Raw genomic sequence first — 453,043 nt, 5'->3', positions numbered from 1 at the left:
CATCCAGTGCCGCGGTCGGCTCGTCGAGGATCATCACCTGGGCATCGCGCATGTAGGCCCGGGCGATCGCGATCTTCTGCCACTGGCCACCTGACAGGTCGACACCGGTCTTGAAGCGCCGGCCGATCAGCTGGTCGTAGCCCATGGGCAGCGACTCGATCATCGCGTCGGCCATCGCCCGCTGCGCCGCCTCGCGGATGCGGACCTCGTCGTCCATGGCGTCCACCTGACCGACGCCGATGTTCTCGGCGGCGGTGAGGTGGTAGCGCACGAAGTCCTGGAAGATCACCCCGATGTTGCAGCGCAGGTCGTCCAGGTCGTACTCGCGCAGGTCGCGGCCATCCAGCAGGATCCGGCCTTCGTCGGGGTCGTACAGCCGCGCCAGCAGCTTGACCAGGGTGGTCTTGCCGGCTCCGTTCTCGCCGACCAGCGCCAGCACCTCGCCGGCGCGAAGCTCGAAGTCCAGCCCGCGCACGGCCCATTTCTCCGCGTCCGGGTAGCGGAAGCCGACGTTCTCGAAGCGGAAGCCCCGGGCGATCGGGCGCGGTACCGGCGCCGCATCCGGCGGAGAGGTGATCTCCGGTTCCACGGCGAAGAAGGAGAACAGGTCGTCCAGGTACAGCGCCTGCCCGGCCACCTGCGAGAAACCCACCAGCAGGCCCTCGAGCAGCTGGCGCAGGCGCCGGAAGCTGGAGGCGAGGAAGGTCAGGTCGCCGATGGTGAAATCGCCATGCACCGTGCGCCAGGCGATGTAGGCGTAGGCGATGTAGTAGCCCAGCGTGCCCAGCGCCGCCAAAGCCGTGCCCCACAGGGCGCGGCGCCGCGCCAGCGCCCGGTTGGCGCGGAAGAAGCGGTCGGCCAGTTCCCGGTAGCGGGCCACCAGGTAGCGGTGGAGGTTGAAGATCTTCACCTCCTTGGCGGTCTCCACGCTGGCACCCATCTGCCGCACGTACTCGAGCTGGCGCCGCTCCGGAGTCCAGGCGAAGTTGAGCGAGTACCCCAGTGCGTTGAAGTGCGACTCGCCGATGAAGGCGGGGATCAGCGCCACCGCGAGCAGGACGATCAGCCAGGGGGCGTAGACCAGCAGGCCGACCGCGAAGCTGGCCACGGTGATCATGTCCTGCACCTGGCCGAAGATCTGGCTCATCAGGTTGACCCGGCCCATGGTCTGGCGCCGGGCACGGTCCAGCCGGTCCTGTTGCTCGGGGTCCTCGAAGTCCTCCAGGTCGAGCGTGGCCGCGTGCTCCATCAGCCGCACGCTGGTGGCGTTGGTGAACAGCTCCGACAGCAGCGAGTCGCCGTAGCTGACCAGCCGCCCCAGCAGGTCGGAAACCACCGCGAGTGCCAGCTCGGCGAGCACCAGCAAGGCCAGGTGGTCGAGCACGCCGGCGGACCAGGCCTCGGCGAGGGTGTCGAAACCGACGCCGACGCCGACCAGCCGCACCACCTCGTCGATGATCAGCTTGCCGATGTACAGCGTGACCACCGGCATCAGCGCGCGGACCAGGCGCAGGCCCAGGGTGGTGATCGTCAGCCCGGGGCTGGTGGCCCAGATCTGGCGCAGGAACGGCGGCAGGTTGCGCAGGGCCTGGAAGCGCTCACGCAGGCTCGGGCGGCGTTCCGGGCGGGTAGTGGGGCTGGGGGCGTCCGCTTGGGACCGGGCATTGGGCATGGAGCGATTGTGCCGTCACGATCGACAGGCGCGGTGAAAACGGCGCGGGAACCGGGCCGGAAACGTGCGCGGCCCCGCCGGAGCGGGGCCGCGGAGGTGCCGGCAATGCCGGATCAGCGGTTGCCGTCGCCGGGCTGGTCGCGCAGGCGCTGGGCCGTCTCGAGGTGCCGCGCGATTGTCTGGCGGGTGTCCTGCAGGTGCTTGCGGACATTGTCCGGGCCCGCCGAGGGGATCAGCTGGTCGTCGAGCATCTCCAGGGCCTCGGTATGGCCGGTGACCATCGCGTCGATCCACGCGCGCTGGTATTCGTCGCCGTCCATCCGGCCCAGGCGTTCGCGTTCCGCGGCGTGCTTCTCGCGCATCTGCGCGACCTGGGGATCATCCGCGCCGGGCACGTCGTCGCCGGCGCCACCCGCCTGGCCCATCAGGCCGCGGGTCGCCTCCAGGTTGCGCGTATGGTCCTTGAGCAGGGTCTGGGCGTACTCCCCGGCCTCGCCAGAGAGCTGCTTGCCACGGGCCTGTTCGGCCGCGGCGATCTCGTGCTGGTCGACCGCCATGACCATCGCCAGCGCCACTTCCTGGCTGACGTTCCCGGCGGCGTCGTCCATCCCGGCGGTCGCGCCACCGCCGGCACGGCGGTCGGCGGTGAAGGCGTCATCGCCCAGTGCGCCTGCGCCGGCCGGGTCGTTCATGGCGGTCCGGTCGCCGGCGCCACGCATGCCCTCGCCGGCGCGGCCGGCGTCGGTGGAGAGGGTGCCGGCATCACGGGCTCCGGCGGTTTCATCGCCGGTCCGGTCGTTGTTGCAGGCGGCGAGGGCGAGGGCCAGCGTGCTGATTCCGATCGCGAGGGTGATCCTGCTGTTCATGGGGTTCTCCTGGGCAAGGCCCGGTATGGAATGCGTGGGCACACACGCCGGCCCCTGTCGACCGACTCCGCCAGCCTAGGAACGCCGGGCGAGGATCAGGTGAAGGAAACCGAAGGGTTCCGCTGGCCGCGCGCGGTGGCGTCAGCGCCGGTCGTCGCCGGGCGAGGGCGTCCGCGTGGACTGCAGGGCCACCGGCAGGTGCCAGCCCAGGCGCAATGCGGTCATGCGCAGTCCGAAGCACAGGAGCGCCCCGGCCGGCACGGTCCAGGCGGACGGCAGCGCCAGTACATGCCCGGTGGCCACGACGCTGGCGCCGGCCAGGGCGGCGACTGCGTAGAGCTCGGCGCGCAGCACCAGGGGCACCTCGGCGAGCAGGAGATCGCGCAGCATGCCACCGCCGATCCCGGTCAGCATTCCCAGTCCCGCGGCCATCGGCGGTGCGAGCCCGAAGGCCAGGGCCTTCTGGGTGCCGGCCACGGCGAACACCGCCAGGCCCACCGCATCGAACATCCGCACCGGCGTCTGCAGCCGCTCGATCACCGGGGTCCAGAAGAAGGTGGCGATGCCGGCCGCAAGGCAGACGGTCGGATAGCGCCAGTCGGTCAGCGCCGCGGGCGGCACCGCGCCGATCAGCACGTCACGGGTGATGCCGCCGGCGCTGGCGGCGGCGAACGACAGCACCAGCACGCCGAACAGGTCCAGCCGCCGCCGCACCCCCATCATCCCTCCGCTCAGGGCGAACACGAAGGTGCCGATCAGGTCCAGCGCGAGCAACAGGGTCTCCATGCATTCATTGTGGGCCAGCGCGGCGATGCAGTGTTCCGGGCACGGCCGGGGACCGGCCTGGCCGCTACAATGGGCGCCTTGTCCCCGCAACGCCCCATGCCGTGAACCTGCCTGCCAGCCCCGCCACCCGCCTGTCCACCTCGATCCGCCAGGAAGACCTGATCCAGTCGATCGCCGACGCGCTGCAGTACATCAGCTACTACCACCCGGTCGACTACATCCGCGCGCTGACCGCGGCCTGGGAGCGCGAGGAATCGCCGGCGGCCAAGGATGCGATGGCGCAGATACTGATCAACTCGCGCATGTGCGCCGAGGGCCACCGGCCGATCTGCCAGGACACCGGCATCGTCACCGTTTTCCTGGAAATCGGCATGGACGTGCGCTGGGACGACGCGACCATGGGCGTGGAGGACATGGTCCACGAGGGCGTGCGCCGTGCCTACGCGCACCCGGACAACACGCTGCGCGCCAGCGTGCTGGCCGACCCGGCCGGCAAGCGCATCAACACGAAGGACAACACCCCGGGCGTGGTCAACGTGAAGATCGTCCCGGGCGACAGGGTCGAGGTGATCGTCGCCGCCAAGGGCGGCGGTTCGGAGGCCAAGAGCAAGTTCGCCATGCTCAACCCGTCCGACTCCATCGTCGACTGGGTGCTGAAGACCGTGCCGACCATGGGCGCGGGCTGGTGCCCGCCGGGCATGCTCGGCATCGGCATCGGCGGCACCGCCGAGAAGGCGATGCTGCTGGCCAAGGAGTCGCTCATGGAGGAGATCGACATCCAGGAGCTGATGGCCCGCGGCCCCTCGAACCGGGCCGAGGAACTGCGCCTGGAGATTTTCGGGAAGGTCAACGCGCTGGGCATCGGCGCCCAGGGCCTGGGCGGCCTGACCACGGTGCTGGACGTCAAGATCAAGGACTACCCGACCCACGCGGCCAACCTGCCGGTGGCGATGATTCCGAACTGCGCCGCGACCCGGCACGCGCACTTCACCCTGGACGGCAGCGGCCCGGTGATGCTGGAGCCGCCCTCGCTGGAGGATTGGCCGCAGATCACCCGCGATGCCTCCAACGGCCGGCGGGTGGACCTGGACAGCATCACCCGCGACGAGGTCGCCAGCTGGAAGCCCGGCGAGACACTGCTGCTCAACGGCCGGCTGCTGACCGGGCGCGATGCCGCGCACAAGCGCATCGTCGCGATGCTGGATGCCGGCGAACCGCTGCCGGTGGACCTGGCCGGCCGTTTCATCTATTACGTCGGCCCGGTCGACCCGGTGCGCGACGAGGTGGTGGGCCCGGCCGGCCCGACCACCGCCACCCGCATGGACAAGTTCACCAACCAGGTGCTGGAGCAGACCGGCCTGCTGGGCATGGTCGGCAAGGCCGAGCGCGGCCCGGTGGCGCGCGAGGCGATCCGCAACCACAAGTCGGCGTACCTGATGGCGGTCGGCGGCGCCGCCTACCTGGTGTCCAAGGCGATCAAGGCCTCGCGCGTGGTGGCCTTCGAGGACCTGGGCATGGAGGCGATCTACGAGTTCACCGTGCAGGACATGCCGGTGACGGTGGCCGTCGACAGCAACGGCGACTCGGTGCACGAGAGCGGCCCGAGGGAGTGGCAGGCGCGGATCGGCGCGATCCCGCTGGACGTGCTCGCCTGAGGGTAGCCTCGAAGGGCAGGCGGTCAGATCATCGACGCGAGCTGGCGCAGCATCTGCTGGGTCTGGGGTTTCAGCAGGTAGTCGCGGGCGAGGCTTTCCAGCGCCGCGATGTGCGCGGCGCTGGTCTCGTCCAGGTCGTCCAGGCCGGCCAGCAGCTCGGCCTGCAGCCGGAAGTAGCCCTTGCCGACCAACTGCCGGGCGATGTAGTCGACCGAGTCGGCGTTGCCGTCGAACAGCACGTCGATGATCGGGATCGCCCATTCCACCGCGCCCCATTCCTGCGCCGCCTTCAGCGGGATCGGCTGGTTGCGCTCGCCGGTGCCCACCGATAGCACCACCAGCTCGCCGCACTGGCTGACCCCGCGATCGCGCCGCAGGGCCTCGGCGATGGCGCAGGCGGTCGGGTTGTTGGCGACGATGCCGCCGTCGATCAGGGCACACGGCTTGCCGTCCACTTCCATGCCGTGGGCCGGGAAGTAGGACGGCGCCGCGGTGGAGGCGCGGCAGACGTCCCGGAGCCGCAGGTCCGCGTGTTCGGGCAGGAAGCTCTTGAAGATCACCGGACGGCGGGCGAGGGTGTCGTAGCTGGTGATCAGGGTGGGGCGCTGCAGTTCGCCCAGGCGCCGGTCGCCGAACACCTCCTCCAGCACCGCTTCCAGGCCCCTGCCGTCGTAGCGCGGCGCCGACAGGCCATGCCGGAACAGCCGCCTGGCACGCGACCACAGCTTGCCCGGGGTGCCCGGGAAGATCTCCGCCCGGCGTTCGCGGTACAGCGTGGCCAGGGTGGCCGGCGACCAGCCCAGGCCCAGACCGCAGGTCACCAGCGCGCCGGTGGAGGTGCCGGCCAGCAGGTCGAAGCTGCCGGTCAGGCCGGGCTTGCCGGCGTTGGCCAGGGCGGCTTCGACGCCTTCCAGCCAGGTGCAGCTGACCAGCCCGCGGATGCCCCCGCCATCCACCGAGAGGATGCGCCGGGCGTGCACCTCAGAACCACTCGAGCAGCGAGACGCCCAGCCCGACGTGGGTGGAGCGGTGGTCGTAGTCGATCAGGCTCTCGCCGTAGCCGTCGAACACCTGCAGGTGCCCGCGGATGTTGTCGCCGAGCGGGAACGCCCAGGTGAAGCGCAGCGCGCCGCGCGAGTCCTCGCCGGTGCGCAGCGAGTGCCGCGCCATCAACGAGAATTCATGGCCGTCGTGCACGTGGACCAGGGTCATGTCACCGCGGCCGATGTAGTCCTCGATGCCGGGGTTGTCGTCCTCGCCGTTCTCGCTGATCCGCCACCACGGGCGGATCGTCAGTGCCCAGTTGTCGCGGTCGAACCCGACCACGCCGACCACCCGGTTCCAGCTGCGCGAGTACGGATCGCCGCGGCCATTGGACTGGTGGTTGATGCCCAGCCCCCACATCCGCCCGCGCCAGCCCCCCAGCGAGTAGCCGGTGCGGAACACCAGCAGCGCCTCCGGCTCGTAGTTGGTCTCGCGGAACGGCCGCGAGGCCTCGCTGTTGAACACCTGCCAGCGCGAGCTCTGGGTATAGCCCAGCCACAGGTCGCCGTTGTCGCCGAGGATGTTCTCCATCGCCTTGGTCTTGAAGCTGATCTGGAACTTGGCCTCGACGTCGTCCAGCGCGCCGCCTTCCACGTTGCCGTGCTCGTCGCCCCCGCCCGAGGGAGTGGGGCGTTCGTTGGGGTTGGCCGACCAGAACACCGGCAGCAGGTAGACCGGCTTGTAGCCGCGGAAATTGAAGGTGCCCAGCTTGGAGTCGCGGGCCAGTTCCCAGCGGCGGTCCAGCAGCCCGCCCTTTCCGGCGTTGGCGATGTGGGCGTCGATCTCGCTGCCGCCCTCGGACCGGAACAGGTCACTCAACGCGTGGCGTGCCCGGTCGCGGGCCGGCAGTTCGCGGCGGCCCTCGACGCTGGCCCGGTCCAGCTCGGCGGCAAGCTGGCGGGCCCGTGCGGCCAGCGCGTCGGCCTCCTCGGGAGTCGCCGCCGCGCGCCCCAGGGCGGCGTCGTAGCAGCGCAGCCGCTCGGCGTCGACGTCGATCGAGGTGCAGGCGGAGGGCTCCGGTGGTGCCGCGGGCTGCTGTGCCGGTGCCGGTCCCGTGAACAATGCGAGCAGCAGCGCGCCGGCCGGCAGGACGGTCGCCCGGCGCACGTTCACGGTTTCTCGCTCCCGATCAGGTCGACGTTGGCGTGGGCCAGGCGTTCGGCCTCGACCTGGGCGTCGAGTTCGCGGTTGACCGAGGTCTCCGGGAGCGCCTGGTCGGCGACATCCGGAGTCCGGTCACGCGCCGGGTCGTCACCCGGCAGCCGGGCGATGTACTGGATCGAGCGCGGTGCATCCAGGATCCCGGCTTCGGCGAAGCGCGTGCGCACGGCATGGATCGCGGCACTGCGGGCCTTGCCCAGGTCGGTGCCGCGCTGGTTGATCCAGCCGAAGAACTGCAGCCTCACCGCGTTCCCGTCGTACTCCTGCACCGTCCACGACGGCGCCGGGTCGGTGAGCACGCCGTCGACGCAGGCGATCGCCTTGATCGCAACCTCCTGGGCGTTGACGAGGGACTCGCACCCGTCGATCGGGATCACGAAGTCGAAGCGCCGGTTCGGGTTGCGGCTGAAGTTCAGTACCACCGACTTGAACACCAGGGCATTGGGCAGGTTGAGCTGGTTGCCGTCGGCGGTGACCAGCACCGTGGTGCGCGAGGTGAGCGCGGCCACGGTGCCGTCGTAGCTGTCGATGCGCAACGCCTCCCCGGGGGCGAACGGCCGGCGCAGGCTGAGCAGCACGCCGGCGACGTAGTTCTCGGCGATGTCCTTGAAGGCAAAGCCGATCACCAGGCCGATCACGCCGGCCGACCCCAGCACGGCGCCGGCGACCGCGGTGGCGCCCAGCAGGTCGAGGGCGATCAGCAGCGCCACCAGCATGGTGGCCCAGGTGACGAAGCGCTGGACCAGGCTGGCGGTGTAGGGGTTCTCGCCACGCCATTGGCGGTGCCCGGCGCGGCGCCCCAGCAACTTGCCGACCCACCAGCCCAGCACCACGATGGCGATGGCCACGGCCAGCACCGGCAACGCCGCGACCAGCTGGATGAGCCGGTCCATCACCTGGCGCATCGCGGTGTTGAGCCTGTCGCCCAGGTTGGTGCTGAGGGTGATGCGGTTCTCCACCGTCTGGACGCCTTCCTGCCGGCCGGCGACCTGCTCGGCCAGCAGGCGGCTCTCCACGTCCACGACCTCGCCGGCCAGCCGCGCGGTGCCGCCCTGCACGGTGACGGTCACGTTCTCCATGCCGGGCATGTCGCGGAATCGACGGGCGATCGTCTGGGCCGCCTCCAGTTCGGTGCGCTGCTGTTCCCGGGCCTGGGCCTCGGCCTCGGCGGCGACGGCCTGCAGCTCGGCGGGATCGGGCTCCGGTGGCGGTGTGTCGTCGTCGCTGTCGGGCGCGGGGGCATCGGCCGGTGTAACGGCTTCGACCGGCGGCGCATCGGCGCCGTCTTCGCTGGCCGGCAGCCCGGCCGCGGGTGCATCGGAGCCCTCCTGGGCCGCCGTGACCAGCGGCAACGCCACCAGCACAGCCAGCAACGCAGGCAGCAGGTAATGGAGTGGATGCCTCATGGGTGCCCTCTACAGTTGCGACTTGATCGGCAGCAGCACCCGCTCGGCCATGCGCTCGCGCCACGGTCGTGCCAGCCACTGCTCAAGGGTGTACGGCTTGGCCTGCTCCAGGTCCTGCTCGAAGACAGCGGTCATCCGGGCGGCGAAATCGTGATCGTAGACGTTCAGGCTCGCCTCGTCGTTGAGGCGGAAGGAGCGGATGTCGAAGTTGGTCGAGCCCAGCGACACCAGCTCGTTGTCGATGATCATCAGCTTGTTGTGGAACATCGTCGGCTGGTATTCGTGGATCTCGACGCCGGCGCGCAGCAGCGGGCCCCACTCGGCCCTGGAGCTGACACGCACCATCTCCGAATCGATGTGGGGACCCGGCAGCAGTACCCGGATGCGCACGCCCCGCTCGCGCGCCTGCAGCAGCGCCCCCATGACCAGCTTGTCGGGCACGAAGTAGGACGCGGCCAGGTCGATGCTGTGTTCGGCGGCGGCGACCGCCATCAGGTACATCAGGTGCATGCTTTCGCTGCCACCGGCCGGCGAGGCGATGAACAGGTGTGCGTTGATGTCGCCCGCCGGCTCGAGCGGCGGGAAGTACACCGATCCGTTGAGCACCTCGCCGGTGGTCTTGATCCAGTTGTCGTTGAACGCGGCCTGGAACTGCGCGACCACCGGCCCTTCGATGCGGAAATGCATGTCCCGCCAGTGGTCGGGGTCCTGGGCGTGGCCCTGCCACTCGTCGGCAATGCCGACGCCGCCGGTGAAGCCGATGCGGCCGTCCACCACCAGCAGCTTGCGGTGGGTGCGGTTGTTCATGCGGCCCAGGTTGTACCAGTGCAGCGGGCGGTAGCGCTCGACCTCCACGCCGGCCTCCTCCATCAGGTCCAGCAGCGCCTGGTCCATCTTGACGCTGCCGACCCAGTCGATCGTCACGTGCACGGGGATGCCGGCGCGCGATCGCTCGGCAAGGGCCTTAGCAAAGCGCTCGCCCACCTCGCCTGACCAGTAGACGTAGGTCTCGAAGGTGAGCGAGACCTCGGCGCCGCGAATCGCCTCCAGCATCGCCGGGAAGATCTCGTCGCCGTTGTTGTAGGCCACCACCTTGTTGCCGCCGATCACCGACGGGCCGAGCATCACCGACATCTCGCGCAGGAACTGGGCGTCGGCGACCGCGTAGCGGTGCTCGATGCGCCGCTCCAGCTTCTTTTCCGGAGTGACGAAGTTGATCCCCAGCACCACCGCGACGGCGGTCGCAATCACGGTCATCACGATGATCCAGCTCATGCGTCTGCGGCTCCAGCGCGGCATTGGCCCCTCCCGTTCAGCTTCAGGACTGTGACGGCCAGGCGAACAAACCGGCGTGAAGAAAGCCGCCGGAGACGGGATCGGCGTCCTAGAAGAACCACGCGAAGGCGAACAGGCCCAGCATCGCGAACGCCAGTCCCAGCTTCAGCGCACTGCCCAGCAGCAGGCCGATCCACGTGGCCACGCCCACCCGAGCGGCCTGGCCCAGCCTGCGTACCTGCAGCCATTCCCCGGCCAATGCGCCGACGAACGGGCCCGCCAGCAGGCCCGGCAACCCGAAGAACAGGCCGACGATCGAGCCCGCGACCGCCCCGAGCACCGCCAGCCGGCTGGCCCCGGCCCGCCTGGCACCCACTGCGGAAGCCAGGAAATCCACCGCGATCGAGAGCAGCGTCAGCAGGCCGAGCAGCACCAGCGTGGCCACGCCGATGCGCTCGAACCCGCCGGCCCAGGCCGCCAGCAGCATGCCGCCGAAAACCAGCGGAAGGCCGGGGAGTGCCGGCAGGACGACCCCGGCGATACCGACCAGGACCAGGAGCAGGGCGAGGGTGTAATACAGTGCCTGGAGGTCCACGGAGACTCCTTGTGTGGAAGGTGGGCAATCCGTTCAGCTGCCGTTGCATTCTGCCCGAGCCAGCTGTACTTTCTGCAAATCGTCACCAACCAGCTCATGCTCCAGGAGCAAGTCAGATGTCCAACCGAGAGACCGGAACCGTCAAGTGGTTCAACGACGCCAAGGGTTTTGGCTTCATCAGCCGTGAGAACGGCGAAGACGTGTTCGTCCACTTCCGTGCCATCCAGACCGAAGGCTTCAAGAGCCTGCAGGAGGGCCAGCAGGTCACGTTCACCGTCGTGCAGGGCCAGAAGGGCCTCCAGGCCGATGCGGTGCAGCCGCTCTGAGCGCAGCACCCGGACAGAAAAAACGGCCCGCAGACGCGGGCCGTTTTCGTTTGGCGGCACCGGATCCGCTACTGCGCCCAAGCGCGCCCGTTGTATACCCGCACGGCCGACCCCACGCGGATCCCGCCCAGGTCGTTCTGCGTGACCGTGGTTGTGCGCCCGTCACTCATGCGGACCTGCACGTTGTAGGTCGCGTTCTCGACCCGGTTCTGGATTGCGTTGCCGGCCACCGCGCCGGCGACCGCGCCCACGGCGGTCGCGGTGTTGCGCCGGCCGGAACTCTTGTCGTCCGCCAGCTCACGACCCGCGGCGGCGCCGACCAGGCCACCGATCACGCCACCGGTGGCCTGCGGGACCGAACTGCCGGCCACCTGGTCGATGCGGGTCACGGTGCCGCAGTCCATGCAGTTCGCGCTGGTCGGGCCGGCTCCGTAGCCGCCGGCGTTTGAATAACCGGAATTGCTGTAACCCGGGGTCGCGCAACCAGCGAGCGCGAGGCTGGCCGCTGCGGACACGCCGAGGAGGCCGAGGCGATGGATGTTCATGTGCATCTCCTGCTGGGGAAGGGCGAATGGCCGCAAGCCGGCCACGTCGCCCACGCTAGGAGCGTTCCAGTGAATTCCCCATCAAGCGCACCCGCAACGGCTCAGTTGCGGTGCGCCCGCCGCGGTGAGCCTGCCGTCGCCGCGGGCGCAGCACTTCAGGTACGGAAATCCTGGTGGCAGGCCTTGCAGGTTTCCCCGATCTTCGATGCCGTTTCGCCCAGTCCCTCGCAGCTCAGCGGCGGGTTCGCCAAAGCCCCGTCCAGGGTCGCGCGCATGGCTGCGGCGTGGTCGGCGAAGCGCGCGTCATCGGCCAGGCCGGGGAAAGCGGGCTCGAGGTCGTTGGCCAGGGTACGCAGCGCCTGCAGGTGCGGCAGCGAGTCGGTCGCGCCGCAGCGGTTGCCCTTCACCTTGGCGCCCAGCTGCGCGGCATGGGCCTGGAACAGGTGCATGGTCGCGTGCGGGTAATGGTCCTGCCAGGTCTTGCCGCCTTCGATGGCGCGCAGGGCCATCACCGTGCCGATCACGCCGATCACCAGCCCGAGCAGCAGCATGAACAGGTAACGCGCGGCCGGGTTCGGCTTGCTGGTGGGGGACGCGTTCGGCTGGGTGTCGCTCATCGGATTCGGGCTCCGCTGGAAGTGGCGTGAAGATAGCACGCGCCGGTGACCGGCCAACCGGGCCGGGGCCCTACAATCGCGCCATGGACGCCCCTGTCACCGACTCCCTGCTGATCGAGCGTTTCGCCGGCATCGACCGCCTCTACGGTGCCGGTGCGCTGCAACGCCTCTCCCGCTGTCGGGTCGCGGTGGTGGGCATGGGCGGGGTCGGCTCCTGGGTGGCCGAGGCGCTGGCCCGCAGCGCGGTCGGGCAGCTGACGCTGATCGATGCCGACGACATCTGCGTGTCCAACAGCAACCGCCAGTTGCCAGCCCACGAAGGCCAGTTCGGTCGACCGAAGGTCGCCGCGATGGCGGAGCGTTGCCGGGCGATCAACCCGCGCATCGAGGTCGATGCGGTGGAGAGCTTCCTGACCCCCTCCAACCTGGAGGCACTGCTCGATCGCGACTTCGACCTGGTGCTCGACGCCTGCGACAGCTTCCGCAGCAAGGTGGAGATGATCGCCTGGTGCCGGCGGCGCAAGCTGCCGCTGGTGGTGTGCGGCTCGGCCGGCGGGCGGGTCGACCCGACCCAGGTGCGGGTGCGCGACCTGTCGCGCACCGAGCACGATGCGATGCTGGCGCTGGTGCGCAAGAAGTTGCGCGGCGAGTTCAATTTCCCGCGCAACCGCGACCGTTATTTCGGCGTGCCGGCGGTGTACTCGCTGGAGAACGTCCGCTATCCGCAGGCCGACGGCAGCGTGTGCGGGCTGCGGCCGCGCCTGGACGCCGATGCCGCGCTCAAGCTGGACTGCGGAGCGGGGCTGGGTGCGGCGACCCACGTCACCGGCACTTTCGCGTTCGTCATGGCCGGAAAGGCGCTGGAGCTGCTGCTGGGCAGGGCCCGCAGGGGCGCCTAGGCAGGCAGGCCGAACAGCCGCTCCGCATTGGCCGTGGTGGCGGCAGCGATGTCGCCCGGGTCCTCGCCCCGCAAGCCGGCGATGGCCTCCAGCACGGTAGGCAGGAAGCCCGGCTCGTTGCGGCTGCCGCGGTGGTCGCAAGCGGGCTGGTCGGGAGCATCGGTTTCCAGCAACAGGTATTCGACCGGCATCGAGGCCGCCAGCCGGCGCAGTCGCTGCGCACGCGGGAAGGTCACCGGTCCACCGAGGCCGACCATGAAGCCCAGGTCCCACAGTGCGCGGGCCTGCTGTCCGCTGCCGGAGAAACTGTGGACCACGCCGGTGAGGCCTCCGACCCGGCGGATCGCCGCGGTGACCTCGTCGACCGCCCTGCGCGCGTGGATGATCACCGGCAGCCGCGCCTGACGCGCCAGTTCCAGCTGGGCGGTGAAGTAATGCAGCTGCGAAGCGGGGTCCAGGCCGGGAACGAAGTGGTCCAGTCCGCATTCGCCGACCGCCACCACGTTCCCGCGCTGCAGTCGCCGCTCGAGCATGTCCAGGTGCTCCGGGCGGTGCCGGTCGAGGAACATCGGGTGCAGCCCCAGGGCCGGGAACAGGCCGGCGTCCGCCGCGCATACCGCCTGCAGCCGGTCCCAGCTGTCCGCGGCGATCGCCGGAACCACGATCCGCCGCACACCCGCGTCGCGGGCCCGCGCCAGCACATCGGCGCGGTCGCCGTCGAACGCCGCCACGTCCAGGTGGCAATGGCTGTCCACCAGGTCCATCGGCGCTCCTAGTAGCGGTTCCGGTTCTCCCGCGGGGTGGTGTAGTCCTCGACCACCTCGCCCTCGATGGTGCGGGCATTGCGGTTCTTCCAGTTGGCCAGCGCCAGGGTGGCAAGGCCAAGCAGGATCTCGTCGACCATCGGGATCGGGTCGGGTATCAGCACACTCAGGGCGAACAGCGCCGCGGTGACCTTGAACAGGGTCGGATACTTGAGCCGGCGGGCCCAGGCGAGCAGCGGAAGCAGCAGCGGGTTGGCCATGGCGGAGGCACTCGGGCGGGGATCTGGACGCTAGCACGTGTGCCGCACCGCCTGTGCGTTTGCCGCCCTGTGTCACAGCTTGCCCCGGTGCGCGTGTCCGTTCAGCCTGGAAGTGGTGGAATGCGCGCGAGGATCAGCAGCGGGGGGACCCGCCCATTAAAGGAGGGACGTGATGAACAAGAACATGATCGCCGTCGCGATAGCGGCGCTTCTGGTCGGCGGTGTCGCCGTGGCGGCCTACAACAGCTTCACCACGCCGGGGCCGGAGCTCGCCACCGGGGTGCCGGCCATCCCGTTGGACGGCACCGAGCCGGCAGTGCAGGCGGACGCGGGCGCCGACAGCGCGATCACCCCCGCTGCCGGGCCGGAGTACGCCGACGTGGTCAACGTGGTCCCGGTCACCGAGCGGCGGGAGCTGTTCGCCACGGTGATCGGCACTGATCCGATCCGCGAGACCACCACCAGTTCCACGCCGCGCCAGGTGTGCGAGGACGTGGTGGTACAGGAACGCCTGCCCGAGCGCGACGGCAACGTCGGCGGCACGGTCGCCGGTGCGGTGGTGGGCGGCCTGCTCGGCAACCAGATCGGTGGCGGGCGCGGCAAGAAGGCGGCCACGGCGGCCGGGGCAGTGGCCGGTGGTTTCGTCGGCAACCGCATCGACCGCAACCATGTCGGTGGCCAGGTGGTGGAGCGGGTCGAGACCCAGTGCCATACCGTCAACGATTCCTCGCAGTCCACGTCGGTGGTCGGCTACAACGTCACCTACCGCACCCCGGACGGGAAGACCGCGACCATGCGCACCGGCAGCAAGCCTGGCGAGCGCATTTCGCTGGGCAACGAGGACCAGGTGGTCGGCTACGACGTGACCTACCGCTACCAGGGCCTGGAGCGCAACGTGCGGCTGGATGACCGACCGGCCGAGCGCCTGCCGGTGATCGACGGCCAGGTGGTCCTGCAGACCGCCGCGCTGGAAACCGCCAGCAACCAGTAGGGTGCGATAGCCGCCGCAGGCGGCGTATTGCACCGTAATGGCCGGGATCCCGCGCTGTCGGAACCCCGGCGCGCCGCCAACCCCGAGCGGGGCCGGAGAAATCCGGCCCCGTTCTGTTTCCGGCCGGCCTCCGTACAATGGCGCGCTTCCATCCACACGTTTCCGAGCGCGCCATGGCCCTGAATCCGCAAGACCTGTTCGACGTCCGTTCCCTGCTCACCGAAGAGGAGCGCAGCGTCCAGGACACCGTGGCGCGCTTCACCGACGAACGCGTGCTGCCGATCATCGGCGGCGCCTTCGACGAGGGACGGTTCCCGAAGGAACTGGTCGGCGAGATCGCCGAGATGGGCCTGCTGGGGTCCTCGCTGCCGGAGGAATACGGCTGCGCCGGCCTCAACTCGGTCAGCTACGGCCTGATCTGCCAGGAACTGGAGCGCGGCGACAGCGGCATCCGCAGCTTCGTCTCGGTGCAGTCCTCGCTGTGCATGTACCCGATCTACGCCTACGGCAGCGAGGAGCAGAAGCAGCGCTGGCTGCCGGACATGGCCGCCGGCAAGGTGATCGGCTGCTTCGGCCTGACCGAGGCGCACGGCGGCTCCGACCCGGCGACCATGAAGACCCACGCCCGCCGCGACGGCGATGACTGGGTGCTCAACGGCTCCAAGATGTGGATCACCAACGGCAACGTGGCCGACATCGCGATCGTCTGGGCACAGACCGACGACGGCATCCAGGGCTTCGTGGTCGAGAAGGGCATGGAAGGTTTTGCCGCCCAGGAGGTCAAGCACAAGATGAGCCTGCGCGCCTCGGTGACCAGCGCACTGTTCTTCGACAACGTGCGCGTGCCCGAAGCCAACCGCCTGCCCAACGTCAAGGGGCTGAAGGGGCCGCTGGGCTGCCTGACCCAGGCCCGCTACGGCATCACCTGGGGTCCGATAGGAGCGGCGCAGGCGTGCCTCAAGGAAGTGCTGGACTACACCGGGGAGCGGATCCTGTTCGGCCGTCCGGTGGCCGCGACCCAGAGCGCGCAGATCAAGATGGCCGACATGGCCCGCCGCATCACCACCGCGCAGCTGTTGAGCCTGCAGCTGGGGCGGCTGAAGGACGCCGGCACGATGAAGCCGCAGCAGGTCTCGCTGGCCAAGTGGAACAACTGCCGCATGGCGATTGACATCGCCCGCGAATGCCGCGACCTGCTCGGCGGCGCCGGCATCACCACCGAGCACGCCGCGATCCGCCACGCGCTCAACATGGAGTCGGTGATCACCTACGAGGGCACCGAAACCGTGCACCAGCTGGTGATCGGCCGCGAGCTCACGGGCATCAACGCGTTCTAGAGCGCCGTCGATGATGAATCCGCCTTCTCCCGCTTGCGGGAGAGGGCCGGGTGAGGGCCTGACATGACCGACGCCAGTCCAGTTCTGGAAACAGATCGCCTGATCCTGCGTCTCCCGCGGAGCGGGGACTTCGAACGCTACGCGGAGCTGCAGGGCGACGAGCGTGCGGCGCGCCACATCGGCGGCCAGCAGCCGCGTGCGGCGGCCTGGCGCAAGTTCCTGCAGATGCCCGGTGCCTGGGCGCTGCAGGGCTTCGGCATGTTCTCGATCATCGACAAGACCAGCGGCCGCTGGCTCGGCCAGGCCGGGCCATGGCGGCCCGAAGGCTGGCCGGGCGACGAGATCGGCTACTCGCTGCACCCCGACGCCTGGGGCCGGGGCTATGCCACCGAGGCGGTGGTCGCCACCATCGACTGGGCACTGGAGAACCTCGGCTGGGACGGGTTCATCCACACCATCTCGCCCGGGAACGCTCCCTCCCAGGAGCTCGCCCGTCGCCTCGGTTCGGCTTTGCGCGGCCCGGGCCGGCTGCCGCCCCCGCACGATGACATACCGGTCGAGATCTGGGGCCAGACCCGCGCGCAGTGGCAGGAAAATCGCAGGCGCTTCGTCTAGCGCTCGTTTCGAACACGACAGGACCAGGGCATCACCACGATGTTTGCAGACGTTCCCAACCCAATCCCCGCCCGCATGCGCGGCCTCAACCGCGCCGAGATCTGCGACGTCAACTTCAGCGAATTCGTGCAGGCCTGGGATGGCCGGGCCGATGCGCGGCCGGCGCCTGGCGAGGCGATCCTGGACGGCAGCGCGCTGGACGCGCAGGGCTTCCGCGAGCTGTTCGAATCCCAGCTGATCAGCCGCCACCTGGACCTGATGGCACGGGTGCTGCGGGTACGGAACAAGGTCTTCTACACCATCGGCAGCTCCGGCCATGAGGGCAACGCGATGGTCGCGCGGCTGACCCGCCACACGGATCCTGCGTTCCTGCACTACCGCTCCGGCGGCTTCATGGCCGAGCGTTTCCGCAAGCTGCCGGGGATGGACCCGGTGATGGATTCGGCGCTGAGCTTCGCCGCCAGCAGCGAGGATCCGGCCAGCGGCGGGCGGCACAAGGTGTGGGGCAGCAAGCCGTTGTGGGTGCTGCCGCAGACCTCGACCATCGCCTCCCACCTGCCCAAGGCGCTGGGGACCGCGGTGGCGATCGAGGCCGGGCGCCGGCTGGGACACCCGCTGCCGATCCCGGACGACAGCATCGCGATCTGCTCCTTCGGCGACGCCTCCAGCAACCACGCGACGGCGCAGACCGCGTTCAACGCCGCGGCCTGGACCGCCTACCAGAAGCTGCCGGCGCCGGTGCTGTTCGTCTGCGAGGACAACGGCATCGGGATCTCGGTCAAGACCCCGGGTGGCTGGATCGCGCAGAACTTCGCGCAGCGGCCGGGGCTGGACTACTTCCATGCCGACGGCCTGGACCTGGCCGAAGGCTATGGCCAGGTCCAGGCCGCGGTCGAGCACTGCCGGCGTACCCGCCGGCCGACCTTCCTGCACCTGAAGACCACCCGGATCATGGGCCACGCCGGTACCGACTTCGAGATCGAGTGGCGCTCGATCGAGGAGCTGTGCGCGGTGGAGGCGACCGACCCGCTGCTGCGCTCGGCGGCGATCGCGATGGAATCGGGGCTGATGTCGAAGGACGAGGTCCTCGCCCTGTACGAGGAGACCCGCAAGCGCTGCTTCGCCGCCGCGGAGGAAGCCGATCGTCGGCCCAAGCTCGACCGCCTGGACGACGTGGTCGCCCCGCTGGCACCGTACTCCCCGGACAAGGTGCGCGCCGAGGCCGGGCGCAGCGGCTGCGACGAGGCCCGCCTGCAGGCCTTCGGCAGCGCGGAAAAGCTGCCGGAAAACCAGCCCCCGCGGCATCTCGCCATCCAGATCAACAACGCCCTGCATGACACCTTCGCCAAGTACCCGGACACCCTGCTGTTCGGCGAGGACGTGGCGCAGAAGGGCGGCGTCTACACCGTCACCAAGGGCCTGCAGAAGGCCTTTGGCGCGCGCCGGGTGTTCAACACCCTGCTCGACGAGACGATGATCCTGGGCATGGCCCAGGGCTTCGCCAACGTGGGCATGCTGCCGATCCCGGAGATCCAGTACCTGGCGTACCTGCACAACGCGGCCGACCAGATCCGCGGCGAGGCGGCCAGCCTGCAGTTCTTCAGCAACAACCAGTACGCCAACCCGATGGTGGTGCGCATCGCCGGGCTGGGCTACCAGCGCGGCTTCGGCGGGCATTTCCACAACGACAACTCGATCACCGCGCTGCGCGACATCCCCGGCCTGGTGGTGGGCTGTCCCTCGCGTGGTGACGACGCGGCGACCATGCTGCGCACCCTGACCGCGCTGGCGAGGGTGGACGGACGCGTGAGCGTGTTCCTGGAGCCGATCGCGCTGTACATGACCAAGGACCTGTACGAACCCGGCGATGGCGGCTGGCTGACGAAGTACCCGGCACCGGGGGAGGCCATGCCGCTGGGCGAGGGCAGGGTGTATGCCCCGGAGGACGGCAGCGAGGGCAGCGACCTGGTGGTCTTCACCTACGGCAACGGCGTGCCGATGAGCCTGCGCGCGGTGCGTCAGGCCGGGACGAAGCACGGCTGGAAGGCGAAGGTGGTCGACCTGCGCTGGCTGGTGCCGCTCAATGCCGGCTACATCGTCGCGCAGGCCCGCGGCGCGAAGCGGATCATCGTCGTCGACGAGGGGCGCCAGAGCGCCGGCATCGGGGAAGGGGTGATCACCGCCCTGGTGGAAGGCGGCCTGGGCGCCACCCCGCTGGAGCGGGTGGTCGGCGTGGACACCTACACCCCGCTGGCCGGCGCCGCCTTCCTGGTGATTCCGGGCGAGGAGGACATCGTGGCCGCCGCCGACCGCCTGAAGTAGACCGCCGTTCCCGCGCACGCGGGAACCCGCGGACATGCTCGCAGGTGTGCGGGCTCAGCGCGCCGTGAAACGCCGGTGCTTCTCCGCATAGAGCGCCGCATCGGCCTCGCCGATGAGTTCCTCCAGGGATTTCGGCCGGGACGGATCGAAGCGTGCCGCGCCCACCGACACCGACAGCGGGAAGGTCACGCCAGTGCGGGCATTGCGTGTCTCCAGCGCCGAATGGAGCCGGTCGCGCGCGGCGGCCTCGTCGCGTGGATCACCGCAGCCCACCGCCAGCACCACGAACTCATCCCCGCCAACCCGCGCGAGCACGTCGCTGTCGCGGAACACGGTCCGCAGCAGTCCACCGACCTCCCGCAGCGCCTGGTCGCCGGCAAGGTGGCCGTGGCGGTCGTTGATCGGCTTGAGGAAGTCCAGGTCGATGAACAGCAGCAGGCACCCGGTGCCCGCGCGCTGTGCCTGTTGCAGCGCACGTCCGGCATGGGCGTGGAAGCCGCGGCGATTGCAGAGGCCGGTCAGCTCGTCGATCCACGACAACGAGCGCAGCGCGGCCTCGGCCTGCTTGCGCTCGGCAATGTCGCGGAACACGATCACCGCGCCCGCCACCTCGCCATCGATGCCGAACGGAGTCATCGTGTACTCCACCGGCATCGAGCTGCCGTCGGCGCGCCAGTAGACGTCGTCGGCGCTGCGCGAGACCACGCCCTCGTTGATTGCGTGCCATGCCGGACATTCGCCGAACGGGTAGGGGCTGCCATCGGCGCGGCTGTGGTGCACCAGGGCGTGTGCTTCGCGCCCGATGAGCTCGTGCGCCTCGTAGCCGAGCAGTTCGGTCGCGGCGGGGTTGGCGAAGACGATCCGCCCGTTTCGGTCCAGGCCGAAGATGCCGTCCGGCACCGAAGTGAGCAGGGCCTCGGTGTAGCGCCTGGCGCGCGCGAGCTCGGTCTCTTGGCGGAGCCGTTCGCCGATGTCGCGCAGCACGGCGGTGAACAAACGCTCGCCGTCCACTTCCAGGCGGGAGATCGTCGCTTCCGCCGGAAACAGTTCGCCGCTGCGCCGGCGGCCGGTGATCGTCCCGCGCTGGTTCATGAAGCGTGACTGTGGACCGCGGCTCCCGAATCCCTGCACGTGATGACCGTGGCCGTCCCGGGCGGCCTCCGGCAACAGCACCTCCAGCGGCTGCCCGAGCACGTCCCCGGCTGCGTAGCCGAAGACCGCTTCCGCTCCCTGGTTGAACAGGACGATCCGCTGGTCTTCGTCGATGGACACGATCGCATCGGCCGCGACGTCGAGGATGCCGGCCAGGCGCTGCTCGGAGGCCTCCCGGGCGCGCTCGGCGCGGCGTCGGGCACTGATGTCGCGCCCTTCGGGAATGATCCAGGCGAGCGTCCCGTCCTCGAACACCGGCGACAGCCGCAGCTCCACCTCGACGCGGCCGCCGTCCCGGGTGGGATGCGCAGTGCGGATCACCGCGGTCTGCCCAGCCGCGGCCTGCCGCAGCGCCTCGCGCAACCGCTCTGCCTGGTCCTGGTCCGCAAACCACGGGGTCTGGTCGAAGTGGCGACCGGTCACGTCTTCGCGCCGGGCTCCGATCAACTCCAGCGCGGCGCGGTTCACGTCGACCAGGACGCCTTCCGGCGTCAGCAATCCCAGGAAAACGGCGACGCCATCGTAGATCGTGCGCAGGTGGTCCGCGCCCGGAGCATCGTTTGCGACAGCGGGGGGGTGCGGCACTGCGGGTGTTCCTTCTTGCGGCGTCGGGTCGCGGAGGCGCGGTGCGACCCTGCGGTAACGGCCCGCGCCGCGGGAACTTGAGCCGGCTCTATCTCGCCAGCCCGCCAAGGAGTTCGCCGGTCCGCACCGGCGAGCCGCGCACCGCGTATCCGGGCGCGGCATCGGTTGCCTGCACCACGGCGAGGGCGGTGCGGCCGCCGCCCGGGACCGGAACGGACGAGACCAACTCGCCGGCGGGTGCATCGTCGGCGCTCACGGGATCGCCGATGGACAGGGCCGCCCCGCCCTCCAGCAGCACGAGCCTGCGCTTGGCCTTTCCCAGGAAATGCGTGCGCGCAACGATCTCCTGTCCCGGATAGCAGCCCTTGCGCACGGTGAATGCGTCCAGGCGTTCCAGCGAAAGCTGCTGCGGCGTCCACTGCGGCGTGCCCCAGGCGAGGCGGGGCAGGCCATGCTGCAGGTCGGCCAGGGTCCACGCAGCGGCCGCATCCGCGTTGGGTCCGGGGGAGGAGCCGGGATCAAGCGCGACGTACAGCGCCCGCCGGCCCCCGTCACCGCCCATGTCGAGCTCGACGCCGCCATCCGCCAGGCGCGCCAGCCGGTTGCCGCCAGCCTGTTCCGCCGGGCCCAGGCGGCCATGCACGCGGGCGTCGGCCAGGGGCTCGATCTTCAGCTTGCTGCGGAAGACGAAGCGGCGGAGCTGCTCCGCCAAGGCCCCGGCGTCCGCGTCGGGCAGCAGCAACCAGAACAGGCCTTCCTCCAGCCGCAGCAGCGCGAACAGCGCGACCACCCGTCCCTTCGGCGTCAGCCATCCGCTCCAGTGCCACTGGCCGTCGGCCAGACCGGCGACGTCACTCATGAACTGCGCCTGGGCAAACTTCGCCGCATCGGGGCCGGACAGCTGCAATACGCGGTGCGCGGGGAGGGCGAACAGGGGCTGCGACGGCTGCGGTGACTTGTCTTGCATTGAACCGAGTCTTAACATCCGGGGTTCCGATGATAGGCCAGAACCCCCCTGAAGCTTCCCCCGGCAGCGACGAGCGCGCCCCGGGCGGAGACGCCGTTCCGCAGCCCGCGCCGCCTCCCGGTGAAGACCCGCGGGCGCCGTCCGGACCGTCCCGCGAGTACGGCGGCAGGGAGGGGCCCGACCCGGTGCGCTACGGCGACTGGGAGAAGGACGGACGCTGCATCGACTTCTGATCGTCCATCATCCGCTGCATTCCGCTCCATCGTCCCAACGCGGCGTCGCGCCGCCCTGCCCAGAGGGCTCCCCGCTCATGGCGAACCACCAACGTCCCCTCTCACCCCACCTGCAGGTGTACCGCTGGCAGATCCAGATGGTCACCTCGATCCTGCATCGTGCCACCGGCATGATCCTGGCGGTGGGCGCCCTGTTGATCGCCTGGGCGCTGCTGGCCCTGGCCGCGGGACCGGAGCAGTGGGCGCGTTTTGCCGACATCGCCCGCTCGCCGCTGGGCTTCCTGGTCCTGTTCGGCTGGACCTGGGCATTCGCCTACCACCTGATCAATGGCGTGCGGCACCTGATCCAGGACGCCGGGCATTCATTCGACATTCCCGGGTTCATCCGCAACAGCTGGATCAGCGTGATCGGCAGCTTGGTGCTGACGGCGCTGGTCTGGATCGTGGCCATGATGCAGGGAGGTGCGGCATGAAGCGCCAGGGCGACCATCTGCGCCATCCGCTGAAGGTGGCGCGCGGGCTGGGTTCGGCGAAGGACGGAACCGGCCACTTCATCATCCAGCGCATCACCGCGATCGCGCTGTTCTTCCTCGGCCTGTACCTGGTGGGCCTGCTGGTGTCCGGTGGACTGGCGGACTTCGCCACCGCCCGCGGCATCGTCGGCCACCCGCTGCACGCCACGCTGCTGACCGCTTTCCTGGTCGCCATGTTCTGGCATACCCAGCTGGGCATCCAGGTGATCATCGAGGACTACGTCCACACCCCGGGCTGGGCGGTCTTCCTGCAGCTGGCCAACCGTTTCATCTGCATCCTCGCTGCCATCGCCAGCGTGCTTGCCGTCATCCGCATCGCGCTGGGAGCCTGATCCATGCCTGCCGCATACCCCATCCAGGAACACAAGTTCGACATGCTCGTGGTCGGCGCCGGCGGCGCCGGGCTGCGGGCCACCTTCGGCCTGGCGCAGAAGGGCCTGAAGACCGCCTGCATCACCAAGGTCTTCCCGACCCGCTCGCACACCGTGGCCGCCCAGGGCGGCGTCGCCGCGGCGCTGGGCAACATGGGCGAGGACGACTGGCGCTACCACTTCTACGACACCGTCAAGGGCTCGGACTGGCTGGGCGACCAGGACGCGATCGAGTACATGTGCCGCGAGGCGATCCCGGCGATCATCGAGCTCGAGCACCAGGGCGTGCCGTTCTCGCGCACCAGGGACGGCCGGATCTACCAGCGGCCGTTCGGTGGCATGACCACCAAGTACGGCGAGGGCCCGGCCGCGCAGCGCACCTGCGCTGCCGCCGACCGCACCGGCCACGCCATCCTGCACACCCTGTACCAGCAGTCGCTGGCGCACGACGCGCAGTTCTTCGTCGAGTTCTTCGCCCTGGACCTGATCATGGATGCCGAGGGCGCCTGCCGCGGCGTGCTGGCCCTTGAGCTGGAAACCGGGCAACTGCACCTGTTCCGCGCCCAGGGCACGGTGCTGGCGACCGGCGGCTACGGCCGCGCGTACTTCAGTGCCACTTCGGCCCACACCTGCACCGGCGACGGCGGCGGCATGGCGCTGCGCGCCGGGCTGGGCCTGCAGGACATGGAGTTCGTGCAGTTCCACCCGACCGGCATCTACGGCGCCGGCTGCCTGATCACCGAGGGCGTCCGAGGCGAGGGCGGCATCCTGCGCAACGCCAACGGCGAGCGCTTCATGGAGCGCTACGCCCCGTCGGCCAAGGACCTCGCCTCGCGCGACGTGGTCAGCCGCTCGATGACCATGGAGATCCGCGAGGGGCGCGGCGTCGGCGAGCACAAGGACCACATCCTGCTCGACCTGACCCACCTGGGGCCCGAGGTGATCCACGAGAAGCTGCCGGGCATCGCCGAGTCGGCGCGCATCTTCGCCGGCGTGGACGTGGAGAAGCAGCCGATCCCGGTGATCCCGACCGTCCACTACAACATGGGCGGCATTCCGACCAATTACCACGGCGAGGTCGTCCAGCTGAAGGACGGCGACCCCGACGCGGTCGTCCCGGGCCTGTACGCCATCGGCGAGGCGGCCTGCGTGTCGGTCCACGGCGCCAACCGCCTGGGCTCGAACTCGCTGCTCGACCTGGTGGTGTTCGGGCGCGCGGTGGCCAACCGCGCCGCCGAGACGCTCAAGCCCGACGCCGCGCAGCCGGACCTGCCGAAGGACGCCTGCGACTTCTCGCTGGCGCGCCTGGACAGGCTGCGCAATGCCAGCGGCAGCACTCCCACCGCGGTGATCCGCGACCGCATGCAGCGCGCCATGCAGGCCGACGCCGCGGTGTTCCGCACCCAGGAGACCCTGGAGGAGGGCGTCACCCGCATCCGCGAGATCCATGCCTCGTTCGCCGACGTCAAGGTCAGCGACCGCTCGCTGATCTGGAACTCCGACCTGGTGGAGACCTTCGAGCTGGCCAACCTGCTCGACCAGGCGCTGGCCACCATCGTCACCGCGGAGAACCGCAAGGAATCGCGTGGCGCGCATGCCCGCGACGACTATCCCGAGCGTGACGACGTCAACTGGCACAAGCACAGCCTGTGCTGGGTCGACGCCGACGGCAACACCCGCATCGATTACCGCCCGGTGCACATGTACACGCTCACCGGCGAGGTGGACGTGGTCCCGCCGAAGAAGCGGGTCTACTGAGGGCAGCGCAGACCATGGCCGAATTCAACCTTCCCAAGAACTCCCGCATCCAGAAGGGCCGCCACTGGCCGGCCGAGGGTGCCAGCCGCAAGCGCACCTTCAAGGTGTACCGCTGGAGCCCCGATGACGGCATGAACCCGCGGACCGACACCTACGAGATCGACCTCGACAAGTGCGGCCCGATGGTCCTGGACGCGCTGATCAAGATCAAGAACGAGGTCGACCCGACGCTGACCTTCCGCCGGTCGTGCCGCGAGGGCATCTGCGGTTCGTGCGCGATGAACATCGACGGCACCAACACGCTGGCCTGCACCAAGGCGATCGAGGACTGCGGCAAGGGCGACGGCGACGTGCCGATCTACCCGCTGCCGCACATGGAGGTGGTCAAGGACCTTGTGCCGGACCTGACCCACTTCTACGCCCAGTACGCCTCGATCAAGCCCTGGTTGCGGACCCAGAGCCCGCTGCCGACCGACCGCGAGCGCCTGCAGACCCCCGAGGACCGCAAGAAGCTCGACGGCCTGTACGAGTGCATCCTGTGCGCCTGCTGCTCGACCAGCTGCCCGAGCTACTGGTGGAACGGCGAGCGCTACCTGGGCCCGGCGATCCTGCTGCAGGCCTACCGCTGGATCGCCGACTCGCGCGACGAGGACACCGGTGCCCGGCTGGACGACCTCGAGGATCCGTTCAAGCTGTACCGCTGCCACACCATCATGAACTGCACCCGGACCTGCCCGAAGGGCCTGAACCCGGCCAAGGCGATCGGCGAGATCAAGAGGCTGATGCTCGAGCGCCGCGCGCTCTGACGATGGACGCTACGGGCGATGCCGACGAGGCCGAGCTGCGCCGGCTGCGCTGGAAATGCCGGCGCGGCATGCGCGAGCTCGACCAGTTGCTCGGCCGCTGGCTCGACCGCCGCTGGCGGGGCAGTCCTGCCGCCGAGCGCGGGATTTTCCTACGGCTGCTGGATACCGAGGACGATAAGCTCTGGCTCTGGTTGATGGGACGCGAGACCCCTGCCGATGCCGAACTTGCCGAACTGGTCCAGCAGATCCGCCAGCTGCCACCCTGAGCCGGCGCCGGAGGTCTTCCTCTGGCGCCCATCGCGCCAGCAGCGTCGCGTGACCGCGCTGCTGGTTGTTGGCGCGGTCGCCGCGCTGCTCCTGTCGGGACTCCCGATCGCGGCCGCCATTCCGGCGGCCGTCGCCGTGCTGGTGCGCGGCGCGCTGCTGCTGCGCCGTGACCTGCGGCCGGCGACGCTGCGGGTGGAGCTGTTCGCGGACACGGCCCGGGTCGACGGGGTGCCGGTGGAGGGCCTGTCGGTGGCCTGGCGCGGCCCGCTGGCGTTCATGCGCTGGCGTGGCCAAGGCGGACGCATGCAGCGGCGGGTGTGGTGGCCGGACGTGCTTGTGCCGGAAGCCCGGCGCCGGTTGCGGCTGGCCGCCGGGCAAGAATCCTCTTCGCCGGTGGTCGCATCGGTGGCACCATAGCGGCGCATGTTCAAGCCCATTCCTGCAGCCATCGGACTCCGCTACCTGCGAGCGAAGCGCCGCAACGGCTTTATCTCCTTCATCTCGCTGGCCTCCATCCTCGGCATTGCGCTGGGGGTGGCGGCGCTGATCACCACGCTGGCGGTGATGAGCGGCTTCCAGACCGAGATCCGCGACCGCATGCTGCAGATGGCGGCCCACGCCACCGTCAGTGCCTGGGGCGACCCGCTGGTCGACTGGCAGGGCGCGGTCGACCTGGCCCTGTCCGATCCGCGGGTCGCCGGCGCGGCGCCCTACGTGGAAAAGGAGGCCCTGCTCAACGGCCCGCGCCAGCAGCCGGCGATGGTCCGGGGCGTGGTTCCGGCCGACGAGCGCACCGTCGCGGTGCTTGGCGACAAGATGGTCGAGGGCGAGCTGGAGTCGCTGCAGCCGGGCAGCTTCAACATCCTGGTCGGGCGCGAGCTGGCCGCCTGGTTGGGCGTCCGGGCCGGGGATGACGTGGTGATGACCGTCGCCGAGTTCTCCAGCACTCCGGTGGGGGCGATGCCGCGGGTCAAGCGCTTCAAGGTCAGCGGCATCTTCGAGGTCGGCTACAACGAGTACGACCGCGGCATGGCCTTCGTCAGCATGGCCGACATGCAGCGCCTGCTGCGGATGGACACCGGCGTGACCGGAGTGCGGCTGCGGCTGCACGACATGGACCGGGCCGGCGACGTCGCCCGCGACCTGGCGCTGCAGCTGGGCGGCCCGCACCGGGTCAGCGACTGGACCACCGACAACGCCAACATGTTCCGCGCCCTGCGCATGGAGAAGACCATGATGGCGATCCTGTTGTCGCTGATCATCGCCATGGGCGCCTTCAACCTGGTGTCCTCGCAGGTGATGCTGGTGACAGACAAGCAGGCCGACATCGCGATCCTGCGTACCCTCGGGCTCAGCCCGCGCGGCGTGATGCAGGTGTTCATGGTGCAGGGCAGCCTGATCGGGGTGATCGGCACCGCGCTGGGCGTGGCCGGCGGCATCGTGCTGACGCTCAACCTGGAAAACATCCTGTTCGCGATCGAGAAAGTGTTCGGCGTGACCCTGCTGCCGTCGGACGTCTATTACATCACCGGCCTGCCGACCGAGCTCGAGCCGGCGGACGTCACCGCGGTCGCCCTGGTCGCGCTGGCGATGGCGTTCCTGGCCACGCTGTATCCCGCCTGGCGCGCCGCACGCATGCAGCCGGCGGAGGCGCTGCGCTATGAGTGAGGTGGTGATCGAATGCCGCGGGCTGGGCAAGACCTACCGCGAGGGCAAGCTCGTCACGCCGGTGTTCAAGGACCTGGACCTGGCGGTGGCGGCCGGCGAGACGGTCGCCATCCTCGGTCCGTCCGGGGCGGGCAAGAGCACCCTGCTGCACTTGCTGGGCGGCCTGGATACCCCGAGCGCCGGTGAGGTGCACGTCGCCGGCCAGCGCATGAACGGGCTTGGAGAGGCGGCCCGCGGGGTGCTGCGCAACCGCTCGCTGGGCTTCGTCTACCAGTTCCACCACCTGCTGCCCGAGTTCACCGCGCTGGAGAACGTGATGCTGCCGGTGCTGCTGGCAGGGCGCGGAATCCCGGAGGCCCGCGACCGGGCTCAGGCCCTGCTGGAGTCCGTGGGCCTGGAGCACCGGCTGGAGCACAAGCCCGGGGAGCTTTCCGGCGGTGAGCGCCAGCGTGCCGCGGTCGCCCGCGCCCTGGTGAACCGACCGGCCTGCGTGCTGGGCGACGAGCCCACCGGCAACCTCGACGAGAAGACCGCCGCGAAGGTGTTCGGGATGATGCTCGAGCTCAACCGTGACCAGGGGACCAGCCTGGTGCTGGTGACCCATGACCGCAGCCTCGCGCGGCGCCTGGACCGGGTGCTCGAACTGCACGAAGGCCGCCTGCGCCAATGGCAGGGCGAGGACGACTGACGCAAGGCAAGCGACCGCAAGGAATGCGCGATGAGCAAAGCGGCATGGACGCCGCAGTCCAGACAACCGGTGGTTTCCCTCGACGGCACGGCGGCCGCGGCTCCCGCGGCGATGCGCGCCCTGGGCGTGCCGGTGGCGGCCGCACTGCTGGGCGGCACCCTGGGGCTGCTGTTGCTCCCTGTCTTGCCCCCCTGGCCACTCCTGGCCGTCGCGCTGCTGGCCGGAGCGGCAGGGTGGTGGCGCGGGCGGCGCGCCCGCTGGCTGGGCGCACTGCTGTGCGGTTTCGGGCTGGCGGGCCTGCATGCCGGCTACGCGCTTTCGGTGCAGCTGCCGCCGGATGGACCGCTCGACCTGCGGGTCGCCGGCCGGGTGGTCGAGTTGCCCGACCACCAGGCGCGGCGCACCGCTTTCATGTTGCGCGTCCACGGCGGCAGCGCGCAGGACCCGCGTGTGCGTGGGCGCCTGCTGCGGCTGTCCTGGTACGACGGCTTTGACGGCAGCTCCTCCGGTCGCGACCGGTTGCGGGCAGGGCAGGACTGGGAATTCGACCTGCGCTTGCGACCGCCCGGCGGCCTGCGCAATCCCGGTGGCCAGGACAACGAAAAGCATGCCCTTGCCCGGCGCATCAGCGGCACCGGTTACGTCCGCGAGCCGGACGCGGCGCGGCCGCTGTCACCGCCGCGCGGCTTGCAGGCCTGGCGCGAGGCGATGGCCGACCGGATGGCGGCCGTGGTGCGGGGCGGGGGCGTGCGCCAGGTGCAGGCGCTGGCGCTCGGCGACACCCGTGGCCTGGCCGACGAGGACTGGCGGGTGCTGCGTGCCACCGGCCTGACCCACCTGATCGCGATCTCCGGCTTCCATGTCGGGCTGGTGGCCGGATTCTTCGCCCTGCTGGTCCGGGGGCTGTGGTGGTTGTGTCCCGCTTGTGCCCGCCGGGTCCCGACCCCGGTGGCGGCAGGGGTGGCGGCATTGTTCGGCGCGACCCTGTATGCGGCCGCGGCGGGCTTCGCGCTGCCGACCGTGCGTACGGTGCTGATGATCGCGGTGGTCGCCATGCTGCGCCTGCTGCGGCGGCGCAGTGGCGCCTTCGAGTCGCTGGCGCTGGCGGCGATCCTGATCCTGCTGTTCGACCCGCTGGCGGTGCTGGGCGCGGGGTTCTGGCTCAGCTTTGCCGGGGTGGCCTGGCTGGTCTGGTGCCTGCCGCGTGCCGGCCGCCAGCCATTGCGCGACCTGCTGGGAGCGCAGGGCGTGGCGACCGTCGGGCTGCTGCCGCTGACCGTGCTGCTGTTCAACCAGGCCTCGCTTGCCGGGCCGCTGGCCAACCTGGTGGCGATTCCGTGGTGGAGCCTGGTGGTGGTTCCGCTGTCGCTGCTGGGCACCGGGCTGGAGTGGCTGGCACCCGGCTCGGGCGGCTGGGCCTGGCGCCTGGCGGAATGGTGTTTTGCGGTGAGCTGGCCCCTGTTCGAGCGCATGGCGGCCAGCCCGCTGGCGCTGTGGTGGCTGCCCGAGCCGCACTGGGCGGCGGTGCCGCTGGCGCTGGCCGGCGCGTTCTGGTTGTTGCTGCCACGTGGACTGCCGGGACGCGGGCTGGCACTGCTGCTGTGGTTGCCGCTGCTGTGGCCGGACCGGAACCTCCCGGCGCATGGCGAGGCGGATCTGCACCTGCTCGATGTCGGGCAGGGCCTGTCGGTGGTGGTGCGCACGGCGGAACACGCCGTGCTCTACGACACCGGGCCGGCGGTGCCGGAGGGTTTCGACGCTGGTGAGCGGGTGGTGCTGCCGGCCCTGCATGCCCTGGGCGTCCGCAGGCTGGAACGGGTGGTGGTGAGCCATGCCGACGGCGACCACGCCGGCGGGCTGACCGCGGTCATGGCCGGGATGCCGGTGGCGCGGCTGGAGGCACCCGACGGCGCCGGGATCGAAGGCGCCGATCCATGCGAGGCGGGCAGGCAGTGGGAGCTCGACGGGGTGGGCTTCGGGTACCTGCATCCGCCGCCGCACTTTCCCTACCTGGGCAACGACGCCAGCTGCGTGCTGCGGATCACCACGGTCCATGGTTCGGTCCTGCTGCCAGGCGACATCGGCGAGGTCATCGAGCGCCGCCTGGCCGGCCAGCAGGCGCCTGGCGGCCGCTCGCTGGCGGCCGCCGAGGTCGTCGTCGTCGCCCACCACGGCAGCCGCAGCTCGTCGGACCCGGAGTTCGTGGCGGCTACCGGTGCGCGCCACGCGCTGGTCTCGGCCGGACACGGAAACCTGTTCGGCCACCCGCGGCCGGAAGTGGTCGAGCGCTGGTCGCAGGCCGGTGCCGGGGTGACCTCGAGTGCGGACGGCGGGGCGGTGCACGTACGCCTGGGTGCGCAGGGCATCGCGGTCCAGACGCGACGCAGTACCCATCCGCGGCTGTGGGATGCGCGCCGACGTGCCGCGGGCGTGCCGGACTGAGCGGGTGCCGCGTTATCCTATCGCGCCGATCGGGGGCCCTCCGGCCCCGCATGGAGATGGATGTGCTGGAACTGGTAAGGGCCGGCGGCTGGCCGATGATCCCGCTGCTGCTGCTGTCCGCGCTCGCGCTGGCCTTGATCGTCGAGCGTGCCTGGACCCTCAGGCGCGGCTCGGTGCTGCCGCCCGGACTCGGCGAGGAGGTCCGCACCTGGGCCGCCGGCGGGCGGCTGGACCCGGCGCATATCGAGTCCCTGCGCGGCACCTCGCCACTGGGGGCGCTGCTGGCCGCCGCACTGGAGGTCCGCCACCGTCCCCGTGACCAGGTACGCGAGCGGATCGAGGACGTGGGCCGCCACCTGGTGCACGCCATGGAGCGTTTCCTCAACACCCTGGGCACGATCGCCGCGGCCGGCCCGCTGCTGGGTCTGCTGGGCACGGTGATCGGAATGATCGAGATGTTCCTGGGGATCCTCGACTACGGCATCGGTGACGTGAACGAACTGGCCGGCGGCATCGGCAAGGCCCTGGTGTGCACCGCCGCCGGCATGGTCGTGGCGATCCCGGCGCTGTGGGCGCACCGCTGGTTCCGCGGCCGCATCGCCGGCTACATCGTCGACATGGAATCGGAGGCGATCCGCCTGCTGGACGTGCTCGACCCGGCCCCGGTCGCCGTGCCGGTGGCCGCCGGCGGGCACGGCATCAACCCGCCGGTCACCAAGGGCTGAGCGGATGCGGATCCGCGACCATCGCCGCGACGACGAGCCGGAGATCAACATGATCCCGCTGATCGACGTCATCCTGGTGATGATCATCTTCTTCGTCGTCACCGCGACCTTCGACGCGCGCTCGGTGATCCGGCTCGAGCTGCCGCGGGCCAGCGGCGAGCAGGCGGCCGCCGACCAGCCCCTGCTGCTGCTGGTCAACGCGCAGGGACGCTACTTCGTCGGCGACCGCGAGGTGCTGCGCGACGACGTGGAATCGCTCAAGGCGACCATCCGCGAGGTCGCCGGCGAGGACCGCGAGCGCCCGGTGATGCTGCGCGCCGATGCCCGCACCCCTTGGCAGTCGGTGATCACTGCCTATGATGCGTTGGGTCAACTCGGCTTCCGGACCATCATGAACGCCACGGCGTCACCCGACGTGGACGGGGCAGCGCCGTGAGCCAGCGGACCCTGCCGCAGACCGAGGCCACCCCCTGGCAGGTCTACCGCCGCCTGCTCGGCTTTGCCCGCCCGTACCGGCGGCTGCTCGCGTTCGCCAGCGTCGGCATGGTGATCGAGGCCATCGCCGCGGGCGCCTTCGCCAAGCTGATGGAGCCGGTGATCGATGTCACCTTCATCGACCGCGGTGCCGGGTCCAGCTACCTGCTGCCGGCGGTGATCGTGGTGCTGTTCCTGCTGCGCGGGGTCGCCGGCTACCTGACCGACTACAACATGGCCCGCGCCGGCCGCGGCATCGCGCGCGACTTCCGGGTCCAGGTACTGGGCAAGTACCTGCGCCTGCCGGGCCAGCGTTTCGACGCCGAGCCGGTGCCTTCGATGCTGGTGCGGCTGGGCTCGGACAGCGACCAGGTCGCGCAGGCCGCGATCGATGCGGTGAAGGTGATGCTGCAGCAGTCGCTGCAGGTGATCGCGATGCTCGCGGTGATGCTGTGGACCAGCTGGCAGGTGACCGCGGCGATCCTGGTGCTGGCGCCGCCGCTGGCCTGGGTGATGGACAAGGTCGGCAAGCGCTACCGGCGGTTGAGCCACCGCATCCAGGAAAGCGGCGCGGCGCTGATGCAGCAGGCCGACCAGGCCCTGGGCGGGCAGCAGGAGGTCAAGGTCTACGGTGCCCAGGCCGGCGAGCTGGCGCGCTACCGCAAGCAGGCCGACCACCACCTCAAGCTGAGCCTGAAGGTGGAATCCACCCGCAGCATCTCCTCGGCGATGGTGCAGATGATCGGCGCGGTCGGCCTGGCCGCGCTGCTGCTGCTGGCCGGCTTCGAGGCACAGGCTGGCCGGCTCAGTGCCGGCGGCTTCGTCGCCCTGATGATCGCGATGATGGCGATCATCCCGGCGTTGAAGTCGCTCACCAACGTGCAGAACATGCTCCAGCGCGGGGTGGCCTCGGCCGACCGGCTGTTCGCCATCACCGACGCCGAGGACGAGCCGGACCACGGCACCCGCCCGCTGCCGCGTGCCCGCGGGCTGATCGAGTTCCAGGACGTGGTCGCGCGCTACCCGGGGCAGGACCGGGCGGCGATCAACGGGGTCAGCTTCACCGCCGCGCCCGGCACCGTGACCGCCATCATCGGCCGTTCCGGGAGCGGCAAGTCCAGCCTGATCAAGCTGATCCCGCGCTTCTATGAGCCCGAATCCGGACACATCCTGCTCGACGGCCACCCGCTGCAGGACTACCCGCTGGCCGACCTACGCCGGCAGATCGCACTGGTCAGCCAGCAGGTGATGCTGTTCGACGGCAGCGTGGCCGCCAACGTCGCCTATGGCGAGCTGGAGCAGGCTCCGCCCGATGCGCTGGAACAGGCGATCCGCGGCGCCAATGCAATGGAGTTCGTCGAGCACATGCCCGAGGGCCTGGACACCGGCATCGGGGCCAAGGGCGGCCGGCTCTCCGGCGGCCAGCGCCAGCGCCTGGCGATTGCCCGGGCGATGCTCAAGGACGCGCCGGTGCTGATCCTCGACGAGGCCACCGCGGCCCTGGACACCGAGTCCGAGCGGCTGGTGCAGGATGCACTGGAGCGGTTGATGCCCGACCGCACCACACTGGTCATCGCCCACCGGCTGTCGACCATCGAGCACGCCGACCAGGTCCTGGTCATGGATGAAGGGCGCATCGTCGAGCGAGGCACCCATTCCGAATTGCTGGCGCGCGGCGGGCTGTACGCGCACCTGCACCGCATGCAGTTCCGCGAGGCGCAATGAGCCAGCCCCCCGCTGCGCGGCGAGAGCACCAGCCGCACTACTGGTACAGCGAAGTCCCCGTCCCGTTGCCGATGCGCCTGCTGTCGCTGGTCTACGGCGGCCTGAGCGGACTTCGCCGCCAACTCTATTCCGTCGGCCTGCTGCGGCGCCGCCATCCCGGCGTGCCGGTGGTGGTGGTGGGCAACATCACCGCCGGCGGCGCCGGCAAGACCCCGTTGACCATCGCCCTGGCCGAGCGGCTGCGCTCGGAAGGCTGGAATCCGGGCGTCGCGAGCCGTGGCTATGGTCGCGCCGAAGCCTCGCGGCCGATCTGGGTGGAGGCCGACACGCCGCCGGAGCAGGGCGGCGACGAGCCGGTGCTGATCGCCCGCCGCACCGGGGTGCCGCTGCGTGCCGACCGCGACCGCGCCGCCGCCGCGGCCGCCCTGGCCGGCGCCGGCTGCGACATCGTGCTGTGCGACGACGGCCTGCAGCACTACCGGCTCGACCGCGACATCGAGATCGAAGTGGTCGACGCACGCCGCCGCTACGGCAACGGCCGCCTGCTGCCCGCCGGTCCGCTGCGCGAACTGCCGGCCCGCGCCGCGCGCTGCGACTTCCGCGTGGTCAACGTCGCCGGTGCCAGGAACACCGGCGGCAACGGCGGCACCGCGACCGGCTTTGGCGAGTGGCCGATGCGGCTGGTGTTCGACCGCGCGGTGCCGGTGCGCGGCGGGCGCCCGCGCAGCCTGGAATCCTTCGTCGGCCACCGGGTGCATGCGGTCGCCGGCATCGGCAATCCCGAGCGCTTCTTCGGCATGCTGCGCGACATGGGCATCGCGGTGGTCCCGCACGCCTTCGCCGACCACCACCGCTACCGCGCCGAGGACTTCGAGTTCGGCAGCCCGTTGCCGGTGCTGATGACCGAGAAGGACGCGGTGAAGTGCGCCGGCTTCGCCACCGAGGCCTTCTACAGCGTGCCGATCCGGGCCGAGCTGCCGGAGGCGTTCTGGGTGGCGTTCCTCGACCGCCTGGACAGCGTCGCCTCGCCCCGCGCGTAGGGTGGCCGCCATGCAAGGCTCCGAGACATGAATTTTCCCGATTTCGTTGTCGCGATTCCCGCCCGGCACGACGCCACCCGGTTGCCGGGCAAGCCGCTGCGCCTGCTCGCCGGCGAGCCGCTGGTGCTGCACGTGGCGCGCCGGGCACTGGCCTCGGGTGCCCGCGAGGTCTGGGTGGCCGCCGATGACGAGCGCATCGTGCGGGCGCTGGAGGGCAGCGGCGTGCAGGTCGCGCTGACCGCCACCAGCCACGCCTCGGGGACCGACCGGCTGGCCGAATGCGCGCGGATCGCCGGCTGGGACGACGACCAGGTGGTGGTCAACCTGCAGGGCGACGAGCCGTTCGCGCCGGCCGCCGGGATCCGCGCGGTGGCCTCCCTGCTGGTCTCCAGCGGGGCGGAGATGGCGACCTTGGCCACGCCGGTCGGGGACCTCGCGACCCTGCGTGATCCCAACGCGGTGAAGCTGGTCCGCGCCAGCTCCGGCGATGCGCTGTATTTCAGCAGGGCGCCCGTGCCGTGGCCGCGCGACGACTTCGCCCGCGACCCGGAGCGGATGCCCGGCGGCGACCATTGGCTGCGGCACATCGGCATCTATTGCTACACCGCCGGCTTCCTGCAGCGTTTCGCCTCGCTGTCGCCGGGCCGGCTGGAGCAGGTGGAGTCGCTGGAGCAACTGCGCGTGCTGGAGGCCGGCTTCCGCATCGCCGCCGGCCTGACCCCCGAGCCGTTCCCCCCGGGCGTGGACACCCCCGAGGACCTTGCCCGCGCCGAGGCGCGCCTCACCGCAAACGGGTAGGGCGCATCAAAGGGTGGCGAGGTATCCGAGCAGGTGCCGGATGCCGAACAGCAGCCCGCCGATCAGCGCGCCGATCGCGGTGCCGTTGTAGCGGATGTACTGCAGGTCGCTGCCCACGCTCAGTTCCAGCTCGTTGACCAGCTCGTCGGTGTCCCAGCGGCCGATGCGCTCGACGATGAAGTCGCGGATGCCGCCGCGGTAGCGCTCGACCAGCGGTCCGGCCGCGTCCGCCAGCCAGCGGTTGATCCACTCGCGCATCGCGGCATCGGCCGACAGCCGCTCGCCGAATACCTGGGCCGCGCGGCTCGCCCGCGCCGCGACCCGGGAGTCCTCGCGTGCCAGGTCCTCGCCCAGCCAGGCGAGCACCTGGTCCCACAGGCCGCGCACGTAGCGGGGCAGGGCGGGGTCGTCGAGCAGCCGGTCGCGCAGTTCCCCGACCCTGTGCCGCAGCACGTCGTCATGATGCAGGCGGTCGATGAAACCTTCCACGTAGCCGTCGAAGCGCAGCCGCATGTCGTGCCGGGGATCGGTCGCCATCTGCTCGACCAGGTCGGCGACGCCGGCCACCACCCGCGCGGCCAGCTTGCGCGCCACCGGCTCGTCCAGCCCGGTGATCCGCAGCACCGACCACATCTGCGGGCTGATCCGGGCCGCCAACAGGTCCTGGGTCGCCGGGTCGGCGAGGAAGCCGCCCATGTCCCGCAGCACGCTGTCCAGCAGCGCCTGGTGCCGGCGCTGGTGGGTCATCAGTTCCAGCACCTGCGCCACCAGCGTGGCCAGGTCCATGCGCCGCAGCTGCTCGCGGGTGAGCCGTTCCAGGAAGCCGTACAGGCGCTCGCTGTCGAGCAGGGCCAGTACGTGCGGGGACAATTCGACCACCAGCTTGCCGGCCCGGGCCGCATGCCGCGGGTCGGCCAGGGCATGGGCCAGCCGCCAGGCCGGATCGAACTCCTCCAGCTTGCGCACCACCTCGCGGCGGTCCAGGAAGTGTTCGCAGATGAAATCCGCCAGCGCCCGGCCGAGCTGCTGCTTGCGGCGGGGGATGATCGCGGTGTGCGGGATCCAGCGTTGTCCCAGTGGGTGGCGGAACAGCGCCACCACTGCGAACCAGTCGGCGAGCCCGCCGATCATCGCCGCCTCGGCCATCGCCACCACCAGGGCCAGGGCCCAGTACGGGTGGTGCAGCTCCAGCCAGCTGCCGGCCACGAACACCAGTGCCGCCACCAGCAGCATCGCCACGGCGATGCGCTTGCGGCGGGCCAGCGCGAGCGCGCGGGGGAAGGGCGGGTCGGCAGGAGCCATGCGCCGATGATTGCAGCCGCGGCGTGGACGGCGCCACTGTGCGGCGGCTGAACGCGGCAGGCCGGCGGCGCCGGGCACGGGCGATAATGTCGTGGTGAGCGCATCCCCCCCCTTCGACGGCAAGGCTTTCGCCCGCGAGCTGAGCACCGCCCCGGGCGTGTACCGGATGATCGGCGCCGACGACCAGGTGCTGTACGTCGGCAAGGCCAGCGCGCTGCGCAACCGGGTGTCGAGCTACTTCAACGCCACTCCCAAGTCCGCGCGCATCCTGTCGATGCTGGCGCAGACGGCGCGGATGGAAGTCACCGTCACCCGGACCGAATCCGAGGCGCTGATCCTCGAGAACGAGCTGATCAAGTCGCTCAAGCCGCGCTACAACGTGCTGCTGCGCGACGACAAGAGCTACCCCTACGTGCTGCTGACCCGCGAGCAGTGGCCGCGGATCGCCATGCACCGGGGGCCACGCTCGGTCCCGGGGCGCTACTTCGGGCCGTATGCCAGCGTCGGCGCGGTGCGCGACACCCTCAACCTGATCCACAAGCTGTTCAAGCTGCGCAGCTGCGAGGACAGCGTGTTCCGCAACCGCAGCCGGCCCTGCCTGCAGTACCAGATCGGCCGCTGCAGCGGCCCCTGCGTCGGGCTGGTGAACGCCCGCGACTACGCCGAGGACGTGCGCCAGGCGACCCTGCTGCTGGAAGGCCGCAGCGACCAGCTCACCGACGAGCTCGGCGCGAAGATGGAGCAGGCCAGCGCCCGGCTGGACTTCGAGGAGGCCGCGCGCCTGCGCGACCTGATCGCCTCCATCCGCACCCTGCAGGCCCGCCAGTACGTCGACGGCCGTGCCGCGGACCTGGACGTGCTGGCGATCGCCATGCAGGGCGCGAGTGCCTGCGTGGTGCTGCTGAGCTTCCGCGACGGGCGCAACCTGGGCACCCGCTCGTTTTTCCCGAAGACCAACGGTGCCGAGGACCCCGAGGAGGTGCTGGCCGCCTTCGTCTCGCAGCACTACGGCGAGCAGCTGCCGCCGTCGGAGATCGTGATCGACCGCGAGATCCCCGACCGCGAACTGCTGGAGGAGGCCCTGTCGGCGACCGGCGAGCGCCGGGTGCAGTTGCGCCCCCGGGTCCGCGGCGACCGCGCGCGCTACCTGGAGATGGCCGCGCGCAACGCACAGATCACCCTGGCCAGCGAGATGACCAGCAGCGCCGCCCAGCTGGCCCGCGCCGAGGGCCTGCGCGAGCTGCTGGCCCTGCCGGAACTGCCGTCGCGGATCGAATGCTTCGACATCAGCCACACCATGGGCGAGGCGACGGTCGCCTCCTGCGTGGTGTTCGACGCCGAAGGCCCGGTGCGCAGCCAGTACCGGCGCTTCAACATCAGCGGCATCGAGCCCGGCGACGACTACGCCGCCATGCACCAGGCGCTGACCCGGCGCTTCCGGCGGGCGGTGGCCGCGCTGGAGGAGGGCGGCGGAGCGTCCACCAGCAAGCCGGCCAGTGACAAGGCCGTGCTGCCGGACGTGCTGCTGATCGACGGGGGTGCCGGGCAGGTGGCCCAGGCCAACCAGGTGCTGGACGAGCTCGGCCTGGCCGGCATCGCCGTGGTCGGCGTGGCCAAGGGACCGGCACGGCGTCCCGGCGACGAGGAACTGCTGCTCCCCGATGGGCGGAAGGTGCATCCCGGGCCGGAATCGCCGGCACTCCAGCTGGTGCAGCAGGTCCGCGACGAGGCGCACCGGTTCGCCATCACCGGCCACCGCGGGCGCCGGGCCAAGGCCCGCAACACCAGCCGGCTGGAGGACATCCCCGGCATCGGTCCGCGCCGGCGCGCCAACCTGCTCCGGCACTTCGGTGGCCTGGGCGGGCTGAAAGCGGCCGGCGTGGAGGAAATCTCCCGGGTGGACGGGGTCAATGCCGCCCTCGCCGAACGCATCTATGCGACCCTTCACGGCCTCGAAACAGTCCCCGCGCCCGACGCGGCCCCGGGACGGAGCGCTCCATGAGACTGACCGTACCGACCCTGCTGACCCTGCTGCGGATGCTGCTGATCCCGGTGCTGGTCCTGGTGTTCTACCTGCCGTTCAAGGGGACCCACATCGCCGCCGCGGCGATCTTCGCCTTCGCCTCGCTGACCGACTGGGCCGACGGCTGGATTGCCCGGCGCTTCAACCAGTACTCCAACTTCGGCGCCTTCCTGGACCCGGTCGCCGACAAGCTGATGGTCGCGGTGGCCCTGATGCTGATCGTCCAGGCCCACCCGACGGTGTGGATGGCGCTGTGGGCGGCGGTGATCATCGGCCGGGAGATCGCGGTGTCGGCGCTGCGCGAATGGATGGCCGAGGTGGGGCAGCGCTCCAAGGTGAAGGTGGCCACGCTGGGCAAGATCAAGACCGTGGTGCAGATGACCGCCCTGGTGTTGCTGCTGTACCAGCAGGACTTCCTCGGGCTGCCGGTCTTCATGATCGGCGAGTGGCTGCTGGCCGGTGCCGCGCTGCTTACGCTGTGGTCCGGCTTCGAGTACCTGCGCGCGGCGTGGCCTTCCCTGAAGGAAGATGTGAAAAACTAGTTGACAGGTTTCGCCCCATGCCTAAAATGGCGGCTCCCAAGCGGGAATAGCTCAGTTGGTAGAGCACGACCTTGCCAAGGTCGGGGTCGCGAGTTCGAGTCTCGTTTCCCGCTCCAGATCAAACGGCTGCAAAGCCGGCGCTCCGGAACACCGGGGCAGCGCTTAAACAAAGCCCCGTTCGCGGGGTTTTTGTTTTTGCGGTATCGCCATCCGGCCTGATGGCAGAGTGGTCATGCAGCGGACTGCAAATCCGCGTACGCCGGTTCGATTCCGACTCAGGCCTCCAAGGACAAAGCGGTCAGGGCAACCTGGCCGCTTTTTCTTTTAAGCTGTGCCGCTGCCGCGCCCGGATGGCGGAACTGGTAGACGCAACGGACTTAAAATCCGTCAGCCGCAAGGCTATCCGGGTTCGATTCCCGGTCCGGGCACCACCATGAGCGGCAGTGGTCGACGGCGCCATCACGCAGGCCGTCGATAAGGTCGGCGCATGCTCGCCAGCCTGCTGACCCTCGGCCTCGCCGCCGCCCCGCCGCCCGACTACGACGCCGCCGCCTACGAGCGCTGCCTGGCGCGGCTGGAGTCCCATGCGGCCGGGCAGGGCATCAGCCGCTCGACCTTCAATGCCCATGTGCGTGGCGTCGAGCCGGACACCTCCGTGCTCGCGCTGCTCGACCAGCAGCCCGAGTTTCGCACCGAGATCTGGGACTACCTCGCCGGCCTGGTCGACGGGGAGCGGGTGGAGGACGGCAAGGCGATGCTGGCCAGGCACGCCAGCACGCTGGCGCGGGTGGAGGAGGCCTACGGCGTCGACCCGGAGACGGTGGTCGCGGTCTGGGGCGTGGAGAGCGACTTCGGCGGGACCTTCGGCAAGCGGCCGCTGCTGCAGTCGCTGGCCACGCTGTCGTGCATGGGCCGACGGCAGGCGTTCTTCCGCGGTGAGCTGGTGGCCACGCTGCACATCCTGCAGGACGGCGACGTGCGCGCCGGCGACCTGGTCGGCTCCTGGGCCGGCGCGTTCGGGCACACCCAGTTCATGCCCTCCACCTACCGCCGCATCGCGGTGGACTTCGACGGTGACGGCCGCCGCGACCTGGTCGGCAGCATCCCCGACGCGCTGGCCTCGACGGCCAACTACCTCAAGCGCTCGGGCTGGCAGAGCGGCCAGCCGTGGGGCCACGAGGTGAAGCTGCCGGCCGGGTTCAACACCTCGCTGGCGGGGCGTACCAGCCGGCGCCCGCTGTCGGACTGGATCGATCTCGGGGTGACCCGCGTTGACGGCATGCCGATTCCCCGCGCCGACACCCGCTCGGCGCTGCTGCTGCCGGCAGGCCGGGAGGGCCCGGCCTGGATCGTGTTCCGCAACTTCGACGCGATCTACAGCTACAACGCCGCCGAGAGTTACGCCCTGGCCATTGCGCTGCTGGCCGACCGCCTGCGCGGCAAGTCCGGGCCGGTGGCGCCGTGGCCGACCGAGGACCCGGGCCTGTCGCGCGCCGAGCGGCGCGAGCTGCAACGGCTGCTGATCGCCCGCGGCCACGACATCGGCGAGGTCGACGGCATCCTTGGCAGCGCGAGCCGGGCGGCGGTCAGGGCCGAGCAGGAGCGGCTGGGGATGGCGGCCGACGGCCGCGCCGGCAAACGCCTGCTGCGCGCCCTTGCGGTGCCGGCGCCGGGGCTGTAGCCGGCGTGGCGGGACAGCGGCCGGTATCCTCCAAGGCTCACGCCGACACCGGAGACCGCATGCTGCGCTTCCTTCCCTACGTTGCGTCCATCGTGCTGGCGGCGGTATGCGCGCTGTTCGGCCTGCTGCTGGGTGCAGGCTGGTTCTGGGCCGCGGCTTTCTTCACCCTGCCGGCGGTGCTGGGCACCTTCGACCTGCTGCAGACCGGCAGCACGCTGCGCCGCAACTACCCGGTGCTGGCGCACTTCCGCTACGGACTGGAGTCGATCGGCCCGGAGATGCGGCAGTACTTCATCCAGTCCGATACCGCCGAGGTGCCGTTCTCGCGCCTGCAGCGGGCGCTGGTGTACCAGCGCTCCAAGTCGGTCAACGACACCCGCCCGTTCGGCACCCTGCAGGACGTCTACTGCAACGACTACGAATGGATCAACCACTCGCTGGTGCCGGCGCCGCTGTCGGACCCGGACTACCGCGTGCTGGTGGGCGAGGACACCGCGCAGCCGTATTCGGTCAGCGTGTTCAACATCTCGGCGATGAGCTTCGGTTCGCTGTCGGCCAATGCCATCCGCGCGCTCAACAAGGGCGCGAAGATGGGCGGCTTCTACCACGACACCGGCGAGGGCTCGATCTCGCCCTACCACCGCGAGCACGGTGGCGACCTGGTGTGGGAGATCGGCTCGGGCTACTTCGGCTGCCGCGACGAGAACGGCCACTTCAGCACCGAACGCTTCACCGAGAACGCCCACGACCCGCAGGTGAAGATGATCGAGATCAAGCTGTCGCAGGGCGCCAAGCCCGGCCACGGCGGGGTGTTGCCGGCGCCCAAGGTGAGCGAGGAGATCGCCCTGACCCGCGGCGTGCGGCCGTGGGTGGAGTGCGTCTCGCCACCGCAGCACAGCGCCTTCGCCACCCCGATCGGGCTGCTGCAGTTCGTCGAGAAGCTGCGCCGGTTGTCCGGCGGCAAGCCGACCGGTTTCAAACTGGCGATCGGCCACCCGTGGGAATGGTTCGGCATCGCCAAGGCGATGGTCGAGACCGGCATCCGCCCGGACTTCATCGTCGTCGACGGCGCCGAGGGCGGGACCGGCGCGGCGCCGGCGGAGTTCATGAACCAGGTCGGGCTGCCGATGCACGAGGCGCTGATGCTGGTGCACAACACCCTGGTCGGGGTGAAGCTGCGCGACAACATCCGCCTGGCCGCGGCGGGCAAGATCACCAGCGCCTTCGACATCGCCCGCACCCTGGCGATGGGCGCGGACTGGTGCAACTCCGGGCGCGGCTTCATGTTCGCCCTGGGCTGCATCCAGGCGCTGAGCTGCCACACCGACCGCTGTCCAACAGGGGTGGCCACCCAGGACCCGGCGCGCTGGAAGGGCCTGGATCCGGAGGACAAGGCGGTGCGGGTGATGGGCTTCCACAACAACACCCTGCACGCGTTGCGCGAGCTGATCGCCGCCGCCGGGCTGGAGAACCCCGGCCAGATCGGCCCCGAACACATCCTGCGGCGGGTCTCGCCCACCGAGGTGCGTTCACTGGCCCGGCTGTACCGCTTCCTGGAACCGGGCGAGCTGCTGGACGGTTGCGCCGAGCACGAGGTCTTCAGGGCCTACTGGGAGGGCGCTCGCGCCGATTCCTTCGAGGCACCGGCGCACGTGCTGTCGATGCGGATGAGCAAGTCGCTATAGCAGCCCGAGGACCTGCTCCGGTGGGCGGCCGATCACCGCCCGGCCGTCGTGGACGAATACCGGGCGCTCGATGAGTTTCGGGTGCCGGGCCATGGCGGCGATGATCTCCTCCTCGCCCAGCGAGGGATCGTCCAGGCCCAGTTCGCGGTATTCGTCCTCGCCCTTGCGCAGCAGCCCGCGGGCGGGGATGCCGAGCATGTCCAGCAGCGCACGCAGCTGCGCCTCGTTGGGCGGGGTGTCCAGGTAGCGGATCACCTCGGGCTCGATGCCATTCTCCCGCAGCAGCTCGAGCGCGCCGCGGGACTTGGAACAGCGCGGGTTGTGGTAGAGGCGGGAAGTGTCGTTGGCCATGCGGCGGGCTCCTGTGGACGGGGCTGCCTATCACGCCCGTTCGACCGCGCACATGCAAGGGTCGGCGCTCTGTGGCCGCGCCCGGCGGCCGGCAAACGCCTGGAGGACGCGCGATGGACAGTCTCTGGATCAGCGGGCCGCAAGCGCCCGCCGCCTGCCTGCAGAGCGAGGTAGAAGCCGACGTGGTGGTGGTGGGCGCGGGCATCACTGGCCTGGTCACCGCCCTGCGGCTGGCGGAAGCCGGCCTGAAGGTGGCGGTGCTGGAGGCGCGTAGCGCCGGGGAGGGCAACACCGGGCGCTCCACCGGCAACCTCTACGCCACCGTGTCAACCGGCCTTGCCACCCTGCGCCGGAAGTGGGGCGACGGCAAGGCGCGGCTGGCCGTGCAGGCGCGGCAGGAGGCGATCGAATGGATCGATCGGACCGCGTCCAGGTTGGGCATCGATTGCGGCCTGCGGCGAGTGCCACTGCACCAGTGCGTGATCAGCCGCGAATCGCCATCCTTCGAACAGCTGCGCGGGGAACACGAGGCGGCGCTGGCATTGGGATTGGCGGCGCAGTGGAGCGAGCAGGTCGAGGGCTGGCCGCTGTCGCCGGCCGGTGTCCACAGCCTCCCGGACCAGGCGCACTTCAATCCCTACCGCTTCACTGCCGGCCTGGCGGCGGCCGTATCGAAGGCGGGCGGCGCCGTGTACGGGCACAGCCGGGTGATCGACATCGATGCCGGCGAAGGACGGGTGAAGACGCCGGAGGGGAGCGTCCGTGCCGGGCACATCGTGCTTGCCACCCATACCCCCGCAGGCTTCAACGTGCTGCAGGCGGAGATGGAGGTCTATCGCGAGTACGGGGTCGCCGCGCCGCTGCAAGGCGACGGGCCCGCCGATGCCAGCGTGTGGGTGAAGGATGGCAAGCATTCCGTGCGTACCCATCGGCAGGACGGCCGGCGCTACCTGGTCATCGTGGGCGAGAAGCACAAGACCGGCGAGGGTGACCCGCACGCCGACCATCTCGGCCGGCTGCGCGACTACGGGCGGCAGAACTTCGGACTCGGCGAGTTCACCCATGCCTGGTCGGCGCAGCAGTACACCAGTGCCGACGGGTTGCCGTACATCGGCCGCAGCAGACACGACAACGTGCTGATTGCCACCGGCATGGGCGCCGACGGGCTGACCTGGGGCACCGTGGCCGGCGCCGTGCTGGAGGACATCGTGCGTGGCCGAGACGACACTCCACTGGCGGAACTGCTGTCCCCACGACGCTTCACCCCGGTGAAGTCGGCGCGCAGCTTCGCCGCCGAGAACGCGACCGTCGCCTCGCACATGGTCGGCGACCGGGTGGAGGCGCTGCGCAGCGAAGAGGGCCTGGCCGACGTGCCGCTGGGCGGCGGCCGGGTGTTGCGCGTCGACGGCGAGACCTGCGCGGTCCACCGCACCCGCGAGGGCCGCTACATCGCGCTGTCGCCGGTCTGTCCGCACATGAAGTGCCACGTGAAATGGAACCAGAGCGAGCAGAGCTGGGACTGCCCTTGCCACGGCAGCCGTTTCGATACCGAGGGGCGGGTGCTGGAAGGGCCGGCGCTGACCGGCCTGGAGCCACGCCAGATCGGGCAATGAGCGTCGCGGTGTCAGCGCGCCGCACGGACGGCGCGGCGGTGCACCGGCCGCAGGCCGCGCGTGAGCCGGCTTCCCAGCAGCAGGCCGGCGGAGAACGCCACGTAGACCGAGACCAGTGCGGTACGCGAGAGATGGCGGTCGAAACCCGGCGTCAGCCGCCGTGGCACCACGGTGTAGTCCACCACCAGCGCCACCGCGCCCATGGCCGGTGCCAGGACCCACGCAGGAACGCGGGTGCGGTCCAACCCGGCCTCGTGGAAGCAGGCCCACCACATCGAACTGGCGTGGTGGATGGCGTAGCCGAGCGCGGTATGCCGCAGGGTGACCTGGTGCCTGCGGCCGGCGCGCTCGCCCCAGATCCAGTGGCTGGTGGCGTTGGGTGCGCTGGCCAGCGACCCGGTGCGCCGCCGTGCGAGCACCCCGGCCACGATGATCGACAGCATGCTGGCGATGCTGCCACCGGCCATCACCCGCGCGGCGAAGCGCCGCAGCGCCACCGGCCGCGGGACTGCTGAGCGATGCGCATCCTGCTGCTGGGCGGCACCGGCCTGATAGGCAGCCGCCTGGCGCAGGTGCTTGTGCAGTCCGGTCATGATCTCGTCCTCGGCCTGCGCAACGCCGCCGGAAGGGGGGAGGCCAACCGCAACCCACGCCACCGCGCGATCCAGGCCGACTTCGCCCACGACCACGATCCCGCCGTCTGGCTTCCCCGCCTGGCCGGCATCGACGCCGTGGTAAACGCAGTCGGAATCATCAGTGAATCCCCCGGCCAGAGCTTTGAAGCCATCCACGTCCGCGCACCCGCGGCCCTGTTCCGAGCGTGTGCGCAGGCGCGTGTAGGCCGCGTGGTACAGATCTCGGCGCTCGGCGCGGACGAGGCGGCGTGCTCGCCCTACCACCGCAGCAAGCACGCTGCCGACCAAGTGCTGCTGGCCACCGGAGTGCCGGCGGTCGTGGTCCAGCCCTCGCTGGTGTTCGCCCCCGGCGGCGCGAGTACCGGCCTGTTCGCCGCGCTGGCGGCGCTGCCACTACTGCCGGTGCCGGGGCAGGGCAGGCAGTGCGTGCAGCCGGTGCACCTGGATGACCTGTGCTCGCTGGTCCTGGCCTGCCTGGAGCATCCCGATCCGCCCCGGCGGCTGGCGGCCGTCGGGCCGGAACCGCTCGAGCTGCAGGACTACCTGCTGCGGCTGCGCCGCCTGATGGACTTGGCGCCCGCGCCGGTATTGCCGGTACCGCGGCCGCTGGTCCGGATCGGCTCGCGGCTGGGTGGGGTGTTGCCGGGTCCACCGGTGGATGCGGAGATGCTCGGGATGCTCGAGCGCGGCGCCTGCGGCGATCCGCGACCGATGACCCGGTTGCTGGGCCACCCGCCGCGCGCCGTCGACGCCTTTGATCCGGAGCGCGCCATGCCTTCCCTCGCGCTGACCGCCCGGCTGGCCTGGCTGCTGCCGCTGATGCGACTGTCGCTGGCGGTGATGTGGATCTTCACCGGGGTGGTGTCGCTGGGCCTCTACCCGGTCGGGCAGAGCCTGGCGCTGCTTGCGCGGACCGGCCTGCACGGCGTGGCGGCGCTGGTCGCCCTGTACCTGGCGGCCACTCTGGATATTGCCTTGGGCGTCGCGACGGTTGCGCTGCGCCGGCGGCTGTGGGTGTACCGCGCGCAACTGGCGCTGATCGCCGGCTACACGCTGCTGATCACCGTGTTCCTGCCGGAGTACTGGCTGCACCCCTACGGGCCGATCCTGAAGAACCTGCCGGTGCTGGCGCTGATCCTCACCCTGCACGAACTGGACGAGGGCCGACGATGGAATACCTGATCGTCAAGTGGGTCCACGTGCTGAGTTCCACGATCCTGTTCGGAACCGGGGTCGGCACCGCGTTCTACCTGTTCGCGATCAGCCTGGGGCGCGACACCCGCGCGGTGGCGACGATCACCCGCTACGTGGTGGTCGCCGACTGGATCTTCACCGCCAGCACCATCGTCCTGCAGCCGCTGAGCGGCTGGTACCTGATGCACCTGATGGGTCTGACGATGGAGGCGCGCTGGATCGCCTGGTCGGTCGCGCTGTTCGCGCTGGCCACCGCCTGCTGGCTCCCGGTGCTGTGGCTGCAGGTGCGCATGCGCGACGTGGCCAACGCGGCCGCCACGCGCGGGGAACCGTTGCCGCGGCGGTACTGGCGCTATTTCGCCTGGTGGACCGCGTTGGGCTTCCCGGCGCTGTTCGCGTTCCTGGCGGTGTTCTACCTGATGGTCGCCAAGCCGTACTGAGGCCTAGAGCCCGTCGTTGCGGTCGCCGGCGCGGTTGTCCCGGGCCGGCGCGTCCCTGTTCGTTTCCTCCTCGCTGCGGTTCCGGTCCCGGTCCCGGTCCTCGCCGAGGATCATCGGCACACCGCCGGGGCGGCTGGTGCACTCACTCAGCGCCTCGCCGGTCAGGCCGGCGCAGCGGTCATCGGCCGGCTGAGCGTCGGAAGAATCGACAAGCCCGCCCTCCACGCCCGGCGGGGTCACCTGGTCGGTGGCGGTGCGCGACTCGTCCGGCGGATAGGCGTCGCGGCGGTCGCAGGCGCCCAGCGCCGGCAGCGAAAGCAGGAGGGTGGCAAGGACAAGGGGGCGAGCGGTCATGGCGGGTCTCCACATCGTGGGCGGGCGTGCCGCCGCGGGTTCCGGTGGAGCATCCCTGAACACCCGTGAAGCCGGGACGAAGCCATGGGCCTGGCGGGGCGGCTTCTTCACGCCTGCCCAACCCGCGGATTGCTGTGCTGCACTCCCCGGCAACAACACCGCCCACCCCCGCAACAGGAGTTCCCCCATGATCCTCAGAGCGATCAAGCTTGCATTGCTCGCCGGCGCCGGCGTCGCCGCCTGGAAGGCCGTCAATCGCCAGTCTCCCGGTTCGTTCTTCGAGCAGGCCCTGCGCAGCGGCGCGGGCGAGGTGGAAGCCGCCCGCTCGGCGCAGCTGCGCGGTGCCTCCGCCGAAGTACGCCGTTTCGCCCAGCAACTCGAGCACGACCACAACGAGCTCAACGAGCGCCTGGCCGAAGCCGGTGGACTGGAAGTCCCCGAGCCCGACGCGCGCCAGCAGGCGATGCTGCGCGGCCTCGAGGCCCACCAGGGTCTCGCTTACGACCGCGGCTGGTTGCGGCACATGGCGCGCAGCCACGCCAGGGCCATCAGCCTGTACCAGCGCACGGTGGACCAGGCCGGCCCGGGTGCGCAGGCGGCCTCGCAGGCCTTGCCGAAGCTGCGCGAGCACGCCCGCAAGGTCGAGGAACTGCAGTTGTCCGCAGCCCAACCGGCGCCCTCGGCCGAGCCGCAGGCGACAATCTGAGCACCGCCGACCCCTTGCCACCCACCCGGGGCGATGACGTATACTGCGCGCCCCATTCAGGGCGGTTAGCTCAGCGGTAGAGCATTGCCTTCACACGGCAAGGGTCAGTGGTTCGATCCCACTACCGCCCACCATGGTTGCAACAAAAAGGCCATCCTCGCAGGTGGCCTTTTCGTTTGGTGCGATGTGGCCGGGCACGGGTCATTGCCCCACCGGCAAGGGAAGGACCACCGTGGCAACGGCGCCGCGCCCGTCGGGCCCCGGCTCCAGGACCAGCGTTCCCCGTTGCGCCTCGACAATCTGCCGGGAAAGCACCAGGCCGATCCCCGAGCCGCCCGGCTTGGTGGTGAAGAACGGCACGAACAGGTTGTCTCCCGGAGGCGGCCCAGGCCCGCGGTCGACCACTTCGATCCGGGCATTGCCGCCGTCCGCGCGCCAGCGCAGCACCACCTGTTCTCCGCCGCCTGCCTCCAGCGCGTTGCGCAACAGGTTGATCAGCACCTGTTCCAGCTGGTCGGCATCGGCCAGCACCCGCAATTCGCCGTCACCCTCCAGCCGCACCGGTGCCCCGTCCATCAATCCACACACGCGCGATGCGAGGGGCGCCAACACCACCTCGGCCGGGCGTGGCGCCGGTAGCCGTGCCAGGCGGGCATAGCCGCCCACGAACCGCTGCAGTGCCACGCTGCGCTGCTCGATGACCTCCAGCCCGCGGACCATGTCGGCGCGCCGGCGCTCGTCCAGCGGGCGTTCGTCCGCCGGCAGGATCCGGCGCAGGGTGTCGGCCAGGGAGCCGATCGGCGCCAGCGAATTGTTGATCTCGTGGCTGAGCACGCGCAGCAGGCGCCGGAATGCCTGTGCCTCTTCCTCGCGCAGTGCGCGCTCCATGGGCTGCACCACCAGCAGGCGGCCGGCCTGGCTGCGGCTGCGCAGCGCGGCGTGGCCGATCTGCCAGCGGCCGCGCTGGCCGGTAAAGGTGTGGGTGAGGATCTCGCCGGGCGGAACGTCGAACAGCGGGGCGAGGCCCAGCGCTTCGAGATCGATGCCGAGCAGCCGGGTGGCCGGCTGTCCCAGCAGCCGTTCGCCCGCGGGGTTGACCAGACGCAGCCGTCCATCCTGCTCGAACACGAACACGGCCCCGTCCAGTGCGGCGAGGGTCTTGGCGAGCAGCTGCACGCTTTCCTGCATGTCGCGCTGCTCGTCCTGCAACCGCCCGGCCAGGGCGTTGAGGCCGGCGACCAGCCGTGCGTATCCGTCATTGCGGACGGGCACGAGGCCGCGCGCGGTGTAATCACCTTCCAGCAGCGCCTGGACCAGGTTGCCCAGGGTCCTCAAACGGTGGCCTTCGCCCGGCCGGCGTGCGACGGCGGCGGCCAGGGTCAGCGCCACCACCAGCACGATCAGCAGCCAGGCGGCCGGACCCTGCGGCGTGCCGAAGGCCAGTACCAGCAGCAGCGCGCAGAAGGCGGGAGCGGCGGTGACCAGCCGCTGGCGGGTGCCGCGGTCAGGCTGGCGCATCATCGGTCTGGAGGCCATGTTTCTCCATCCGCCGGTACAGGCTCTGGCGGGTGATCCCCAGTTGCGTGGCGGCGCGCTGCAGGTTGCCCGGATGGGCGCGCAGGGCGTTTCGCAGCAGCCAGCCCTCGGCCTGTTCCAGCGTCATGGCCTCAAGTGCGCCGCCAGGGATCGCCGCCGCGGCCGTGGACTGCAGGCCCAGGCCGTCAGCGGCGAGCCGCGGCGCATCGCGCAGCAGTGCGACGCGTTCCATTGCATGGGACAACTCGCGCACGTTGCCGGGCCATGGGTAAGCCAGCAGGGCACGTTCGGCGGAAGGATCCAGTACCGGCAGATCGCGCCCATAGCGTGCACAGGCCCGCGCCAGGTAGTGCCGGGCCAGGGGCAGGATGTCGTCCCTGCGTTCGCGCAGCGGCGGCACCCGGGCCTGGAAGGTATTGATGCGGTAGAGCAGGTCCTGGCGGAAGCGCCCGGCCTGCACCTCCGCGGCCAGGTCGCTGTTGGTGGCGGCCACGATCCGCACGTCGACCCGCTGGGTGCGAGAGGAGCCGACGCGTTCGAACTCGCCGTCCTCGATTGCCCGCAGCAGCTTGGGCTGTTGCTCCAGCGGCAGGTTGCCGATCTCGTCCAGGAACAGGGTGCCGCCGTCGGACAGTTCGAAGCGTCCGGCCCGCTCCTGGCGGGCGTCGGTGTAGGCGCCGCGCACGTGGCCGAACAGCTCGGACTCGAACAGGGTGGGGGCCAGTCCGCCCACGTCGAGCTTGACGAACTGGCGCTCGCGCCGTTGCGACCAGCGGTGCACCAGCTGGGCGAGCATGCTCTTGCCGGTGCCGTTCTCGCCCAGCAGCAGGACCGGGGCATCGCTTGCGGCGATCCGGCCCAGGTCCTCGACCAGGCGCCGCATCGGTGCGGATTCGGCGACGAACCCGTCGCCGGCCTCCTCCAGCAGGAGCGCGTTGGCGGCGCCCAGCCGCCGCTCGCTGCGCCGGCTGCGGTCCAGCGCGATCCGGCTTTCCAGCACGCCCAGCAGGCGGGCGTTCTGCCACGGCTTCTCGATGAAGTCCGCGGCCCCCAGCCGCATGGCCTCGACCGCCAGTTCCACGCTGGCCCAGGCGGTCATCGCGATCACCGGCACGCCCGGCCACTGTGCCGCCACCTGCCGCACCAGCTCCAGGCCTTCCTGGCCTGAAGTGGTGTCGCGGGTGTAGTTCATGTCGGCGAGCACGGCGGCGAACTCGTCGCCGCGCAGGCACGCCAGTGCCTCCTCCGGCGATGCGGCGGCCACCACCGTATAACCCTCGGTCTCCAACAGCATGCGCAATGCTTCGCGCACGTCGCCCTGGTCATCGACGACCAGGACGCGGGTGCGGGGCAGGGGGCTCCTGCTTGTGGGTATGGACATGATCGAAAGTCTATCGGTTGGGGATTGCCGGGTCAGTCGACCCGCAAGGCCTGCATGGGCGGCACGCGGGCCGCACGCAGCGCCGGCCCGACGCTGGCCAGCGCACCCGCCGCGCCCAGTACCAGCAGCACGGCGCCAATGGCAACCGGATCCGCGACGTCGATGTCATACAGCATCGACTGCAGGACGCGGGACATGGCCAGAGCCACCGCCAGGCCTATCGCCAAGCCCAGCGCGACCTGCCGCAGGCCTTCCTGCAGCACCTGTCGGAACAGGCGGTCTGGCGGTGCGCCCAACGCGGCCCGGACGCCGAACTCGTGCCGCCGCGCTTCCACTGCAACCGCGGCCACCGCGTACAGCCCCACGCAGGCCAGGATCAATGCCAGGCCGGAAAACACACCCACCAGCAGCAGGTCCAGGCGCTGTTTCCCGGTGACCGACGCAACCACCGCCTCCATCGTCTGGAACCCGGCGATGGGCTGCATCGGTGAAGCCGAGGCCACGGCGTCCCGCACCTGGTGCTCATGCAGGCCGGCACCCGGATGCAGACGCACCATGTAGCTGAGCGGAACGTACTGCCGGACCAGGTCCCAGACGCCCCCCGGAACCTGGGAAAGCGGCGCGTAGACGATGGCCGGCGCGGCCTGGCCGGGACCGAACTGGCGGCTGTCGCCCAGCACGCCAACGATCCGCATGGGCTGCTCGTCGTCCCACCCGAGGCGGACGGTCTTGCCTAGCGGATCCCCGTCCAGGTAGGCCCGTGCGAACGCAGCACTGACTACCGCCACCGGCTCGCTGCCGTTGAGGTCGGAATCCCCGATCATGCGGCCGGCCAGCAGCGGCATGCCCAGGACGCCGGCATAGCCGGGGGTGACCATGCGGTATTGCACGGTTCCACCCCGGCCATCGGCGAACTCCACCGGCAGGTTGAACTGCGCGCTGGTCGGCGGCACGTTGGCCACGGCAACGGCCTCCACTCCGGGCAGGCGTGCGATGGCCGCCGAGATCCGGTCGGTCTGCTGCAGTGACGAAGCAAGGTCCGGGTGGCGGTCTTCCACCGGAGACAGGGTGAAGGTGACGATATCGCGGGTCTCGAACCCCATCGGCACCGAAAGCAGGCGATAGAGGCTGTGCCCGAACAGGCCTGCGGTGATCAGCAGGACCGAGGCGACCGCCACCTGGGCCACCACCAGCCCACGCCCAAGACGACCGGTGCCACGGCTCCAGCCCGTGCGACCGCCACCGACCAGTTCCCGTGCGGGGCTGCTGCCCATGGCGCGCCATACCGCCAGCGCGCCGCCCGCAAAAGCCACGGCGATGCCGGCGGCCAGCGCCAGCAACACGCTGCGTGGGGTGATGCCGACCTCGCCGCCCAGTGCCCACTCGGCAGGAACCAGTCCGGCAAAGAGCCGTAGCGTCGCCCAGCCCAGGACCAGACCCAGCAGCGCACCGCACAGGCCCACGAGAAGCCCGTCGGCGAGGGCCGGCAGCGCGAGCCGCGCCCGTGGCGCCCCCAGTGCAAGGCGCACGGCGGAGTCGTGGCTGCGGGCCAGCGAGCGGAACAGCATCAGGTTGGCCAGGTTGATGGCGGCGATCAGCAGCACGCATCCGGCCGCGGCCAGGAACATCCAGAGCACGTTCGCGGGTCTGGACAGCTGCGACATCGGGACCGCGGCCATCGTCACGTTGCGCAGCCATTCCAGATCGGCAGCGGAAACGCCCGGCTGGGCGGCGTAGGCACCACGCAACAGCGGATCCACCGCCGCGGACACGCCCTCGGCAGACGCACCGGGAGCAAGCCGGGCGATCAGCAACTCGTTGGTGGCCATGCTGGTGCTGTTGGCACTGACCTGCATCGGCAGCAGCAGGTCGAAATCGCCGGACCCGAGGAAACCGGGCGGCAGTACGCCGATGATCGGTACTGCCCGGCCCTCGACCTGCAGCGTCGATCCGACTGCCTGCGGATCACCCCCGTAATGCCGCTTCCAGAAGCCATGGCCGAGGATCACGGCCGCCGGGCCGTTGGGCCGGTCTTCGTCGGGGGAGAAGTTGCGGCCGGCTGCCATCGGCAGGCCGAGTGTCGGGACCAGCCTGTGATCCGCCAGCCGGGTCTTCACCACCTCGGCGGTGTCGCCGATGGCGATGTTGGTGTTGCGGCTGGGTCCGGCTACCAGGCCCATGGACTGCACACCTTCCAGACCACCCAGTGCGGTGCGGAAGCCGGGCGCCGCTGCGACGCCCTCCTCGTCGAAGTTGAGTCCAAGCAGGACCAGCTGCTCCGATTCCGGATAAGGCAGCGGCTGCAGCAATGCCCTGTCGAGCAGGGCGAAAACAGCCGTGGTCGCGGCCACGCCCAGGGCAAGCGTGGTGGCGGCCAGCGCCAGCCAGGCTGGCCGGCGCAGGAGCGCGCGCCAGGACTGCAGCACTTCCGCCAGCAGGACACCGGGCCGGGTCACGACACCACCTCCAGCTGCGGCATGTCGTCCTCGTGGCGCATCCGCTCGAAGGTGTCCTCGTCCACGATGCGACCATCCAGCATCAAAACGGTGCGACCGGCGCGGCGCGCGAAGGCCTGGTCGTGGGTCACCATGCAGATGGTGGTGCCGTTGTCGTTGAGCTGCTCGAGCAACTGCATCACCGCCTCGCCGTTGCGGCTGTCGAGGTTGCCGGTGGGCTCGTCCGCCAGCAGGATCGAAGGGTCGTTGACCAGCGCACGCGCCACGGCGACGCGCTGCTGCTGGCCGCCCGACAACTGGCCGGGGTAGTGGCGTCCGCGATGGCTCATGCCCACGAGTTCCAGCACCTCGCGCACCCGCTGGCGGCGGTTGTTGGCGTCCACGCCGTCGCGGTAGGTGAGGGGGAGGGCGACGTTTTCCTCCACCGACAGGTCCGCGATCAGGTTGAAGGCCTGGAAGATGAAGCCGATCTGTCCGTTGCGCACCTGTGCCCCGCGGCGCAGTCCCAGGTTGCCGACGTCATGTCCCTCCAGCAGGTAGCGGCCGGCGCTGGAAGGTTCCAGCAGGCCGAGGATCGACAGCAGGGTGGACTTGCCGCAGCCCGAGGGCCCGGTGATGGCCACGAACTCCCCGCTGGCGATGTCCAGGGTGATCCCGGACAAGGCGTGGGTTTCCATCTCGTCGGTATGGAAGACCTTGGACAGGCCTTCCAGGCGGATCAGCGGCGTGGCGGTGGAAGCAGTCTGGTTCATGGTGACCTCGATGTTGTCAGCGCAGGCGAAGGACGTCGTGGCTGTCCCAGCGGCTGGTGTCGGAAAGGATGGCGCGGTCGCCGTCGCGCAGGCCCTCGGCGACTTCGATCCGGTCGCTTGAGGCGACGCCGTAGCGCACCGGCGTGCGGCGGGCGATGCCGGATGCGGGATCGAGCACGAAAAGGGTGGAGGCACTGTCCGGGGCGGCGAGCGGCGGGCGGGCGATGCTGACCACGTTCTCGAGCCGGCCCAGCAGGATGCGTCCCTCGACCGAGAGGTCCGGGCGGGCGCCGGGCGGCAGCTTGCCGGTGAACACCGCATCCACGGCCACGCTGCCGTTGCGCACCGCCGGATCGATGCGCGAGACAGTGCCTTCGACCACGCCGTTGCGGGTGTCGATCGCCACCGGCAGTTCGAGCATCAGGTCCTTGGCCAGCACTTCGGGAACCTGCAGCCGTGCGATCAGGTCGTCCGGGCGCGCGACCCGGGCCAGTGCTGCGCCCATTTCGACCTGTTGCCCGGGTTCGACCTCGACTTGCTGCAGGATGCCGTCGATGCCGGCCCTGACCTGCATGGCGTCCAGCTGCTGCCGGGCGATTTCGAGCGCACTGGCCGCCTCGTCGCGCCGGGCGCGGGCCGCGCTCAGCTGCGCCGCCATGTTCTGGCGGAAGGCGTCCACGCGCTGGCGTTCGATCCCGGCGCGGTTGCGGGTCTGCTCCTCGTTGATCTCGCTTTGCCGCAGTTCGATGGTGGCCAGCACGCCGGCCGCATGCGCGCGGGCATGGGCCTGGGCACGGACTTCGGCGCTGCGCCATTCGGCTTCGGCCTGTGCCAGCTGCGCCCGCTGGTCGAGCAGTTGCGACTGCAGCGAGGTGCGCGCCGCGGCCACCTCCGCCTCGGCGCCCGCCAAGGCAGCCTGCGCCCTCTCGAGGCCGGCCTCGAGTTCCGGGTTGGCCAGGTGGAGGATGACCGTGTCCGGCTCGACCCGCGCGCCGGGTTCCACCACGCGCTGCTGCACGGTGGCGCGTGCGCCGGCACTAATCCAGCGGGTGTCGCGCGGCAACAGTACGCCGGTGGCGCGGATCTCCCGGACCATTTCGCCGCGCGTGGCGGCACCGGTCCAGACTTCGCTGGCGGCGACGGCGGGCGCCGCGGGGTCCATGCGCAGCAGGGCGACCAGCAGGATGAGGGTGAGGATTCCGCCGGCGACGATCCAAAGGGTGCGCGGCCGGCGCCAGGAGTGGTTGTTGCGGGGCTTGGTAATGTCCATGCCCTGATGGGAGCAGGACCCGTGCCAACCTCCCTGGCCGGCCAAGTTATTGATTGATAAAGAAGGTCGGCCGAAAACGGACGGACTTTCTGTCCGTTTCCGGACGGGCGACCGGAAGTGGACGGCGCGGGGTCCCCGGTGCGCTTCGCATACCCGGGCTACGGATCGGCACGTGGCCCGGGTAAGGCCGCAGGCCGCACCCGGGTGCCGTCAGCTCAGGATGCGTTTTCCCGGCTCAAACCGGCCAGCTTGTCGACCACCGCGCTCCCGGACGGGCTCTGTGCCAGCGATTCCAGCATGGTCCCGATCGCCTGCCCTCCCTTGGCGGAGAACAGCTGCCCGACACCCGCCAGGCCCTCGCCGGCGGTCTCGCCGGTGTTGGCGATCACCTTGACGTCGGCATGCTCCAGCGCCGCGGCCTGGGCGATGCCGATCTTCTCGCCGGCCTCGATCTGGCGGATGCTGACCAGGTAATTCTGATAGCCGGGCAAACTGGCGATCCGCTCGGCGAGCATGATCTGCGCGGTGACCGGGGCCTTGAGGATGGCGGTCTCGGCAGCGGCCTTCGCCTCGCCCTCGGCCTGGATGCCCTCGGCCTCGCGCTTCATCGCCTCCATCTTGCCCTCGGCGTGCAGCACGGTTTCCTGCTTCACGCCCTCGGCGGCGATCACCGCCGACTCGCGCTGCGCGGCGGCACCGATGACCGCGGTCTCCTTCGACTGGTTGGCGCGCACCACCTGGACATCCTTCTCGATCTCCGCGGAGCGCACCTCGGTGACGCGGCGGACTTCCTGCTCGCGCTCGGCGGTGTTCTTCTGCTCGACCTTGATCTCCTGGTGCGCCTTCTCGTTGGCGATGCCGATCGCCTGGTCCTTCTCGGCGGTGCGCTTGCCGACCACCTCGGCGGCGTTCTGCTCCTGCAGCTCGATCTCGCGCTGGGCGGAGATCTCCGCGATCTGCGCGGCCTGCTTGTTGAGCGCGACCACGGTGCGGCTGTCCTTCTCGATCTCGGAGGTGCGCTTGGCCATGATGTTCTGGATGACCGAGCCGCCCTTCATGTCGCGGATGTCCATCAGCTCGATGGCCTTGACCGGGATCACGCCCCAGTTCTTCAGCTGCTCCTCGACCTCCTGGGTGAACAGCATCCCGAACTTGGAGCGCTCGACCATGATCTGGTCGATGTCGTCCTTGGCCAGCACGGTGCGGACCGCGCCCTGGACGATCGACTCCAGCTGCTGCAACAGCTCCTCGAAGGTCGCCACGCGCTGCGCCGCGGTGTTGGAGTCGCTGATGCGGAAGAACGAGACCACGTCGACCAGGAACGGCACCCGGTCCTTGTCGTAGGCCTCGTACTCGTCCAGTCGCACGCTGAAGACCGATACCGGCATGACGGTGACGCTCAGGCCCACCATCGGCAGCCAGGACGGCCAGGAATAGTAGGTGTTGCCCGATTCCTGGTCCTTGCCGTAGGACGTGGTCTTCTTGCTGGTCTGGACGATATGCACTTCGTTGGTCGGCACGACCCGGCGCAGCAGCGCGGCGGCACCGGCAATGGACACGAAGAAGCTGGCGATGGCGGCGACGATGGCGCCGGCGATGACGGTCATTGGTTTTCCCCTGGTTGGTGCCGGCTGTTTCCCCGAGCCGGCGCATGGAGCAAGAATGCACCATTGCCGCGCCCTTCGCCGCTGCAGCGTGGCGGAGCCGCCACCTTACCGCACGGCCTGCCGTGGCTCGTCAGGTTCCGATTCCGAGTTCGCCTGATTCCGAGAAGCCGATGACGTCGCGAACCTGTCGTTCATTTCGGGCAAGACCAATCGCCAGATCAGCGACAAGGCACCTGCGGCCTATCTGCACAAGTACGGCGGTGGCCCGGGCGGTGCGGCGTTTGCCGCGCAGGGCATCCCGATCGATGCGGAGTTGCTGGACGTGGACGCGTATCCGGACTTCCTGCGGGAGAGGCGGAAGCAGATTGCTGCCACACTCAACAAGTTTCTTGAACGCTGAAATCCGTAGACATGGCCCGTCACGGCCATCAGGCGCAACCAGACTCCGAGGTTCCCTTCAGCATGAGTCCCATCCACACAGTTGCGGCGGTAATCGCCAACGAGAACGGCGAGGTACTTCTCGTCCGCAAGCGCTCATCGTCCACCTTCATCCAGCCAGGCGGAAAGACCGAACCTGGCGAACCCGCATTGGTGACCTTGGCGCGGGAGCTGCAGGAGGAACTCAGCGTCCGTCTGGACACGGCGAGTGTGGAATTCATCGGTGAGTTCGAGGCCGCCGCGGTGAACGAACCCGGGTGCTTGGTTCGGGCACAGGCTTATTCCTGTTCCATCTTCGGCATCCCGGCGGCACAGGCGGAAATCGAGGAGTTGGCCTGGGTGGATCCATCCGGGCCGTACCCGGTTCCGGTAGCTCCGCTCAGTGGCGGCCACATCCTCCCGGCGTATTTGGAATGGATGCAGGTTCCCGGTGATTGCGTCGCACCCTGAGCGTAGCTGCACGCTCTAGCGCGCGCATGGGCACTCGCATGGACCTCTCCCTTCGCCCCGCCAACGACCACGACTCCCCGTTCTGCGAGGCGCTCAACCGCCGCAACATGGATGGTTACAGGACCATGCGCGGCATCGGCTGGGATCCCGAGCGTTTCCGCGGGAGTTGGGTCGAGTTCGAGAACCTGCTGATTGTGGACGGCAGTGAACCCATCGGCCTGCTGCGCCTCTGCAATGAGGATGGCGCCCTTGGCCTGCGCGAACTGCAAGTCATTCCGGAGCGGCAGGGGCAGGGCATCGGCACCTGGGCGGTGCGCCAGGCGCAGGCGCTTGCACTCAGGCGTGGCTGCATGGGCGTGCAGCTGCGGGTGTACGAAGGCAACCCGGCACGGGCGCTGTATCGCCGACTGGGGTTTGAAGTCATTTCCGCCGCGGACGGTGTGATCCAGATGAGATGGATGGCGCCATAGCGTCGCGGCTCCGGCGTTAGCATGAAGCGCCTTGCGCAACCGACACCCAGGTATCCATGATCTGCCGTGTTGCCGTTTTCTTCTTTCTCGCCGCGTTGCCGTTTCTGGTGCAGGCCGGATCGTGTCCCGGCGATGAGTCCTTCGACAAGGCCCGCGACGTGGTGGCCGACCTGCAGCGCATCGTCACGCCCGACGGCGTCCAGGACACCTACACCGCCCGCATCGGTGGAATCGACCAGTGGCTGCAGGTGCGCGGCAAGGACCGGGCGAACCCGATGCTCCTGTTCGTGCACGGCGGGCCATCCTCGCCGGCCATGCCGAGCGCGTGGCAGTGGCAGCGGCCGCTGGAGGAGTACTTCACCGTCGCCCACTACGATCAGCGCGGTGCAGGCAAGACGCACCGGGCCAACGACCCCGGGGCGGTTGCCGGCACACTGACGATCGACCGCTTCGTCGAGGACGCGATCGAGGTCGCCGAGCACCTGCGGGCGCGCTACGGCAAGGGCAAGCTCGTACTGGTCGGCCACAGCTGGGCACGGTGGTGGCGACGAACGCCGCGCTGCGCCGGCCGGACCTGTTCCACGCCTACGTCGGCATCGGCCAGGTCATCAATACCCGCGTCAATGAGGAGCTGAGCTTCGCCTACGGCCTGGAGCGGGCCCGGGCGGAAGGGAACGTCGAAGCGGTCACCGAACTCGAATCGATCACTCCCTACCCGGGCGATGAGCCCATCACCCGCGACCGGATCATCATCACCCGCAAGTGGCCGCAGCACTACGGCGGCCTGAACGCCTACCGCGACGCCGAGCAGGACTACTACTACGGCGCTTCGCTGCTCTCGCCCGACTACGACTGCGAGGACCGCGAGGCGTTCTTCGCCGGCAACGTGTTCACCCTGGAGCACGTGTTGGACGAATTCCTGCAGGTCGATTTCAGCGGCGTGGGCGAATTCCCCATCCCGGTGGTGATGTTCATGGGCCGCCACGACTACACCACGCCCTCGGCCGCCACTGCGGAATGGCTGCAGCGGCTGGACGCGCCCTACAAGCGGGCGGTCTGGTTCGAGCATTCCGCGCACATGATCTCGTGGGAGGAACCGGGGAAGACCCTGCTCAACCTGGTGGAGCAGGTGCGGCCGTTGGCGGTGCCCTGAGGGGCATTCCAGGGCCGGCGCCTCCGGATAGCCGCCCACGTTGTGCGGGGAGGTCGTATCCTGCAACCGCGACCTCATAAGGAAGGCCGGGCGGCATGCCCGGACCGAACATGACTGACACACGCCCTGCCACGCCCCGCCGGTTCCTCGTGTTCTTCCTGTTCGCCCTGACCGGCTCGGTTGCCGGCGTGCTGGCCGGCCCCCGCATCGTGGCGGCGTTCCAGGGCACTCCCGCCTGGCTGCTGCCGGCGGTGCTTTGCGTATCGGTGCTGTTCGCGCTGCTTGCGGCGTACCTGGCATTTCGCCTGGCAAGCGGCAGGGCGACCCAACGGAACCGGTACTGACATGCAGGGCATCCTCCTGGTCGGCCTCGGTGGCTTCCTCGGCGCGGTGGCGCGTTACAAGCTCAGCGGACTCGTCCTGCACATGAGCGCGCAGGGGCGATTCCCGTTCAGCACCTTCGTGGTGAACGTGCTTGGCTGCCTGGTGGTGGGCGTCCTGGCCGGGCTCGCGGAACGTCATGACGCGTTCGGACCCGACGCCCGGTTGTTCCTGTTCACCGGCCTGCTGGGCGGCTTCACCACGTTTTCGGCGTTCGGCCTGGAAGCGGTGCAGCTGATCCGTCGGGGCGAACTGGCCACGGCCGCGCTGTATGCCGGCGCGAGCGTGGTACTGGGTATCGCCGCGGTCTGGCTGGGCCTCAAGCTGGTCGCCCTGTTCCCGCGTTGATGCGCCACTTCGTTGCCATGCCGTCGGTCTGCCCCTGCAATCCTTCCGTCGCGTATGCGTCGTGCTGCCAGCTGTTGCATCGGGGCGCCCCCGCCGCAACCGCCGAGGCGCTGATGCGTTCGCGCTACAGCGCCTATGTGCTTGGGCTGGCCGATTACCTGAAAGCCACTTGGCACCCGGACACCGTGCCCGCAGCGCTGGATCTGGAGGACACGCCCGGCTTGCGCTGGATCGGGCTGGACGTGAAGCGCCATGCCGACTTCGGGGACGGCAACGCGATGGTGGAGTTCGTCGCACGCTATAAGGTTGGTGGCGAGCCAGCAGTGCGGATGCATGAGGTCAGCCGGTTCGAGCGGGTCGATGGATACTGGTTGTACGTCGATGGGGAGTTCCCGGGCTGATCCGCGCCACCGCGTTCCGGCAGTTAGCATGAGCCGCCTCCCAGAAGCGACAGTCCAATGACCCAGTGGCAGCACCTGGTCCGCGACGTTCCCGATTTTCCCAGGCCCGGCATCCTGTTCAAGGACATCACCCCGGTGCTCGCGGACGCGGCGGCCTTCGCGGCTGCGATCGCGGAGATGGCCGAGCCCTGGCGCCGCGCCCGGCTGGATGCGGTGGTCGGCATCGAGTCGCGGGGCTTCATCCTTGGCGCCGCCCTCGCGCAGGCCCTTGGCACCGGCTTCGTGCCGGTGCGCAAGCCCGGCCGGCTGCCTGCGCGCACCCTGTCGCAGGACTACGCGCTCGAGTACGGCACCGACCAGTTGCAGATCCATGTCGACGCGCTGCCCCCCGGCGCCCGCGTACTGCTGGTGGACGATGTGCTCGCGACTGGCGGCACGCTCCAGGCCGCGCTGTTGCTGCTGCGCCGCCAAGGCGCCGAAGTGGCCGGCGCAGCGGTGCTGTTTGAAATGCGGGCGTTGGGCGGACGGACGCGCTGGAACGACTCCCTCCCGCTGCTGGCCGCGGCCGCGTACTGAGCTGTGGCAGCCCCGCCCGGTAAGCCCCGTGATGGCGATGCTGGCGCGGGTCACGCGGGCGGCCGCCTTGGCCTTCCCCCAAGATGGGCTGAGCGTATGGCACTCGATTGGGGAAGCCGGCGGGCAGGAAGTACCGCACCTGCACTTCCATGTGCACCCGCGCCGCACCGGTGACGGCATGTTGCGCGTATACCCGCGTCCGCCGGAGCTGCCCGACGCTACCGTTCGGGAGTGTTACGCGGAGCGGCTGCGTCGCCAGATGGAGTAGCGCAGCACCAACGGGTACATCCCGAGGGCTCCGCGTCAGTCCTCCCGGCGGACCTGCGTGCCCGGACCCAGCACCGCTTCCACCGGCACCACGTCCACGCCTTGCATCTGCCCCAGCAGGCTGTCGAACCACGGCTTGTGCGTCGCGCCGACCAGCGACAGCACGCGCGCCCCTGGCCGGCCGCGGAAGGCCTCGCGGATGTTGGCGACCATGCGCAGGTTGCGGGTTTCCCAGCCGGCCACGTAATGCTGGCCGTAGTGCTGCGGCGAGGCGTCGCGGAGGGCGCTGCCGAAGTCCGACTCGACCTTGTGCTGCAGCACGTCGGGACGGTTGTAGTAGCGGTACAGCGCGAGCATGTCGCCGCCGTCCTTCAATGCCTGGATCCGCTTTTCGAAAGGCGCCCATCCGGCGGCGCCGGAGGCCCATGCGGTGACGAGGGCCTCGGAGAAGGCGCCGGTCTCGGCGGGTGGAACGTCAAGGGCGTCGCCGGTGTGGTCATCGATCGGGTACACGCGCTGCAGGCCGAGGCGGGCGGCGAGCACGGCGGCAATCTGGTACCCCTCGTTGCGCGTCGTCGTCGCCTTGTCCAGCAGCGACACCAGTGCACCGTCAAGGCCTTCACCCGGAATGCGCTCCGCCGGTGGCAGCTGCAGCCACTGGACCAACGCGGACGTCCTGTCGTTGCCCGCCAGGAACAGGGCCGCCAGACGCCGCCGCTGTGCGGGGGTGGGCTGCGTGGACCAGTCGGCCAATACCCGGTCGATTTCCGCGAGGGCTGCGGGTACGTCGAGGCCCGTGGCGGCCCGGGCGGCCTCCGTGTTGCCGCAGAAGCGCACCAGCGCATCGGGGTCATAGGTCGCGGGGTAGCGCGCCATGTGGTCGCAGCCGTCGCCGCGGATGTCCTCGACGGTGATGATGTCCGGCCTGAAGTCGGCAAGCAGGTCGATCACCGGTGCCAGGGTCTGCGGGTCGAAGCTGTCCGGCAGCTCCGACAGATGGACCGAGCCGAGCACCAGTACCCGGGCCCGCGGTCCGGCCATGTGCCCATCGAGCCGGGATAGGTCGACCTGCCGTGCCGGCGATGCGGCGGGCCAGGCGAAGCAGAGTGCAAGGCCGAACACTGCAAGTGCCTTGTGCATGGGTGCCTCCTAGAGTCCGGCGTGGTACGGGCGGCCGGCAGTGCAGTCCTCCACGTCCTGCCGGCTGACCGAGGCATGGGGCCGCAGGGCCTCCACCGCCTGCACCATCCGGTCCTGGCGTTGGCGTACCTGTTCCAGCAGCCCGCAGAGCTCGTCCGAATGGACCATCGCCTCGGCCTGGCGTTCGATGCGCCTTTCCGCTGCATCGCCAAAGCCGCTGAAGGCGCCAAGCAGGGCGGTGGCCATGGCGCGGTTGGTGAGCTTCGCCGTGCCCTCCAGGACATGGTCCGTCAGGTCGATCACCGAAGCACGATAGTCCGCGGCCAGCGCGCGCTGGGCATCGGTGAGCGGCAGCGTGTCTCCGCCGATCGTCACCGCGCCGGACAGGTCGATGCTGGCGGGCGGGTCCCCCTCGGTGCCGAGTTCCAGCGGGCTGTCGTGGAGATTCGCCCGCTCGGTCGCGATCTCCTTCGAGATCACGCCAGTACAGCCGGAGGCCAGAAGGGCGGCAGTGGCCGCCACGGGGAGAAGGGTGGCGCGACGGGGAAGGGACATGGACAAGTTCCGCAGGAAGTCACTGATATACAGGACCAGCACACTAAATCACGCGCCCTCGGGGTTCAACCCTGACCCACGCAGGGTGCAGCATTGCGTGGATGCGCATCCGAAACGCAGGGGCAGGGTGGCCGCGCCACGAAGCCGGGTGCTTTGCTACTCTTCCGCCCCTTTCCAGGAGTGGCTGACCGGTGCTTCTGATCACGTGGTTGCGCGTGGCGCTGCTTCTGTCCGCAGTAGCCCTCAACACCCTGCTGCACGTCGGCCCGCTGCTGCTCGCCGCGCTGTTGAAGGCCTTGCTCCCGTTCAAGCGTATCCGCCAGGCCTGCAACCGGGTGCTGACCGGCCTGGCGGAGAGCTGGATCGCGGTGAACACCGCCATGCTCGACCGCTTCACCGGCACCCGCTTCCAGGTGGTCGGCGAGGCCGACCTGAAGGTGGACGGCCACTATCTGGTGTTGGCCAACCACCAGAGCTGGGTCGACATCGTGGTGCTGCAGAAAGTGTTCAACCGGCGCATCCCGCTGCTGCGTTTCTTCCTCAAGCGGCAGCTGTTCTGGGTACCGGTGCTGGGCCTGGCGTGGTGGGCGCTGGACTTCCCGTTCATGGGCCGCTACACCCGCAGCCAGATCGCGAAGAACCCGGAACTGGGCCGGCGCGACATGGAGGTCACCCGGCGTGCCTGCGAGAAGTTCCGGTCCATTCCGGTATCGGTGATGAATTTCGTGGAGGGCACGCGGTTCACTCCGGAAAAGCACGCGAGGCAGGATTCCCCCTACCGCCACCTGCTCAAGCCCCGCTCGGGCGGGGTGGCCTTCGTGCTCGATGCCATGGGCGATGCACTGCACGCGGTGCTGGACATCACCATCGCCTATCCGGGCGGCCGCCCTTCGATGATCGACCTGATCGCCGGACGCGTGCCGGCGGTGCACGTACGGGTGCAGCAGCGGCCGATCCCCGCGGAGCTGCTGGGCGGCGACTACCAGGGTGACCGGACCTACCGCACGCGCTTCCAGCAGTGGATGAACGGGCTCTGGCAGGAGAAGGACGCCCGGCTCGAACAGCTGCTGGCTGCGGGGCGCGCTGAGGGGCCGGCGCGGCCCTGACCGGTTCACCGGTGCCGCGGCCCGCCGGTACTACGGGTTCGTGGTGGTGCCGCTCTGCGGGGTGTCGATCAGCTCGTCGAGTTCGAAGCCCTGGGCCTGCGCGGTGGCGAGGAACCCGAGCCGGGTGGCGGAATCGATGCGGGGTTCGCGGGCCAGCAGCCACAGGTACTTGCGGTCCGGGCTGCCGACCAGGGCCACGCGATAGTCCGGGTCCACCCGCAGGATCCAGTAATCGCCCCTGGTGAACGGGATCCAGCGCAGCCCGTCGGGCAGGAAGCTCACCTCAAGCTTGCTGTTGTGGCTGCCGCGCACCGGCGTGGCCTCACCAATGGACTCCTGCCGCTCGCCGTCGCCATTGATCGCCCGGTTGGCGACCCGGACCTTGCCGTCGTCCTGCAGGGAGTAGGTCGCGGTGATGTCGCGGTAGTCCGGCGGCTCGTGTCGCATCGGCAGCCGGGCGATTTCGTACCAGGTGCCCAGGTAGCGCTCCAGGTCGACCGAGGGCGCGGTGGCGGGATCGTCGTGATGGCGCATGCCGGGTTCCTGTCGCGGGGGAATGTCTGTGTAGCCGGGCAACGGTGTTGTGGATGTGGAGAAACTACGGAAGGGTCGGGTCGAGTGCTTCCTGCTCCATCCGGAACGGGTGCTTGTGCAATTGCATCGCGATCGATTCCCAACCCGCTGCGGCTGCCCAGTACGACATCCGCGCCAGTGCGGCTGACGACACGGTTTCGGTTCGCATCGGCTCCGGGATCGAAGCCGACGCCATCAACCAGGGTTGCAGGGTCCGCTCCTGTTGGCGTACGTCCACCGCCAGCGCGGCGGCGATCCGGAAGCCGCCTTCGTCGATGTCGCCCCAGTGGTAGACCGCCGCAGTGGCGGGCAGGCCGGCGAGAATCCGCCGGTAGAGCGCGCGCCAGGCAGGCGAGGGCATGCCGGCGGTATAGACCAGCAGGCCGGGACTGCCGGTTGCGGCCAGTACGCGGGCGGCATCGTGGAAGCTGGCCAGGTTCTCGATGGTGAGCAGGTAGCGGGCGTCGCTGGCGATACCCCGGACCGCATCCACCGGCAGGCCGAGGTACGGACGGCACAGGGGCAGGCGGGTGTCCTCGAGTTCGACCTCGCCACGGCCGGCGACCAGCATCGGCTGCGGTTCGCGGCGCAGCCCGAGCGAGCCCCGGATGTCCTCGTCGTGCAGGCCGCTGGGGGTGAGTTCGCCGGTGGTGACCAGGTCCAGCCACGGGGTCAGGCGTTCCAGTCGCTTGCTGTCGCCGAACAGGCGCACGCTCTCGCGGCGCAGGATCCGCTCGGCGTAGTTCCCGGCGCGGCGGCTGTCGACCGTTTGCAAGGCATCGCGCAGTGCCGGGGCCGCGTCCGGGCCATTGCCGCGCACCGGCTTGCCCTGTTCCCAGCGCTCCAGTACTTCCTCCAGCACCGGGTACGTGGAGAGCCACCGGGCCAAAAGCGCGCGTGCCTCGGCGACGCGGTCGCCGCGCAAACGTCGGCCGAGATGGGCCCCAAGCCGGTCCAGGTCCAGCAGGACCACGGCGTGGAACGCGTCACGGCCGCGTTCGCGTTCGACCTTGATCGCGCCGGTGCGCCCGGCATCGGCGAGCTGGCCGTGGAAGCGCTCGAACTCCGCCAGTGAATCCAGTCCGGCGTATTCCGGGCAGCTTCGCCCGGTCAGCCGCACCGCGCGGGTATCATCCCGGGCACGGGCGTTTTCGCCGCGTGCCAGCAGGCGCTCAAGAAGCCGTGTTGCCGGGCTCGACGCCGGACTGTCCATCGACGGTCTCCCTGGTGGCGGCCGTGGCGGCGCGCTCGCCGGTGATCCGGGCAATCTCGGCCGCCAGCAGCTCCGGGTGGAGCTCGAACTGGTCGCTGGCCAGCAGCTCGCGCCCGGCCTCGGTGACCACGTGGCGCTCCATCTGCAGCAGCGGGCCATCGCGGAACAGTTCGACGTAGCTGTCGAGCACGCCGGTTAGGGTGCCCTGGGCGGTGTCGGGCGCGGCCAGCACAAGCTGCAGGCCCAGCGAGCGCAGGTAGTCGGTGGTGGCGCGGGCGTTTTGGGAGTCGATCTTGTCGCCGAACTCGTCGAGCATGATCACCCCCAGTCCGCCCTCCAGCCCTTCGCCCTTGCCGTAGGCGGCGGCCAGCGCGGCGCCGGCGATCACGTACAGCGGCGCGCGGTGCTCGCCGCCGGAGCCGGAGCGCATGCGCTCGCTGAGGGTGCCGATCACCCTGTCCTCCTGCTTGATAACCACCTCGAAGTTGAAGAAGCGACGGTAGTCGTCCAGTGGCGAGGGCTGGCCGGACTTGCCGCTGGCGCGGTCCTCGATGATGTCGCGGAAGGCGGCCGGCAACTCGCCGGCGCTGCCGAACAGGGTGTCGCTCTCGCCGGCCTCGGTGGCGCGCTTGATGAAGCCGTGCAGGTCCTTGAGTTCCGGCGCGACCTCGTACCTGAACTGGTAGCGCTCGTTGTTGGAGAACGCCGGGCTGCGCTGCAGGGTGCGGTTGAGCGTGTGGATCTGGTGCCTGAGGCGGGTGAAGTTGTCGTACAGCGCAGAGGCGACGTTGGCGCGGAAGGTCTCCACCGCGGTGCTGTAGGCCTCTTCGGCGGCGGCCTGGTGCTGGACCAGCTCGGTGCCCTTGAGCTGGGCGATTTCCTTTTCCAGCAGCGCGTGCGCCGGGCGCCATTGCTCCGGCTCCAACTCCAGCGACAGGCCGTGGTCGCGGGCGTACTGGGCCAGGGCGGACCAGGCTTCCGGCAACTGCGCGGCCAGGGTGCGTTCGGCGGCGCCGGCGCGCTCATCGCAGTGGTCCAGGCGCGGGCCGGACTCGGGGAAGCGTTCGTCAAGTTCGTCGCGGTAACGCTCGACCAGGTTGGGGTCGACGTCCTCGTGGCCGAAGGCGTCCACCGCGGCGCGGGCGATGGACTCGCTCTGCGCCTGCAGGCTGGTGAGGACGCGCTCGAGCGACTCGGCTTCGGACTGGGCCTTGGTCTCTTCGCGGATCAGCTTCTCCACGGCCGCCTGCAGGGTGGCGGCATGTTCCCTGAATGCGGTGGCCTCTTCGGTCAGGCGCAGCAGGTCGGGGTCGGACTGCTCGGCTTGCAGGCGCAGCTGGGCGCGGTAGCGACCGGACACCTCGCGGTGGCGCAGCAGGGTGGCATGGGCCTGCCCGGCGACGGCATCCGGGTCGTCGAGGCGGGCCAGGCCGGCAGCGCAGGTCGCCAGTGCCTTGCCCTCGGCCTCCAGCGCGCGGAGCTCGGCTTCGGCACGCTCGCGCTGCTCGTGCAGCAGCCGGGCGCGCTCGCGATTGCCGCTGGCGCCGATGCGCAGTTCCGCCGCGGCCGGCAGGCGCAGGCGCTCGATGCCGCCGCCCTTGGCGACCAGGCCGTCACGGCTGAGGGCGCGATCGCCGCGCACCAGCTGGGTTTCGGTCTCGACCTGGCGCAGGTCGCCGAGCTGGCGTCGCAGGTAGGCCACCGCATCGCGGTTGTCGCCGTCCAGCAGGGCGGCGACCTGGTCGGTGGCCGGGGCCTTGCCGCGCTCGCGGCGCGCCTGGCTGGCCAGGGCCAGCTTCACGCCGTACACCGCGCGGTTGCCCTTGAGGGCGCGGTACAGGCGTACCGCGCGCTCCTCGTCCTCGGCCGGCACCAGCAAGGCCTCGACGTGGCTGCGCAGGTAGGCTTCGATGGCCGGCTGCCAATCCGGATCGGTGACCCGGACCAGGTCGCAGACCGGCTGCGCGTGGATGCCGTCCTCGCGCAGGTAGTTCATCAGGCGGATGACGTCGGCGCGCAGTTCGGACTGGCCGGCCGACAGCCGGGCCAGGTTCTGTCGCGCGGCCTCGGCGCGCTGGCGGGCGGCATCGAGGGCGTTCTGCGCCTCGCGGGCGTGGCGGGTCACCGCGGCGATCAGCGGGGCGGCCTGGGCCAGGGCGTCGCGCAGCTGATCGTGCAGTTGCTGCGGATCAAGCTCGACCTCGGCGTCGGCGGGCAGCGCCTCGAGCACGTCGCACAGCGCCTGCCAGGGCAGGGCGAGTTCGCGTACCTGTGCCGGATCGATGCCGGGCAGGCCGAGCGCGCCGGCGGACGCCAGCCGCTCGCGCACAAAACCGGCGTTGCGCAGCAGGTCATGCTTGAGCCGGCCCAGGTCATCGCGCCAGTTGGCGGCGAGCTGGTCCAGGCTGGCCTGCTCGCCGTAGCCACGCATGCCCTGCAGTTGCTGCTGGAGTCGGGCGGCGTCCTCGTTGGCGGTCTGCAGGTCGCTGCGGGCCTGGGCGAGCGAGCGCCGGCAGTGCGCGGCGGCGTCGCGGGCCTCGGCCAGCGACTGCTCGATCGTGTCCAGTTGCTCCTCGTGGGCGTCGCGCCGGTATTCGGCGGCGAGCGCCCGGTAGCTGGCCGCGCGCGTGGCCTGGGCGGCCAGCTTGCGGTAGCGGGCTTCGACCAGTTCGGCTTCCTCGATCCGCCGGGCGACCTGCTCGATGCGCGCCTTGATCTGCCGGAAACCCTCCAGCAGGGCACGGAAGCGGGCGATCTCGGTCGGGCGCTCCTCGGCCACCAGGGTGCGCACGAACAGGTCGACATCGGTGACCCGCTGCAGGTTGAGCGCGTTCTGGAAGGCCTTGCGGTAGGCGGCCGGGTCCAGGTAGGCGGTCGGGCCGGGGCGCAGGCGTACCAGCAGGTCGCGCACGAAGCGGTCGCTGGTGGGGTGCAGCTCGGCGCGGGTGTCGGCCTGCCTGCAGCGCCGCAGCGCCTGTTCGCGGAAAGTCGCCCACTCCAGCGGCAGTTCGCGGCCGTCGACCTGCTCCAGGTGCTCCTCCAGCTCCAGCGCCACGCCGGGCAACAGGTACAGCCCGTGCACGCGGTGGTCGGGCTCGTCGGCGGAGGCACCCAGGGCGATGCCGGCGGTCAGGACCTGGTCGGTCTCCGTATCGCGGAAGACCAGGCTGAGGTAGGTCGTCGCGGTGTCGCGCACCCGGCCGTCCTCGCCGCCGCGGTACACGCCCAGGCAGTAGTCGCGGATGGTGCGCGCGCGGTGGCTGCCGCCGGCCTGGGCGTTGAAGCGGATCTGGTTGCGGTCGCCGCCCAGCATCACGATCTGCAGCGCGTCCAGCAGCGCGCTCTTGCCGGCGCCGTTGGGGGCGATGATCGCGGTGGTGCGGTCCAGCTCCAGGGTCTGGGCCTGGAACAGGAAGAACTGCACCAGATGGGCGCGCTCAAGCAGGAACATCGTCTTCGTCCTCGGTGGCGCGCGGGGCGGGCTCGTCGGCGTCGTCGTCGTCGTCCGTGTTGTGCTGGTCCAGGCGCTGCAGCCATTGCGGGCCGGCGATCTCCACGATCGCCGGGCGCACCAGGATGCGGAACGGCTGCGGGTCGTCGGGTTCGCTGTCGACCTCGCGGCACAGCGACCAGCGGCGCAGGGCGCGCAGCAGCGTGCGCAGGCTGCCGGTGTCGGGCATCGGCCGGCCGGTCATCTGCTGCCAGGCTTCCTGCAGCTCGGGCAGTTCGACCAGTACTTCGCCCTGGTCCTCGACCTGGCCCTGGCGCATGGCGAAGTCGTAGCGCTGGCGCAGTACCAGCACCAGCAGGGTCTCCTCCAGCGTCACCGGCAGGCCCTCGCCGTGGCTGGGCAGGGCGACCACGTAGCGGTAGTGGGCATTGCGCTCCAGCCGGATGCCCAGCGGCTCCAGTGCGGCGCTGAAGTCGGCCAGGTAGGTCTCCACCAGGTGGTAGGCGTTGCGCGAGCGGCGGTCGGCGGCGTAGAGCACCTGCTCGGTGACCAGCCGGTAGGCGGCGCGCTCGAAATCCTGCGGGACGTACATCCCGCCCGAGAGTTGGCCGAGCGTGGCCCAGGAGCGTTTCATGCGGCGGTCTTCCTCGTGCGGCGCAGGGTGAAGCGCGGGGATTCCAGGTGCGGGTGCCCGCTGCGGTTGCCGGGCAGCAGTTCGACGCTGAAGCCGCGCAGCATCCGGCGGATCGGGTCGTCGCGGCGCAGCCCGCCGGGGCGGTGGCTGCGCAGGGCCAGCGTGGCCAGGGTCTGGTAGGCGCGCAGGTCCTCGATGCTGCCAGTGGACAGGACGTCCGATTCGACCGACTCGCGTCCGTCCAGGTGGCGGGCCACGTAGCGGGCGAGATCGTCGGGCAGGACCAGGCGTGCGCGCTGGATCGCGCGGCGCAGGTTGAGCCGGGCGAGCTGCTCGGGTGTCGGTGCCTGCTGGGCGTTGGCGGTACGGGGAATGGGGCGCGGGCGGCTGCGCGGCGGACGCAGCCGGGTCTCGTCCATCAGCCCGCCGGGCGCGGCCGGCAGGCGCAGCTCGCCCTCCGGGGCGGCCAAAGCGCCGCGGCAGGCACGGTGCAGCAGCGCATGCAGCCGGTCGGGTGCGCGCAGGCGGTAGTCCAGGTAGGCGAGGGCGCGGCGGTTGGCCTGGCGGATGTCGTCGTCGAGCCGGGCCAGGAATTCATCGATGCGGTCGATTTCCTGCAACCGGCGCAGGCTGCGCTCCAGCCGCTGGGCGGCGCGGGCCGGATCGCCATGGGTGGCCTTGTCGGCATACCAGGCCAGCAGCCGCTCGCGCAGCGGCGGCTGCGCGAGTTGCCGGGCCATCGCCAGGATCGAGGTGCGCCGGGCCAGCGGGTGGTCGGCGCGGTGCAGTTCGGCGTAGTCGCCGACGAACAGCTCGCCGACGTAGCGCTCGAACAGCTGCCGGGCGAACTGCGCGGTGGACTCCGCGCGGCTGAGCTCGGGCATCAGGTCGCGCACCTGCACGCTGATCGCCGAGACATGCGAGAGCAGCTGCCGTGCCTGGTCGGCGGCCTCGTCCAGGCTGTCGCCGCCAGCCTGACCGTCGAGCACCTGCTGCAGTTGCAGTTCGATCGAGCGCATCTTGGCGCCCAGGAACGCCGGCCCGCGTTCGCTGAACTCGACCAGCGTGGCCAGCAGCCGGGCGACCACCGGCGTCATCGAGACCATCTCGCGCGCGCCGATGCGCTCCTGGCGCAGCCAGCCGGCGGCGCGCAGGCGCTCGTAGATGCCCGCCGCGCGCACGGGGACCGGGGTGTCCGGGGACTCGCCCTCGGCGTCCTCCCAGGGGTCATCGGTCAACAGGTAGCGCTCCAGTGCCGCGGTGATCTCGCGCCGCGGCAGGCCGGCGCTGGGCGGCAGCGGCGCGTCCGGCCCGAAGTACTCGCCGAACAGCCGGCCCAGCAGCCGCCAGTAATGGCGCCGGTTGGGCGAGGCGAGGGGCCCGAACAGGCCGTCTGGGACGACCGATAGCAGGTCCGGTGGCGAGGTGGAATCCATCGGGCGGGAACGTGTTGATTGAGTGCCGTCGTGGCGCTGCGCGGATTCTACCGGTGCCGTTGGCCGCGCCGGTCGGGAGCGGCGCCCGGCCCCGGCGTCACCTGTTCGACGCGCCGCGTTAACGGCGCCGGCGGGAAGGTGCACCGACGGCCGTGCGGTGTGCGCGGCAGGCCCCCCCCCACGGGAGAACCCCATGCTTGCCACCACCTACCGCCGCCCCCGCAAGGTGCGGATCGACCGCGTCGCCGAACCGGAGATCGAGCACCCCAACGACGCCATCGTGCGGGTCACCCGCTCGTGCATCTGCGGCTCGGACCTGCACCTGTACAACGGCCTGGTGCCCGACACCCGGGTCGGCTCCGTCCTTGGCCACGAGTTCACCGGAGTGGTCGAGGCGGTCGGCCCCTCGGTGCAGAACGTGAACGTGGGGGACCGGGTGCTGGTGCCCTTCAACATCTTCTGCGGCAGTTGCTTCTTCTGCCAGCGCGAGCTCTACGGCAACTGCCAAAACGTGAACTCCCAGGCCAGCGCGCTGGGCGGTTTCTACGGCTACTCGCACACCGCCGGCGGCTACGACGGCGGCCAGGCCGAGTACGTGCGGGTGCCGTTCGCCGACGTGGGCCCGACGGTGATTCCCGAGGACATCCACATCGAGGACGCGGTGCTGCTGACCGACGCCTACCCGACCGGCTACCAGGCCGCGGAAATGGGCGACATCGAAAAAGGCGACACGGTGGTGGTGTTCGGCGCCGGGCCGGTGGGGCTGTTCGCGGCCAAGTGCGCCTGGTTCTTCGGCGCCGGCCGGGTGATCGTGGTCGACCAGGTCGAGTACAGGCTGGAGTTCGCCCGCCGGTTCGCGCAGTGCGAAACGGTGGACTTCAGCGAGGTCGACGACATGGCCGTCCACATCAAGAAGATGACCGACTGGCTGGGCGCCGACGTCTGCATCGACGCGGTCGGCTGCGATGCCGCCGGCAACGCGCTGCAGACCTTGACCGGCAAGAAGATGATGCTGCAGGGCGGCGCGGCCACCGCGTTGCACTGGGCAATCAACAGCGTGCGCAAGGCCGGTCGGATCTCGATCGTCGGGGTGTACGGGCCGACCTTCAATGCCGTGCCGATTGGCAACGCCGTCAACAAGGGCCTGACCCTGCGGATGAACCAGGCCAGCGTGAAACGGCACCTTCCGCGGCTGATCGAACACATCCGCGAGGGCCACATCTCCCCGCGCGAGATCATCACCCACCGCGTGCCGCTGGAGGACGTGGCCGACGCCTACGACATCTTTGCCCGCAAGCTCGACAACTGCATCAAGCCGGTGCTGGTGCCGCCGTCCGCCCGGGGTGGCGAGTGATGGCCGGCGAGGAGACGACGATGGACAGCGGAAACGAATTCGCCCACATCCAGGGCTGGGGCTCGGACCTGGACCGCAGCAAGCGGCCGGCGGTACCGATGGAACGCACGCCACCGCGGCTGGACGTGCCCTGGGAGGACCCGCCGCCGCGGCAGCCGATGACCGTCGAGGTGCTGCGCTCGATTGAACGCCCGGAGTACTCCCGGACCTTCGGCACCCGCGTACCACCCTCCGGCGTCAGCGGCATGATCCGCCGCGCCGCCTTCCGCCACAGCGAGAACAACCTGCGCCACTGGCTGATGCTGGTCGCCGCCGACCGGGTCAACGTGGTCGAGGGCATGGCCGGCGACCTGAAGCGGTCGCCGGCCAGGGCGGTGCTGGTGGGCGGTGGCGTCGCGCTTGCGGCCTGGTGGTTGCTGCGTCGGCGCTGAGGTGCCCAGGCGGCCCGGTTACCGTTCCACGGAGCCTTCGAAGCGCTCACGGAAATCGACCAGTTCGATCACGAAGTCGTCGCGCCTGGCGAAATCCGCATCCGGCATGTCCGCTTGGCCCTCGTGGCGCTTGTACCAGGAGGCGTACTCGGGGATGTCGCTGCTGTACTGGTCGAAATACGTTGAGTATGTGCGTACGTGGAGCTGCGGGGTCTCGCCGTCCAGCTTGAACTCCAGCAGCCGCAGCCAGCCGTCGCCGGTGACCGGGCGCCGATGGTAGCTGCCGTCCGGATCGGCCATCTCGCCCACCCGTGAACGGCCCTGGTAGTCGGCCAGCATCTGGTGCACCTGATTGCCGATGTCGTTGTAGTCGACGCTATAGCCCTGTCCGCTGATGTGGCCGCTGAGCACCAGGAAGATCTGGTCGTGCTGGCTGATGAAGTCGTCCCAGACCATCTGCGGGTTGTTGTCGACGCGGTCCAGCGTGCTCAGGTCGGTGGAGCCGCCGACCGCGCGCTCGCCTTGGCGGTTGAGGTACTTGTGGATGGTGACGATGGTCGGCATGTCCGGATGCTGCTTGACCACCCGGCGCGCCCAGGCCAGCGAGGAGTCGGGGGCGTCGTATTGCAGGCCGACGTGCAGGAAGGTGCACTCGCCGGCGGTGAACAGCTGGGCGCTGTCGGTGCCGTTGCCGTGGGCGCTGACGTACCAGGGCTGGTCCTTGAAGAATTCGGAGTCGGCCGAGAACGCCGACAGGAAGCCGGTGAGCCCGCCTACGTGACGCAGGCCAACGACGCCGTCCTTGCCGGGCTGCGGCGGGAAGTCCGGGTGCGTCCACAAGGCGTCGTAGTCGTGGTTGCCCGGAACGACCGAGAACGGGAGTTTGCCGGCGATCAGGCGGAAGCCCTCGGTGGCGCTGGGGATCTCGGAGTCGCGCACCTCGGGGTACGGCTGGCGGGCGACGCTGGAGCCGGCGGGGTTGGGAATCCACTTGAAGCCCCGGGCCTCGTGTTCCGGGTCCATCCACTCCGAGTAGTGTTGCCAGACGTCGCCCACGTGCGTGGCGAAGACGATGTCGCCACCGTTGCTGCGGGCGTTGTCGCCGATATAGCGCATCTGCTCGTAGTACAGCTCGACCGCGTCGAGCGGGAAGCCTTCCGCCTTCTGCCGGGTGAAATCCATGTAGTTCTGGGTGTCCGGGATCATGGCGACGGTGAACGCGCCGCACTCGCCCGGACGGTAGGCCTTGGACTCGGCCGGCGCCGGCGCGTGGGCCTGCGGCTGGGCCGCGACCGGGCTGGCGAGCGTGGCGGCCACCACCGCGGTGGCCAGCGCGGCGTGCAGCGGCAGCCGGACGGCAAGGGTGTTGATCAGGTTCATCGTTCTCTCTCTGGTTTGTGTGGGCGCCGGGCTCAAAGGCGGTGTAGTTGCGGCCGGTCGGGGCTGACGGCGAAGCGGGCGACGGTGCGGATCCGGCCGCCCTTGCGTTGCACCTGGTCCATGGCCTTCACCTCGGTACGCCACTGGTCGGCGGAGACCTCGTGGACCTGGTAGCCGCGCAGGTCGTTGACCAGCGCCAGGTGCGGGTTGCCGCCGTCGATGAAGCGGCGCACGTGCGGAGTTTCCAGGGCACCGTCGCCGTTGGAGCTGATCGAGCTGGCGAGGAACTCGGTGGCGACCGCGGGGCCGTCCGGCTCGTCGTCGCGCAGCGGGACGGTGCCGATGGCGTTCATGTGTGCATCGCCGGAGGCGATCACCACGTTGGTCAGGTTCTTCGAGGTAATCGAGCGCACCAGCTTCGCGCGCGAGGCGGGGTAGCCGTCCCACTTGTCGACGAACGGCGGCAGCTCCCGGCCATCCGGGGCGCGGGCCTTCAGCGGCATCACGAACACCTGCTGGGCCAGCAGGTTCCAGTGCGTGTCGCGGCCCAGGCCCTGGTCCAGCCAGTCCTCCTGCGCGCGGCCGAGGATGCTGGCGGTCGCTTCGCCACCGGTCCGGCAGTTCTCCTGGCCGGGCCGTACGCAGGGCTGGTCGTCGCGGTGGCTGCGGGTGTCGAGCACGTGCATGCGCAGCAGGCGGCCGTAGTCGAGCCGGCGGTAATAGGCGGTGCGGTCGTGCGGACGCGGAAACAGCGCGGGCCGTACCGGCATGTGCTCATACCAGGCCTGCATCGCGGCGAAGCGGCGCAGCCGGAACACCTCCGGTGGCGTGCCGTCCTGGTCATGGGCGGCGGCGAAGTCGTTGTCGACCTCGTGGTCGTCGAAGGAGCTGACGAACGCCACCGAGGCGTGCGCCGCCTTGAGGTCCGGATCGCATTTGTACAGCGCGTAGCGGCGACGGTAGTCGTCGAGGCTGTAGATCTCGCCGCCGACGTGGTCGCGGTTGACCGGATTGCCGTTCTCGTCCTGGATCGGGCGTTTGGCCCGGGTGCGGCCGGCGGCTCCTTCGTAGATGTAGTCGCCGTAGTGGAACACCGCATCCAGTTCCGGCTCCGCGGCCAGGTGCCGGTAGGCGTCGAACCAGCCGTGGTAGTAGGCCTGGCAGCCGGCCACGGCGATCCGGACCCGGTCCGGCGTGGTGCCCGGCGCGGGCGCGGTGCGGGCCACGCCTTCCGGGCTGGTGTCGGCGCCGTCGACATGGAAGCGGTACCAGTACGGCCGCGAGGGCTGCAGTCCGGCGAGCTCAACGTGGACGCTGTGGGCCAGCTCGGGCCGGGCGAGGGCTTCGCCGGTCCGGACGATGCTTCCGAACCGCGCGTCCTCGGCCACTTCCCAGCGCACCGGCACCGCGGCGGAAGGCATGCCGCCGTGTTCGGCCAGCGGCTCGGGGGCGAGCCGGGTCCAGATCACGAAGCCGTCGGGCAGGGGGTCGCCGGCGGCGACCCCCAAGCTGAAGGGATCGGCATGGAACCGCGGTGCCGCCCACACCCGGCCGACCGGACCGAGGCCTGCCAGCACGGCAAGGCCTCCCATGCCGGCAAGCAGCTGCCGGCGACTGAGCAGGATCCGTGACATGGCTCAGAACCGCGCGCGGATGCCGACGGTCGCGTTGCGGCCACCATGGATGTAGATCGCGCCGTGGGTGCCGGTGCTGCCGTTGAGTTCCCCGGTGGGCGACAGCGAGTTGGGCACGATCACGTTGCGGCTCTTGTCCAGCAGGTTGCGGATGTTGAAGAACGCATCCCAGCCTTCTGCGAACGAGTAGCTGCCCGACAGGTTGGTGTCCCAGTACTCGCTGAACCACGACGGGGTGGTCGAGCGGTACTTGTCGTCGGTCCACACGGTGTTGAGGTACAGGCGCGCCGGGCCGTGCTGCCAGGACACCGAGAAGGTGCCCATCTTGTCGGCAGCGCGCACCAGCGGCACGTCGGGCTCGTTGAGCATGAACGAGCCGCGCACCGATAGCCCGCCCCAGGCACCGGGCAGGTAGTCCATGGCGTGGCTGAACTCCAGTTCCCAACCCTCGATGTCGATGGCGTCGCCGTCGACCACGTCGGTCCGGATGAAGGTGTAATCGGCGTACTGGTCGCCGGTGTAGCCGAACTCCTCGGCGGTCATCTCCTGCGCCTGGAACAGCCCCTTGACCCGGTTGCGGTAGTAGTTGAGGCCGACGATGCCGACCGGCTCGAAGTACTTGGCCAGGCGGATCGAGAAGTTGTCCGACAGCTGCGGCTCCAGGCTGGGGTTGGGCGTGCTGACGGTCATGTTGTCGTCGTTGATCGACCACACGCCCGACAGCACGCTCACCTCCGGTCGCTGGATCGTACGGCTGTAGCCGAACTGCAGGTCGGTGGTGTCGTCGAATGCGTATTTCACTGACGCGCTGGGGAAGAAGTGGTCGTACCTGCCCTCGCGCTCGACCTGCGGCCGGGAGAAGTACTGGTGTTGCAGTCCTTCGATCGTGGTGGCGCGACCGGTGGAGGGGTCGACGTCGTAGCCGGCGGCCAGCAACTGTTCGGTGCCGAGCGGGTCCGCCTCGCGGGCAGTGTTCTCCGTCTGTTCCCAGCGTAGGCCGGCACGGACCGTCAGCTTGTCGGTCAGACTGGCGGTGCCCATGAAGTACAGCGCGCTGGTGTCTTCCTCGAAGTGCCTGCGGTTGCCGACGTAGGCGTTGTACCAGTCGGTCGGCGAGATCGTGTGCTCCCAATGCTCCGGGTTCTGCTGGTAGAGCTCGTACAGCTTGAACATGCTGGGGAAGTACATGTCCCCCGCGCCGGAGATGGAGCGGTAATCCACCCCGCTGTCGGCGGCGGAGTGCTGGTTGCCGGTCTGGATGCGTTCCAGCAGTTCAGCGGTGCTCAACGGACCGGTGTACCGGTACTTGTAGGAGTCGTTGCGGTTGTCGAAGTCGTAGCGGGCCTGCTGCAGCTTGGCGCCGGTCTTGAAGGTCACCCAGGCCGGGCCGATCTCGCGATCGAACGACAGGTTCAATCCCCCGCCGGTCAGCAGGACGTCGGCGGACTGCGAGTTGCGCAGCCGCAGGGTGGGGGTGCCGGAGATGTCGTAACCCGACGGCAGGCTCCAGTCGCCGCCGTCGAGCTGGTCGACCTGCCAGCCCTGCTCGAGCAGGCTGCCGCCGCGGTCGATGCTGGCGTGGCCGGTCGCGGTCGGCCAGGCCACCATGCTGTGCACCGCGCCCTTGCGGTTGGGGTTGTAGGTGCTCTCCGAACTGGAATAGAACAGGTTGCCGTCGAGCGTGATGTGCTCGTTGTTGTATTCGAAACTGGGGATGAAGTTGCGGGTGGTGCCGTACTTGTAGGTCAGCGTGTTGCGCGCGGCCAGGGTTGCCGGCTGCAGCGTGGTGAAGCCGGTGGCGGGGTCGCCGTCCACGCCCGAGCGTGCGTGGGTGGTGAGTTCCGGCGCGGTCGACCCGGCCAGGATGGTGCCCTTGCCGACCGAGGACATCAGCGACAGGATCAGCCCGTCGGTGGCCTTGAAGTCCATGTTGAGGGAACCCGAGGAGCGGGTGATCTCACGGGTGCCCATCTGCGGGACGATCTTGGTGATCGCCAGTGGCTCCGGGCTGGCGTCGGTGGGCTTGTAGTTGCGGCTGGCGGTGATCTGCTCCTGCTCCACGTACAGCTCGGAATGGCTCAGGCCCGCGGCAATGCCCAGGCGGCCGTCCATGAACACGTCGGAGTAGTTGAGCTGGCCGCTGGGCTGGAAACGGTCGCTGCCGTACCCGCCTTCGTCCGGGCCGGTGCGGCGCCGGGCGTCCCACTGATTGGAGTGGGTGCTGGTGCTGAGTTGTGCGCTGACGCTGCGGCCGCTGCGGTCGAATGCCCGCTTGGTCCGGATGTCGATGGTGCCGGCCGGTGCGTTGGCGTCCTTGTCGGCACTCGTGGTCTTGAAGATGCTGATCGAGTCGATGCCGGTCAGCGAGGACTGCTCGAAGCTGAAGGTGCGCGAGCCGCCGGCACCGGTGTTGGCATCCGCCGAGGCCAGGTTGATGCCGTTGACCGTGATGTTGGTGTAGCTGGCCGGCAGGCCGCGCAGGCTGACGTTGCGCACGGTGCCATCACCGGTGCTGTCGGTGTCGACGCCCGGCATGAACTTCATGAACTCGCCCGGATTGCCTTCCGAGATCTCGCCATAGGACTCGGTGGACAGGGCATTGGTGATGTCCATGGATGCGCGCTGCTCCATCAGCGCGCGGGCGTCGCCTTCGCGGACGCCGACCACGCGCAGCGTGTCCAGCGTGGTGGCGCCCGCTGCGGTCGGCGCGCCCGCGCTCCAGAGCTCGATGTCCTGGCGCCTGGATTCGCTTGGCTGCAGGTGGACGGTCACGCTCCGGGACGCATAGCCGGTGAATTCGACCGACAGTTCCACCTCACCGGACGGTACGCCGCTGACCCGGTACTCGCCGCGATCCCCGGAGACCACGGTCCTGCCGCGACCACCAGTGGGTGTTACCCGGATGATCGCGTTGCGCAGGTACTCGCCGGTGCCGGGATCGAGGACCCGGCCGCTGATCTCACCGCTGCTTTGCGGGGCAGTCGCCGATGCGCCTTCGGCAGTCTGCGCTGCGACATGCGGAGCGGCGGTCAGGGCAATGAGGATGGCGCCGGCGAGCGCCGACTTCTTGAGGGTGCACATGGGGACGGGCCTTGCCTTGTCTTCGGTGGGGAGGGGCGCACACCGGGGTGCCGCGCCGGAACGTGCGTCGGCGTGGCAGGACAAAGGCACCACGCGGAACGTCATCCGCGCATTGGGCTGCCGTGATGCTTCATGGATGTGACCGCGTGCCGCTCGGGCCCGCGCGGCCAAGTTCGGGGCCAAGGTCGGCAAAGTGCCGGATGCGCAGCAGGGCCCTTACCCCAACGAGCTCACAAACCCATACGTGCTGGTGACCACCAAGACCACCGAAACCGCCCCCAGCAACACGCGCGGACGAACCCGCTTGGCCAGCACCGCCCCCAGCGGCGCCGCCAACAACCCGCCGATGATCAGCCCGACCGCCGCGGTGGTGAACGCGGTCAGTCCCAGGCTCACCAGGAACGCCAGCGAGATGGTGAGGGTGAGGGCGAATTCGGCGACGTTCACCGTGCCGATGGTGGTGCGCGGATCGGTGCCCTGCAGCAGCAGGTTGGAGGAGACCACCGGACCCCAGCCGCCGCCCCCGGCGGCATCCAGGAACCCGCCCACCAGGCCCAGCGGTGCCACCACCTTCGCCCGGCGTGGCGGCAGGTCGGTACGCATCCGCCAGGCACGCCAGCCCAGGTACAGGCCGGCCAGCACCAGGTAGCCGGTGACGAACGGCCGGGCCAGGGCGCCGTTGATGTTCGACAACAGGTACGCGCCGCCGATCCCGCCCGCCATCCCCGGCAATGCCAAGCGCGAGAACAGCCGCCAGTCCACGTTGCGTTGGACGATGTGGCTGATGCCGGAGGCGGCGGTGGTGAACGCCTCCACCAGGTGCACGCTCGCCGAGGCGCGTGCCGGGGGCACCCCGAGCACGCCGACCAGCAGGGTGCTGGTGATGACGCCGAAGGCCATGCCCAGTGCGCCGTCGATCAGCTGGGCCAGGAAACCCACCACGATGAACGGCACGAGGGCCTGGAGGTGTTCCGGGGTGACTTCGAGGGGCGTCATGGCGCGGATAGTGCGCCGACCGTCGTGAGCGCGGTAGTGGGGTGAGGGGTGTTGCGCCCGTTGCGCCTCAACGGTTCAGCGCATCCACCGAACCGACTTCCTCGATCACGCTGTAGTGGGAGATCCGCTCGCCATCCCAGTGGTAGTGCAGGTGCGGTCCCTGGACCACCGGCGACACCAGGTCCGGGTAGAACACGGCCGCGCATTGCCCGCCGCGGCGGCGCACGCTGTCGTAGACGATGCCGTCGCTGCCGGCGCGGTGCAGCCGGCGCGCGGTGGCCTGGCTGGCGGCGTAGCTGTCGGGGTCGTGCAGTTCCGGCCAGCCGCCGCGGATGTCGTGCAGCCGCCCGGACACATCGGCCAGGTAGCAGCGCATCTGCAGCACGAAGGCCGGCTCGCGGGTCTGGCGCAGGAAGATTTCGCGGTGGTACACGGTTTCGGCGATCGCGGTGTCGCGCTCGCGGGCGGCGTAGTACACGCCCCAGCTGCCGTCGGAAAAGCGCGAGCCGTCCGGTGGGGTGTGGGTGAAGGCGGCCATGATGGGCGTGGTGCCCGAGCCGCTGATCCGGCGCCCCGGCGGCACCATCGAGATGTCGCCTGCTTCCTGGCGCAGTCGCGGATTGGTCAGGCCCTCCAGCTCGAACAGCGCGTCCAGGTCCCCGGGCGAGGCGATGCGGTCGAACAGCCCCACCGGCGGGAAGCGACTGGGGACGATCCGGTAGCTGGGCCGCCAGGTGAGCTGCCTGCGCCGGATCGCCTTGGCCAGGTTCATCCGCGCTGTGCGTCCAGGTACTGCCGCACCACGAACAGGTCGGCCACCTGGCCCCCGAGCATCCGCTCCAGCGCACTTTGCCCGCCAAAGACTGGTGCCTCGCTGGGCCGCTTCACCCAGGCGTCGGCCTGTTTCGGTTCCGGGAACAGGATCTCCAGCGCCTTGTAGATGCCCAGCAGGTAACTGATGCGTTCGAGCACGTCGTGGGGCAGGGCGCCGTCGAGGTCGCGCTTCCAGCGGAAGAAGGTGGACCGGCCGGGACTGCCCAACAGCGTGCGCTCCTGCTCGGTGCTCAGGTCCCACAGGCGCGTGATGTTGAAGAACGCGCGCAGCGCCGGAGCGGTGAGGTCACGACGGGTGAGGGGAGACGGGTTGGAAGCGGGAAGTGCCATGGCAGGCTCACGTTAGTCCCGATCGGGACTAAATGCAAGAGAATGCGGAGGGGTTTCACAGCGCATCCACGCACTCCAACGTCAGCTGAAGGCGGATCATGGCGTCAACGAGAAGACCGCTATATTCCGGCTACCCCAGACGAAGGAGGATTGGCATGTTTCTGACCAAGCAACATCTGGTGACGGCGCGAACGCTCGGTGTGGCGATCGTCGCAACCTTGGGCCTGAGCGCCTGCGCCACCTATAGCGATGAGTTTGCAGGGATCAACTCACGCCTCGATCAACTCGACACGCGGGTGCAGAGTGCGGCCCAGAGCGCCGAATCCGCGAATCAGTCCGCGCGACAGGCCAACCAGCGGCTGGACCAGATGGAAAGCCGCGTCCAGCAACTCGAAGCCGCGCCGCGTCGCGTGCCTCGCGGTTAGTTGAAGCGAGACCCGGTGGCCTTTGCTGGCCACCGGGTCTGCTTGTGTTTGCCCCGTATTCGCTCCAAGGAACCATCCCATCCGTATGTGTACACATTCTGCGACCCGAGCCCTTCATGGTGCGCTGGCACTGGCGCTGGGGTTCTCGAGCCTCGGTGTGGCCAACGCCAAGGATGCTTCCGCGCAACCGGTCGCTGCCGTTGACCAGCTTCCGCCAGGCCAGGATGTGTCCGGCACGATGATCGAGCTCGCGGGCTGGGTCGTCGCATCCAACGACAACCAGGGCTACCCGTTCGCGGTCATGGACAAGGCCGCCGCACAGATTTTGGTGTTCGGCGGCGACGGCCGGCTTCGCGGCGCGGCACCCGGGCTCTTTGGCTCGGCGGTCGGCGACCATACGGCCCCCGGCATCGCCGGCCTCGCGCTTCGCGAGATTCCGGGCCGCGACCGCACGACCCCTGCCGGCCGCTTCGTGGGTGGCTTCGGCCCGTCACTGGACGCCGGGCGCGTGCTGTGGGTGGACTACGATTCCGCGGTCTCCATCCATCCGACCGCTACCGGCGTCCCCGCCGAGAAACGCCCTGAACGCCTTGCATCGCCTTCGCCGGACGACAACCGCGTCACGCATGGGTGCATCAACGTCTCGCCCGGGTTTTACGAGCAAGTCATCAGCCCGACGTTCGAGCGCGGCGGGGTGTTCTACGTCTTGCCGGATGAGGCCTCGATGGCGGAGACCTTCCCGGAGTTTGCGCAGGGGCGCGGGACTACGCAACGCGACGATTGAAGACGCGTGCGGCGCGCCGTGGCCCGGAAGATGGATCAACTCCGGTGAAGCGCCACCCGGGGCGCGCGTCCGTAAATGCCTTGAGTTCCACTCCACCGCCCGCGCCCAGCACCAGCACATGCCCCTCCGCGGGGACCTGCTCGGCAAGCAGGAGATGGGTCATCTGATGCAGTGTGTGCACCCCCGGCACTTGCCCCTCCAGGTTGTGGAAGCCGGACATGCCTCCCGCGGGATCGGTGGGGATCCTCCTGGCAGGATGCCTCGCGCTCTACATCTGCCAGCTCGCAAGCCGGCGGCCGATGCTCGACATGTCGCTCTTCGCCAAGCCGGAAATCCGGGCGGGCGTGCTCATGGGCCTGGTCGTCATGGGCGCCCTTGCGGGCATCGAACTGACATTGGCCCAGGAGCTGCAGTTCGTCCTGGAGAAGACGCCTCTGGAAGCGGGCATGTTCATGCTTCCCCTCATGTGGCCAGGTTCACGTTCTTGCAGGCGGGGCACGGGCCGCGGCTGCAATTCCGGGTCGGATCGCCGCTTGCCGGCCCGGGCATTCTCGCCTGAACGCGGGGTGCTGCGGTTCTTGATTCGATATAGCTGATGCGAGATAAAAGATGTATCGTTTTGCGGATCGTCACGTCCCTGGTCCGCCCGCAGAACTCGTCCGTGCCCGAACCGTCCTCCAGTACCGCTGCCGACCGTGATGTCCGGAGCGGCCAACGCGCACGCCAGCGCACCCCCCACAAGCTCGCCCACGGCGACCTGCGCCTGCTCCTGCTCGCCCTGCTGGAACAACAGCCACGCCACGGCTACGAGCTGATCCAGCTGATTGGCGAGGTCTTCCACGGCCAGTACCAGCCCAGCGCCGGCGCGGTGTATCCGGCGCTGGCGCAACTGCAGGCCGACGGCCTGGTCGATGTCAGGGAGGAGGGCGCCCGCCGCCTGCAGGCGCTGACCAGCGAAGGACGCAACTGGGTCGAGGCGAACGCCGAAGCGCTGGCCCGGGCCCGGCTGCGTACCGAGGAGAGCGCGCGGACGCTGGTCAAGGCGGGCGCGCCGGCGCCGGTGCGCAGTGGCATGGGCGCGCTCAAGCGTGCCCTGGCCAGCCATGGCACCCGCTGGCCCCCGGAGCGGGCCGCGGCGGTCGCCGCGATCCTGCAGCGTGCCGCCGCCGACATCGCGCGGGCCGGGCGTGACTGAGCGCCCGGCCTGCCTCACCTTTCCAATGGAGAACGCCCCATGACCCTGCACGAAAGCCGCCGGGTGCGGCACGACACCGTCTTCCGCCGCGTCGAGGTCCGCGAGGTGGTCGACCTGACCCCGCACATGCGCCGCATCGTCGTCGGCGGGCCGGAGCTGGAGGGCTTCCACAGCGGCGCGCCGGACGACCACGTCAAGATGTTCTTCCCCAATTCCGACGGTGAGTTCATCACCCCGAAGATGGGCGAGAACGGCCCCGAGTTCCCGGTCGGCAAGGCGCCCTCGCCGATGCGCGACTACACCCCGCGCCACCACGACGCGGCCGCTGGCACGCTCGCCATCGACTTCGTCGTGCACGGCGAGGGCCCGGCCAGCACCTGGGCGGAGAATGCGAAGCCCGGCGACCCCATCGCCTTTGGCGGCCCGCGTGGCTCGTTCATGGTCGCCGATGATTTCGACCATTACGTCCTGGCCGGCGACGAAAGCGCGCTGCCGGCGATCGCCCGCTGGCTGGAAGAGATGCCCGAGGGGCGCAAGGCGACCGTGCTGGTCGAGATCCCGGAGGGCGCCGACCGCCAGCCACTGGAGACCCGGGCCGACGCCCAGGTCACCTGGCTACCGCGTAATGGCGCCCCGGCCGCGCAGAGCGATCTGCTGGAGAAGGCCCTGGACACGCTGGCGCCCGAAGACGACACCTTCTGGTGGGTGGCCTGCGAGTCGCGCCGGGTGCGCGGGATGCGCAAGTCGATCGAGGGCGGGCGCGGCGTGCCCAAGGACTGGATCCGCTCGACCGGCTACTGGAAGGCGGCGGGCGTGGACGACGACGGGGAGTGACGGGGCAGGGTGCCGGGAAGGAACCCCCGGCGCCCGCGAGGTCGGCCACCGCTTTCTGGACGGCGCGCTCGCAATGGGCGCAGGTCATGCCTTCCACTTTCAGTTGCATTGCTCTTCTCCAGTTGGGGGAATCCCGGTTAGCGGGCAGTGTCGGGGTTGCCATGGTTGCAAGGTCAACTTCTCCCGGCGGAGCCAGCGCCTGGTAGAGCACCGCCACCCAGCCCGGTGTGCGGGAGCCGAGGCGTTCCGCGCCGGTCATGGCCGGACCTGAAGGGTCAGCTCGACCACCAGGCCTTGGGGCTGGCGCGGCGAGAGCAGGAGCGAGCCGCCAAACCGCTCCGCGATCGCCTCCACCAGCGTCAGGCCAAGGCCGCTGCCAGGCTGGGGCTGCGTGCCGCGCCAGAAGCGCCGGGTCGCGGCCTGGATTTCGTCGCCGTCCATGCCGTTCCCGTGGTCGGACACGATGAAGCGGACCTGGGCGGGGGCCGGCTGACGCACTTCCACGTCCACCCGGCTGGACGCAGGGGAGTAGCGCAGGGCATTGACGATCAGGTTGCGCAGGGCGACCACGGCAAGCTGGGGGGGCACGTCCAGCACGGGCCCGGGATCGTTCCCTTCGATCGTGACCCTCGTCCTCTCCGCGGCGTCGTCCCCGGCCACGGTGATCGCCCGCGAAACCGCCTCGCCAGCGCTGATGTGCATGCCTTCCCCGAAGGACTGCCGGCCCTCGATGCGGGCGAGCATCAGCAGTTGCTCGAGCGTGCCGCGCATGCGCTCGACGCCGGTGCTCGCGTCCTGCAACGCCTGCCGTGCCTCCGCGCCGTCGGTAAGCCCTGCCACCTGCAGGTGGGTATCGATGACGGTGAGCGGAGTGCGCAGTTCGTGGGCGGCGTCGTTGGTGAAGCTGCGTTCGCGCTGGATGGCCTGGCGCATCCGCTCCAGCAGCCCGTTCAGCGCGTCGATCAGCGGGCGCAGTTCCGCGGGCAGCTGGCTGCCGTCCACCGGGTCCGTGGCGTCGGCGGGTCGTTGTGCCAGGCGCCGGCGCAGGCCGGCCAGCGGGGCGAGCGCGCGGCCGGTGCCGAACCAGAGCGCGATCAGGCCCCCAAGGGCTGCGATCAGGAACGGCACGCCCGCGGCCAGGGCGATGCGCCGGCGGAGCAGGGAGCGCTCGTCGAGGCGATCGGCGGTGGTGATGTCGAAGCTGTCGGTCCGCAGGGTGTAGGTGCGCCAGGGATGACCATCGATCAGGGTGGTGCGGTAGCCGGGCGCGCTCATGTCAAGCGGCGCCCGGTCCGCTTCGCGGGTGGTGGCGATCACCTCGCCCCGCAGGGAGCGGACCTGGCAGGCCATGCCCTGGGCACCGGGCACCGAAAGCGCCCCTTCGGCGGACACCATCGAGGCGCTTCCCTGGCCCGACTGGGTGAGCAGGCCGGCGACCATGCGCGCCGACATCGCCAGCCGCTCGTCGAGCGTGTGCTGCAGGTTGCGATCCAGGTCGCGGAACATCCACACCGCGGCGCCGCCCCACAGCACGGCGAGCGCCAGGCCGATGGTGAGCAGCAGGCGCAGCCGCAGGCTCACCGGCGTGCCCAGCCGAAGCGGTAGCCCAGCCCGCGCACTGTCTCGACCACGTCGGCGCCGAGCTTGCGGCGCAGGTTGTGGACGTGGACGTTGACGGCGTTGCTGGCGACCTCCTGGTCCAGCCCGTACAGCCGGTCCTTGATCTGCTCGGTCGTCAGGCAGCGCCCGTCGGCCTGGACCAGGCTCGCGAGCAGGGTGGATTCGCGGCGCGAGAGCTCGACCGGCTCGCCGGCCAGCCAGGCGTCTCCGCTGCTGGGGTCGAAGCGCAGCCCGCCGGCTTCCACGAGGTTGCTGCTGCGCCCACCGGCGCGGCGGATCAGCGCGTGCAGCCGGGCCACCAGCTCACCGAGGTCGAAGGGCTTGACCAGGTAGTCGTCGGCGCCGCCCTGCAGCCCCTCGATCCGGTCCTCGACCGCATCCCGGGCCGTCAGCAGCAGGACCGGCAGCGCGTCCCCGCGCTCGCGAAGCCGGGCGAGGAGCGAGAGTCCGTCGCCGTCCGGCAGGCCCCGGTCGAGCACCATCGCGTCGCAGGCGGCATGCGCCAGGGCGAGCTCGGCCTGGACGACGGACGGCACGGTATCGGCGGTGAAGCCGTACGCGCGCAGCCCGGCCACGATGCCGCGGGCGATGAGGTCGTCATCTTCGACGACGAGGATGCGCATGCTGGCTCCAGGTGTCTGCAAAGGGGGGCGCGAGAGGGGAACCGTAAGCCAAAATGGTGGCCCGGCCACCCCACGGCGGCGGTTAATCCGCTCTTAATCCGGTGCCGTCACCGTGCGTGCTTCGCAGTCTGGCGGGCGGAGGAAAACGCAATGGTGAGCCTGGGCCCCATCCCGATGACGCTGGTGGTCCTGCTGATCGCCTTGGCGGCTGCCGCGCTCGTCGGACGGTGGGCGGCCCGGCGGCCCGACAGGTCGCGCATACCGGTGGCGGGTACGTTCCTGGACATGGTGTTCGTGGGCCTGGTCGCCGGCCGGCTGGTGTTCGTGGTGCAGTGGTGGCCGCAGTACCTGGCCGATCCCTGGTCGATCGTCCGGATCGGCGATGGCGGCTACTCGATCTGGGCCGCCGTGCTTGCCGGCCTGGCGTTCGGTACCTGGCGCGCTCGCCGGACCCTGGAGCTGCGCCGGCCGCTGCTGTGGGGCACCACCGCGGGCCTGGCGGTCTGGGCCGTGCTGACCGGCGCCCTGCTGCTGATGCAGCAGGCGGTCGTGAGACTGCCGGATGTCGAGCTGACGCGTATCGAAGGCGACAGCGTCCGGCTGCCCGACATCGGCGGGCAGCCCATGGTGGTGAACCTGTGGGCGACCTGGTGCCCGCCCTGCCGGCGGGAGATGCCCGTGCTGGCGGACAGCCAGGTGGCCAACCCCCACGTGACCTTCGTCTTCGCCAACCAGGGCGAGGGGAACCAGGTGATCCAGGAGTACCTGGATGCGGCCGGGCTGCAGCTCGGCAACGTCGTGCTCGATCCGTTCTCCAGCGTTTCCCAGTCCACCGGGTCCCGCGGCCTGCCCACCACGCTGTTCTTCGAGGCCGACGGCCGGCTGGCGGACGTCCACATGGGCGAACTGACCCGCGCCAGCCTGGCACGGAAGCTGGAGCGTTTCGGCCCGGCGCCCGACCCGGCACCCACACTTCCAGACGAGGCAAATCCATGAAGCAACTCAATCTCACCGCCGCGGCACTGGCGCTCACTCTGGTTGGTACTGCGGGTTGCAGCCATGCCGAAGAACCCGGCAAGGCGCATCCGCCCGTGATCGCCACGATCGAGGAACACGGGCTGGAGGTGCTGGGCGAGTTCGACGCGCCTGCCGACCTGCGCGGGTTCGCGGGGTTGGCGGGGCAGCAACCGGTAGCCGTCTACGTCACGCCCGACGGCGAGCATGCGCTGGTCGGCCAGCTCGTCAACGTTGCCGGCGAGGATGTTGGCGGGCCGCACCTGCAACGGCTGGTCGCCAAGCCCATGTCCGACCGCATCTGGTCGCAGCTCGAGGACAGCACCTGGGTTGCCGATGGTCCGGACGACGCACCGCGGGTGGTCTACACCTTCAGCGATCCGAACTGCCCGTTCTGCAACCGGTTCTGGCAGTCGGCAAGGCCGTGGGTCGACGCGGGCAAGGTCCAGATACGACACGTCATGGTCGGCGTCATCAAGGCCGACAGCGCCAACAAGGTGGCTACGATCCTGACCGCCGACTCGCCGTCCGAAATGCTGGGCCGAAACGAGCGCGAATATGCCACTGGTGGCATCAAGGGCATGGCGACCGTGCCGGCCGGGGTGCGATCGCAGCTGGACTCCAACCAGATGCTGATGCATGAACTGGGCTTCCAGGGCACGCCGGGGATCCTGTTCCGGGATGCGGATGGCGTCGTGCAGCGGCGCTCCGGCGCGCCGACACCCGGCGACCTGCCAACGGTGCTGGGGCCGCGTTAGCCGGACACGTTATCGTTCCACCACCGCCCGGCAGGAGCGGCCGGTGCTGGTGCATTGCCAGCGGCAACCGCGTGGGGGCCATGGCGGCGCTCCGTGCGGCCTGGGTGGAAGGCCTGCCCGCGGAGGAGGCGATCGCCATTGGCCGGGAGTGGGGGGGTTGAAGGGGCTGGAGGAGGAGGTTCGGCGCCGGATTGGATCAGACGGCCGCTGACGTTTTCGGCTCGGCGGCGTCGGCCACTTTCTGAGTCAGGCGCGGGACCGTACCTCGTCGCCGCGTTTTATGGCTCGTGCACCCCATTGGCAGGCTCGCGCCGGATCCGCTCACGCAGCCAGGTCGCGAACTCGCCTTCGGGCAGACTGCCATCAGCGAGGCCGATGTACACCGGGTACAGCTCCAGGTCATCGGCCTGCAACACGCCGCCGTTGAGTTCGATGAACACTTCGCAGGCAACGGCTGCGGTGCGCTTGTTGCCGTCCACGAAGGGGTGGTTGCGCGCCAGCCCATACGCAAGGCTGGCCGCGAGGTCGGCCAGGTCCGGTGGCGGGTCGCCATAGGCGTACAACTGTTGCGGACGGGCGAGGGCGGAATCGAGCAAGCTCTCGTCACGCGCGCCGCCACCTCCGCCGTGTTCGGCAAGCTGGCGGTCGTGGATGGCCAGGGCGAAGGGCTTCCCGATCCAGACGATCACGGCCACGCCCTACTGCGCCAACTTGTTGAGCAACGCGCGCCGGTTGCGCATCACGCGTTCGGCGACTTCCATCTGTTCGGCCAGCGATGGATCGAACGCGGTCAGCCGGACCCCGTCCGGCGTCTCCAGCGCGAACAGCTCGTCGCCCTTCTGCAGGCGAAGGCGGGCCAACAACTCCCTGGGCAGGATGACCCCGGCGGAATTGCCGATGGCGGTGATCTTGAGCTTCATGGCGGCTTCCGGTTCAACGTTATAACGAACGTTATACCTGCGCTTTGCCTGTCGTCAACGACGAATGAGCTGGTAGGCGACGGCCTGCTGCGCGATCACGCGCTCCTGCGGATCCTGCTTTTCCACCGGTATGTCGCGGCGCTCCAGGAGGCCGACGGACCAGTCGGCCGAGAACAGGGATCGCACCTCGTCCCCGGGCACGGAGAACGGCGGGCCTTCCTTCTCCTCCTGCGGGTATTCGATGGTGAGGAGCAGGCCCCGGCACCCGGCAGGCAGGCATGCGTAGAGTTCGGCGGCATAGCGGCGCCGCAGCGGCGGGGGCAGGGCGATCAGCGCGGCGCGGTCGAACACCGCCCTGCAATCACGCAGCGCGTCGGAGTCCAGGCCGAATGCATCGCCGCAGATGATCTCGATGCCGCCGGCTTCATAGTGGCGCCCATACCGGGTTGAACTCACCCGCGGCGCAAGCCCGTTCTCGGCGAAGAACCGTTCGACCGCGAGCTGCGAAAGCTCGACGCCGAGCACCCGATGCCCCTGTGCCGCCAGCCAGCGCATGTCCTGCGACTTGCCCGCCAGCGGGACGAACACGCGGCTGCCGGGCGCCACGTCGAGCGCGGGCCAATGCTTGAGCAGCAGTGGCGTCGGCTGGTCCTGGTGCCAGCCGGTGCGGCCTTCGGTCCAACGATCCTGCCAGTACCGGGTATCCATGGGCTCTCTCCAGGAATCGCGAGGCTCTGCATCGTCGACGCTGCAGGGTGGGTTGGCAACGGCGCGGCCAGCGAGGGTCGGACAGATACTCCGCGATGGACCGCAGTGTTCGGAATCCTGCACTGGTGCAGCACGGCGAAGCCGCCATTTGGGAGGGATCTTCCTCCCCCGGAACTCCTGCATGTCCGACCTGTTCACTCCCTTCGACCTGTCCGGCCTGGGCCTGGCCAACCGCATCGTGATGGCGCCGATGACCCGTGCCCGCGCGCCGGAGGACGTCGCCACCGACACCATCGCGCTGTACTACACGCAGCGCGCCACCGCCGGGCTGATCGTCAGCGAGGGGACGCCGGTATCGCGCGAGGGGCAGGGTTACCTGTTCAACCCGGGCATCTTCACTCCGGAGCAGATCGAAGGCTGGCGGCTGACGACGCAGTCGGTGCACGCGGTCGGGGGCCGGATCTTCGCCCAGCTGTGGCATGTCGGGCGGATGTCGCACCCGTCGATCCAGCACGAAGGCAAGGACCCGGTCAGTGCCTCGCCGAAGCTGCCGGCCAACTCGCATGCCTTCGGCTATGACGCCGACGGCAATCCCGGCTTCATCCCGCCCGGGGTGCCGCGCGCGCTGGAAACCGACGAGATCGCGCGGGTGGTCGGGGACTTCGCGCAGGCCGCGGCCAACGCCATCGAGGCCGGCTTCGACGGGGTGGAGATCCACAGCGCCAACGGTTACCTGTTCGAGCAGTTCCTCAATCCGCGCGTCAACGAGCGCACCGACCGCTACGGCGCCGCCAATATGGACGACCGCCTGCGCTTCGCGCTCGAGGTCGTGGATGCGGTCTGCACCCGCATCGGCGCCACGCGCGTGGGCGTGCGCATCTCCCCGTACGGCCGCTTCGCCGACATGCCGCACCACGACGAGATCGACCAGACCTATCTCGCGTATGCCAGGGCGCTGGGCGAGCGCGGCATCGCCTACGTGCATGTCAACGACCAGGTCGGCCCCGGCACGCAGTCGGAAGAAGCCCGTGACATCGCCGCGCGTTTCCACGCCTTGCTGGCCGGCATTCGCAAGGTGCTGCCGACCGCCACGGCGGTCATCCTGGCCGGCAGCATGACCCGCGAGCGCGGCGAGCAACTGCTGGGCGAGGGCATCATCGACCTGGTCGCCTTCGGACAGCCGTTCATCGCCAACCCGGACCTGGTGGCGCGGCTGGAGAACGGCTGGCCACTGGCCACGCCCGACCGGGATACCTACTACGGTGGCGGCGCCAGGGGCCTGGTCGACTATCCGCCGTATGCCCGATCCATGAAGTGAGGTTTGCCATGAAGCACGACAGTCACGCGAAGCCGCTTTACCTGGAGGACATCGCGCCCGGCGACGAATTCCGCAGCGCGGAGCACCGCATCGATGCCGCGCAGATCATCGAGTACGCACGCCAGTTCGATCCGCAGCCGTTCCACATCGACGAGGACGCGGCGCAGGACACCTTCTTCCGCGGCTTGGCCGCCAGCGGGTGGCATACCGCCTCGATCACGATGCGGCTGCTGATCGACAGCCTCCCGTTCGCCCGCGGCGTCATCGGCGCCGGCGGCGAGATCTGGTGGCCGCGGCCGACACGGCCCGGTGACGTGCTCCATGTGCGCAGCACCGTGCTGGAGATCACGCCGTCCCGGTCCAAGCCCGACCAGGCGCTGGTCAAGGTCGAGAACCTGACCGTGAACCAGGAGGGCGAGGTGTGCCAGAAGCTGATCGCGAACCTGCTGGTGTTCAGGAGGCCGGACTGAGGGGCGCAGGCTCTGTTGGTACCGGGTGCCCGCGGGCGCGACAGGGGAGCGTGCCGACTGTCATCCTGTGCGACGACAAAGAGAGAGGAATCCCATGCAGATCAAGGCCTACGGCGCCCATGCCGGCGACAAGCCGCTGGAACCCATCGACATCACCCGCCGCGCCACCGGCGCGCACGACGTGCGGATCGACATCGCCTTCTGCGGCGTCTGCCATTCCGACCTGCACCAGGTCCGCGCCGAATGGGCCGGCACCCGGTTCCCCTGCGTGCCGGGCCACGAGATCGTCGGCCGGGTGTCGGCCGTCGGCCCGGATGTGTCCGCGTTCAAGCCCGGCGACCTGGTCGGCATCGGCTGCATCGTCGACAGCTGCCGCGGCTGCGACGAGTGCGCCGACGGGCTGGAGAACTACTGCGACGGCATGGTCGGCACCTACAACTCGCCCACGCCGGACGCGCCCGGCCACACCCTGGGCGGCTATTCGCAGCAGATCGTGGTGCACGAGCGCTACGTGCTGCGCATCCGCCACAGCGAGAACCAGCTTGCGGCCGTCGCGCCGCTGCTGTGCGCGGGCATCACCACCTGGTCGCCGCTGCGCCACTGGCAGGTGGGGCCCGGCAAGAAGGTCGGCGTGGTCGGCATCGGCGGGCTGGGCCACATGGGCATCAAGCTGGCGCACGCGCTGGGCGCGCACGTGGTTGCATTCACCACCTCGGAGTCCAAGCGCGAGGCGGCACTGGCGCTGGGCGCGGATGAAGTGGTGGTGTCGCGCAACGCCGGCGAGATGGCCACGCACCGCAAGAGCTTCGACTTCATCCTCAACACCGTGGCCGCGCCGCACGATCTCGACGCCTTCCTGGCGCTGCTCAAGCGCGACGGTACGATGACCCTGGTCGGTGCTCCGGCCACGCCACATCCGTCGCCGAACGTGTTCAGCCTGATCGCGAAGCGGCGCTCGCTGGCCGGTTCGCTGATCGGCGGCATCCCGGAAACCCAGGAGATGCTCGACTTCTGCGCCAAGCACGGGATCGTGGCCGACATCGAGATGATCCGCATCGAGGAGATCAACGCCGCCTACGAGCGCATGCTCAAGGGCGACGTGAAGTACCGCTTCGTGATCGACAACGCGACGCTGGCCGCCTGACCCGTCCGGAGCCGGCTGAAGCCAGCCCCTGCTGCTTGCGCCACCCGACGTTGCGAACACGCAGCATGTGGTCGGGTGTCCACAAACCCGTGCGCCTCGATGGGGGAGCAGGCCCGCAGCAACAAGGTCATCATCAAACCGGCTGGAGGAACAGGCAATGTCATCGAAACGTCTTGAAGGCAAGATTGCGGTGATCACGGGAGCCGCGCGCGGGATAGGTCGGGCGGCCGCTGTCGCTTTCGCCCGCGAGGGTGCGACCGTGGTCGGAATCGATATCGCCGGACCGGTCAGCGCGACGCTTGAAGTGGAGCCCGCCACGCCCGACGAGCTGGACGAGACCGGCCGCCTGGTGGAGGCGGCCGGCGGCAGGTGGGCCGCGCGCCAGCTCGACCAGCGCGACTTGCCGGCGCTGCGGGATGCCGCGGCATGGGCCGCGGACACGTTCGGGAAGATCGACATCCTGTTCGCCAACGCCGGCATCCAGTCGTTCAAGCCGATCCTGGAAATGCACGATGCGGACTGGCACGACCAGATCGACGTGAATCTCACCGGGACCTGCAATGCGATCCGTGCGGTGGCTCCTTACCTCGTCAGCAACGGTGGCGGGCGCATCATCGTCAGCGCATCCACGCAGGGGCGGCACGGCACGAAATACGGGGCGGCGTACTCGGCTTCCAAATGGGGGATCATCGGCCTGATGAAATCGGCCGCCCTGGAACTCGGGCAATACGGCATCACGGTCAATGCGGTGGTTCCGGGCCTGATCGACACGCCTCTCACGCGACACAGGCGCCGATACGCACAGGCCATGGACGACCTGGACAACACCGAGCCCCTGGACCAGCTCGAGGCGAAAGCGGAACGAAAGCTCCGCGACAGCTCTCCGCTCGATGTGGCCTGGCTCCCGGCCGGCGCGGTTGCTCCGGTGGTCGTCTTCCTCGCCAGTGACGAGGCGCACCTGGTGTCGGGCGCCACCTATGACGTGACCGGCGGCGACAGCGCCAACAACACCGCTTGAGCGACCGTTTTCTCTCCCGCATGGCCAGCCTGGCGCTGGTGACGGCCGTGATCTTGGCAGCGGGCTGGGGAGCGCTGGCGCTGTGGTTCCAGTTGCCCGGTCCGGTGGCGGTGCGGGTGGTGGCGATCGCGGCATGGTGCCTGCTCGGCTTGGGAGCGGCGGCGTGCATCGGGCGCCGCAAAAGGTGGCCGCAGTGGGCGCGGCTGGCGCTGCCGGGCTTCGGTGCCGCGCTGGTTGCGCTGCTGGCCTGGTGGAGCACGCTCACGCCCTCACATGACCGCGTCTGGGCCGATGATGTCGCCCGGCTGCTGGAGGCCGAGGTCGACGGCAGCCGGGTCACCCTGCACAACGTGCGCAACTTCGACTGGCGCACGCCGGAGGACTACACCCCACGCTGGGAAACCCGCGGGTACGACCTGGACCGACTGGTGTCGGCCGACCTGGTGATGTCGTACTGGATGGGGCCGGCGATCGCCCACACGCTGGTTTCGTTCGGCTTCGAAGACGGCCAGCGGGTGGTGTTCTCGCTGGAGATCCGCAAGGAGCGCCACGAGTCGTTCTCGGCCATCGGCGGCTTCTTCCGCGAGTTCGAGCAGGTGCTGGTGGCCGCCGACGAGAACGACATCGTGCGCACCCGCAGCAACGCGCGCGGCGAGGACGTCTACCTGTACCACCTCGACCTGCCGCCGGAAACGCTGCGGGCGCTGTTCACCGGCTACCTCGACGAGGCCGCCGCGCTGCGGCGGCAGCCTGCGTTCTACAACACACTGACCAGCAACTGCACCACGATCATCTTCGAGCTCGCGCGCCGCATCGCCCCGGGGATCCCGATGGACTACCGCCTGCTGCTGTCCGGCTACTTCGCCCGCTACGTGCACGAGCTGGGCGGGCTCGCGGAGGGGTACGAGTACGAGGAACTTCAGCGCCGCGGCTACATCAACCCACGGGCCACTGCGTTGCCGCCGGATGCGAGGTCGGCGGTGTTCTCCCGCGTGATCCGCCAGGGCGTGCCCGGCACCGGCGGCGCGGAGGCCACCCCATGAGCGCCGCGCGCCTGCCGCGCGCAATGCTGCTGGCGCTCGCCATGCTGCTGCTGGGCGGCTGCGCGGTGCTCAACGAGTTCAGGCCGGCGGTCGAGGCCAGGCCGCTGTCGCCGGGCGAGTACATCGCCCTGAAGCGCGGTGACATCCTCACCACCGGCAAGCTCAGTGCCGCCACCGCGCAGACGATCCGGGTGTCCGGGCTGGAGACCGGCGCCTGCGCGGAACCTTCGCGTGGGTGCATCCAGGCGCTGGGCGGGGTGCCCGGGCTGTCCGACGAGCGCCGGCTTTCGGCGCAGGCGGAACTGTGGGTGCAGCAGGCCATCCTGCTGGCCCCGGCAAAGGGCGGGCCGGTGCCGGACGTGCAGATCGACGCCTGGCTGGAGGCGGCCCGGCATGCCTACGCGTACCTGTTCTTCACCGGGCGCGCGCCTGGCGAGCGCGCCTTCGAGGACCGCCAGACCCAGGTGCGCGACTACTACAACCACGCCGTGCAGCAGGGCGCGATCGCGCTGTTCCAGCGCAGCACGGGCGGCGCCCCGGCAGCCGGGCCGGGGCAGGCCACGCGGGTCGCCGACTGGGCGATCACCACCGACCTGTCCGGCATCCGCATGCCGCCGGGCGCGGACCTGCCCAGGGAACTGCTGCCGGCCAGCTCGCTGGAGTTCGCCGGGCTGCGCAGCACCTACCGTCGTGACGGCTTCGGCGCCGAGCTGGTGGCGGTGATGCGCGAGGCGCCGGCCGCCGTCGCCGCCGTGCAGGCCCTCAACGCGGCGGAGGACGCGGCAACCGGCCCCCCGGACGGCAGCGACGACACGCGCCATGGACCACGCCGCGGCCGCCCACGCGTCCGCGCCTACAGCGAGATGCCGTCCCCGTCGCTGACCGTGCTGTTCCACTTCGCTGGTGCCGGCCTGGCGGACATACTCGCCACCCGCGAGGTCCACGTCAGCGCGCACGACCCGTACCGGGAGTCGGAGATCGCGCTGCACGGCCAGGACGTCCCGCTGGCGGCCAACTACACCGCCGGCTACGGGCTGTGGCTGGCGCGCTCGGGCTTTGCCCGGCAGTCGCTGCAGACCCTGTTCGGGCGCGGGCAGGCCATCAACCGCGCGCACGTGTACCTGATGCAGCCCTACGACCCGGACCGCCGGATCATCGTGATGGTCCACGGGCTGGCCAGCAGCCCCGAGGCCTGGGTCAACGTGGCCAACGAGATCCTCGGCGACGAGACACTGCGCCGGTCGTTCCAGGTCTGGCAGGTCTACTACCCGACCAACCTGCCGATCGCCTACAACCATGCCGCCCTGCGCCGCGTACTGGGCGAGACCCTGCAAAGCCTGGACCCGACCGGCAGCGCCCGTGCCTCGCGCGACATCGTGCTGGTGGGACACAGCATGGGCGGGGTGCTGTCGCGGCTGCTGGTGTCGTCTTCCGGCGACCGGCTGTGGGATGAAATGCTGGCCAGCCGCAAGCTTGACGACGGCCGGCTGGAGCGCGTGCGCGGACGCCTGGAGCCGATGCTGCGGTTCGAACCCTTTCCCGGCGTGGAGCGCGCGATCCTGATCGCCGCCCCGCACCGCGGCACCGACGCCGCCAACAACCGCCTGGGCCGGCTGATATCGCGGCTGATCCGGCTGCCGCTGACCGTGCTGGAGAGCTTCGACGACGTCCTGCAGGCACTCGCCGGCGCCGAACCCGACGCCCCCAACCGCCCGAAGGTGCCCAACAGCATCGACAACCTCAGCCGCGAGGACCCCTTCATCCGCGCCTCCGCCGACCTGCCGATCTCACCCCGGGTGCGTTACCACACGATCATCGCCCGCCGCGACCCGGCGGTGCCGCTGGAGGTATCCGACGACGGACTGGTGCCGTACTGCAGTGCACATCTGGCGGGGGCGGTGAGCGAGAAGGTGATCGAATCCTTCCACAGCGTGCAGGAGACCCCCGAAGCGATCCTGGAGATCCGGCGGATCCTGCATGCGGACCTGCAGGGTGGGGATGGTGCGCTGGCGGAACTGGCGCCGCCGACCGGCGTCTGTGCGGCGCGGCCCGAGGCCCGCGGGCATCCCGCGCCGTCGTTCCCGCGAAAGCGGGAAGCCACATCACCCGTCATTCCCGCGAACGCGGGAATCCACCCGAGGGTGACGCCCGGATGGTGAGCAACGTCCATGGATTCCCGCGTTCGCGGGAATGACGACTTCTCGCGGGAATGACGTTTCTTCAGTCCGCGCGGGTTCCGAAGATCTTGTCCCCCGCGTCCCCCAGCCCGGGATGGATGTACCCGTGCCCGTCCAGCCGCTCGTCCACCGCGGCGGTATAGACCTCCACGTCCGGATGCACCGCCTCCACCGCACGCAGGCCTTCGGGCGCGGCGACCAGGAACAGGCCCTTGATGCGCGTGGCACCGGCGGCCTTGAGCATGTCCACGGTGGCGATCAGCGTGCCGCCGGTGGCCAGCATCGGGTCCAGGATCAGCGCGATGCGGTCCTCCATGTTGCCGACCAGCCGCTCCAGGTAGGCGGTCGGCTGCAGGGTCTGCTCGTCGCGCACGAAGCCGACCACGCTGACCTTGGCCGCGGGGATCAGCTCCAGCACGCCCGGCAGCATGCCGATGCCCGCCCGCAGGATCGGCACCAGGGTGATCTTGCGCCCCTTGATCCGCCGCACCTTCACCGGCCCGGCCCAGCCGGTGGTCTCGACCTCCTCGGTCTCCAGGTCCGCGGTGGCCTCGTAGGTCAGCAGCGTGGCGACCTCGGCCGACAGCTCGCGGAAGGTCTTGGTGCTGTTTTCGGCCTTCCGCATCAGTCCCAGCTTGTGCTGGACCAGCGGATGGGTGACCTCGACGACTTTCATGCGCAATACCGGGCGGGGAACCGCGTGCAAGTATGCCGGAGCCGGCCGCGGGCCTCAGCGGTTCCCATGTGTCGAGTACAGATGCCCCTGGATGCCGACAAACGCATTCCGGATCTCGGCCACACTCCCCAGCGCCCGCTTTGCATCATTGGTGCCGCCATACCGGATCCGCAGGAAGTCGCTCAGCTTCCGCGATGACAGCTCCTCGACTCCATGCAGTTCATACGCGCCGAGCACGTAATCCAGGAACCCCTGCATCTCCCGTTCGTACCCGCCCAGGCCGGTCTTGCGAGCCGCGCGCGCTCGCTCTGACCGTGCCAGTGGTGCGAGCTCGAAACGCACATAGGCCAGCACATCGAACACGTCGCTGTTCGGTGCATCGATCAGGCGGCGCATATCGTCCAGACGGTCGCGGTCGTAGCCCAGGTCAGTGAGGCGCTGAAGAAAGGCTTCCCGATGGTCGGGGTCGCTCCAGGTTTCGCGGAGTTCATCTTCGGTGACGACAAGTTGGCTGAGGTCGCCGAACAGCTGCTGCATGAACTCCTGGGCGGTGATCATGCGGCCGTTCCACCAATAGGTGGTCGCGGCAACGTAGCGGATGCGGCGTTCCTTGCCGTCGGCGAGCTTCACGACCACCTTTTCCATGGGCGGCGCCTCTCCGACACCGCCGGGCGGTTCGGGCAAGGGGTAGTCGGGCGGCGGATCGCCTTTCGGTGGTCGCGGCTCACCCGGCGCTTCCGGCGGCAACGGCTCGCCGTCCCACTCCGGGTCGTTGAAGTGCTCGTAGGCCTTCACGAAGTCATAGATCGTGAAGTAGTCCTTGCCGTCGAAGGTGCGGGTGCCGCGACCGATGATCTGTTTGAACTCGATCATCGAGCGGATCGGGCGCAGCAACACGATATTGCGGATGTTGAGAGCGTCCACGCCGGTGGAGAGCTTCTGCGAGGTGGTGAGGATCGTCGGCAGGGTCCTGGTGTTGTCCTGGAAGTCCTCCAGGTGCTTTTCGCCCAGCTTGCCGTCGTCGGCGGTCACGCGTTGGCAGTACAGCGGATCGGGATTGTCCTTGACCTGGTTGATGAAGTCGCGCATGCGGGCGGCGTGCTCCTGCGTGGCGCAGAACACCAGCGTCTTCTGGCGCTGATCGATCTGGTCCATGAACTCCTGGACGCGACTCTGCTCGCGCTGGTCGATGACCAGCTTCCTGTTGAAATCCGCTTCGGTGTATTCGCGCTCGGGGTCGATCTCGCCGGACAGCACCTCGTCCTCGTCGGAGAACCGGTAGCTGTCCAGGGTGGACGCCATCTGCCGCACCTTGAAGGGGGTAAGGAAGCCGTCGCCGATGCCTTCCTTCAGCGCGTAGGTGTAGACCGGCTCGCCGAAGTAGGCGTAGGTGTCGGCGTTGGCATCACGCTTGGGCGTGGCGGTCAGGCCCAGCTGCACGGCCGGCTTGAAGTACTCGAGGATGCCGCGCCAGGTGCTTTCATCCCGGGCGCCGCCGCGGTGGCACTCGTCGATGACAATGAAATCGAAGAAGTCCGGCTCGTAGCCCTGGAAGGTGAGCTGCGGCTCCTCACCCGCACGGCCTTCTGTCATGAAGGTCTGGAAGATGGTGAAGAACACGCTGGCGTTGCGCGGGATCCTCCCTTGCCTGCGGATCTCCTCTGGACTGATCCGCGCCAGTGCATCGGCCGGGAACGCGTTAAACGCGTTGTAAGCCTGGTTGGCCAGGATGTTGCGGTCGGCCAGGAACAGGATGCGTGGGCGGCGCACCGGGTCGCGGCTCAGGTTCCACTTGGAATGGAACAGCTTCCAGGCGATCTGGAAGGCGACCGAAGTCTTGCCGGTGCCGGTGGCTAGGGTCAGGAGGATCCGCTCGCGCCCTTGGGCGATGGCCTCCAGCACCGCGGTGATGGCGTTGTGCTGGTAGTAGCGCGGCTGCCACTTGCCGCCGCCGGTCTCGAACGGCACCGCGCCGAAACGCTCGCGCCAGTCGTTGCCCTGCGGGAAGCAGCGCTGCCACAGTTTGTCCGGCGCCGGGAACGGCAGCTCGAAGCCGCCCTCCGCGCCGGTTTGCATGTCTACTTCGTACCAGCCGACGCCGTTGGTGGAGTAGCCGAAGCGCGCCTTGAGCAGGCCGGCGTACTGCTTCGCCTGTCCCACGCCCGCGGTGTGCCCCAGCCCGGCCCGCTTGGCCTCGATCACCGCCAGCACCCGGCCGCGATAGCTCAGCACATAGTCGGCCGAAACCTTTGCCGCCCGCTGGCCGCCGCCGAGGATGCGGCCGGGCGCAATGGTCAGCTCGCGGGCGATGTGGGACCCGGGCACGACGCCCCAGCCGGCATCGCGCAGCGCAGGGTCAATGCGGTTGGCGCGGGTGTCGGCTTCGGTTTCGATCATGGGCTCCCCGGGTCCATGTCAGTCCGTCGGGATGGTACCCCGGCTCAGCGGTGCGTGTGGCCGGCTGGCAGGAATTCCCTACCCAGCAAATTGACCTTCCCTGATGCCCCGCATGCCTTCAACGGCGGATGGTGATAGTGACACGACGCCGTGTATGCAACTTCTTGCATATTTGAAGATATCGGGATATTTTGCCCATGAAACCGCTGAAATTCGTCGGCTCGAGCCTGGACGACCTGCGCGCCATGCCTGCCCGGGTGCGGCACGCCCTTGGCATCGAGTTGATGACCGTGCAGTACGGCGGCACCCCGGATGACTTCAAACCGCTTCGTGTAATCGGCGCTGGCGCATATGAAATTCGCTACCGGGATGCCGCTAACGGCGCGTTCCGGTTGGTGTACGTCGCCAGGTTCGCCGATGCGGTGTACGTGTTGCATGCCTTTCAGAAGAAGACGCAGAAGACCTCGAAAGGCGATATCGAGCTGGCCGCCAGGCGCTACAAGTCGATTGGAGATCAATCATGACCGCGAAAGACGAAGACACCCGCATCACCGCCAGCAGCGGCAACGTGTTCCTCGACATGGGCTTTGATCCGGCTGAGGCGGAAGTGATGAAGCTGCGCGCCGAGGTCATGATCCGCACCGCCCAACATTTGAAGGAGCGTGGCTGGACGCAGGTCGAAGCCGCCCGCCAGCTTGGCATCACCCAGCCGCGCGTCTCGCGACTGATCAAGGGCAAGGTGGAAGACTTCAGCTTGGACATGCTGCTGACCCTGGCCGCACGGGCGGGGCTGCATACGGAGTTGCGCCTGTCTGCCTGAGGGATGGCTGCAGGGTTTTCCCGTCAGGTGAGCTGGCCGGAGAAGGCCTGCTGGAGCAGGGATTGGCGGAGAGTCCCCAAATCGGACAGCTGGTCACGGTACCGATCAGTGAGCCTCGTGCTGAGTGTGACAGCGGATTCGATGCGGTTCACCGCTTCACGTTGCTTATGGAGCGGCGGCAGCATGACAATAACGCTGGAAGCCAGGTTGATATTCAGATTTCTGACCGTCGAACCGGCAGCGAGCCGATCAAACTCGTTGAAAACCTGCCTGGACCCAAGCAGGTAGTACAAGTAATCCTGATCGACCTTCGAGTAGTCCGGCTCGAGGACCAGCCATCCGTCATGAATACACCCTTCTGTGCGAAGTATGTATGGCCTGCCAAAGCTCATCGAGTTCGTAAGCAGGAACGAGCCAGAAGTTACCAGCCTAGACCGCGAAACTCCATCCTTCGTGATTCTTTCCTTGGTCGACTTTATGAATTTACCACTCGCGGTCGCATCGGAAATCTTGATCCAGTTGATGCCATCGGCGGAAGTGGTCAGGAACTTCTTGATGGGCCGAGGGGATCCGCCGCGTGCGATTTTGCATAGCTCCCCGAGCTTGATCGATTCGGTACCGCCAGCAGTCGCGTGGTCGATCGCATTCGCGATCAAGCCATCTTGCAGATCACCTGCATCTTTCAAATTAGCCTCGGCATGGACGCGGGCAAGGTCAAGGGCGGCGAAGGCTTGATCGAGGATTGCCACAACCCGCTCTTGCGTATCCATGGGCGGCAATGGGAACTGAATACTCTTGATCGTCCTTGATGAGAGATGCTTCACAGTCGTATAGGGCGTTTCCTCTTCGATTTTTGTCAGAAATTCGTTGATGCCGTAGAAAAGAAACCTTGCATGAAGGTCGCCCGAGAACCCGTGGAGCCTACAAACTCGTTGATTTAAAAGCGCACTGCCCCCGCTCCACTGGTAGCAAACAAACTCGCCGTCCATGCCGATCAATAAATCGCCATCAGAGACCAGATAAGCCTCGTCGAACGCTCCATCGAAGCGGGTTGCATTCTTACCGGAGTCCTTGAGATCTCTGATCCTGATTAGAGGCATGCCGGCACTTGAAGAGAATTTCTTTGACGAGAAAGCGAACCCGTTCTGGACCTCAAGCACATCTCCTAGGGTCACCTCGGCCCATTTTCGCGATGTCACAGCAACTCCCTCACCTTTTCCAGAATCCCCCGCGTCTCCTCATCCCGGATCAGCATGTCAGCAATGATCTCCTCCGGGCTGCGCATTGGCGCCTGTTCCGCCGCGTGCGGGTTCTTGGCTGAAAGGTCGCAGGTGGCCTCATCGATATCCGCCACGTCCAGCGTCCAGCTTTTCGGGGTAGTCGGCTTCTTGGGTTGCAGCTCGACGAACTCAGCCAAGTCCTCGTCGTTGAGCGGGTTGGTCTTGCCCAAGCTGCGGCCCGGATCGAGCTGGTAGTACCAGATCTTGCGGGTGGGCGCGCCGCGCTCGAAGAACAGCACCACGGTCTTCACCCCGGCACCCTGAAAGGTGCCCTGCGGGCAGTCGAGCACGGTATGCAGGTTGCAGGTGGTGAGCAGCTCGCGGCGCAGCTCGACGCTGGCGTTGTCGGTGTTGGAGAGGAAGGTGTTCTTGATGACGACGGCGGCGCGGCCGCCGGCCTTGAGCTTGCGGATGAAGTGCTGCAGGAACAGGTACGCGGTTTCGCCGGATTTGATCGGGAAGTTCTGCTGCACCTCCTTGCGCTCGCCGCCGCCAAAGGGCGGGTTGGCAAGCACAATGTCGTGCAGGTCCTTCTGCCGGTAGTCGCGCACGTTCTCCGCCAGGGTGTTGGTGTGGCGGATGTTGGGCGCGTCCACGCCGTGCAGGATCATGTTCATCAGGCCCAGCACGTAGGCCAGTGACTTCTTCTCCTGGCCGTAGAAGGTGCTGGTCTGCAGCGCGTTCCAGTCCCTGGCGGCCAGGTCGTCGCGGTTGAGGTACTCGAACGCCTCGCACAGGAAGCCGGCCGACCCGCACGCGCCGTCATAGATGGTCTCGCCGATCACCGGTTGCACCACTTGGATCATGGCCCGGATCAGCGGGCGCGGGGTGTAGTACTCGCCGCCGTTGCGACCGGCGTTGCCCATGCGCTTGATGCGGGTTTCGTACAGGTCGGAGAGCTCGTGCTTGGCCTGGGAGCTGCCGAAATCCAGGGTGTCGATGACCTCCAGCGCGTCGCGCAGGGTATAGCCGGAGCGGAAGCGGTTTGCGATCTCGGCGAAGACCTCGCCGATCTTGTATTCGATGTTGTCCGGATCATCGGTGGCCTCCCGGAACGATTCCAGATAAGGGAACAGCTGGTCGTCTACGAAGTCGATCAGGTCCTTGCCGGTACGGGCGTTGGGGTCGGGCTTGCCATCCACATCGCGGGGTACTGCCCAAGTGGCCCAGCGGAAGTCCGGCTCAAGTACGGGGTCGTAGTCGCGTCCTTCAAGCGCTGCCTCGTCCGCCCACTCGCGTTCCATGTCGTCGAGGTACTTGAGGAACAGGAGCCAAGAGGTCTGCTCGGCGTAGTCGAGCTCAGAGGACAGACCCTCGTCGTTCCGCATGATGCGGTCGAGGGAGTTGAATGCGTTCTGGAACATCTTCAAGTGTTTCCTTGGGCGCCAGGTAGGCTGTGCCTGGCGCATGTCGTATGGCAGGAGGGGCGCCCCGCGGAGCCTAATGATGCTATCGGCGAGCGGGGCTGCCTACCCTCAGGGCGCCAGCGCGATCAATGCGATCGCCGCCACCGCCAGCACGATAGCCAGCCGGTTCCAGCGCCCGGTCTTCTCGCCGAAGGCGGCGATGCCCACCAGCGTGCCCAGCACCACCACCCCGATGTTCATCGCCGCGAACACCACCGCCGGGCTGTCGGGCAGTGACTGGTGTGCGCGCACGTAGAAATAGATGTTGCCGAAATTGAGCAGCCCCAACAGCAGCCCCGCGCCCAGGTGGCGCACCTCAAGCTCGGTGCGCCCGCGCCAGTGCCGTACCAGCTGCCAGAACAGCATCAGCAGGAAGGCCAACGCGAAGGCGACCTGCAGCGAGGCGGAGGAGGGCGTGCCCGCCTGCGCGACCACCTTGAGCATCACATCGACGAAGGCGAAGCCGCCCCAGACCACCAGCAGCAACAGCCAGGCACGCTGCCCCTGCACCGGGCCGCTGCCGCGCTCGGGCCGAACCACGATGCCGGCGACCGCCACCAGCCCCAGCGCCAGGCCGGCCAGTTTGATCACCGAGGCCTGCTCACCGAATACCGTGAAGGCCGCCAGCAGCGACAGCAGCAGGGATAGGCGCTGCGCCACGTCGGTGCGCACGATGCCCGCCGCCCGCACGCAAGCCGCCAGCACCAGGAACAGCGAAGGCAACACCACCGCCAGTCCCAGCAGCACCGGCCAAGGGGTATCCGGCCGCTGCAGGTTTTCCAGCGGCGGCGAGAGCAGGACCCAGCACAGCCCGCTGGCCGCCAGGTAGTTCCACATCACCAGCTGCGGCATGTCCAGCCGCCAGCGCGGCGCGAGCTTGAGCAGCACCGCGACGGAGACGCTGCACAGGGCGCTGAGGAGGATCAGGAGCATGGGCGGGTCCAACCGTAAAGGGACCGGATGGTAGCTGCTGGCGGCAGGGGCGTCTGGGCTCATGACGCCAGCAGACGGAACATGCTGGCAGGGTGGTAAACGTGTTATCCGACGAATCCGGGGCGGTATTGGATTACCGCCCCGGCAGTGGCGTATAACTGTGTGTACGGCGGGAGGCCGGACGGGGCGAAAGGGGGGCGAAGCTGCATGAATGCTGGACTTGCGCGGATGTGCCCGGTGTCGGGGGGTGCGCCCGAGACGGTGTTACACCTCGCTTCGGGGATCTAATAATAGTTAGGCAACGAAACACCACCCACTTGAAGACTTAAGGCGGCGATGACACAACGAATGAATCGCCCCGTGTTTCGTAGACACCCTGCAGCCATATCCACGGCAACAGCAGGAGTGTCCATGAGCAGCAAGCGGTACACGGAAGAGTTCAAGGTTGAGGCGGTCAGGCAGGTGACGGACCGCGGCCACTCGGTGGCAGAGGTGGCCGATCGGCTGGGGGTGTCGATCCACAGCCTCTACACGTGGCGGAAGCAGTACGGCCGGTCCGGGCCCGAGCGGGCAGCGACGGCGGACCAGGCGGACGAGCTGCGCCGGCTCAAGTCGGAGCTTCGCCGGGTCACGGAGGAGCGCGACATTCTAAAAAAAGCCGCGGCGTACTTTGCCAAGCAGTCCGGGTGAAGTACGCCTTCATGCGCGACCACGAACGGGAGTTCCGGGTGCGCAGCATGTGCCGGGTGTTGGGCGTGCACCCCAGCGGCTACTACGCCTGGCGCCGGGCGCCGCTGTCGGCACGGGCCAAGGACGACCGGCGCGTACTGGGTCTGATCAAGCAGTCCTGGCTGGAGAGCGGCAGCGTGTACGGCTATCGCAAGGTTGCCCGCGACTTGCGTGATCTGGGCGAGCGCTGCGGCAAGCACCGGGTGGCCCGGCTGATGCGTGGTGAAGGCTTGCGGGCGCAAGTTGGTTATCGCCGCCGACCCGGCATGCGCGGAGGCAAGCCGGCCGTGGTCGCCGACAACCATCTGGCGCGGCAGTTCGACCCGGTGGCCGCCAATCGTGCCTGGGTCACCGACATCACCTACATCCGCACCCACGAAGGCTGGCTGTACCTGGCGGCGGTCATGGACCTGTTCTCCCGGAAGATCGTCGGCTGGGCGATGGGATCGACCATGCACACCGATCTGGTGCTGCAGGCGTTGATGATGGCGGTGTGGCGCCGCAAGCCGCCCGCCGGACTGCTCATTCACTCCGATCAGGGAACGCAGTTCACCGGCCACGATTGGCAGGATTTCCTGACAGCCCACGGTCTGGTCAGCAGCATGAGCCGGCGCGGCAACTGCCATGACAACGCGGTCGCCGAGAGCTTCTTCCAGCTCCTCAAGCGCGAGCGCATCAGGCGGCGGATCTACGCCACCCGCGACGAGGCCAAGGCCGACGTCTTCAACTACATCGAGATGTTCTACAACACCCGCAGGCAGCACGGGCACAACAACGGACTGCCTCCGGTAGAGTTCGAAAAGCGGCAATCAATTTGAGGCTTCGGGGTGTCTACAGAAGCCGGGGCGATTCAGTCTTCGGAGAGCCATCGGTGGGCACTGCCCAGATCCGGCGGCGCGGGGCCTGCGGTTCCTCAGGGTCGACACCGCTTCACGGCGCGGCGTCATTCAGACATCAGGTGTACATGGAGAAGTCATGGACAACGCAGACATGAAGGATCTTATTGACCGCTACCTGGTCGCTTACAACTCCTTCGACATTGACGGCATGTTGTCGCTTGTTTCCCAGGACATGCGTTTCGAGAACTACTCTGGCGATCAACTCACGGCGGCCACAAGCGGGATCGACGAGCTACGGCAACTGGCGGAGCAGTCCAGGTCTTTATTCTCCGAGCGCCAGCAGCGCGTCACGGGCCTGGAGTTCGGTCGTGACTTTGCCGCTGCAACCATCGCCTTCCGGGGCAGGCTGGCCGCAGACATTCCCGACGGTCCGTCAGCCGGCATCCTGCTTGATCTGCAGGGCAAGTCCGAGTTCTGGTTCGGCGATGGGCAAATCACGAAGATTGTTGATCGTAGCTGAGTCAGTCCGGAGGCGAGCCTGGTGCGCTGCCTGGAAGGCGTGGAGTTGTCGTCCCTGAAGCGGGTGCCCGTCGATGGGCGTTCGTTCTGAGCCTCAATGCATTGTTCCAGCCACAGCCGCAATGGTTCCGCCGTGCTACGGCAAAATACCGGATGCCCGTTGTCCGCTCCCCCGATTCCCCCTCCCCCCAGGTCACCACCACGCTGAGCCCGCGCCAGACCGGGTTGATCCTGTTCGCGCTGACGCTGGGCGGCTTCGCCATCGGCACCGGCGAGTTCGCCAGCATGGGGCTGATGCCCAACATGGTCGCCTCGCTGGGCGTGACCGAGCCGCAGGTGGGCCACCTGATCAGCGCCTACGCGCTGGGCGTGGTGGTCGGGGCCCCATTGCTGGCGATCCTGGGCGCGGGGTGGAAGCGCAAGACCCTGCTGCTGTCGCTGATGGGCTTCTACGCGCTGGGCAACCTGGTCAGCGCGGTGGGACCGACGTACGGCAGCCTGCTGCTGTTCCGCTTCATTGCCGGCCTGCCGCACGGCGCCTACTTTGGCGTGGCGGCGCTGACGGCGGTGGCGATCAGTCCGCCGCACCGGCGTGGTCGCGCGGTCAGCCTGGTCATGCTGGGCTTGACCCTGGCGATCCTGGTCGGCAATCCGCTGGCGACCTGGGCGGGGCAGGCGATCGATTGGCGCTGGGTCTATGCCGCGGTGGCGCTCATCGCGGGCCTCACCGCGGTGCTGTTGGCGGTATGGCTGCCGGCGCACGTCGACGGGCCGAAGACGAAGCCGTTGGCGGAACTGCGCGCCTTCAACCGGCTGCCGGTGTGGCAGGCGCTGGGCATCGGTGCGATCGGCTTTGCCGGCATGTTCGCGGTCTTCAGCTACCTGGCGCCGACCATGCTGGAAGTGACCGGCGTAGCGGCGGCCTGGATACCGCTGGGCCTGGCCGGCTTTGGCGTGGGCGGGGTGATCGGGAATTTCGCCGGTGGCTGGTTGTACGACCGGTACAAGCTGCGTGGCGTGTGGGTGGTGCTGGCGTGGGCCGTCGCGGCGCTGCTGCTGTTTCCGTTGCTGGCAGGCAGCCTGCCGACCATCGTGCTGGCAACCGTCGCCATCGGCTTGATGGGCGCGCTGGGACCCATCCTGCAGTCGCACCTGATGGACGTGGCCGGCGGGGCGCAGACGTTGGCCGCGGCCTCCCACCATGCCGCGTTCAATACCGCCAACGCGCTGGGCCCGTGGCTGGGCGGCATGGCGATCACCGCCGGCTTTGGCTGGACCTCGACGGGCTACGTCGGCGCCGCCACTGCGGTGGTCGGGTTGATGATCTACGCTTGGGCCCGCCGGACCGCGCGGGCCGCCGCGCGCGTGGACGCAAAGGGGCCGATCGCCGCGGTGGGCTGCGAATCCTGACAGGGCCGTCTACCCGGCGGGCCGGTCGGCACTGGATGCAAAGGGGCCATTGCCATGAGTGACGAACCCGCCTTGCAGGAAGCCGCCGCCGCGTTGCGGGACAGCGCCCGTCCGGTCATCTTCACCGGCGCCGGCATGTCCGCCGAGAGCGGCATCCCGACCTTCCGTGGCGGCAAGGACAGTCTGTGGTCGCGGTGGAAGCCGGAGGAGCTGGCGACCCCGATGGCGTTCCAGCGGGACCGGACGCTGGTGTGGGGCTGGTACGTGTACCGGATGGCGCAGCTGGCCACCGTCCAGCCGCACGCGGGGCATTGGGCGCTCGCCGAGCTCCAGGCGCGCTGGACGGCGCTCACCGTCGTGACCCAGAACGTCGACGACCTGCATGAGCGCGCCGGTTCCTCGCGGGTGCTGCACCTGCATGGCGAGCTGATGAAGCTGCGCTGCTCGGTCTGCAACCGGCCGTTCACCGGCTTCGACGTGCCCGCGCTGGAGACCATGGAGCCCGGCCAGCGCCTGGAGCCGCCGCGCTGCGGGCACTGCGATGGCTTCATCCGTCCCGGGGTGGTCTGGTTCGGCGAGTCCCTCCCGACGAAGACCTGGGCACGGGCCGAGGCGGCCATCCGCGGATGCGACCTGCTGCTGGTGGTGGGCACCTCGGGCCAGGTGGAGCCTGCGGCCTCGCTCGTGGGGCTCGCGCGAAGGGGCGGGGCGCGGGTGATCCTGGTCGATCCCGACGAGAGCGCCCATGCCGGGCAGGCCGACCTGCACCTGCGTGGTGGCGCCGGTGCCGTGCTGGCGGGCCTGCGGGATGCGTTGTGAGGCTTGCGCTTTAAGCTCCCCGCGCGTTCCTGCCAAGTTGAATTACTGGAGGTGAGGTATGAAAGGTTGGCTGTTTCTCGCTCTCGCCATCGTCGGCGAGGTCATCGCGACCTCCGCGCTCAAGTCCAGCCAGGGGTTTACGAAGCCGGTCGCGTCCTTTGTCGTGGTTGCCGGTTACGGCTTTGCTTTTTACTTCCTGTCCCTGGTGCTGAAATCCATACCCGTCGGGATCGCCTATGCGGTCTGGTCCGGAGTGGGCATCGTGCTGGTCGCGGCCATTGCGTGGCTGCTGCACGGGCAGAAACTTGATGGATGGGCATTTGTGGGCATTGGCCTCATCGTCAGCGGCGTTGCGGTGCTGAACCTGCTTTCGAGGTCAAGCGCCCATTAGCCTGCGAGCGCGAATGACTCGCTGCGTTGTGAGGCGCGGTCCGGGGGTTGGATGCTTCTTGAAGTACTGGTAGTACTTTTCATCGCTACATTCATTCGTTCCGCGTTTGGATTCGGCGAGGCGCTGGTGGCCGTGCCGCTGCTCGCGCTCATTGTTCCGGTGGAGGTGGCGGCACCGGTGGCCGTTCTCGTGTCCATCACTGTTTCGGTGGTTTCAGTTGCCCAGGACTGGCGCCACATCCACATGCGCAGTGCGGGTTGGCTGTTTGCCTCCACTCTCTTTGGAGTCCCGTTTGGCCTCTGGCTTCTGTCGGCCGCACCCACGGGAACGGTCAAGACTGCCCTGGCGGTGGTCATTATTGTTTTCTCCGCCTATCTCCTGCTCAACCGCTACTCGGTGAAGCTGGAGTCCGACCGGTTCGCGCCTTTATTCGGCTTCCTGGCAGGCATCCTGGGTGGCGCATACGGGATGAACGGCCCGCCGCTGGTTGCTTACGGGACGCTTCGCCGCTGGTCTCCCCAGCACTTTCGCGCGACGTTGCAGGGTTACTTCCTTCCCGCCAGTGCTGTGGTCATGGCTGGCTACTGGATGGCGGGGCTGTGGACCCCGGAGGTAACGAACTACTACCTTCTATCCCTGCCGGTGGTTGTTGCCGCCATCCTTGCCGGTCGCATGGCAAACCGGCACTTCAACGAGCATGTGTTTCTGGTTTGCGTCCATTGCGGGCTCATCGTCGTTGGGGCGGCGTTGCTATGGCAGGCGTACGCCTGATGGTTGGCTCACGCCAACGCGCTACCAGTCCGTAGGCCGGTAATCCTTCAGGAACTGCCCCCACACATGCTCGCCGGTGTTCAGCCCCGCAATGATCGGGTCGACGATGCGCGCCGCACCGTCGACGATGTCCAGCGGCGGGTGGAAGCGCTCCTCGCGGGTCTTGCGCGCGGCGATCTCCACCGGGTCCTCGTCGGTCACCCAGCCGGTGTCGACGCTGTTCATGTGGATGCCGTCGCCGTGGTAATCCGCCGCCGAGGTGCGCGTCATCATGTTCAGCGCGGCCTTGGCCATGTTGGTGTGCGGGTGCCGGGTGGTCTTGAAGTTGCGGTAGAACTGGCCCTCGACCGCGGAGACGTTGACGATATGGCGGTCGGGCGTGGGCGGGCTGCCGTCGGGCGTGCGCAGCATCAGCGGCTTCAGCCGCGCGTTGATCAGGAACGGCGCGATCGCGTTGACCAGCTGCACTTCCAGCAGCTCGACCGACGGCACTTCGTCCATCAACAGGCGCCATGAGTTGCGGCCGCGCAGGTCGACCTGCTGCAGGTCCTGGTCCAGGCGTCCCTCCGGGAACAGGTGCGACTGGCCGAGCAGTTCTTCGGCCAGCAGCGGCACCTGCGAGAGCTCGGCGGCGCGGGTCAGGCCGGCGGCGGCCTCCTGGTGCAGGTCGCGGCCGGCCAGCGCGGCGGCGTCGCCTTCGGGCAGCAGCGCGTGCGCGCGCAGGCCTTCGTAGCGTCCGAGCAGGCGCCGCACGTGCTTGGGCGCATCCTGCAGCGCGGCGGTTTCGGCGGCCATCATGTGGGCGTAGAACTCCGGTGGGCGGCGCACCGTCTGGCAGGCGTTGTTGATGATGAAGTCGAGGCGGTCGTGGGTGGCCAGCAGCTCGCTGCAGAACGCTTCCACGCTGGGCGTGTGGCGCAGGTCGAGCCCGAAGATCTCCAGCCGGTCCCGCCACTCGGCGAAGTCCGGCTCCTGCGCGTAGCGTGCCGCGGAGTCGCGTGGGAAGCGGGTGGTGACGATCAGCCGCGCGCCGCAGCGCAGCAGCTTCAGCCCGGCCTGGTAGCCGATCTTGACCCGCCCGCCGGTCAGCAGCGCCACGCGTCCGCGCAGGTCGGCGAGTTCGGTGCGCTTGGCGAAGTTGAACTCCGCGCACTGCGGGCACAGCTGGTCGTAGAAGTGGTGGATGCGCGTGTACCTGTGCTTGCACACGTAACACTGCTGCGGCTCCAGTACCTCGTGCTGCGGCGGCACGTCGGCGTCGACGTCGCGCGGCTCGAAGCCCGCGGGCGGCAGGTAGTTGGGCGTGGTGAACACCGGCTGCCGGCGCAGCGTGCGGATGCCGGTGGCGTCGAGGATCGCGTCGTCGTGCTCATTCCGGGTCTGTACCCGGTCGCGCCTGTGCTGCTTGCGCCGTTGGCGGCGTGCCGCCGGATCGGACGGGGCGTGCAATGCGGCCAGCGCACGGTGCAGGCGCTCGCGGGTGGCGGCGTCCAGCACGTCGAGCATTGAATGGTCGGCCGCGACGGCCTCGAGGAGGTCGGTGGCCTCCCGCAGGCGGGTTTCGAGCGAATCGCCGGGCAGCTCGGCGCGGGCGTCGGATGCGCCCCGTGGGGTCGTGGTCATGTGCACAGTTTGCGGGCTCGGCGGCGCAAACGACAGCGCGGAAGCACGGCCGGGAACCCGCAGACGGCCGGTGCCGGCGTGCGCCGGCGCCGCTGCGATTATCCTGTGCGGCCCGCCCGTCCACGTGGCCGACATGCACAGACCTGACGACGAGTTCGACCCGGACGACAACTTCGCCGGCCTGGATCCCGAATCCGTGATCGACGAGGACGCCGATACCGAAGCGCTGGTCTGGCAACTGCTGTTGCTGATCAACCCCGGCGACGAGGAAACCGCGCTGCAGCAGTTCGACGGCTACCGCGATGCCACCCTCGACGCCGGCGAGGACGAGTTCGAGCCGGCCTGGGTGCTGAAGGACATCATCGACTGGAAATCCGGCTTCCAGCTCCACGACGGGGACGCGGCCGCGTTCATCGAAAGCATCAACGAACTCGTGGCCCGCTGGAACCTCGAGCTCGACTGGGGCGTAGAGGACCCGACCGACGACGAATTCCTCGCTGGCGCGAGCATTCCCGACCTGCTGCAGGTGGGCTACGACGCCCTGCGTGCCTACGGCTACACCCTGTGGTTGTGGGAAACCGGCACCGACACCCTCGCGGGCTGGATCACCCTGAGCCGCGACAACGAGGCGATGCGCGCGGTCGCGCCGGCGCTGGGCATCGAACTGCGCCCGGGCGGCCAGGCGTGATCTTTCCTTCGCCCCGGCTGGTGCTCGGCGCGGTACTCGCGTTCATTGCCACGGGCGGAAATGCGCTGGCCGCCGGCTACGAGCGCGCCGAGGTGCCGGCATCAGGCGCCGGGCCCGCCATCCAGGCCATGGTGTGGAGCCCCTGCGCGAGTGCTCCGGTTTCCGCCCGCTCGGGTCCGTATGACTTGCAGGGCAACCCCGGCTGCCCCGTGGAGGGCGACGCCTTGCCCCTGGTCGTGATCTCGCACGGACAGGGTGGCACCCTCATGGGGCACCACGACACCGCCACGGCATTGGCGGACGCGGGCTTCGTGGTGGTGACGTTCAACCATCCGGGGGACAGCTTCGGCGATGATTCGGCGGCGCAGCAGGTCGGCATATTCGAATCCCGGCCGCGGGATGCGAGCCGGGTCGTCTCCTTCATGTTGGAGGGCTGGCGCTCGCGCCGGCAGCTTGATCCCGAAGCAATCGGAGTATTCGGGTTCTCACGGGGCGGGTACACGGCGCTGGCGCTGGCCGGCGCGACACCCAGCGTGGCTGCCGCAGGGGAGCGTCTGTGCGCCCGCTGGTGGTCGCTGGTGATGCCCCTGTGTCGCGGGATCCGGATTGGCGAGCCGACGCTGGAACCCGTCGCCGACCCACGCATCCGTGCGGCCGTGGTCGTGGATCCGCTGAACCTGTTCGATGCCGCGGGGCTGCGGACGGTGCGCGTGCCGGTCCAGCTGTGGGCCTCGGAGCAGGGCGGGGACGGCGTGGAGTTCGAACACATCGAGGCCATCCGCACGGCGCTGCCTGCCGCGCCCGAGTACCACCTCGCCAGAGGGGCGGGCCACTTCGCCTACCTGGCGCCGTGTACCCCGCGGCTGGCGGAAACGGCGCCCGGGATCTGCGAGGATCCGGACGGATTCGACCGGCTAGCCTGGCATCGGACCCTGAATGCCGCGGTCGTTGCGTTCTTCCGGCGGCATCTGCAGGTCGACTGATGCAGGAGGTCCACGACCCCGCAGAACTGGAGCGGCGCAGGCAGGGCGCGGTGCTGCTGCTGTTCGGTGGCGGGGACTGCGGTGTCTGCCGGGCACTGAAGCCAAAGCTGGACGCGATGCTGGCGGACGAGTTCCCCGCGCTGGAATCCTGCTACCTCGATTGCCAGGGCGCGGCCTCGGCGGTCTGCGCGCAGGAGGGGGTCTTTTCCCTGCCGGTGGTGCAGGTCTGGTTCGACGGGCGCAAGTTCGCGGAGTTCGGGCGCGTATTCTCGCTGGGGCAGCTGCGCGACGCGATCGAACGGCCGTACCGGATTGCATTCGGGTAGGGGCCGCCACCGTACGCGCACTCCTTTATTGTCCGGGTCACCCGATACGGAATTCCACCAATGATCGCCAGAACCAACGACCCTCTAGTCCGCAACAGCGTGTTCCTGTGGATCGCGCTGGGTACCGGCTTGCTGTTGCTGAGCCCGCTGGTGGCAATGCAGTTCACCCCGGAAGTGGTGTGGACCAGGTCCGACTTCCTGGTCATGGGCGTGCTCCTGTTCGGCATCGCCAGCCTGTTCGTATTCCTGGCCAGAAAGGTCCAGCGCCGGCACCGGCTGCTGGTCGGGCTTGCCTGCGCGGCGGTCTTCCTGTGGATCTGGGCCGAGCTGGCCGTCGGGGTGTTCACTGATTGGGGCAGCTGATGCTCCGGAAGCCGAGGCGCGCATCGCACTGCGCGCGGATTCGGGACGCAGCCTGAGGAGGCACACATGCCAGCGCACGAGAAGCTTAACTACGTCGAGTACCCGGCACGCGACCTGGAGGCGACGAAACGCTTCTTCGGCAAGGCGTTCGGCTGGTCGTTCGAGGATTACGGCCCGGACTACGCCGCGTTTTCGGACCAGGGCCTGGATGGTGGTTTTTATCGCTCCGGGCTGGCCGCCCGTGTTGGGCAGGGCAGTGCGCTGCTCGTCTTCTACAGCCGGCAGCTTGAGGAGACCCTCGCCGGGGTGACGGCAGCCGGCGGGGAGATCGTGAAGCCCATCTTTTCGTTTCCTGGCGGGCGCCGGTTCCACTTCACCGAGCCGAGCGGCAACGAGTTCGCGGTCTGGTCGGACCCGGAGACCTGAGGCGGCCGATCGCCGGACATCCACAGGAGAGCACCGATGGCATTCAAACCCCACGGCTACAACTCCGTTTCACCCTATCTGCTGGTCGACGGCGCCCAGGCCACCGTCGATTTCCTCAGGGCCGTTTTCGATGGCGAACCGTTGCGGGTCGTCCCCGGCGAAGGCGGCCGGCTCCGGCATGCCGAGGTGCGCATTGACGACAGCGTGGTGATGCTTGCGGATGCGATCGAGGGCTGGCCGGCGGTGCACGCCCATGTACACGTCTACGTCGCCGATGTGGACGCGACCCATGCGCGCGCCCTGCGGGCCGGTGCCACGTCGGTGCAGGCGCCGGTCCAGAAGGATGATGCGGACAAGCGGGGCGGCGTCCGCGACCCGGGCGGCACCACTTGGTGGGTCAGCCAGCAGCTCGCCGCGACGGGCTCATGACGACCGTCTCCGGGCGGGCCAGTGTGAACGCTTCAGGCATGGACTGTCGTTTTCACGCCTGTTTGATCGCGACGGGAGTGATCTGGCGCAGCCGGAATCCCGGCATTGCCTGAGAGAGACACTGTCATGCCAACCAAGAGCAACGAGAGCCAGCAAAGCAAGAGCAAGCAGGGCCAGGAAAGCCAAGGCAGCCAGAACCAGAAGCAGAGCAAGTCGGCCTCCGGGAAGGACGACAAGAGCAGCAGCAAGAAAGCACGTTGATCCCGGGCCTGAGGGCACGAAGCGCCCCCTTCGCGGGGGCGTTTTTGCGTGGGCGACCGGAGGGCCACGGGGGCTTTATGCTCCTCCGGACGCCAGCGCAGGAGTGCATCCATATGGGAGTGGTCAACGCGACGGACGGCGCGATGCAGCGGCGTGGGCATCGATCCGACCTGGCGCTCTTCGATTTCGATGGGACCATCACCACCCGCGAGACGATGCCGGACTTCATGTACGCAGCGGTGCGGCCCGGCCGCCAGCGGCTGGCAAAGCTGTTGGTGTTGCCGCTGGTGCTCGGCTACAAGGCCGGGCTCGTTTCCGGCGTGGCCATCCGGGCGGTCATCTGCTTCCTCGGCTTCTGGCGGGTGCCCGGTGACGAACTGGAAGTTCGGGGGCGCCGGTTTGCCGGGGAGTTCCTGCCGGGTGTGCTCCGTCCCACGGCCATGGAGCGCATCGCCTGGCACAAGGCGCGCGGGGATACCGTCGTGGTGGTGTCCGGCGGACTCGATGTCTACCTGCGGCCCTGGTGCCGCGAGCAGGGGCTCGAGCTGTTGTGCTCATTGCTGGAGCAGCGTGGCGGCAGGCTGACCGGTCGCTACCTGGGCGCGCAGTGTGTCCGGGCGGAAAAGGCCCGCCGCGTCATGGCCCGGTTTCCTCCGGAACGCTTCGACAGGGTCTTCGCCTACGGCGACACCCCGGAGGACCGCGAGTTGCTCGCGCTCGCGCACGAGCCGCACTGGTTCGGAAAAGGGGTGTAGCCCAAGCGGGGCACCTGGGGCCAGGAGCGTATTGAGGTCCGGCTCCGTCTCAATACAGCGCGCACTGGGTAAACCGCACCCGCCCGCCGCCTTCCGGCGGCTGCAACTGCACCCGCTGGTCGCGCACCAACGGGTAGGGCAGCAGGATGCCGCAGATCGTGTCGATCAGCGCATCATCGGCCTGGTGCTCCAGCCGCACCACCAGGGTGGAGCGGGTGGCCCAGCCGGCATGGCGCACGTCGGGGAGCGCGCTGATCTCGTCGAGCACCCGGCCGCGCTGCTCCTCCTCGCTCAGTGCGACCGGACGCAGCAGGTCATCGGGCAGCGGCGGTGGCGCGGCCTCCGGTGGTGCCTGGACCTCCGGGGTCGTAGCGTCCGGGCCATTGCCAATAATGGGTGCGGCCGGGGCTGCGGAATCGGCGGCCAGGTAGGGCGTCAACAGCCAGGCCAGGGCCATGCCGAGCAAAAAGGCGATGAGCCAGCCCAGCAGTCCCTCGCGGTGGATCTGCCCCTTGGCCTGGGCGCGCACGTCCTCCAGCAGGCTGTCCGGCAGCACCGGTTCGACCAGCGACCACAGCGCGGGGCCGTCGATCAGCTCCACGCCCATGTCGAGCTTGCGCGCGGCCGGGGTGAACCCGCCCAGGGTCGCCAGCACGCCACCGCGCGCCTCGCTCAGGCGCACCGAGCGGGCCAGCCGTTCGACCGCCTCCGTTCCCATCTGCGAATCCAGGCCTTGGCGGCAACCGAGCAGCCAGGTATGACCGCCGCGGATTAGCAACAGGTCGGCGTCCTGGCCGCGGTCGGCGTCCGGCTGCTGGCGGCTGGGATGGAACCCGCGCTGCTGCAGCCCCTCGACCACGAACCGCGAATACTCCCGCCAGCGCATCGCCGACAGCGCGCGCAGGCCGGCGCAGCGGACCAGGTTGCGATAGCGGTTGCGGCGCACCCAGAAACTGGTCGCGCCTCCGGCCACCACCGTGACCAGCAGGGTGATGGCAATGAAGCTCAGGGTCGGCATGGGGGCGGGCTATCTCCAGTGGGCCGGCGGCTGGCACGGTAAGGACGGCGGCGCATGCGCGGGGTGACCGCAGGCACGGTCAACCGAAGCGCTCGGCCAGCACGCGGCGGACCTCCTGTTCGATGGACCCCTGCATGGCGGCCAGCAGGAAGCCTAGTTGCGCGCTGAAATGCAGTTCGCCGGGCAGCAGCGCCAGGTGGCCCTCCACCCCCATCCCGGAGAAGCCGAGGATGTCGCCGTCCCACTCGCTATGCACGCCGAAGCGCTGGGTGAGGATCTCGGCGACTTCCTGGACCCGCTGGCGTGCGTGCGCCGGGGGCAGGGAATGCGGGTGGCGGATGTCGATGCTGGCCATGCGGGCGTCCGTGGGGTGGGAACACATTGTGACTCCGCCCCCGGCACGATCAAGCGATGCGGCGCGGCGCCCGCCCACGGGGCGTGGCGTGGTAGATTCCCGCCGCGTGGAAACCCTTCGATTCCGATTCCCTGACCGCAGCCGCGAAGACCTGGTGCTCGGGCCGGGCGTGCATGCCGTCGGCCACGGCCCCGAGGGCCTGCGGCTGGTCGGTCGCGGCCATGAGGCGCGCATCCAGGTCAGCATCGATGGCCGCGGCAGCTGGCTGCAGTTGCGCGAGGGTGGCAGCCGCGTGCACGTGAACGGCCGGCCGGTCAAACGCATGGCGCTGCTGCGCGCCGGGGACGCGGTGCACATCGACGGCATCGAGCTCGGGCTGCTCGGGCCGGAGCCCCGGAGCGCCCCGGACGACGGGCTGGAGATGCCGGCGGCCACCCGCCAGGTGCTGCGCGGCGTGGGCGGGCTGCACCACGGCCGCAGCTTCACCCTGGACCGCGCACGCACGCTGGGCAGCGCCGCCGATGCGGACATCCGCCTGGAGGAACCGGGCATCGTCGACCGCCACCTGTGCCTGCTGCCGCACGGCCGCGGCGTCATGCTGCAGGCGGGCGAGCAGGCGCGCTGCCTGGTCAACGGCCATCCGGTCCGGGAGGCGGTGCTGGGGGCCGGTGACCAGCTGCTGGTCGGCAATGCCCAGCGCTTTGTGGTCGAGTCGCCACTGACGCGCACGCCGGTGCTGAAGCAGGTTGCGCCGGAGTACCCGGCGGAGACGTTCGAGCACGTCGCGAAAACGCCGGCAGGCGGCTCATGGCGCCATCTGCCCTGGGTGTTGCTGGCGGCGGCATTGATCGCCGGGGTGCTGGCGTTGTTGCTTACCTGGGGCGCTTGAGCCGACGGTTCGTCCCGGGCCGGTTCGGCCACGCTGGTTGATTCGTATCAGGAGATCCCGATGGAACGCGCGTTCAACTTCAGCGCTGGCCCTGCCACGCTGCCCGAAGCCGTCCTCGAGCAGGCGCGCGACACGCTCCCGCTGTGGCGCGACACCGGTGCCTCGGTGCTCGAGCTCAGCCATCGCGGTCCGGATTTCATGGAGGTCGCCGAGCAGGCCGAAGCCGACCTGCGCCGCCTGCTGGCGATTCCCGACGACCACGCCGTGCTGTTCCTCACCGGGGGTGCGACCACCCAGCAGGCATTGATCGCGCTGAACTTCGCCGCGCCGGGGCAGGTGGCCGACTACGTGGTGACCGGCCACTGGGGCGAGACCGCGGTGCGCCAGGCCGAGCCGATGGTGGCGGTCAACCTGGCCGCCGACGGGGCCACTGCCGGGTATGTCGACATCGCGCCGGTCGCGCAGTGGCGGCGCTCGCCCGGCGCGGCCTACCTGCACTACACCGACAACGAGACCATCCACGGGATCGAGTTCGCCGGCGTGCCGGAGGTCGGGGACACCCCGCTGATCGGCGACTTCAGTTCGAGCATCGCCGCGCGGCCGCTCGACTTCAGCCGGCTGGGCATGGTCTATGCCGGCGCGCAGAAGAACCTGGGTCCTTCGGGCGTCTCGCTGGCGGTGATCCGCCCGGACCTGCTCGAGCGCGCCGGGCAGCCGCGCGCACCGATCTTCGACTACCGCGCCCACGCCGCTGCGCGTTCGATGCTCAACACCCCGCCGACCTTCAACTGGTACCTGGCCGGGCTGGTGTTCAAGTGGATGCTGGCCGAGGGCGGGGTGCCGGAGTTCGAGCGCCGCAATGCGCGCAAGGCCGCCGCGCTGTACGCCGCGATCGACGGCTCCGGCGGCTTCTACCGCAACCCGGTCGTGCCGGCGGTGCGTTCGCGGATGAACGTGCCGTTCTTCCTGCATGACACGGCGCTGGAGCCGCTGTTCCTGGAGCAGGCCGCGGATGCCGGGTTGATCGGGCTCAAGGGCCACCGCGCGCTCGGTGGGATCCGGGCCTCGATCTACAACGCGATGCCCCAAGCGGGGGTGCAGGCGCTGGTCGGGTTCATGGGCGCGTTCCGCGACAGGCACGGCTGATGACGGGACGCCAGGACTGGATCGCGGGCCCCGGCCGCGCCCTGCAGGGGCGGGTGCCGGTGCCCGGGGACAAGTCGGTTTCGCACCGGGCGCTGATGCTGGGCGCGCTGGCCGGGGGCGAGACCCGGGTCAGCGGTTTCCTGGAAGGGGAGGACACGGTCGCCACCGGCCGGATCCTCGGCCGGATGGGCGTGCGCATCGAAGCACCGGCACCCGGCGAACGGCGGGTGCGGGGCGTCGGCCTGCACGGCCTGCAGCCGCCCGCGGAGGCGCTCGACTGCGGCAACTCCGGCACCGGCATGCGCCTGCTCGCCGGCCTGCTGGCGGGACAGCGTTTCGACTCGGTGCTGGTCGGTGATGCCTCGCTGTCGACGCGACCGATGCGCCGGGTGGTGGATCCGCTGGCGCGCATGGGCGCGCGGATCGACACCGCGGCCGATGGCACACCCCCACTGCGGGTGCGGGGCGGCCATCCGCTGCTCGGCGCCACCCACGTGCTGCCGGTGGCCAGCGCACAGGTGAAGTCGGCGCTGCTGCTCGCCGGCCTTTATGCCGACGGCCGCACCCGGGTCCAGGAGCCGCGGCCGACGCGCGACTACACCGAGCGGATGCTGGCCGCGTTCGGCTGGCCGGTGGAGTTCGCGCCCGGCGTCGCCAGCCTGGCGGGCGGGCACCGCCTGCACGCGACCGAGGTGTTGGTGCCGGCGGACTTCTCCTCGGCCGCGTTCTTCCTGGTGGCCGCCAGCATTGTCCCGGGTTCGGAGTTGTGGCTGCCGGGGGTCGGCCTCAACCCGCGGCGGACCGGGCTGCTCCAGGTGCTGCAGCTGATGGGGGCGGACATCGAGGTCCACGAACCACGCGAACAGGGCGGGGAACCGGTCGCCGACCTGCGGGTCCGCCACGCGCCGCTGTCCGGCATCGAGGTTCCGGAAGCCCTGGTGCCGGACATGATCGACGAGTTCCCGGCGCTGTTCGTGGCCGCCGCGTGCGCCAGCGGCGAAACCCTGGTGCGCGGCGCGGGCGAGCTGCGGGTCAAGGAGTCCGACCGCATCGCCGCCATGGCCCGTGGCCTGCGCGTCCTCGGTGCGACGGTGCACGAGCGGCCCGACGGGGCGGTGGTCAGCGGTCCGCTGTCACGCGGAGGCGGGGTCGATGCGCTGGGTGACCACCGCATCGCCATGGCCTTTGCGGTCGCCGCCCAGTGCACGCCCGGGCCGGTGCGGATACGCGACGTGGCCAATGTCGCGACTTCGTTTCCCGGCTTCGCCGGGCTGGCGACGGCGTGTGGCATGGGCCTGGAGCCTGGCCCCGCCGGCTGAGGCGGTCGGCGGCCGGCTCAGCGCTGCGGCGTGAACTCCAGTGGCACCCGGACGGTTCCGGTTGCCGGCTGCCCGCCGACCAGCGCCGGCTCGAAACGCCACTGGCGTACTGCCGCGATCGCCGCGCGGTCGAGCGCGCGCGAGCGGCTGCTGCTGGCGACGGTGACCGAGGTCGGGCGGCCGTCGGCGCCGACCTCGACCCGCAACAGCACGGTGCCGCCACGGCCGCGGCGCAGTTCCGCGGCGGGGTAGGCCGGGCTGGGAGTCTGCCCGGCGATCGGGCGCGGCGGCCGGCTTTCGCCGCTGGCCGCCGGTGGCAGTGGCGTCGGCTCGGACTCGGGCATGGCGGCAGGCTGCGGGGGCAGCGCCGGGTCGCCGGCAACCGCGTCGGTGGGCTCGATCTCCTGCTCCTCCGGGAAGCCCAGGCCGCTGTCGCGACGCTCCGCGGACGGCGCGGGCAACGGCTGGTAGCCCGGCTGCGAGGCGACCGGCGGGGCGCCCTCGGTGCGGTAGAAGTCGTAGTCGTTGCGCTCGTTGAACCAGACCAATGCGAAGGCGCCGACCCCCAGCGCGATGGCGAGCACGATCAGCAGCAGCGCACGCGGCGAGGGGTACAGTGCTGTGCGTCGACGGGGTGCGGGTCCGGGTCCGGTGTCGGGTGTCGGCATGGGCGTTCGCGCAGTGGAGTGACGGCCCATTGTGCATGTTCGCGGCGATGGCGCGCCCGCGCGGGCGGGCACGTCCGGCCGCCCGCGCACGGGCGCGTCCGGATCGGGCGATAATCACCGGTCGCTTTCACCAGGTGCATTCCATGCTCGACCCCGCCCTGCTGCGCCAGCAGCCCGAAGACCTTGCGCGCCGTCTGCTCGAGACCCGCGGTTACGAGCTCGACGCCGCTTCGCTGTCCGCGCTGGAATCCGAACGCAAGCAGATCCAGGTGCGTACCCAGGAACTGCAGAACCTGCGCAACACGCGCTCCAGGGCGATCGGCCAGGCCAAGGCGAAGGGCGAGGATGCCGCGCCGCTGTTGGCCGAGGTCGCCGGCCTGGGCGAGGAGCTGAAGGCCAGCGAGGCACGGCTGGACGCGATCCGCGCCGAACTCGACGCGCTCGCCCTGGGCCTGCCGAACCTGCCCGACGACGGGGTCCCGGCAGGCGCCGACGAGAACGACAACATCGAGCAGCACCGCTGGGGCGAGCCGCGGCAATTCGACTTCGAGGTCCGCGACCATGTCGCACTGGGCGCGCACCACGGCTGGCTCGATGCCGAGGCCGCGGCCCGCCTCAGTGGCGCGCGCTTCACCGTGCTGCGCGGGCCGATTGCCCGGCTGCACCGGGCGCTGGCGCAGTTCATGCTCGACCTGCACACCGGCGAGCACGGCTACCAGGAGACAAGCGTCCCGGTGCTGGTCAATGCCGAGGCGATGCTCGGTACCGGCCAGCTGCCCAAGTTCGAGGACGACCTGTTCGCCACCGAGATCGGCGACCCGGCGCAGGCCAGCAGCCGGCGCTACCTGATCCCCACCGCCGAGGTGCCGCTGACCAACCTGGTCCGCGAATCGATCACCGAGGCCGGGGCGCTGCCGCTGCGCATGACCGCGCACTCGATGTGCTTCCGCGCCGAGGCCGGCAGCCACGGCCGCGACACCCGCGGGATGATCCGCCAGCACCAGTTCGAGAAGGTCGAGCTGGTCAGCATCACCCGTCCGGCCGACAGCGCGGCCGAGCACGAGCGGATGGTCCGCAATGCCGAGGTGGTGCTGGAGCGGCTCGGCCTGCCGTACCGCCGGATGCTGCTGTGCAGCGGCGACATGGGCTTCTCCGCCGCCCGTACCTGCGACCTGGAGGTCTGGCTGCCGAGCCAGCAGGCCTACCGCGAGATCTCCTCGGTCTCCAACTGCGGGGCATTCCAGGCCCGGCGGATGCAGGCGCGCTGGCGCAACCCGGAGAGTGGCAAGCCGGAACTGGTGCACACCCTCAACGGTTCGGGCGTGGCGGTCGGCCGGGCACTGATCGCGGTGATGGAGAACGGGCAGCAGGCCGACGGTTCGATCGTGGTGCCGGACGCCTTGCGGCCCTACATGGGCGGGCTGGAGCGCATCGACCCGGCCGGTGACTGACGACGCGCAATAAAGATGCTCAAATAACCCGATTCGTTGCACGCGGGGAACAGCGGATGCACGACCTCAACGACCTGTACTACTTCGCCATGGTGGTGGAGCACTCCGGCTTCGCCGCCGCCGAGCGGGCGCTGGGGATCCCCAAGTCGCGCCTGAGCCGGCGCATCAGCCAGCTCGAAGCCGAGCTCGGGGTACGGCTGCTGCAGCGTTCGACCCGCCGCTTCGCGGTCACCGACGTCGGCCGGGCGGTCTATCGCCACGCCCAGACCATGCTCAGCGAGGCGCAGGCCGCGCGCGAGGCGGTGGACCGGCTCAGCGCCGAGCCGCGGGGCATCATCCGGGCCAGCGTGCCGGTGAGCATCGCCCAGCAGATGATGCCGCGGCTGCTGCCGGAGTTCCTCGCCCGCTACCCGCAGGTGCGGGTCAACCTGCAGGTCGGCAACCGCAAGGTCGACATCATCAACGAGGGCATCGACGTGGCCCTGCGCGTGCGCACCCGGCTGGACGATGACGGCAGCCTGGTGATGCGCAGCTTCGGGATGGTCCAGGAACTGCTGGTCGCCAGCCCCGACTACCTGCGGCGGATGGGCGAGCCGGCCAGCCCGGAAGAGCTGGAGGAGGGCCATGTGACCATGGCCATGAGCGATGACGAGGTCCGCCAGCGCTGGGAGCTGCACGGGCCCGGGAACGAGGTCCGGCGCATCGAACTCAAGCCGCGGGTGAGCGGCTTCGACTTCCCGATGCTCATGGCACTGGCGGTCCAAGGCGTGGGCGTCACCCTGCTGCCGGAGACGGTGTGCGCCGATGCGGTGCGCAGCGGGGAGCTGAAGGTGGTGCTGCCGCAGTGGCGGCTGCCGCAGGGCATCTTCCACGCCGTGTTCGCCTCCCGCCGCGGGTTGCTGCCGGCGGTCCGGGTGTTCATCGATTTCCTTGCCGAGAAGGTCCCGCCGCTGGTCGAGAGTGCCCGCCTGGGCTGCGGCGAGATCAACGGCAAGCCCTGCAGTCCCGAGGAGCAGGCGGCATACCAGCGCCCCCCGGGGCGCGCCGTGTCAGAATAGCCCCGCCGCAGGACGCGGCATTGGGGACCTGCGGAAGCGTGGCCGAGTGGTTGAAGGCACCGGTCTTGAAAACCGGCAACGGGAAACCGTTCGTGGGTTCGAATCCCACCGCTTCCGCCATCAGCTCACACGGAGGAGAGATATGGCTACCCGGATATTCCTAGTCGATGACCACGCGCTGGTGCGCAGTGGCATGCGCCTGATCCTGTCCACGCAGCCCGACATGGAGGTGGTGGGCGAGGCCTCGTCGGGAGAGGCGGCGCTGCCGCAGATCCGGGCGCTGGCGCCGGACGTGGTGCTGTGCGACCTGCACATGCCCGGCATGAGCGGGCTGGAGATCACCGAACGCATCGTGCGCGGCCAGCCCGGCGTGCGGGTGGTGGTGGTGTCGGTGCTCGAGGACGGGCCGATGCCGCGCCGCCTGCTGGAGGCGGGTGCCTCGGGGTACGTCGGCAAGGGCGGCGATGCGGAGGAACTGCTGCACGCCGTCCGCGAGGTCGCCCGGGGACGGCGTTTCCTGGCCGGCAATGTCGCGCGCTACCTTGCGCTTGCCGGAATCGATGGCGGTGGGAACCCCTTCGATGCGCTCACCGACCGGGAAATGGAAGTGGCGCTGATGCTCACCCAGGGGATGCGCCAGGGGCAGATCGCCGAACGCCTCAGCCTCAGCCCCAAGACCGTCAATACCCACAAGAGCCGGCTGTTCGAGAAGCTGGAGATCGCCGATACGGTGGCGCTGGCGCGGCTGATGGGGCAGTACGGCATGGCCGAACCGGCCGGCGCGATCTGACCTGCCTGCCGCCCGGGTCTGCGGGCGGTTTTCCGATGCTGGAATGACGACGGGCCGCATCTGCGGCCCGTCGTTTGTTGCATGCCCGGCAGATTACCTGCTTTCGGGCGTGTCGCCTGCGTCGGCCTTGTCCACCTGTGCGTCCGCGGGTGCGCTGGTGGCGTCTTCCTGCGCCGGTGGCGGTGCCTGTTCCATACCGGCTTCGTCCACCGCTTCATCGGCGGCCGCGATGGCGGCCGCATCGGCCGGATCCGCGGCGGGAGCAGCGTCCGCGGGTGCCTCGAACAGGTTGCCGGTGCGCGGCTCCGCGACGGCGTCGTTGCTGCCGGCGCCAAGTGCGTCGGGTGCGGGAACCGTGACCGGATCCTGCGTCACCTGTGCGCCTTCGGGCACGACGTCCGCCTCGTCGACCGGCACCGGGGCCGGGACGATTGCCTGGGCCTCCTCCGCGTTGGCCTCCTCGACCACCGCGGCAGGCGCCGGATCGACGGGCGCTGCCTCGGGAGCCGCGGTCGCGGCCGTGGAGGCGGCGCGCTTGGCCGCGGTCTTGCGCGGGCGGCGGCTGCGGGTGGGCTTGGCTGGCGCCTCGTCAGCGGATGCCTCGCCGGGTTCTGCGCCGGCTTCGACGGCCGCCTCGGTGGCAGGCTCCACGGCGGATCCGGGCGCCGGCACCGGCTCGCGCTCCGGTTCCTGCCCTGGTTCCGGCTTCGGCTCGACGTTGCGCTCCGGTCTGGAGTCGGCCTGCGGCTCCGGTTTCGATGCAGGCTTCGATTCAGGCTGGCGCTCCGGCTTCTCCGGCTTCTCCGGCTTCGACCCGGTCTGTGGCCGGCGTTCGACCGTCGCCTCTGCGGTCACCTGCACATCGACAGTCGCCTTCGCCGGCAGCTTGTCCGCCGCATCGTCGGCGAAATCGAACTCCGGGTGTGAACCGCCCGTGGCGGACGGCACCGGATCGATTCCCTCGGCATCACCCTCGCTGTCGAGGCTTTCGGTATCCAGCTGCGGTGCGCCGGCGGACTCACCGCCGCGACGGCGGCGGCGGCCACCACGACGCCCGCGGCGGCGGCGGCCGGCTCCCTCGCCATCACCCGCGTCACCGGCCTCGCCGGTGTGGCCGCCGGCCTCGGGGTCGCCCGACGCGCCAGTCGCCTTCGGTGCGGCCTCGTTGCCGGTGACCGCCAGCGCGGCCGTGGCCGCAGTCGCGGCAGGCGGAGGGGCGTTGGAGCCGCTCACATAGCCACCGCTGGAGCCGGCCACGTACCCGCCGCCGGCCGTTTCCGGCTTGCCCTGGCTGCGCTCGAGGTCCGCATCGGCAGCCGCCTGCGGCGGCTTGCCCGCGTTGGCCGGCTTGGCGTCGCGGTTGCCGTTGCCGTTGCCACTCGCATTGGCCTGGTTGTTGTCACGCTGCTTGCCGCGCGCCTTCTCCGGTCGCTCCTGGCGCTCGGCCTTCTCCGGCTTGCCACGCTGGCGACGCTCCTGGGTGCGCTCCTGGCTGCGCTCCTCGGCCGCCGGCTCGCGCTCGCGGTTGCCGCCCTGCGCCTTGCCGTTGCCGTTGCCGCGCCTGTCCTCGCGCCGGGCACCGTTGTCGCGGCCAGCCTTGCCGGAGCGGCGACGGCCGTTGCCACCACCCTCGCCGTTGCGCCCGCCGTCCCCGCGCGAACGCTCGTCGGATTGCGTACCCTCCGGTGCCGGGGTGCCACGGAAGAAGCGCATGATCCGCTCCACCATGCCGATGGAGTGGGTCGGGGCGACCACTACCGGGGCGGGCGCCGGCGTCGGCGCAGGCTGCGGGGCCACGGCCTCGCGCGGCTCGCGCAATGGGGCCGGGCGCTCGTGGCGCACGTTGGTGACCGCCGGCTTGGGGATGTTGAGGTTGGCCTTGGTCAGCGCATGGTTGGGCAACTTGCGCGGGGTGCCGCGCTGGTAGCTCGGCCGGCCGCTTTCCTCGCCCAGCTCGTTCTCGCGCAGACGGGTGACCTCGTAGTGCGGGGTGTGCAGCTGCTCGTCGGCGACGATCACCACCGGGGCGTCGTGGCGCTGCTCGATCTCGCTGAGCGCGCGGCGCTTCTCGTTGAGCAGGTAGTTGGCGATCTCCACCGGGGCCTGTACCAGCACCTGCCCGGTGTTGTCCTTCATCGCGTGCTCCTCGGCGACGCGCAGGATCGCCAGCGACAGCGACTCGACCGAGCGCATGCGGCCCTGGCCCTCGCAGCGCGGGCAGACGATCTGGCTTGACTCGCCCAGCGACGGGCGCAGGCGCTGGCGGCTCATCTCCAGCAGACCGAAGCGGGAGATCCGCCCGACCTGGACCCGGGCACGGTCCTGGCGCAGCGCGTGCTGGAGCTTCTGCTCGACCTCGCGCTGGTGCTTGTTGGACGACATGTCGATGTAGTCGATCACCACCAGGCCGCCCAGGTCGCGCAGGCGCATCTGGCGGGCGACTTCCTCGGCTGCCTCCAGGTTGGTGTTGAGCGCGGTCTCCTCGATGTCGCCGCCCTTGGTGGCGCGCGCGGAGTTGACGTCGATCGCGGTCAGCGCCTCGGTCTGGTCGATCACCAGCGCGCCGCCCGACGGCAGGCGCACTTCGCGCTCATAGGCGCTCTCGATCTGCGACTCGATCTGGTAGCGGTTGAACAGCGGGGTGTCGTCGGTGTAGTGCTTGAGCTTGCGCAGGTTGTGCGGCATCACCTGCTCGATGAACTCGCGCGCCTCGGTGTACATCTCGTCGGTATCGACCAGGATCTCGCCGATGTCCGGGCGCATGTAGTCGCGCAGGGCACGGATGATCAGCCGGCTTTCCTGGTAGATCAGGAACGGCGAGGCCTTGGAAAGCGCGGCCTCGCAGACCGCCTTCCAGACCTGCAGCAGGTAGTCCAGGTCCCACTGCAGTTCCTCGGCGTCGCGGCCGACGCCGGCGGTGCGGATGATCACCCCCATGTCGTCGGGGATCGTCATCGCGTCCAGGGCGCGCTTGAGCTCGGCGCGGTCCTCGCCCTCGATCCGCCGCGAAACCCCGCCGGCGGACGGCGAGTTGGGCATCAGCACCATGTAGCGCCCGGCCAGCGAGATGAAGGTGGTCAGGGCGGCGCCCTTGTTGCCACGCTCTTCCTTGTCGACCTGGACGACGACTTCCTGGCCTTCGCGCAGGAGCTCCTTCAGGCCGGCCTTGTTGGGGTCGACCCCGGACTGGAAGTAGTCGCGGGAGATTTCCTTCAGCGGCAGGAAACCGTGGCGTGCCGCGCCGTACTCGACGAACGCCGCCTCGAGCGAGGGCTCCAGGCGGGTGATGCGGCCCTTGTAGATGTTGGACTTCTTCTGCTCCCGGGACGGCTGTTCGATGTCGATGTCGTACAGGTTCTGGCCGTCCACGATCGCGACGCGCAGTTCTTCTGCCTGCGTCGCATTGATCAGCATGCGTTTCATTGTCGCGTTCCTCGCGCGTGACTCCGCGCAGAACGCCATGGCGTTTCGCCTCTGGAACCTCCGCTCCGCCTGCACGGCCCGCTGCTACCGGTACCCGGGCGCCGGTGCGCGCGCTGGCGTTGCCTTCCGATTTCCAGCGCTGCAACACCACGGCGGACCGCGGGAGCGCTTGTCTTTTACGTTTTTTCTTTCCGGGCCGGCGGCGCCAGGGCAGGGCCCCGTGCCACCGGGTCGTGTTCGTTCAATGTGTCACCGATGGTCTGACCCACCGGGCGTTCCAAGGTTCCCGGCGCAGGCCATTGTTAACATGGCGCGTTCCGGAACCGGCATGCTGCGGTCCCGTCCCGAAAATGGATCTCCGGCACGGCCTGTCCCCAGCAACGGCGGCAGGTTCAACTCCCTGCCAAATCAAAACCTTATCTCGCGTCGCGAGTGTAGAGCAATTCAGCCTGATGAGCCATCCAGACAGCACCGATGCCCGCAGCGGGCCGCGAACCGTCACCGTCCCCGGCGACCGCACCGGGCAGCGGCTCGACAACTTCCTGCTCGGCCAGCTCAAAGGCGCCCCCCGGTCGCTGGTCTACAAGATCGTCCGCTCCGGCCAGGTGCGGGTGAACGGGGGCCGGGTGAAGGCCGACCGGCGGCTGGAGGGCGGCGACGAGGTCCGCATCCCGCCGGTCCGGCTGGACGCGCCGGGCGCCTCGGGGACCCCGCCCAGGGCGTTCATGGAGGCGCTGCAGGCGGCGGTGGTGTACGAGGACGAGCGCCTGCTGGCACTGGACAAGCCGACCGGAGTGGCCAGCCATGGCGGCAGCGGGATCAGCTTCGGTGCGATCGAGACCCTGCGCGCGGCCCGGCCCGGGCAGAGCCTCGAGCTGGTGCACCGGCTGGACCGCGACACCTCCGGATTGCTGGTGGTCGCCAAGAAGCGCTCGGCGCTGATCGAACTGCAGGCGCTGATGCGCGAGGAAGGCGGCATCGAGAAGCGCTACCTGGCCCTGCTCACCGGACGGATGCCGGACGGGATGATGAGCGTGGACGCCCCGCTGCACGTGGGCCTGCGCCAGGGGGGCGAGCGCCACGTGCAGGTGAGCCCGGAGGGCAAGCCGTCGCTGAGCCACTTCCGCGCCCTCGAGCGGGTGGCCGGGCATTCCTATTGCGAGGTGCGGATCGAGACCGGCCGGACCCACCAGATCCGCGCCCACGCGCGCCACATCGGCCATCCGGTGGCCGGCGACGACAAGTACGGCGAACCGGAGGCCAACAAGCGGCTGCGGGCGAAGGCCGGCCTGCGGCGGCTGTTCCTGCACTCGTCCACGCTGGAATTCGAACTGGACGGGGGACGGACCCCGTACCTGCTCAATGCACCGCTGCCGGCCGAGCTGACCGACGTGCTGGACCGCCTCGCCGGCGGACGCTGAGGCGGGAGGTGCTCAGTCCGCCCGGCGCTGCTCGTCGAGGCGGTTGCACATCTGCGGGCGCTCGACCGGCGGCCGGAAGGTCACCGGCACCCGCAGGTCGGTCGCCACCGGCTCGCCGCCGCGGGTGCCCGGGGTGAACTCCCAGCCGGCCACCGCGTCCAGTGCCGCCTGGTCGAGTTGCGGGTGGCCGCTGCTGCGCTCGATCCGCAGCTCGTGCGGACTGCCGTCTACGCCGATTTCCATGATCAGGTCGGCCGTGCCGCCCTGGCCGTAACACGCCAGCTCCGCCGGATAGTCCGGTGGCGGGGTATGCACGGCCCTGGGCTGGGTCGGCGTGATCAGCGCGGCGGAGTCGACCGGGCGCTCGCAGCCCGCCAGCGCCAGCAGCGCCGTGAGCGCGGCGGCCGGGGCAAGCAGACGGGTGGGGCGTTGCAGGTCCATGGTCCTACTCCGTCAGGGCGTCGGCCTTGGCCGCGCAGATGAAGTCGTTCTCGCTCAGGCCGCCGGCGTCGTGGGTCGAGTACCGCACCACGACCCGGTCGTAGTGGACCTGCAGGTCGGGGTGGTGGTCCTCGCGATGGGCGATGAACGCGAGCGCGTTCACGAAAGCCATGGTCCGGTAGTAGTCCTCGAAGGTGTAGGTGCGGCGGATCGCCCGGCCTTCCTCGACCACCTCCCAGCCCGGGACCTGGGGCAGCAGTTCGCGCAGGCGTGCATCGCCCAGGCGGTGTTCGTCGCCGCGCCTGGGCATGCAGTGGGCGCGGGCGAGGGGAATCAGGTCGTTCATGGGAGAAGTCCTCTGGCTGTGCGGTTCTGCAACGGCGATCGTACGGCAACGCGGCCGGCCGGTGCCGGCGCCCGCGGGGCGCTAGAATGGCCGGCATGATCCAGATCTCAGATTCCGCCCAGCAACACTTCCGCAAGCTGATCGAGCGTGAGGCCCTTCCGGAACTGGGGGTGCGGCTGAGCGCCGTGCACCCCGGCACCCCGCGTGCCGACGTGCGCCTGGAGTTCGCCGAACCGGCGGATCTGAAGGGCGACGAGTGGGCGATCGACTGCGACGGGTTCACGCTGTGGCTGGACGCCTCCAGCACCGCCTGCCTGGACGGTGCGCAGATCGATTACGAGACCAGTGGCACCGGTGGACAGCTGCAGATCCGCGCGCCCGGCATCAAGGGCAGCCCGCCACCGGAGTCGGCCTCGCTGGTCGAGCGGGTGCGCTACCTGATCGACAACGAGATCAACCCGCAGCTGGCCTCGCACCGCGGCATGGTCAGCCTGGAGGAGATCACCGCGGATGGAGTGGTGGTGCTGCGCTTCGGCGGTGGCTGCCACGGCTGCGGGATGGCCGATGTCACGCTGAAGCAGGGGATCGAGAAGACCCTGATGCAGAAGGTCCCGGGAGTCACGGCGGTGCGCGATGCCACCGACCATGACACCGGCGCGGAGCCGTATTACGCCCGCGACCAGCGCGCCTGACCGCCCGGCGCGTCGTTGATGCCCACGGCTGACGCATACATCCAGGCACTCCAGCGGCGCATGCGCCTGCATGCGTACCGCACCCGCGGCGCCGGCGACATGCCGCCGGGCTGGGACGAGTGGTTCCGGCAGCCACCACCCCCACCCGAAGCGGCGGCGCACGTGGAGGCGATCGTCGCCGAGCTGGCGGCCCGGCCACCGCGCGCGCCGGGCCCGGCGGTGGGTGACCCCGGTCCCTGGCGCGCCTTCGCCGCGCTCTGGCGGCAGCACTGGGAACCCGAAGACCCGGAAGACCGCCCGCTGCGCGTATTCGCCGGCGGGTTTTCGGTTTTATGGCACCTGCTGCTGTTCTTCGCCTTGCTCTGGCTGCTGCTGACCGGCATCAGTCCGGGCGATGCGGCCCGCCAGGGCGAAGAGGACGTGGTGCAGGTGCAGTTCATCGGCGAAGGCACGCCGGACGAGGTCGGCGGTGGGGCCGGGGACACGGCGGCACCGGTGCCCATGCCCGATCCAGCTCCCGTGACCGCACCCGCGGCTCCTGCCGCCACCGCCGTCCCGGCGACGGCCGCGACACCCGCGCTGGCCGAGCCCGCGCCGGCCGCGGAAGCGGGCTTGCCGGCCCCGGCATTCGAGGTGCGGCCCGCGACCGGCCAGCCCGAATTGCCGGCCAGCATCGCCGCACCCGCCGAGCGCGAGGTCCCGATGCCGCAGCCGGTCGAGCAACGCCTGCAGGTCACCGAGCCGGTGTCCGAGGACACCACCGCCGATTTCCTGCTGCCGCCGCCAAGCCTGGACGTGCACCGCGCCCTGGCGACCCCGGAACTGCAGGCGCCGGCACGAAACGCGGCCGAGCGCGAGATCCCGGCGCCACCCCGGCGCCTGGAACCGGCCCGGGTCGCGGCCCCGGAGCTCGCCGGGCCGATGCTGCAGCTGCCTTCAAGAACGCCTGGCGAGCGCGAGCTGCCGATGCCGGTCACCACGCCGCTTCCGCCCGCGCCCGAGCTCCGCCGTCCTGCGCCCGCGGCGCCGCAGCCATCGCTGGATCCGGCCGAGCGGGTCGCCCGCGAGCGCGCGATCCCGATGCCGGAACGGCCCGCCGCGCCGGCAGGGCAGGCGCCCGCGGACCCGGCCGTGCACGTCGCGGCCGCATCCGACACTGCGGCCGCGCCGCCGGCGGTGGCCGGCCGGGCGCCGGATATCGCCGGGGATGCTCCGCCCGCGGGCGAGGCCGGGCAGGCGTCGTCAGCCGAGGCCAATGCGCCCGCTGCGGCGACCACCGCCGGCCCGCGGCCGACGCCGGCGCCGGGTGGCTGGCCGGATCCGGGCCGGGCGGACGACTGGGGTGGCGCGGACACCGCGCGCGACGGCGGCCAGGCCGGACAGCCCGCCGGCCTGTTCGACAGCGATGGCCGGGTCCGGCTGGCCGATACGCCGGGCAGCAGTGCCACCGGGAACGCGCCGGGCACCATCACCGAGGAGATCGAGAACCTGGACCGTGCCGGTACCTGGCTGCGGCGTCCGCCGACCGACTACGAGCCGACGTCCTTCGACCGCTTCTGGCAGCCGAACGAGACCCTGCTGGAGGAGTGGGTGCGGCGCAGCGTCACCACCGTGCGCATCCCGATTCCCGGCACCAGCAAGACCATCGTGTGCCAGACGGTGATGCTGGCACTCGGGGGCGGCTGCGGCATCGAGGACCCGAACATGGTCGAGCAGCCGGCCAGCGCACGGCCGCCGCCGGACATCCCGTTCAAGCCGGAACTCCAGGAAGGCGGGGGAACCGGCGGCTGAGGCGCCGCCGGCAGGCGTCAGTTGTGCGCGCCCTGCAGCGAGCGCAGCTGCGAGTCGCGGCTGGCGAAGTACACGCTGATGTCGGCGACCTGCTGGTCGGACAGTCCCTGCGCCTGCATCGACATCAGGGCGTGGTCGCGGGTGCCGTCGCGGTAGGCACGCAGTGCATAAGCGAGGTAGTCGCCGAACTGCCCGCCTAGGCGGGGATAGCTGGCGTCGATCGGAGCGTTGCCGTCGGCGCCGTGGCAGTCGATGCAGGACTGGCCGGTGGCCGCGCCCTTGGCATTGGCCAGCTGCTCGCCGGCGGCGATGTTGCCCTTGGGCATGCCCGGCAGCGCCGCCCCGGCGCCGGCCGGGGCCTCGGAGGTGCAGGCCGCCAGCGAGAGGAGGGCCGCCGCGGCCAGCGGAGCAAGGAAGAAGCGGGTCTTGGTCATTGTTCTGGCTCCCGTGCTCACTGCAGGCCGGAAAGGAAGGCGGCGATGTCGGCGATGTCCTGGTCGCTGAACCCCTGCGCCTGCGCCTGCATCGTGGGATGGCTGCGGGTGCCGCGGCGGTATTCGACCAGCGCGTTGACCAGGTAGGTCTGCGACTGGCCGCCGATCTTGGGCACGTGGTAGTTCGGGTAGGCGTTCTTGTAGCCGGCAATGCCGTGGCAGCCCACGCAGGTGTAGGTGAGCTGGTGGCCACGGGCAGGGTCGCCGGCAGCGGGTGCCGCGTCCTGGGCCCCGGCGGGCGCGGCGAACAGGCCAAGTGTCAGGCAGGCGGCAATGGTCAGCGGTCGCATCATGTTCTAGTCCGCGTTCTCTTGTTGCTGGCAGGTGGACATGGCCAGGGAGCCTTCGACCCCCTCCCTGACCCGCAATCGTCCGAGTATAGCTTCTGTTCACGTTCGCACACATCCATGGCCGCAAGCTGCGATCCGGCAGCGCCCGTCAGTCACCGTGACCTTTGGCGGATGGGGCGGAGGGCGCCTGGTGATATACCTATCTACTACACCGGCACAAGCCGGCCCGACGCCCGTCCCACCACCTTACTCCGGACTCCCGATGCGACAGCCAGTCTCCCGCCGCGCACGCCACCGCGGCTTCTTTCGTGCCTCTGCTGCTGCCACCCGCCTGTCGCTGATCGGGAGTGTCCTGCTCGGGGGCGTCCTTGTCGCCGGTGGCCTGACCGCCTGTGGCGGTCCCGGCCAAGGCCCGGGCGAGGCGACCGCCGAGGCGGAAGCCGCGCCGGTGCCGGTGGAGGTGGCGCTCGCCGAGCGGCGGCCGATGGCCGCCAGCTACACCGGTACCGCCGCGCTGGAGGCGCCCGGGGAGGCCCAGGTGGTGGCCAAGACTTCCGGCGTCGCGCTCGAGGTGCTGGTGGCCGAGGGCGAGAGGATCAAGGCAGGGCAGGTGCTGGTGCGCCTGGATTCGGACCGCGCACGGCTGCAGGAGGCCCAGACCGGGGCCCAGATGCGCAAGCTGGAAGCGGAGTTCGCGCGCTCGCAGTCGCTGGCCGAGCAGCAACTGCTGTCGGCGGCCGACTTCGACCGGATCCGCTTCGACCTGGAGAACGCCCGGGCCGCCAACCGTCTCGCCCAGCTGGAAGTGTCCTACGCCAACGTCACCTCGCCGATCTCCGGCGTGGTGGCCCAGGTCACGCCCAAGCACGGCAACTTCGTGCAGATCAACACGCCGATCGTGCGGGTGGTCGACACCTCGCGGCTGGAGGCGACCCTGAACGTGCCCGAACGCGAACTGGCCACCCTGCGCGCCGGGCAGCCGGTGACGCTGCAGGTGGATGCGTTGCCGGGCCAGGATTTTGAGGGCCGGATCGACCGCATCTCGCCGGTGGTCGACGCCGGTAGCGGCACCTTCCGGGTGATCGCGGCGTTCGAGGGCAGGGAGCGCCTGCAGCCGGGCATGTTCGGCCGCCTGCGGATCGACTACGACCAGCGTGCCGACGCGCTGGTGGTGCCGCGCGCGGCGCTGGTCGACGCGCAGGGTGTGAAGGCCGAAGTGCTGGTGGTCGACGACGGCATCGCCGTGCGCACGCCGGTCGAGCTGGGCTATGTCGACGGCGCCTGGGTCGAGGTCCGCGAGGGCGTGGCCCCCGGGGCCCGGGTGGTGGTCGCCGGCAAGGCCGCGGTGCGCGATGGCGGCAAGGTCACCGTGATCGACCCGGATGCCCCGGCGGTCGCCGCCGGCCAGGCGGGTGATGCCGCCCCCGCTGCCGTCCAGGACTGACCCGGGAGCCCGAACATGACCGACACGCCGCACGATCCCGCGCGCGCGGGACAGCCGCGCCCGGACGCGCCGGATTCCGCACCGGGCTTCAGCCTGGTCGAGTTCTCCACCCGCCGTCGGGTCACCGTGGCGATGCTGATGATCAGCCTGGTGCTGTTCGGGTTGATCGCGCTGGGCAACCTCAAGGTCAACCTGTTGCCGGACCTGAGCTATCCGACGCTCACGGTGCGCACCGAGTACACCGGCGCCGCGCCGGCGGAGATCGAGACCCTCATCACCGAGCGGGTGGAGGAGGCGGTCGGCGTGGTCAAGGGCCTGCGCCGGCTGAAGTCGGTCTCGCGCACCGGGCAGAGCGACGTGGTGCTGGAGTTCGCCTGGGGCACCGACATGGACCAGGCCAGCCTAGAGGTCCGCGACAAGATGGAAGCGCTGCAGCTTCCGCTGGACGCCGAGCCGCCGGTGCTGCTGCGTTTCAATCCCTCCACCGAACCGATCGTGCGGCTGGCGCTCGCGGCCACCGCGGCCGAGGACGACGCGGCGCTGACCGGACTGCGCCAGTACGCGGACGAGGACCTGAGGAAGCGGCTGGAGCCGGTCACCGGCGTGGCCGCGGTCAAGGTGGCCGGCGGCTACGAGGACGAGATCCAAGTGCTGATCGACCAGCAGAAACTGGCCCAGCTCAACCTGCCGTTGTCGACCGTGGTCCAGCGCCTGGCGCAGGAGAACGTCAACCTGTCCGGCGGCAGCCTGGAGGAGGGGTCGCAGCGCTACCTGGTGCGCACCGTCAACCAGTTCGCCAGCGTCGAGGAGATCGGCGCGATGCTGGTCACCGTGCGCAGCGCCGGCAATGACGCGGCGGAATCGGCGGCGATGGAGATGGCCCGGGTCGCGGCGGCCACCGGTTCGTCGGCGGCCATGGCCGCGGCGGCCTCGGTGCAGACCGCTTCCGGTGGCGGCAACACGGTGGCCGGCGGGGTGCCGGTGCGCCTGCGCGACGTGGCCGAGGTGCGCAGCGGCCACAAGGAGCGCGATGCGATCATCCGCCTGGACGGACACGAGGCGGTCGAGCTGGCCATCTACAAGGAGGGTGACGCCAACACCGTGTCCACCGCGGAGGCGGTCCATGCCCGGCTGGAGCAGATCCGCGGGCAGGTGCCCGCGGGCATCGGGCTGACCGTGATCGAGGACCAGTCGACCTTCATCCGCCAGGCGATCGACGACCTGAAGAAGGATGCGGTGATCGGCGGCCTGCTGGCGATCCTGGTGATCTTCCTGTTCCTGCGCGACGGCTGGAGCACGTTCGTGATCGGCCTGTCGCTGCCGGTCTCGATCATCACCACGTTCTTCTTCATGGACCAGCTGGACCTGAGCCTGAACGTGATGAGCCTGGGCGGGCTGGCGCTGGCGACCGGACTGGTGGTGGACGACTCGATCGTGGTGCTGGAGTCGATCGCCAAGGCGCGCGAGCGTGGGCTGGGCATCCTGCAGGCGGCGGTCGCCGGGACCCGCGAGGTCAGCATGGCGGTGGTCGCCTCGACCCTGACCACCATCGCGGTGTTCCTGCCGCTGGTGTTCGTGGAAGGCATCGCCGGGCAGCTGTTCAGGGACCAGGCGCTGACGGTGGCGATCGCGATCGCGATCTCGCTGCTGGTGGCGATGATGCTGATCCCGATGCTCACCGCACTGAAGGGGCGCGCGCCGCTGGCCTTCCCGGAGGAAGCGCCGCGCCCGGCGTGGCAGCCGCGCTCGAGGCTGGGCCGGCCGGCGGCGGCCACCCGCCGCGGGATCTCCGGCAGCGTGCGCTTCCTGTTCTTCGGCATCGCCTGGCTGTTCGTGCGCGCCTGGCGCGGGCTGGTACGCGTGGTCGCCCCGGTGATGGGCAGGGCCAGCGACCTGGCGATGGCGCCCTACGGGCGCGCCGAGCGCGGCTACCTGCGCCTGTTGCCGTCCGCGCTGGCGCGCCCGGCGCTGACGCTTGGAACGGCGGTGCTGGTGTTCGTGGCGGCGATGGCGATGGTGCCGCTGCTGGGCGCGGACCTGATCCCGCAGCTGGCCCAGGACCGCTTCACCATGACCGCCAAGCTGCCGCCGGGCACGCCGCTGCGCGAGACCGACGCGCTGGTGGCGAAGGTCCAGTCGCGGCATGCCGGCGAGGCCGGCGTGCATGCGCTGTACGGTGTCAGCGGCAGCGGCACGCGGCTGGACGCCAGCCCCACCGAGAGCGGCGACAACATCGGCAAGCTGACCGTGGTGATGGCCGGTGGCGGCAGCCAGCAGGTCGAGGCCACGGTGACCGAGCACCTGCGCGCGACCATGCGCGACTACCCGGAAGCGCAGGTCGACTTCGCCCGGCCGGAACTGCTGAGCTTCTCCACCCCGCTGGAGATCGAGCTGTCCGGCCATGACCTGGGCGAGCTGGAGACCGCCGGCCGGCAGCTCGCGGCGATGCTGCGCTCCAGTCCGAACTACGCCGACGTCAGCTCGACGGTGGAGCAGGGCTACCCGGAGATCCAGATCATCTTCGACCAGGAGCGCGCGGCGGCCTACGGGCTGACCACCCGCGACATCGCCGACGTGGTGGTGACCAAGGTGCGCGGCGAGGTGGCCACCCGCTACAGCTTCCAGGACCGCAAGATCGACGTGCTGGTCCGGGCGCGCGAAGGCGACCGCACCTCGGTGGCCTCGATCGGCGACCTGCTGGTGCCGGCGCCCGGCGGTGCCGCGGTGCGGCTGTCGAGCGTCGCCGACGTGGTCCCGACCACCGGCCCGAGCGAGATCCACCGTGCCGACCAGGTGCGCGTGGCGGTGGTCTCGGCCAACCTGCGCGGCATCGACCTGGGCACCGCGGTGGAGGACGTGCGGCGGATGGTCGCCGCCCAGCCGCTGGCGGGCGTGGGCATGCACATCGGCGGCCAGGGCGAGGAGCTGGCCGAGTCGGCGCGTTCGCTGATGTTCGCCTTCGGCCTGGCGATCTTCCTGGTCTACCTGGTGATGGCCTCGCAGTTCGAGTCGCTGCTGCACCCGTTCGTGATCCTGTTCACCATTCCGCTGGCGATGGTCGGCGCGGTGCTGGCGCTGCTGGTGACCGGCCACACCATCTCGGTGGTGGTGTTCATCGGCCTGATCCTGCTGGTCGGGCTGGTGACCAAGAACGCGATCATCCTGATCGACAAGGTCAACCAGCTGCGCGAGGCCGGGGTGGCCAAGCGCGAGGCGCTGATCGAGGGTGCGCGTTCGCGCCTGCGGCCGATCATCATGACCACGCTGTGCACGCTGTTCGGCTTCCTGCCACTGGCGCTGGCCACCGGGGCCGGCGCCGAGGTCCGCTCGCCGATGGCGATCGCGGTGATCGGCGGGCTGGTGGTGTCGACGCTACTGACCCTGGTGGTGATCCCGGTGGTCTACGACCTGCTCGACCGCCGTGCCGACGGCTATTACCGCGAACGTGCCCGTCGCATCGCCGTTGACGGCGCGGCGGCTGACGGCGCCGGCGACGAGGGCACGGAGCAGCCGGCATGAGTATCGCCGAGCTGAGCCTGCGGCGGCCGGTCACCACCATCATGCTGTTCGTGTCGATGGTGGTGATCGGGCTGATCGCCGCGTTCCGGCTGCCGCTGGAGGCGCTGCCGGATGTCTCCGCGCCGTTCCTGTACGTGCAGCTGCCGTACGAGGGCTCCACGCCGGAGGAGGTCGAACGCACGGTGCTGCGCCCGGCCGAGGAGGCGCTGGCGACCATGACCGGCATCAAGCGGATGCAGGGCAACGCCACCGCCGATGGCGCCGGGGTGTTCATGGAGTTCTCCGACTGGGACCGCGACATCGCCATCGCCGCCTCGGAGGCGCGCGAGCGGATCGACGCGATCCGCGGCGAGCTGCCCGACGACCTGCGCCGCTACTTCGTCCACAAGTGGTCGACCAGCGACCAGCCGGTGCTGCAGGTGCGGCTGGCCGGCAGCACCGACCTGCGCTGGCAGTACGACCTGATCGACCGCGAGTTCCGAGGCCACCTGGAGCGCATCGCGGGTGTGGCGCGGGTGGAGATCGGCGGCGCGGCGGCCAACGAGGTCGAGGTCGCCATCGATCCCGACCGGCTGGTCGCGCACGGCATCGACCTCAACCAGCTGACCCAGCGCCTGCAGCAGGCGAACTTCTCGGTGTCGGCGGGCGAGATCGAGGATGCCGGCCGGCGGCTGCGGGTGCAGCCCAGGGGCGAGCTGGAGGACATCGAGCAGTTGCGCGGACTGGTGCTCGACGAGCGCGGTACCCGCCTGGGCGACATCGCCACGGTGAACTACCAGCCGGCCCGGCTGCAGATGGGCCGGCGGCTGGACGGCCGCCCCGCGGTGGGCCTGGAGATCTACAAGGAGCGCGGCGCGAACCTGGTGGAGGTCTCGCGGCTGGTCAAGGAGGAGGTCGAGCGGATCCGCGCGCGCCCCGAACTGGGCGGGATCGAGGTCAAGGTCATCAACGACATGGGCGAGGAGGTCACCGATTCGCTGCTGGAGCTGGGCGAGGCCGGGCTGGTCGGCCTGCTGCTGTCGATCGCGGTGCTGTTCTTCTTCCTGCGTCACTGGCCGTCGACGCTGATGGTCACCCTGGCGATCCCGATCTGCTTCGTGATGACGCTGGGCTTCATGTACTTCGCCGGGGTCACCCTGAACGTGCTCAGCCTGATGGGCCTGCTGCTGGCGGTCGGCATGCTGGTCGACAACGCGGTGGTGGTGGTGGAGAGCATCTACCAGGAGCGCGAGCGGATGCCCGACCAGCCGATGCTCGCCTCGATCCTCGGTACCCGCCACGTGGCGATCGCGCTGTCGGCCGGCACCCTGTCGCACGTCATCGTGTTCGTGCCCAACCTGCTAAGCGAGACCAACAACATCACCATCTTCATGGCGCAGATCGCGATCACCATCTCGGTCTCGCTGCTGGCGTCGTGGCTGGTCGCGGTGAGCCTGATCCCGATGCTCTCGGCGCGCATGAAGACCCCGCCGGCGGTGCACAGCCCGGACGGGCTGATCGCCCGCATGCAGCGCCGCTACGCGCGCCTGCTGCGCTGGACCCTGGAGCACCGGGGCTGGAGCGTGGCCGGCATCGTGGCGATCATGCTGCTCAGCATCGTGCCGATGACCCAGACCCAGTTCGACATGTTCAGCGATGGCAGCACCGACCAGGTCCAGATCGGCTACCGCTGGCATGGCAACTACCCGCTGGAGGAGGTCTCCGCCGAGGTCGCGCGGGTCGAGGACTACCTGCAGGCGCATCGCGAGGCGCTGCGGATCCGCCAGGTCTATTCGTGGTTCTCGGAAGGCGGCAACGCCGGTACCCAGGTCGACTTCGTCGCCGGCAGCGGCCGGGTCGAGCAGCTGGTCGAGCAGATCCGCGAGGGGATCCCGAAGTCGGCGCGCGCCGAGATCCGGGTCGGCTCGCAGGGCGGGCAGGGCGGCGGCGGTGGTGGTGGCGGGCAGAACCTGCAGGTCGAGCTGGTGGGCGACTCCACCGCCGTGCTGCAGGAGCTGGCCACCGATGTGCTGCCGCTGCTGCAGGCCGAGCCGGCGCTGCGCGATGTGCGGATCGACCAGGGCGATACCGGCAACGAGCTGCGGGTGCGGGTGGACCGCGAGCGTGCCGCCTCGTTCGGCTTCAGCGCCGAGCAGGTCTCGCGCTTCGTCGGCTTGGCGCTGCGCGGCGCGCAGCTGCGCGAGTTCCGCCGCGGGCAGGACGAGATCCCGGTCTGGGTGCGCTTCGAGGGCGCCCAGGAGTACGGGATGGAGGACCTGGCCTCGTTCACCGTCACCGCGCCCGACGGGCGCAGCGTGCCGCTGATGAGCATGGTCGAGATCACCGCCAGTCCGGTGGCCTCGCGGATCCAGCGCAGCGACCGCCAGACCTCGCTGCCGATCGTCGCCAACCTGGCCCCGGACGCGACCACCCAGCAGGCCCGCCAGGCGATGGAGCGGGCGCTGGGTCGCATCGCTTTCCCGCCGGGCTACGGCCACAGCTTCGGCGGCAGCAGCTTCGAGGAAGACGCCCAGGCGATGAACCAGATGCTGTTCAACACCCTGCTGGCGCTGGTGATGATCTACGTGGTGATGGCGGCGGTGTTCGAGTCGCTGCTGTTCCCCTCGGCGATCATGAGCTGCGTGGTGTTCTCGATCTTCGGCGTGTTCTGGCTGTTCTGGATCACCGGCACCTCGTTCTCGGTGATGGCCTTCATCGGCATCCTGGTGCTGATGGGCGTGGTGGTGAACAACGGCATCGTGATGGTCGAGCACATCAACAACCGTCGCCGTGGCGGCATGGGCCGGACCGACGCGCTGGTCGAGGGCAGCCGCGAGCGCCTGCGGCCGATCCTGATGACCATGGGCACGGCGATCCTGGCGATGATCCCGATCTCGCTGAGCGAGACGGTGGTGCTGGGCGGGCTGACCTATTCGCCGATGGCCCGCGCGGTCGCGGGCGGATTGGCGTTCTCGACGGTGGTCAGCCTGCTGTTCCTGCCGACCATCTACGCGATCCTGGATGACCTGAGCATCGCCACAAAGCGCCTGCTGCGGCGGGCGCGGGGGGAACAGGCGGGTGGCCAGGCGGGTGGAGTGGCGACGCCGGGGGCGTGAGGTTGCGGCGCAATACGCCTTCGGCTATTGCGCCCTGCGTGCACCGGCGACCGCAGGGCGCAACAGGCGGAACGCCGTATTGCGCCGTATGCCGGCTCGCGACACCTCGCCCCCCTTACCCGAACAACCGCCCCAGCATCCGCAGCCCACCCGTCCAGACGCCGATCGCCGTACCCAGGCTGGTGAGGAAGAAGTTCAGCAGCACCCGGGCCACCCGGTTGCGCCACCAGCCGCGCACGCTCTGCACATCGTCGCGCAGGGCCAGGAAGTCGGCGTAGGTCGGCTTGCGGATCCAGGCTTCGGTCAGCGCGCTCAGGGTGCCGGAGGCCAGTGCCGGATGCAGCGGGGTGATGGGCGAGGCGAGGAAGGCCACCAGGATGCTCAGCGGATGCCCGCCGGCGATGGTGCAGCCAATCGCGCCGAGGATGCCGGTGGCCAGCACCCACTGCAGCAGCAGGTCGGCCCCCACGTCCAGCCCACCCTGCCAGAAGCCCCAGGCGAAGCCGCCGACCACGAACGCGGCCAGGCCGAGGGTGAACCAGGGGATGCTGCTCTTTTCCGCAATCGACTCGAGATCGGCGCGCACCGCGGCGGCGGGTTCCCGGTCCTCGCGCAGGTGCGCGGCCAGGCCCCGCAGGTGCCCGGCGCCGACCACCGCGAGCACCCGCACCTCGCCGTCCAGGTTGGTGTCCTGGCGCAGCTGGCGCAGGCGCGCGGCCATGTAGCGGTCGCGCTCGGCGATCACGGTCTCGTAGATCTCCGGGCTGTCGCTGGCGAACTCCTCGAAGCTGGCCTCGAGCATGTCGCCCTGCTTGAGCTTTTCGATCTGCTCGCCGCTGACCTCCTCGTTGACGAACAGCGAGGTCAGCAGGCCGCCGCCCAGCTTCGCCCGGCCCCACCAGCCCAGGCTGGCGGAGGCGCGGCGGAAGGTCAGGCCGACGTCACGGTCGATCAGGTGCACCGGCAACTCGCGGGCGCGGGCCTCCAGCACCGCGCGCTTGAGCTCGGCGCCCGGCTCGATGCCCAACTGCTCGGCCAGCCGCCGCTGGTAGCCCGCCAGCGCCAGGTTGGCGGCGAACATCGCGGTGCGCCCGGAGCGGATGACCTCCACCAGGTCGAGCCGGGCCAGCGAGTCGGCGTCGGTCAGGGCCTGCAGCCGCTGCGGGTCCAGCTCCACGGCGACGGCGTCGAACTGCCCGCTGCCGATCGCATCGCGCACCGCTTCCACGCTCTCGCGCGAGACGTGGGCGGTGCCCAGCAGCAGGTAGTGCACGCCGTCGCGTTCGACCTGCTCGTACGGCTGGCCGTGCAGGAGTCCGGCCGGATCAGTCACGGTACCGCCGGAGCAGGTCGCCGTAGGCATCGATCCGGCGGTCGCGCAGGAACGGCCAGATCCGCCGCACGTCCTCGCTGCGCTTCATGTCGAGCTCGGCCATCAGGACCTGCGCGCCGGTGTCGGCCAGCGCGAGGAACTCGCCCTGCGGCCCGAGCACGTGGCTATGGCCCCAGAAGTCCACCCCCGAGGCACCGAGCGGCGAGGGCTCGTGACCGACCCGGTTGCACGACAGCACCGGCAGGCCGTTGGCCACGGCGTGGCCGCGGTGGCTGAGGATCCAGGCATCGCGCTGGCGGTCCTTCTCGGGCTGGTCGTCGAGCGGATCCCAGCCGATCGCGGTGGGGTAGAGCAGGACCTCGGCACCGGCCAGTGCCATCAGCCGCGCGGCCTCCGGGTACCACTGGTCCCAGCACACCAGCACGCCCAGGCGCCCGACCGAAGTGTCGATCGGCTCGAAGCCCAGGTCCCCCGGGGTGAAGTAGAACTTCTCGTAGAAGCCCGGGTCGTCGGGGATGTGCATCTTGCGGTACCTGCCGGCCAGCGAGCCGTCGGCCTCCAGCACCACTGCGGTGTTGTGGTACAGCCCGGCGGCGCGGCGCTCGAACAGCGAGGCCACGATCACCACCGAGTGCCGCGCGGCAAGCCGGCCCAGCCGCTCGGTGCTGGGGCCGGGGATCGGCTCGGCCAGGTCGAACTCGTCGACGCATTCGTGCTGGCAGAAGTAGGCGCCGTTGTGCAGCTCCTGCAGCAGCACCAGCTTCGCGCCCTGCGCGGCGGCCTCGGCCACCCGCTGTTCGATGACGGCCAGGTTGGCCTCGGCATCGCCGTGGTTGCACTCCTGCACCAGGGCGACGGGAAGGATGTCGTGCTTCATGGGGAACTCCGTCGTGTCAGGCGAGGACGCCGGCGGGCAGCTGCATGGTGATGCAGTGCAGGCTGCCGTTCTGCCAGATCAGCGGCTTGCACGGCACCTGGATGATCTCGCGCCCGGGGAAGGCCTCGGCCAGCACCGCGGCCGCACGCCCGTCGGCAGGGTCATCGTAGGCCGGCATCAGTACCGCGCCGTTGATGACCAGGAAATTGGCGTAGCTGGCGGCCAGGCGGCGGCCGTCGTCGAGTACCGGCCGTGGCCACGGGAGCTCGAACAGCCGGTAGGGACGGCCGTCGGCGGTGCGCAGCGCGGCGAGTTCGGTCGCCATCCGCAGCAGCTCGTCATGGTGCGTGTCCTGCGGATCGTCGCAGCCCTGGTAGACGATCGCGTCGGCGGCGGCGAAGCGGGCGAGGGTGTCGACGTGGGCATCGGTGTCGTCGCCTTCCAGGTAGCCGTGGTCCAGCCACAGCACCCGGTCCTGGTGCAGGCTGGCGGCCAGCGCCGCACCGACCTCGTCGCGGCTCTTGCCGGGGTGCCGCTCGGCCAGGCACTGCCAGGTGCTGAGCAGGGTGCCGGCGCCGTCGGTCTCGATGGCACCGCCCTCGAGGGCGAAGTCGATGTCCACGTGGCGGGCCGCGGTGAACACCCCGCGCTCCACCAGTCCTTCTACCAGGCGGTCATCGCGCGAGGCGCCGAACTTCCCGCCCCAGCCGGTGAAACGGAAGTCCAGCAGCTCGAAACCCTCGGCGCCATGCAGGGTCACCGGCCCGGTATCGCGCAGCCAGGTGTCGTCGTATTCGATCTCGATGAACCGCACCCGGTCCATGTCCACCCGGGCCGAGGACAGCCGGGCCCGGGCGTAGGCCTCCACGTCCTCGTCGGCGACGCACGCCACGACCGGCTGGAAGCGGGTGATCGCCGCGACCAGCGCGATATAGGTTTCCTCGACCTCGCCCAGGCGGGCGGCCCAGTCGGTCCCGGCGTGGGGCCAGGCGATCAGGATGGCGGATTGCGGCTCCCACTCGGCGGGGAAGCGTGCGGACTTGCTCATTCGGTCTCCGGCGGCGCTCAAAGCACCGGGGGCTTGGGCCCGATCTCGTTGGGGTGCGCGCGGTTGGCGACCACGTCGATGACGCGGTCCTGCTCGAAGTAGACGGTGAACTGCGGGTAGGACCAGCGGTTGATGGTCGGCCACTGCGACTTCTGGCCGCCGCGCGGGTCGAGCCGCTCGGACGGTTCGCCGAAGCGCGAGACGACCTGGGCCATGGTCTGCCCGCGTACCGGCACCACGGCCTGTTGCTTGCCGGCGGCGCGGTCGATCAACAGGGTGTCGGCATGGGCGTCGCCGGCGGCGAGGCTGGCGGTCGCCAGGAGGGCGAGCAGCGGCAATGCGGCAATGGTCTTGTTCATCCGGGTTCCCCGTGTTGGCGTTTTGTCCGTGTGCCGCCGGCCGGCGGCACTCCCCGGGCGGATTGTACGCAGCGGCCCGCGCATGCGTGCCGCCCGCGGTCCCACAACGAAGAAAGCCGCCCGGGGGCGGCTTTCGACGGTGCAGGCCGGGGCCGGCGGTCTCAGCGCTGGCGCGCCTTGAAACGCGGGTTCGACTTGCAGATCACGAAGACCTTGCCGCGACGGCGAACGACCTTGCAGTCGCGGTGACGGGTCTTCGCCGACTTCAGGGAGGACAGGACCTTCATGACAGACCTCGGTGCGAGTGTTGATTCGGCAAGCCCGCAAGTCTAGCCCGCATGCGGAGCGGCGCGCAAGTGGCCATGCAGGGTGCGATGGGCATGGCCGGCTGCGCCACGGGACCGGATAATGGCGCCCCATGGACAATGACACGCAACCGACCGGCGCCGCGCCGGTCCTGACCATCGATGGCCCGTCCGGCTCGGGCAAGGGCACCATCAGCCGCCTGGTGGCCGAGCGCCTGGGCTGGCACTACCTGGACTCGGGCGCGCTGTACCGCGCGGTGGGGGTCGCCGCCGGCTGGGGCGACATCGACCTGGCCGATCCCGCGGCCCTGGTGCGCTGCACCTTCGACACCGTGGTCGACTTCCGCGAAGAGGGCGGCGAACTGCGGGTGCTGGTGAACGGCAGCGACGCCACCGGGGAACTGCGGACCGAGACCGCCGGCGCGGCGGCGTCCGCGATCGCCGCCATCCCCGAGGTCCGCGAGGCGTTGAAGGAGCGCCAGCGCGCATTCAGGCAAGCGCCCGGGCTGGTTGCCGACGGCCGCGACATGGGCACGGTGATCTTCCCCGATGCCGGGGCCAAGGTGTTCCTGACCGCCAGTGCCGAGGAGCGGGCGGAGCGCCGCTATAAGCAGTTGAGCGACAAGGGGGTTTCCGTTAACCTGAGCGGTCTGCTGCGGGAGATCCTCGCCCGCGATGCGCGCGATGCCAGCCGCGCGGTGGCGCCGCTCCGTCCGGCCGCCGACGCGGTCACGGTCGATACCACCGGGCTGGACATCGAGGAAGTCGTCGGGCGCGTGCTTGCGGTCGTCTCGCAAGCCGGCCGTGGCCGGTCGCAGCAGTCGTAGCAGCAATACGCAACACCGCGGTACGCAACACGCAATGACGAAGTAACGCAGCAAGCCCCGCCGCACGACGCGGCGGATCCACCAACCAGACCGGTGTGGCCTGTCCGCACCATATCAAACGGGTGGGCCAGGCAAGGCCGCCGCACGGCACGTCCAGCGCCGGCGGATCCACGGCAGCCGAGGCCCGTTTGTCAAACCGGAAAATTTTCCAATGACCGAATCATTTGCCGAACTGTTCGAACAGAGCGAGGCCCGCCTCGCCAAGCTGAAGCCGGGTGCCATCGTCACCGGCCATGTTGTCGAGATCCGCGGCGACGTGGTGGTGATCAACGCCGGGCTGAAGTCCGAAGGCATCGTGCCGATCGAGCAGTTCCGGAACGAGGAGGGCGAGCTCGAGGTGGCCGTCGGCGACGACGTCAAGGTCGCGCTCGACGCCATCGAGAACGGCTTCGGCGAGACCATCCTCTCGCGCGAGAAGGCCAAGCGCGCCATGGTGTGGGACGAGCTCGAGGAAGCCCTCGAGAACAACGAGACCATCACCGGCCGCATCAGCGGCAAGGTCAAGGGCGGCTTCACCGTCGACATCAAGGACGTGCGCGGCTTCCTGCCGGGCTCGCTGGTCGACGTGCGCCCGGTGCGCGACTCGACCTACCTCGAGGGCAAGGAGCTGGAGTTCAAGCTCATCAAGCTCGACCGCAAGCGCAACAACATCGTGGTTTCCCGCCGTGCCGTCGTCGAGAGCGAGCACTCCGAGGAGCGCGAGGCGCTGATGGAGAAGCTGGTCGAGGGCGCCGTGCTCAAGGGCGTGGTCAAGAACCTCACCGATTACGGTGCGTTCGTCGACCTCGGCGGCATCGACGGCCTGCTGCACATCACCGACATGGCCTGGAAGCGCGTGCGCCATCCGTCCGAGGTGGTCGAGGTCGGCCAGGAACTGGACGTCCGCGTGCTCAAGTACGACCGCGAGCGCAACCGCGTCAGCCTGGGCCTGAAGCAGCTGGGCGAGGATCCGTGGGACAACATCTCCCGCCGCTACCCGTCCGAGACCCGCGTGTTCGGCAAGGTCTCCAACGTCACCGACTACGGTGCGTTCGTCGAGATCGAGCCGGGCGTCGAGGGCCTGGTGCACGTGTCCGAGATGGACTGGACCAACAAGAACGTCAACCCGTCCAAGATCGTGCAGGTCGGCGACGAGGTCCAGGTCATGGTGCTGGACGTGGACGAGGAGCGTCGCCGCATCTCGCTGGGCATGAAGCAGGTCACCTCCAACCCGTGGGAGACCTTCGCCGTCCTGCACAAGAAGGGCGACAAGGTCGAGGGCCAGGTCAAGTCGATCACCGACTTCGGCATCTTCATCGGCCTGGACGGCGGCATCGATGGCCTGGTGCACCTGTCGGACATCAGCTGGAACACCACCGGCGAGGACATCGTCCGCGAGTTCAAGAAGGGCGATACCGTCGAGGCCGTGGTGCTGGCGGTGGACCCGGAGCGCGAGCGCATCAGCCTGGGCATCAAGCAGATGGAGCAGGATCCGTTCGGCCAGTACATGGCGTCGAACACCCGTGGCTCGGTCGTCACCGGCACCATCAAGGAAGTGGACGCCAAGGGCGCGCTGGTCGAACTGGCCGACGGCATCGAGGGCTACATCGCCGCGCGCGACATCTCGCGTGACCGCGTGGACGATGCCAGCAAGGTGCTGAAGGTGGGCGAGGAGGTCGAGGCGCGCTTCATCGGGATGGACCGCAAGGGCCGCCAGATGCAGCTGTCGATCAAGGCCAAGGACGAGGCGGAGATGCAGGAAGCCGTCTCCGACTACAACCGCGCCAGTGCCGACGCTGCCAGTGGCACCACCAAGCTGGGCGCGCTGCTGCGCGAGCAGCTGGGCAACAAGTCCGAGTAAGCTGCGGACCGTGGTGGTGCCCGCTTTGCGGGCGCCACCTGTCGATGGCGGCCCGGCCCCGTGGTCGGGCCGTCTTCGTATCAGCCGGCGCTGGAGGCCGGCACCGGGCGTGGCCCGACTTCTTTCCCGGCCCCGGGACCCGGCAAGAAACCGACCATGACCAAATCCGAACTAATCGAGATGCTCTCGCGCCGCCAGCCGCACCTGAAGGCCGAGGACGTGGACCTGGCAGTGAAGACGCTGCTCGAGGCCATGGCCGCGACCCTGGCCGACGGCGAGCGGATCGAGATCCGCGGGTTCGGCAGCTTTTCGCTGCACTACCGTCCGCCACGCATGGGCCGCAACCCCAAGACCGGTGAACCGGTCGCCCTGGCGGGCAAGCATGTCCCCCATTTCAAGCCCGGCAAGGAGCTGCGCGAGCGCGTCAGCGACGTGATGCCGGTCGACGAGAACGACTGACGCCGCGCTGTGGCTGCAGGCCCGCCCGGGCGGCTAAGCTTGTCGCCCCTGTGCAGCCGTCCTGGAGCCACCATGCGTCTGATCCGATTGCTGATCGCGATTGCCTGCATCCTGCTGGGCGCCCTTGTGGGTGCGCTCAACGTGCAGCCGGTGGTCGTCAACCTCGGCTTCGCCGGGATCCCCGCCAACCTGGGCATCGCGCTGATCGTCGCGCTGCTGCTGGGCGCGTTGCTGGGCGGCCTGGCGGTCGCGGCCGGGCGGATGCGGCCGGCTGGCGCACCGCCTCCGCCCCCGGCCGGGAGGCCCTGAGCGGATGGACTTCATCAGCGAGTGGTTCTGGTTCTTCCTGCTGCTGCCGATCGCGGCGGTCAGCGGGTGGGTGGTCGGCCGGCGCGGTGGCGAGCGCCACAGCGACACCCAGGTCAGCCGCCTGTCGACGACCTATTTCCGCGGCCTGAACTACCTGCTCAACGAGCAGCCCGACAAGGCGATCGAGCTGTTCCTGCACATCGCCGAGCTCGACAAGGACACCTTCGAGACCCAGGTCGCGCTGGGCCACCTGTTCCGCCGCCGCGGCGAGGTCGACCGCGCCATCCGCCTGCACCAGGCGCTGGTGCAGCGTCCGGGGCTCAGCGACCCGCAGAAGGTCCAGGCGCTGCTGGCGCTGGGCGAGGACTACATGCGCGCCGGGCTGCTGGACCGCGCCGAGACCGTGTTCAGCGACCTGGTCGACCTGGACATGCGCGCGCCGCTGGCGCTGCGGCACCTGATCAACATCTACCAGGCCGAGCGCGACTGGCCCAAGGCGATCGAGAACGCCCGGCGCTACGAAGACGCGACCGACGAGCCGATGGGCAAGCTGATCGCCCAGTTCGAGTGCGAGCTGGCCGACCGGCATCGCGCCAACGGCGACGAGGCGGCCGCGCGCGACGCCGTTGCCCGCGCCTACCAGGCCGACGCCAACTCGGTCCGCGCGGGCATGCTCGAGGGCCGCATCGAGGTCGAGGCCGGCAACGAGGTCGCCGCGATCCGCGCCTTCGAGCGGGTGGCCCGCCACGACCCGGACTACCTGCCGGAAGTGATGCCGGCGCTGCTGGCCTGCTACGAGCGGGTCGGCGACCCCACCGGTGCGCGCGCCTTCCTGTCGGAGATGAGCGAGCACTACCGCGGCATCGCCCCGGTGCTGGCGCTCACCCGGATGCTGGAGGGCCAGGACGGCGTGCCGGCGGCCCGTGCGTTCCTGGCCAAGGAACTCAAGGACCGGCCCTCGGTCCGCGGCGAGGCGGCGCTGATCGAGCTCAGCCTGGCCGAGGGCGCCGATCCGGTCGCGACCCTGAAGGACCTGGGCAACATCACCGACCAGTTGCTGGTGCGCAATCCGAGTTACCGCTGCAACCGTTGCGGCTTCGGCGCGCGCAGCCACCATTGGCAATGCCCCAGCTGCAAGGAATGGGGCTCGATCAAGCCGATGCTGAACTACGCCGTGGTGTGAACGGTGGCCATTCCGGTACCCGTTGCTGCCGCGTGGGCGGTCTTTGCCGTGCTGGCCGCCGCGGCGGCGCTGGGTACCTGGCTGGCGCGCGCATACGCCGTGCACCGGGACCTGCTCGACCATCCCGGTGAGCGTCGCAGCCACTCCACGGCCACGCCGAGGGGGGGCGGGATCGCGATCGTGGCGGTGCTGCTGCTGGGCCTTGCCGGGGCGGCGGCGGGACTTGCCGGACCGGTGCATCCGGGCGTCGCCGGGGCATTCGCCGTGGGACTGGCGCTGGTCGCGCTGGTCGGCCTGCTGGATGACCACCGGCCGCTCTCGCCCTGGCTGCGGCTGGTGGTGCACGCGGTGGCGGCGGCGGTGTTCGCGCTTGCCCTGTGGCGGGCCGGGGGCGCGTGGCCGCTCGCGGCTGCGGTGTTCGCGGCGATCCTGGTGCTGGTCAATGTCTGGAACTTCATGGACGGGATCAACGGCATCGCCGCAAGCCAGGCGCTGCTGGTGGCGGCCGGGCTGGCAGCGGCGCTGGACGGGGGCGGCTTCCTGGTCGCCCTGGCCCTGGCGGCGGCATGCGCGGGCTTCCTGCCGTACAATTTCCCGCGCGCCCGGATCTTCATGGGTGACGTGGGCAGTGGTGCGCTCGGTTTTGCACTGGCGGCGCTGGGGGGCGTGTTCGGCGCCGGCGCCGGCCCGGCGTCCGGCTTGCTGCTGTTCCTGCCGTTGTCGGCGTTCCTGGTCGACGCGGGGCTGACCCTCGGCCGGCGCGTCGTGCGCGGTGAGCGCTGGTGGACGCCGCATGTCCAGCACGCCTACCAGGCTTGGGCACGCCGGGTGGGGCATGTGCCGGTCACGCTCGCCTATGGCGCGTGGACCGTGGCGGGACTGGTGCTTGCCTGGGCCTGCAGGGACGTGGACGCCGTCTTCATCCTCTGCATCTGCGCGGGGTGGTATACCGGCGCGGCTTCAATCTGGTGGCTGCTCCAGCGGCACGGCCGATCCGGCGGAGAAACGGGAACCGAATGAGCGAGGAGTACGCATGACGGGTTGGCGCGACCGCTGGGCCGGGACGCTGCCGAGGCTGGCCGTGGTCGTCCACGACCTGGCGATGGTCTGGCTGGTGTGGCAGGGCCTGCACTGGCTGCGTTTCGGGGTCATGGTCAACCCGCCGCCAATGCCGTGGCTGTCCCCGGAGGTCGGGCTGGTGCTCGCCGCGCAGGGGCTGGTGTTCTGGCGGGTGGGCCTTTACCGGGGCCTGTGGCGCTTCGCCAGCGTCCCGGACCTGTGGAACATCTTCAAGGCCTCGGCGCTGGGCCTGGTGGCGATCGTGCTGGCGCTGTTCCTGTACAACCGCATGGACCTGGTCTCGCGCACCGTGGTCGTGCTGTACCCCCTGGTCCTGATGGGCATGCTGGGCGCCCCGCGCCTGCTGTACCGCGCCTGGAAGGACAGCGGCATGGACCGGGGCGGGGAGGGGACCACCCGCATCCTGATCCTGGGCGCCGGCCACTCCGGCGAAGCCCTGGTGCGCGACCTGCGGCGGCTGGGGCACTACCACCCGGTCGGTTTCCTGGACGATGCCAGACGGCTGCGCGGCACCAAGGTGCAAGGCGTGCCGGTGCTCGGCAAGGTCGAGGACGTCGCCGAGATCGCCCGGGAGACCGCCGCGCGCCTGCTGGTGATCGCGATGCCGTCGGCGGACGCGGAGGCGATGCGCCGGGTGGTGGGCGCGTGCGAGCATTCCGGCCTGCCGTTCCGCATGGTCCCGCGGCTGCGCGACGTGCTGGACGGCAGCTCGCAGCCGGGCCAGCTGAAAGAGGTCGCGATCGAGGACCTGCTCGGGCGCCAGCCGGTGCTGCCGGACTGGAAGTCGATCCGGTCCTGGCTGGGGGCGCGCTCGGTGCTGGTGACTGGGGCCGGGGGCTCGATCGGTTCCGAGCTGTGCCGGCAGTGCGCCCGCCATGGCGCGCGCCGGATCACCCTGGTGGAGACCAACGAGCTTGCCCTGATCCGCGCCGAGGCATCGCTGCGCCGGGACTTCCCCGACCTCGACTTCGCCTGCGTGCTGGGTGACTGCGGCGACCCGGCGGTGGTGGCGCATGCGCTCGCACTGGCCCAGCCGGAGGCGGTCTTCCACGCCGCCGCCTACAAGCACGTGCCACTGCTGGAGGGCCAGCTGCGCGAGGCGGTGCGCAACAACGTGCTGGCCACCGAAACCCTGGCGCGCGCCTGCCGCGATGCCCAGGTCGGCACCTTCGTGCTGATCTCCACCGACAAGGCGGTCGACCCCGGGAACATCCTGGGGGCGACCAAGCGGATGGCCGAGATGGTCTGCCAGGGGCTGGCCGACCAGCGGCATACGCGCTTCGTCACCGTGCGCTTCGGCAACGTGCTCGACTCGGCCGGCAGCGTGGTGCCGCTGTTCCGCGAGCAGATCCGCAAGGGCGGGCCGGTGACCGTCACCGATCCGGAGGTCACCCGCTACTTCATGACCATCCCGGAGGCCTGCCAGCTGATCCTGCAGGCCGCGGCCATCGGCACCCACGAGGCGATCTACACCCTGGACATGGGCGAGCCGGTGCCGATCCGGCTGCTGGCCGAACAGATGGTGCGCCTGGCCGGCAAGCAGCTGGGGCGTGATGTCTCGATCGTCTACACCGGCCTGCGTCCGGGCGAGAAGCTGCACGAGACGCTGTTCCATGCCGACGAGCGCTACCGCGCCACCAGCCACCCGAAGATCCTCCAGGCCGAACCGCGCGACGTCTCGGCCGGCGAGATCGGCACCGCGGTGACCTCGCTGCGTGACGCATCGGCCTGCTACGACCTGGACCGGTTGCAGCGGCTGCTGGCCTCCGCCGTACCCGAGTTCAAGCCCATCGGCCAGCCACCCCGTCCGCGGGAGGCTGTGCCGCCCACCGTGGTGGCGTTTCCGTCACGTACTGCCAGGAAGGTGTAGATGTCCCGACGTATCCGTACTGCCGTGTTCCCGGTCGCCGGGCTGGGGACGCGGTTCCTGCCCGCAACCAAGACCGTGCCCAAGGAGATGCTGCCGATCATCGACCGGCCGTTGATCCAGTACGCCGTGGACGAGGCCATCCAGGCCGGTTGCGAGACCCTGGTGTTCGTCACCAACCGCTACAAGCACGCGGTGGCGGACTATTTCGACAAGGCCTACGAGTTGGAGCAGAAGCTCGAGCGTGCCGGCAAGACCGAGCAGCTGGAGCTTGTCCGCAGCACCATCCCCGACCGGGTGAGGGCGGTGTTCGTGACCCAGACCGAGGCGCTGGGGCTGGGCCATGCGGTGCTGTGCGCCAAGCCGGTGGTGGGCGCTGAGCCGTTCGCGGTGCTGCTGCCCGACGACCTGATCTGGAACCGGGGTCCCGGCGCGCTGAGCCAGATGGCCGATGTCGCCGAAGCGACCGGCGGCAGCGTCATCGCGGTGCAGGACGTGCCGGCGGAAAAGACCGCCAGCTACGGCATCGTCGCCACCGAAGACTTCAGCGAACGGCAGGGGCGGATCACCGGGATCGTCGAGAAGCCGCAGCCGGACGACGCCCCCAGCACGCTGGCGGTCGTGGGGCGGTACGTGCTCACGCCGCGGATCTTCGATCTGCTGGAGTCCACCGAGCCCGGTGCCGGCGGCGAGATCCAGCTCACCGATGCGATCGCCCGCCTGCTCCAGGAACAGCAGGTCGATGCCTACCGGTTCCGCGGTACCCGCTTCGACTGCGGCACCCACATCGGCCTGGTCGAGGCGACCATCCGCTACGCCCTCGACAACGAGAAGCTGAGCGAGGCCGCCCAGGTGCTGATGCAGGATGCGTTGAAGGAGCTCGGGGTCACCGAGCTGGATTGAGGCGTGCAGATCCGGCGCAATAGCCGCCCATCGGGCGGCGTATTGCGCCGCACGCCAAACCACGACATACCGGCACGCCCAAATTGCACGCGCCGGCTTGCGGTGAGGTCACAAGGCCTCGAAAATCCCCGCCGCCCCCATGCCGGTGCCGATGCACATCGTCACCATGCCGTACTTCTGCTGGCGGCGGCGCAACCCGTGGACCAGCGTCGCCGTGCGGACCGCGCCGGTCGCGCCGAGCGGATGGCCCAGGGCGATCGCGCCGCCGAGCGGATTGACCTTGTCCGGGTCCAGCCCGACGTCCCGGATCACCGCCAGCGCCTGCGCGGCGAAGGCCTCGTTGAGTTCGATCCAGTCCATCTGGTCGCGGGTCAGGCCTGCCTGCTCCAGCGCCTTGGGAATCGCGGCGATCGGGCCGATGCCCATCACCTCCGGCCGCACGCCGGCGACCGAGAAGCTGACGAAGCGCGCCAGCGGGGTCAGCCCGTAGTCCTTGACCGCCTTCTCCGAGGCCAGCATCACCGCCCCGGCGCCGTCGGACATCTGCGAGCTGTTGCCCGCGGTCACCGTGCCGCCGAACTGGCCGTTGCGGAAGACCGTGCGCAGCTTCGCCAGCCCTTCGGCGCTGGTATCCGGCCGCGGGCCCTCGTCGGTGTCGACCACGGTCTTCTTCTCGCGGATGCTCCCGGTGCGCAGGTCGGGCAGGTGGGAGACGATCTCGTAGGGGCTGATCTCGTCGCGGAACTCGCCGGCCTCGATCGCCTTCAGCGCCTTCTGGTGGGATGCCAGGGCGAAGGCGTCCTGGTCCTCGCGCGAGACCTTCCATTCCTCCGAGACCTTCTCGGCGGTGATGCCCATGCCGTAGGCGATCGCGACGTTCTCGTCGCTGGCAAACACCTGCGGGCTCATGGCCACCTTGTGGCCCATCATCGGCACCATGCTCATGCTCTCGGTGCCGCCGGCGAGCATCAGGTCGGCGTGGCCGAGCCGGATCTGGTCGGCCGCCAGCGCGACCGCCTGCAGCCCCGAGGAGCAGAAGCGGTTGATGGTCTGCGCCGGCACCGTGTCCGGCAGGCCGGCCAGCAGCGCACCGATGCGGGCGACGTTCATGCCCTGCTCGGCCTCGGGCATGGCGCAGCCGATGATCACGTCGGCGATGCGGCTAGTGTCGACACCCGGCGCCTGGGCGACCACGGCGCGCAGCACGTGCGCGAGCATCTCGTCGGGCCGGGTGTTGCGGAACACGCCCCGCGGCGCCTTGCCGACCGGAGTGCGGGTGGCGGCGACGATGTAGGCGTCCTGGATCTGTCTGGTCATCTATCAGTTCCTCAGCGGCTTGCCGGTCTTGAGCATGTGGGCGATGCGTTCCTGGGTCTTGGGCATCTGCGCCAGGGCCACGAAGTGCTCGCGCTCCAGGCGCAGCAGCCATTCCTCGTCGACACGCGTGCCACGGTCGACCTGGCCACCGCACAGCACGGTGGCGATGCGGGTGGCGATCTCGTAGTCATGCGCGGAAATGAACCGCCCCTCGAGCATGTTCACCAGCATCATCTTGAAGGTCGCGATGCCGACGTCGCCGGCCACCTGGATGGCGCGGGCGGGCAGGGGCGGGCGGTAGCCGGAGGCGGCCATGGCGCGTGCCTGCACCCGGGCCACGTGCAGCAGCTCGAAGGCATTGAACACCACGGTGTCCGTGGGGCGCGCCAGGCCCAGCGCCTTGGCTTCCATGGCCGAGGTCGAGGCCTTCGCCATCGCCACGGTCTCAAACACGTTCTTGAGTTCGGCGAACACGTCGCCGCCCGCGCCCGCTCGCTCGGAGGCACGCAGCGCCAGTTCCTTGAGGCCGCCGCCGGCCGGCAGCAGGCCGACGCCGGCCTCGACCAGGCCCACGTAGCTCTCCAGGCCGAGCACGGTGTGCGCGGCATGCATCTGGAACTCGCAGCCACCGCCCAGCGCCAGGCCGCGCACCGCCGCCACCACCGGCACCAGCGAGTACTTGATCGCCATGCTGGTGCGCTGGAAGTTGGCGACCATCGCATCGAAGCCCTCGGCGTCGCCGGACTGCAGCAGGCCCAGTGCCCCGGCCAGGTCGGCACCGGCCGAGAACGGCTCGCCGGGCTGCCAGATCACCAGCCCGCCGAAGTCGCGCTCGGCGATCCGGACCGCTTCCTGCAGCCCGTCCAGCACTTGGTCGTTGACGGTGTGCATCTTGGTCTTGAAGCCGACCACGGCGATGTCGTCGCCCTCGTCGGCCCACATCCGGATGCCGTCGTTCTCGAACACGGTCCGGCCCTTCGACGCCTTCTCGCCCAGCAGGGCGTCGGGGAACCGCTGGCGCTCGTACACGGGATGGCTCGAACGCGGCACCATCGAATCGCGGCCCGGGCTGTAGCTGCCGGTGCTGGAATGGACCCCGTCGCGGCCGTCGAACACCCAGTCGGGCAGTTCGGCCGGGCTCATCGCCTCGCCGGCGACGATGTCCTCGGCGATCCACTCGGCCACCTGTTTCCAGCCGGCCGCCTGCCAGGACTCGAACGGGCCGATCGACCAGCCGTAGCCCCAGCGCATGGCCAGGTCGACGTCGCGGGCGGTCAGGGCGATGTCCTTGAGGTGGTAGGCGCTGTAGTGGAAGGTGTCGCGGAAGCAGGCCCACAGGAACTTCGCCTGCGGGTGGGTGCTGGCGCGCAGGGCGGCGAACTTCTTCGCCGGGTCGCGCTCCTTCAGCAGCGCCGCGACCGCCGGGTCCAGGTCGCTGGAGGAGGGGCGGTAGTCCTGCGCCTCCACGTCCAGCACCAGGATCTCCTTGCCCTTCTTGGTGTAGAAGCCGGCACCGGTCTTGGAGCCCAGCGCGCCCTTCTCGACCAGGCCCGCCAGCCACTTCGGCGCCTTGAAGTACTTGTGCCAGGGATCCTCGGGCAGGGTCTCGGCCATCGTGTTGATGACATGGACCATGGTGTCCAGGCCGACCACGTCGGCGGTGCGGTAGGTGGCCGACTTGGGCCTGCCGATCGCCGGCCCGGTCAACGCATCGACGGTGTCGAAGCCGAGCTTGAACTGGGCGGTGTGGTACATGGCCGCGAGCATGGAAAACACGCCGATGCGGTTGCCGATGAAGTTCGGGGTGTCCTTGGCGTAGACCACGCCCTTGCCCAGGGTGGTGGTGAGGAAGGCCTCGAGCCCCCGCAGCACGGCGTCTTCAGTGCCGCGCGCCGGGATCAGCTCGGCCAGGTGCATGTAGCGCGGCGGGTTGAAGAAATGCACGCCGCAAAAGCGCGGGCGCAGCTGCTCGGGGAGCACCTCGGCCAGCTTGTTGATGCCCAGCCCGGAGGTGTTGCTTGCCAGTACCGCGTGCGCCGGCACGTGGGGGGCGATCCTGCGATACAGGTCCTGCTTCCAGTCCATGCGCTCGGCGATCGCCTCGATCACCAGGTCGCAGTCTTCCAGCAGCTCCAGGCCGGTCTCGTAGTTGGCCGGGATGATCTTCGCCGCCAGCGACTTGTCGGCGAGCGGCGCCGGCTTGAGCTTGCCCAGCCGGGCGATCGCCTGCTCGACGACGCCGTTGGGCTTGCCCTCCTTGGCCGGCAGGTCGAACAGCACGGTGTCGACCCCGGCGTTCACCAGGTGGGCGGCGATCTGCGCGCCCATGACGCCGGCGCCCAGCACGGCCGCGCGTCGTACAAGCAGTTTCTCGGACATCTTTATAACTCCTTGAAAAAGCGGAATTTCAGCTCTTCATTCCAGCCGCGGCAAAACGGATGAGTTCGCGCGCGGCGCGTTCGCGGTGCTGCTGCTCGTTCACTCCGTGCGGGCGCTTGATCAGGCCGAAGTCGGCCATGGCATAGGTCAGCGCCCCGGCGACGAAATCCAGCCGCCAGTAAAGTTGCTCCTTGTCCAGGTGCGGCAGGCAGGCGGACATGGCGCGGGCGAACTCGCGCAGCACGTGGCCGTACTGCTCGGACAGGAACTTGCGCAGGGTGTCGTTCTTCTCGGCGTAGGCGCGGGCGATCACGCGCACGAAGGCGCCACCACCGCGCCGGTCGCCGGCGACCGCCAGTGCCGGCTCGACGAAGGCGGCGAGGATCGGTTCGAGCTGGCCCGGCTGCTCGGCGACCACCCGGCGCAGCATGTCCAGCCGGTGCGAGCTCATCTCGTCCATGCGCCGGCGGAAGACTTCGTTGACCAGGTTTTCCTTGCTGCCGAAGTGGTAGTTCACCGCGGCGATGTTCACGTCCGCGCGGCTGGTGACCTGACGCAGCGAGGTGCCGCTGAACCCGTACTGGGCGAACAGTTCCTCGGCGGCGCCGAGGATCCGGTCCTTGGTCGAGAATGGCGCGGTGGCCATGGATCCTCCGGCACGCGGCCCTGAATCAAACGATTGTTTGATGCTAGACCTCCCCTGAAGAGGCGTCAAACCCGGGTCGACCCTGTCTCCACGGCAGCGCGTATTCCGATAGAATTCCGCCAGCTTCCAAGGCTAAACCCGCGTCGAGACGCGGGTTTTTTCTGTATCCTCGGGCTCCGGAAGTCCCCGGCGGCCCGCCCACCCGGAGAACCGCACATGGCGCTCGAGCGCACCCTGTCCATCATCAAGCCCGATGCCGTCGCCAAGAACGTCATTGGCGAGATCTACACCCGTTTCGAGAAGGCCGGCCTGAAGGTCGTGGCCTCGAAGATGAAGCAGCTGTCGAAGGCCGAGGCCGAAGGCTTCTACGCCGTCCACCGCGAGCGCCCGTTCTTCGGCGCGCTGGTCGAGTTCATGATCTCCGGCCCGGTGATGATCCAGGTGCTGGAGGGCGAGGGCGCGATGGCGAAGAACCGCGAACTGATGGGCGCGACCAACCCGAAGGAAGCAGCGGCCGGCACCATCCGCGCCGACTTCGCCGACAGCATCGACGCCAACGCCGTGCACGGCTCCGACAGCGTGGAGAACGCCGCGACCGAGATCGCGTACTTCTTCCCGGCCACCGACGTCTACGCCCGCTGAGCCGACGCCTGCCATGACCGCCCCCCGCGACACCGCGATCGACATTGCCCTGCTGGACGCCGAAGGCGTGCGGCCGCAGGTTGCCGCCGCGGGGGCGGCCATCGCTCCCGCGCCCGATGCGCGAACCAACATCTTCGACCTCGACCGCACCGGGCTGGAGGACTTCTTCGAGCAGAAACTGGGCGAGAAGCGCTACCGCGCCCACCAGGTGATGAAGTGGATCCACCACCGCTACGTCACCGACTTCGACCAGATGACCGACCTGGGCAAGGCGCTGCGCGCCAAGCTGCATGAGCACGCGGTGGTGCGCGCGCCCGAGGTCCTGCTGGAGAAACCGTCCGCCGACGGCACGATCAAGTGGCTGATCGGCATGGACCCGAAGAACGCCATCGAGGCGGTCTACATCCCCGACAAGGGCCGCGGCACGCTGTGCGTGTCCAGCCAGGTGGGCTGCGCGCTCAACTGCAGCTTCTGCTCCACCGCCACCCAGGGCTTCAACCGCAACCTGACCACTTCCGAGGTGATCGGCCAGGTCTGGGTGGCCGCCCGCCAGCTGGGCAACCTGCCGCACCAGCGCCGCCGGCTCACCAACGTGGTGATGATGGGCATGGGCGAGCCGCTCATGAATTTCGACAACGTGGTGCGCGCGATGAACATCATGCGCGACGACCTGGGCTACGGCCTGGCGAACAAGCGCGTGACCCTGTCGACCTCCGGCCTGGTGCCGCAGATCGACCGGCTGGGCGAGGTATGCGATGTCTCGCTCGCGGTGTCGCTGCACGCGCCCGTCGACGAGCTGCGCACCGAACTGGTGCCGCTCAACAGGAAGTATCCGATCGAGATGCTGATGGAGGCCTGCGTGCGCTACGCGCTGCGCAAGAAGGGCGCCTCGGTCACCTTCGAATACACCCTGATGAAGGGGGTCAACGACCAGCCGCAGCACGCCCGCGAACTGGCCCGGCTGATGCGCCGCTTCGACAACGCGGTGCAGATGAAGGACGCGGCCAAGGTCAACCTGATCCCGTTCAATCCCTTCCCGGGCACCCGCTACGAGCGCTCGCCGGAGGAGGACATCCGCGCCTTCCAGAAGCTGCTGCAGGAAGCCCGGGTGCTCACCACCGTGCGCCGTACCCGCGGCGACGACATCGATGCGGCCTGCGGCCAGCTCAAGGGGCAGGTGATGGACCGCACGCGTCGCCAGTCCGAGTTCCGCAAGCGGCTGGCCGCGGGGGGCGGGACCTGATGCGGGTGGGGGAGGGGGTGGCGAGGGGGCTGCTGGCAGTGCTTGTGCTGCTGGTGCTCGCCGGTTGCAGCCGGCTGAGCTTCGTCCGCCCCGACACCAGCCGCGGCGAGTACACCCGCACCGCGCCGGAAGTGCAGTTGCGTGGCGACCGGAAGGGTGCGCTTGCGCTGCAGGTCGCACTGAGCGAGGGCCAGGAGGCGCTGCGCGCCGGCGACCTGGATACTGCCGCGAAGCTGGCACGGCAGGCGCTTGCCGACAATGACGGCTCGCCTGCCGCGCATACGCTGGCCGCCCTGGTCGCCGACCGCCGCGGCGAGTCCCGTGCGGCCGGCGCGCACTACCGGCGGGCGGTCGAACTGGCGCCGACCCGCGCCGGCATGCACAACAACTACGGCACCTGGCTGTGCGGCAACGGGCGCGAGCGGGAGTCGCTGGAGTGGTTCGAGACCGCCGCCGGGGTGCCCGGCTACGGCAACGCCGCCGGGGCGCTGGCCAACGCGGGCGAGTGTGCGCAGCGCGCCGGAATGCAGGACGAGGCGGCCCGCTACCTGGAGCGGGCGCTCCAGCGCGATCCAGCCAGCCCGGTGGCTCTGGCTGCGATGGCCGAGCGCGAATACCGGGCCGGCAACCACATGCGTGCCCGCGCGTTCGTGCAGAGGAGGCTGGACGCGGCCCCCCCCGAACCGGCTACCCTGTTGCTTGCGTCACAGATCGAGACCGCGCTGGGCGACGTCCGGGCGGCGGAGCGTTACGTTCGACAATTGCGGGAGGAGTTCCCGGGCAGCGCCCCGGACTCCGTCATGGGGAAAGGCGACTGACGATGAACCAGCCCATCGGGGAGGACATCGGGGCCGTGGGTGAAAGCTGTGGTGCCCGGCTGCGCGCGGCGCGCGAGCGGGCCGGCCTGAGCCTGGAGGACCTCTCGGACCGGCTGCACATGCCGGTGGCGTCACTGCGGGCGCTGGAAAGCGACGACTGGGCGCGCGCGGGTGCGCCGATCTTCGTGCGCGGACAGCTGCGCAGCTATGCGCGCACCCTCGCCATCGAGCTGGACCCGGCGCAGGTCGAGCGCCAGCTCGAGGGGCTGGCCCCGCCGCCGCTGGTGAGCCATTCCCACGTGCCGCGCTACCGGCGGATGTTCGAGCAGGCCACCCGGCGCGCGATGTATATCGCCATCACCGCGGTGCTGGCGGTGCCGGTCTGGTGGACCACCCGGCCACACCTGTCCAACGAGATCGACGTCCGCAGCCTGGACGTCGTGCCTGGCGCCCGGGTCGACGCGCCGCTGGACGGGCAGGAGCCGGGCGTCGTCGAGCGCACGCCGGTGCTTGCCTCGATGGGCGGCGCCCGGGCACCGGCGGCAGCGCCCGACAAGGCGCCTCCGCCACCCCCGGCGACCGCGGCGGACGGGCTGGTGCTGGCGTTTACCGGCGCCAGCTGGGTGGAAGTGTCGGCGCCCGACGGTTCGGTCATCGAGCAGGCCCTGCTGGGCGAGGGTGACATCCGCAGCTACCGCCCGGGCGAGATCGGCGAGGTGGTGCTGGGCAACGTCGCCGCGGTGGACGCCCGCAACGGGGGCCAGGCGGTCGATCTGTCGGCTTTTGCCCGCGCGAACGTGGCGCGCTTTGCGTTATCCTCTGACGGTTCGCTCCAGGCGCGCGCCGACTGATCCGGCCGCTTCCGCCGGGAGCCCCACGGCCCCTTTCCAGGGTCTACCGCAACGGCTCCCGGGCGCCCTCGCTGGCGTGGCGGCGAGCGACATCATGGCGTGCGCGCATGGCGATTGACGATCTTCTCGACGAACACGAACAGGGCGAACGCGTACGCGCGTGGCTGCGGCAGAACGGCGCCGGACTGGTGGGCGGCATCGCCCTCGGCCTGGCCGCCATCGGCGGCTGGAAATGGTGGCAGGGCCACCAGCAGCAGCAGGAACTGCTGGCGGCCGACCGCTTCCATGCCGTGGTGACGGCCATCGAATCGGGCGCGGGCGACGCGCAGGCGCAGGTCGGCGAACTCGATCCCGGGCTTTACCGCCAGCTTGCCTCGCTCGAACTTGCCGCCGCGCAGGTGGACGGCGGTGACATCGAGGCGGCGATCGCCACCCTGCGCGCGACCCGGGGCGATACCGCACTGCTGGGCGACGTGGTCGAGCGGCGCCTGGCGCGCCTGCTGATCGAGGCCGGCAAGCCGGCGGAGGCGCTGGAGCTGGTGTCCGGCGCCCCCGGGGCCGCGGCGCTGGAAATCCGCGGCGATGCCCGTTACGCCATGGGCGAGACCGCGCCTGCGCGCGAGGCCTATGCCGCGGCGCTGGAAGGTCTGGACGCGGCATCGCCGCGTCGCGGCATCATCGAACTCAAGCTCACACAGGTCGGTGGCGTGCCGGCCGCAGCAGAACCCGAGGCAAGCTCCTGATGATGAACACGGTTCCCGCATCCGCCGCCCGTCCGGGTGCGCCCCGCCTGCCGGGCCTTGCCCGCGTGGCGCTCGTTGCCTGCTGCGTGGTCGCGGTCGCCGGCTGCAGCACGGTGCGCGGCTGGTTCTCCAAGGACGACGACAAGGAGGCCGGCCCAGCGCCGCTGGTCGAATTCGCCCCCACCGCCAGCATCCAGAAGCTGTGGAGCGCCAGTGCCGGCAAGGGCGAGGGCAAGCTGGGCGTGGGCCAGGTGCCGGCGGTCGCCGACGGGCGCGTGTTCGCCGCGGCGGTGCGTGGCGGCGTCCGGGCATACGACCTGCGCAGCGGCGCGCAAGTCTGGCATTACCCCAGCGACCTGCGCCTGAGCGGCGGTCCGGGCGTGGGCGACGGGCTGGTGGTGGTCGGCGGGCTGGACGGCGAAGTGGTCGCCCTGGACGCGGCGAGCGGAGAGGAGCGCTGGAGCGCGCAGGTCGGCAACGAGGTCATTTCCGCCCCGATGATCGGACTGGGCATGGTGTTCGTGCGCTCCAACGACGGCCGCCTGACGGCGTTCGACGTGCGCAACGGCGAGCGCCGCTGGTTCTGGAACCATGACGTGCCGCCGCTGTCGGTACGCGGGAACGGGCGATCGGTGCTGGGCCCGGGCTATGTGTTCATCGGCAACGACGACGGCACCCTGGTCGCGCTCGCCGCCGGTGACGGCCGCCCGTTGTGGGAGGTTCCGGTCGGCCAGCAGGAAGGCCGCACCGAGCTGGACCGGATGGCCGATGTCGACGGCCAGCCGCTGCTGGACGGCACCGCCATCTATGCGACCAGCTTCAAGGGAACCACCATTGCCATCGACGCGCCATCCGGGCAGCCGATGTGGGCCAGCGAGAACGGCGGCCTCGGCGGACTGGCCGCCGGCGCGAGCGTGCTGGTCGCCACCGCGGGCGACGGCACCGTCTACGGGCTGGACAAGACGACCGGCAGTGCCCTGTGGCAGCAGCCGGGGCTGCTGCGGCGCGGCGTGAGCGCCCCCGCGGCGCAGGGCGAGTACGCGGTCGTCGGCGATGCCGAGGGCTACCTGCACTGGATGCGGCTGTACAACGGCGAGTTCGCCGCCCGTACCCGGCTGGGGCGCGACCCCGTCCGCGGTGCGCCGGTGGTGTCCGACGGGATCCTGGTCGTCCAGGACACCGGTGGCCGCCTTGCCGCCTACCAGCTCGGCCAGCAGCCCTGACATGCTCCCCGTCGTCGCCCTGGTCGGCCGGCCCAACGTCGGCAAGTCGACCCTGTTCAATGCGCTGACGCGCACCCGCGACGCACTGGTCCACGACCAGCCGGGCGTGACCCGCGACCGGCATTACGGCATCTGCCGCCCGGACGATGCACGGGAATTCTCGGTGGTCGACACCGGCGGCATCGGTGGCGAAGAGGAAGGCCTCGCCGGTGCCACCTCGCGCCAGGCTCGGCTGGCCGCTGCCGAGGCCGACCTGGTGCTGTTCATCACCGATGGCCGCGAAGGCGCCTCGGCGCTGGACGAGGAGATCCTGGCCTGGCTGCGGCGCAGTGCGCGCCAGATCCTGCTGGTGGTCAACAAGTCCGAGGGGCTGAACGTCCAGCAGGTGCTGGCCGAGTTCGCGCACTTCGGCCTGGCCGATGCGGTCGCGGTGTCCTCCGCGCACCGGCAGGGCATCGACGACCTGATCGACGAGATCCAGGAGCGCCTGCCGGAGGAGTCCGGCGAGCCGGAGCCCGAGGAGGATCCCGGGCGCCTGCGGATCGCCTTCATCGGCCGCCCCAACGTGGGCAAGTCGACTCTGGTCAACCGCCTGCTGGGCGAGGAGCGCATGATCGCCTCCGAGGTGCCGGGCACCACCCGCGACTCGGTGGCCATCGACATGGAGCGCGACGGGCGCCAGTACCGGCTGATCGACACCGCCGGCCTGCGCCGGCGTGCCCGGGTCGAGGAGGCGGTCGAGAAATTCTCCGTGGTCAAGACCCTGCAGGCGATCGAGCGCTGCCAGGTCGCGGTGGTCATGGTGGACGCCAGCGAGGGCGTGACCGACCAGGACGTCAGCGTGCTCAGCTACGCACTGGACGCGGGCCGCGCCCTGGTGATCGCGGTCAACAAGTGGGACGGGCTGGACGATTACCAGCGCAGCCAGGCCCAGGCGATGCTGGAGCGCAAGCTGGTGTTCGTGGACTGGGCCGAGGCAGTGCGCATCAGCGCGCTGCACGGTTCGGGACTGCGCGAGCTGTTCCTGGCCATCCACCGCGCGCACGCCTCGGCCACCCGCGAGTTCGGCACCACCGAGGTCACCAGGGCGATCGAGGTCGCGGTGCAGACGACCCCGCCTCCCGCGGTGCGCGGACACGCGCCCAAGCTGCGCTTCGCCCATCCGGCGGGCAGCAACCCACCGACCTTCATCATCCACGGCACCCGGCTGCGGATGCTGCCGGACAGCTACAAGCGCTACCTGGAGAACTTCTTCCGCAAGCGCTTCAAGCTGGTCGGGACGCCGGTGCGCTTCATGTTCAGGGAAAGCGCCAACCCCTACGAGGGCAAGCGCAACGCCCCCACCGAGCGCCAGGTCGCGCGCAAGCGGCGCCTGCTGCGGCACGTCAAGCGTCGCTAGGCGCACCGGGCCGGCCGGCGGATAATCCCGGCATGGCGATCGAAACCGTTTCCCCGTCCGAGGCACGCCGGCGGCAGCACCGCGGCGCGGTGCTGGTGGACGTGCGCGAGGCGCACGAGCGCGCCGGTGGCATGGCCGAAGGCGCGCTGGGTACCGCGCTGGATGCGCTGCTGGAGGCACCCGGTGGGGTGCTGCCCGACCGGGATGCCGAGGTCCTGCTGATCTGCGAGGGTGGCAAGCGCTCGCTGGCGTGCGCGTCCCGCTTGCTGGAGGCCGGGTATCGGCGCGTCGCCTCGGTCGAGGGTGGCACCCGGGCCTGGGCGGCCGGGGACCTGCCGCTGGCGTACCCGGCGGGCGACCCGGACTTCCACGACCGCTATTCGCGCCACCTGCGCCTGCCGGAGGTCGGCGAGGCGGGCCAGCGCCGGCTGCTCGACTCGCGGGTGGCGATTGTCGGTGCCGGCGGGCTCGGCTCGCCCGCGGCCTACTATCTGGCCGCCGCGGGAGTCGGCACGCTGGCGATCGCCGACGACGACGTGGTCGAGCGCAGCAACCTGCAGCGGCAGATCCTGCACACCGATGAACGGATCGGCGTGCCCAAGGTCGACTCCGCGCGCCAGGCACTGCTGGCCCTCAACCCGGGGTTGCGGGTGGAGGCGCTGCGCGAGCGCATCACCTCGGCGAACGTGGAACATTTCCTGGAAGGCGCCGACGTGGTCGTCGATGGCGGCGACAACCTGCCGATGCGCTACCTGCTCAACGATGCCTGCGTGAAGCTGGGCAAGCCCCTGGTCTATGGCGCGATCGACCGTTTCAACGGCCAGGCCAGCGTGTTCGATGCCGGCCGCCACCGCGGCGTGCTGCCTTGCTACCGCTGCCTGTTCCCCGAGCCGCCGCCGCCGGAGTTCGCCCCGAACTGCAGCGACAACGGGGTACTCGGCGTGCTGCCCGGGGTCATCGGGCTGCTGCAGGCCACCGAGGCGGTCAAGCTGCTGCTCGGGCTGGGCGAACCGCTCGCCGGGAGGCTGCTGCGCTTCGACGCGCTGGCCATGCGTTTCCGCGAGACCCGGGTGCCGGCCGATCCCGGCTGCCCGGTGTGCGCCCCCGGGCGCACGTTCCCCGGCTACATCGACTACGAGCAGTTCTGCGCCGGCTGAACAGGTCACCGGCCGGGTGATGCGATAATCCGCCGCCCCCCGCCTCCGCATCCGGTTTTTGAATGAGCGAACACAAGGCCCGCATCCTCGATGGCAAGCAGATCGCCGGGCAGCTGCTCGAGCAGCTGAAGGCACGGGTCGATGATCGGCTGGCCCGTGGGCTGCCGGCCCCGGGGCTCGCGGTGGTGCTGGTGGGCGGGGACCCGGCCTCGGCGGTCTACGTGCGCAACAAGCGCACGGCGGCGGAGAAGGTCGGGATCCGGGCGCTGGACTACAACCTGCCGGCCAACACCACCGACGCGGAACTGCTGGAACTGGTCGACCGGCTCAACGCCGATCCCGGCGTGCACGGCATCCTGGTCCAACTGCCCCTGCCGGACCGCCGGGACGCCAGCGCGCTGATCCACCGCATCGATCCGCGCAAGGACGTGGACGGCTTCCACCCGCAGAACGTCGGCCACCTGGCGCTGCGCCAGTTCGGCCTGCGGCCGTGCACCCCGCGCGGGGTCACCACGCTGCTGGCCTGGACCGACCGGCCGGTCCGCGGCGCACGGGCCACCATCGTCGGGGTGTCCAACCACGTCGGCCGGCCGATGGCACTGGAACTGCTGATCGCCGGCTGCACGGTCACCTGCTGCCACCGTTTCACCCGCCGCGAGGACCTGGAGGCGGCGGTCCGCAACGCAGAGATCCTGGTCGTGGCGGCCGGGGTGCCGGGTCTGGTGCCCGGCGAGTGGGTGCGCGAGGGCGCGGTGGTCATCGACGTGGGGATCAACCGGCGCGACGACGGCCGGCTGGTCGGGGACGTGGACTTCGAGGAGGCGGCGCGCCGCGCCAGCTGGATCACCCCGGTCCCCGGCGGGGTCGGGCCGATGACGGTCGCGACCCTGATGCAGAACACCCTGGACGCCGCCGAAGCGGCCGAGGCCGGGGAGCACTGAACCGGCGACCCGGGCGTGCGGCGCACGGGTCCGCCACAAGCGCAACGACGCGATACAATGAGCGGCTTCATCCCCCCGGGCCGCCACCATGCTGCGCATCCAGGCCGAAGCGCTCACCTTCGACGACGTTTCCCTCATCCCGGCGCATTCCACCGTCCTGCCCAAGGACGTCTCGCTGGAAACCCGCGTCACCCGCGACCTGAAGATCCGCCTGCCGTTCCTGTCGGCGGCCATGGACACGGTCAGCGAGGCCCGGCTGGCGATCGCCATGGCCCAGCTCGGCGGGCTGAGCATCATCCACAAGAGCATGTCGGTCGAGGCGCAGGCCGCGCAGGTCGCGCTGGTCAAGGGCTTCGAGGCCGGTGTCATCAAGTCGCCCTTCACCGTCGGGCCGGATGCGACCATCGGCGAGGTGCTCAAGCTCACCCGCGAGCGCAACATCTCCGGGGTGCCGGTGGTGGACGGCGACCAGCTGCTTGGCATCGTCACCAGCCGCGACATGCGCTTCGAGAAGAAGCTCGACGATCCGGTGCGCCACGTGATGACCCGCAAGGACCGGCTGGTCACGGTGAGGGAGGGCGCCTCCGACGACGAGGTCATGGCGCTGCTGCACCGCCATCGGATCGAAAAGGTCCTGGTGGTCAACGACGACTTCCAGCTCAAGGGCCTGATCACCGTCAAGGACATCCAGAAGAAGACCGACAACCCCAACGCCGCCTATGACAGCAGCGAGCGCCTGCTGGCCGGGGCCGCGGTCGGCGTCGGCGGCGACACCGAGGCGCGGGTGGAGGCGCTGGTCGCCGCCGGGGTCGACGTGGTGGTGGTCGACACCGCCCATGGCCATTCCCAGGGCGTGATCGACCGCGTCGCCTGGGTCAAGAAGAATTTCCCGCAGGTGCAGGTGGTCGGCGGCAACATCGTCACCGGCGAGGCCGCGCTGGCGCTGATGGATGCCGGCGCGGACGCGGTCAAGGTCGGTATCGGGCCGGGCTCGATCTGCACCACCCGCATCGTCGCCGGCGTGGGCGTGCCGCAGATCACCGCGGTGGACATGGTCGCCGAGGCGCTGCAGGACCGCATTCCGCTGATCGCCGACGGCGGCATCCGCTATTCGGGCGACATCGGCAAGGCGCTGTCCGCCGGCGCCTCCTCGGTGATGATCGGTGGGCTGTTCGCCGGCACCGAGGAATCCCCCGGCGAGAGCGAGCTGTTCCAAGGGCGCCATTACAAGAGCTACCGCGGCATGGGCAGCCTGGCGGCGATGGAGAAGGGGTCGAAGGACCGTTACTTCCAGGACACCGCCGACGCCGACAAGCTGGTGCCGGAGGGCATCGAAGGCCGGGTCCCGTACCGCGGCCCGCTGCGCAACATCGTCCACCAGCTCGCCGGGGGCCTGCGCTCGACCATGGGCTACGTCGGCTGCGCCACCATCGAGGCGATGCGCCGCGAGCCGGTCATGGTCCGGGTGACCAGTGCCGGTTCCCGCGAGAGCCACGTGCACGACGTGCAGATCACCCGCGAGCCGCCGAACTACCAGGTCCGCTGACCCATGCCAGACTCCACGCGCGACGCCGTCCGTGACATCCACGGCGACAAGATCCTGATCCTCGATTTCGGGGCCCAGTACACCCAGCTCATTGCCCGCCGCATCCGCGAGCTGGGCGTGTTCTGCGAGGTCTGGGCCTGGGACCACGACCCGGACGAGATCGCCGCCTACGGCGCGAAGGGCATCATCCTGTCCGGCGGGCCCGAGTCGACCACCGTCGAGGGCTGCCCGCGGGCGCCGCAGGCGGTGTTCGACTCCGGGCTGCCGCTGCTGGGCATCTGCTACGGCATGCAGACCATGGCCAAGCAGCTGGGCGGGGCGACCGAGTCCGCCGACCAGCGCGAGTACGGCCATGCACAGGTCTCGCTGGTGGCGCAGGACCGGCTGTTCGAGGGCCTGAAGGACCACCCGGGCTCGCCGCCGCGGCTGGACGTGTGGATGAGCCACGGCGACCACGTCTCGCAGGCACCGCCCGGCTTCGTCGTCACCGCGCGCACCGACCGGGTTCCGGTGGCGGCCTTCGCCAATGACGGGAAGCGCTGGTACGGCGTGCAGTTCCACCCCGAGGTGACCCATACGAAGCAGGGCAACGCGCTGCTGGAGCGCTTCGTCACCGGGATCTGCGGCTGCCGCCAGCTGTGGACGCCGGCCAACATCATCCAGGACCAGATCGCCCGCGTGCGCGAGCAGGTCGGCGGCGATCACGTGGTGCTCGCCCTGTCGGGCGGGGTCGACTCCTCGGTGGTCGCCGCGCTGCTGCACAAGGCGATCGGCGACCAGCTGACCTGCGTCTTCGTCGATACCGGCCTGATGCGCTGGCAGGAGGGCGACCAGGTCATGGCGACATTCGCCGAGCACCTGGGCGTGAACGTGATCCGGGTCGATGCCGCCGACCGCTACTTCGAGGCGCTGGAAGGCATCGGCGACCCGGAGGCCAAGCGCAAGGTCATCGGCAACCTGTTCGTGGAGATCTTCGACGAGGAGGCCGGCCGGCTCACCAATGCCCGCTGGCTGGCGCAGGGCACGATCTATCCGGACGTCATCGAATCGGCCGGCGCAGGCACCGGCAAGTCGCACGTCATCAAGAGCCACCACAACGTGGGCGGCCTGCCGGAGAAGATGAACCTCAAGCTGATCGAACCGCTGCGCGAGCTGTTCAAGGACGAGGTCCGGCGGCTCGGGGTCGAGCTGGGCCTGCCGCCCTCGATGGTCTACCGCCACCCGTTCCCGGGGCCGGGCCTGGGGGTACGCATCCTCGGCGAGGTGAAGCGCGAATACGCCGAACTGCTGGCCCGCGCCGACCACATCTTCATCGACGAGCTGCGCAAGGCGGACCTGTACGACAAGACCAGCCAGGCCTTCGCGGTGTTCCTGCCGGTGAAGTCGGTGGGGGTTGTGGGTGACGCACGGGCCTACGAGTGGGTGATCGCCCTGCGCGCGGTGGAAACCGTCGACTTCATGACCGCGCACTGGGCGCACCTGCCGTACGATTTCCTCGGGCGCGTGTCACACCGGATAATCAACGAGTTGCGCGGCATTTCACGCGTGGTCTATGACATCAGCGGAAAGCCCCCCGCCACCATCGAGTGGGAGTGACTGCCGGCAACCACGGTAGGGTCACCGTCCCGGTGGCCAATACCTGCTGTCCGGCGTCGTCCGCGGCCCGAAGATCGCCTGGCCCACGCGCACGACCGTCGCGCCCTCGATGATCGCCAGCTCGAAATCGCCCGACATGCCCATCGACAGCTCGTCCAGGGCGATCCCGTCGGGGGCGTCCTGGCGCAGGCGCCCGCGCAACTCGCGCAACCGCACGAAGCAGGGTCGCACGCGGTCGGGATCGGGCGAGAACACTGCCAGCGTCATCAGTCCCCGCACCCGCAGGGCCGGGTAGGCCGGCAACTTGCGGATGAACGGCGCGACCTCGTCGGGCGCCAGGCCGAACTTGCTGTCCTCGCCGGAGGTGTTCACCTGCACCAGCACGTCCAAGCCGCGCCCTTCGGCCTGCAGCCGGCGGTCGAGCACCTCGGCGACCCGCAGGCTGTCGAGCGCCTGGAACTCGTCGGCGAAGCGCGCCACCACCTTCGCCTTGTTGGTCTGCAGGTGGCCGATCACCGACCAGCGCAGGCCGGCCAGGTCGGCCATGGCCTCGGCCTTGTGCGCCGCCTCCTGCACCTTGTTCTCGCCGAAATCGCGAACGCCGGCCTCGTAGGCCAGGCGCAGCCGCGCCTCGTCCACGGTCTTGCTGACCGGCAGCAGGCGCACGCTGGCCGGCTCGCGGCCGGCACGCGCGCAGGCCGCGGCGATACGGGTGCGGACCGAGTCGAGGTTGTGGCGGAAGTCGGCGACGGTGGCGGCGCGGGCGGCCGCGGTGCCGGTGCCGTGGAGGGCGGGGAGGGGAGTCTCGGGCATGGGGCGATTGTACGGGGGCGGTGTACGTGGGCGGTACGGTATCCTGCGCGGCCCGCAGGTACGCGACCGCCATGACCCCGATTGCAGACCGCGATGAACGCTGGATGCGCCACGCCCTGGCGCTGGCGGCGCGGGGCGCGCGCGAGGACGACGAGATTCCGGTCGGGGCGGTGCTGGTGTCCGCCGCCGGACAGGTGCTCGGCGAGGGCTGGAACCGCAACATCACCGAGCATGACCCGACCGCCCATGCGGAGATCGTGGCGATGCGGCAGGCCGGCTTCCGCCTGGGCAACCACCGGCTCACCGGCTGCACGCTGTACGTCACCCTGGAGCCGTGCGCGATGTGCGCGATGGCGATGGTCCACGCGCGGCTCGCCCGGGTGGTGTTCGGGGCGCACGATCCCAAGACCGGGGCGGCAGGCAGCGTGTTCGACCTGCTCGGCGATCCGCGGCACAACCATCGGGTGGAGGTCCAGGGAGGGGTGCTCGGCACGGAAGCCGGCGAGCGCCTGCGTACCTGGTTCCGCGCACGCCGGACCGGACCGAAGGAACGCCGTTGACGGCCGCCGCGGATGGGACCTGCGCGTATCATGCAGGCACCTTCCACGGACACGAGCCGAATGACCGACAGCCGCGCAAGCACCGACAACCTGATCTGGATCGACCTGGAGATGACCGGGCTCGACACCACGGCCGACGAGATCATCGAAATCGCCACGGTGGTGACCGACAGGAACCTGAAGGTGCTGGCCGAAGGCCCTGAGCTGGCGATCTCGCAGCCGCTGGTCCGGCTGGAGGCCATGGACGACTGGAACCGCAACCAGCACCGCATGTCCGGGCTGTGGATGCGGGTACTCGAGTCGCAGGTCACCGTCGAGCAGGCCCAGGCGCGCACCCTGGAGTTCCTGCGACGCTGGGTGCCGGCGGGTGTATCGCCGATGTGCGGCAACTCGATCTGCCAGGACCGCCGGTTCCTGCATCGCCTGATGCCGGAGCTGGAAGCCCATTTCCATTACCGGAACCTGGATGTCAGCACGATCAAGGAACTGGCGCGACGCTGGGCGCCTGACATCCTGGCCGGGGTGGGCAAGAAGGCCGCCCACACCGCCATGAGCGACGTGCACGACTCGATCGACGAGCTGCGCCACTACCGCTTCTTCATGGGCCGCTTGGGCGGCATCGACGAGACCGCCCGGTAGAGCTCCCCGTCAGGGCTGGTTCGGGTCCAGCGCCAGTTCGTTCTCCAGCTCCCGGTTGAGCGTCTGCACCCCCAGGCGCGCCTCGTGCCCCAGGCACAGCGAGGCGGCGAAGACCAGCAGCACGCCGACCACCGCCAGCACGGTGGGCAGCCAATGCATCGCGTTGTCGAGCACCGCCGCATCCACGGCGATGGCGATGCTGGTGCCCACGAAAGCGCTCAGCGCGCCGTAGAGCAACCGCAACGCGGCCAGCACCAGGTAGGAGCGGCGCTGGTGGATCAGGATCCGGGCCTCGAGCTCGGGTCGCGCTTGGTCGTGGGTCTCGTGCAGGCGCTGGATCTCGATGCGCAGGCGGTCGACCACCCGGCCGAGGCGGTTGTTCGATGAGATCAGCAGAGAGCCCACGGCGGTCAGGAAGAACGCCGGGGTGATCATCGCCGCGATGACGGCGTACGAGTCGGGGACGGGCAAGGAGTCCATGGGCCCTCGGATGACGCCGGTGCGGCGGAGCTCAGGCCCCGCCGGCTTTCGCCTTGGCCAGCCGCAGCCAGGTGTCGACGACGGTGTCGGGGTTGAGCGAAACCGACTCGATGCCCTGTTCCATCAGCCACTGCGCCAGGTCCGGATGGTCACTGGGGCCCTGGCCGCAGATACCGACGTACTTGCCCTTGGCGCGGGCGGTCTGGATGGCCATCGACAGCAGCTTCTTGACCGCCGGGTCTCGCTCGTCGAACAGCTTGGCGACGATGCCGGAGTCGCGGTCCAGGCCCAGGGTGAGCTGGGTCAGGTCGTTGGAGCCGATCGAGAAACCGTCAAAGATCTCCAGGAACTCCTCGGCCAGCAGGGCGTTGGAGGGGACTTCGCACATCATGATGATCTTCAGGCCGTCCTTGCCCTGTTCCAGGCCGTTGGCGCGCAGCACCTCGACCACCTTGCGGCCCTCGTCCAGGGTGCGCACGAACGGGATCATCACCCAGACGTTGGCCAGGCCCATCTCGCCGCGCACCCGGCGCACGGCCTGGCACTCCAGCGCGAAGGCCTCGGCGAAGCTCGGGTCGACGTAGCGGCTGGCGCCGCGGAACCCGATCATCGGGTTCTCCTCGTGCGGCTCGTAGCGGCTGCCGCCGATGAGGTTGGCGTACTCGTTGGACTTGAAGTCCGACATGCGCACGATCACCGGGTTCGGGTTGACCGAGGCGGCGATGGTGGCGATGCCCTCGGCCAGGCGGCCGACGTAGAACTCCACCGGGTCGGCGTAGCCGGCGGTCTTGCGCCTGATCTGCAGCTGCACCTCCGGGTCCTGGCGGTCGAACTCCAGCAGTGCCTTGGGATGCACGCCGATGTGGCTGGCGATGATCATCTCCAGCCGCGCCAGGCCGACGCCGGCGTTGGGCAGCATGGCGAAGTCGAAGGCGCGCTCGGGGTTGGCGACATTCATCATCACCTTCAGCGGCGCCGGCGGCATGTGTTCAAGATCGGCGGTGGTGCGCTCGAAGGGCAGGGCGCCCTCGTAGATGAAACCGGTATCGCCCTCGGAACAGCTCACGGTGACCGGCTGGCCGTCCTGGATCGTGTCCAGCGCATTGCCGGTGCCGACCACGGCCGGAACGCCCAGTTCGCGGGCGATGATCGCCGCATGGCAGGTGCGCCCGCCGCGGTTGGTGACGATGGCGGCGGCGCGCTTCATCACCGGCTCCCAGTCCGGGTCGGTCATGTCGGCGACCAGCACGTCGCCGGGCTGCACGCGCTCCATGTCCGCCAGCGAACGCACCACGCGGGCGACGCCGCTGCCGATCTTCTGGCCGATCGCACGGCCCTCGCAGACCACCGGGCCACGCTCGCCGAGGTGGAAGCGTTCGATCTGGGTGGCCCTGGTCCGCGACTTCACGGTTTCGGGGCGCGCCTGGACGATGAACAGCTTGCCGGACACGCCGTCCTTCGCCCACTCCACGTCCATCGGGCGGCCGTAGTGCTCCTCGATGACGAGCGCCTGCTTCGCCAGTTCCTGGACGTCCTCGTCGGAGACCGAGAACTTTCCGCGCAGCTCCGCCGGGGTGTCCTCGGTGCGCACGCGCTCGCCGGGCACGTCGGAATAGACCATGCGCAGCTGCTTGGCGCCGATCGAACGGCGCAGGATGGCCTTCCTGCCCTCGCGCAGGGTCGGCTTGTAGACGTAGAACTCGTCGGGGTTGACCGCGCCCTGGACCACCATCTCGCCCAGCCCGTAGCTCGAGGTGATGAACACCACGTCGCGGAAGCCGGACTCGGTGTCCAGGGTGAACAGCACGCCCGAGGCGCCCACGTCCGAGCGCACCATCAGCTGCACGCCGGCGGACAGGAACACGTCCTCGTGCTTGAAGCCGTGGTGGACGCGGTAGGCGATCGCACGGTCGTTGTAGAGGCTGGCGAAGACTTCCTTGACCTTGAGGACGACGTCGTCCTCCCCGGTGACGTTGAGGAAGGTTTCCTGCTGGCCGGCGAAGGAGGCGTCGGGCAGGTCCTCGGCGGTGGCCGAGGAGCGCACCGCCACGGCGACATCGCCACCGCCGTTTTCACCCGCGAGGCGACGGTAGGACTCGCGGATCTCCCGGTCCAGTTCGGGTTGCAGCGGCGCGTCGATGACCCAGCCGCGGATCTCCGCCCCGGCCCGGGTCAGCGCGCCGACATCCTCCACGTCCAGCGATGCCAGACGGTCGAAGATCCGCTGGTGCAGGTCGTTGTGGGCGATGAAGTCCTGGAACGCCTCCGAGGTTGTCGCAAAACCGCCTGGGACCGAAACACCGAGCCCCGCCAGGTTGCCGATCATCTCGCCGAGCGAGGAATTCTTGCCGCCGACGCGGGCAAGGTCGTTCAAGCGCAGCTCGTGCAGCCACAGGATGTTCTGCTTCAAGACGGTGTCTCCGGGGTGCCAGGTGCCGGGCAGGGCGGCCAAACCGCTATGATCGCCGCTGCGCCGGGGGCACACAAGCTTGATCCGGCGCGGGTTTTCCTTTGGGCAGGCAGCAGCGGGGCAGGTACAATGAGCCAGACACGGCCGGTTTTCTACGTATCCGACGGCACCGGCATCACGGCCGAGACCATCGGCCATAGCCTGCTCACCCAGTTCAGCGATACCACCTTCATCGGCGAGCGGATCGCCTTCGTCGACAACGTCGAACGCGCGGCGGCGGCGGCGCGGCGGATCCGCGAGTCGGGTGAGCTGCACGGCGTGCGCCCCCTGGTGATCAATTCCTGCATGGACAGCCGGATCACCGAGGCGCTCGCCGAGAGCGGGGCGCTGGTGCTGGATGTGTTCGCACCCTTCATCGAGCCGCTGGAACGCGAGCTGGGCCAGGCCCGCCAGCGCCATGTCGGGCGCGCGCACGCGATCGTCGATTTCGACACCTACCACCGGCGCATCAACGCGATGAACTACGCGCTGACCCACGACGACGGAATGGCGGTGGACTACTCGGACGCCGACGTGGTGCTGGTGGCGGTCTCGCGCGCCGGCAAGACCCCCACCTGCGTCTTCATGGCGTTGCACTACGGCGTCAGGGCGGCCAACTACCCGCTGACCGAAGAGGACCTGGAGCACGACCGCCTCCCGGCACGCCTGCGACCGCACCGGCACAAGCTGTTCGGCCTGACCATCGACCCCGAGCGGCTGGCCGAGATCCGCGAGGAGCGCCGGCCCGGCTCGCGCTACGCCAGGCTGGAGACCTGCCGGCACGAGGTCGCCGCCGCCGAGGCGCTGTTCCGCGCCGAGCGGATCCCCACCCTGAGCACGACCCACACCTCGATCGAGGAGATCTCGAGCAAGGTGATGTCGACGCTGGGAATCCGCCGCGAGATGTTCTAGCCGTGTAGCATCACGGCATGACGGCTTCCGCAACACGCCCGCAGCGACCCCGGTTCCCGGCACTGAGCCGCTTTGGCTGGCTGATGGCGCTCTATACCGAGAACCACGCCCGCATGGCGGGGCTGTTCGCGCCGGGTGGGCTGGAGCAGGGCAGCTACGTGTCGAGCGTCGGCGACGGGCTGGACGTGTGCCTCGAGGTGATCGAGCAACACCGCTACACCACCGAGCTGCGCCTGACCTATGCCATGACCGACCCGCTCACCGGGCAACCGGACCCGTCGGCTTTCCTGCGCCAGTACCACGATGCGCGCCAGCTGGAGGCGACCCACTGCTACATCGGCCGCCGCTGGCAGGATGTGTTGGGGATGTACCCGCCGCCGGCGGAACTGGTCGGACACCGGCTGAAAATGAACACTTTTCTCGGGAAGTGGCTACAATACCTGGCCGAGCGGGGCCACGGTGTCGCGACACTGAGGCACGACCGGGAAGCTTCAAAAAAGTTGCAGAAAACAGCTTGACGGACCGCGGACTCGTCCTTAAGCTTGTCGACTTTCCAGCACGTGGGGCCATAGCTCAGCTGGGAGAGCGCTACAATGGCATTGTAGAGGTCGGCGGTTCGATCCCGCCTGGCTCCACCACTTCAAAGGTTCTTCGTTACCCGACTGAGTGAAAGCAGTCGAGCTAGGTGCGGAAAACCACTGCGTCCCCATCGTCTAGAGGCCTAGGACACAACCCTTTCACGGTTGCGACCGGGGTTCGAATCCCCGTGGGGACGCCACTTCAAAGCAAGCACCAGGGGCTGCCGGAAGGCGGCCCTTGGTGTTTTTGCGGCAGGTGTTCCAAGGGGCGCATACCGTGGGCCGCGGCAGGTCGGCTGCCCACGAACAGGCGGCGCGCTACCGGGCCTCCGGCAGCGCGTACGCGATCACGTAATCTCCCGTCTTGGTCCCGGTCGAGCCGTGCCCGCCGGCGATCACCAGCAGGTACTGGCGTCCATCCGTGCCCAGGTAGGTCATTGGCGTCGCCTGGCCGCCGGCGGGCAGGCGATCGCGCCAGAGCTCCTCGCCGGTGGTGACGTCGTAGCCGCGGATGTAGTAGTCCATCGAACCGGAGTAGAACGCGACGCCGCCTCCGGTCATCATGGGCCCGCCAATGCCGGGTACACCCATCCGGAATGGCAGCGGGAGCGGGGACAGGTCGCGCACGGTGCCGTTGCGGTGCTGCCAGGACACCTCCCCGGTGGTCAGGTCGGCCGCGGCCACGTAGCCCCAGGGCGGCTGGTGGCATGGAATCCCCAGCGGCGAGAGGAACGGCCCCATTTCGGCGGCGAACGGGGCTCCGAAGTTCTCGTTGAGATTGGGGAGGGCACCGTGCTGCGGCGCGTCCTCGGGCTGGACGTACAGAGTGGTTTCATCCTCGCGCGGTATCAGCCTGGAGGTGAAGGCGAGATAGGTCGGCGTGGCGAACACCACCTGGCGCACCGGATCCACCGCTACACCGCCCCAGTTGAACACACCGAAGTTGCCCGGGTAGATCACCGAACCCTGTAACGAGGGAGGGGTGAAGCGACCCTCGTAGCGCATCCGGCGCAGCGCGATCCGGCAGGCCATCTGGTCGATCAGGGTGGCACCCCACATGTCTGCCCCGGTCAGCCGTGGCGGGTTGAACGACAGTGCCGACAACGGTTGTGAGGGTGCGGTGTGGTCGCCTTTGACGGCGCCTTGCGGCGCCGGTGTTTCGGTCACGGGGAGCACCGGCTCGCCGGTACGGCGGTCAAGGACGAACAGCTCGCCCTGCTTGGTCGGCTGCACCAGCGCCGGCACCCGGCGACCGTCGATCGTCAGGTCGACGAGGCTCGGCTGTGCCGGAACGTCGTAGTCCCAGAGGTCGTGATGAACGGTCTGGAATACCCAGCGTACCTGGCCGGTCGCGATATCGAGCGCGACCACGCTGCTGGAGTACCGTTCCACCTCGGCGGTGCGCTCGCCGCCCCACTGGTCGGGCGGCTGGTTGCCCATCGGCACGTAGACCAGGCCAAGGTCTTCATCAAGGCTCGAAATCGACCAGCTGTTGGGCGAGTTGGGGGTGTAGGTCCGGCCGGGGCCGAGTGGGGCGGTATCCTCCGGGTTGCCCGAGTCCCAGTTCCAGACCAGCTCGCCGGTGTCCAGGTCGAATGCGCGGATCACGCCCGACGCCTCTTCGGTGGAAACGTTGTCGAGGACGGTGCCGCCGACGATCACCAGCGAGCGCGTCACCACCACGGGCGAGGTCGAGTAGTACGAGCCTGGTTGGACGTTCGGCATGTTCTGCCACAGGTCGATCTGGCCGGTGCCGTTGCCGAAGCGTTCGCATACGTGGCCGTCTTCTGGACTCAACGCGATCAGGCGGCCATCGGCAGTGGGCATGAACAGGCGTGCGCCACAGGAGTCGGTGCTTGGCAACTCCGCCGTGGCGATGGGAGCGCCAGAGGAGGTGCGTGCCGCGGGGGAGGGCGCTGCGCCGCCGGTGGCGGCCATGGCAGCGGTCGCGGCCTCTTCCGGGATGTCGGCTGCGGCCGGCCCGGGGGAGTAGGAGAGCCCGCGACAGGTCAGGTGCTGGAGCGCAAGATCGCCCTGGATCTCCGGATCGACCCGCCAGAGCTCTTCGCCGCTTGTCGCGTCCAGTGCGATCACCTGCTGGTGCGGAGTGCACAGGAACAGGCGATCGCCGATCTTGAGTGGAGTGACCTCGAACGTGGTTTCCACCGGATCCCCGGGTTGCCCACGGACGTCACCGGTGCGGAAGGTCCAGGCGACGTCGAGTTGCCCGAGGTTGTCGGGGGTGATCTGGCCCAGGGGCGAGTAGCGCTGGCCGTAGGGAGTACGGCCGTAGGCGTGCCATTCGCCCGGCGGCACGTCGTCTTCCAGCATGGCCGGATCGGTGCGCGCGCCCGGTGCCTCGCCCTGGATGCGGTGGCGGTCGCCGGTCCACGAGCCGATCGAAGCCACCAGCACCAGGGCAAGCATTGCGGCGAGGGCGATGCCGGGGCCGCGGGTGCGGGACACCGCTGCGCCCGTCGGCAAAAGCGCACGCCGTACCCAAGGCAGCAGTAGCCAGATCCCGAGCACGAAAGGCATGCCCAGCCTGGTCGCGAGCGGCCACCAGTCCAGCCCGGCCTCCCACAGCCCCCAGGCCAGCGTGGCGAGCAACAACAACGCATACACCGAAAGAGCCGCGCCGCGGCGCATCCACAGCAACGCGGCGACCACGAGGAACCCCACGCCTGCCAACAGGTAGAACCAGGAGCCACCCAGGCCGGCGAGCCACGCGCCGCCGCCGGCGAGGACCAGGCCGATGAGCAGGAACACGATGCCGGTGATCGCCGGCGCGCGTGGCGGGGTGCGTGGGTTCATGGGAGCTTCCAGATGCTGGAGACGTCGGCGACCATCCGACAGTGCGCGTGGTGGCCATGTGCATGGCGGGCGAAAGGCTTAGAAGACCATGCTGCTCTTCAGTCCCACCACGAACGCGTCGCGGTGCTCGCTGGTCGCGCCGGGCCTGACCACGTACTGCAGGTTCGGCCGGATGGTGAGCGCCGATATCGGGCGCCACGCATAGATCAGTTCGGCGGCATATTCGTTGCCGTGCAGCACCGGCGAGGCGTCATCCGGATGCAGTCGGTTGTAGAGGCGCTGGTGGCGGGCGGCACGCGGGTTGGCATGGGTGGCGCCGACGGCGAAACCCAGCATGTCCGCCTCGCGCCCGAACGGACCGCGGTACTGCACGCCGAGCGAGATCTGCCGGTCGGTCGCGGCGGTGGCGCGGTCGGCCTGGGTGATGTTGAGGAACGCACGGGCACCCGTGCCCCCGGGTACGCCGCCGAGCTGCTGCTCGAAATTGAGGTAAGCGCCGTGTCGCGCCCCGCGCTGCAGCGGCTCGCCGCCGGTGATCGCGAGCGGGCGGCGATCACCGTCCAGCAGCAGGTCGTCGCCACCGGAGGTGTCGTACCAGGCGCCGAGCTTGTAGCTGCCGGGCAGCCCGTGGCGTTGCGGTGTCCAGCCGAACTCCAGCGGGATCAGCGCCCCCGTGGTGCCTCCAGGAAAATCCAGTTTCCAGCCGTTGCGCCGCGCGTAGGCGTCGTCGATGTAGCGCGGGTTGACCTGGTAGGCGCCGAGTTGAAGGTAAGTCTGCGGTGTCGCGTGCAGCTTCAAGCGCGTGCCCCACTGGCTGGTCGGCCAGTTCACCCAGTAATCGCCGACGATGTTGCCGGGCTGGGAGCCGCAGAAGGTGAGATTCTGGAAATCGCAGGAAAAGCTGGCGAAGTCGTCGCCGACCGTCAAGCGGCCGATCCGCCACTCCAGCCGACCCTCGAGGAACGCCTGTTCCAGGGCGAAGGTGGTCAGGTGCCAGGTCTGCCCGCGGCCATGGATTTCCTGCACCTGCTGGTTGGTGCCGAGCCCCGCATCGACGCTCAGGTTGTCGCCACTGCGATGGGTCATCACCGCCTGGAAGCTCGCGCCCTCCCAGCCCCACAGCTGCTCAAGGTCCAGGGTGGTGCCGAATTGCCACTGGTCGGCGTACCGCGTCATGTCCCGGCTGCCGCCACTCAGGTTGCGGGCGAGCTCACTGTCGTAGCCGATGTCGAAGGTGATGCCGCGCCCGGCCAACCGGCTGCGGGCGCCGCCCCAATCGCCAGTGAGGTGCTCGCCTGCCTCTTCGGCGAGCACGTGCGTTGCGGGAAGGCCCGCCAGGAAGGCGAGCAGGGCCGCCATGCTGCGGCTGCAACGCCGCCGGACTCCTGCAGCGCGGTCGTGCGAGTTCATTGGCTTCTCCGGGTGCCTGGGCACCGGCGCTCCATCCGGGAGTCGTCCGGTGGTGGAGAAGCATGTTCCCGCTGTGGCGTGACGTGGCTGTCGATTGCCGGCGTTGCCGGATGCCGCGTCGCCGCGCTTACCGTTCGCCGTGCTGCGCGAACGTGGAGGTGCCGCCGTCACCGGACACCAGCTCCACGACATACGGCTGCACGGCTCCGCCGGGCACTTCCATCCCCGGCGAGCCGATCGGCATGCCGGGCACCGCAAGACCCCGCGCATCGGGGCGCTCGGCCAGCAGCCGCTTGACGTCGGCAGCCGGTACGTGGCCCTCGATGAAGTAGCCGTCGACCTCGGCGGTGTGGCAGGAGGCCTTGTCGACCGGCACGCCCGCGCGCTGCTTGATCAGCCCCATGTCATCGGCAAGGCGGGTTTCGACGCGGAAACCCGCCTCCTGCATGTGCTCGGCCCACTTGCCGCAACAGCCGCAGGTCGGACTCTTGTGCATCACCACCAGGGGCCGCGTGCTTGCGGAGTCCGCCGTGGCGTCGTGGCTGGCGCCGTGAGCGGAAACACCGCCGGAGGGCAGCGCCGCCTGGGCGCACGCGGTGCTCATTACGGCAAGCCCGAGGAAGGCGGCGGCCATGGAGTTGTACAGGGCGGGACGGGCACTGGACGGGTTCACGTGCTGGATCCTCACGGTGCGACGTGGAGTCGTGTGACGGCGGATGATAGCCAGCAGGTCCGTTGGGCGTACTGACCGGGATCAATGTCAGGAGAAATAGTTCATGCAGGAGCACCCGGAGGCGAGCGTGGAGGCGCCGGGGTGGCGATAGCCACGTGTCAGCACCACCGGCGAAAACCAACCCCATCATCAGAGATCGGAAAACCTCCTGTGGGACAAGGTTGTGGGGCCTAAGCTGCTGCGATCACCTGGCTATGAACATAATATGCATTATGCGAACTTACGCAGGGCGTTGACCCGTGCCGTGGCTCGATGGTTCGCCGCCTGGAGCCGCCCCAATGGAGCGTCCCCCGTGCTGGCGTGAGGGCCAGCCCTGCCCGAACCACTGCGCAGCCGCGTACCACAACCGCACCGTCTACAACGTCACGCCGCTTCACGGCCCGTGGAGCGGCTGGCGAATGGCCGGCCAGCGGCTGGTGTCGCCCAACCGCGAGTGGATCGCCCCGCACCTGCTGGACCGGTGGCTGTACCGGCATGCGCGGGTCTACCGGTAGCTACTTGCAGGCGTTGCGCACGGTGTTGCCCAGCGACTGCCGGGCCTCATACCCCATCTTCGGATTGTTCCGGTACGCCTGATCCCGGTACGCCCGCGCTGTAGCGCAGGCGCTGTCGGTGCGCTGCCTGATGACCGCAGCCGTGCCGCCCGACTGTGCCCCCTGCTGCTGGACAGGCCGGTACAGGTTGCGTTGACGGATGGCGTCTTCCTGCGCGCGCGTCAGGCGCTCGGGCCGGTAGTTGGTTGCAGCTTCAACCGTCTGATCCGGGCCGCACGGGTGCGATTGGAGAGCGAGGCTCCCATCGTCGCCCTTGCAACGGTAGACGGTGCCGGTCTGCGCAAGCGCGGAGCCGGCGAACAGCAGCAGCGCGGCGGCCGTGATGATGCGGTGCATTGGTTATCCCCCCTACGGATAGCGGGAGAGTAGCAAAAGCGGTTTTGCAGTGAGCCGGTGCGGGCTGTTCGCCTGCGTGCGACCCCGGCGGGATCACCGCCAGCGGGACCGGCGCGGGCAGGATCAAGAGCGGGTTTCCGTGGCCTGGGCTGCGCGGGTTTCCGGGCATCGCACCCACAAACAGTGAACCGGTGTTGCGCACATGGAACAGCCGAAATGGTGCGGTGCAGCTTGACTTTTCTGTAGACGGTGCTGCAGCTAGATATCCTGTCTTTCTGTGTTTGTCAAGTGTTTTCCGATGTTCTATTCCTGAAACGCTCGGCGGCCGCCTGGAGACCGAAACCGGTTCCGGTGCCAATCAGGAACGCCCACAGGATGACCGACTTCGGGCCGAAGGCGAACAGCGCCTTGGCAAGCCACACGTCGACGGCGTAGGGGATCACGGGCCGGGGTTCGCTCTTACGCCCAACTCACCATAGCCGTTGACCTGGGCAGATCGCAGGGCGACGGCGACGGGCGCGGACACAGGGCGTGCCGGCTCGGCTGGCTGTGGCGCGGTGCCCCGGTTGTGGTCCGGGTTGCGGTACGGGTTATACGGCTCACCCCAGCGCGCCAGCATCCGCGCTTCGGCCTCGGTGACCACGTGGCGGGTGCCCTGCTCGGTCACGCACAGCTGGCCGCCGTCGACCCACTCCCCGGCCGCGTCCTGACCCCGGCCCGCGTCCATGCAGAAGATGCGCGGCTCGGCGATCACCGGGCGGTCATCGTAGGCGGGTGCGGACCACGGCAGGGAGCCGACGCGGGGTTGAAGGTTGGCGAAGTAGTCGCGGACGGCCTCGGGTTCGTGCTTGTCAGCCGCCGTGCGCTGCATGCTCGCCGGTCTCTCCACCGGGCCGCGCGCCTCGCGGCGCTCGGCCGGTGGAGAGACCGGCTGCGCTTTCGCATCACCACCACCGAAAAAGCCGAGGAACTTCCAGCCGACCCCGAGCACCAGAACGCCGGTCAAGGCGGCGAGGACCAAGCCGCGTTTCATGCGCGCCGACATAGTCCGTTTGACCGTGTGTACCTGGGCGCTTTCGTACAGCGGGAACAACTCCGGCGGGTAGTCCCACGTTTCGGAGTCATAGCGCGCCCTCGCCCGCTCGCTCCGGACGTTGTCCATCACTTCGTTGTGCCGCCAGATCTTCGCGGCCGGCTTGCCGTTGACGCGCAGGAGGTGTTCATGCTTGCCGACCAGCCCGCGTAGATGGGTGTCCAGGTAGTCGGGTTGCTGCGTCGTCAGCAGCAGGCGCACGCCCTTGTGGCGGATTGTTTCCATCGCCGTCAGGTATGGCGGCACTTCCCCGCCACGGCGGGCGCGGAAAAACTGCTGAGCTTCATCGACTACCAACACGGAGCCGGCCGGAATTTCTTCCCACTGGCGCGGGTCTTCGAAGCTGATATGCGGCAGCTTCAAGCCGTTGAGATTGGAGACGAACACCACCTCGCCTTTGTCGATGGCGTCCTTGATCCATGCGACTGTGCGCAGGGTCTTTCCCGACCCCGGCAGGCCGGTCAGCAGGGTGATGCTGGCTTCGTCGGTCAGTGCCTTGACGCTCATTCACGCTTCCCCAATACGACATTGCGCGCCGCCGCGATCAGGTACGCGCTGGCGAGAATCGAAATCACCTTGTCCAGCCCGAGGGCGGATATCCAGACGAGGACTTCCGCCGGCAGCGTCGAGACCGCTTGCTTAAGCTGGTTCAAGACCGGCTCGACCACGTACTGATAGGTCACGAACGCGAGTCCCAAGGTGCCGAGAATGCGGGCGACGATGGCCGCGCCGTGGGCGATCAGCACCCAACGAACGGCGGTGGCGATCAAGGCCCCGACCCCACCGACCGCAAGCAAAGGCAATGCCATGACTTATCTACCCATCACGATTCGGACACCCCAGACCATCGCGATTGCCTGAAAGAGCAGCGACAGCCAACGCAACAGCTGGCAGAACTGGGGCGGCGGCGTCCAGGTGGCACCGCCCGCCCATGACGGCAGGGTTGCAGAGATATCCGGGCACGACCCACCGCCGGCCACCCACCACCCGGTGTTAAAGCTGATGCCGGTTCCGTCGCCTTCCGCAAAGACGTTCGTCCCGAACTCGGCCTCGAGCGCGTCGGCCTCGCTGTCGAAGGTGGCCGCGTCGGACTGGCGCTCGCCCTTCCCTTCCTCGGCCCGCTTCTCCGCGCCGCAGATCGACGCACGCAGGGCGCGGAGCTGGTGGGCGTTGGCATTGTCGCCTTCGACCGTGTAATCGCTCTTGCAATCGCCTACGTCGCCGGTGACCTTCGCCGCGTTGCCGGCCTCGACTGCGCAGCGGGTAGCCCACGCCTGCGTGGCGACCATCCCGAGCATGGGATCACTGACCACCGGGGCGCGGTCGCAGTCCTCGCCGCCGTCGGCCGTGCCGTCGTCGCTGTTGCCGTCTTTCGGGCCGTCCGGACCCGGTTCCTTGTGCCCCGGCTCGCCGGGCTTCGGGACGCCGTCGTTGCCCCCGGCATTGGTGCCGTGGACCGTCTGGTAATTCTGAATCGTGGTGTTGATCGTGGTGTTGGTGGCGTTATTCGTCGTGCTGACGTTCACCGGCGGGCCTTTCGGCTCCAGCGCGTCACCGCTTGGCAGGTTGAGATTCGGCGGCGGGATCGGCTGGTCGCCGGCGTTGGCTACCTGGGCGATGTTTTCGTGCGCCTTCTGGCCGGTTTCGCCGGGCTTCCAGCAAATTTGCGCCCCGCTGGTCGCGCTCACACAGGTGGAGCCGTCGTTGCGCATGCAGCGGGTCATATCGCTGCCGGGAATGGACGTGCACTGCTCGCGGGGCGCCTTGGGTTCTTCCGCTGGCGGCGCGGGCGGCGCAGCGCGGCAGGTGCCGCCGCCGGTCCATTCGTATTCACCCGAATACAGGGTCTCCCCGCCGATCACGGTGGACGTGATGCCGGTCCCGGGCGGGATGGCGTACTCACAGCCGCCGAGGCACTTCGAACCATAGGGCCGCGTCTGCAAGCCAGACCCGAGGGACATGCTGCTATTGCGCTCGCGGCACTTCTGGTCCGTCAGGCATTGGCCGGGGTTGAGGGGGTCGGGCCAGGCGTCGGCGCCGCATTCGGTGGTGCAGGTCAACGAATCCGGGTCAAACGCTGATCCCGACGGGCATCCGCCGGTGAATCTCCAAGTCCGAATGTTGCCGGTGTCTCCCGCATTCCTCAAGAGCATATCGGTGTCCCACAGACCACCGATCACACACCGACCCGAACCCTCATAAAAACCCTGTCCCCACCGACAGTTATCAATTGCCTGTTGCAACGTGCACCGTTCAGACGATGATCCACACGCATGAGGCTGCGCACTTTGCGCTTCCGCCCTCCCGATACCCACGCACGCCAGCAGCGCAAGCACCAGCACGGTCACCACGCGGCGCACGGCAACGCGGGTCGCGTAGCGGGCGAGCCATGCGGGGCCGGTCATCGGGTCATCACCGCGCAGGTGACCCACGATGCGAGGCACCACCAGACGAGCATTACCAGACCTTCCACCGTGACCCCCTGAAAAGAAGTGGGGCCGACGCATCGCACGCGACGGCCGGCCCCGGTGTTGCACCACCGGCCGGATTAGCCGCCGCGCTTGAGGATGCCCATCGAACGCAGGGTCCAGACGCCGAGGATCAGGGCGCCCACGATGCCCACCGCAATACCGGTGTTCTCGGTGATCTTCGCGGTGATCGCGGCCGGGTCAAAGGCGGAGTCCTGGGCGAACGCGAACGGGGCGGCCGAGGCGGCCAGACCGCCCGCGGCGTACGCCTTGGCCTTGGTGCTGTTGACGAACGAGGAAGCGCGGTCGCGCAGGTGTGCGTACTTAGTCATCGTTGTTGCTCCTATTTGGTAGAAGAAGGCTCATTGCCGCGATCAACGCCAAACTGCCGAAGATCGCTCCCCCTACGGTTTGAGCCTGTTCAACCGTAGGCAGCCAGTCCGGGGCGGACTGCTGTTCGATCCACGCCGCGCCCTCGCATGCCTGCGTGGTGTCGTTCCATTCGAGGCAGACGTACTGGCGCGGCATGGGGTTATGCCTTGGCCGCCGTGGCGGCAACGACCGGGGCGAGCTTCAACCGGCGACCGTCGATGGCGAGGCGGCCGAAATCGCCGACGGTCAGCGCCGGCGTCAGGTCGACCTCATACAGACCGGCGCGGTAGGCCGGCTGGGTTTCATCCAGCGAAAGCCGGACTTTCTCGGGAAACTTCGACCCGAGGTAAAACCAACATTCCTGCTCGCGAATCGTGTAGGGCTTGCCCTTCGCGCTCACGCCTGACCGCTCGTCCACGAAGTCGGATTCCACTTCCGCCCGAAGAATCATCTTGCTCATTGCACTTATCCCACGCCCTTTCGAATGACGGGAGCGATGCAGCGGGCGCATGCCTGCATTGCTCCAACAGCGCACCACCCACCCGTGCGGATACGTCCGCCCTGGTGTCGGCAATTCCACGGAGCCGGCGCGGCACGGCGTCTTCCTCGCGCCGTACCAGCTCCACAAACAGTTCAGGCCCAATCGCATCGGCCGCAAGGCCGATGGCGGCTCCGCACGTGGTCTTGATCCACTTCGCCGTGCGCGCGGCGGAGATTTCCGCCTCGCGCTGGGTGCGGTGCGCGCCGGTACCGTCGCTGCACACCGGCAGGTGGCCGAGGTCCGGGTACCGCGCAAGCAGCGCACCGGGCGCGCGGAGGTTGTCGGTGGAGAGGTCGAACGCGGACCCCATCCACTGGATTTCATATCGAGTCCAAGGCGACTCCGGGTCACCCAGCTGCTGACCCTTGCTATAGACGCGCAGGAGCCGGGTTTTCCGGTCGCCGAGGTAGAAGGTCGACCCCTTGCCGGAACCGAGGTCGTCAACCAGCTGGACAGACGCGGACCGCGTGCCCCGTTCGGGCTGGAAGCCGCCGTCCGCATACTTCGTGGCCGCATCGCGCGGGGTGCCGAAGCGGCCGGAGAAGTCGTCCCATGCCGAATCAATGCGGCTGATACGCACGTCGAAGCCGTCGAGGGCGTCGGCGAGCTTGTGCATGTCCAGGCGACGGCAGGCCTGCCCGGTCAGGATCACGTGTACGGTGTCGCGGTTGCCGCCGACAGCGATGGAGCCGCAGTTCTCGCCGAGATGCGTTCTGATCTTTGCGTGATCGCTGTAGCCGTTGAGGCCCTTGCCACACAGTTCGTCAACCATGAGCGCGGGGCCTACCGCTTCAATCATGGTCCGGGCGAGCAGGTACAGGCCGAGTTCGACACGGCGACCGGTCAGGGTCTTCATCGCCGCATGGCCGGTGCAGTCGACGGGCAGCGGTTCGGGCAGATCGGCCCACAGGGCCGCCGCACGCACCCGGTCGCGGTCAGAGGTCCAGGTATCGTCCGCAATGCCCCACAGGGCCGCGCGGAGCGTTTCCAGCCCGTCCGGGGCATCCGCGTGGCGCGGGACCCGGGATAGAAGCCGCTTCGCGCCCTTGATCGTGAAGGCGAGGTAGTCAACGAACGCCGGCGCGTCGGCTTCGCGGGGGTGAAGCATCCCCGTGTTACTACACGGGGGGCGCTCCGCGCCGTGGAACGCCAGAGCCGCCGCATACGAGCGCGCCGAAAGCTCGGGAACCCCGAGCCGCTGACCGTCCGTCGAATACGTCCCCATCCCGGTGGGGGGGGTTCTTGTTAACAGCGTCACTGCAGCGCCCTCGCGTCCACGGTCAGGCGCAGCAGCCATTCGGCGATGGCGAGGCGCAAGGCTTCGGGCGAGTCGGCGCGGAACTCATCGCGCAGCGACTCCCCACGGAAGAACAACTCGGCGACCCACTCCGGGCCGTCCTGGCACATGCGGAAGGCGAAGTCCGAGCCATCGCAGCGAACGAGATGGCCGGTCATCGGAACCACTCCCGGCGGGCGAGCAGCGCGCCGCAGTCGTAGCAGGCGAGAAGCTCGCGGACAGCGCGCAGCGTGCCGTCGCGGAACGACCGAAGGCGGGACCATGCGAGGCTCCCGCCGCACTGGTAGCAGCCTGCGTTGGCGTGGTGGGCGGTCACCGCATCAAGTCCCACAGCAACAGCACGCCGTAGGTCACAAGGAAGAACACCACGACCACCAAGACCTCCAGAAGCGCGTTCATCGCCGCCGGCTCCACGCGCCGAAGCCGAGCGCGAGGCCGAGCAGGACGCCGACGCCCACGCCGGCATGGAACTCGGCGTGGGTCGCGGACGCGGCTTCGTGGGCGAGGATCACGACGACAGCCCCTAACCCAAGTCGCACCACCCCGACGAGCCCCCGACGAAGAGGGCTCATCGCCGCCGGCTCCAGGCGGTAATGCCGAAGCCGAGCGCGAGGCCGAGCAGGACGCCGACGCCCACGCCGGCATGAAACGCGGCGAGGGTCGCGGAAACGGCTTCGTGGGCGAGGATCACGCGGCACCCCGCAGCGGCAAAGGCTGCTCCACCGCACCACCCCACTGGGTGGCCATCGCGTCGGCGATACCCTGGAAGGTGCGGCTACGCTCGCGCCAGCGATCGGGTCCCGGCGGCATCCGGTGAATGCGCTGCTCGCGACCTTCCACGATGTTGGTCGGCACCAGCGGCGGCAAACCGATAAGCCACAGGCACGTGGCCTTTGTCTCGCCGTGCCCGAACTGCCAAGGCTGGATGATCTGGTCAGGCTGGCGGATGCGCGACGAGATCACCGATACCGGATTCTCCAAAGCGATACGCGGGATAGGTGCAAGCAGCAGGCGGCGCACGAACTCCAGAGCCTCGGCCTGCTGCTGCTGCTTATCCTTGAACCAGCGCGCCCCACTGACCGCGAGATGGGTACAGGGCGGATGGAAAATAGCGAGGTCCCAACCGTCGCCGATCACGTCGAACACGTCGCCCTGGTAGTGCGGGCCGGGGCGCTCGGTGGGTAGCAGATCGCAGGACATTGCATCATGCCCGGCGCGCATCATCGCGTCGCGCACGATGCCGGAGGACTCGCAGCCGACCAGCACCCTCACGACTTCGCACCAACGAGAAAGAACACGGTGTCCGAGGCCGACTCCGCACGATCCGCGCACCGCGCCGCCTCGAGCAGATCGCCACGTGCCAACGCCTCGCGCTCCCACCCCATCCAGAGTTCACAGCTAGCCGCCAGCGTTGCGATGCAATCGCGGTCAAGATCGTCGAGTGCCATGCCCGTATCCCCTGCCCTATCGCCCTAGAAGGTGGCCGGCCCCTGATAGGGCGTCAGGGGGCGCGGCCGGGTGTTCAGAGCGTCTGAACACGGGCACATGTATAGTCCCCCTGAACGACACCCGTCAAGAGGGTCTAAACGTGGACAGACTGAACGAGTTAATAGACCAGGCGAAGATCGGCGCCAAAGCCAGCAGTGATGCGGCTTTCGCCAAGGCGCTTGGGGTGTCGCGAGCGAGCGTTTCCAACTGGCGGCATGGCCGCAACTACCCGGACACCGTGCAATGTGCGCGGATTTCCGAGCTATCCGGCGAGCCGCTACAGCGGGTCCTGGGGGTTGTCGGCGAGGCGCGCGCGCTCTCAGCTGACGAAAAAAAGGTGTGGCGAAGGCTTGCGGAAGTTGCGGTTATCGCGTGCGCGGTGATGCTTCCCGCCCTGCCCACGCAGGCCGCGACGGTGAATCTGAACGCCGGCCACGATATGCATTATGCGAAGTCAGGTTTGGGGCTCAATTCGCTTCATGAGTCTCTCGCCTTGTGACTCCATGGAGCATCACTTGGCGACCTCCCACCTACCCGCAGCTTTCCCGCACCCGGTCCCCCCCACTTCCCACGTGCGTTGTAGTCCATCTTCGGGTTCTTGCGGTAGGCCTTGTCGCGCGCGGCGCGCACGCGCTTGCAAGCGGCGTTGCCGCCGATGACTGCGCCTGCGCGTGAGGAGGTGCGGGTTGCAGGCTTTCCACCCCGTCTCGTGTCCGGCTGCTTCGGCCGAGCAACGTTGCGGCGCAGGTTGGCGGCGTCCTGCTCCGGCGTGACCCGCTCCGGAGTCGCGTCGTAGGCACGCTCATGTACCTGGCCCGGACCGCAGGGGTCCGACTGGAAGCTCAGCTGGCCGCTTGCGGCGTCCTTGCAGCGGTACACGAGGTTCTCACCCGCCGCCAGCGGCCCTGCGAGGACCAGGAGCGCGACGGCCATTGACGTTCTCTTGCGCATTTCCAACGCCTCCCTGTCGGATGGAGCGAGCGTATCAGCTGGTGCCGAAGTGTCCGTGGCCCACGCGCGGCGGTCTCGACACCGGATTGCACGCCAGCTGCTAGAACAGCCCGCATGGACCTGTTCGAAGGAAACGCCCTGCCCGGCAACTTCTACCGCCGCCCCGCGGACCTGCTCGCGCCCTTGCTGCTCAACAAGTTGCTGGCTACTGCCGACGGCCGCGTGGGCCGGATCGTGGAGGTCGAAGCCTACGCCGGCGACGATCCGGCCTCCCATGCATTCCGCGGTCGCACCGCCCGCAATGCCGCCATGTTCGGACCTGCCGGACATCTCTATGTGTATTTCACCTACGGCATGCATTGGTGCGCGAACGCGGTGTGCGGCCAGGAAGGCGAAGGCACTGCGGTGCTGTTGCGGGCGCTGGAGCCGCTGGCCGGCCAGGAGCGGATGAGGCAGGCGCGCCCGAGGGCGCGGAGCGAGCGCGACCTGTGCAGTGGCCCCGCCAAGCTGGCGCAGGCGCTGGGCATCACCGGAACCCTCGATGGGGTCGACCTGGCCAGTGGTGCGGTACGGATCCTTGGCGACGGCGTTCCGCCTCCTGGCGACCCCGTGGTGACGCCGCGCATCGGCATCACCAAAGCCACGGAGTTGCCGTGGCGCTGGTACGTGCCCGGGAATCCCCACGTCTCGCGTCCCTGACGTCGCCCTCTTTCCGGCGCTTCGCCCCGCACCCTGCCCTGCGTCGTCACGTCGTCGCGTCGTCGCGTCGTCGCGTCGTCGCGTCGCCAGGTGCCGCCATCTTGCCGATCATGGCGCCTTCCTGATCGTCGTTTGGCCGCAGCACCTTAACGCGGCCGCAACACCCGGCGTGCACGGCGGGGCGTTGTTATAACCAAAGGGCCACTGACGTCCTGCGTGAGACTGGCTCCACAACTGCAGCTCCTGCGGCACCGCCTCTGACCGGTCGCCGGCCTTTCACTCCAAAGAAGAACAGGATCCACATGTCCCGATACAACAACCGGCTGCAGCGCAGCCGACTGAGCGCCGCGTTGCTCGCGGTCCTCATCACTCCGGTCGCCGGCCTCGCCCTGGCCCAGGATGCGGCGCCCGCCAAGGCCGACGCGAAGAACCTCGATACCGTCACCGTCACCGGCTCGCTGATCCCGGTCACCGAGGTCGAGACCTTCACCCCGGTGACCGTGGTGTCCGCCGAGGACATCCAGATGCGCGGCTTCCAGAGCGTTGCCGACGTGCTGCAGCAGTCTACCTTCTCCACCGGTGGCGTGCAGGGCGGCCAGACCTCGGCCTCGTTCACCCAGGGTGCCGAGGCCTCCAACATGTTCGGCCTCGATCCCGGGTACACCAAGTACCTGATCAACGGCCGCCCGATGGCCAACTATCCGGCGCTGTACAACGGCTCGGACGTGTTCAACAACATCAGCGGTATTCCGGTCGCGCTGGTCGACCGCATCGAGATCCTCCCGGGCGGCCAGTCCTCGCTGTACGGTTCGGACGCGATCGCCGGCGTGGTCAACGTCATCCTGAAGAAGAACCTAGACGCCGCCGAGATGTCGATCCGCGGTGGCTGGTTCAGCGAAGGTGGCGGCGACAGCGTGCGCTTCACCTTCGCCGACAGCTTCTCCGGCGCCGACGGCCGGCTGAATTCGCTCTTCGGCATCCAGTACGACGAGCGTGACCCGATCTGGGGCTTCCAGCGCGACATGACCGCCACGTACAACAACGACGGTTACAGTGCGCCGCATCCGAGCCGCGATTTCGTGGTGATCGATGCGCTGGAGAACTCCTACATCTTCACCGACCCGGCGAACTGCGCCAACGTGACCGGCAACTTCGGCGGCACCACCCAGAAGTGGAACCGTCCCGATTACGGCGAGTACTGCGGTTCGTTCAAGTCGCCGGGCTACCGCACCCTGCGCAACGGCAAGTCCAGCACCCAGCTGTACTCCTACACCACCTTCGACCTCAACGACAGCGTGCAGCTCTATGCCGAGCTCATGGGCAACTACGAGGAGGTGGAGTACGCCACCGGCTCCAGCTACACCTGGTGGGGCACCAGCGTCGGGTATGGCGCCTACTACGATCCGGACCTCGGACGGCTGGTCAACCTGCAGCGCTCGTTCGCCCCGGAGGACATCGGCGGACTGGGCTACCAGGACATCCTCAACACCGACCGCAACAAGTCCTATACCGCCACCTTCGGCGCCAGCGGCTACCTGGGCGACTGGGACTACAACGTGTTCGCTTCGCGCAACGAGTACAAGCTGAGCGAGCGCGGATGGCAGCGCTGGGCCGATCCCATCGACCAGTACTTCAGCGAGCGGGTGCTCGGCCCGGAGCTGGGGCTGGATCCCATCTACAACGCCTACCCCGTGTTCCGCCCCGATTATGCGGCGTTCTACCAGCCGATCTCGCCGACGGACTTCGCGGCCTTCAGCGGCTACACCACGTCGCAGGCACGCACCTGGGACAACCTGCTGCGCGCGCAGTTCACCAACGGTGCGCTGTTCTCGCTGCCGGGCGGCGACGCCGGCTTCGCGGTCGTGGCCGAAGTAGGCAACGAGGGCTGGGAATACAACCCCGACCAGCGCCTGCTGGACGGCGACGTGTGGGGCACCAGCTCGGTCAACGGCAATGGCCATCGCAGCCGCTACGCGGTAACCAGCGAGTTGCGCATGCCACTGCTTGAGCAGCTGACCGTGACCGCCTCGGCCCGTTACGACGCGTTCGAACTGGACGGCAACACCACTGACAGCCCGACCTACAGCCTGGGCGTCGAGTACCGGCCGATCGACACCCTGCTGCTGCGCGGCAAGTACGGTACCGCGTTCCGCGCGCCGACCCTGTCCGACACCAACCAGGGCCTGAGTGGCTACTACTCGTTCGACACGGACTATTACCGCTGCTCGCAGGAGGGTTTCGACCCGGCGAACACGGAAGGCTGCACCTGGGATAGCGTCCAATACGAGGGTTCGCAGGCCGGCAACCCGGAACTGGAGCCGATCGATGCCGACGTGTGGAGTGCCGGTTTCGTGTGGGCCCCGACCGCGAACTTCTCGCTGACCGCGGACTACTTCAACTGGAAGATCGAGAATGAGGTCGACCAGATCAACGCCGACCAGCTGCTGCTGACCGAGTACTTCTGCCGCACCGGTGCTTCGGGTACACCGATCACCAGCTGCGACAATGCCCTGGAGTGGATCCAGCGCGACGCCAACGGTGGCCTGGTGTCGATCTTCACCCCCAAGGTGAACGTCGCCAAGCAGGACCTGGAGGTCGCCACCGTCAGTGCGAACTACCAGCTCGACATCGGCAGCTACGGCAGCCTGGCGTTCGCGGCCAACTACACCAACAACCTCAAGCACACCGTGACCCCGTCGCCGGGCGACGAGCCGATCGACCTGCTGCGTGACCCGTACTACATGTGGATCTACGACGCCTACGCCAAGACCCGTACCGATGCGTCGGTGTCCTGGGCGAAGGACAAGTGGACCACCACCGTGTACGCCAACCGCATCGGCAAGACCCCGAACTACCTCGCTTACGCCGGCGACGGCTACGACTACGTCCATGATTCCGGTGCGACGGCCGGCAAGTGGGATGCGTACACCACCTACAACCTGAGCCTGAACTACCGTGCGACCGACAACGTGCAGCTGGCGATGATGATCAACAACGTCCTCAACGAGATGCCCGACGATCAGGCATCCAACTTCCCGGGGACCGAGAGCACGCCGTACAACAACTACCTGTACGACGTGTTCGGCCGGGCGATCTACCTGGAGGCGAAGTACAGCTTCTGAGTCCGGATCCTGCCGGCAACATGGAAAAGCCCCGCCGATCGGCGGGGCTTTTTCGTCGTTCGGCTCAGGTGCCCTGGTGGCCTGGCGCCTTGCGCGCCCGTTCACGGGCCCCGCGCAGCGCATCGAGCTTCTGCTTGAGCTTGATCTCCATCCCCCGCTCCACTGGCTGGTAATAGACCTGCTCGCCCATCGCATCCGGGAACCCGGTCTGGTCCAGCGCCACGCCGCCGGCGGCGTCGTGGTCGTACTGGTAGCCCTTCGAGTAGCCCAGCTGCTTCATCAACTTGGTCGGGGCGTTGCGCAGGTGCATCGGCACCTCCTGGGTGCCGTGCTCGCGCACGTCCCGGCGCGCCGCCTTCCAGGCCACGTAGGCGGCGTTCGACTTGGCGGTGCTGGCCAGGTAGAGCACCAGTTGGGCCAGTGCCAGCTCGCCCTCCGGGCTGCCCAGGCGCTCGAAGGTGTCCCAGGCGTCCAGCGCCATGGTCTGGGCGCGGGGGTCGGCCAGGCCGATGTCCTCGGTCGCCATGCGGGTCAGCCGGCGCGCGAGGTAGGCCGGGTCGGCGCCGCCGTCCAGCATCCGCGCGAACCAGTACAGCGCCGCGTCGGGATTGGAGCTGCGGACCGACTTGTGCAGGGCCGAGATCTGGTCGTAGAACTGCTCGCCGCCCTTGTCGAAGCGGCGGGTACGGTCGGCCAGGACCTGGACCAGGGTGTCTTCGGTGACCGTTCCACCCTCCTCCCCGGCCAGTTCGGCGGCTATCTCCAGCAGGGTCAGTGCGCGCCGGACGTCGCCGTCGGCCGCCGAGGCGATCTGCGCCAGCAGGTCGTCGGGCACCCGCAGGCCGTGGCCGCCCAGGCCGCGTCCGCTGTCCTCCAGCGCCCGACGCAGGCTGGTGCCGATGTCGGCGGCCGACACCGCCTCCATCACGTGTACGCGGCAGCGCGAGAGCAGCGCGGAGTTCAGTTCGAACGAGGGGTTCTCGGTGGTGGCGCCGACGAAGACGATGCTCCCGCGTTCGATATGTGGCAGGAACGCGTCCTGCTGCACCTTGTTGAACCGGTGCACCTCGTCGACGAACAGCACGGTCCGCCGGCCCTCGGCAAAGCGGGCCGCCGCCTCGGCGAGCACGGAGCGGACCTCGGGCAGGCCGGAGAGCACGGCGGAGATGGCGCGGAATTCGGCTTCCGCGTAGCGGGCCAGCAACAGGGCCAGGGTGGTCTTGCCGCACCCCGGAGGCCCCCAGAGGATCATCGAATGGATGCGGCCGGATTCCACCGCCCGGCGCAGCGCCGAGCCCGGGGCCAGCAGCCGTTGCTGGCCGACCATTTCATCGATCGTGCGCGGCCGCATGCGTTCGGCAAGGGGCTTGAGCGCCTCGTCCTCGCGGTCGAGCAGGTCGGGAGTGGAGTCAGGCGTGCGGGTGCGGCTCAAGGCGTGGGATGGCGAAAACGGGGCGTGCCACGATAGCAAGCCGGGGCCGGTATATCAGCGCGTGGCCACCGCTTCGGGCCGGGTGGCCTCGTCGATCAGGTTGGCGCTGGCGCCGAGCTCATAATCGACGCTCAGCCAGCGGCCACTTTCGAGGTCATACAGCGCATCGACGCGGGCATCGGTCAGGCCTTCGACATCGAAGTCGGCAGTCCCGGTGGCCTGCACCTTGACCAGTGAGCCGGCAAGCGGGGCAACGCGGACCTGGTCGGCGTTCCATCGCACCGGCTGCATCGGGAACTCGGCGCCCAGCGCCTGGTCCACGCGGCTGTCCAGTGCGCGGGCGACGTTGGAACCGGGCGCCACCGCCTCGAAATCAGTCCGGTCCGGCCCCAGCTCGAGCACCGGCGAGACCACCGCGGTGGTCTGGGTGTCGTACAGCGCCTGGAAGCGGAACGGAATCCACTCATCCGACTCGCCGAGGCGCACCCTGCCCTCGCCGCTCACGGTGCGGTCGCGGATGCTTGCCGGCTCCATCGCGATCCGGTCCAGCTTCACGCCGACGTCCTGCTCGCCGAAGCGGGTGGTGATCGCCCCGATCACCGCCGCGGCAGTGGCGCCATCGATTGCCTGGGCGCCTTCCGCCCGCGCTTCGGGACCGGCCAGTGCGGCGGCCCCGATCGCGGTTTCCCCGGGTTCGGGTTGCCCGGCGGGAAGGCTGGCTGCCCACCCGCCCGCAGCCACCAGGGCGGCCATCAGGGAAAGGGATTGCAGTTGGCGGCTCATCGGATCACCCCGGGGAAACAAAGCGGCCCTCGGGCCGCCGGGTGATCATTCTGGGTAGGGGTACGTGCAAGCCCCGTGATCCCAAGTCACTGAAACTGAACGGTTTTGATTTGCCCGCCCCGCAGGGATGCTCCTCAGGGCTCGCCGATGACGTCCACGCCCGGCGGCGGGGTGTAGGTGAAGGTTCCGGCCGCGAAACCGGGATTGCGGGTCCAGTGCTGGAAGCTGATGACCGTCCGCTGGCCCACGGCGTCGACCAGCTCCATCTGCGCCAGCTGGTCACCCTGGAACCCGAGCCGGGCGCTGCTGAAGCTGCCGTCCTCGCTCTTCGGGGTCAGGCGCAGCCATTCCAGGCCATCGGCACCCGCCTGCTCGGCGAGGTTGTAGCGGCGCTCGAGCTGGCCCGGGTCCACCAGCGCGGCAAGGGGGCTGTTGGCTTCCTCGGCGCCCTGCGGGCGGACGCTGACCTGCTCCAGGTCGGGCTCATGGATCCAGACCTTCTCGCCATCGGCGACGATCAGTTGCGGATACGGCGCGGTGTACTCCCAGCGGAACAGGCTCGGCACGGACAGCTGGACGGTTCCGGCGGAGGTCTCGCGCAACTCGCCGCGAGCGTCGTACACCTGCTGGCTGAAGCTGCCGTCCAGCCCCTTCAGGCCGGTGGTGAAGGCATCGAGCCGGTCGCGCGCGCCCGCGAAGGCGGAGCCGGCCACGGCGGTCGCCAGCAGCAGGCCGGTGCCCCAGCGCAGGGTCTTGGACTTGGTTCGGATCATGCGTTTCGGTCTCCGGTTGTGCGGCGGCCAGGCCCCTTCGGGCAATGTGCGGAGTGTGTCGCGCGATGGCTGAACGCGCACTCACGAAATGCCCGCGCGGCGAGGCAAGGCCGCACCCGGGATGCTCAGTCCCTCGGCGGCGGCGGCGCGAGCACGGTGCGGTCGCCGTTGTGCTCGGGCGGGGAGACCACGCCGGCGGCCTCCATGGCCTCGACCAGGCGCGCGGCCCGGTTGTAGCCGATCTTCAACCGCCGCTGGACGCCGGAAATCGAAGCGCGGCGGGTTTCGGTGACCACCCGGACCGCATCGTCGTAGAGCGGATCGGACTCGTCGCCGTCGCTGGTGCTTTCGGGCAGGCCGTTGGCGCCCACGACCACCCCGTCGCCCATGCTCTGGACCTCCTCCAGCACGCCCTCGATGTAGTCGGGCTTGCCGCTGACTTCCTTGAGGTGCTCCACCACCCGGTGGACTTCCTCGTCGGATACGAAGGCGCCGTGCACCCGCTCGGGCATCGCGGTCCCGGGCGGGAGGTAGAGCATGTCGCCGTGGCCGAGCAGGGTTTCGGCACCGGACTGGTCGAGGATGGTGCGCGAGTCGATCTTGCTGGAGACCTGGAAAGCGATGCGGGTCGGGATGTTGGCCTTGATCAGGCCGGTGATCACGTCCACCGAGGGCCGCTGGGTGGCCAGGATCAGGTGGATGCCGGCGGCGCGGGCCTTCTGCGCCAGCCGCGCGATCAGCTCCTCCACCTTCTTGCCGACGATCATCATCATGTCGGCGAACTCGTCGATGATCACGACGATGTGCGGCAGCGGCTCCAGCGTCGGCGGGGCTTCCTCGACCTCCGGGTTGGGCTTGAACAGCGGATCGGTCATCGGCTGGCCGCCGTCGGCGGCCTCCTTGACCTTCTTGTTGAAGCCCGAGAGGTTGCGCACCCCGACCGCGCTCATCAGCTTGTAGCGGCGTTCCATCTCCGCCACGCACCAGCGCAGGCCGTTGGCGGCCTCCTTCATGTCGGTGACCACCGGCGCCAGCAGGTGCGGGATGCCCTCGTAGACGCTCAGCTCGAGCATCTTCGGGTCGATCATCAGCATCCGCACGTCCTTGGCCGAGGCCTTGTACAGCAGGCTCAGGACCATCGCGTTGACCGCGACCGACTTGCCCGAACCGGTGGTGCCGGCGACCAGCAGGTGCGGCATGCGGGCCAGGTCGGCCACCGTCGAGCGGCCGGCGATGTCCTTGCCCAGCGCCAGGGTCAGCGGGCTGGCGACCTTGTCGTACTCGCGCGAGCGCAGCAGCTCGGACAGGTAGATCATCTCGCGCTGGGTGTTGGGGATCTCCAGGCCGATGACCGACTTGCCGGGGATCACGTCGACCACGCGGACGGCCTTGACGCTCAGTCCCCGGGCGATGTCCTTGTCCAGCGAGCTGATCTGGCTGACCTTCACCCCGGGCGCCGGCTCGATCTCGAAACGGGTGATCACCGGGCCGGGATAGGCGCCGACGACCGTGGCTTCGATCCGGAAGTCGCGCAGCTTGAACTCGATCTGCCGCGACAGGGTTTCCAGGGTCTCCTGGCTGTAGCCCTGCGGCTGTGGCTTGGGATCGTCCAGCAATGCCAGCGGGGGAATGCCGCTGCCATCGCCGACGTGGAACAGCGGGATCTGCTGCTCGCGCCGGGCACGCTCGCTCTTCTCGACGGTGGGCGCCGGCGGCGGCTCGATGCGGACCGGGGCGCGCTTGGCCCGCTGCTCGCTGTCGACCTTGCGTACCTCCTCGCGCTGGCCGCGCATCGCCCGTGACTGCTTCCACTGGCTGGCCTCGCGGCTGCTGCGGCGCAGGAGCTTTTCGAGCACCGGCCCGAGCGCGAGCACCCAGTGTCCGAGCCGGTCCATGACCGCGAACCAGGAAATGCCGGTGGCGAGTGTGATCGAGGCCAGCAGCAGTGCCAGCAGGAACAGGTTGCCGCCGACCGGGCCGAAGGCTCCATGCAGTGCGCTCCCCACCTGATACCCGAGGACGCCCCCACCGCCACCGCGCAGGCCCTCCACCGCTCCGATCCGTAGCTGCAGCAAGCCCGTCGACGAAACCACAAACCCGACAAGCCCCACTAAGCGCAGCGCAGGACCGAATTGCCCTTCCTCTCCCCCGCGCTCCGGGTCCATGCGGAACAGCGCAATCCAGGCAATGGCGCCCAGCACGAGCGGCAACAGGAATGCGACGTAGCCGAAAAGATGCAGCAGCACGTCGGCCAGCCAGGCGCCGACCGGTCCGCCGCGGTTGTGCAGCGGCGTGGCGACGCTGCCCGACTGCGACCAGCCCGGATCGGACGGTGAATACGTCGCCAGGCAGACCAGCAGGTACAGCAGGAACGGCGCGATCAGGATCAGCGCGATGTCACGCAGCAGGCGCTGGCGGCGCGGCGAGGTGGCCTCGCCGGCGGACGCCGGTTTCTTCCTGCGGGAGGCGGAGGGGGCTTGCGCCACTTGATGTATTGCCTTAGCCGGTTGCGGTTAGCTGTTGAATATACGGGGAATGCCAGGTTGTCGCACGTCTCGTGTCTGGTCGAATCCGCCGTGGCCGGCCACGTGGCGGAATGCTGCATCCGTTGCCGTCGCCTTGTGCGGCCCGGGTGCGGTCGCCAAGCTATGCCCATCCGATGGCCGCCGAGGCGGCCCCTTGCCGCCGCTGGGCGGCGCCCCACGAGCGTCGAATCATAGCAATGAGCCCGAGCAAGCACTCCCGCGTCATCATCCTCGGTTCCGGCCCGGCCGGCTGGACCGCCGCCGTCTACGCCGCCCGCGCCAACCTCAAGCCGTTGGTGATTACCGGCCTGCAGATGGGCGGGCAGCTGATGACCACCACCGAGGTGGACAACTGGCCCGGCGATGCCCACGGCCTGATGGGACCGGACCTGATGGCCCGCATGCAGGCGCACGCCGAGCGCTTCGACACCGAGGTGGTGTTCGACCACGTCCACACCGCCGACCTTTCGCGCCGCCCGTTCCGCCTGACCGGCGACAGCGGCGAGTACACCTGCGATTCGCTGATCATCGCCACCGGGGCCAGCGCCAAGTACCTGGGCCTGGAGTCCGAGCAGACCTACATGGGCCGGGGCGTGTCGGCCTGCGCCACCTGCGACGGGTTCTTCTACAAGGACCAGGAGGTCGCGGTCGTCGGTGGTGGCAACACCGCGGTCGAAGAAGCGCTGTACCTGTCCAACCTGGCCCGCAAGGTCTACCTGGTGCACCGCCGTGACAGCCTGCGGGCGGAGAAGATCATGCAGGACAAGCTGTTCGCCAAGGCCGAGGCCGGGAAGGTGGAGCTGGTCTGGAACCACGTGGTCGAGGAAGTGCTGGGCGACGACAACGGCGTGAACGGCATGCGCCTGCGCTCGACCCAGGACGGCGGCAGCCGCGAGATCGCGGTCAACGGCTTCTTCGTGGCGATCGGCCACACCCCGAACACCTCGTTGTTCGAAGGCCAGCTGGAGATGGACGGCGGCTACCTGCAGATCCGCTCCGGCCTGGCCGGCGGCGCGACCCAGACCTCGGTGCCCGGGGTGTTCGCGGCCGGCGACGTGGCCGACCAGGTCTACCGGCAGGCCATCACCTCGGCCGGTTTCGGCTGCATGGCGGCGCTGGATGCGGAGAAGTTCCTCGACCTGGAAAGCTGAGCCGCGGATCGTCCGCGACCTGCGGACGGTCGATCCGGCCGACTGGGACCGCCTGCACGACGGGCGCGACCCGTTCGTCAGCCACGCCTTCCTGTCGGGGCTGGAGGCCTGCGGCTGCGTGCGCCCCGAATGGGGGTGGCAGCCGCGGCACCTCACCCTGTGGGATGGGACGCGGCTGGTGGCGGCGGCGCCCGGCTACCTGAAGCACAACTCCCACGGCGAGTTCGTGTTCGACCATGCGTGGGCCCACGCCTTTGCCCGCCACGGGCGCGATTACTTCCCGAAGTGGCTGGGCGCGGTGCCCTACTCGCCCGTGACCGGCCCGCGGCTGCTGGCGCCGGATGCGGAAGGCCGCGCGGCGCTGGTCGAGGCGGTCGAGGTCCTGTGCCGGACGGAGGGGCTGTCCTCGGCGCACGTCAACTTCCATCAGGCCGGCGAGACGGCGGCATTCGGGGATGGCTGGCACGAGCGCCTGGACCTGCAGTACCACTGGCGCAACGTCGATGGCTGGGGCGGGTTCGGGGACTTCCTCGGCGCGCTCGGCAACCGGGCGCGGAAGAACATCCGCCAGGAGCGGGCGAGACTCGCCGCTGTCGGGATCGGCTTCCGCGTGTTGCATGGGGACGAGGCGGCCGACGAGGACCTCGCCGCGATGCACGGCTTCTACCTGCAGACCTTCTCCGAGTACGGCAACCATCCGGCACTGACCCTCGGGTTCCTGCGCCACCTGGCCCGCACCCAGCCCCGCTCGCTGGTGGTGATCCTCGCCGACCACGGCGGCGTGCCGGTCGCCGGTGCGCTGTGCCTGCGCGGCGCCGACACGCTGTACGGCCGCTACTGGGGCAGCGCCATCGACCTGCCGGGCCTGCATTTCGAAACCTGCTACTACCAGGGCATCGAGTACTGCCTGCGTGAAGGCCTGTCGCGCTTCGAGCCCGGCGCGCAGGGCGAGCACAAGATCGCCCGCGGCTTCCTGCCGGCACGGGTCCGCAGCCATCACTGGATCGCCGAACCGGCCTTCGATGCCGCCATTGGTGCATGGTGCCGGGACGAGGCCGCCTCGGTCCTGGAGTTGGAGAAAGTGTTGCAGTCGCGCTCGCCCTACCGGCACGGACGGCTGGCGCGGCAAGGGCCCGCAGGATGAGCCTGCGCCTGGCCCGGCTGCCGGCGGACCCGGCCGCGCCCTTCCCCGACCCGTCGCTGGCGTTGCGCGAACCCGACGGGCTGCTCGCCATCGGTGGCGACCTGGAACCTGCGCGCCTGCTCAGGGCCTACGCCAGCGGGATCTTCCCCTGGTACTCCGACGGCCAGCCCCTGCTGTGGTGGTCGCCCGACCCACGGACGGTGTTCACCACCAATGCGGTCCGGATGCCGTCGCGCTTCCGCCGGCAGCTGCGTGGCTCCGGCTGGGTGGCCACCGCGGACACGGCATTCGACGAGGTCATCACCGCCTGTGCCACCGCGCCGCGCCCCGGACAGGAGGGCACCTGGATCACCGCGCAGATGCACCGGGCCTATCGGCGGCTGCATGCCCTCGGCCACGCCCACTCGGTCGAGGTATGGAGCTCCACGGGCGGGCTGGTCGGCGGAATCTACGGCGTGGCGGTGGGACGGATGTTCTTCGGCGAGAGCATGGTCAGCCTGGCGTCGGGCGGCTCGCGCGCGGCGCTCGGTGCCTTGGCGATGCGCCTGCGCGACTGGAACTGGCCGCTGATCGATGCCCAGCTCGACAATCCCCACCTGCGCAGCCTGGGCGCGCAGTCCTGGCCGCGGGCGCGCTTCCTGGACGCGGTGCGTGAACTGACGGCGTGCCCCGGCGCACCGGGTTCGTGGACCCGGCGCTTCGGCCGCATCGAGGCCCACGCGCTTGCGCCGGTGCGCGGCTGAACCGCCTTCCCGGCTGCTTTTGCCTGATGCGCCGCCACGTGGCACAATTGGCCGCTTTCCCGGTGGCAATCCAGCCGCCGCATGCGAACCAGGGTACACATGGCAAAAGATGACGTGATCGAATTCGAGGGCACGGTGGCGGAGACCCTTCCGAACACCATGTTCCGCGTGCGCCTCGAGAACGGGCACGAGATCATCGCCCACATTTCCGGCCGCATGCGCAAGCACTACATCCGCATCCTCACCGGGGACAAGGTCAAGGTCGAGATGACCCCGTATGACCTGACCAAGGGACGCATCACCTATCGCATGAAGTGATGGCGACAGGTCATTGAAGGAAAAAGGCAGCCGATGGCTGCCTTTTTCGTTTGCGGGGCGTGTTCGCGGGCGCGTGCCCGCCTAGCCCGCGGTGACCGGCTCCGGGTGCTGGCAGGTGCCTTCGGTCTCGATCACCAGTTCGTCGTCGCGCACGTCCACGGTGACCTTGCCGCCGTCCATCAGCTTGCCGAACAGGACCTCGTCGGCAAGCGGGCGCTTGATCTTCTCCTGGATCACGCGGGCCATGGGACGCGCGCCCATCTGCGGGTCGAAGCCGTTGCGGGCCAGCCATTCGCGGGCCGCGGCGGTCGCCGACAGCGCCACGTCCTTCTCCTGCAACTGGGTTTCCAGCTCGATCAGGAACTTGTCGACCACCCGCAGGATGTGCTCGAAGCCCAGCGGCTGGAACTGCACGATCGCGTCCAGGCGGTTGCGGAACTCCGGGGTGAAGCCCTTGCGGATCGCCTCCATGGCGTCGGTGCTGTGGTCCTGCCTGGTGAACCCGATCGTCCGCCGCGAAGCCTGGGTAGCGCCCGCGTTGGTGGTCATCACCAGGATCACGTTGCGGAAGTTCGCCTCCCGCCCGTTGGTGTCGGTCAGGGTGCCGCGGTCCATCACCTGCAGCAGGATGTTGAAGATGTCCGGATGGGCCTTCTCCACCTCGTCCAGCAGCAGCACGCAGTGGGGGGTCTTGACGATCTTCTCGGTCAGCAGGCCGCCCTGGTCGAAGCCGACGTAGCCCGGGGGCGCGCCGATCAGGCGGCTGACCGAGTGCGGCTCCATGTACTCGGACATGTCGAAGCGCACCAGCTCGATGCCCAGCTGCAGGGCCAGCTGGCGGGTGACCTCGGTCTTGCCCACCCCGGTGGGGCCGGCGAACAGGAAGTTGCCGATCGGCTTGTCGGGGCTGCCCAGGCCGGAGCGGGAGAGCTTGATCGCCGAGGCGAGCTGCCCGATCGCGGGGTCCTGGCCGAAGATGACCATCTTCAGGTTGCGCTCGAGGTTTCGCAGCACGTCCTTGTCGTTGGCCGACACCTGCTTGGCCGGGATCCGCGCCATCTTGGCGATCACCTGCTCGACCTCCTCGACGTCGATGCGGGCCTTGCGCTTGTCTTCCGGCAGCAGCCGCTGGCGCGCGCCGGCCTCGTCGATCACGTCGATCGCCTTGTCCGGCAGCAGCCGGTCGGCGATGTGCTTGACCGACAGGTCGACCGCCGCCTGCAGCGCCTCGTCGTCGTAGGCGACGCTGTGATGGGTCTCGTACTTGCCCTTCAGCCCGCGCAGGATGTCCACCGCCTCGGCCACGGTCGGCTCGACGATGTCGATCTTCTGGAAGCGCCGGGCCAGCGCCCGGTCCTTCTCGAAGATGCCGCGGTACTCCTGGAAGGTGGTCGAGCCGATGCAGCGCAACTCGCCCGACGACAGCGCCGGCTTGAGCAGGTTGGAGGCGTCCATGGTGCCGCCCGACGCTGAGCCGGCACCGATGATGGTGTGGATCTCGTCGATGAACAGCACCGCGCCGTCGACCTTCTTCAGCTGCGCCAGCACGCCCTTGAGGCGCTTCTCGAAGTCGCCGCGGTACTTGGTGCCGGCCACCAGCGCGCCCAGGTCCAAAGCGTAGATGGTGGTGTCGGCCAGCACCCCGGGCACCTCGCCGTCGACGATGCGCTTGGCCAGCCCTTCGGCGATCGCGGTCTTGCCGACGCCGGCATCGCCGACGTACAGCGGGTTGTTCTTGCGCCGGCGGCAGAGCACCTGGATGGTGCGCTCGACCTCGTCGCCGCGGCCGACCAGCGGGTCGATCTTCCCCTCCCGGGCACGCTCGTTGAGGTTGACGGCGAACTCGGTCAGCGGATCGGACTTGCCCTCCCCGCCCTCGGCGGGCTGCGCGTCGGCTTCCGCCGCGCCGTGCCCGGACTCGCCCTGTCGGGCGACCCCGTGGGAGAGGTAGTTCACCACGTCGAGCCGGGCGATGTCCTGCTGGTTGAGGAAGTAGACCGCATGCGAGTCCTTTTCGCCGAAGATCGCCACCAGCACGTTCGCGCCGGTGACCTCCTTCTTGCCCGAGGACTGCACGTGGTAGACGGCGCGCTGCAGCACGCGCTGGAAGCCCAGGGTGGGCTGGGTGTCGCGGTCGACGTCGTCCGGCAGCACCGAGACCGACGTGGCCACGGCCTGTTCCAGCTCGCCGCGCAGCCGCGGGAAGTCGGCGCCGCAGGCCTTGAGCACGCCCTCTGCCGAGGGGTTCTCAAGCAGCGCCAACAACAGGTGCTCGACCGTCATGTACTCGTGGCGCGCATCGCGGGCGCGCTTGTAGCACTGGCCGATGCTGTATTCGAGATCCTTGCTGAACATGGAGTTGGATTGCCTCCGCAAACTACTGCACCACGATGTGGGGGTGCCGGGAACGGTTCTCCATGCCTGGCGCTGCATGGTCCGGGCCGTCCTGTTTCGACCCCGTTCAAGGACCGGGTTGCTGCGTGGCGCCGGTCAGGCCCTCTCCATGGTGCACAGGAGCGGGTGCTGGTTGAGTCGGGCGTACTCGTTGACCTGCGCCACCTTCGATTCGGCCACCTCCCGCGTGAATACCCCGCAAACGGCGCGGCCGCGGGTGTGCACGTGGAGCATGACCTGGGTCGCCTTCTCGGCGGTCATCGGGAAGAAGCGCAGCAGCACCTCGACCACGAAGTCCATCGGGGTGTAGTCGTCGTTGAGCAGGATCACCGAGTACATCGGCGGGGGCTGCAGTTTCGGCCGGTCGACCTCGACCGCGACGCCGTGGCCGTGGTCATGGTCGCGCTGGGGGTCGTGCGGGTGGTTCGGCATGGGCCGGATTATAGGCGGCGGGCCGGCCGCGGTGATGGACGCGACCGGTCCCGGCTCGGCAGAATGGGTGTTTGCCGATTCGCGGCGAGGACGAGTCCACACGTGAGCTACCGCCAGGGCCGGTTCTGGCAGCCGGACGTCACCGTGGCCACCGTGGTGGTGCGCGACGGCCAGCTGTTGATGGTCGAGGAGATCGTGCACGGCCGGCAGGTGCTGAACCAGCCGGCGGGCCACCTGGAGCCCGACGAAAGCCTGATGGAGGCCGCGATCCGCGAGGCACTCGAGGAGACCGGCTGGGACGTCCGCCTCACCGCCTTCCTCGGCGCCTACCAGTGGACCTCGCCCGCCCTGCCCGAGCGTCCCGCCCGCCATTACCTGCGCTTCGGCTTCATCGGCGAGCCCACCCACCACGATCCGGCGCGGCCGCTGGACAGCGGCATCGTGCGCGCGCTCTGGCTGAGCCCGGACCAGCTGCGCGAACGCGCGGGCGAGCACCGCAGCCCGCTGGTTTGGGAAGTCGTGGCCGATTACCTGGCGGGCCGCCGGCAGCCGCTGGAACTGCTGCGGCAGGTCGACTGAGGATGGCCGGGGCACCCTCCACCATCGTCGGCGTGTCCGGTGGGGTCGATTCGTCGGTGGCCGCGCTGCTGCTGAAGCGGGCCGGCGAACCGGTCGAAGCGCTGTTCATGCAGAACTGGGCCGACGACGGCAGCGGCGACTGCCGCGCCGAGGACGACCGCCGCGACGCGGTCGCGGTCTGTGGCCTGCTCGGACTGCGCCTGCACTTCCGTGACTTTTCCCGCGAGTACTGGGACGGCGTGTTCGAGCACTTCCTGGCCGAGTACGCGGCCGGGCGCACGCCGAACCCGGACGTGCTGTGCAACCGCGAGATCAAGTTCCGCCATTTCCTCGACGCCGCGCACGCCCTGGGGGCCGGGGCGATCGCCACCGGGCACTACGCCCGCATCGACCGGGTCGACGGCAAGTACCGCCTGTTGCGTGCGCTGGACGCGGCCAAGGACCAGAGCTATTTCCTCCACCAGCTGGGCCAGCAGCAGCTGGCCGCGACCCGCTTCCCGCTGGGTGGGCTGGTCAAGGACGAGGTCCGCGCCATCGCCCGCCAGGCCGGCCTGCCGACCGCGGCGAAGAAGGATTCCACCGGCATCTGCTTCATCGGCGAGCGCGACTTCCGCGAGTTCCTGGGCCGCTACCTGCCGGCCCGGCCCGGTCCGATCCACACCCCCGCGGGCGAGCCGGTCGGCGAGCACCCGGGCGTGTTCCATTTCACCCTCGGCCAGCGCGGCGGGTTGGAGATCGGCGGCCGCCGCGGCTTCCGCCCGGAACCGTGGTACGTGGTCGGCAAGGACGTGCGCTCGAACATCCTCTACGTCGACCAGGGACACGACTCGCCTTGGCTGCAGTCGACCACGCTGCGCTCGGAACCGGCACACTGGGTGGCCGGGGCACCCCCGGGCACCCGCTTCACCTGCACCGCCCAGACCCGCTACCGCCAGCGTGACCAGGCCTGCGAGGTCCGGGTCGATGGCGACGGCAGCCTGCTGGTCCGCTTCGACCGGCCGCAGCGCGCCGTCACCCCTGGCCAGTCGGTGGTGCTGTACGACGCCGAAGAATGCCTCGGGGGCGCCGTGATCGCCGGCACCGATGCCCCGCTCGAACGACGCCTGACAGACAATGCCTGACCCACGGATCCGAATGACTGCCACCGACGCCCCGCTCCGCAACGACCCGATCACCGCCCGTGTGCTGGCGCTTGCCGGCCTGGTCCAGGCCCTGGCCCAGGTGCGCCGGGTCGCCGATACCGGCCAGGCCGAGGAGTCGATCCTGGCCACCGCGATGGACTCGGTGTTCCGGATCGACGCCGAGTCGGTCGCCGCGGTCTATGGCGGCACCGCGGCGCTCCGCCCCGGCCTGCAGCTGCTGCGCGACTATTTCGCCGGGAACGCACGCGACGGGCAGCTGCCGAAGCTGGCGTTCTCGGTGATGCAGCTCGAGCGCCGCTTCTCCGGCGAGCCGCAGGTGGTCGCCAGGGTCCAGGCCGGCATCCGCGGCTGTGCCGCGGCGGCGGCGCGCGACGGCAGTTCCAACCCCGACGTGCTCGCGGCCATGGGTGCACTGTATTCCGACACCCTCAGCAGCCTGCGTCCGCGGATCCTGATCCAAGGCAACCCGCACTACCTGGCCCAGTCGGCGGTGGTCTCCGAAGTCCGCGCGGTGCTGCTGGCCGCGATCAGGTCGGCGACCCTGTGGCGTCAGGTGGGCGGCGGCACGCTGGACTTCTTCCTGCGCCGGCGGCAGATGACCGCCGCGGTCGACGCCCTGCTCTAGCCGTCAGGCCCGCCGGTGTCGATGAAGCCGCCGGACTGGTGCCGCCACAGCCGGGCATAGAGGCCGCCGGCGGCCACCAGTTCCGCGTGCGTGCCCTGCTCCACGATCCGCCCCTGGTCCATCACCACCAGCCGGTCCATCGCGGCGATGGTCGACAGGCGGTGGGCGATCGCGATCACCGTCTTGCCCTCCATCAGCCGGGCCAGGTTCTCCTGGATGACGGCCTCCACCTCGGAGTCCAGGGCCGAGGTCGCCTCGTCCAGCACCAGGATCGGCGCGTCCTTGAGCAATACCCGGGCGATGGCGATGCGCTGGCGCTGGCCACCGGACAGCTTGACCCCGCGCTCGCCGACGTGGGTCTGGTAGCCCCGACGGCCCTGCGCGTCGTCCAGGCCGGCGATGAAGCCGTCCGCCCGCGCCTGCCCAGCCGCCTCGAGCATCTGCGCCTCGCTGGCGTCCGGCCGGCCGTAGAGCAGGTTCTCGCGCACCGAACGGTGCAGCAGCGAGGTGTCCTGGGTGACCATGCCGATCTGCGCGCGCAATGAATCCTGCTGCACGCCGGCGATGTCGATGCCGTCGAGGGTGATCCGCCCGCGCTCGACGTCGTGGAAGCGCAGCAGCAGGTTCACCAGCGTCGACTTGCCCGCGCCCGAGGGCCCGACCAGGCCGATCTTCTCGCCCGAGCGGATGTGCAGGTCCAGGCCCTCGATGACGCCACTGCCGCGGCCATAGTGGAAGCTCACGCCTTCGAAGCGGATCTCCCCGCGGACCCGGGGCAGTTCCGGTGCGCCGGGCGCGTCGTCGACCGTCGGCGGCAGCGAGATCGAGTTGATGCCGTCCTGCACGGTGCCGATGTTCTCGAACAGCGAGGACAGCTCCCACATGATCCACTGCGACATGCCCAGCAGCCGCAGGGCGAAGGCGATCGCGACCGCCAGCGCGCCGGTGCTGGCCGAGCCGCCCAGCCACAGCCAGATGCCCAGCGCGGTCACGCTGGCCAGCAGCAACATGTTCAACGCGTAGTTGAGCACGTTCACCCAGCTCACCAGGCGCATCTGCCGGTGCACGGTGACCAGGAATCCGTCCATCGCCTCGCGTGCGTAGGCCTGCTCGCGGCTGGAGTGGGAGAACAGCTTGACCGTGGCGATGTTGGTGTAGCTGTCGACGATCCGGCCGGTCATGGTCGAGCGCGCGTCGGCCTGTTCCTGTGCCACGCGCTGCAGGCGCGGGATGAAGAACCACATCAGCAGCGCGTAGCCCGCCAGCCAGCCCAGGAACGGCAGCATCAGCCGCCAGTCCGCCGCGGCCGCGACCACCACCACCGCGCCGGCGAAGTACACCAGCACGTAGTTGCCCACGTCGAGCAGCTTGATGACCGTCTCGCGCACCGCCAGCGAGGTCTGCATCAGCTTGGTGGCGATGCGCCCGGCGAACTCGTCCTGGAAGTAGCCCATCGACTGCCGCAGCAGGTAGCGGTGGACGTTCCAGCGGATCCGCATCGGGTAGTTGCCGAGCAGGGTCTGGTGCATCAGCAGGGAGTTGAGCAGCACCAGCAGCGGGAGCACCAGCAGCACCAGGGCCGCCATCCAGGCCAGTTGCGTGCCCTCCGCTGCCAGGAAACCGGCCGGGTCGGCCTCGCCCAGCCGGTCCACCAGCGAGCCGACGTAGGCGTACAGCGAGACCTCCGCCACGGCGATCGCCGTGGTGAACAGCGCCATCCAGCCCAGCCACTTCCACGCGCCCCGGGTGTAGTGGCGGCAGAAGGCCCACAGGCCGGCGGGCGGCTGCCTGGGCGGCTCCGGCGGGAAGGGGTCCAGGCGGCGTTCGAACCAGCGGAACATGGGAATCGGGAGGCGTCCTGCGCCGCGGGGTGGCGGGCCGTCATTGTGCCAGCGCCCGTGGCGTTGCCGTTTGCCCGAAAAGCGAAGCCCCGGACGATGCCGGGGCTTCGCGTTGCAACCGTGGCCGGTCAGACCGTCTCGGCGGCCTCTTCGACCTGGTACTCCTCGATGCGGTCGAAGTTCATGTAACGGTAGATCTGCTGGCCGTCGGCGTTCACCACGCCCATGTCGGCCAGGTACTCTTCCCGGGTCGGGATCCGGCCCAGGCGCGAGCAGATCGCCGCCAGCTCCGCCGAGCCCAGGTACACGTTGGAGTTGCGGCCCAGGCGGTTGGGGAAGTTGCGGGTGGAGGTCGACATCACCGTGGCGCCCTCGCGCACCTGGGCCTGGTTGCCCATGCACAGCGAGCAGCCGGGCATCTCCAGGCGCGCACCGGCGGTGCCGAAGGTGCCGTAGTGGCCTTCCCTGGTCAGCTCGGCGGCGTCCATCCTGGTCGGCGGCGCGACCCACAGGCGCGTGGGGATGTCGCGCTTGCCTTCCAGCAGCCTGGCGGCGGCGCGGAAGTGGCCGATGTTGGTCATGCACGAGCCGATGAAGACCTCGTCGATCGTGTCGCCGGCGACGTCGGACAGGGTCTTGGCGTCGTCCGGGTCGTTCGGGCAGCACACGATCGGCTCGACGATCCCGTCCAGGTCGATCTCGATGACCGCCGCGTACTCGGCGTCGGCGTCGGGCTCCAGCAGCTGCGGGTCGGCCAGCCACTGCTCCATCTTGTCGATGCGGCGCTGGAGGGTGCGCGCGTCGGAGTAGCCTTGGGCGATCATCCACTTCAGCAGCGTGACGTTGCTGGTGAGGTATTCGATGATCGGCGCCTGGTCCAGGCGCACGGTGCAGGCGGCAGCGGAACGCTCGGCGGAAGCGTCGGCCAGCTCGAAGGCCTGTTCGATCTTCAGGTCCGGCAGGCCCTCGATCTCGAGGATGCGGCCGGAGAAGATGTTCTTCTTGCCCTGCTTGGCGACCGTCAGCAGGCCGGCCTTGATCGCGTACAGCGGAATGGCGTGCACGAGGTCGCGCAGGGTCACGCCCGGCTGCATCCGGCCCTTGAAGCGCACCAGCACCGACTCGGGCATGTCCAGCGGCATCACGCCGGTGGCGGCCGCGAAGGCGACCAGGCCGGAGCCGGCCGGGAAGGAAATGCCGATCGGGAAACGGGTGTGGCTGTCGCCGCCGGTGCCCACGGTGTCGGGCAGCAGCATGCGGTTGAGCCAGCTGTGGATGATGCCGTCGCCCGGGCGCAGCGAGACGCCGCCGCGGGTGGAGATGAACTCCGGCAGGGTGTGGTGGGTCTTCACGTCCACCGGCTTGGGATAGGCGGCGGTGTGGCAGAAGGACTGCATCACCAGGTCGGAGGAGAAGCCCAGGCAGGCCAGGTCCTTCAGCTCGTCGCGGGTCATCGGGCCGGTGGTGTCCTGCGAGCCCACGGTGGTCATCTTCGGCTCGCAGTAGGTGCCCGGGCGCACGCCCTGCCCTTCCGGCAGGCCGCAGGCGCGGCCAACCATCTTCTGCGCCAGGGTGAAGCCCTTGCCGGTATCGGCCGGCACCGCCGACTGCCGGAAGAGATCCGCGGCCGGCAGGCCCAGCGACTCGCGCGCACGCGCGGTCAGGCCGCGGCCGATGATCAGCGGGATGCGCCCGCCCGCGCGCACCTCGTCGAACAGCACGTCGGACTTGAGCCCGAATTCGGCGATCACTTCGCCGTCCTTGAGCGCCTTGCCCTCGTACGGGCGCAGCTCGACGACGTCGCCGTGCGCCATCCGCGAGACGTCCAGTTCGATCGGCAGCGCGCCGGCGTCCTCCATGGTGTTGTAGAAGATCGGCGCGATCTTGCCGCCCAGGCACACGCCACCGGCGCGCTTGTTGGGAATGTAGGGAATGTCGTCGCCGGTCCACCACAGCACGCTGTTGGTGGCCGACTTGCGGCTGGAGCCGGTGCCGACCACGTCGCCGACGTAGGCGACCAGGTGGCCCTTCTCCTTCAGCCGGAGAATCTCGCCGATCGGGCCGCGCTTGCCGTCTTCCTCGGGCACGAACGGCGCGTCCGGGCGCTGGTTCTTGAGCATCGCCAGCGCGTGCATCGGGATGTCGGGGCGGGTGGTGGCGTCGGGGGCCGGCGACAGGTCGTCGGTGTTGGTCTCGCCCGGCACCTTGAACACGGTGATGGTCATCGACTCCGGCACTTCCGGCCGGTCGGTGAACCATTCCGCGTCGGCCCAGCTCTGCATCACTGCCTTTGCATTGGCGTTGCCGGCGCGGGCCTTCTCCTCCACGTCGTGGAAGGCGTCGAACACCAGCAGGGTCTTCTTCAGTCCGTCGGCGGCGAGGGCGCCGAGCGCGGCGTCATCCAGCAGCTCGACCAGTGGCGCGACGTTGTAGCCGCCGAGCATCGTCCCCAGCAGCACGGTGGCGCGCTCGCGGCTGACCAGCGCGTTGGCCTCGCTGCCGAAGGCCAGCGCGGCCAGGTACGAAGCCTTGACCTTGGCGGCGTCGTCCACACCGGCCGGAACGCGGTGGACGAGCAGATCCAGCAGGAACTGCTCCTCGCCGGCGGGCGGTGCCTTGAGCAGCTCGATGAGCGCGGCGGTCTGCTGCGCGTCCAGGGGGAGCGCGGGAATGCCGAGCGCGGCGCGTTCGGCCACGTGGTGGCGATAGGCTTCCAACATGGGGGTCTCCGGAAGTGAAGCGGTGGAAAGGACGCGTGTCCTGGTCAAGCGGTCCTGGGCACGATGACCTTCAGGCCCTTGAAGTAGTCGCGGAAGAAACCCGCGTCGCGGGTGATCAGCGCCGCGCACTGCAGCAGCGCATGGGCGCCGACGATGAAGTCCGGCCCGGTTCGCGGCGAAGGCTGTCCGCCCTGCCCGGCCGCGCGCCGGCGCTGGTTGAAGCGGCGCTGCATCTCGCCGGCGCGGATCGCCGAGCGGCGTTCGACGGGCAGGTAGCGCATGCCCATCTCCTCGACCACGTCCATGATGTCGGTGCCGTGGCCGAGTCCGGCGGTGATCTCGCTGACCACCACGTCGCACAGCACCACCGGGCCCTGGGCCAGCGCATCGCGCACGCACTGCTCGGCGGCGTCGGCCATGCCGGCATCGTCGCCCAGCAGGTCGATCAGGATGGAGGTGTCGATCGCGATCATCCGGGCCGTGCCGCTCAGGGATCGACCGGGTCGCCGGGTGCGCGTCCGCGCAGCTCGCGCATGACGTCGTCGGTGCTCACGCCCTCGGGCAGCTTGAAGCGGCCGCGGGCGCGCGAGATCGCGTCGTCCACGTTCTTGCGCAGGATGATGCGCCCGCCCTCCAACTCGACCTTGAGCAGCGTGCCCTTGGTCAGGCCCAGGGCATCGCGCACGGCCTTGGGCAGGGTGATCTGCCCGCGCTCGGCGACGGTGGCTTCCATGGCGCCCTCCTGCCCGTGCGAGCATGGCATGAGTGAGTATGTGGGCATGATACGTACCTTGAAATACATACTCAAGGCCGCATACCTGAATACCCAACGCTTACACATTCATACGTAGACTGGTGGGCCTGTCACGCCCGCCACGCCATCCCACAAGGAGCCCAGCCATGGCCGATTCCTTCTCCACCCGCGACCACCTCCAGGTCAACGGCAAGACCTATGCCTACGCGAGCCTGCCGAAGCTGGCCCAGCGCTTTGAAATCAGTCACCTGCCCTACTCCATGAAGATCCTGCTGGAGAACCTGCTGCGGCACGAGGACGGGGTGAGCGTGCTGCCCGCGCATATCGAGGCGGTCGCGAAGTGGGATCCGAGGGCCGCCCCCGCCACCGAGATCGCCTTCATGCCGGCTCGGGTGGTGTTGCAGGACTTCACCGGCGTGCCCTGCGTGGTGGACCTGGCGGCCATGCGCGACGCGGTCAGCCGGCTGGGCGGCAAGCCCGGCCAGATCAACCCGCAGATCCCGTCCGAGCTGGTGATCGACCATTCGGTGCAGGTCGACGTGTTCGGCCGGCCCGACGCACTGGACCTCAACGGCAAGATCGAGTTCGAGCGCAACGCCGAGCGCTACAGTTTCCTGCGCTGGGGCCAGAGCGCGCTGGAAAACTTCAAGGTGGTCCCGCCCAACACCGGCATCGTCCACCAGGTGAACCTGGAGAACCTGGCCCGGGTGGTCATGGAGCAGGAGGTCGACGGCCAGCTGATGGCCTACCCGGACACCGTGTTCGGGACCGACAGCCACACCACCATGATCAACGGCATCGGCGTGCTCGGCTGGGGCGTGGGCGGCATCGAGGCCGAGGCCGCGATGCTCGGCGAGCCGTCCTCGATGCTGATCCCGCAGGTGGTCGGCTTCAGGCTGACCGGCAAGCTGCCCGAAGGCGCCACCGCCACCGACCTGGTGCTGACCGTCACCCAGATGCTCCGCGAGCATGGCGTGGTCGGCAAGTTCGTCGAGTTCTACGGCGACGGCCTGCAGCACCTGCCGCTGGCCGACCGCGCCACCATCGGCAACATGTCGCCCGAGTACGGCGCGACCTGCGGCATCTTCCCGATCGACTCCGAGGCCCTGCGCTACCTGCGCCTGTCGGGTCGCAGCGAGGAGCAGATCGCATTGGTGGAGGCGTACGCGAAGGCCCAGGGCCTGTGGCACGAACCCGGCCAGCCGGAGGCGGAGTACTCGGCCACCCTGGAACTGGACATGGGCACGGTGAAGCCTTCGATGGCCGGCCCGAAGCGCCCGCAGGACCGCGTGCTGCTGGAGGACGTGCAGGAGAACTTCCGCGAGAACGTCGTGCCGCTGGTCGCCAGGCGCACCGAGGCGCACGAGCGCGCGATCCAGCGTTTCGAGAAGGAAGGCGGCGGCCAGCCGCAGGCCGACCGCCTCGCCGCCAAGCCGGTGCGCTCGCGCATCAACATCAATGACCAGGAAGTCGAGCTCAAGGACGGTTCGGTGGTCATCGCCGCCATCACCTCCTGTACCAACACCTCCAACCCGGCGGTGATGCTCGGCGCCGGCCTGCTGGCGCGCAATGCCGCCGCGCGTGGGCTGAAGGCGGCGCCGTGGGTCAAGACCTCGCTCGGGCCGGGCTCGCGGGTGGTCACCGACTACCTGCACAAGGCCGGCGTGATGGACGACCTGGAGAAGCTGGGCTTCTTCGTCGTCGGCTATGGCTGCACCACCTGCATCGGCAACTCCGGTCCACTGCCGGAAGCGGTATCGAACGGCATCGCCGAGAACGACCTGGCGGTGGCCTCGGTGCTTTCGGGCAACCGCAACTTCGAGGGCCGCATCCACGCCGAGGTCAAGATGAACTATCTGGCCTCGCCGCCGCTGGTGGTGGCCTACGCGATCGCCGGCACCGTCGACATCGACCTGACCCGCGAGCCGCTGGGCCAGGACCAGGACGGCAAGGACGTGTACCTGCGCGATATCTGGCCGAGCAACAAGGAGATCGGCGACACCATCGCCGCCACCGTCGGGCCCGAGCTGTTCGCGCAGAACTACGCCGACGTGTTCAAGGGCGATACCCGCTGGAACACCATCGACGCCCCGACCGGCGAATCCTTCCAGTGGGACGCGGACTCGACCTACATCAAGAACCCGCCCTACTTCGAAGGCATGACGATGGAGGTCGGCACCATCGACGATGTCGTCGGGGCGCGGGTGATGGCGCTGCTGGGCGACTCCATCACCACCGACCACATCTCCCCGGCCGGTGCGATCAAGAAGGACTCCCCGGCGGGCCGCTACCTGCAGGGCCGCGGCGTGCAGCCGGCGGACTTCAACAGCTACGGCAGCCGCCGCGGCAACGACGACGTCATGGTCCGCGGCACCTTCGCCAACATCCGCATCCGCAACCGGATGCTCGACGGGGTCGAAGGCGGCTACACGAAGTACTTCGGCCGCCAGGGCGGCGACGGCGAGCAGATGGCGATCTACGACGCGGCCATGAAGTACAAGGCCGACGGCGTGCCGCTGGTGGTGATCGCCGGCCAGGAATACGGCACCGGCTCCTCGCGTGACTGGGCGGCCAAGGGCACCAACCTGCTGGGCGTCAAGGCAGTGGTCGCCGAGAGTTTCGAGCGCATCCACCGTTCCAACCTGGTCGGCATGGGCGTGCTGCCGCTGCAGTTCATGGAAGGTGAAAGCGCCGCGACCCATGGGCTGGACGGCACGGAAACGATCGACGTGACCGGGCTGGACGACGGCAGTTCGAAGACCGCCACGGTCACCGCCCGCAAGCCCGACGGCAGCGAGGCCCGGTTCCAGGTCCACGTGATGCTGCTGACCCCCAAGGAGGTCGAGTACTTCCGCAACGGCGGCATCCTGCACTACGTGCTGCGCAAGCTGGCGCGCAAGGCCGCCTGAGGCGGCCGCGAGGCAGGAGGAAAAGGCGGCTCCGGCCGCCTTTTCCGTTGCCGGCCCCCCGCTTCCCCCGGCCCGGCTTCGGCCTGCCGGGTGCCGCGACCGGTCAGTCGCGGTAGAGATCCGCGATCCGCAATGCCAGCCGGTAGGGCTCGGGCGCGTTGCGGTTGGTCAGCACCACGACCGTCAGGTGCTCGTCCGGCCAGCGCACCAGCACGTTGCGGAAGCCGATCGTCTCGCCGGAGTGCCAGAGGCTGTCGCCGGTGATGCGCCAGCCCATGCCGTAGGCGACGTCCGGCTCGTCGCTGGCCACCGCCGGGGCGAAGGCCAGCCGGCGCGAGGCATCCGACAGCAGCCGGTCGTCATACAGGGCCGCATCCCAGCGTGCGAGGTCGTCGATCGAGGAGTAGATGCCGCCATCGCCCAGCACCGCGCTGGTGGGGCTCTGGTCGGTGCGCCGCCACCCTCCATCCGAGGCGGTGTGGCCGTAGGCCCGCTCGGTGACGGCGGGGCCGCCGGCCACGTAGGCGAGCGTGGCGTCCATTCCCAGCGGGGCGAAGATGCGCTCGCGCAGGAAGTCGGGATAGGCGCGCCCCGATGCCTTTTCCACCACCAGCGCCAGCAGGGCGTAGGCGCTGTTGCTGTAACGGTAGGCGGAGCCCGGTTCGAAGTAGGTCCGGTCCTGCCCCTCCAGGATCGACAGCACGTCGGCATCGCGGAGCTGGCGCTCCAGCCCCCCGGGCATGACGTCCTCGTAGTCGACCAGGCCCGAGGTATGGGTCAGCAGGTGGCGCAGGGTGACCGGCTGCGCGCTCGCCGGCAGGCCGGGAAGCCAGGCGCGCACCGGGTCGTCCAGCCCCAGCCGCCCGTCCTCGGCCAGCAGCAGGACCGCGGCGGCGGTGAACTGCTTGCTGACCGACGCCAGCCGGTAGTTGGTCGTCGGCGTCGCCGCAGTGCCGTGTTCCAGGTCGGCCAGGCCATAGGCCGCGCTTACCACCGGCTGGCCGTTGCGCAGGACGAGTACCGAGGCGCCCGGTACCTCCCCGGTGTACGGCGCCATCAGGCGGTCGAGGCGGGTATCCGCTCCGGACGGGGTGGTGGCGCAGCTGGCCAGGGCCAGGGTGCACAACACGACGGTCGGCAGGAAAAGGCGCGGCAGGCGCATGCGATGGCTCCTGTTGGGACGGATCAGTCGGGTTTGCAGCCACCCGCGCGGGTGAACGCGAGGTCCTCGTAGTCGTAGCTGAAGTCGGCCTGCGGGTCGACCTTGGCCATGCGCAGGGTCGGTGGCGCCTCGCTGGCATCGAGCGAGATCCACGCTTCGGCATCGACGCTGTCGGCATCCCAGTCGACCAGCCGCCCTCCGGCCACCTCCATCACCACGCCTGCCAGCCGCGGAGACTTGGCGGACTGGAAACGGACCGTGTTCCCGTCCGGGCACAGCCGCACCTCGCCGAACCACGGGTCGCGCCAGTGGCCCAGCCATCCGGCCATCGCCTCCGGCGTCGCCGGTTGCCGGGCCGACACGTCCGGCGCCGGCTGCTGCGCAGCTGTGGTCCCGCGCTCTGGCGACAATTCCGCGATGTAGTCGCCGGCCTCGCGTCCTGCCCCGGCACCGGCCAGGTAATCCAGCAATACCTGGTCGAGCACGGTGCGCGCGGCGGCGCCGCTGCCGTTGATCAGCACCACGAAGCCGGCATTGCGCTCGGGCAGCAGGTGCAGCACCGAATACATCCCGCCCAGCGTCCCGGTATGCGAGACGCTGGCCAGGCCATGCGCATCGGCCAGGCGCCAGCCGTAGCCGTAGGCCCGCAGGTGGGTGTTGCGCCAGAGGCGGTCGCGGTCGCCGACCGGCAGTGGCGTGTGCGCGGTCCACATGGCCTCGCGCTGCGCGTGCGACAGCCAGCCGGGGGCGCTTTCCGGCCGCAGCCAGGCCAGGGCCCAGGTAAGCATGTCCTCGACGCTGCAGCGGATCCCGCCGGCGGCGGCCGAGGTGATCGCCGGCACGGTGGACGGATCCAGCGCGTAGGCGACGTGGCGCCCCTCCTGGCGCATGTGCGGTTGCGCGATGTCGCCCACTGCATCGCGGTCGAATTCGCCGACCTGGCAGCGTGACAGCCCGAGCGGCTCGAACACCTCGCGCCTGACCAGCGCCTCGTAGCCGTCACCGCCGGCGGCGGCAGCAACCTCGCCAGCCACCACGTACAGCAGGTTGTCGTAGGCATAGCCGGAGCGGAAGCTGCGCTCGGGCTTCAGGTGGGCGAGGCCGTTGATGATGTCGGCACGGCCGAAGTCGTTCGGCTCGGGCCACAGCATCAGGTCGCCGGCACCCTCGGGCAGTCCGCTGTTGTGGATCAACAGGTCGCGCACCTGCATGTGCGCGGTGACCCAGGGGTCGTGCATCCGGAACTGCGGCAGGTGCCGGGTGACCGGGTCGTCCCAGGCCAGCTTGCCGGCGTCCACCAGCCGGGCCAGCAAGCTGGCGGTCATCGCCTTGCTGTTGGAGGCGATCTTGAACAGCGTCGCAGGCGTGACCGGCTGGCCCGAGTCCACCACCCGCTCGCCGGAGGTATGGACGTGGGTGATCCTGCCGTCCTCGATCACGCCAACGGCGATCCCGGGCAATGCGTAGTGGTCCACCACCGCCCCGATCTGGCGATCGAGCCACGCGGCATCGCGGATCTCCGCCTCCGCTTCCGTCGCGGCCGGCGCTGCATCTACGGCGACAAGCGCGGCTGCCGGGGACGCCAGGGCGGCGGCGAGCGCGAGCAGCGTGGCCCGTGCCGCGTTCATCCGTTGGAGCCGTCCGCGCGGGCCAGGACTTCGCCCCACACCCGCAGGAGGTTGCCGCTCCACAGCTTCCCGATGTCGGCCTCGCTGAAGCCGCGCTCGCGCAGTGCCGCGGTCACGTTGGGCGTCTCGGAAGCATCCATCCAGCCGGTGATCCCGCCGCCGCCGTCGAAGTCCGACGCCAGCCCAACGTGGTCGATGCCCGCCACCGAAACCACGTGCTCGACGTGGTCCATGAAGTCCTCCAGGCTGGCAGGCGGATAGTCGGCTTCGATCCGCGCCAGGCCTTCCTGGAAGGCCGGCAGGTCCTCATGCAGCTTGTAGTCGAACGCGGCGTCGCCTGCCTGGCGGGCAACGGCGTCCTTCAATGCCTGCTCGGCGGCCTCGCGCTCCGGGTCGGCGCGCAGGAAGTGGGTATAGGCGACAACCTGGACCACTCCCCCGGTCCCGGCGATCGCGCGCAGCAGTTCGTCGTTGAGGTTGCGCGGGTGCTGCACCAGCGCGTGCGCGCCCGAGTGGCTGGCGATCACCGGTGCCCGGGATGCCGCCACCGCGTCGCGGACGCACTGGTCGGAGGAATGCGAGACGTCGACCATCATCCCCAGCTGGTTGGCGCGCAGCACCAGCGAGCGCCCGAAACCGGACAGGCCGGCTCCCGCGGGCGCCTCGCCGGTGGCTTCATGGGGTGATGAGCTGGTGCAGACCGCGTTGTGGCCGACGTGGGTCAGGCCCAGGTAACGCGCCCCTCTTGCCCAGGCCGCGTCCAGCGCGCCCAGGCTGCGGCCGAGCGAATACGCGTTCTCGATGCCGATCGACGCCGAGAGCACGCCATCGGTGTGGTTGCGCCGGACCTCTGCGGGGGAACCCGCGTAGCGGATCCGATCCGGATAGCGGGCCAGCATCGCTTCGATGCCCTCGTAGCGCGCCTCCGCGGTTGCCTTGGCCGCGGCATAGCCCTCGGCGGTCAGCGGGCCCTGCTCGACATAGATGATGAAAAAGGCGGCGTCCAGCCCGCCGCGCTCCATCTTGCCCAGGTCGACCCGCAGTTCGGTGTCCTCGCCGGCATCGAAGCGCGGCTCCTGCATGTAGGTGCGGGGAATGTCGACGTGTGTGTCCAGGGTCAGCGGTTCGGCCGCCCACCCCGTCATCGGCAGTGCGAGCGCAAGCGCCGCGGCAAGTGTCCTGCTCATTCGTGCTCCGGTATCAGTCGGACGTGGCCGGCAGCAGCCGGGCGTCGAAGTCGTAGTCCCATTGATCGTAATAGAGGTTCCCGCCGCTCCACTCGACCTCGCCGCGCTGGGAGTCCACGGTGTCGGAGCGGAAGAACTGCTTGTGCGGGTACAGCGGCGTGCCCTGGTCGTCGTTGAAGACGATGCGGTAGGCATCCAGGCCACCGAGGTAGAACCATTCCAGCGCTTCTTCGTCCGACGCCAGGCGCCCGGTGGTCACGTCCATCGGCACCCAGCCGTACGGGGCCAGGTACAGCCAGCCCCAGTCGTGCAGGTTCCAGTACTCCCCGTCGCCCCCGGCACCATCGGAGTACACCATCCCGGACTGCCAGCGCGCCGGGATGCCATTCATGCGCAGCAGGGTCATCAGCAGCAGGGTCTGCTGGCCGCAGTCGGCGTGCCCGGTATGCAGGGCGTGGGCGCTGATGTTGGAGATGGTCGAGTACTCGCGTGCACCCGCCCAGGGGATCCGGTCGACCGCCTCGAACAGCTTGCTGGCAATGCGGTAGGGCCGGGTCTCCGACCCCACCACCTGGCGCGAGAACGCGCGCAGCTCCGGGGTGAACACGATGTGCGGCGGCTGCTCGGCGAGGAACGGGGCCAGCTCGTCGCTTGCCGGGGCCGGGACGACGGCGTCGGGGTCGATCGGGAAGTAGCGGGCATACAGGGTGAGCTCGTACTCCACCGAGAACCGCGTCGGCTCCCCGGCGCGGGCGGGCTGCTCCATGTAGGCCGTGCGCTGCCCGGTGCCGGCCGGCGCCACCACCGCCTGCGCCGGCGTGCTGGCCAGCAGTGTCACCGCTTCCTGTTGGCCTTCGATCTCGCGCGGGAACGGGATCCAGGCCCTCAGGACCTCGCCGGCCGGCACTGCGTCGGCGTCGACGCTCAGCGCCTGCCGGACCCGCACCCTGCGCGGCAGGACGCTGGTGCTGCCGCTCGCCCGGGCGGCGTCGACCACCTCGGCATGATGCGGATGCAGCGATTCCATCGGGCCCTCGCTGAAGGGCCGCGGCTCGGCGCGGCGCGCGGCGGCCTCGTCGCTGAGCCGGAACAGGTTCGGGACCGAACGCTTGAAATAGCGCCGCTGGCCGTCGATCTCCCTGTGCTCGAGCTGCCCCCCGGCGGTCCAGCGCTGGAACTCGTCGGCACGTAGGTCCGGGATGTAGCGGCGCAGCTGCTCGCGGGCGGCGGCGTCATCGAGGGTGAAGTCCAGCAGGATCCGGCGCATCCGCTCACGCTCGAACAGCAGGGCCTGGCGCGTGGCATGGTCCGTCGCCCCACTGGCGAGGGCGGCGGCGATGCGCGCTTCCGCGCCCTGGAAGTCCCCGGAATCCACCATCGCGACCACCGCGTCCAGCGGCGCGGTGGCCCGCGCCGCTTCGCCCGGGTCCGGCGCCTGGGCGACGACCGGCAAGGCGAAGCCGGCCACCAGCAGCAACGCGGCCCCGGTGATGATCGATGCAGTCTTTCCCGCTCCCCTGCTGCCCACCCGCGGACCTCCTTCAACGGTGACTGGCGGGAGGTGTTTAGCATGGCCGCCAAACCCGGTCAATAATTTATTCTTGACGGAATACCTCGCGAAATGATGTATTCCATTCCCCGGCCCGCAAGACCGATGCCCCCGGGCAGCGGCGACAATGGCGGTCCGACGCCGTCTGGAGGTGGAACCAACATGCGATTGTCCCTGCTGGCCCTCGCGCTGGGTGGCGCGCTCGTGCTCGCCGTTCCCGGTGCCGCGGCACGTGACCACAACCCCACGCCGGTCGGCACGCTGGTGCTGCCCGAACTGGGCGTGGCCGACGTCCACCTGGAGCCGGGCTACTGGGCCGCCCAGCTTGCCGATCCCGCCGCCGAGCTCGTCCCCCGGTCCGGCATCGAGGCGCAGAACGCCCGCCTGTTCGAGCAGGACCCGTCGATGCACCGCCTGGACCGGCTGCCTGCCGCCCTTCCGGGCGAGCAGGTCCGTGGCCTGGTGGAGCGGTTGGCTGCGTTCCCGCCGGACATCGAGCGCTGGGATGTCGAAGGCAATCCGGTCCCCGCCTCCACCTTCGATGCCCTGCGCGGGGAGCTGGCGCTCGATGCGCTCGCCGGCCAGGTCCCGCTGCGCTTCGGCCTGGTGGTGCACCGCGCCGACCTGCGCGCCCTGCCCACCGCCGAACGGATGTTCAGCCGCCCCGGCGATACCGACATCGACCGGCTGCAGGAGAGCGCGCTGTTCCCGGGCACCCCGGTGGCCGTGGCGCATGCCAGTGCAGGTGGCGACTGGCTGTTCGTGATCAGCCCGCGCTACGCGGCGTGGATCCGGGCCGACGCGGTCGCCACCGGCACGCGCGAAGACGTCCTGGCGTACGCCGCCGCCACGCCCTACCGGATCATCACCGGCGGCGTGGAGCACACCGTGTTCACCCGCGAGGAGCCGCGGGTGTCGAAGCTGCAACTGGACATGGGACTGAAGCTGCCGCTCGAACAGGACCTGCCGCCCGGGCCGGTCAACGGACAGCACCCCTACACCGCCCACGTGCTGCGCATGCCGGTGCGCGGGCCTGACGGCAGCCTGTCGTTCGCCCCTGCCCTGCTGCCGAAGCGGGCGGACTCCAGCCCGGACTACCTGCCGCTTACCGCCGGCAACATCATCGACCAGGGATTCAGGTTCCTCGGCGAGCGCTACGGCTGGGGCCACGCCTATGGCACCCGCGACTGCAGCGGCTTCGTTTCCGAGGTCTACCGCAGCATGGGCCTGCAGCTGCCGCGCAACACCAGCGCCCAGGCGGTCAGCCCGGCGCTGGAGCACTGGCGCTTCGGCGAGGAGCACGACCGCGCCGCGCGCCTGGCGGCGGTCGCCGAACTGCAGGTTGGCGACCTGGTCTACATCCCGGGCCACGTGTTGATGGTCATCGGCCATGTCGACGGCGAGCCGTGGGTGATCCACGACATCCACGGCGGCAGCCATGTCGACGCGTCGGGCAATGCGCACACGTTGATGCTCAATGGGGTCTCGGTCACCCCGCTTGCGCTGCGCATCGGCCCGGACCGCGACTACCTCGACCGCATGACCAGCATCGTCCGCCCGGCGGGCGCACTACCGGCCCGACCGGCCGCAGGACACTGACACCCAGATGAAGATCACCGAAATCAGCTTCGGCATGCTGCGCGTGCCGCTGAAGACCCCGTTCAAGACCGCGCTGCGCACCGTCGAGCGCGTCGAGGACATCGTGGTGATGGTGCATACCGACACCGGCCACGTCGGCTACGGCGAGGCACCGGCCACCGCGGTGATCACCGGCGATACGCACGGCTCGATCGTCGACGCGATCCGCCACTACATCGCTCCGCGGCTGATCGGCGAGGAGATCGCCGACCTCAACCGCATCACCCGGCTGGTCCAGACCTCGCTGGAGAAGAACTCCAGCGCCAAGGCGGCGGTGGAGATCGCGGTATACGACCTGTTCGGCCAGCTCTACGGGGCGCCGCTCTACCGCATGCTCGGCGGCGGCGACCCGGTGGTGACCACCGACCTGACCATCAGCGTCGACACCATCGACAAGATGGTCGCCGACTCCATCGATGCGGTGGAGCGTGGCTACGACTCGCTGAAGATCAAGGTCGGCAAGGACATCGGCGTCGACATCGAGCGGGTGCGCGCGGTCTATGCCGCGGTGGAGAACCGCGCCCTGCTCCGCCTGGATGCCAACCAGGGCTGGACCGCCAAGGAGGCGGTGCACGCGATCCGCTCGCTGGAGGAGGCCGGGGTGCGGCTGGACCTGGTGGAGCAGCCGGTCAGGGCGCGCGACCTGGAGGGGATGCGCTACGTCACCGCACGCGTGCACACGCCGATCATGGCCGACGAGAGTGTGTTCGGTCCGATGGAAGTCATCGAGATCATCCGCATGCGCGCGGCCGACATCATCAACATCAAGCTGATGAAGACCGGGGGCATCTCCAACGCCATCCGGATCGCCGAAATTTCCGCCCTGCACGGCGTGGAGTGCATGATCGGCTGCATGCTCGAGACCAGCATCAGCGTCGCCGCGGCGGTCCACCTCGCGGTCGCCAAGGCCGACGCCATCACCCGGGTCGACCTGGACGGCCCCTCGCTGTGCGCGGGCAACCCGGTCGACGGCGGGGTGGTGTTCAACGAGTCGGAGATCTCGATCACCGATGCCCCCGGCCTCGGGATCGGGGCGATCCACGGCCTGGAGATGATCGCTTGAGGGCGCCCCGGCGGTGAGCGCGCTGCTGCGGATCCGCGCCGAGCGCGACCGGATGTCGGCAATCGAGCGCCGGATCGCCGACTTCGTGCTCGAGAATGCGCAACTGCTGCGGGACTACTCGTCCCAGCAACTGGCCAACGCGCTGGGGATCAGCCAGTCCAGCGTGGTCAAGTTCTGCCAGAAGCTGGGGTTCAAGGGCTACCCGGACCTGAAGTACTCGATCGGCGAGGCGATGGCCCGCCACGACGATGGCGAAGGCGACGGCACGCAGCCCGATGGCGGTGACGGGACCGACGATCCATCCGCCGACCTGTGGCGCTGCAAGACCGCCGCCTTCGAGGAAACCGGCGCGATCAACGGCACCGAAGAGCTGGCTGCGGTCGCGGCGGCGATCGAGGCCACCGATGGCCGCGGCAAGGTGTTCCTGATCGGCCTGGGCGAAGACGACATCCACGCCCGCGGCCTGGCCCTGCGGCTGTCGATGCTGGGCATCCTCGCCGTCCACAATTTCGATCCGGCGCACATGGCCGCCAGTGTCTCGGCCGCGCGCGCCGGCGATGTCATGGTGCTGTTCTCCGAGCACGGCCGCCCGCCCGCGCTGTGCCACCTGGCACGGCTGTTCCGCGAACGCGGCGGCACCGTGGCCACGGTCACCCGCCACACCTCGAATCCGCTGCGCGCGCACGCCGACCTGGCGTTGCTGGTCGCCGCGCACGACGACCGCCCGCACGTGGAGCCCCTGCTCTACCGCTCGGCGGTCCAGCACCTGATGGACCGGGTCTACCTGCGCCTGTGCCAGGGAACGCGGGAGGCGCGGCTGCTGGAGAACCTCGAGCACCTGCAGCCGATGATCGACCCCTGAGGCCTTCTTGCCAGCCCCGGGGCCCTGTGCTCCAATCGATCGGTATGCCGTGTGGTTGCCACGGGCGTCGCGCCGGCACTGCAAGGCCATGATCCAGATGGGGAAAGAACATGAGCATTGAGCGACCCTGGCTTGCCCGGTACCCGGCAGGCGTGCCCGAGCAGATCGACGTCAACGAGTTCTCCTCGGTGGTCGGGGTCCTGGAGGCCGCCATCGGGCAGTACCGCGACCGCCCGGCGTTCTCCAGCTTCGGCAAGGTCCTCACCTACGGCGAGATCGACACGCTGAGCCGCCAGTTCGCAGCCTACCTGCTGTGCGAGCTCAAGCTGCGGAAGGGCGACCGGGTGGCGGTCATGATGCCCAACTGCCTGCAGAACCCGATCGCCATCTTCGGCACGCTGCGCGCCGGCCTCACGGTGGTCAACACCAACCCGCTGTACACCGCGCGCGAACTGCGCCACCAGCTGGAGGACTCGGGCGCCAAGGTGCTGGTGGTGGTCGACAACTTCGGCGACACCGCGCAGAAGGCGATCGACGGCACCGCCGTCCAGAAGGTCATCACCACGGGCCTGGGCGACATGCTCTCGCCGGTCAAGGGGGCGCTGGTCAACTTCGTGCTGCGGCACGTGAAAAAGATGGTGCCGGACTACCACCTGCCGGGCGCGACGCGCTTCCGTGACGCGCTCAAGGCCGGCGCCGGGCACGCGCTGCCGCAGATCCGCATCGACCACCAGGACATCGCCTTCCTGCAGTACACCGGCGGCACCACCGGAGTGGCCAAGGGCGCGATGCTCAGCCACCGCAACATGGTCGCGAACATGCAGCAGGCATCGGCCTGGGTGTCGGCCAACCTGCAGCCAGGCAAGGAAGTGATCATCACCGCGCTGCCGCTGTACCACATCTTCGCGCTGACCGCGAACTGCCTGGTCTTCATGAAGTTCGGCGGCCTCAACCACCTGATCACCAACCCGCGTGACATGCCGGGCTTCGTCAAGGAGCTCAGGGGCGTGCGCTTCACCGCCATCACCGGCGTGAACACCCTGTTCAACGGCCTGCTCAACACCCCGGGTTTCGACCAGCTGGACTTCTCCGCCCTGCGCCTGACCCTGGGGGGCGGCATGGCGGTCCAGCGGTCGGTCGCCGAGCGCTGGAAGAAGGTCACCGGCTGCACCCTGGTGGAGGCCTACGGTTTGACCGAGACCTCGCCGGCCGCCTGCATCAACCCGATCGACCTGAAGGAATACAACGGCTCGATCGGCTTGCCGATCCCCTCCACCGATGCCGGGATCCGCGGCGAGGACGGCCGCTTCCTGCCCGCCGGCGAGGTGGGCGAGCTGTGCGTCCGCGGCCCGCAGGTGATGGAGGGCTACTGGCAGCGCCCCGAAGAGACCGCCAAGACCCTCGATGCCGAAGGCTGGCTGCGCACCGGCGACATGGCGCGGATGGACGAGAACGGCTTCTTCTACATCGTCGACCGCAAGAAGGACATGATCCTGGTGTCCGGCTTCAACGTGTATCCGAACGAGGTCGAGGACGTCATCTCGATGATGCCGGGCGTGCTCGAGGCCGCCGCGATCGGCATCCCGGACGAGAATTCCGGCGAGGTCGTGAAGCTGGTGGTGGTCAGGAAGGACCCGGCCCTCACCGCCGAGCAGATCAAGGCCTACGCGAAGGAGAACCTGACCGGCTACAAGCGCCCGAAGGTCATCGAGTTCCGCGACGAACTGCCCAAGACCAACGTCGGCAAGATCCTTCGCCGGGAGCTTCGCGACGAACCGGCGGCCCCGCACCTCCGGTAGGAGGCCGCAGGCCGCACCCGGGTGGCCCGCTCAGCCGGCCGCGGGCCGCATGTAGGGGAACAGCAGTACGTCGCGGATCGAGGACGTGCCGGTCAGCATCATCACCAGCCGATCGATGCCCACGCCCAGGCCGCCGGTCGGCGGCAGGCCGACCTCCAGGGCGCGGATGTAGTCCTCGTCGTAGTGCATCGCCTCGTCGTCGCCGCCTTCCTTCGCATCGACCTGGGCGCGGAAGCGCGCGGCCTGTTCTTCCGGGTCGTTGAGCTCGGAGAAGCCGTTCGCCAGCTCCTTGCCGCCGATGAACAGTTCGAAACGGTCGGTGAACCCCGGGTTGGCATCGCTGGCGCGTGACAGCGGGCTGACCTCCACCGGGTGCTCGGTGATAAAGGTCGGCTGCACCAGCGTGTGCTCGACGGTCTCCTCGAACAGTTCCAGCAGCATCTTGCCCCAGCCGTGGCCGGACTTGACCTGGATGCCCAGCCGCCCGCAATGGCCGCGCATCGCCTCGACGTCGCGCAAATCCGCGGCGGCGATCTCCGGATTGTGCTCGAGCACCGCGTCGGCCATGGACCAGCGGCGGAACGCCGGCCCCAGGTCGATCTGCTGGCCGTCCCACTCCACCGTGGTGGTGCCCATCACCTGCGCCGCCACGTCGCGGATCATCGATTCGGTCAGGTCCATGACCTCGTCGTAGGCGACATAGGCCTCGTAGAGCTCGAGCATGGTGAACTCGGGGTTGTGCCGGGTCGACACGCCCTCGTTGCGGAAGTTGCGGTTGATTTCGTAAACCCGCTCCAGGCCACCGACCACCAGGCGCTTGAGGTAGAGCTCCGGGGCCACCCGCAGGTACAGCTCCAGGTCCAGCGCGTTGTGGTGGGTGACGAAGGGCCTGGCCGTCGCGCCGCCGGGAATGTAATGCATCATCGGCGTCTCGACCTCGAGGAAGTCGCGCCCGTCCAGCCACGCCCGCAGCGCCCGCACGATCGCGCTGCGCTTGACGAAGACCTCGCGCGCGTCCGGATTGACGATCAGGTCGACGTAGCGCTGGCGGTAACGCTGCTCGACATCGGCCAGGCCGTGGAACTTGTCGGGCAGTGGCCGCAGGGACTTGGTCAGCAGGCGCAGTTCCGCCACCCGCACCGACAGCTCCCCGGTCCGGGTGCGGGTCAGCACCCCGCGGGCGCCGATGATGTCGCCCACGTCCCAGCCCTTGAACGCGTCGTAGGTTTCACCCAGCGTGTTGGCCTGCAGGAACAGCTGGATGCGTCCGGACTGGTCCTGGACCTGCACGAAGCTGGCCTTGCCCATCACCCGCTTGAGCATGATCCGGCCGGCGACGGCGACCTCGTGCGCCTCGGCGTCGAGTGCCTCGGCAGTCCAGGCCTCCGCGTCCGAGTAGCGCTCCTGCAGCGCGCCGGCCAGGTCCCGGCGGCGGAAGTCGTTCGGGAAGGCGACGCCCTGCCCGCGCAATTCGCCGAGTTTCGCCCGCCGCTCGGCGATGAGCCGGCTCTCGTCGGGCTTCTTCTCGTCCTGGGGCGTCTGCGCGTCGTCGGTCATGTCGTCTTCGTGTAGGAGCGGCGTCGGCCGCGATCGCTGTTGCGGGGTCCGGGATCCGGTGTTCCAGGCTCAGGTGGCGTCGGCACGCTTGGCGCCGACCGCCAACCCGGCCTTCAGGCTGGCGGAGACGAACTCGTCGAGATCCCCGTCGAGCACGTTGTCGGTGTCGGAGCGCTCGATGCCGGTGCGCAGGTCCTTGATCCGGCTCTGGTCGAGCACGTAGTTGCGGATCTGGCTGCCCCAGCCGATGTCGGACTTGGTCTGCTCGACGGCGTGCTTCTCGGCGTTGCGCTTCTGCAACTCCAGCTCGTACAGCTTGGCCGCCAGCATCTTCATCGCCCGGTCGCGGTTGGCATGCTGGCTGCGCTCGGTCTGGCAGGCCACCACGGTGCCGGTCGGCACGTGGGTGATGCGCACCGCGGACTCGGTCTTGTTGACGTGCTGGCCGCCCGCCCCCGAGGAGCGGTAGACGTCGGTCTTCAGGTCGGCCGGGTTGATGTCGATCTCGATGCTGTCGTCGACCTCGGGGCTGACGAACACCGAGGTGAAGCTGGTGTGGCGCCGGTTGTCGGAGTCGAACGGCGACTTGCGCACCAGCCGGTGCACGCCGGTCTCGGTCTTCAGCCAGCCGTAGGCGAAGTCGCCCTCCACCCGGAAGGTGGCGGACTTGACGCCCGCAACGTCGCCGCCGGACACCTCCATCAGCTCGGCCTTCCAGCCGCGCGATTCGGCCCAGCGCAGGTACATGCGCAGCAGGATCTCCGCCCAGTCCTGGGCTTCGGTGCCGCCGGCGCCGGCCTGGATGTCGACGAACGCGGCCGCGTCGTCCATCTCGCCGGAGAACATGCGCTGGAACTCGAGCTCCTCGACCCGGCGCTCGTAACCGTCGACGTCCTCCGCCACTGCCTGGGCGGTGTCCTCGTCGTCTTCCATCTGCGCCAGCTCGAGCAGTTCGACCGCCCCGGACAGGCCCTCGACCAGTTCGCGGATGCCGTTGACCACCTTGTCCAGCGCGGCGCGCTCACGGCCCAGGGCCTGCGCGCGTGCCGCATCGTTCCACACGTCGGGGCTTTCCAGCTCCCGCTCTACTTCCTCCAGGCGCTCGCACTTGGAGTCGTAGTCAAAGATACCCCCTAAGCGCTTCCAGCCGGCCCTGCAGGTCGGCGATGCGCTGGCGGACGGGATTGAGTTCGAGCATGGTCGGACCGGTCGGGCGAAAGCCGGTTAGTTTAACACCGGGCCAGGGCTTTTCCGTCCGTGCGCCGGCGGCTACCGGCCGGCGCGCAAGGCATCGCGGTGGCGCCGGCTGCACGGAAGCACGTCGCCGCCGCGCATGTGCACCCGGGAATCGCCGCTGTCCAGCGGCTCGACCGACTCGACCTGGTCCAGCCTCACCATGAAGCTGCGGTGGATGCGCACGAACCGGTCCGGGTCCAGCTTCGCCTCGATCCCCGCCATCGTGCTGCGCAACGGATAGGTGCGGCCAGCCAGGTGCAGGTTGACGTAGTTGCCGGAAGCCTGGAGCCATTCGATGTCGTCGGAGGCAACGAGGAACTCGCGGCCCAGCTTGCGTACCAGGAACCGCTCGGGCCGCCCTGCCCGTTCGGCCGGCCGGACCGGGATGCCCGGATCCGGCCGGCCAAGCAGGTGGGCCTCGCCCTGCAAGCGCCGCCACAGCCAGCTGTAGCCGTGGGCGATGGACACGATCAGGGCGAAGGTGCGGACATCCTTGAGGTATTCGTACGGTAGCCCGACGCCCCAGTCGAAGCTGTAGCTGTCACCCATGAAGGCGTAGACCGCCATGCGCAGCAACACCATTCCGGCCACGTGCAGCAGCGACCAGGCGATGCTGGCGAGAAGGTAGAGCGGCAGGCGCCTGAGCCAGGTATCGGCGTGCAGGGGCTGGCGTTCGCACAGCCACAGCAGGGCCGGCACCAGGAGCAGCGACACCAGGGCGCTGCTGGACTCCCAGGTTGCCGCCTCCCAGGTTTCCAGCACCTGGCCATGGCGCCCGGCATCGATCAGGACGACCGTGGTGTTGGCTGCGGCGCTGGCGCCGAAAACCAGCACCCAGACCGCGATTTCGACCGGGAGGCGCCACGGCAGGTGCCGGTTCCAGAAATCCTTTCCCCGTTCGCCGGCATCCGCGTGGCTGTCATGCATCCGCGGAGTGTAGCGGGACGCAGGATGCCCGGCCCTGCAGCTCGTCCCCGAATTCCACGGCTGGTCCCGCGACCGGGTCGTATTGGCACCTGGACGTGGCGGCGCGCGGTCCACGACAGTGGAATGGGCGCAATGCCACTGCGGACCGCCGCATGTCACGACGCCACGATATCGACGCCCTGCGCGTCCTCGCCTTCGGTCTGCTGATCCTCTACCACGTCGCGATGGTCTACGTGGCCGACTGGGGCTACCACGTCAAGAGCGGGCACCAGGCCGAATGGCTGCAATGGCCGATGATCTTCGTGAACCGCTGGCGGATGCCGCTGCTGTTCATGATTTCGGGGATCTCCATCGGCCTGGCGATGACGGCTCATCCTGTATTGCGGCTGGGGCTGTCACGCAGCTGGCGGCTGCTGCTGCCATTGGCATTCGGGATGCTGGCGATCGTGCCGGTGCAGGCTTACTGCGAGGCACTGGCGAACGGCGCGCTCGAGCCGGGATTCCGCGCCTTCCTGCTGCGCTACCTGCAGCTGCGGCCGTGGCCCGAAGGCGGCTGGACCGGCGCGGCGTACGGAGTGAGCTGGAACCACCTGTGGTACCTGGCCTATCTGTGGTGCTACAGCATGCTGCTGTTGTTGCTGGCCCCGCTGTTGGACTCGCCTGGCGGCCGGCGGGTGCGGGATTGGCTGTTCAGCGGCCGCCGGGCCTGGCCGTGGGTGTTGCTGCCTGCGGCCTGGTTCTTCGCCTGCCTGTGGTGGTTGGCGCCCCGGCATCCGGAAACCCACGCCCTGGGCGGCGACTGGTACGCCCATGCGAAGTACTTCGCCTTCTTCCTTGCCGGCTGGCTGGTGGCACGCGAGGGCCGGTTCTGGGACCGGGTACAGGCGATCCGTGGCCGGACGCTGGCACTCGCCCTGGCGGCGACAGCGGTCGAGCTTTCGCTGCGCGCGGCGGGCCGTTACCTGCCGCCCGGCGATGTTCCCGGCTGGGCGCTGCACGTCGACTGGGCGATGATCGAACGCATGGCGCGGGCGCTGTATTCGTGGATCGCGCTCCTGGCCATCTTCGGGTGGAGCCGCACCCTGCTCGACCGGCCGTTCCGCTGGTTGCCGTACGCCAGCGAGGCGGTGTACCCGTGGTACATCCTGCACCAGAGCCTGATCGTGCCGCTTGCCTTCGCCTTGGCGCCGCTGCGGCCCGGACCGTGGCTGGAACCCCTGGCGGTACTGGCGGGCACGGTCGCCGGCTGCGCGCTGCTGCATGAGTTCCTGATCCGTCGCTCGCGCCTGCTGCGCCCGCTGTTCGGGCTCAAGCCGTTCCAGCCGCCAGCCGCGGGCCTGGCTCAGGCCGCTTCGAGATGCTCGACGATCAATTGAATCGCGTCGCCGCCGCGGTAGTCGTCGGTGGCCAGGCGATAGGCCAGCCGGACCTGCGATGGTGGCGGGTTGCCACTCCAGCCGCCGAAGTGGATGGCATTCAGGGGCAGCCCGCCGGTGACGACCTCCAGCTTGAGGTGCCGCTGTCCGACCACCCGCCAGTCGCGGACCTGGAACACGCCATCGAACTGCGGCTCGGGGAACGCCTGGCCCCAGGGCCCGCCTTCGCGCAGGGCGACGGCCATGGCGTGGCACAGCTCTCCGGGTGACAGCTCGCCGTCGCTGGGCACTTCCAGCATGAGCATCGCCGGATCGACCATGCCCTGGACAGAGTCGACGAAGGCGTCGGTGAACGCATCCAGGTGCGCGGCCGGAAGCGACAGGCCGGCCGCCATGGCATGGCCGCCGAAACGTTCGATCAGGCCCGGGCGGCGGGCATCGACGGCTGCGAGGGCGTCGCGGACATGCAGGCCGGGAATCGAACGCGCGGAACCGCGCAGGCTGGAGCCGCCCGGCTCGGCCGGCGCGAAGGCGATCACCGGGCGGTGCAGCCGTTCCTTCATCCTGGACGCCACCAGGCCGACGACGCCCGGGTGCCAGCCGGGGTCGAACAGGCAGGCGGCGACCGGTGCGGCCTCGCGTCCGAGCGCAATGGTCGACAGGACCTGTTCGGCCCGGGCGGTCATCTGCTGCTGGACCGCCCGGCGTTCGGCATTGATCCGCTCCAGCGTCCCGGCCAGTTCGCGGGCGCGGGGTATGGAGTCGCTCAGCAGGCATTCGATCCCGATCGCCATGTCGTCCAGCCGGCCGGCGGCGTTGAGCCGCGGGGCGACGGCGTACCCGATGTCGGCCGAGGACAGGCGCGACAGGTCGCGGCCCGACACCTCGACCAGGGCGGTGAGGCCGGGACAGCCCTGCCCACTGCGCAGCCGCCGCAGTCCGGCGGCCACCAGGGCACGGTTGTTGGCGTCCAGCGGCACCAGGTCGGCGACCGTGCCCACCGCCACCAGGTCCAGCAGTTGCCCCAGGTCGGGCTCGGGCATGGGCAGCCGGCCCGCCGCGCGAAGGTGGCGGCGTAGCGCCAGCAGTACGTAGAACACCACGCCCACCCCGGCCAGCGATTTGCTGGGGAAGCTGCAGCCGGGCTGGTTGGGATTCACGATCGCGTCGGCCGGCGGCAGGGTCTCGCCCGGCAGGTGGTGGTCGGTCACCAGCACCTGCCAGCCGCGTGCCTTGGCGGCCTGGATACCGTCGTGACAGGCGATCCCGTGGTCCACGGTGACCAGCAGCTGCGGTTCCATCGCCGCCAGTTCGCCGACCAGGCCGGGCGAGAGCCCGTAGCCATGGACCTGGCGGTTGGGCACCGCATGCGAGACCCGCCGGGCGCCCAGCATCCGCAGGCCGCGTACCGCGGTTGCGCAGGCAGTGGCGCCGTCGCAATCGAAATCGCCGACCACCAGGATGTGCCGGTCGCTGTCGATCGCATCCGCTAGCAGGGCAACCGCGGCTTCGAGGCCGAGCATGCTTGGGGGGAGCAGCTGCGCCAGGCGGGGGCGTGCCTCGGCCAGGCTGGCCGCGCCACGTGCCTGGTAGACCCGCCGCAACAGGGACGGCAGGCTGTCCGGCCAGTCGCCACCGGTGGACACCTGGCGCCGGCGTACGCTGGTCGAGGGACTCACTCCCCGCCGGCCCCGTAGGCCACACCGGCAGCCGGGTCACCGATGAACGAGCGCAGCGGCTTGCGCCACACGCGCAGGCGCTGCCAGGGGGCGATGTCCAGCCCCGGGCCGTCGGCGAATTCCACCGCCACCCGCGCGTTGCCGCCCTGCCCCAGTCTCCCGAGGATGGGAGCGAACCAGTCGCGTTCCAGGACCGCCAGGTCACGGGCGTGGCGCAGGTCGACCAGGGTGTCGGATCCGCCCGGCCAGCCCGGGGGCAGCGGTTCGGCGGTGGCACCCGCAAGCGTCGCCATCGCGCGCAGTCCGTGATCGTCGCTCAGCACCCGCGCGTGGGCGGATGCCACCGTCGCCGGCAGCGCGCCGCCACCCCAGAACCACAGCGAATTGACCGCGGCCAGCCCGGCGGCCATGCGTGCGGTGTTGTGCGGGTGGTTGTGCAGGGTCACCTGCGCCTCGCTGAGCAGCGCACGCCAGCGGCGGCCTTCCGGGCCCGCGGGCAGGTTCTCGAACAGGTCGTCGCCCAATGTCTCGTCGACCGGGGTCATCGGCGGCAGGGCGGTGCCCGGCGGCAGCCGCAGGTACCAGCGCCCCGCCACCGGCGCATCGAGCACCAGGCCGGAGTCGCTGAACAACGGCCGCAGCGCCTCCAGGAACAGTGCGGCCTCCGCGTCGTCCAGCAGCAGCGCGTCACCGTGGGACAGCAGGCGGGCGCCGTTGATGTCGGCGCGCACGTGTACCGGGTCGGCGCGCAGCCAGGTGGCACCGGCGGCATCCCCGGCATCCAGCTGCCGGGTCGCGGCGGCGACCGGCCAGCCGCCACCGGCCACGGTGAAGTGCCGCTGCGGGCAAGCCCCGGCCCGCTGCCGGCGGGTGGCACGCGCGAACCAGCGTGCCGAGGCCGCACCCAGGCGCTGGCCACCGAACCGGGCGCGCTCCGGCAGCAACAGCGTGGTGGTGCCTGCGGCCATCTCAGCCGAGGTAGCGGACAGCGGCGATCTCGTACTCGCGGGTTCCGGCCGGGGCGTCGATGCTGATCGTGTCACCGGCGTGTTTGCCGATCATGGCGCGGGCGACCGGCGAGGAAATCGCGATCAGGCCCTGCTTGATGTCCGCTTCCAGGTCGCCGACGATCTGCCAGGTCTTCTCCTCGTCGGTGTCCATGTCGACCAGGTCGACGGTGGCGCCGAAGACGACCCGGTCGCCCACGTCCAGCTTCGAGACATCGATCACCTGGGCATTGGACAGCTCCGACTCGAGCTGCTTGATGCGTCCCTCGATGAAGCCCTGCTGCTCGCGCGCGGCGTGGTACTCGGCGTTCTCCTTGAGGTCACCATGGGCGCGGGCCTCGGCAATGGCGGCGATGACCTCCGGTCGCTTGACCGACTTGAGCTCTTCCAGCTCGGCGCGCAGGCGCTGCGCGCCCTTGTTGGTGATGGGTGACTGCATGTGCGTGTCCTGTGAGGAAAAACGGGGCCCCGTTGGGGCCCCGCGTGGTTCGTCGCTGTGGTGCCGATTGTGCCCGCCGTGGCGGGAATCGCAAGCACCTGCCCGTTCAGGAAAGCCCGGCGTGCAACTCCTGGAGTGACCAGACCGGGCCGGCGTCGCGGAAGTCCAGGGACTGCACCAGGGCCCGCGCCCCGGCGACCGTGGTCGAATAGGTCACCCGCTGCTGCAGGGCCTCGCGGCGGATCGAGAACGAGTCGCTGATCGCCTGGCGGCCTTCGGTGGTGTTGATGATGTAGGCGATCTCGCCGTTCTTGATCAGGTCGACGATGTGCGGGCGCCCCTCGGCGACCTTGTTGACCGTCTCGCACTCCAGCCCATGCTCGCGCAGGCAGGCGGCGGTGCCCCGCGTGGCCACCAGCCGGTAGCCACGGCGCACCAGTTCGGCGGCGACATCCAGCACCCGCGCCTTGTCCGGCTCGCGCACCGAGACGAATACCTTGCCCTCGGCCGGCACCGCCTTGATGCCGCCGGCCTCGTGGGCCCGGGCCATCGCGGCGCCGAAGCGGGTGCCGACCCCCATCACCTCGCCGGTGGAGCGCATCTCCGGCCCGAGGATCGGGTCCACGCCCTGGAACTTGGCGAACGGGAAGATCGCCTCCTTCACCGAGTAGTAGCCGGGAATCACCTCTTCGGTGGCGCCCTGGGAGGCCAGCGTCCGCCCGGCCATGCAGCGGGCCGCGATCTTGGCCAGCGGCACGCCGGTGGCCTTGGAGACGAACGGCACCGTGCGCGAGGCGCGCGGGTTCACCTCCAGCAGGAAGATCCGGTCCTCCCCGTCCTCGTCGACGGTGATGGCGAACTGGGTATTCATCAGGCCGACGACATCCAGCGCCCGCGCCAGCGCGGTGACCTGCTCGCGCAGCCTCGCCTGGGTCCGTGCGCCGAGCGAATACGGCGGCAGCGAGCAGGACGAGTCACCCGAATGCACGCCGGCCTCCTCGATGTGCTCCATCACCCCGCCGATCAGCACCTTGCCTTCGTGGTCGGCGATCACGTCGACGTCGACCTCGACGGCGTTGTCCAGGAACCGGTCCAGCAGCACCGGCGACTTCTCCGAGACCTTCACCGCGTCACGGATGTAGCGCTCCAGGTCTGCATCGGAGTGCACCACCTCCATGGCGCGGCCGCCCAGCACGTAGCTGGGGCGCACCACCAGCGGGTAGCCGATCTCGCGCGCAAGGGCCACGGCCTCCTCGGCCTTGCGCGCGATGCGGTTGGGCGGCTGGCGCAGCCCGAGCCGGTCGACCAGCTGCTGGAAGCGCTCGCGGTCCTCGGCCAGGTCGATGCTGTCCGGGCTGGTGCCGATGATCGGCACCCCGGCGGCCTCAAGTTCGCGCGCCAGCTTGAGCGGGGTCTGGCCACCGTACTGGACGATCACGCCCTTCGGCTTCTCCAGCTCGACGATCTCCAGCACGTCCTCCAGGGTCAGCGGCTCGAAGTACAGCCGGTCGGAGGTGTCGTAGTCGGTGGAGACGGTCTCCGGGTTGCAGTTGACCATGATGGTCTCGAACCCGTCCTCGCGCAGCGCCAGCGAGGCGTGCACGCAGCAGTAGTCGAACTCGATCCCCTGCCCGATCCGATTCGGTCCGCCGCCGAGCACGATGATCTTCTCGCGGTCGCTGGGCGCGGCCTCGCATTCGTCCTCGTAGGTCGAATACATGTAAGCGGTGGTGGTCGGGAACTCGGCCGCGCAGGAGTCCACCCGCTTGTACACCGGGCGCACGCCGAAGGCATGGCGCAGGGCGCGCACCGCGGCCTCGTCGGTGCCGGTGACGCGCGCCAGGCTGGCATCGGAGAAGCCCAGGCGCTTGAGCCGGCGCATGCGCGCGGCATCCAGCGCAGACAACCCGCCCCGTCCGAGCTCGCGCTCGGCGTCGATGATCCCGGCGATGTGGTCCAGGAACCACGGGTCGACCGCCGACAGCGCGTGCACCTCCTCCACGTCCATCCCGGCGCGGAACGCGTCGCCGATGTGGAACATCCGCTCCGGGCCCGGCTCCTTGAGCTCGCGGCGAAGGGTCGCGATCGATTCGGGATCGGCCAGGTCGAAGCCGGTCGGATCCAGGCCGGCCTTGCCGGTCTCCAGGCCGCGCAGGGCCTTCTGCAGCGATTCGGGGAAGCTGCGGCCCATCGCCATGACCTCGCCCACCGACTTCATCTGGGTGGTCAGCCGGGCGTCGGCCTGGGGAAACTTCTCGAAGGCGAAGCGCGGGATCTTGGTCACCACGTAATCGATCGCCGGCTCGAACGAGGCCGGGGTCGCGCCGCCGGTGATCTCGTTCTTCAGCTCGTCCAGGGTGTAGCCGACGGCCAGCTTGGCGGCGACCTTTGCGATCGGGAAGCCGGTCGCCTTGGAGGCCAGCGCCGAGGAGCGCGAGACCCGCGGGTTCATCTCGATCACCACCACGCGGCCGTTCGCCGGGTTGATGCCGAACTGGACGTTGGAGCCTCCGGTGTCCACGCCGATCTTGCGCAGCACCGCCAGCGAGGCGTCGCGCAGGCGCTGGTACTCCTTGTCGGTGAGCGTCTGTGCCGGAGCCACGGTGATCGAGTCGCCGGTGTGCACGCCCATCGCGTCGAAGTTCTCGATCGAGCACACGATGATGCAGTTGTCCGCGGTGTCGCGGACCACCTCCATCTCGAACTCCTTCCAGCCCAGCACCGACTCCTCGATCAGCACCTCGCCGGTCGGCGAGAGCTCCAGCCCGCGCTTGACGATCTCCTCGAACTCCTCGACGTTGTAGGCGATGCCGCCCCCGCTACCGCCAAGGGTGTAGCTGGGCCTGATGATGGTCGGGAAGCCGACCGTGGCCTGGATCTCCACCGCCTGCCCGTAGTTCCTGGCGACCGCGGCCTTCGGGCATTCCAGGCCGATCTCGGCCATCGCCACCCGGAACAGTTCGCGGTCCTCGGCCATGCGGATGGCCTCGCGCGAGGCGCCGATCAGCTCCACGCCGTGCTTTTCCAGCACGCCGTGGTCGGCCAGGTCCAGGGCGCAGTTCAGCGCGGTCTGGCCGCCCATGGTCGGCAGCAGCGCGTCGGGCTTTTCCTTGGCGATGATCTTCTCGACCGTCTGCCAGGTGATCGGCTCGATGTAGACCGCGTCGGCCATCTCCGGGTCGGTCATGATCGTGGCCGGGTTGGAGTTGACCAGCACGACCCGGTAGCCCTCCTCGCGCAGGGCCTTGCAGGCCTGGGCGCCGGAGTAGTCGAACTCGCAGGCCTGGCCGATGACGATCGGGCCGGCGCCGATGATCAGGACGGTCTTGATGTCGGTGCGCCTGGGCATGTCAACGCGCCTCCATCAGCGCAACGAAACGTTGGAACAGCGGGGCCACGTCCTGCGGGCCGGGGCCGGCCTCCGGGTGCCCCTGGAAGCCGAACGCGGGTGCGTCGGTGAACTCGATGCCCTGGTTGCTGCCGTCGAAAAGTGAGCGGTGGGTGGCACGGACATTGTCCGGCAGGCTGCCCTCGTCGACCGCGAAGCCGTGGTTCTGGCTGGTGATCATCACCTTGCCGGTGGCCAGGTCCTGGACCGGATGGTTGGCGCCGTGGTGCCCGGTCTTCATCTTGATGGTGCGGCCACCGGCCGCGAGCGCGAGGATCTGGTGGCCCAGGCAGATCCCGAAGGTCGGGATCCGCCGCGCCAGCAGTTCGCGCGCGGTCTCGATCGCGTAGCCACAGGCCGCCGGGTCACCGGGACCGTTGGCAAGCATCACACCGTCGGGGGCGAGCGCCATCGCCTCGTCGACGCGGGTGCGCGGGGGGACGACGGTGACGCGGCAGCCGGCCTGGGCCAGTTGCCTCAGGATGTTCCGCTTGACACCGAAATCCCACAGCACGACGTGCTGGCGCCCGTTGCCGGCGCCGTGCCCGCCACCGTCCAGCTCCAGCAGGCCTTCATCCCAGGTGTAGCTGCGGTCGGTGGCTACCTCGAGGGCGAGGTCCATTCCCTGCAGGCCGGGAAACTTGCGCGCGGCTTCGATCGCCTTTTCGGCGTCGATTGCGCCGGCCATCAGTGCGCCGTTCTGCGCGCCATTGCGGACCAGCAGCCGGGTCAGGCGGCGGGTGTCGATTCCGGCAATGGCAACGATCCCGTTGTCGGCCAGCCAGCGTGGCAGCCCCATCGTGCTGCGCCAGCTGCTGGGGCGCGACGGCACGTCACGCACGATCACGCCGGCCGCCTGCACCGCGCCGGACTCGTCGTCCTGCGGGTTGATGCCGGTGTTGCCGATGTGCGGACAGGTCAGCGTGACCAGCTGGCGCGCGTAGGAGGGATCGGTCAGGATTTCCTGGTAACCGGTCATGGCGGTGTTGAACACCACCTCGCCTACGGAAAGGCCGGGCGCGCCTATGGAAATGCCCTCGAAGAGGGTGCCGTCTTCGAGGGCCAGGATTGCGGGTTGGGTCACGGGATTCGCCTTGGGTGCGGGGAGAGCCGGCCCGCTTCGGCCGCGCAGCCACTCGTCAGGCTGCAGCAAGGCGCGGACCGGTGGAAACCGGTCCGTGAAACAGGGCTCAGGCGAGCCCGGATTCTAGCGATGCGGGGGCGTCCGCGCCAGTTGCCGCCGCCGTCGCGGATGGCGCGCGTTACAGCAGAAGGCCCGCCAGCCGGTAGCGGCCGGGTTCACGCCCGGCCAGGCGGGCCGCGGCCTGCAGCGCCCCGCGGGCGAACACGTCGCGGTCGGTCGCCCGGTGCACGAGTTCCAGCCGCTCGCCCAGGCCGGTGAACTGCACGGTGTGTTCGCCCACGATGTCACCGGCGCGCAGCGAGGCATAGCGCGGCCGGGCGCCGCCCTCCCCGGCCCGCTCCCCGAGCGCCAGCGCGGTGCCGGACGGCGCGTCCTTCTTGTGCACGTGGTGCGCCTCGACGATGTCGCAGTCCCAGTCCGGCAATGCCGCGGCGGCACGCTCCACCAGTTCCGACAGCACCGCCACGCCCAGGCTGAAGTTGGCCTCGGCCAGCACCGGGATCCGCGCCGCGGCCGCTTCCAGCGCATCGTGCTGGGCGCCGGACAGGCCGGTGGTGCCGGTCACCAGCGCCGCGCCACGGGCAAGGCAGGCCTGGAGGACGCGGTCGAAGGCGTCCGGCAGGCTGAAGTCCACCGCCACGTCGAATGGCGGCGCGCCGGCGATCTCCGCCGCGGCGAAGTGCGGCACGCCGTCGACCACCCGTTGCGCTGGCGGGCTGCCGGCCACCGCCGCCACCACCCGCAGGTCCGACCGGGCGCGGGCGATGCGCAGCACGGCGGCGCCCATGCGGCCGGACGCGCCATGTACCAGAAGCCTGAGGGGCACATCGGTGCTGTTCATCGCCTCAGGCTACGGGCAAGCCCACGCGCTCGACAAGATCCCGCCTCAATAGGCCGACGGCGGCGGGGTGTCGATCCCGCGGACCGGCAGCACCGGGTACTCCATGCGCGGCTGCTTGCCGGTCAGGGTTCCGAGGAAGGCGACGATGTCGTCGACCTCTTCCGGGGTCAGCTCGGTGCCCAGCTGGGCGGTGCCCATCACCTCGACCGCCTCGTGCAGGCTCCAGACCTGGCCGGTGTGGAAGTACGGTGCGGTCAGCGCCACGTTGCGCAGCGGCGCCGCACGGAACACGTACTCGTCGGTGGCGGTGCGGGTCACCTCGAAGCGTCCCTTGTCGCCCGGCGGCAGCAGTTCCGCGCCCGGCCGCGATACCAGGCCGAACGGGAAGTAGGCCGTGCCGCCCAGGTTCACCCCGTTGTGGCAGGCGATGCAGCCGCGGTCCATGAATGCCGCGAGCCCGCGCCGGGCCTGGGCGTCGAGCGCCCCGTTGTCGCCCCGCAGGTATTGGTCGAACGGCGCATCGGGGGTGACCAGGGTGACCTCGAACGCCTCGATCGCACGGGCGATGTTGTCGTAGGTCAGCGGTTCGGATTCGCCGGGGAACGCGAGGTCGAACTGCTCGGCATAGCCGGGGATGCTGCGCAGGGTGGCGAGCACCTCGTCGGGACGGGCGTTCATCTCGACCGCGGCCTCGATCGGCCCCTTGGCCTGCTCCATCAGGTCGGCGGCCCGGCCGTCCCAGAACTGGGCGACGTTGAACACCGCGTTGAAAACGGTGGGCGCGTTGCGCGGCCCCTTCTGGAAGCCGTGGCCGATGGAGGTCGGCACGCCATCCACCCCGCCCATGCCGATGTTGTGGCAGCTGTTGCAGCTGATCACGCCGCTGGAGGACAGGCGGCCATCGAAGAACAGCTGGCCTCCGAGCGCGACCTTCTCTTCGGTCACCGGGTTGCCTTCCGGGTCGGGAGCGCGCGCCGGGATGGGCTTGAATACCGCCTGGGCGCGCGCCATCAGGTCGTCCGCCGGCGCGCCCAGTGCCTGCTCGGGAACGCCGGTGACCGCCATGTCGGCCGAGGGCTCGACCGCCTCGTTGGCGGACGCCGCCGGCCCGGTCGACAGGCCGGGCGCGGATGCCCCGGGAACGGGCGCCGGATCGGTGCTGGCGGAGGGCGCGTCGCCCTCCGGCTCACCGCTGCAGGCTGCCAGCGCGAGGCAGACCGCGGCGGCGAGGCCGATCCGGACGAGCCGGGCATGCATGCGGGACGGGATGGCCGGGAGCAACGCGGACATGGGACCTCCTTGGGTCGGTCTGTTCCTGTCGATTGGAACAGAGTGCCCGGGCCGGTTTCTGATCCGCGTCAAGATCCCCGGCCCGGACGCCATGCTCAGGACGTCATGCGGTCCCAGAATCCCTTCACCCCGTCGACGAAGGTGGACGCGCGCGGCGAATGGCGACGGGCGCCATCGCCGACGAAGGTGGTCTCGAACTTCTCCAGCAGCTCGCGCTGCTCGGGGGTCAGGTTGACCGGGGTTTCCACCACCACGCGGCAGTACAGGTCCCCCTCGCCGCGGCTGCGCACCGAGCGCACGCCCTTGCCGCGCAGGCGGAACAGCTTGCCCGACTGGGTCTCGGCCGGCACCCGCAGCTCGGCCTCTCCGCCCAGGGTGGGCACCCGGATGGTGTCGCCCAGTGCGGCCTGGGAAATCCGGACCGGGACCTCGCAGTGCAGGTCGTCGCCGTCGCGCTTGAAGATCTCGTGCTCGCGCACGCGTACATCGACATACAGGTCGCCGGCCGGGGCGCCGCCGGGACCGGCCTCGCCCTCGCCCGCCAGGCGGATGCGGTCGCCGTTGTCGACGCCGGCGGGAATCTTCACCTCCAACCGCTTGGTGCGCTCCACCCGGCCCTGGCCATGGCAGTCGCCGCACGGGCTGGTGATGACCTGCCCGCGCCCGCCGCAATGGGGGCAGCCCTGCTGCATGGAGAAGATCCCGCGCTGGAAGCGGACCTGCCCGCGTCCGCCGCAGGTGCCGCAGGTTTCCAGCTTGCCGTCGTCGGAGCCGCTGCCATCGCAGTTGCTGCATTCCTCCAGGGTGGGAATCTCGATCGCCCGGGTGATGCCGCCGACCGCTTCTTCCAGTTCCAGCTCGAGCACGTAGCCGATGTCGGCGCCGCGGCGCGGGCCACGCGCCCCCGCCCCGCCGCCGAAGATGTTCCCGAAGATGTCGCCGAAGATGTCGTTCATGTCGGCAAAGCCCGGCCCGCCGGCGCCGCCGCCCATGCCGTGCTCGAACGCGGCATGCCCATGCTGGTCGTAGGCCCGCCGCCGGTTGGCGTCGGCCAGGACCTCGTAGGCCTCCTTGCACTCCTTGAACGAGGCCTCCGCCGCGGCATCACCCGGGTTGCGGTCGGGGTGGTACTTCATCGCGCAGCGGCGATAGGCCTTCTTGAGCTCGTCGGCGCCCGCGTCACGGGAGACGCCGAGCACTTCGTAGTAGTCACGCTTGTCCATGGAATGCTTCGCTTGCTTGGGGAGTGCGGGCCGTCTTGCGACCCTCGGACACGACAGAACCGGGGACTTGTGGTCCCCGGTTCGACGGGTATCCGCAGACGGGGCCGGTTACCGGGCCCTTACTGCTTGCGGTCGTCGTCCTTGACCTCGGTGAACTCGGCATCCACCACGTCGTCGGCGGCCTGGCCGGTGCCGCCCTCGCCGCCCGGAGCCCCCTGGCCGGTCCCCGGCTGCCCCTGGGCGCCCGCCGCGGCCATCAGCGCCTGGAGGGCCTGTTCCAGCGCCTGGCTCCGGGTCTCGATCTGGGCCTTGTCGTCGCCCTTCATGGCTGTTTCCAGGTCGGCGATCGCCGCTTCGGCAGCGCCGATGGCATCACCCGGCAGCTTGTCGCCCTGCTCCTTGATGGTGCTGCGGCCGGCGTGGATCAGGCTGTCGGCCTGGTTGCGCGCCTGCACCAGCTCCTGGAACTTCAGGTCCTCCTCGCGGTTGGCCTCCGCGTCGGCGACCATCTTCTGGATTTCCTCCTCGGACAGGCCCGAGCCGGCCTTGATCTCGACCTTCTGCTCCTTGCCGGTCTTCTTGTCCTTGGCGGTGACGTGGACGATGCCGTTGGCGTCGATGTCGAAGGACACCTCCACCTGCGGCATGCCGCGCGGGGCCGGTTCGATGCCGGTGAGATCGAAGCGGGCCAGCGACTTGTTGTAGCGGGCCTGCTCGCGCTCGCCCTGCAGCACGTGCACGGTGACCGCGGACTGGTTGTCGTCGGCCGTCGAGAAGGTCTGCGAGGCCTTGGTCGGCACCGTGGTGTTCTTCTCGATGATCTTGGTGAACACCCCGCCCAGGGTCTCGATGCCGAGGCTCAGCGGGGTCACGTCCAGCAGCAGCACGTCCTTGACGTCACCGGCCAGCACGCCGCCCTGCACCGCCGCGCCGATGGCCACGGCCTCGTCCGGGTTGACGTCCTTGCGCGGGTCCTTGCCGAAGAACTCGCTGACCGCCTGCTGCACCTTGGGCATGCGGGTCTGGCCACCGACCAGGATCACCTCGTCGATGTCCGAGGCGCGCAGGCCGGCGTCGTCCAGCGCGGTGCGGCACGGCTCGATCGAGCGGCGCACCAGGTCCTCGACCAGCGACTCCAGCTTGGCCCGGGTCAGCTTGATGTTCAGGTGCTTCGGGCCGGAGGCGTCGGCGGTGACGTACGGCAGGTTGACCTCGGTCTGCTGCGCGGACGACAGCTCGATCTTGGCGCGCTCGGCAGCATCCTTCAGGCGCTGCAGGGCGAGCGGATCCTTGCGCAGGTCGATCCCCTGGTCCTTCTGGAACTCCTCCACCAGGTAGCTGATGACCCGGTTGTCGAAGTCCTCGCCACCCAGGAAGGTGTCGCCGTTGGTGGCCAGCACCTCGACCTGCATCTCGCCGTCGACCGAGGCGATCTCGATGATCGACACGTCGAAGGTGCCGCCACCCAGGTCGTACACCGCCACCTTGCGGTCGCCGCCCTTCTTGTCCATGCCGTAGGCCAGCGCGGCCGCGGTCGGCTCGTTGATGATGCGCTTGACGTCCAGCCCGGCGATCTTGCCAGCGTCCTTGGTGGCCTGGCGCTGGCTGTCGTTGAAGTAGGCCGGGACGGTGATGACCGCCTCGGTGACCGTCTCGCCCAGGTAGGCCTCCGCGGTCTTCTTCATCTTGCCCAGCACTTCGGCGGAAATCTGCTGCGGCGCCATCTTCCTGCCGTCGGCGGTTTCCACCCAGGCATCGCCGTTGTTGTGCTCGATGATCCCGTAGCCGACGTGGTCGAGGTCCTTCTGCACCTCGGCATCGGAGAACTTGCGGCCGATCAGGCGCTTGACCGCATAGAAGGTGTTCTTCGGGTTGGTGACCGCCTGGCGCTTGGCCGGCGCGCCCACCAGGATCTCGCCGTCCTTGGTGTAGGCGACGACCGAGGGGGTCGTGCGGTCGCCTTCGGCGTTCTCGATGACGCGGGCGTTGCCGCCCTCCATCACCGCCACGCACGAGTTGGTCGTGCCCAGGTCGATTCCGATGATCTTGCCCATGTTCCGTTTTCCTCTCGGGGATCTTTCTTGATTCTTGGGGCGGCCGGACCGCCCGATGTCCGCTATCTGGGGACGTGGAGGGTCACTTCAAGCGCCCGCGGCTCAGTCGTGCTTGTTGACCACCACCAGCGCGGGGCGCAACAGGCGCCCGTTCAGCACCCAGCCCTTCTGGTACACCTGCACCACCTGGTCCGCCGGCCGGTCCGGATCGGTGGTCGCGCTCATCGCCTGGTGGTGCTCGGGGTTGAACGGCGCATCGACCGGGTGGACCTCGGCCAGGCCGTGGTCGGAGGCAACCTTCAGCAGCATCCTCAGGGTCAGCTCGATTCCCTCGCGCACGCCGGCCTCACCCTCGCCGCCGGCCTGCAGCGCCGCCTCGAGGCTGTCAATCACCGGCAGGAGCTCGCCCAGCAGGCGCTCGTTGGCGAACCTGCGGGCGTTCTCGAGTTCGCGCGCCATGCGCTTGCGCTGGTTCTCCAGGTCGGCGCGCTCGCGCAGCGCGTCCTCGCGCAGCAGGGCATTCTCCCCGCGCGCCGCCTCGAGTTCCTGTTCGAGCGCTGCCACGGCTTCGTCCTGCCGGGTGCCGGGCTCGGCGTTTTCCGCGGCGGCCTGCTCGGCCGCGTCCTTCATCGGTTCAGTGGTCATCTGGCTACCTGTGCTGGCGTTACCGGGCCCTCGGGGCCGCGTCTTGGGGACGCAATGGGGGCCACGCGCCGGGTTTCAACCCGCAGACCGCACGCGGCCCCCTGCCACTGGCCGGCAACCGGCCCTACACTTGCGGGCCGATGCTGACCCACCTGTCCATCAAGCAATTCGCCGTGGTGACCGATGCCGAGTTGGCCCTCGGCCCCGGCCTGACCGTCATTTCCGGCGAAACCGGCGCGGGCAAGTCGCTGCTGGTCGACGCGCTGTCGCTGCTGTCGGGACAGCGTGCCGACAGCAGCGTGGTGCGCCATGGCGCCGAGCGCGCCGAACTGGCCGGAGAGTTCGAGCTGGCCGGGGTACCCGCCGCGGCCAGCTGGCTGGCGGCGCAGGAACTCGACAACGCCGATGAGCCCGGGCGCTGCCTGCTGCGGCGGGTGATCCGCGCCGATGGCGGCTCGCGGGCCTGGATCAACGGCCGCCCGGCGACCCTTGCCCAGCTGTCCGCGCTGGCCTCGCTGTTGGTGGAGATCCACGGCCAGCATGAACAGCAGGCGCTGTTGGCGCGCCCCAGCCAGCTGGCGCTGGTGGACGCCTTCGGGCGTACGGCTGCCGAGCGCGGGGCGGTCGCCGCGGCCGCTGCCGCCTGGGACGCGTTGCTGGAGGAGCGCAAGGCCCTGCTGGAGCGTGGCGACGTTTCCGACCGGATCGACTGGCTGCAACACCAGTTCGACGAGTTGGAGGCCGAGGACCTGGAGCCGGAGTCCATTGCCCGGCTGCTGGCCGACCACACCCGCCAGGCCCATGCCGGCGACCTGGTCGCCGCCTGCGAGGCGGCGCTGGCCAGCCTGTCGGGAACCGATGGCAGTGCCCTGGCCGACGCGATCCACCAGGTGCGCTCGGCGCTGCAGAAGGTCGGCGAGCACGAACCGCGGCTCGGCGAGGTCGACGGCATGCTGGAAGCCGCGGCGATCCAGCTCGACGAGGCCTCGGCCCTGCTCGACCGGATCGGCGGCGACCTGGAGCTGGAGCCGGAGCACCTCCAGGGGCTGGAACGGCGCCTGGGGCGGCTGCACGAACTGGGACGCAAGCACCGCGTGCCCCCCGAGGGACTGCTGGCCCAGCGCACCCGCATCGCCGCCGAGCTCGATGCCCTGCGCGGCGCGGATGAACGGCTGCAGGTACTGGACCGGGAGATCGAATCGGCGCGGGACCACTGGCGCGAGGTCGCCGGAGTGCTCGGGCGCAAGCGCCGCGAGGCCGCCGCGGCGCTGTCCACGGCGGCCACGGCGCTGATTGGGGAACTGGGCATGGAAGGCGGGCGTTTCGAGATCCAGGTCGAGCCCCTTGAAGGCGACCGGCCGGATCCGCAGGGCGCCGAGCGGGTCGAGTTCCTGGTGGCCGCGAACCCGGGACAGCCGGCGCGTCCGCTGCGCAAGGTCGCTTCCGGCGGCGAGCTTTCACGGGTGTCACTGGCGATCGAAGTCGCCGCCCAGGGCCTGGATGCGGTGCCCACGATGATCTTCGACGAGGTCGACTCGGGCATCGGCGGCGCGGTGGCGGACATCGTCGGACGCCGGCTGCGCTCCCTGGCCGGGAGCCGCCAGGTGCTGTGCGTCACCCACCTGCCGCAGGTCGCCGCGCAGGGCCACGGCCACTATCGCGTCAGCAAGGCCGCGCACGATGGCGTGACCCGCAGCCAGGTGCAGCGGCTCGGCGGGGCCGAGCGGGCGGAGGAGCTGGCGCGGATGGTCGGGGGTGCCGGGCTGACCGAAGAGGCGCTGGCGGCGGCACGGCGCCTGCTGGCCGACGTCGGGCCGGCCTGAGCCGCGGCGCGTCGCGCCTTCGGCCGGCGTCCGCCGGTTACTACCGCTTCTTGCGCACGTACAGGACCAGCGAATGGTCCTGGATCTCGTAGCCGAAGGCGGCGGCGATGTCGTGCTGGAGGCGCTCGATCTCCTCGTTCTCGAACTCGATGATCTTGCCGGTCTCCACGTCGACCATGTGGTCGTGGTGGGCACCGCGGTCCAGTTCGTAGACCGACTGCCCGGCCTCGAAATTGTGCTTGAGCACCAAGCCGGCGGCCTCGAACTGGGTCAGCACCCGGTACACGGTCGCCAGGCCGATGTCCTCGCCCTGGTCCAGCAGCATGCGGTAGATATCCTCCGCCGTGACGTGGCGGGGCTTGGCCTGTTCGAGCAGTTCCAGGATGCGCAGGCGCGGCTGGGTGACCTTCAGGCCGGCGTTGCGGAGTTCATCAGTGGGCATCGTCGCTCCTGTTGCGATGGGCGGCGGACCGGGCGGTGGAGAGTGTATCATCGGGCCGGTTTCACGCCTGCCCTGTCCGCCCGTCTTCCCTGGTCTTCCCCGAATGCCCAAGCACCCCGTGCGCACCCTGCTGATCGCCGTTTCCGCCACCGTGTTCATTGCCGGTTGCGGAATCATCTACCGCCAGCCCATCTACCAGGGCAACCTGCTGGAGGAGAGCGCGGTAGAGCAGCTGCAGGAAGGGATGCACAAGCAACAGGTGCTGGTCCTGCTCGGCACCCCGTCGATCCAGGACCCGTTCAACCAGGAGCGCTGGGACTACACCTCGACCCAGCGGCTGGACCGGCTGGGCCACACCAAGATGCGCAACCTGACCCTGTGGTTCCAGGACGACCAGCTGCAGCGCTGGGAGGGCGACTGGTTCCCCGAGCAGGACCTGGAAATCTCGCAGAACGCGCGCAAGCAGTTCGGCCCGAACCTGGCGCGCGACCGCAAGTAATTCAGCGCATGCGGCCGCCGGCCCTGCGCCGGCGCGCTTCCCTGGGATCGACGACCAGCGGCCGCAGCAGTTCGACGCGGTCGCCCTCGTGCAGCACCGTGGCCGCGTCGGCCACCACGCCGAACACCGCCACCGCCCCTTCCACGCCCGTGCTCCAGCCGGCCGCGCGCAGCGCATCGGCCACGGTGGCGCCTTCCGGAAGCTCCACTGCCCGCAGCTCATGCCGCCGCGGCCAGGCGCGGGCCAGCTCGACGCGCATCAGCCGTTCCCGTCGGCAACCCGGATGAAATCGTCCACCATGCGGTCGGCCAGTCCCTGGAACCCGACCGCGAGCGCCGGCGCGAGCAGGCGCACGGTGGGCTCGAAGTTCAGCGTCAGCGTCACCCGGCAGGCCGATTCGTCCAGGGCGTGGAATTCCCACAGGCCCGACAGCCGGCGAAACGGTCCGTCCACCAGCTGCATGTCGATGCGGTGCGGCGGATCGAGCGTGTTCTCGGTGGTGAACCAGGTACGCAGGGCCCCCAGGCCGAGGTCCAGGCGCGCGACCATCCGCCCCGGGCCGTGTTCGAGGACCTGGGCGGCGTCGCACCAGCTGAAGCGGCGTGGATAGGCGGGGATGTCGTTCACCAGTTCGAACATGCGTTCGACGGAGTGCTCGACCAGGGCGGAACGGCGGATGCTTGGCATGGATTCCGGGTACGTGCCATCGGTATGCCCATCGGCCCGGATCGGACACAATGTGCGGATGGCGAAGAACAAGAATGACAAGAGCGGCAAGGATAAGGGAAAGGCCGCCGGCGGCACCATCGCACTCAACAAGCGCGCGCGCCACGACTACATCCTCGAGGACCGGATCGAGGCCGGGCTGGCGCTGCAGGGCTGGGAGCTGAAGGCGATCCGCGCGGGCCGCGCCAACATCGGCGAGAGCTACGCGGTGGTCCGCGACGGCGAGATGTTCCTGTTCGGCTCGCGGATCACCCCGCTGAGCCAGGCATCCACCCACGTGGTCGCCGACGAGAGCCGTACCCGCAAGCTGCTGATGCACCGGCGCGAGATCGACAAACTCCTCGGGCTCATCCAGCGCGAGGGCTACACCGTGGTCCCCACCGCCATGTACTGGAAGGGCAACAAGGTGAAGCTGGAGGTCGCCGTGGCCAAGGGCAAGCAGGCGCACGACAAGCGCCAGGCCAGCCGCGACCGCGACTGGGCGCTGGAAAAGGCACGGGTCATGCGCCGCCACAGCCGCGACGCCTGAGCCCTACTCCGCGGCGGGCTCTTCCTCGCCCTCCGGAAGGGTGAAGCGGAACGTCGCCCCCTGCCCCACCACGCCCTCGGCGCTGATCGTTCCGCCGTGGCGCTGCACGATCCGCTTCACCGAGGCCAGGCCGATGCCGTGGCCGGTGAAGGTCTTCTGGTCGTGCAGGCGCTGGAACGGCCGGAACAGCTTGCCCACGTACTCCTGGTCGAAGCCGGCGCCGTTGTCCCTGACGTGGAACGTCCCGTCCTCCGCGCCGAATTCCACCCGCGGGTCCGGGTGCCCCCGGGTGAACTTCCAGGCGTTGCCGAGCAGGTTGTGCAGCAGGTTGCGCAGCAGCGTGGCGTCGCCCTCGGCTTCCAGGCCGGGCTGGATCGTGATCCGCATCGGATGTTCCGGGTCTGCCGCACGCAGCTCCTCCGCGACCTCGGCGGCCATCGCGCTCAGGTCGATGCGCTCGCGCTTGAGCGGGCTGCGCCCCAGGCGCGACATCAGCAACATGGCGTCGATCAGTTCGCCCATCCGGTTCGCGGCGCCCCGCACCCGCTGCAGGTAGCCCTGCCCCGATTCGTCTAGCTGCCCGGCATAGCGCTCCATCAGCACCTTGCTGAAACCGTCGATCGCCCGCAGCGGCGCGCGCAGGTCGTGGGAGACGCTGTAGGCGAAGGTCTCCAGCTCCTGGTTGGCCTCGCTCAGTTCGCGGGTGCGCTGGGCGACGCGCTGCTCGAGTGTGCGGTTGAGCGCGTGTACGCGCGCCTGGGCCCGCAGTTGCTCGGTGACGTCCTCGGCCTGGATCAGACCGACGATGTCCTCGCCCACGCTCCCGGGGACCGGGGCATAGGTGAGTTGCACGTGCCGGGCATGCCCGCCCTTGCGGTGCAGCACCCGGGTCTGTCGGCTCACTTCCGGCGCATCACCGACGTGCCTTGCGGTCACCGGCCCGCTGCTGTCCTCGAACAGGTCGTCGAAATGCACGCCGACCAGCGACTGCTGCGACAGCCCGACGATGCGGGAAAAAGCCGGGTTGGCCTCGGCCACGTCGCCGTGGCTGTCGAGCAGCACCTTGCCGATCGCCGAATACTGCATCGCTGCGCGGAAGCGCTGCTCGCTGCGCCGGTAGTCCTCGGTCATCCGGGTCGCCAGGGCATGGGCGCGTGACTGGGTGCGTGCCAGCGTCCATGCCACCAGGTACATCAGCAACGAGGCGAACAGCCCCAGCGCAAGTGTCTGCTGCAGGCCGTGCAAGCGGGGCGCGGCCGCGTGCAGTGGCAGGGAACGGAAGTCCAGCTGCCACACGCGGCCACTGACGTCCAGCCGCAGCGAATGGGTGAACGCCGGGTTGCCGACCTCCCCGCGGCTGGCATACAGCGCCACCGGCTCGCCTCCGGTGACGTCGCTGATGACGAAGTCGGGCTCGCTCCGACGCTCGTTGAGGGCCTCGTCCACCAGCGCGCCGGTGCGGATCGGCAGGAATACCCAGCCCAGCATCACCTCGCGCCGGCGTGCCGGGGTCAGCGGCCGGCCCTCACGGAACACCGGAACGAACAGCACCAGCCCCCCGCTTGCGTCATCGTCTTCCATGAAGAGTTGCACCGGGCCGGTAAGCGTGGGCTCGCCGGTGTCCAGCGCACGGTCCATCGCCTGCCGCCGGACCGGCTCGGAGTACAGGTCGAACCCGATCGCGGCGAGGTTCTCAGGGGTATGGGGCTCCAGGTACATCACCGGCCCGTACGTCGGCCGGTCGCCAAGCGGGCGCAGGTCCAGGTGGCCGTAGCCGGCCTCCTCCCATTCGCGGGCCAGTTCCTCCAGCGGCCTGCGCAGGTAGCCGGCGAAACCCAGGCCGACCACGCTGGGCACCCGCTGGGGCAGGTCCATTCCCGCCGCGTAGCCGTACCACTGCTGCGGCGTGGGGCGGTTGACCGAGGAAAAGAGCGACAAGCCGCCGCCGGCGATCAGTTCGTAGTTGCCCAGGCGCTGCTCGATCCGGTGCAGGACGTCCTCGGTGCTGGCGACGAACCGCGCCTCGGCTGCCCGGACCTCGCGCACGTAGGCGCTGCGCCACAGCGCCAGGACGGTGATGACCGATGCGACCAGCACCAGAAGTGCCAGCAGGTGCCCGCGCCGCGGGCGGACCGAGTTGGCCCAGGCCGCTTCGCGACCCGTCGGGGAGCGCTCGCTGTCGAGTCCGTTCATTGGCCGCCAGCATAACCGGCCCGGCGCCGGTTGGCCTGTCGTCCACCGGCTTAACGGATGGCGCCCGGCCGGTGCACGGCACTTGCGGGGCCGCTGCCCGCCCCTATACTGGATCCCGTCAGCGAAACAACGACTACCCGGGGGTGCACTGGCTTCGACGGGGGTTGCGAAATCGCCTGGCGCATGCCGAGGGGGTAGCTTTCCTCGTAAATCCAGCTGCAAATCATTAGTTGCCAACGACGACAACTACGCACTGGCCGCTTAAGGCCTAAGCCCCGAAATCGCTTGTGTCCGTGCTCGCGACGTAGGGTCATTATCACGGAATCGCCGGGAGTGGCTGCCTGCCAGCACCCGGTTAACCCAAAGCAGGCTGGTCTCCTGATGCGCTTTGCGCGCCGTGCTGTCAGGAGGCGAGACCCAACGGAGCGCTAAGCATGTAGTGCCGGGGATGGAGTGCCTTCGGACGCGGGTTCAATTCCCGCCACCTCCACCAGACCTGAACCCGACCGTCCGCGGTCGGGTTTTTTCTTGCCCGGGTTTTTCTTGCCCGTAACATCGCGCCTGCTATCCAGCGTGCATGGCAAGCACCTCGGGCATCCGTGACGACCGCGACCGGCGCGCCGCGCTGCTGGTCGTGGACATGATCAATCCACTGGACTTCGAGGGCGCCGACGCCCTGAAGCCGCATGCTGTCGCAGCTGCGCGGCAGATCGCCGCCCTCGCCCGCCGCGCGCGTGCCGCGGCGCTTCCAGTCATCTACGTCAATGACAACTTCATGCACTGGCAGGCGGACTTCAGGGAGATCGTCGCCCAGGTCCGCGAGGGCAAAGGCCGGGAACTTGCCGAACTGCTGGCCCCGGAACCGGGCGATTACTTCGTGCTCAAGCCCAAGCATTCCGCTTTCCTGGCCACTCCGCTGGAGATCCTGCTGGAAAAACTCGAGGTCGGGACCGTGCTGGTGTCCGGAGTGGCGACCGATGGCTGCATCCTGGCCACCGCGACCGATGCCCATATGCGCGAATACGGGGTGCACGTGCCCGGCGACTGCGTGGCGGCGATCACCGCCGGGCGCAGCAGGAGGGCACTGGAGCTGATGCATGACGCGATGCATATCGACGTGCGTGGCGCTCACGCTGCCTTGGCGGGGCATGGGTAACGTGGCTGCAAGGGCAACGAACGCCCGCTGGAGCCACGCAGGAGCCCCCATGAACGCGAACACACAGCGCAAACCCGAACACGGTTCCGCTCCCGGCAACGCCGCGCCGGGGGAGAACGAAGACCAGAAGCACCAGGACGAGAACCACGACGAGGCGCTCGAGGAAACCTTCCCGGCCAGTGACCCGGTGTCCCCGTTCGTTCCGGCCCAGCCGCCTGAGTGACCTCAGCCTGCCAGGGGCAATCTCACCACCAGTTGCGCCCCGCCCGCCCGCGCATCGCCCGGGTCCACGCTGCCACCGTGGGCCCGGGCGATTTCACGTGCGACCAGCAGCCCCATGCCCAGGCCCTGGTCAGGCGGAGCCGGGTGCGGCCCGGCGAACAGCATCGGGCCCTCGTCCCCGTCCCAGGGCACCCCGGATTCCAGCTCCAGGCGCAGCCCGCCCTCCTCGATCATCGCCTGCAGCCGCGCCAGGCCGCCGCGTGCGTGCAGGAAGCCGGCAAGGGTGGCCAGCATCTGCACCAGCCGCTGCGTGTCGCCGTCGACCCGGCGGTCCTGCAGGCCGGCCGCGAGCTCCCAGGGCGGCGCCCCGGCCACGCTGCCCGCGGCCAGGTCCAGCAACAACGGGACCTCGACCGGTTCGCGACGGGCCACCAGTCGGCCGTCACTGGCCCGGACCCAGTCGGATATCTCCTGCACCATCTCGCTCAGCCTGACCGCCTGCCGGTCCAGGATCGCCAGCAGCTCGTCGCGGCGCCCCGGCTCCAGTCCCTCCTGGCGCAACAGGTAGGTGGCGGTCTGGATGGGCGACAGCGGGCCGCGAAGGTCGTGCGCCAGGCGCTCCAGCAACCGTACCGACGGGTCGCTGGCCGGGTCCGGTCCGGTGCCGTCCAGCTCAGCCACCCGCCTGCTCCGTCGCCGTTTGCCGGCGCGGGCGATTGCACAGCTGCTCGATCTCGTCCAGCGGAGGCGGCTTGACCAGGTGGCGGTCGAACCCGGCCTCGCGGGTGCGGCGGCGGTCCTCCGGCTGGCCCCATCCGGTCACCGCGACGATCTCCAGCGCCTCGCCGCCCGGCAGGGCGCGCAGCTCCGGCGCCAGCGTGTAACCACTCAAGCCGGGCATCCCCACGTCCAGGAACACCAGGTCCGGCTGGAACGCGCGCGCCTGCTCCAGCACCTCGTGCGGGTCATACAGCCGCCGCACGTCATGGCCGAGCATCTCGACCATCATCGCCAGGGTGTCGGCGGCATCATGGTTGTCGTCGACCACCAGCACGCGGCGCTGTGGCCGCGAGGTGCATGGACACGCGGCGGCCGGCGCCGGCGGAGCGGGCACCGGCCCGGCGGCGACCGGCAGCACCACCTCGAAGGTCGCGCCCTGCCCCGGCCCGGCACTGCTGACCCCGATCGCCCCTCCATGCAGGTCCACCAGGTGGCGCACCAGGGTCAGGCCGACGCCCAGCCCGCCCTGTGCGCGATCGGCGGAGGCGTCGACCTGCGAGAACATGTCGAAGATGTGCTCGGTCTGGGTGGGATCCAGTCCGATGCCGGAGTCCACCACCTCCACCCGGATCGTGTCCGCGACCGGGCCGGCGCTTGCGCGCAGCTGGACCGGGCTGCCGGGGTCGGAGTACTTGGCGGCGTTGTTGAGCAGGTTGGCGAAGACCTGCGACAGGCGCGCATGGTCGGCCACCAGGAGGACCGGCTCATCCGGCAGCACCAGCTGCAGCGCATGGCCACCCACGTCCAGCACCGGACGCGCCAGTTCGATCGCGGCCTCGGCCACCGCGCGCAGGCTGGTCGGAGCCCGCCGCAGCGCCAGCTTGCCCTGGCTGATGCGGGCGATGTCCAGCAGGTCGTCGATCAAGCGGACCAGCAGTGCCAGCTGGCGCTCCATGGTCGCCTGAAGTTGCCCGTCACCGGCGTCCTGCGACAGCCGGCGGATGCTCAGTGCGTTCTGCAGCGGAGCCAGCGGGTTGCGCAGCTCGTGGGCCAGCGTGGCCAGGAACTCGTCCTTGCGCCGGTCGGCGGTGCGCAGCAGCTGCTCGACCCGCCGGCGCTCGGCGATCTCCCCGTGCAGCTCGACGTTTTGCGCGCCCAGCGCGGCGTTGGCGCTGCGCAGTGACGCGTTGAGCACCTCGAGCTCGCGCTCCTGCCGCGCCTGCAGCGCCTGGTTGGCCTGCTCCAGCGCGGCATTGGCCGCCTGCAGCTCCCGCCGCTTGCGGTACAGCTCGACCAGCACCGATACCTTGCCGCGCAGGATCTCGGTGATCACCGGCACCATTACGTAGTCGACCGCTCCCAGCTTGTAGCCGCGCAGGCGGTCCATGTCGGTGACGTTGACGGCGGTGACGAAGATGATCGGCGTGCGTTCGAAGCGCGGGTGCTGGTGGATCATGGACGCGGTCTCGAAACCGTCCATGCCCGGCATGTTCACGTCCAGCAGGATGACAGCGAACTCGTCCTCCATCAGCCGTTCCAGCGCCTCCACGCCGGAGCGCGCCTCGACCAGTTCCTCGCCCAGCGGCTCCAGGATGCTGCGGTAGGTCAGCAGCCGTGCCGGCTGGTCGTCGACCAGCAGGATCCGCGCGCACCCGGGAGCGGTGGCCTGGCTCACTGGCGCAACCACTGCCGGAGCATGCCGAGCAGCTCGTCGGTGACCACCGGCTTGGCCAGGTAGTCGGACGCCCCGGCCTCCAGGCACTTCTCCCGGTCACCCTTCATCGCCTTGGCGGTCAGGGCGATGATCGGCAGGGTGGCGCAACGGGCGTCACGGCGGATCGCGCCGATCGTCTCGTAGCCGTCCATGCCCGGCATCATGATGTCCATCAGCACCACGCTGATCCCCGGGTCACCCGCGACCAGGCCGATCGCCTCGGCACCGGTCCCGGCGCTCAGCACCTTCATGCCGCGGCGCTCGAGCACGCTGGAGAGCGCGAAGATGTTGCGCACGTCATCGTCGACCACCAGTACCCGCCGCCCGTGCAGGGGATCCCCGTCCTCCCCGCGGGACGGGGGCTCGACTTCCTGGCCGCCGATCCGTGCCAGCGCCTCGCCGGCCGTCATGGCCACCGGACGGCCCGGCCGTGGCGGTTCGCGCGCCGGCTGCAGCAGCGGCAGGTAAAGGGTGAAGGTGCTGCCCTGGCCCGGCTGGCTGTCCAGCCGCAGCTCGCCGCCGAGCAGGCCGGCGATCTCGCGGCTGATCGCCAGGCCCAGGCCGGTGCCGCCGTACTTGCGCGAGGTGCCGGCGTCGGCCTGCTGGAAGGCCTCGAACACGATCTTCTGCTTGTCCGGCGAAATGCCGATGCCGGTATCCGCCACCTCGAAGGCGACCACCGCCGGGGCGTTGTCCAGCGCGTCCTGCCCGGTCGACCAGCCCTTCGCGGCCAGCCGGGCATTCAGCCGCACGCTGCCCTGGGCGGTGAACTTGAAGGCGTTCGACAGCAGGTTCTTGAGGATCTGCTGCAGGCGCTTGGAGTCGGTCACCAGCGCCTCGCCCAGCTCGGGCGCGAAGCCGACTTTGAACTCCAGCTCCCGGCCCTCGGCCTCGTGGCGGAACGAACGCTCCATGTTCTCGCGCAGGTGCCCGAAGTGCAGCGCCTCGTTCTCGATGGTGACCGTGCCCGACTCGATCTTCGACAGGTCCAGGATGTCGCTGATCAGGTGCAGCAGGTCGGTGCCGGCGCTGTGGATGGTGTGGGCGAACTCGACTTGGCGCTCGCTCAGGTTGGCGTCCGCGTTCTCGGCCAGCTGCTGGCCCAGGATCAGGATCGAGTTGAGTGGCGTGCGCAGCTCGTGCGACATGTTGGCCAGGAACTCGGACTTGTAGCGCGAGGTCAGGGCCAGTTCGGCGGCCTTCTCCTCCAGCGCCCGGCGGGCGTGCTCGATCTGCTGGTTCTTGTGCTCGACCTCGGCCTTCTGCTCGGCCAGCAGCGCGGCCTTGAGGGCGATGTCCTCGTTGGTCTGCTGCAGCTCGTCCTGCTGCGTCTGCAGCTCGCCGGCCAGCTGCTGCGACTGCGCCAGCAGCCGCTCGGTGCGCATGGTCGACTCGATGGTGTTGAGCACGATGCCGATGCTGCCCGACAGCTGCTCCAGGAAGGCGCGCTGGGATACGCTGAACTCCGACAGCGAGGCCAGCTCGATCACCGCCTTGACCTGGTCCTCGAACAGCACCGGCAGGACGATGACGCTGCGCGGGACCATCTCCACCAGGCCGGAGCGGATGCGCAGCGCACCCGGGTCGACGTTCTCCACCAGGATGATCTCGGCCCCGGCGGCGCACTGGCCGACCAGGCCCTCGCCGAACTCCAGGGTCGGCTTGCAGTCGGCCAGGCCGGCGTCGGCGTAGCCGGCCAGCTGGCGCAGGTAGGGGCTGCGGCCGGGCTCGTCGCCGTCGACCACGTAGTAGATCAGGCCCTGGTGGGCACCGACCAGCGGAGCCAGTTCGCCCAGCAGCATGCTGCCCAGGGTCACCAGGTCGCGCTGGCCCTGCATCATGTTGCTGAAGGTCGCCATGTTGGTCTTCAGCCAGTCCTGCTCGCGCCCGCTCTCGGTGGTCGCGCGCAGGGTGCCGATCATGACGTTGATGTTGTCCTTGAGGTCGGCCAGCTCGCCGCGCACGTCGACCTGGATCTCCCGGGTGAGGTCGCCCTGGGTCACCGCGGTGGCGACCTCGGCGATCGCGCGGACCTGGGTGGTCAGGTTGGCCGCCAGCTGGTTGACGTTGCCGGTGAGGTTCTCCCAGATGCCGGCGGTGCCCGGAACCTTCGCCTGCCCGCCGAGGCGGCCCTCGACGCCGACCTCGCGGGCGACCGTGGTCACCTGGTCGGCGAAGATCGCCAGGGTGTCGGTCATCGAGTTGATGGTGTCGGCGAGTTCGGCGATCTCGCCCTTGGCCTCCACGGTCAGCTTGCGGCTGAGGTCGCCGGTGGCGACCGCGGTCACCACCTGCGCGATGCCGCGCACCTGGGTGGTGAGGTTGGTGGCCATGGAGTTCACGTTGTCGGTCAGGTCGGCCCAGGTGCCGGCGACGCCCGGCACGGTCGCCTGGCCACCCAGCTTGCCCTCGGTCCCGACCTCGCGGGCCACGCGGGTGACCTCGGCGGCGAAGGAGTTGAGCTGGTCCACCATCGTGTTGAGGGTGTCCTTGAGCTGCAGGATCTCGCCCTGGGCGTCGACGTCGATCTTGCGCGACAGGTCGCCCTTGGCGACCGCGGTGGCGACCTCGGCGATGTTGCGCACCTGGCTGGTCAGGTTGGACGCCATCGAGTTGACGTTGTCGGTCAGGTCGGCCCAGGTGCCGGCGACGCCCGGCACGGTGGCCTGCCCACCCAGCTTGCCCTCGGTGCCGACCTCGCGGGCCACGCGGGTGACCTCGGCGGCGAAGGAGTTGAGCTGGTCCACCATCGTGTTGATGGTGTCCTTGAGCTCGAGCATCTCGCCCTTCACGTCGACGGCGATCTTGCGCGACAGGTCGCCGTTGGCGACCGCGGTGGTGACCTCGGCGATGTTGCGCACCTGGCTGGTCAGGTTGGACGCCATCGCGTTGACGTTGTCGGTCAGGTCGGCCCAGGTGCCGTCCACCCCGGGCACCGTCGCCTGCCCGCCCAGCTTGCCCTCGGTGCCGACCTCGCGGGCCACGCGGGTCACCTCGGCGGCGAAGGAGTTGAGCTGGTCCACCATCGTGTTGATGGTGTCCTTGAGCTGCAGGATCTCGCCCTGGGCGTCGACCGCGATCTTGCGCGACAGGTCGCCCTTGGCCACCGCGGTGGTGACCTCGGCGATGTTGCGCACCTGGCTGGTCAGGTTGGAGGCCATGGCGTTGACCGAATCGGTCAGGTCGGCCCAGGTGCCGTCCACCCCGGGCACCGTCGCCTGCCCGCCCAGCTTGCCCTCGGTGCCAACCTCGCGGGCCACGCGGGTGACCTCGGCGGCGAAGCCGTTGAGCTGGTCGACCATGGTATTGAGGGTGTTCTTGAGTTCCAGCAGTTCACCGCGCACGTCCACGGTGATCTTGCGCGACAGGTCGCCCTTGGCGACCGCGGTGGTGACCTCGGCGATGTTGCGCACCTGGCTGGTCAGGTTGGACGCCATCGAGTTCACGTGGTCGGTCAGGTCCTTCCAGGTTCCGGCCACGTCGGGGACGATCGCCTGCCCCCCCAGCTTGCCCTCGGTGCCGACCTCGCGGGCCACGCGGGTGACCTCGGCGGCGAAGCCGTTGAGCTGGTCGACCATGGTGTTGATGGTGTTCTTCAGCGCCAGGATCTCGCCCTGCGCATCGACCGCGATCTTGCGCGACAGGTCGCCCTTGGCCACCGCGGTGGTCACCTCGGCGATGTTGCGCACCTGGCTGGTCAGGTTGGAGGCCATCGCGTTGACCGAGTCGGTCAGGTCCTTCCAGGTGCCTGCCACGCCCGGCACCACCGCCTGACCACCGAGCTTGCCCTCGGTGCCGACCTCGCGCGCCACGCGGGTGACTTCCGAGGCGAAGCTGCGCAGCTGGTCGACCATGGTGTTGATGGCCTCCTTGAGCTGGGCCATCTCGCCGCGCACGTCGGCGGTGATCTTGCGCGACAGGTCGCCATCGGCCACGGCAATGGTGACCTCGGAGATGTTGCGCACCTGGGTGGTCAGGTTGGAGGCCATCTGGTTCACCGAGTCGGTGAGTTCCTTCCACACGCCCGACACGCCCTTGACCTTGGCCTGCCCACCCAGCCGGCCGGCGGTGCCGACCTCCAGCGCCACGCGGGTGACCTCGGCGCTGAACTCGCCCATCTGCTCGATCATGCGGTTGACGATCGTCGCCGAGCGCAGGAACTCGCCCTGCAGCGCACGGCCGTCGACCTCCAGCGGCACCGAGCGGGTCAGGTCGCCCTTGGCCACGCCGGCGGTGGCGGTGGTCATGGTTTCGATCGGACGCACCAGGTCGCTGATCAGCCCGTTCACCGACTGCTGCATGCCAAGCCAGGCACCGCCATGGCTGGTGGCGGCCAGCCGGTTGCCGGTCTGGCCTTCGCGGCCGACCTGGCGCCCCACCCGGTCGAGTTCGGCGGCCATGTGCCGGTTGCTGGCGACCACCGCGTTGAAGGCGTCGGCGATCTTGCCCTCGATGCCGTCCCAGTGCACCGGCAGCCGGACATCGAAGTTGCCGTCGCGGACCGCGGCCAGGGCCTCCAGCAGCTGCCGCGCGGCACTCCGGTCCCCCGGGGCGGTTCCGGCGAGATCATCGGGGCGGGCCCGGGTCCCGGCATCGTCCTGTTCCACACGCGCCATGTCTTGCGTCGTCGTTGCCACAGCCTTGGCTCCCCCCTGAGCGTCGAGGCCGGAATGTCCGGAAAGTCCGCCACCCTACCTCGGTCCGGGCAGCACGACTTTCACGCCGCCTCCACCGACCCCGCATTCACTCGCGACCGCCACAATCCGCGCATGGACTGGATGCATCAGCTGGACACCATCGCCGCCACCGGCGCCGCCATGCTGCTCGGTGGCGTGATCGGGTTCGAGCGCGAACTGCGCGACCGGCCTGCCGGTTTCCGTACCCACATGCTGGTGGCGGGCGCCGCCGCCCTGCTGGTCGGCCTGGGGATACTGCTGGTCGAAGCCCACCCGGCGTTGGCCGCGGATGGCGGGCGGTTGCGGGTGGATCCGCTGCGCCTGGTGGAGTCGGTGATCGCCGGCGTCGCGTTCATCGGCGCCGGCAGCATCTTTGCCCGACGGGGCGAAGGCGGCGGCGTGGCCGGCATCACCACCGCAGCCTCGTTGCTGATGGTAGCGGTGATCGGGATCGCCTGCGGTTTCGGCTACTTCCTGCTCGCGGTCCTGGCGACCGGCCTCACCCTGATGGTGCTGGGACTGCTGAAGCTGGCCGACCGGGCGCTGGCGCAGCACAAGGCCAAGCGGGAACCGGAGTAGTCGCCCGGCCTGCAGTCCACGACGTGGATCTGGTGCATGTCGCGGCGCCGCCCCCTGGTGATGCGGGTGCCCACGCGGCCGGCCACACGAAAAAGGGCGGGCCATCGAGGCCCGCCCTTTGTCTCGGGCAACCCGGGTGCGCTGCGCTGACCCGGGTTACGCGTGTCAGCCGCGCACCGGCACCAGGGTGATCTCGACCCGGCGGTTCTGCGCCCGGCCGGCCTCGGTGTCGTTGCTGGCGACTGGGCGGCTCTCGCCGGCGCCGGTGATGATGAAACGCTCGCGCATCACCCCGCGGCCGATCAGGTAGTTGCCCACCGACTCGGCGCGCCGCACCGACAGCTGCTGGTTGTAGGAATCACTGCCCTTGGAGTCGGTGTGGCCGGCCACCTCGACGATGGTCTGATCGTACTCGCGCAGGGTCGAGACCAGGTTGTCGAGCACCGGGTAGAACTGGGCGCTCAGGGTCGAGCTGTCGAAGTCGAAGGTGATGTTGCCGGGCATGTTCAGGGTGATGTTGTCGCCCTGGCGCACCACGTCCACGCCGGTGCCGGCCATCTGGTCGCGCAGCGCGCGCTCCTGCCGGTCCTGGTAGTTCCCGATGGCGCCACCGGCCAGGCCGCCCACGCCCGCCCCGACCAGGGCGCGCTGGCGGCGCTCGGTGGCATCGCTGCCGCTGAGCAGCCCGGCCACGGTACCCACGGCGGCACCGATCAGCGCCCCCTTGGTGGTCTTCGACGTGCCCTCCTGCTGGCCCTGCGGATACTGCTGCTGCGGATACTGCTGGCCATAATAGCCGCCGGGGCTGGCACAGCCGGCGAGCATCGCAACGGCTGCGGCGCTGGCGAGCGCGAGTCGGATATTGTTCTTCATCAGAGCGGTCCTCGTTGGCTGAACAGGGCAGAAGCTAACCACGGGGTCGTGTGAAAGGGGTGACGGACCCCCGCCTGCGTTCAGCTGGCAGCGCGGCTCGCGGCCGGCGTCGTGCCGGCGCTATTCGAAGCTGCCGACCGCGTCGTGGGAGAGGTTGTCGAAGCGCGTGTACTCGCCGAAGAAGCGCAGCTTGACCGAGCCGGTCGGGCCGTTTCGCTGCTTTCCGATGATCACCTCGGCCAGGCCCTTGTCCGGCGAATTCTCCTTGTTGTAGTAGTCGTCGCGGTAGATGAAGACGATCACGTCGGCGTCCTGCTCGATGGCGCCGGACTCGCGCAGGTCGGCCATCACCGGGCGCTTGTCGGCGCGTGTCTCCAGTGAGCGGTTGAGCTGCGACAGGGCGATCACCGGCACGTTGAGTTCCTTGGCCAGGTGCTTGAGCGAGCGCGAGATCTCGGAGATCTCGGTGGCGCGGTTCTCGCTGTTGCCGGGCACCGACATCAGCTGCAGGTAGTCGACGACCACCAGGCCCAGGTCGTGCTCGCGCTTGAGCCGGCGCGACTTCGCGCGCAGCTGGTCGGGCGACAGGCCGGGGGTGTCGTCGATGAAGATCTTCGCCTCCTTGAGCATCCGGATCGCGCTGGTGACCCGGCTCCAGTCCTCGTCCTCGAGCTGGCCGCTGCGCAGCCGCTGGGCATTGACCCGGCCGTTGGAGGAAATCAGGCGCAGGGCCAGCTGGCTGGCGGACATTTCCATCGAGAACACCGCGACCGCCTTCTTGGTGCGGATGGCGGCGTGCTCGGCCATGTTCAGCGCCAGCGTGGTCTTGCCCATCGCCGGGCGCGCGGCCAGGATCAGCAGATCGGTGGGCTGCAGGCCGGCGGTCATCTCGTCGAACTCGGTGTACCCGGTCGGCAGTCCGGTCACCGAGCCGCCGGCGTCATAGCGCTTCTGCAGGACGTCGAAGGCCTCCGACAGCGCGGTGTTCATCGGGGTGAAGTCGGTGCGGCCCTGCGCCCCGGCCTCCGCGATGGCGAACACCTCCTGCTCGGCCTTGGCCAGGATCTCGGCGCTTTCGCGGCCGTTGGGCTGAAAGCCGTCGTTGACGATGTCGGTGCCGACCTCGATCAGCTGCCGCAGCACCGACTTGTCGCGGACGATCTCGGCGTAGGCCCTGATGTTCGCCGCCGAGGGCGTGGTGCTGGCCAGCTCGATCAGGTAGCTGCCGCCGGCGACCAGCTCGGCCTGGCCATTGGACTCGAACCACTCGCCCAGGGTGACGGCGTCGAAGGGCCGGTTCTTCTCCGCCAGTTCGCGGATCGCGCGGAAGATCAGCTGGTGGTCGCGGCGGTAGAAGTCCCGGTCGACCAGGGCGTCGGCGACGGTGTCGTAGGCGTCCGGTGCCAGCATCAGACCACCCAGCACCGCCTGCTCGGCCTCGATCGACTGTGGCGGTACCCGCAGCTGGTCCACGCGCTGCTCGGCGCGGGTCTCAAAGCGGGAGTCGGTGTCCCGGAAGCCTGGGCGTGCACTCATCGAAGCGGTGTCCTGCAGGGCCGCGCCAGGGGGCGCGGCAGACGGCAATCCTAGGGCGAGCAGGCCGCGGGCGGTATGCACAACCCTGTGGATAATCGGTGGAGAACCTGGCGTGGAACCCATGCCACGTGGCGGTCGCAAGGCCTGCGACCGCCGGAAAGCACGGAGGGCGCCGTGCGGCGCCCTCCGTGGGTGTTGCGATCGGCGCGTCCGCGCCGGACCGTCAGGCCAGCTCGCCTTCGACGATGAGCTTGACGGTGGCCTCGATGCCGGCGTGCAGCTGCAGCAGGATCTCGTACTCGCCCGCCTGGCGGATCGGGCCTTCGCCCATCACCACCTCGGACTTGCTGACCTCATGGCCATTGCGGGTCAGCGCGTCGGCGACGTCGCGGGTGGTGATCGAGCCGTACAGCTTGCCTTCGGTCGAGGCATTGGCGCGGATCGTTACCTCGACGCCCTCTAGGGCGGCGCGGCGGGACTCGGCGGTTTCATTGAGCTGCCTGGCGCGGGCCTCGTATTCGGCGCGCCTGGCCTCGAACTCGGCCAGGTTGGCCGCGGTCGCCGGCGTGGCCTTGCCCTGCGGGACCAGGAAGTTGCGGCCGTAGCCCGGCTTGACGGTGACCTTGTCACCGAGCTGGCCGAGGTTCTGGACGTTCTGCAGGAGGATCAGTTGCATGGTGGTGCTCCGTGTTCGTTAGCAGGCGCGGGGCCTGCAGCGCGTGGCGCTGTCCGATGGGAAAGAGCGTCGCCCCGGGGCGACGCCCCTGCTCAGGCGTTGTGGTTGTCGGTGTACGGGATCAGGGCCAGGTAGCGCGCCCGCTTGACGGCGGTGGCCAGCTGGCGCTGGTACTTCGACTTGGTTCCAGTCACGCGCGAGGGGACGATCTTGCCGGTCTCGCCGATGTACTGGCGCAGGGTGTTGAGATCCTTGTAGTCGATCTCCTTGACGCCCTCGGCGGTGAACTTGCAGAACTTGCGGCGGCGGAAGAACTTGGACATGGTGCGGCGCTCCTAAAAGGCGTGATCAGGCGGCTTCGGTGTCGGAGGACGATTCGTCCTTGCCGTCGCCGGCATCGGACTTCTCGTCGTCGCCGTCGCCCTGGCTGTCGTCGTCACGACGACGGCGCTCGCCGCGCTCGGGCTTGTCGGCCTTCTCGTCCTTGAACTTCATGATCAGCGACTGCTCGGTGTCCGGGCCGTCGCGCTTGATGACCAGGTGGCGCAGGATCGCGTCGTTGAAGCGGAAGGTGTCCACCAGCTCGTTCAGCACGGCCTGGCCGGCCTCGATGTTGAGCAGCACGTAGTGGGCCTTGACCAGGTTCTGGATCGGGTAGGCCAGCTGGCGGCGGCCCCAGTCTTCCAGGCGGTGGACCTTGCCCTCGCCGGCCTCGATCATGCCCTTGTAGCGCTCGATCATGCCGGGGACCTGCTCGCTCTGGTCCGGGTGGACCAGGAAGACGATCTCGTAATGACGCATCTTGTTTTTCCTTGTGGATGGCGGCCGGTGGCCGGTTCAGCCCCCCGACGCAGGCGCGCGGTGGAGCAAGGTCCCCGCGCGGCAGGCGCAGGGAGCCGGCAATTATGGCCGGTTGCGGGGGGTTGCGCCAGTAGCCCGGGCGGGATCAGGCCAGGTCGGCGTCGGTGGTGAAGCTCTCGCCGCAGCCGCACTCGGCGCTGGCGTTGGGATTGCGGAAGATGAACTGGTCGCCGAGCTTGCGCTGCTCCACGTCGATCGTGGTGCCGTCGACCTGAGCCATGCTCAGCAGGTCCACGTAGACCCGCACGCCCTGGTCCTCGATGACCGTGTCACCGGGCTGTTCGGCATGGGCCAGCTCGGCCACGTACTGCCAGCCCGAGCAGCCGGTGCGCTTCACTCCGAAGCGCAGGCCCAGTGCGCCGGGGTCCTTCTCGAGGAACCGGTGGACGCGGCTGGCGGCGGCGGACGTGAGGGTGACGGACATGGATTGCTCTCCTGCGGTGTTGCGATTGTACCGGTCGCGTGCGGCGGCCCGCCCGCCCTCGGTTAAACTCCGGCCTTTCCCATATCGGGCCCTTGCGGGCGAGGTTCAAGGCATGACGGTGGTCAGCGTGCAGCACGCGCTTGCCGGCAGGTTGCCGGTCGGTGGCGAGGTAACGGTCCGTGGCTGGGTGCGTACCCGGCGTGATTCCAAGGCCGGACTGAGCTTCGTCAATGTCAGCGACGGCTCCTGCTTCGCGCCGATCCAGGTGGTCGCGCCATCCAGCCTGCCCAACTACGAGTCCGAGGTGAAGCACCTCACCGCCGGCTGCGCGGTGATCGCCACCGGCGAACTGGTGGAATCCCAGGGCAAGGGCCAGGGTTTCGAGATCCAGGCCAGCCGGGTCGAGGTGGTCGGCTGGGTCGAGGACCCGGAGACCTACCCGATCCAGCCCAAGCCGCATTCGCTGGAGTTCCTGCGCGAGGTCGCCCACCTGCGCCCGCGCACCAACCTGTTCGGCGCCGTCACCCGCATCCGCCACACCCTGGCCATGGCGGTGCACCGCTATTTCCACCGCAATGGCTATTTCTGGATCAGCACCCCGATCGTCACCGGCTCCGACGCCGAGGGCGCCGGACAGATGTTCCGGGTCTCCACCCTGGACCTGGCCAACCTGCCCCGCCGCGACGACGGCAGCGTCGACTTCCGCCAGGACTTCTTCGGCCGCGAGGCGTTCCTGACCGTCTCCGGCCAGCTCAATGTGGAGGGCTATGCGCTGGCGATGAGCAGGGTCTACACCTTCGGGCCGACCTTCCGCGCCGAGAACTCGCACACCACCCGGCACCTCGCCGAATTCTGGATGGTCGAGCCGGAGATCGCCTTCGCCGACCTGATGCAGACCGCCGACATCGCCGAGGACTTCCTGAAGTACCTGTTCCGCGCCGTGCTCGACGAGCGTGGCGACGACATGGCGTTCATCGCCGAGCGGGTGCAGAAGGATGCGGTCAGCCGGCTGGAGAAGTTCATCAACGCCCCGTTCGAGCGCATCGACTACAGCGACGCGGTGAGGCTGCTGCAGGACTCCGGGCACAAGTTCGAGTTCCCGGTCGAGTGGGGCCTGGACCTGCAGACCGAGCACGAGCGCTGGCTGACCGAGCAGCACGTCGGCCGGCCGGTGGTGGTGACCGACTACCCGGAGCACATCAAGGCCTTCTACATGCGCCTCAACGACGATGGCAGGACCGTCGCGGCGATGGACGTGCTGGCCCCGGGCATCGGCGAGATCATCGGCGGCTCCCAGCGCGAGGAGCGGCTGGACGTGCTGGATGCGCGGATGGCGCAGTTCGGCCTGGATCCGGAGCACTACCAGTGGTATCGCGACTTCCGCCGCTACGGCTCGGTGCCGCATGCGGGCTTCGGGCTCGGCTTCGAGCGGCTGGTGGTCTATGTTTGCGGCCTGTCCAACATCCGCGACGCGATCGCCTATCCGCGTGCGCCGGGCAGCGCCGAATTCTGACCTGCGGTGACCTTCCGACGTGATCCTGTTCCTCGCCCTGCTCGCCCTCGCCCTGGCCATCGCCGGGTTCACCGCCTTCGTGATCTTCTGGCCACTGATGCTGGTGCACCTGCGTGACCGCCATCCGGGGATGCTCGATGCGTACGGGCCACTCGCCTTCGCCAGTCCCGGCGCCTGGGCCTGGCTGCTGCGCGGTGCCTACCGTGGCGTGGGCGACCGCAACCTGGATGGCCTGGCCGCGCCGGCGCGGGTGGCGCTGATGACCATCATCGCCGGCCTGGTGATGTCGGGCCTGCTGTACCTCGCCTCGCTGGTGGTCGCATGAGCGGCGCGCAGTGGTGGCTGGCCACCCTCGGACGCACCGTGGTGTGGGCGCGGCTGCAGGTGCGGGAGGCCGGCACCGCCGAGGTCTTCGACAGCGACGGCAAGACCCTGCCCTACGACAGCGAGGACACCGCGCGTGCGGCGCTGATGGACGCCGAGTTCGTGGCGCTCGACGGCATGGACGAGGAGGATGCCGCCGAGCGCGGCTTCACGCTCGCGGAGCTGACGCCCCCGCAGGGCGAGGGTGACGAGGCCCTGCGCCGGCAGATGGTGCGGCAGTTGCCGCGCCCCCACTGAACCCGCCCCACCGGGACGCGCCTGCTGGAGCGCGCCCTTACCGAGACAGGAGCCGACGATGGATCTTGCGCTGGACAGCCGCCACGCCCTTGTATGCGGCGCCAGCCAGGGCATCGGCCTGGCGAGCGCACGTGAACTGGCCTCGCTCGGCGCGCGGGTGACCCTGCTGGCACGCAGCGCCGAGCGCCTGCAGGCACTGGCCGCGGAACTGCCGGGCGATGGCCACGGCTGGATCGCGGTGGACACCTCCGATACCCCGGCGCTGGCCGCCAGGGCGGCCGAGCTCGCCGCTGCCGGCCCGGTGCACATCCTGGTCAACAACAGCGGCGGCCCGGCGCCCGGCCCGCTGCACGCCACGGCACCCTCGGCGATCGAGGACGCGATGCGCCAGCACGTGGTCGCCTGCCAGGTGCTGGCGCAGGCCTGCGTGCCGGGCATGCGCGAGACCGGCTACGGACGCATCGTCAACATCATCTCGACCTCGGTGAAGGAACCCATTCCCGGGCTGGGGGTGTCGAACACGGCGCGCTGGGCGGTCGCGGCCTGGGCCAAGACCCTGGCCGGCGAGCTGGGCCCCGACGGCATCACCGTCAACAACGTGCTGCCGGGCTACACCGACACCCCGCGCATCGAACAGATCATCCGCACCGGCGCCCGGCGCAGCGGCCGCAGCGAGCAGGCGGTGTTCGAGGAGATGGTCGCCAACGTCCCGCTGCGCCGCTTCGCCCGCCCGGAGGAGACCGCTGCCGCGGTCGCCTTCCTGTGCTCGCCGGCGGCCGCCTACATCAGCGGGGTCAACCTGCCGGTCGACGGCGGACGGACCCGCTCGTCCTGAGCGCCACCATGCGCCTGATGCACTGGATCGGCGGCCTGCCCTCGCCTCCCGCGTCGGGAGGCTGGATCGAGGTGTTCGAGCCGGGTACCGGCCGGGCCTTCGCCCGCGTCGCCGACGGCAACGGCGAGGACGTGGAGCGCGCGATCAGCGCCGCAAGCGTTGCCTGGCCGGCCTGGTCCGGGCTGGCCAACAGCGAGCGGGCGCGCTGGCTGGAGACACTGGCCTCCGCGATCGAGGCTCGGCTGGAGGACTTCGCCCGCGCCGAGGCGCGCGACGGCGGCAAGCCGCTGGCGCTGGCGCGCGAGGTGGAGATCCCGCGGGCGATCGCCAACCTGCGTTTCTATGCCCACGCCGCGACCCAGTTCGCCAGCGAGTCGCACCACGGCCAGGCCGGCCTCAACTACACCCTGCGCCTGCCGCTGGGCGTGGTGGCGACGATCTCGCCGTGGAACCTGCCGCTGTACCTGCTGACCTGGAAGATCGCGCCCGCCCTGGCGGCGGGCAACACGGTGGTCGCCAAGCCCTCGGAAGTGACGCCGCTGACCGCGACCATGCTGGCGGAATTGGCCGCGGAGATCGGTTTTCCGCCGGGGGTGTTCAACCTCGTGCACGGACGCGGCCCAGAGGTCGGCGAGCCGCTGGTGACCGATCCGCGGGTCCGGGCGGTCTCCTTCACCGGCAGCACCGCGGTGGGCCGCCGCATCGCCGGGCTGGCCGCCCCGATGCTCAAGAAGGTCTCGCTCGAACTGGGTGGCAAGAACCCGACCCTGGTGTTCGCCGACAGCGACTGGCGCGCCCAGCTGGACGTACTGGTGCGCTCGGCATTCCAGAACTCCGGGCAGATCTGCCTGTGCGGCTCGCGGCTGCTGGTCGAGCGCGCGGTCTACGACGCGTTCCGCGACGCGCTGGTCGAGCGGGCCGGCGCGCTGCGCCTGGGCGATCCGCTGGAGGATGGAACCGAGCTGGGGCCCCTGGTCTCGCGGCAGCACTTCGACAAGGTCATGGCCGGCATTGCCCGCGCCCGCGACGAGGGCGCCCGCGTGCTGTGCGGGGGCGTGGCCCTGGAGCGGCCCGGCTGGTTCGTGCAGCCGACCGTCCTGGAAGGACTGGGCCCGGACTGCGCGACCAACCGCGAGGAGCTCTTCGGGCCGGTGGTGACCCTGCAGCCATTCGATAACGACGGCGAGGCGCTGGCGCTGGCCAATGCCTGCGACTACGGCCTGTCGGCCTCGGTCTGGACCCGCGACCTGGCCCGTGCCCACCGGATGGCCGCCGGCCTGCAGGTCGGCATGGTCTGGATCAATACCTGGCTGCTGCGCGACCTGCGCACGCCCTTCGGCGGGTCCGGTGCCTCCGGCCTGGGCCGCGAGGGTGGCCTGGAAGCGATGCGTTTCTTCACCGAGCCCCGCAACGTGGGCCTGAAACTGGACTGACGACGAATGCCCACCCTTTCCGACCTGCTGCAGAGCAACCGCGAGTGGTCCGACCGGATCAGCGCGGAGGATCCCTCCTTCTTCGAACGGCTCTCGCGCCAACAGGCGCCGGAGTACCTGTGGATCGGCTGCTCCGACTCCCGGGTGCCGGCCAACCAGATCATCGACGTCGCCCCCGGCGAGGTCTTCGTCCACCGCAACATCGCCAATGTGGTGGTGCACACCGACCTGAACTGCCTGTCGGTGATCCAGTTCGCCGTCGACGTGCTGAAGGTCAGGCACATCCTGGTGGTCGGCCACTATGGCTGCGGCGGCGTGCACGCCGCGCTGCACGGCAGCCGCCTGGGCTTGTCGGACAACTGGGTGCGGCACGTGGTCGATGTCGCCGAGATGCACGAGCAGGCGCTGTGCGCCTACGGCGACGACGAGATCCGCCACGACCGGCTCTGCGAACTGAACGTGCTCGAGCAGGTGGTCCACGTCTGCCGCACCACGGTGGTCCGCGATGCCTGGGCGCGCGGGCAGGAGCTCGCGGTGCATGGCTGGGTCTACACGCTCCGCGACGGCCGGGTCCACGACTTGGGCGTCGACGTGAATGCCGCCGACCGCCTGCCGGGCAAGTACGAAGAAGCCCTGGCGCGCATCCGCGCCGACCGGGAGGACCGCTGATGGACGCCATCCAGGCCGGCGCCGCGCCCAGGCCGGTCGGCGCCTATCCGCACGCCAGGCGGGTCGGCGAGCTGCTGTTCCTGTCCGGAATCGGCCCGCGCGACCCGGCCACCGACACCGTCCCCGGCAACGTGCACGATGCCGCCGGCACCCTGGTCGACCACGACATCGGCGCGCAGGCGCGCGCGGTGTTCGCCAACGTGCGCGCGGTGCTGGAGGCCAGTGGCGCCCGCTGGGAGGACCTGGTCGACGTCACCGTGTACCTGACCGACATGGCCGGCGACTTCACCGGCTACAACGCGGTGTGGGCCGAGTATTTCCCCGATCCCGCCGCGGCGCCCTGCCGCACCACGCTGGGGATCGACGCGCTGCCCACCCCGATCGCCATCGAGCTCAAGTGCGTGGCCGTGGTGCGCTGAACGAGGAACCCGCGATGCCGCTTCCCGACCCGATCAACCTGCAGGCCTGGATCGACGAGCACCGGCACCTGCTCAGGCCGCCGGTGGGCAACAAGTGCATCGTCGACGGCGACTACATCGTGATGGTCGTCGGCGGCCCCAACACCCGCACCGACTACCACTGGGAGGAAGGCCCGGAGTTCTTCCACCAGCTGGAAGGCGAGATGGTGCTGCGCATCCAGGAGGACGGAAAGCCGCGCGATGTGCGCATCCGCGCCGGCGAGATGTTCTACCTGCCCCCGCGCGTGCCGCACAGCCCCCAGCGCATGCCCGGCTCGGTCGGCCTGGTGGTCGAGCGCAAGCGGCTGGCGCACGAGGACGATGCGCTGATGTGGTTCTGCATCAACTGCAACCACAAGCTCTACGAGGAGTCTTTCCACCTGGTCGACATCGAGCAGGACTTCTTCCGGGTGTTCGAGAACTTCTACCGCAGCCAGGCACTGCGCACCTGCGTGCAGTGCGGCACGCTCAACCCGCGCCCGGACCGCTACGAGATGCAGGCCGGGTCGCAGGCCGACATCACCTGAGCCACGCGCACGCTCAGGTGGTCATCCCCGCGGCGGCCATGAACTGCCGGATCAGCCAGGCGATCACGCCCAGCGCGGCCACGCTCGCCGCCCACAGCAGCACCAGCCAGCCGACCCTGCGCAGCCAGTACGCGCGTGCGGGCGCCGGCATCAGTGATAGCCCTCGCCCGGCCTGACCTTGCCGCGGAAGACCCAGTAGCTGAAGGCGGTATAGGCGAGGATCACCGGGACGATGAACAGGGTTCCGACCAGGGTGAAGCCCATGCTCTCCGGCGGGGCGGCCGCATCACGGATGCTGATGCCGGGCGGGATGATGTTGGGCCAGATGCTGATGCCCAGCCCGCTGTAGCCCAGGAACACCAGTGCCAGGGTCAGCAGGAAGGGCGCGATGTGGCGCTTGCGCTCCAGCGCCCGCAGCAACAGCCCCGCGACCAGCACCACCAGCAGCGGCACCGGCAGGAAGAAGTACAGGTTGGGCAGGCTGAACCAGCGCTTGGCGATCGGCGGATGGGCCAGCGCGGTCCACAGGCTGAGCACGCCGATCACCGCCAGCAGCGCCCACACCCACAGCTGGGTGCGCCGGCGCATCTCCTCGTGCAGCGGTCCCTCGGTCTTGATCAGCAGCCAGGTGCTGCCCAGCAGCATGTAGGCGATGACCAGGCCGACCCCGGTGAACAGCGGGAACGGCGCGACCCAGTCCAGCGGCCCCCCGGCGAACCGGCCATCCGCCACCGGCAGGCCGTTGATGAAGCTGCCCAGCACCACGCCCTGGAAGAACGCGGCGGCGTAGGAGCCGGCCATGAAGCTGAAGTCCCAGGTGCTGCGCCGCCCGGGCGAGGCGACCACCCGGTACTCGAACGAGACCCCGCGCAGGATCAGTCCCAGCAACATCAGCACCAGTGGCAGGTACAGGGCGCTGAGCACCACCGAGTAGGCCAGCGGGAAGGCCGCCAGCAGCCCGGCCCCGCCCAGCACCAGCCAGGTCTCGTTGCCGTCCCAGATCGGCGCGACGGTGTTCATCATCACGTCGCGGTCCTCGCGCCCGGGAAAGAACGGGAACAGCATCCCGATCCCCAGGTCGAAGCCGTCCATCACCACGTACATCCCGATGGCGAACAGGATCACCACCGCCCAGATCACCGGCAGGTCGACGCCCATCACCCGTCCCTCCTGGCTGCATCCTCGTTGCCGGTGCGCGCCTCGTCCGCGGCCGCGGAGATCGGCCGCATCGGCGTGCGCGGCTGGCCGGGTCCGCCCTCCGGCGCGTCATCGGGCTCGGCTTCGGTCACCGGTCGTCCCATCAGCCGCAACATGTAGACCGAGCCGGCACCGAAGATCACCACGTAGCACGCGACGAAGGCGGCCAGCGCAAAGCCGACCGCCGCGGCCGAGTGCGCGGAGACCGCCTCGGAGGTGCGCATGATCCCGTAGATGATCCAGGGCTGGCGCCCGACCTCGGTGGTGAACCAGCCGGCGAGGATCGCGACCAGGCCGGTCGGTCCCATCAGCAGTGCGAACCGGTGCAGCGCGGCGGATTCCACGAAGCGCCCGCGCCAGCGCGCCAGCGCGCCCCAGGCACCCAGCAGGATCATCAGCAATCCCAGCCCGACCATGACCCGGAAGGTCCAGAACACCACGTGCGAGGGCGGCCGTTCGTCGGTCGGAAAGTCCTTCAGCACCGGGGTCATGCCGTCCAGGCTGTGGGTGAGGATGAGGCTGGACAGCCTCGGAATCTCCACCGCGTAACGGGTCCGCTCGGCTTCCATGTCGGGCAGGCCGAACACCAGCAGCGGCATGCCCTCGGACCGGTCCGCCGGCCGTTCCCAATGGCCCTCGATGCCGGCCAGCTTGGCTGGCTGGTGCTCCAGCGTGTTCAGCCCGTGGAAGTCGCCGATGACCGCCTGGACGGGGGCGGTCACCAGCACCATCCACATCGCCATCGACCACATCGTGCGTACCGCCGGGTCGCGCCGGCCACGCAGCAGGTGCCAGGCGGCGGTGCCGGCGACCAGCAAACCGGTGGCCAGGAACGCGGCGGTCACCATGTGGGTGAGCCGGTACGGGAACGACGGATTGAAGATCACCGCCAGCCAGTCGACCGGCACCACCCGGCCGTCGATGATCTCGTGGCCCTGCGGGGTCTGCATCCAGCTGTTGGAGGCGAGGATCCAGGTGGCCGAGATCAGCGTGCCCAGCGAGACCGCGAGGGTGGCCATGAAGTGCAGTCCCGGCCCCACCCGCTTCATGCCGAACAGCATCACCCCCAGGAAGCCCGCCTCCAGGAAGAACGCGGTCAGCACCTCGTAGGTCAGCAGCGGCCCGGTGATCGAACCGGCGAAGCGCGAGTACTCGCTCCAGTTGGTGCCGAACTGGTAGGCCATCACGATGCCCGACACCACGCCCATGCCGAAGGCCACCGCGAAGGGCTTGAGCCAGAAGCGGTAGAGGTCGAGATAGACCGGCCGCTTCGTCGACAGCCACAGCCCTTCGAGCACCGCCAGGTAAGCCGCCAGCCCGATGGTGATCGCCGGGAAGATGATGTGGAAGGAAATCGTGAAGGCGAACTGGATACGCGCCAGCATCAACGCGTCGACACCGAACATGGCTGCTCCCTCGGGATTCGCGCTTCGAGCCTAGCGCCCGGCGCCGGCGCCGGGGTAAAGGTTCGATGAAGACAGTACGGCGTGCTGCCCGGAAAGCCAGCCTCGGTTATCGTGGTGGCCGGCCCGACCGGGTCCGGCCAGGGGGGAAGAAGGACACCGTGCTCAAGATCGACATCCACGCCCATTACCTGCCACGCGACTGGCCAGACCTGGCGCGCAAGTACGGCGAGCCGCGGTTCCCGGTGATCCACCACACCGACGACGGGCGCCACCGGATCTACAAGGACGGCCGGTTCTTCCGCGAGATCTGGTCCAACACCTGGGACCCGGAGCAGCGCATCGCCGACTACGCGCGCCACGGCGTGCAGGTCCAGGTGCTGAGCACGGTGCCGGTGATGTTCTCCTACTGGGCGCGTCCCCACCACGCGCTGGAGCTGCACCAGTCCCTCAACGACCACATGGCGGGTACCTGCCGCGACTACCCGCGCCATTACGCCGGGATCGGCACCGTGCCGCTGCAGTCGCCGCGGCTGGCGGTGCAGGAGCTGGAGCGCTGCATGGAGCAGTTGGGCCTGCAGGGCGTGCAGATCGGCAGCCACGTGACCCGCGAGGACGGCCGCCACTGGAACCTGGACGCGCCGGAGCTGTTCGAGTTCTTCCAGGCCGCCGCCGAGCTGGGCGCGGCGATCCTGGTGCATCCCTGGGACATGATGGGCACCGACACCATGCCCAAGTACTGGCTGCCCTGGCTGGTCGGCATGCCCGCCGAGCAATCGCGCGCGGCCTGCTCCCTGGTGTTCGGCGGGGTGCTCGAGCGCCTGCCCGCGCTGAAGGTGTGCATGGCACACGGCGGCGGCAGCTTCCCGTACACGATCGGCCGCATCGAGCACGGCTTCAACATGCGCCCGGACCTGGTCGCCACCGACAATCCGCGCAACCCGCGCGAGTACCTGAAGCGACTGTATTTCGACTCCTGGGTCGCCGACGAGGCGGCCCTGCGCTACCTGCTCGAGGTCACCGGCGTGGACCGGGTGATGCTCGGCACCGACTACCCCTTCCCGCTGGGCGAGCAGGAACCCGGCGCCGGCATCGCCGCGCTCGGGCTCGACGACGAGGCCCGCGCCCGCCTGTACCACGGCACCGCGCTGGAATGGCTCGGCCTGCCCCGCTCGCGCTTCCAGTGACGACACCCTCCGATGCCTGAGATCTTCGACGAACGACACGCCCTGGGGCTCGACGAGCGCGACCCGCTGCCGACGCTGCGCGGGGAATTCCACATGCCGTGCGCCGGCGACGGCGAGCAGGCCTATTTCGTGGGCAACTCGCTGGGGCTGCAGCCGCGCGGCGCGCGCGCCCATGTCGAGGAAGTCCTCGATACCTGGGCCGAGGTCGCGGTGGAGGGGCACTTCCGCGGGCATTCGGCCTGGATGCCCTACCACGAGCTGGTCCGCGACGGGCTGGCCAGGGTACTCGGGGCGCAGCCGCGGGAAGTGGTGGCGATGAACTCGCTGACCGCCAACCTGCATTTCATGATGGTCAGCTTCTACCGCCCGACGCCGGAGCGGCCGGCGATCCTGGTCGAGGCCGGCGCCTTCCCGACCGACCGCTACGCGGTGGAGTCGCAGATCCGCTTCCACGGCTTCGACCCGGCCACCGACCTCATCGAGGTGGCGCCCGACCAGCCCGGAGGCACGCTGTCGATGGCCGCCATCGAACGCGCGATAGCCCTGCATGGCCCACGGCTGGCGCTGGTGCTGTGGCCGGGCGTGCAGTACCGCACCGGACAGGCCTTCGACCTGGCGGAGATCGCCCGCCTCGCCCATGCCCAGGGCGCCAGCTGCGGCTTCGACCTGGCACACGCGGCCGGCAACCTCGAGCTGGCCCTGCACGACAGCGGGGCGGACTTCGCCGTGTGGTGCCACTACAAGTACATGAACAGTGGCCCGGGCGCGGTCGGCGGCTGCTTCGTGCACGAGCGCCACGCCCGCAGCGACCGGCCGCGCTTCGCCGGCTGGTGGGGCCACGAGGCCGCGTCCCGCTTCCGGATGGGGCCCGAATTCGTGCCGACCCCGGGGGCCGAGGGCTGGCAACAGAGCAATCCACCGATCCTTGCACTGGCGCCACTGCGTGCCTCGCTGGAACTGTTCGACCGCGCCGGAATGGCGGCGTTGCGCGGCAAGTCCCTGCGCCTGACCGGCTACCTGCGCGGGCTGGTCGAGCAGCGGCTGGCCGGCGTGCTGGAGATCCTCACCCCGGCCGCGCCCGGGGGCCATGGCAGCCAGCTTTCGCTGCGGGTCGCCGGGGGCCGGGAGCGGGGACGCTCGCTGTTCGAGTACCTGGAAGCCGATGGCGTGCTGGGCGACTGGCGCGAGCCCGACGTGATCCGCATCGCCCCCGCCCCGCTCTACAACACCCACCACGACGTGTTGCGTTTCGCCCGGGCCGTCGAGGCCTGGCGCGACCGCACCCCCTGACCGGCGGAGCCGCCACGTGCCCAACGAATCCAGCGCATCCGGCGACCGCCGGCTCACGATCATCGGCGCCGGCCTGGCCGGGGCGGTGCTGGCCGCCCTGCTTGCCCGCCGCGGCTGGCAGGTCGAGGTCCACGAGATGCGAGGCGACCCGCGCCGGCAGGGCTACGAGCGCGGGCGTTCGATCAACCTCGCCCTGGCCGAGCGTGGCCGCGGCGCATTGCGCGAGGCCGGCGCCGACGGGGCGGTGATGGCCCAGGCGATCATGATGCGCGGGCGCATGGTCCACTTCGACGACGGCCGGGTGGACCTGCAGCGCTACGGACTCGACGACAGCGAGGTGATCTGGTCGGTGCACCGCGGCCGGCTCAACCAGGCGCTGCTGGACATCGCCGAGCGCGCCGGCGCGCGGCTGTACTTCGACCGGAAGCTGGAATCGGTCGACTTCGAGGCGAAGACCGCGACCTTCTCCGATGCCGGCGGCACCCACGAGGCGGCGTTCTCCACCCTCGTCGGTGCCGACGGTGCCGGTTCGGCGGTGCGCCGGGAAATGGCCAGGGCGACCAGCCTGGGCGAACGCACCCGGATGCTCGGCCACTCCTACAAGGAGCTGGAGATCCCGCCCACGGCGGACGGCGGCTTCCGCATCGAGAAGAACGCCCTGCACATCTGGCCGCGCGGTCGCTTCATGTGCATCGCCCTGCCCAACACCGAGGGCACCTTCACCGTCACCCTGTTCATGCCCAACGAGGGCGACCCGGCCGCCGACGTGCCGGGCTTCGACCGGGTGCGCGACGGGGCGCAGGCACGGGCCCTGTTCCAGCGCCGGTTCCCGGACGCCTCCCCGCTGATCCCGCGGCTGGAGCACGACTTCGAGCACAACCCGACCGGCAGCCTGGGCACGCTGTACCTGGACCGCTGGCACCTGGACGGGCGCGCGGTGCTGGTGGGCGATGCCGCGCATGCGATGGTGCCGTTCCACGGCCAAGGCATGAACTGCGCGTTCGAGGACTGCGCGGCGCTGGCCCGGCACCTCGATGCCGCCGGAGATGATCCGGCCCGGGCCCTTGCCGCCTACCAGGACGAGCGCCTGCCGAACGCGCGGGCGATCCAGCACATGGCGCTGGAGAACTACCTGGAGATGCGCGACCGGGTGGACGATGCCGATTACCTGCTCCAGCGCGCCCTGGAGATCCGCCTGGCGCACCGGCATCCCGATCGCTTCGTGCCGCGCTACTCGATGGTGACCTTCCGCCACCTGCCCTACGCCCTGGCGCTGATGCGCGGCAACCTGCAGCGCGAGCTGCTGGTCGAACTGACCGCTGGGCTGGAGAGCCTGGAGCAGCTCGACTGGGACCGTGCCGACGCCCTCGTCCACGAGCGCCTGGCGCCGCTGCCGTCCGGGCGCGTGCCCGAGCGGGCCGGCAGCTGATGGCCGCCAGCTTCCTGTTCTACGACCTGGAGACCTTCGGCACCGATCCGCGCCGCAGCCGCATCGCCCAGTTCGCCGCGATCCGCACCGACAGCGGGCTGGAACCGGTCGAGGAGCCGGTCAGCCTGTTCGTCCGCCCCGCCGACGACCTGCTGCCCTCGCCCGGCGCGACCCTGGTCACCGGCATCACCCCGCAACGGGCGCTCGCCGAAGGCGTGGCCGAGGCCGAGGCATTCGGCCGGATCTGCGAGGAAATGTCGCGGCCCGGTACCTGCACCCTGGGCTACAACTCGCTGCGCTTCGACGACGAGTTCATCCGCCACGGCCTGTTCCGCAACTTCTTCGACCCCTACGAGCGCGAGTGGCGCGGCGGCAACTCGCGCTGGGACCTGCTGGACGTATTCCGGCTCGCCCACGCGCTGCGGCCGGACGGCATCATCTGGCCCAGGCGCGAGGACGGACATGCCTCCTTCCGCCTGGAGCACCTGGCCGAGGCCAACGACGTGCGCGAGGGCGACGCGCACGAGGCACTCTCCGACGTGCGGGCATTGATCTCGATGGCGCGCCTGCTGCGCCAGGCGCAGCCCCGGCTGTGGGACTACGCGCTGCGGCTGCGCGACAAGCGCCATGTCGCCGGGATGCTCGATCCCATCGCCATGGAGCCGGTCCTGCACGTGTCGCAGCGCTTCCCGGCCAGCCGGATGTGCGCCGCGCCGGTGCTGCCGCTGGCCACGCACCCGTCGATCGGCAACCGGGTGATCGTGTTCGACCTGGCGCAGGATCCGGGACCGCTGCTGGAACTGGACCCCGAGGCGATCGCCGCGCGCCTGTACGTGCGCAGCGAGGCGCTGCCGGAAGGCTGCGAGCGGATTGCGCTCAAGGAAATCCACCTCAACCGCAGTCCGGCCCTGGCCGCCTGGCACCACCTGCGTCCGGCCGACCTGGAGCGGCTGGGGATCGATGCCGACGAGGTGGAACGCCGGGCACAGGTCCTGCGGGCGGCCGGCCCGGCGCTGGCGGAGAAGCTGCGCCGGGTGTTCGCCGGCAAGGGTCCACGCGGCCCGGGGGACGTCGACGGCGGGCTCTACGACGGTTTCCTGGATGCCGGGGACCGCCGGCTGTGCAGCGAAGTCCGCGCCACCCCGCACACCGCGCTCGGCGAATGCGGGTTCGGTTTCCGCGACCCGCGCCTGCACGAGCTGCTGTTCCGTTACCGGGCCCGCAACTGGCCCGGGACCCTGTCGGCCGACGAGCAGGCGCGCTGGGACGACTACCGGCGCCGCCGCCTGCATGGCGACGAGGGCCTGGCCGAGCACGGCTTCGCCGGCTTCGATGCCGAGCTCGCCGGACTGCGTGCCGCGCACCGGGCAGACCCGGCCCGGCTGGCCCTGCTGGACGCCCTGCAGGACTGGCGCGACCGCCTCGAAGCCGGACTGGGACCGCCGCACGGCCAGGCGGCGGATGCCCGCTCCGCCAGCATCGGCGGCGCCGCCGGGGCTTAACCGCGCTACAGCCACGCCGCCCTACCATCCCCGTCCATGCCAGCCTATTTCAGCGAGGGCACCTGGCGCTTCTTCAGGGCGCTGGCCCGCAACAACAACCGCACCTGGTTCCACGCCCACAAGCCGGACTACGAGCGCCACGTACGCGAGCCGTACCAGCGGCTGCTCGAGGACCTGCGGCCGGCGGTCGCGGAGATCAGCGCGCACTACCACGCCAACCCGGCGCGGGCGGGCGGCTCGCTGTTCCGGATCAACCGGGACACGCGCTTCGCCAACGACAAGTCGCCGTACAAGACCTGGCAGGGCGCGAAGATCTACCACACCCGCCATCGCCAGCTGGAGGCGCCGTCTTTCCACCTGCACCTGCGGCCGGGACAGAGTTTCGTCGGCGCCGGCCTGTGGCGCCCGCACAACGACACCGTGCGCAAGGTTCGGCAATTCATCCTCGACAACCCCGCCAGCTGGAAGGCCGCCGCGCACGACGCCGGGGTCCGCGAACGCTTCGCGCTCGACGACCGCAACATGCTGGTCCGCATGCCGCATGGTTTCCCGGCCGATTTCGAGTTCGCCGCCGATCTCAGGCGCAAGGGCTTCGTGCTCATGCGGCCGCTGGACGATTCGGCCATGACCGGCCCCGGCCTGCTCGCGTTGCTGGAAGAGGACTTCGCCGCCCTCGCCCGCTTCACCGATTACCTGTGCGCGGCGGTCGACCTGGAGTTCTGAGATGCGCAGATGGCTGCTGTCCGCCCTCGCCCTGATCGTGCTGCTGGCCGGCTGGATCGCCGCCGGACCGTGGATGGCGGTCAACGGGATCCGCAACGCGCTGGCCACCCACGACACCGCCGCGCTGGAGCGGCATGTCGATTTCCCGCAGTTGCGCGCCAACCTGAAGGCGCGGGCCGACGACTACCTGGTACGCCGGGTGGGCCCGGAGTTCGCCGCCAGCCCATTGGGCGGCCTGATGACCCGGGTGGCCAGCGGGTTGGCCGGTGGTGCCGTGGATACCCTGGCCACCCCCGCCGGCGTGGGCGCGCTGCTGGAAGGGCGCAGCCTGTGGCATCGCGGCAGCGGCGGCGGAATCAGCGCCGGTGACGCCTACGCGCACGCCCCACCGGCGGACCCGCTTGCCGACCCGCAGTGGCGTTACGAGTCGCCCTCGCGCTTCACCGCCACCATCGAGCCGGCAGCCGGTACGCCGGTCACCCTGGTGCTCACCCGGCAGGGCCTGCGCTGGCGGGTGACCGACATCGTGCCGGCCGAAGCGCCGTGGCCCGGGCCGGACCGAAGGGCCGCGCCCGGGTGACGATGCCTGTCCTCAGGCGGACTTCCGCAGTGCCTCCGGCTGGTTGAGGAAGGCTTCCATCGAGTCGTCCATCGCCTCCATCCACGGGGTGTGGTGCACCGGTGCCCGGGTCCCGGTCACGGTCGACGGGTAGCTGCGGTCGCGGTAACCGAGGATGTCTTCCCTCTTGTGCTGCATCCACTGCTTGAACAGCGCGCCCATGCCCTCGATGTCGAACTCGGGGTAATCGGTGCAGTCGACCAGGTCGCGGGTATAGGCCGCCTGGAAGTCGATCTCGTCGTCGGCGCTGGCGGCCGCCTCTTCGCGGGCCAGCCAGGCCAGGCTATCGGCGCGCATCCCGGCCACGGGCGGCAGTTCCAGCCTTCCCATGATCACGTCGCGGGCATACCAGGCCTGGGCATCGAACATGTTGAAGGTGTAGTACTGGTCCTGCATGCCCAGGTAGACGAGTTTCGGGTTGTCGATCCAGAACACGCCCTTGTACAGGTCGGCCGGATAGAGGCGGTTGCGGGTACGCAGCGTCAGCCCGTCGGGCAGGAACGGGAAATGGTGCTGGTAGCCGGTGCACAGGATGATCGCGTCGACCTCCCGCGAGCTGCCGTCCCTGAAATGCGCGGTGTTGCCCTCGACCCGCAGCAGCAACGGGCGCTCTTCGAACGCGTCCGGCCAATCGTAGCCCATGGGTGCGCTGCGGTAGCTGAAGGTGACCGATCTTGCCCCGTATTTGTGGCATTGGGTGCCGATGTCCTCGGCCGAGTAGCTCGAGCCGACCAGGAGCAGGTCCTTGCCCTGGAACTCGCAGGCGTCGCGGAAATCATGGGCGTGCAGCACGCGTCCCGGGAAGTGCTCCAGGCCTTCGAAGTACGGCACGTTGGGGGTCGAGAAGTGGCCGGTGGCGACGATGACGTGGTCGAACTCCTCGGTCGCCAGTTCATCCTTCACGACATCCCGCACGGTGACACTGAACCTGCCGGACGCGTCCGAGTACTCGACCCACTGCACCGCGGTGTTGAAGCGGATCTGTTCCCGCAGCCCCCACCTCTCGATTCGCCCCATGATGTAGTCACGCAGGACCTCGCGCGGTGGGTAGGACGGGATTGGCCGGCCGAAATGCTCCTCGAAGCCATAGTCGGCGAACTCCAGGCACTCCTTGGGACCGTTGGACCACAGGTAGCGGTACATGCTCCCGTGCACCGGCTCGCCGTAGGCATCCAGCCCGGTGCGCCAGGTGTAGTTCCACATGCCGCCCAGGTCGGACTGCTTCTCGTAGCAGACGATCTCGGGCACCTCGGCACCGGCGCGGCGCGCGGATTCGAAGGCACGAAGCTGTGCCAGGCCACTGGGGCCGGCGCCGAGGATCGCGATTCGCTTGCTCATGTTCGGGTGTTGTCTCCTGTCTGTTGCGGCGGTGCGCGTACCCCGGTCCCGCGCCGGCACGGCAGCAGGCGGGCTGCGCCCGGATGGTGGTGTTCGTTGCACACGGGACCCGGCAGCCGCGCGGACAGCGCGAGCCACGGGCAATCAGGCGTGATGCCGCCGGCGAGGGTCCTCGACCCTGCTCCCCAACCCACCGGGTGGACACGTCGCGACGAGCGGCCGGACGGCCACAGCGCACCCCGATGGGTGCAGGCGATCGCAGACGATGGGCGAAATTCTAGCAGGAACCGTGCATTTTGCCGACCAATGTCATGGATTGGCGATCCCGTGCGGGACGTGCCCGGCGGTCACCAGGCCACGCGCCGACTCGATGTTGTGCTCGGAATCGTCGAAGAAGATGTCGGCCCCGAACGCCTCCAGGAACGGGCCCTTCGCCCGCCCGCCCAGGAACAGCGCCTCGTCCAGCCGGATGCCCCAGCCGCGCAGGGTGCGGATCACCCGCTCGTGCGCCGGCACCGAGCGGGCGGTGACCAGCGCGGTGCGGATCGGCGCGTCCTGGCCGGTGGGGAACGCCGCCTGGAGCCGGTGCAGGGCGTCTAGGAAGCCGCGGAACGGCCCCCCGCTCAGGGCCTCGGCGGCGCGGCTGCGCTCGTGTTCGGCGAAGGCCGCCAGCCCGCCCTCGCGGCTGATCCGTTCACCCTCGTCATCGAAGATCACCGCATCGCCGTCGAAGGCGATGCGCAGCTGGTCGGAACGCTGCTGCGGCACCCGGCTGGGCAGCAGGGTCGCCGCCGCCACGCCGGCACTGAGCGCGTTGCGCACGTCCTGGGCGTTGGTCGACAGGAACAGGTCGGCACCGAACGGGCGCACGTAGGGATACGGCGGGGCGCCATTGCTGAAGGCGGCGCGGCGGATCGCCAGCCCGTGGTGGGCGATCGAGTTGAAGATCCGCAGCCCGGTATCGGCCGAGTTGCGCGAGATCAGGATCACCTCGACCCGCGGCGCCTCCGGCGGGGAGCCCTCGTTGAGCGCCAGCAGCTTGCGCACCAGCGGGAACGCCACCCCCGGCTCGAGCAGCTGGTCCTCATGGCTGCGCTGGAACTCGGCGTAGGCATCCAGGCCCTCGCTCTCGAACAGGACGTGGCTTTCCTCCAGGTCGAACAGGGTGCGCGAGGAGATCGCGACGATCAGCGGGTCGACGAGGTCGTTCATGCCGCTGATTGTGCCCGCGCCCGGTCGCATCCGGCGAGACGCCCGGTTCAGCCGCTGGTGAACTGCTCGGCCAGCATCCGCTCCTCGAGCCGGTGGTCGGGGTCGAACATCAGCGTCACGCTGCGGTCGCGCGACTCGCGCACGGTGACCTCGACCACGTCGCGCACCTCGTGGGAGTCGGCGGTGGCGCTGACCGGGCGCTTGTACGGATCGAGCACCCGGAACTTCACCTCGGTACCGGCCATCAGCACCGCGCCGCGCCAGCGCCGCGGGCGGAAGGCGGCGATCGGGGTGAGCGCGATGACCCCGGCGCCCAGTGGCAGGATCGGCCCCTGGGCGGAAAAGTTGTAGGCCGTGGAGCCGGCCGCGGTGGCCACCAGCACGCCGTCGCAGATCAGCTCCTCCAGGCGGACCTGGCCATTGAGCTCGATCGACACATGGGCCGCCTGGCGGGTCTGGCGCAGCAGCGAGACCTCGTTGTAGGCCAGCGAGCCGACGCTGGCGCCGGATTCGGACTGCGCGAGCATCTCCAGCGGGTGCAGGACCGCCGGCTCGGCGGCGTGGAGCCGGCCGACCAGCCCATCGCTGCGGAAGTGGTTCATCAGGAAGCCGACGGTGCCCAGCTTCATGCCGTAGAACGGCTTGCCCAGCGCGGCATGGCGGTGGAGCGTCTGCAGCATGAAACCGTCGCCACCCAGCGGCACCAGTACGTCGGCGTCCTCCGGCGGATGGTCGCCATGCAGCCGGGTCAGTTCCTCGCAGGCCGCGCGTGCGTCCGGCGCCGGGCTGGCCAGGAAACAGATGCGCGGGTCCTGCGCCGTCATGGGAGTCGAGTTCGGCATGCGGCGAGGATAGCGCGGGCGGGTGAAAGAACGGGCGGGGACCCTGATGGATCCCCGCCCGTCCGGAACAGCATGCAGCGGCGCGGCGCCTCAGCCGCCGGTCGCGGCGGCCTGGGCCAGGCGGCGCACGGCCACCGACACCGTCGGGTAGTCCAGCTCCTTCTGCGTGGACATCTCCTCGAGCATCGACTGGGCGAAGCGCAGTGCCGGGTCGTCACGCTCCAGCCACGCGCTGACCTTCGCCTCCACCGGCTTGCGCCCGCCGCCGGCCAGCACCTGGCCGACCAGCGCCCGCTGCTGCGCGGCCAGCTCGTCGCGCAGCGATCCGCGGGCGAGCGCATGCCAGCGGCCCTCGACCGGCAACTGGCCGATCTGCTCGTACACCCACGGCAGCTGCAGCGCGGCACCCACCGCGAAGAACGCCTGCGACACGTCCACCGGCGAGAGCTTGCGCGAGTGCGCGATCTCGATGATGTCCGGGGCGAACTCGAGCATCGGCAGGGCGGCCAGTTCGGCGGCCAGCGACGCCGGCACCCCCTTCTGCTTCCACTCGGCCAGCGAGGCCTCGTACTGCTCGCGGCGCACCTGCGACATCGTCCTGGGCAGCGCCTCGCGCACCGCCTTCAGGCCTTCGCCGAAGCGCGCCATCGAGGTGGTGATCTCCGGCATCGCGCCCGGGCGCAGCAGCAGCCAGCGCGAGAACGCGCGCAGCAGGTTCCAGATCACCAGCAGCGCGTCGATCTGCACCGCCTCCAGCACCTTGCCGTCGAGCCCGTCGATCTGCGCCCACAGCCCACGGGCATCCAGCGCCTCGCGGGCGATGGTGTAGGCCTCGGCGATCTCGCCCGGGCTGCGCCCGGTGTCCTCGGCCATGCGCAGCGCGAAGGTCGCGCCCATGCGGTTGACCATGGAGTTGGTCACCGCGGTGGCGATGATCTCGCGCTTGAGGCGGTGGCCTTCCATGAAGCCGGCGTACTTCTTCTGCAACGGCTCGGGGAAGTAGCGCACCAGCTCCTTCGACAGGTACGGATCTTCCGGCACGTCCGAGTCGACCAGCTGCTGGAACAGCACCAGCTTGGAGTACGACAGCAGCACCGCCAGCTCCGGCCGGGTCAGGCCCAGGCCGCGGGCGCGGCGCTCGGACAGCTCCGCGTCGGACGGCAGGTACTCGATCTGCCGGTCCAACAGGCCCTGCGACTCCAGGACCTGGATGAAGTGCTGCTTGGCGCCCAGGCGCGGCACGCTCATCCGCTCCATCAGGCTGATGGCCTGGTTCTGGCGGTAGTTGTCGCCCAGCACCAGGCCGGCGACCTCGTCGGTCATCTCCGCCAGCAGCTTGTTGCGCGCGTCGGTCTTGAGCTTGCCCGCCTTGACGACTTCGTTGAGCAGGATCTTGATGTTCACCTCGCGGTCGGAGGTGCCTACGCCGGCGGAGTTGTCGATGAAGTCGGTGTTGAGGATGACCCCCGCTGCGGCCGCCTCGATGCGGCCCAGCTGGGTCATGCCCAGGTTGCCGCCCTCGCCGATCACCTTCGCCCGCACCTCGCCGCCGTTGATGCGGACCGGGTTGTTGGCGCGGTCACCCACGTCGGCATGGCTTTCGCTGGCGGCCTTGATGTAGGTGCCGATGCCGCCGTTCCACAACAGGTCGACCGGGGCGCGCAGGATCGCGCTGACCAGCTCGCTGGGGCTGAGCGAGTCGATCGACTCGTCGATGCCCAGGGCCTGCCGCGCCTCGGCGGTCAGCTTCACCGACTTGGCGCTGCGCGGGTACACCCCGCCGCCCTTGCTGATCAGCTCGGCCTTGTAGTCCTCCCAGCTCGAGCCGGCCAGCTTGAACAGGCGCTGGCGCTCCTTGAACGAACGCGCGGCATCCGGATCCGGATCGATGAAGACGTGCCGGTGGTCGAACGCGGCGACCAGGCGGATGTGCCTGCTCAGCAGCATGCCGTTGCCGAACACGTCGCCGGACATGTCGCCGATGCCGACCGCGGTGAAGTCCTGCTTCTGGCTGTCCACGCCCAGCGAGCGGAAGTGGCGCTTTACCGACTCCCAGGCGCCGCGGGCGGTGATGCCCATGCCCTTGTGGTCGTAGCCCACCGAGCCGCCGGATGCGAACGCATCGCCCATCCAGAAGCCGTGGTCGGCCGAGATCTGGTTGGCGATGTCGGAGAAGCGCGCGGTGCCCTTGTCGGCGGCGACCACCATGTACGGGTCGTCCCCGTCGTGGCGGACCACGTCGTCCGGGTGGACGATGGCGCCGTCGACCAGGTTGTCGGTGATGTCGAGCAGGCCGTTGATGAACATCCGGTAGCAGGCCACGCCCTCGGCCTGCAGGGCGTCACGCGCGGCAGGCGGGCGCTTGACGATGAAGCCGCCCTTGGCGCCGACCGGGACGATGATGGTGTTCTTGACCATCTGCGCCTTGACCAGGCCCAGCACCTCGGTGCGGAAGTCCTCGCGCCGGTCGGACCAGCGCAGGCCGCCGCGGGCCACGGCGCCGAAGCGCAGGTGGATGCCTTCCACGCGCGGGCCGTAGACGAAGATCTCGCGGTACGGGACCGGCTTGGGCGCGTCGGGCACCAGCGCGGTGTCGAACTTGTAGGCGACGTAGCCGCGCTGGGCGCCGCCGACGCCGGCCTGGTAGTAGCTGGTGCGCAGGGTCGCGCCGATCACGCCGATGAAGCTGCGCAGGATGCGGTCCTCGTCCAGGCTCGAGACCCGGTCCAGCAGCGCCGACATGGCCTCGTGCGCCGCCTCCATGCGGGCCTTGCGCTTGCCCTTGCGGGCGGCAAGCAGCGGCTCCAGGGCGGCCAGCGCCGAGGCATCGCCGCCGGCCAGGCCCTCGACCTGGGCGGCGAACTGCGCGAGCTCGTCCTTGCGCTCACGGGCACTGCGGTCGGCGTCCGGATCGAAGCGGGCCTCGAACATTTCCACCAGCAGGCGCGCCAGCAGTGGATAGCGGGCGAAGGTCTGCTCGACATACGCCTGCGAGAACGGCACGCCCACCTGCAGCAGGTACTTGCAGTAGGCGCGCAGCATCGCGACCTGGCGCCAGGTCAGGCCGGCGGCCAGCACCAGGCGGTTGAGGCCGTCGTTCTCGGCGTCGCCGCGCCAGACGCGGGCGAAGGCATCCTCGAAGCGGCCGTGCAGGCCCTCCACGTCGGCCCCGGCGTCGAGCGCCTCGACCTCGAAGTCCTGGATGTAGTACAGGCTCTCGCCGGCGTACAGCCGGTAGGGGTGCTCGGTGATCACCCGCAGGCCCATGTTCTCCATCAGCGGCAGCGCATCCGACAGCGGGATGTCGCCGTCCTGGCGGTAGAACTTGAAGCGCAGGCCGCCTGCGCCCGGGCGCAGCCGGTACAGGCTCAGGCGCAGGTCCTCGACGCCCTCGAGCGCGGCGAGGTGCTCGACGTCGGCCGCGGCCACCGCGACCGAGACGTCCTCGATGTAGCCATTGGGAAGCGCGCGGCCGAACTCGCCGGCCATCCGCAGGCCTTCGGCCTCGCCGTGGCGCTCGACCAGCACGTCGCGCAGCTCGTCGCGCCAGTCGCGGACGATCTCCACCAGCTCGGCCTCGATCGCCGCCGCATCGACCTGGACCGCCTCGCCCGGACGCGGACGCACCAGCAGGTGCACCTGGGCCAGCGGGGATTCGCCGAACACCACCGAGCTGTCGACGTGCTCGCCGTGCAGCGCACGCTTGAACATCGCCTCGATGCGCAGGCGCACGTCGGTGTTGAAACGGTCGCGCGGAATGTAGACCAGCGCCGAGAAGAAGCGACCGTAGCGGTCGCGGCGCAGGAACATGCGCGGACGCACGCGCTCCTGCAGGCCGAGGATGCCGGTGGTGGTGCGCAGCAGTTCCTCGCCGGTCGACTGGAACAGCTCGTCGCGCGGCAGGGTCTCCAGGATGTGGCGCAGCGCCTTGCCGCTGTGGCTTTCCGGGCGCAGGCCGGAGTTTTCCATCACGTGGGCGTGGCGCTGGCGGACCAGCGGGATCTCCCACGGGCGGCGGTTGTACGCCGAGGAGGTGTACAGGCCGAGGAAGCGCTCCTCCTTCACCGGCTTGCCGTCCTCGCCATAGGTCAGCACGCCGACATAGTCCATGTAGCCAGGACGGTGCAGCGTGGCCCGGGCGTTGGTCTTGGTCAGGATCAGCGCGTCGATCGCGCCGGAATGCGGCATGTAGGTGGCCGCCAGCGAGCTGATCAGCCGCGGCGCGCCGCCCTCGCTGCCGCGCAGCAGCCCCAGGCCGCTGCCCTTGACCGCACGCAGCACCGGGTCTTCGCCCTCGGTGACCACCTCGTACTCGCGGAAACCGAAGAAGATGAAGTGGTCGTCGGCGGCCCAGCGCAGGAACTCCTGCGCCTCCTTGCGGCCTTCCTCGTCGACCGGCAGCTGGCGGCCCTCGATCTCGTCGGCCACCTTCAGCATGCGCTCGCGCATCGGCTCCCAGTCGCGCACGATCGCGCGCACGTCGGCGAGCACCGCGCGCACCGCCTCCTCGATCCGCGGCATGGCGTCGGTCGCCTGGCGGTCGATCTCCAGGTGCATCAGCGACTCGGCCTCGCCCTCGCCCATCTGCTGCAGCTTGCCGGCCTTGTCGCGGGTCACCCGCAGCACCGGGTGGCCCAGCACGTGCACGCCGATCCCCAGCTCGGACAGCGCCATGGTCACCGAGTCGACCAGGAACGGCATGTCGTCGTTGACGATCTGCAGCACCGTGTGCGGCGACTCCCAGCCATGGGTCGCGCGGGTCGGGTTGAACAGGCGGACCTGCCCGGTACCCGGCTTGCGGGTGGCGATGAAGTCGAGGAAGTCCGTGGCCAGGGCGGCCCAGCCCTCCGGAGTGTGCTCGGGCATCTCGTCCTGGCCCATGCGCGCGTAGAACGCGTGCAGGAAGGCCTCGGCCTGGGCATGGCGGGGCTTGGGCAGGCCTTCCCGCATCGCTTTCAGGATCGGCTGCAGGGACACATCCTTGTCCTGCACGGGGGATTTACGCTGTTTGCTCATGGAAACCGGATGTCCAATTACGTTGAAGCCCGTGCTCGCGCACGGGCCGGGGCTCGTTGAGTCAACGGTGGGGGAAGCAGCGCCGGCCTTCGCCGGCGGCGATCGGGATGTCGCGGCGATCGCAGCCGCGTGTCACATGCAAGGCGGGGTACCGGGCGTGCCTGGCGGGCATGTCAGCGCAGCCCGGTCTCGTTGCGGGCGATCACCAGGCGCTGGATCTCGCTGGTGCCCTCGTAGATCTCGGTGATCTTGGCGTCGCGGAAATAGCGCTCGATCGGCATCTCCTTGGAGTAACCCATGCCGCCGTGGATCTGCAGCGCCTGGTGGGTGATCCACATGGCGGCCTCGGAAGCGGTGAGCTTGGCGATCGCGGCCTCGTTGCTGAAGCGCGCGCCACCCTGGTCGAACTGGCCCTTCTGCCAGGCCGCGCGCAGGGTCAGCAGCAGCGCCGCGTCGAGCTTGCACTTCATGTCGGCGATCTTCGCCTGGGTCATCTGGAACGCGCCGATCGGCTGGCCGAAGGCCTTGCGCTCCTTCACGTATTCCAGGGTCGCCTCATACGCTGCGCGGGCGATGCCGATGGCCTGGCTGGCGATGCCGATGCGCCCGGCGTCGAGCACGGTCATGGCGATCTTGAAGCCCTCGCCCTCGGCGCCGAGGATCTCGTCGGCCTGCACCACGTAGTCGTTGAACTCGATCTCGCAGGTGGCCGAGGCGCGGATGCCGAGCTTGGGCTCGGTCTTGCCGCGGCCGAAGCCCTCGCGGTCGGTGTCGATCATGAACGCGGTGATGCCGCGCGCGCCCCTGTCCTGGTCGGTCATGGCGAACAGCACGATGTACTTCGCGACCGGCCCGGAGGTGATCCAGCTCTTCTTGCCATTGACCACCCAGGTGCCGTCTGCCTGCTTCACCGCCTTGCAGCGCATCGAGGTGGCGTCGGAGCCGGACTGCGGCTCGGTCAGCGCGAAGGCGCCGATCTCGCGGCCTTCGGCGATCGCCCGCACGTACTTCTGCTTCTGTTCCTCGGTGCCGTACTTGAGGATGCCGTTGCAGAACAGCGAGTTGTTGACCGACATGATCGTCGAGTGGGCGGCGTCGGCCGCGGCCACCTCGACCATCGCCAGCACGTAGCTGACCGGGTCCATCCCGGCGCCGCCGTACTCGGCCGGTACCTCGATGCCCATCAGGCCGTTTTCGCCGAGGGTACGGATGTTCTCGAGCGGGAACTCACCGGTGCGGTCGTGGTGCTCGGCGCTGGGCGCGATCTTCTCGTTCGCGATGCGACGGGCCACGTCCTGGATCATCAACTGCTCTTCGGTGAAGCTGAAATCCACGTTCCATACCTCGGCTTTTCTGGAATCGGGCAATTGTAGCCCTGCCGCCGCATTTACCGAATACGCCCGGCGGATACGCCGGACGCCGCATGGCCGGGCCGGCGCTTGACCGGAACCGGCGCCGGCAGCAGACTCCATCGCTGTATCGCGATGAACATATAAAGGATCACCGATGGATCTGGAAGCCTGGTCCGCCCGGCTGAAGGTGTTCGCCGACGCCACCCGCGTGCGCCTGCTGGCGCTGCTGGAGGACGAGGAACTCACCGTCGCCGAGCTGTCGGCCATCACCCGCCTGGCCCAGCCGCGGGTATCGACCCACCTGGCCCGCCTGCGCGAGGCCGGCCTGGTGCGCGACCGGCGTGCCGGCGTGTCCGCCTACTACCGCTTCGAGGAAGCGGCGCTGGACCCGGCGCAGCAGCAATTGTGGCGCACCCTGCGCTCGGGCAGCGACGACCCGCTGCTGCGCCAGGACGCCGAGCGGGTGCCCGAGGTGCTTGCCGCGCGCGCCGCCGGGCAGAACTGGGCGGACGCGGTGGCCGGCGACATGGAGCGCCACTACTCCCCCGGCCGCACCTGGGAGGCCATGGCCCGCTCGGCGCTGCCGCTGCTCGAGCCGGGCGACGTGCTCGACGTGGCTTCCGGTGATGGCGTGCTGGCCGAGTTGCTGGCCCCGCACTCGCACCGTTACGTCTGCCTGGACTCCAGCACCAAGGTGGTGCTGGCCGCCTCCGAGCGCCTGCGCCGGCTGGAGAACGTGGAGGTGCGCGAGGGCGACATGCACGCCCTGCCCTTCGACGACGCCAGCTTCGACCTGGCGGTGCTGATGCACGCGCTGACCTATGCCGACCAGCCGGCCAGGGCGGTCGCCGAGGCCGCGCGGGTGCTGCGCCCGGGCGGGCGCCTGCTGCTGACCAGCCTGGCCCGGCACGGCCATCGCGGCGTGGTCGAGGCCTACGGCCACGTCAACCTCGGCTTCACCGGCAAGGAGCTGCAGCGCTTCACCGCCCGGGCCGGTCTGGAGATCAGCAGCTGCGGCATCGCCACCCGCGAACGTCGCCCGCCGCACTTCGAGGTCATCGCCCTGATCGGGCGGAAGCCCGGGCGATGAACGGGCTTGCCTGGCTGCATCCCGGGCGCGCGGGCGCGCTGCTGGCCGCGCTGGACGAGCGGATCCTGGTCCTCGACGGGGCGATGGGGACGATGATCCAGCGCCATCGGCTGGAGGAGGCCGACTACCGTGGCGAGCGCTTTGCCGGCGGCTACGACAGCGAGCAACCGGCCGAAGGCCACCACCATGGGCCGCAGTGTGGCTGCGGCCGCGATCAGCGCGGCAACAACGACCTGCTGAGCCTGACCCGTCCGCAACTGATCCGCGACATCCATCGCGCCTACCTCGGAGCCGGGGCCGACCTGGTCGAGACCAATACCTTCAATTCCACGTCGGTCTCGCTGGCCGACTACGGACTGGCCCACCTGGCACGCGAGCTCAACGCCGCCGGCGCGCGCCTGGCGCGCGAGGCCTGCGCGGCGGCGGAGCCGGGGCGGCCGCGCTTCGTGGCCGGCGTGCTCGGCCCGACCAGCCGCACCGCCTCGCTGAGCCCGGACGTGAACCGGCCGGGTTTCCGCGCGACCACCTTCGACCAGCTGCGGGAGGCCTACCTGGAGGCCGCCACCGGGCTGATCGAGGGCGGCGCGGACCTGCTGATGGTCGAGACGGTGTTCGACACCCTGAACGCCAAGGCCGCGCTGTTCGCCATCGACGAAGCCTTCGAGGCCGCCGGCGGCCGGCTGCCGGTGATCGTCTCCGGGACCATCACCGATGCCTCCGGGCGCACCCTGTCGGGCCAGACCGCCGAGGCCTTCTGGTACTCGGTCCGCCACGCCCGGCCGCTGGCGATCGGCCTGAACTGCGCGCTCGGCGCGAAGGAGTTGCGCCAGCACGTCGACGTCCTCTCGCGGATCGCCGACACCCACATCAGCGCCCATCCGAACGCCGGGCTGCCGAACGCGCTCGGCGGCTACGACGAAACCCCTCAGGACATGGCCCGCGACCTGGGCGAATTCGCCCGCGCCGGACTGCTCAACCTGGTCGGGGGCTGCTGCGGCACCACGCCGGAGCACATCCGCGCCATCGCCGCGGCGGTCGACGGGGTGCGCCCGCGGGCCGTGCCGGCGGACACCGCCCGGCACACCCGCCTGAGCGGCCTGGAGCCGCTGGCGATCACCCCGCAGAGCAACTTCATCAACGTCGGCGAGCGCACCAACGTCACCGGCAGCGCGAGGTTCCGCAAGCTGATCAAGGACGGCCGCCTGGACGAGGCGGTCGCGGTGGCGCGCCAGCAGGTCGAGGGCGGGGCCCAGGTGCTGGACGTCAACATGGACGAGGGCCTGCTCGACTCGAAGAAGGCGATGGTGGAGTTCCTCAACCTGATCGCCGCCGAACCCGACATCGCCCGGATACCGGTGATGGTCGACAGTTCGAAGTGGGAGGTCATCGAGGCCGGGCTGAAATGCCTGCAGGGCAAGGGCATCGTCAACTCGATCTCGATGAAGGAAGGCGAGGCCGAATTCCTGCGCCAGGCGCGGCTGGTGCGCCGCCATGGCGCCGCGGTGGTGGTGATGGCCTTCGACGAGGACGGCCAGGCCGACACCGCGCAGCGCAAGGTCGCGATCTGCGCCCGGGCGCACGCGCTGCTCACGCGCGAGGCCGGCTTCGCACCCGAGGACATCATCTTCGATCCGAACGTGTTCGCCATCGCCACCGGCATCGAGGAGCACGACGGCTACGCGGTGGCCTTCATCGAGGCCGCCGGCGAGCTGAAGCGGCGCTTCCCGCACGGGCACGTATCCGGCGGCATCTCCAACGTCAGCTTCTCCTTCCGCGGCAACGAGACCGTGCGCCAGGCGATCCACGCGGTGTTCCTGCTGCACGCGATCCGCGCCGGGCTGGACATGGGGATCGTCAACGCCGGCGCGCTGCCGGTGCATGACGACATCGATCCGGAGCTGCGGCAGGCGGTCGAGGACGTGGTGCTCAACCGGCGGCCGGACGCGACCGAGCGGCTGCTGGAACTTGCGGAGCGGTACCGGGGCAAGAAGCGGGAACCGGAAGGCGGGAACGGAGAACGGGAGGCATGGCGTGACGGCACCGTCGCCGAGCGGCTCTCCCATTCGCTGGTCCACGGGATCGACCGCTGGGTCGTGGACGACACCGAGGAGGCGCGGCTGCAGGCCAGCCGCCCCCTGGACGTCATCGAAGGCCCGCTGATGGACGGCATGAACGTGGTCGGCGACCTGTTCGGCGCCGGCAGGATGTTCCTGCCGCAGGTGGTCAAGTCGGCGCGGGTGATGAAGAAGGCGGTCGCCCACCTGCTGCCGTACATCGAGGCCGAGAAACTGCGCACCGGCGACAGCGGCCAGTCCAACGGGCGGATCGTGATGGCCACGGTCAAGGGCGACGTGCACGACATCGGCAAGAACATCGTCGGCGTGGTGCTGGCCTGCAACAACTTCGAGGTCATCGACCTGGGGGTGATGGTGCCGGCACAGAAGATCCTCGACACCGCGCGGGCCGAGAACGCCGACATGATCGGGCTGTCCGGCCTGATCACCCCTTCGCTGGAGGAAATGGCGCACGTCGCGCGCGAAATGGAGCGCCAGGGCTTCAGCATGCCGCTGCTGATCGGCGGGGCGACCACCTCGCGCGCCTACACCGCACTGCGCATCGACCCGCATTACCGGCCCAGCGTGTGGGTGAAGGACGCCTCGCGTGCGGTCGGCGTCGCCCAGTCGCTAGTCAGCCCGGAACTGCGCGAGGCGTTCGTCGCCGCCAACGCGTCCGACTACGCCCAGGTCCGGCAGCGCCACCGCAACCGTGACGGCGGCAAGCGGCTGGTGTCGCTGGCGAAGGCCCGTGGGCAGCGCTTCGAGGGCGGCTGGGGCGACTACCGGCCGCCGGAGCCGAAGCGGCCCGGCCTGCACGTGTTCGACGACTATCCGCTGGCCGAACTGGTCGGGCTGATCGACTGGACCCCGTTCTTCCAGGCCTGGGAACTGCACGGGCGCTACCCGGCCATCCTGGACGACGAGGTGGTCGGCCGGCAGGCCACCGAACTGTTCGCCGATGCCCGCGCGATGCTGGAGCGGATCGTCGGGGAGAAGTGGCTGACCGCGCGCGCGGTGTTCGGCCTGTGGCCGGCGAACGCGATCGGCGACGACGTCGAGCTCACCCTGCCCGATGGCGGCGCGGCCCGCTTCCACTTCCTGCGCCAGCAGGTCGACAAACCGGCCGAGCGGCCGGACTTCTGCCTCGCCGACTTCATCGCGCCGAAGGACACCGGGGTGCGGGACTGGATCGGCGCCTTCGCGGTCACCGCCGGCATCGGCATCGAGCAGCACGTCGCCCGCTTCCAGGCCGACCACGACGATTACAACGCGATCCTGCTCAAGGCCCTGGCCGACCGGCTGGCCGAAACCCTGGCCGAGCGCCTGCACCAGCGGGTGCGCACGGAGTTCTGGGGCTACGCACCCGGCGAGTCACTGGACGCGCAGGCACTGATCGCCGAGCAGTACCGTGGCATCCGCCCCGCCCCGGGCTACCCGGCCTGCCCCGAGCACAGCGAGAAGGCGACGATCTTCCGGCTGCTCGATGCCACCGCCCATGCTGGCATCGAACTCACCGACCACTTCGCCATGCACCCGGCGGCCGCGGTGTCGGGGTACTACTTCAGCCATCCCGGCAGCCAGTACTTCGTGGTCGGGCGGGTCTCGAAGGAACAGGTCGCCGACTACGCCCGGCGCAAGGGCGCGACGCTGCAGCAGGCCGAACGCTGGCTGGCGCCGAACCTCGACTACGATCCGGACTGAAGTCCGCCGCCTCCCCGCGGCAGTGGCTTCACCACACCAGGTCGTCGGGGACCTGGAACCTGGGATCGCCGTAGGGATCGTCCGCGGCCGGGGCGGCGGGATCGACCTTCAGCGCGACCGCGTCCGGGAAAATCGCCTCCGCTTCGGCAAGCAGGTCCGCGGTGACCAGCACGTAGCGGCCATTGAGCTGCAGGACGCCCAGCTCGCCGGCATTGAGCGCGCGGAGCTGCCCATCGGTGACGTAGATGCGCTTGATCTTGCCGCCGTACTCGAAGTGGCGGGCAATCCCGGCATCCTCGGCGTTGAGCGCCTTGCCCTCCACCAGCGCCGCCAGCTTCGCCCGCGCCTCGCGGCGCCGGCGGGCCTGCTCCTGCTTTTCCTTCTCGGCGGCCAGGCGCTCGTCCCGGTCCTTCTGGGCACGGATGGCGTAGGCCTTGGCCAGGTCGATCTCGCCCCGGTCGCGTCCCCGGCCCGGCGGGCGCGGCCCCCCCTTGCCCTTGCCGCGCTCCTGGCCCGCACGCGCACCCGGCGGCTTCGCGACGCCTGCCTTGGCAGGGGTGCCGCCACCGGGCCCGCCACGGCCGGGTCCACCGTCGCGGCGGGGTTCACGGCGCGGCCTGGCGGGCGTGGGCTCCTTGAAGCCCAGGCCCAGGAGCTGTTGGCGCAGGGTGTCACTCATGTCGGGGATTCGGTTGCAGGAACTCAGTAATGGGGAGGCGGCGGTTCGAGGCCGGGATCGGCCGCCGGATTGCCGGAGAGCGACAGGCGCAGCTGCCGCAGCTCTTCGGTCACCCGCATCAGCTGCAGGTTGTTGCGGGCTTCCTCGTCGCGCGCCGCGGCAAGGGCATCGCTCAATTCGCCCAGCGCATGTTCCTGGAACGCCAGCCGGCTCTCCAGGTCGACCAGCCGCTGCTCCAGCCGGGTCCCGTCGTCCGCGCTCACGCCTTCACCGCGCCCGGACCGCGCAGCGAGCGCCCGCGACCGATGGCGTAGTACGCCAGCCCGGCGCGCTCGACCTGCTCCGGGTCATATACGTTGCGGCCATCGAACACCACCGCATCGCCCACTGCCTCGCGGATGCGCCGGAAGTCTGGGCTGCGGAACTGTTTCCACTCGGTGACCAGGACCAGCGCATCCGCGCCTTCGAGCGCCTCGTACTCCGAGCCGCACAGCACCAGGTCGCCGCGCTCGCCGTAGATCCGGCGCGCCTCGCCGGTCGCCTCCGGATCGAAGGCGCGGACCTTCGCCCCGGCTTCCCAGAGCTGCTCCATCAGGCGCCGGCTGGGGGCCTCGCGCATGTCGTCGGTGTTCGGCTTGAACGCCAGGCCCCAGATCGCGAAGGTCTTGCCGGCCACCGCGCCGGCGTAGTGGCGGCCGACCAGCTCGAACAGGTGCCCCTTCTGCCGCGCGTTCACCGCCTCCACGGCGTTGAGCAGGTGCGGCTGGTGGCCGGCACGCTCGGCGGTACGGACCAGGGCCTGCACGTCCTTGGGGAAGCACGAGCCGCCGTAGCCCGCACCGGGATAGATGAAATGCCAGCCAATGCGCGCGTCCGAGCCGATTCCCTGGCGGACCATCTCCACGTCCGCCCCGACCTGCTCGGCGATGCTGGCGATCTCGTTCATGAAGCTGATCTTGGTCGCCAGCATGGCGTTGGCCGCGTACTTGGTGAGCTCGGCCGAGCGCAGGTCCATCGCGATGATCCGGTCGCGATTGCGGATGAACGGCGCGTACAGACGCCGCAACGGCTCCAGCGCGGCAGGCTCGTCGGCGCCCAGCACCACCCGGTCGGGGCGCATGAAGTCCTGTACCGCGGCGCCTTCCTTCAGGAACTCCGGGTTGGACACGACGTGGAACTCCACCTCTGCCCCGCGCGCCGCAAGGCCGGCCGCGATCTCGGCGCGGACCTTCTCGGCGGTGCCCACCGGCACGGTCGACTTGTCCACCACCACCACCGGGTGCGACAGCTCGCGGCCGATCGTGCGCGCCACCTCCAGCACGTGCCGCAGGTCGGCGCTGCCGTCCTCGTCCGGCGGCGTTCCCACCGCGATGAAGATGATCTCGGCGTGGTCGATGCCCTCGCCCGCGTCCAGGGTGAAGCGCAGCCGCCCGGCACGGTGGTTGCCGAGCACCAGCGGCTCCAGCCCGGGCTCGTAGATCGGGATCTCGCCGCGCCGCAGGGCCTCCACCCGCGCGGCATCGACATCGACACAGACCACGTCGTTGCCGGCCTCGGCCAGGCAGGTTCCGGTGACAAGGCCGACGTAGCCGATTCCAAAAATGGTGACGCGCATGCAGACCTTCCCTGTTGCGGCACCCGGCGGCGGGCGCCGGTGGAGTTATTCGGCGATCGCCTGCAGCTCGACTTCGAACACCAGCGTCGCGTTCGGCCCGATCGGACCGCCGGGGGTCCCGGCCCGGCCGTAACCGAGCTCGCCGGGGATCCAGAACCGGTACTTGGCCCCGACCGGCATCAGCTGCAGACCCTCGGTCCAGCCCGGGATCACCTGCTGCAGGCCGAACTCGGCCGGCTGGCCACGCTCGTAGGAGCTGTCGAACACGGTCCCGTCGAGCAACGAGCCCTCGTAATTCACCCGCACGCGGTCGTCCGGGCGCGGACGCTGCCCGGCGCCCTGCCGCAGCACCATGTACTGCAGGCCCGAGCCGGTGGTGAACACGCCTTTCTGCCTCTTGTTCTGCGCCAGGAACGCCTCGCCCTCCTGCTGGTTGCTGCCGGCCACGGCCTGGGCCTTCTCGGCCGCCACCGCCTGCATGCGCGCGGCGAAGGCGCTGCGGGTGCTGTCCAGGGTCGCCTCGTCGAGCGCCAGCGAACCGCCCTCGAAGGTCGTGCGCATCGCCCGCAGCACGATGTCCAGGTCGATCTCGCCGGCCAGGGGCTCCAGCGAGCGGCCGATGTCGGCGCCGAACAGCAGGCCCGCGTTCTCCGGGTCCACCGGCGGCACCTCGAGGTCCGCCGGCGCCTGGCCGGCAGCCTTGGCCATCTTCATCAGCAGCACCTGGCCGGTTTCCTCGGCCTGCTCCGGGCTCAGCAGCGGCTCGCCGCCCTGCACCGCGTTGCGCACCGCGCGGCCGAAGGCATCCAGGTCGATGTCCGCGGCGGCCGGCTTCAGCGACCGGCCGATGTCGTGGCCGACCATGTAGCTCACCCGGCCACGCTCGGTGGCCAGCTCGCTGCTGTCCTGGGCATGGGCGGCAGGCACCTGCACGCCACCGAGCAGTGCGGCGCTGGCCAGGATCGCGGCGGCGCCGCGCACGAAATGCTTCATCCGGAATGACTCCTGTGTGCCGGTGACCGGCTGTATCGACCGGCTATTGTCGCGGCCCGGCGTCCCCGCGGCAACGCATGCACGCGCGATGCAGCCCGGGTATTGACGGTTCAGAAAGTAGTGTTATAGTTCGCTACAACACCTATCCACAGGGGCGCCCAATGGACCGCAGGCTGCACAACAACCTCACCGCGCTGGCCGCCACCGGCGCCGTACTGGTGGTGGCACTGGTCTCCGCCTCTCCGCTTCCCGCCCCGGCATCGGCCAGTGGCGCACTGGCCGATGCCGGGGAACCGGCCGCCGTGCTGCTGGACGCGCTGGAGCGCGCCGGCGCGCCGGTCGAAGCCGCGGTCGAGGCGGCCGTGGACGGCGCCACCCAGCACAAGCGCGCCGGTGGACGGGATGCGCGCGACCATCGACGGATCGCCATGCCCTACTTCACCTTCCTACCGCGGGGTTGATCCATGACCGCAGTCCAATGGAGCGATGGCGCTCCCATCTACCGGCAGCTGAAGGAGCGGGTCATCGAGATGATGCTCGATGGCGTGCTCAAGCCCGGCGACGCCCTGCCCTCGGTACGCCAGGTCGCCGCCGAGTACCAGCTCAATCCCATCACCGTTTCGCGCGCCTACCAGGAACTGGCTGACGAGGCGCTCGTCGAAAAACGCAGGGGTCTTGGCATGTACGTCACCGAAGAAGCCTCCCGCAAGCTGCTCGAGAACGAGCGCGACCGCTTCCTCAACGAAGAGTGGCCGGCCGTGCTCGAGCGCATCGCCCGCCTCGGCCTGGATGTCGACAGGCTGCTGGCACCGTTGAAGGGGGCCGGGCAATGAGCGCCGTCGTCAACGCCACGGGCCTGCGCAAGGCTTACAGGAACAAGCTCGCCCTGGACGGGACGTCGTTCGAGATTCCGGCCGGCCGCATCGTCGGCCTGATCGGTCCCAACGGCGCCGGCAAGACCACCGCCCTGAAGGCGATGCTCGGGCTGATCCCGTTCGAGGGCCGCATGAGCGTGCTGGGCCGTGATCCGCGCACCGCGCGCGACGAGCTGATGCGCGAGGTCTGCTTCATCGCCGACGTGGCGGTGCTGCCGCGCTGGCTGCGGGTGCGGGAGGCGATCGAATTCGTCGCCGGGGTCCACCCGCGCTTCGACCGCGCCCGCTGCGAGCGCTTCCTGGCCGGCACGAAGCTCGAGCCGCAGATGAAGGTGCGCGAGCTCTCCAAGGGCATGATCGTCCAGCTCCACCTGGCCCTGGTGATGGCCATCGACGCCCGCCTGCTGGTGCTCGACGAGCCGACCCTGGGCCTGGACATCCTTTACCGCAAGCAGTTCTACCAGCGGCTGCTGGAGGACTACTTCGACGAGGAGCGCACCATCCTCATCACCACCCACCAGGTCGAGGAGGTCGAGCACATCCTCACCGACGTGATGTTCATCCGCGACGGGAAGATCGTCCTCGACAGCGGCATGGAACAGGTCGGTGAGCGATTCACCGAAGTCCTGGTCGCCGAAGGAAGGCTCGAGGAGGCTCGCCGGCTGCAGCCGATCGACGAGCGTGCGCAGGCCTTCGGCAAGACCGTGATGCTGTTCGACGGGGTGCCGCGCGACCGGCTCGCCCCGCTGGGCGAAGCCCGCACGCCCGGGCTGGCCGACCTGTTCGTCGCCACCATGAAGGGGACCTACGAATGAACGCCGCCGACACCACCATCGCCCCGGCGCCACGTGCCGCCCGGCCGGTGAATCCGACCCACACCTTCCGCCTGCTGCTGCGCCGCGAGTACTGGGAGCACAAGGGCGGCTTCCTCTGGGCGCCGCTGATCGCCGGCGGCATCTCGCTGCTGCTCACCGCCATGGCCGCGATGGTGGGGGTGGTGCTGCTCAACCGGGCGGTTTCCAGCGGCGACGTCCAGATCAACGGCATCGACATCGGCATGCTGACGCGCGAGATGTCCCCGGCCGACGCCGCGCAGCTCGCGCAGGGACTGGACTGGTCGCTGCTGATGAGCGCGGCCTGGCCGTTCATCGTGCTGGCCTTCGTCGTGTTCTTCTACTGCTTGGGTTCGCTGTACGACGACCGCAAGGACCGCAGCGTGCTGTTCTGGAAGTCGCTGCCGCTGTCGGATACCCAGACCGTGTTGTCCAAGCTTGCCAGCGCCACCCTGGTCGCCCCGCTGCTGGCGGTGCTGGCCGCCCTGGCGACGATGTTCGGCTCGCTGGCGCTGATGGGCATCCTCGTGCTGGTGTTCGGCGGCAATCCGCTGACCCTGCTGTGGGGCCCCGCCAGCCCGCTGCGGATCACCCTGGGCATGCTGGCGTGGATCCCGGTGTATGCGGTCTGGGCGCTCCCCACCGTGGGCTGGCTGCTGCTGTGCTCGGCCTGGGCGCGCAGCAAGCCCTTCCTGTGGGCGACCGCGGTACCGGTGATCACCGGCCTGCTGGTCACCTGGTTCGACGTCATGGCGCTGTTCGAACTGGGCAGCGGGTGGTTCTGGCGCAACATCGTCGGCCGCCTGCTGCTGGGCACGGTACCGGGGGCCAACGTGTTCTACCGCGGCGCCGAAATGGCCGGTACGGGGGACATCGAAAAGGCCGAGCAGCTGCTCTCGCTGTCGTGGATGTACGGCACCTTCCTGCAGCCGGGCACCTGGATCGGCGCCGCCGCCGGCGCAGTGATGATCTTCGCCGCCATCCGCCTGCGCCGCTGGCGCGACGAAGGCTGACCCAAGACCGATATCAAAGGAGCCACCATGCGCACGTCCATCCTCGCTTTCGCCCTGCTCGCCTCGTTGCCGCTGGCCGCCCAGGCCGCCTGCAAGTACTCCGCCGAACGGCCGCTGTTGCTCGAGCTGGAGGGGGTGGAGCGCGTCCGCTTCGAGCTGGGCGCCGACGACCTCGACCTCGCCGGTGCCGCGGGAACGCAGGGCCGCCTCGTCGGCCGTGCCTGCGCCTCCCACCAGGACCTGCTCGACCGGCTCGTGCTCACCCAGCAGCGCGAAGGCCGCACGCTCGTGGTCCGCGTCGAGCACCCCCGCTCCTCCGGCCTGCTCGCGCTGTTCGGTGGCCGTTACGCCTATGTCGACGTGGCCGGCAGCCTCCCCGCGGGCCTGGACGTCGAACTGCGCCTGGGTTCGGGCGATGCCGACGTCCGCGGGGTCGCCTCGCTGGATGCGCGGATCGGCTCCGGTGACCTGGAGGCGCGGGAGATCCCCGGCGCGGTGGGCCTGCGCGTGGGCTCCGGTGACATCGAACTGGACGGCATCGGCCCACTGCAGGTGGACTCGCTGGGTTCCGGCGACCTGTCCGCCCGCGGCATCGCCGGGGACGCGCGGATCGGCTCCGTCGGTTCCGGGGACCTGCTGCTGGTCGACGTGGACGGAAGCGTCCAGGTCGGAAGCATCGGCTCCGGCGACCTGGATGTGCGGGGCGTCGGTGGCGACCTGCGCGTGGACCGCATCGGCAGCGGCGACGTCGACCACCGCGGGGTCGCCGGCACGGTCCGGCTGCCCAGTCGTTGAAACGGCCGGGCCGCCGCCCGGTCCACCCATATCCAACGGGGAATCCAGAATGAGAACGTCCTTTGCCGCCCGGTTCCTTCTCCTTGCCCTGCTGCCGGTCATGGCGGCCTGCAGCCCCTCCCCGTCCGACGACGCCGGAGAGCCGTCGGGCCTGATCGCCTCTGCCGTGGCCGAAGCGACCCGCGAGGCGCGCAAGGCACTGGAGAGCGAATCGATCCAGGTCGGCAAGTCAAACAAGGACCTGCCGAAGGCGACGATCTCGCCCGAAGGCGAACTGCGGATCGACGGCACGCCGGTCGCGGCCACCCCGGAACAGCGCCGCCTGCTGCTGGAACATCGGGCAAACGTGGTGGCGGTCGCCGAGGCGGGCATCCAGATCGGCACCCAGGCGGCCGATCTGGGACTCAAGGCCGCCGGTGGCGCGCTCGCGCACGCCTTCAGTGGCGGCAAGGGCGATTTCGAGGCGCGGATGGAGGCCGAGGGGGAGCGCATCAAGGAAAGTGCCCGCCAGCTGTGCGGCCGGCTCCCGGCACTGCTGGACTCGCAGCAGCGCCTGGCCGCGGCGATGCCCGAGTTCGTGCCCTACGCCACCCTGACCGAAGAGGAGGTCAGGGACTGCTTCGACGACAAGGACGGCAACCTCAACTTCAACCTGGACCTCTGACCGACCGGAGATGACGCGGGCCGCGCCGGGTCCGGGTCGCGACGCTCACCCCTTCACCCCGCCCTCGGTCAGCGCCGCCGGGTCGAGAAGACGGCGCAGCTCGCCCTCGGCCATGCCGGTGGCCTCCACTGCCACCTCCAGCACCGGCCGGCCCTCGCGGTAGGCCTGCTTGGCGATCGCCGCGGCCTTTTCGTAGCCGATCACCGGGTTGAGCGCGGTGACCAGGATCGGATTGCGGTCCAGCGCCGCGCCCACGACGTCGCGGCGCACCTTCATGCCCTCGATCACGGTGTCGGCCAGCAGGCGCATCGTGTTCGACATCAGATTGATGCCGTCGAGCAGGTTGCTGGCCACCAGCGGCAGCATCACGTTGAGCTGGAAGTTGCCGCTCTGCCCGGCGATGGTGATCGCGGTGTGGTGGCCCATGACCTGGGCACACACCATGCAGGCCGCTTCCGGCACTACCGGGTTGACCTTGCCGGGCATGATCGAGCTGCCCGGCTGCAGTGCCGGCAGCTCGACCTCGCCCAACCCGGCGAGCGGCCCGGAGTTCATCCAGCGCAGGTCGTTGGCGATCTTCATCAGTGCGACCGCGAGCGCGTTGAGCTGGCCGGACAGTTCGACCGCGTCGTCCTGGGTCGCCAGGCCCTCGAACTTGTTGTCGGCGGACTCGAAGCGGGTGCCCGCCAGCTTCGACAGCGCCCGCGCCATCTGGGTGCCAAAGCGCGGGTCGGCGTTGACCCCGGTGCCGATGGCGGTGCCGCCGATCGGCAACCGGCGCAGCCGCTTCAGGCTGTCCCCGAGCCGGGCCTCGGCCGAATCCAGCTGCGCCGACCAGGTCGACAGCTCCTGGCCGAAGGTCAGCGGCATCGCGTCCATCAGGTGGGTGCGGCCGGTCTTGGTGACCTTCGCCAGCGACCGCGCACGCCGGTCGATGACCCGCCGCAGGTGCCTGATCGCCGGCACCAGCTCGCCGGTGACCGCCAGCTGCGCGGACACCCGCAGCGCGGTCGGGACCACGTCGTTGGAGCTCTGGCCGTGGTTGACGTCGTCGTTCGGGTGGACCGGCTTGCCGCGCACCGAGCGCGAGGCCAGCGCCGCGATCACCTCGTTGGCGTTCATGTTGCTGGAGGTGCCCGAGCCGGTCTGGAAGATGTCGACCGGGAATTGCTCGTCGTGCCGGCCCTCGGCAACCGCGAGCGCCGCCTTGCGGATCGCCGCCGCGCGGGCCTTCGGGACCAGGCCGAGGCTTGCGTTGACCTCGGCCGCCGCGGCCTTGACCAGCCCCAGGCCGCGGATGAAACCGCGTGGCATCGGGCGGCCGGAAACCGGGAAGTTCTGCACCGCGCGCTGGGTCTGCGCGCCCCACAGTGCATCGGCGGGCACTTCCAGTTCGCCCATGCTGTCGTGTTCGATGCGGTGATCCTTGCGCGCCATCGGGGTTCTCCGGTGAGGGTCGCGCCCGAGCATACCCGCCGCCGTGTCCACCCGCGGCCGTTCCCCGGGCCCGCACGCTAGAATGCCCGGCCCTGCCCCGCCCGCCGGATCCCATGCCCAGCAACGACGTCCAGACCCAGCTGCTCGCCCTGTCGCCGCTCGATGGCCGCTACGCCGGCAAGGTCCATGCGCTGCGCCCGATCTTCTCCGAGTACGGCCTGATCCGCGCCCGGGTGAAGGTCGAGGTGGAGTGGTTGCTGGCGCTGGCCGCCGAACCGGCGATCACCGAGCTGGAGCCCTTCTCCGGCGAGGCGGCCGCCCGCCTGCGCACGCTGGCCGACGGCCTGTCGGTCGAAGACGCGGCCCGGGTCAAGGAGATCGAGCGCACCACCAACCACGACGTCAAGGCGGTGGAGTACCTGATCAAGGAACGGCTGCGCGACGACGCCGGGCTGGCGCCGGCGCTGGAGTTCGTCCACTTCGCCTGCACCAGCGAGGACATCAACAATCTCAGCTACGCGCTGATGCTGGACCAGGCCCGCAGGGACGTGATGCTGCCGCGGCTGGACGGGCTGCTCGACACCCTGCGCGCGATGTCGCACGAGCACGCCGGGCTGCCGATGCTCTCGCGTACCCACGGCCAGACCGCCTCGCCGACCACCGTGGGCAAGGAACTGGCCAACGTGGTGGCGCGCCTGCGCCGCCAGCGCGAGGTCCTCGCCGGACTGCCGATGCCGGGCAAGATCAACGGCGCGGTGGGCAATTACAACGCCCACCTGGCCGCCTATCCCGAGGTCGACTGGCCGGCCTTTTCCGAGCGCTTCGTCCGCTCCCTGGGCCTGGACTGGCAGCCGTACACCACCCAGATCGAGCCGCACGACGGCATCGCCGAGCTGTGTGACGCGCAGGCGCGCATCGACACCATCGCCATCGACCTGTGCCGCGACATCTGGGGCTACATTTCGCTGGGCTACTTCAGGCAGGCTCTCAAGGAAGGCGAGGTCGGCAGTTCGACCATGCCGCACAAGGTCAACCCGATCGACTTCGAGAACGCCGAAGGCAACTTCGGCATCGCCAATGCCCTGCTGGGCCATTTCGCCGGCAAGCTGCCGATCAGCCGCTGGCAGCGCGACCTGACCGACTCCACCACCCTGCGGGCGCTGGGCACCGCGTTCGGGCATGCGCTGATCGGCTACGACGCGCTGGCCCGCGGGCTGGGCAAGCTGTCGGCCAATCCCGAGCGGCTGGCCGCGGACCTGGAGGCCTCCTGGGAGGTGCTGGCCGAGGCGGTGCAGACGGTCATGCGCCGCCACGGCCTGCCCAATCCGTACGAGCAGCTCAAGGCGCTCACCCGCGGCCAGGGCATCACCCCCGACTCCATGCGCGGCTTCATCGAGGGCCTCGAGCTGCCCGCCGGGGCCAGGCAGCGGCTGCTGGAAATGACCCCCGGCAGCTATACCGGCCACGCCGAACGCCTCGCCCGGGAGATCTGACATGGCCGCACCGGACCCTGGCGACGGCGCGTTCGCGATCGAGGTCGACGGCACGGACCAGTCGCCGCTGGGCATGCCGCCGGCCGACTTCCTGCGCGACTACTGGCAGAAGCGCCCGCTGCTGGTACGCAACGCATTCGCCGGCTACCGCTCGCCCATCGAGCCCGGCGACCTGGCCGGCCTGGCCTGCGAGGACGGCGTGCTGGCGCGGATCGTCCGCCACGACCGCCAGCGCGACGCCTGGACACTGGAAACCGGGCCGTTCCCCGAGGAGAAGTTCCCGGGGATGCCGGACCACGACTGGACCCTGCTGGTGCAGGACGTGGACAAGTGGGACCCGGACATCGCCGCGCTGCTGGAGCACTTCGGCTTCCTGCCGCGCTGGCGGCTGGACGACATCATGGTGTCCTTCGCCGCCCCCGGCGGTTCGGTGGGCGCCCACGTCGACCAGTACGACGTGTTCCTGCTGCAGGCCCATGGCCACCGGCGCTGGCAGATCGATGCCGGCGCCAACCCGCCGACGGACTTCCGCGACGATGTCGAGCTCAAGCTGCTGCGCCGGTTCCATCCCAGCCACGACTGGGTGCTCGGCCCGGGCGACATGCTCTACCTGCCGCCGGGCGTGCCGCACCACGGGGTGGCCGAGGATGCCTGCCTGACCTTCTCGGTCGGGATGCGCGCGCCCTCCTCGGCCGAGCTGCTGGGCGACTACGTCGACCACGTGCTGGCCGCGGCCGACGACAGCACCCGCTACCAGGATCCCGACCTCGCCCTGCCCGACGACCCGGCGCGGATCGACGCGGCCGCGCTCGACCGGGTCCGCCAGGCGCTGGACCGGCTGCGCACCGACCCGGCCGCCCTCGGTGACTGGTTCGGCCGTTTCATCACCACCTACCGCAACGCCGTCGAGGTCGCACCGGCACCGGACCTGCCGACCCCGGCGGAAACCGGGCAGGCGCTGGCCGCCGGCCTGGTCCTGCACCGGCACCCGTATTCGCGGATGGCGTGGCACGGCGACGGCGCGGACACGCAACTGTTCGCCAACGGCGAAGCCTGGCATCTGCCGCAAGCCGATGCGCGGTGCCTAGCCAATGCCCGCGTGCTCGATGCCGCGACGGTCGGCGCGCTCTCGCCGGCCGGCCGCGCCTGCCTGGACGATCTGGTGCAGGCCGGGCACTTCCTGTTGTCCGGCGACGGGGACTGAGCCATGCCCGGTCCCGGCTTCCGCATCGAGCATGTCGACTACGCGGCCGCCAGCGCCCAGCTGCAGGCGGTCCGCCACCCGGTCTTCGTCGACGAGCAGCAGGTACCCGCGGAACTTGAATGGGACGAGCTCGACCCGCTCAGCCAGCACGTGCTCGCCCTGGATGCTGAAGGCCGGCCGGTCGGCACCGGGCGGCTGACCCCCAAACGCACGATCGGACGGATGGCGGTGTTGCGCGAATGGCGCGGGCGCGGCGTGGGCGAGGCGCTCCTGGGGGCCCTGGTGGAACGTGCCCGCCAGTCCGGCTGGCCGGACGTCACCCTGGCTGCGCAGACCCACGCGACCGGCTTCTATGCCCGCGCCGGGTTCCTGCCCGAGGGCGGGCACTTCGACGATGCCGGCATCGACCACCTGCTGATGCGCCGGAGCTTCCACGCACCGTCCACCATCGGCGACCGCCGTGCGCTGGTGGCCGCGACGCTGGGCGTGGTGGCCGGCGCCCGTCGGCAGCTGCTGGTCTACAGCCGCGACCTCGATCCCGGCGTGCTCGACCGGCCGGACGTGGTCGAGGCCTTCCGCGGGCTGGCGACCCGGCGCGGGGAGATCCGCATCCTGCTACAGGAACCGCGCAGCGCACGTGAGGCGCTGGCGCCGCTGATCGAACTCGGCCAGCGCCTGCCCAGCGCGCTGGCGTTCCGCGCAGTCGAGGAACAGGTGGACCGCAGCTACCCGTCGGCGTTCCTGGCCAGCGACGCGGGTGGCTGGCTGTTCCGGCCACTGGGCAACCGTCCCGAGGGCGAAACCGCCCTGGACCGGCCCGCCCGGGCGCGGCAACTGAAGGGCGTTTTCGATCCCTTCTGGGGGCGCGCGCGGCCGTGCACGGAGTTCCGCGCGCTTGGAATCTGAAGATCGAGACTGAACCTGAATGAACCGCGTCGGGGCGGGAACGGAACAATCCCTTCCTTTCGCCGTTTTTTGCCACGCTCCAACGACGCCGGCCGCTATAATCGCCGGTCTTGAGTACCTGAACAGGCGCCAAGAGTGCCTCGGGTGCCATCCCTCCCCACTCGAGTCGCCCCTGTCATCGTGACCAGCCTCCTGAAGCAGTTCGCCCAGTCCTCCCAGCTCGGCGCCAACGCCGCCTACATCGAAGACCTCTACGAGCAATACCTCGTCGCCCCCGACAGCGTGGACGACGGGTGGCGCAGGTACTTCGACGGCCTGCAGGGCCGGGAGGCAGGCGATGTGCCCCACTCCGCGGTCCTGCAGACCATCAGGGAGGCCTCGCGCAACGCCGGCCGCAGCGCCGCCCCGCACGGCGACGAACGCGAACGCCACGTCGGCAGGCTGATCACCGCCTACCGCTCGCGCGGCCACCTGGGTGCCAACCTCGACCCGCTCGGCCTGTCCAGGGGCGTCGACGCCCCGGACCTCGAACTCGGCTTCCACGGCCTGTCGGGTGCCGACCTCGGCGACGAGTTCAGCACCGGCGGCGTGGCCGGCCAGGAGCGGATGAAGCTGGGCGAGCTGTTCAAGCTGCTCAAGTCCACCTACACCGGCTCGATCGGCGCGGAGTTCATGCACATCGCCGAGGCCGACCAGCGCCGCTGGGTCTACCGGCGCCTGGAAAAGGCCGGCGGCAACTATGGCCGCACCGCCGAGCAGAAGAAGCGCATCCTCGAGCGGCTGGTTGCCGCCGACGGCCTGGAGCGCTACCTGGGCACCAAGTACGTCGGGCAGAAGCGCTTCTCGCTGGAAGGTGGCGATGCCCTGATCCCGCTGATGGACACCACCATCCGCCGCGCCGGCGAGCAGGGTGGCCAGGAAGTGGTGATCGGCATGGCCCACCGCGGTCGCCTGAACGTGCTGGTCAATACCCTGGGCAAGCCGCCGCGCAAGCTGTTCGACGAATTCGAGGGCAAGTTCGAGCACAACGAGCTGGCCCACGCCGGCGACGTGAAGTACCACATGGGCTACAGCGCCGATGTCGCCACCCCCGGTGGCCCGGTGCACCTGGCGCTGGCCTTCAACCCCTCGCACCTGGAGATCGTCAACCCGGTGGTCGCCGGCTCGGTGCGCTCGCGCCAGACCCGCCGCGGCGGCGATTCCGCGCGCGAGCAGGTGCTGCCGGTGCTGATCCACGGCGATGCCGCGTTCGCCGGTCAGGGCGTGGGAATGGAACTGCTGCAGATGTCGCAGGCCCGCGGCTTCCGCGTCGGCGGCACGGTGCACATCGTGGTCAACAACCAGGTCGGTTTCACCACCAGCGAAGCCGAGGACGCCCGCTCCACCCTGTACTGCACCGACGTGGCCAAGATGGTCGGCGCGCCGATCCTGCACGTGAACGGCGACGACCCCGAGGCGGTGGTGTTCTGCGCCGAGCTGGCGCTGGACTTCCGCAACACCTTCGGCAAGGACGTGGTCATCGACCTGGTCTGCTACCGCCGCAACGGCCACAACGAGGCCGACGAGCCGGCCGCGACCCAGCCGCTGATGTACCAGGTGATCCGCAAGCACCCGGTGCCGCGCGAGCTGTACGCGAAGCAGCTGATCGACGAGGGCGTGATCGACGGCGACCAGGCCAAGGCCATGGTCGACGCCTACCGCGACCGGCTCGACGCCGGCGAGGTCACCACCGAGGTGGTCACCGTCAAGCCCGACGAGTTCACCGTCGACTGGAACCGCTTCCTGCACGGCAAGCTCGCCGATCCGGTCGACACCCGCTTCGACCGCGGCAACCTGGACCAGCTGGCCCAGCGCATCAACACCATCCCCGACGCGGTCAAGCTGCACGCACGCGTGGACAAGATCTACGCCGACCGCCGCAAGATGGCCGCCGGCGAGCAGCCCGGTGACTGGGGCTTCGCCGAGAACCTGGCCTACGCCACCCTGCTCAGCGAGGGCTACAAGCTGCGCCTGGTCGGCCAGGACAGCGGCCGCGGCACCTTCTTCCACCGCCACGCGATCCTGCACGAGCAGACCACCGACGAGTACTACCTGCCGCTGCGCGAGCTGGTGCAGGAGCCGTCGGACGTCACCATCATCGACTCGCTGCTCAGCGAGGAGGCGGTGATGGCCTTCGAGTACGGCTACGCGACCGCCGACCCGAACACCCTGGACATCTGGGAGGCCCAGTTCGGCGATTTCGCCAACGGCGCCCAGGTGGTCATCGACCAGTTCCTTTCCTCGGGCGAGGCCAAGTGGGGCCGGCTGTGCGGGCTGGCGCTGTTCCTGCCGCACGGCTACGAGGGCCAGGGCCCGGAGCACAGTTCGGCGCGCCTGGAGCGCTTCCTGCAGCTGTGCGCGCTGGACAACATGGTGGTCTGCACCCCGACCACCCCGGCCCAGGCCTTCCACATGATCCGCCGGCAGATGCACATGCAGACCCGCAAGCCGCTGGTGGTGATGACGCCCAAGTCGCTGCTGCGCCACAAGCTGGCGGTCTCCTCGCTGGACGAGCTGGCCGGCGGCGGCTTCCAGAAGCTGATCCCCGACGCCTCCGCCGATCCGCAGAAGGTCAAGCGCGTGGTCGTGTGCGGCGGCAAGGTCTACTACGACCTGCTGGAAACCCTGCAGAAGAGCGGCGCCGCGGACGTGGCGCTGGTCCGCGTCGAGCAGCTGTACCCGTTCCCCCGCGAGGAACTGGCCGCCGAGCTGGCCCGGTTCCCGCAGGCCGACGTGGTGTGGTGCCAGGAAGAGCCGCAGAACCAGGGCGCGTGGTACCAGATCCGCCACCACCTGACCCATTGCCTGGCCGAGGGCCAGGGTTTGAACTACGCCGGTCGCCCGCGTTCGCCGTCGCCGGCCGTCGGCCACTTCGCCGACCACGTGGTCGAGCAGGAGCGCCTGGTCGCCGATGCCCTGGCCAACCCGCTGCGCGGCGAGAATCCCACCGACTGATCCTGCCGCCGCGGCACGTCCGCGGCCCCGCCCCTCCTTACGCCTTCAAGACTTCAGGATGCCAAGCCCATGAGCACCGAGATCAAAGTTCCGGTCCTGCCCGAATCCGTTTCCGACGCCACCATCGCCACCTGGCACAAGAAGCCCGGTGATGCCGTCAGCCGCGACGAGAACCTGGTCGACCTCGAGACCGACAAGGTCGTGCTGGAGGTCCCCTCCCCCGTCGACGGCGTGCTCAAGGAGATCAAGTTCGACTCCGGCGACACCGTGACCAGCGAGCAGGTGCTGGCGATCGTCGAGGAAGGCGCGGTGGCCGCGGGCGGCGACAAGGGCAAGGACGAGGCGAAGGCCGAGGGCGACAAGGCCGACGCCGGCAAGCAGGACGCGAAGAAGGGCGAGCCGGCGAAGGCCGCGGCGCCGTCCGGCGGCAAGGCCGACGAGCTGCCCCCGGGTGCGCGCTTCACCGCCAACAAGGAAGGCATCGACCCGTCGCAGGTCGAAGGCAGCGGCCGCCGCGGCGCGGTGACCAAGGAAGACCTGGTCAACTACGCCCGCAACGCCGGCGTCGGCAAGGCCGGCGGCAACCGTCCGGAAGAGCGCGTGCCGATGACCCGCATGCGCGCGCGCATCGCCGAACGGCTGATGCAGTCCAAGGACTCGATCGCCATGCTGACCTCGTTCAACGAGATCAACATGAAGGCGGTCATGGACATGCGCAAGCAGCACGGCGAGGCGTTCCTCAAGGCGCACGGCATCAAGCTGGGCTTCATGAGCTTCTTCGTGAAGGCGGCCGCCAATGCGCTGCAGCGCTACCCGGTGGTCAACGCCTCGGTCGACGGCAACGACATCCTCTACCGCGGCTACGCCGACGTCTCGATCGCGGTGTCGACCGAGAAGGGCCTGGTCACCCCGGTCCTGCGCAACGCCGAGTCGATGGGTTTCGCCGACATCGAGAAGCAGATCGCCGACTACGCCACCCGCGCCCGCGACGGCAAGCTGACCCTGGACGACCTGCAGGGCGGCACCTTCACCATCACCAACGGCGGCACCTTCGGTTCGCTGTTCTCCACCCCGATCGTCAATCCGCCGCAGAGCGCCATCCTGGGCATGCACGCGATCAAGGAGCAGGCGATCGTCGAGAACGGCCAGGTCGTCGCCGCGCCGATGATGTACGTCGCCATCAGCTACGACCACCGGATCATCGACGGCAAGGACGCGGTGCTGTTCCTGGTGGACATCAAGAACCAGCTCGAGAACCCGCAGCGCATGCTGCTGGACCTGTAAAAGCGAGGAACGAGTGGAGAGGAGTGAGGAACGAGTGAGGGCATTCCACTCGCTTCCCGCTCCCCGTTCCCGTTACCTGGCTCCTGAAACGACAAATTGAAGGAACCCGAGATGTCCGAGAATTACGACGTTGTTGTCATCGGCGCGGGCCCCGCGGGGTACCACGCCGCCATCCGTGCCGCGCAGCTGGGGCTGAAGACCGCGTGCATCGACGCCGCGCTGGGCAAGGACGGCAAGCCGGCGCTGGGCGGTACCTGCCTGCGCGTGGGCTGCATTCCGTCCAAGGCGCTGCTCGACAGCTCGCGCCAGTTCTGGAACCTGGGCCATATCTTCGACCAGCACGGCATCACCACCAGCGATGCGGCGATCGACGTGCCGACGATGGTTGGCCGCAAGGACAAGATCGTCAAGCAATTCACCGGCGGCATCGCCCAGCTGTTCAAGGCCAACAAGGTCACCGCGTATTACGGCTTCGGCACCCTGCACAAGGGCAACGTGGTCAAGGTCAAGCAGCACGATGGCAGCGAGGTCGAGCTCAAGGGCACCAACGTCGTCATCGCCGCCGGTTCGGACTCGATCGAGCTGCCGTTCGCGAAGTTCGACGGCGAGACCATCGTCGACAACGTCGGCGCGCTGGACTTCCAGTCCACCCCGAAGCGCCTGGGCGTGATCGGTGCCGGCGTGATCGGCCTGGAACTGGGCAGCGTGTGGAAGCGCCTGGGCGCGGAAGTCATCGTGCTGGAGGCCGCCGACAGCTTCCTGGCCGCGGCCGACGCCGAGGTCTCGAAGGTCGCCGCCCGCGAGTTCAAGAAGCAGGGCCTGGACATCCGCGTGGGTGCCAAGGTCAGCAAGGCCGAGGTCAGGGATGGCGGCGACGGCAAGGAAGTCCATGTCACCTACGCCGGCAAGGACGGCGAGCAGACCGTGGTGTTCGACAAGCTGCTGGTGGCGGTGGGCCGCAAGGCCGCGTCCCGGGGCCTGCTGGCCGACGACACCGGCGTGAAGCTGGACGAGCGCGGCCGGATCCAGGTCGACGAGCACTGCCACACCGGCGTCGATGGCGTCTGGGCGGTGGGCGACTGCGTGCGCGGCCCGATGCTGGCGCACAAGGGCTTCGAGGAAGGCATCGCGGTGGCCGAGCTGATCGGCGGCCTGCCCGGCCACGTCAACCTCGACACCATCCCGTGGGTCATCTACACCGAGCCGGAGCTGGCCTGGGTCGGCAAGACCGAGGAGCAGCTCAAGGAAGAAGGCATCCCGTACAAGGCCGGCAGCTTCCCGTTCGCCGCCAACGGCCGTGCGGTGGCGATGGCCGAGCCGGCGGGCTTCGTGAAGGTCCTGGCGCACGCCGAGACCGACCGCGTCCTGGGCATGCACCTGGTCGGCGCGAACGTGTCCGAACTGGTCCACGAGGGCGTGCTGACGATGGAGTTCAGCGGGTCGGCCGACGACCTGGCGCGGATCTGCCACGCGCACCCGAGCCTGTCGGAGGTGATCCACGACGCCGCGATGGCCGTCGACAAGCGCGCCATCCACAAGGCCAACTGACGCCGTCCCCACCGTATCCCCGCGCACGCGGGGACGGCCCCCGATACCGCTGCCGGTGATCCTGGAAGGACGCCGGCAGTTTGCTTTCCGGAGTAACCGAATGCGCTCGATCTGTGTCTACTGCGGCTCCAACGTCGGGGCCGACCCGGGATTTGCCGAAACCGCCGCCCTGCTCGGCCGCCGCCTTGCCGAAGAGGGCTTGGGCCTCGTCTACGGCGGCGGCAACGTCGGGCTGATGGGGATCGTGGCCGACGCGGTGCTGGAAGCCGGCGGCGAGGTCACCGGGGTGATCCCCGAGCAGCTGGTCAACCTGGAGATGGCGCACAAGGGCGCAACCCGGCTGGAGGTCGTCGCCAACATGCACCAGCGCAAGCAACGCATGTTCGACCTGGCCGATGGTTTCGTCGCCCTGCCCGGGGGCTTCGGCACCCTCGAGGAGATGTTCGAGATGCTGACCTGGCGGCAGCTGGGGATCGGCGACAAGCCGTGCGCGTTCCTTGATGTCCGGGGCTTCTACCGGCCGTTGGCGGCGATGATGGAGCGCATGGTCGGCGAGCGCTTCGTGCACCCGGAGCAGCGCGACGACCTGTGGCTGGGCGAGGACATCGACGCGATGCTGGCCTGGATGCGCGCGTACCGGCCGCTTCCCAACGGGAAATGGCTGGAGGGCAAGAAGCGCACGGCGCTGCGCTGACGCCACCAGGGGTGATGCCGCACAATGGCCCTCCCCCCTACCGGAGTGCCTTGCACCGTGAGCATCCCCGCACGTTTCGACGCCTTCCGCATCCACAACGACGACGCCGGTTACCGCAGCGGCATCGAGCAGGTTTCGCTCGACGAACTGGCGCCGGGCGAGGTGGTGATCGAGGCGGCGCACTCCTCGGTCAACTTCAAGGACGCGCTGGCAGGCACCGGCGAGGGCCGGATCCTGCGGCGCTTTCCGCTGGTGGGCGGCATCGACGCGGCCGGCCACGTGGTGCGTTCCAGCGACCCCGCCTTCCGCGAGGGCGACAAGGTGCTGGTCACCGGCTGTGGCCTCAGCGAGACCCGTGATGGCGGCTACAGCCGCTACGTGCGGCTGGAGTCGAAGTGGACCGTGCCCCTGCCCGCCGGCCTCAGCCTGCGCGAGGCGATGATCCTGGGCACCGCCGGCTTCACCGCGGCGCTGGCGCTGTTCCGCATGGTCGAGAACCGGCAGCTGCCGGCGCTGGGCCCGCTGGCCGTGACCGGCGCCACCGGGGGCGTGGGTTCGCTGGCGGTGTCGATCTTCAGCAAGGCGGGCTACGAGGTGCACGCGGTCAGCGGCAAGGCCGACCAGCACGATTACCTGCGCCGGCTGGGCGCGAGCGAAGTACTCGGCCGCGAGACGCTGGCCACCGTCCGGCCGATGGAGTCGGCGCGCTTCGGTGGCGGGCTGGACAACGTCGGCGGGCCGATGCTCGCCAGCCTGCTGGCGCAGACCGCGCCCTACGGCAACGTCGCCAGCGCAGGGCTGGCCGCCTCGGCGGAACTGGAGGCCACGGTGATGCCCTTCATCATCCGCGGCGTGTCGTTGCTGGGCGTGGCCTCGGCCGGGACCGCACGCGACATCCGCGATGCGGTCTGGCAACACCTGGCCAGCGACTGGAAACCCGACCGCCTCGACGACGTCTGCACCCGCGAGGTGGAGCTGGCGGGGCTCCCGGAGGTTTTCCGGTTGATGCTTGCCGGCGGTTCGCTGGGGCGCACGCTGGTCACATTCTGACCCAGCTTGCCAGCCTGCCGCGCCCGGCTACAATCTGTCGTCCAGCCCCGGAGTACCCATGGCCCGCATCCTCATCGTCGACGACTCGCCCTCACAGCTGATGGGGATACGTCGCATCGTGGAGAAGCTGGGCCACGAGGCACTCACCGCCGAGGACGGTGCCGAGGGTGTCGAGATCACCCGGCGCGAGCTGCCCGACCTGGTGCTCATGGACGTGGTGATGCCGAACCTCAATGGCTTCCAAGCCACCCGCTCGATCTGCCGCGACGAGGCCACGCGCCACATCCCGGTGGTCCTGGTCACCACCAAGGACCAGGACACCGACCGCGTCTGGGGCATGCGCCAGGGAGCCCGCGCCTACATCACCAAGCCGTTCAACGAGGTCGACCTGGGCGAGGTGATCTCCCAGCTCCTGCCGGGCTGACACCGGCCCGCCGGGCGGCTCAATCGCGACGCCAGCCCTCCCCGAACGCGTCGCGCATCTGCTCGTAGGCCTGGACCTGCGCCTCGTCCCGCGGCACCGGGGCAAGGACCTCGAGCTCGACGATCTGGTCGCCGTCCGCCTCGCCCGGACCGCCCGGCAGGCCGCGCCCGCGAAGGCGCAGCTTGCGCCCGGCCTCGGACTTCGACGGAATCCGCAACTCCACCTGGCCGCCCAGTGTCGGCACCGCCAGCGTGGTTCCCAGCGCGGCCTCCCACGGCGCCACCGGCAACACGTGGATCACGTTGCGCCCGTCGACCTCGAAGTTCGGATGGGCGGCGTACTCCACCTCCAGCAGCAGGTCGCCCCCGCCGCTGCCCTGACCGCCCAGGCGGATCGACTTGCCGGGGGAGATCCCCCTGGGCACTTTCAGGTCCAGTGCGCGACCGCCCACGTTGATGCGCACGCTGTCACCGGCGTAGACCGCCTCCAGCGGCACCGAGAGCTTGGCCCGGGTATCGCGTCGTGGACGGGCGCCCGGCTGCTGGCGGAAGCCACCCTGGCCGCCGCCGAAGCCGCGGCCCTGCCCGAACATCTGCTCGAAGAAATCGCTGAAGCCCCCCCCGGCCCCGCCGCCGGCGAAGATCTCCTCGAAATCCACCCCGTCGAACCCGCCGCCACCGAAGCCGCCGGGCGGCGGCCGGACCTCGTCGCCGGGCCGGTAGCCGCGGGCCCGCAACTGGTCGTAGGCGGCCCGCTTCTGCGGATCGCGAAGGGCCTCGTAGGCCTCGTTGACGGCCTTGAACCGGTCTTCGGCGTCGGCCTCCTTGCTCACGTCGGGGTGGTACTTGCGCGCCAGCCTGCGATAGGCGGTCTTGATCTCCGCCTCGCCCGCACTGGGCTCTATCCCGAGGGTCTCGTAGTAGTCCTTGAACTGCATCGATGGCTCCACTGCGCACACGCGCGCATTACCCGCCCGACATGGTTGCACCGGCGGGCCGGTTCAAGGCGTGAGCGCCCGGCGAACGTGGCACGGATACACTTTGGCCTTTCCCCACCGGAGTTCCAGATGAGCATCAACGTCGGCGACGCCCTCCCGGAAGTGCCCCTCAAGCGCATCGCCAACGGCGGCGTGGAGACGGTCGACACCCACGCCCTGTTCGGCGAGGGCAAGACCGTGCTGTTCGCGGTCCCCGGTGCCTTCACCCCCACCTGTTCGGAGCAGCACCTGCCAGGTTTCGTGCAGCACTTCCAGGACTTCCGCGACCGTGGCGTCCGCGTCGCCTGCCTGTCGGTCAACGACCCCTTCGTGATGCAGGCCTGGGGCGAGAGCCAGGGCGTGCCCGACGGCATGATGATGCTGGCCGACGGCAACGCCGAGTTCGCCCGCGCGCTCGGCCTGGAGCTCGATGCCAGCGGTTACGGGATGGGCATCCGCGCCAAGCGCTTTGCCATGGTCGTCGAGGACGGCGTGGTGCGTGAGCTGTTCGTCGAGGCGCCCGGCGAGTACCGGGTCTCCTCGGCCGAGCACGTGCTGTCGCAACTGGACTGAGCCGCAACCGCCCAGCGCAACGAAAAGGGGCCGGCAATGCCGGCCCCTCCCTTTTCACGCACCTGGCGGCGGGCTCAGGCCCGGGTGCCGGGCTGATCCGGTCCGGCCGGACCATCCTGCGCGGGGGCGTCCGCCGCCGCGGGATCGATCACCTCGCCCGCACCGGCGTCTTCGTCGGCCTCTTCGTCGTCGAGCGAGGCATCCAGCCGCTCCACCGCCTGCAGCGTCTCGCCCTCGCCGACCCGCATCAGGGTCACGCCCTGGGTATTGCGGCCGACCTGCGAGATCTCCGAGGCACGCGTGCGCACCAGGGTGCCGGCATCGGAGATCAGCAGCACCTCGTGCTCCTCGGTGAGCTGGATCGCCCCGACCAGCCGACCGTTGCGTTCGGTGGTGCGGATCGCCGTCACGCCCTGGATTCCACGACCCTTGCGCGCGTACTCCTCCAGCGGGGTGCGCTTGCCGAACCCGCGGGCACTGGCGGTGAGGATGTCGCCGTCGCCATCGACCACCACCAGGCTGACCACGTGCTCGCCCTCGGGCAGGCGCATGCCGCGCACCCCGGTGGCGGTGCGGCCCATCGCGCGGACCTCGTCCTCGGCGAAGCGCACCGCCTTGCCATGGCTGGAGAACAGCATCACGTCGCGGCTGCCGTCGGTCAGCTCGACGTTGACCAGCTCGTCGCCCTCGTCAAGGTTGATGGCGATCTTGCCGCGCTGCAGGCGGTAGGCGTACTCGGTGAGCGGGGTCTTCTTGACCGTGCCGTTGCGGGTGGCGAAGAACACGTAGCAGTCCTCGCGGTACTCGCGCACCGGGAGCACCGCCTGCACCAGCTCGCCCTCCTCCAGCGGGATCCAGTTGATGATCGGCCGCCCGCGGGCATTCGGGCCGGCATCCGGCAGCTGGTGCACCGGCAGCCAGAACACCCGGCCGGCACTGGTGAAGGTCAGCAGGGTGTCGTGGGTATTGACCAGCCACAGCCGTTCGATGAAGTCCTCGTCCTTCATCGCCGCGGCGTTGCGGCCGCGACCGCCGCGCTTCTGCGCGCGGTAGCTGCTGACCGGCTGGCGCTTGGCATAGCCGGTGTGCGAGAGGGTGACGACCACGTCCTCGGGCGCGATCAGGTCGAGGATGTCCAGGTCCTCCTCGCTCTCGCGGATCTCGCTGCGGCGCTCGTCGCCGAACTCCTCGCGCAGGTTGCGCAGCTCGGTGCGGATCACCTCCAGCAGCACCTCGGGATCCTCGAGGATCTCGATCAGCCCGCGGATGGTCTCCAGCAGCTGGCGGTACTCGTCGGTGAGCCTGTCCTGCTCCAGCCCGGTCAGGCGATGCAGGCGCATCTCCAGGATCTGCTGGGCCTGGGTCTCGGTCAGGCGGTACTGGCCGTCGATCAGGCCCACGCCCCTGGGCAGGTCCTCGGGCTTGGAGGCCCCGGCACCGGAGGCTTCGAGCAGGCTGGCGACCAGGCCAGGGTCCCAGGTGCGGGCAAGCATGCGCTCGCGCGCCTCCACCGGCGTCGGCGAGGACTTGATCAGCTCGATCATCTCGTCGATGTTGGCCAGCGCGACGGTCAGCCCCTCGAGCACATGGGCGCGGGCACGCGCCTTGCGCAGCTCGAAGATGGTGCGGCGGGTGACCACCTCGCGGCGGTGGCGCACGAAGGCCTCCAGCACGTCCTTGAGGTTCACCAGCCTCGGCCGGCCGTCCACCAGGGCGACCATGTTGATGCCGAACACCGACTCCATCTGGGTCTGCTGGTAGAGGTTGTTGAGCACGACGTCGGCCGACTCGCCGCGCTTGACCTCGATGTAGATGCGCATGCCGTCCTTGTCGGACTCGTCGCGCAGCTCGCTGATGCCCTCCAGGCGCTTTTCCTTGACCAGCTCGGCGATCTTCTCGATCAGCTTCGCCTTGTTCACCTGGTACGGGATCTCGGTGACGATGATCGACTCGCGGCCGTTGTCGGCGACCTCGATCGCCGCCCGCGCGCGCATGCGCACCCGGCCGCGGCCGGTGCGGTAGGCGTTGATGATCCCGGAGGTGCCGTTGATGATGCCGGCGGTCGGGAAGTCGGGGCCGGGGATGTGCTCCATCAGCCCTTCGACGTCGATCTCCGGGTTGTCGATCATCGCGATGGTCGCGTCGACCACCTCGCACAGGTTGTGCGGCGGGATGTTGGTCGCCATGCCGACGGCGATGCCGGCCGAGCCGTTGACCAGCAGGTTCGGCACCCGGGTCGGCATGACCGTGGGCTCGAACTCCTTCTCGTCGTAGTTGGGCTGGAAATCGACGGTTTCCTTGTCGATGTCGGCCATCAGCTGGTGGGTGAGCCGGGCCATGCGCGCCTCGGTGTAACGCATCGCCGCGGCCGAGTCGCCGTCGATGGAGCCGAAGTTGCCCTGCCCGTCGACCAGCATGTAGCGCAGCGAGAACGGCTGCGCCATGCGCACCAGGGTGTCGTACACCGACTGGTCGCCATGCGGGTGGTACTTGCCGATCACGTCGCCGACGATTCGCGCCGACTTGAAGTACGGCTTGTTGCTGTGCGCGCCGAGCTCGTTCATGGCGAACAGCACCCGGCGGTGCACCGGCTTGAGGCCGTCCCGGATGTCCGGGAGCGCGCGGCCCACGATCACGCTCATGGCGTAATCGAGGTAGCTGCGGCGCATCTCGTCCTCGAGGTTTACGGGGATGATTTCCTTGGCGGATTCGGCCATCGGGTTTCCGTTTCAGGCCCCGTCCGGGGCGGTGTGCAAAAGACGTGAAATGATATCACACCAGCACCGCCGACGTTGGCCGTTTCAACGAAAAAACAAGGACTTGCGCGCTGCCGGCCGCCGCACGCCCCGGTCAGCCGAAGGCCAAGCGCATCGCCGCCGCGTCGGGCCTGTCGACCACCCCGCGCTCGGTGACGATCGCATCGATCAAGCCGTGCGGGGTGACGTCGAACACCGGGTTCCACGCGCCCACGCCGGTCGCCGCGGTACGCACCCCGCCCAGGCCGAACAGCTCGCCGGGATCGCGCTCCTCGATGTGGATCGCATCGCCGTCGGCGGTGGCCATGTCCACCGTCGAGGACGGCGCGGCGACCATGAAGCCGACGCCATGGTGGCGCGCGGCGATGGCCAGCTGGTAGGTGCCGATCTTGTTGGCGGTGTCGCCATTGGCGCAGATGCGGTCGGCACCGACGATGACCCACTGCACCCGCCCGGTGCGCATCAGGTGCGCGGCGGCCGCATCGGCGATCAGGGTCGGCGCGATGCCGTCCTGCTCCAGCTCCCACACGGTGAGCCGCGCGCCCTGCAGCCAGGGCCGGGTCTCACCGGCGTACACCTGCCCGATGCGACCCTGGGCGACCCCGGCGCGGATCACGCCCAGCGCAGTGCCGAAGCCGGCGGTGGCCAGCGAGCCGGTATTGCAGTGGGTCAGCACGTTGCTGCCCGGCTCGATCAGCGCGGCGCCCAGCGCGCCCATGCGGCGGTTGGCGGCCAGGTCCTCGTCGGCGATGGCCCGTGCCTGCGCCTCCAGTATCGCGCGCCAGTCCGGCCCTGCCCCGACCAGGGCCGCGCGCATGCGCGCCAGCGCCCAGGCCAGGTTCACCGCGGTCGGGCGGGCGGCATTGAGCGCCTCGATCGCCGGCTGCAGCTTCACCGCCGCCTCGCCGCCTCCGGATGCCTCGATGACCCGGGACGCCAGCACCACGCCCCAGGCCGCGGCAATGCCGATCGCCGGCGCGCCGCGCACGGTCAGGCTGCGGATCGCTTCCGCCACGTCGTCGCTGCTGATGCAGCGCACGTAGTCCACCTCGAACGGCAGCCGTCGCTGGTCCAGCAACTCCAGCGCATCTCCGGTCCAGCGGATCGGGCGGATGCGGTCGTAGCGGTCGAAGTCGATGTCGGTCATGGCGTCAGGCGTGGGCGAAGTCGTAGGCCAGCACGTCGGCGATCCGGCCGGTGCCGAGCATGGCCATCAGCAGGCGGTCGATACCCAGGGCCACCCCGCTGCAGGCCGGCATGCCCGACCCGAGCGCGGCCAGCAGGGCCTCGTCCAGCGGCGGCAACACGTCGCCGCGAGCCCGACGCACCGCGTGGTCGCGCTGGAAGCGGCGGCGCTGCTCGTCCGCGTCCAGCAGTTCGTGGTAGCCGTTGGCCAGTTCCAGCGGGCCGAGGTACAGCTCGAAGCGCTCGGCGACCTCGACATCGCCGCGCGGGGCGACCCTGGCCAGCGCGCACTGGCTGGCCGGGTAGTCATGCACCGCCAACAGCTGGTCGGGCGGGAAGCCGGCCTGGATCTGGTGGGTCATCAGCAGGTCCAGCCAGTCGTCGCGGACCAGGCCGCCGGGATCGACGGTGCCGGTGAAGGCGGACTGCAGCTCGCTGAGGGAGGCGGTCATCGGATCCAGGCCGAGTGCATCGAGGAACAGCTCGCGGTAGCTGGTGCGCAGCGGCCGCGCGCCGCGTCCGACCAGCGCCAGGGCCTCGCGGACCAGCGTGGCGGTCTCCTCGATCAACGCCTCCAGCGGCATGCCGACCCGGTACCACTCGAGCATGGTGAACTCCGGGTTGTGGCGGCCACCGGCCTCGCCGTCGCGGAACACCCGGCCCAGCTCGTAGCAGTCGCCCAGGCCGGCGGCCAGCAGGCGCTTCATCGGGAACTCGGCGGAGGTGCGCAGCCAGCGGGTGCGCGGCGCGCCCTCGGTGCGCCCGGAAAACTCGACCTGGAACGAGGCGATGTTCGGATCGGTATTGCCGGCGCGCGACATCACCGGGGTTTCCACCTCGAGCACGCCGCGGGCGTCGAAGAAGCCGCGCACCAGCGTGTTGAGCCGGGCCCGCAGCCGGATCGCATCGGGGTTCATGCGTGGTCCGCCAGGAACGCGAGCAGGCGGGCCTCGTCCCAGATCTCGATGCCCAGCTGTTCGGCCTTGGCCAGCTTGGAACCGGCCGCCTCGCCGGCGACCAGGAAGCCGGTCTTCTTCGACACGCTGCCGGCGGTCCTGGCGCCCAGCGCCTCCAGTCGTTCCCTGGCCTGCTCGCGGGTCATGGCCGAGAGGGTTCCGGTCAGGACCACGGTCTGGCCTTCCAGCGGGCCGGCGGTGGCCTCGGCCTGATCCGGCAGCAGCGCCCCGATGCGGGCGATGGCCGCCGCGGATGCCTCCAGCAGCGCCGCATTCGCCGGCACGCCACGCCAGGCGGCGAACGCCGCCGCGGTATCCGCCGGCAGGCCCGCGGTGACCAGGTTGTGGACGGGCGCCGCCAGCAACGCCGATGCCTGCGGGAACGCGGCCGCGAGCTGGCTTGCGCGCAACGGCGTCACCCTGGGGATTTCAAGATCGACCAGCAAGGCCTCCAGGCCCAGGCTCCCCCGCAGCTGCGCCGAGGGCGGATGGGCATCGGTGATCGTCACCCCGCGCTCCAGCAGCGCGTCGATGACCTCCTGGTTGCCCGGCTGGTCGAGGAAGTGGCCGATCGCCCGCGCCACCTCGCCGCCGATGTCCGGCACCCGCTTGAACAGCGGCCACGGCAGCCGCCGGACCAGGTCCAGATCGCCGAACCACGCCGCGATGGCCTTGGCCGTGCTCTCGCCCACGTGCTGGATGCCCAGTGCGAACAGGAAGCGCTCCAGGGTGGTGTCGCGGCTGCGGTCGATCGCCTCGACCAGGTTCTCCGCCCAGCGGGTCGCGACCTTCCCGGCCCTGGCCGTCTCCGGCGTGGTGCCGGCCTGCTCGTCGGCGCGGCGCTTCATCTCCAGCAGGTCCTCGACCCGCAGGCTGTACAGGTCGGCCGGCGAGCGGACGTAGTCGAAGTCCGCCAGCGCGGCGATGAAACGCTCGCCGAGACCTTCGATGTCCATGGCACGGCGGGAGGCGAAGTGCCCGAGCGCCTCCTTGCGCTGGGCGGCACAGGTCAGTTCGCCGGAGCAGCGCCAGACCACCGCGCCCTCCTCGCGCACGATCTCCGAGCCGCACACCGGGCAGTGTCCCGGCATGACCCAGGGTCGGGCATCCGGTGGCCGGTACTCGGGCAGCACCCGCACCACCTCGGGGATCACGTCGCCGGCGCGGCGCACCACCACGGTATCGCCGTTGCGCACGTCCAGCCGGGCGACCTGGTCGGCGTTGTGCAGGGTCGCGCGGGTGACCGTCACCCCGCCCACCTGCACCGCCTGCATCAGCGCCCAGGGCGTGACCGCGCCGGTGCGGCCGACGTTGACCTCCACCGACTCCACCACGGTGGTCTGCTCCTGCGCCGGGAACTTGTGCGCCAGCGCCCAGCGCGGGGCGCGCGAGACGAAGCCCAGTTCGGCCTGCTCGGCGTAGTCGTCGACCTTGTAGACCACCCCGTCGATCTCGAACGGCAGCCCGTCGCGGCGCTCGCCCATCCGCCGGTAGTAGCCGAGGAGGCCGTCCAGGCCACGCACCACTTCGGTCTGGCTGCTCACCGGGAAACCCCATTCGCGCAGGCGCTCCAGGGTCATGGAGTGGCACTCGGGCAGCTCGCCGCCCCGCACCACGCCGGTGGCGTAGGCGTAGAACGCCAGCGGGCGCTGCGCCGTCACCTTCGGGTCGAGCTGGCGCAGCGAGCCGGCGGCGCCATTGCGCGGGTTGGCCAGCACCTTGCCGCCGTGCCCGCGCGCCTTCGCGTTCCAGGCCTCGAAGCCGGCCAGCGGCATGTAGACCTCGCCACGCACTTCCAGCACCCGCGGCCAGCCCTCGCCACGCAGCACCAGCGGGATCGCGCGGATCGTCCGCAGGTTGGCGGTGACGTCCTCGCCGGTGGCCCCGTCGCCCCGGGTCGCCCCGCGCACGAACCGGCCGTCCTCGTAGCGCAGGCTGATGGCGAGCCCGTCGAGCTTGGGCTCGGCCGAGAACACCGGCTCGTCCGCGCCCAGCACCTGCTGCACGCGACGCACGAAGTCGGCCACCTCGTCGTCGCTGAAGGCGTTGCCCAGCGACAGCATCGGGATCTCGTGGACCACCTGCCCGAAGGCACCGGACGGCGTGGCACCCACCCGGCGCGTCGGCGAGTCCGCCGTGGCCAGCTCCGGATGCGCCGCCTCCAGCGCTTCCAGCTCGCGCAGCAGCCGGTCGTATTCGGCGTCCGGGATGTCCGGATCGTCGAGCACGTGGTAACGGTAGCCCGCGTCCTCGAGCCGCCTGCGCAGCTCCACCGCGCGCGTTGCGTGATCACTCATCGTTGAAAGCCTTGTCGCCACTTCGTGCGTGGCAGCACCGACCCTGCCTTACCAGCGCGAGGGTTTCGTCAACGGCGGCGCCTCGCGCTGCCGGTCGTAGGCGCGCAACTCCTCGCGGATGTGCCCGATGCGCTGGCGACCGAGCGCATTGCGCTGCTCGTCGAGCAGCAACCCGCCCAGCAGCTCGGCCATCCGCTCGGCGGTGGGCAGCATCGCGTCCCAGGCGTCCATGGCGCTGACCGGGGCCGGCAGGGTCAGGAAGAAGGCGATCGCCGGGGTCTCCACCGACTGGATGCCGGCCATGTCGAAGCTGCCCGGCTTGACGATGTTGGCCACCGAGAACACCGGCCCGCGCTCGGGCTGGCGCTCGATCAGGCGGTGGAACACCCCCATGTGGCCGTAGGCCAGGCCGACCTTCTCGGCCGCGACCACGATGTCCGGGCCGCGCAGGGCCTCGCCCGCGCGCGCCGCCAGGTACACGGTCACGATCTTGTCGAACTCGTCGGAAGGACGCTTGCCCAGCTCGTCGGACGCGGGGTCCGGGCTGGGGAACAGTGGGTCCTGCGTGCCTTCTTCAGCCGCTTCGCCAACGCCTTCGGCCAGTTCGCCCTCCAGCTGCTCGCCCAGCGTCGGCTCCACCCGGCCGGAGGCTGCGTCCGCCTCGCCGCCACGCGGCAGGCGGCGGCCCTGGCCGGGCTTGCGCGGGCGGCCGAAGAACAGGATGGCGAGGATCAGGAGCGCGCCGGCAATCAGGATCCAGATCCGCTCCGGGGTCAGGTCGAACATCGTGCGGTTCCTCGGGTCAGGCAGCGCCGGCCAGGCGGGTGGCTTCGGCCAGGTCGACCGATACCAGCCGGCTCACGCCGGGCTCGCGCATGGTCACGCCGGACAGTTGCTCGGCCGCTTCCATGGTCGCCTTGTTGTGGGTAACGAACAGGAACTGTACCTGCTCGCTCATTTCCTTGACCATCGCCGCCAGCCGGCCGACGTTGGCCTCGTCCAGCGGCGCGTCGACCTCGTCGAGCAGGCAGAACGGCGCCGGGTTGAGCTGGAAGATCGCGAACACCAGCGCCACTGCGGTCATCGCCTTCTCGCCGCCGGACAGCAGCGAGATGCTCGAGACCCGCTTTCCGGGCGGCCGGGCCATGATCGCCACGCCGGTGTCGAGCAGGTCCTCGCCGGTCAGCTCCAGGTAGGCATGCCCGCCGCCGAACAGCCGCGGATAAAGCTGCTGCACTCCCGAGTTGACCCGGTCGAAGGTGTCCTTGAAGCGGCCGCGGGTCTCGCGGTCGATCTTGCGGATCGCGTCCTCCAGGGTTTCCAGCGCCGCGCCCAGGTCGGCGTCCTGGGCGTCGAGGTAGTCCTTGCGCTGGGCCGCCTCGGCGTGCTCGGCGATCGCCGCCAGGTTGACCGGCTCCAGCCGGCGCAGCTTCGCGTCCAGTTCGGCCACGGTCCGGCCCCAGGCTTCCGGCTCCATCCCGTCGGCCAGGGTGTTGGCGACGTCCTGGAGCTGGAACCCGGCCTCGGCCACCGTTTCCGCCAGGCCCTCGGCCTTGAGCACCAGGGCCTGCTGCTCGAGCCGCCGCTGGCCGATCGCCTCGCGTTGGGCCAGCGCCTGTTCGTCGCGCTGCTGGCGGACCTGCTCGTGGCGGCGTAGTGCGTTGTCGATCCCGTCCAGCGCGGTGCGCGCCGCGGCCAGCCGGTGCTCGCTGGCGACCCGCTGCTCCAGTGCGACCTGGCGCTGCTCTTCCAGCTCCACCGCCGGATCGTTGCCATGTTCGAGCTGCTCGCTGAGCTCGCCCAGCCGGTTGTCGAGCTGACCGCGCTGCCCGCCCATGCGCTGCAGGGCCTGGGTGAGCGAGGCGACCTGGGCGCGCTGCGATTCCAGGGTCAGCGCCAGCGAATGCACCGCCTCGCGCGAGTCACGCGCCAGGTTGCGCGCCAGGTCGCGTGCCTCGGCCAGGCGGCGACGCTCGGCATCGAGCTCCTGCCGGGCGTCCTCCAGCCCGGACATCCGCAGCACCGCCTCTTCCTGGCGGGCGCGGGCCTCGCTCGCCTGGGCGGCGGCGGTAGCCAGCGTCCCGGCGAGCTGGGCCAGCTCGGCGTCGATCCGCTCGATGCGACCGCGGGCGCTGTCCAGGCGCCCGTGCTGGCCCTGCAGCTGGCCGGCAAGCTCGGAAAGCCCGCGATGCGCCGTGTACAGGCTGCGCTGCGCGTCCTCGCGTTGCTGCTCGGCCGCGAGCAGGCGATCGCGCAGTTGCGCCAGCCCCGATTCCAGTTCCTGTTCCCGGGCCTGCAGCGACTCGATGCCGGCGCGCAGCTCCTGGATCTCGCGTTCGCGCACCAGCGCGCCCTGGCTGGCGTCGCGTTCGCGCAGCACCTGTATCCAGCCGGCACCCAGCCGTTCGCCCTCGCGGGTGATCACCGTCGCGCCGGCGTCCAGGGACGGCAGCAGCGCGCGCGCCGCCTGCAGGTCCCCGGCGGTATGCAGGCGCGACAGCAGGCGCCGGACCGCGACCGGGCCGCGTACCCGTGCGGCCAGGGTTCCGGCCGGGGCATCGAAACCGCCGGTGCCGCCGTCGACCAGCGCCACATCGGCATCGGCCAGCTCGCCCAGTGCCTCGACCAGGGCCTGCGGCGAATCGACCAGAACCCCTTCGATCAGCTGGCCAAGCGCCGCCTCGACCGCGGTTTCCCAGCCGGCCTCGACCTCCAGCGACTCGCCGACCCGGCGTGCCGAATCCAGGCCGCGCGCCTTCAGCCAACGCAGCGCGGCGCCGTTCTCCTGGCCCAGTGCCGCGTGCTGCAGCGCCTCCAGCGAGGCAAGCCGGCCACGGGCCGACTGCGCCTGCTTGCGCACCTCCGCCAGCCCGGCCTGGTTCGCACGCTGCTGCTCGGCCAGTGCCGAGACCGCCTCCTTGCGCGATTCCAGCGCCTCGTCGAGGCCCTCCAGCGACAGCTTGCGCTCCTCGTGCTGCTCGACCAGCCCGGCCAGCGCCTCGCCCAGCGCCTCCATGTCCAGCCCGGCGCGTTCGGCCTGCAGCGCCTCGCTGCGACGCCCGGCATCCAGCGCCTGGCGGTCGAGGTGTTCGATCCGGGTCCGCTCCACGTCGGCCGCGCGCGCGGCCTCCGACTGCGCCCGCGCGTGCTCGTCCCAGCGCTGCTGCCAGGAGGCCAGCGCGGCCTCGGCCCCGTGCAGGGCGTCCTGGCGGGCGGCGTCCTCTTCGCGCAGCTGCTCCAGGCGCGGCTCGTCGTGCTCGACCGCCGCCGCCAGCACCTCCAGCCGCGACTGGTCGGCGGCGATGTGCTCGGCGATCTCGGCCAGCTGGCTCTCCGTCTCGCTGCGCGCCTTGTGCAGGCGCTGGGCGAGCTCGTGCTGGTGCTGGATCTGCTGCTCGATGCGGGCCAGGGTGCCGCCGACCTCGTAGCTTTCCGCTTGCGCCCGGGCCAGTACCTGCGAGGCCTCCTCGCGGCGCGCGCGGCCCTCCTCGATCTCGCGCTCGGCCTGGCGCTGCTCGGCAACCAGCTGTTCCAGCCGGGTTTCCTGCTGTGCCAGCTTCTCGCGCTGGCCCTGCAGCCGGCGCTCCAGCGCGCGGTGCTCCAGCGCCTTCCACTCGGCGTCGCGGACCTTGCGCTCCTCCTGCAGCGCCTGGTACTGCTCGGCCTGGCGGGCCTGGCGGGCCAGGTGCTGGAGCTGCTTGCCGACTTCCTCGCGCAGGTCGTTGAGCCGGTCGAGGTTCTCCCGGGTGTGGCGGATCCGGGTTTCGGTCTCCTTGCGGCGCTCCTTGTACTTGGAGATGCCGGCGGCCTCCTCCAGGTACACCCGCAGGTCCTCGGGCCTCGCCTCGATGATCTGGCTGATCATCCCCTGCTCGATGATCGAATAGCTGCGCGGGCCCAGGCCGGTGCCGAGGAACAGGTCGGTGATGTCGCGCCGGCGGCACTTGGCGCCGTTGAGGTAGTACTGGCTGGCGCCGTCACGGCTGACGATGCGCTTGACCGAGATCTCGTTGAACGAAGCGTACTCGCCGCTGATGGCGTGGTCGGCGTTGTCGAACAGCAGCTCCACCATCGCCTGCGAGACCGGCTTGCGGGCCGAGGAGCCGGCGAAGATCACGTCGGTCAGCGATTCGCCGCGCAGCCGGCTGGCCGAGCTCTCGCCCATCACCCAGCGCACCGCGTCGATGATGTTGGACTTGCCGCAGCCGTTGGGTCCCACCACCCCGGTCATGTTGGTGGGCAGGTGCAGCGTGGTCGGGTCGACGAAGGACTTGAAGCCCGACAGCTTGATGGTGGACAGACGCATGCGTGGCAGGAATCCCTGGCGCGCGGATGGCGCGGCCGTAGTACGGATCAGGATGGGGTTTGCAGGTGCGCCGGCAATGGCGCATCACGCGGCACGGGTGGTCGCGGCGGAGTATAGCGGCTGCCCCGGAGCCGGCCGCTACCAGTCGAACCCCATCGAAAGCTTGAAGGTGCGGGTGGGCAGCAGGATGCCGTTGCCGTTCCGGCGCCCCCAGTCGGGGTTTCCCGCCCCCGGGTCGCCACGGTGGTTGTCGTAGTCGGTCCAGTTGCGCCAGTCGAAGGCGTTCACCAGGTCGAACCGGACCCACGGCCGCAGGTCGGTCCCGGTGTCCCAGGCCTTCTGCAGGGCGATGTCGAGCTGCCTGAAGCCATCGTCATCCGGGGTGTAGGGGTCGAAGTGGCAGTAGTCGGTACCGGACACGTCGAAGCAGTTGACCGCATCGCGCACCAGCGGGCTGGCCACGGTCAGCTTGGCCGACAGGGTCAGTCCGCCCGGCAGGTCGCGGATGCCCGTGGCGACCAGCCGGTGGCGGGCGATGCCGACCGAGGCGAGCATCGGCTGGCCGGCCAGGCCGGGATGGTCGAACAGATAGTGCTCGTCGCTGTTGGCGGCGTTGAGGCGGTTCTCGCGGGCGTCGCTGTAGGTGTAGGCGATGGTGGCGCCCCAGCCGGACGCGCGGGTGTACGGCTTGGCGATCGAAAGCAGCAGGCTGTCGAGCCGCGTCTGGATTCCGTTCTGCGCGATCACCAGGTTGCCGTAGCCCGGGATCGGGAAGTCCCAGGGCTGTCCGCCCCAGGTGGCATCGGGGCGTGCCGGGTCACGGAAGCTGCCGCCGGGCCAGCGGTTTCCCAGCGCGAAGTAGATACCGTCGTAACTGCGGATGTGGGCGTAGGTGGCCGAGGTCTCCCAATCATGGTTCCCCAGCGTCACCACGTTGCGCATGCCCAGGCTGAACTGGTCCGAGTACGGCGTGCGCAGGTCGTTGCGGATCAGGTTGACCTCGGTACCCAGGTTCGGATCGGCCGCCGCCAGCCCCTCCAGCGCCTCCGGGTCCATGTAGGCCGGGTCCCATGCGAGGCAGTTGCCCTCCCCGGGTTCACAGGGGTGCCCGGGAATGTCGAAGCGGTAGCTGTAGCTGGGAAAGGTGTGCTTGGACTGCTCCAGGGCCAGGTAGTCGAACAGGTTGCGGTCATACGCCCGGCCGGCACCGCCGAAGACCACGTGCCGGCCATCGGCGAACAGGTCCCAGGAGAAACCCAGCCGCGGCTGCCAGGCGTCCTTGAACGCGCTGCGGTTGCGGCCGTTGGAAATGTAGCGCTCGATGTCGTAGTCGGTGTCCCGGATGTTGGCCCAGCCGCGCAGCGCGGCGGCGATGCCCGGATCGGTCACGTGGTCCAGGAACCCCGGGGTCTCCTCGTAGTCCCAGCGCAGCCCCAGGTTGAGGGTCAGCCGCTCGTTGAGCTCCCAGTCGTCCTGGAGGTAGATCCCGAGCTGCCGGTTGACCGAGCCCGCCCGGCGGTCGCCGGTGAGGGTGCTGGCGTTGAAGTCGACCTGGTACGGCACGGCCGGGTCGCCGGCGATGTCGTAGCGGAACTGCGGATTCCAGGGCTGCTGCTCGAAGGCACTGACTTCCACCCGCTTGAACTTCACCCCCGCCTTGATGGTGTGGCCCTCCCAGCCGAACCAGCTGAAATCGTTCTGCAGGCCATGACCCTCCTGGCCCTTGTCCTGGTAGTCGGCGCCGCCGCCGGCGGCCAGCACCAGCCGCTCCTGGGGGTTGCCGTCATCGCCCTGTGGCCAGGTGTAGAGCAGGTAACCGGGCTCGTGCACGTTCGAGCGCGGGTTCCACCGGCTCTCCTCCCAGGTCAGGTGGGCATCGTTGAGCCAGTCGCCCGCGCCGGCCTGCCAGCGCAGGTCGATCCGGGTCTCCTGGTTGTTGTCGGTCTTGGCCCGGCTGGCGGTGTCCACCCCGCTGTCGAGCAGCAGGCCGTCCTCTTCGCGCCGCTTGGCGGTCAGCTCCAGCAGCTGGGTGTCGGTGGCCTGCCAGCTGAGCTTGCCGAAGTACAGGTCCTCGTTGAACGTGGCCTGGTTGTTGCCTACCAGTGGCCGCAGGTGGGGCGGCAACCGGTCGACGGTGACGTTCTCGCCGATGCGCACCTCGCGCGGCTGCAGGAAATCCTTGGCCTCGTAGGTGACGAAGAAGTGCAGCCTGTCGCGCAGGATCGGGCCGGCGAAGGCGACGCCGTACTGCTCCTCGCGCGATGGCACCTTGGTCCCCTCGGCCTCTTCGCGCGGGGTCGGCGCGCGCCACTGGTCGGATGTCCGGTCCCAGAAGAAGCTGCCTTCGAACTCGTTGGTCCCCGAACGGGTCACCGCGGTGACCGCGGCACTGCTGATCTGGTCGTACTCGGCCTTGTAGTTGGAGGTGATGACCTTGTACTCGCCGATGGCCAGCTGCGGAAACGGATTGCCCCGGCTGCTGTCCTGCCCGCTGAGACCGCCCTTGGTGACGTAGTTCTTCTGGCCCACGCCGTCGATGTAGACGTTGATGCCGTTGGATGACTGCGCGCCGCTGCGCAGGCTGCTGTAGCCGCTCTCGCCGGAGTTGACGAACTGCATGCCCGGCACAGTGTCGGCGAAGGCCAGGAAGTTGCGCGAAACCTGTGGCAGCGCCTGGATCTGCTTTTGCGAGATGTAGCTGGCGACCTCGGAGGTGCGGGTCTCCGGCAGCGCCTGGGCGGTGACCACCACCGCTTCCATCTCGGTCGCCCCGCCCGCCGGCGCGGTCTCCGCCCGCCCGCCGGTGGCGAGGTTGAGGGTTGCGGTTTCGCCTACCCGCACGGTGACCGTCCGCATGCCCGCATTCCCGCCGTCGTCGTCCACCTCCACCCGGTAGCTGCCGGGGGGCAGGCCGGCCAGCGAGTACTCACCGCCGCGGCCCGCCTGCACGCTGCGCGCCAGGCCGGTGTCGACGTTGGTCGCGCGCACCCGGGCACCCTCGGCGGGCACGGCGTCGATGGTGACGCGCCCGTGGATGGCGGCCGCGGTGCTCTGGGCCGATACCGCCGGCGCGGCCAGGGCCAGCGCCAGAGCCAGTGCCGCGGCCAGCCGCGACGGTCCCGGCCGGAAACATCCTGTAATCGTGGTCATGCAGTCGCCCATTGCCGGGCCGCGCCCGGGATCGGCGATTGTTGTCACCTCCGTGTGAGCACCCGGTGGGCGCCCGGGCGTGCCGGCGCCTGCGCGAGCCGGGAGCTCAGCGCCCGGCTTCGGCCGGGGTCCTGGCGCGGATCGACAGGGCGTGTATGTCGGTTTCCATCAGGTTCCCCACGGCAGCGTAGACGGCGCGGTGCCGGGCCAATGGCGACAGGCCCTCGAAGGCCGCGCTGACCACGTCCACGTTGAAGTGGCCGCGGCCGTCGCGCGCGCCGGCATGCCCGGCATGGCGGGCACTGTCATCCTCGACCTCGAGGCTCACCGGTGCCAGCGCGGTTCCGATGGCGGCCTGGATCGCGGACAGCCGCGCCTCGCGCGGCAGCGGCCCGGGGCTCATGGCAACACCCGGTTGAAGGGCCGGACCTCGACCCCGGAATAGACCCCGGCCTCCAGGTAGGGGTCGCCGTCGGCCCACTCGCGCGCTTCCTGCACGGAGCCGAACTCGGCCACCACCACGCTGCCGCTGAAGCCCGCCGGTCCCGGGTCGGCGGCATCGATCGCCGGGCAGGCCCCCGCCAGCAGCAGCCGGCCCTGGTCACGCAGCAGCTCCAGCCGCGCCAGGTGTGCGGCGCGCACCCCGCGTCTGTGCTCCAGGGCATCCGGCGCATCGCGCCCCTCGATCACGTACCACATGCACGATCCTCCATGGCAAGCCCTCGATTGTAGCGGCCGGCAATGCTGGACAAGTGCCGGCGGACGCCCGTACCCTAGCCGGAAGTCAAGAGGCCGCCCCGGCGCGCCGCGACGCAGGAACCGCGTCCCGGCACCCGGTTTCCCCACGCCCGGTGGATCGCCCGGCGGCCCTCCACGGAACCGCACTCCCGCCACCCGCGTGGCGAGACCTGCGGCCACTCCGGGGCGAACGGCAACCAGAGCCTGCCTGACCGGTGCACGGAGCACCGTCCGGCGCCCGGCATCGCAACAGCGCGGCCTGCCCACCGGCAGCAGCCGCACCCACAGACGCAAACGCCAGAAGACGCAGTGCCACGGCCCGAGGGCCGTAGACGCATGACCAACGACCTCGCGAACCCCGCGACCGCCAGCAATCCGCACGCGCCCCCCGCGCCGCCGCCCCAGCAGCAGGAAATGCCGCTGGCGGTGGTGCATGGCCAGCCCGTGCTGCAGATTCCGCAGGACCTGTACATCCCGCCGGACGCGCTGGAGGTCATCCTCGACGCCTTCGAGGGGCCGTTGGACCTGCTGCTGTACCTGATCCGCCGGCAGAACCTGGACATCCTGGACATCCCGGTGGCGGAGATCACCCGCCAGTACGTCGACTACATCCAGGCCATGCACCACATGCGCTTCGAGCTGGCCGCCGAATACCTGGTGATGGCCGCGATCCTGGCCGAGATCAAGTCGCGCATGCTGCTGCCGCGCCCGCCCTCCGAAGACGGCGAGGAGGAGGACCCGCGCGCCGAACTGGTCCGCCGGCTGCAGGAATACGAGCGCTTCAAGCAGGCCGCCGAGGACATCGACGCCCTGCCCCGGCAGGACCGCGACACCTCCACCGTCCAGGCCTTCGTGCCCGACCGGGCCTCGGTCCGGCTGCCACCCGAGGTCGACCTGCGGGAGATGCTGCTGGCCCTGCACGATGTGTTCAAGCGCGCCGAGCTGTACACCCGCCACGCGATCCGGCGCGACGCACTGAGCGTGCGCCAGCGCATGGGCGAGCTGCTGGAGCGGCTCGGCGATGGCGCCTTCCACGTCTTCGAGGCGCTGTTCGATGCCTCGGAGGGCCGCACGGGCGTGATCGTCACCTTCCTCGGCCTGCTGACGCTGGCGAAGGAGCAGCTGGTGGAAATCGTCCAGGAGCCCGGGGCGACCCGCGCCGACGACGGACGGCGGCTGCCGGCGCCGATCTACGTCAAGTCGCTGGCCACCGGCGCCCTGCCGGACACGGCGACCCTCGGCAGCGAGTTCGACGACGAACCCGCCAATGATGCCGGCGCAAGGAACTGACCCCTCCGGCACCGCCGGCAGGAACCGATGAGCATGGACCAGACACAGATCACCCGCATCGTCGAGGCGGCACTGCTTGCCTCCAGCCAGCCGCTCAAACCCGCGCAGCTGGCGGCCCTGTTCAGCGAGGACGAGGCGCTGCCCGCCGGTGCCGTCGCCCGTGCCCTGGAAAGCCTGCAGGAAGCCTGCGGCGACCGCGGCGTGGAGCTGGTGGAGGTGGCGTCCGGCTACCGCTACCAGGTGCGCGAGGACGTCCATCCCTGGGTCGCGCGGATGTGGACCGAGCGCCAGACCCGCTACACCCGGGCGACCTTGGAAACCCTGGCGCTGATCGCCTACCGCCAGCCGATCACCCGCGGCGAGATCGAGCAGGTCCGCGGCGTGTCGGTCAGCAGCAACATCATCAAATCGCTCGAGGAGCGCGAGTGGATCCGTGTCATCGGCCACCGCGACGTACCCGGCAGGCCGGCACTGTTCGGCACCACCCGGGGCTTCCTCGACTACTTCGGGCTCAAGAGCCTGGACGAACTGCCGCCGCTGTCCGAACTCAGGGACATCGGCGAGCTCGAACCCCAGCTCGCCTTCGATGGCGGGCCCACGCCACCCACCGAACCCACCGGACCGGAACCCGCCGACGAAAGCGCGGCGCCCGGTAACGATGCACGAGATGACGACGCCCACGCGGCCCCGTCGGAGCAGGAACAATGAACGAGCAACCCCGCAACAAGCTGACCCTCAAGCGCGGCGAGTCCGCACCCGCCACCCGCCTGGAAGAGCGCCTGCACAAGGTTCTCGCCCAGGCCGGCCTCGGCTCGCGCCGGGCACTGGAGCAGCGCATCGCCGATGGCCTGGTCAAGGTCAACGGTGAAGTCGCCCAGGTCGGCACCAGCATCGGCAGTGGTGACAAGGTGGAGATCGACGGCCGCCAGTTCGTCGCCAGCGCTCTGACCGAGCCGTCCCGGGTGCTGATGTACAACAAGCCCGAGGGCGAGGTGACCACCCGCGAGGACCCCGAGGGCCGACCCACCATCTTCGATGCACTGCCGGCCCTCAAGGGCTCGCGCTGGATCGCGATCGGCCGCTTGGACATCAACACCACCGGATTGCTGCTGCTGACCACCGACGGCGAGCTGGCCAACACCCTCATGCACCCCTCGCACGAGGTCGAGCGCGAGTACGTGTGCCGGGTGCGCGCCCCCGAGGGAACCGACGTCGTGCCGGACGAACTCGTCGACCGGCTGCGCCGCGGCGTGGCGCTGGAGGACGGCCCGGCGAAGTTCGACGAGGTCGAACGGGTGGGCGGCAGCGATTCCCACGACTGGTTCCGGGTGGTGGTCAAGGAGGGCCGCAACCGCGAGGTGCGCCGGCTGTGGGAGTCCCAGGGCTGCCAGGTCAGCCGGCTCAAGCGCGTCCGTTACGGCCGGGTCCCGCTGCCGCGCGAGCTGCTGCGCGGGCAGTCGATGGAGCTGGCGACCGAAAAGGTGGAGACGCTCCGCCGCGAGCTTGGCCTCGAGGACGGCGCGCCATCCGCGCTGACCCTGCAGCCGGTGATCGGACAGCGTCGCGCCGCCAAGTCGACCATCGACCTGAGCGGCCGCACCCGGGCGGCTCCGGGCTACGTCGACGGCCACGTCACGACCGCCGATGAAGGCCGCGAGCTGCGCCGCTTCGACAATCCGCGCGAGGACCGCGGCCGCCGCGGTGGCCGTGGCCGGCCCCAGGGGGCGCTGACGGTCAGCGGCGAGGCCGCCGCCCGGCAGTCGCAGAAGCCGTTCAAGCAGCGCAAGGACAAGCACAGCCGGGCCCTGCCGGACGGCAACCCGGCGGCCTTCCGTACTTGGTACGTGCCCGAAGGCGTGGAGACCGGCCCGGCCGGCCACCGCAACGCCGACGGCCGCAACCGCAAGCCGCACGGCGCCCGTCCCGGCCAGGGTGGCAAGCCCCGCGGCGCCGGCCCGGCACGGCCCTACGGCCACCCCGACAGCGCCCCGGGCGGAGCGTCCGACCGCGGCAGTCCCTACGGCGAACGTTCGAACAAGCCCCGCGGTGCGAAGCCGGGTGCGCGTCCCGGAGGCCCCGGTGGTGGCGGCCCCGGTGGCGGCAGGCCCGGTGGCCGACCGGCCGGAAAGCCGGCCGGAAAGCCGGCCGGCGGCGCCCGGCGCGGCCCGCCCCGCGGCAACCCTGGCGGCAACCGCGGACCGCGCGGCGGAGCCTGAGCCGCACGCAGCCAGAGCTGTCGGCGTGCCCGCGGGGGGTTCCCGCGGGCAACCCAGGCGTCAGCGGACCGGTTCGGCGTTCCCACCGGGCTCACCCGGCATCGGCCCTTCCTTCTCGCCGACCGCCGTGCCCTGTGGTGTGACCAAGTACCAGCTGCCCCAGTCGTCCCGAAGCTGATGGCCGCGGGCGTCGCCCACCGTCTGGTCGCCCACGTAGTGGTAGAGCGGATGGTTGTTGTAGGTCATCTGTTCGGTGCCGTCGGGCCGCCGGATGATGTCCACCAGCACCGGTGCCAGCGCCCCGTCGGTGGTGGGATCGCCGGTGGGCGGCATGACCGGCGCCCAGTCGCGCAGGCAGCCTTCGTCGCAGCCGCTGCCGTCGGCATCGCCTTCCAGCAGGTACACCGCGCGCCTGTTGCTGTCGACCACGTAGGCCGGGGCTGCCTCGCCGGCGGTGAACACGCCCAGGGTGCCGGTCACGTCCGTTGCATCGGTGACGAGCGTGCCACCCTCCCCGACCCGCGACGGGGTGGCGGGGTTGTCGGAACGCGTCGGGGTGGCCCGGGTCTGCCCGCTGTCGCCCGCCTGCTCCCCGATCCTGCTTTGGTCCCCGCCCTGCCCCCGGCTGCAGCCAACCGCCAGCACGACGGCTGCGGCCAACCCCAACATGATGTGCTTGCCCATATCGGCTTCTCCTGGCCGCCCGTGCGGCCGTCCGCGGGCAGGTTTGCATCCCCGGCGTGAGCGCCGCGGCTGCGTGGCCCCGGGCTGATCCGGATCAAGGCGGCCGCGGCCCCGGGCCACCATCCTGTATCCGCCCCGCAATCGCGGGATCCATCCAGGAGAGGCAGATGCTGTTCGAAGTCGAGGGAATCAGCTGCGCGAAGTGCAGCGACAAGATCCACCAGGCGCTGACCACGGTCGATCCCACCGCGCAGGTGGAGGTCGATGTCGATGCCGGCCGGGTAAGGGTCGAGGGCGTGCTGGCCAAGGAGCAGGCGATCGCCGCCCTCGGCGGCGCCGGGTACCCGGCGAAGAGCGCCAAGCCGCACAGCGGCGCGGGCAGCGACTGCTGCGGCGGCTGCTCCTGAGTCAGGACGCGGGGTCTATCGACTCCAGTGCCCCGGCGACCGCCCTGGCGGTGGTCGGCCGCACCAGCCGTGCCACCTCCGTCCCGTCGCGCATGAACACCAGCGTGGGCCACAGCTTCACCCCGAAGCTGCGGCCCAGGCGCCGGCCACGGCCATCCTCTACCTTGAGGTGGCGCACGCCATCGTGCGCCGCCATCGCCGCGCGCACGCCAGGCTGCGCAGCCTGGCAGTGGCCGCACCAGTCGGTGCCGAACTCCAGCACGACCGGCCCTTCCATCGCGTCCACCGCCTCGCGGTCGGGCGCATCGGCGGTGTACCGGGGCACGTAAGCCATGGGCTCAGGCCTCCGGCGGGCGGTTCCCGGTGCCGGCGGGCGCCGCGCCACGTGCCTGGTCGGCCAGCGTGGCCCCGCCGGCTAGCTTGCGCGACAGCGTCTCCATCAGGTCCATCGGCATCGGGAACACGATGGTCTGGCTGCGGTCGTTGGCAATCTCGGTCAGCGTCTGCATGTAGCGCAGCTGGATTGCGCGCGGGTCGGCGCCCATCAGGGTGGCGGCCTGGACCAGCTTCTCGGCCGCCTGCAGCTCGCCCTCGGCGTGGATGACCTTGGCCCGGCGCTGGCGCTCGGCCTCCGCCTGCCGCGCGATCGCCCGCACCATCGTCTCGTTGATGTCGACGTGCTTGATCTCGACGTTGGCGACCTTGATGCCCCAGGCATCGGTCTGCTCGTCCAGGATGGAGCGGATCTCGTCGTTGAGCTTGTCGCGCTCGGCCAGGATCTCGTCCAGGTCGTGCTGGCCCAGGACCGAGCGCAGGGTGGTCTGGGCGAGCTGGCTGGTGGCCTCGTAGTAGTGCTCCACGGCGATGATCGCCAGCTGCGGGTCGACCACCCGGAAGTACACCACCGCGTTCACCTGCACCGAGACGTTGTCGCGCGAGATCAGGTCCTGGGGCGGCACGTCCATGACGATGGTGCGCATGTCCACCCGGACCATCTGCTGCAGCATCGGCACCAGCACGATCAGCCCCGGCCCCTTGACCTTCCAGAAGCGGCCGAGCTGGAACACCACCGCCCGCTCGTACTCGCGCAGCACCTTGATGGAGCTGAAGAGCAGCATCGCCAGGACAATGAGGACGGGGAACACGGTGATCAGGTTCATGCGGGATCTCCTGGATGTCGGGGGTTGGGTTCCAGCGGCTCGACGCGCAGCACGAGTCCGTCGACGGCGATCACGCGCAGTTGCTGGCCGCGGATGACCGGAACGGCCGAATCGGCCTGCCAGACCTCGCCACGCGCGCGGACCCGGCCGCGGCCGTCGAAGTCCGAAAGTGCCAGCGCGGGCTGGTGCAGCAGTTCATCGATGCCGCTGACCACCGGCCGCCTGCGGGCGCGCGCCACGCCCCAGGCCGCGCCCATGAAGACCAGCGCGCTGGCGATCCCGAGTCCCGCCAGCAGCCGCCCGGACACGCCAAAGCCGGGAACATCGGTGTCATAGAGCATCAGCGATCCGACCAGCAGCGCGATCAGCCCGCCGATTCCCAGGGCGCCGAAACTGGGAACCGCGAACTCCAGACCCATCAGCACCACGCCCAGGGCGATGAGCGCCACCCCGGCGTAGTTCACCGGCAACACCTGCAGCGCGTACAGCGCCAGCAGCAGGCAGATCGCGCCGACCACGCCGGGCACCACGGCGCCGGGGCTGTAGCCTTCCAGCAGCAGGCCGTACATGCCCGCCAGCAGCAGCATGTAGGCGACGCTCGGGTCGGTCAGCACCGACAGCAGCCGGGCACGCCAGTCCGGCGCCACCGGGACCACCTCGGCGCCGGCGGTGCGCAGTGCCGTCGCGGCGCCCTCCACCTGCACCGTGCGGCCGTCGGCCGCCTCCAGCAGCGCGCCGATGTCGGGTGCCATGAGCTCGATGACCCCGGCCGCCAGGGCCTCGTCGGCGGTCATGGTCGCCGCATCGCGCACTGCGCGCTCGGCGAATTCGACGTTCCTGCCGCGCAGGTCCGCCAGCCCGCGCAGGTAGGCCACCGAGTCGTTGACCGCCTTGCGGCTCATCGGGTCGCCGGCCGGGGCGCCGTCGCTCCCGCCGTGGTCCGTGCCGCCTTCGGCTTCCGCTTCGTCGTCCGCACCATCGGCAGGACGCGCCGGGGCCGGACCTCCGCCCATCGACACGGGGGTGGCCGCCCCCAGCGACGTAGCCGGTGCCATGGCCGCCAAGTGGGTGGCATAGAGGATGTAGGTCCCCGCACTGGCGGCACGCGCACCCTGTGGGCCGACCCAGGCGATCACCGGTACCGGCGAGGCGAGGATGTCGCGGTTGATGTCGCGGGTCGCCGCGTCCAGGCCGCCCGGCGTGTCCAGCCGCAGGACGACCGCGGCGGCCCCCTCGGCCTCGGCCCGGCGCAGGCCGGACCGCAGGTATTCGCGGGTCGCCGGACCGATGCCGCCTTCGATCTCCAGCACCAGCACCGGCCCGGACGCGCCAGCGGCCGGCGCCGGCTGCGAGGCCGCCGGGGCGGTCACCAGCAGCCAGGCCGCCATCGCCAGCAGCATGCCGAACAGCACCGCGCGCGTGTCCGCCATCATCAGCCGTCCCGCCTCTGCACCCGCATGCACCGTACCACCGTGGCGGGGCGGCGCGCGTCAGCGCAATTCGAAGCGATCCGCGTCCAGCATCGCCGGAAACTTCTGCCGATGCCCGGCCAGGCCCGAGGCAAGCAGCGTGCTGGTGGCGACGACCTCCATGTCGCGGTACTCGCTGACCGGATCGCCCACGTAGTCGATGATCGCGCTGTCGCCGCTGTAGTCGATGCCATTGCCATCGTTGCCGACACGGTTGAGCCCGGCGACGAAGCACAGGTTCTCGATCGCCCGGGCGCGCAGCAGGACCTTCCAGGCATGGCTGCGGGCGGCCGGCCAGTTCGCCACGAACAGCGCCAGGTCGTAATCGAGCCCGCCCGGTCGCTCGACGTCGAAGCGGTTGCGGGCGAACACCGGGAAACGCAGGTCGTAGCAGACCATCGGGCAGATCCGCCAACCCCGCCACTCCACCGTCAGCCGGTCCCGGCCGGGGGCGTAGCGCTCGTGTTCACGGGCATAGCGGAACAGGTGGCGCTTGTCGTAATGCGACACCCCGCCATCGGGGGTGACGAACAGCATCCGGTTGTAGACCCCGCCCGCCTCCCGGATCTGCACGCTTCCGGTGATCGCCGCATCGGCCTGCCGGGCCTGGTCGCGCAGCCAGTCGAGCGTCGGGCCGTCCATCGTCTCGGCATCGTCGCCGGCGGCGTTGGAGAAGCCGCTGGTGAAGGTTTCCGGCAACACCACCAGGTCGGTCATGCCGCGTACCGAGGCCACCAGCTCGCCGTAGTAGCGGCGGTTCCCGTCGGGGTCGTGCCACAGAGTCGCGCCCTGCACCATCGAAACCCGCAGGTTGGTGGTCGGACTGGCGGCGTGGTCGGCCAGCTTGTCGGTCATAGCTTCTCGAGCCTCTCGATGGCGGCGTCCAGGGTGGAGGGGTTCTTGGCAAAGCACAGGCGCACCAGGCGCTGGCCGGCCGGGGGCGAGCGGTAGAACGGCGACAGCGGGATCGCCGCGACGCCGTGCTCGATGGTGAGCCAGCGGCAGAACTCGGCATCCTCCAGGTCGCTGACCTGCGAGTAGTCCACCAGCTGGAAGTAGCCCCCGGGCACCGGCAGCGGCCGGAAGCGGGTGCCCTGGAGCTGCTCGCGGAAACGGTCGCGCATCGGCTGGTAGAAACCGCCCAGGCCGCGGTAGTGCGCCGGCTCCTCGCGGATCATCCGGGTGAAGGCGAGCTGCGCCGGGGTGAAGGTGCAGAAGGTGTTGTACTGGTGGACCTTGCGCAGCTCGGTGGTCAGCGCCGGCGGGGCGACGCAGTAGCCGACCTTCCAGCCGGTGCAGTGATAGGTCTTGCCGAAGCTGGACACCACGAAGGCGCGCTCGCGCAGCCCCGGGTAGCGCAGCACCGATTCGTGACGCGCCCCGTCGTAGACGATGTGCTCGTAGACCTCGTCCGACAGCAGCAGGATCCGGGTGCCGCGCAACAGCGCCTCCAGCTGGCGCATGTCCTCCACCCCGAGCACCGCGCCGGAGGGGTTGTGCGGACTGTTGACGAGCAGCATCCGGGTCCGTGGCGTGATCGCCTGGCGCACCCGCTCCCAGTCCGGTGCGAAGCCCTGCGGGTCCAGCGGCACGTGGACCGCGGTGCCGCCGGCCATTTCGATCGCCGGCTCGTAGCAGTCGTAGCAGGGGTCCAGGACGATCACTTCCTCGCCCGGGTGCACGGTCGCCATCACCGCGTCCAGGATCGCTTCGCTGCCGCCGGAGGTGACGGTGACCTCGCTCGCCGGGTCGGGCCGGTACCCGTAGCAGTCCTGCGTCTTGTCGGCGATCGCCTCGCGCAGTGCCGGCAATCCGTGGGCCGGGGCGTACTGGTTGTGGCCGTCGGCCATCGCCTGCGAAAGCGCGCCGACCAGCCGCGGTGGCACGTCGAAGTCCGGGAATCCCTGGCCCAGGTTGACCGCGCCGTGCTCGGCAGCCAGCTGCGACATGACGGTGAAGATCGTCGTCCCAACCCTGGGCAGGCGCGACTCGGGCACCAGGGGGTCGATCCGGGGTCCGGTTTCAGCGGGCATCGGGTGCATCCGTCGGGGAGGGGCCCCGAGTCTACGAAATCCCCGCGCGACCGGCCCACAGGCACGTGCTTGCAGCCGGCACCGGGGCAAACGAAACTGCACCCATGCGTGAACTACGGGTCGTGGACGCGATGGAGCTGGCGGTCGCCTATGCGGCCGCCGGGTATGCGGTGGAGCACGAAGGGCGCGGGCACCCGGTGCGGGTGGGCCAGCCTGCCACCCCGCTGGAGGCTGCCCGGCCGGCGGCCCGGTACGCGTTCATCACCGCCTGGAACCCCGCCTCCGACCCGCGCCCCGATGATGCCAACGAGGCTGCCGACGCCCGGCTGGTCGCGCGCCTGGACGCCCTCGGCATCGAGCGTTCGCCGGCCCGGGCGCAGTCGTCCGATGGCCGCTGGCGCGAACCGGGCTGGCTGCTGTACGACGCCGGACAGGACACGCTGCTGGCCCTGGCGCGGGAGTTCGGCCAGGCCGGCGTGCTGGGCTGGGCGCGCGGCGAGCCAGTCCAGCTGTACATGCTCATGGGTCGCCCGGGGCGCCCCGCGCCGGACATGCCGGAGGCGGTCATCCGCTGGGTTGAAGAGCCCGCGACCGCGTAGACTGGTGGTTTGTCCGCCACCGCCTGCCCTGCCTGCCCCACATGACTTCCGAAGCTCCCCGGCCCACGCCGCTGCTGGACGCGCGCGCGCTGGGCTTCTCGCGCAACGAGGAGCCGGTGTTCGGGCCGCTGGACTTTGCCGTCGACGCCGGCGAGGCGCTGCTGGTGCAGGGCGGCAACGGGGCCGGCAAGACCACCCTGCTGCGCGTACTCGCGGGCCTGCTGCCGGCGGACGCCGGCGAGGTCGACATCGACGGCTTGCCGGCCGACCGCGACCGTCGCGCCCATGCCATCGCCTACCTGGGGCACCTGCCGGGGCTGAAGGCCGACCTGTCGGCAGTGGAAAACCTGCGGTTCCTGCGCGGCCTGCATGGCCGCCGGCGGGGCCAGCTGCCCGACAGCGCGCTGGCCATGGTCGGCCTCGGGGGCTACGAGGACGCCCTCGCCCGGCAACTGTCGGCGGGGCAGAAGAAGCGCCTCTCGCTGGCCCGGCTGTGGCTGTCGCCGGCCCCGCTGTGGCTGCTCGACGAGCCTTACGCCAACCTGGACCTGCAGGGCATCGAACTGGTCAACCGGATGGTCCAGGCGCACCTGCGCGGCGGCGGCGCGGCCCTGGTGACCACCCATGGTGCCTATGCCGCCCCGCCGGTCCGTACCCGCCTGCTGGAACTGGAGGCCCGCCGGTGAGCCCGGGCCTGGCCGGTTCGGCGCGCGCCCTGCTGGTGCGTGACTTCCGCCTGCTCTGGCGTCGCCGCGGCGACGCCTTCCAGCCGGCCCTGTTCGCCCTGCTGGTGGTGGTGCTGTTCGCGCTGGCACTCGGCGGCGAGGCCGACGCGCTGGCGGGCTCGGCCAGCGCGGTGCTGTGGGTGGCAGTGCTGCTGTCCGGCCTGCTCGGACTGGACACACTGTTCCGCGGCGATGCCGAGGACGGTTCGCTGGAGCAATGGATGCTGGCGCCGGTGCCGCTGGCGTGGCTGGTCGCGGTGCGCACGTTCAGCCACTGGTCGGCCACGGTCCTGCCGCTGGTCATCGCCACGCCCCTGCTGGGGGAGCTGCTGCACCTGCCAAGGACCGAGCTGCCGGTGCTCCTGGCATCACTGGCACTGGGCACACCGCTGCTGAGCCTGCTCGGGGCGGTGGTCGCCGCGCTGACCGTCGGCATGAGGCGCTCCGGTATACTTCTGGCCCTGCTTGCCCTGCCTCTCTACGTCCCGGTGCTGGTGTTCGGGGCGGGCAGCGTCGCGGCCCACGCCCAGGGACTGGACCCGGCCGGCGCGCTGCTCCTGCTCGGCGCCGGCCTGGTGCTGGCACTGGTGCTGGCGCCCCTGGCCGCCGCGGCCGCGATCCGGATTGCGTTGAGCTGATCCCTGAATGAATCCTCTGGCCCTCTGGTTCCACAAGCTCGGCTCCCCGCCCTGGTTCGACCGCTTCGCCGCCCGCTGGGCCGGGTGGGCCTTCCTCGCCGGCGCGCTGGTGATCGGCGTCGGCCTCTGGGGCGCGCTGTTCGAAGTGCCCGCCGACTACCAGCAGGGCGACAGCTTCCGCATCCTCTACATCCACGTTCCCGCGGCGTGGATGAGCATGGCGGTGTTCGGGATCATGGCCGTCCAGGCGACGATCGCGCTGGTCTGGCGGATCAAGCTGTGCGAAGTGCTGGCGATGGCCTGTGCGCCGATCGGCGCCGCCTTCACCCTGATCACGCTGGTCACCGGCTCGATCTGGGGCAAGCCGATGTGGGGCACCTGGTGGGACTGGGACCCGCGGTTGACGACCGAGCTGATCCTGCTGTTCCTCTACCTGGGCGTGATGGGCCTGTACAACGCCATCGATGACCGCCGCGCCGCCGCGCGCGCGGCCGGATTCCTGGCCATCGTCGGCGTCGTGCTGCTGCCGGTGATCCGCTACTCGGTGGTGTGGTGGAACTCGCTGCACCAGGGCCAGACCGTGCGCGTGTTCGGCGAATCGTCCATGGACCCGAGCATGATCTGGCCGTTGTGGTGGGTGGTGATCGGCACCAAGTTCTGGTTCGTCGGCTCGCTGCTGCTGCGCGCACGCGCCGACAACCTGCGCCGCGAGGCCGGCAAGGCCTGGGTGGCCAGGCTGGCGGCAGACCGGCCAGAGGCCACCAGGCCGGCCGGCCGGGAGCCCGCGCGATGAGCTACCTGGGCTACGTCATCGCCGCCTACGCGGTGTTCCTCGTGGTGCTGGCCTGGGACGCGGCCGCCGGCTACTTCCACGTCCGCCGCGAACTGCGCGCCGCGCGCCGCCGTGCCGCCCGGCAGGCGCCCGCCCCCTCCCCCGGAGAACTGCAACGATGAACCCGACCCGCCGCCGCCGCCTTGCCTGGGTGCTGGCGCTCGTCGCCGCCGCCGCGCTCGCCGCCACCCTGGTGGCCATGGCGCTGTCGCGCAACGTGGCCTACCTGTACACCCCCAACGAGGTGCTCTCCGGCCAGGCGGGCCCGAAGGTCGCTTCCGGCGAGGCCCGCTTCCGCCTCGGCGGCATGGTCGCGGAGGGCTCGGTGGGTCGCCAGGAAGGCTCGCTGGAGTCCACCTTCGCGGTCACCGACGGCGATGCACGCATGGACGTGACCTACACCGGGATCCTCCCGGACCTGTTCCGCGAGAACCAGGCGGTGGTCGCCACCGGCCGGATGCAGGACGGGCGTTTCGTCGCCGAGGACGTGCTGGCCAAGCACGACGAGACCTACATGCCGAAGGAAGTCGCCGACAAGATGGGCCAGGCCCACGCGAAACACGACGTCGACGACGCGTCCGGCGCGGGGCGGTAACCGATGCTGCCCGAGCTTGGCCAGGTCGCCCTCATCCTCGCGCTGCTGGTCGCCGCGTTGCAGGCGGCGCTGCCGCTGGCCGGAGCGCATCGTGGCGTGCCGGCCTGGATCGCGGTGGCGCGCCCGGCCGCCCACGCCCAGCTGTTGCTGGTCGGGCTGGCGTTCCTCGCGCTGACCGCGGCGTTCGTCGGCCAGGACTTCTCGGTCGGCTACGTGGCGCAGAACTCCAACTCGCTGCTGCCGGTCGGCTATCGCTTCACCGCGGTCTGGGGCTCGCACGAGGGCTCGCTGCTGCTGTGGGCTCTGGTGCTGGCGCTGTGGACCTCGGCGGTGGCGGCCTTCTCGCGCGGCCTGCCGGCGCCGGTCATGGCGCGGGTACTGGGGGTGATGGGACTGGTGGCGGTGGGTTTCCTGGCGTTCCTGATCTTCACCAGCAATCCGTTCGAGCGCCTGCTCCCCGCCGCGGCCGAGGGCCACGACCTCAACCCGCTGCTGCAGGACCCGGGGATGATCATCCACCCGCCGATGCTGTACTTCGGCTACGTGGGTTTCGTGGTGCCGTTCGCCTTCGCCATCGCCGCCATGCTGGGCGGCCCCGAAGTCCGTGGCGAGGGCGAGTGGCGGCGGTGGCTGCGCTGGACCCGGCCGTGGACCAACATCGCCTGGGCCTTCCTCACCCTGGGCATCGCCCTGGGCAGCTGGTGGGCGTACTACGAACTGGGCTGGGGCGGCTGGTGGTTCTGGGATCCGGTCGAGAACGCCAGTTTCATGCCCTGGCTGGTCGGCGCGGCCCTGATCCACTCCCAGGCGGTGACCGAAAAGCGCGGCGCCTTTCGCGGCTGGACCCTGCTGCTGGCCATCGCCACCTTCTCGCTGTCCCTGCTGGGCACCTTCCTGGTGCGCTCGGGGGTGCTGACCAGCGTGCATGCGTTCGCCGCCGATCCGGCCCGCGGCATGTTCATCCTGGTCTTCCTGGGCATCGTGGTGGGCGGCTCGCTGGTGCTCTACGCGTTGCGCGCGCCCGCCGACGGGGACGGCAAGCCGTTCGCCCCGGCCTCGCGCGAGACCCTGCTGCTGCTCAACAACCTGCTGCTGTCGACCGCCTGCGCGATGGTGCTGCTGGGCACCCTGTACCCCTTGCTGGCCGATGCGCTGGAGCTGGGCAAGATCTCCGTCGGCCCGCCGTATTTCTCGCTGCTGTTCATCCTGTTGATGGCGCCGCTGGTGGCGCTGGTCCCGTTCGGTCCCCTGGCCCGCTGGCAGCGCGACCAGCCCTCGCGAGTGATGGCGATGCTGCTGCCGTGGCTGGTGCTGGCATTGGCGGGGGGCGTGATCGCCTTCTTCCTGGCGCCGCAGGGGCCGTGGAAGGTCGCCGCCGGCATCGCCGGGGCCCTGTGGGTCGGGCTGGGCACGCTGCGCTTCGTGTGGTCGCGCCTGCGCCCCGCCAGCGGCACCCGCGGCCGGCTCACCCCGGAAATGTGGGGCATGACCCTGGGCCACCTGGGGCTGGCGGTGTTCCTGGTCGGCGCCTTGCTGGTCGAGGGCATGCAGGTCCAGCGCGAGGTCGCGGTGCGCCCGGGGGAACTGGTCGACCTGGGTGCCTACGAGTTCCGCCTGGTCGGCGTCGGGCAGTATCCCGGCCCCAATTACGTGGCGGACCGCGGCACCGTGGAAGTGCTGCGCGACGGCGTCCCCTATACCGTCCTGCATCCGGAGAAGCGTGCCTACGCCGCGGGCGGCCAGGTCATGACCGAGGCGGCGATCGAGCGCGGCGTCACCCGTGACCTGTTCGTCGCCCTGGGCGAGCCGCTGGGCGACGATGCGTGGGCGTTGCGGATGCAGATCAAGCCGTTCGTGCGCTGGATCTGGGCCGGTGCGCTGCTGATGATGCTGGGCGGCTTCGTGACCGCGACCGACCGGCGCTTCCGCGTGGCCCGCGCGCGCGGCACCGGCGCGCCGCCCCGGCCGGCATCCGCCCCGGAACCCGCCACCGAGAGCGCGACATGAATCCTGCCCCCGTCCCGTCCCGCCGTTCCGCCGCCCGCTGGCTGCCGCTGGCCGCCTTCGCCCTGCTGGCGGCCTTGCTGTTTGCCGGCGTGATGCTCAGCCGCAACCAGGACCGGGAGGCCCTGCCCTCGCCGCTGATCGGCAAGCCCGCCCCGGCCTTCGAATTGCCGGTGCTGCACGAGCCGGGACGCCTGGTGTCCTCGCAGGAGCTGGCTGGCGAGCCCTACCTGCTCAACGTCTGGGGCAGCTGGTGCCCGGAATGCCGCATCGAACACCCGGTCCTCACCGGCTTCGCCGAGACCCGGCGCATGCGGGTGATCGGCTACAACCTCAAGGACGAGCACGCCGACGCGCTGCGCTGGCTGGAACAGTTCGGCAACCCGTACTGGCTGGTGCTGACCGACTACAGCGGCGAGAAGGCCATCGACTGGGGCATCTACGGCGCACCGGAAACCTTCATCGTCGACGGCGACGGAATCATCCGCTGGAAACACGTCGGCCCGGTCACCGACGAGGTCATGCAACGCGACCTGCTGCCGGTGGTCGCCATGCTGGAGGCGGAGCGTTGAGCCGGTTCTCCGTGGCCATGGCCGCGCTGCTGGCGGCAGCCGCGCTGCTGCCGCCGCCCGCGCGCGCCCAGGTGGTCGACCTGGCGCCACTGGAGTTCCGCGATGCCGCGGAGGCCGAGCGTTTCCATGACCTGGCGGTCGAGCTGCGCTGCGTGAAGTGCCAGAACCAGTCGCTGGCCGATTCCGACGCGGCGATCGCCCGCGACCTGCGCAACGAGGTACTCGGCCTGATCCGCCAGGGCCGCAGCGATGCGGAGATCAAGGACTACCTGGTGGCCCGGTACGGCGAATTCGTGCTGTACCGCCCGGCGATCCAGGCCAGCACCTGGCTGCTGTGGTTCGGCCCCGCGCTGCTGCTGCTCGGCGGGGCCGGCTTGGTCGCGTGGACCGTGAGCCGGCGCGCGCGGGCACTGCCGCGGTCCGCGTCCCGGCCGGCCGACGAGCAGGAGTGGTGATGGCGATGTTCGTACTGGCCAGCGTGGCGCTGGTCGTCGTGGTGCTGGCCTGGGTGTTGCGGCCGCTGTGGCGCATGCGCCCGGCCGCCGGCGCCGGCATGCTCGTCCTGCTGGCGCTCAGCGCCGGCCTGCTCTACCTGCAGGTCGGCACGCCGCGTGCCCTGGACCCGGCCGAGCGCGTGGCTCCGGTGACCCTGCAGCAGGCAATCGCCCAGCTGGAGGCCGAGCTCGAGCGCGAACCGGCACGGGTGGAAGGCTGGCGGCTGCTGGGCCGCGCCTACCTGGCACAGGAGCGCGCCGGCGATGCCGTAGAGGCGTACCACCGGGCACTGGCGCTGGCCCCCGATGCCCCGGTCCTGCTGACCGAGATGGCCGAGGCGCGCGCGCGCGCGGCCGCGGACCGGCAGTTCGACGCCGAGGGCATCGAACTGCTGGAACGCGCTCTCGCCAGCGACCCGTCGCAACAGCGTGCACGCTGGTTCCTCGGCATCGCCAGGCGCCAGGCCGGCGATGCCGCCGGCGCCGCGGAAACCTGGCAGCCGCTGCTGGCCCAGGTCGACGGGGCAACCGCGGCCAGCCTGCGCACCCAGATCGACCAGGCCCGCGCCGATGCCGGTCTCGATCCGCTGCCCGCGCCGGAAGCCGCCACCGCCACCGACGCGGCGGCGGTGGCGGTCCGGATCAGCGTTTCGCTCGACCCGGGCCTGTCCATGCAACTGCCCCGGGGCGCGAGCCTGTTCGTCATCGCCCGGCAGCCAGGCGGCCCACCGATGCCGGTGGCGGTGCGCAAGCTGCCGCTGGCGATGTTCCCGATGCAGCTCACCCTGACCGATGCCGACAGCCTCATGCCGACCATGAAGCTGTCGAGGCTCGACCAGGTGGAACTCAGCGCCCGCATCTCCGCCAGTGGCGATGCCACTCCGCAGCCCGGCGACCTGGAATCCGCCCCGGCCACGGTCGCGACCGGTCCCGAAACCGCGGCCGCCCTGCTGATCGACAAGGTGGTCCGGTAACACGCAAGGAGGCATGCATGGCCGAGTTCATCCCGCCCGGAACCCGCTGGATCGACCTGCCGGCGCAGTTCCCGATGCGCCGCGGCGGCACCCTGCGTGGTGCGCGCATGGCCTACGAAACCTGGGGCACGCCGGCACCCGGCGGCGGCAATACGGTCCTGATCCTCACCGGCATGTCACCGGATGCCCATGCCGCGGCGAATCCCGGCAACCCGGAGCGCGGCTGGTGGGAACCGATGCTGGGTCACGGCGCGCCGATCGACACCGACCGTTGGCACGTCGTCTGCGTCAACACCCTGGGCAGCTGCAAGGGTTCGACCGGTCCCGCCTCGATCAATCCCGCGACCGGCGAACCGTACCGCCTCGACTTCCCCGAGCTTTCGATCGAGGACTGCGCCGATGCCGCTGCCCATGTGGTGCGCGAACTGGGCATCGGGAAGCTGGCCTGCGTGGTCGGCAACTCCATGGGCGGCATGGTCGCGCTGTCGCTGCTCGCCCGGCGCCCTGGCATCGCGCGCACCCACCTCAACATCTCCGGGGCGGCCCGGGCGTTGTCCTGGACCATCGCGATCCGCTCCCTGCAGCGTGAGGCGATCCGGCTGGACCCGCACTTCGCCAACGGCCGCTATGACGATGGGCACTACCCCGAATCTGGCATGCGCATGGCCCGCAAGCTGGGGGTGATCACCTACCGCTCGGCGCTGGAGTGGCATGGCCGCTTCGGCCGGGTGCGGTTGGATGCCGACCGCATGGACGATGAGCCATTCGGCATGGAGTTCGAGGTTGAAAGCTACCTGGAAGCGCATGCGCGCCGCTTCGTGCGCAGCTTCGATCCCAACTGCTACCTGTACCTGAGCCGGTCGATGGACTGGTTCGACCTGGGCGACCACTGCGCCGAGCGGCCCGGCGCCGCCAGCGATGCCCACACCCTGGCCGGGCTGGAGTCGATCCGGGTGGAGAAGGCACTCGCGATCGGCGCCGAGACCGACATCCTGTTCCCGGTCGAGCAACAGCGGGCAATCGCCGAAGGGCTCGCCGCCGGCGGCGCCCAGGCGCGCTTGTTGTCGATGCCCTCGCCCCAGGGCCACGACGCGTTCCTGGTGGATTACGCGCGCTTCGGACCGGCGGTGCGCGGCTTCCTCGACTCCATCTGATCCGCAGCGCCACCGGTGGCCCAGGGGCTGCAATGCAGGAAGGCCCGCCGGCAAGGGCGGGCCTCCAGGCATCGTGGTGCCGAAGGTGGGACTCGAACCCACACGGTTTTAAGGCCGGCGGATTTTGAATCCGCTGCGTCTACCAGTTCCGCCACTCCGGCGCGGCCGGGGATTATACCTCCGGATCGAATGCGCGCGAGTAGCCCATGGCGCGCACCGGGACCCGCGGTGGCTCGCCGACGCTTGCCTGCAGGGTCAGCCGGTCGGCACGGTCGTAGATACGGATGCCGACACTGGTGCGGTGGATCCGCGCCAGCTTCAGTGCGGCCAGCCGGGCCGCGGACGAGGCACGCATGAAAGTGGGATAGCGCTGCTCGCTGGCAGGGTCGTCAAGGTTGCGACCGCCGGCGCAAGCCGCGTCGTGGAGCTCGATCCGATACTTCATCAGGCGCCTCGCAGCAAAGAAAAGTGCCCCGGTGCCGGCGCCTGGCTCCATGCGTTCGTGTCAGCCGCCTTCCCGGGCGGCCCGAATCGGCCTGGGCAGCCGGGGCGCAGGCATGATCGCGGCCGCCGGCTTCCGGCGCAGTCGGCCGGAGACCCGTCGGGCGGTAGGAATTTTCCTACCCGGGCGCGCCCGCCACTCAAGGCCGCGGCCATGGCCACCAGCCGGCCCCGGTCGCCGCGTAACGGTCGGCGGCCCGCTCGAAGCGGTTGCGCACGCCGATGCCGCCGCACAGCAGGTACAGCGGCAGGAACAACGGCCCCAACACCATGTACTGCAGCACGTGCGCACGCTCGTGGTCGGCCAGCACCACCGGCGGCGCATCGCTCCGCCCGGCACGGCAGGCATAGGTGCGGCATGGCACCTGCAGGCCATGGCCGGTGTTGAGGATCACGTTGCCCAGCGTCAGGGCGCCGCCCGGTCCCCACGGGTAGCGGTTGAACACCAGCGCAAGTTCCGCCGGTTGCCAGGCTGCGCGGGCTCCCGCCGCCATTGCGCCAACGCCGAGCAGCAGCCCGGCGAGGGTATTGGGCAGCGTCCACGCCATTCCCGCCACCAGCAGCAGGCGCGCCACCGTCGGCGGCTCAGGCGAGGTTGCCTTCGTCGGGCATCAGCAGCCACAGGATCAGGTAGACCAGGATCCCCGGGAAACCCGCCGAGAGGATCGACACCAGTACGAAGACCACCCGCAGCAGGTTGGAGCTCCAGCCGAAGCGACGGGCGATCCCGCCCATCACGCCGGCGATCATGCGGTCACTGCGGGAACGGATGAACGGTCGTGCACTCATGCAGGGGCTTCCGGTATTCGACTGCCGGGAGTCTCTCCCGCCGCCCGTGATGGATGCGTCGCCCGCTCAGGGCTTGGGGATGCGCAGGGTCTTGCTGATCATCAGCGTCCCGGACAGGGCGAACATCAGCACCAGCGGATGGAACTGCCACGGGCCCAGCTTCCACATGCCCAGCCACAGGTCCGCACCGATCGCCCCCTTGCCGGCCGCGATCCACAGCACCACCACCAGCGCCAGGCTGGTGGGAATCGGCGTGCCCTCGAAGTACTTCACCTTGCCCTCGTCACCCGACAGCTGCTCGGCGGTGACGTTGTAGCGGGCCAGCCGGCTGACCCCGCAGCCGACGAAATAGCTCAGCACCACCCAGTCCCAGCCACCCTGCAGGCCGCAGGCGTAGCCCAGCGCGGCGGGCGCCACCCCGAAGGAGATCACGTCGGCCAGCGAATCGAGCTCACGGCCCAGGGTCGACGCGGACTTGCGCCAGCGTGCGACCCGTCCGTCCACCGCATCGAACACGAACGCCAGCGGGATCAGGGCCATGCCGACCATCAGGTCGGCCACCCCGCCCTCCTGCAGGAAACGCATGGCGGCGAAGATCGCCCCGGTGCCGCAGAAGGCGTTGGCAAGGGTGAACCAGTCGGCGAGATGGAACTCGCGGAACATCGAGAAATGACGGCGCGGCATGCGGGCGTCCCCGGAAGTGTGCGGCCCAGACTGCCAGAGCACGGGTGCAAGCAAAAGCATCGCGTTGGCGCGAAAATGGGCCATGGCCGCACCACGCAAGATCATCCACGTCGACATGGACGCGTTCTACGCCTCTGTCGAGCAGCGCGATGACCCGTCGCTGCGCGGCCAGCCGGTGGTGGTGGCCTGGCGCGGGAGGCGCTCGGTGGTCTGTGCCGCCAGCTACGAGGCGCGGCGCTTCGGCGTGCGCTCGGCGATGCCCGCTGCCCGGGCCGAGCGCCTGTGCCCGCAGGCGGTGTTCGTCCCGCCGGACTTCACCCGCTACAAGGCGGTTTCCCGCCAGGTGCGGGCGATCTTCGCCCGGCATACCCCGCTGGTCGAGCCGCTCTCGCTCGACGAGGCCTACCTGGACGTCACCGACCCGCTGAGCGCGCTGCCCTCGGCCACCGCGATCGCCGAGTCGATCCGCGCCGACATCCGCGCCGGGACCGGACTCACCGCCTCGGCCGGGGTGGCGCCCAACAAGTTCCTGGCCAAGATCGCCTCCGACCAGAACAAGCCCGACGGACTGTGCGTGGTACGCCCCCGCGAAGCGCTCGCCTTCCTGGCGCCGCTGCCGGTTGGCCGCCTGCCGGGGGTGGGGAAGGTGATGCAGGGCAGGCTCGAGGCACTGGGCGTACGGACCGTCGCGGAATTGCGCGCCTGGCCGGCAGCGGCACTGGAGGAACGCTTCGGCCGCTGGGGCCGCCGCCTGCACGAGCTGTCGCTCGGCATCGACGGGAACCCGGTGCGCGCCAGCCGCCCCACCGTGCAGATCTCCTCGGAGGACACCTTCCAGCACGACCTGCCGATGGACGCGCTGGAGCCGCACATCCGCCGCCTGGCCGAGGGCACCTGGGCCGGCTACCAGCGCGAGCAGGCCCGCCTGGCCCGTACCGTGGTGCTCAAGCTCAAGACCCGCGAGTTCCGCATCCTCACCCGCAGCCTCACCCCACCGGTGCCGCCGGCCAGCCTGGACGAGCTTGCCGCGATCGCCTGCGCCCTGCGTGCCCGGGTCGAGCTGCCGGCCGACACCCGCTACCGGCTGGTCGGGGTCGGCCTGTCCGGCTTCGTCGACCGCGACCTCGCCCTGGCGCAGCAGGACCTGTTCGCCACCCCTGCCATCCGGGTTCCCGCATGACCGCACGCCCCCTGCCCCCGCCCTGCCCCGACAGCCCACCGGGGCGGCTCGCTGGACTCGCCGTCATCGGCGGTGGTCCGGCGGGCCTGATGGCGGCCGAGGTCGCGCGTGCGGCCGGGCTGGAGGTCGACGTGTTCGAGGCCAAGGGTTCGGTCGGCCGCAAGTTCCTGATTGCCGGCAAGGGCGGGCTCAACCTGACCCATGGCGAGCCGCGCCCGGCTTTCGATAGCCGTTACCGGGAGCGGCAGGAGGAGGTCGCGGCCTGGCTGGACGGATTCGATGCCGCCGCCCTGCGCGACTGGGCGGCGGGACTGGGCGTGGAAACCTATGTCGGCAGCTCCGGCCGGGTCTTCCCGCTGGACCGCAAGGCCGCCCCGCTCCTGCGCGGTTGGGTCCGCCGCCTGCGCGAGAGCGGCGTGCGCTTCCACGTCCAGCACCGCTGGACCGGCTGGGACGCAGAAGGTGCCCTGCGCTTCACCACCCCGGACGGCGGGCTGCGCCTGCAGGCCGGGGCGGTGGTGCTGGCGCTTGGCGGCGGCAGCTGGCCGCAGCTGGGGTCGGACGGCGAATGGCTGCCCTGGCTGCGGGAGTCGGGCGTGGAGACCACGCCGTTGCAGCCGGCCAACTGCGGATTCGATGTCGGGTGGAGCGCCCACTTCCGCGGGCGCCATGCCGGCGCGCCGCTGAAACCGGTGGTCGCACACTTCGGCACGGACACCGGGGCCGACGGCCTGCAGGGTGAATGCGTGATCAGCGAATACGGCCTGGAGGGCAGCCTGGTCTACGCGCTGTCGGCCCCGCTGCGCGATGCGATCACCCGCGACGGCAGCGCAACCCTCCTGCTGGACCTGGTGCCGGGACGACCGATCGAGCGTCTGCAACGCGAGCTGGCCCGCCCCCGCGGCAAGCGCAGCCTTGCCGAGCACCTGCGGCGGCAGGCCGGCCTGGACGGACCACGGGTGGGCCTGCTGCACGAGGTCCTCGGCCGCGGCGGGCTGGATGACCCGCACACGCTCGCCGGTACCCTCAAGCGCCTGCCGCTGACCCTGCTGCGGCCACGCCCGCTGCCGGAGGTGATCAGCAGCGCCGGCGGGATCCGGCTGGAGGCGCTCGACCCGGCCACCCTGATGCTGGACCGCCGCCCCGGGGTGTTCGCCGCCGGCGAGATGCTCGACTGGGAGGCCCCGACCGGCGGCTATCTGCTCACCGCCTGCTTCGCCAGCGGCCATCGCGCCGGACGCGCGGCCGCCCGCTGGCTGGCTACTCAGCCGCCTCCGAGCACGTCCAGCGGATCGGATATCTTCTTGCCGTCTGGCGGCGTCACCGGTGGCAGGTTGCGGCGGTAGCGCTCGACCGCCTCGGTGCCGTAGCGCGACCTCAGCTCGGCCGGCACCATCCGGTCGCCGAACAGCTCGATCGCTTCCTCCACCAGCGCCTGCGAGCGCTCGAGGTAGGCGGCGCGGTGCTCCGGCGCCAGCGTCCGCAGCCGCGCGATGCCTTCGCCCGCCAGCTGCAGCACCACGTCGAGATAGAGCATGCTGGCGTCCAGGTCGGCCGGGTCACGGCGCAGCACCTCCTGGATCGCAACCAGCGCGTCGACCGGGCGCCGCTGCTCCGCCTCCAGCCGGGCCGTCTCCAGCCATGGCAGCTTGCGGGCCGGGTCGGCCGCGATCGCCCCGCGATACGCCTCGAGTGCCGCGGTTGCGGAACCGGAGGCCTGGGCGGCCTGGGCCGCCGCGATGTGGTCGTCGTATCCCATCGCCGCCGGCGGGCCGCCGACCGTGGCACATCCCGAAAGGCCTAGCGCGATGCCGGCCGACACGGACCACTTCAATGCTCGTGCGTTCATCTCGATCCAGCCTCGGGCCTGTCGCCCGGCTGCTCAGGGTTCCTGCCCCACGGCCCCGGGATGGCGCTCGCGCCACGCCGCCAGGGCCTTCCGGTACCACTCCAGTTCATCGGCATAGGTGTCGTAGACGCATGGGTCGCAGCCGCTTTCACAACACTCGGACGGCAGCGGGGCTTCGGGTTTGCGTGGCGGTGGGTCATCCGCCGGCACGCTCGGCAACGGCTGTACTTCCTGCATCCCGCCAAGGATAACGTCACCGGAGCGGATTGGCGCCGGGTATCATCGGCCGCTCCTGCCCACAGGATGCTTGCCGATGCTGCACGATTCCCCGGAACGCTACGGACTGGTCACCCGCCTGCTGCACTGGTCGATGGCGGTCCTCGTGCTGCTGCAGTTCGTCAAGTTCTTCGAGCGCCTGGACGGGGGCGGTGGCAGCCTGGTGGAGACGATCGCCGGCTGGCATACCAGCGTCGGCACCCTGCTGCTGGTCCTGGTCCTGGCGCGCATCGCCTGGGCGTTCGCCCAGCGCCGCCGCCGGCCGGTGAACGACCCGGCCTTGGCGATCTTCGTCATCGCAGGCCACGTGATGCTCTACGCGGCGTTGCTGGCACTTCCCGTCATGGGCCTGCTGATCATGCTCGGTGGCGGCTACGGCCACTCGGCCTTCGGCATCGGCCTGTTCCCGCCGGGCGAAGAAGTGGGTTGGGCACGGGTTTGGGGCAGCCTGCACTCGCCGCTGGCGTGGCTGCTTGCGGTCGCGGTGGCGGTCCACATCGCCGCGGCGCTGTACCACCATTTCATCCGCCGCGACCGCGTATTGCGCCGCATGCTCTGACTCGCGGCGGCTTCACGCCGCCTGACCGCCGCGGTGCTAGCGTCCGGAGGCGTTTCCGCCTTGCCGGAGCCATTGCCATGAAGAACCTGATACGCACCCTGCGCCTCCTGCCGGTGCTCGCCGTCGTGTTGCTGGCCGCTTGTGCCACCGGCCCGCGCATCACCAGCGATGCCGATCCCGGGGCGGACTTCTCGCGCTACCGCAGCTACGCGTTCTATGAACCCTTGGCAATGGAACAGTCCGGGTACACCACCTACCTCACCAACACGGTCAAGTCGGCGATCCGCCGCGAGATGCAGGCGCGCGGGTACGCCTACGACGAGACCGCGCCGGACCTGCGGGTCAACTTCCAGGGCTTCATCCGCGAACGCACCGACGTCTACAGCATCCCGCGCAGCGACGTCCACTACTACTACGACTACTGGGCGCGCACCTACGTCGCGGTGCCGTTCTGGCACGACGAGACCCGCGTGCGCGACTACACCGAAGGCACTCTCAGCGTCGATGTGGTCGATGCCGCGCGCAACCACCTGCTGTGGACCGGCGCCGCCGTCGGCCGGGTGACCCAGCAGGAAGCGGCAGCGCGGGCGGCGGCTGCCGACGCCGCGATCCAGCAGATCTTCACCCGCTACCCTGGGCACGCCGGGGCGCGCTGAAGAACGCGCCGGACAACGCTTTCCCCCGGCGGCGGCAGCGTACCGCCGGCGGGCACCGGCGACCTGGGTCAAGACGTCCCCCGGGCTGCCGGTGCATCATGCCCGCCTGGAAACGGGAGGACCGGGCATGATGCACGGCGAGTACAAGATCCCCGGCGGCAAGCTGGTGGTGGTCGACCTGGAGCAGCGTGACGGCCGGTTGCACGGGGTGCGGGTAAGCGGCGACTTCTTCCTTGAGCCCGACACCGCGCTGGGCGAAATCAACGCCGCCCTCGAAGGCCTGCCGGCGGACAGCGACGAGACCGCCATCGGCGATGCCATCGAGCGCCGCCTGGGTCCGGACGTGCACATGTACGGCATCACCGCGCAGGGGGTGGCCGTCGCGGTCCGCCGTGCGCTCGGCGCGGAGGGGACGGCATGAGCCACGATGCCTGGCGCCGGCACGACTGGCAGCTGATCCACACCGGTCCGCAGGCGCCCGCCCTGCACATGGCGCTGGACGAGGTGCTGACCGCGGAAGTCGGTGCCGGCCGCCGGCCGCCGACACTGCGGGTGTGGGAGTGGGCTTCGCCGGCGGTGGTGATCGGCCGCTTCCAGTCGCTGCGCAACGAGGTCGACGCCGATGGCGCGGTCCGCCACGGGATCGAGGTGGTGCGCCGGATCAGCGGCGGCGGGGCGATGTTCATCGAGCCCGGCAACACCATCACCTACTCGATCTGCGCGCCGCTGGAACTGGTGGAAGGCCTGTCCTTCCAGGAGTCCTACGAACTGATGGACCGCTGGGTCATCGCAGCGCTGGCCGAGGTGGGAATCGAGGCGAGCTACCAGCCGCTCAACGACATCACCTCGCCGGCGGGGAAGATCGCCGGAGCCGCGCAGGCCCGCCGTGCGGGCGCGGTGCTGCACCACGTGACCATGGCCTACGACATCGACGCGGGAAAGATGCTGGAAGTGCTGCGCATCGGGCGGGAAAAGCTCTCCGACAAGGCCACCACCAGCGCCAACAAGCGCGTGGATCCGCTGCGCAGCCAGACCGGGTTGCCGCGCGCGCAAGTCATCGAGCGCATGATCGGGAGCTTCCGCGGGATGTACGGCCTGTCCGCCGACCACCTGCGGGCCGACGAGCTCGGGCGGGCGGAGCGGCTGGCGGCGGAAAAGTTCTCCAGCGCCGAATGGACCGGGATCGTTCCCTGACCGCTCAGACCACGTGGGCCAGCACCGCGATGAAATGGCACACGCTCCCGCCCAGCACGAACAGGTGCCAGACCGCGTGCGAATACCGCATCGAGGGCCGGTGATAGAACACCGTGCCCAGTGTGTAGGCGGCGCCGCCGGCGAACAGCCAGCCCAGTTCCCAGCTGTCGAGCGCCCCCAGCAGCGGCTTGATCGCCACCAGCACCATCCAGCCCATGCCGACATAGATCAGCGTGGACAGCCGGCGGAACCGGCCGGTGAAGAACAGCTTGAACACCACTCCGGCCAGCGCCAGCGTCCAGATGGCCGCGAGCAGGCCCCATCCCCAGGGTCCGCGCAGCCCGACCAGGGTGAAGGGCGTATACGTGCCCGCGATCAACAGGTAGATCGCGCAGTGGTCGAACACCTTCAGGCGCTGGCGGGCCACCGGGTACGGAATCGCGTGGTACAGCGTGGAGGCCAGGTACAGCACCAGCAGGCAGGCCCCGAAGGTGATCGCGCCCGCCAGCTGCCAGCCGTCGCCGAAGATCGCCGCCAGGGCGATCATCACCGCCCCGCCCGCCAGTGCGGCAGCCGCGCCGATGCCGTGGGTCACTGCATTGGCAAGCTCTTCGCCCCGCGAATACTGCGCGGGCGGCCGTGCATCGCGGGGCAGGCTCATGTGCATGCACTCCATGCTAGCGCGTATGCAGCGCATGCCGCATCCTGACATCGTGCGAGAATCCCGGCCGTCCAAGGACCCGCCCCGCCGATGACCACCGCCCGACCCGTAGGTTCCACCCGCGACAGCCGCAGCCCCCGTCATCGCCTGGCCCACTGGGCGGTCGCCCGCGCCTACGGGCATCGCGACGACGTGTCCGACCAGCCGTTGCCGGCGCACAGCATCCACCGGATCCTGGTGGTCAAGGTCAGCCATACCCTGGGCAACACGCTCCTGCTCACCCCGTTGCTGCAGGAACTGGAGGCACGCTTCCCCGGCGCCGAGGTCGACATCCTCACCCGCAGCCCGGTGGCCGATGCACTGTTCGCCGGCTATCCCAACGTCGGCCGCATCCTCCGGTTTCCGCGCCATGCGCTGGGCCACCCGCTGGCGGTCCAGGACCTGTTGCAGGCGATCCGCAACGCCCGCTACGACCTGGCGCTGGACGCCGACAAGCGGTCGCATACGGGCCGCCTGGTCACCAATCACTCCCGCGCCCGGCACACCGTCGGCTTCATCAGCAGCAAGCAGCGCGGACACGTGACCCACCCCGTGCCGCTGCCCGACAACCGCCCGCGCGAGAGCCTGCTCCCGGTCTACCTGCTGCGGCAGGCCCTGGGCGAAGGCAACACGGTCCAGTGGCCGGCACCGGACCTGCGGCTGGACCGCCTGGAACGCCAGGCCGGTCACCTGCAACTCGAACGCCTGCTCGACCCGGCCGCCACGCCCGGCAGCGAGCCCCCGCCCCTGCGCCGCCCGGTCATCGGCGTGTTCGCCAACGCCACCGGCCACAAGCTGATCGGTGGCGACTGGTGGGCCCGCTTCCTCGCCGTGCTGGTCCCCGCCTGCCGCAAGCACGACATCATCGAGATCATCCCGGCATTCGGCCGCTCGATGCTGGGCGACCGTTATCCCGGCTACTTCAGTACCGACATCCGCCGGCTGGCAGGCGTGCTTTCCGCGCTTTCGGTCTACGTGAGCGCCGACTGCGGGATCATGCACCTGGCCAACGCATCGGCCCCCCGCTCGATCGGCCTGTTCGACGGAACCGACCCGGCCGACTGGGGCGTCTTCGGCCCCGGCCACCACAACATCCGCCATTCCGACCGCGACCCCGAAGACGTGGCCCGCGAGGTGGCCGCGCTCATCAACGGCTGAGTTGGATTTCCGTTTCGGAGAGGTCGCGAGGTGCTTCGGAGAGGTCGCGGGGGGAGCCGGCCGCTGTGGGGGTTGCTACGCGCTCCCGACGACATCCTGTCTTTAGGTCGCGGCGCAGGCCATCCATGGCCTGCTCTCCGCAACCCCCACAGCGTCCGGCTCCTCACCATGACGCTGCTCCGTTGGAGGGATTGGTGTGGGCTTCGGGAACGGCACCGTGGGCGGGGGATGTGGGCCTGGTGACAAAACGGGGTCCCGGGTGCGGCCTCCGGCCTTATCCGGACTACGTGTTCGGGCTCACCACACACACAAACACCCCCTCTTCCACCGTCATCCACGCGCATGCGGGGAGCCATGGCCACGGTGTCGTATCCGGAAGGCGTGCCTCCGAAACCTGCGCCAACCGTCAGAGTCGGCTGTCGTGGGGGAGAGGCCGCCCGACTTCAAAAAGGGCCGAAGGCCCGTCAGGAGGGCGGCCTCTCCCCCACGGCGGCCGGCTCCCCGCGACGTACCCGAAGGACTACGCGCGCACCCCGGAGAAGGAAAGAGCAACGTCCATGGATCCCCGCGTGCGCGGGGATGACGGATCTCAGCCGACGAACACGCGCGCGTTGCGGAAGATCCGCAGCCACGGCGAGTCCTCGCCCCACTCGGCCGGTGCCCAGCTGAAATTGGCGGTGCGCAGGGTGCGCTCGGGGTGCGGCATCAGGATGGTCGTGCGGCCGTCGGTGCTGGTCACGCCGGCGACGCCGCCGGTGGAGCCGTTCGGGTTGGCCGGGTACTGCGTGGCCACCGTTCCGTCGCCTTCGACGTAGCGCAGCGGGGCGTGCACCGCGACGGTGTCCGCGGCCTGCCCGAACCCCGCCCGCCCCTCGCCGTGCGAGACCACCACCGGGATCCGCGAGCCGGCCATGCCGCGCAACAGCACCGACGGCGACTCGCTGACCTCCAGCAGGCCCAAGCGGGCCTCGAACTGCTCGCTGCGGTTGCGCAGGAACTGCGGCCAGTGTTCGGCGCCGGGGATGATGTCCTTGAGCTGGCTCATCATCTGGCAGCCGTTGCAGGCACCGAGTGCAAAGGTGTCGCTGCGGGCGAAGAAGGCGGCGAACTGCTCGCGCAGCGCCGGGCGCTCCAGGATGCTCACCGCCCAGCCGCGGCCGGCACCAAGCACGTCGCCGTAGCTGAAGCCGCCGCAGGCGGCCAGGCCCTTGAAACCTTCCAGCACCACGCGACCGCTGATGAGGTCACTCATGTGCACGTCGACCGCCTCGAAGCCGGCGCGGTGGAAGCCGTTGGCCATCTCCACCTGGCCGTTGACGCCCTGCTCGCGCAGGATCGCGACCTTCGGGCGGACCCCGGTGTTCACGAACGGCGCGGCGATGTCCTCGGCCGGGTCGAAGGCCAGCTTCGGGCGCAGACCCGGGGCATTGAAGTCGCGGGCGGCGAAGCGCTCCTCGTCGGCGCAGTCCGGATTGTCGCGCAGCTTCTGCATCGCGTGGGTGGTCGACCACCAGGCGTCGAACAGCGCCTCCCAGCGCCATTCGGCCAGGGTCCGGCCGCCGTCGTGGATGCGCACCACCGGCGCGGTGGTCGGCCGGGCGATGCGCTGGGCGCAGTCGATCAGCCCATGGTGGGCGACCAGGTCGGCGAACGCCGCGCGGTCCTCGGCGGCGACCTGCACCACCGCGCCCAGCTCCTCGTTGAACAGGGTGCGGAACGGATCCTCGCCCCAGCCGTCGAGGTTGATCTCCAGTCCCAGGCGCGAGGCGAAGGCCATCTCGCACAGGGTGGTGAAGGCGCCGCCGTCGGAGCGGTCGTGATAGGCCCGCAGCAGCCCGGCCTCGCGCGCCTCGCGGACCATTTCGAAGAAGTCGCGCAAGCGCTGCGGCTCGTCCAGGTCGGGCACTCCGCCATTGCGGCGGCCGTCCTCGCCCGTCGGGCCGGCAAAGGCCGGCAGCGCCCGCCCGCCGTCCCGCGGCGGCCGCCCGGCGGCGTCCGGATACACCTGCGCCAGCACCGAGCCGCCCAGGCGCTGCTTGCCGGCGCCCAGGCCGATCAGCCACAGCTCGGAATCCTCGGCGCGGTCCAGCTGCGCGGTGAGCTGGTTGCGCACGTCCAGCACCGGGGCGAACGCGGTGACCACCAGCGAGACCGGCGAGGCGGACAGCTGCCTGCCATCCCCGCCCTGCTGGCCGCCGGCGTTCCACTGCGCCTGCATGGACAGCGAGTCCTTGCCCACCGGGATGCTCAGCTCCAGTTCCGGGCACAGCTCCATGCCGACCGCGCGCACCGCGTCGAACAGCAGCGCGTCCTCGCCATCGAAGCCGGCCGCGGCCATCCAGTTGGCCGACAGCTTGACCCGGTCCAGGGCCTCCACCGGGGCCGCGCACAGGTTGGTGATCGCCTCGCCGACCGCCATGCGGGCTGCCGCGGCGGCGTCGAGCAATGCCAGCGGGGTGCGTTCGCCTATCGCCATCGCCTCGCCGGTGAACCCGTCGAAGCCGGCGAAGGTGATCGCGCAGTCCGCCACCGGCAGCTGCCACGGCCCGACCATCTGGTCGCGCGCGGTCAGCCCGCCGACGCTGCGGTCGCCGATGGTGACCAGGAACTGCTTGGCCGCCACGGTCGGGTGCGCCAGCACCCGCAGCGCGGCCTCGTGCAAGTCCAGCCCGGCCCAGTCCAGCGCCGGCCAGGGCGCCGGCGCCGGTCGCGCGGTGTCGCGGTGCATCTTCGGCGGCTTGCCGAACAGCACGTCCATCGGGATGTCGATCGGCCAGGGCTTTTCCCCCTCTCCCGCTTGCGGGAGAGGGCTGGGGCGAGGGCTGTTGCCAAGTCCAGCTTGTGATCCTGACTGGACTTGGGATCTGCCCTCATCCGCCCTTCGGGCACCTTCTCCCGCGAGCGGGAGAAGGGACAAAGCTCCGTGCCCCACGACCAGGCGCTCTTCGGCCGTCGCGTAGCCCACCACCGCGAACGGGCAGCGCTCGCGCGCGCAGATCGCGGCGAACTGCTCCACCCGCTCCGGCGGCAGGCCGATGACGTAGCGCTCCTGCGATTCGTTGCACCACAGCTGCATCGGCGACAGCGAGGCGTCGTCGCTGGGGACCCTGTCCAGGTCGATCACCCCGCCCAGGCCGGAGTCGTGCAGCAACTCGGGAATGGCGTTGGACAGCCCACCGGCGCCGACATCGTGGATGCTGGCGACCGGGTTGTCCGCGCCCAGCGCCACGCAGGCGTCGATGACTTCCTGGCAGCGGCGCTCCATCTCCGGGTTGTCGCGCTGCACGCTGGCGAAATCGAGCGACTCGTCGCTGTCGCCCGATGCCACCGAGCTGGCCGCGCCGCCGCCCAGGCCGATCAGCATCGACGGCCCGCCCAGCACCACCACGGCGTAGCCGGGGCGCAGGCCGAGCTTCTCGACCTGGTTGCGGTCGATCGCGCCCAGGCCGCCGGCGAGCATGATCGGCTTGTCGTAGGCGCGGGTGACCGGGGTGCCGTCGGAGGCGGCGCCGGCCAGCTCGAAGCTGCGGAAGTAGCCGGCCAGGTTGGGTCGGCCGAACTCGTTGTTGAACGCCGCCGAGCCCAGCGGGCCGTCGAGCATGATCTCCAGCGCCGGGGCCATCCGCGGGTTGAGCTCGCGCTCGCGCTCCCATGGCTGCGGCAGGGTCGGGATGCGCAGGTGCGAGACCGAGAAGCCTGCCAGGCCGGCCTTGGGCTTGCCGCCGCGGCCGGTCGCGCCCTCGTCGCGGATCTCGCCGCCGGCGCCGGTCGAGGCGCCCGGGAACGGGGCGATCGCGGTGGGATGGTTGTGGGTCTCGACCTTGATGCAGAACGCCGATTCGACCGCCGGCTCGCTGCGCCAGCTGCCGCTCGCCGGGTCCGGGCGGAACCGGGTGCCCTGGTAGCCGGCGACCACCGCGGCGTTGTCGCTGTAGGCCGACAGGGTGTTCTCCGGCGTCACCGCGTGGGTGTGGCGGATCATCCTGAACAGCGAGGTCGACTGCTCCTGCCCATCCAGGGTCCAGCTGGCGTTGAAGATCTTGTGCCGGCAGTGCTCGGAGTTCGCCTGGGCGAACATCATCAGCTCGACGTCGGACGGCTCCCGCCCCAGCGAACCGTAGCGCTCGCGCAGGTACTCGATTTCGTCGTCCGCGAGGGCCAGGCCGAGGCGGAGGTTGGCCTCCTCCAGTGCCGCCAGCGGAATGCGCTCCAGCGCGCCGCGGGCGTGGGTGTCGAACAGCGTGCCGGCGTCCTCGTGGGCCTCCAGCAGCGACTGGGTCATCGGGTCGTGCAGGATCCGCGCGAGCTGGCCCCGGGTCGCCGCATCGTCCGGCCAGTCGGCCAGGTCGTAACGGGTGCCGCGCTCCACGCGGTTGACCGGCAGCCCGGCCCCGCGCAGCAGCTCGGTGGCCTTGCTGGCCCAGGGCGACAGCGTGCCCAGGCGCGGGGAGACATAGCGCGAGACCGCGTCGGCGGCCCGCGGCGCCGGGGCTTCGCTGGCCTGGAGGATCCGCCGCAGCGTGGCATCGTCGGGCTCGGCACCGGCGGGCGCATCGACCCAGAACACCTGCCAGCTGCCGAGCAGCCGGACTTCGGGATGGACGGACTGGAGGCGCGCCTGCAGGCGCTCGAGGCGGAACCGTGACAGGGCGGGTGCGCCCTCGAGGACGATCATGTCCGGCAGGACCCAGGCTCAAACAGGGCCGGCCATTGTACGCGCAAGCCTCCCCGCCAAGCGTAGCCCGGGCAAGGCCAAAGGCCGCACCCGGGACCCGGATTACCGGGCGGAGAGCTCGTCCAGCGCCTTGCGCAGCTGCGCCGGCGGCACGTAGCCGCCCAGCTGGGTGCCGTCCTCGGCCAGGACCATCGGGGTGCCGGTCAGGCCGGCGCGCTGGCCGATGTCGTACTGCATGCGCACGGTGTTCTGGCAATCGGTGCGGCCGCTGGCCTTGCCGGCCGCCTTGGCGCGGGTCAGCGCTTCCTTGCGGTCGGCCGAGCACCACACCGCCACCATGCCTTCGAAGTCCGGGGTGCCCGGGCCCATCCGCGGGAACGCCAGGTACTCCACCGCGATGCCCTGGGCGTTGTATTCGGCGATCTGCTCGTGCATGCGCCGGCAGTAGCCGCACTCGATGTCGGTGAACACCGCCACCGTGTGCACGGGCTTGGCCGGGGCGAACACGATCCGCTCGCTCCGGGGAATCTTCGCCAGCAGTTCGACGCGCATCGAGGCCAGCGCCTCCTCCGACAGGTTGCGGTTCTCCTGCAGGTCCAGCACCGCCCCGCCCTGGCCGGCGACCAGCAGGTAGCGGCCGTCCTCGCTGACGTAGACCACCTGCCCGCCGACGATCGCCTGGGTGTAGCCCGGCAACGGAGAGGGGCCGACGCTCTGGACCGCCGACTGCGGGCTGAGCTGGGCGATCGCCTCCACGGCGCGCGCCTCGGCGGTGCCGGCGGCCGGCTTGACCGGGGCTCCCGCGGAGGCGGCGACGGTGCCCGGCGCGGCGGACGCGGCGGCGGGGCCGTCGGCCGGGCCGGCGCAGGCGGAGAGGCTGAAAGCGGCGGCCATCACGGCCAGCAGGACTCGGGTCACGGCATCACAATCCAGGCGGAACCGGCCGATTGTCGCACCTCTCAGCCGCGCGGGTGGTGCATCGCCACCAGTTGCTTCAGTTTCTCGCGCGCCACCAGGGTGTAGATCTGCGTGGTCGACAGCGAGCTGTGGCCCAGCAGCATCTGCAGCGCGCGCAGGTCCGCGCCATGGTTGAGCAGGTGGGTGGCGAAGCTGTGGCGCAGGCCGTGCGGGCTGAGCCGGTCCGGATCGATGCCGGCGCTGGCGGCGTGGCGCTTGACCAGCCGCCAGACCGCCTGGCGCGTCGGCGGCGTGCCGCCGGGTTCGAGGAACAGCGCGCCGGCCTCCCGCCCGCCAAGCAGCACCGGCCGCGCTTCGGCCAGGTAACGCTCGACCCAGTGCCGGGCCTCTTCGCCCAGCGGCACCAGCCGGTCACGGCTGCCCTTGCCGGTCACCCGCAACACGCCCTGTCGCAGGTTGAGCGCCGCGGACGGCAGTCCGGCCAGTTCGCTGACCCGCAAGCCGCAGGCGTACATCAGCTCCAGCATCGCCCGGTCACGCAGGCCCAGCGGATCATCGGTGTCCGGCGCCCGCAGCAGGGCCTCGATCTGGCTTTCCGCCAGCGCCCTGGGCAGCAGCCGCGGCAGGCGCGGCGAATCCAGGTCGGCCGAAGGATCGTCTTCACGGTCGCCGCGGCGCAGCTGCCAGGCATTGAACCCGCGCAGCGCCGACAGCCAGCGCGCGTTGCTGCGCGCCGACCAGCCATGCCGGGTCCGCCAGGCCAGGTAATCGAACAGCTCGCCCCGCCCCACGCCGGCCAGGCCGCCCGCGCGCCCGTCCAGCCAGCGCGCCAGCCCCTCCAGGTCGCGCCGGTAGCCATCCAGCGTCGCCTGCGCCAGCCCGCCCTCGGCCCAGGTCGTATCGAGGAACGCGGCGATCACGTCGGCGTCGGCCGGACGCAGCGGCGGCAGCGACATCACCAGCCTGCGGCGCTCGGCGGGAGTGCGGGTTTCCATGGGCAAAGGGTAGCCGCCGCCGCGGCGCGCGCGTGCACTAGACTGCCCACGCCCCGCGATCCAGCCCCCCATGCACCAGACCGACTCCCCCGCCACCGCCCGTCCGGCCAGCCATCTCGGCTGGCGCGTACTGGCACTGCTGTACGACCTGTTCCCCGCCTTCGCCCTGTGGTTCCTGGTCGCCGCGGCCTTCGTCGCCCTGCGCGGCGATGCCATCACCGGCGGCGGCTGGGGGCTGGCCGAATTCGCGGTGATGTGGCTGGCGACCGGCGCCTACGCGGTGGCCAGCTGGCGCCGCGGCGGCCAGACCCTGGGCATGCGGCCGTGGCGGTTGCGGGTCGTGGCGCCGGACGGCTCGACGGCCCCGCTGCCGGCGCTGTGCCTGCGCTACGCAGTGGGCTCGGTCTCGCTTTTCGCCGGCGGCCTGGGCTTCCTGTGGGCCCTGCTCGACCGCGACCGCCTCACCTGGCACGACCGCGCCAGCCGCACCCGCCTGCTCCGCCACCCCAAACCATAGCGGCGGGGGTGTTTCGGAGAGGTCGCGGGGGGAGCCGGCTGCTGCGAGGGGGGGGTGCTCCGCGCTCCTGACGGCATCCATGCCTTTAAGTCGCGGCGCAGGCCATCCATGGCCTGCTCTCCGCACCCCCCTCGCAGCATCCGTCTCCCACACAACGCTGCTCCTGCGGGGGCTTGGTGTGGGCTTCGGGAACGGCACCGTGGGCGGATGATGTGGGCCTGGTGACAAAACGGGGTCCCGGGTGCGGCCTGCGGCCATACCCAGGCTACGTGGTGGGGCTCACCACACACACAAACACCCCTCCCCGTCATCCCCGCGCACGCGGGGAGCCATGGCCCCGGTGTCGTCTCCGGAAGGCGTGCCTCCGAAGCCTCGTCAACTGTCAGGAGCCGGCCGTCGTGGGGGACAGGCCGCCCGACTTCAAAAAGGGCCGAAGGCCCGTCAGGAGGGCGGCCTGTCCCCCACGGCGGCCGGCTCCCCCGCGACGTATCCGAAGGACCACGCGCCATCCGGAGGAAAAAAAGCGAAGTCCATGGATCCCCGCGTGCGCGGGGATGACGGGAGGCCTAGCCCGAGCGCTTGCGGAACAACGCCACCGACACACTGATCATGATCAGCGTCGGCAACAGATAGGCCACCCGGAAATCGAACTTGAACGCACTGGCCATCTTCACGAACTGCGTCTGCAGCAGCCAAAACCCCAGCGCGAACACGATGCCGATGAACAGCCGCTTGCCCAGCCCGCCGCTGCGCAGGCTGCCGAAGGCGAACGGGATCGCCGCCAGGCACAGCGCCAGCACATTGAGCGGATAGAACCAGCGGCCCCAGTAGTGCTCCTCGAAGTCGGCGGCATCGAGGCCGTTGCGCTGGCGGTACTCGATCGCATCCGACAGCGCCCCGGCGCTCAGGTAGCGCGGGCGGTCGATGTCGGCGCCCAGCGCGGTGGCGTCGAGCTGGGAATCCCAGCGCTCCTCCTCGACATGTTCGCGGGTGACGAAGTCCTCGCCGAAGGTGGTGCGGGTGACCCCGCGCAGCAGCCAGCCGCCGGGGCGGTGCTCGGCGATGCCGACCCGGGCGATGGAGGCCAGGCGGCCGTCGTCCTCGAACTCGTACAGCCGCACGTCGTGCAGTTCCAGCCAGCGGTCGTCCCCGTCGGCACGCTGTTCGCCGCCCTCGGCGTTGAGGATCACCGCGCCCTCGCGCGCCCACACGCCGCTGTAACGGGCGACGATCAGGTCCTTCGAGCGCGAGGAGGCCTTCAGCGCATCGGCCTGGCGCTGGCCCCAGGGGGCCAGGGTCTCGCCGTTGAAGACCATCACCGCGGTCAGCAGGGCGAGGGTGATCGCGACGGTCACGCTCAGGCGCCGGCGCGACAGGCCGATCGCGCGCAGGGCGGTGAGCTCCGAGGTCGCCGCCAGCTGTCCCAGCGACATCAGCGTGCCGATCACCGCGGCGTAGGGAAACAGCCCGTAGGCGCGCCGGGGGATGGTGTAGGCGACGTGGGCGACCGCCTGCGGGATGCTGTAGTTGCCTTGCCCGGTGTTGCCCAGCTCGCCGGCCAGGGTCAGCATCACGTCGAGGCCCAGCAACACCGCCCAGGTCAGCAGCACGGTGCCCAGCACCGCGCGGCCCAGGTACAGGTCGTGGATCCTCGGGAGCAGCCTGATTCCGCGGCTCATCGTGCCGCCTCCGCCCGGCGGGCCATCCGTGGCCGGCGCATGGCGCCGTCGCCCAGGTACATCCAGGCCGCCAGTGCCAGCAGCGGCAGCACCAGCCACCACAGGCCCAGCCCGGGGGCGATCCGCGCGGAGGCGATCCAGCGTTCGCCCATCTGCGCCAGGCTGATGCACACCAGGTAGCCGAGCACGCCGATCACCGTGCCGCCCCAGCGCGCCTGGCGCGGGGTGGTCCGGGCCAGCGGCACCGCCAGCAAGCCGAAGGCCAGCGCCAGCAGCGGCGGCGCCAGGCGGAAATGCAGCTGGGCCACGGCGGCCCGGCGCGGGTCGCCCAGCAGCGCGGTGGTCGGCATCACCCGGGGGTCGGTGGGGTCATGGCGCACTTCGCCGGCCGGCAGCCGGACCTCGTTGGCCGCGTAGCGCATCAGGCGGTAGTCCAGCCCATCCTCGATTGGCCCTTCCACCTGGAAGCCCTCGTGCAGGCGCAGGTAGCGCGCGCCGCTGTCCTCGACCTCCAGCCGGCCGCCGCGGGCGGTGGTGATGTCCTGCCGGCCCTCGGCCTGGCGGTAGATGAAGATCCGCGAGAACTCGCTGCCATCGGCCGACATGGCGCCGGTGTAGACCACCCCGCCGCCGCCGGGCAGCTCGGTGAAGCTGCCCGGCTCCAGGCCGGAGACCACCAGGTTGCGGTTGGCGTCGGCGATCATCGCCCGCGACACCCGCTCGGCCATCGGCCCCAGCCACAGCGAGCACACCGCGACCACCGCGACCACCGGCAGCACCAGCGCCAGCACCGGGCGCAGCAGCTGCCGCGGCCCGATCCCGGCCGCGGTGATCACCGGCATCTCCGAGTCGCGGTACAGCCGGCCGACGCCCAGCATCATGCCCAGCAGCAGCGCCAGCGGCAGGATCAGCGGCAGCCAGTTGAGCAGCACCAGGCCCAGCTGGGAAAACATCAGCCCCGCCGGAAGCCGCCCGGAGGCGATGTCCTTGAGCACGTCGGTGATCACCCCGCCGACGCTCACGATCAGCAGCACCACCAGGGCGGCGAAGGTCGACTGGGCGAGTTCGCTCAGCAGGTAGCGGTGGAGCTTGGGCATCGTGCGCTGCGCCGGTGGCGGGTGGACGGGGCCGCCAAGGTGGCACCGGTGCCCTCTACGGGGCGTGTGGGATGGCCTTGGCGAATGATCTGGCAGATGACTGCGTTTTTGTGAAGACCCGGGCGGGGCTTTAGACTTGCGGTTTGGCCCGCGCCGCCGCGGCCGTCCCAGCAAGGGGCGTCGTGGCACTCCACGACCCGGTCCGGCTCCGCATCGCGGCCCTCGCGCCGCGCATTCTACGTGCTGGCCGTCCGGGCGCCATGGCGGGCCGTTTCCACACCCCACTGCCGGAACCCTGTCCTATGGCCCTCGATTTCGACCTGACCCGCAATGCCGCCGCCTCCTTCGAGGCCGACTGCGTGGTCGTCGGCGCGTTCGCCGACAACACCCTCACCCCCGCAGGCAAGGCGCTGGACGAGGCCAGTGGCGGCCGCCTGGCCCGGCTGCTGTCGCGCGGCGACGCGAGCGGCAAGACCGGCCGCACCGCCCTGCTGCACGACATCGACGGCATCAGCGCCCCGCGCGTGCTGGTGGTCGGGCTGGGCGAGGCCGGCAAGTTCGGCGCCGCGCAGTACCTCAAGGCGGTCGCCGATGCCGCCCGCGCACTGAAGACCGGTCCGGTGGCGCACGCGCTGTTCACCCTGGCCGACACCCCGGTCCAGGGCCACGACGCCGCCTGGGCGGTGCGCCAGGCCGCGATCGCCGCCGACCACGCCTGCTACCGCTACACCGCCACCCTGGGCAAGGACAACAAGGCCCGCGAGGGCGAGCCCGGCCTGCGCCGGCTGAGCGTGGCCGCCGCCGGCGACGACGCCGACACCGCGCTGGCCCAGGGCCAGGCGATCGCCGCCGGCGTGAAGTTCGCCCGCGAACTGGGCAACCTGCCGCCCAACGTCTGCAACCCGGCCTACCTGGCCGACCAGGCCCGCGAGTTCACCGGCCGCTTCGACAACACCTCGGTCGAGGTGCTGGAGGACGCGGAGATGGAGAAGCTGGGCATGGGCTCGCTGCTGGCCGTGGCCCGCGGCTCGGCCAACCGCCCGCGCCTGATCGCCATGAAGTACAACGGCGCCGGCGATGACAGCCAGCCCTACGTGCTGGTCGGCAAGGGCCTGACCTTCGACACCGGCGGCATCAACCTCAAGGTCCAGGGCGGCATCGAGGAGATGAAGTTCGACATGTGCGGCGGCGCCACCGTCATGGGCACCTTCGTCGCCGCGGTCGGCATGAAGCTGCCGGTCAACCTGGTGACCATCGTCGCTGCGGTCGAGAACATGCCCGACGCCGATGCCTACCGCCCCTCCGACGTGCTGACCAGCATGTCCGGCAAGACCATCGAAGTCGGCAACACCGACGCCGAGGGCCGCCTGGTGCTGTGCGACGCGCTGACCTGGTCGCAGAAGTTCAAGCCCGCCGCGCTCATCGACGTGGCCACCCTGACCGGCGCCTGCATGGTCGCCCTGGGCAAGTACGCCAGCGGCCTGATGAGCAAGGACGACGAGCTGTCGGCCGAGCTGCTGGCGGCCGGCGAGCAGTCCTTCGACCGCGCCTGGCGCCTGCCGCTGTGGGACGAATACCAGACGATGCTGGAGTCCAGCTTCGCCGACGTCTACAACATCGGCGGCCGCTGGGCCGGCGCGATCACCGCCGGCTGCTTCCTGGCCCGCTTCACCGAGGGCCAGCGCTGGGCGCACCTGGACATTGCCGGCAGCGGCAGCGACGAGGGCAAGCGCGGCATGGCCACCGGCCGCCCGGTCGGCCTGCTGAGCCAGTGGCTGATCGATCGCAGCGCGGGCTGACCGGGACCACCCGGTGCGCGCCGACTTCTACCTGATCGGCAAGCCGCGGTTCCGCGAGGAACCGCTGCTGCTGGTGTGCGAACTGGCCCGCAAGGCCAGCGACGCGGGCATCGCAACCCTGGTGCTGGCGCGCGACGCCGCCCAGGCCGAGCAGCTCGACGACCTGCTGTGGTCGTTCGATCCCGATGCCTTCATCCCGCACCAGATCGCCGGTGCCGGCGAGGACGAGGAAGAAGCGGTGGTGCTGATCGCGGCCCCGGAGCACGATCCGGCGCTGCGCCCGCTGGTGGTCAACCTGCGCGATGCCGCGGTCGAGGGGGAGTTCGACCGCGTGCTCGAAGTGGTCCCGGCCGACCCGTCGGCCCGCGACCCGCTGCGCGAGCGCTGGAAGCAGTACAAGGCGCGCGGGTTTGAGTTGAAGAAGTACGACATGTAGCAAACTCCCTTCTCCCGCTTCGCGGGAGAAGGTGCCCCGAAGGGGCGGATGAGGGCGGTTCCCAAGTCCACTCAGGATCACAGGCTGGACTTGGGAACTGCCCTCACCCCATCCCTCTCCCGCAAGCGGGAGAGAGAGCTAGAAGCAAGAAGCAAGAAGCAAGAAGCAAGAACAGCGGCCCTCACCCCGGCCCTCTCCCGCAGGCGGGAGAGGGGGAAAACCAAAATGACCGACACCCTGCCTTCCAGCTACGACCCCATCGAGTTCGAGTCCCGGCTCTACCAGCGCTGGGAGGCCGAGGGGCTGTTCAAGCCTTCCGGCAAGGGCGAGCCCTACTCGGTCCTGCTGCCGCCGCCCAACGTCACCGGCACCCTGCACATGGGTCATGCGTTCCAGCACACCCTGCAGGACGCCCTGGTGCGCTACCACCGCATGCGTGGCTTCGACACGTTGTGGCAGATGGGCAGCGACCACGCCGGCATCGCCACCGAGATGGTGGTCAGCCGCAACCTGGAGCGCGAAGGCAAGGGCGAGACCCGCGACTCGCTGGGCCGCGAGGGCTTCATCGGCAAGGTCTGGGAGTGGAAGCACCACTCCGGCGACACCATCGAGCGGCAGATGCGCCGCATGGGCGCCTCCGGCGACTGGTCGCGCAGCGTGTTCACCATGGACCCGATGCCGGCGACGGCGGTGGTCGAGGCCTTCGTGCGCCTGCACGAGGAAGGGCTCGTCTACCGCGGCCAGCGGCTGGTCAACTGGGACCCGGTGCTGCTGACCGCGATCTCCGACCTGGAAGTGGCCAACGAGGAAGAGGACGGCCACCTGTGGTCGATCGCCTACCCGCTGAGCGACGGCTCCGGCCAGTTGGTGGTCGCCACCACCCGTCCGGAAACCCTGCTCGGCGACACCGCGGTGATGGTGCACCCCGAGGACGACCGCTACGCCCACCTGGTCGGCCAGACCGTCACCCTGCCGCTGACCGGCCGGCAGATCCCGGTCATCGCCGATGCCTATGTCGACCGCGAGTTCGGCACCGGCGTGGTCAAGGTCACCCCGGCGCACGACTTCAACGACTACCAGGTCGGGCTGCGCCACGACCTGCCGTTGCTCAACATCCTGACCCCCACCGCCGCGGTGATCGGCGGCGCGGACTGCGACGGCCCGGAACTGGAGCGCGCCAACGCCGCCGGCATCCCGCAGCATTACCGCGGCCTGGACCGCTACGCCGCCCGCGAGGCGGTGCTCGCCGACCTGCAGGCCGCCGGCCTGCTGGTCGAGGACAAGCCGCACAAGCTGCAGGTCCCGCGCGGCGACCGCACCGGCCAGGTCATCGAGCCCTACCTGACCGACCAGTGGTTCGTGCGGATGGACGAGCTGGGCCGCCGCGGCATGGAACTGGCCAGCGGCACCGACGGCGACGGCAAGGTCCGCTTCGTCCCCGGCAACTGGATCAACACCTACCGCCACTGGATGGAGAACATCCAGGACTGGTGCATATCCCGCCAGCTGTGGTGGGGCCACCGCATCCCCGCCTGGTACGACGCCGCCGGCAACATCTTCGTCGGCCGCGACGAGGCCGAGGTGCGGGCGAAGCATGGCCTGGCCAGCGACCTCGCCCTGCACCGGGACGAGGACGTGCTGGAGACCTGGTTCTCCTCCGCGCTGTGGCCGTTCTCCACCCTGGGCTGGCCCGACGCGGCCGCGATGGCCGAGCGCGGCTACGGGCGCTTCCTGCCGTCCTCGGTGCTGGTCACCGGCTTCGACATCATCTTCTTCTGGGTCGCCCGGATGATCATGATGAGCGACCACTTCACCGGCCAACTGCCCTTCCGCGACGTCTACGTCACCGGCCTGGTGCGCGACAAGGACGGGCAGAAGATGTCCAAGTCCAAGGGCAACATCCTCGACCCGCTGGACCTGATCGACGGCATCAGCCTGGACGACCTGGTCGCCAAGCGCACCGCCGGGCTGATGCAGCCGAAGATGGCCGAGAAGATCGCCGGGGCCACCCGCAGGGAGTTTCCCGACGGCATCCCGGCCTTCGGCGCCGACGCCCTGCGCTTCACCATGGCCGCGCTGGCCGGCCACGGCCGCGACATCAAGTTCGACCTGGGCCGCGCCGAGGGCTACAAGAACTTCTGCAACAAGCTGTGGAACGCGACCCGGTTTGTTCTGATGAACACCGAGGGGTTCACTGGACCCGGGTGCGCTTCGCTTACCCGGGCTACGGATCCGGCGATCCCGACTCCCCGCACGGACGCCGAGCGCTGGATCCTCGCCCGCCTGGAGGCCACCGCCGGCGAGGCCGCGAAGCACTTCGCCGACTACCGCTTCGACCTGCTCAGCCAGGCCCTGTACGAATTCGCCTGGAACGACTTCTGCGACTGGTTCGTCGAACTGGCCAAGCCCGCCCTGCACGGCGACGCCGCGACCGAGGAAGGCCGCGCCGCGGCCGAAAGCACCCGCCACACCCTGCTGTACGTGCTCGAGCGCCTGCTGTGCCTGCTGCACCCGCTGGTCCCGTTCGTCACCGAGGAACTGTGGCAACAGGTGGCCCCGCGGCTCGGTCTGCCGGCCGGCTCGATCATGGTCCAGTCCTACCCCGTGCCGGGCCAACTGGACACCGCCGACCAGGACCGCGCCGTGGCCGACGTGGAATGGCTCAAGGCCATGGTCTCGGCGATCCGCCGCGTCCGCGGCGAACTCAACGTCCCCCCTTCCCGGCAGGTGACCCTGCTGCTGGCCGATGCCAGCGACGACGACCGTCGCCGCGCCGCCCGCTTCCAGGCCTCCCTGGCCTTCCTCGGCAAGCTGGAACGCATCGACTTCCCCGACAGCACCGAAGCCGCCCCGGCCGCCGCCACCGCCGTGGTCGGCGAACTCAAGCTGCTGGTGCCCCTGGAAGGCCTGGTTGACCTCGGCGCCGAACGCACCCGGCTGGACAAGGAACTGAAGAAAGTCGAAGCCGAAATCGCCAAGTCCAAGGGCAAGCTGGCCAACGAAACCTTCGTGGCGAATGCTCCGGCGGCGGTGGTCGAGCAGGAGCGCAAGCGTCTGGCCGACTGGAACACCCAGCGCGAGGCACTGGCGGCGCAGCGGGCAAAGCTGGGCAACTAGCCCGTCATCCCCGCGCACGCGGGGATCCATGGACGTTGGGGTTTTCCGGGAGGGGCCGTGGTCCTTCGGGTACGTCGCGGGGGAGCCGGCCGCCGTGGGGGACAGGCCGCCCTCCTGACGGGCCTTCGGCCCTTTTTGAAGTCGGGCGGCCTGTCCCCCACGGCAGCCGGCTCCTCATGGTGGTGCAGGTTTCGGAGGCACGCCTTCCGGATACGGCACCGGGGCCATGGATCCCCGCGTGCGCGGGGATGACGGTGGAAGAGGGGGTGTTTGTGTGTGTGGTGATCCCCACCACGTAGTCCAGATAAGGCCGGAGGCCGCACCCGGGACCCCCGTTTTTTCACCAGGCCCGCATCACCCGCCCGCGGTGCCGTTCCCGAAGCCCACACCCAGCCCCCGCAGGAGCAGCGTCGTGGTGGGAGACGGATGCTGCGAGGGGGGTGCGGAGAGTGGGCCATGGATGGCCCACGCCGCGACTTAAAGGCATCGATGCCGTCAGGAGCGCGGAGCACCCCCCTCGCAGCAGCCGGCTCCCCCGCGACCTCTCCGAAGACCACTTCCGCGTGCGCGGGGATGACGGGTTCTCCGTCACGGAAGTGAACACTGTGTGGTGCTCGCGTCGTTATTTAACAAAAAAATAACGATATTGAAGGTGCCTCTTAACAAGTCGGCCCTTCTTGGCCACTAGGATTCGTCGGTCGGTGATCACGAACCCTTCACGGGAAAGCCCGCGAAAGGCTGGTCACGAGGCGTCATCCGGTCCGGGTTTGCCTTCATCTGGAGCCCTCAGGGACGCCAACGCCGCCTGCAGCGACTTGCGGGCGGTGTCTGACATGGTCACCGGCCTGTGCTTCGGCGCGGGCGGGGGCGCGGGAGCCAGGCTGGTGCGGACCACCACCTCTTTCGCGTCCAGGCCAAGCGACCGGGCTGTGTCGAGCAACTGCGGTGCAAGCAGGCGCAATTTCGCCCGCCACACCGGGGAATCGACCAGGAACACGAGCCTGCCTTGCTCGTAGTTGGCCACCCGCGTGTGCGGGGCCAGTGCGCGGGGCAGGAGGGGGTGGAAGCGGCGATCGAGTTCGTCGAGCCACATGGCACGCCTGATCGGATCGCCAGCCGGGACCGCCATCAGCGCATCGAGCGCGGCGGTAGGAATCGAAGGTTGGCGCGGCCGGGAGGGACGAGACATAGCGACATGATCAATCGACCCATCATCTTCAAGTCAAGTGGCAGCGGCGGTTCGTTGCGCCAGCAGCTGCTCTACAAGGCGATCCAGCGGCCGGTCGCGGCCGCGGCGCTGCTGCTCGGCGGGGGCCTGACCCTGGGCCTGGGCGTCGGCATCGCCGGCAACCTGGGCATGCATTCCCAGCTGCAGGCGCAGAAGGCCGAGGTGGCCGTGACCCAGCAGCAGGCGCAGCGCGAGATCAACGCCCTGGCCGCGCGCCTGGGCGAGTTGCAGGCCGAGGCCAACCGGCTCAACGCGCTGGGCGAGCGGTTGACCCGCATCGGCCAGCTGCAGGATGGCGAGTTCGACTTCGACAAGCCGGTCGGCGTCGGTGGCGACGACGGCCAGGTGGAGGACATGCCGCGCGAGGAGCTCGACAACGAGCTCGGCGCGCTGGACGCACAGTTCAGCGCCGCCGGCAGCCAGCTCTCGGTGCTGGAATCGCTGCTGTTCAACCGCCAGCTCGACATGGCCTCGGTGCCGGCGGGCGAGCCGATCGACAGCTACATCACCTCCCATTACGGCTACCGCGCCGACCCGTTCCGCGGCGGCCGCAAGTTCCATGCCGGGATCGACTTCAAGGCCAGCGTCGGCGATCCGGTACAGGCGGTGGCCGACGGGGTGGTCAGCTTCTCGGGGGTGCGCTCGGGCTACGGCAACACCATCGAGATCGACCACGGCAACGGCTACATGACGCGCTACGCCCACAACTCGCGCCTGGTGCGCAAGGTGGGCGAGCCGATCCGCGCCGGGCAGCAGGTCGCCCGCGCCGGCTCCACCGGCCGCTCAACCGGCGCGCACGTGCACTTCGAGGTCTGGCAGGACGGCCGCGCGGTGAATCCGCGGCAGTTCCTGGGACAGCGCTCGCCGTTGAAGGGCTGAGGCGGGGGCGGGAAGCGAGAAACGAGTGAAGAGGAACGAGGAACGAGAGAGGGCGAGGAGTGAGTGAAGAGGAGTGAGGAACGAGTAAGAGCCGCCTCGCTCCTTCACTGGAGGTCGCCGCTCGGTCGTTCCGTCGCGCCGTCGTTTCCGCGGACGCGGGAACCCAGGGACGTCCATGGATCCCCGCGTACGCGGGGATGACTGTTCCCGGAGCCGGACAACGGCGTGCTTTTGCCTTTACTCGTTTCTCACTCCTCTTCACTCGTTCCTCGCTCCTCCGCCCTTGATACGCACCCCCGTGCCCCCACGCTAGAATGGCCGTTTCGCCGGCACGGGGCGCCTGACGCCCCGTTTTGCTTGGCGGACATCCCTCCGGATCCGGAACCCCAATGCTCAACAACCTGTTCACCCGTGTCTTCGGCAGCCGCAACGAGCGCCTGCTGCGCCAGCTTCAACGCTCGGTCGAGCGCATCAACGCGCTCGAGCCGGAGATGGAGAAGCTCACCGACGCAGAGCTGCAGGCCAAGACCCCGGAGTTCCGCGAGCGCATCGCCAAGGGCGAGGCGCTGGACAAGATCCTGCCGGAGGCGTTCGCGGTCTGCCGTGAAGCCAGCCGCCGGGTGCTGGGCATGCGCCACTACGACGTGCAGCTGATCGGCGGCATGGTGCTGCACCTGGGCAAGATCGCCGAGATGCGCACCGGCGAGGGCAAGACCCTGGTCGGCACCCTGCCGGTCTACCTCAACGCGCTGGAAGGCCGCGGCGTCCACGTCATCACCGTCAACGACTACCTGGCCCGCCGCGACTCGGCGTGGATGGGCAAGCTGTACAACTGGCTGGGCCTGGAAGTCGGGGTGGTCTACCCGGGCATGCCGCACGGCGAGAAGAAGGCCGCCTACGCCGCCGACATCACCTACGGCACCAACAACGAGTTCGGCTTCGACTACCTGCGCGACAACATGGCGCTGTCGAAGGACGACCGCAACCAGCGCGAGCTGCGCTACGCGATCGTCGACGAGGTCGACTCGATCCTGATCGACGAGGCGCGCACCCCGCTGATCATCTCCGGGCCGACCGACGAGTCCCCGGACCTGTACGTCAAGGTCAACCGCATCGTTCCCAGGCTCACCCGCCAGGAAAGCGAGGAAGGCGAGGGCGACTTCTGGGTCGACGAGAAGGCCAAGCAGGTCCACCTGTCCGAGCAGGGCCAGGAAAACGCCGAACGCCTGCTGCGCGAGGCGGGCATCCTCGGCGAGGATGACGAGCTGTACGACCCGCGCAACCTGAGCGTGGTCCACCACCTCAATGCCGCCATGCGCGGGCACGCCATCTACCAGCGCGACGTGGACTACATCGTCCGCGACGGCGAGGTGGTGATCGTCGACGAGTTCACCGGCCGCACCCTGCCGGGCCGGCGCTGGTCGGACGGCCTGCACCAGGCGGTGGAGGCCAAGGAAGGGGTCCCGGTCCAGCGCGAGAACCAGACGCTGGCCAGCATCACCTTCCAGAACCTGTTCCGCATGTACGACAAGCTGGCCGGCATGACCGGCACCGCGGATACCGAGGCCTACGAGTTCCAGAGCATCTACGGCCTGGAAGTGGTGGTGATCCCCACCAACAAGCCGATCCAGCGCGTCGACCATCCCGACGCGGTGTTCCTCAACCGCGCCGGCAAGTACCGCGCCGTGGCCCGCGAGCTGCAGGAGGCCCACGAGCGCGGCCAGCCGGTGCTGGTGGGCACCACCTCGATCGAGGTGTCCGAGCTGCTCAGCAACGAGCTGAACAAGCAGGGCATCGCCCACGAGGTGCTCAACGCCAAGCAGCACGAGCGCGAGGCGACCATCGTCGCCCAGGCCGGGCGCCCGGGCGCGATCACCATCGCCACCAACATGGCCGGCCGCGGCACCGACATCGTGCTCGGCGGCTCGTGGGAGAACGAGGCCGAGCAGCTGGAGAAGGAGACCGGCGAGCCGGTCGACGAGGCCACCCTCGCGCGCCTGAAGGCGGAGTGGAAGCAGCGCCACGACCAGGTGATCGCCGCCGGCGGCCTGCACATCATCGGCACCGAGCGCCACGAGTCGCGCCGCATCGACAACCAGCTGCGCGGCCGCGCCGGCCGCCAGGGCGACCCGGGTTCGTCGCGCTTCTACCTGTCGCTTGAAGACAACCTGATGCGCATCTTCGCCGCCGACTGGGTGCAGAAGGTCATGGCGCGGATGGGCCTGAAGGAAGACGACATCATCGAAAGCGCGATGGTGACCAAGCAGATCGCCAACGCCCAGCGCAAGGTCGAGGCCCACAACTTCGACATCCGCAAGAACCTGCTCGACTTCGACGACGTCAACAACGACCAGCGCAAGGTCATCTACGGCCAGCGCAACGAGCTGCTGGACGCCGAGGACGTCAGGGACACCATCGACTCGATCCGCGCCGACGTGGTCGCCGCCACCATCACCCGCTTCGTGCCGCCCGAATCGCTGGACGAGCAGTGGGACCTGGCGGGCCTGGAGCGTGCGCTGGCCGAGGACTTCGGCCTGCAATTGCAGCTGCAGGGCCTGCGCGATGCCGACATCGACGCCGATGGCGTGGCCGAGAAGGTCGAGCAGGCGGTCGCCGCCCACGTCGAGGAGCGCGAGCAGCAGCTCGGCGCCGAGACCATGCGCATGCTCGAGCGCCACATCATGCTCAACGTGGTCGACCAGAACTGGAAGGAGCACCTGGCGCGCATGGACTTCCTGCGCCAAGGCATCCACCTGCGCGGCTACGCCCAGAAGCAGCCCAAGCAGGAGTACAAGCGCGAGGCCTTCGAGCTGTTCTCCGACATGCTGGAGAAGGTCAAGGGCGACATCATCACCCTGCTGTCGCGGGTGCGGATCCGTGACGAGGAGGAAATCGCCCGCATGGAGGCCGCCGAGCGCGCCCAGGCCGAGGCCCAGGCCCGCCGCATGCAGTTCCAGCACGCCGGCGCCGGCGGCTACGGCACCGACGAGGAAGCCGAGCAGCTGCGCGCCGGAGGCGGCGCGCTTGGCGCCGCCGTCGCGGCCGGCCAGCCGCAGCGCCCCGGTGGCGGCGCGGGGCAGGACCCGCAGTTCGCCAACGTCGGCCGCAACGAGCCGTGCCCGTGCGGCAGCGGCAGGAAGTTCAAGCATTGCCACGGCCAGCTGGGCTGATTCTCCCTTCTCCCGCAAGAGCCGGGCTGATTCTCCCTTCTCCCGCAAGCGGGAGAAGGTGCCCCGAAGGGGCGGATGAGGGCCGCTTGTAATGCGCAGCATTGAAGTCCTCGCCGCCGTCATCCAGGACACCCGCGGCCGCATCCTGCTGACCCGCCGTACCGAGGGTCGTGACCTCGCCGGCCGCTGGGAATTCCCCGGCGGCAAGCGCGAGCCCGGCGAAACCCCGGAGGCCGCCCTGGTCCGCGAGCTCGACGAGGAGCTCGGCATCCAGGTCGAGGTCGGCGAGCACCTGATCACCGTCCCCCAGCGCTACCCGGGCAAGCGCCTGACCCTGGACGTGCGCCGGGTCGGGCAGTGGACCGGCCATCCCCGCGGCATGGAAGGCCAGGCCATGGTCTGGGTCCCGCCGCACAAGCTGGCCAGCTACGAAATGCCGCCTGCCGACCGCCCCGTGGTGGCGGTGCTGGACCACCCCGACCGCTACCTGGTAACGCCCCCGCCTGCCGACGACGACCCGGCATGGCTGGATGCGCTCGGGCGCGCGCTGGAAGCCGGCATCCGCCTGGTGCAGCTGCGCGCGCCAGGACTGGAGCCGGCCCGCTGGGACCGGCTGGTGGAGCAGGCGGCGGCGCTGTGCGGGCAATGGGGGGCCCGGGTGCTGGTCAACGGCGATGCCGAGCTGGCGCAACGCCACGGCACCGGCCTGCACCTGCCGGCGCGCGAGCTGATGGCGCTGGCCGGCGCATCGCCGACGGAAGACCTGGCAGGCGTGGTTCCCGGTGGCCGCGGCGCCTTGCCCCGGCCCCTGGCCGCCTCATGCCACCGCGTGGAGGAGGTCCGGGCCGCCAAGGCGCTGGGCTGCGACTTCGCCGTCGTCGGCCACGTGGCCGACACCCCGAGCCACCCCGGCGACGCCCCGATCGGCTGGGACGGCTTCGCCCGCCTGCGCGAGGAAGTCGACCTGCCGCTGTTCGCGATCGGCGGCCTGGGGACGGGTGACCATGGAACCGCGCGCCGCCACGGGGCGCAGGGTATCGCCGCGATCAGGGCGTTCTGGCCCTGACCGTCGTTCCCGCGAGCGCGGGAACCCATGGACGTTGTGGCCGTGCGCGGCCTCCGGTCTTACCCGGCTACGTGCCTGCAGGTCCCGTACCTTGGGTAAGCGAGCCGCAACGGGGCTGCGCAGATTCACCCTCGCCCTGCTATACATGTATGCCTCGCCCGGAGGACATCATGCTTGCAATCCGACTTCCCACTGACATCGAAGAGCGCCTCAAGGCGTTGGCCGACGCAACCGGCCGCACCAAGACCTACTACGCGCGCCAGGCGATCATGCGCCACCTCGGCGAACTCGAAGACATCTACCTGGCCGAACAGCGGCTGATCGACGTGCGCGCAGGACGCGCCAGCACGGTAACCCTCGACGCGATGGAACGCGATCATGGCGTGGCGGACCGTCGCGATGTGTATCGCCGTCGTCGCTGAGCGTCCCATCGACGTGTCGACGGGATCGACATGGGCGGTGCCCTTCCCTTCTCCCGCCAGCGGGAGAAGGGAAGGGCACTAAGCTTCTGCCAGGGTACGGTAGAAACGGTCCAAAGCCGCTACGTGCGGCTCCAGCGCCTCGATCGGGCCGTCGTTGACGATGATGTCGTCCGCGATCGCCAGCCTCTCATCCCGTGTCGCTTGCGCGGTGATCATCGAGTCGGCCAAGGCCGCATCCACGCCGTCGCGCTGCATCAGGCGCTCGCGCTGGACTTTCACGGGCACGTCGACCACCAGGATCCGGCCCAGCCATGGGTACGCCTCGCGGCCGCCGCCTTCGGTCAGCAGGGGGATGTCGACAATGACGTAGGGACCCGGCGCGGTCGCGGCGGTCGACTTCAGCCAAGCTCGCACCTGCGGATGGATGATCGACTCCAACTGTTTGCGGGCTGCGGGATCGGTGAATACCCGCTTGCGCATGGCGGTCCGGTCCAAGGCGCCTTCGGTGTCGAGCACGTCTGCGCCAAAAGCCGCGACCACCGCCGCAAGCCCTTCCGAGCCGGGCGCGATTACCTCGCGTGAGGCGACGTCGGCGTCGGCGACGGTGATGTCCAGCGCCTTGAAGAGGTTCGCCGCGGTGGATTTGCCGGAGGCAACGCCGCCGGTGAGGGCGACCGTGTAGCAGTGCGGGTTGGAAGGGGATTCACGCGTCATGACTTCGTAGCGGCTTCCAGTCGTCGATCAAGGGACCTGAGTTGCTGCAAGGTGGGCAATTCCGAAAGTCGTCCCGCCTCGGATGTCAACTATGTGATACACCACCCGCCAATAGGCGAGGGACGTGCGGATGACGTGGTGATGCACTTGGAGTCGTTTGCTGGTGGCGCGACAGGATGAACGGCGCAACCATGTACGCGGACAAAAAATTACCCCGGCCGCGTGCCTGTGGCAGAGACGGTACCGGGGTGTACGCGCCCAATGCTACCAAACGAGCAGGCTGAAGACAACATCGAGGAGAGGCATGAGCTACCAAGGATTGGAGCACGCATTGTCGCTGGAGCGCTTTCGCACCTATTTGGGATGGGCCGAGCAAAGCAGGGATCGCGCCCTGCAACTGTACGAGCTGAATACGGACGTGTCCGAGAGCCTGTACACACCGCTGCAGATGCTGGAAGTTGCGCTGCGGAACCGCATCCATTCCGTGTTATCCGTCAGCATCGCCCCGGGCTGGTTCCGAATGGAGGGTGTAGTAGGTCAAAGATCATCGAATGACGTCCGGGTCTTAGAGGGTAAGCTCCGACAGGATCGTGGAAACATCACGACCAGCGACACCGTTGCGGCCCTGTCACTGGGCTTCTGGACCTCGCTTTTTGGTCGGCAGCGAGAAGATTTGTGGCAAGTCCATCTACATGCGATTGCCAGGCGGGACGATGGAAAAGGGCTTACGCGCAAAGCGTTTTCCGGGCCGCTGAACGAAGTGCGCCAGCTACGTAATCGCGTCGCCCATCACGAACCGATTATCGCCCGCGATCTGGAGGCCGAGCATGCCCGGATCCTGCAATTGACGAGGTGGCTCTCAACGCCTGCCGCGGAGTGGGCATCCGAGCGCACGCGCTTTCACGAAAGCTGGGCGCGGCGTCTGGAGAGCAGTTGCTTCATGCCCGGTGGGCGACTGGCGCGATAACGCTGCCTCATAGGCAGGCGTGGGAATCGCCGCGCATGGGTGGCTGATAGTGAACGTTCCTGGGTTCCCGCGTACGCGGGAACGACGGGTGGGCGGGAACGAGGGCCTAAGCCAGCCCCGACACCCGCATGTACCAGCCCACCAGGTCGCGGCCCCACATGAACACGATCCAGCCGGCGATTGCCAGGTAGGGACCGAAGGGGATCGGGGTGGCGCGGTCCTTGCCCTTCATCGACAGCCAGGCCGAGCCGATGATGGCGCCGACCAGGGACGACAGCAGGATGGTCGGCAGGATGCCGGCCAGGCCGCACCAGGCACCGATGGCGGCCAGCAGCTTGAAGTCGCCGTGGCCCATGCCTTCCTTGCCGGTGATCTGCTTGAACAGCCACCACACCGTCCACAGGCTCAGGTAGCCGACCACCGCGCCGATCAGCGCCGGCTTGGCGGGCATGTAGAGGTTGTCCACCGCCGCTATCAGGCCCAGCCACATCAACGGCAGGGTGAGCTGGTCGGGCAGCAGCCGGGTGCGCAGGTCGATGCCGGCCAGGGCGATCAGGAAGCCGGTGAACACCAGCGCGCCGAAGCCCTGCCAGCCAAAGCCGTACTGCCACACGCAGGCCAGGAAGCCGAGCATGGCCAGCAGTTCCACCAGCGGGTACTGCGGCGAGATCGGCGCCTTGCAGTGGCGGCACTTGCCGCGCAGCGCCAGCCAGCTGAACACCGGGATGTTCTCGTACCAGCTCAGTTGGTGCTTGCAGTGCGGGCAGTGCGAGCGCTCCACCACGATGCCGGGCGGCGGCGGGTCGTAGGCGTCGGGCTCCTCCAGGATCTCGCGCGCCTCGCGCTTCCACTCCCACTCCATGCGCCGCGGCATGCGCAGGATCACCACGTTCAGGAAACTGCCCACCAGCAGGCCCAGGCCCGCGGCCAGCGGGTAGCCCAGGCCCGGGTTCTCGTCGAGGAATGCCATCGGTGAAGCTTAGCCGACCACGGCGCCGAGCTTGAAGATCGGCAGGTACATGGCGATCACCATGCCGCCCACGATCACCCCCAGGAACACCATGATCAGCGGCTCCAGCAGGCTGGACAGCGCATCGACCGCGTTGTTGACCTCCTGCTCGTAGAACTCGGCGACCTTGAACAGCATGGTGTCCAGCGCGCCGGCTTCCTCGCCGATGGCGGTCATCTGGGTGACCATGTGCGGGAACAGGTTGGTCTGCTTCATCGCCACGTTCACCGAGTGGCCGACCGACACGTCGTCGCGGATGCGGTGCACGGCCTTCTCGTACACGGTGTTGCCGGTGGCCCCGGCGACCGTGTCCAGCGCCTCCACCAGCGGCACGCCGGCCTTGAAGGTGACCGCCAGGGTGCGCGAGAAACGCGCCAGCGAGGAGTTGTGCATGATCTGCCCGATCACCGGCAGCTTCAGCACCAGCTTGTCCATGTTGTGCTGGAAGGCCGGGGAGCGCTTGTAGAACGCGACCAGGCCCACCGCCGCCACCGCCATCAGGCCGAAGATCAGCCACCACCAGCTGACCATGAAGTCGCTGAGGTTGATGATCATCTGGGTGAACGCCGGCAGGTCGGCGCCAAAGCCCTTGAACACGTCCTCGAACTGCGGCACCACGAAGATCAGCAGGATCGAACTGACGATCAGCGCCACCGCGACCACCATGGCCGGGTAGAACATCGCCTTCTTGATCTTGCCCTTCAGCGCCTCGAGGTTTTCCTTGTAGGTGGCCACGGTGTCGAGCACCGTCTCCAGCACGCCGGCGGACTCGCCGGCCCGCACCAGGTTGCGGTACAGCTCGTCGAACTGCACCGGGTGCTTGCCGATCGCCTCGCTCAGCGACAGCCCGCTTTCCACGTCGGCGCGGATGGTGTTGACCAGCACCTGCATCTTCGGGTTCTTGTTGCCGCTGCCGATGATCTCCAGCGCACTGACGATCGGCACGCCGGCCTTCATCATGGTGGCGATCTGCCGGCTGAAGATGGCGATGTCCAGCGGGGTGACACGGCGCCCGCTGCTGGCGAACAGCGGCTTGGGCTTGGGCTTGACCACCTTGGGGGTGATGCCCTGTTTGCGCAGCTCGGCACGGATGAAGTTGGCGTTCTTGGCCGCCTGCTCGCCCTTCATCAGGACACCGCGCTTGTCGGTGCCCTCCCAGACGAACATGTTCATCGGCTCGGCGCGGCGTACGGGCGTCGCGGTCTTGGCGGCGGATCGGGTCACGGACATCGTTCAGTCCCCTGGGTCATCACATGGGCGGCGCACGCAGCTCCCCGCTCGCGTGCGGCCCGGCCACCGGGCGCGATTGCCCGGACATGCCGTGGGCCAGCATATCCTGCCGCGCCGGGGCGGGATAGAACCTGCGTCACAGGCGAGGAACGAGTGGGGACGAGGAGCGAGGAACGAGTGAAGAGGAGTGAGGAACGAGTAAAGGCAAAGGCCGCCGTCAAGGAAGGGAGAGGCGCTCGACCAAGCGCATCAAGGAGTCATAGGCCACCTTGAACGCATCCAGCGATACGTTATGCCCGCCGAGGACGCTGTTCAGAGCAAGCCTGTGACTGCCGGCGAGGTAATTCTTGACGTTGCCCAGGCCGGCGCGTGCGGCTTCACGCATCTCCCCGGGGCGGTCGGGGTAGATCTCGCATAGTGTTTGGCACCACTGCTCCAACCATCGAGCATCTGCCAAGGGAGATTGCGCTCCAGCCAGCCACCACAGGGCGATCGCGCGACCGACGTCCTTGGTGAATCTCGGCGGGCGATCCGTCAAGCTGGAGATTGGCGTTCTGTCTGGATCGGAGTGCTCCAGCAGGTGCGCCAAGGCCATGTTCGAAGGTCGAGCAATGCGCAGGCCGAACTCCGTCTGCTGCGCATCGTGGACTGCTACCCGCATGTACCGGAAGCTCGGTAAGCCGAAGTCGCCGGCTTCAGTGCGGATCCGCCGCCAACTCCGGCGTTCGTCCTGATCAGGGTAGGGCTCTCCGAGCAGCTCCACGAACCAAGGGGTCGGTTCATCGGGTGGAGTCAGGCGCAGGGCAGGGAGATCATCATCAAGCGTGTCAGTTGTGCCTGGCTGGACCGCGTTGGGGTATTGCGGCTCCCATCCTTCTTTCAGGAGCTCGGCGCCTAAACTCTCCGCCGTGGCCACCGCATCTACCGCCGGCTGTAGCAGCAGGTCGATGTCCTTGGTGGCGACCGAGCCGGTGCCTCGCACATCGCGGAAGGCCCATACGCTGGCAATGCTGCCGATGACCACCACGTTCTTGCGTAGGCCAGGTGGTGTGCGCTCCGCGACCCGGGCGAGAAGCTGACCAGGCTCCAGGATAAGCGGCACGTTCAAGGGCGCACCCCTTCAGCGTACTGGTATGCCTGCTCGCGAAGGTCCACATCCAGCAGTGAGAGGTAGACGTCTGCTGCGGTGGCGCAACGGACTTGGTCCAGGACTCCGTGCTGCTCAAACCGTGGCTTGGCGCGTACCAGCGTCACGACGACCGGTGCAGGGGCAAGCACGCTGGGCTCAAGTTCAAGCCCCGAGTCCAGGAGACGAAGGACTTCGCCCATGGCAATCGTCTTGGCTTCCCTCGGAACGTGCGCCACCAGGTCCAAACGCGGGGTACCCATGAGATCCACCCTGGGCGCGCGGGCCAGCGCAACAGGAGTACCAGAAAGCGCGTACGGCTCCCACGCTTCCGGACTCTCTGGTCCAAGCAGGAGCATGGCTCTCTCGACCAGCTCTGCTGGCGGCCTTGGGGTGGTGCCTTGGGCAAATCGGAAGCGCAGGGTCTGGGGCAAGGCTCCGGTACGCGCCATCAACTCGGCGGAGACGTCCTCGGCCGCCAGTTCGTAGTGCGCTCCCCAACGGCGGCACAGCCCGGCCCGCTGCAGTTCGGTCAAGGCTGCACGAATGGTCGGTTGCGAGGCTCCGATCCTGTCGGACAGGCCTCTCACTGGCTGCATTCCGTCGTCTTCCAGGCTCGCGGCGACCAGCTGCCGCAACACCTCAAACAGGAAGTTCGGGCGCTCCACCGGGTAGACCCCCGTCTCGACCGTGAAGATGTTCAAACGACGCGATGGCTCCTGTTTGTCGATCAGCAGGTGCATGCGGTCCCGCACAGACGGTGCAAGTGCCTCCATCGCGGCATCCCACTCCTTCTGCACCGTTTCAGCGCTGATCAGCGGGTCATCAACGCACAGCCGACCCTCGAAGGCCTCGCCCACCAGCTTGGTGGCCAAGTCGAGGATCTCGGCGCGGAAGTCACGGGTGCTTCGAAGCCCCTTCAGCGTTCTTTTGAAGTTGACCGCCATCGCGGAGCTCCTGATCGGAGCACAAATTCTGCACCTTTGTACGAAATCTGCAACTTCGTATTCAGATATGTTCCTGAGCTTGTAAGGGGCGCATTCGCTACGCGATCGCCTTCAATACATTCACCGGGTCGTTTTTCAAGGCCTTGAGCAGCGCCCTGGCGGGGCCGCTCGGTTCGCGCCGACCCTGTTCCCAGTTCTGGATGGTTGTCACCTGTACATCGAGCAGCGCGGCGAGCTTGGCCTGCGAGAGGCCGGTTGCCTTGCGGATACTCTTGATCTGCGCAGCATCCACGTAGAACTCGCGCGATGGCTTCCGCTCGCCGCGGATGATGCCGTCCATCTGCCCAACGCTTTGCATCAGCTCGTCAAACAGGGTGTTGTCCATGATTATCTCCATGTTTCGACGACCTTCCGATCATGGGCAATATACGCCACTGACGCACTAAGTCAATGGCGCACTCCGTGTTCGCGATGGGTGGGTGGCAACCGGCGCCCGCCGGTTCAGCACATCCTCGATCGGTCACCGCGCCCCGTCACGATCAATCTCCCGCGCTACGCCGTCAGACTTTGCCCCAGCGACCCCGCGCAACGAGGCACAAGCCTTTCACTCGTTCCTCGTTTCTCTCCCCTCGTTCCTTGCCCTCAGTCCTTCGTCACCCGATTGATCTCCGCCAAGCTGGTAACCCCCTGCTTCACCTTCCACAGCGCGGACTGGCGCAGGTCGCGGACGCCGGCTTTCTGGGCGGCCTCGGCGATGTCCATGGCGTTGCCGCCTTCCAGCACGATGGCCTGGATCTCATCGCTCATCGGCATCACCTGGTAGATGCCGACGCGGCCCTTGTAGCCTTCGGTGCAGTCCTCGCAGCCGACCGGTTCGTAAAGCTTGAAGTCGGGGGCGGCGATCTCCTCGGCGGTGAAGCCTTCGGCCAGCAGGGCGTGCTCGGGCAACTCGACCGGGCGCTTGCAGCCGTGCAGGCGGCGGGCCAGGCGCTGGGCCACCACCAGGGTCACCGAGGAGGTGATGTTGTACGGGGCCACGCCCATGTTCATCAGGCGGGCGATGGTCTGCGGCGCGTCGTTGGTGTGCAGGGTGGACAGCACCATGTGGCCGGTCTGGGCGGCCTTGATGCCGATCTCGGCGGTTTCCAGGTCGCGGATCTCGCCGACCATGATCACGTCCGGGTCCTGGCGCAGGAAGCTGCGCAGCGCGGCGGCGAAGGTCATGCCGCGCTTGACGTTCATCTGCACCTGGTTGATGCCGGGCACGCGGATTTCCACCGGATCCTCGACGGTGGAGATGTTGCGGGTCTCGTCGTTGAGGATGTTCAGCGCGGTGTACAGGCTGACCGTCTTGCCCGAGCCGGTCGGGCCGGTCACCAGCACCATGCCGTAGGGCTTGGCGATGGCGTCCAGGTACAGCTGTTGCTGGTCGGGCTCGTAGCCCAGCTTCTCGATGCCCAGCTTGGCTGCCGAGCTGTCGAGGATGCGCAGCACGATCTTCTCGCCGAACAGGGTCGGCAGGGTGCTGACGCGGAAATCGATCTGCCGGGTCTTGCTCAGGTTGAGCTTGATGCGCCCGTCCTGCGGCACGCGCTTCTCGGCGATGTCCATCTGGGCCATGACCTTGAGCCGGGCGGAGATGCGCGACTGCAGCTTGACCGGCATGCGTGCGCTGCGCTTGAGGATGCCGTCGATGCGCAGGCGTACCCGGTACTCGTCCTCGTAGGGTTCGAAGTGGATGTCGGAGGCGCCCCGGCGGATCGCGTCCACCAGCACCTTGTTGACGAAGCGCACCACCGGGGTGTCGTCGGCGTTCTTGGCGTCGACCCCGTCGGCGGCGCCGTCCTCGTCCTCGCCGGCGCTGACCTCCAGGTCCTCCAAGCCTTCATCGTCCTCGTCGAGCGCGTCGCCCATCGAGTCGGCGCTCTCCAGCCAGCGCTCGATCAGCCGGCGGATGTTCTCCTCGTCCACCAGCACCGGCTCGACCCGCAGGTTGGTCTGGAACTTGATCTCGTCCAGCGCCCGGGTGTCGGTGGGCTCGGCGATGCCGACGAACAGCCGGTTGCCGCGCTTGAACAGCGGCAGCGCGCAGTGCTTGCGCAGCAGCTCCTCCTTGACCAGCTTGATGGCCGACTGCTCCGGGTCCATCGCCGAGGCGTCCAGCAGCGGGATGCCGAACTCGATGGAGTTGGCCGCGGCCATGGCGGCGGCGCTGACCAGGCGCTTTTCCACCAGGTAGCTGGCCACCGGCTTCTTCTCGGCGGTGGCGGCGGCGAGGGCCTCGCGGGCCTTGGCCTCGTCGAGGGCGCCGTCCTGGACCAGGCGGCGGGTGATGCCGGTGATGCCGACGAGGTTGACGCTAGTGATGTTCATCACGTCACTTCCGTTCACAAAACAGAAAAGACTGGCGCAGGCTCTTACGGTTCCTGGCTACTCGGCGCAGCAGCATTTTACCGGCATCCCGAAGGGCGATACGACGGAGATATGGCGGGATCCACCTCACAGTGCCAGCCACCTCCATTGGTGCGAACAACCGTAATGGTATAGCCATCCACGTGCGCATTGCCCCGCAATGTGCATCGGATATAACCATCATCCGTAGAGCGGAGAGACAAGGCGCAGCGCGATGTTTGCTCAGCCAATCCGATGTCAGCGAGCGAGAAGCCTCTTGGATCACCGGCCAAAAGCCTTTCCTCGAACCCCATCTTGCCCGAAGAAATATTTGCCAGTCCAGCTATCACCTGCGTCTTGGCTACGTAACCGTTATAAGCAGGCAAGGCTATCGCCATCAGCGAACCAATGATGGCTATCACCATCATCAACTCGATCAGCGTAAAACCTTCTGCGCGTCTCATCACTTCCCCGAGATGTGAACGCAAAAAAAGAAAGGCCCCAGCTCGTGCTGGGGCCCACTTCCTATAACCTAACCTGCAATCAGCTGCAGCCAGCCGGCTTGAAACGCTCTTCCATATCACCCGTTACGCAGCTGAAGCCGCCAGCGGTAGTGATTTCACCGGTTGCGTCAGCCTCCACCTCTGTATAGACGAGCGCAATAGTGGCGTCTTCCCCCAGACGGCCAGGATTGTTGATGGTGCAGGTCATGCCGTCTTCGTCGACCTCGATCGTCGCGCAGTTACCAGTACTTGCAGCCTGAAAGCCAACCGAGGTGACACTGGGGGTGCGCCCCTCACTGATATCCATTTCGAACTGCGTCTTGTGCGAAGCCAAGTCCGCCAGCGATGCAGCAGCCTTCGACTTAGCAACGTAGTCCTGATAAGCCGGCAGCGCAATCGCCGCCAGGATGGCAATGATCGCCACAACGATCATCAGTTCGATCAAGGTGAAACCCTTCTGCATCGACTTCTTCATATGTAAATCCCCTAGGAGTGATCTGATTCTCACGTGCCCTTCGTGCCGGCGTTCCGGTCCTCGGGCGGCGTTGCACGTAAAGCACGTGCATGTAGGACTACGCATGAGCCGTGCCAACTTCCTAGCCGCAGGGGCGGGAGGGTGGAGTGGGTGACCGGTCACGGTCGGTCTGTGCCCCCGCACGGAGGCGGGTGACCAAAAGGGGCAGTTTTGCGGCCGAACCTGACGCGATTTGTCGGGGTGGGTAGGGGGAGGCCCTACAGGAGCGAGGAACGAGTGGGGAGGAACGAGTGGGGTGTGCCGACGCTTTGGGGAGCCAAAGAGGCAAAGCAGGCGTGCACCGGCTTCCCTACCTGTCCAGTGCCTCGGGAGATATCGCCCAGGGAGCCAAGCTCCAGTGAGAGTGGTTCCAGCCTGGTCACGGGCGAGGGAGGGAGGAAGACGTAGCGGAACTCTTCCTGGTACAGGTACTTGAAGTGCTTGCAGGCGAAGACGTGCCGGGCCTGCTGCGACGGGTGGTACGGGTCGAAGTCATGAACCGTGCCGGGCGTGATCTGCCAGCCATGCCGCGGGTCGCGGATGGCCTGTATCGGCCGCCTGGTGAACTCGGTCGCGTCATGTATGACCAGGACGGTGTCCGCGTCGTTGAAGTCGCCGAACAGCCTGGGCCTGAGTGCATGGCCCGCACACCGGGCGTAGTCGTTCGTCTCCATGGTGAGCCGGCGGGGCGCAGGCGCGGGCTCGCCGAACGCGTCGGCAAGGCGGGTCTGGAGAGGATCGAGGGACAGGGTGTCGGCATCGAACGCGGTCGTCGCAAGGTCGTACGACAGCTCGTCATCGGCGATGGCCGGTCTGCTCCCGGCTGATCCGCAGCACCGCTTCCGACGCGGGAGGATCCGGTGACGTCGACCTGGGGATCGCTGCATTGCGCAGGCCATGCTTGGTGAACAGTCCCTGGTAATCGGCGGTCCGCAGCCGGGACTCCTCCAGCACGTGCGAGAACAGCCGCCACAGGGAGAAGCCGCTCTGTTCCTCTGGATGGATGCGTGGACCGATGAGATTGACCAGTTGGACCAGCCGTCGATGACCAGCAGACCGACGCTGACCGGTGGTACCTAACGACGGCTTTCGGCCGGAAGCAGACATCTGAGAGATGTGTAATGTGACCGGTTAGGGCCACATTCGATGACTCCGATGAACAATCAACAAGATAGCGAGATGATGTATCGCTTCCGGCATTTCCGGGTTTCCGAAAACGAAGAGCACAAACGGGAGCCGCAGCGAATTATTTGCGATTCACAGCTCTGGTGTAGCGATCCCAGAGCATTCAATGATCCATTCGACTGCAGGCCAAACCTGGTCATGTCGAACATCACAGTCGCCGAAGCTGTCCATCGCACCGAGGCGATGATTCAACGACGCGGACTCTCCGCGGACCATCCTCATGCCGTGACAGTAAGGAATGCGGCCGGAGATGGAAGGTTTGGCTCGCCGGAAATGTACGAGGCCCTTCGTTGCGGCATGCAGGCAGCCATCGATAGGTCATTGGCGAGGTGAACAATGAGGTTCGCGTATTTCGACACGAAACCCCTCCCGGCCTGCTTGCATTTCCACCAACCGCACTGAAAGCCGTCTACCTAGGGTTGCAGATCCGACGGGAAAACAGGGAGCGTCTCATCGCCGCGAAAAAGCAACGAAGGCAAAGGATTCCGGCGTGCCAATTGCATCTACACGGAAGCCGTTACGTTGAGCAAATCAACTGAAGGATTTGAAGCCTTGGAAGGCATGGCGACCGTCATCTACAAGCTATCGATACAACACTTCTTGAACTTCTTTCCGCTACCGCATGGGCATGGGTCGTTGCGTCCCACCGTGCTCCGGCGGCGGCCATCGATCACACGCACAAGGCTAGCCGGGCTCATCGGCCGCCGCATGCCGGTTGTGGCAGCATCCATGTCGTCTGAATGTTGCCAGTCGTAATCCAGAACCATTCCAAATTGCAGGTTGGATTCATGGTCCAGAGATACTCCTATCCATCGCTGTGCGCGCTCAGCATATTTCCGGTATGTGCAATAGGCTCCAAGCTTGGCCTTCGCATCATCAGAAGATTCGACATTGCAGTGAAACGTAATACCGCCTTCATTTCCTCCTACAGTGAAATCGTGAACTTTTCCGTCCGCCCTGGTTTGACGCGTGATGAATTGAAGACCTTGGTTGATAGTCCGGCAAGAGTCCTCGCCCAGCGTAAGCAACATCAGCCCTAATTCGATACTGATCGGAGTTGGATCCTTTTCGATCTGCTGCAGCAAGCGTTCGAACTGAGTCCCGGCAAACCTGGTCAGGATGCCGTCTGGAGTGTGTGGTCCATGAACGTTATCGCGCCGGACCATCATCGCAAGATCCAGATCGGCGGCGATGTCGTCCTCCAGCATTACCATGTTGTACTCCGGCTCGATCCACAGACCGTGAAGCCTACGGAGAGCAACGCTTGGCGCCATGAACGAGAATCGTACTACCGAAGATACCCGCAACACTGACGTGCCCTACGACCCCGGGAACGAGACGGACACCCGGGAGTATTGGGAGGGTGCTACCGCCCATAAGGGCGTAGCGGAATTCCGCGCCAGGCGGGGACGGCCACCGAAGGCCGCCGACGCCCGCAAAGAGCAGATTGCACTGCGCGTGGATAAAGAGGTGCTGGAGTGGTACCGGGCCCAGGGACCCGGGTGGCAAACGCGCATGAATGCGGTCCTGAAGGCATACCGGGACGCGGCACTCTGACAGGCTGTGTCTGCCCGTAGCTCGGGTAGCGGTTGCGGTTCACGTCCCGCATAGCGGGCGCTTCCTAACATGAGCGGTATGCCCGTACGTAGATGCCTGCGTGGCTTCACCCTCATCGAACTCATGATCACCGTGGCGGTGGTCGCCATTCTGGCGGCGATCGCCTGGCCGTCGTACGCCAACTACGTGCTGCGCTCGAAGGTGCGGCTGGCGCAGGGCGACCTGGCGGCGCTGGTGGCGAACGTGGAAAACCACCGCCAGCGCACGCTGTCGTACCCGGCCGGGTCGGGGGTCGCGCAGTTCCGGGGCTGGAGCCCGGGCTCGGACGCGAAGGATTTCGCCTTCGACTACCGGCCGGTGGCGGGCGGTGGCTTCAAGGTCATTGCCACCTGGGAGGGCGGGGGCAAGCTGGAGGGCTGCGAGCTGGCGCTGCGCGCCGGCAACGTGCGCGAGTCCACGTCCGCCTGCCATGCGGCCGGGGCGGTGGGCTGGTGAAGGGCTTCACCCTGGTCGAGCTGATGGTGACGGTGGCGGTGATGGCGATCCTCGCGGCGCTGGCCTTGCCGGCGGCGGCCACCTGGGCCAGCGGGGCGCGCCAGGCCGAGGCCCGGGGCGCGCTGGTGGAGTCGCTCGGCCGGGCGCGGGCGCTGGCGATCCGCAACCCCGACGGGCGCGCGGCCGGGCAGGCGGTGGCGATGGTGCGCCTGCGCGGGGACACCCTGCAGGTGGTGCGGGTCGCCAACGGGCAGGTGGGCTGGCAGGCCGACCTGCACCCGGGGGTGCGGCTGGCCGACGACGGCGGGGTGGCGTTCAACTGCGTGGCCTTCGACAGCCGCGGCCTGCGGCCGGAACCGGCCAGTGCGCCGGACTGCACCTGGGCGCCGCGAGTCCAGGTGCAGGTGGGCGGGCGGAGGGCGCCGGTCGATGTCGAACTGCTTTGACAAGCCGGCCCTGCCCGCCCGGCAGCGCGGCGAGATGCTGGTGGAGGCGTTGGTGGGCGTGCTGCTCACCGGATTGCTGGGCGCGGGGATGCTGCACGTGGCCGAGCAGCTGGCCGGGCGGCAGGCCGACCTGCGCGCCGAGACCTTGGCGATGGTGGAGATGCGCCGCCTGCTGCGCACCCAGGCCGAGGCGTTGTGCGATGCCCCCGCCGGGCACCGGGTGGCGATCGGCGGGCGCCAGGTGCCGATCCGGGTGGAATGTGGCGCCGCGCCCACGGTGGGCATTGCCGCGCCGGGCGCGGGCACGCTGTCGGTGTCGGCCCCTCGCGAGGTGGTGCTGAGCGTGGCGGCGGCCGAGCTGGGCGACGCCGGGGGCCCGGCGCTGGTGGTGGGGACGCGGCAATGAGCCCGCGGTTTGCCCGCCCGCGCGCCGTGCACGCCGGCCAGACCCTGGTCGGGCTGATGGTCGGCATGGCGTTGTCGCTGCTGACGGTGGCGGCGATGCTCGCGCTGTACCAGGCGATGGTGGTGATGGCCCGCGACACCACCCGGCTGGCCCAGCGCGACGGCCAGGTGGCCTCGGCGGCGATGGCCGCGCAGGTGGAGATGCAGCAGGCCGGCTTCGGCATCGAGCCGGGCACCGCCGGCAGCAACCTGTGGGTGGCGGCGGACGGACGTGAGGTGGTCTGGCGCTTCCGTCCGCTGCTCGACGACCTGCGCCTGGCCTGCGCCGGGATACGGCTGGTGGAGGAGGGCGGGGCGCCGGGCGGTGGGAGCGGCGGCAGTGTGATCCCGGGCATGGCGGGCGCGGCCGGATCCTCCGCGGGTGCCCAGCCCGGGCTGTGGTTCCTGCCGCCGGTGGAATGCGCCAGCGCCGACCAGGCCGGGCTCGCCTGGGGCCAACCCGGCCAGCCGCTGCCGCGGCTGCTGGCCTCGGCGACCGCGTTAGACCCCGGACGCCCGGACGAGGTGGGCGGCTTCGGACTGGCCGGTGCCCGCTTCCAGCAGGTCGCCGCCAGCGCCTGCGCGCCCTACGGCCCCGCCGCCGATGCGGCCGCTGAACATCCCGCGGTGCAGCTGCTGATGACCCGCGGCGAGCTGTTCACGATGTGCCTGCCGAATCTTTGAGGTCATGAGCACCATGCATGAACGAACCACCGCTTCCCTTCGCGCCTCACGGGATGCCTGTTTCCGTGGGCGCGATCGCGGGGTGGCCACCCTGTTGATCGTGGTGATGCTCGGGCTGGTGGTCACCGCGGCGGCCTTCGGCACCTGGCACGCGCTGGGCGGTGCGCAGGCGCGTCAGCTGACCGTGCATGCCACCGCCCCGGCCCAGGCCACCGCCTGGCGCGGGGTGGAACTGGTCCGGCGGTACCTGGAGGCGGTCGACGGGCCCGTGATCGCCGCTTGGGGCCGCGAGGGCGCGCCGTTGGCGATCGGCGGCGACCTGGGCATCACCGCCCGCATCACCGAAGTGGTCGAGGTGCCCGGCAGCGCCATGGTCGGGCCGTACTACCGGGTGACCGCGCAGGTGTCCGGCCTCGCCGCGGCGGGCACCGCGGCGCAGTCGACCTCGGCGGTGGAGGTGGTGTACCGGGTGGTGCCGGGGGATGGGGGCGGGAGTACTCCGGGGCCGGGGCCGGGAAGCGGAATGCTCGAGGTGCTCGACATCCACCAGGACCTGAACCTGACCGGCAGCATCGCCTTCACCGGGCCGGAAGGCGCGGTCATCAACGTCGACGGCAACGCGGTGCTGGGCAGTGCGTCCATCACCGGCATCGACACGCTGCGCGCCACCGGCAACGTGTCCGTCGGCAGCGGCATCCAGGTGGGGGCGGTGCACGCCAACGGTGATGTCGAGCTGACCGGCAGCGCTGGGGCGGCCGAAATCCGCAGTCGTGGCAACGTCACCGTCCGCGGCGGTGCGCGGCCGCTGTCGGTGCGCGCCAACGGACTGGTGCAGTTCACCGGCGGCAACGGTTCGGTGGTGGAGTCACGCGGCGGGGTCAAGGTCACCGGCGGCGGGGTGAACATCAGCGCCGTCGCGACCGAGGGCGCGGTGGACTGGTCCGGCAGCGGCCTGGCCGGGACGATCCATGCCAACGGCAACATCAGCTATGCCGGTTCGAAGAACGCAGGCTCGCCCACGCTGCGCACCCGCGGCGACCTGGTCGTGAGCGGTGCCGGTGCCGGTCTGGCGCATGCCAACGGGTCGGTCCGCGGGATCAACTGGGGCACGCTGGATACCGTCGCCGCGCGCAAGGACGTGTCGATATCCGGCTCGGTTTCCGGCGGGACCGTCCGGACCGCCGGCAACACCCGCATGGAGGGCAGCGGGAACCTGGGCCAGCTCGATGGCCAGGGCGACCTGTACGTGAGCGGCTGGCAGGCGGTCAGCGGGGTGATCGGCGGGCGGCTGCAGAAGGCGCAGGCGGGCAACGGCAATGTCAGGGTGACGGTCAGCCCCGGCCACAAGGTCACGGTCGAGGACGTGGCGGCGGTCTCGATCCCGGAGGTCCCGGAGATCCGGATGCCGGCCTACAGCATCGATGTCGTCCCGTTGCGCGCGGCGGCCAACTACGTGTTCGAGTACGTGGACGGACGCATCCAGGTGACGGTCTCGCAGGTGTCGGGCATTCCCGACGGCGCCTACGTGCTGGGCGACAACGACACCGGCAGCGGCAAGTACAAGGACTGGCTGTGCCGGCCCGGGGACCTGCGTGGCGGGACCTGTGCCCGTCCGGTGGCCACCCTGTGCCAGGGCCATTCGCCCTACAACGCCTGCTTTGCATACAGCGCCGGCAAGTGGACCCTCAACGGCACCAGCATGGCCCGCGGGGTGGCCTGGTTCGACGGCGACCTGGCGCTGGGCAACGGGACCTACGTCAACACCTTCGCCGCCACCGGCAACATCACCACCAGCGGCAGCCACCGCACCGTTTCGCCGAACTACGCCGGCTACGCCGCGGTGTGCACCAACGCCGCGCCAGCGGGTACCGGGCTGCAGCCCAACCCGGACTTCGCCCGCCTGGTGCCGACCAACCTGTGCGACACCACCCGTGGGCAGATGACCGGCGACCCGCTGGGCAACATCGCCTACGTCGCCGGTGCAGTGCGGCCGGGCGGGTTCGTGGGCGGCGACATCAGCCTGGGCGCGTCCACCCGCGCCGACGGCGCGGTGCTGGCCGGAAACCTGCTCAGCACCGGCGGCAGCACCACCCTCAACGGCCGCATCGTCAGCGCCGCGCAGCGCGCGAAGTCCGGCGATGCGGTGAAGATGGGCGGTTCCACCGCGATGAACCTGGGCAGCGGCTCGCATGACTACGAGCCCGGTGCGACCCCATGCATGGTCAACTGCGAGCCCGAGCCCCCACCGGGGGAGGCCACCGAAGGCAACACCGCCAGCATCCAGTGGTCGCGGTACCTGTAGGAGCGGGTTCGGCGTGGTGCCCCGGGTTTGCCGGCGCCGATGCGGGAATCGATCAGCGATGCGGACAACACCGTGCTGGCGAGCGCCGCGTCTGCCTGGGAGCTCGCGACCAAGTGGGACTAGCCTTCAGTCGATGCCCAGCTTCTTCAGCTTGTAGCGCAGGGCGCGGAAGGTGATGCCCAGGGCGGCGGCGGTCTTGGTCTTGTTGTAGCGGTTCTCGCGCAGGGCGTGCTCGATGGCGGCGCGCTCGATCTCCTCGATGTACGAGGGCAGGGCGCTGGTGGCGGTGTCGCGCGGGTCCAGGGTGCGCGGGTCGATGCCCTGGGCGGCGGCCGCGGAGTGCGGGGTGATGGCGGGGGCGGCGGGGGTCGACGCCGGCGCGGGTGCGTGGGTGAACGCGGCGGGCGGCGGCTCGGGCATGGGCGGGAGCGCGCCCGGCACCGGGGTGGCGCGCGGCAGGCACAGGTCGGCGGCGCTCAGCACGTGGCCGTCCGCCAGGGCCATGGCGCGCTCGAGGATGTTTTCCAGCTCGCGCACGTTGCCCGGGAACGGGTAGTCGCGCAGGGCGTCGAGTGCCTCGTCCGACAGCAGCGGGGCGGGGCGGTCGAGCTCGCTGGCCAGCCGGGCGAGGATCGCCTCCGACAGGCCGGGCAGGTCGCCGGTGCGCTCGCGCAGCGGTGGCACGCGCAGCTCGATGACGTTGATGCGGTAATACAGGTCCTGGCGGAAGCGGCCCTCGGCCACCAGCTGGGCCAGGTTCTTGTGGGTGGCGGACAGGATCCGCACGTCCACCGGCACCTCGGTGTTGGCGCCGACCGGACGGATGGACTTTTCCTGGATCGCGCGCAGCAGCTTGACCTGCATGGACAGCGGCAGCTCGGCGACCTCGTCCAGGAACAGGGTGCCGCCGTCGGCGGCCTGGAACAGCCCGGCCTTGTCGGCATGGGCGCCGGTGAAGCTGCCCTTCTTGTGGCCGAAGAACTCGCCTTCCATCAGCTCGGTGGGGATCGCGCCGCAGTTGACCGGCACGAACGGACCGGTCGAGCGGCCGCCCTCGGCGTGGATGGTGCGGGCGACCAGCTCCTTGCCCACGCCGGACTCGCCGGCGATGTACACCGGGGCCTGGCTGCGCCCGACCTTGGCGATGGTCTCGCGCAGCTCGGTCATGGCCGGGGAGTCGCCGTACAGGCGCGAGGCGACGGTGCCGGTCACGCGCACTTCCTTGCCCGGCTTGCCCAGGTCCAGGGCGTGGCGCACCAGGTCGCGCAGCGCGGTCAGTTCCACCGGCTTGGAGACGAAGTCGAACGCGCCGGCCTTCAATGCTTCCACCGCCACCTCGACATTGCCGAAGGCGGTGATCATCGCCACCGGGGTGGAGGAGTGGTCACGGGTGATCTCGGCGACCAGGTCGATGCCCGAGCCGTCCGGCAGGCGCATGTCGGTCAGGCACAGCTCGTAACGGTTGCGCGCGAGCTGGGCCCGGGCTTCGGCGAGGCTGGACGCGGTGTCGCAACGCAGGCCCATCCGCCCCAGGGTAAGGACGAGCAATTCGCGGATATCGCGTTCGTCGTCTACGACCAATGCACTACGGGTTTCCATCCGATCCTCCGGGCGTCACGCGATCTTAACAGCTAGCGAAGACAGCGGCAGTCACTTGGTGACGCGTTGCGACCAATGCTGGCCTGATTCGATTGCTTAACGGCCGCCTTGGGCTAAGCTTTAGGGCGTCTACGGAGAGACGCATGAACAACAGCGGAGTCACTGTTGCCCGCGCGGTGCTGGCCGCGCTTGCGCGCTATACCGGCGCCCATCGCCTCTACGCCCTGGAGCTTGCCGACAGCCCCGCCGAGCTGGTGGTGGAGCGCTGGCAGGGCGAGGAGTGGTTGTCGGGCGGCTACCAGTGGTGGGTGGACGTGCTGTGCACCGACGCGGGCCTGCCGCTGGAGCCGATGATCGGCAAGCGCGCCACCTTGTGGACCCGCCTCGCCGACGGCAGCCGTCTGCCGCGCAGCGGGCTGGTCCGCGAGGCCGCCTGCCTGGGCGGTGACGGCGGCCTGGCCCGCTACCGGCTGTGCCTGGTGCCTTGGACCTGGCTGCTGGAGCAGGGCCGGCACAGCCGGGTGTTCCAGGACATGGGCGTGCTGGAGATCGTCGAGGCGGTGCTGGCCGGCTATGCGCCGCTGGCGGACTGGCGGGTCGGCGACGAGGTGGGCCCTTTCCTGTCCGGTGACGGCCTGCCCGCGCCCGTGCGCCCGCGCAGCTATTGCGTGCAGTACCGCGAGACCGACGCCGGTTTCCTTGCCCGCCTGCTGGCCGAGGAAGGGCTGGGCTGGCGCCTGGAGGAGGCGCCGGGCGAGGAGGGTGGCGAAGCCGGACACCGCATGGTGGTGTTTTCCGACAGTGCGGCGGGGCCGCAGGACGCCGGTTCGGCGGGCGGCGGCGCGGTGCGCTTCCACCGCGGCGACCGTGCCGAGAGCCGCGATGCGATCCAGGCCCTGGGTCGCGCCGAATCGCTCGGCTCCGGCGTGCTGACCCTGCTGACGGGTGACTACCGGACCCGGGTGCTGTCGGCGGCCACCACCCTGGAGGCCGGCGGCGAAGGCAATGCCCTGGAAGTCTACGACCCAACCGGTGGCTACGCCTTCGCCAGCCAGGCCGAGGGCGCCCGCTACGCCGGGCTCATCGCCCAGGCGCGCGAAGCGGGGCGACACGAGTGGCTGGGTCGTGGAACGGCCCGCAGCTTCCGCGCCGGGGAATGGTTCCGGCTGGGCGATCGGTCATTCCCGCGAACGCGGGAACCCGGGGACCTTCCCGGCACCCCCGAACTCCTCCTCACCTCCATCCACCACCTGGGCATCAACAACCTCCCCGACGTGGTGCGCGAGGGCGTGGAGGTGTTGCTTGGGGAAGCGGACGGGATTCCGGTTTTTCCGGAAGGAGGGCGCGCGGGGCACCGGGTGCGCTGCGCTTACCCGGATTACGGGGCGCAGCCGTCGTCGGGGACGCAGGAATACCCGGACCCGGCGCTCGTCCGGGCCGCCGGGCAACTCGGCTACGCCAACGCCTTCACCGCGGTGCCGCGTGAACTGCCCTGGCGCCCGGTCCTGCCCGACGGCACCGGCGCCCGACTCAACCCGCGCCCGACCGCGCCCGGCTACCAGACCGCGATCGTGGTCGGGGGCGAAGGTGGCAGTGAACTCCACGCCGACGCCCTGGGCCGCATCAAGGTCCGCTTCCACTTCCAGAGTCCCACTCACAACAGCTGTTGGCTGCGCGTAAGCCAACGCTACGCCGGCCCCGGCGTCGGCGCCCAGTTCCTGCCGCGCGTCGGCCAGGAAGTGCTGGTGGGTTTCCTCGAGGGCGATATCGACCGCCCGGTCGTGGTCGGCAGCCTGTACAACGGCCAGGGCGAGGGCGGCATCGCGCCCACGCCCGGCGGCCGCGACGCCGCCAAAGTGCCGGATGGCCTGTTCGCGGAGGCCGGAGACCACCGCCCCAGCGCGCAGGGCAACCTGGCCGGCGGCAACGCCCCCGCGTGGCACGGCATGAGTCCGGACGCCGACGGCCACCGCAACGCCGCGGCGCTGTCGGGCTTCAAGAGCCGCGAGTTCGCCGGCGAGGGCCACAACCGCCTGGTGTTCGACGACACCGATGGCCAGCTGCGCCTGCAACTGGCCACCACCCACGGCCACAGCGAGCTCAACCTCGGCCACCTGGTCCACCAGGCCGACAATTACCGCGGCAGCTTCCGCGGCGAGGGCTTCGAGCTGCGCACCGACTACTGGGGCGCGATCCGCGGCGAGCGTGGCCTGTGGATCAGCGCCTGGGGCACGGGACCGGACGAACCCGCGGGCGACCACGTGCCGGCCAACGCCCTGTTGCGGCAAGTGGCGACGCTGGCGCAGTCGTTCTCCGACGTCGCCGGCACCCACCTGACGGTGAAGATGGCGGCGCACCTCGGAGTGGACAGCGCGAAGCGGTCGGCGCTCTCCGATGAGCGCGCGCCAGTTCCGGTACTGGATGCCAGCGCCCGCGCCACCGTGGACGGCAGCGCCTTCGACGCGGCACTGGCCAGCGCCGCCGAGCGTAGCGCGGCGCCCGGCGAAAGCCGCGTGCCCCACACCGCCGACGCGATCCTCGGCCTGTCCGCCCCCGCCGGCATCGGCCTGGTGGCCGGCCAGTCCCTGCACTGGAGCACCGGCGAAACCCTGACCCTGTCCAGCGGCGCCTCGAACGCCGCGGTCGCCGGCAACCTCCGCATCCACACCGGCCAGGCGATCGGCTGGCTGGCCCAGGCGGCGGAAGGTGCCCAGCCGCCTCTTCCGGCTGCGGGAAAGGGGCGGGGTGAGGGCAGCCCTTATGAGGCCGCCCTCTCCCTCGTCACCGCGGGGGGCAGCCTTAGCCTCCAGGCACAGAGCGATCATCTCAAGCTGCAGGCCAGGGAAAGCCTGCAGGTCATCAGCGCCAATGCCCAAGTGGAACTCGCCGCCGGCAAGACGCTGCACCTGGCGACCAGCGGTGGGGCAAGCATCACCATCGAAGGTGGAAACATCAGCGTGGCTTGTCCGGGGGAGATCAAAGTGCAGGCGCAGAAGAAGAGCTTTGCCGGGCCGGCGCAGTTGAGCCGGGAGATGAACAGCTGGCTGGAAGCGAATTTCAACGAGGGCTTCGAACTGCGCGACCCCGCGGGCGAACTGATCCGCGACATGCCCTACAAGCTGACGCGTGCTGACGGCGCGATCATCCACGGGATTACCGGCAGCGATGGCCGGATCCCGGTCCAGCAGGGCTTGGGGCTGGAGCGGGTTGTGATCGAACTCCTGCAGAAAACCGATGGAGGCCTACCCTGATGAGTAACGGCGACAATGGTCCCGTCGGGCATCGCGATGCCGGCGCGCTGTTCGGAAACTCCGGCAATCCAGTCTTCGAGTGGACCTTGTCAGCCACCACGTTCGACGACATGGTCAGGTTGGTGGTACAGGACAAGATCCTTCCGGTGATCTTTGTCCCGGGAATCATGGGCTCGAACCTCATGAGCAACGACCGGAGCCGTGACAAGGTCTGGCGACTCGACACCACCGCCGGCCAACCGCTCGGGCTTGCCCGAAGGATGAGCTTCAGCGGCCCGGCAACGCGCCAAAGGCGTATGCATCCGGCCCGTACCGCCGTCGATCCCCGCGGCTCGATTCCCGGCCGGGCGGTGGGCTCGGTTTCCAGCAGGACGCAGTATCGCGACGAACGGTTCTGGGGCGAAGTTTCGGAGGGGAGCTACCACTCGTTCCTGCTGTGGCTGGAAGAGCGCCTCAATGGGCAGGGGGTGAACCCTGCCAACTGGCAGGATTTCTACTACACCGCAGTGAGCGCTATTCCTGAGCCAGGGCAGCGCCGACCCGAACTGGCTCTGCCGCCGGGTATCCCGATGCGGATGAGGGCGTTCGACCCCGTGTGGTATGTCGAATCGAACGGCCCCGGGCACGCCGTCGCCGAATCGATCGCTTCGGATGACCTGATCAAGAGGGCGAAATTCCGCATGCCGGTGTACGCGTGCGGGTACAACTGGTTGGATTCGAACTCGGCAGCGGCCGAGCGTCTTGGCAACAGGATCGAAGCGGTCATCGCTGCCAACAATCGGAACGGCTTCAAATGCGACCAGGTGATCCTGGTTACGCATTCCATGGGGGGGCTAGTCGCCCGGAGGTGCGCTGCGATGGCCGGCATGAAGGACAGGATCGCTGGAGTTGTCCACGGCGTCATGCCTGCGGTCGGTGCCGCCGTTGCCTATCGCCGCTGCAAGGTCGGCATGCGGGACGAAAGTTTCGTCGCCGGGCTTGTCATCGGTAGTAATGGCCGTGAAGTCACGGCGGTTTTCGCTCAGGCACCGGGTGCGCTGCAGTTGCTCCCCACGGGCGAGTACCAGGCAGGCTGGTTGAAGATCGAGGGCGTGGACGGTCGCGAGGTCGAGTCCTTGCCGGCCTCCGATCCCTATGGAGAGATCTACCTGCGACGCGACCGCTGGTGGGGATTGGTGCGCCCGGAGTGGTTGCGCCCGCAAGGCGGCCGCCCGGTGTCGTGGAACGAATATGCGCTGAACATCAGCGCAGCCAAGGAATTTCACGAACAGATCCGTGGCCATTACCACGATGCTACTTACGTGTACTACGGCGCGGATCGGAACATCGCAAGCTTCGAACGCGTCCGGTGGCAGATGAAGCAGGGAATGTCACCGGACAGGAGTCCCCGACCCTCTGAGCAACAAGTGCGTGACCTAAGATTCGACGAGGTCAGGGATTCAGGTTCCAATCCGCTGTATGTGGGCGGCCAGACCGAGTACTTGCACAACCACGCTGGTGCGATGTGGGGTGGCGCTGCGGCTAGCGCGTACGAGACCAGTTACTGGGAGATCAGTGTCGCCGGGCAGGATGGAGGAGGCGACGGAACCGTTCCGACCAGCTCCGGGCGGGCGCCGCTGCTCGCCGCGGGTGCCGCGGGGTGCATTCGACAACAGTTTCGGATGGGCGGCTTCGAGCATGAGCCTTCATACAAGAACCAGCAGGCGCAGTTCGCGACCTTGTTCTCCATACAGAAGATCGCCGCTGTGGCGAGATTGGCAACATGAGCGTGATTTTTCTTCGATTCTTCTTATTCGTCGCCGCCCTGGTTCTGGCGGGCTGCAACGGCAACGGTCGGGAGCTTGGCATGGCTGGTGATCTGGACATCGAGATGCGTAGGGTGTGTGTCGGGAGGTATGTGATGGATGTTCCTGCCCGGCTCACACGCCAGTACAAGGGCCTCGATGGCGGTGGGGACGCGAGCTTCTACTTCGGCCACGACCAGGACTTCACTCGGGTCGATGTCACGGTGAGCGGTGTCCGGGGCGGGGAAGGGTTCGAATCCGCCGTTCTTGCCCGCGAGAGCGGGCTGCGCCAGAAGCGGCATTTCGCCACGGGAAGTTCCATGCTCGTCGGGCGCGAGAGCCCGGGGCCCGGTCTGGCACTCTTCTCCTCCTATGCGAGCCCAGATTCGACCGACGCCGTCCGGCTCGAAATGCATACCGTGCTGGATGACACGCATGTCGTGCTGGCTGAGACGGCCTACTCCGCCGAAACCCGGGATGGTATCCAGTCGCGGCTGGCCACCATGGCAGCGTCGTTGCGTAGCACGGACGATGTACTGCTTGACGCCCCGAAGGGGTTCTGCATCGATAACGTCGTATTCGACCCCGGGAATGATTACGAGGAAACCGATCTCGCCTATGCGGGCTACCTCGACGGGGTTCCGGTCGCGCTTCACATCGATATCAACACTTTCGAGCAGGCATCGGACGACCCGGGGCTCAGCGAACGCGGCGAAGCCAACTTGGACGGCTTGGGCATACGTCCGGAAAGGCTGAGAGCAGGACCCCGCCTGCTCGCCGGCGATGCCGGGGACGAATGGCTGGGCGCATTCGCCGATGGCCACCGGCAGCTGCACGGGTTCTATGCGGAAACCCGCACACGCTTACCGAGTCGGCGAAACCCGAAGTTGCTGGTCAGCCTGTCAACCGGTGACGAGGAAGCCGGCTCCGCGCAGGCTGGCATGGATGAGGGTCGTGCGGTCGCGCTGTGGGACCGGATCATTGCTTCAATCAGGAAGCGGCCGGGGTGAGGGCGTGGCACTCGCCGAGGACTATGATCAGGTGCCGCTTGGTAACACTTGGTGCTCCAGTGACCATCTCCACAACCAGTCTCAAGCTCGCTCCAGCGCTGAAGGTCCGGGTCCAGCGACTTGCCCAGGCGCGCCAACGTTCCGCGTGGAGGGCGATTGCGGCGATCCGCAAGGGCGCGCGGTTGCTGGAACTGCACTGCCAAGGCGGACCTCCGGGTGGAAGGGATGGAGCCGGAGTTCCGATGTTGGCCGATCGACTTTCGGTGACGGTGGCTAAGGCTTTACTGCGGCCTCGCACCTTTGCGGAGCCTGGCGCCGGAATGAGGGGCCCGTCTTGAGATGTTTGTGGGTGGTGATGGCCCTGTCTTGCGGTCTGGCGTGGACAGCTTCCGCTTGCAGCCAATCAGGGGCGGGGCACAAGGTGGATGGGCTGACTGGCGTTGTGTTCAATTACTCGGATGAGGCGATTGTCGAGGTGCGGGTGCAGGGAGAGCTCGCGGGGACGGCGTACGAGGCGGTCCGCCCCGGTGCGGTGACCGGCGGAGGGAGTAGCTGTTGCATGGCGATGGACTCCGCGAAGCACACTCTTCCGGTGGTTATCACTCCGGCACTTGGCGAACCGTATGAAGTGCAGGCCCAGGTGGAGCAGCCTTGGCCAAAAGGCGCCACTACGGCGATAGTGCACGTTCTTCCCGGAAAGAAGATAACGATAGAAACAACCCTGGGCTATGGCATCGCGGCCCGTCAGGATCTGCTGGACGCCCAACTGAGGGCCCTCGGGATCGCCAAGGAAGTGGACGATGGCGTTGGCATGCTCCCGGGTCGATATCAGTACACCGAATATATGAAATAGCGAGTGCAGCACGACCTGGCATGGAGGCTGATGTGAGTGGCATAGGTACGGTGACCGGCACGCGCGTGCGTGCCGCTGGCACGAGGGAGTTCCGCCGCGCTTTGTCGGGCGTGGCACCCGCACAGACGTTTTGGGAGGTGGAGTCCTGCCTGCTGGCGAAGGTGACCGCTACCAGATTGGCATTCCTGCTGATCGCATTGATCCTGCTTGCCGGCTGTACACAAGGAAATGTGGAAGCTATGGAACGTGAAAATTGGCGACGACACTGTTTCGGCCGGCTTTCAATCGAGTTGCCTCGCTCTGCTGATGTGACAGAGGTCTACCGCATTGAAGGTGACCTGTTCGAGCGCTTGCCGGACTCTGCAGGACAGCTTGAGCGCCGGATCGAGGGTCGAACGAAAGAGCTTGAGGAACAGCAACACGCCACCGGTCGCAGCATGCTCATCGACCGGGTTGTTTATCCAGCCGGCGGGCAGACCCTGATGTCCTGGGAGTGGCCGGATGAGGAAGACATGCTGTGGGCGGACGCATTCTTCATGACAGATGATCCCTGGCGCGCGTACCGGTATAGCGGCGGAGTCAGTGCGTCGCTTGAGAAGCGCGCGGACGCCCTGTTGCGGGGGATCGCGGGTGGACTTCAGGGGCTGGAGCCCGAAGACGTTCCGGGTGCGCCCGGCTTCTGCGTGGACGGGGGCTGGATTGCGGGCACCGGCTTCCGCTCGGAAATGATGGACGTCTCGGTCCGGCTGCCGGAGTACCCGGGCATGGTACTCAGCCTGCTCAGCAGCACCCAGGCCGAGGTTGACAAGGAGACACTGCTGGATCGTGGCATGTTGTCGGAGGCGATCCTGGTCGCCCAGGGCGCCACGCGCCTGCGCAAGGGCAAGCGCAGTCCCGGCGGAGTTTCCGGCGGCGAGTATTCGATGGCTTCTACCGAAAGTGGTCAGCGGATCTACACGTTCGCCTGGGAAGCTCCCGGCAAGGCAGTGTCGGTAACGGAGCCCTATCTGCTGGCAGAAATGCAGGTTTTCGGCCAACCGGTTGTCGATGACGATAATCCGTACGAGCCGCCCTTCGAAGATGATGAGGAAGCCCTGGAGCTATGGGACGCGATCATCGACTCGATTCGCCTTCTGCCCGGCGCGTAATCTTCGTGGCGTGTGTGCACTGCTGCCAACCGTGCTCGCCGCCGGCATGGACGATGGCCGTGCGGTGCTGAAGGCCCGGGTCCAGCGACTTGCCCAGGCGCGCCAACGTTCTTCCCATTGGCTGATGCTGGAGGCGGTCGAGCAATATGTGGATCGCGAAGAGCGGCGCGAAGCGTCGCGTGTGACGGCTTCCAAGGCCTGGGAGGACTACCAGCGCACCGGTCTGCATGTAACGGCTGGGGAAGCTGACGCCTGGATGGCGCGGTTGGAGTCAGGCAAGGATGCGGACCCACCGGAATGCCACGCCCGGGACGGTGTACTGCCAGCGGGCTACGGGGTTGTTCGCCCCGGGGCCAGGCGCAGCCTGAAGCAGCTGCCGCCGCCGGGGAGGCCTACGTAGTCGAGTGAGGCCTGGTTTGCGCGTGACAGCTCGCGGGCGATGTACAGGCCCAGGCCGGTGCCGTGCTCGGAGGTGGTGAAGAAGGGGTGGAACAGCTGCCGGGCGGCGCCTTCGGGGATGCCGGGGCCGCGGTCGCGCACGTCCAGCAACGGGGTGCCGCGGGTGTCGCGGTGCACGTGCAGGGTCACCCGGGCGGGTTCGCCGGGCATGCGCCCGTAGGTCAGGGCGTTGTGGACCAGGACGGTCAGCACCTGGTGCAGCTGGCGCGGGTCGACCAGCGCGGCCAGGCGCGGTTCGCTCGAGGTGGTGGCCAGGTCGTCCTGCTCCAGCGGGTGGCTGCTGCGGTATTCCTCGACGAAGCGGCGGGCGAAGGCGGCCAGCTCGACGTACTCGGGCTTGGCCGGTTCGCGGCGGGCAAGGCCGAGGACGTTGTCGACGATGCCGTTCATCCGCTTGCCCTGCTGGTGGATGATCTCCAGCAGGCGGCGGTCGGCGGCGTGGATGTCCTCGGATTCCTGCAGCAGCTGCACGGCATAGTTGATCGCCGCCAGCGGGTTGCGGATCTCGTGGGCGAGGCTGGCGGAGAACCGGCCCAGGGTGGCCAGGGTCATCGACTCGGCCTTGCGCGAGACCACCGCGGTATCGTCCAGGAACACCAGGGTCTGGTCGCTGCCGGCCAGCAGCCGGGCGAAGCGGGGGACCACTTCCGGGGCGTCGCTGGCGATCCGCAGCGGGGTCTCGTCGGCCAGCCCGGTCTCGCGCCAGACCGCCAGGCGGCGGGCGAGCTCGGGCAGGAGCAGGGTGAGGTCATGCTCGCCGTCGACGCGGTCGCCCAGCAGCGCGCTGGCCGCCTCGTTGGACACGTTGACCCGGTTGCGGCCGTCCACCAGCAGCACGCCGGTGCGCAGGCGGCGGATGATCAGGTCGTTGACCTCCACCAGGTGCGCGGCCTGCTCGCCGTGGTGCGCGGCCAGCGCGTAGCTGTCGCGCATCTGCCGGCCGAGCACGCTGGTCACCGTGGCCAGGGCAAGGAAGGCCAGCGAGAACATCAGCGGTTCGCCGTGGTGCCGGGTGCTGCCGTCGAACACGGTGCTCCACAGGTGTTCGCCCAGCAGACCGGCGACCGCCACGATGGCGACCGTCGCCCCCAGCCGGGCGGGCAGCAGCAACGCCGCCGAGCCGACGTTGAACAGCAGCATCAGCGCAATGCCGGTGCCGGCGGCCGGGATCGCGTGGATCGCCAGCAGTCCGAACACCAGGTCGCAGCCGACCCCCAGCAGTGCGTGCAGGCGCAACTCGCCGCGGCGGTGGAAGGCGAACAGGACCACCGCGAGGATCGCGAAGGTGGCCGCGATGGTGCGCGCGGCGACCTCGTGGCGGGCCGGGCCGAACAGCTCGGCGACCGGCCCGAACACCACCAGGATCAGGATCGAGGCCTCGAGCAGGCGGTACAGGCTGTAGAAGTAAAGCTCGCGCCGCAGGGCGTGCTCGGCTCCCCGTCGGGCTCTGGCTGGCGTGGTCGGCAAGCGTGGATCCCCGTGTCTCCCCCTTGCCGAGTATGGCGCGTTTTGCCCGCTTCCCGCCGATCGGCGACAATAGCGGGCCCCCTCGCGCCGGGCCGCTTGCTGGCCGCTTTCCGCGTGGGACGTCCTCCACACCTGTCGGTGACGCATGAACTTCCACGAATACCAGGCAAAGCAGCTGTTTGCCGAGTACGGCATCGCCGTGCCGGCCGGGCGGATCGCCCGTACCCCCGAAGAGGCCGTCGAGGCCGCCAAGTCCATCCCCGGTGACCTGTGGGTGGTCAAGGCGCAGATCCACGCCGGTGGCCGCGGCAAGGCCGGCGGCGTCAAGCTGGCGAAGACCTTCGACGAGGTGAAGCAGTACGCCGCCGCGATGCTCGGCACGAAGATGGCGACCTACCAGACCGCCGGCGTCGAGCTGCCGATCGACACCGTGCTGATCTCCGAAGGCACCGACATCGACAAGGAGCTGTACCTGTCGGTGCTGGTCGACCGCAGCACGCAGTCGGTCACCTTCATCGCCTCGGCCGAGGGCGGCATGGACATCGAGCAGGTCGCCGCCGAGAACCCGGAGGCCATCAAGTCCATCCACGTCAACTACGTCGAGGGCCTGCAGGCCTACCAGTGCCGCGCGCTGGGCTTCGATCTGGGGCTGACCGCGAAGCAGGCCAACCAGTTGGCCAGGATCATGCTGGGCTTGTTCAAGCTGTTCCACGAGAAGGACCTGGCGCTGGTCGAACTCAACCCGCTGGCGATCCTCACCGACGGCAACCTGGCGGTGCTCGACGGCAAGGTCGACTCCGACGACAACGCCGCCTTCCGCCACCCGGAGCTGGTCGCCATGCGCGACATCCGCCAGGAGGACGAGACCGAGGTCAAGGCCAGCCAGCACGACCTGAACTACGTGACCATGGACGGCAACATCGGCTGCATGGTCAACGGCGCCGGCCTGGCCATGGCGACCATGGACGTGATCAAGCTCAATGGCGGCGAGCCGGCGAACTTCCTCGACGTCGGCGGCGGCGCGACCAAGGAGCGCGTGACCGAGGCCTTCAAGCTGATTCTGTCGAGCGACAAGGTGGAGGCGATCTTCGTCAACATCTTCGGCGGCATCGTGCGCTGCGACATGATCGCCGAGGGCATCATCGCCGCGGTCAAGGAAGTCGACGTCAAGGTGCCGGTGATCGTGCGCCTGGAGGGGACCAACGTGGAGAAGGGCAAGGAGCTGCTGAAGAACTCCGGCTTGGCCATCACCCCCGCCGACGACATCAACGATGGCGCCCGCAAGGCGGTCGCAGCCGTCGCTGCCTGAGCATAGGAAATCCAATGAGCGTATTGATCAACAAAGACACCAAGGTGATCGTGCAGGGCTTCACCGGCTCGCAGGGCACCTTCCACGCCGAGCAGATGCTCGAATACGGCACCCGGGTCGTCGGTGGCGTGACCCCGGGCAAGGGCGGTACCGAGCACCTGGGCCTGCCGGTGTTCAACACCGTCGCCGACGCGGTCGACCAGACCGGCGCCAACGCCTCGGTCATCTACGTGCCGCCACCGTTCGCCGCCGATGCGATCCTCGAGGCCGCCGATGCCGGCATCACCGTCATCGTCTGCATCACCGAGGGCATCCCGGTGCTGGACATGCTGCGGGTCAAGAACGTGCTGCGCGACTACGACGACGTGGTCCTGATCGGCCCGAACTGCCCCGGCGTGATCACCCCGGGCGAGTGCAAGATCGGCATCATGCCGGGCCACATCCACCAGCCGGGCAAGGTCGGCATCGTGTCGCGTTCGGGCACGCTGACCTACGAGGCGGTCAAGCAGACCACCGCCGCCGGCCTGGGCCAGTCGACCGTCATCGGCATCGGCGGCGATCCGATCCACGGCACCAGCTTCATCGACGCGCTCAAGCTGTTCCAGGACGACGAGCAGACCGAGGGCATCATCATGGTCGGCGAGATCGGCGGCAGTGCCGAGGAAGAGGCGGCCGGGTTCATCGCCGAATACGTGACCAAGCCGGTGGTCGGCTTCATTGCCGGCGCCAGCGCGCCGAAGGGCAAGCGCATGGGCCACGCGGGGGCGATCGCCTCCGGCGGCTCCGGCACCGCCGAGGGCAAGTTCGAGGCCCTGGAGAAGGCCGGCGTCACCACGGTGAAGTCGCCGGGCGACCTGGGCGAGGCAATCGCCAGGCGCCTGGGCTGATCCCGGCGCACGCGCTGCAAGGAAGAGGCCGCCCCCGGGCGGCCTTTTTCATGGAGGGCCGGCCCGTTCACGGGCGCGATACGGGCCGCCGTCCATGCTGTCGTGCTGTCCGGCCAATGCGTGCCGGGCCGACGCCCCGGCATCCCGGCGGGGCGCGTCCGCTGCCGAGGAGCCGTACCGTGTCCAGGCTGGTCGTCGTGTCCAACCGCGTCCCGCAACCCGGCCAGCCCGGTTCCGGTGGCCTGATGGTCGCCCTGCAGGCGGCGCTGGAAGAAACCGGCGGGGTGTGGTTCGGGTGGAGCGGGCAGGTCGGCGCCGGGGACTGCGGGGTGCTCCACGAACACCGGCTTGAGGTCGCGGGCGGCCGGCACATCGACTATCTCACCGTGGACCTGTCGCAACAGGACCACGACGAGTACTACAACGGCTTCGCCAACCGCGCGCTGTGGCCGCTGCTGCATTTCCGGCTGGACCTGGTCGACTACGACCGCGGCAGCTACCGGGGCTACCGGCGGGTCAACGAGCGCTTCGCCCGCACCCTCGCTCCGCGGCTGCGCGACGATGACATCGTCTGGATCCACGACTACCACCTGATTCCGCTGGCGCGGCTGCTGCGCCAGGCCGGCGTGCGCTGCAAGCTGGGCTTCTTCCTCCATGTGCCGATGCCGTCATCGGACCTGCTGGCGGGGCTGCCGCACCACGAGGAGCTGTTCGAGGGCCTGTCCTCGCACGACCTGGTGGGTTTCCAGACGGTGCGTGACCTGGAGCGGTTCCAGGACTACGTGCGACTGTTCGGGCGCGGCCGGGTGATCGACACCGGGTTGCTGGAGACCGCAAGCGGGCACCGGCTGAAGGCCGGGGCCTTCCCGATCAGCATCGACACCGCGCACATCAGCCAGTTGGCCGAGGCCTCGGTGGACCGCGGCAGTTCCAGGCGCCTGTCGGAGAGCCTGGGCCACCGCCAGCTGGCGATCGGCGTGGACCGGCTGGATTACTCCAAGGGACTGCCCGAGCGCTTCCGCGCGTTCGAGCGCTACCTGCAGGAGTACCCGGACCAGCGCGACCGGCTGACCTTCCTGCAGATCGCCCCGGTCTCGCGCGGTGGGGTGCCGGAATACCAGGAGCTGCGGGCCGAGCTCGAGCAACTGGCCGGCCACGTCAACGGCAGCTGGGCAGACGCGGACTGGACGCCGATGCGCTACGTCAACCGCAACTACCCCCACGCCACCCTGACCGGCTTCTACCGCCAGGCGCGGGTGGGGCTGGTGACGCCCTTGCGCGACGGCATGAACCTGGTCGCCAAGGAGTACGTGGCGGCCCAGGACCCGGAGGACCCGGGCGTGCTGGTGCTGTCGCTGTTCGCCGGCGCCGCCCGGGAAATGGACGGCGCCCTGCTGGTGAACCCCTACGACCTGGACGGGGTGGCGGCCGCGATCGCCCGCGCCGCGGCGATGCCGCTGGAGGAACGCCGCCAGCGCTGGCAGCCGATGATGGCCCGGCTGCGCGATTACGACATCACCCGCTGGCGCAACGAATTCCTGGATGCGTTGCGCGCGGCGTAACCCTACGCCAGCTACGGGAGCGGGGTGGGCTGGATGATCTCGACCCAGTAGCCGTCGGGGTCCTTGATGAAGGCCAGGGACTTCATCCGCCCGTCGCTCAGCCGCTTCTGGAACGGCACGCCGAGCTGCTCGAAGCGCGCGCAGGCGGCGACCACGTCGGGTACCGAGACGCACAGGTGGCCGAAGCCGCGCGGGTCGCTGTTGCCGTCGTGGTAGGCGAACTCCGCGTCGTTCTCGGTGCCGTGGTTGTGGGTCAGTTCGAGCACGCCCTGCTGGCGGGCCAGCCATTCGCGGCGCGCGCGGGGCTCCTCTGGCAGTGCGGCGGTGTCGTCCACGTAGGCCAGGAAGTAGAGGCTGAACTGCGCCTCGGGGAATTCGCGCACGTCGACCAGGCTGTAGCCCAGCACGCGGGTGTAGAAGTCCAGCGAGCGGGTGATGTCCTTCACCCGCAGCATCGTGTGGTTGAACACGAAGCCGGTGGTTTCGGCGGGGCGGGCGTGCACGCCGGGAACGGCGTCGAGGGTCTGCTGCAGGCTCATGGGATCTCGCGATGGGGGCCAGCCCCACAGATGCGGGCTGGGCCGGTCCCGATCAAGCCGCGCCCTGGGACGGATCCACGCCAGCGTGGCCAGGCGGCCGCCGCGGCCGTCGCGCCGGTGGGAGAAGAACCGGCCCGGATCGCCGATCGTGCACAGACCGCCGCCGTGGAGGTCCGCGGCCGCCAGGCCCGCGGCCTGCAGCCGCTGGCGGGCCAGGGCGTACAGGTCAACCCGCCAGTGGCCCGGACGGGTGGCGCGGAAGGCGCTGGCCGCGGCCGGATCATGGTCGGTAAAGGCCTCGCGCACCTCGGCGCCGATCTCGTAATGCGCCGGCCCGGCGGCCGGGCCGAGCCAGGCGATCAGGCGCGCAGGGGGAACCTGCATGGCCGCGACGGTGGCCTCCAGCACGCCGGCGGCCAGTCCGCGCCAGCCGGCGTGGGCGGCGCCGATCCGGCTGCCGTCGCGATCGCACAGCAGCACCGGCAGGCAGTCGGCGGTCAGGATCGCCAGCACCACGCCGGGCGTGCCGGTCACCGCGGCGTCGGCCTCCGGCTCGCGCGCACCGGGTGCGGGCGATCGATCGATGCGTACCACCCCGCTGCCGTGCACCTGGCGCAGCCAGGCGGGTGGGGCCGGCAGCCCGGCGATGCGCGCCAGCGCGGCGCGGTTGGCGGCCACCGCGGCGGGGTCGTCACCGCAACGCGAACCCAGGTTGAAGCGGTCGAACGGGGCCGCCGAGACGCCCGCACCCCGGCGCAGGGTGACCACGCCCCGGATCCGTGCGGGTGCCGGCCAGTCGGCCGCCAGCAGCGCGGGGTGCATGTCAGCGGCCCTGGGCGTGGGCGCGCTCGTCCTCGCGCAGCAACTCGACCAGCGCCTGCATGTCCGTCGGCACCGGGGCCTGGCAGCGCAGCGGCTCGCCGGTGGCCGGATGGACGAACTCCAAGACTTCGGCGTGCAGCGCCTGGCGGCGGAAGCCGCGTAGCGCCTCGACCAGTGCCGGATCGGCCCCGCGTGGCAGCTTCAGCGGGCCGCCGTAGACCGGATCGCCGACGATCGGGTGCTTCAGGTGCGCCATGTGGACCCGGATCTGGTGCGTGCGCCCGGTCTCCAGCCGGCACTCCAGCAGGGTGTGGATGCGGAAGCGTTCGCGCAGGCGGAAGTGGGTCACCGCCTCGCGGCCGTCGCCGCGCACCGCCATGCGCAGCCGGTCGCGCGGGTGGCGGTCGATCGGCGCATCGGCGGTGCCGCCGGCGACCAGCGCGCCGACCACCACCGCCAGGTACTGCCGGTGGACCTCGCGCGAGGACAGCTGGTCGCTCAGCGCGGCGTGCGCCTGCGGGCTGCGGGTGACCACCATCACCCCGGAGGTGTCCTTGTCGAGCCGGTGGACGATGCCCGCGCGCGGCAGCGCCTCAAGGCCCGGGTCGTGGTGCAGCAGGGCGTTGACCAGGGTGCCGGTCGGGTTGCCGGCGCCGGGGTGGACCACCAGCCCGGCCGGCTTGTCGACCACGATCACGTGTGCGTCCTCGTACAGGATCGACAGCGGGATGTCCTCCGCGCCGGCATCGGTGCGGACCTCCGCCTCGGCCTGGACGGTCACCTGCTCGCCGCCGTGGAGGGTTTCGCGCGGGCGGACCTCGCGCCCGTCCAGCCGCGCCTGGCCGGACTTGATCCAGCCGGCCAGCCGGGAACGGGAGTGCTCGGGGAACAGCTCGGCCAGCACGGCGTCGAAGCGGCGGCCGGCGGCGCTGTCGGGGACGGTGGCGCGGAGCTCGATGGCGTCTGCGGGCATGTGGGGATGTTCAAGGACGCGGGGTGCGGGACTGCTATTATCGGCCCTTCGTGCCCCGGCGCCCTTGATCGACCCCATGACCCGAAGCCCCACCGCATTGCTGCGCCTCGTCGCGCTCGCCCTGATCGTGTCGTTTGCCGCCAGCGGCTGCGCGATGTTCAAGAAGGACCGCGAGGCCCCGGAGAACGTGCCGGCCGAGGACCTGTACGAGGAAGGCCACCAGGCCATGACCCGGGGCAACTGGAGCGGGGCGGCCACCGCCTACCGCCGGCTGGTCGCGCAGTACCCGTACGGTCCCTACACCGAGCAGGCGCTGATCGAGACCGCCTACGCCCAGTACAAGGCCGGCCGGCACGAGGAGGCGATCAGCAGCATCGACCGCTTCCTGCGCACCTACCCGACCCACCGCCACGCGGCGTACATGTACTACCTGCGCGGGCTGGTGAACTCCAGTCGCGACACGGTGTTCCTGCAGCGGGTCTGGAGCCTGGACCCGAGCCGCCGCGACATGGCGACCCACCGCCAGGCCTACAACGATTTCGAGATCGTCACCGAGCGCTACCCCAACAGCCGCTACGCCACCGACGCCGCCGAGCGCATGGGCGAGCTGCGCGAGGTGTTCGCCCGCCACGAGGTCGAGGCCGGCCTGTACTACCTGCGCCGTACCGCCTTCGTGGCGGCGACCGAGCGGGCCAACTACCTGCTCGAGAGCTACCCGCAGAGCCGCTACCGCGACGACGCCATCGCCCTGCTGGCGGCGGCGTACGACGGCCTGGGCAACGAGGCCCTGGCCGGCACCGCCCGCCAGCAGCTGCGGGAAACCAACCCGGCGCACCCGTACCTGAGCGGCGACTGGCCGCGCCACCCGGGCACCTGGCGCAAGCTCAATCCGGTCGGTTCGGAGAAGACCGCGCTGGACATGAGCTACTGAGGCCTACCCGCGGTACCCGTTGGTGATCGGGTAGCGCCGCTCGCGCCCGAACGCCCGGCGCGAGACCTTCGGACCCGGCGCGGCCTGGTGCCGCTTCCATTCGCCGATCCGCACCAGCCGCAACACCCGTTCGACGGTGCCGGCATCGAAGCCGGCGCGGGTGATTTCCCCGCCCGACTGCTCGCCATCGATGTGGCGGCGCAGGATCGCGTCGAGCACGTCGTAGGGCGGCAGCGAGTCCTGGTCGCGCTGGTCCGGCGCCAGCTCGGCCGACGGCGGTCGCTCGATCACCCCGACCGGGATCACCGGGTCGCCCACCGTGTTGCGCCAGCGCGCCAGTTCGTAGACCTCGGTCTTGTACAGGTCCTTGAGCGGGGCGTAGCCGCCGGCCATGTCGCCGTAGATGGTGGCGTAGCCGACTGCGTACTCGCTCTTGTTGCCGGTGGTCAGCAGCAGGCCGTGGAACTTGTTGGTCAGCGCCATCATCATCGCGCCGCGGATGCGTGACTGCAGGTTCTCCTCGGTGGTGTCGGCCGGCCGGCCCTCGAAGCATTCCGACAGCGTGTCCAGGAAGGCCTGGAACGGGCCTTCGATCGGCAGGGTGAGCATCCGCACGCCCTGCTCGGCGCACTGCTCGGCGGCCAGGTCGTTGGACAGTCCGACCGTGTAGCGCGAGGGCAGGCGCACGGCGGTGACGTTGTCGGCACCGATCGCGTCGACCGCCAGCGCCAGCACCACCGCGGAGTCCAGCCCGCCGGAGAGCCCCAGCCAGACCTTGTCGAAGCCGTTCTTGCGGCAGTAGTCGCGGATGCCGCAGACCACCGCCCGCCAGGCCATCGCATCGCGGCTCTCGTCGCCGTCGTCGACCCACTGCACCGGGGCGAAACGGCGGCTGCCGGGGTCATGGTCGACCACCAGCAGCTGTTCCTGGAACGCCACCCCGGCCGGGTGCACCGCGCCATCGCCGTCGGCCACCAGCGAGCCGCCGTCGAACACCACCGCGTCCTGGCCACCCACGCAGTTGACGTAGGCGACCGGCACCCCGTGGGCGCGGGTCACGTCCTCCAGCAGCTGGTCGCGCCGCCCGCGCTTGTCGCGCTCGAACGGCGAGGCGTGGATCGAGACCACCAGCTCCGCCCCGGCCGCGATGGTGCTGGCCAGCGGCTCGCGGAACCACAGGTCCTCGCACACCAGCAGCCCGACCTGGATGCCGTTGAGCTCGAAGACGCAGTCCCCGCCGTCAGGGTCGAGCTCGAAGTAGCGCCGCTCGTCGAACACCGCGTAATTGGGCAGCTCGCGCTTGCGATAGGTGTGTTCGATCCTGCCGTCGCGAAGGAGGCTGGCCGAGTTGTAGACCACCGACCCCATTGATTCGGGCCAGCCGACGATGGCGGTGATCCCGGTGGCGGCCGAGGCGATCCGTTCCATCGCCTGGTGGCAGTCGCGCAGGAAGGACGGGCGCAGCAGCAGGTCCTCGGGCGGATAGCCGCTGAGCGCCAGTTCCGGGAACGCGATGAGGTCGGCGCCAAAGCCGTCGCGGGCCTCGGCGATCAGCTCGACGATCCGGCTGGCGTTCCCGTCCACCGCGCCGACCGGGAAATCGAACTGGGCAAAGGCGATGCGTAGCGGTTGCGACATGGGGACTCCGTATGTTTTTTCCCCCTCTCCCGCCTGCGGGAGAGGGCCGGGGTGAGGGGAAGTCTAGATCGCATCCCGCCACGGGCGGCTCAGCATGGATGCGGCCATGATCAGGCCCACGTGCGAATACGCCTGCGGGAAGTTGCCCCAGGCCTCGCCGTCCTCGAAGGCCAGGTCCTCCGACAACAGGCCCAGGTGGTTGCGGCGCGACAGGATGCGCTCGAACAGGGCCCGGGCCTCTTCCTTGCGGCCGATCGCGGCCAGGGCCTCGATGTACCAGAAGGTGCAGATGGTGAAGCTGGTCTCGGGCACGCCGAAATCGTCGGGGGCGACATAGCGGAACATTCCGTCGCCGCGCCGCAGGTCGCGGCCGATGGCCTCGACGGTGGCGATGAACTTCCGGTCCGTCGGCTCGACGAAGCCGATGTCGCCGAGCAGCAGCAGGCTGGCGTCCAGCTGGTCGCCGCCGAAGGTGGCGACGAAGTGGCCGGCCGCCTCGCTGAAGCCCTCGGCCAGGATCCGGGCGTGCATGGCGTCGGCGCGCTCGCGCCAGGTCCGCACCCGCTCGGGCAGGCTCAGGTGCACGGCGATCCGCGCCAGCCGGTCGCAGGCGGCCCAGCACATCGCGGCGGTGTAGGTGTGCACGCCGGTGCGGCCGCGGAACTCCCACAGCCCGGCATCGGGACGGTCATACAGCGCCCAGGCGCGCTCGCCGACCTGCTCCAGGCGCTCGAAGGTGGCCTGGTCGCCGCGGTTGGCCAGCCGGTGGTCGAAGAACAGCTGGGTTGAGGCCAGCACCACGCTGCCGTAGACGTCGTGCTGCTTCTGCACCCAGGCCAGGTTGCCCTGGCGCACCGGGCCCATGCCGCGGTAGCCGGCGAGCGCGGGCATCTCCTGCTCGGTGAGCTCGTCCTCCAGGCCGATGCCGTACAGCGGCTGCAGTTCGCCTTCCTCGTTGGTGGCCAGGTTGAACACGTAGCCCAGGTACAGCTCCATGGTCCGGCTCGCGCCCAGCCGGTTGAGCGCGCGGACCACGAAGGCGGCATCGCGCAGCCAGCAGTAGCGGTAGTCCCAGTTGCGCTGGGTACCGGGGGCCTCGGGGATCGAGGTGGTGACCGCGGCGATGATCGCGCCTGTTTCGTCGTACTGGCACAGCTTCAGGGTGATCGCGCTGCGGATCACCGCTTCCTGCCATTCCAGCGGGATCGACAGCGAGCGCACCCACTCGCGCCAGTAGCCGCGGGTACGCTGCTCGGCCTGGTGGACGAAATCGGCGACCGGCACGGTGAGGGTCTCGTCCGGGCCGAGCACCAGGTGCAGTTCGCGCTCGAGCACGAAGGCGGTCTGCTCGCGGACCAGCCGCACCGGGGCGTCGGTGGTCAGGCGCAGGGTGAAGCCGGGCAGCAGGTAGCGCAGGTGGTTGCTGCCCCAGGTGGTCTCGGGGCGGCGCGCGCCCCACTCGGCCAGTGGCCGCACCCGGATGCGGATGCGCGGGGTACCCGCCAGTGGCCGCACCCGGCGCAGCAGCATCACCGGCCGGTACCAGCGCTCGTGCTGGCGCCAGCGCGGGCAGAAGTCGGTGACCTCCACCGCGGCGCCGTGGGTGTCGCGCAGCACGGTGCGCAGGATCGCGGTGTTCTCCACGTATTCCTGCTCGGCGCCGGCGAAGTCCTCCAGCTCGATGGCGTAGTCGCCGCCCTCGTGCTCGCGCGGCTCCAGCAGGGCACAGAAGGCGGGGTCGCCGTCGAAGGCCGGGATGCAGCCCCAGCTGACGCGCGCGTGGCGGTCGACCAGCATCGCGACCGAGCCGTTGCCGACCAAGCCCAGGTCCAGGGTGTGGCTCATGCGTGTGCTCCTGCATCGCGGGTCGCGGTGGCCAGCCAGCGGTGGACGTCCAGCGGGCCGGCAAGCCGGTGGCCGGCGATGCTGGGGCTGCGGTCGCCGACCAGGACCGCCAGTCCGCCGCGGGCGACGACCTGCTCGAAGCCATGCTCGTCGGTGTGGTCGTCGCCGACGAACACCGGCCGTCGGCCGCGGAACGGCGGCTGCTCCAGCATCGTGGCGATTGCCGCGCCCTTGTCGGCGCCTTCGGGGCGCAGTTCCAGTACGTGGTCGCCGGTCTGCAGCCGGTAGCCGGGCAGGTGGGCGACCGCCTCGCGCGCCAGCTTGCGCAACGACGGCTCGGCCGCCGGATTGCCGCGCCAGTGCAATGCCAGCGTCGCCCCCTTGTCCTCGACCAGGGCCCCGGGATGGGCCGCGGCGAGCTGCGCGGCATGCCGCAGCAGGGCGGCCAGCGCGGCCGGGGGCGGCGGGGCGGGGCGGGTGTCGTGCGCGGTGCGCAGTTCCAGCCCGTGCAGCCCCGCCGCCGGCAGCCGCAGGGGGGCGAACAAGGCGTCGAGCTGCGCGACCGGTCGGCCGCTCACCAGCGCCAGCGCGCCGTCCAGTCGCCCGGCCAGGGCCGCGAGCACGCCGGGCAGCGCCGGCGGGACGTGCACCTTTCCGGGACGATCGGCGAACCCCAGCAGGGTGCCGTCGACATCCAGGAACAGGGCCCAGTCGTCGCCGATCGGCGGGGGCCCGGGGAGTGGGGTCGTCAAAGCCATGCACGCGATTATGAGTACCCCGGTGTGACCATCGCGCTGACCCGTGCGCCCCCGCGTGCGGAACCCCGCAGGCTTGAAGCGCCCGCGGCGGGACCGCATCTGGGGAACATCGCGGCCCCGCGCCGCCCCTGATCCGAGGATCCCGCCATGCGGATGGACAAGCTCACCTCGCGCTTCCAGCAGGCCCTGGCCGACGCGCAGTCGCTGGCCGTGGGACGCGACCACACCCTGATCGAACCGGTGCACCTGATGCTGGCCCTGCTGGACCAGTCCGGCGGCAGCACCACCCCGCTGCTGTCGCAGGCCGGGGTCAACGTGCCGGTGCTGCGCGAGCGCCTGGTCGAGGCCCTGGAGCGGCTGCCGAAGGTCACCGGCCAGGCCGGCAACGTGAGCGTGGGCAACGACCTGGCCCGGTTGCTCAACGTCACCGACCGGCTCGCCCAGCAGCGCGGCGATGCCTTCATCGCCACCGAGCTGTTCGTGCTGGCGGCGCTGGAGGACAGCGGCGACCTCGCCCGTGCGCTGAAGGCCGGCGGCGCCGACAAGGCCCGGGTCGAGGCCGCCATCGACAGGCTGCGCGGCGGCGAGAGCGTGCAGTCCGAGTCCGCCGAGGACCAGCGCCAGGCGCTGGAGAAGTACACCATCGACCTCACCGCACGGGCCGAGAGCGGCAAGCTGGACCCGGTGATCGGCCGCGACGAGGAGATCCGCCGCACCATCCAGGTGCTGCAGCGCCGGACCAAGAACAACCCGGTGCTGATCGGCGAGCCGGGCGTGGGCAAGACCGCGATCGCCGAGGGCCTGGCCCAGCGGATCATCAAGGACGAGGTGCCCGAGGGCCTGCGCGGCAAGCGGGTGCTGAGCCTGGACATGGGCGCGCTGATCGCCGGGGCCAAGTACCGCGGCGAGTTCGAGGAGCGGCTGAAGGGCGTGCTCAACGATCTGGCAAAGAACGAGGGCCGGATCATCCTGTTCATCGACGAGCTGCACACCATGGTCGGTGCCGGCAAGGGCGAGGGCTCGATGGATGCCGGCAACATGCTCAAGCCGGCCCTGGCCCGCGGGGAGCTGCACTGCATCGGCGCCACCACGCTGGACGAGTACCGCCAGTACATCGAGAAGGACGCCGCGCTGGAGCGCCGGTTCCAGAAGGTGTTCGTCGGCGAGCCCAGCGTGGAGGACACCATCGCCATCCTGCGCGGGCTCAAGGAGCGCTACGCGGTCCACCACGGGGTGGAGATCACCGACCCGGCGATCGTCGCCGCCGCGACGCTGTCCAACCGCTACATCGCCGACCGCCAGCTGCCGGACAAGGCGATCGACCTGATGGACGAGGCCGCCAGCCGGATCCGCATGGAGATCGACTCCAAGCCCGAGGAGCTCGACCGCCTGGAGCGCCGGCTGATCCAGCTGAAGATCCAGCGCGAGATGCTGAAGAAGGAAACCGACGACGCGTCCAGGAAGCGCCTGGAGGACCTGGAATCCGAGATCGACGCACTGGAGCGCGAGTTCTCCGACCTCAATGAAGTCTGGAAGTCCGAGAAGGCCGCGCTGCAGGGGGCGACGAAGATCAAGGAGGACATCGAGCAGGCGAACCTGGAACTGGATGCCGCCCGGCGCCAGCAGGACTACACGAAGATGAGCGAGATCCAGTACGGCCGCCTGCCGGCGCTGGAGAAGCAGCTGGAGGCCGCCCAGCAGGCCGAGCGCCAGGAGTTCCGCCTGGTGCAGGACCGGGTGACCGAGGAGGAGATCGCCGAGGTGGTCGCGCGCTGGACCGGCATCCCGGTCAGCCGGATGCTGGAGGGCGAGCGCGAGAAGCTGCTGCGCATGGAATCGCTGCTGCACGAGCGCGTGGTCGGCCAGGATGAGGCGATCCAGGTCGTCTCCGACGCGGTCCGTCGTGCCCGCGCCGGGCTGTCCGACCCCAACCGCCCGACCGGCTCGTTCCTGTTCCTGGGCCCGACCGGCGTGGGCAAGACCGAGCTGTCGCGCGCGCTGGCCGAGTTCCTGTTCGACAGCCCCGACGCCATGATCCGCATCGACATGAGCGAGTTCATGGAGAAGCACTCCGTGGCCCGCCTGATCGGCGCGCCCCCCGGTTACGTCGGCTACGAGGAGGGCGGCTACCTGACCGAGGCGGTGCGCCGCCGGCCGTACTCGCTGATCCTGCTCGACGAGGTCGAGAAGGCCCACGCCGACGTGTTCAACATCCTGCTGCAGGTGCTCGACGACGGTCGCCTGACCGACGGCCAGGGCCGCACGGTGGACTTCCGCAACACCGTCATCGTGATGACCTCCAACCTGGGCAGCCAGCTGATCCAGGAACTGGCCGGCGACGATTCCCCCGAGGCCTACACCCAGATGAAGGCCTCGGTGATGGGCGTGGTCCAGGGCCACTTCCGCCCCGAGTTTATCAACCGCCTGGACGACATCGTCGTTTTCCACCCGCTGACCAAACCGCAGATCCGCCAGATCGCCCGCATCCAGCTCAAGGGCCTGGAAAAGCGCCTGGCCGAACGCGGCCTGTCACTGGAACTGTCCGACGAGGCGCTGGCCCTGCTGGCCAACGTCGGCTTCGACCCGGTCTACGGCGCCCGCCCGCTCAAGCGCGCGATCCAGCAGCAGGTGGAAAACCCCCTGGCGCAGAAGATCCTGGAGGGCGGCTTCGTCACCGGCGACGTGGTGCGGGTGGGTGCCGAGGGCGGGAAGCTGAGCTTCCAGAAGCGAGGAACGAGTTGAGAGGAACGAGTGAAGGCGGGAAACGAGTGAAGAGGAGTGAGGAGTGAGTAAAAGCGGCGGGGCACCTTGCTCTTGCCCTTACTCGTTTCTCACTCCTCATCTCTCACTTCTGCCTTTTGCTTACCACCGATAGGCAACGCGCCCATACACGTAGGCGCCGTTGAAGCCGGTCGGCGACTGGCTGCTGTACGGGAACTGGTTGTGGTTGGCGTTGGCCGGGATGGTGCGGTCCGGGTACTCGTCGAGCAGGTTGTCCGCGCCCAGGGTCAGCGTCCACCGTTCGCTGGGCCTGAAGCTGGCGGAAGCGTCGACGATCCACCTGGCGCCGTAGGTCTGGTCGAGCGCCGGGTCGCCGCTCTCGCTGACGCGGGTGTTGAACTCGCCATGGCGGGTGGCGCCGAGGCTGAAGCCCCAGCGGGCCAGGTCCCAGTTCGCGGCCAGCAGCACCTTGTCGCGCGGGAAGCCTTCCTCGATGCGTCCCTGCTCGTCGCGGCCCACGCGCCAGAAGGTGGCGCCGAGCTCGTTCAGCACATCGGGGTTGGGGGCGATGCGGGTGATCTCGGTCTTGTTGTAGTTGTAGCCGGCGGTGAGGGTCAGCTCGCCACTGCTCAGCGGCACGTCGTAGCTGCCGACCACGTCGATGCCGCGGGTGCGGGTATCGATGGCGTTGTTGAAGTAGCGCAGCGCGGTGACGCCGTTGATGCCCAGGTCGGTGAGCAGCTGCTGCGCGGCGGCGTTCTCGCCGACCAGCAGGTTGGACGACAGCACGATGCGGTCGTCGATTTCGATCTGGTAGGCATCGATGGTGACGTACAGCCGGTCCGCCGGCTGCAGCACCAGGCCCAGGCTGTAGGACAGCGAGGTTTCGGCCTGCAGCGGCTCGGCGCCCAGCGCGCGCGCAGCGGCGCTGGTGGCGGGGAAGGTGCCCGAATCGAAGAAGCGGTCCAGCGCGCCGTTGTAGTTGGAGGTCACCACCTGGTAGTGCTGCTGCGACAGTGACGGCGCGCGGAAGCCGCTGGCCACGGTGCCGCGCAGCGCCACCGCGTCGCTGAAGGCGTAGCGCGCCGAGAGCTTGCCCGAGGTTTCGTTGCCGAAGTCGCTGTAGTCCTCGTAGCGGCCGGCGACGCCGGCGGAGAAGCGGTCGGTGAAGTCGGCTTCCAGTCCGGCGTACACGGCGTAGCTGTCGCGGTCGAAGTGGCCGGAGTTCTCCGGCGTGAAGCCCTGGAAGCCCTGGGCGCCGCCGCCCTGGTAGGAGCCCGGCTCGCCCGGTGACTGGTTCCACTTCTCGCGCCGGTACTCGGCGCCGAAAGACAGTGTGGCCGGATACGCCAGGCCCCAGTCGAGGGTCTTGGTCACGTCGGCGTTGACGACGTTCTGGGTGTACTCGAGCGCGCCGTCATGAAAGGCCCTCGGGCTGGCGGTGCCGAGGCTGTAGTTGATCGTGTTCTCGGTCCGGAAGTCGATGTGGTTGTAGCCGTAGTTGTAGCTCAGGTCCCAGTTCCAGCCGGCGTCGTTGCCGCCCTTGAGGCCGGCCACCAGCGAGCGGTCCTGCGACAGCATCGCGATCTCGGGCACGAAGCCGTCGGGGTAGACCTGGGCCAGCAGCGCGCCCTGGCCGCTGTGGTTGGGCGAGCGGTAGAAGGCGTAGGAGGTGATGTCGCGGTTGCTGGCGGCGGCGGTGGCGTAGGCGCTCAAGTTGTCGCTGAAGTCGAAGCCGGCGTTGGCCGAGACCGCGCGCGCGTCGACCTGCGGGTCGCCGTACATGTAGGCCACCTCGCCCAGGCCGGGATTGTTGCCCTGGTCCGGGAGGGCGGCGGCGGTGAACGGCTGGAACGGGCCGGCGCGGTTGGTGGGGTCCTGCTGGGCGAGCTGCGCGGCCAGGTGGACGAAACCGCGCTCGTCGGCGAAGCGCAGGCCGGTGTCGCCGGACATCTGGAACTGGGCACCATCGCCGGCCGAGTACTGGCCGACGTCCAGCGCCAGGCTGCCGCCGGTCTCGTTGCCCTTGAGCACCACGTTGATCACCCCGGCGATGGCATCGGAGCCGTACTGCGCCGAAGCGCCGTCGCGCAGCACTTCGACGCGCGAGATCGCCGACACCGGGATCGCGTTGAGGTCCACCGCCGAGGAGCCGCGGCCAATGCTGCCATTGACGTTGAGCAGCGCCGAGACGTGCCGGCGCTTGCCGTTGACCAGCACCAGTACCTGGTCGGGCGACAGTCCACGCAGCTGCGCCGGGCGGATCGCGCTGGTGCCGTCGGTGACCGCCGGGCGCGGGAAGTTCAGCGAGGGCAGGGTGCGCGCCAGTGCGGTCGCCAGCTCGGTGGTGCCGGTGGCCGCCAGTGCCTCCGGGGTGATGATGTCGATCGGCGAGGCCGACTCGGCGACCGTGCGGTCGGCCACCCGGGTGCCGGTGACGATCACCTGGTCAAGCGTGGTGGCCTCCCGGGCACCGGCAGGCGCGGTCTGGGCCAGAGCGGCCGGCGCGGCAAGCGCCGCGGCGATGGCGATCAGCAACGGATTCCACTTCATGTCCACTTCGCTCCCTGTCTGTCCCACCCCGGTTTACGGCAGGGACAGCCCGGCGTCAACGCATGCCCACGCAGGTTCGGGAATGCGCCCGTTGCCCAGTCGGCGCAACACGCCGCCGTGTCGGCCATCGCGCCCCACGTTGCCCTGCTGTTGCTTTTACTCGTTCCTCGTTCCTCGCTCCTACGCCACGGCAGGCGGCAAATGCCGTTCCCCCCGGTACGGCGGCGTCGCCAGCACCATCTCGGCCAGGCTGTGGGCGAGTTCGCGCTCGGCCATCACCGCCGCGTCGGCGCCGCGCTCGAGCAGGTGCTTCACCTCGCCATCCGAATGCGCGCGGGCCACGATCGTCAGCGAGGGGTTGGCCTCGCGCAGCCGGGCGATGATCTCGCCGGCCTCCAGCGGATTGGGGATCGCCAGCAGCGCGGTGTGCGCGCGCTCGGGCAGGGCCTCGGCCAGGACCGCCGGATGCACCGCGTTGCCGCGGATCGACGGGATGCCGCTGGCGCGGGCGCGGTCGACCAGTACGTCCTCGCCGTCGACCACCACCACCGGCACGCCGGCATCCACCAGCACCCGGCCCAGTTCGCTGCCGACCCGGCCGAAGCCGACCAGGATCACGTGGCCGCTCAGGCCTTCGGGCACCGGCGGCTCGGCGATGTAGTTGGCCGGATCCGGCTCCACCGCCTGTTGCCGCTGGCGGTCCAGCCAGGCGAACAGCAGCGGGTTGGTCATGATCGACAGCAGCGCGCCGGCCAGCACCAGGTCCTGCGCCTGCTTGTCGAGGATGCCCAGCGACAGCCCCAGGCCGGCGAGGATGAAGGAGAACTCGCCGATCTGCGCCAGGCTGGTGGAGATCAGCAGCGCGGTGGCGTGCGGCTTGCCGAACGCGCGGACGATGCCGTAGGCGGCGACCGACTTGCCGACCACGATGATCAGGAAGGTGGCCAGCACCTCGAGCGGGTGCTCGACCAGGATGTGCGGGTCGAACAGCATCCCCACCGAGACGAAGAACAGCACCGCGAAGGCATCGCGCAGCGGCAGGGTCTCGCTGGCGGCCTGGTGGCTGAACTCCGATTCGGCCAGCAGCATCCCGGCGAAGAACGCGCCCAGCGCGAAGGACACGCCGAACAGGCTCGCCGAGCCGAACGCCACGCCGAGCGCGATCGCCAGGATGCACAGGGTGAACAGCTCGCGCGAGCCGGTCGCGGCCACCCGCTGCAGCAGCCAGGGCACGAGCTTGCGCCCGACCAGCAGGATCACCGCCATGAATGCGCCGACCTTGGCGAAGGTCACCAGCAGCGAGCGGCCCAGGCCGCCGCCGCTGCCGTCGTCCCCCGCCACCCCCGCCAGCGCCGGCATCAGCACCAGCGCCAGCACGCAGGCGATGTCCTCGACGATCAGCCAGCCCACCGCGATCCGGCCGCGCTGGGACTCCACCAGCCGGCGGTCCTCCAGCGCCCGCAGCAGCACCACGGTGCTGGCGCACGACAGCGACAGGCCGAAGACCAGCCCGGCGCCGTTGGACCAGCCCAGCCCGCGCGCCATGCCCCAGCCCAGGGTGGTCGCCACCGCGATCTGCGCCAGGGCGCCGGGCAGGGCGATGTTGCGCACCGACATCAGGTCGCGCCAGGAGAAGTGCAGGCCGACCCCGAACATCAGCAGGATCACGCCGATCTCGGCCAGCTGCGGCGCCAGCTCCTGGTCGCCGACGAAACCGGGGGTGTAGGGGCCGGCGATGATGCCGGCCACCAGGTAGCCCACCAGCGGCGACAGGTGGGCCCGCCGGGCGAGTGCACCCAGCACGAAGGCCAGCACGAAGCCTCCGACCAGCATGGTGATGAGCGAGGTGTCGTGCGGCATCAGGGCTCCCGGGCGGCGTCCAGAATGTGCGCCAGGCCCGGTCGACGCAAGGAGAAGCGGGCCCGCCGCCCCGTACAATGCGCGGATGATTTCCCTGCGTGATTTCGCCCTCCGCCGTGGCGAGCGGCTGTTGCTTTCCGGTGTCGACGCCACCCTGCATTCCGGCTGGCGGGTGGGCGTGGTCGGCCGCAACGGCACCGGCAAGTCCTCCCTGTTCGCCGCCGTGCGCGGCGAGGTCGAGCCCGACCGCGGCGCGATCGAGGTGCCGGGCCGGCTGCGCATCGCCAGCGTGGCCCAGGAGACACCGGCGCTGGACGATCTGGCGCTGGACTTCGTGCTGTCCGGCGATGCGGTGGTGTTCGATGCGATCCGCGCGGAGCGCGAGGCCACCGCGCGCGAGGACTGGGAGGCGGTCGCCGCCGCCCACTCGCGGCTGGAGGAGGTGGGCGGCTACGACGCCACCGCGCGCGCGGCCCGCCTGCTGCATGGCCTGGGCTTCGCGCCGGAAACCCACGGCCAAGCGGTGAAGGCCTTCTCCGGCGGCTGGCGGGTGCGGCTGAACCTGGCCCGCGCGCTGATGGCGCCGTCCGACCTGTTGCTGCTGGACGAGCCGACCAACCACCTCGACCTGGACGCGGTGCTGTGGCTGGAGCAATGGCTGCTGCGCTACCCCGGGATGCTGTTGCTGATCAGCCATGACCGCGAGTTCCTGGACGGCGTGTGTACCCACACCCTGCACCTGGCCGACGGCAAGGCGCGGCTGTACACCGGCGACTACACCGCCTTCGAGCGCCAGCGCGCCGAGCACCTGCGCCAGCAACAGATCAGCCACGAGAAGGAACAGGCCGAGCGCGCCCACCTGCAGAGCTTCATCGACCGCTTCAAGGCCAAGGCCAGCAAGGCCAGGCAGGCGCAGTCACGGGTCAAGCGCCTGGCCAAGCTGGCCGGCACCGAGGCGGTACGGGTGGAGCGCGCCCTGCGCATCCAGTTCCCCGAGCCGGCAAAGCTCCCGCACAGCCTGCTCGGCCTGACCCACGCCGACTGCGGCTATCCCGCGACCGGTGGTGCCGTCCGCATCCTCGCGGACATCACCCTGCGGCTCGAGGCCGGCGACCGCATCGCCCTGCTCGGCCCCAACGGGGCGGGCAAGTCGACCCTGGTCAAGTCGCTGGTGGGCGAGCTGCCGCTGCTGGCCGGCGAGCGCGGCGCGCACCCGGACCTGCGGATGGGCTATTTCGCCCAGCACACCGTGGAGTCGCTGCGTGCCGGCGCCAGCCCGGTCGACCACCTGGCCGAGCTCGCCGGTGACGGGGTGCCGACCCAGCAGTTGCGCGACTTCCTGGGCCGCTGGAACTTCCCCGGCGACCGCGCCTTCGAGAACGTGGACGTGTTCTCCGGCGGCGAGCGCGCCCGGCTGGCGCTGGCCCTGGTCGCCTGGGGCCGCCCGAACGTGTTGCTGCTCGACGAGCCGACCAACCACCTCGACCTTGACATGCGCGAGGCGCTGGCCGAGGCGCTCGCCGATTTCGATGGTGCGATCGTCCTGGTCAGCCACGACCGCCACCTGATCGGCCTGGTCTGCGACAGCTTCTGGCGCGTGGCCGACGGCCAGGCCCAGCCCTTCGACGGCGACCTGGACGAGTACGCCGCCTGGCTGCGCAGCCGTGACCCGGGGGAAAAGGCGCCGCGCACCGCCGGTGGCGACGCGACGCCGGCCACGGCCAGTCCACCCCCTGCGGCGGCGCCCCGTCGGAAGGCGAACCCGCACAAGCTCGCCCGCGCCGAGGCCCGGGTGGCCGAGCTGGAGGAGCAGATCGGCCTGATCGAGGCCGAACTGGCGGAGCCGGAGCTGTATACCGACGGCGGCACGCGCGCGGCGGACCTGGCCAAGCGCCAGGCCGATGCGCGGGCGGCGCTGGAGGAGGCGGAGGAGGTATTGCTGGCGCTCTACGCCGAACAGGCGTGAGGGTCAATCGCGCAGGAAATACTCCACCGTCGTGACCACCCGCACCCGCTTCACGTGCGGGCTGCTCTGGTCGCGGTCGCTGATCGCCACCACGCCCTGGTTGGCGCTGCGGATGCCGCCCAGCCGCGAGCCGGAGTCCTTGGCGAACTGCTCGGCCGAGTCGCGCGCCGCCGCGGTCGCCTCGGCGATCAGGCCCGGCTTGATGTCGTTGAGCCGGGTGTAGTCGAACTCCGGCGCGCTGCCCTCGCCGATCATCACCCCGCCGCTGACCAGCTGGCCGCTGTTGCGCACCGCCTCCAGCGCCCTGGGCACGTCGTCGGTGCGCAGGCTGACGGTGGTGGAGTAGCGGTAACGCTCCGGTGGCCGGCTGTCGCCGTAGGCCCAGGCCCAGCGGTCCTCCAGCCGGGGCGGGGAAACCACGATCTCGTCCTCGCTGAAGCCCGCGTCCAGGAAGAACCGGCGGATCGCCGCGGTGTTGACGTCCAGCTCCCGCTGGACCGTCGCCAGGTCGTTGCCGCCCACCGTGTGGGGAAGCGGCCAGACCACCCGGTCGGCGTCCACGACCTGCTCGGCCGAGCCCTTGACGGTCACGTAGCGGTCGGCGGCGCGCAGGCGCTCCATGCCGCCGGCGGCGAACCAGCCGGCAGCGGCGAGACCCAGGGCGAGGACCACGGCGACGATGATGGAGGTGGCGGTGCGGCTGGGTGCGGCCATGGACGGCTCCTTGGGGAAGTCGGGGCCAGCCTAGCGCCCCGCCGGTCGTCGGCACCACCGGGGACGCCCCGCGGAGTTGCCGGCCAGACAGCTTGCGCCGGGTTGCCAGATGCGGCCGCTGCCGTGACCATGCGGGCGAACCCGCAACGGGGCCGGCCCATGAGCCAGGACCTGGTGTACCTGCTGCTGATCTTCGGGCTGCTGGTCATTCCGCGTGCGCTGCAGCGCTTCAGCGTGCCGGCGCCGATCACTTCGATGCTGCTGGGGCTTGGCGCGATGCTCGCGTTCGGCGAGCGCGCCCATGATCCGGTGGTCGTGCTGCTGTCGACGATCGGGATCTCCTCGCTGTTCCTGTTCGCCGGGCTGGAGGTCGATCCCGCCGCGCTCAGGCGCGGGTTGTGGAAGCTGCTGGGCTACCTGGCGGTACGCGCGGGCGGCCTGGTGCTGGTCGGCGGCCTGGCGATGCGCTGGCTGGAACTGGGCTGGCAGGCCGCGGCACTGCTGGCGCTGGCCGTGCTGACGCCGTCGACCGGCTTCATCCTCGACACCCTGGAGCGGCTGGGGCTGGAAGAGGAAGAGCGGTTCTGGGTCACCAGCAACGCGATCGTCGGCGAGCTGATGGCGCTGGCGGTGATGTTCGTGGTGTTGCAGGCGGCCGACCCGGTGCAGCTGGGCGTCTCCTCGCTGTGGATGGCAGGGATGGCGGTCGGGCTGCCGCTGCTGTTCATTGCCCTGGGCCGCTGGGTGGTGCCGCACGCGCCGGGCTCGGAGTTCTCCCTGCTGGTGATGGTCGGGCTGGTGGCGGCCTACATCACCTACCGGCTCGGGGTGTACTACTTGGTGGGCGCGTTCGTCGCCGGCTTCGTCGCCCGCATGCTGCGCATCCGCATGCCGCGCCTGGCCTCGGACACCAATATCCACGCGCTGCGGCTGTTCGCCAGCTTTTTCGTGCCGTTCTACTTCTTCCACGCCGGTACCGGGATCTCACGCGATGCGCTGAGCTGGGAGGCGGCGGCGCTGGGGTTGGGCATCACCGTCGCGGTATTGCCGTTGCGCATCGGCCTGGGCTGGCTGCAGCGCCGGCTGATGTTCGGCGAGGGCCGCGGAGCGAGCCTGAAGATCTCGGTGGCGCTGGCACCCACGCTGGTGTTCACCCTGGTGCTGGCCGACATCCTCTACAGCCGCTTCCACATCCCGGGCACGCTGTTCGGTGCGCTGATCCTGTACACCACGCTCAACACGCTGCTGCCGACCCTGGTGCTGCGCACGCCGTTCGACCTCGACCCGGCGGCGGGCGCGGGTGGACGGGTCCACCCGGAAGACCGGATGAACGGGACGCACCTCGCCACGCCGTCGCAGCCCCCCGGGCCGCGAACTTGATATGCAACGGGCGGCCCCCACATCGCCGGCAGTTTCCCGGTATTCGCCTGCCATGCCCATCTATGCCTTCCAGTGCGCCGCCTGCGGCCATGACTTCGACCGCCTGCAGAAGCTGTCCGATCCCGATCCGGCGCAATGCCCCGAATGCGGCGAGGACCGGGTCCGCCGCCGGCTGACCGCCCCGCAGTTCCGGCTCTCCGGTGGCGGCTGGTACGAGACCGATTTCAAGAAGGACGGCGAGAAGAAGCGCAACCTGGCCGGCGAGGGCGACAAGCCCAAGGCCGATGCCAAGCCGGACACCAAACCGGAGGCCAAGGCGGAGGCCAAACCGGCTGCCCCGCCCGCATCCACCCCGTAGGGCGCGATGGGTGGAACGCCGTATCGCACCCTACGCGCCGGGGGACGGGTAAAATCGGCCGTTTCCGTCTTGCCGGTGTCCCCATGCGTACCCATTTCTGTGGCCTTGTCGACGAGGCGCTGATCGGCCAGGTCGTCACCCTGTGCGGCTGGGTCGACGTCGCCCGCGACCTGGGCGGGCTGTGCTTCGTCGACCTGCGCGACCACGAGGGCATCGTCCAGGTGGTCGCCGAGCCGTCGCAGGCGCAGGGCAACGCGCAGGTGATCGCCACCGCCGCCGGGCTGGGCTACGAGGACTGCATCCGGGTCACCGGCACCGTGCGCCGCCGCGAGTCGGTCAACAACAGGATCCCGACCGGCCAGGTCGAGGTGGTCGCCACCTCCATCGAGGTGCTCAACAAGGCCGAGCCGCTGCCGTTCCACGCCCACGAGAACCCGGGCGAGGACATCCGCCTGAAGTACCGCTACCTGGACCTGCGCACCCCGCGGATGCAGCAGCGGATGCGGACCCGGACGAAGCTGGTGTCGGCGCTGCGTCGCTGGCTGGACGGGCGCGGTTTCCAGGACATCGAGACCCCGATCCTGACCCGCGCCACCCCCGAGGGCGCGCGCGACTTCCTGGTCCCGGCGCGCATGCACCCGGGCGAGTTCTACGCCCTGCCGCAAAGCCCGCAGCTGTTCAAGCAGATCCTGATGATGTCCGGCTTCGACCGGTACTACCAGATCGCCCGCTGCTTCCGCGACGAGGCCCTGCGCGCCGACCGCCAGTTGGAGTTCACCCAACTCGACATCGAGTTCGCCTGGGTCGAGGAGCGCGACGTGCAGGACACCGTCGAGCAGATGATGCGCGAGGTGTTCAACGAGGTGATCGGCGTCGAGCTGGGCGGGTTCCCGCGCATGAGCTGGGCCGAGGCGATGCGCCGCTTCGGCTCCGACAAGCCGGACCTGCGCAACCCGCTGGAGCTGGTCGATGTCGCCGACCGGGTCCGCGATTGCGGTTTCCAGGTCTTTTCCGGGCCGGCCGCCGACCCGGCGGGGCGCGTGTGCGCGCTGCGCATCCCCGGCGGGGCGAAGCTGTCGCGCAAGCAGATCGACGAGTACGCCGCCCACGCCGGCAAGTACGGCGCCAAGGGCCTGGCCTACGCGAAGATCGGCGAGGACGGCGCGGTGAACTCGCCGGTGGCCAAGTTCTTCGACGAGGCCGCCTTCCAGGCGCTGCTGGAGACGACCGGGGCCGGCAACGGTGACCTGGTGTTCTTCGGCGCCGGCGCGTACGGCACCGTGTCGGACTTCATGGGCGCGGTGCGGCTCAAGGCCGGCAAGGACTTCGGCCTGGTCGCCGACGGCTGGAAGCCGCTGTGGGTCACCGATTTCCCGATGTTCGAGTACGACGAGGAGGCCGGCCGCTACGTCGCGCTGCATCACCCCTTCACCGCGCCGGCGGTCGACAGCATCGAAGACCTGCGCGCCAACGCCGCCACCGCGGTCAGCCGCGGCTACGACATGGTGCTCAACGGCAACGAGATCGGCGGCGGCTCCATCCGCATCCACCGCCCGCAGATGCAGGCGGCGGTGTTCGAGCTGCTGGGCATCGGCGCCGGCGAGCAGCAGGCCAAGTTCGGATTCCTGCTCGATGCGCTGAAGTACGGCGCCCCGCCGCACGGCGGCATCGCCTTCGGCATCGACCGCATCGCCGCGCTGATGGCCGGTACCGAGTCGATCCGCGACGTCATCGCCTTCCCCAAGACCACCGGCGCGCAGTGCCTGATGACCGATGCGCCCTCGCCGCTGGACGACGCGCAGCTGGCCGAGGTGCACATCGCGGTGCGCACGCCGGCGAAGGAAGGCCAGGGCGGCTGAGGCCGGATGGAGATCCGCCGCGCCACCGTCGCCGATGCGCAAACGCTGGCGGTGCTGGCCGCACGGACCTTCACCGAGACCTTCGGCCACCTGTATCCGCGCGACGACCTGCAGGCCTTCGTGTCGACCAGCTACGCGGTCGGGCGCCAGCGCACGATCCTTGCGCATCCGGACTACGCCGTCTGGCTGCTGGAGCACGGGGGCGAGGCGGTCGGGCATGCCGCCGCCGGCCCGTGCGGGCTGCCGCATCCGGACGCGCGGCCCGATGACGGCGAGCTCAAGCGCCTGTACCTGCTCGCCGCCCACCAGAACGGCGGCTGGGGCGGGCGCCTGTTCCGGCAGGCGCTGGACTGGCTGGAGCGCGACGGCCCGCGCACGCTGTGGATCGGGGTGTGGTCGCAGAACCTGGCGGCGCAGCGGTTCTATGCCCGCCACGGCTTCGTCCATGTCGGCGACTACGCGTTCCCGGTGGGGCGGGTGCGCGACCACGAGTTCATCCTGCGGCGCGGCCCGTCGCCGCTGCGACCGGGCTTCACCACGCCTGCGTAGCAGTCTGGCGCACAATGGCCACGTTCAATCCGAAGGGGTGATGCCATGAGACTGCACCTGCTTGCCGCCGCCGCGGCTGTCGCGCTCGCGGCGTGCGCGACCACGCCGGTGGCTTCCAGCGGGCCTGGCCAGCTGCAGGCCGGGGGCCCGGTTTCGGTGTCCTGGAGCGATCCGGCCGGGTTCAGTGAGATCACCCGCGGCCGGGACCGCATCGACACGCTGCGTGGTACCTGGGTCAGGGACCTGGCCGCGCACCTGCGCGACAGCGCCGCCGGGCGGCTCGGGCCGGGCGAGCAGCTGGAGGTCGAACTGCTGGACGTGGACCGGGCCGGTGACTACGAGCCATGGAGGGGGCCGAATGCCGATGACATCCGCATCCTGCGCGACATCTACCCGCCCCGGATCACGCTGCGTTTCCGGCACCTGGGTGCGCAGGGCCAGGTGTTGGCGGAGGGCGAGCGGCGGTTGTCGGACAGCGGTTTCATGTCACGCACGCCGGCATTCCGCAACAACGATCCGCTGCGTTACGAGAAGCAACTGCTGGACGACTGGCTGGGGCGTGAACTGGGTCGGCGCTAAGCAGTGACCGGGGCAGGCGGCGGGGTGCGCCGGGTCGTGTTGATCCATGGCCTGTGGATGCCGCGCGCCTCGATGCGCTGGATGGCCGGGCAGCTGCGGCGCGCGGGTTTCCAGCCGCAGCTGTTCGGCTATGGCGCGGTCACCGAAGGCCTGCGTGGCGCCCTGCCGGCGCTGCGCGGGCGCCTGGCAGAACCCTGCCATGTCCTCGCCCACAGCCTGGGCGGGGTGATGGCGGTCCGGGCCCTGCAGCGTTACCCCGGCCTGCCGGTCCGGCGCGTGGTCTGCCTGGGCTCGCCACTGTGCGGCAGTGCCGCGGCCGAGGGGTTGTCGGCGCGTCCGCTGGGGCGCCGGCTGCTCGGCCGCAGTGCGCGCCTGCTGCACCGCGGTTGCCAGCCCTGGACCGGCGCGGCGGAAATGGGCGTGCTTGCTGGTGACAGCCCGCTGGGGTTCGGCCAGGCGCTCGGACGCTTCAACGGTCCCAGCGACGGCACCGTGGCGGTGGCCGAGACCCGCCTGGACGGGCTGGCCGACCACCTCGTGCTGCCGCTCAGCCACAGTGGAATGCTGTTCTCGCGCCGGGCGGCCGGGCAGGCCGTCGAGTTCCTGCGCCACGGCCGCTTCCGCCACGACGCAGCGGGCGGCGGCCTATAATCGGCGGTCCCGTCGCAGGGCGACTTTGCAACACGAGCAGCAATGGCAGGCCATTCCAAGTGGGCCAACATCCAGCACCGCAAGGGCGCGCAGGACGCCAAGCGGGGCAAGGTCTTCACCAAGCTCATCCGTGAGATCTCGGTCGCCGCGCGCGCCGGCGGCGGCGACCCGGGCAACAACCCGCGCCTGCGCACCGCGATGGACAAGGCGCTGGCCGCCAACATGACCAAGGACGTCATCGAGCGCGCGGTCAAGAAGGCCACCGGCGAGCTGGAGGGCGTGAGCTACGAGGAGATCCGCTACGAGGGCTACGCCCCCGGCGGGGTCGCGGTGATCGTCGACTGCCTGACCGACAACAAGGTCCGCACCGTGGCCGACGTGCGCCACGCCTTCGGCAAGTTCGGCGGCAACCTGGGCACCGACGGCTCGGTCGCCTTCATGTTCAACAAGCTGGGCGTGCTCAGCTTCGCCCCCGGCGCGGACGAGGACGCGGTCACCGAGGCGGCGATCGAAGCCGGCGCCGACGACGTGGTGGGCTACCCCGAGGATGGTTCGATCGACGTGCTGACCTCGCCGGAGGGCTTCGAGGCGGTGCGCGACGCGATGGCCGCCGCCGGCCAGCAGCCGGCCGAGGCCGGGATCACCTGGCGCGCCGACAACGACGTGGCGGTGGAAGGCGAGACCGCGCAGCAGGTGGCGAAGCTGCTGGACTGGCTCGAGGACCTGGACGACGTCCAGAACGTGTATTCGAACGCCCAGCTGGGCGAGGACGCCTACGCCTGAGTCGCTGCGCCCCACTCGCGGGGCGCTCGGCAGGCGGGGCAGGGGAAGCGCTCTTGAGGATCCTGGGGATCGACCCCGGTTCACAGTGCACCGGCATCGGGGTGATCGACGTCGCCGCCGACGGCCGCTGCCGCTACGTGCATTGCGAGGGACTGAAGCTGCTCGGCGCCGAGGACTTTCCGTCCCGGCTGGGCCTGCTGTGCGAAGGGCTGGAGCGGGTGATGGACGAGTGGCAGCCGCAACACGTGGCGATCGAGACGGTGTTCATGGACAAGTCCGCGACCTCCGCGCTCAAGCTCGGCCACGCCCGCGGCGCCGCGCTGGCGACCGTGGTGCGGCGCCGGCTCAAGGTCAGCGAATACGCCCCGCGGGTGATCAAGCAGTCGCTGGTCGGGCGCGGCGCGGCCGACAAGTCGCAGGTCCAGCACATGGTCCGGCTGCTGCTCAACCTGGCCGACGGCACCCGCCTGCAGGCCGACGCCGCCGACGCCCTGGCGGTGGCGCTGACCCACGCGCACATGAGCGCCACCGCCCAGCGCACCGGTGTCGGCGTGGCGCTGCTGCGCCGGCGATGACGGGAAAGAAGAAGGGAGTTGCATGATGATCGGTCGCCTGAAAGGCATCCTGGTACACAAGCAGCCGCCCTGGCTGCTGGTCGATGTCGCCGGAGTGGGCTACGAGCTGGAGGCGCCGATGAGCACCTTCTACGACCTGCCCGAGGTCGGCCGCGAGGTGGTGCTGTCGACCCACTATGCGCAGAAGGAAGACAGCGTTTCGCTGTACGGCTTCCTTACCGAGTCCGAGCGGCGGATGTTCCGTGATGTGCAGCGGGTATCCGGCATCGGGGCGAAGATCGCCCTGGCGATCCTGTCCGGGGCCAGCGTGGACGAGTTCGCCCGGCTGGTGCAGGCCGGCGACACCGCGGCGCTGACCCGGATCCCGGGCATCGGCAAGAAGACCGCCGAGCGCATCGTGGTCGAGCTGCGCGACCGGGCTGCCGACCTGCTGGGCGCCGGTGCCGCCGCCGGCCCGTCCGGAGCGCCGGCCGACCCGCAGTCCGAGGCGGTGATCGCCCTGCAGCAACTGGGCTACAAGCCCGCCGAGGCGGTGAAGATGGCGCGCGCCGCCACCGCCCCCGGCGACGAGGCTGCCGTCATCATCCGCAAGGCGCTACAGTCCGCGCTTCGTTGACCCGGCCGCGGCCCTGGCGGCCGTGCAGGAAACCATGCCCTTACCCCGTTTCGCCCGCGCCCGCGGGGCTGCAGCGCCTTCCCCGGCCAGGACCGGGCTGGCCGGACTGGTGCTGGCCGCGGTCGGCGTCGTCTTCGGCGACATCGGCACCAGCCCGCTGTACACACTCAAGGAAGCCTTCAGTCCGCACTACGGCCTGGTGGCCGACCACGACACCGTGCTGGGCATCCTTTCGCTGGTGTTCTGGGCGCTGAACCTGGTGGTGACGGTCAAGTACGTCACCATCATCACCCGCGCCGACAACGCCGGCGAGGGCGGGATCATGGCGCTGATGGCGCTGGCCCAGCGCACCCTGGCCGGGCACGCGCGCTCGAGCTACCTGGTCGGCCTCCTCGGCGTGTTCGGCGCGGCGCTGTTCTTCGGCGACGGGGTGATCACCCCGGCGATCTCGGTGCTGTCGGCGCTGGAGGGCCTGGAGGTGGTCGCGCCGGAGTTCGGCCGCTGGGTGGTGCCGATCACGGTGCTGGTGCTGGTCGCGCTGTTTTCCGTCCAGCGCTTCGGCACCGAAAAGGTCGGCAAGGTGTTCGGACCGGTCACCGGCCTGTGGTTCCTGGTGCTGGCGGTGTTGGGTGTGGCCAACATCTTCCATGAGCCGGAGGTGCTGCAGGCGATCAACCCGGTCTGGGCGATGCGCTTCTTCGTCGACCACAGCGTCGGCGGGATCTTCATCCTGGGCGCAGTGGTGCTGGCGGTCACCGGCGGCGAGGCGATCTACACCGACATGGGTCATTTCGGCGCCCGGCCGGTGCGCATCGCCTGGTACTGCTTCGTGCTGCCGGCGCTGATGCTCAACTATCTGGGCCAGGGTGCACTGGTGCTCGAGGACCCGGACGCGATCCGCAACCCGTTCTACGTCGGGGTTCCCGAATGGGGCCGGATCCCGATGGTCATCCTGGCCACCGCGGCCACCGTGATCGCCTCCCAGGCGGTGATCACCGGCGCCTTCTCGGTCACCCGGCAGGCGATGCAGCTGGGCTATATCCCGCGCATGAACACCCGCCACACCTCCCGCGACACCATCGGGCAGATCTACATCCCCGCGGTCAACTGGTCGATGGCGGTGGTCGTGGTGCTGCTGGTGCTGGCCTTCGGCAGCTCCTCGGCGCTGGCGACCGCCTACGGCGTGTCGGTGTCGGGGACGATGCTGATCGACACCCTGCTGCTGGCCCTGGTGGCGCGCGCGCTGTGGCCGCGCTGGCGCTGGTGGGTGCTGCCGCTGTGCGTGGTGTTCCTGGCCGGTGACATCGCCTTCGTGGTCGCCAATGCGGCCAAGATCCCGGCCGGCGGCTGGTTCCCGCTGGCCCTGGGCATCGTGCTGTTCACCCTGTTGCGGACCTGGCGCCGCGGCCGCGGGCTGCTGCGCGAGGCGATCCAGAAGGAAGGCATCCAGCTGGACACCTTCCTGCCCGGCCTGATGCTGTCCCCACCGGTCCGGGTCCCGGGCACCGCGATCTTCCTGACCGCCGACAAGGGCGTGGTCCCGCATGCCCTGCTGCACAACCTCAAGCACAACAAGGTGCTGCACGAACGCAACCTGTTCCTGACCGTCGAGACCCTGACGCTCCCCTACGCCCCGCCCGAGCGCCGGCTGCGGATCGACGCGGTCGGCGACGGCTTCCACCGGGTGATCGTGCGCTTCGGCTTCATGGAGGTGCCCGACGTGCCGCTGGCGCTGATGCGCTCCTGCGACGAGGAGGGCGGCATGGTGATCGACCCGATGGAGACCACCTGGTTCGCCAGCCGCGAGACGGTGGTGGCGATGGGCAATCGCGGCATGCCGGTGTGGCGCGACCGGCTGTTCGCCTTCATGCACCGCAACGCGGCACCGGCCAGCGGGTTCTTCCACATTCCGGGCAACCGGATGGTGGAGTTGGGGGCGCAGGTGGAGATCTGACTCCTTTCCGGGGCACGCGGCGGATACAGCGTGGGCTCCGGGGGGAGCGGCGCCTTGGTTTTGCGGCGTGATCGGGGGTGCAGGCGACACCGCAAGAAGATCCACCTGCGGGAGGGTGGGCTTTGGTCAAAAGCGGGGGGTGTTTCGTCTCTGTGTTCGCGGGCGTCTTTGGGTACGCCACGCTGTTTCGACAACGAAGTCCGGCTCTGGAGTCGGCGATCAGCGCTGTTATCCGTGAGTTTGCGACCGGGCGCGGGTGCAGTTCTTCGGATATCCAACCCCACCTTGTGCCGCGCCAACCAAACCGCCTGGGCGGCGTGCGGGCAGGGTGTTGCCGGAGCAGGTCATGGATGGCCTGCGCTCGGTGAGTCTGGCCATGGATGGCCAGACCGAACCGACCGGCAAGCACCCTGCACGCGCGACGCTCCTTCCGGAGCCCCCCGCATGCGACGATAGCCGGATGGAAGAAGAGCGCCTGATTGCCGCCGATGCCACCCGCGAGGACGACGCCGTCGAGGCCTCGATCCGGCCGAAAAGCCTGGACGAATACCTCGGCCAGCAACCGGTCCGCGAGCAGCTGAAGATCTACATCGAAGCGGCCAAAGGGCGCGGCGAGGCGCTCGACCACGTGCTGATCTTCGGCCCGCCGGGGCTGGGCAAGACCACCCTGAGCCACGTGATCGCCAACGAACTGGGAGTCAACCTGCGGGTGACCTCGGGGCCGGTGATCGAGAAGGCTGGTGACCTGGCCGCGCTGCTGACCAACCTGCAGCCCAACGACGTGCTGTTCGTCGACGAGATCCACCGGCTTTCGCCGGTGGTCGAGGAGGTCCTGTATCCGGCGATGGAGGACTACCAGATCGACATCATGATCGGCGAGGGACCGGCCGCGCGCTCGATCAAGCTCGATCTGCCGCCGTTCACCCTGATCGGGGCGACCACCCGGGCCGGGCTGCTGACCGCGCCGCTGCGCGACCGCTTTGGCATCGTCCAGCGGCTGGAGTTCTACAGCGCCGAGGAACTGACGAAGATCGTCCGCCGCTCGGCGCGGATCCTCGGCATCGACTGCGAGCCGGCCGGCGCCGCCGAGATCGCCCGGCGTGCCCGCGGCACCCCGCGCATCGCCAACCGGCTGCTGCGCCGGGTCCGGGACTTCGCCCAGGTGCGCGCCGGCGGGCACATCGACACCGCAACGGCCGCCGCGGCACTGTCCATGCTGAAGATCGACCCGGAGGGCTTCGACGAGCTTGACCGGCGGCTGGTCGGCACCATCATCGAGGCGTTCGACGGCGGTCCGGTCGGCGTGGAATCGCTGGCCGCGGCGCTGAGCGAGGAGCGCGGCACGCTCGAGGACGTGATCGAGCCCTACCTGATCCAGCAGGGCTTCCTGGTGCGTACCGCGCGCGGCCGCATGGCCACCCAGAAGGCCTATCGCCACCTCGGCCTGGAACCAAGGCAAACGAACCGTGAACAGGGCCCTTCCACTCCTCCCCTTTTCTGATACCACTTCCGCTAGCGTCCAACGCTGGCCGTTGCCGTTGCCGTTGCCGTTGCCGTTGCCGTTGCCCTTACTCGTTCCTCATTCCTCTCAACTCGTTCCTCGCTCCATGCATCCAATCCGCGTCTACTGGGAAGACACCGATGCCGGTGGCGTGGTCTACCACGCCCAGTACCTGGCCTTCATGGAGCGCGCGCGCAGCGAATGGATGCGCGGGCAGGGCTTTGGCCAGGAACTTCTGCGCAGCGAACACGGTCTGCAGTTCGTGGTGCGGGCGATGGAGATCGATTTCCGTCGCCCGGCCCGGCTGGACGACCTGCTCGCGGTGGACTGCATGCTGGTGGAGTGCCGGCGGGCCAGTGCGGTGTTCGCCCAGCGGGTCAGCCGCGGCGAGGAGGTGCTGGTCGATGCCCGCGTGCGGGTGGCCTCGGTGGACGTGGAGGGCTTCCGGCCCTGCGCGATCACCCCGCCGCTGCTGGAGGCGCTGCGGGCCCGGCTGGAGGCCGTTTGAGCACCCCGGCCATGGCGACGTGCCCCGCTACAACCCGAATGGACAACAAGTGCCCGGAGACGGGCGGAGAAACTGCATGACATCCAGGCTGACCGACTTCCTTCCGTTCCCGTGCGCCGGCCATGGCGCGGCCACCATGGGAGCAGCCCGATGATCGCGGCGACCCTGGCCATGCAGGCCGCGCAGGTCGAGCCGCTGCCCGAGGCGGTCGACGCCGCCACCAGCAACCTGCCCGCCGCGCCCACCGGGCCGGTGCAGCTCGATGGCGGATTCAATTACCTGGACCTGGTGCTGCACGCCAGCATTCCGGTGCAGCTGGTGATGCTGTTGCTGATCGCCGCCTCGATCGCGTCCTGGGTGATCATCTTCCGCAAGAAGAAGGTCCTGGACCGTGCCGATCGCGAGGCGGAAAGCTTCGAGGAACGCTTCTGGTCGGGCACCGAGCTGACCCGGCTGTACGCCGGTGCCTCCGAGCGCAACCGCGAGGTGGGCGGCATGGAGGCGATCTTCGAATCGGGCTTCCGCGAGTACTCCCGGCAGCGCCGGGTGGTCGACAGCCGGATGCAGCTGGAGGCGGCGCAGCGCGGCATGCGCGTGGCGACCGCGCGCGAGCTCGACGGGCTGGAGCGCAACCTGGAGTTCCTCGCCAACGTCGGCTCGATCGCGCCCTACGTCGGCCTGTTCGGCACCGTGTGGGGGATCATGATTTCCTTCCACAGCCTGGCCAACATGCAGGAGGCGACCATCGCCACGGTCGCCCCGGGCATCTCCGAGGCGCTGATCGCCACCGCGATGGGCCTGTTCGCCGCGATCCCGGCGGTGTGGGCGTACAACCGCTTCGCCACCAAGGTCGAGCGGATCGCGGTGCGCTACGACGCGTTCTCCGAGGAGTTCGCCTCGATCCTCGAGCGCCAGTCCGGGCAGGAGTAAGGCCATGGGCCCGCACAACCGCAGGCTGCGAAAGCGCCGGCTCAAGGCCGAGATCAACGTCGTCCCCTACATCGACGTGATGCTGGTGCTGCTGATCATCTTCATGGTCACCGCGCCGTTGATGAACCTGGGCGTGGATGTCGAGCTTCCGCGTGCCGACGCCAAGTCGATAACCAGCGGCGACAAGGACCCGGTGGTGGTGAGCGTGGATGCCGCCGGCAACTACTTCCTGACCCTGGAAGGCGCGCCGCAGGAGGCGCTGAGCCCGGAGCAGCTGGAGGCGCGGGTGGCTGCGTTCGTGCGCAACAACCCGGGTGTCCCGGTCTACGTGGCCGGTGACCGCAACGCCAGCTACGAGGTGGTGCTGCAGGCCATGGCGCTGCTCAAGAACGCCGACGTGCCACGGGTCAGTCTGATGAGCTCGCCCGCGGAGGCCGGGCCGAAGTGAGGGAGACCCGAGCCGACACCGTCCAGGCCGTGGTGCTGGCGGTCGTCCTGCACCTGGTGCTGTTCGGCCTGATGTTCATCGGCCTGTGGTGGACCCGTGCGCCGGAGACGGTCTCGGCCGCCGGCTCGCCGGTGGAGGCCAAGCTGGTCGATGCCAACGCGCTGTCCGCGGCGATGCGCCAGACCCTGAGCGAGCGCCCGGACCCGGTGCCGCTGCCGGAACCCGAACCGGAACCGGAACCGGAGCCGGTCGCCCCGCTTCCGCAACCCGAACCCGAGCCGCGCCCGCAGGATGCCCCGGCGCCGCCGCAGCAGGCCCCGCAGGAATCGATCCCCGAGCCCGATCCCGTCGAGCAGGACGAGGTGGTCGCCGAGCCCACGCCGACCCCGGCGGAGGAAAACGCACGGCTGCAGGAGGAGAAGCGTCGCCAGGAGCAGATCGACCTCACCGAGCGCAAGCGCCAGGAAGAGGCCGAGCAGAAGCGCCGCCGTGCCGAACAGCAGGCCGAGCGCGAGCGCAAGCTGGCGGAGATCCGCAGCGAGCGCGAGAAGGCCGAACGCGAACGCAAGCTGCTCGAGCAGAAGGCCCGCCAGCTGGCCGAGGCGCGCGAGGCCGCGGACACCGCGACCGGCAGCGCCAGTCCGCCGCCGGGCAACCAGGGCGACGACACCGGCCTGCGCGCACGCTATGCCGCCGCGCTCACCGAGGCGATCCGCGCCAAGTGGACCCGGCCGGAGACCGTGCCCATCGGCGCGCGCTGCACCTTGGTGATCCGCCAGCTGCCGGGGGGCGAGGTGATGAGCGTGGACGTCGGCAATCCCTGCAGCTACGACGAACAGGGCCGCCGCTCGATCGAGGCCGCCGTGCTCAAGGCGCAGCCTTTGCCCTACAGCGGCTTCGAGAAGGTCTTCGCGCGCGAGCTGCGGCTCAACTTCGTCGCCCAGGATTGACCCACCGTGTTGCCAGACTCCCGTTCAGCTTTGAGAATGCGTTCACGCGCATGCTGTTACACGTTCAGCCCTGTTGTCAGGACCCGCCGATGAAACGACACGCTCCCTGGCTTGCCGCGCTGCTTGCCTTTTTCCTGCCGTTCGCCGCCGTCGCCCAGCAGGCGCTGGAACTCGACATCGTCGGCGGCCATGCCTCCGCCCTGCCGATCGCCGTCGTGCCGATGCCCTACCAGGGCCGTGGCACGGCGCCGGACACCGACGTCGGCGCGGTGATCGCGGCCGACCTCAACCGATCCGGGCAGTTCCGTGCGCTGCCCGAGCGCGACCTGGTCGAACGCCCCACCCGCGGCGGCGAGGTCAACTATCCGACCTGGCGCGCGCTCAACCAGGACTACCTGGTGGTCGGACGGGTGCTGGATGCCGGCTCGGGCAGCTACCGGGTCGAGTACGAGTTGTTCGACGTGGCGACCCAGAACCGGCTGATAGGCCTGGCGATGACCGCGCGTGCCGGGGCGATGCGTGATGTCGCCCACCAGATCGCCGATGCGATCTACGAGGAGATCCTCGGCGTGCCGGGCGCGTTCTTCACCCGCATCGCCTACGTGACCGCCACCGGGGTCGGCCGCGATGCCCAGTACGCACTGGTGGTCGCCGATTCCGACGGGCACAACCCGCAGACCGTGGTCCGCTCCCCGGAGCCGCTGCTGTCCCCGTCGTGGAGCCCCGACGGCAACCGGCTGGCCTACGTCAGCTTCGAGGGGGGCAACTCGGAAATCTGGATCCAGAACATCTCCACCGGCAGCCGCGAGGTGGTCTCGCGCTTCCGCGGCATCAACGGCGCACCCGAGTTCTCGCCCGACGGCAACCGGCTGGCGCTGACGCTGTCGCGCAGCGGCAACCCGGAGGTCTACGTGATGGACCTGGCCAGCCGCTCGCTGACCCAGTTGACCAACCATTTCGGCATCGATACCGAGCCGACCTGGAGCGCGGACGGCGGCACGATCTACTTCACCTCCGACCGGGGCGGCCAGCCGCAGATCTACCAGGTGCCGGCCAGCGGCGGCAGCGCCAGCCGGGTCACTTTCCAGGGCAGCTACAACGCCAGCGCGACGGTTTCCAGGTACGGGAACAAGCTGGCGACGGCGCAGGGCGGTGGCAACGTGTTCCGGGTGGCGATGATGGATTCGAGCCTCGGCAGCCCACGCTGGAGCACGCTCTCGCCGGGCTCGCTCGACGAGTCGCCGAGCTTCGCGCCAAACGGCGCGATGATCATCTATGCTGCGCGAGAGGGTACCCGCGGGGTGCTCTATGCAGTGTCCGCGGACGGCCGGGTGCGACAGCGCCTGGTGCTGGCCGACGGTGATGTCCGGGAACCGGCCTGGGGGCCGTTCCGTACGCCGCGTTGATGCCGTCCTGATCAGACGGAATTCATGGAAGTGGTCCACCTGCTGCAACCCAAGACGAGGAAAAAGACGATGAACAGCACCACCCGCATTCTGCTTGCCGCCCTGATGTGCACCGCGGCCGTTGCCTGCTCGAAGAAGGTCAAGGAGGCCCCGCCGGCCGAGACCCCGCCCGCCACCCAGACCCCGACCACCCCGGCACCGACCACCGGCGTGTACGGCCCCGAGGATCTGGACACCGACGCCTGCCTGCGCCAGCGCGTCATCTACTTCGACTTCGACCAGGAGTCGCTGCGTCCGGAGTTCCAGGCGATCGTCGGCTGCCACGCCAAGTACCTGCGTGACCGTCCGTCCTCGCGCATGACCCTGGAAGGCCACGCCGACGAGCGCGGCAGCCGCGAGTACAACCTGGGCCTGGGCGAGCGCCGTGGCAACAGCGTGTCCTCGGCGATCCAGGCCAACGGTGGTTCGGGCAGCCAGCAGACCGTGGTCAGCTACGGCGAAGAGCGTCCGACCTGCACCGCGTCCGGCGAGGACTGCTGGGCGCAGAACCGCCGCGTCGAGATCACCTACAACGCGCGGTAAGCAATGGCACCGGTGATGCGCAAGTCCTTTCGAGCGATGATCGTGGCACCGGTGGTGGTCGCGGCGGCCCGTGTGGCCGCCGCGCCCGCTTCGGCGCAACGCACGAGCCTGGCCGAGCGGGTCGCCCTGCTCGAGCAGCAGGCCGGCAACAACCAGGCGACCATGGACCTGCTGCGGCAGGTGAACATGCTCAAGGACGAGGTGGTCGCACTGCGGGCACAGGTCGAGGAGCTCACCCACGAGCAGCAGCAGGCCCGCGAGGCGGCCCGGGTGCAGTACCTGGACCTGGACGGCCGGCTCAACCGGCTGGAAGGCGGCGGCGCCCCGGTGGATGCAACGGGTTCCGACGAGGTGCTCGAGCTCGGCGACGTGCCGGGCGACACCGGGTCGGCGGCGCCTGCGGCGCAGGCCCGCAGCACCGCGGGTGCGGCCGAGACGGGCCCCGTCGTGCATGGCGATCCGGGTGCGATGGATGCCCTGGAGGGCGAGCGCGAGTCCTACGACCAGGCCTTCGCGGCACTGCGTGCCGGCCGTTACGACGAGTCCGCGCGCCTGTTCAATTCATTCCTGGGCTACTACCCGGGCGGTGCATGGGCGCCCAACGCCCTGTACTGGCTGGGCGAGAGCTACTACGTCACCCAGAACTACAAGCTCGCGCTGGAGCAGTTCCGCCAGCTGCTGGAGCGTTTCCCGACCCACGACAAGGCGCCCGGCGCGCTGCTGAAGGTCGGCCTGTCGCAGCAGGGCCTGCAGCAGGTCGATGAAGCCGAACGCACGCTGGCCGAGGTGTCCAGCCGCTATCCAGGCACCGACGCGGCGCGGATCGCGGAAGACCGCCTTGGCGCGATCCGGCTTGGCCGGTTGAATTGACCCGGCTTTGAAGGTCCGGCGCGACAGGAGGCGCATTGCGCCCTGGTCGTAATGCGCGGTACATGGTGGCCCGCCGCCGGGGCGGTAGAATTGCCGGCATGAACGTACTCGACCACTCGGCGGCCGCGGCCTCGCCCGAGCGCCTGCGGCTGACCGAGATTTTCCTGTCGCTGCAGGGCGAATCACGCAGCATCGGCTGGCCGACGGTCTTCGTGCGCCTGACCGGCTGCCCGCTGCGCTGCACGTACTGCGATACCGCCTACGCCTTTCACGGCGGTGACTGGTGGGACTACGACGGCATCCTGGCCGAGGTCGCCGGCCACGGGGTGCGCCACGTCTGTGTCACCGGTGGCGAACCGCTGGCGCAGAAGCGTTGCCCGGAGCTGCTGCGCCGCCTGTGCGATGCCGGCTACGAGGTGTCGCTGGAGACCTCGGGTGCGATGGACATCGGGGTGGTCGACACCCGGGTCTCGCGCGTGCTGGACATCAAGACGCCCGGCTCCGGCGAGGTGGGGCGGAACCTGTGGGACAACCTCGGCAAGCTCACCGCGCATGACCAGGTGAAGTTCGTGGTCTGCTCCCGCGAGGATTACGAATGGGCGCGCGGGGTGCTCGCGGAGCACCGCCTGGCCGACACCTGCGAGGTGCTCTTCTCGCCCAGCTTCGGCCAGGTCGATGCCACCGCGTTGGCCGACTGGATCGTCGCCGATCGCCTGCCGGTGCGTTTCCAGGTGCAGCTGCACAAGCTGCTATGGAACGACGAGCCGGGGCGCTGACCGGCCTGCCGCAGCCTGACACGTAACGGGAACAGACAGATGTCCAGCAAGAACGCCGTCGTACTCCTTTCCGGAGGCATGGACTCCGCCGTGGTGCTCGCCATGGCCCGCGAGCAGGGATTCCGGTGCCATGCTCTGAGCGTGCGCTACGGCCAGCGCCATACCTCCGAGCTGGATGCCGCCCGGCGGGTGGCGCAGGCGCTTGGCGCCGCCGGGCACAAGGTGGTGGACGTGGACCTGCGCAGCATCGGCGGCTCGGCGCTGACCGCCGACATCGAGGTGCCGACCGGCGAGGCGGCCGCGGTCGACCCGATCCCGGTCACCTACGTCCCGGCCCGCAACACCATCATGTTGTCGGTCGCGCTGGGCTGGGCGGAAGTGCTGGGGGCGGCGGACATCTTCTGTGGTGTCAACGCGGTGGATTACTCCGGCTATCCCGACTGCCGCCCCGAGTTCATCGAGGCCTTCGAGCGCCTGGCCAACCTCGCCACGAAGGCGGGTGTCGAAGGCGCGGGGATCCGGATCCACGCACCGCTGCAGCACCTGGGCAAGGACGCGATCGTCAGCGAGGGGCTGCGTCTGGGCGTGGACTTCTCGCACACGGTCTCGTGCTACCAGGCCGACGCGGAAGGCCGTGCCTGCGGCGGCTGCGACGCCTGCCGGCTGCGGGCACAGGGTTTCGAGGGCGCAGGCGCGGTGGATACGACCCGCTACGCCTGAGCGGGTCAGCTGCGCCTGACCCGTCGCTCCGCCGCCATCCTCGCCCGGGCCTGTCCCTCCACTCCGGTACCCGCCTGCAGCGGTGAATGCAGGTTCCCGCCGGTCGGGTCGGCGGGCGGGGCGTCCTCCATCTGCAACTGCTGCGAGACCGCGGCCGTCGCGCCCTCGGTCAGCCATGGCATGAACTGCTGGCTGGCCATTGCCGCCTTCGCCGGCAGACCGACCACGATCTCGTCGCGCGGGTTGTCCACCGCATCGACCAGGGCCTCGACGACCTGCCAGGGGTCGGTGATCGGGAACGGCTGCAGGCTGCGTCCGGTGTAGTTGGCGGCGTGCTCGTAGAAGGGGGTGTCGGCGGCCATCGGCAGCACCGCGCAGACCCGGATGCGCTCCGCGCGGTCCAGCGCCAGCTCCTGCCGCAGCGAGGCGCACAGCCCGACGATGCCGTACTTGCTGGCGCAGTAGCTGGCGTAATACGGCGCCGGGGTGCGGCCCAGCATCGAGGCGACGTTGACCAGCGTCCCCGAGCCCATGCGGCGGAAGTGCCGCATCGCCACGTGGCTGCCGTTGAGTGCGCCGCCCAAGTTGGTGCGCAGCACCTGCTGGTGGTCGCGCAGCGGCACGTCCTCGAAGCGCCCCAGTGCGGCGACGCCGGCGTTGTTCACCCAGGCGTCGATCCGCGGGAAGCGGGCCAGCGCGGCGGCGGCGACCTTCTCCACCTCGTCGGGGTTGCCGACATCGGCGTGGACCGCGATGGCGTTGCGGTGCTCCGCGGCCATGTCCTCGACCAGCGCCTTGCGCCGGGCCACCAGCACCAGGTTGTCGCCGCGTTCGGCCAGCCGTTGTGCCAGGCCGCGGCCGAAGCCGCTCGAGGCGCCCGTGATGACGATGGTCCTGGGATGCATGTCGCGCGCTCCACGCAAGCGGGGGATGCACACTGTCACCGCCGTCGCGTGGTCACCGGGTCACGGCCGTGTGGCGTCGCCGCCGCTCATGGCAAACGCGCGGGGCTCCTTCGTTCCAGCAGCCAGAACAGGCTGGCGAGGTAGGGCACGACCGCCGCGGCGCGGAATGCCATGCGCGCCAGGTGATGGTCGGCGGCGGCATCCAGCCCGGCTTCCGGGCTGCGGATGGCGTGCAGTGCGTAGGCCGTGCCATCCGCGAGCGGGAGCAGCATGCCCGCCAGCGCGAGGACGATCGCCACCGCCACCACGGCGACCACCGCGGGCTGGTTGGACCTGGACGGCTCGCGCATCCGGTGCAGCACCGCGGCCCAGAACCAGAACCCGGCCACCAGCAAGCTGATGTGGAGCGTCGTGTGGACCGCCGGATCACGCAACGCGGTGTCCACCGCATCCGGCAGGTGCCAGGCCAGCAGCACGGCGACGTGTGCTGCCGCCGCCACGCCCAGCCCCTCGACCACGATGCCCCATACCCGTCCAGTGCGCCGGTGCAGTCGCGATGACAACCCGGTCGGGACGACATGCGCCAGGGCCGCCCCGGGCCGGCCGGCCAGCACCAGGGCCGGCGCCAGCGAAAGCAGCAGCAGGTGCCGGGTAACGAAGGCCGCGAGCGACCAGTGCTCGAGGCCGGCCAGCGGCCAGGCGAACGCGGCGAGCAGCGCCAGCAGCCCCGCGGCGAAGGCGAACACCTGCAGCGGACTGATCGCCACCCCGATTCCGGCGCGACGCCAGAGCCGGGCTACCCCGAGGCCATAGGCCCCCGCCAGGACGGCAAGGAGCACGGCGGTTGCGAGTGTCTGGCTGGTCATCGGGCAAGGGTACTGCGCGCCGGGCATGCCTGCCGTGGCGGGCGGGGAGCGGCCCGGCGAGGCAACGGGAATGTCGGCCGGACCCGGGTTCGTGGCACAATTGCCGGCTCAAACGGGCCGTTAGCTCAGTCGGTAGAGCATCGGACTTTTAATCCGCTGGTCGATGGTTCGAATCCATCACGGCCCACCAGCCACGGCCTGCGCGCGCTTACGCCGCCTCGCAGTCCAGCAACTGCTGCAGCACGTCCTCGCCGTAGCGCTCGAGCTTCACAGCACCGATTCCCGGTACCTGCCCCAGTGCGTCCAGGTCGTCCGGCGCGGCCTCGGCGAT

The 453,043-nt window shown here is 69.7% G+C and carries 414 protein-coding genes, 9 tRNA genes, 1 other RNA gene and 8 pseudogenes (2 of these 432 running past the window's edge); 240 read left to right on the top strand and 192 right to left on the bottom strand.

Annotation, left to right across the window (positions count from 1 at the left end; all coding sequences use genetic code 11):
* The 3 genes from LY625_RS02680 to LY625_RS02670 all read right to left on the bottom strand — a co-directional run.
* Positions 1-1,672, bottom strand: the 5' portion of a protein-coding gene (locus LY625_RS02680) for an ABC transporter ATP-binding protein (protein ID WP_233737444.1). It extends 218 nt beyond the left edge of the window; 1,672 of the gene's 1,890 nt are visible here — the first part of the coding sequence; the start codon lies at positions 1,670-1,672; the stop codon falls past the left edge of the window.
* A 113-nt stretch (positions 1,673-1,785) separates the two neighbouring features.
* Positions 1,786-2,538 (bottom strand): DUF4142 domain-containing protein, encoded by a 753-nt coding sequence (locus LY625_RS02675; RefSeq protein ID WP_233737443.1) that lies wholly within the window; start codon positions 2,536-2,538, stop codon positions 1,786-1,788.
* Between the two features lie 141 nt (positions 2,539-2,679).
* Positions 2,680-3,324, bottom strand: coding sequence for a trimeric intracellular cation channel family protein (locus tag LY625_RS02670; RefSeq protein ID WP_233737442.1), 645 nt, complete (start codon positions 3,322-3,324; stop codon positions 2,680-2,682).
* A 131-nt stretch (positions 3,325-3,455) separates the two neighbouring features.
* On the opposite strand from LY625_RS02670, the gene LY625_RS02665 reads away from it, so the two are divergent.
* A complete protein-coding gene (locus LY625_RS02665; RefSeq protein ID WP_233737571.1) occupies positions 3,456-4,979 on the top strand; it encodes a fumarate hydratase in 1,524 nt (507 codons plus the stop codon).
* Positions 4,980-5,002: 23 nt separating this feature from the next.
* Here the strand turns inward: LY625_RS02665 and LY625_RS02660 are convergent, their stop codons facing one another.
* From LY625_RS02660 to LY625_RS02640, 5 genes are all read right to left on the bottom strand, one after another.
* On the bottom strand, positions 5,003-5,959 hold the full coding sequence (locus tag LY625_RS02660; RefSeq protein WP_233737441.1) for a patatin-like phospholipase family protein: 957 nt from the start codon (positions 5,957-5,959) through the stop codon (positions 5,003-5,005).
* Position 5,960: 1 nt separating this feature from the next.
* The gene (locus tag LY625_RS02655) at positions 5,961-7,130 is read right to left on the bottom strand and encodes a phospholipase A (RefSeq protein ID WP_233737570.1); all 1,170 of its coding nucleotides are present in this window, start codon (positions 7,128-7,130) and stop codon (positions 5,961-5,963) included.
* A 2-nt stretch (positions 7,131-7,132) separates the two neighbouring features.
* On the bottom strand, positions 7,133-8,590 hold the full coding sequence (locus LY625_RS02650) for a mechanosensitive ion channel domain-containing protein (protein WP_233737440.1): 1,458 nt from the start codon (positions 8,588-8,590) through the stop codon (positions 7,133-7,135).
* 9 nt (positions 8,591-8,599) lie between these two features.
* Entirely contained in the window at positions 8,600-9,865 is a 1,266-nt protein-coding gene (locus LY625_RS02645) for a phospholipase D-like domain-containing protein (protein WP_233737439.1), read from the bottom strand.
* A gap of 109 nt (positions 9,866-9,974) precedes the next feature.
* A complete protein-coding gene (locus LY625_RS02640; RefSeq protein ID WP_233737438.1) occupies positions 9,975-10,460 on the bottom strand; it encodes a DUF456 domain-containing protein in 486 nt (161 codons plus the stop codon).
* 116 nt (positions 10,461-10,576) lie between these two features.
* On the opposite strand from LY625_RS02640, the gene LY625_RS02635 reads away from it, so the two are divergent.
* Positions 10,577-10,786: a cold-shock protein gene (locus tag LY625_RS02635; RefSeq protein ID WP_233737437.1), complete on the top strand. Its 210-nt coding sequence runs from the start codon at positions 10,577-10,579 to the stop codon at positions 10,784-10,786.
* A gap of 68 nt (positions 10,787-10,854) precedes the next feature.
* Here LY625_RS02635 and LY625_RS02630 read toward each other — a convergent pair whose 3' ends face one another.
* Together LY625_RS02630 and LY625_RS02625 are read right to left on the bottom strand one after the other, a co-directional pair.
* Positions 10,855-11,331: a glycine zipper 2TM domain-containing protein gene (locus LY625_RS02630; RefSeq protein WP_233737436.1), complete on the bottom strand. Its 477-nt coding sequence runs from the start codon at positions 11,329-11,331 to the stop codon at positions 10,855-10,857.
* A gap of 155 nt (positions 11,332-11,486) precedes the next feature.
* Entirely contained in the window at positions 11,487-11,948 is a 462-nt protein-coding gene (locus LY625_RS02625) for a cytochrome c (protein ID WP_233737435.1), read from the bottom strand.
* A gap of 83 nt (positions 11,949-12,031) precedes the next feature.
* Between LY625_RS02625 and LY625_RS02620 the strand changes: the two genes are divergently transcribed.
* The gene (locus LY625_RS02620) at positions 12,032-12,847 is read left to right on the top strand and encodes a tRNA threonylcarbamoyladenosine dehydratase (protein WP_233737434.1); all 816 of its coding nucleotides are present in this window, start codon (positions 12,032-12,034) and stop codon (positions 12,845-12,847) included.
* Here LY625_RS02620 and LY625_RS02615 read toward each other — a convergent pair.
* Both LY625_RS02615 and LY625_RS02610 read right to left on the bottom strand, forming a co-directional pair.
* The gene (locus LY625_RS02615) at positions 12,844-13,611 is read right to left on the bottom strand and encodes a TatD family hydrolase (protein ID WP_233737433.1); all 768 of its coding nucleotides are present in this window, start codon (positions 13,609-13,611) and stop codon (positions 12,844-12,846) included. The two genes, LY625_RS02620 and LY625_RS02615, sit on opposite strands and share 4 nt — an antisense overlap.
* A gap of 8 nt (positions 13,612-13,619) precedes the next feature.
* The gene (locus tag LY625_RS02610) at positions 13,620-13,871 is read right to left on the bottom strand and encodes a DUF6116 family protein (RefSeq protein ID WP_233737432.1); all 252 of its coding nucleotides are present in this window, start codon (positions 13,869-13,871) and stop codon (positions 13,620-13,622) included.
* 172 nt (positions 13,872-14,043) lie between these two features.
* Between LY625_RS02610 and LY625_RS02605 the strand changes: the two genes are divergently transcribed.
* The 4 genes from LY625_RS02605 (at position 14,044) to LY625_RS02590 (ending at position 19,136) form a co-directional block, all read left to right on the top strand.
* Entirely contained in the window at positions 14,044-14,862 is an 819-nt protein-coding gene (locus tag LY625_RS02605; RefSeq protein WP_305067663.1) for a glycine zipper 2TM domain-containing protein, read from the top strand.
* A gap of 173 nt (positions 14,863-15,035) precedes the next feature.
* Positions 15,036-16,199, top strand: coding sequence for an acyl-CoA dehydrogenase family protein (locus LY625_RS02600; protein WP_233737431.1), 1,164 nt, complete (start codon positions 15,036-15,038; stop codon positions 16,197-16,199).
* A gap of 63 nt (positions 16,200-16,262) precedes the next feature.
* Positions 16,263-16,814, top strand: a complete 552-nt coding sequence (locus tag LY625_RS02595; protein ID WP_233737430.1) for a GNAT family N-acetyltransferase — start codon at positions 16,263-16,265, stop codon at positions 16,812-16,814.
* A gap of 39 nt (positions 16,815-16,853) precedes the next feature.
* Positions 16,854-19,136, top strand: coding sequence for a thiamine pyrophosphate-dependent enzyme (locus tag LY625_RS02590; protein ID WP_233737429.1), 2,283 nt, complete (start codon positions 16,854-16,856; stop codon positions 19,134-19,136).
* A 54-nt stretch (positions 19,137-19,190) separates the two neighbouring features.
* Here LY625_RS02590 and LY625_RS02585 read toward each other — a convergent pair whose 3' ends face one another.
* Positions 19,191-20,873, bottom strand: coding sequence for a PAS domain S-box protein (locus LY625_RS02585; RefSeq protein WP_233737428.1), 1,683 nt, complete (start codon positions 20,871-20,873; stop codon positions 19,191-19,193).
* Positions 20,874-20,961: 88 nt separating this feature from the next.
* Entirely contained in the window at positions 20,962-21,840 is an 879-nt protein-coding gene (locus LY625_RS02580; RefSeq protein ID WP_233737427.1) for a folate-binding protein, read from the bottom strand.
* A 29-nt stretch (positions 21,841-21,869) separates the two neighbouring features.
* Here LY625_RS02580 and LY625_RS02575 point away from each other — a divergent pair, with 29 nt between their 5' ends.
* From LY625_RS02575 to kdsB, 15 genes are all read left to right on the top strand, one after another.
* Complete coding sequence (locus LY625_RS02575) at positions 21,870-22,073, top strand: DUF1674 domain-containing protein (RefSeq protein WP_233737426.1); 204 nt, start codon at positions 21,870-21,872, stop codon at positions 22,071-22,073.
* Between the two features lie 77 nt (positions 22,074-22,150).
* Positions 22,151-22,546, top strand: coding sequence for a succinate dehydrogenase, cytochrome b556 subunit (sdhC, locus tag LY625_RS02570; RefSeq protein ID WP_233737425.1), 396 nt, complete (start codon positions 22,151-22,153; stop codon positions 22,544-22,546).
* A complete protein-coding gene (sdhD, locus tag LY625_RS02565) occupies positions 22,543-22,938 on the top strand; it encodes a succinate dehydrogenase, hydrophobic membrane anchor protein (protein WP_233737424.1) in 396 nt (131 codons plus the stop codon). Before sdhC ends, sdhD begins: the two co-directional genes overlap by 4 nt.
* Positions 22,939-22,941: 3 nt before the next feature.
* Complete coding sequence (gene sdhA / locus LY625_RS02560) at positions 22,942-24,735, top strand: succinate dehydrogenase flavoprotein subunit (RefSeq protein ID WP_233737423.1); 1,794 nt, start codon at positions 22,942-22,944, stop codon at positions 24,733-24,735.
* A 14-nt stretch (positions 24,736-24,749) separates the two neighbouring features.
* On the top strand, positions 24,750-25,541 hold the full coding sequence (locus LY625_RS02555; RefSeq protein WP_233737422.1) for a succinate dehydrogenase iron-sulfur subunit: 792 nt from the start codon (positions 24,750-24,752) through the stop codon (positions 25,539-25,541).
* A 2-nt stretch (positions 25,542-25,543) separates the two neighbouring features.
* Positions 25,544-25,807, top strand: a complete 264-nt coding sequence (locus tag LY625_RS02550) for a succinate dehydrogenase assembly factor 2 (RefSeq protein WP_233737421.1) — start codon at positions 25,544-25,546, stop codon at positions 25,805-25,807.
* Positions 25,808-25,856: 49 nt separating this feature from the next.
* Complete coding sequence (locus tag LY625_RS02545; RefSeq protein WP_233737420.1) at positions 25,857-26,225, top strand: hypothetical protein; 369 nt, start codon at positions 25,857-25,859, stop codon at positions 26,223-26,225.
* A 6-nt stretch (positions 26,226-26,231) separates the two neighbouring features.
* Positions 26,232-27,476: a lipoprotein-releasing ABC transporter permease subunit gene (locus LY625_RS02540; RefSeq protein ID WP_233737419.1), complete on the top strand. Its 1,245-nt coding sequence runs from the start codon at positions 26,232-26,234 to the stop codon at positions 27,474-27,476.
* On the top strand, positions 27,469-28,164 hold the full coding sequence (gene lolD, locus LY625_RS02535; protein WP_233737418.1) for a lipoprotein-releasing ABC transporter ATP-binding protein LolD: 696 nt from the start codon (positions 27,469-27,471) through the stop codon (positions 28,162-28,164). The genes LY625_RS02540 and lolD overlap by 8 nt, the downstream gene beginning before the upstream one ends.
* Positions 28,165-28,194: 30 nt before the next feature.
* Positions 28,195-30,606 (top strand): DNA internalization-related competence protein ComEC/Rec2, encoded by a 2,412-nt coding sequence (locus LY625_RS02530; protein WP_233737417.1) that lies wholly within the window; start codon positions 28,195-28,197, stop codon positions 30,604-30,606.
* A gap of 62 nt (positions 30,607-30,668) precedes the next feature.
* Positions 30,669-31,331 carry a MotA/TolQ/ExbB proton channel family protein gene (locus LY625_RS02525; protein ID WP_233737416.1) on the top strand — a complete coding sequence of 221 codons (663 nt, stop codon included), beginning with the start codon at positions 30,669-30,671 and terminating at the stop codon, positions 31,329-31,331.
* A 4-nt stretch (positions 31,332-31,335) separates the two neighbouring features.
* Entirely contained in the window at positions 31,336-31,767 is a 432-nt protein-coding gene (locus LY625_RS02520; RefSeq protein WP_233737415.1) for a biopolymer transporter ExbD, read from the top strand.
* Positions 31,764-33,530, top strand: coding sequence for a lipid A export permease/ATP-binding protein MsbA (gene msbA, locus LY625_RS02515; RefSeq protein ID WP_233737414.1), 1,767 nt, complete (start codon positions 31,764-31,766; stop codon positions 33,528-33,530). Before LY625_RS02520 ends, msbA begins: the two co-directional genes overlap by 4 nt.
* Entirely contained in the window at positions 33,527-34,570 is a 1,044-nt protein-coding gene (gene lpxK / locus LY625_RS02510) for a tetraacyldisaccharide 4'-kinase (protein ID WP_233737413.1), read from the top strand. The genes msbA and lpxK overlap by 4 nt, the downstream gene beginning before the upstream one ends.
* Positions 34,571-34,597: 27 nt before the next feature.
* Positions 34,598-35,368: a 3-deoxy-manno-octulosonate cytidylyltransferase gene (kdsB, locus tag LY625_RS02505; RefSeq protein ID WP_233737412.1), complete on the top strand. Its 771-nt coding sequence runs from the start codon at positions 34,598-34,600 to the stop codon at positions 35,366-35,368.
* Between the two features lie 6 nt (positions 35,369-35,374).
* On the opposite strand, the gene LY625_RS02500 is transcribed toward kdsB, so the two are convergent.
* Positions 35,375-36,670 (bottom strand): DUF445 domain-containing protein, encoded by a 1,296-nt coding sequence (locus tag LY625_RS02500; protein ID WP_233737411.1) that lies wholly within the window; start codon positions 36,668-36,670, stop codon positions 35,375-35,377.
* A 94-nt stretch (positions 36,671-36,764) separates the two neighbouring features.
* Between LY625_RS02500 and uvrC the strand changes: the two genes are divergently transcribed.
* From uvrC to LY625_RS02465, 7 genes are all read left to right on the top strand, one after another.
* Positions 36,765-38,672: an excinuclease ABC subunit UvrC gene (gene uvrC / locus LY625_RS02495; RefSeq protein WP_233737410.1), complete on the top strand. Its 1,908-nt coding sequence runs from the start codon at positions 36,765-36,767 to the stop codon at positions 38,670-38,672.
* Positions 38,669-39,235 carry a CDP-diacylglycerol--glycerol-3-phosphate 3-phosphatidyltransferase gene (gene pgsA, locus LY625_RS02490; protein WP_233737409.1) on the top strand — a complete coding sequence of 189 codons (567 nt, stop codon included), beginning with the start codon at positions 38,669-38,671 and terminating at the stop codon, positions 39,233-39,235. Before uvrC ends, pgsA begins: the two co-directional genes overlap by 4 nt.
* A gap of 40 nt (positions 39,236-39,275) precedes the next feature.
* Positions 39,276-39,351: transfer RNA gene (locus LY625_RS02485), tRNA-Gly, on the top strand.
* A gap of 96 nt (positions 39,352-39,447) precedes the next feature.
* Positions 39,448-39,521: transfer RNA gene (locus LY625_RS02480), tRNA-Cys, on the top strand.
* A 58-nt stretch (positions 39,522-39,579) separates the two neighbouring features.
* Positions 39,580-39,666, top strand: a tRNA-Leu gene (locus LY625_RS02475).
* 56 nt (positions 39,667-39,722) lie between these two features.
* Positions 39,723-40,916: a lytic murein transglycosylase gene (locus LY625_RS02470; RefSeq protein ID WP_233737408.1), complete on the top strand. Its 1,194-nt coding sequence runs from the start codon at positions 39,723-39,725 to the stop codon at positions 40,914-40,916.
* A gap of 59 nt (positions 40,917-40,975) precedes the next feature.
* Positions 40,976-42,601: an FMN-binding glutamate synthase family protein gene (locus LY625_RS02465; protein ID WP_233737407.1), complete on the top strand. Its 1,626-nt coding sequence runs from the start codon at positions 40,976-40,978 to the stop codon at positions 42,599-42,601.
* On the opposite strand, the gene arsC is transcribed toward LY625_RS02465, so the two are convergent.
* Positions 42,596-42,952 (bottom strand): arsenate reductase (glutaredoxin), encoded by a 357-nt coding sequence (gene arsC, locus LY625_RS02460; protein ID WP_233737406.1) that lies wholly within the window; start codon positions 42,950-42,952, stop codon positions 42,596-42,598. The genes LY625_RS02465 and arsC overlap by 6 nt on opposite strands.
* Before the next feature lie 113 nt (positions 42,953-43,065).
* Here arsC and LY625_RS02455 point away from each other — a divergent pair, with 113 nt between their 5' ends.
* Complete coding sequence (locus tag LY625_RS02455) at positions 43,066-44,565, top strand: FAD-dependent oxidoreductase (RefSeq protein ID WP_233737405.1); 1,500 nt, start codon at positions 43,066-43,068, stop codon at positions 44,563-44,565.
* A gap of 11 nt (positions 44,566-44,576) precedes the next feature.
* Here LY625_RS02455 and LY625_RS02450 read toward each other — a convergent pair whose 3' ends face one another.
* Positions 44,577-45,062 (bottom strand): hypothetical protein, encoded by a 486-nt coding sequence (locus LY625_RS02450; protein WP_233737404.1) that lies wholly within the window; start codon positions 45,060-45,062, stop codon positions 44,577-44,579.
* Between the two features lie 21 nt (positions 45,063-45,083).
* On the opposite strand from LY625_RS02450, the gene LY625_RS02445 reads away from it, so the two are divergent.
* The gene (locus LY625_RS02445; protein ID WP_233737403.1) at positions 45,084-46,382 is read left to right on the top strand and encodes an SDR family oxidoreductase; all 1,299 of its coding nucleotides are present in this window, start codon (positions 45,084-45,086) and stop codon (positions 46,380-46,382) included.
* Positions 46,370-46,834 (top strand): DUF2269 domain-containing protein, encoded by a 465-nt coding sequence (locus LY625_RS02440; protein WP_233737402.1) that lies wholly within the window; start codon positions 46,370-46,372, stop codon positions 46,832-46,834. Before LY625_RS02445 ends, LY625_RS02440 begins: the two co-directional genes overlap by 13 nt.
* Positions 46,835-46,837: 3 nt before the next feature.
* On the opposite strand, the gene LY625_RS02435 is transcribed toward LY625_RS02440, so the two are convergent.
* Positions 46,838-47,188 (bottom strand): hypothetical protein, encoded by a 351-nt coding sequence (locus tag LY625_RS02435; RefSeq protein WP_233737401.1) that lies wholly within the window; start codon positions 47,186-47,188, stop codon positions 46,838-46,840.
* 187 nt (positions 47,189-47,375) lie between these two features.
* On the opposite strand from LY625_RS02435, the gene LY625_RS02430 reads away from it, so the two are divergent.
* Both LY625_RS02430 and LY625_RS02425 read left to right on the top strand, forming a co-directional pair.
* Positions 47,376-47,894: a DUF4142 domain-containing protein gene (locus tag LY625_RS02430; protein ID WP_233737400.1), complete on the top strand. Its 519-nt coding sequence runs from the start codon at positions 47,376-47,378 to the stop codon at positions 47,892-47,894.
* A gap of 59 nt (positions 47,895-47,953) precedes the next feature.
* Positions 47,954-48,028: transfer RNA gene (locus LY625_RS02425), tRNA-Val, on the top strand.
* 67 nt (positions 48,029-48,095) lie between these two features.
* Here LY625_RS02425 and LY625_RS02420 read toward each other — a convergent pair.
* The 7 genes and pseudogenes from LY625_RS02420 to LY625_RS02395 all read right to left on the bottom strand — a co-directional run bounded on the left by LY625_RS02420 (position 48,096) and on the right by LY625_RS02395 (position 56,896).
* Positions 48,096-48,578 (bottom strand): HAMP domain-containing sensor histidine kinase, encoded by a 483-nt coding sequence (locus LY625_RS02420; protein WP_233737568.1) that lies wholly within the window; start codon positions 48,576-48,578, stop codon positions 48,096-48,098.
* 363 nt (positions 48,579-48,941) lie between these two features.
* Positions 48,942-49,082: pseudogene (locus LY625_RS13470) on the bottom strand (PAS domain-containing protein); the annotation flags it as partial.
* A 316-nt stretch (positions 49,083-49,398) separates the two neighbouring features.
* Positions 49,399-50,811, bottom strand: coding sequence for a sigma-54 dependent transcriptional regulator (locus tag LY625_RS02415; protein WP_233737399.1), 1,413 nt, complete (start codon positions 50,809-50,811; stop codon positions 49,399-49,401).
* A gap of 32 nt (positions 50,812-50,843) precedes the next feature.
* Positions 50,844-53,267, bottom strand: coding sequence for an ADOP family duplicated permease (locus LY625_RS02410; RefSeq protein ID WP_233737398.1), 2,424 nt, complete (start codon positions 53,265-53,267; stop codon positions 50,844-50,846).
* The gene (locus LY625_RS02405) at positions 53,264-54,019 is read right to left on the bottom strand and encodes an ABC transporter ATP-binding protein (RefSeq protein ID WP_233737397.1); all 756 of its coding nucleotides are present in this window, start codon (positions 54,017-54,019) and stop codon (positions 53,264-53,266) included. Before LY625_RS02405 ends, LY625_RS02410 begins: the two co-directional genes overlap by 4 nt.
* A 16-nt stretch (positions 54,020-54,035) precedes the next feature.
* Positions 54,036-55,289, bottom strand: a complete 1,254-nt coding sequence (locus tag LY625_RS02400) for an HlyD family efflux transporter periplasmic adaptor subunit (protein ID WP_233737396.1) — start codon at positions 55,287-55,289, stop codon at positions 54,036-54,038.
* 215 nt (positions 55,290-55,504) lie between these two features.
* On the bottom strand, positions 55,505-56,896 hold the full coding sequence (locus LY625_RS02395) for an SPFH domain-containing protein (protein WP_233737395.1): 1,392 nt from the start codon (positions 56,894-56,896) through the stop codon (positions 55,505-55,507).
* Positions 56,897-57,358: 462 nt separating this feature from the next.
* Here LY625_RS02395 and LY625_RS02390 point away from each other — a divergent pair, with 462 nt between their 5' ends.
* From LY625_RS02390 to LY625_RS02350, 9 genes are all read left to right on the top strand, one after another.
* Positions 57,359-57,784 carry an NUDIX domain-containing protein gene (locus tag LY625_RS02390; protein ID WP_233737394.1) on the top strand — a complete coding sequence of 142 codons (426 nt, stop codon included), beginning with the start codon at positions 57,359-57,361 and terminating at the stop codon, positions 57,782-57,784.
* A 38-nt stretch (positions 57,785-57,822) separates the two neighbouring features.
* Positions 57,823-58,254: a GNAT family N-acetyltransferase gene (locus LY625_RS02385; RefSeq protein ID WP_233737393.1), complete on the top strand. Its 432-nt coding sequence runs from the start codon at positions 57,823-57,825 to the stop codon at positions 58,252-58,254.
* Positions 58,255-58,310: 56 nt separating this feature from the next.
* On the top strand, positions 58,311-58,889 hold the full coding sequence (locus tag LY625_RS02380) for an alpha/beta hydrolase (RefSeq protein WP_233737392.1): 579 nt from the start codon (positions 58,311-58,313) through the stop codon (positions 58,887-58,889).
* Positions 58,796-59,407 carry an alpha/beta hydrolase gene (locus LY625_RS02375; RefSeq protein ID WP_233737391.1) on the top strand — a complete coding sequence of 204 codons (612 nt, stop codon included), beginning with the start codon at positions 58,796-58,798 and terminating at the stop codon, positions 59,405-59,407. Before LY625_RS02380 ends, LY625_RS02375 begins: the two co-directional genes overlap by 94 nt.
* 110 nt (positions 59,408-59,517) lie before the next feature.
* Positions 59,518-59,751, top strand: coding sequence for a hypothetical protein (locus LY625_RS02370; RefSeq protein WP_233737390.1), 234 nt, complete (start codon positions 59,518-59,520; stop codon positions 59,749-59,751).
* Position 59,752: 1 nt separating this feature from the next.
* Positions 59,753-60,136 carry a fluoride efflux transporter CrcB gene (gene crcB / locus LY625_RS02365; protein ID WP_233737389.1) on the top strand — a complete coding sequence of 128 codons (384 nt, stop codon included), beginning with the start codon at positions 59,753-59,755 and terminating at the stop codon, positions 60,134-60,136.
* 17 nt (positions 60,137-60,153) lie between these two features.
* A complete protein-coding gene (locus tag LY625_RS02360) occupies positions 60,154-60,537 on the top strand; it encodes a YchJ family metal-binding protein (RefSeq protein WP_233737567.1) in 384 nt (127 codons plus the stop codon).
* 57 nt (positions 60,538-60,594) lie between these two features.
* Positions 60,595-61,113: an adenine phosphoribosyltransferase gene (locus tag LY625_RS02355; protein ID WP_233737388.1), complete on the top strand. Its 519-nt coding sequence runs from the start codon at positions 60,595-60,597 to the stop codon at positions 61,111-61,113.
* 31 nt (positions 61,114-61,144) lie between these two features.
* A complete protein-coding gene (locus LY625_RS02350; protein ID WP_255703276.1) occupies positions 61,145-61,381 on the top strand; it encodes an HIT family protein in 237 nt (78 codons plus the stop codon).
* Positions 61,382-61,416: 35 nt separating this feature from the next.
* Here the strand turns inward: LY625_RS02350 and LY625_RS02345 are convergent, their stop codons facing one another.
* Both LY625_RS02345 and LY625_RS02340 read right to left on the bottom strand, forming a co-directional pair.
* Positions 61,417-62,520 carry a DUF5694 domain-containing protein gene (locus LY625_RS02345; RefSeq protein WP_233737387.1) on the bottom strand — a complete coding sequence of 368 codons (1,104 nt, stop codon included), beginning with the start codon at positions 62,518-62,520 and terminating at the stop codon, positions 61,417-61,419.
* A gap of 9 nt (positions 62,521-62,529) precedes the next feature.
* Positions 62,530-63,075, bottom strand: coding sequence for a hypothetical protein (locus LY625_RS02340; RefSeq protein ID WP_233737386.1), 546 nt, complete (start codon positions 63,073-63,075; stop codon positions 62,530-62,532).
* 200 nt (positions 63,076-63,275) lie between these two features.
* Between LY625_RS02340 and LY625_RS02335 the strand changes: the two genes are divergently transcribed.
* Positions 63,276-64,181 carry an acyltransferase gene (locus LY625_RS02335; RefSeq protein WP_233737565.1) on the top strand — a complete coding sequence of 302 codons (906 nt, stop codon included), beginning with the start codon at positions 63,276-63,278 and terminating at the stop codon, positions 64,179-64,181.
* A gap of 30 nt (positions 64,182-64,211) precedes the next feature.
* On the opposite strand, the gene LY625_RS02330 is transcribed toward LY625_RS02335, so the two are convergent.
* The 5 genes from LY625_RS02330 to LY625_RS02310 all read right to left on the bottom strand — a co-directional run bounded on the left by LY625_RS02330 (position 64,212) and on the right by LY625_RS02310 (position 71,488).
* Entirely contained in the window at positions 64,212-64,715 is a 504-nt protein-coding gene (locus tag LY625_RS02330) for a lipocalin family protein (RefSeq protein ID WP_233737385.1), read from the bottom strand.
* Between the two features lie 64 nt (positions 64,716-64,779).
* Positions 64,780-65,967, bottom strand: a complete 1,188-nt coding sequence (locus LY625_RS02325; RefSeq protein WP_233737384.1) for a Wadjet anti-phage system protein JetD domain-containing protein — start codon at positions 65,965-65,967, stop codon at positions 64,780-64,782.
* Positions 65,927-69,418, bottom strand: a complete 3,492-nt coding sequence (locus LY625_RS02320; protein ID WP_233737383.1) for an SbcC/MukB-like Walker B domain-containing protein — start codon at positions 69,416-69,418, stop codon at positions 65,927-65,929. Before LY625_RS02320 ends, LY625_RS02325 begins: the two co-directional genes overlap by 41 nt.
* Positions 69,405-70,052, bottom strand: coding sequence for a DUF4194 domain-containing protein (locus LY625_RS02315; protein WP_233737382.1), 648 nt, complete (start codon positions 70,050-70,052; stop codon positions 69,405-69,407). The genes LY625_RS02320 and LY625_RS02315 overlap by 14 nt, the downstream gene beginning before the upstream one ends.
* Positions 70,049-71,488, bottom strand: coding sequence for a Wadjet anti-phage system protein JetA family protein (locus tag LY625_RS02310; protein WP_233737381.1), 1,440 nt, complete (start codon positions 71,486-71,488; stop codon positions 70,049-70,051). Before LY625_RS02310 ends, LY625_RS02315 begins: the two co-directional genes overlap by 4 nt.
* A 193-nt stretch (positions 71,489-71,681) precedes the next feature.
* Here LY625_RS02310 and LY625_RS02305 point away from each other — a divergent pair, with 193 nt between their 5' ends.
* Positions 71,682-72,842, top strand: a complete 1,161-nt coding sequence (locus LY625_RS02305) for a zinc-dependent alcohol dehydrogenase (RefSeq protein WP_233737380.1) — start codon at positions 71,682-71,684, stop codon at positions 72,840-72,842.
* 20 nt (positions 72,843-72,862) lie between these two features.
* Positions 72,863-73,273: a hypothetical protein gene (locus LY625_RS02300; RefSeq protein ID WP_233737379.1), complete on the top strand. Its 411-nt coding sequence runs from the start codon at positions 72,863-72,865 to the stop codon at positions 73,271-73,273.
* A gap of 18 nt (positions 73,274-73,291) precedes the next feature.
* Here LY625_RS02300 and LY625_RS02295 read toward each other — a convergent pair whose 3' ends face one another.
* From LY625_RS02295 to LY625_RS02270, 6 genes are all read right to left on the bottom strand, one after another.
* Positions 73,292-74,653 carry a hypothetical protein gene (locus tag LY625_RS02295; protein ID WP_233737378.1) on the bottom strand — a complete coding sequence of 454 codons (1,362 nt, stop codon included), beginning with the start codon at positions 74,651-74,653 and terminating at the stop codon, positions 73,292-73,294.
* Positions 74,654-74,685: 32 nt separating this feature from the next.
* Positions 74,686-76,287 (bottom strand): alkaline phosphatase D family protein, encoded by a 1,602-nt coding sequence (locus LY625_RS02290; RefSeq protein ID WP_233737377.1) that lies wholly within the window; start codon positions 76,285-76,287, stop codon positions 74,686-74,688.
* A gap of 3 nt (positions 76,288-76,290) precedes the next feature.
* Positions 76,291-79,368, bottom strand: coding sequence for a TonB-dependent receptor (locus tag LY625_RS02285; protein ID WP_233737376.1), 3,078 nt, complete (start codon positions 79,366-79,368; stop codon positions 76,291-76,293).
* 216 nt (positions 79,369-79,584) lie between these two features.
* The gene (locus LY625_RS02280) at positions 79,585-80,364 is read right to left on the bottom strand and encodes a sulfite exporter TauE/SafE family protein (RefSeq protein WP_233737375.1); all 780 of its coding nucleotides are present in this window, start codon (positions 80,362-80,364) and stop codon (positions 79,585-79,587) included.
* Between the two features lie 67 nt (positions 80,365-80,431).
* The gene (locus LY625_RS02275; protein ID WP_233737374.1) at positions 80,432-81,136 is read right to left on the bottom strand and encodes an RES family NAD+ phosphorylase; all 705 of its coding nucleotides are present in this window, start codon (positions 81,134-81,136) and stop codon (positions 80,432-80,434) included.
* Positions 81,133-81,528, bottom strand: coding sequence for an MbcA/ParS/Xre antitoxin family protein (locus LY625_RS02270; protein WP_233737373.1), 396 nt, complete (start codon positions 81,526-81,528; stop codon positions 81,133-81,135). Before LY625_RS02270 ends, LY625_RS02275 begins: the two co-directional genes overlap by 4 nt.
* Positions 81,529-81,683: 155 nt before the next feature.
* Between LY625_RS02270 and LY625_RS02265 the strand changes: the two genes are divergently transcribed.
* Together LY625_RS02265 and LY625_RS02260 are read left to right on the top strand one after the other, a co-directional pair.
* Entirely contained in the window at positions 81,684-81,953 is a 270-nt protein-coding gene (locus LY625_RS02265; protein WP_233737372.1) for a hypothetical protein, read from the top strand.
* A gap of 130 nt (positions 81,954-82,083) precedes the next feature.
* Positions 82,084-82,737 carry a hypothetical protein gene (locus LY625_RS02260; protein ID WP_233737564.1) on the top strand — a complete coding sequence of 218 codons (654 nt, stop codon included), beginning with the start codon at positions 82,084-82,086 and terminating at the stop codon, positions 82,735-82,737.
* Positions 82,738-82,762: 25 nt separating this feature from the next.
* On the opposite strand, the pseudogene LY625_RS02255 reads toward LY625_RS02260, so the two are convergent.
* A pseudogene (locus LY625_RS02255) lies at positions 82,763-82,957 on the bottom strand (hypothetical protein); the annotation flags it as partial.
* On the opposite strand from LY625_RS02255, the gene LY625_RS02250 reads away from it, so the two are divergent.
* The 3 genes from LY625_RS02250 (at position 82,956) to LY625_RS02240 (ending at position 84,766) form a co-directional block, all read left to right on the top strand.
* On the top strand, positions 82,956-83,333 hold the full coding sequence (locus LY625_RS02250; RefSeq protein WP_233737371.1) for a hypothetical protein: 378 nt from the start codon (positions 82,956-82,958) through the stop codon (positions 83,331-83,333). The pseudogene LY625_RS02255 and the gene LY625_RS02250 overlap by 2 nt on opposite strands.
* A 65-nt stretch (positions 83,334-83,398) precedes the next feature.
* Positions 83,399-83,932, top strand: coding sequence for a PadR family transcriptional regulator (locus LY625_RS02245; protein WP_233737370.1), 534 nt, complete (start codon positions 83,399-83,401; stop codon positions 83,930-83,932).
* 39 nt (positions 83,933-83,971) lie between these two features.
* The gene (locus tag LY625_RS02240) at positions 83,972-84,766 is read left to right on the top strand and encodes a siderophore-interacting protein (RefSeq protein WP_233737369.1); all 795 of its coding nucleotides are present in this window, start codon (positions 83,972-83,974) and stop codon (positions 84,764-84,766) included.
* 255 nt (positions 84,767-85,021) lie between these two features.
* On the opposite strand, the gene LY625_RS02235 is transcribed toward LY625_RS02240, so the two are convergent.
* Positions 85,022-86,347, bottom strand: a complete 1,326-nt coding sequence (locus LY625_RS02235; protein ID WP_233737368.1) for an ATP-binding protein — start codon at positions 86,345-86,347, stop codon at positions 85,022-85,024.
* Positions 86,344-87,009 carry a response regulator gene (locus LY625_RS02230; protein WP_233737367.1) on the bottom strand — a complete coding sequence of 222 codons (666 nt, stop codon included), beginning with the start codon at positions 87,007-87,009 and terminating at the stop codon, positions 86,344-86,346. The genes LY625_RS02235 and LY625_RS02230 overlap by 4 nt, the downstream gene beginning before the upstream one ends.
* 153 nt (positions 87,010-87,162) lie before the next feature.
* Here LY625_RS02230 and LY625_RS02225 point away from each other — a divergent pair, with 153 nt between their 5' ends.
* Entirely contained in the window at positions 87,163-88,005 is an 843-nt protein-coding gene (locus tag LY625_RS02225; RefSeq protein WP_233737366.1) for a TlpA disulfide reductase family protein, read from the top strand.
* Positions 88,002-88,781, top strand: coding sequence for a thiol:disulfide interchange protein DsbG (dsbG, locus tag LY625_RS02220; protein ID WP_233737365.1), 780 nt, complete (start codon positions 88,002-88,004; stop codon positions 88,779-88,781). Before LY625_RS02225 ends, dsbG begins: the two co-directional genes overlap by 4 nt.
* Before the next feature lie 278 nt (positions 88,782-89,059).
* On the opposite strand, the gene LY625_RS02215 is transcribed toward dsbG, so the two are convergent.
* Genes LY625_RS02215 through LY625_RS02205 form a run of 3 tightly spaced genes read right to left on the bottom strand, consistent with a single transcriptional unit; the run spans position 89,060 to position 90,409 of the window.
* Positions 89,060-89,470 (bottom strand): type II toxin-antitoxin system death-on-curing family toxin, encoded by a 411-nt coding sequence (locus LY625_RS02215; RefSeq protein ID WP_233737563.1) that lies wholly within the window; start codon positions 89,468-89,470, stop codon positions 89,060-89,062.
* 9 nt (positions 89,471-89,479) lie between these two features.
* On the bottom strand, positions 89,480-89,701 hold the full coding sequence (locus tag LY625_RS02210; RefSeq protein ID WP_233737364.1) for an AbrB/MazE/SpoVT family DNA-binding domain-containing protein: 222 nt from the start codon (positions 89,699-89,701) through the stop codon (positions 89,480-89,482).
* Between the two features lie 54 nt (positions 89,702-89,755).
* Entirely contained in the window at positions 89,756-90,409 is a 654-nt protein-coding gene (locus LY625_RS02205; protein ID WP_233737363.1) for a thiopurine S-methyltransferase, read from the bottom strand.
* A 181-nt stretch (positions 90,410-90,590) separates the two neighbouring features.
* Between LY625_RS02205 and LY625_RS02200 the strand changes: the two genes are divergently transcribed.
* The 6 genes from LY625_RS02200 to LY625_RS02175 all read left to right on the top strand — a co-directional run bounded on the left by LY625_RS02200 (position 90,591) and on the right by LY625_RS02175 (position 97,561).
* Positions 90,591-91,727 carry an alkene reductase gene (locus tag LY625_RS02200; protein ID WP_233737362.1) on the top strand — a complete coding sequence of 379 codons (1,137 nt, stop codon included), beginning with the start codon at positions 90,591-90,593 and terminating at the stop codon, positions 91,725-91,727.
* An 8-nt stretch (positions 91,728-91,735) separates the two neighbouring features.
* Positions 91,736-92,197: a MaoC family dehydratase gene (locus tag LY625_RS02195; protein WP_233737361.1), complete on the top strand. Its 462-nt coding sequence runs from the start codon at positions 91,736-91,738 to the stop codon at positions 92,195-92,197.
* A 94-nt stretch (positions 92,198-92,291) separates the two neighbouring features.
* Positions 92,292-93,341, top strand: a complete 1,050-nt coding sequence (locus tag LY625_RS02190) for an NAD(P)-dependent alcohol dehydrogenase (RefSeq protein WP_233737360.1) — start codon at positions 92,292-92,294, stop codon at positions 93,339-93,341.
* A gap of 157 nt (positions 93,342-93,498) precedes the next feature.
* Positions 93,499-94,359 (top strand): SDR family NAD(P)-dependent oxidoreductase, encoded by an 861-nt coding sequence (locus LY625_RS02185; RefSeq protein WP_233737359.1) that lies wholly within the window; start codon positions 93,499-93,501, stop codon positions 94,357-94,359.
* 20 nt (positions 94,360-94,379) lie between these two features.
* On the top strand, positions 94,380-95,402 hold the full coding sequence (locus LY625_RS02180) for a DUF4105 domain-containing protein (protein ID WP_233737562.1): 1,023 nt from the start codon (positions 94,380-94,382) through the stop codon (positions 95,400-95,402).
* A complete protein-coding gene (locus LY625_RS02175; protein ID WP_233737358.1) occupies positions 95,399-97,561 on the top strand; it encodes an alpha/beta fold hydrolase in 2,163 nt (720 codons plus the stop codon). Before LY625_RS02180 ends, LY625_RS02175 begins: the two co-directional genes overlap by 4 nt.
* 61 nt (positions 97,562-97,622) lie before the next feature.
* On the opposite strand, the gene upp is transcribed toward LY625_RS02175, so the two are convergent.
* A complete protein-coding gene (gene upp / locus LY625_RS02170) occupies positions 97,623-98,255 on the bottom strand; it encodes a uracil phosphoribosyltransferase (RefSeq protein ID WP_233737357.1) in 633 nt (210 codons plus the stop codon).
* Between the two features lie 54 nt (positions 98,256-98,309).
* On the bottom strand, positions 98,310-100,652 hold the full coding sequence (locus tag LY625_RS02165) for a type I restriction endonuclease subunit R (protein WP_233737356.1): 2,343 nt from the start codon (positions 100,650-100,652) through the stop codon (positions 98,310-98,312).
* A 188-nt stretch (positions 100,653-100,840) separates the two neighbouring features.
* Here LY625_RS02165 and LY625_RS02160 point away from each other — a divergent pair, with 188 nt between their 5' ends.
* Positions 100,841-101,176 (top strand): type II toxin-antitoxin system RelE/ParE family toxin, encoded by a 336-nt coding sequence (locus tag LY625_RS02160; RefSeq protein WP_233737561.1) that lies wholly within the window; start codon positions 100,841-100,843, stop codon positions 101,174-101,176.
* Positions 101,173-101,472: an XRE family transcriptional regulator gene (locus LY625_RS02155; RefSeq protein ID WP_233737355.1), complete on the top strand. Its 300-nt coding sequence runs from the start codon at positions 101,173-101,175 to the stop codon at positions 101,470-101,472. The genes LY625_RS02160 and LY625_RS02155 overlap by 4 nt, the downstream gene beginning before the upstream one ends.
* Positions 101,473-101,495: 23 nt before the next feature.
* Here the strand turns inward: LY625_RS02155 and LY625_RS13465 are convergent, their stop codons facing one another.
* From LY625_RS13465 to LY625_RS02140, 3 genes are all read right to left on the bottom strand, one after another.
* Positions 101,496-102,647 carry a restriction endonuclease subunit S gene (locus LY625_RS13465; protein ID WP_343223452.1) on the bottom strand — a complete coding sequence of 384 codons (1,152 nt, stop codon included), beginning with the start codon at positions 102,645-102,647 and terminating at the stop codon, positions 101,496-101,498.
* A gap of 20 nt (positions 102,648-102,667) precedes the next feature.
* Complete coding sequence (locus tag LY625_RS02145) at positions 102,668-104,116, bottom strand: N-6 DNA methylase (protein ID WP_233737353.1); 1,449 nt, start codon at positions 104,114-104,116, stop codon at positions 102,668-102,670.
* A gap of 111 nt (positions 104,117-104,227) precedes the next feature.
* Positions 104,228-105,091, bottom strand: coding sequence for an EamA/RhaT family transporter (locus LY625_RS02140; protein WP_233737352.1), 864 nt, complete (start codon positions 105,089-105,091; stop codon positions 104,228-104,230).
* Between the two features lie 411 nt (positions 105,092-105,502).
* Between LY625_RS02140 and LY625_RS02135 the strand changes: the two genes are divergently transcribed.
* The 6 genes from LY625_RS02135 to LY625_RS02110 all read left to right on the top strand — a co-directional run bounded on the left by LY625_RS02135 (position 105,503) and on the right by LY625_RS02110 (position 110,569).
* Positions 105,503-106,638 (top strand): IS3 family transposase gene (locus tag LY625_RS02135; protein WP_233737351.1). Its coding sequence is split into 2 segments (ribosomal slippage): positions 105,503-105,740 and positions 105,740-106,638, totalling 1,137 coding nucleotides; the frame shifts between segments, so codons are not numbered across the junction.
* 157 nt (positions 106,639-106,795) lie between these two features.
* Positions 106,796-107,179: a nuclear transport factor 2 family protein gene (locus tag LY625_RS02130; protein WP_233737350.1), complete on the top strand. Its 384-nt coding sequence runs from the start codon at positions 106,796-106,798 to the stop codon at positions 107,177-107,179.
* A 152-nt stretch (positions 107,180-107,331) separates the two neighbouring features.
* Positions 107,332-108,588, top strand: coding sequence for an MFS transporter (locus LY625_RS02125; RefSeq protein ID WP_233737349.1), 1,257 nt, complete (start codon positions 107,332-107,334; stop codon positions 108,586-108,588).
* A 54-nt stretch (positions 108,589-108,642) separates the two neighbouring features.
* Positions 108,643-109,407 (top strand): NAD-dependent deacylase, encoded by a 765-nt coding sequence (locus LY625_RS02120; RefSeq protein ID WP_233737348.1) that lies wholly within the window; start codon positions 108,643-108,645, stop codon positions 109,405-109,407.
* 58 nt (positions 109,408-109,465) lie between these two features.
* Positions 109,466-109,798, top strand: coding sequence for a Qac family quaternary ammonium compound efflux SMR transporter (locus LY625_RS02115; RefSeq protein ID WP_233737347.1), 333 nt, complete (start codon positions 109,466-109,468; stop codon positions 109,796-109,798).
* 51 nt (positions 109,799-109,849) lie between these two features.
* Complete coding sequence (locus tag LY625_RS02110; protein ID WP_233737346.1) at positions 109,850-110,569, top strand: sulfite exporter TauE/SafE family protein; 720 nt, start codon at positions 109,850-109,852, stop codon at positions 110,567-110,569.
* A gap of 21 nt (positions 110,570-110,590) precedes the next feature.
* Here LY625_RS02110 and LY625_RS02105 read toward each other — a convergent pair whose 3' ends face one another.
* Positions 110,591-112,192 carry an SDR family oxidoreductase gene (locus LY625_RS02105; protein ID WP_233737345.1) on the bottom strand — a complete coding sequence of 534 codons (1,602 nt, stop codon included), beginning with the start codon at positions 112,190-112,192 and terminating at the stop codon, positions 110,591-110,593.
* A gap of 133 nt (positions 112,193-112,325) precedes the next feature.
* Here LY625_RS02105 and LY625_RS02100 point away from each other — a divergent pair, with 133 nt between their 5' ends.
* From LY625_RS02100 to LY625_RS02070, 8 genes are all read left to right on the top strand, one after another.
* Positions 112,326-112,880 (top strand): hypothetical protein, encoded by a 555-nt coding sequence (locus LY625_RS02100; protein WP_233737344.1) that lies wholly within the window; start codon positions 112,326-112,328, stop codon positions 112,878-112,880.
* Positions 112,877-113,863: an alpha/beta fold hydrolase gene (locus tag LY625_RS02095; protein WP_233737343.1), complete on the top strand. Its 987-nt coding sequence runs from the start codon at positions 112,877-112,879 to the stop codon at positions 113,861-113,863. The genes LY625_RS02100 and LY625_RS02095 overlap by 4 nt, the downstream gene beginning before the upstream one ends.
* Positions 113,863-114,189 carry a thioredoxin family protein gene (locus LY625_RS02090; protein WP_233737342.1) on the top strand — a complete coding sequence of 109 codons (327 nt, stop codon included), beginning with the start codon at positions 113,863-113,865 and terminating at the stop codon, positions 114,187-114,189. The genes LY625_RS02095 and LY625_RS02090 overlap by 1 nt, the downstream gene beginning before the upstream one ends.
* 60 nt (positions 114,190-114,249) lie before the next feature.
* Positions 114,250-114,552 (top strand): hypothetical protein, encoded by a 303-nt coding sequence (locus tag LY625_RS02085; RefSeq protein WP_233737341.1) that lies wholly within the window; start codon positions 114,250-114,252, stop codon positions 114,550-114,552.
* 66 nt (positions 114,553-114,618) lie between these two features.
* The gene (locus LY625_RS02080) at positions 114,619-114,978 is read left to right on the top strand and encodes a VOC family protein (RefSeq protein WP_233737340.1); all 360 of its coding nucleotides are present in this window, start codon (positions 114,619-114,621) and stop codon (positions 114,976-114,978) included.
* A 36-nt stretch (positions 114,979-115,014) separates the two neighbouring features.
* Positions 115,015-115,407, top strand: coding sequence for a VOC family protein (locus LY625_RS02075; protein ID WP_233737339.1), 393 nt, complete (start codon positions 115,015-115,017; stop codon positions 115,405-115,407).
* Positions 115,408-115,533: 126 nt separating this feature from the next.
* Entirely contained in the window at positions 115,534-115,668 is a 135-nt protein-coding gene (locus LY625_RS13345; RefSeq protein WP_255703234.1) for a hypothetical protein, read from the top strand.
* 113 nt (positions 115,669-115,781) lie between these two features.
* Complete coding sequence (locus tag LY625_RS02070) at positions 115,782-116,423, top strand: HAD family hydrolase (RefSeq protein ID WP_233737338.1); 642 nt, start codon at positions 115,782-115,784, stop codon at positions 116,421-116,423.
* A gap of 49 nt (positions 116,424-116,472) precedes the next feature.
* On the opposite strand, the gene LY625_RS02065 is transcribed toward LY625_RS02070, so the two are convergent.
* Complete coding sequence (locus LY625_RS02065; protein WP_233737337.1) at positions 116,473-117,441, bottom strand: restriction endonuclease; 969 nt, start codon at positions 117,439-117,441, stop codon at positions 116,473-116,475.
* A 79-nt stretch (positions 117,442-117,520) separates the two neighbouring features.
* Positions 117,521-117,796, bottom strand: coding sequence for a polyhydroxyalkanoic acid system family protein (locus LY625_RS02060; RefSeq protein WP_233737336.1), 276 nt, complete (start codon positions 117,794-117,796; stop codon positions 117,521-117,523).
* Positions 117,797-117,884: 88 nt separating this feature from the next.
* Here LY625_RS02060 and LY625_RS13460 point away from each other — a divergent pair, with 88 nt between their 5' ends.
* The 3 genes from LY625_RS13460 to aroA are packed head-to-tail and all read left to right on the top strand — an operon-like array spanning position 117,885 to position 121,150.
* Positions 117,885-118,685: an FHA domain-containing protein gene (locus LY625_RS13460; RefSeq protein WP_233737335.1), complete on the top strand. Its 801-nt coding sequence runs from the start codon at positions 117,885-117,887 to the stop codon at positions 118,683-118,685.
* 60 nt (positions 118,686-118,745) lie between these two features.
* On the top strand, positions 118,746-119,831 hold the full coding sequence (gene serC, locus LY625_RS02050) for a 3-phosphoserine/phosphohydroxythreonine transaminase (protein WP_233737334.1): 1,086 nt from the start codon (positions 118,746-118,748) through the stop codon (positions 119,829-119,831).
* The gene (gene aroA, locus LY625_RS02045) at positions 119,831-121,150 is read left to right on the top strand and encodes a 3-phosphoshikimate 1-carboxyvinyltransferase (RefSeq protein WP_233737333.1); all 1,320 of its coding nucleotides are present in this window, start codon (positions 119,831-119,833) and stop codon (positions 121,148-121,150) included. The genes serC and aroA overlap by 1 nt, the downstream gene beginning before the upstream one ends.
* A gap of 17 nt (positions 121,151-121,167) precedes the next feature.
* Here the strand turns inward: aroA and LY625_RS02040 are convergent, their stop codons facing one another.
* Positions 121,168-121,818, bottom strand: a complete 651-nt coding sequence (locus LY625_RS02040; protein ID WP_233737332.1) for an energy transducer TonB — start codon at positions 121,816-121,818, stop codon at positions 121,168-121,170.
* A 143-nt stretch (positions 121,819-121,961) separates the two neighbouring features.
* Between LY625_RS02040 and serS the strand changes: the two genes are divergently transcribed.
* From serS to LY625_RS02020, 4 genes and pseudogenes are all read left to right on the top strand, one after another.
* Positions 121,962-123,269 (top strand): serine--tRNA ligase, encoded by a 1,308-nt coding sequence (gene serS, locus LY625_RS02035; protein WP_233737331.1) that lies wholly within the window; start codon positions 121,962-121,964, stop codon positions 123,267-123,269.
* Positions 123,270-123,325: 56 nt separating this feature from the next.
* Positions 123,326-124,249: pseudogene (locus tag LY625_RS02030) on the top strand (LysR substrate-binding domain-containing protein); the annotation flags it as partial.
* 110 nt (positions 124,250-124,359) lie between these two features.
* Positions 124,360-124,447, top strand: a tRNA-Ser gene (locus LY625_RS02025).
* A 22-nt stretch (positions 124,448-124,469) separates the two neighbouring features.
* Entirely contained in the window at positions 124,470-125,117 is a 648-nt protein-coding gene (locus LY625_RS02020) for a response regulator transcription factor (protein WP_233737330.1), read from the top strand.
* Positions 125,118-125,210: 93 nt separating this feature from the next.
* Here the strand turns inward: LY625_RS02020 and LY625_RS02015 are convergent, their stop codons facing one another.
* The gene (locus tag LY625_RS02015) at positions 125,211-128,540 is read right to left on the bottom strand and encodes an Rne/Rng family ribonuclease (protein ID WP_233737329.1); all 3,330 of its coding nucleotides are present in this window, start codon (positions 128,538-128,540) and stop codon (positions 125,211-125,213) included.
* Positions 128,541-128,992: 452 nt separating this feature from the next.
* On the opposite strand from LY625_RS02015, the gene LY625_RS02010 reads away from it, so the two are divergent.
* Positions 128,993-129,961 carry an RluA family pseudouridine synthase gene (locus LY625_RS02010; RefSeq protein ID WP_233737328.1) on the top strand — a complete coding sequence of 323 codons (969 nt, stop codon included), beginning with the start codon at positions 128,993-128,995 and terminating at the stop codon, positions 129,959-129,961.
* A 12-nt stretch (positions 129,962-129,973) separates the two neighbouring features.
* Here LY625_RS02010 and LY625_RS02005 read toward each other — a convergent pair whose 3' ends face one another.
* Positions 129,974-130,402, bottom strand: coding sequence for an energy transducer TonB (locus LY625_RS02005; protein WP_233737327.1), 429 nt, complete (start codon positions 130,400-130,402; stop codon positions 129,974-129,976).
* Positions 130,403-130,406: 4 nt separating this feature from the next.
* On the bottom strand, positions 130,407-130,748 hold the full coding sequence (locus tag LY625_RS02000) for a 4a-hydroxytetrahydrobiopterin dehydratase (protein ID WP_233737326.1): 342 nt from the start codon (positions 130,746-130,748) through the stop codon (positions 130,407-130,409).
* Between the two features lie 95 nt (positions 130,749-130,843).
* On the opposite strand from LY625_RS02000, the gene LY625_RS01995 reads away from it, so the two are divergent.
* Entirely contained in the window at positions 130,844-131,440 is a 597-nt protein-coding gene (locus LY625_RS01995) for an NfuA family Fe-S biogenesis protein (protein WP_233737325.1), read from the top strand.
* Positions 131,441-131,458: 18 nt separating this feature from the next.
* The gene (locus LY625_RS01990) at positions 131,459-133,231 is read left to right on the top strand and encodes a hypothetical protein (RefSeq protein ID WP_233737324.1); all 1,773 of its coding nucleotides are present in this window, start codon (positions 131,459-131,461) and stop codon (positions 133,229-133,231) included.
* A gap of 17 nt (positions 133,232-133,248) precedes the next feature.
* Here the strand turns inward: LY625_RS01990 and LY625_RS01985 are convergent, their stop codons facing one another.
* A complete protein-coding gene (locus tag LY625_RS01985; protein WP_343223447.1) occupies positions 133,249-133,665 on the bottom strand; it encodes a cytochrome c in 417 nt (138 codons plus the stop codon).
* A gap of 17 nt (positions 133,666-133,682) precedes the next feature.
* Entirely contained in the window at positions 133,683-134,015 is a 333-nt protein-coding gene (locus LY625_RS01980; protein WP_233737560.1) for a cytochrome c, read from the bottom strand.
* A gap of 262 nt (positions 134,016-134,277) precedes the next feature.
* Between LY625_RS01980 and LY625_RS01975 the strand changes: the two genes are divergently transcribed.
* The 3 genes and pseudogenes from LY625_RS01975 (at position 134,278) to LY625_RS01965 (ending at position 142,073) form a co-directional block, all read left to right on the top strand.
* Positions 134,278-135,459 (top strand): efflux RND transporter periplasmic adaptor subunit, encoded by a 1,182-nt coding sequence (locus LY625_RS01975; RefSeq protein WP_233737323.1) that lies wholly within the window; start codon positions 134,278-134,280, stop codon positions 135,457-135,459.
* A 93-nt stretch (positions 135,460-135,552) separates the two neighbouring features.
* Positions 135,553-138,978, top strand: a pseudogene (locus LY625_RS01970) (efflux RND transporter permease subunit); the annotation flags it as partial.
* Positions 138,975-142,073: an efflux RND transporter permease subunit gene (locus tag LY625_RS01965; RefSeq protein ID WP_233737321.1), complete on the top strand. Its 3,099-nt coding sequence runs from the start codon at positions 138,975-138,977 to the stop codon at positions 142,071-142,073. The pseudogene LY625_RS01970 and the gene LY625_RS01965, both read left to right, overlap by 4 nt.
* A 115-nt stretch (positions 142,074-142,188) precedes the next feature.
* Here the strand turns inward: LY625_RS01965 and LY625_RS01960 are convergent, their stop codons facing one another.
* From LY625_RS01960 to ykgO, 5 genes are all read right to left on the bottom strand, one after another.
* Positions 142,189-143,406: a TraB/GumN family protein gene (locus LY625_RS01960; RefSeq protein WP_233737320.1), complete on the bottom strand. Its 1,218-nt coding sequence runs from the start codon at positions 143,404-143,406 to the stop codon at positions 142,189-142,191.
* Positions 143,399-144,283 (bottom strand): carbon-nitrogen hydrolase, encoded by an 885-nt coding sequence (locus LY625_RS01955; protein WP_233737319.1) that lies wholly within the window; start codon positions 144,281-144,283, stop codon positions 143,399-143,401. Before LY625_RS01955 ends, LY625_RS01960 begins: the two co-directional genes overlap by 8 nt.
* 16 nt (positions 144,284-144,299) lie before the next feature.
* A complete protein-coding gene (locus LY625_RS01950; protein ID WP_233737318.1) occupies positions 144,300-145,331 on the bottom strand; it encodes an agmatine deiminase family protein in 1,032 nt (343 codons plus the stop codon).
* 17 nt (positions 145,332-145,348) lie between these two features.
* Positions 145,349-145,690: a hypothetical protein gene (locus tag LY625_RS01945; protein ID WP_233737317.1), complete on the bottom strand. Its 342-nt coding sequence runs from the start codon at positions 145,688-145,690 to the stop codon at positions 145,349-145,351.
* A 161-nt stretch (positions 145,691-145,851) separates the two neighbouring features.
* Positions 145,852-145,977 carry a type B 50S ribosomal protein L36 gene (gene ykgO / locus LY625_RS01940; protein WP_005913193.1) on the bottom strand — a complete coding sequence of 42 codons (126 nt, stop codon included), beginning with the start codon at positions 145,975-145,977 and terminating at the stop codon, positions 145,852-145,854.
* A gap of 131 nt (positions 145,978-146,108) precedes the next feature.
* Between ykgO and cmk the strand changes: the two genes are divergently transcribed.
* The 8 genes from cmk to galU all read left to right on the top strand — a co-directional run bounded on the left by cmk (position 146,109) and on the right by galU (position 154,523).
* Entirely contained in the window at positions 146,109-146,822 is a 714-nt protein-coding gene (cmk, locus tag LY625_RS01935) for a (d)CMP kinase (RefSeq protein WP_233737316.1), read from the top strand.
* Between the two features lie 211 nt (positions 146,823-147,033).
* Positions 147,034-148,722, top strand: a complete 1,689-nt coding sequence (rpsA, locus tag LY625_RS01930) for a 30S ribosomal protein S1 (RefSeq protein WP_233737315.1) — start codon at positions 147,034-147,036, stop codon at positions 148,720-148,722.
* 156 nt (positions 148,723-148,878) lie between these two features.
* Complete coding sequence (locus LY625_RS01925; protein ID WP_233737314.1) at positions 148,879-149,181, top strand: integration host factor subunit beta; 303 nt, start codon at positions 148,879-148,881, stop codon at positions 149,179-149,181.
* A gap of 72 nt (positions 149,182-149,253) precedes the next feature.
* The gene (locus LY625_RS01920; RefSeq protein ID WP_233737313.1) at positions 149,254-149,490 is read left to right on the top strand and encodes a lipopolysaccharide assembly protein LapA domain-containing protein; all 237 of its coding nucleotides are present in this window, start codon (positions 149,254-149,256) and stop codon (positions 149,488-149,490) included.
* A gap of 4 nt (positions 149,491-149,494) precedes the next feature.
* Positions 149,495-150,673, top strand: a complete 1,179-nt coding sequence (lapB, locus tag LY625_RS01915; RefSeq protein ID WP_233737312.1) for a lipopolysaccharide assembly protein LapB — start codon at positions 149,495-149,497, stop codon at positions 150,671-150,673.
* Between the two features lie 3 nt (positions 150,674-150,676).
* Positions 150,677-151,693 carry a hypothetical protein gene (locus LY625_RS01910; RefSeq protein ID WP_233737311.1) on the top strand — a complete coding sequence of 339 codons (1,017 nt, stop codon included), beginning with the start codon at positions 150,677-150,679 and terminating at the stop codon, positions 151,691-151,693.
* Positions 151,694-151,706: 13 nt separating this feature from the next.
* Positions 151,707-153,623, top strand: a complete 1,917-nt coding sequence (locus tag LY625_RS01905; RefSeq protein WP_233737310.1) for a nucleoside-diphosphate sugar epimerase/dehydratase — start codon at positions 151,707-151,709, stop codon at positions 153,621-153,623.
* Entirely contained in the window at positions 153,624-154,523 is a 900-nt protein-coding gene (gene galU / locus LY625_RS01900; protein WP_233737309.1) for a UTP--glucose-1-phosphate uridylyltransferase GalU, read from the top strand.
* A gap of 108 nt (positions 154,524-154,631) precedes the next feature.
* On the opposite strand, the gene LY625_RS01895 is transcribed toward galU, so the two are convergent.
* The 3 genes from LY625_RS01895 to LY625_RS01885 are packed head-to-tail and all read right to left on the bottom strand — an operon-like array spanning position 154,632 to position 158,865.
* Positions 154,632-155,840 carry an acetyl-CoA C-acyltransferase gene (locus LY625_RS01895; RefSeq protein WP_233737308.1) on the bottom strand — a complete coding sequence of 403 codons (1,209 nt, stop codon included), beginning with the start codon at positions 155,838-155,840 and terminating at the stop codon, positions 154,632-154,634.
* 3 nt (positions 155,841-155,843) lie between these two features.
* A complete protein-coding gene (locus tag LY625_RS01890) occupies positions 155,844-158,219 on the bottom strand; it encodes a 3-hydroxyacyl-CoA dehydrogenase/enoyl-CoA hydratase family protein (protein ID WP_233737307.1) in 2,376 nt (791 codons plus the stop codon).
* A gap of 28 nt (positions 158,220-158,247) precedes the next feature.
* Complete coding sequence (locus tag LY625_RS01885) at positions 158,248-158,865, bottom strand: TetR family transcriptional regulator (RefSeq protein WP_233737306.1); 618 nt, start codon at positions 158,863-158,865, stop codon at positions 158,248-158,250.
* A 216-nt stretch (positions 158,866-159,081) separates the two neighbouring features.
* On the opposite strand from LY625_RS01885, the gene ndk reads away from it, so the two are divergent.
* The 11 genes from ndk to guaA all read left to right on the top strand — a co-directional run bounded on the left by ndk (position 159,082) and on the right by guaA (position 171,024).
* Positions 159,082-159,507 (top strand): nucleoside-diphosphate kinase, encoded by a 426-nt coding sequence (gene ndk / locus LY625_RS01880; protein WP_233737305.1) that lies wholly within the window; start codon positions 159,082-159,084, stop codon positions 159,505-159,507.
* Between the two features lie 13 nt (positions 159,508-159,520).
* Complete coding sequence (rlmN, locus tag LY625_RS01875) at positions 159,521-160,750, top strand: 23S rRNA (adenine(2503)-C(2))-methyltransferase RlmN (protein WP_233737304.1); 1,230 nt, start codon at positions 159,521-159,523, stop codon at positions 160,748-160,750.
* Positions 160,750-161,568 carry a type IV pilus biogenesis/stability protein PilW gene (pilW, locus tag LY625_RS01870; RefSeq protein ID WP_233737303.1) on the top strand — a complete coding sequence of 273 codons (819 nt, stop codon included), beginning with the start codon at positions 160,750-160,752 and terminating at the stop codon, positions 161,566-161,568. Before rlmN ends, pilW begins: the two co-directional genes overlap by 1 nt.
* Positions 161,569-161,570: 2 nt before the next feature.
* Positions 161,571-162,419 carry a RodZ domain-containing protein gene (locus LY625_RS01865; protein WP_233737302.1) on the top strand — a complete coding sequence of 283 codons (849 nt, stop codon included), beginning with the start codon at positions 161,571-161,573 and terminating at the stop codon, positions 162,417-162,419.
* A 107-nt stretch (positions 162,420-162,526) separates the two neighbouring features.
* Complete coding sequence (locus tag LY625_RS01860) at positions 162,527-163,162, top strand: tetratricopeptide repeat protein (RefSeq protein ID WP_233737301.1); 636 nt, start codon at positions 162,527-162,529, stop codon at positions 163,160-163,162.
* Between the two features lie 2 nt (positions 163,163-163,164).
* On the top strand, positions 163,165-164,385 hold the full coding sequence (bamB, locus tag LY625_RS01855; protein ID WP_233737300.1) for an outer membrane protein assembly factor BamB: 1,221 nt from the start codon (positions 163,165-163,167) through the stop codon (positions 164,383-164,385).
* Position 164,386: 1 nt separating this feature from the next.
* Positions 164,387-165,784, top strand: a complete 1,398-nt coding sequence (gene der / locus LY625_RS01850; protein ID WP_233737299.1) for a ribosome biogenesis GTPase Der — start codon at positions 164,387-164,389, stop codon at positions 165,782-165,784.
* Positions 165,785-165,816: 32 nt separating this feature from the next.
* Positions 165,817-166,941 (top strand): molybdopterin-synthase adenylyltransferase MoeB, encoded by a 1,125-nt coding sequence (gene moeB / locus LY625_RS01845; RefSeq protein ID WP_233737298.1) that lies wholly within the window; start codon positions 165,817-165,819, stop codon positions 166,939-166,941.
* A gap of 62 nt (positions 166,942-167,003) precedes the next feature.
* Positions 167,004-167,882: a bifunctional methylenetetrahydrofolate dehydrogenase/methenyltetrahydrofolate cyclohydrolase FolD gene (gene folD, locus LY625_RS01840; RefSeq protein ID WP_233737297.1), complete on the top strand. Its 879-nt coding sequence runs from the start codon at positions 167,004-167,006 to the stop codon at positions 167,880-167,882.
* An 88-nt stretch (positions 167,883-167,970) separates the two neighbouring features.
* Positions 167,971-169,428 carry an IMP dehydrogenase gene (gene guaB, locus LY625_RS01835; RefSeq protein ID WP_233737296.1) on the top strand — a complete coding sequence of 486 codons (1,458 nt, stop codon included), beginning with the start codon at positions 167,971-167,973 and terminating at the stop codon, positions 169,426-169,428.
* Between the two features lie 3 nt (positions 169,429-169,431).
* A complete protein-coding gene (gene guaA, locus LY625_RS01830) occupies positions 169,432-171,024 on the top strand; it encodes a glutamine-hydrolyzing GMP synthase (RefSeq protein ID WP_233737295.1) in 1,593 nt (530 codons plus the stop codon).
* A gap of 21 nt (positions 171,025-171,045) precedes the next feature.
* Here the strand turns inward: guaA and LY625_RS01825 are convergent, their stop codons facing one another.
* On the bottom strand, positions 171,046-171,837 hold the full coding sequence (locus tag LY625_RS01825) for a YggS family pyridoxal phosphate-dependent enzyme (RefSeq protein WP_233737292.1): 792 nt from the start codon (positions 171,835-171,837) through the stop codon (positions 171,046-171,048).
* A 71-nt stretch (positions 171,838-171,908) separates the two neighbouring features.
* Here LY625_RS01825 and tadA point away from each other — a divergent pair, with 71 nt between their 5' ends.
* Both tadA and orn read left to right on the top strand, forming a co-directional pair.
* On the top strand, positions 171,909-172,397 hold the full coding sequence (gene tadA, locus LY625_RS01820; protein ID WP_233737291.1) for a tRNA adenosine(34) deaminase TadA: 489 nt from the start codon (positions 171,909-171,911) through the stop codon (positions 172,395-172,397).
* A gap of 60 nt (positions 172,398-172,457) precedes the next feature.
* Positions 172,458-173,036: an oligoribonuclease gene (gene orn, locus LY625_RS01815; protein WP_233737290.1), complete on the top strand. Its 579-nt coding sequence runs from the start codon at positions 172,458-172,460 to the stop codon at positions 173,034-173,036.
* A 9-nt stretch (positions 173,037-173,045) separates the two neighbouring features.
* Here the strand turns inward: orn and LY625_RS01810 are convergent, their stop codons facing one another.
* Entirely contained in the window at positions 173,046-173,516 is a 471-nt protein-coding gene (locus tag LY625_RS01810) for a DUF2721 domain-containing protein (protein WP_233737289.1), read from the bottom strand.
* Between the two features lie 31 nt (positions 173,517-173,547).
* On the bottom strand, positions 173,548-175,926 hold the full coding sequence (gene ppsA / locus LY625_RS01805) for a phosphoenolpyruvate synthase (protein ID WP_233737288.1): 2,379 nt from the start codon (positions 175,924-175,926) through the stop codon (positions 173,548-173,550).
* A 129-nt stretch (positions 175,927-176,055) separates the two neighbouring features.
* Here ppsA and LY625_RS01800 point away from each other — a divergent pair, with 129 nt between their 5' ends.
* From LY625_RS01800 to LY625_RS01785, 4 genes are all read left to right on the top strand, one after another.
* On the top strand, positions 176,056-176,877 hold the full coding sequence (locus LY625_RS01800; RefSeq protein ID WP_233737287.1) for a pyruvate, water dikinase regulatory protein: 822 nt from the start codon (positions 176,056-176,058) through the stop codon (positions 176,875-176,877).
* A gap of 17 nt (positions 176,878-176,894) precedes the next feature.
* A complete protein-coding gene (locus tag LY625_RS01795; RefSeq protein WP_233737286.1) occupies positions 176,895-177,395 on the top strand; it encodes a DUF1249 domain-containing protein in 501 nt (166 codons plus the stop codon).
* 44 nt (positions 177,396-177,439) lie between these two features.
* Positions 177,440-177,515, top strand: a tRNA-Ala gene (locus tag LY625_RS01790).
* A gap of 64 nt (positions 177,516-177,579) precedes the next feature.
* Positions 177,580-177,655, top strand: a tRNA-Glu gene (locus LY625_RS01785).
* A 118-nt stretch (positions 177,656-177,773) separates the two neighbouring features.
* Here LY625_RS01785 and LY625_RS01780 read toward each other — a convergent pair.
* The 3 genes from LY625_RS01780 to LY625_RS01770 all read right to left on the bottom strand — a co-directional run bounded on the left by LY625_RS01780 (position 177,774) and on the right by LY625_RS01770 (position 182,313).
* Positions 177,774-180,269 carry a membrane-bound PQQ-dependent dehydrogenase, glucose/quinate/shikimate family gene (locus tag LY625_RS01780; RefSeq protein ID WP_233737285.1) on the bottom strand — a complete coding sequence of 832 codons (2,496 nt, stop codon included), beginning with the start codon at positions 180,267-180,269 and terminating at the stop codon, positions 177,774-177,776.
* A 78-nt stretch (positions 180,270-180,347) separates the two neighbouring features.
* Positions 180,348-181,628, bottom strand: coding sequence for a carbohydrate porin (locus tag LY625_RS01775; protein WP_233737284.1), 1,281 nt, complete (start codon positions 181,626-181,628; stop codon positions 180,348-180,350).
* Positions 181,629-181,806: 178 nt separating this feature from the next.
* Positions 181,807-182,313: a DUF411 domain-containing protein gene (locus LY625_RS01770; protein ID WP_233737559.1), complete on the bottom strand. Its 507-nt coding sequence runs from the start codon at positions 182,311-182,313 to the stop codon at positions 181,807-181,809.
* 377 nt (positions 182,314-182,690) lie between these two features.
* Here LY625_RS01770 and LY625_RS01765 point away from each other — a divergent pair, with 377 nt between their 5' ends.
* Positions 182,691-182,906 carry a hypothetical protein gene (locus LY625_RS01765; protein WP_233737283.1) on the top strand — a complete coding sequence of 72 codons (216 nt, stop codon included), beginning with the start codon at positions 182,691-182,693 and terminating at the stop codon, positions 182,904-182,906.
* Here LY625_RS01765 and LY625_RS01760 read toward each other — a convergent pair whose 3' ends face one another.
* The 12 genes from LY625_RS01760 to LY625_RS01710 form a co-directional block, all read right to left on the bottom strand.
* Complete coding sequence (locus LY625_RS01760) at positions 182,907-183,302, bottom strand: hypothetical protein (protein WP_233737282.1); 396 nt, start codon at positions 183,300-183,302, stop codon at positions 182,907-182,909. It abuts the gene before it with no gap.
* Between the two features lie 284 nt (positions 183,303-183,586).
* Positions 183,587-183,745, bottom strand: a complete 159-nt coding sequence (locus tag LY625_RS01755) for a hypothetical protein (protein WP_233737281.1) — start codon at positions 183,743-183,745, stop codon at positions 183,587-183,589.
* Positions 183,742-184,902 (bottom strand): zonular occludens toxin domain-containing protein, encoded by a 1,161-nt coding sequence (locus LY625_RS01750; RefSeq protein WP_233737280.1) that lies wholly within the window; start codon positions 184,900-184,902, stop codon positions 183,742-183,744. The genes LY625_RS01755 and LY625_RS01750 overlap by 4 nt, the downstream gene beginning before the upstream one ends.
* On the bottom strand, positions 184,899-185,165 hold the full coding sequence (locus tag LY625_RS01745; protein ID WP_233737279.1) for a DUF2523 family protein: 267 nt from the start codon (positions 185,163-185,165) through the stop codon (positions 184,899-184,901). The genes LY625_RS01750 and LY625_RS01745 overlap by 4 nt, the downstream gene beginning before the upstream one ends.
* Before the next feature lie 42 nt (positions 185,166-185,207).
* Positions 185,208-186,455: a hypothetical protein gene (locus LY625_RS01740; RefSeq protein ID WP_233737278.1), complete on the bottom strand. Its 1,248-nt coding sequence runs from the start codon at positions 186,453-186,455 to the stop codon at positions 185,208-185,210.
* Positions 186,456-186,943: 488 nt separating this feature from the next.
* On the bottom strand, positions 186,944-187,195 hold the full coding sequence (locus LY625_RS01735) for a hypothetical protein (RefSeq protein ID WP_233737277.1): 252 nt from the start codon (positions 187,193-187,195) through the stop codon (positions 186,944-186,946).
* Entirely contained in the window at positions 187,188-187,391 is a 204-nt protein-coding gene (locus tag LY625_RS01730) for a hypothetical protein (protein WP_233737276.1), read from the bottom strand. Before LY625_RS01730 ends, LY625_RS01735 begins: the two co-directional genes overlap by 8 nt.
* A gap of 146 nt (positions 187,392-187,537) precedes the next feature.
* Positions 187,538-188,884 carry a replication initiation factor domain-containing protein gene (locus tag LY625_RS01725; protein WP_233737275.1) on the bottom strand — a complete coding sequence of 449 codons (1,347 nt, stop codon included), beginning with the start codon at positions 188,882-188,884 and terminating at the stop codon, positions 187,538-187,540.
* Between the two features lie 146 nt (positions 188,885-189,030).
* Positions 189,031-189,231, bottom strand: a complete 201-nt coding sequence (locus LY625_RS01720; protein ID WP_233737274.1) for a hypothetical protein — start codon at positions 189,229-189,231, stop codon at positions 189,031-189,033.
* Positions 189,232-189,641: 410 nt separating this feature from the next.
* Positions 189,642-189,764 (bottom strand): hypothetical protein, encoded by a 123-nt coding sequence (locus tag LY625_RS13335; protein ID WP_255703231.1) that lies wholly within the window; start codon positions 189,762-189,764, stop codon positions 189,642-189,644.
* Positions 189,761-190,345: a hypothetical protein gene (locus LY625_RS01715; protein ID WP_233737273.1), complete on the bottom strand. Its 585-nt coding sequence runs from the start codon at positions 190,343-190,345 to the stop codon at positions 189,761-189,763. The genes LY625_RS13335 and LY625_RS01715 overlap by 4 nt, the downstream gene beginning before the upstream one ends.
* Positions 190,342-190,521: a hypothetical protein gene (locus LY625_RS01710; RefSeq protein WP_233737272.1), complete on the bottom strand. Its 180-nt coding sequence runs from the start codon at positions 190,519-190,521 to the stop codon at positions 190,342-190,344. Before LY625_RS01710 ends, LY625_RS01715 begins: the two co-directional genes overlap by 4 nt.
* A 140-nt stretch (positions 190,522-190,661) precedes the next feature.
* On the opposite strand from LY625_RS01710, the gene LY625_RS01705 reads away from it, so the two are divergent.
* The 3 genes from LY625_RS01705 to LY625_RS01695 all read left to right on the top strand — a co-directional run bounded on the left by LY625_RS01705 (position 190,662) and on the right by LY625_RS01695 (position 195,333).
* Positions 190,662-191,060, top strand: a complete 399-nt coding sequence (locus LY625_RS01705) for a helix-turn-helix domain-containing protein (RefSeq protein ID WP_233737271.1) — start codon at positions 190,662-190,664, stop codon at positions 191,058-191,060.
* Between the two features lie 566 nt (positions 191,061-191,626).
* Positions 191,627-192,211 (top strand): DNA-3-methyladenine glycosylase, encoded by a 585-nt coding sequence (locus tag LY625_RS01700; protein ID WP_233737270.1) that lies wholly within the window; start codon positions 191,627-191,629, stop codon positions 192,209-192,211.
* Positions 192,212-192,513: 302 nt separating this feature from the next.
* Positions 192,514-195,333, top strand: coding sequence for a TonB-dependent receptor (locus tag LY625_RS01695; protein WP_233737269.1), 2,820 nt, complete (start codon positions 192,514-192,516; stop codon positions 195,331-195,333).
* A 64-nt stretch (positions 195,334-195,397) separates the two neighbouring features.
* On the opposite strand, the gene LY625_RS01690 is transcribed toward LY625_RS01695, so the two are convergent.
* The 4 genes from LY625_RS01690 to LY625_RS01675 form a co-directional block, all read right to left on the bottom strand.
* Entirely contained in the window at positions 195,398-196,765 is a 1,368-nt protein-coding gene (locus LY625_RS01690; RefSeq protein ID WP_233737268.1) for a replication-associated recombination protein A, read from the bottom strand.
* 54 nt (positions 196,766-196,819) lie between these two features.
* Positions 196,820-197,548, bottom strand: a complete 729-nt coding sequence (locus tag LY625_RS01685) for a hypothetical protein (protein ID WP_233737267.1) — start codon at positions 197,546-197,548, stop codon at positions 196,820-196,822.
* A 134-nt stretch (positions 197,549-197,682) separates the two neighbouring features.
* Complete coding sequence (gene lolA / locus LY625_RS01680; protein WP_233737266.1) at positions 197,683-198,321, bottom strand: outer membrane lipoprotein chaperone LolA; 639 nt, start codon at positions 198,319-198,321, stop codon at positions 197,683-197,685.
* A gap of 125 nt (positions 198,322-198,446) precedes the next feature.
* Positions 198,447-200,816: a DNA translocase FtsK gene (locus tag LY625_RS01675; protein WP_233737558.1), complete on the bottom strand. Its 2,370-nt coding sequence runs from the start codon at positions 200,814-200,816 to the stop codon at positions 198,447-198,449.
* Positions 200,817-201,043: 227 nt separating this feature from the next.
* Between LY625_RS01675 and trxB the strand changes: the two genes are divergently transcribed.
* From trxB to infA, 4 genes are all read left to right on the top strand, one after another.
* Positions 201,044-201,997, top strand: a complete 954-nt coding sequence (gene trxB / locus LY625_RS01670; RefSeq protein ID WP_233737265.1) for a thioredoxin-disulfide reductase — start codon at positions 201,044-201,046, stop codon at positions 201,995-201,997.
* Positions 201,966-203,141: a GNAT family N-acetyltransferase gene (locus tag LY625_RS01665; RefSeq protein ID WP_233737264.1), complete on the top strand. Its 1,176-nt coding sequence runs from the start codon at positions 201,966-201,968 to the stop codon at positions 203,139-203,141. Before trxB ends, LY625_RS01665 begins: the two co-directional genes overlap by 32 nt.
* On the top strand, positions 203,138-203,884 hold the full coding sequence (gene aat, locus LY625_RS01660; RefSeq protein ID WP_233737263.1) for a leucyl/phenylalanyl-tRNA--protein transferase: 747 nt from the start codon (positions 203,138-203,140) through the stop codon (positions 203,882-203,884). The genes LY625_RS01665 and aat overlap by 4 nt, the downstream gene beginning before the upstream one ends.
* 99 nt (positions 203,885-203,983) lie before the next feature.
* Positions 203,984-204,202 carry a translation initiation factor IF-1 gene (gene infA / locus LY625_RS01655; RefSeq protein ID WP_233737262.1) on the top strand — a complete coding sequence of 73 codons (219 nt, stop codon included), beginning with the start codon at positions 203,984-203,986 and terminating at the stop codon, positions 204,200-204,202.
* Between the two features lie 81 nt (positions 204,203-204,283).
* Here the strand turns inward: infA and clpA are convergent, their stop codons facing one another.
* Complete coding sequence (gene clpA, locus LY625_RS01650) at positions 204,284-206,557, bottom strand: ATP-dependent Clp protease ATP-binding subunit ClpA (RefSeq protein ID WP_233737261.1); 2,274 nt, start codon at positions 206,555-206,557, stop codon at positions 204,284-204,286.
* Positions 206,558-206,692: 135 nt separating this feature from the next.
* On the bottom strand, positions 206,693-207,028 hold the full coding sequence (gene clpS, locus LY625_RS01645; protein WP_233737260.1) for an ATP-dependent Clp protease adapter ClpS: 336 nt from the start codon (positions 207,026-207,028) through the stop codon (positions 206,693-206,695).
* 102 nt (positions 207,029-207,130) lie between these two features.
* Here clpS and LY625_RS01640 point away from each other — a divergent pair, with 102 nt between their 5' ends.
* Genes LY625_RS01640 through LY625_RS01630 form a run of 3 tightly spaced genes read left to right on the top strand, consistent with a single transcriptional unit; the run spans position 207,131 to position 209,374 of the window.
* Positions 207,131-207,607: an NUDIX hydrolase gene (locus LY625_RS01640; protein WP_233737259.1), complete on the top strand. Its 477-nt coding sequence runs from the start codon at positions 207,131-207,133 to the stop codon at positions 207,605-207,607.
* Between the two features lie 2 nt (positions 207,608-207,609).
* On the top strand, positions 207,610-208,728 hold the full coding sequence (gene mnmA, locus LY625_RS01635) for a tRNA 2-thiouridine(34) synthase MnmA (protein WP_233737258.1): 1,119 nt from the start codon (positions 207,610-207,612) through the stop codon (positions 208,726-208,728).
* A 13-nt stretch (positions 208,729-208,741) separates the two neighbouring features.
* Entirely contained in the window at positions 208,742-209,374 is a 633-nt protein-coding gene (locus LY625_RS01630; protein WP_233737257.1) for a lysogenization regulator HflD, read from the top strand.
* Here LY625_RS01630 and LY625_RS01625 read toward each other — a convergent pair.
* From LY625_RS01625 to LY625_RS01610, 4 genes are all read right to left on the bottom strand, one after another.
* Positions 209,371-211,215, bottom strand: coding sequence for an ABC transporter ATP-binding protein (locus LY625_RS01625; RefSeq protein ID WP_233737256.1), 1,845 nt, complete (start codon positions 211,213-211,215; stop codon positions 209,371-209,373). The genes LY625_RS01630 and LY625_RS01625 overlap by 4 nt on opposite strands.
* Positions 211,216-211,343: 128 nt before the next feature.
* Positions 211,344-213,935, bottom strand: a complete 2,592-nt coding sequence (gene acnB, locus LY625_RS01620) for a bifunctional aconitate hydratase 2/2-methylisocitrate dehydratase (RefSeq protein WP_233737255.1) — start codon at positions 213,933-213,935, stop codon at positions 211,344-211,346.
* Positions 213,936-213,979: 44 nt separating this feature from the next.
* Complete coding sequence (locus LY625_RS01615; RefSeq protein ID WP_233737254.1) at positions 213,980-214,408, bottom strand: type II toxin-antitoxin system VapC family toxin; 429 nt, start codon at positions 214,406-214,408, stop codon at positions 213,980-213,982.
* A 14-nt stretch (positions 214,409-214,422) separates the two neighbouring features.
* Positions 214,423-214,668, bottom strand: coding sequence for an AbrB/MazE/SpoVT family DNA-binding domain-containing protein (locus LY625_RS01610; protein ID WP_132984752.1), 246 nt, complete (start codon positions 214,666-214,668; stop codon positions 214,423-214,425).
* A gap of 167 nt (positions 214,669-214,835) precedes the next feature.
* Between LY625_RS01610 and acnA the strand changes: the two genes are divergently transcribed.
* Positions 214,836-217,598, top strand: coding sequence for an aconitate hydratase AcnA (gene acnA, locus LY625_RS01605; RefSeq protein WP_233737253.1), 2,763 nt, complete (start codon positions 214,836-214,838; stop codon positions 217,596-217,598).
* Positions 217,599-217,701: 103 nt separating this feature from the next.
* Here the strand turns inward: acnA and LY625_RS01600 are convergent, their stop codons facing one another.
* From LY625_RS01600 to LY625_RS01585, 4 genes are read right to left on the bottom strand one after another with little or no spacing between them, the layout of a single operon-like run.
* A complete protein-coding gene (locus tag LY625_RS01600) occupies positions 217,702-218,760 on the bottom strand; it encodes a serine hydrolase domain-containing protein (RefSeq protein ID WP_233737252.1) in 1,059 nt (352 codons plus the stop codon).
* A gap of 23 nt (positions 218,761-218,783) precedes the next feature.
* On the bottom strand, positions 218,784-220,388 hold the full coding sequence (locus tag LY625_RS01595; protein WP_233737251.1) for a serine hydrolase domain-containing protein: 1,605 nt from the start codon (positions 220,386-220,388) through the stop codon (positions 218,784-218,786).
* Positions 220,385-221,575, bottom strand: coding sequence for a dipeptidase (locus tag LY625_RS01590; RefSeq protein WP_233737250.1), 1,191 nt, complete (start codon positions 221,573-221,575; stop codon positions 220,385-220,387). Before LY625_RS01590 ends, LY625_RS01595 begins: the two co-directional genes overlap by 4 nt.
* 13 nt (positions 221,576-221,588) lie before the next feature.
* Complete coding sequence (locus LY625_RS01585) at positions 221,589-222,953, bottom strand: transglutaminase-like domain-containing protein (protein ID WP_233737557.1); 1,365 nt, start codon at positions 222,951-222,953, stop codon at positions 221,589-221,591.
* A 333-nt stretch (positions 222,954-223,286) separates the two neighbouring features.
* On the opposite strand from LY625_RS01585, the gene LY625_RS01580 reads away from it, so the two are divergent.
* The 4 genes from LY625_RS01580 to LY625_RS01565 all read left to right on the top strand — a co-directional run bounded on the left by LY625_RS01580 (position 223,287) and on the right by LY625_RS01565 (position 228,486).
* The gene (locus LY625_RS01580) at positions 223,287-224,723 is read left to right on the top strand and encodes an SH3 domain-containing protein (protein WP_233737249.1); all 1,437 of its coding nucleotides are present in this window, start codon (positions 223,287-223,289) and stop codon (positions 224,721-224,723) included.
* 7 nt (positions 224,724-224,730) lie between these two features.
* Entirely contained in the window at positions 224,731-225,825 is a 1,095-nt protein-coding gene (locus tag LY625_RS01575) for a dipeptide epimerase (RefSeq protein WP_233737248.1), read from the top strand.
* A gap of 13 nt (positions 225,826-225,838) precedes the next feature.
* On the top strand, positions 225,839-226,687 hold the full coding sequence (locus tag LY625_RS01570) for a MurR/RpiR family transcriptional regulator (RefSeq protein WP_233737247.1): 849 nt from the start codon (positions 225,839-225,841) through the stop codon (positions 226,685-226,687).
* A 110-nt stretch (positions 226,688-226,797) separates the two neighbouring features.
* Positions 226,798-228,486 (top strand): long-chain fatty acid--CoA ligase, encoded by a 1,689-nt coding sequence (locus tag LY625_RS01565; protein ID WP_233737246.1) that lies wholly within the window; start codon positions 226,798-226,800, stop codon positions 228,484-228,486.
* A gap of 30 nt (positions 228,487-228,516) precedes the next feature.
* On the opposite strand, the gene lysS is transcribed toward LY625_RS01565, so the two are convergent.
* The 3 genes from lysS to LY625_RS01550 all read right to left on the bottom strand — a co-directional run bounded on the left by lysS (position 228,517) and on the right by LY625_RS01550 (position 232,206).
* Positions 228,517-230,043, bottom strand: a complete 1,527-nt coding sequence (gene lysS / locus LY625_RS01560) for a lysine--tRNA ligase (protein WP_233737245.1) — start codon at positions 230,041-230,043, stop codon at positions 228,517-228,519.
* Between the two features lie 69 nt (positions 230,044-230,112).
* A protein-coding gene (gene prfB / locus LY625_RS01555) for a peptide chain release factor 2 (protein WP_233737244.1) occupies positions 230,113-231,241 on the bottom strand; the annotation gives its coding sequence in 2 pieces (ribosomal slippage) (positions 230,113-231,165 and positions 231,167-231,241; 1,128 coding nt in all).
* 71 nt (positions 231,242-231,312) lie between these two features.
* Complete coding sequence (locus tag LY625_RS01550) at positions 231,313-232,206, bottom strand: LytTR family DNA-binding domain-containing protein (protein ID WP_233737243.1); 894 nt, start codon at positions 232,204-232,206, stop codon at positions 231,313-231,315.
* 152 nt (positions 232,207-232,358) lie between these two features.
* Here LY625_RS01550 and LY625_RS01545 point away from each other — a divergent pair, with 152 nt between their 5' ends.
* Positions 232,359-233,582 (top strand): acyltransferase, encoded by a 1,224-nt coding sequence (locus LY625_RS01545; protein WP_233737242.1) that lies wholly within the window; start codon positions 232,359-232,361, stop codon positions 233,580-233,582.
* Here the strand turns inward: LY625_RS01545 and recJ are convergent.
* From recJ to grpE, 10 genes are all read right to left on the bottom strand, one after another.
* The gene (gene recJ / locus LY625_RS01540; RefSeq protein ID WP_233737241.1) at positions 233,549-235,261 is read right to left on the bottom strand and encodes a single-stranded-DNA-specific exonuclease RecJ; all 1,713 of its coding nucleotides are present in this window, start codon (positions 235,259-235,261) and stop codon (positions 233,549-233,551) included. The two genes, LY625_RS01545 and recJ, sit on opposite strands and share 34 nt — an antisense overlap.
* Complete coding sequence (locus tag LY625_RS01535; RefSeq protein ID WP_233737240.1) at positions 235,258-236,229, bottom strand: phosphoglycerate mutase; 972 nt, start codon at positions 236,227-236,229, stop codon at positions 235,258-235,260. Before LY625_RS01535 ends, recJ begins: the two co-directional genes overlap by 4 nt.
* 1 nt (position 236,230) lies before the next feature.
* Positions 236,231-236,707 carry a transcription elongation factor GreA gene (greA, locus tag LY625_RS01530; protein ID WP_233737239.1) on the bottom strand — a complete coding sequence of 159 codons (477 nt, stop codon included), beginning with the start codon at positions 236,705-236,707 and terminating at the stop codon, positions 236,231-236,233.
* Positions 236,708-236,813: 106 nt separating this feature from the next.
* A complete protein-coding gene (gene carB / locus LY625_RS01525; RefSeq protein WP_233737238.1) occupies positions 236,814-240,056 on the bottom strand; it encodes a carbamoyl-phosphate synthase large subunit in 3,243 nt (1,080 codons plus the stop codon).
* 1 nt (position 240,057) lies between these two features.
* The gene (gene carA, locus LY625_RS01520; protein ID WP_233737237.1) at positions 240,058-241,179 is read right to left on the bottom strand and encodes a glutamine-hydrolyzing carbamoyl-phosphate synthase small subunit; all 1,122 of its coding nucleotides are present in this window, start codon (positions 241,177-241,179) and stop codon (positions 240,058-240,060) included.
* Positions 241,180-241,357: 178 nt separating this feature from the next.
* Positions 241,358-242,080, bottom strand: coding sequence for a 4-hydroxy-tetrahydrodipicolinate reductase (gene dapB, locus LY625_RS01515; RefSeq protein WP_233737236.1), 723 nt, complete (start codon positions 242,078-242,080; stop codon positions 241,358-241,360).
* Positions 242,081-242,125: 45 nt separating this feature from the next.
* A complete protein-coding gene (locus LY625_RS01510) occupies positions 242,126-243,370 on the bottom strand; it encodes a cytochrome-c peroxidase (protein ID WP_305067661.1) in 1,245 nt (414 codons plus the stop codon).
* 95 nt (positions 243,371-243,465) lie between these two features.
* A complete protein-coding gene (dnaJ, locus tag LY625_RS01505; RefSeq protein WP_233737235.1) occupies positions 243,466-244,593 on the bottom strand; it encodes a molecular chaperone DnaJ in 1,128 nt (375 codons plus the stop codon).
* 119 nt (positions 244,594-244,712) lie between these two features.
* Entirely contained in the window at positions 244,713-246,647 is a 1,935-nt protein-coding gene (gene dnaK, locus LY625_RS01500; RefSeq protein WP_233737234.1) for a molecular chaperone DnaK, read from the bottom strand.
* Positions 246,648-246,749: 102 nt separating this feature from the next.
* On the bottom strand, positions 246,750-247,292 hold the full coding sequence (gene grpE, locus LY625_RS01495) for a nucleotide exchange factor GrpE (protein WP_343223444.1): 543 nt from the start codon (positions 247,290-247,292) through the stop codon (positions 246,750-246,752).
* Between the two features lie 140 nt (positions 247,293-247,432).
* Between grpE and recN the strand changes: the two genes are divergently transcribed.
* Positions 247,433-249,115 (top strand): DNA repair protein RecN, encoded by a 1,683-nt coding sequence (gene recN, locus LY625_RS01490; RefSeq protein ID WP_233737233.1) that lies wholly within the window; start codon positions 247,433-247,435, stop codon positions 249,113-249,115.
* Between the two features lie 40 nt (positions 249,116-249,155).
* Here recN and fur read toward each other — a convergent pair whose 3' ends face one another.
* Positions 249,156-249,557 (bottom strand): ferric iron uptake transcriptional regulator, encoded by a 402-nt coding sequence (gene fur, locus LY625_RS01485; RefSeq protein ID WP_233737232.1) that lies wholly within the window; start codon positions 249,555-249,557, stop codon positions 249,156-249,158.
* A gap of 118 nt (positions 249,558-249,675) precedes the next feature.
* Here fur and bamE point away from each other — a divergent pair, with 118 nt between their 5' ends.
* On the top strand, positions 249,676-250,056 hold the full coding sequence (gene bamE, locus LY625_RS01480; protein ID WP_233737555.1) for an outer membrane protein assembly factor BamE: 381 nt from the start codon (positions 249,676-249,678) through the stop codon (positions 250,054-250,056).
* 1 nt (position 250,057) lies between these two features.
* Here bamE and LY625_RS01475 read toward each other — a convergent pair whose 3' ends face one another.
* Together LY625_RS01475 and LY625_RS01470 are read right to left on the bottom strand one after the other, a co-directional pair.
* Positions 250,058-250,315: an RnfH family protein gene (locus LY625_RS01475; protein WP_233737231.1), complete on the bottom strand. Its 258-nt coding sequence runs from the start codon at positions 250,313-250,315 to the stop codon at positions 250,058-250,060.
* The gene (locus tag LY625_RS01470) at positions 250,315-250,743 is read right to left on the bottom strand and encodes a type II toxin-antitoxin system RatA family toxin (protein ID WP_233737230.1); all 429 of its coding nucleotides are present in this window, start codon (positions 250,741-250,743) and stop codon (positions 250,315-250,317) included. The genes LY625_RS01475 and LY625_RS01470 overlap by 1 nt, the downstream gene beginning before the upstream one ends.
* Before the next feature lie 58 nt (positions 250,744-250,801).
* Here LY625_RS01470 and smpB point away from each other — a divergent pair, with 58 nt between their 5' ends.
* On the top strand, positions 250,802-251,311 hold the full coding sequence (gene smpB / locus LY625_RS01465) for an SsrA-binding protein SmpB (protein WP_233737229.1): 510 nt from the start codon (positions 250,802-250,804) through the stop codon (positions 251,309-251,311).
* A 3-nt stretch (positions 251,312-251,314) separates the two neighbouring features.
* Here smpB and LY625_RS01460 read toward each other — a convergent pair whose 3' ends face one another.
* Positions 251,315-253,504 (bottom strand): CHASE domain-containing protein, encoded by a 2,190-nt coding sequence (locus LY625_RS01460; RefSeq protein ID WP_233737228.1) that lies wholly within the window; start codon positions 253,502-253,504, stop codon positions 251,315-251,317.
* 139 nt (positions 253,505-253,643) lie between these two features.
* On the opposite strand from LY625_RS01460, the gene ssrA reads away from it, so the two are divergent.
* The 3 genes from ssrA to LY625_RS01445 all read left to right on the top strand — a co-directional run bounded on the left by ssrA (position 253,644) and on the right by LY625_RS01445 (position 254,883).
* Positions 253,644-253,997, top strand: a transfer-messenger RNA (tmRNA) gene (ssrA, locus tag LY625_RS01455).
* Between the two features lie 84 nt (positions 253,998-254,081).
* Positions 254,082-254,660 (top strand): isochorismatase family cysteine hydrolase, encoded by a 579-nt coding sequence (locus tag LY625_RS01450; RefSeq protein WP_233737227.1) that lies wholly within the window; start codon positions 254,082-254,084, stop codon positions 254,658-254,660.
* A 49-nt stretch (positions 254,661-254,709) separates the two neighbouring features.
* Positions 254,710-254,883, top strand: a complete 174-nt coding sequence (locus LY625_RS01445) for a hypothetical protein (protein ID WP_233737226.1) — start codon at positions 254,710-254,712, stop codon at positions 254,881-254,883.
* Positions 254,884-254,885: 2 nt separating this feature from the next.
* Here LY625_RS01445 and LY625_RS01440 read toward each other — a convergent pair whose 3' ends face one another.
* From LY625_RS01440 to LY625_RS01430, 3 genes are read right to left on the bottom strand one after another with little or no spacing between them, the layout of a single operon-like run.
* On the bottom strand, positions 254,886-255,563 hold the full coding sequence (locus tag LY625_RS01440) for a HAMP domain-containing sensor histidine kinase (protein WP_233737225.1): 678 nt from the start codon (positions 255,561-255,563) through the stop codon (positions 254,886-254,888).
* Complete coding sequence (locus LY625_RS01435) at positions 255,556-257,277, bottom strand: response regulator (protein ID WP_233737224.1); 1,722 nt, start codon at positions 257,275-257,277, stop codon at positions 255,556-255,558. Before LY625_RS01435 ends, LY625_RS01440 begins: the two co-directional genes overlap by 8 nt.
* A complete protein-coding gene (locus tag LY625_RS01430; protein WP_233737223.1) occupies positions 257,274-261,932 on the bottom strand; it encodes a HAMP domain-containing protein in 4,659 nt (1,552 codons plus the stop codon). Before LY625_RS01430 ends, LY625_RS01435 begins: the two co-directional genes overlap by 4 nt.
* A 153-nt stretch (positions 261,933-262,085) precedes the next feature.
* Between LY625_RS01430 and LY625_RS01425 the strand changes: the two genes are divergently transcribed.
* On the top strand, positions 262,086-262,571 hold the full coding sequence (locus LY625_RS01425) for an MgtC/SapB family protein (RefSeq protein WP_233737222.1): 486 nt from the start codon (positions 262,086-262,088) through the stop codon (positions 262,569-262,571).
* 165 nt (positions 262,572-262,736) lie between these two features.
* Here the strand turns inward: LY625_RS01425 and LY625_RS01420 are convergent, their stop codons facing one another.
* The 6 genes from LY625_RS01420 to LY625_RS01395 all read right to left on the bottom strand — a co-directional run bounded on the left by LY625_RS01420 (position 262,737) and on the right by LY625_RS01395 (position 266,941).
* Positions 262,737-263,444 (bottom strand): OmpA family protein, encoded by a 708-nt coding sequence (locus LY625_RS01420; protein WP_233737221.1) that lies wholly within the window; start codon positions 263,442-263,444, stop codon positions 262,737-262,739.
* A gap of 120 nt (positions 263,445-263,564) precedes the next feature.
* Positions 263,565-264,980, bottom strand: coding sequence for a replicative DNA helicase (locus LY625_RS01415; protein ID WP_233737220.1), 1,416 nt, complete (start codon positions 264,978-264,980; stop codon positions 263,565-263,567).
* Positions 264,981-265,203: 223 nt separating this feature from the next.
* Positions 265,204-265,656, bottom strand: coding sequence for a 50S ribosomal protein L9 (gene rplI / locus LY625_RS01410; protein WP_233737219.1), 453 nt, complete (start codon positions 265,654-265,656; stop codon positions 265,204-265,206).
* 92 nt (positions 265,657-265,748) lie between these two features.
* Positions 265,749-265,979 carry a 30S ribosomal protein S18 gene (gene rpsR, locus LY625_RS01405; RefSeq protein ID WP_233737218.1) on the bottom strand — a complete coding sequence of 77 codons (231 nt, stop codon included), beginning with the start codon at positions 265,977-265,979 and terminating at the stop codon, positions 265,749-265,751.
* A 25-nt stretch (positions 265,980-266,004) separates the two neighbouring features.
* Positions 266,005-266,457 carry a 30S ribosomal protein S6 gene (gene rpsF, locus LY625_RS01400; RefSeq protein WP_233737217.1) on the bottom strand — a complete coding sequence of 151 codons (453 nt, stop codon included), beginning with the start codon at positions 266,455-266,457 and terminating at the stop codon, positions 266,005-266,007.
* 145 nt (positions 266,458-266,602) lie between these two features.
* Positions 266,603-266,941, bottom strand: coding sequence for an iron-sulfur cluster assembly accessory protein (locus LY625_RS01395; protein ID WP_233737216.1), 339 nt, complete (start codon positions 266,939-266,941; stop codon positions 266,603-266,605).
* Positions 266,942-267,053: 112 nt separating this feature from the next.
* Here LY625_RS01395 and asnS point away from each other — a divergent pair, with 112 nt between their 5' ends.
* Genes asnS through LY625_RS01355 form a run of 8 tightly spaced genes read left to right on the top strand, consistent with a single transcriptional unit; the run spans position 267,054 to position 272,997 of the window.
* Positions 267,054-268,454: an asparagine--tRNA ligase gene (gene asnS / locus LY625_RS01390; protein ID WP_233737215.1), complete on the top strand. Its 1,401-nt coding sequence runs from the start codon at positions 267,054-267,056 to the stop codon at positions 268,452-268,454.
* Positions 268,455-268,473: 19 nt separating this feature from the next.
* Positions 268,474-268,779 (top strand): hypothetical protein, encoded by a 306-nt coding sequence (locus LY625_RS01385; protein ID WP_233737214.1) that lies wholly within the window; start codon positions 268,474-268,476, stop codon positions 268,777-268,779.
* Positions 268,776-269,075: a hypothetical protein gene (locus LY625_RS01380; protein WP_233737213.1), complete on the top strand. Its 300-nt coding sequence runs from the start codon at positions 268,776-268,778 to the stop codon at positions 269,073-269,075. Before LY625_RS01385 ends, LY625_RS01380 begins: the two co-directional genes overlap by 4 nt.
* Before the next feature lie 58 nt (positions 269,076-269,133).
* The gene (locus LY625_RS01375) at positions 269,134-269,910 is read left to right on the top strand and encodes an SDR family oxidoreductase (protein ID WP_233737212.1); all 777 of its coding nucleotides are present in this window, start codon (positions 269,134-269,136) and stop codon (positions 269,908-269,910) included.
* 8 nt (positions 269,911-269,918) lie between these two features.
* A complete protein-coding gene (locus LY625_RS01370; RefSeq protein ID WP_233737211.1) occupies positions 269,919-271,343 on the top strand; it encodes an aldehyde dehydrogenase in 1,425 nt (474 codons plus the stop codon).
* 6 nt (positions 271,344-271,349) lie between these two features.
* Entirely contained in the window at positions 271,350-272,012 is a 663-nt protein-coding gene (can, locus tag LY625_RS01365; protein WP_233737210.1) for a carbonate dehydratase, read from the top strand.
* Positions 272,012-272,431, top strand: a complete 420-nt coding sequence (locus tag LY625_RS01360; protein WP_233737209.1) for a RidA family protein — start codon at positions 272,012-272,014, stop codon at positions 272,429-272,431. The genes can and LY625_RS01360 overlap by 1 nt, the downstream gene beginning before the upstream one ends.
* A gap of 14 nt (positions 272,432-272,445) precedes the next feature.
* Positions 272,446-272,997 carry a 3-hydroxyanthranilate 3,4-dioxygenase gene (locus LY625_RS01355; protein WP_233737208.1) on the top strand — a complete coding sequence of 184 codons (552 nt, stop codon included), beginning with the start codon at positions 272,446-272,448 and terminating at the stop codon, positions 272,995-272,997.
* A 13-nt stretch (positions 272,998-273,010) separates the two neighbouring features.
* Here LY625_RS01355 and LY625_RS01350 read toward each other — a convergent pair whose 3' ends face one another.
* Genes LY625_RS01350 through LY625_RS01340 form a run of 3 tightly spaced genes read right to left on the bottom strand, consistent with a single transcriptional unit; the run spans position 273,011 to position 275,600 of the window.
* Positions 273,011-273,148 (bottom strand): DUF2474 domain-containing protein, encoded by a 138-nt coding sequence (locus LY625_RS01350; protein WP_233737207.1) that lies wholly within the window; start codon positions 273,146-273,148, stop codon positions 273,011-273,013.
* The gene (cydB, locus tag LY625_RS01345) at positions 273,148-274,155 is read right to left on the bottom strand and encodes a cytochrome d ubiquinol oxidase subunit II (RefSeq protein WP_233737206.1); all 1,008 of its coding nucleotides are present in this window, start codon (positions 274,153-274,155) and stop codon (positions 273,148-273,150) included. Before cydB ends, LY625_RS01350 begins: the two co-directional genes overlap by 1 nt.
* Positions 274,155-275,600, bottom strand: a complete 1,446-nt coding sequence (locus LY625_RS01340; RefSeq protein ID WP_233737205.1) for a cytochrome ubiquinol oxidase subunit I — start codon at positions 275,598-275,600, stop codon at positions 274,155-274,157. The genes cydB and LY625_RS01340 overlap by 1 nt, the downstream gene beginning before the upstream one ends.
* A gap of 158 nt (positions 275,601-275,758) precedes the next feature.
* Between LY625_RS01340 and LY625_RS01335 the strand changes: the two genes are divergently transcribed.
* The 6 genes and pseudogenes from LY625_RS01335 to LY625_RS01310 all read left to right on the top strand — a co-directional run bounded on the left by LY625_RS01335 (position 275,759) and on the right by LY625_RS01310 (position 282,308).
* The gene (locus tag LY625_RS01335; RefSeq protein WP_233737204.1) at positions 275,759-276,784 is read left to right on the top strand and encodes an amidohydrolase family protein; all 1,026 of its coding nucleotides are present in this window, start codon (positions 275,759-275,761) and stop codon (positions 276,782-276,784) included.
* Positions 276,785-276,796: 12 nt separating this feature from the next.
* A complete protein-coding gene (kynU, locus tag LY625_RS01330; protein ID WP_233737203.1) occupies positions 276,797-278,074 on the top strand; it encodes a kynureninase in 1,278 nt (425 codons plus the stop codon).
* Between the two features lie 16 nt (positions 278,075-278,090).
* Positions 278,091-279,503: an NAD(P)/FAD-dependent oxidoreductase gene (locus LY625_RS01325; RefSeq protein ID WP_233737202.1), complete on the top strand. Its 1,413-nt coding sequence runs from the start codon at positions 278,091-278,093 to the stop codon at positions 279,501-279,503.
* Positions 279,503-280,915 (top strand): annotated as a pseudogene (gene sbcB / locus LY625_RS01320) (exodeoxyribonuclease I); the annotation flags it as partial. The gene LY625_RS01325 and the pseudogene sbcB, both read left to right, overlap by 1 nt.
* A 126-nt stretch (positions 280,916-281,041) precedes the next feature.
* Positions 281,042-281,728, top strand: coding sequence for a TIGR02453 family protein (locus tag LY625_RS01315; RefSeq protein WP_233737201.1), 687 nt, complete (start codon positions 281,042-281,044; stop codon positions 281,726-281,728).
* A 1-nt stretch (position 281,729) separates the two neighbouring features.
* Positions 281,730-282,308, top strand: coding sequence for a DUF2939 domain-containing protein (locus LY625_RS01310; protein WP_233737200.1), 579 nt, complete (start codon positions 281,730-281,732; stop codon positions 282,306-282,308).
* 12 nt (positions 282,309-282,320) lie between these two features.
* Here the strand turns inward: LY625_RS01310 and LY625_RS01305 are convergent, their stop codons facing one another.
* From LY625_RS01305 to LY625_RS01285, 5 genes are all read right to left on the bottom strand, one after another.
* Positions 282,321-283,685 carry an NAD(P)/FAD-dependent oxidoreductase gene (locus LY625_RS01305; protein WP_233737199.1) on the bottom strand — a complete coding sequence of 455 codons (1,365 nt, stop codon included), beginning with the start codon at positions 283,683-283,685 and terminating at the stop codon, positions 282,321-282,323.
* 309 nt (positions 283,686-283,994) lie between these two features.
* Positions 283,995-284,897, bottom strand: a complete 903-nt coding sequence (locus LY625_RS01300) for a 5'-nucleotidase (protein WP_233737198.1) — start codon at positions 284,895-284,897, stop codon at positions 283,995-283,997.
* Positions 284,898-284,944: 47 nt separating this feature from the next.
* A complete protein-coding gene (locus LY625_RS01295) occupies positions 284,945-285,721 on the bottom strand; it encodes an NAD kinase (protein WP_233737197.1) in 777 nt (258 codons plus the stop codon).
* Positions 285,722-285,829: 108 nt separating this feature from the next.
* A complete protein-coding gene (locus tag LY625_RS01290; RefSeq protein ID WP_233737196.1) occupies positions 285,830-290,755 on the bottom strand; it encodes an NAD-glutamate dehydrogenase domain-containing protein in 4,926 nt (1,641 codons plus the stop codon).
* 173 nt (positions 290,756-290,928) lie between these two features.
* Complete coding sequence (locus LY625_RS01285; RefSeq protein WP_343223443.1) at positions 290,929-292,311, bottom strand: acyl-CoA dehydrogenase family protein; 1,383 nt, start codon at positions 292,309-292,311, stop codon at positions 290,929-290,931.
* Here LY625_RS01285 and LY625_RS01280 point away from each other — a divergent pair.
* A complete protein-coding gene (locus LY625_RS01280) occupies positions 292,262-293,197 on the top strand; it encodes a metalloregulator ArsR/SmtB family transcription factor (protein WP_233737194.1) in 936 nt (311 codons plus the stop codon). The genes LY625_RS01285 and LY625_RS01280 overlap by 50 nt on opposite strands.
* Positions 293,194-296,955: a methionine synthase gene (gene metH / locus LY625_RS01275; RefSeq protein ID WP_233737193.1), complete on the top strand. Its 3,762-nt coding sequence runs from the start codon at positions 293,194-293,196 to the stop codon at positions 296,953-296,955. The genes LY625_RS01280 and metH overlap by 4 nt, the downstream gene beginning before the upstream one ends.
* Positions 296,956-296,983: 28 nt before the next feature.
* Here metH and LY625_RS01270 read toward each other — a convergent pair whose 3' ends face one another.
* Genes LY625_RS01270 through LY625_RS01255 form a run of 4 tightly spaced genes read right to left on the bottom strand, consistent with a single transcriptional unit; the run spans position 296,984 to position 300,242 of the window.
* The gene (locus LY625_RS01270; RefSeq protein ID WP_233737192.1) at positions 296,984-297,634 is read right to left on the bottom strand and encodes a DUF2058 family protein; all 651 of its coding nucleotides are present in this window, start codon (positions 297,632-297,634) and stop codon (positions 296,984-296,986) included.
* A gap of 23 nt (positions 297,635-297,657) precedes the next feature.
* The gene (locus LY625_RS01265; RefSeq protein WP_233737191.1) at positions 297,658-297,897 is read right to left on the bottom strand and encodes a SlyX family protein; all 240 of its coding nucleotides are present in this window, start codon (positions 297,895-297,897) and stop codon (positions 297,658-297,660) included.
* On the bottom strand, positions 297,894-299,249 hold the full coding sequence (locus LY625_RS01260; RefSeq protein ID WP_233737190.1) for a UDP-glucose/GDP-mannose dehydrogenase family protein: 1,356 nt from the start codon (positions 299,247-299,249) through the stop codon (positions 297,894-297,896). Before LY625_RS01260 ends, LY625_RS01265 begins: the two co-directional genes overlap by 4 nt.
* A 45-nt stretch (positions 299,250-299,294) precedes the next feature.
* Positions 299,295-300,242 carry an FKBP-type peptidyl-prolyl cis-trans isomerase gene (locus tag LY625_RS01255; RefSeq protein WP_233737189.1) on the bottom strand — a complete coding sequence of 316 codons (948 nt, stop codon included), beginning with the start codon at positions 300,240-300,242 and terminating at the stop codon, positions 299,295-299,297.
* 161 nt (positions 300,243-300,403) lie between these two features.
* On the opposite strand from LY625_RS01255, the gene LY625_RS01250 reads away from it, so the two are divergent.
* Genes LY625_RS01250 through LY625_RS01225 form a run of 6 tightly spaced genes read left to right on the top strand, consistent with a single transcriptional unit; the run spans position 300,404 to position 304,422 of the window.
* Positions 300,404-300,703: a hypothetical protein gene (locus LY625_RS01250; protein WP_233737188.1), complete on the top strand. Its 300-nt coding sequence runs from the start codon at positions 300,404-300,406 to the stop codon at positions 300,701-300,703.
* 3 nt (positions 300,704-300,706) lie between these two features.
* Complete coding sequence (locus LY625_RS01245; protein WP_233737186.1) at positions 300,707-301,075, top strand: GntR family transcriptional regulator; 369 nt, start codon at positions 300,707-300,709, stop codon at positions 301,073-301,075.
* Positions 301,072-301,932, top strand: a complete 861-nt coding sequence (locus LY625_RS01240; RefSeq protein ID WP_233737183.1) for an ABC transporter ATP-binding protein — start codon at positions 301,072-301,074, stop codon at positions 301,930-301,932. The genes LY625_RS01245 and LY625_RS01240 overlap by 4 nt, the downstream gene beginning before the upstream one ends.
* Positions 301,929-302,963: a hypothetical protein gene (locus LY625_RS01235; protein WP_233737182.1), complete on the top strand. Its 1,035-nt coding sequence runs from the start codon at positions 301,929-301,931 to the stop codon at positions 302,961-302,963. Before LY625_RS01240 ends, LY625_RS01235 begins: the two co-directional genes overlap by 4 nt.
* 27 nt (positions 302,964-302,990) lie before the next feature.
* The gene (locus tag LY625_RS01230) at positions 302,991-303,758 is read left to right on the top strand and encodes a hypothetical protein (protein WP_233737181.1); all 768 of its coding nucleotides are present in this window, start codon (positions 302,991-302,993) and stop codon (positions 303,756-303,758) included.
* 49 nt (positions 303,759-303,807) lie between these two features.
* Positions 303,808-304,422: a YggN family protein gene (locus LY625_RS01225; protein ID WP_233737180.1), complete on the top strand. Its 615-nt coding sequence runs from the start codon at positions 303,808-303,810 to the stop codon at positions 304,420-304,422.
* A gap of 45 nt (positions 304,423-304,467) precedes the next feature.
* Here the strand turns inward: LY625_RS01225 and LY625_RS01220 are convergent, their stop codons facing one another.
* The gene (locus tag LY625_RS01220; protein WP_233737179.1) at positions 304,468-305,859 is read right to left on the bottom strand and encodes a class II fumarate hydratase; all 1,392 of its coding nucleotides are present in this window, start codon (positions 305,857-305,859) and stop codon (positions 304,468-304,470) included.
* Positions 305,860-305,972: 113 nt separating this feature from the next.
* Here LY625_RS01220 and purB point away from each other — a divergent pair, with 113 nt between their 5' ends.
* From purB to pilH, 9 genes are all read left to right on the top strand, one after another.
* The gene (purB, locus tag LY625_RS01215; protein ID WP_233737178.1) at positions 305,973-307,352 is read left to right on the top strand and encodes an adenylosuccinate lyase; all 1,380 of its coding nucleotides are present in this window, start codon (positions 305,973-305,975) and stop codon (positions 307,350-307,352) included.
* Positions 307,353-307,425: 73 nt separating this feature from the next.
* On the top strand, positions 307,426-308,556 hold the full coding sequence (locus LY625_RS01210; protein WP_233737554.1) for a cupin domain-containing protein: 1,131 nt from the start codon (positions 307,426-307,428) through the stop codon (positions 308,554-308,556).
* A 3-nt stretch (positions 308,557-308,559) separates the two neighbouring features.
* Positions 308,560-309,462, top strand: coding sequence for a GNAT family N-acetyltransferase (locus LY625_RS01205; RefSeq protein WP_233737176.1), 903 nt, complete (start codon positions 308,560-308,562; stop codon positions 309,460-309,462).
* 180 nt (positions 309,463-309,642) lie between these two features.
* A complete protein-coding gene (locus LY625_RS01200; protein WP_233737175.1) occupies positions 309,643-312,456 on the top strand; it encodes a 2-oxoglutarate dehydrogenase E1 component in 2,814 nt (937 codons plus the stop codon).
* A gap of 69 nt (positions 312,457-312,525) precedes the next feature.
* Positions 312,526-313,740, top strand: a complete 1,215-nt coding sequence (sucB, locus tag LY625_RS01195; protein WP_233737173.1) for a dihydrolipoyllysine-residue succinyltransferase — start codon at positions 312,526-312,528, stop codon at positions 313,738-313,740.
* Positions 313,741-313,851: 111 nt separating this feature from the next.
* Positions 313,852-315,288: a dihydrolipoyl dehydrogenase gene (gene lpdA / locus LY625_RS01190; RefSeq protein ID WP_233737171.1), complete on the top strand. Its 1,437-nt coding sequence runs from the start codon at positions 313,852-313,854 to the stop codon at positions 315,286-315,288.
* Between the two features lie 100 nt (positions 315,289-315,388).
* Positions 315,389-315,982 (top strand): TIGR00730 family Rossman fold protein, encoded by a 594-nt coding sequence (locus LY625_RS01185; RefSeq protein WP_233737170.1) that lies wholly within the window; start codon positions 315,389-315,391, stop codon positions 315,980-315,982.
* Positions 315,983-316,039: 57 nt separating this feature from the next.
* Positions 316,040-317,032, top strand: a complete 993-nt coding sequence (locus LY625_RS01180) for a YhdH/YhfP family quinone oxidoreductase (RefSeq protein ID WP_233737169.1) — start codon at positions 316,040-316,042, stop codon at positions 317,030-317,032.
* Positions 317,033-317,090: 58 nt separating this feature from the next.
* Complete coding sequence (gene pilH / locus LY625_RS01175; protein ID WP_233737167.1) at positions 317,091-317,456, top strand: twitching motility response regulator PilH; 366 nt, start codon at positions 317,091-317,093, stop codon at positions 317,454-317,456.
* Positions 317,457-317,475: 19 nt separating this feature from the next.
* On the opposite strand, the gene LY625_RS01170 is transcribed toward pilH, so the two are convergent.
* Positions 317,476-318,393, bottom strand: a complete 918-nt coding sequence (locus tag LY625_RS01170) for a DnaJ C-terminal domain-containing protein (protein ID WP_233737166.1) — start codon at positions 318,391-318,393, stop codon at positions 317,476-317,478.
* A 129-nt stretch (positions 318,394-318,522) separates the two neighbouring features.
* Here LY625_RS01170 and LY625_RS01165 point away from each other — a divergent pair, with 129 nt between their 5' ends.
* Positions 318,523-319,005, top strand: coding sequence for a peroxiredoxin (locus tag LY625_RS01165; RefSeq protein ID WP_233737165.1), 483 nt, complete (start codon positions 318,523-318,525; stop codon positions 319,003-319,005).
* Between the two features lie 74 nt (positions 319,006-319,079).
* Here the strand turns inward: LY625_RS01165 and gyrA are convergent, their stop codons facing one another.
* The 9 genes from gyrA to LY625_RS01120 all read right to left on the bottom strand — a co-directional run bounded on the left by gyrA (position 319,080) and on the right by LY625_RS01120 (position 334,354).
* The gene (gene gyrA, locus LY625_RS01160) at positions 319,080-321,722 is read right to left on the bottom strand and encodes a DNA gyrase subunit A (protein WP_233737164.1); all 2,643 of its coding nucleotides are present in this window, start codon (positions 321,720-321,722) and stop codon (positions 319,080-319,082) included.
* A 133-nt stretch (positions 321,723-321,855) separates the two neighbouring features.
* Positions 321,856-322,908, bottom strand: coding sequence for an S-methyl-5-thioribose-1-phosphate isomerase (gene mtnA / locus LY625_RS01155; RefSeq protein WP_233737163.1), 1,053 nt, complete (start codon positions 322,906-322,908; stop codon positions 321,856-321,858).
* 4 nt (positions 322,909-322,912) lie between these two features.
* Positions 322,913-323,863 carry an EF-P lysine aminoacylase EpmA gene (epmA, locus tag LY625_RS01150; protein ID WP_233737162.1) on the bottom strand — a complete coding sequence of 317 codons (951 nt, stop codon included), beginning with the start codon at positions 323,861-323,863 and terminating at the stop codon, positions 322,913-322,915.
* Positions 323,860-326,199: an NAD-dependent DNA ligase LigA gene (gene ligA / locus LY625_RS01145; RefSeq protein ID WP_233737161.1), complete on the bottom strand. Its 2,340-nt coding sequence runs from the start codon at positions 326,197-326,199 to the stop codon at positions 323,860-323,862. Before ligA ends, epmA begins: the two co-directional genes overlap by 4 nt.
* A 48-nt stretch (positions 326,200-326,247) precedes the next feature.
* Positions 326,248-326,985 (bottom strand): cell division protein ZipA, encoded by a 738-nt coding sequence (zipA, locus tag LY625_RS01140; protein ID WP_233737160.1) that lies wholly within the window; start codon positions 326,983-326,985, stop codon positions 326,248-326,250.
* A gap of 16 nt (positions 326,986-327,001) precedes the next feature.
* A complete protein-coding gene (gene smc, locus LY625_RS01135) occupies positions 327,002-330,505 on the bottom strand; it encodes a chromosome segregation protein SMC (protein WP_233737159.1) in 3,504 nt (1,167 codons plus the stop codon).
* 138 nt (positions 330,506-330,643) lie between these two features.
* On the bottom strand, positions 330,644-333,655 hold the full coding sequence (locus LY625_RS01130; protein WP_233737158.1) for a TonB-dependent receptor: 3,012 nt from the start codon (positions 333,653-333,655) through the stop codon (positions 330,644-330,646).
* Between the two features lie 106 nt (positions 333,656-333,761).
* Positions 333,762-334,058 carry a BolA family protein gene (locus LY625_RS01125; protein ID WP_233737157.1) on the bottom strand — a complete coding sequence of 99 codons (297 nt, stop codon included), beginning with the start codon at positions 334,056-334,058 and terminating at the stop codon, positions 333,762-333,764.
* A complete protein-coding gene (locus tag LY625_RS01120) occupies positions 334,055-334,354 on the bottom strand; it encodes a YciI family protein (protein ID WP_233737156.1) in 300 nt (99 codons plus the stop codon). The genes LY625_RS01125 and LY625_RS01120 overlap by 4 nt, the downstream gene beginning before the upstream one ends.
* A 375-nt stretch (positions 334,355-334,729) precedes the next feature.
* On the opposite strand from LY625_RS01120, the gene LY625_RS01115 reads away from it, so the two are divergent.
* From LY625_RS01115 to LY625_RS01105, 3 genes and pseudogenes are all read left to right on the top strand, one after another.
* A complete protein-coding gene (locus LY625_RS01115; protein WP_233737155.1) occupies positions 334,730-335,683 on the top strand; it encodes a ScpA family protein in 954 nt (317 codons plus the stop codon).
* 33 nt (positions 335,684-335,716) lie between these two features.
* Positions 335,717-336,262 (top strand): annotated as a pseudogene (gene scpB / locus LY625_RS01110) (SMC-Scp complex subunit ScpB); the annotation flags it as partial.
* Positions 336,263-336,387: 125 nt separating this feature from the next.
* Positions 336,388-337,899 (top strand): pseudouridine synthase, encoded by a 1,512-nt coding sequence (locus tag LY625_RS01105; RefSeq protein ID WP_233737154.1) that lies wholly within the window; start codon positions 336,388-336,390, stop codon positions 337,897-337,899.
* A gap of 60 nt (positions 337,900-337,959) precedes the next feature.
* Here the strand turns inward: LY625_RS01105 and LY625_RS01100 are convergent, their stop codons facing one another.
* The gene (locus tag LY625_RS01100) at positions 337,960-338,583 is read right to left on the bottom strand and encodes a hypothetical protein (RefSeq protein WP_233737153.1); all 624 of its coding nucleotides are present in this window, start codon (positions 338,581-338,583) and stop codon (positions 337,960-337,962) included.
* Positions 338,584-338,750: 167 nt separating this feature from the next.
* Between LY625_RS01100 and LY625_RS01095 the strand changes: the two genes are divergently transcribed.
* Positions 338,751-338,990: a heavy-metal-associated domain-containing protein gene (locus LY625_RS01095; RefSeq protein ID WP_233737152.1), complete on the top strand. Its 240-nt coding sequence runs from the start codon at positions 338,751-338,753 to the stop codon at positions 338,988-338,990.
* A 1-nt stretch (position 338,991) separates the two neighbouring features.
* Here LY625_RS01095 and LY625_RS01090 read toward each other — a convergent pair whose 3' ends face one another.
* From LY625_RS01090 to LY625_RS01070, 5 genes are read right to left on the bottom strand one after another with little or no spacing between them, the layout of a single operon-like run.
* Positions 338,992-339,324: a thioredoxin family protein gene (locus LY625_RS01090; RefSeq protein ID WP_233737151.1), complete on the bottom strand. Its 333-nt coding sequence runs from the start codon at positions 339,322-339,324 to the stop codon at positions 338,992-338,994.
* Between the two features lie 4 nt (positions 339,325-339,328).
* Positions 339,329-340,150: a slipin family protein gene (locus LY625_RS01085; RefSeq protein WP_233737150.1), complete on the bottom strand. Its 822-nt coding sequence runs from the start codon at positions 340,148-340,150 to the stop codon at positions 339,329-339,331.
* Positions 340,147-341,583 carry a nodulation protein NfeD gene (locus tag LY625_RS01080; RefSeq protein WP_233737149.1) on the bottom strand — a complete coding sequence of 479 codons (1,437 nt, stop codon included), beginning with the start codon at positions 341,581-341,583 and terminating at the stop codon, positions 340,147-340,149. The genes LY625_RS01085 and LY625_RS01080 overlap by 4 nt, the downstream gene beginning before the upstream one ends.
* Positions 341,584-341,640: 57 nt before the next feature.
* Positions 341,641-342,474: an amidohydrolase gene (locus LY625_RS01075; RefSeq protein WP_233737148.1), complete on the bottom strand. Its 834-nt coding sequence runs from the start codon at positions 342,472-342,474 to the stop codon at positions 341,641-341,643.
* Positions 342,471-343,619: a pyridoxal phosphate-dependent aminotransferase gene (locus tag LY625_RS01070; protein ID WP_233737553.1), complete on the bottom strand. Its 1,149-nt coding sequence runs from the start codon at positions 343,617-343,619 to the stop codon at positions 342,471-342,473. Before LY625_RS01070 ends, LY625_RS01075 begins: the two co-directional genes overlap by 4 nt.
* A 137-nt stretch (positions 343,620-343,756) precedes the next feature.
* On the opposite strand from LY625_RS01070, the gene LY625_RS01065 reads away from it, so the two are divergent.
* The 11 genes from LY625_RS01065 to LY625_RS01015 are packed head-to-tail and all read left to right on the top strand — an operon-like array spanning position 343,757 to position 352,239.
* Entirely contained in the window at positions 343,757-344,251 is a 495-nt protein-coding gene (locus LY625_RS01065; RefSeq protein WP_233737147.1) for a DUF3293 domain-containing protein, read from the top strand.
* 41 nt (positions 344,252-344,292) lie between these two features.
* Entirely contained in the window at positions 344,293-344,937 is a 645-nt protein-coding gene (gene ccmA, locus LY625_RS01060; protein ID WP_233737146.1) for a heme ABC exporter ATP-binding protein CcmA, read from the top strand.
* Positions 344,934-345,614: a heme exporter protein CcmB gene (gene ccmB / locus LY625_RS01055; protein WP_233737145.1), complete on the top strand. Its 681-nt coding sequence runs from the start codon at positions 344,934-344,936 to the stop codon at positions 345,612-345,614. The genes ccmA and ccmB overlap by 4 nt, the downstream gene beginning before the upstream one ends.
* Before the next feature lie 7 nt (positions 345,615-345,621).
* Complete coding sequence (locus tag LY625_RS01050) at positions 345,622-346,407, top strand: heme ABC transporter permease (RefSeq protein WP_233737144.1); 786 nt, start codon at positions 345,622-345,624, stop codon at positions 346,405-346,407.
* Positions 346,404-346,568: a heme exporter protein CcmD gene (gene ccmD / locus LY625_RS01045; protein WP_233737143.1), complete on the top strand. Its 165-nt coding sequence runs from the start codon at positions 346,404-346,406 to the stop codon at positions 346,566-346,568. Before LY625_RS01050 ends, ccmD begins: the two co-directional genes overlap by 4 nt.
* On the top strand, positions 346,565-347,041 hold the full coding sequence (ccmE, locus tag LY625_RS01040) for a cytochrome c maturation protein CcmE (RefSeq protein WP_233737142.1): 477 nt from the start codon (positions 346,565-346,567) through the stop codon (positions 347,039-347,041). The genes ccmD and ccmE overlap by 4 nt, the downstream gene beginning before the upstream one ends.
* A gap of 3 nt (positions 347,042-347,044) precedes the next feature.
* Positions 347,045-349,048: a heme lyase CcmF/NrfE family subunit gene (locus tag LY625_RS01035; protein WP_233737141.1), complete on the top strand. Its 2,004-nt coding sequence runs from the start codon at positions 347,045-347,047 to the stop codon at positions 349,046-349,048.
* Positions 349,045-349,617, top strand: a complete 573-nt coding sequence (locus LY625_RS01030; RefSeq protein ID WP_255703225.1) for a DsbE family thiol:disulfide interchange protein — start codon at positions 349,045-349,047, stop codon at positions 349,615-349,617. Before LY625_RS01035 ends, LY625_RS01030 begins: the two co-directional genes overlap by 4 nt.
* A gap of 17 nt (positions 349,618-349,634) precedes the next feature.
* Positions 349,635-350,072: a cytochrome c-type biogenesis protein gene (locus LY625_RS01025; RefSeq protein WP_233737551.1), complete on the top strand. Its 438-nt coding sequence runs from the start codon at positions 349,635-349,637 to the stop codon at positions 350,070-350,072.
* Positions 350,072-351,085, top strand: coding sequence for a tetratricopeptide repeat protein (locus tag LY625_RS01020; protein WP_233737140.1), 1,014 nt, complete (start codon positions 350,072-350,074; stop codon positions 351,083-351,085). Before LY625_RS01025 ends, LY625_RS01020 begins: the two co-directional genes overlap by 1 nt.
* 17 nt (positions 351,086-351,102) lie before the next feature.
* Entirely contained in the window at positions 351,103-352,239 is a 1,137-nt protein-coding gene (locus LY625_RS01015) for a homoserine O-acetyltransferase (RefSeq protein WP_233737139.1), read from the top strand.
* Between the two features lie 74 nt (positions 352,240-352,313).
* Here the strand turns inward: LY625_RS01015 and LY625_RS01010 are convergent.
* The 5 genes from LY625_RS01010 to LY625_RS00990 all read right to left on the bottom strand — a co-directional run bounded on the left by LY625_RS01010 (position 352,314) and on the right by LY625_RS00990 (position 354,213).
* Positions 352,314-352,400: transfer RNA gene (locus LY625_RS01010), tRNA-Leu, on the bottom strand.
* An 11-nt stretch (positions 352,401-352,411) separates the two neighbouring features.
* A complete protein-coding gene (locus LY625_RS01005; RefSeq protein WP_233737137.1) occupies positions 352,412-352,684 on the bottom strand; it encodes a hypothetical protein in 273 nt (90 codons plus the stop codon).
* 196 nt (positions 352,685-352,880) lie between these two features.
* The gene (locus tag LY625_RS01000; RefSeq protein WP_233737550.1) at positions 352,881-353,288 is read right to left on the bottom strand and encodes a hypothetical protein; all 408 of its coding nucleotides are present in this window, start codon (positions 353,286-353,288) and stop codon (positions 352,881-352,883) included.
* Between the two features lie 37 nt (positions 353,289-353,325).
* Entirely contained in the window at positions 353,326-353,529 is a 204-nt protein-coding gene (locus LY625_RS00995; protein WP_233737136.1) for a PspC domain-containing protein, read from the bottom strand.
* 66 nt (positions 353,530-353,595) lie between these two features.
* Positions 353,596-354,213, bottom strand: coding sequence for a CDP-alcohol phosphatidyltransferase family protein (locus LY625_RS00990; protein ID WP_233737135.1), 618 nt, complete (start codon positions 354,211-354,213; stop codon positions 353,596-353,598).
* Between the two features lie 82 nt (positions 354,214-354,295).
* On the opposite strand from LY625_RS00990, the gene dinB reads away from it, so the two are divergent.
* Complete coding sequence (gene dinB, locus LY625_RS00985) at positions 354,296-355,393, top strand: DNA polymerase IV (RefSeq protein WP_233737134.1); 1,098 nt, start codon at positions 354,296-354,298, stop codon at positions 355,391-355,393.
* The gene (locus LY625_RS00980; protein ID WP_233737133.1) at positions 355,390-356,739 is read left to right on the top strand and encodes a TIGR03862 family flavoprotein; all 1,350 of its coding nucleotides are present in this window, start codon (positions 355,390-355,392) and stop codon (positions 356,737-356,739) included. Before dinB ends, LY625_RS00980 begins: the two co-directional genes overlap by 4 nt.
* Here the strand turns inward: LY625_RS00980 and LY625_RS00975 are convergent.
* On the bottom strand, positions 356,658-357,152 hold the full coding sequence (locus LY625_RS00975; RefSeq protein WP_233737132.1) for a hypothetical protein: 495 nt from the start codon (positions 357,150-357,152) through the stop codon (positions 356,658-356,660). The genes LY625_RS00980 and LY625_RS00975 overlap by 82 nt on opposite strands.
* Positions 357,153-357,275: 123 nt before the next feature.
* On the bottom strand, positions 357,276-357,479 hold the full coding sequence (locus LY625_RS00970; RefSeq protein WP_233737131.1) for an oxidoreductase-like domain-containing protein: 204 nt from the start codon (positions 357,477-357,479) through the stop codon (positions 357,276-357,278).
* A 76-nt stretch (positions 357,480-357,555) separates the two neighbouring features.
* On the opposite strand from LY625_RS00970, the gene LY625_RS00965 reads away from it, so the two are divergent.
* The 4 genes from LY625_RS00965 to LY625_RS00950 all read left to right on the top strand — a co-directional run bounded on the left by LY625_RS00965 (position 357,556) and on the right by LY625_RS00950 (position 359,927).
* On the top strand, positions 357,556-358,077 hold the full coding sequence (locus LY625_RS00965) for a cytochrome b/b6 domain-containing protein (protein WP_233737130.1): 522 nt from the start codon (positions 357,556-357,558) through the stop codon (positions 358,075-358,077).
* A gap of 77 nt (positions 358,078-358,154) precedes the next feature.
* Entirely contained in the window at positions 358,155-358,733 is a 579-nt protein-coding gene (locus LY625_RS00960) for a DUF4136 domain-containing protein (protein WP_233737129.1), read from the top strand.
* 127 nt (positions 358,734-358,860) lie between these two features.
* Complete coding sequence (locus LY625_RS00955) at positions 358,861-359,154, top strand: biotin--protein ligase (protein WP_233737128.1); 294 nt, start codon at positions 358,861-358,863, stop codon at positions 359,152-359,154.
* Complete coding sequence (locus LY625_RS00950) at positions 359,151-359,927, top strand: biotin/lipoate A/B protein ligase family protein (RefSeq protein WP_233737127.1); 777 nt, start codon at positions 359,151-359,153, stop codon at positions 359,925-359,927. Before LY625_RS00955 ends, LY625_RS00950 begins: the two co-directional genes overlap by 4 nt.
* 4 nt (positions 359,928-359,931) lie before the next feature.
* On the opposite strand, the gene LY625_RS00945 is transcribed toward LY625_RS00950, so the two are convergent.
* Positions 359,932-360,588, bottom strand: a complete 657-nt coding sequence (locus tag LY625_RS00945) for a hemolysin III family protein (RefSeq protein WP_233737126.1) — start codon at positions 360,586-360,588, stop codon at positions 359,932-359,934.
* Between the two features lie 90 nt (positions 360,589-360,678).
* On the opposite strand from LY625_RS00945, the gene LY625_RS00940 reads away from it, so the two are divergent.
* Positions 360,679-361,785, top strand: a complete 1,107-nt coding sequence (locus LY625_RS00940) for a glycosyltransferase family 9 protein (protein WP_233737125.1) — start codon at positions 360,679-360,681, stop codon at positions 361,783-361,785.
* Between the two features lie 589 nt (positions 361,786-362,374).
* Here the strand turns inward: LY625_RS00940 and purL are convergent.
* The 3 genes from purL to xerD form a co-directional block, all read right to left on the bottom strand.
* A complete protein-coding gene (gene purL, locus LY625_RS00935) occupies positions 362,375-366,460 on the bottom strand; it encodes a phosphoribosylformylglycinamidine synthase (RefSeq protein WP_233737124.1) in 4,086 nt (1,361 codons plus the stop codon).
* A 102-nt stretch (positions 366,461-366,562) separates the two neighbouring features.
* Positions 366,563-367,378, bottom strand: a complete 816-nt coding sequence (locus LY625_RS00930; RefSeq protein WP_233737123.1) for a DsbC family protein — start codon at positions 367,376-367,378, stop codon at positions 366,563-366,565.
* A gap of 41 nt (positions 367,379-367,419) precedes the next feature.
* Positions 367,420-368,373: a site-specific tyrosine recombinase XerD gene (gene xerD / locus LY625_RS00925; RefSeq protein ID WP_233737122.1), complete on the bottom strand. Its 954-nt coding sequence runs from the start codon at positions 368,371-368,373 to the stop codon at positions 367,420-367,422.
* 70 nt (positions 368,374-368,443) lie between these two features.
* Here xerD and LY625_RS00920 point away from each other — a divergent pair, with 70 nt between their 5' ends.
* Positions 368,444-368,890, top strand: a complete 447-nt coding sequence (locus LY625_RS00920) for an RDD family protein (RefSeq protein ID WP_233737121.1) — start codon at positions 368,444-368,446, stop codon at positions 368,888-368,890.
* Between the two features lie 566 nt (positions 368,891-369,456).
* Here LY625_RS00920 and lptG read toward each other — a convergent pair.
* Positions 369,457-370,557, bottom strand: a complete 1,101-nt coding sequence (gene lptG, locus LY625_RS00915; protein ID WP_233737549.1) for an LPS export ABC transporter permease LptG — start codon at positions 370,555-370,557, stop codon at positions 369,457-369,459.
* 8 nt (positions 370,558-370,565) lie between these two features.
* Complete coding sequence (lptF, locus tag LY625_RS00910) at positions 370,566-371,666, bottom strand: LPS export ABC transporter permease LptF (RefSeq protein ID WP_233737120.1); 1,101 nt, start codon at positions 371,664-371,666, stop codon at positions 370,566-370,568.
* A gap of 302 nt (positions 371,667-371,968) precedes the next feature.
* On the opposite strand from lptF, the gene LY625_RS00905 reads away from it, so the two are divergent.
* The 3 genes from LY625_RS00905 to LY625_RS00895 all read left to right on the top strand — a co-directional run bounded on the left by LY625_RS00905 (position 371,969) and on the right by LY625_RS00895 (position 377,018).
* Positions 371,969-373,465, top strand: coding sequence for a leucyl aminopeptidase (locus LY625_RS00905; RefSeq protein ID WP_233737119.1), 1,497 nt, complete (start codon positions 371,969-371,971; stop codon positions 373,463-373,465).
* A gap of 13 nt (positions 373,466-373,478) precedes the next feature.
* Positions 373,479-373,901: a DNA polymerase III subunit chi gene (locus tag LY625_RS00900; protein WP_233737118.1), complete on the top strand. Its 423-nt coding sequence runs from the start codon at positions 373,479-373,481 to the stop codon at positions 373,899-373,901.
* 225 nt (positions 373,902-374,126) lie between these two features.
* On the top strand, positions 374,127-377,018 hold the full coding sequence (locus tag LY625_RS00895) for a valine--tRNA ligase (protein WP_233737117.1): 2,892 nt from the start codon (positions 374,127-374,129) through the stop codon (positions 377,016-377,018).
* 742 nt (positions 377,019-377,760) lie between these two features.
* Here LY625_RS00895 and LY625_RS00890 read toward each other — a convergent pair.
* Positions 377,761-378,207 carry a DUF721 domain-containing protein gene (locus tag LY625_RS00890; RefSeq protein ID WP_343223441.1) on the bottom strand — a complete coding sequence of 149 codons (447 nt, stop codon included), beginning with the start codon at positions 378,205-378,207 and terminating at the stop codon, positions 377,761-377,763.
* Positions 378,208-378,213: 6 nt separating this feature from the next.
* Here LY625_RS00890 and LY625_RS00885 point away from each other — a divergent pair, with 6 nt between their 5' ends.
* From LY625_RS00885 to LY625_RS00870, 4 genes are all read left to right on the top strand, one after another.
* Positions 378,214-379,125, top strand: coding sequence for a M23 family metallopeptidase (locus tag LY625_RS00885; RefSeq protein ID WP_233737115.1), 912 nt, complete (start codon positions 378,214-378,216; stop codon positions 379,123-379,125).
* Between the two features lie 389 nt (positions 379,126-379,514).
* Positions 379,515-382,295, top strand: coding sequence for a preprotein translocase subunit SecA (gene secA / locus LY625_RS00880; protein WP_233737114.1), 2,781 nt, complete (start codon positions 379,515-379,517; stop codon positions 382,293-382,295).
* A 91-nt stretch (positions 382,296-382,386) separates the two neighbouring features.
* A complete protein-coding gene (locus LY625_RS00875) occupies positions 382,387-383,361 on the top strand; it encodes a Nudix family hydrolase (RefSeq protein ID WP_233737113.1) in 975 nt (324 codons plus the stop codon).
* A 170-nt stretch (positions 383,362-383,531) separates the two neighbouring features.
* Positions 383,532-383,783, top strand: a complete 252-nt coding sequence (locus LY625_RS00870; RefSeq protein ID WP_233737112.1) for a TraY domain-containing protein — start codon at positions 383,532-383,534, stop codon at positions 383,781-383,783.
* 78 nt (positions 383,784-383,861) lie between these two features.
* Here LY625_RS00870 and coaE read toward each other — a convergent pair whose 3' ends face one another.
* Positions 383,862-384,497 carry a dephospho-CoA kinase gene (gene coaE, locus LY625_RS00865; protein WP_233737111.1) on the bottom strand — a complete coding sequence of 212 codons (636 nt, stop codon included), beginning with the start codon at positions 384,495-384,497 and terminating at the stop codon, positions 383,862-383,864.
* Between the two features lie 304 nt (positions 384,498-384,801).
* Between coaE and LY625_RS00860 the strand changes: the two genes are divergently transcribed.
* Positions 384,802-385,464, top strand: coding sequence for an Abi family protein (locus LY625_RS00860; RefSeq protein WP_233737110.1), 663 nt, complete (start codon positions 384,802-384,804; stop codon positions 385,462-385,464).
* Positions 385,465-385,570: 106 nt separating this feature from the next.
* On the opposite strand, the gene LY625_RS00855 is transcribed toward LY625_RS00860, so the two are convergent.
* The 9 genes from LY625_RS00855 to LY625_RS00810 all read right to left on the bottom strand — a co-directional run bounded on the left by LY625_RS00855 (position 385,571) and on the right by LY625_RS00810 (position 394,071).
* Entirely contained in the window at positions 385,571-386,434 is an 864-nt protein-coding gene (locus tag LY625_RS00855; protein ID WP_233737109.1) for an A24 family peptidase, read from the bottom strand.
* A 9-nt stretch (positions 386,435-386,443) separates the two neighbouring features.
* On the bottom strand, positions 386,444-387,703 hold the full coding sequence (locus LY625_RS00850; RefSeq protein WP_233737108.1) for a type II secretion system F family protein: 1,260 nt from the start codon (positions 387,701-387,703) through the stop codon (positions 386,444-386,446).
* 217 nt (positions 387,704-387,920) lie between these two features.
* Positions 387,921-388,811 carry a hypothetical protein gene (locus tag LY625_RS00845; protein ID WP_233737107.1) on the bottom strand — a complete coding sequence of 297 codons (891 nt, stop codon included), beginning with the start codon at positions 388,809-388,811 and terminating at the stop codon, positions 387,921-387,923.
* Positions 388,808-389,776 (bottom strand): hypothetical protein, encoded by a 969-nt coding sequence (locus LY625_RS00840; protein WP_233737106.1) that lies wholly within the window; start codon positions 389,774-389,776, stop codon positions 388,808-388,810. Before LY625_RS00840 ends, LY625_RS00845 begins: the two co-directional genes overlap by 4 nt.
* A 97-nt stretch (positions 389,777-389,873) precedes the next feature.
* Positions 389,874-390,161: a helix-turn-helix domain-containing protein gene (locus LY625_RS00835; protein WP_233737105.1), complete on the bottom strand. Its 288-nt coding sequence runs from the start codon at positions 390,159-390,161 to the stop codon at positions 389,874-389,876.
* A 257-nt stretch (positions 390,162-390,418) separates the two neighbouring features.
* Positions 390,419-392,149, bottom strand: a complete 1,731-nt coding sequence (gene pilB / locus LY625_RS00830; RefSeq protein ID WP_233737104.1) for a type IV-A pilus assembly ATPase PilB — start codon at positions 392,147-392,149, stop codon at positions 390,419-390,421.
* A 77-nt stretch (positions 392,150-392,226) separates the two neighbouring features.
* Positions 392,227-392,631, bottom strand: a complete 405-nt coding sequence (locus LY625_RS00825; RefSeq protein WP_305067660.1) for a pilin — start codon at positions 392,629-392,631, stop codon at positions 392,227-392,229.
* A gap of 79 nt (positions 392,632-392,710) precedes the next feature.
* Positions 392,711-393,145: a pilin gene (locus tag LY625_RS00815; protein WP_233737103.1), complete on the bottom strand. Its 435-nt coding sequence runs from the start codon at positions 393,143-393,145 to the stop codon at positions 392,711-392,713.
* Between the two features lie 257 nt (positions 393,146-393,402).
* The gene (locus tag LY625_RS00810) at positions 393,403-394,071 is read right to left on the bottom strand and encodes a hypothetical protein (protein ID WP_233737102.1); all 669 of its coding nucleotides are present in this window, start codon (positions 394,069-394,071) and stop codon (positions 393,403-393,405) included.
* Positions 394,072-394,339: 268 nt separating this feature from the next.
* Between LY625_RS00810 and LY625_RS00805 the strand changes: the two genes are divergently transcribed.
* Entirely contained in the window at positions 394,340-394,702 is a 363-nt protein-coding gene (locus tag LY625_RS00805) for a hypothetical protein (protein WP_233737101.1), read from the top strand.
* 242 nt (positions 394,703-394,944) lie between these two features.
* Here the strand turns inward: LY625_RS00805 and LY625_RS00800 are convergent, their stop codons facing one another.
* Positions 394,945-395,583: an SEC-C metal-binding domain-containing protein gene (locus LY625_RS00800; RefSeq protein ID WP_233737100.1), complete on the bottom strand. Its 639-nt coding sequence runs from the start codon at positions 395,581-395,583 to the stop codon at positions 394,945-394,947.
* A 58-nt stretch (positions 395,584-395,641) separates the two neighbouring features.
* Here LY625_RS00800 and LY625_RS00795 point away from each other — a divergent pair, with 58 nt between their 5' ends.
* From LY625_RS00795 to LY625_RS00765, 6 genes are all read left to right on the top strand, one after another.
* Complete coding sequence (locus LY625_RS00795; RefSeq protein WP_233737099.1) at positions 395,642-395,926, top strand: BrnA antitoxin family protein; 285 nt, start codon at positions 395,642-395,644, stop codon at positions 395,924-395,926.
* 69 nt (positions 395,927-395,995) lie between these two features.
* Positions 395,996-396,421 (top strand): prepilin-type N-terminal cleavage/methylation domain-containing protein, encoded by a 426-nt coding sequence (locus tag LY625_RS00785; RefSeq protein WP_305067659.1) that lies wholly within the window; start codon positions 395,996-395,998, stop codon positions 396,419-396,421.
* Positions 396,418-396,867, top strand: coding sequence for a prepilin-type N-terminal cleavage/methylation domain-containing protein (locus LY625_RS00780; protein WP_233737582.1), 450 nt, complete (start codon positions 396,418-396,420; stop codon positions 396,865-396,867). The genes LY625_RS00785 and LY625_RS00780 overlap by 4 nt, the downstream gene beginning before the upstream one ends.
* Entirely contained in the window at positions 396,851-397,273 is a 423-nt protein-coding gene (locus LY625_RS00775) for a hypothetical protein (protein WP_233737098.1), read from the top strand. Before LY625_RS00780 ends, LY625_RS00775 begins: the two co-directional genes overlap by 17 nt.
* Entirely contained in the window at positions 397,270-397,995 is a 726-nt protein-coding gene (locus tag LY625_RS00770) for a hypothetical protein (protein ID WP_233737097.1), read from the top strand. The genes LY625_RS00775 and LY625_RS00770 overlap by 4 nt, the downstream gene beginning before the upstream one ends.
* 82 nt (positions 397,996-398,077) lie before the next feature.
* Positions 398,078-400,297, top strand: a complete 2,220-nt coding sequence (locus LY625_RS00765; protein WP_233737096.1) for a FapA family protein — start codon at positions 398,078-398,080, stop codon at positions 400,295-400,297.
* A gap of 126 nt (positions 400,298-400,423) precedes the next feature.
* Here the strand turns inward: LY625_RS00765 and LY625_RS00760 are convergent, their stop codons facing one another.
* A complete protein-coding gene (locus tag LY625_RS00760) occupies positions 400,424-401,896 on the bottom strand; it encodes a sigma-54 dependent transcriptional regulator (RefSeq protein WP_233737095.1) in 1,473 nt (490 codons plus the stop codon).
* 143 nt (positions 401,897-402,039) lie between these two features.
* Between LY625_RS00760 and LY625_RS00755 the strand changes: the two genes are divergently transcribed.
* From LY625_RS00755 to LY625_RS13455, 6 genes and pseudogenes are all read left to right on the top strand, one after another.
* A complete protein-coding gene (locus LY625_RS00755; protein ID WP_233737094.1) occupies positions 402,040-405,147 on the top strand; it encodes a type VI secretion system Vgr family protein in 3,108 nt (1,035 codons plus the stop codon).
* Complete coding sequence (locus LY625_RS00750) at positions 405,147-406,913, top strand: GPI inositol-deacylase (protein ID WP_233737093.1); 1,767 nt, start codon at positions 405,147-405,149, stop codon at positions 406,911-406,913. Before LY625_RS00755 ends, LY625_RS00750 begins: the two co-directional genes overlap by 1 nt.
* Positions 406,910-407,941 carry a T6SS immunity protein Tli4 family protein gene (locus tag LY625_RS00745; protein ID WP_233737092.1) on the top strand — a complete coding sequence of 344 codons (1,032 nt, stop codon included), beginning with the start codon at positions 406,910-406,912 and terminating at the stop codon, positions 407,939-407,941. Before LY625_RS00750 ends, LY625_RS00745 begins: the two co-directional genes overlap by 4 nt.
* 559 nt (positions 407,942-408,500) lie before the next feature.
* Positions 408,501-408,794: a hypothetical protein gene (locus LY625_RS00740; protein WP_233737091.1), complete on the top strand. Its 294-nt coding sequence runs from the start codon at positions 408,501-408,503 to the stop codon at positions 408,792-408,794.
* 20 nt (positions 408,795-408,814) lie between these two features.
* Positions 408,815-409,942 (top strand): T6SS immunity protein Tli4 family protein, encoded by a 1,128-nt coding sequence (locus LY625_RS00735; protein ID WP_233737090.1) that lies wholly within the window; start codon positions 408,815-408,817, stop codon positions 409,940-409,942.
* A 46-nt stretch (positions 409,943-409,988) separates the two neighbouring features.
* A pseudogene (locus LY625_RS13455) lies at positions 409,989-410,117 on the top strand (ribbon-helix-helix protein, CopG family); the annotation flags it as partial.
* A gap of 155 nt (positions 410,118-410,272) precedes the next feature.
* On the opposite strand, the gene LY625_RS00725 reads toward LY625_RS13455, so the two are convergent.
* On the bottom strand, positions 410,273-412,063 hold the full coding sequence (locus tag LY625_RS00725) for an ATP-binding protein (protein WP_233737089.1): 1,791 nt from the start codon (positions 412,061-412,063) through the stop codon (positions 410,273-410,275).
* Here LY625_RS00725 and sucC point away from each other — a divergent pair.
* From sucC to otsA, 3 genes are all read left to right on the top strand, one after another.
* A complete protein-coding gene (sucC, locus tag LY625_RS00720) occupies positions 412,014-413,177 on the top strand; it encodes an ADP-forming succinate--CoA ligase subunit beta (RefSeq protein WP_233737088.1) in 1,164 nt (387 codons plus the stop codon). The genes LY625_RS00725 and sucC overlap by 50 nt on opposite strands.
* Positions 413,178-413,191: 14 nt before the next feature.
* Positions 413,192-414,064 carry a succinate--CoA ligase subunit alpha gene (sucD, locus tag LY625_RS00715; protein WP_233737087.1) on the top strand — a complete coding sequence of 291 codons (873 nt, stop codon included), beginning with the start codon at positions 413,192-413,194 and terminating at the stop codon, positions 414,062-414,064.
* A gap of 179 nt (positions 414,065-414,243) precedes the next feature.
* The gene (gene otsA / locus LY625_RS00710) at positions 414,244-415,626 is read left to right on the top strand and encodes an alpha,alpha-trehalose-phosphate synthase (UDP-forming) (RefSeq protein WP_233737086.1); all 1,383 of its coding nucleotides are present in this window, start codon (positions 414,244-414,246) and stop codon (positions 415,624-415,626) included.
* Between the two features lie 11 nt (positions 415,627-415,637).
* On the opposite strand, the gene gloA is transcribed toward otsA, so the two are convergent.
* The 3 genes and pseudogenes from gloA to rluD all read right to left on the bottom strand — a co-directional run bounded on the left by gloA (position 415,638) and on the right by rluD (position 417,960).
* The gene (gene gloA, locus LY625_RS00705; protein ID WP_233737545.1) at positions 415,638-416,165 is read right to left on the bottom strand and encodes a lactoylglutathione lyase; all 528 of its coding nucleotides are present in this window, start codon (positions 416,163-416,165) and stop codon (positions 415,638-415,640) included.
* A 66-nt stretch (positions 416,166-416,231) separates the two neighbouring features.
* Positions 416,232-416,987: pseudogene (gene pgeF, locus LY625_RS00700) on the bottom strand (peptidoglycan editing factor PgeF); the annotation flags it as partial.
* A gap of 1 nt (position 416,988) precedes the next feature.
* Positions 416,989-417,960 (bottom strand): 23S rRNA pseudouridine(1911/1915/1917) synthase RluD, encoded by a 972-nt coding sequence (gene rluD / locus LY625_RS00695; RefSeq protein WP_233737085.1) that lies wholly within the window; start codon positions 417,958-417,960, stop codon positions 416,989-416,991.
* A gap of 76 nt (positions 417,961-418,036) precedes the next feature.
* Here rluD and LY625_RS00690 point away from each other — a divergent pair, with 76 nt between their 5' ends.
* Positions 418,037-418,891, top strand: a complete 855-nt coding sequence (locus LY625_RS00690; protein WP_233737084.1) for an outer membrane protein assembly factor BamD — start codon at positions 418,037-418,039, stop codon at positions 418,889-418,891.
* Positions 418,892-418,894: 3 nt separating this feature from the next.
* On the opposite strand, the gene LY625_RS00685 is transcribed toward LY625_RS00690, so the two are convergent.
* The 3 genes from LY625_RS00685 to otsB form a co-directional block, all read right to left on the bottom strand.
* A complete protein-coding gene (locus tag LY625_RS00685; protein WP_233737083.1) occupies positions 418,895-420,529 on the bottom strand; it encodes an NAD+ synthase in 1,635 nt (544 codons plus the stop codon).
* 63 nt (positions 420,530-420,592) lie between these two features.
* Entirely contained in the window at positions 420,593-422,374 is a 1,782-nt protein-coding gene (locus tag LY625_RS00680; RefSeq protein ID WP_233737082.1) for a glycoside hydrolase family 15 protein, read from the bottom strand.
* The gene (gene otsB, locus LY625_RS00675; RefSeq protein WP_233737081.1) at positions 422,371-423,132 is read right to left on the bottom strand and encodes a trehalose-phosphatase; all 762 of its coding nucleotides are present in this window, start codon (positions 423,130-423,132) and stop codon (positions 422,371-422,373) included. The genes LY625_RS00680 and otsB overlap by 4 nt, the downstream gene beginning before the upstream one ends.
* A gap of 147 nt (positions 423,133-423,279) precedes the next feature.
* Here otsB and clpB point away from each other — a divergent pair, with 147 nt between their 5' ends.
* Positions 423,280-425,874, top strand: coding sequence for an ATP-dependent chaperone ClpB (clpB, locus tag LY625_RS00670; protein WP_233737080.1), 2,595 nt, complete (start codon positions 423,280-423,282; stop codon positions 425,872-425,874).
* Positions 425,875-425,994: 120 nt separating this feature from the next.
* On the opposite strand, the gene LY625_RS00665 is transcribed toward clpB, so the two are convergent.
* Both LY625_RS00665 and ybaL read right to left on the bottom strand, forming a co-directional pair.
* Complete coding sequence (locus LY625_RS00665) at positions 425,995-428,406, bottom strand: TonB-dependent receptor (RefSeq protein WP_233737079.1); 2,412 nt, start codon at positions 428,404-428,406, stop codon at positions 425,995-425,997.
* Between the two features lie 180 nt (positions 428,407-428,586).
* The gene (ybaL, locus tag LY625_RS00660) at positions 428,587-430,266 is read right to left on the bottom strand and encodes a YbaL family putative K(+) efflux transporter (RefSeq protein ID WP_233737078.1); all 1,680 of its coding nucleotides are present in this window, start codon (positions 430,264-430,266) and stop codon (positions 428,587-428,589) included.
* A gap of 85 nt (positions 430,267-430,351) precedes the next feature.
* Between ybaL and LY625_RS00655 the strand changes: the two genes are divergently transcribed.
* Complete coding sequence (locus tag LY625_RS00655) at positions 430,352-432,232, top strand: ATP-binding cassette domain-containing protein (RefSeq protein WP_233737077.1); 1,881 nt, start codon at positions 430,352-430,354, stop codon at positions 432,230-432,232.
* A gap of 3 nt (positions 432,233-432,235) precedes the next feature.
* Here LY625_RS00655 and LY625_RS00650 read toward each other — a convergent pair whose 3' ends face one another.
* Positions 432,236-432,946, bottom strand: coding sequence for an SIMPL domain-containing protein (locus tag LY625_RS00650; protein WP_233737076.1), 711 nt, complete (start codon positions 432,944-432,946; stop codon positions 432,236-432,238).
* Positions 432,947-433,105: 159 nt separating this feature from the next.
* Between LY625_RS00650 and LY625_RS00645 the strand changes: the two genes are divergently transcribed.
* From LY625_RS00645 to queC, 20 genes are all read left to right on the top strand, one after another.
* Complete coding sequence (locus tag LY625_RS00645; protein WP_233737075.1) at positions 433,106-434,326, top strand: cation:proton antiporter; 1,221 nt, start codon at positions 433,106-433,108, stop codon at positions 434,324-434,326.
* A gap of 52 nt (positions 434,327-434,378) precedes the next feature.
* Complete coding sequence (locus LY625_RS00640; protein WP_233737074.1) at positions 434,379-434,684, top strand: zinc ribbon domain-containing protein; 306 nt, start codon at positions 434,379-434,381, stop codon at positions 434,682-434,684.
* A gap of 83 nt (positions 434,685-434,767) precedes the next feature.
* Positions 434,768-436,543 (top strand): aspartate--tRNA ligase, encoded by a 1,776-nt coding sequence (gene aspS, locus LY625_RS00635; RefSeq protein WP_233737073.1) that lies wholly within the window; start codon positions 434,768-434,770, stop codon positions 436,541-436,543.
* Between the two features lie 6 nt (positions 436,544-436,549).
* Positions 436,550-437,092: a GNAT family N-acetyltransferase gene (locus LY625_RS00630; protein WP_233737072.1), complete on the top strand. Its 543-nt coding sequence runs from the start codon at positions 436,550-436,552 to the stop codon at positions 437,090-437,092.
* Positions 437,093-437,137: 45 nt separating this feature from the next.
* A complete protein-coding gene (locus LY625_RS00625) occupies positions 437,138-437,671 on the top strand; it encodes a DUF3016 domain-containing protein (protein WP_233737071.1) in 534 nt (177 codons plus the stop codon).
* 3 nt (positions 437,672-437,674) lie between these two features.
* Entirely contained in the window at positions 437,675-438,322 is a 648-nt protein-coding gene (locus tag LY625_RS00620) for an alpha/beta hydrolase (RefSeq protein ID WP_343223439.1), read from the top strand.
* A 42-nt stretch (positions 438,323-438,364) separates the two neighbouring features.
* Positions 438,365-439,105 carry a YebC/PmpR family DNA-binding transcriptional regulator gene (locus LY625_RS00615; protein WP_233737070.1) on the top strand — a complete coding sequence of 247 codons (741 nt, stop codon included), beginning with the start codon at positions 438,365-438,367 and terminating at the stop codon, positions 439,103-439,105.
* A gap of 53 nt (positions 439,106-439,158) precedes the next feature.
* Positions 439,159-439,680 carry a crossover junction endodeoxyribonuclease RuvC gene (gene ruvC, locus LY625_RS00610; protein ID WP_233737069.1) on the top strand — a complete coding sequence of 174 codons (522 nt, stop codon included), beginning with the start codon at positions 439,159-439,161 and terminating at the stop codon, positions 439,678-439,680.
* A gap of 25 nt (positions 439,681-439,705) precedes the next feature.
* Entirely contained in the window at positions 439,706-440,296 is a 591-nt protein-coding gene (ruvA, locus tag LY625_RS00605; protein ID WP_233737543.1) for a Holliday junction branch migration protein RuvA, read from the top strand.
* Between the two features lie 34 nt (positions 440,297-440,330).
* Complete coding sequence (locus tag LY625_RS00600; RefSeq protein WP_233737068.1) at positions 440,331-442,250, top strand: potassium transporter Kup; 1,920 nt, start codon at positions 440,331-440,333, stop codon at positions 442,248-442,250.
* A 460-nt stretch (positions 442,251-442,710) separates the two neighbouring features.
* Positions 442,711-443,751, top strand: a complete 1,041-nt coding sequence (gene ruvB / locus LY625_RS00595; RefSeq protein ID WP_233737067.1) for a Holliday junction branch migration DNA helicase RuvB — start codon at positions 442,711-442,713, stop codon at positions 443,749-443,751.
* Positions 443,752-443,857: 106 nt separating this feature from the next.
* Positions 443,858-444,259 (top strand): tol-pal system-associated acyl-CoA thioesterase, encoded by a 402-nt coding sequence (gene ybgC / locus LY625_RS00590; RefSeq protein ID WP_233737066.1) that lies wholly within the window; start codon positions 443,858-443,860, stop codon positions 444,257-444,259.
* A gap of 150 nt (positions 444,260-444,409) precedes the next feature.
* The gene (tolQ, locus tag LY625_RS00585; protein ID WP_233737065.1) at positions 444,410-445,189 is read left to right on the top strand and encodes a protein TolQ; all 780 of its coding nucleotides are present in this window, start codon (positions 444,410-444,412) and stop codon (positions 445,187-445,189) included.
* A 4-nt stretch (positions 445,190-445,193) separates the two neighbouring features.
* Positions 445,194-445,637, top strand: coding sequence for a protein TolR (gene tolR / locus LY625_RS00580; RefSeq protein ID WP_233737064.1), 444 nt, complete (start codon positions 445,194-445,196; stop codon positions 445,635-445,637).
* Positions 445,634-446,587, top strand: coding sequence for a cell envelope integrity protein TolA (gene tolA / locus LY625_RS00575; protein ID WP_233737063.1), 954 nt, complete (start codon positions 445,634-445,636; stop codon positions 446,585-446,587). Before tolR ends, tolA begins: the two co-directional genes overlap by 4 nt.
* Before the next feature lie 89 nt (positions 446,588-446,676).
* Positions 446,677-447,993 (top strand): Tol-Pal system beta propeller repeat protein TolB, encoded by a 1,317-nt coding sequence (gene tolB, locus LY625_RS00570; RefSeq protein ID WP_233737062.1) that lies wholly within the window; start codon positions 446,677-446,679, stop codon positions 447,991-447,993.
* 69 nt (positions 447,994-448,062) lie between these two features.
* A complete protein-coding gene (gene pal, locus LY625_RS00565; protein ID WP_233737061.1) occupies positions 448,063-448,575 on the top strand; it encodes a peptidoglycan-associated lipoprotein Pal in 513 nt (170 codons plus the stop codon).
* Between the two features lie 15 nt (positions 448,576-448,590).
* Positions 448,591-449,445: a tol-pal system protein YbgF gene (ybgF, locus tag LY625_RS00560; protein ID WP_233737060.1), complete on the top strand. Its 855-nt coding sequence runs from the start codon at positions 448,591-448,593 to the stop codon at positions 449,443-449,445.
* Positions 449,446-449,543: 98 nt separating this feature from the next.
* Entirely contained in the window at positions 449,544-450,221 is a 678-nt protein-coding gene (gene queE / locus LY625_RS00555; RefSeq protein ID WP_233737059.1) for a 7-carboxy-7-deazaguanine synthase QueE, read from the top strand.
* A gap of 39 nt (positions 450,222-450,260) precedes the next feature.
* A complete protein-coding gene (gene queC, locus LY625_RS00550) occupies positions 450,261-450,941 on the top strand; it encodes a 7-cyano-7-deazaguanine synthase QueC (RefSeq protein WP_233737058.1) in 681 nt (226 codons plus the stop codon).
* A 5-nt stretch (positions 450,942-450,946) separates the two neighbouring features.
* On the opposite strand, the gene LY625_RS00545 is transcribed toward queC, so the two are convergent.
* A complete protein-coding gene (locus tag LY625_RS00545) occupies positions 450,947-451,846 on the bottom strand; it encodes an SDR family NAD(P)-dependent oxidoreductase (RefSeq protein ID WP_233737057.1) in 900 nt (299 codons plus the stop codon).
* Positions 451,847-451,932: 86 nt separating this feature from the next.
* Entirely contained in the window at positions 451,933-452,712 is a 780-nt protein-coding gene (locus LY625_RS00540; protein WP_255703217.1) for a cytochrome c oxidase assembly protein, read from the bottom strand.
* A 114-nt stretch (positions 452,713-452,826) separates the two neighbouring features.
* Between LY625_RS00540 and LY625_RS00535 the strand changes: the two genes are divergently transcribed.
* A tRNA-Lys gene (locus LY625_RS00535) sits at positions 452,827-452,902 on the top strand.
* A gap of 18 nt (positions 452,903-452,920) precedes the next feature.
* Here the strand turns inward: LY625_RS00535 and recQ are convergent.
* On the bottom strand, positions 452,921-453,043 hold the end of the coding sequence (gene recQ / locus LY625_RS00530; protein WP_233737055.1) for a DNA helicase RecQ. It continues 1,707 nt past the right edge of the window; 123 of the gene's 1,830 nt are visible here — the last part of the coding sequence; the start codon falls outside the window, past its right edge — the gene reads right to left on this strand; its stop codon occupies positions 452,921-452,923.

This window comes from Lysobacter sp. GX 14042, assembly GCF_021390425.1.
Classification (GTDB): domain Bacteria; phylum Pseudomonadota; class Gammaproteobacteria; order Xanthomonadales; family Xanthomonadaceae; genus Novilysobacter.
Note: the sequence above shows the minus strand (reverse complement) of the source record. Positions and strands in the feature narration are given on the sequence as shown.

Bases quoted from the DNA above. Each gene is read 5' to 3' on its own strand.
- LY625_RS02675 (WP_233737443.1), bottom strand. From the start codon at position 2,538: ATGAACAGCAGGATCACCCTCGCGATCGGAATCAGCACGCTGGCCCTC.
- LY625_RS02670 (WP_233737442.1), bottom strand. From the start codon at position 3,324: ATGGAGACCCTGTTGCTCGCGCTGGACCTGATCGGCACCTTCGTGTTC.
- LY625_RS02650 (WP_233737440.1), bottom strand. From the start codon at position 8,590: ATGAGGCATCCACTCCATTACCTGCTGCCTGCGTTGCTGGCTGTGCTG.
- LY625_RS02645 (WP_233737439.1), bottom strand. From the start codon at position 9,865: ATGAGCTGGATCATCGTGATGACCGTGATTGCGACCGCCGTCGCGGTG.
- LY625_RS02635 (WP_233737437.1), top strand. From the start codon at position 10,577: ATGTCCAACCGAGAGACCGGAACCGTCAAGTGGTTCAACGACGCCAAG.
- LY625_RS02630 (WP_233737436.1), bottom strand. From the start codon at position 11,331: ATGAACATCCATCGCCTCGGCCTCCTCGGCGTGTCCGCAGCGGCCAGC.
- LY625_RS02625 (WP_233737435.1), bottom strand. From the start codon at position 11,948: ATGAGCGACACCCAGCCGAACGCGTCCCCCACCAGCAAGCCGAACCCG.
- LY625_RS02620 (WP_233737434.1), top strand. From the start codon at position 12,032: ATGGACGCCCCTGTCACCGACTCCCTGCTGATCGAGCGTTTCGCCGGC.
- LY625_RS02615 (WP_233737433.1), bottom strand. From the start codon at position 13,611: ATGGACCTGGTGGACAGCCATTGCCACCTGGACGTGGCGGCGTTCGAC.
- LY625_RS02610 (WP_233737432.1), bottom strand. From the start codon at position 13,871: ATGGCCAACCCGCTGCTGCTTCCGCTGCTCGCCTGGGCCCGCCGGCTC.
- LY625_RS02605 (WP_305067663.1), top strand. From the start codon at position 14,044: ATGAACAAGAACATGATCGCCGTCGCGATAGCGGCGCTTCTGGTCGGC.
- LY625_RS02600 (WP_233737431.1), top strand. From the start codon at position 15,036: ATGGCCCTGAATCCGCAAGACCTGTTCGACGTCCGTTCCCTGCTCACC.
- LY625_RS02595 (WP_233737430.1), top strand. From the start codon at position 16,263: ATGACCGACGCCAGTCCAGTTCTGGAAACAGATCGCCTGATCCTGCGT.
- LY625_RS02590 (WP_233737429.1), top strand. From the start codon at position 16,854: ATGTTTGCAGACGTTCCCAACCCAATCCCCGCCCGCATGCGCGGCCTC.
- LY625_RS02580 (WP_233737427.1), bottom strand. From the start codon at position 21,840: ATGCAAGACAAGTCACCGCAGCCGTCGCAGCCCCTGTTCGCCCTCCCC.
- LY625_RS02575 (WP_233737426.1), top strand. From the start codon at position 21,870: ATGATAGGCCAGAACCCCCCTGAAGCTTCCCCCGGCAGCGACGAGCGC.
- sdhC (WP_233737425.1), top strand. From the start codon at position 22,151: ATGGCGAACCACCAACGTCCCCTCTCACCCCACCTGCAGGTGTACCGC.
- sdhD (WP_233737424.1), top strand. From the start codon at position 22,543: ATGAAGCGCCAGGGCGACCATCTGCGCCATCCGCTGAAGGTGGCGCGC.
- sdhA (WP_233737423.1), top strand. From the start codon at position 22,942: ATGCCTGCCGCATACCCCATCCAGGAACACAAGTTCGACATGCTCGTG.
- LY625_RS02555 (WP_233737422.1), top strand. From the start codon at position 24,750: ATGGCCGAATTCAACCTTCCCAAGAACTCCCGCATCCAGAAGGGCCGC.
- LY625_RS02550 (WP_233737421.1), top strand. From the start codon at position 25,544: ATGGACGCTACGGGCGATGCCGACGAGGCCGAGCTGCGCCGGCTGCGC.
- LY625_RS02540 (WP_233737419.1), top strand. From the start codon at position 26,232: ATGTTCAAGCCCATTCCTGCAGCCATCGGACTCCGCTACCTGCGAGCG.
- lolD (WP_233737418.1), top strand. From the start codon at position 27,469: ATGAGTGAGGTGGTGATCGAATGCCGCGGGCTGGGCAAGACCTACCGC.
- LY625_RS02530 (WP_233737417.1), top strand. From the start codon at position 28,195: ATGAGCAAAGCGGCATGGACGCCGCAGTCCAGACAACCGGTGGTTTCC.
- LY625_RS02520 (WP_233737415.1), top strand. From the start codon at position 31,336: ATGCGGATCCGCGACCATCGCCGCGACGACGAGCCGGAGATCAACATG.
- lpxK (WP_233737413.1), top strand. From the start codon at position 33,527: ATGAGCCAGCCCCCCGCTGCGCGGCGAGAGCACCAGCCGCACTACTGG.
- kdsB (WP_233737412.1), top strand. From the start codon at position 34,598: ATGAATTTTCCCGATTTCGTTGTCGCGATTCCCGCCCGGCACGACGCC.
- LY625_RS02500 (WP_233737411.1), bottom strand. From the start codon at position 36,670: ATGGCTCCTGCCGACCCGCCCTTCCCCCGCGCGCTCGCGCTGGCCCGC.
- pgsA (WP_233737409.1), top strand. From the start codon at position 38,669: ATGAGACTGACCGTACCGACCCTGCTGACCCTGCTGCGGATGCTGCTG.
- LY625_RS02470 (WP_233737408.1), top strand. From the start codon at position 39,723: ATGCTCGCCAGCCTGCTGACCCTCGGCCTCGCCGCCGCCCCGCCGCCC.
- LY625_RS02465 (WP_233737407.1), top strand. From the start codon at position 40,976: ATGCTGCGCTTCCTTCCCTACGTTGCGTCCATCGTGCTGGCGGCGGTA.
- arsC (WP_233737406.1), bottom strand. From the start codon at position 42,952: ATGGCCAACGACACTTCCCGCCTCTACCACAACCCGCGCTGTTCCAAG.
- LY625_RS02455 (WP_233737405.1), top strand. From the start codon at position 43,066: ATGGACAGTCTCTGGATCAGCGGGCCGCAAGCGCCCGCCGCCTGCCTG.
- LY625_RS02445 (WP_233737403.1), top strand. From the start codon at position 45,084: ATGCGCATCCTGCTGCTGGGCGGCACCGGCCTGATAGGCAGCCGCCTG.
- LY625_RS02440 (WP_233737402.1), top strand. From the start codon at position 46,370: ATGGAATACCTGATCGTCAAGTGGGTCCACGTGCTGAGTTCCACGATC.
- LY625_RS02435 (WP_233737401.1), bottom strand. From the start codon at position 47,188: ATGACCGCTCGCCCCCTTGTCCTTGCCACCCTCCTGCTTTCGCTGCCG.
- LY625_RS02430 (WP_233737400.1), top strand. From the start codon at position 47,376: ATGATCCTCAGAGCGATCAAGCTTGCATTGCTCGCCGGCGCCGGCGTC.
- LY625_RS02415 (WP_233737399.1), bottom strand. From the start codon at position 50,811: ATGTCCATACCCACAAGCAGGAGCCCCCTGCCCCGCACCCGCGTCCTG.
- LY625_RS02405 (WP_233737397.1), bottom strand. From the start codon at position 54,019: ATGAACCAGACTGCTTCCACCGCCACGCCGCTGATCCGCCTGGAAGGC.
- LY625_RS02400 (WP_233737396.1), bottom strand. From the start codon at position 55,289: ATGGACATTACCAAGCCCCGCAACAACCACTCCTGGCGCCGGCCGCGC.
- LY625_RS02395 (WP_233737395.1), bottom strand. From the start codon at position 56,896: ATGACCGTCATCGCCGGCGCCATCGTCGCCGCCATCGCCAGCTTCTTC.
- LY625_RS02390 (WP_233737394.1), top strand. From the start codon at position 57,359: ATGAGTCCCATCCACACAGTTGCGGCGGTAATCGCCAACGAGAACGGC.
- LY625_RS02385 (WP_233737393.1), top strand. From the start codon at position 57,823: ATGGACCTCTCCCTTCGCCCCGCCAACGACCACGACTCCCCGTTCTGC.
- LY625_RS02380 (WP_233737392.1), top strand. From the start codon at position 58,311: ATGATCTGCCGTGTTGCCGTTTTCTTCTTTCTCGCCGCGTTGCCGTTT.
- LY625_RS02370 (WP_233737390.1), top strand. From the start codon at position 59,518: ATGACTGACACACGCCCTGCCACGCCCCGCCGGTTCCTCGTGTTCTTC.
- crcB (WP_233737389.1), top strand. From the start codon at position 59,753: ATGCAGGGCATCCTCCTGGTCGGCCTCGGTGGCTTCCTCGGCGCGGTG.
- LY625_RS02360 (WP_233737567.1), top strand. From the start codon at position 60,154: ATGCCGTCGGTCTGCCCCTGCAATCCTTCCGTCGCGTATGCGTCGTGC.
- LY625_RS02355 (WP_233737388.1), top strand. From the start codon at position 60,595: ATGACCCAGTGGCAGCACCTGGTCCGCGACGTTCCCGATTTTCCCAGG.
- LY625_RS02350 (WP_255703276.1), top strand. From the start codon at position 61,145: ATGGCGATGCTGGCGCGGGTCACGCGGGCGGCCGCCTTGGCCTTCCCC.
- LY625_RS02345 (WP_233737387.1), bottom strand. From the start codon at position 62,520: ATGCACAAGGCACTTGCAGTGTTCGGCCTTGCACTCTGCTTCGCCTGG.
- LY625_RS02340 (WP_233737386.1), bottom strand. From the start codon at position 63,075: ATGTCCCTTCCCCGTCGCGCCACCCTTCTCCCCGTGGCGGCCACTGCC.
- LY625_RS02330 (WP_233737385.1), bottom strand. From the start codon at position 64,715: ATGCGCCATCACGACGATCCCGCCACCGCGCCCTCGGTCGACCTGGAG.
- LY625_RS02325 (WP_233737384.1), bottom strand. From the start codon at position 65,967: ATGGACAGTCCGGCGTCGAGCCCGGCAACACGGCTTCTTGAGCGCCTG.
- LY625_RS02320 (WP_233737383.1), bottom strand. From the start codon at position 69,418: ATGTTCCTGCTTGAGCGCGCCCATCTGGTGCAGTTCTTCCTGTTCCAG.
- LY625_RS02315 (WP_233737382.1), bottom strand. From the start codon at position 70,052: ATGAAACGCTCCTGGGCCACGCTCGGCCAACTCTCGGGCGGGATGTAC.
- LY625_RS02310 (WP_233737381.1), bottom strand. From the start codon at position 71,488: ATGGATTCCACCTCGCCACCGGACCTGCTATCGGTCGTCCCAGACGGC.
- LY625_RS02305 (WP_233737380.1), top strand. From the start codon at position 71,682: ATGCTTGCCACCACCTACCGCCGCCCCCGCAAGGTGCGGATCGACCGC.
- LY625_RS02300 (WP_233737379.1), top strand. From the start codon at position 72,863: ATGGACAGCGGAAACGAATTCGCCCACATCCAGGGCTGGGGCTCGGAC.
- LY625_RS02295 (WP_233737378.1), bottom strand. From the start codon at position 74,653: ATGAACCTGATCAACACCCTTGCCGTCCGGCTGCCGCTGCACGCCGCG.
- LY625_RS02290 (WP_233737377.1), bottom strand. From the start codon at position 76,287: ATGTCACGGATCCTGCTCAGTCGCCGGCAGCTGCTTGCCGGCATGGGA.
- LY625_RS02285 (WP_233737376.1), bottom strand. From the start codon at position 79,368: ATGTGCACCCTCAAGAAGTCGGCGCTCGCCGGCGCCATCCTCATTGCC.
- LY625_RS02280 (WP_233737375.1), bottom strand. From the start codon at position 80,364: ATGACGCCCCTCGAAGTCACCCCGGAACACCTCCAGGCCCTCGTGCCG.
- LY625_RS02275 (WP_233737374.1), bottom strand. From the start codon at position 81,136: ATGAACCTGGCCAAGGCGATCCGGCGCAGGCAGCTCACCTGGCGGCCC.
- LY625_RS02270 (WP_233737373.1), bottom strand. From the start codon at position 81,528: ATGGCACTTCCCGCTTCCAACCCGTCTCCCCTCACCCGTCGTGACCTC.
- LY625_RS02265 (WP_233737372.1), top strand. From the start codon at position 81,684: ATGTTTCTGACCAAGCAACATCTGGTGACGGCGCGAACGCTCGGTGTG.
- LY625_RS02250 (WP_233737371.1), top strand. From the start codon at position 82,956: ATGCCTCCCGCGGGATCGGTGGGGATCCTCCTGGCAGGATGCCTCGCG.
- LY625_RS02240 (WP_233737369.1), top strand. From the start codon at position 83,972: ATGACCCTGCACGAAAGCCGCCGGGTGCGGCACGACACCGTCTTCCGC.
- LY625_RS02230 (WP_233737367.1), bottom strand. From the start codon at position 87,009: ATGCGCATCCTCGTCGTCGAAGATGACGACCTCATCGCCCGCGGCATC.
- dsbG (WP_233737365.1), top strand. From the start codon at position 88,002: ATGAAGCAACTCAATCTCACCGCCGCGGCACTGGCGCTCACTCTGGTT.
- LY625_RS02210 (WP_233737364.1), bottom strand. From the start codon at position 89,701: ATGAAGCTCAAGATCACCGCCATCGGCAATTCCGCCGGGGTCATCCTG.
- LY625_RS02205 (WP_233737363.1), bottom strand. From the start codon at position 90,409: ATGGATACCCGGTACTGGCAGGATCGTTGGACCGAAGGCCGCACCGGC.
- LY625_RS02200 (WP_233737362.1), top strand. From the start codon at position 90,591: ATGTCCGACCTGTTCACTCCCTTCGACCTGTCCGGCCTGGGCCTGGCC.
- LY625_RS02195 (WP_233737361.1), top strand. From the start codon at position 91,736: ATGAAGCACGACAGTCACGCGAAGCCGCTTTACCTGGAGGACATCGCG.
- LY625_RS02190 (WP_233737360.1), top strand. From the start codon at position 92,292: ATGCAGATCAAGGCCTACGGCGCCCATGCCGGCGACAAGCCGCTGGAA.
- LY625_RS02185 (WP_233737359.1), top strand. From the start codon at position 93,499: ATGTCATCGAAACGTCTTGAAGGCAAGATTGCGGTGATCACGGGAGCC.
- LY625_RS02180 (WP_233737562.1), top strand. From the start codon at position 94,380: ATGGCCAGCCTGGCGCTGGTGACGGCCGTGATCTTGGCAGCGGGCTGG.
- LY625_RS02175 (WP_233737358.1), top strand. From the start codon at position 95,399: ATGAGCGCCGCGCGCCTGCCGCGCGCAATGCTGCTGGCGCTCGCCATG.
- upp (WP_233737357.1), bottom strand. From the start codon at position 98,255: ATGAAAGTCGTCGAGGTCACCCATCCGCTGGTCCAGCACAAGCTGGGA.
- LY625_RS02165 (WP_233737356.1), bottom strand. From the start codon at position 100,652: ATGATCGAAACCGAAGCCGACACCCGCGCCAACCGCATTGACCCTGCG.
- LY625_RS02155 (WP_233737355.1), top strand. From the start codon at position 101,173: ATGACCGCGAAAGACGAAGACACCCGCATCACCGCCAGCAGCGGCAAC.
- LY625_RS02145 (WP_233737353.1), bottom strand. From the start codon at position 104,116: ATGTTCCAGAACGCATTCAACTCCCTCGACCGCATCATGCGGAACGAC.
- LY625_RS02140 (WP_233737352.1), bottom strand. From the start codon at position 105,091: ATGCTCCTGATCCTCCTCAGCGCCCTGTGCAGCGTCTCCGTCGCGGTG.
- LY625_RS02130 (WP_233737350.1), top strand. From the start codon at position 106,796: ATGGACAACGCAGACATGAAGGATCTTATTGACCGCTACCTGGTCGCT.
- LY625_RS02125 (WP_233737349.1), top strand. From the start codon at position 107,332: ATGCCCGTTGTCCGCTCCCCCGATTCCCCCTCCCCCCAGGTCACCACC.
- LY625_RS02120 (WP_233737348.1), top strand. From the start codon at position 108,643: ATGAGTGACGAACCCGCCTTGCAGGAAGCCGCCGCCGCGTTGCGGGAC.
- LY625_RS02115 (WP_233737347.1), top strand. From the start codon at position 109,466: ATGAAAGGTTGGCTGTTTCTCGCTCTCGCCATCGTCGGCGAGGTCATC.
- LY625_RS02110 (WP_233737346.1), top strand. From the start codon at position 109,850: ATGCTTCTTGAAGTACTGGTAGTACTTTTCATCGCTACATTCATTCGT.
- LY625_RS02105 (WP_233737345.1), bottom strand. From the start codon at position 112,192: ATGACCACGACCCCACGGGGCGCATCCGACGCCCGCGCCGAGCTGCCC.
- LY625_RS02100 (WP_233737344.1), top strand. From the start codon at position 112,326: ATGCACAGACCTGACGACGAGTTCGACCCGGACGACAACTTCGCCGGC.
- LY625_RS02090 (WP_233737342.1), top strand. From the start codon at position 113,863: ATGCAGGAGGTCCACGACCCCGCAGAACTGGAGCGGCGCAGGCAGGGC.
- LY625_RS02085 (WP_233737341.1), top strand. From the start codon at position 114,250: ATGATCGCCAGAACCAACGACCCTCTAGTCCGCAACAGCGTGTTCCTG.
- LY625_RS02080 (WP_233737340.1), top strand. From the start codon at position 114,619: ATGCCAGCGCACGAGAAGCTTAACTACGTCGAGTACCCGGCACGCGAC.
- LY625_RS02075 (WP_233737339.1), top strand. From the start codon at position 115,015: ATGGCATTCAAACCCCACGGCTACAACTCCGTTTCACCCTATCTGCTG.
- LY625_RS13345 (WP_255703234.1), top strand. From the start codon at position 115,534: ATGCCAACCAAGAGCAACGAGAGCCAGCAAAGCAAGAGCAAGCAGGGC.
- LY625_RS02070 (WP_233737338.1), top strand. From the start codon at position 115,782: ATGGGAGTGGTCAACGCGACGGACGGCGCGATGCAGCGGCGTGGGCAT.
- LY625_RS02065 (WP_233737337.1), bottom strand. From the start codon at position 117,441: ATGCCGACCCTGAGCTTCATTGCCATCACCCTGCTGGTCACGGTGGTG.
- LY625_RS02060 (WP_233737336.1), bottom strand. From the start codon at position 117,796: ATGGCCAGCATCGACATCCGCCACCCGCATTCCCTGCCCCCGGCGCAC.
- serC (WP_233737334.1), top strand. From the start codon at position 118,746: ATGGAACGCGCGTTCAACTTCAGCGCTGGCCCTGCCACGCTGCCCGAA.
- aroA (WP_233737333.1), top strand. From the start codon at position 119,831: ATGACGGGACGCCAGGACTGGATCGCGGGCCCCGGCCGCGCCCTGCAG.
- LY625_RS02040 (WP_233737332.1), bottom strand. From the start codon at position 121,818: ATGCCGACACCCGACACCGGACCCGGACCCGCACCCCGTCGACGCACA.
- serS (WP_233737331.1), top strand. From the start codon at position 121,962: ATGCTCGACCCCGCCCTGCTGCGCCAGCAGCCCGAAGACCTTGCGCGC.
- LY625_RS02020 (WP_233737330.1), top strand. From the start codon at position 124,470: ATGGCTACCCGGATATTCCTAGTCGATGACCACGCGCTGGTGCGCAGT.
- LY625_RS02015 (WP_233737329.1), bottom strand. From the start codon at position 128,540: ATGAAACGCATGCTGATCAATGCGACGCAGGCAGAAGAACTGCGCGTC.
- LY625_RS02010 (WP_233737328.1), top strand. From the start codon at position 128,993: ATGAGCCATCCAGACAGCACCGATGCCCGCAGCGGGCCGCGAACCGTC.
- LY625_RS02005 (WP_233737327.1), bottom strand. From the start codon at position 130,402: ATGGACCTGCAACGCCCCACCCGTCTGCTTGCCCCGGCCGCCGCGCTC.
- LY625_RS02000 (WP_233737326.1), bottom strand. From the start codon at position 130,748: ATGAACGACCTGATTCCCCTCGCCCGCGCCCACTGCATGCCCAGGCGC.
- LY625_RS01995 (WP_233737325.1), top strand. From the start codon at position 130,844: ATGATCCAGATCTCAGATTCCGCCCAGCAACACTTCCGCAAGCTGATC.
- LY625_RS01990 (WP_233737324.1), top strand. From the start codon at position 131,459: ATGCCCACGGCTGACGCATACATCCAGGCACTCCAGCGGCGCATGCGC.
- LY625_RS01985 (WP_343223447.1), bottom strand. From the start codon at position 133,665: ATGACCAAGACCCGCTTCTTCCTTGCTCCGCTGGCCGCGGCGGCCCTC.
- LY625_RS01980 (WP_233737560.1), bottom strand. From the start codon at position 134,015: ATGCGACCGCTGACCATTGCCGCCTGCCTGACACTTGGCCTGTTCGCC.
- LY625_RS01975 (WP_233737323.1), top strand. From the start codon at position 134,278: ATGCGACAGCCAGTCTCCCGCCGCGCACGCCACCGCGGCTTCTTTCGT.
- LY625_RS01965 (WP_233737321.1), top strand. From the start codon at position 138,975: ATGAGTATCGCCGAGCTGAGCCTGCGGCGGCCGGTCACCACCATCATG.
- LY625_RS01955 (WP_233737319.1), bottom strand. From the start codon at position 144,283: ATGAAGCACGACATCCTTCCCGTCGCCCTGGTGCAGGAGTGCAACCAC.
- LY625_RS01950 (WP_233737318.1), bottom strand. From the start codon at position 145,331: ATGAGCAAGTCCGCACGCTTCCCCGCCGAGTGGGAGCCGCAATCCGCC.
- LY625_RS01945 (WP_233737317.1), bottom strand. From the start codon at position 145,690: ATGAACAAGACCATTGCCGCATTGCCGCTGCTCGCCCTCCTGGCGACC.
- ykgO (WP_005913193.1), bottom strand. From the start codon at position 145,977: ATGAAGGTCCTGTCCTCCCTGAAGTCGGCGAAGACCCGTCACCGCGAC.
- cmk (WP_233737316.1), top strand. From the start codon at position 146,109: ATGGACAATGACACGCAACCGACCGGCGCCGCGCCGGTCCTGACCATC.
- rpsA (WP_233737315.1), top strand. From the start codon at position 147,034: ATGACCGAATCATTTGCCGAACTGTTCGAACAGAGCGAGGCCCGCCTC.
- LY625_RS01925 (WP_233737314.1), top strand. From the start codon at position 148,879: ATGACCAAATCCGAACTAATCGAGATGCTCTCGCGCCGCCAGCCGCAC.
- LY625_RS01920 (WP_233737313.1), top strand. From the start codon at position 149,254: ATGCGTCTGATCCGATTGCTGATCGCGATTGCCTGCATCCTGCTGGGC.
- lapB (WP_233737312.1), top strand. From the start codon at position 149,495: ATGGACTTCATCAGCGAGTGGTTCTGGTTCTTCCTGCTGCTGCCGATC.
- LY625_RS01905 (WP_233737310.1), top strand. From the start codon at position 151,707: ATGACGGGTTGGCGCGACCGCTGGGCCGGGACGCTGCCGAGGCTGGCC.
- galU (WP_233737309.1), top strand. From the start codon at position 153,624: ATGTCCCGACGTATCCGTACTGCCGTGTTCCCGGTCGCCGGGCTGGGG.
- LY625_RS01895 (WP_233737308.1), bottom strand. From the start codon at position 155,840: ATGACCAGACAGATCCAGGACGCCTACATCGTCGCCGCCACCCGCACT.
- LY625_RS01890 (WP_233737307.1), bottom strand. From the start codon at position 158,219: ATGTCCGAGAAACTGCTTGTACGACGCGCGGCCGTGCTGGGCGCCGGC.
- LY625_RS01885 (WP_233737306.1), bottom strand. From the start codon at position 158,865: ATGGCCACCGCGCCATTCTCGACCAAGGACCGGATCCTCGGCGCCGCC.
- ndk (WP_233737305.1), top strand. From the start codon at position 159,082: ATGGCGCTCGAGCGCACCCTGTCCATCATCAAGCCCGATGCCGTCGCC.
- rlmN (WP_233737304.1), top strand. From the start codon at position 159,521: ATGACCGCCCCCCGCGACACCGCGATCGACATTGCCCTGCTGGACGCC.
- pilW (WP_233737303.1), top strand. From the start codon at position 160,750: ATGCGGGTGGGGGAGGGGGTGGCGAGGGGGCTGCTGGCAGTGCTTGTG.
- LY625_RS01865 (WP_233737302.1), top strand. From the start codon at position 161,571: ATGAACCAGCCCATCGGGGAGGACATCGGGGCCGTGGGTGAAAGCTGT.
- LY625_RS01860 (WP_233737301.1), top strand. From the start codon at position 162,527: ATGGCGATTGACGATCTTCTCGACGAACACGAACAGGGCGAACGCGTA.
- bamB (WP_233737300.1), top strand. From the start codon at position 163,165: ATGAACACGGTTCCCGCATCCGCCGCCCGTCCGGGTGCGCCCCGCCTG.
- der (WP_233737299.1), top strand. From the start codon at position 164,387: ATGCTCCCCGTCGTCGCCCTGGTCGGCCGGCCCAACGTCGGCAAGTCG.
- moeB (WP_233737298.1), top strand. From the start codon at position 165,817: ATGGCGATCGAAACCGTTTCCCCGTCCGAGGCACGCCGGCGGCAGCAC.
- folD (WP_233737297.1), top strand. From the start codon at position 167,004: ATGAGCGAACACAAGGCCCGCATCCTCGATGGCAAGCAGATCGCCGGG.
- guaB (WP_233737296.1), top strand. From the start codon at position 167,971: ATGCTGCGCATCCAGGCCGAAGCGCTCACCTTCGACGACGTTTCCCTC.
- guaA (WP_233737295.1), top strand. From the start codon at position 169,432: ATGCCAGACTCCACGCGCGACGCCGTCCGTGACATCCACGGCGACAAG.
- LY625_RS01825 (WP_233737292.1), bottom strand. From the start codon at position 171,837: ATGCCCGAGACTCCCCTCCCCGCCCTCCACGGCACCGGCACCGCGGCC.
- tadA (WP_233737291.1), top strand. From the start codon at position 171,909: ATGACCCCGATTGCAGACCGCGATGAACGCTGGATGCGCCACGCCCTG.
- orn (WP_233737290.1), top strand. From the start codon at position 172,458: ATGACCGACAGCCGCGCAAGCACCGACAACCTGATCTGGATCGACCTG.
- LY625_RS01810 (WP_233737289.1), bottom strand. From the start codon at position 173,516: ATGGACTCCTTGCCCGTCCCCGACTCGTACGCCGTCATCGCGGCGATG.
- LY625_RS01800 (WP_233737287.1), top strand. From the start codon at position 176,056: ATGAGCCAGACACGGCCGGTTTTCTACGTATCCGACGGCACCGGCATC.
- LY625_RS01795 (WP_233737286.1), top strand. From the start codon at position 176,895: ATGACGGCTTCCGCAACACGCCCGCAGCGACCCCGGTTCCCGGCACTG.
- LY625_RS01780 (WP_233737285.1), bottom strand. From the start codon at position 180,269: ATGAACCCACGCACCCCGCCACGCGCGCCGGCGATCACCGGCATCGTG.
- LY625_RS01775 (WP_233737284.1), bottom strand. From the start codon at position 181,628: ATGGCGGCCCTGCTCGCCTTCCTGGCGGGCCTTCCCGCAACGCACGTG.
- LY625_RS01770 (WP_233737559.1), bottom strand. From the start codon at position 182,313: ATGGCCGCCGCCTTCCTCGGGCTTGCCGTAATGAGCACCGCGTGCGCC.
- LY625_RS01765 (WP_233737283.1), top strand. From the start codon at position 182,691: ATGGAGCGTCCCCCGTGCTGGCGTGAGGGCCAGCCCTGCCCGAACCAC.
- LY625_RS01760 (WP_233737282.1), bottom strand. From the start codon at position 183,302: ATGCACCGCATCATCACGGCCGCCGCGCTGCTGCTGTTCGCCGGCTCC.
- LY625_RS01750 (WP_233737280.1), bottom strand. From the start codon at position 184,902: ATGAGCGTCAAGGCACTGACCGACGAAGCCAGCATCACCCTGCTGACC.
- LY625_RS01735 (WP_233737277.1), bottom strand. From the start codon at position 187,195: ATGACTAAGTACGCACACCTGCGCGACCGCGCTTCCTCGTTCGTCAAC.
- LY625_RS01730 (WP_233737276.1), bottom strand. From the start codon at position 187,391: ATGCCGCGCCAGTACGTCTGCCTCGAATGGAACGACACCACGCAGGCA.
- LY625_RS01725 (WP_233737275.1), bottom strand. From the start codon at position 188,884: ATGCTTCACCCCCGCGAAGCCGACGCGCCGGCGTTCGTTGACTACCTC.
- LY625_RS01720 (WP_233737274.1), bottom strand. From the start codon at position 189,231: ATGACCGGCCATCTCGTTCGCTGCGATGGCTCGGACTTCGCCTTCCGC.
- LY625_RS01710 (WP_233737272.1), bottom strand. From the start codon at position 190,521: ATGGCACTCGACGATCTTGACCGCGATTGCATCGCAACGCTGGCGGCT.
- LY625_RS01700 (WP_233737270.1), top strand. From the start codon at position 191,627: ATGGACCTGTTCGAAGGAAACGCCCTGCCCGGCAACTTCTACCGCCGC.
- LY625_RS01695 (WP_233737269.1), top strand. From the start codon at position 192,514: ATGTCCCGATACAACAACCGGCTGCAGCGCAGCCGACTGAGCGCCGCG.
- LY625_RS01685 (WP_233737267.1), bottom strand. From the start codon at position 197,548: ATGAGCCGCCAACTGCAATCCCTTTCCCTGATGGCCGCCCTGGTGGCT.
- lolA (WP_233737266.1), bottom strand. From the start codon at position 198,321: ATGATCCGAACCAAGTCCAAGACCCTGCGCTGGGGCACCGGCCTGCTG.
- trxB (WP_233737265.1), top strand. From the start codon at position 201,044: ATGAGCCCGAGCAAGCACTCCCGCGTCATCATCCTCGGTTCCGGCCCG.
- LY625_RS01665 (WP_233737264.1), top strand. From the start codon at position 201,966: ATGCGGAGAAGTTCCTCGACCTGGAAAGCTGAGCCGCGGATCGTCCGC.
- aat (WP_233737263.1), top strand. From the start codon at position 203,138: ATGAGCCTGCGCCTGGCCCGGCTGCCGGCGGACCCGGCCGCGCCCTTC.
- infA (WP_233737262.1), top strand. From the start codon at position 203,984: ATGGCAAAAGATGACGTGATCGAATTCGAGGGCACGGTGGCGGAGACC.
- clpA (WP_233737261.1), bottom strand. From the start codon at position 206,557: ATGTTCAGCAAGGATCTCGAATACAGCATCGGCCAGTGCTACAAGCGC.
- clpS (WP_233737260.1), bottom strand. From the start codon at position 207,028: ATGCCGAACCACCCGCACGACCCCCAGCGCGACCATGACCACGGCCAC.
- mnmA (WP_233737258.1), top strand. From the start codon at position 207,610: ATGGCCGGGGCACCCTCCACCATCGTCGGCGTGTCCGGTGGGGTCGAT.
- LY625_RS01630 (WP_233737257.1), top strand. From the start codon at position 208,742: ATGACTGCCACCGACGCCCCGCTCCGCAACGACCCGATCACCGCCCGT.
- LY625_RS01625 (WP_233737256.1), bottom strand. From the start codon at position 211,215: ATGTTCCGCTGGTTCGAACGCCGCCTGGACCCCTTCCCGCCGGAGCCG.
- acnB (WP_233737255.1), bottom strand. From the start codon at position 213,935: ATGTTGGAAGCCTATCGCCACCACGTGGCCGAACGCGCCGCGCTCGGC.
- LY625_RS01615 (WP_233737254.1), bottom strand. From the start codon at position 214,408: ATGATCGCGATCGACACCTCCATCCTGATCGACCTGCTGGGCGACGAT.
- LY625_RS01610 (WP_132984752.1), bottom strand. From the start codon at position 214,668: ATGGAAGCCACCGTCGCCGAGCGCGGGCAGATCACCCTGCCCAAGGCC.
- acnA (WP_233737253.1), top strand. From the start codon at position 214,836: ATGGCCGATTCCTTCTCCACCCGCGACCACCTCCAGGTCAACGGCAAG.
- LY625_RS01600 (WP_233737252.1), bottom strand. From the start codon at position 218,760: ATGCGCCTGCCGCGCCTTTTCCTGCCGACCGTCGTGTTGTGCACCCTG.
- LY625_RS01595 (WP_233737251.1), bottom strand. From the start codon at position 220,388: ATGAACGCGGCACGGGCCACGCTGCTCGCGCTCGCCGCCGCCCTGGCG.
- LY625_RS01590 (WP_233737250.1), bottom strand. From the start codon at position 221,575: ATGAGCAGGACACTTGCCGCGGCGCTTGCGCTCGCACTGCCGATGACG.
- LY625_RS01585 (WP_233737557.1), bottom strand. From the start codon at position 222,953: ATGGTGGATTCCGGGGACTTCCAGGGCGCGGAAGCGCGCATCGCCGCC.
- LY625_RS01580 (WP_233737249.1), top strand. From the start codon at position 223,287: ATGCGATTGTCCCTGCTGGCCCTCGCGCTGGGTGGCGCGCTCGTGCTC.
- LY625_RS01575 (WP_233737248.1), top strand. From the start codon at position 224,731: ATGAAGATCACCGAAATCAGCTTCGGCATGCTGCGCGTGCCGCTGAAG.
- LY625_RS01565 (WP_233737246.1), top strand. From the start codon at position 226,798: ATGAGCATTGAGCGACCCTGGCTTGCCCGGTACCCGGCAGGCGTGCCC.
- lysS (WP_233737245.1), bottom strand. From the start codon at position 230,043: ATGACCGACGACGCGCAGACGCCCCAGGACGAGAAGAAGCCCGACGAG.
- LY625_RS01550 (WP_233737243.1), bottom strand. From the start codon at position 232,206: ATGCATGACAGCCACGCGGATGCCGGCGAACGGGGAAAGGATTTCTGG.
- LY625_RS01545 (WP_233737242.1), top strand. From the start codon at position 232,359: ATGTCACGACGCCACGATATCGACGCCCTGCGCGTCCTCGCCTTCGGT.
- LY625_RS01535 (WP_233737240.1), bottom strand. From the start codon at position 236,229: ATGGCCGCAGGCACCACCACGCTGTTGCTGCCGGAGCGCGCCCGGTTC.
- greA (WP_233737239.1), bottom strand. From the start codon at position 236,707: ATGCAGTCACCCATCACCAACAAGGGCGCGCAGCGCCTGCGCGCCGAG.
- carB (WP_233737238.1), bottom strand. From the start codon at position 240,056: ATGCCCAGGCGCACCGACATCAAGACCGTCCTGATCATCGGCGCCGGC.
- dapB (WP_233737236.1), bottom strand. From the start codon at position 242,080: ATGAACAGCACCGATGTGCCCCTCAGGCTTCTGGTACATGGCGCGTCC.
- LY625_RS01510 (WP_305067661.1), bottom strand. From the start codon at position 243,370: ATGTCCGCGTTGCTCCCGGCCATCCCGTCCCGCATGCATGCCCGGCTC.
- dnaJ (WP_233737235.1), bottom strand. From the start codon at position 244,593: ATGGACAAGCGTGACTACTACGAAGTGCTCGGCGTCTCCCGTGACGCG.
- dnaK (WP_233737234.1), bottom strand. From the start codon at position 246,647: ATGGGCAAGATCATCGGAATCGACCTGGGCACGACCAACTCGTGCGTG.
- grpE (WP_343223444.1), bottom strand. From the start codon at position 247,292: ATGACCACTGAACCGATGAAGGACGCGGCCGAGCAGGCCGCCGCGGAA.
- recN (WP_233737233.1), top strand. From the start codon at position 247,433: ATGCTGACCCACCTGTCCATCAAGCAATTCGCCGTGGTGACCGATGCC.
- fur (WP_233737232.1), bottom strand. From the start codon at position 249,557: ATGCCCACTGATGAACTCCGCAACGCCGGCCTGAAGGTCACCCAGCCG.
- LY625_RS01475 (WP_233737231.1), bottom strand. From the start codon at position 250,315: ATGCGCGTCGAGCTGGCCCGCGCCTGGCCGCGGCGGCATGAGCTGCGG.
- LY625_RS01470 (WP_233737230.1), bottom strand. From the start codon at position 250,743: ATGCCAAGCATCCGCCGTTCCGCCCTGGTCGAGCACTCCGTCGAACGC.
- smpB (WP_233737229.1), top strand. From the start codon at position 250,802: ATGGCGAAGAACAAGAATGACAAGAGCGGCAAGGATAAGGGAAAGGCC.
- LY625_RS01460 (WP_233737228.1), bottom strand. From the start codon at position 253,504: ATGAACGGACTCGACAGCGAGCGCTCCCCGACGGGTCGCGAAGCGGCC.
- LY625_RS01450 (WP_233737227.1), top strand. From the start codon at position 254,082: ATGGCAAGCACCTCGGGCATCCGTGACGACCGCGACCGGCGCGCCGCG.
- LY625_RS01445 (WP_233737226.1), top strand. From the start codon at position 254,710: ATGAACGCGAACACACAGCGCAAACCCGAACACGGTTCCGCTCCCGGC.
- LY625_RS01430 (WP_233737223.1), bottom strand. From the start codon at position 261,932: ATGGCGCGTGTGGAACAGGACGATGCCGGGACCCGGGCCCGCCCCGAT.
- LY625_RS01425 (WP_233737222.1), top strand. From the start codon at position 262,086: ATGGACTGGATGCATCAGCTGGACACCATCGCCGCCACCGGCGCCGCC.
- LY625_RS01420 (WP_233737221.1), bottom strand. From the start codon at position 263,444: ATGAAGAACAATATCCGACTCGCGCTCGCCAGCGCCGCAGCCGTTGCG.
- LY625_RS01415 (WP_233737220.1), bottom strand. From the start codon at position 264,980: ATGAGTGCACGCCCAGGCTTCCGGGACACCGACTCCCGCTTTGAGACC.
- rplI (WP_233737219.1), bottom strand. From the start codon at position 265,656: ATGCAACTGATCCTCCTGCAGAACGTCCAGAACCTCGGCCAGCTCGGT.
- rpsR (WP_233737218.1), bottom strand. From the start codon at position 265,979: ATGTCCAAGTTCTTCCGCCGCCGCAAGTTCTGCAAGTTCACCGCCGAG.
- rpsF (WP_233737217.1), bottom strand. From the start codon at position 266,457: ATGCGTCATTACGAGATCGTCTTCCTGGTCCACCCGGACCAGAGCGAG.
- LY625_RS01395 (WP_233737216.1), bottom strand. From the start codon at position 266,941: ATGTCCGTCACCCTCACGTCCGCCGCCGCCAGCCGCGTCCACCGGTTC.
- asnS (WP_233737215.1), top strand. From the start codon at position 267,054: ATGACGGTGGTCAGCGTGCAGCACGCGCTTGCCGGCAGGTTGCCGGTC.
- LY625_RS01380 (WP_233737213.1), top strand. From the start codon at position 268,776: ATGAGCGGCGCGCAGTGGTGGCTGGCCACCCTCGGACGCACCGTGGTG.
- LY625_RS01375 (WP_233737212.1), top strand. From the start codon at position 269,134: ATGGATCTTGCGCTGGACAGCCGCCACGCCCTTGTATGCGGCGCCAGC.
- LY625_RS01370 (WP_233737211.1), top strand. From the start codon at position 269,919: ATGCGCCTGATGCACTGGATCGGCGGCCTGCCCTCGCCTCCCGCGTCG.
- can (WP_233737210.1), top strand. From the start codon at position 271,350: ATGCCCACCCTTTCCGACCTGCTGCAGAGCAACCGCGAGTGGTCCGAC.
- LY625_RS01360 (WP_233737209.1), top strand. From the start codon at position 272,012: ATGGACGCCATCCAGGCCGGCGCCGCGCCCAGGCCGGTCGGCGCCTAT.
- LY625_RS01355 (WP_233737208.1), top strand. From the start codon at position 272,446: ATGCCGCTTCCCGACCCGATCAACCTGCAGGCCTGGATCGACGAGCAC.
- LY625_RS01350 (WP_233737207.1), bottom strand. From the start codon at position 273,148: ATGCCGGCGCCCGCACGCGCGTACTGGCTGCGCAGGGTCGGCTGGCTG.
- cydB (WP_233737206.1), bottom strand. From the start codon at position 274,155: ATGGGCGTCGACCTGCCGGTGATCTGGGCGGTGGTGATCCTGTTCGCC.
- LY625_RS01340 (WP_233737205.1), bottom strand. From the start codon at position 275,600: ATGTTCGGTGTCGACGCGTTGATGCTGGCGCGTATCCAGTTCGCCTTC.
- kynU (WP_233737203.1), top strand. From the start codon at position 276,797: ATGCCTGAGATCTTCGACGAACGACACGCCCTGGGGCTCGACGAGCGC.
- LY625_RS01315 (WP_233737201.1), top strand. From the start codon at position 281,042: ATGCCAGCCTATTTCAGCGAGGGCACCTGGCGCTTCTTCAGGGCGCTG.
- LY625_RS01310 (WP_233737200.1), top strand. From the start codon at position 281,730: ATGCGCAGATGGCTGCTGTCCGCCCTCGCCCTGATCGTGCTGCTGGCC.
- LY625_RS01305 (WP_233737199.1), bottom strand. From the start codon at position 283,685: ATGAGCAAGCGAATCGCGATCCTCGGCGCCGGCCCCAGTGGCCTGGCA.
- LY625_RS01300 (WP_233737198.1), bottom strand. From the start codon at position 284,897: ATGAACGACCTCGTCGACCCGCTGATCGTCGCGATCTCCTCGCGCACC.
- LY625_RS01295 (WP_233737197.1), bottom strand. From the start codon at position 285,721: ATGACGGCGCAGGACCCGCGCATCTGTTTCCTGGCCAGCCCGGCGCCG.
- LY625_RS01290 (WP_233737196.1), bottom strand. From the start codon at position 290,755: ATGAGCAAACAGCGTAAATCCCCCGTGCAGGACAAGGATGTGTCCCTG.
- LY625_RS01280 (WP_233737194.1), top strand. From the start codon at position 292,262: ATGGATCTGGAAGCCTGGTCCGCCCGGCTGAAGGTGTTCGCCGACGCC.
- metH (WP_233737193.1), top strand. From the start codon at position 293,194: ATGAACGGGCTTGCCTGGCTGCATCCCGGGCGCGCGGGCGCGCTGCTG.
- LY625_RS01270 (WP_233737192.1), bottom strand. From the start codon at position 297,634: ATGAGTGACACCCTGCGCCAACAGCTCCTGGGCCTGGGCTTCAAGGAG.
- LY625_RS01260 (WP_233737190.1), bottom strand. From the start codon at position 299,249: ATGCGCGTCACCATTTTTGGAATCGGCTACGTCGGCCTTGTCACCGGA.
- LY625_RS01255 (WP_233737189.1), bottom strand. From the start codon at position 300,242: ATGAAGCATTTCGTGCGCGGCGCCGCCGCGATCCTGGCCAGCGCCGCA.
- LY625_RS01250 (WP_233737188.1), top strand. From the start codon at position 300,404: ATGGACCGCAGGCTGCACAACAACCTCACCGCGCTGGCCGCCACCGGC.
- LY625_RS01245 (WP_233737186.1), top strand. From the start codon at position 300,707: ATGACCGCAGTCCAATGGAGCGATGGCGCTCCCATCTACCGGCAGCTG.
- LY625_RS01240 (WP_233737183.1), top strand. From the start codon at position 301,072: ATGAGCGCCGTCGTCAACGCCACGGGCCTGCGCAAGGCTTACAGGAAC.
- LY625_RS01235 (WP_233737182.1), top strand. From the start codon at position 301,929: ATGAACGCCGCCGACACCACCATCGCCCCGGCGCCACGTGCCGCCCGG.
- LY625_RS01230 (WP_233737181.1), top strand. From the start codon at position 302,991: ATGCGCACGTCCATCCTCGCTTTCGCCCTGCTCGCCTCGTTGCCGCTG.
- LY625_RS01225 (WP_233737180.1), top strand. From the start codon at position 303,808: ATGAGAACGTCCTTTGCCGCCCGGTTCCTTCTCCTTGCCCTGCTGCCG.
- LY625_RS01220 (WP_233737179.1), bottom strand. From the start codon at position 305,859: ATGGCGCGCAAGGATCACCGCATCGAACACGACAGCATGGGCGAACTG.
- purB (WP_233737178.1), top strand. From the start codon at position 305,973: ATGCCCAGCAACGACGTCCAGACCCAGCTGCTCGCCCTGTCGCCGCTC.
- LY625_RS01210 (WP_233737554.1), top strand. From the start codon at position 307,426: ATGCCGCCGGCCGACTTCCTGCGCGACTACTGGCAGAAGCGCCCGCTG.
- LY625_RS01205 (WP_233737176.1), top strand. From the start codon at position 308,560: ATGCCCGGTCCCGGCTTCCGCATCGAGCATGTCGACTACGCGGCCGCC.
- sucB (WP_233737173.1), top strand. From the start codon at position 312,526: ATGAGCACCGAGATCAAAGTTCCGGTCCTGCCCGAATCCGTTTCCGAC.
- lpdA (WP_233737171.1), top strand. From the start codon at position 313,852: ATGTCCGAGAATTACGACGTTGTTGTCATCGGCGCGGGCCCCGCGGGG.
- LY625_RS01185 (WP_233737170.1), top strand. From the start codon at position 315,389: ATGCGCTCGATCTGTGTCTACTGCGGCTCCAACGTCGGGGCCGACCCG.
- pilH (WP_233737167.1), top strand. From the start codon at position 317,091: ATGGCCCGCATCCTCATCGTCGACGACTCGCCCTCACAGCTGATGGGG.
- LY625_RS01170 (WP_233737166.1), bottom strand. From the start codon at position 318,393: ATGCAGTTCAAGGACTACTACGAGACCCTCGGGATAGAGCCCAGTGCG.
- LY625_RS01165 (WP_233737165.1), top strand. From the start codon at position 318,523: ATGAGCATCAACGTCGGCGACGCCCTCCCGGAAGTGCCCCTCAAGCGC.
- gyrA (WP_233737164.1), bottom strand. From the start codon at position 321,722: ATGGCCGAATCCGCCAAGGAAATCATCCCCGTAAACCTCGAGGACGAG.
- mtnA (WP_233737163.1), bottom strand. From the start codon at position 322,908: ATGACCGACATCGACTTCGACCGCTACGACCGCATCCGCCCGATCCGC.
- epmA (WP_233737162.1), bottom strand. From the start codon at position 323,863: ATGAACCCCGATGCGATCCGGCTGCGGGCCCGGCTCAACACGCTGGTG.
- ligA (WP_233737161.1), bottom strand. From the start codon at position 326,199: ATGAGTGATCACGCAACGCGCGCGGTGGAGCTGCGCAGGCGGCTCGAG.
- zipA (WP_233737160.1), bottom strand. From the start codon at position 326,985: ATGTTCGACCTGACCCCGGAGCGGATCTGGATCCTGATTGCCGGCGCG.
- smc (WP_233737159.1), bottom strand. From the start codon at position 330,505: ATGCGTCTGTCCACCATCAAGCTGTCGGGCTTCAAGTCCTTCGTCGAC.
- LY625_RS01130 (WP_233737158.1), bottom strand. From the start codon at position 333,655: ATGACCACGATTACAGGATGTTTCCGGCCGGGACCGTCGCGGCTGGCC.
- LY625_RS01125 (WP_233737157.1), bottom strand. From the start codon at position 334,058: ATGAGCCCCGGGCCGCTGCCGCGCGAGGCGCGGCTGTCCGCGATCCAG.
- LY625_RS01120 (WP_233737156.1), bottom strand. From the start codon at position 334,354: ATGTGGTACGTGATCGAGGGGCGCGATGCGCCGGATGCCCTGGAGCAC.
- LY625_RS01115 (WP_233737155.1), top strand. From the start codon at position 334,730: ATGACCAACGACCTCGCGAACCCCGCGACCGCCAGCAATCCGCACGCG.
- LY625_RS01105 (WP_233737154.1), top strand. From the start codon at position 336,388: ATGAACGAGCAACCCCGCAACAAGCTGACCCTCAAGCGCGGCGAGTCC.
- LY625_RS01100 (WP_233737153.1), bottom strand. From the start codon at position 338,583: ATGGGCAAGCACATCATGTTGGGGTTGGCCGCAGCCGTCGTGCTGGCG.
- LY625_RS01095 (WP_233737152.1), top strand. From the start codon at position 338,751: ATGCTGTTCGAAGTCGAGGGAATCAGCTGCGCGAAGTGCAGCGACAAG.
- LY625_RS01090 (WP_233737151.1), bottom strand. From the start codon at position 339,324: ATGGCTTACGTGCCCCGGTACACCGCCGATGCGCCCGACCGCGAGGCG.
- LY625_RS01085 (WP_233737150.1), bottom strand. From the start codon at position 340,150: ATGAACCTGATCACCGTGTTCCCCGTCCTCATTGTCCTGGCGATGCTG.
- LY625_RS01080 (WP_233737149.1), bottom strand. From the start codon at position 341,583: ATGATGGCGGACACGCGCGCGGTGCTGTTCGGCATGCTGCTGGCGATG.
- LY625_RS01075 (WP_233737148.1), bottom strand. From the start codon at position 342,474: ATGACCGACAAGCTGGCCGACCACGCCGCCAGTCCGACCACCAACCTG.
- LY625_RS01065 (WP_233737147.1), top strand. From the start codon at position 343,757: ATGCGTGAACTACGGGTCGTGGACGCGATGGAGCTGGCGGTCGCCTAT.
- ccmA (WP_233737146.1), top strand. From the start codon at position 344,293: ATGACTTCCGAAGCTCCCCGGCCCACGCCGCTGCTGGACGCGCGCGCG.
- LY625_RS01050 (WP_233737144.1), top strand. From the start codon at position 345,622: ATGAATCCTCTGGCCCTCTGGTTCCACAAGCTCGGCTCCCCGCCCTGG.
- ccmD (WP_233737143.1), top strand. From the start codon at position 346,404: ATGAGCTACCTGGGCTACGTCATCGCCGCCTACGCGGTGTTCCTCGTG.
- ccmE (WP_233737142.1), top strand. From the start codon at position 346,565: ATGAACCCGACCCGCCGCCGCCGCCTTGCCTGGGTGCTGGCGCTCGTC.
- LY625_RS01035 (WP_233737141.1), top strand. From the start codon at position 347,045: ATGCTGCCCGAGCTTGGCCAGGTCGCCCTCATCCTCGCGCTGCTGGTC.
- LY625_RS01030 (WP_255703225.1), top strand. From the start codon at position 349,045: ATGAATCCTGCCCCCGTCCCGTCCCGCCGTTCCGCCGCCCGCTGGCTG.
- LY625_RS01025 (WP_233737551.1), top strand. From the start codon at position 349,635: ATGGCCGCGCTGCTGGCGGCAGCCGCGCTGCTGCCGCCGCCCGCGCGC.
- LY625_RS01020 (WP_233737140.1), top strand. From the start codon at position 350,072: ATGGCGATGTTCGTACTGGCCAGCGTGGCGCTGGTCGTCGTGGTGCTG.
- LY625_RS01015 (WP_233737139.1), top strand. From the start codon at position 351,103: ATGGCCGAGTTCATCCCGCCCGGAACCCGCTGGATCGACCTGCCGGCG.
- LY625_RS01005 (WP_233737137.1), bottom strand. From the start codon at position 352,684: ATGAAGTATCGGATCGAGCTCCACGACGCGGCTTGCGCCGGCGGTCGC.
- LY625_RS01000 (WP_233737550.1), bottom strand. From the start codon at position 353,288: ATGGCGTGGACGCTGCCCAATACCCTCGCCGGGCTGCTGCTCGGCGTT.
- LY625_RS00995 (WP_233737136.1), bottom strand. From the start codon at position 353,529: ATGAGTGCACGACCGTTCATCCGTTCCCGCAGTGACCGCATGATCGCC.
- LY625_RS00990 (WP_233737135.1), bottom strand. From the start codon at position 354,213: ATGCCGCGCCGTCATTTCTCGATGTTCCGCGAGTTCCATCTCGCCGAC.
- dinB (WP_233737134.1), top strand. From the start codon at position 354,296: ATGGCCGCACCACGCAAGATCATCCACGTCGACATGGACGCGTTCTAC.
- LY625_RS00980 (WP_233737133.1), top strand. From the start codon at position 355,390: ATGACCGCACGCCCCCTGCCCCCGCCCTGCCCCGACAGCCCACCGGGG.
- LY625_RS00975 (WP_233737132.1), bottom strand. From the start codon at position 357,152: ATGGGATACGACGACCACATCGCGGCGGCCCAGGCCGCCCAGGCCTCC.
- LY625_RS00970 (WP_233737131.1), bottom strand. From the start codon at position 357,479: ATGCAGGAAGTACAGCCGTTGCCGAGCGTGCCGGCGGATGACCCACCG.
- LY625_RS00965 (WP_233737130.1), top strand. From the start codon at position 357,556: ATGCTGCACGATTCCCCGGAACGCTACGGACTGGTCACCCGCCTGCTG.
- LY625_RS00960 (WP_233737129.1), top strand. From the start codon at position 358,155: ATGAAGAACCTGATACGCACCCTGCGCCTCCTGCCGGTGCTCGCCGTC.
- LY625_RS00955 (WP_233737128.1), top strand. From the start codon at position 358,861: ATGATGCACGGCGAGTACAAGATCCCCGGCGGCAAGCTGGTGGTGGTC.
- LY625_RS00950 (WP_233737127.1), top strand. From the start codon at position 359,151: ATGAGCCACGATGCCTGGCGCCGGCACGACTGGCAGCTGATCCACACC.
- LY625_RS00945 (WP_233737126.1), bottom strand. From the start codon at position 360,588: ATGAGCCTGCCCCGCGATGCACGGCCGCCCGCGCAGTATTCGCGGGGC.
- LY625_RS00940 (WP_233737125.1), top strand. From the start codon at position 360,679: ATGACCACCGCCCGACCCGTAGGTTCCACCCGCGACAGCCGCAGCCCC.
- purL (WP_233737124.1), bottom strand. From the start codon at position 366,460: ATGATCGTCCTCGAGGGCGCACCCGCCCTGTCACGGTTCCGCCTCGAG.
- xerD (WP_233737122.1), bottom strand. From the start codon at position 368,373: ATGGAAACCCGCACTCCCGCCGAGCGCCGCAGGCTGGTGATGTCGCTG.
- LY625_RS00920 (WP_233737121.1), top strand. From the start codon at position 368,444: ATGCACCAGACCGACTCCCCCGCCACCGCCCGTCCGGCCAGCCATCTC.
- lptF (WP_233737120.1), bottom strand. From the start codon at position 371,666: ATGCCCAAGCTCCACCGCTACCTGCTGAGCGAACTCGCCCAGTCGACC.
- LY625_RS00905 (WP_233737119.1), top strand. From the start codon at position 371,969: ATGGCCCTCGATTTCGACCTGACCCGCAATGCCGCCGCCTCCTTCGAG.
- LY625_RS00895 (WP_233737117.1), top strand. From the start codon at position 374,127: ATGACCGACACCCTGCCTTCCAGCTACGACCCCATCGAGTTCGAGTCC.
- LY625_RS00890 (WP_343223441.1), bottom strand. From the start codon at position 378,207: ATGTCTCGTCCCTCCCGGCCGCGCCAACCTTCGATTCCTACCGCCGCG.
- LY625_RS00885 (WP_233737115.1), top strand. From the start codon at position 378,214: ATGATCAATCGACCCATCATCTTCAAGTCAAGTGGCAGCGGCGGTTCG.
- secA (WP_233737114.1), top strand. From the start codon at position 379,515: ATGCTCAACAACCTGTTCACCCGTGTCTTCGGCAGCCGCAACGAGCGC.
- LY625_RS00875 (WP_233737113.1), top strand. From the start codon at position 382,387: ATGCGCAGCATTGAAGTCCTCGCCGCCGTCATCCAGGACACCCGCGGC.
- LY625_RS00870 (WP_233737112.1), top strand. From the start codon at position 383,532: ATGCTTGCAATCCGACTTCCCACTGACATCGAAGAGCGCCTCAAGGCG.
- coaE (WP_233737111.1), bottom strand. From the start codon at position 384,497: ATGACGCGTGAATCCCCTTCCAACCCGCACTGCTACACGGTCGCCCTC.
- LY625_RS00860 (WP_233737110.1), top strand. From the start codon at position 384,802: ATGAGCTACCAAGGATTGGAGCACGCATTGTCGCTGGAGCGCTTTCGC.
- LY625_RS00855 (WP_233737109.1), bottom strand. From the start codon at position 386,434: ATGGCATTCCTCGACGAGAACCCGGGCCTGGGCTACCCGCTGGCCGCG.
- LY625_RS00850 (WP_233737108.1), bottom strand. From the start codon at position 387,703: ATGTCCGTGACCCGATCCGCCGCCAAGACCGCGACGCCCGTACGCCGC.
- LY625_RS00840 (WP_233737106.1), bottom strand. From the start codon at position 389,776: ATGGCGGTCAACTTCAAAAGAACGCTGAAGGGGCTTCGAAGCACCCGT.
- LY625_RS00835 (WP_233737105.1), bottom strand. From the start codon at position 390,161: ATGGACAACACCCTGTTTGACGAGCTGATGCAAAGCGTTGGGCAGATG.
- pilB (WP_233737104.1), bottom strand. From the start codon at position 392,149: ATGAACATCACTAGCGTCAACCTCGTCGGCATCACCGGCATCACCCGC.
- LY625_RS00825 (WP_305067660.1), bottom strand. From the start codon at position 392,631: ATGAGACGCGCAGAAGGTTTTACGCTGATCGAGTTGATGATGGTGATA.
- LY625_RS00815 (WP_233737103.1), bottom strand. From the start codon at position 393,145: ATGAAGAAGTCGATGCAGAAGGGTTTCACCTTGATCGAACTGATGATC.
- LY625_RS00810 (WP_233737102.1), bottom strand. From the start codon at position 394,071: ATGCAGCGATCCCCAGGTCGACGTCACCGGATCCTCCCGCGTCGGAAG.
- LY625_RS00805 (WP_233737101.1), top strand. From the start codon at position 394,340: ATGAACAATCAACAAGATAGCGAGATGATGTATCGCTTCCGGCATTTC.
- LY625_RS00800 (WP_233737100.1), bottom strand. From the start codon at position 395,583: ATGGTAATGCTGGAGGACGACATCGCCGCCGATCTGGATCTTGCGATG.
- LY625_RS00795 (WP_233737099.1), top strand. From the start codon at position 395,642: ATGAACGAGAATCGTACTACCGAAGATACCCGCAACACTGACGTGCCC.
- LY625_RS00785 (WP_305067659.1), top strand. From the start codon at position 395,996: ATGAGCGGTATGCCCGTACGTAGATGCCTGCGTGGCTTCACCCTCATC.
- LY625_RS00775 (WP_233737098.1), top strand. From the start codon at position 396,851: ATGTCGAACTGCTTTGACAAGCCGGCCCTGCCCGCCCGGCAGCGCGGC.
- LY625_RS00770 (WP_233737097.1), top strand. From the start codon at position 397,270: ATGAGCCCGCGGTTTGCCCGCCCGCGCGCCGTGCACGCCGGCCAGACC.
- LY625_RS00760 (WP_233737095.1), bottom strand. From the start codon at position 401,896: ATGGAAACCCGTAGTGCATTGGTCGTAGACGACGAACGCGATATCCGC.
- LY625_RS00755 (WP_233737094.1), top strand. From the start codon at position 402,040: ATGAACAACAGCGGAGTCACTGTTGCCCGCGCGGTGCTGGCCGCGCTT.
- LY625_RS00750 (WP_233737093.1), top strand. From the start codon at position 405,147: ATGAGTAACGGCGACAATGGTCCCGTCGGGCATCGCGATGCCGGCGCG.
- LY625_RS00745 (WP_233737092.1), top strand. From the start codon at position 406,910: ATGAGCGTGATTTTTCTTCGATTCTTCTTATTCGTCGCCGCCCTGGTT.
- LY625_RS00740 (WP_233737091.1), top strand. From the start codon at position 408,501: ATGGCGATGGACTCCGCGAAGCACACTCTTCCGGTGGTTATCACTCCG.
- LY625_RS00735 (WP_233737090.1), top strand. From the start codon at position 408,815: ATGGAGGCTGATGTGAGTGGCATAGGTACGGTGACCGGCACGCGCGTG.
- sucC (WP_233737088.1), top strand. From the start codon at position 412,014: ATGAACTTCCACGAATACCAGGCAAAGCAGCTGTTTGCCGAGTACGGC.
- LY625_RS00725 (WP_233737089.1), bottom strand. From the start codon at position 412,063: ATGCCGTACTCGGCAAACAGCTGCTTTGCCTGGTATTCGTGGAAGTTC.
- sucD (WP_233737087.1), top strand. From the start codon at position 413,192: ATGAGCGTATTGATCAACAAAGACACCAAGGTGATCGTGCAGGGCTTC.
- gloA (WP_233737545.1), bottom strand. From the start codon at position 416,165: ATGAGCCTGCAGCAGACCCTCGACGCCGTTCCCGGCGTGCACGCCCGC.
- rluD (WP_233737085.1), bottom strand. From the start codon at position 417,960: ATGCCCGCAGACGCCATCGAGCTCCGCGCCACCGTCCCCGACAGCGCC.
- LY625_RS00690 (WP_233737084.1), top strand. From the start codon at position 418,037: ATGACCCGAAGCCCCACCGCATTGCTGCGCCTCGTCGCGCTCGCCCTG.
- LY625_RS00685 (WP_233737083.1), bottom strand. From the start codon at position 420,529: ATGTCGCAACCGCTACGCATCGCCTTTGCCCAGTTCGATTTCCCGGTC.
- LY625_RS00680 (WP_233737082.1), bottom strand. From the start codon at position 422,374: ATGAGCCACACCCTGGACCTGGGCTTGGTCGGCAACGGCTCGGTCGCG.
- otsB (WP_233737081.1), bottom strand. From the start codon at position 423,132: ATGGCTTTGACGACCCCACTCCCCGGGCCCCCGCCGATCGGCGACGAC.
- clpB (WP_233737080.1), top strand. From the start codon at position 423,280: ATGCGGATGGACAAGCTCACCTCGCGCTTCCAGCAGGCCCTGGCCGAC.
- LY625_RS00665 (WP_233737079.1), bottom strand. From the start codon at position 428,406: ATGAAGTGGAATCCGTTGCTGATCGCCATCGCCGCGGCGCTTGCCGCG.
- ybaL (WP_233737078.1), bottom strand. From the start codon at position 430,266: ATGCCGCACGACACCTCGCTCATCACCATGCTGGTCGGAGGCTTCGTG.
- LY625_RS00655 (WP_233737077.1), top strand. From the start codon at position 430,352: ATGATTTCCCTGCGTGATTTCGCCCTCCGCCGTGGCGAGCGGCTGTTG.
- LY625_RS00650 (WP_233737076.1), bottom strand. From the start codon at position 432,946: ATGGCCGCACCCAGCCGCACCGCCACCTCCATCATCGTCGCCGTGGTC.
- LY625_RS00645 (WP_233737075.1), top strand. From the start codon at position 433,106: ATGAGCCAGGACCTGGTGTACCTGCTGCTGATCTTCGGGCTGCTGGTC.
- LY625_RS00640 (WP_233737074.1), top strand. From the start codon at position 434,379: ATGCCCATCTATGCCTTCCAGTGCGCCGCCTGCGGCCATGACTTCGAC.
- aspS (WP_233737073.1), top strand. From the start codon at position 434,768: ATGCGTACCCATTTCTGTGGCCTTGTCGACGAGGCGCTGATCGGCCAG.
- LY625_RS00630 (WP_233737072.1), top strand. From the start codon at position 436,550: ATGGAGATCCGCCGCGCCACCGTCGCCGATGCGCAAACGCTGGCGGTG.
- LY625_RS00625 (WP_233737071.1), top strand. From the start codon at position 437,138: ATGAGACTGCACCTGCTTGCCGCCGCCGCGGCTGTCGCGCTCGCGGCG.
- LY625_RS00615 (WP_233737070.1), top strand. From the start codon at position 438,365: ATGGCAGGCCATTCCAAGTGGGCCAACATCCAGCACCGCAAGGGCGCG.
- ruvA (WP_233737543.1), top strand. From the start codon at position 439,706: ATGATCGGTCGCCTGAAAGGCATCCTGGTACACAAGCAGCCGCCCTGG.
- LY625_RS00600 (WP_233737068.1), top strand. From the start codon at position 440,331: ATGCCCTTACCCCGTTTCGCCCGCGCCCGCGGGGCTGCAGCGCCTTCC.
- ruvB (WP_233737067.1), top strand. From the start codon at position 442,711: ATGGAAGAAGAGCGCCTGATTGCCGCCGATGCCACCCGCGAGGACGAC.
- ybgC (WP_233737066.1), top strand. From the start codon at position 443,858: ATGCATCCAATCCGCGTCTACTGGGAAGACACCGATGCCGGTGGCGTG.
- tolQ (WP_233737065.1), top strand. From the start codon at position 444,410: ATGATCGCGGCGACCCTGGCCATGCAGGCCGCGCAGGTCGAGCCGCTG.
- tolR (WP_233737064.1), top strand. From the start codon at position 445,194: ATGGGCCCGCACAACCGCAGGCTGCGAAAGCGCCGGCTCAAGGCCGAG.
- tolB (WP_233737062.1), top strand. From the start codon at position 446,677: ATGAAACGACACGCTCCCTGGCTTGCCGCGCTGCTTGCCTTTTTCCTG.
- pal (WP_233737061.1), top strand. From the start codon at position 448,063: ATGAACAGCACCACCCGCATTCTGCTTGCCGCCCTGATGTGCACCGCG.
- ybgF (WP_233737060.1), top strand. From the start codon at position 448,591: ATGCGCAAGTCCTTTCGAGCGATGATCGTGGCACCGGTGGTGGTCGCG.
- queE (WP_233737059.1), top strand. From the start codon at position 449,544: ATGAACGTACTCGACCACTCGGCGGCCGCGGCCTCGCCCGAGCGCCTG.
- queC (WP_233737058.1), top strand. From the start codon at position 450,261: ATGTCCAGCAAGAACGCCGTCGTACTCCTTTCCGGAGGCATGGACTCC.
- LY625_RS00545 (WP_233737057.1), bottom strand. From the start codon at position 451,846: ATGCATCCCAGGACCATCGTCATCACGGGCGCCTCGAGCGGCTTCGGC.
- LY625_RS00540 (WP_255703217.1), bottom strand. From the start codon at position 452,712: ATGACCAGCCAGACACTCGCAACCGCCGTGCTCCTTGCCGTCCTGGCG.